Consider the following 461,373-nt stretch of genomic DNA (forward strand, 5'->3'; position numbering starts at 1 on the left):
TCAGATCAAGACGACGCTTGTCGACTACGTGAAATCCAATATGGCCCAGTTTATTACAGGCTCCAAAGATATTAACAAAGAATGGGATGCATATGTGAAAGGACTGGACGGCATGCAGCTGAACCAGTACCTGGAAATCTATCAAAAGGCATTGGATGCCGGAAAATAATGCTAAATCGGTTCCCTGCGCACGGGTCTCCCTTGCGCAGGGGATCATCATTTTCATAGAAAGCAGGTGTATGATTCAATGAATGAACTTGCAAAGCCATCTCCGCAGCAGCTGGCATGGCAGGATATGGAGCTGGGTATGTTCTGCCATTTCGGTATGAATACGTTTTGCGATCAGGAGTGGGGAGACGGAACGGATTCAGCGGAAATCTTTAATCCAGAGCAGTTGGATGCCCGGCAGTGGGCTAGGACCGCAAAACGCGCCGGCTTCAAGTATCTGGTATTGACCGCAAAGCATCATGACGGATTCTGTCTATGGCCGACGAATACGACCGATTACTCTGTGAAGTCCAGCCCATGGAGGGACGGTAAAGGAGACGTCGTTCGGGAAGTTGCCGATGCCTGCAGAGAGGAAGGGCTTCAGTTCGGGCTATATGTGTCCCCTTGGGATCGGCATGAACCTTGCTATCCCGATAAAGAGGCTTATGACGATTTTTACGCGGAGCAATTAACGGAGCTTCTGACCGGGTATGGACCGTTGGTCGAAGTGTGGTTCGACGGAGCCGGTTCCCAAGGCAGGGAATACGATTGGAACAGAATCATCGGTCTGATTGATAAATACCAGCCGGATGCCATGGTCTTTAATATGGGGCGCCCAACGATTCGCTGGGTAGGGAATGAAGACGGCGTTGCGCCTTATCCGTGCTGGAATACGGCTACCACGGCGAAGGAGAGCATGTTCACCAGCGATATGATGACCTGGATGGAAGGGACTCCGTCTTGGGTACCGGCCGAATGCGATGTTCCGATCCGCAAGCTTCACTGGTTCTGGCATCCTGACGATGAAGCAAGCTTAAGAAGCCTGGAGGAAGTATTGGATATTTATTACCGCTCGGTCGGTCATGGCGCTACGCTGCTCTTGAATATATCCCCGGACAACCGTGGGCTGCTGCCTGAAGTGGATGTGGAGCGTGTCATCGAATTCGGAGATGAAATCCGCCGCAGATTCGGGCAGCCGGTTGGCCAAACGAGTGGAGAAGGAACCGAGCTGCTTCTGAAGCTGGAGCATAGCCAGCCAGTAAATCACGTAATCGTCATGGAGGACATAGCCCATGGGGAGCGTGTGCGTGAATACGCGCTTGAAGCATACAGCCAAGGCGAATGGAAAGAGCTTGTACGTGGAAGTGCAATTGGGCATAAAAAAATCGACCGGTTCGATACCATCGAAACCGATCAATTGCGGGTTCGTATTCTTTCCAGCGTGGAGCAGCCCTTGATCCGCAATTTAGCTGCATATCACGTGGAATGAAATTAGTAAAACCAAGAACAGACTGCCACGGCAGTCTGTTTTTGGTATTTGGTACCTCGTATATTTCTTAAGTGGAGCTTAGAAAATACGGCCTGGGTATCTTGAGTTTACGCGCTAATCACGTTACCGCAATAGTCGCATTCCTTCTCATCGTTAACATACACGATGATCCTGGCTCCGCAGCTCGGACATTCCATGGATCTAGATCCGCACCCCCGATCCTCGCTTTCGTCTTCATATTCCACATCATCGTATTCGTCAACATATTCTTCATCGTAATCATCATCATATGCTTCATGATACCCTTCGGGCTCAAGTTCGAGGATGCCATTTTGGATTCGACCGATTCCATTCAATAGGTGGGACATGTTATGGGTTGTTTTTTGGCAGGGGTTTATTCATACTGAAAAAGATGTGCAGATTGATCCCGCACCCCTCAGGGTTTGAAAACATAGGAGGAACCATGTCCTGGAGCAAATTGAAACAACAGCTGGAGAGTTTTCTCAGTCCTGCATTAGCCGGAAGAGTTGAATATCGCGCAACCGGTTATCGTTATTTACCTGATAAGGCAGGGCTTTGTTATATTTCGGTAGATAAAAAGAACGTACTCCATATGAGTGATAAAACCAACTCCATAAGGTGGTATCAGACGGAGCTGGAAATTAAGAATGATCCCCATATCCAAATTCCGATCAGCGACGATGAATTGGAAGCCGTCAGAAAGGAAACCAAAGGGACCGTTCCCGAGGATCGTCTCAACGTCATTGCAAGAAATAGAAAAATATCGGTCCTCGCAAAGGAGCTTTTGTCAGCACAGGCTGCATTAAGTAAATCCAATTTTGTTGCTACAGCGAATAAGTTCTTATCTACTTCTATAGAAGAAAGCATGGAGAGCGATGATATCTTATTGAATATTCTAGCTTTGGTAGACAGACGGGTTGGCAAAAAGCGGATTGTAAACATGGCAGACAGGATGAAGCTAAAGCATCCGATTGTGCAATATTTTTATGAACTGCGGCGCCGTGCGTGATGAGCATAAATCATTTTCGTTACTCGCTTCCGATAATATCAAAAGGCGGTAGATTAAGATCAGCTTGGGTCCAAACGCAAATATGTAGGATGCTAAAAATAGTTGGGGACGAGAATGGGGTTGCGCGGCAATCGCGTCTTCGTTCCAATCGTTACGATGAATTGCTAAACGGCATGCAGGACAGGAAGTCAGTCATTGCACGCCGCTTTCATGTACATTAGAAGTTCATATAAATAAATTCCTGCGTTTCTCCGGAAAAGAACAAAATACCAAGTACGATGGCGATCAGGACGATGGCTCCGCCAAGTGCCACTCCCACCATGATCAGTGCCCTTCCGACATGATGAGTGAGGCTGCGGGCTTTCGTTTCGGCCGATGTGGTGCTATGGGGCTGTAATTTCATAATCTTTCATCCTCATATACAAGATTTCGCCAAACATGTGATTCCCTTTGTCGATTAGATGGGCCGAGTCGCGATAATATTCATGCGGGATTGTATTGTTCTCCTCTTGATTAAATTCGATATAGGGGTATCCTCTAGACTCTACCAGCTGCTGATAAGCGCCCATCGCTTCGGTATATTCGCTCCAACTGAAAAGCTTCTTGTTGGCAATATGCTCTTTATCCAGCGGAGCCGAATAGAACACGGCTTTCTTATGATGCTCCTGCAGCAGTTCAAGCGTTTTTTCAATCATGAACAACCCGAAGCTGTGATCTTGATCAAAAGGCTTACTCCACCGATAAAGCTCCGCATAGTGCTTGTCGATGCCTTCCTGTTGAGCGTCATTCATTTTGTCATAAGGGGTAAACATCGGCGTATAGCTTTCTTCTATCCCTTTTCTTTCATTTTCGTTCTTTTGGACTTCCTGGCGGATTTTCTCCATCGGCGTACGAGTCATGAACAGACGGTAGCTGATCGCATCGCGATCATGATAGAGAGTCCACTTATTCAGGAAATGGGACGTCACCCAATTGTGGGCGTTGCTTGGGAGCGATTCGCGGTTTTTGTCCGGGAAATCAACCAGCCAGCTGCGCGGGATGGGTTGACCCAGCTTCTCCACCAGCGACGGATAGACGACAACGTCCGGCTCATTATCCGAGACAACGACGATCCCATAATTGATCTCATAGACGACAAAATCAATCTCGTCAATCATCGAGGCGAGCAGGGCGTAAGTCTCCGTAAATCTTCCGCCGGAAATCCCCAGGTTGATCACGCGACTGTCTTTCAAATGAGCCTGAAGGACACCGGCCGAGGTGTTCTCCCCCTTTTTTACGGTCGTGCCGAAGACCGTGGAGGGCCCGAACATGCCGATCACCTTTGTGCCGTCATTCGGATGCTCCTTCAAGTATTCGACCCATAACGGCGTAAAGACAATGGCATCGTATGTCGGAACGCGAAGCTCTTTTTCCGCATGCGTCACGACTTCTTGTCTCATTTGATCGACCACTTGATCGGCTTCAATGCTCAAGCCAAGCAATCCGACCAAGGCAAAAGAGATCAGCATGACGGACACGGTTTTATTCAAAACTAATTTACGCAATATATCTTACACTTCCATTTCCATCCATATTCGAGAATCGGTAACTTATCGCATACCAAGCAGCCGGAGCATTAAATCCCATCCGTCTGCGATCGGCAATATGAAAAATACGCGGCTGATCGTTACACCGAAGAACGTGATCAACATCGCGACAGTGACCGTTACCGGCTTCAGCCATTTCGGAACAGGCTTTAATGCAGGCTTTAGCTGCTTCATATAATAGCGATGAATGCACAGCATCACGCCATGGAACATGCCCCAAATGACGAAATTCCAGGCGGCTCCGTGCCAGAGGCCGGAGACAGTCATCGTCGCCATCAGATTGAAATAGACCCGGGGAGCAGGAACACGACTTCCCCCGAGGGGAAAATACACATAGCGGGTCAGCCATGAACCGAGCGAAATGTGCCAACGGTTCCAGAACTCGGCTATGCTGCGTGCCAAATAAGGGAAGCGGAAGTTCTCCGGGATGACAATGCCGAACAAGCGAGCTGTCCCGATGGCAATGTCTGAATAGCCAGAAAAATCAAAATAGATGACGAACGTATAGGCGACAAGCGAAATCCAGAGTCTGGCGGTATCTGCCTCAGCTATGCCGGACGCCGAGTAGACGGGCTGCGCCAGCATATCAATGGATCCGGCGAGGACGAGCTTTTTGAAAAGGCCGCACCCGATTCGGGCGACTCCGATCAGCATGTGGTCCAAGTGAAATTTCGATGTTAGCTGCGGATGAAACATCTGAAATTGCTTAATTGGGCCCGCCACCATCGACGGGAAGAAGAAAATGAACGACAACAGACCTTCCGGCCGATGCTCCGGCAGCGTTCCGCGTTTGCGTTCAACCAAGTAATGAATCAGCTCGAACGTAAAGTAGGAAATGCCGAGCGGGAGCACAATCTGCTCTGCCTTAGGCAAGAAGGGCTGATGAACAAAAGCAAATAACTCATTTAACGTATCCAGCATCATGTTGGTGTACTTGAAATAACCAAGCACGAGAATGGCGGTAAGGATACCAGCGGGATAAATCCATCGCTTTCTCCATTTCGCCGCGGCTTTCGCGACAACAATGGCAATGACAACTTCCGCAAGCAACAGGAACAGGTAAGCACCTGCATAATTGTAGTAAAATGCGACGCCTGAGGCAAAGAGCACCCAGGGTCTGAGACGATGCGGCATGAGGTGATACGTGACGACAGCCACGAACACGAACAGCCAATAAAACCAATCCGTATACATCATAATTTTCCGTATCCACCATCCGAGTTGCCAAAAATACTTATCTCTGAAAGCACTTATCCATATTACAGTATCCATCAGTTGAAACGTATGGGAATTTTATGAATATATTTATTTTTAAGTGGTTATCGAATCCAAAAACCGATTCAAGTTCATGCCCCTTAGAGGAAGCACATAGAATAGACGATCATCATTCTACCAAAGTTGCAACTGGCTGTTCTAAAGCATCATGGAGGGGGAGCGGGCATGGCAATCGAACCCTAATAATCAGTGCGGGACGACTTTTTAGTTCGTTGCCAACGGAACCGGACTAAATTAAAGCCCTTTCTTCTAGCGATCGCCCTCCTTTTTTCGAATCTATGGGGAGTATGCTCCTCTCTGGATTATGATATATTCATTGAGGTGTCTACGATCTAACATAAACTGCCGTTTGATTAAGCTGATTAAACATGCTATAAGTGAAGAAAAAGTAAGAACATCAACAGGTTGTATTTACTATTTCGGGATAAAGATTTGTCCTGGTATGTATAGAGGAGTATTGGATATGACAGATAATTTTTGGCGTGATTTACCGCGGCCTTTCTTTATACTGGCGCCCATGGAAGATGTGACGGATGTTGTGTTTCGCCATGTCGTAAGTGAAGCAGCCAGACCGGATGTGTTTTTTACGGAGTTTGCGAATACAGAGAGCTATTGTCACCCGGATGGGAACCACAGTGTGCGCGGACGTTTGACTTTTACAGAGGATGAACAGCCGATGGTAGCCCATATCTGGGGAGATAAGCCGGAATTCTTTCGTCAGATGAGTATCGGCATGGCGAAAGAAGGATTTAAAGGCATCGATATTAATATGGGGTGCCCTGTAGCGAATGTAGCCGAGAATGGGAAGGGAAGCGGGCTGATCTGCCGTCCCGACATTGCAGCGGACATTATACAGGCCGCCAAAGCCGGGGGATTGCCCGTCAGTGTAAAAACAAGGCTCGGTTTCACTGCCGTAGACGAATGGCGCGACTGGTTGACCCATATTTTGAAGCAAGACATTGTGAATCTGTCCATTCATCTGCGGACAAGAGAGGAAATGAGCAAAGTCGATGCGCATTGGGAACTGATTCCGGAGATTAAGAAGCTTCGTGATGAGGTGGCGCCCGATACACTGCTAACCATTAACGGGGATATTCCTGACCGTCAGACCGGTCTGAAGCTCGCTGAACAATACGGTGTGGATGGCATTATGATTGGGCGCGGGATTTTTCATAATCCATTTGCTTTCGAGAAGGAGCCGAGGGATCATAGCAGTGAAGAATTGCTTGATCTGCTGCGGCTGCATCTGGATCTCCATGATCAATATTCGGCACAGATGCGGCGTTCCTTCAGCGCCCTTGTCCGCTTCTTCAAAATCTATGTCCGTGGATTCCGAGGGGCAAGTGAACTCCGAAATAACTTAATGAACGCAAAGTCAACAAGCGAAGTTCGTGCGCTGCTCGATGAATTTGGAAGCAAGAATCATGATGAGGCAGATGAACGTGGAACTAAATGACAGGCTGGAGAAACACCAGCGATTCAGGAGAACAATTAACATTTTTGGAAAACACGGCCGACTTGGCTGTGTTTTTTTCTTTTGGGAGATCTCACCGTCATTTTTGCTATAGCTTTTAGCTATAACTAGTTATGAGATTTTGGTATGCCTTATAACCCTGCTCGTCGTGATATGATATCGCTATACAACGAGGGGGTTATGTACATGACTGATAAGTTCCAGATCGTAGGAAGTTTGTTGCGGCCCGAAGAGCTGCTGAAATATAAAACGCAAATTGAACATCGTGATGATATCCAGTATCCGTTCTATGAAAACTTCGAAGGGTATGCCGAGTGCGAGACCGAGGCGATCAAACAGGTCGTGAAAAAGGAAATCGAGCATAACCTGTCGGTTGTTACGGACGGCGAATTCTCTAAATCGATGTGGCATCTGGATTTTGTATGGGGCTTTGACGGAGCCCAGCGTTATATCGCGGACCATGGCTACTTTTTCCGGGATGTGGACGGAACCTCGAAATATGAAACACGCAAAGATATCGGCCTGCGCATTGTTGGCAAACTGAGCGGAAAGAATCATCACTTCATTAAGTTGTTCAAACAGCTGCAAGAAACGGCTGGCGACCAGCAAACGAAACTTTGCGTACCATCGCCTTCCCATATCTTCGGTGAACTTTCCTGGTCGGATAACATTGGCGGCACGGATGCGGTTTATCAGAACAAACAGGAGCTCAAAGCGGGCCTGGTGAAGGCGTATAAGGAATTCGTGGAGGAATTCGCTGCGGCAGGCGGCAAAATCCTGCAGTTCGATGATTGCTTATGGGAGCTGTTTGCAGACGATAACCCGAACTCTCCGTTTACAGGGGAGCATATTAATCAAGCGGAAGTTCAGGGTCTCGCCACCGAATTTATTGAGATTAACAATACGGTGATTGACTTCGGCCATAGCCTCGGCCTGAAAATGTGGACACACAACTGCCGCGGGAACTATGATTCCCGTAACATGGGCGGTGGATCTTATGCGAAAATCGCCAACCTGTTCCTGAAGCAGTTGAAATATGATCGCTTCTTCCTGGAGTGGGATGATGATCGTGCGGGTTCGATTGAAGCACTGGAGGTTTTCAAGGACAGACCGGAAACGGAGATTGTTCTGGGCTTGCTGTCTTCCAAAACCAATACGCTGGATGATGAAGCACGCGTCATCCGTCTGCTTGACGAAGCATCCAAAATCATTGATAAGGATCGTCTGCTGCTCTCGCACCAATGCGGCTTTGCATCCTGCGATGGCGGGAACGAGCTAAGCGAAGCCGAGCAATGGGCAAAAATCGATCAGGGTCAACAGATTGCCAAGCAATACTGGGGTAGCTAGACAATAAAACGAGATTTAAATATGAACGGCGACCTTTTCCTGGAGTTCAATCAGGGGAGAGGTCGCCGTGTTTTTTTGGATGGTCCCTAGTTGTTCAATGTGATCAAACGATCAATTCTGGTCTTTGCATGAGTCATACCTCCAAGATCAACTTAGTGAGCAGAGTCCTTTATCAAATATTCCATGTTTAGCATACCGTTAATCCGCTGTCTGCACCGCCGAATGCCGTGATGCCATGCTGGATAATACAAACACGGCAATGATGGCGATGAGAACGCCGAATACCCCGAACCAGGTAATGGATGCCAAAGAAACACGGTTAACGATCAGCCCGCCGATTCCTGCGCCGACAGCCATGGCAAACTGCATCATGGAACTGTTCAAGCTCAGCATGACGCCCGAGGATTCAGGAACAAGCTTGACCAGGTTAAATTGCTGCGCCGGAGCGGATGACCAGGCGGCAAAAGACCAGAGGATCAAAATGGCGAATACGGCAATGACCGACTGTCCGACTAAGGATAGCAAAATCAACGAAATGACGTGAAGCACCATCCCTGAAACGAGTGTGTATTTGATGCCACGTTTATCCGCGCTGTAGCCGCCGACTTTCGAGCCAATCAAACTGGCAATACCGAACACGAACAGAGCTGCGCTAATCAATGATTCATTTAAATGAGTCACCTCTAGCAGAAAAGGGGAGATGTAAGTATAGGCAAGGGAATATCCGCCCAACCAGAAAAAAGTAATCGCTAAAGCAACCAAAACCTGAGGTTTTTTTAACAAAGCAAATTGTTTGATCAAAGGGACAGGCTTGTCGCCCTGCATACGTGGAAAAACCGCAGCAATGACAAGCATGGCGATGACCCCGACAATTGCGATGGCCAGAAATACCGCTTTCCAGCCAAAAGCCGAGGCTACCATTCTGCCGAGTGGGACGCCGATGATGAGCGATGCGGTAATGCCCATGGTGACGTTGGCGATGGCGCTGGCTTGCTTGCCTGGCGGAGCGATTTTGGCGGCGATACTGAGCGCGTTAACGGTGACTACCCCGGCGCCTAACGCCGTAATGATTCTAGCGGCAATGAAGAGACCGAAGCCGGACAATATAAATGTCAGCAGATTTGCGATAATAAAGAGGCCCAGCGAATAAAGTAGGAGCTTACGCCGGTCCATTTTGGCCGTCAGCGCCATTAAAATAGGCGTGCCGACCGCATAGGCCAGGGAATAAACCGTAATGAGCTGGCCTGCTGCCGCAACGCTTGTTCCCATCGTCTCTGCGATCCGGTCCAATATCCCGGAAATGATGTAATTGGATGTTCCAACTAAAAAGCTGACCAAGGCTAGGACGTAAACTTTCCATGTGCTCTTCATAATTCACTCTCCTGAGGTGTTTAAATAACGATGTTTTTAAAAATATCGAAATAAAAATATAAAATTAATGCGTATATCAGCATATACTCATATATAGGTTAATTGTGATCATCAAATCAAAGAAGCCCGCCAATTTATATCACTCCAAATCTCCGAGTACCGCAATGACAGCCGAAGCCTCGACCACTTGCTGTTGATTGAATGCGTTCGGAAGCAGCTTCTGCTTCAGCTCCGGCGAGTCGATAACGAGAAACCGCCACGGCTGCAGGTTAGCGGCTGAAGGGGCCAGCGTGGCTTGCCGCAATATTCCGGTCAATTTCTCCCGCGAAATCTTGATCTAGGGATCATAGCTACGAACCGACCGACGTTCTCGAATAACATCAAAAAAAAGTTGGTGCTCCATCGTTAGTGACGGTTGTGAAACCGACATGGTTCTCTCCTCCTTTTGGAAAAGCGGTATTCTGCATTTTGTTTCAATACAACATTAGTTGTTTGAACAACATCTGTTGTATTTATATGTTATGATAACAACAGAATGGTGCGCAATCATCAAAAACCATAAACCGTTGTATAGACAACACCATTTCTATAATGTCGTTTTATTGGGGAGATCAAAACCATGGCAATTAAAAAGAATGAAGCTGATCCTCGTGTGATACGTACACGGCGACTCCTTCAAGACGCTTTTGCTTCGTTAATCCAAGAAAAAGACTTTGAATCGATAACCGTTAGGGATATTGCAGAGCGGGCTACTGTTAACAGAGCGACTTTTTATGCGCACTTTGTAGATAAATTCGAAATTCTAGAGGCCAGACTAATGGATTCCTTTATGACAATCATAAATCGTAGAATAAGCGGTCACGAAGTATTAAATGAAGAAACCATTCAGAGTATTTTTCTGGGTGTATGCGATTTTCACAAGAGTCTAAGCACTATGTGCAAAAGAAGGTATACATCGCTGGGAGCTGTATTCGAAATTCAAATAAAGGAAAAAATTCAAACGATACTTCTTTCCTTTATAGACAAAGACAAGATGCTGTCGAGTCCAAACGCGCAATTCTTAATAAATACAGCTACTAACATGTTAAGTTGGGGGATGTATGGGGCGGCTTACGCTTGGAATAATGAGGGGCGTCTAATAAGTGCGGAATCATTCGTTAAACAGACTATGCCCTTAGTGATGAACGGAGCTAAAGAATTGCTGGGATAGGTCCTGTCGCTATTGCTCTATCCTGCGGAAGAAACAAGATGCAATGCGGACAATTTGCGAATCCTTATTCAGGAGCGAGGCTTGTACCGACCGTTTAAGAGCGTACCGGAATCATGAGTTTGAGGCGATTCGTCTGACGGCACTGGATATTTGGACCGTTCTTGAATAGAAAGGCTGTTTGGGTCGGATGGTTGCATCCATAGAATGGCCAGGTATGAATATCAAACTTGAATCATTTCATTTTCCGAGAGGGGAGCAAGGGCGATGCTATATTTAAGTAACTTCAAACTCTCTTCTACCATTTCCGGCAACCCGAATATATATCCCGATCATGTGTTCAGGCACATGGCAGGGGAAGTTCTGCTGTTTGATCGAATCACGGTATTATACGGCAGTAATGGCTCCGGCAAATCCACCCTGCTGAATCTGATCGCCAACAAATTGGGAATGGCGGGCGCTGAGCGAATGGCCACTTATGGACGCAGAATCTACGTTCAGCGATTTATCGAGGAAAGCAGCTATCAACTCGGGCATGATGATCAGGAGCGTCCCCTATATAAGCTTCCCGACGGGAGCCGGTACATCAAGTCAGAGGATCTGTTGTATGAAATCAAGAAAATACAGCAGGAAAGCGTGCTTCGCGAAGGGCTGCTGCATGAGCAGCTCGTTCAGGGAAAGAGCAAGGCCGAGGTAGAAGAGCTGGAGCAGTCGTATGAATTCAAGAAGAAGATGGACATTATTCAATTCGCTCAGGAGAAGTATTCGAACGGGGAAAGCTCGATGCAGTTTTTTGAGGAATATTTGCTTCCCGGGAAACTGTATTTATTGGATGAACCGGAAACGTCGCTTTCTCCGGCAAATCAAATTAAGCTGGCCGAGCAAATGAACGATTTGGCGCGTTATTTCGACAGTCAGTTTATTATTGCTACGCATTCCCCTTTTGTCCTGGGTACGCTTCATGCAAAGATCTACAATCTCGATGCCAAGATTTTGCAAACGGCAGAATGGTTTGAGCTGGACAATGTCCAATTCTTTTACCGATTTTTTCATAAACATCAAAGATTGTTTGAATGAATAGGTTCAAGTAGCCAGAAGAGGTATCCTTCGAGTAAGGATATCTCTTTTTTGGTATGAGGATTTTATCCACTTTAGTGCATTGTCCTGCTTGAATGTTGAACGTATAAGGATGCGAAGGCAAATGGCCAGACTGAGTATAACTGATTGATTTTTATGCAAAAAGTTGTATAATCTACTTAATTAACGTTAATTAAATGGCGAAAAGGGGATGAACATGACCAGATCGAAGCTGAAAGAGGCTGCGCTTAGGTTATTCGGACAGAAGGGCTACGACGGAACGGCATTATCGGAAATCGCGAAGGAGGTTGGCGTCAAAACACCGGCAATCTACGCCTTTTTCGAGAGCAAGGAAGATCTGTTCATGACGGTCTTCGAAGAATCGATGAGCGCCTATAACGAATATATCCAAGCGATGGCAGAAACCAGCAAAGGAATGAGCACGGAGAAAAAATTGCACGCGCTGCTGCTTCGCCAATACGATTTCCACCGGGACAAGCAGGAGCTTGCCGTATTTGCCTTCCGGTACTTGGTTTTCCCGCCGGATTTCCTAATGGATCGGATGCAGGAGGCGTTTGGGCGTTTCGATACGCTATTGAGCAGCATTATCGGCGAGATCATGCAGGAAGGCCTGGATCGCGGCGAATTAGCCATCGTCCCGATGGAGACGCTAGTGGATTCGTACCTCACCTTGATGGACGGGCTGGGCATGCAATATTACTACTATAAATCGCCGGAGCTGTTCGAACGGAAACTGAAACATGCCTTTGAGATGTTCTGGAGATCCGTCGAAGCTTAGGCAATCAACAAGATGGTACAGAAAGCAGAGGGTGGAACATGAGCAACGATACGAAAATAGAAGATTACGAACGGGAGCCCGTACCCCAGCATTTGCGGAAATCATGGCTCTCGATGGCATTCGTCTGGATTGCGATCGGCATTGACCTGTCCGCGATGTTTCTGGGTGCGCAGCTCGGCGCGGGCATGAGCATCGGCGACTCGCTGACGGCGGTCATCGTCGGTTCAGCCATATTGGGCATGATCGGGGCTGTCTGCGCATATGTGGGAGCTAAAACGGGCCTGTCGACGGCCATGATCAGCCGGTTTCTGTTTGGGAACCAAGGGGCGCTCATCGTCTCGGTCATTCTCGGCATTTCATCGCTGGGCTGGTTCGGCGTTCAGGTCGGCTTCTTCGCTTCCAACTTCCAGACCGCGTTAAGCGAGCTATGGGGCTGGCATTGGTCGCTCTGGGTACTGTCGATCATTGGCGGACTTCTCATGATGTCCACGGCGATCTGGGGCTACAGGGCGATTGAAAAATTAAGCGTCTGGTCGGTACCGCTGCTCGTCGTGTTTATCATTATCGCGCTGGTGATGGCGCTTAACGGGGAAGGCGGAAGCACCGTCTGGGCACCGTTCGAGGGCGAGGCTGTGCCGATGGGGACGGCGATTTCGCTGGTTATCGGTATCTTTATCCTTGGAACGGCGCTGTCCCCTGACATCGCGCGCTGGGCCAAAACGCCAAAGCATGCCGTTACCGCAGCGTTTATCGGTTTCTTTGTCGGCAACAGCTTCATGACCATCATTGCGATTTTCCTGTCGCGTACGATGGATTCCGACGATCTGACGGGCATTCTTCTGACGCTCGGACTTGGTATTCCGGCGATCATCGTGCTGACGCTAGCACAATGGACGACCAATACGAACAATTTATATTCCGCGGGGCTGGGTTTCTCCGTTGTTTTCAAACGGGTGCCTAAATCCGTGATCACGATTATTGCAGGATTAATTGCCACGGCACTTGCTTGCTTTGGCATTTATGACCGTTTCATGACGTTCCTGACGTACATTACGATGCTTGTCGCACCGCTGGGCGGCATTTATACGGCTGAGTATTTGTTGGTGAACAAAAATAGATTCTCGTTTGACGGACTGGACAGCAATCGGGGCTGGATTCCCCGCTCCATCGTCGTATGGGTCATAGCCACGTTCTTCGGGTTCATGACAACGATGGCCCCGGATGGGCTCGGATGGTTCCAGGTGACGCAGGTTCCGGCGCTGGACAGCTTCTTGGTGGCATTTATCGTACAAGCAATCATAGGCAAATGGGTAGTAAAGAAGGGATGAAAGCATGAACAAGGCAACCAGATTAACCACATTGGATGAACAGGCCATTGAATATATCGCGATAGGAGCTGCGGTGCTTGGCACGGGCGGCGGTGGAGATCCCCATGTCGGCAAATTGATGGCCATGGAAGCGATCCGCAAGTTTGGCCCGGTCCGAATCGCCCAGCTCGAAGAGCTGGACGATGAAGGACTTATCGTGCCGGTATCGATGATCGGAGCACCGACGGTGATGCTGGAGAAAATTCCTTCGGCTGAACAGCTGACCAAACCGCTTGATCTGATGGAAAGAGAACTTGGCCGCAAGGTGGATGCCGTTATGCCGATCGAGGTCGGCGGCGGCAACTCGCTCGTTCCGGTCATTGCGGCGGCGCAGCGCGGAATTCCGCTCGTCGATGCCGACGCGATGGGGCGTGCGTTTCCCGAATCGCAGATGGTGACGTTCCATCTGGAAGGCATCCCGTGCAGCCCCGTGGCGATGGCGGACGAGCGCGGCAACAGTGCGCTGATGCAGACGATTGACGGCGTGTGGGAAGAACGGATGGCGCGTGCGCTGACGGTGGAGATGGGGGGTTCTGCCTCCATCTGCGATTATCCGGTATCCGGCGCGCAGGCGAAGCAGAGCGCGATCGGCGGGACGCTGACGCTCGCCTATGAGATCGGGCGGACGCTGTTCGAAGCGAAGCAGCACAAGCTGAATCCTGTGCGCGAATTGCTCGCGAAGCTGAATGGCCATGCCTTGTTCCATGGCAAGGCCGTGGATATCCGTCGCCGCATGGACGGCGGCTTTACGCGCGGCGAAGCCGTATTCGAAGGTACCGGCGAGAACAAGGGAACAACGATGCGGCTGTTTTTCCAGAATGAGTTCCTGCTCGCCACCGTTGACGATCAACCGCTCGCCATTACGCCTGATCTGATTACGCTGTTGGATCAGGATACGGGCATGCCGGTGACGACGGAGAACTTGAAGTATGGTGCCCGGGTGACGGCAGCAGGTTTGCCGTGCGATGACAAATGGCGCACGCCAAAAGGCATCGAGACGGCCGGGCCAAGATATTTCGGTTATGACTTTGATTATGTGCCGATCGAGACGTTGGCTTCGAAAGGAGGTGCGGCGAAATGACCGAGGTTACAACGGCTAATGCAAACCAGATTTACCGCATCGGCATTGATGTGGGGGGGACGAATACGGACGCCGCCCTGCTGGATTCCGACTTGCGCTGCGTGCACAAGGTGAAAGTCCATACGACTGCCGACGTGAACGAAGGCATTGTGGAGGCCGTTCGCCGGCTGCTGCACGAAAGCGGCGTGAATGGAGCAGACATTCGCTATGCGATGCTTGGCACCACGCATTGCACCAATGCCATCGTGGAGCGCAAGCATCTCGGCCGGGTCGGCCTGATTCGTATCGGCGCACCGGCAACGACGGCGGTTCCGCCGCTGGCCGGCTGGGACGAATCGCTGCGTGCGGCAGTTGGGCCGCATAGCTATGTCGCCTCAGGCGGCTATGAGTATGACGGCCGCAAGATCGCCAACCTGGATGAAGAGGAGATCGCCGAACTGTGCCGCCGGATGAGCGGCGAAGTCGACGCTGTGGCGGTATGCGGCGTATTTGCTCCTGTGAATCGTGAGCAGGAGAAGCGCGTTGGAGAAATTGTGCGCGAAGTGTTGGGTTCGGACATGCCGGTTACCTACTCCAGCGAGATTGGCAGCATCGGATTGCTGGAGCGGGAGAATGCCTCCGTGCTGAACGCGGCGCTGCTGCAAGTCATTGCGGGCGTGGTGCGCGGCTTTGAGGAAGCGCTGAACGGCTTCGGCATCCAGGCCCAGCTGTACATTTGCCAGAATGACGGCACGTTGATGAAGAGTGAATATGCGCTCCGCTACCCGATTCTGACGATTGCGTGCGGACCGACGAATTCGATTCGGGGCGCGGCGCACTTGTCCGGGCTGAGCGACGCGCTGGTCGTCGACATCGGCGGCACGACGACGGATATCGGCGTGCTCGTGCAAGGCTTTCCGCGCCAGTCGTCGGCAGCGGTGGATATCGGCGGCATTCGCACGAATTTTCGGATGCCGGACATTTTGTCCATTGGCCTCGGCGGCGGGACGATCGTCCGGCTGGACGATGCAGGCGGCGTGACGGTTGGCCCGGACAGCGTGGGCTACAAGCTGACGACACGGGCCCGCATCTTTGGCGGAGATACGCTGACGACAACGGACGTAGCCGTGAAGATGGGCCGGGCCGCATGGCCGGGCACAAACGCGGATGCCGTGGACGAAGCTGTATGCGGCAAAGTGGATGCCGTCATGCAGCAGATTCTGGAGGATGCCATTGACCGGATGAAAACGAGTGCCGACCCGGTCGATGTCATTCTGGTCGGCGGCGGCAGTCTGTTGGTGCCGGATACGCTGGCAGGGGCGAGCCGTATCATCCGCCCGGACAATTATGATGCGGCTAATGCAATCGGCGCAGCGCTGGGAGAGGTTAGCGGCGAGTCGGAGCGGATCTATTCGCTGGACGACTGGAGCTATGACGACGTCATCCGCGATGCGAAGGAAAGCGCCATGAACGAGGCAACGGCAGCTGGCGCGAATCCGGAGACCATACAAATCGTGTCCGTCGAGGACATTCCGATTGCGTATTTGCCGGGCAATGCGCTGCTCGTGAAAGTGAAAGCTGCGGGTAAGCTATAACGCGCTCAAGGCATTAGCCTCGCTCGGCAGCTTTGCGGCCAATTGAGAAGTGTGTTCATAGCCAGTGAGCATTCGTATATCGGTGCTAGGCGGCAACGGCGTGCGAACAGCGTAACATGAAATGGTGATACGGAACGAACCCGTATCACCATTTTTTTATTCCGAGAGTATGACTTCCCTGATGAATCAACCGACTTCTTTTTGATATTTTCCATGATGATGTGGGTCCGAGATAAGGAAAATACACACGGTGAAGTCAGATGTTTTTTCAAGGAATATCCTCGACTCAGTTATTTAAATATGCCACAATAAAAGATCAGGGCCACAGGGAAATGGACCTAGGCACGACAATGCAAGCCAAGATCACTTACCAATTTACGTTCCAATAATTTATACTAATTAAGCCAGATTATATTGAAGGAGCTGCCGAATCGGATATGAACAAAAAAGAAGTCGCCAATATACGCAAGCAATTTAAGCTGGATCACGATTTAATGAATATTTACGATATTCTCAATGTCTATATTACGAAGGAAACGAATGAAATCTATCATTGGGAGCGCCTGCCGTTCGAGCTGGTGGATCGGGAGAAGCAAGAGTTATACATGGGGAATTTCAAAAAACTGCTGACCGGCGAGCTGGATCAAAAATTGTTCGAATTGAGGTTTCAGGAAGCAGCGGAGGAACCGGCGCAGGTCATGCTTCACCAAGCGCTCGTGTCGGGTGATCCGGAAGAATGGCAGGACTTGATGCTGATGCTGGTGGATCGAATGCTGAAGGATGCCCAATATGAGCGGGATATGGTGGTCACGTTCGTTCGGGGACAGTATTATTTGCCGACCAAGGCGAGAAACGATGAAGCGGAAGAGAGCGAGAAGAACGAGGTGTTCGCCCATCCGTTTATTTTATGCAGCATGAATTCTACGGAGAAACAACGGAAGACGCTCTTGTTCGATTATGTGGAGCGGGAGTTCAAGTACAATGTCATTGTAGATCCGATTATCAAGTTAAGTGCGCCAGAGCAAGGATTCCTGTACCCTAGCGTGACGGACAATTATTCCGATGTGAATCGTATTTTGTATTGTACGGGAAAATCGAATTTTCCGGATCCGCATTTTGTCGAGCAGGTCTTGAACGGAGAAAGATCCGTGACGGCACTTGAAGAGCGAGCGATCTTCGAGGATATCGTCAAGGAAGTGGCCGGCGAACAGCTCGATTCAGCCACCATTGCCCAGGTGTACGAGGAAATCAACCGGGTGATCGAAATTAACGAAGAGACGAAGGAGGAAGAACCTCCGAAGCTGGATTATAAAGATCTGGAGCGCGTACTGAACGCAAGCGGCGTAGAGGACGTGACAACCGAGAAGGTGGAGCGGGCATTCGAAACCATCGTAGACAACAAGAACTATGAGATGAAAGCAACCAGCGTCATGCCGAAGTATACTACCAAATCCATTAAGATCGAAACCAAGGTAGCTACGATCTCGGTGAGCCCGCAGGATTTAAGGTATGTTAAACAGGTGAATTTCCAAGGTAAACGCTGCATCATGATTGAAGTCGACGAAGATGTCGCGATTGAAGGGTTTACGCTGGCTTCAGAGACGCTTTTAAGTTAAATCAGTTCCATTTCAGACAAGATCAGGTATCGTACGCAGGAACAGACCGCTATCCACAGTTGGATGGCGGTCTTTTTGTTTTTCTTGCCCACTTTGGAAAATTGCGTCCGGAGTCAGTAATCGCATTCCCTTTGCCCGTCGCTAAAGCGAAATCCTTCCTGAGGCTGATGATGGAATACATCGCGTGTCGGGTGTCTCTTGTACCGTAAGGTGTAATGATGAGATTAAACGCATCAAGGCCAACTGAAAAATCCAATACGGGGAGATGTACGAAGTGACAACGTTAATCGAATTTAAAAACGTAACCAAGGCCTATCCAATCGGCGAAGTGACGATTCAAGCCCTTGCGGGCGTTGATTTCTCCATTTTAGAGGGGGAATTCGTCGTGATCCTAGGGGCCAGCGGGGCAGGGAAAAGCACGATTTTGAACATTCTCGGCGGGATGGATACGGCTACCTCGGGACAAGTGTTTGTTGGAGATCAAGAGATTACGGGATGGAGCGAGAAGAGATTAACCGAATACCGCGGCGAGCAGGTTGGCTTCGTATTTCAATTCTATAACCTGATTCCGAATTTGAATGCGCTGGAGAACGTGGAATTTGCGACAGAGGTATGTAAGCACCATTTGGATGCCCGTGATATTTTACATAAGGTTGGACTAACGGATCGTTTGAAGAACTTCCCTTCCCAGCTCTCTGGCGGCGAACAGCAAAGAGTTGCGATCGCAAGAGCGGTTGCCAAGAATCCCGCGCTTCTCCTCTGCGACGAACCCACCGGAGCTTTGGATTATGTGACAGGGAAATCGGTCTTAAAGCTGCTTCAAGATTTAAACCAGGAAACGAAGACATGCGTAGTGCTGGTCACCCATAACTCGGCCATCGCGCCGATGGCGGATAAAGTGATCCGCGTCAAGAGCGGGAAGATCGAGAGCATCACGATCAATGAGCACAAACAAAGCGTTGAAGGGATCGAGTGGTGATGAAGATTTTAGCGTTAAAATTGTTAAGGGACATGAAACAGTCGGTAGGACAATTCATAGGCATTGTTTTGGTAATCGCGGTGGGAGCTTTTTTCTACACGGGGCTGGTCACCTTGAGCGACAATCTTAGCGGCTATACGAAGGGGTATTTTCAAGAACATAATCTAAGCGACTTGAACGTCTATTACAGTCAAATTTCCGCAGGAGATGTCGAGGATTTAGGGAGCATTGATGGCATTCAACATATCGAAGGGCGTTATACCGTCCAGGCCGAACAAGCTTTTGAAGATGATAAAGCTACTTTAACGGTGCACTCGATCTCCGTACCTAATACAATCAACACATCCAGGATGATGGAGGGCAGGATGCCAGCCGACCCGAATGAGATCCTGTTGGACTCCCACTATGCCGAGGCGCATCAATACCGTATCGGTGATTCCATCATCCTCCGTGTGAATGACAAGGACATGACGTTCACGATCAGCGGCTTGAATGAGAATGTGGAGCATGCCAAGAAGAACGAAACCCAGGACCATCAAGCTTATGGAATCGCTTATATCCCCGAAGAGACCATACCTGAAATAGCAGGCGGCATGTTCTACAATGAGATCCTGGTTGATGCCAAGGACGGTTACGACATGGACCAGTTAGGCCAGGCCATTGAAGCACATTCCCAGTCACTCCCTTATATAAGCCAGGTTAGCAAAGAACGGACCTTCAACTATTCCCAGACCCAGCAAACGATTCATAATAATAAGCTGATGAGCAGGGTGATCCCGATCGTACTTTTTTTGATTGAAGCGGTGATCCTGTTTCTGATCATGTCAAGGATTATCGATTCCCAGCGAAATCAAGTGGGCATTATGAAGGCATTAGGGGTGAAAAAAAGAAGCATCATGCTGCATTACATGGGTTACCCCGTGCTGGCTGGCGTCATCGGCTCCATCCTGGGCTATGCCATCGCCGCCGCCCTGTTCATTCCACTCATAACAACGTCGATTGGAAGATCCTACTCTCTACCTGACCTAACGTTCTCCCTTTCGTTCTTTACGCTCCTACCTCCAATGATTTGCTCCAGTGCGTTTGGCATGCTGTCCTGCTATTTCAGCGGCAGAGCGATCTTGCAAGAACGTGCTGCGCAGGCGATGCGTCCGAAACCGCCCAAGAAGATGAAAAGACTGCTCATCGAGAACATTCCAGGGATGTGGAGTCGGCTGTCCTACAGCAACAAGATTATTCTAAGAAATATCTTCTTAAATAAACAAAAAGCATTCGCGAGCTCCGTTGGCGTTGTGGTCAGTACGGTTTTGTTGATCACGGCTTTCGGCACGCAGACGGCCCTGCTCAAGGTAGCCGGTCAGATCGAAGAGGTAAATACGTATGATTTACGAGTCGATTATGCGATCGGATCGTTCCCGGATAGGGCAGCACTGCCCTCCGGCATTGTAGACCATTATGGGTTGTCCAACTACCCTGTGGAACTCATCCAAGGGGAAAACAAAGAAAATGCTACGCTCGTGGTAACGGAGCAGGATAATGAGCTGATTCGCTTTTATGATGAACAAGGCAATCGGCTATCGTTAGAAGATCATGGCGTGCTGGTACCGAAATCGTACGCGGATCAGTATCATATTGCTGAAGGAGATACGATCCAGCTTCAAATCACCGCACCGGAGCTTAACCAAACCATCGTCGATATGAAGGTTCTGGATATCTCCACACAGTATTCGAATCCGTCGTTCTACAGCACACCGGGCTATATGAAGAGCTTGGGTATCGACTACGATCCATCCTCGCTGTTAGTGAGCGTCCATAGCGCTGCCGATCTGGCGGGCGTTCGGAGTTTCTTTGAACAAGACCCGCAGGTGGAGGCCATTGCAGACAAGGACGACCTCAAGAAATCAGCGCAGTATATGCTGAAGCAAAACAGTTTTATCTTCATCATGTTTATCATCTGCGCCGTGATTCTGTCCTTCGGTGCCATCTATACGATCTCTTCCATCAACATTTATGAAAGGAACCGTGAGCTTGCCACCCTGAAGGTATTAGGCTATCCCAAACGTAAAATCAACCGGCTGATCTTCTCTGAAAACATGCTGCTAACCGCTTTTGCGGTCATTGTTGCCCTGCCGATCAGCGGTTATGTTTATTCGATTATCATCCAGGCGCTCTCGAGTACGCATCAGCAAATTCCGGATCAATTAAACCTTGTAATTATGCTGGCATCGGTTGTGCTGGCGTTCTTACTGACCCTTCTCTCCAACCTCATGCTTCGAAAAAAAGTGACGCGGATTCATATGATTGAATCGTTGAAGGGTGTGGAGTGAATGGTATTTCCACAAGTAGTAGAGAGTAGCGATATGAAGGAGTAACTGCTCGCGATACAGATGCTGACGGTGCCGTACGTGGAGTATCATGCTGAGAACATGCGGCACATCATGAGATGATCGCTAACCCGCTGTTTGAAGTACCGCAAGGGCGGGGGGATCAACCCACGATGGATGACAAGTTCAAAGGCTGCCCATTCGGCAGCCTTTTTGCTGTCTTTTTCCGGTAATCCAAGTGTACGGGCTGCAGCACCTTGATCTATAATAGGGGACATGCATGCAATGGCAAAATTCAATCGAGAATGGAAATAGGAGAACAAATGATGAAACAAAAAAATGGCCGTCGTCGGCCTGAAAGTGGATTTAATCGACTATACAGTATGCTTGCTAAGATGCCGTTATTGGATTATCTTCAAGACGGCTTAGACATGTTACGTATACGACATGTCATTGAGAAGAGGGATGTAAAAACAGTAAAGTGAGTAAATTGGCGGTGTGGCTTGAAGCTACACTGTCTTTTTTATGTCTCATATACATATACCAGTGTATTGATTAAAATGTAGAATGTAGTATACGAACAATCGCTAAAGTTTGACAAACGTCTGCATCCAGCGTACGGGGGATGGTATAAAAAAATTCCACAGCATTTCCATCTTCACACCAAGATTTTTTATAAAGTTCTTATTATTAGCGCAATAAACACGAAAAAAAGTTGCAACCTTTAAGCGAATCATCGAAAAAATATGAGGTAATATAAGGAGATAAATATAAAAAGAGCAGTGTATAAACTGCCCTGTTGTCTATTAGTAATCTGACCATGATTCGAGTATTCCGTTATAGAAGTGGAGATAAGTATCACCATATATCCATTGATCCATTGTTAATGTATTACTTGAATAAGAAGATGTATCATTTGGTCTTCCCCATGATAACAATACCTGATCTTGATTCATACCAATAGCAATTTTTTGCTGTACTATTCTATTCCAAGTGGCATCGCTCCATTTAGGATAAATGCTTTTTGGGTTAACAGTATAAAACCCATTTCTAATCACTATACCAGGATCATCATAAAAGGGTAGCTTAAAAGTGACAGCTGCTCCACTTGATCTTTTCGCTTCAACGAGAAGGGTTTTTCCTTTCATCTTTACAGATTTGAAATAAACCTTCTCTATATTTAATAATGGATTAGACGAGGGTAGATAGTTTTTATCTGCCCAATAATATTTTCCTGAGTAGATGTAGTTGATTGTTTCATACAAGAAATAACTACAGAAGGAATCAGGCTCTGAGCCAATTACTATTTCTTCAATCACTTTTCCATTATTCAACAATATCTTAAACGCTACACTATTTCCACTGTACGGAAGAATCTCGATTACACGCCCAACTTGTTCCCCCTCATATATGTACACTTTTTTACCCATGAAAGTTTTTAGATTGTCATTCTTTACTTGTTTTATCTGAGAGATTAATTTATCTGATTTAGCTTTACCCTCATTATTGCTCCATAGGAAAATTGTATTAGGCTCATATTCATGTTTACCAGAGTACCCTGTTATCTTATAAAGGTAATCTAGTTTTATATAAGTGACCCCATCTAATAAAACTGAGTTACTATTATTTATTTTATATGTTCCTTTTTTTGATTTAACTGTTATTGGCTTGGCGTAGTTTATCGTTATGTCTTTAAACTTAGAAATTATCTTTACAGGAACATACGTTCCATGATTTTTAATTCCATCGATAGTATAGGATTTTTCGCGTGTTACAAGAATTTCACCATCTAAAAAAACTGCAATTTCATCAGATATATAAGCATTGTTTGGCACAACGTTTGAAGCGGCATTAGCTTCTGTTTTGGGAATTAAAATTGAAAAAAATGATGCTAATAGAATAATAGGGAAAATTAGTGCTTTCTTCATATTTACCTCCGGAATTAGTGGATTGTAGTTAAGTATAAAGTAACATATATGAACTTTGGTTACTAGCAAGATCTTCTTGTTTATGGCTAATAGAGAGGGGTGAGATACAAACATTTTTAGTGTTGTTGTGAACGGATAATTGAATTCTCTTTGAGTAGTAGTCTATGAATTCTATGAATTCCTTATGGTATAATTATCCCTAAACTTAAAACTAGATAGAGGGGGATCAAATGAATACAAAAATTAATGAGAGACCACCCGCTGTTTTTATATCATATATTGGACAACGCCCCAGCATGAGAAATGGGTATATAGTTTAGCGGAGAGGCTTAGAGCTGTAGATGGAATTGATGTTAAATTAGATAAATGGGATTTAAGGGAAGGATATAGCGAGTTTGTGGGTTTCGCTATCTTGAAGCAGGTTCATGACGAGGTTTCCGCAAACGGTGCATGTGGAAATTATGGCGAGTTGGTAAGAAAGTAATACAGGTTGAAATCACATCGCGTTGAGGTGATCCATGGTGTTCGTGCAACTTAGCAGTTTCATCACGCTCGGCCTGTAGAGGATGACATAACCCTCTTGGCTCCTTTGCAGGCTGGGCCTTATCCCAAGGGGCGTGATGGAATGAAAAGCAAAGGCAACAATCGTACTCGTTCGTATTACCGTCATCATCGACGGAGAGTGATCCAGCGTAAGAGCAGGCTTGCTAAACAGCTTGGTTGGCATGCCAAGTTTACAGGTGAGTTTGCTAAGGGGAAGATTCATTGCTCCTGCAAATATTGCAGGGTGAAATCGAGAGAAATCGGATGGCCTAAATCTGATCTTGTAAAACTTGCACGTATGAATGAGTTTAGTAGTTTGGAGTAGGGTTTTAGGTTTAGTGTAAGGAAAGGCTGTAGATGGTAATGTCTACGGCCTTTTGTTTTGCTCAACGATATTCAATAAAAAAACGGCAGGGTATACCCTGCCGCTTGCTCTATTCAAGATCCTCTAGAATGTATGTGAAAACATCGTCTACAAGCTTCACGATACTGCGTATTTCCTTATCGAACGTTGAGCTGGTAATTGTTCCTTTATTGTAAGAGTCGACATTAAGCTTGACTCCGGAAGTTTTGGCTAAAGAAATTTCTTTAACTTGTCCATTGAGTTCTTTTTTCGTTTCCGCTGTTTCCTTATTGCAGACTTTCTTTGCTTCACTAAGACTTTTCTTAGCCTTATCAAGTGTTGCCTTCATTTGACTCAGTTCCGTCTTACTGGCTTTGGACTTCTTGAGGTTGTTGTACTTGGTTGTCAGCTGCTTGGATTGATTCGTGAGAGTGATTACATCGGAGCACACAGGGGCTTTATATGTCCGTATAGCAGACTTAACCTCCTTTAACCTCTTGTTGTAATCCTCAAAGTAGATCTTATTAACCTCGGAGATCGACATTTTCATGGAGGGTGGGGCGGCATAAGCCTGTGACGGGAGAATTAAGATAGCGAACATCAACAAAAGGGCTAAAGTCTTCTTCATTTATGTATGAACACCTCTCTATAAGTAGTAACATTATCATACCTTAATTTGGGACTAATCAATAGATAGAGAAAAGGATATTCGCTGGCTCCCACAGAATAACATGTAGCTGCAAACATTTTTTGAGATTTGAAGGGGATTTGAAATGAAGACGAAATTAATCATGGTTGAGGGCCTGCCGGGGTTCGGCAAGTCGACGACGTCCCGTATGCTGCATGATATTCTTTCCGAGCACAACATTGAGGCCCGGCTGGTGATGGAGGGGGATACAGACCACCCGGCGGATTATGAGGGAACCGCGTGTCTGACGGAAGAGGAATTCGGGCAGTTGCTGGAAGTCGCAGGCCCTTTTAAAGAAATATGGATCGAACGGGCTGTCAAAAAAGGCAGCTGGAACCTCTTGCCCTACCAGAAGCTGAAGAACGAATAAGGCGCTTCTTTTCCGGATGACCTTTATCATTCGTTGGCTGAAAAGGATATTTACGAGCTCCCGCTGGACATCAACCGGTGGCTCATCACCGATCGGTGGGAGGCATTTGCCGAGCAGGCGCTGCATGAGCCTACCGTCACGATTTTTGAGTGCTGTTTCATTCAGAATCCGGTGACCGTCGGCATGGTGAAGCATGATGCGCCGGAAGATCAAGTGACGGACTACGTGCTGGGGCTGGAAAAAGCGGCCCTTCCGCTAAATCCCCTCCTGTTCTACATTGAGCAGAACGACCTGGAATACGCATTCCGCAAGGCCATCCGGGAACGCCCGGAGGCATGGTCTACAGGGTTTGCCCATTACTACACTGGACAGGGGTACGGCAAACATCACGGTCTGGAAGGCGTCGAAGGGACTCTGCAAGTATTGGAAGCCCGGCGCGAGTTGGAGCACAGGATCTTGGACAAGCTCGGACTGAACAAGGAATTAATCAATAACTCCCTTTATGACCAAGAGACGTACAGAACCATGCTAATGGACAAGCTGAAGCAGCATGGAATCATCCCATAATATTTTTCATAGATAAGGAAGGACGGTTTAATGAAGCGCTTATTCATGATCACGATGCTCTACATAACGGCTCTATTGGTAGGCTGCGAGAAGGAACCCGGTTGGGAGACGATGCAGCTTCTGGACGAACAGGTTGCCGAAATCCGGATTTCAGCGTTCGAGACATGGGACGAGATGAATGGGGATACACTGTTGTCCTTTAAGGAAGCAAAAGACGTAAGAGCGTTTGAGGAAGCGATCCGTACCGCTCGCAAGCAGCCGGATGATGCCAAACGAACGGATCCGGATTACGATGTAATGGTCGTCTATGCCCAGCAATCTCCGATTCATGCCATCAAGCTGTGGTTGGGGGAAGAGGGTCAGGAAAGTGTGTTCAGCTACGGGTTCAAGGAATGGGGAGAAGATGTATATGTGGTTTCCGCCAAACATACCGATCGGATGAGAGAGCTTATTTTGCCAGAGGGGCGTTAAAGCCGTTATCGAGCCCCTCTCTTTGACCGACACTGAATGCCTCATATCCCATAAAATAACGATTTGGATGTATAAAATCAGGGGATTGGGAGATGAATGATATCATCATTCAGGAGGCGATGAAGTGAAAAAGTTGACCAACAAGTTAAAATATATGGCTGGAGCGTTTCTTGCCGGAGCCCTGCTGATTATAGGGATTATGTTCGCTGCTGCGAATCCCGAAGGAACCTTAGATACGATTCAACACACGATGTCTAAAATAAGCCACTTCGTTAACGGCAAGGACAACGCCACCGCTGACGGTCCATCTTCGGAACAAGAGACGGCGACTTCGGATCCTAAGATTCCTACCGGCAGCAGCGATGTGTCAGCTCGCATGGTTTCAGATCCGGTTAACCAACCCGTGTACTGGGGCGAGGCTTCCAGGAAAGAATCCCTGGGGCAGCCTGTAGTCAAGCTGTACAATGCGGCGGGCGAGCCAGTTGGTTCCGCTACCTTGGAGCAGATCCATGACGGGGTGAAGGTGAAGATTACCGCATCCGGCCTCACTCCAGGCAAGCATGGGTTCCATGTGCATGAGAATGCGATTCAGGGAACGGATTTTAAATCTGCCGGAGGGCATTTTAATCCAACCCACAAGCATCATGGCCTGGAGAATCCGCAAGGAAGCCATGTCGGCGACATGCCGAACCTGGTCGTGGGCGCAGACGGCACCGTGGAAGTGGAGACGATCATTCAGCATGGCACGCTCGAAAAGAACCAGCCGAACTCGGTGCTGGGGCGCTCGCTGATCATACATGCCGGCGAGGATGACAATGTCACCGACCCGGCGGGCAATTCCGGCGACCGCGTGGCTGGCGGGAATATTCCGGAGTAATCTGGCAAGTTGCCGTTCACCGGTTTGCAGCATATGAAATCCAGTGAAAAACGCATCTCCACGGGGAGGTGCGTTTTTTTGTTAAGTTATGCTGGTTCAAGTGCACCTGGAGAATTAACGCCGCAAGGTACAATTGAATTACTCGCTTCGACGAGGTGGGGTTCTTGGTCGTATTCGTTTCTGACGACACATTCTGAAAATATTGAATGATTTTGAGCAATTGTCTCATGTAGTTCCCGGCGGCTCTCCTTCTATACTTAAGGTACGGAAAAGGAGAGTGAATTCATGGAACGAGCAACATCTTTAGCATCCGAAATACCTGTTCGCAAAAAGCCATTTCGCAAGCGCTGGGACTCTCCCCTTGCAGGTTATCTGTTTATTTCCCCTTGGCTGATCGGATTTCTGGCGTTGACAGCCTATCCGATGCTGTTGTCCCTGTACTATTCCTTCACAAATTACACCCTCATGAAGCCGATCGAGTGGGTCGGCTTAGACAATTACGAGCGCATCATTACGGCGGACGACAAATTTGCCCAATCGCTCAAGCTCACGTTTTATTATGTACTCGCCTCGGTGCCGCTGAAGCTAATTGCCGCGCTGATGGTTGCGCTCCTGCTGAAGAAGGCCGTGCGCGGGATATCCGTCTATCGAACGGCCATTTATTTCCCTTCCTTGATCGGGGCGAGCATCGCGGTTTCCCTGTTATGGAAAAATATTTTCGGCGTGGACGGCTTCTTCAACCAAGTGCTTGGATTCTTCGGAATTCCCGGAACGGGCTGGGTCACGAACCCGGATACCGCATTATGGTCTCTCATTGGCTTGTCGGTATGGCAATTCGGTTCATCGATGGTGATTTTCCTCGCAGGCCTGAAGCAGATACCGAATGATCTGTATGAAGCCTCCGCGGTGGATGGCGCGGGCAAGCTAAAGCAATTTTTCAAAATCACGCTTCCGATGCTGTCACCCACGTTATTTTTCAATCTCATCATGGGGGTCATTAACTCCTTCCAGATGTTTACGCCTGCTTACGTTATCACCGGCGGCGGGCCGATGAACTCTACCTATGTCTATGCGTTATACCTGTATGAACGGGCATTCAGCCGCTATCAGTTGGGCTATTCCTCTTCCTTGGCCTGGATCATGCTGATCTTGATTGTGGCTGCCGCCGTGATCATTAACCTGACTTCGAAATACTGGGTATTCTACGAATCCGAGAGCCAAGGAGGGAAAGGAAAATGACCAGACGCAAATGGAACCCCGTGATCCGCCATTCGGTCCTCATTATGTTCAGCTTGATTATGGTTTATCCGGTCATTTGGTGGATTGGCGCTTCGCTGAAAACGAACCAGGAGCTCAGTTCCCCGTCCATCTTCCCGTCCGTGCCGCAGTGGTCCAATTACATCAACGGATGGCATTCCGTTCCGGGGTTCACCTTTACCGACTTCTATTTGAATACGTTCTATTTAATTACTGCGGTGATCATGGTAACGGTGATTTCCTGTACGCTGGTTGCCTTCGGATTTGCAAGGCTGGACTTTCCGCTTCGAGGCTTCTTGTTTTCGCTGCTCATGCTCACGCTGATGCTGCCGGGCCAAGTGCTCATCATTCCGCAATATGCGATGTTCCACCAATTTGGTTGGGTCAACACCTACCTGCCGTTTATCGTGCCCCATGCATTAGCGGGAGGAGCGGGAGGAACCTTCTTCGTCTTCCTGCTCGTTCAATTCATACGCGGGATCCCGCGGGAGCTGGATGAATCGGCCAAGATCGACGGATGCAGCTGGTTCGGGATTTATTGGAGAATTGTGATGCCCTTGATGAAGCCTTCCATCGTGACAGTCATTATCTTCTGCTTCCTATGGAACTGGGATGATTTCCTTGGTCATCTCCTGTACATTAATTCCGTCGACAAATATACGGTTGGCTTGGCTTTACGGATGATTAACGATTCGCAAGGCGGCGCGGAATGGGGACAATTGCTGGCGATGTCTCTCGTATCCATTCTACCGGCTACATTGCTGTTTATATTTGCCCAGAAATACTTTGTGGAGGGTGTAGCTACCACAGGACTAAAAGGGTAGTAGCTAGCCCTACCGTTATATTATAAAATGAGGAAACATTGAGGCAGCGGTACGCCGCACAGCTTCAATGTTTTTTTCTGATAGGAATGTAAAGCATGGAGGATGAGAATTATGATCAATCCCTTCAAAAGATACCGGATCGATTCCCTGTTTATTATTTGCTTTGCAGGGCTGATCACGATTGTGCTGGCGATCACGGTATGGACCAGTTATGTCATGACTTCGCGGGAATTGGCTGAAAACACGTCGTATTATCAAAAAAGACTGCTTGAGGAGCTGAACAACGAAATTACGGGCCGTCTGACGTCGATCGAGCAGATATCGCTGACCACGTCCAGGGACAATGATTTACTTACGTTTCTGTCGGGAAAAGAAGATGAGTTCAACCACTACAGGAGGTCCAAGGGCATACAGGAAGCGCTGGCTCATCTAACCTATTCGATTCCGCAAATTCAGGCCATCGATTTATATATGGAACAGCCGGAGTGGGGGGATCGGCAGAGCTATATTCAGTTCCATGGATTAACGGAGGCTGCGACAAAGCCATGGTATCCTTTGCTGCAGAACAATGACTTTTCCTGGTCAGAGGAGCATGATTTAACGACCTATAATGGGAACGTGCCTGTGCTCAGCTTTTCCCGCAAGGTGTACAACAACTCCCGGTACTTGGGTATTCTTGTCGTGCATGTGAAAGCGGATTGGATCCGCGGGATTCTCGAAGGATACTCTAAAGATTCGAACCGGATGCTGCTGGATCTGAACGGCAGGGAGCTGCTGAGCGTCGGGAAATCAATGAGGGATGCCGGATTACAGGAGCAGGATTTGCGGTTCACGGACCAATCCGGTGTGTCACGGCTGCATACACAGCCGCATGGCGTCGAGTCTCTGGTCGTCTATTCCAAAGTCGCCGACTCCAACTGGATGCTGGTTGAGATTACCCCTTGGGAGAGAATTACGTCAGGCAGCGTCAAGCTGGCTGGAGCCATTATTACCATCGGCATCGGAGCCCTATTGCTGGCTTTCTTGTTAACGCTCTGGTTAAGCAGGCAATTGTTGAAGCCGATCGCCCAGTTAGTGAGAGCCATGAAGAATTACGATGTCGGTGGGAGGCAAGCTGAGCTGGCCGGTGATTACACGAATGAATTCGGCATTCTGTTTGCAGGGTTTCGCAGACTGAATGAGAGAATCCAGGCTTTGTACGCATCCCTTGCGCAGCGTTACGAGCAGCAGCGGAAGGCGGAAATCGAAGCGCTCCAAGCCAATATTAATCCGCATTTTCTATATAACACCTTGGACCAGCTGAACTGGATGGCGATTGCGGAGGGACAGGAGAAGATGAGCCGCATTCTGGAGCTGATGGGCCGCATGTTCCGCATCGGGTTATCGCATGGAGAAAGCTTTATTACGATTGAAGAAGAGCTGACTCACGTCGCATGCTATTTGGAAATCCAGCAGATCCGGTGGGAAGACGGTCTGGAATACGAGGTGCATGCCTCCCAGGAAATCCGCAATTTATTCATTCCCAAAATGACGCTCCAGCCTTTCGTCGAAAATTCAATCATTCATGGATTTAATTCAAGGCAAACTGGCCGAATTCAAATTAAGGCTGAGGAAGAGGGCGGCCGGATCCGAATGACGATTATCGACGACGGAAGTGGGCTTGCTCCTCAGAACAAAGGGAGCCATCGCCGCAAAGGAGGTTACGGGATCCGGAATGTGAGAGAGCGTTTCTCGGCGTTCTTCAACGATGATTATGAGATCATCGTTAAGGATGGCGAGAAAGGAGGGGTGGTTGTATCGATCACCTTCCCAAGGCTTGAGGAAGCACAGCGGTAAAGCATAATCAGACGATTTTATAATAAATTGTGCATCTCTCTTATACTCCAGTCATCTCGGAATTGATAGGATACATATTGACCACAATATATTGTTTTTAGGGGGAAGTCGGCATGAACAAATGGAAGCGATTGCAGATTGTCGCGTTATGGATGGTGTTCTCCTTGCTGGTAGCGGCATGCGGCGGTAACGGAAGCACCAACTCAAGCACGGGAAGCACAACCTCAACCAAGAACAATACACAGGCCGAAAGCGGTTCGGCGGCGGAAAATGTCAAGCTGCGGATTATGTGGTGGGGTTCACAGCCGCGTCACGAAGCTACACTGAAGGCATTGGAGGTATATACGGAGAAAAATCCGCATGTTACCTTCGAGCCCGAATATTCCGGGATGGACGGTTACCTGGATAAACTCTCCACGCAGGCAGCGGCGCATAACGAGCCGGATATTTTCCAAATGGACCCGGGCTGGGTTTCGGACTGGACATCCCGCAACCAGCTCGAAGAGCTCGACACCAAGGTTAGACTGGATGAATTGACGCCGAGCCTGCTGCCGATTGGGCAGAGAGACGGCAAGCAATATGGCGTGCCGCTGGGATCGGTTGCTTTTGGGATGATCTACGACAAGGCGGCTCTTGAGAAGCTGGGCGCGACGATGCCGAATGACGGCTGGACATGGGATGATTTCTTCGCATTGGCGGAAGAGGTAAAGCCTAAACTGGCGGAAGGCCAATATTTCACGCTGGATTATGCCGGCAACTACTTTATGTTCAGCGCTTATCACTATGCCAAGGGCAAAGGTACCTTGATTACGGAAGACGGCAAATTCAATATTGATGAAGCGACTTTCCTGGAATGGACCAAGAAGTTTGAACAGCTGCGCAAGGACGGACTTATACCTCCAGCCGATTTGAACGCATCCGACAAGGAAATGGATCCGACGGCAGACCTGCTGGTCAACGGCAAAATCTTATTCCGCTACTCCTTCTCCAATAACTACACCACATGGGACAGCATGAAGGAAGGGGCGTACGATCTGGTTACGATGCCGCGGGCCGAGGAAGCAGGGGGCTGGCTGAAGCCGTCCATGTACTTCAGTCTTTCGCCTAATTCCAAGCACAAGGAAGAAGCGGCAAAGTTCATCGACTGGTTCATCAATGATCCGGAGGCAGGGGCTATTCTTGGAACAGCTCGTGGTGTGCCTGCCAATGCCAGGATCGCCGAGTCGCTGATTCCGAATCTTCCGGAGGGCGAAAAGGTTGGGATGAAGCTGATCGACGCAACGACGCCGGACGGACAGATATTTACGACAGGGCCGGAAGGATGGGTGAACTTCATCGATAAAGACTTCCCGCTCGTCCGGGATGAGCTGAGCTTCGGCAGAACAACACCGGAAAAGGCCTATGAATCGTTGAAGAAGGCCGCCCAGGAATATGAATAGATCATATAAAATGAGATGAGAACACGATGCGAGCAAGGGAGTAAAATGATTCCGAAGAAACGGAAGTGGTCGCCTTTGTGACCGGATTTTTACCGCTGAATATAAAATCCAAAAATCCGGGAGCAACAGCGATCGTAGGAACATTTTACGTACTTGCCCCCGCATCCAAATCATTATTTCAGCTTTATTGTTCCGGTCTACTCCCGGTTTACGTCATGCCTGAGCGGTTTCATAGCCTATCGGGCATGACGTATTACGGTTAGGGTAAAGCATTGCCTTTTTGCAAATAAGAAGGAGGATCTTCAGATGTGGAAGATAGGAGTCGTTGATGACGACCGCGCCGTGCTGCAGGGAATCCGAAAAGCCATCCCTTGGGATGAACTGAATGCAGAGTGGGCGGGAGAAGCTTTGAACGGGGAAGAAGGGCTTGAAATGATTGAATCGGCCAGCCCCGACATCGTGATTACCGATTTATATATGCCTGTCATGAATGGTCTGGATATGATCGAGCAGCTGCGGAAGAACACCGGCTATTCAGGAAAAGTGATCATTCTGAGCGGTTACTCGGACTTCGAGTATGCCCGTCAAGCCTTGCGCCTGAACGTGAGCGATTACTTATCCAAGCCGATCAGCCTTCCGACGCTGAAGTCTGTTTTAAATGAAGCCATATCCGATTTGGAGGAGCAGGAAGAGCAGCGCATGAAGCAGGATGAGCTGCTCCAGAAGCTGCAGCTTTACGAGCCCTTCATCGAGAAGGAGTGGGTCAAATCGGCCGCAGCTGGCGCACTGCTGCACTCAGGTCTCCAAACGGAAATCCCGGAGCCTTATCGGTATTGGTCCGATTTCGATCATACGGTCGTTGGCATCGAGCTCATCTACGATCAACGGGCAGCTAATCTAAGCTTGCCGGACTGGAGCCTCCTTCGATTTGCAATCAGCAATATGGTGTGCGAAATTACGCAGGCGGCATTCCCCCGCTTCGACCATACGGATCTCCACACCAACCGCTCCGTGGTCATTATTCATCATGGTCGAACGGAGTCTGCCGAGCGAGTGCGGCAGCAGCTGGAGCAGCTGGGTGTCCGATTAATCGACTGTGTGCAGAACTACTTGAAGCTGAAGCTCCGAATCGGCATCGGTGATCGCAAGAGCAATATAAGGGAAATCGGTATCTCGACAGAAGAAGCCTTTCGTGCGATCGATGTGAATACGCAGCCGGCGGTTCCGGAGTATGAGCTGTATTTCTACTGTGCACAGGAGCCGGGCAATGCGGAGGCCAAGTCTCCCGTGCGTCCTGTTAAGCTTTACCTGGAGCTGGCCGGTTCGATTCGAACCTCGCAAGAACATCAGGCACAAACGATCATCAGGGATTATATGAAGCGATTGGAACAGCAAGGGGGCATCACCAAACCATATGTCAGCATGCTGGCAGGGGAGCTGTGGGGAATTATCGCCTTCGCTTTCTATGAGACGGGGATCGTCGTTGACGATTTCTTCCCGAATGACAGCATTACGCGCGAAATGGCGAAACTGCAGCGTCCATCCGAGCTTGCGGAATGGCTGATCACCAAAATCGGGCTCGTGTTCGGCAGTCGCGAATGGGGCGGGAACGGAAAGCATCGCCAGGCTGTCGACTTTATGATCGAGTACATTCACGAGCACTATGCCGAGGATCTCACGCTTGGGGGACTGGCGGATAAGGTATATATTTCGAGAAACTACTTGTCGATGATTTTTAAGAATTTGACGGGAGAAACGTTCAACAATTATTTGACCAGAGTACGGGTCGAGAAGGCCCGGGAGCTGCTGATGGAGAAAAATGCATTGGTGTACCAAGTGGCAGAACAGGTCGGATATAAAAACATTCCGTATTTCAGCACGGTATTTAAGAAATTCACGGGCATGAACCCGACGGAGCTCGTGAAATGATCATGAGGAGGCATTATGAATAGCAGTTATGATCCGGCATGGTTGCAGGTTGATGGGAGCTCGCTGAAGCATGCTGCGGCAATCAAGCCGCTGGAAAGCTATTTGGGCAAGATCGTGACCGCGCAGGCGGTTTCTTCGCAAGTATTTCGTACAGCGATTCAGGAGTTGACCACAGGCATTGCTCTGCTGACAGGTGAGCAGCCTTTGCTACGTGAAGAGATGGATGCCGGCCGCTGCTTGGTCGCAGGGACGCTGGGGAGTATCGAAAGGACTTTGCTTGACGGCTCGCCGGAAGCCGAGGAAGCCGGACGTGTGGGAGATGAAGGTTACATTATACGCCGCGTCGTAAGAGGAGACCAGGATTACATATTCATTGCGGGAGGATCGGACAGGGGGCTTCTGTACGGGGTCTTTCATTTTATGCGTCTCCTGCAGACGGGCCAAGCGAACGAAGCGCTTGATCTGATCGAACATCCGAAGTACCGGCTTCGCATGGTGAATCAATGGGACAATATGGACGGAACCATTGAGCGCGGATATGCGGGCCGATCGATATTTTATAAGGACAATGCAATTGTCTCCGATCTGACTCGTGTCCGGGCGTACGCCAGAATGCTGGCTTCTGTCGGGATTAACGGAATCACGATCAATAATGTGAATGTGCATCAGACCGAGACGAAGCTGATCACGCCTCAATTGCTACCGGATGTGGCACGCGTAGCGGATGTGTTCCGCGATTACGGCATCAGCCTCTATCTCAGCGTGAACTTTGCTGCACCGATCGAGCTTGGGGATACATCCACAGCGGATCCGTTAGAACCGGCCGTTCAGAATTGGTGGAAACAGAAAGCGGCCGATATTTACCGAACCATTCCTGACTTTGGCGGATTTCTGGTCAAGGCAGACTCGGAGAACCGTCCCGGCCCGTTTACCTATGGACGCCATCATGCGGATGGAGCCAATATGCTGGCAGAAGCGCTGGAGCCTTACGGCGGACTCGTCTTATGGAGATGCTTCGTGTACGATTGCCATCAGGATTGGCGGGATCGCCAGACGGACCGCGCCCGCGCTGCCTATGATCATTTCAAACCGCTGGACGGCAAATTCAAGGACAATGTGATCCTGCAGATCAAGAACGGTCCGATGGATTTTCAGGTCAGAGAGCCGGTATCGCCATTGTTTGGAGCGATGGAGCGAACGAATCAGCTGCTGGAATTCCAGATTACGCAGGAGTACACGGGTCAGCAAAGGCACATATGCTATTTGATTCCGCAATGGAAAGAGGTGCTCGAATTCGATACGCTCTGCCAAGGTGAGGGCAGCAAGGTGAAAGATATTGTAGCCGGGCAAGTGTATCCATATCAGCACAGCGGCATAACAGCCGTATCCAATATTGGGGATGACTTCAACTGGACCGGTCACTACCTTGCCCAGTCCAATCTTTACGGCTATGGCCGCTTGCTGTGGAATCCGGAGCTGACGGCGGAGGAAATCGGCGAGGAATGGACCCGGATGACCTTTGGACCCGATCCGGATGTGACGAGGACCGTAGTGGACATGCTAATGGAATCGTGGCCGGTCTACGAGAATTATACCTCCCCGCTTGGCGTGGGCTGGATGGTCGTGCCTCATGTTCACTATGGCCCTGACGTGGACGGCTACGAATACTCCACATGGGGAACGTATCATTTCGCGGACCGCGACGGGATCGGCGTTGACAGGACGCAGGCGACGGGAACGGGGTACGCCAGCCAATATATTGGCGCCAATGCGTCGATATATGAACGATTGGAGACTTGCCCGGATGAATTGCTGCTATTTTTCCACCATGTTCCGTATACCCATGTGTTAAAGTCCGGCAAGACGGTTATTCAGCATATTTATGACACTCATTTTGCAGGAGTCGAGCAGGTGGAGCAGTGGCTCGCACGCTGGGATGTCTTGAAGCCTAAGCTTGATCCGCAGCGCTTCCAGCATGTTAAACAGCGCATGCTGGAGCAGCTGGAAAGCGCGAAGGAATGGCGCGATGTCATCAATACGTATTTTAATAGAAAATCGGGTATCCAAGATGAGCATAATCGAGTGATCTATTCGTAGCGGTAAGGACCTTGAATTTCAACCTTGGTTGGAATTCGGGTTCTTTTTTGTTGTGGGTGTAGGAGAGGGTGGGGAGCAGATTTTACCAAGGGCACGAAATTGTTCTGCCAGAACTTTTGCGGCTTTGTAACGGAACTTGAGGACGGGGAGCCGGACCTTATTCTTATTATGTATTCTTCGATTGGGTGACAAGCAGACTACCGACCTCGATCTCATTGTCGACGATCTGTCTCCTTTGCTTCCAGACCGACTTCAGAATTAATATCCGCTCCAATGTCCAGAGGCCTACATTCGATCGGCTTTATTTATTTCTGCATACCAAACATTAGGAAATGTGATACCATAGAACTATCTACCAAATTATTGAATTAGGGCACAAGCTAATTACCATCTATAGTGGGGCGATTATTCTAGGAAGTGTTTTCTATTATGAAAAAAATTATAGTTTTTAATCTATTTTTTTATTTTCATTGACCTTTCTAGAAAGTTCTTTTAATTTTTTTTTTATTTGGGCTTTATCTTTCATACCCATTATTTCTTTCAAAATTTCGCTAGGTTTCATATAATATTACCCCTATTTTTAGTTTTGTTAAAACAGTATGTCTCCAGTGTTTTATTTAATACATATTTAGGAGGAAATTATGGAAAAAAATATTCTGCATTTGTCCGATTTGCACTATGACAAAAAATATGCTAGAGATATAAATATTGTATTTAATGCATTAATAGAGGATATCCAAAAACAAGATTTAAAATTTGACTATATTTTTTTCAATGGGGATTTAATTAACAGGGGAGATGATTTAGAAAGTTACAGATTAGCTGAAGAAGAATTTATTAAACCTTTATTAGAAACTACAGGTTTAACAATAAATGAATTTTATATAGTCCCTGGTAACCATGAAGTTGATAGGAGTGTAATAAATGAGTTTATTGATGGAAATTTAACTGATAAGTTTTCTAATAGGGATGTATTAAATTCGTTCATTGATAAGATAGAAAACCAAAAACAACTCTTAGTAAGGCTAGATAAATACCATAACTTTATTCATGATATCCATAAAGGAACTAATTACTTACATACACAAAACCCTTTATTTTCTACATATATATTAAATCAAAATGGTTTTAAGATTGGACTAGCTTGCTTGAATTCGGCATGGGGGGCTTTTGGTGGCGATGATGACATCGGGAAAATTCTTCTAGGCGAGAGACAGGTTGATAATGCTATAGATGATTTAAAAGGTTGTGATTATACAATTGCCATGGTGCATCATCCAGTAGAATGGCTTAAAGAGTTTGATAGAGAATCGGTTTACGATAGATTAATAATTGGATTTAATTTGGTTTTAACAGGCCACATCCACACACAAAATTATAAGGGGATTGCATTTGATAATCATAATACTGTTTTCTTAAAATGCGCTTCTTTGTTCCAAGGGAGGGCATATAATGGTTATTCAATTATTAAGTTGAATTTTTCCTCCAATGAACTTGAAATTATATTTAGAGAATATTTTGAAGGGGGCCGACGGGTTTTTGGTAAAGCAGAAAGAGTAGCTGAAGAGGGAAAGTTGGTGTTTCCGTTATTGAAAAATCGGGACAACTCACTTCTAAAAAAAAACATTCAAATTAAGAAGATTTTAAAAGATAAGGCTTTTCCTGATATAAATAATAAACTATTATCAGTAGCCTCTGATTCGATGGCACCTAAAGACATCAATGAAATATTTGTCCCCCCTATATTAACATCTAGGCCCGAAAATAGTCATAAGGCTAATGAACAAATTATGGATGATAAAGACATAGAATTAGATGGAGTTCTTAACGCAGAATATAATGTATTGTTTATAGGTAAAAAAGAAATGGGGAAGACAACACTATTAAATTATATTTGTAACTATTATTTAAAAAGACACGATAATTTAAAGATTCCAATCATTATTGATTTTAATGATGTACCAAAGGGAAAGAATGTATTTCAAAAGGCAATTTCGAATTTTCTTATCAATTATGATATCAATGATTTTGACGTAAATGAGAATCTTTTGAAAGGTAACTGTATTCTATTAGTTGACAATTTCAACTTGAAGAATGAAAAAAATCTTAGGAAGTTACAAGAGTTTGCTACTACGTATAAACTAAATCGTTTTATTCTTACAATGAAAGAAGATATACTTCAAACCATGAATGTTAAAGAATTACCTGAATTAGGGTTTGAATATGCGATTCATTATATTAATTCTTTTAGAAGAGGGCAAATTAGACAATTAGTGAAAAATTGGTTTTCATTCAAAAAAATTGATGATGATATAATACTAGAAAATGTAATGATAAGTATTAAAAAAATTGGTCTACCTCGCACCCCTATGTTTGTTTCATTGATGCTATGGATACTCGAAAAAGAAGCCAATTTTACCCCTGTTAACGAGGCTTCAGTTATCGATAATTTTATTGAAACCTTATTAGAGAAACTAAATCCTGACGAATCCAAATATGAGACAATTGGTTTTAAGATTAAGATTGACTTTCTAACATTTTTAGCAAAAGAAATGATAAAGGGAGATAAGTATTACATTGAGAAATCTGCGTTTGAAGAAATGTATGTTAGTTACTTTAACAAAATTGGACTAGAGATTGACCATGATTTAAGGCAAACATTTTTTAATAAAGGCATCCTGCTCACAGTAAATGAATTTGTTTATTTTAGATTTACCTGTTTTTTAGAATACTTTATTGCATTAGAAATGAATGAAGACAAAGAGCTATTTGATTTCATTACTCATGAAGATAATTATCTAAGCTTTTCAAATGAAATTGTTTACTATACTGGATTAAACCAAAAAACTAAAAGCTACGACATTTTGAAATTAGTTGAGAACCGCTTATTAGATTCATTTAAAGAAATAGATAACATTGTTGATATTGATAAATTATCAAATCTTCCCGTTAGGGAAATTTTGGCCAATTTCAAAGATGATGATGCTGTTTCTGAAAAGATTGAATCTATGAAACTATCAGAAGAAGAAAAAGATGTTATACTGGATAATGATATAATTGTTGACGATTCATCAGCATATAAAAAAACTAGGAAAAATTATATAAAGGAACATTTTATATACAACTTAATGCTTTATTCAAATGTTCTTAGAAATTGTGAGTTAGTAGAAATAGAATTAAAATTAGAAGCGCTTAAAATTTCAGTTGAAAAATATTGTGTTTTAATTGGGCTTCTATATAAGGTTTTATACGAATTTACATTAAAGGATATCGAAGAGGGTAAAGAAATAGACAGTGATGACGAACTACTCTATATGATTACAATAGGAATTCCTATTGTAATGCAAACAATAGTAGTAAAAGATTTAGGTTCCCCAAAATTAAAAGTGGTAATCTCAAAGTTAATCGATAAAGTTGAAACTGATTTTGAAAAACTAGTGCTCACTGGTTTATATGGTGATTTAAGATTAGAAGGTTATATTGGAAAATACCAAACCTTGTATAAGAGTACTAGATCAAATCTTATCAAAGAAATAATTATGACGAAGTTATTATATTACCAAACTTTTTACACAATGCCTAAGCTTGAACAAGAACAATTAGTGAACTTACTATCAGAATTAATAAGCGAAAAACGGAAATCCAGAAATCCCCATGCTAAAGGACGTATTAAGCAGGGATTACTAAGAAGCGATTTACTAAATAAACACAAAAAAATTGAATAATACTAAAATCTTTAGAAGCAATTTCTGAGTGGTGGGGTTACCCTGATCGTAAGATTGAGGATTTTAGAGACAAGATAGGGACACGAAGGACTTCGCGTCCCTATTTTTATCATTATTACTTTTCATGTCATGAATCGATGATCATGTTTCGGCTCGTAAGGATGTTTAGAATGATGAGACTGTTAATTATACATTACATAAATAGAGCAGACATGTTTCCTAGGTGCTCCTCTATAGATTAGAATCATGAGACAGAATAAACATTTGGGGTGATGAGTGTTATGTACCAGCGAAAGTTCCGGCTAGAATTCAGGTCAATCTTTGTAGCTCCTGTAGAGGAATTTCTGGCAAAACGAATCGCACATTTAATCAATAGTACTGAGTATTCGCTGTGGAAGAAATATCTTGATGGTTTTCCTGAAGCTAAGGATATTGATCTTATTCATCGTTATCTTGAAACCCACTTAAACTGCGAGGGAGTGAAAGAACTAGATCAAATATCTTTTCCCCCACAAGTTGTTGTGGAGTTATTGGATTGCATCCTTACCTTTAAAATTAATGAGCTGCTGATGGTTCCGACCCAGCATCATTTAGAGGAAAAGCCAGAACCTATTATACCCTCGGTTACATTCCAAGAGTACCTAGCTATGGAGAAGAGGGACGAAACTGATTTGTATGGTCTCGGAATTGGGTTCGAGACATTACTTGAGTTCTGTCCTGAAATTGAAAAAAAACCACTGTATTTTGTTTTGTATCGGTTACGAAGTAATCTGTTGCACAGCATTAATGATCGAATGTTCTCCATGGAATACATTGAGAAATCAATGGATAAATTCAAGGAAAAATTCCAGGGTCTTCTATTGGATCAGGTGCTTTACAGTACTAAAGGTCAGTCCACAGAGGAGTATATTCAACAGATCTTTAAAGAGTGTGAAAACGAACTCATTCATTATTTTTCTTCCGACCAAAGAATAGGGAGGACACTAGAAGACGGAAATAAGATAGTTGAAGAGGTTTCCGAAAAAATCAGAAACTCCGTTGAGCTCGGAGAAGTTGCGACACATTACCGCCAACGCTTAGAAAACCTCATCAAGGAAGGGTTAAGTGAAGATGTACTGAGAAGATGGGCAAACTCTTACTTGAAGGAGTTTTATGAATATGCATCACAAATAGTCAGTCCGAATCATGAATATGTACACTTTGAAAAACAATTCTTTAAAACTGTTCATCAGGCTATTGTGGGGGATATTCTGGAACATGGAGACCATGAGGAGATCTTAAGTACTGCATATAAAAAAATACACTCAGAGCACATCAAGGATCTCTTTGAGTGGATGTCTGTAGAATGGCTACGGTTTGTTAACTTTACAGTATGTCTACGTGTGAAAGATCTTAAAGCAGACAATAGCTTTTCTCAACTTATTATGCACGATATTGAATTTATGTCTGATGCACTTTTTGAAGGGTGGCAATACAATCTTCCGTTCCAAAAAAAGCGTGAAAGGACTACTCTTGTGAGGAGTTCTGAAGATGAACAGGATGATTATGTTTGGGCACTTATCCATAATGTTCGCGCTGCTACTAATGATATTTATAAATCATATCACCTTGCAACAGAAAAATTGACAAGTTGTCTAAGTCTAATATATTTTTTTTCAGCCCAGGATAATGATCACCACTTCGAAATCGGTGATCGATTCGTAGCCTATAATCATGACAAAGAAGTGATGCATACCGGATCTGCAGATAAGAAGAGGCAGCTAATTCCTAAATCAATCGACGACATAGATCCTCAATTAATTGATGTTTTGATTCGTTTTCATAATAGTAATCAGGAGTGGAAAAATAATTTATTGGAAGCTGTAAATAATTTCGAGAATTTTTTTAGATCCTTTGATGTAAATGAACAGATGAAGTATCTAAAGTCAGTGATCACTAGTCTTTTTGATAGCCAGGACCATAAACAGTTAGCTGCTGCATGTTCGGTTTTTATTGCGGGCGTAAATTATAGGGGGACAGCTGTTACATTTGGAAATATGAGGATTTGGCTTTATGAGGATTTCCTGGAGTTTTTTATGTTGAGTGATACCCCGGGTAAAACTGCATTAAAAGAACGTGTCGTAGAAAGGTTTAAAGTGTTTTGTAAAAATATATTTGTGACCACATTCTTAAATTTTGATCTTGGGAATAACAAACGGAAAGGAACAATACTGGACTTGGTGAGCTGGTTACTCTTCGTATACCCGAGCGATCGTCCGATTAGGGAGGGGGAAAAGGATCAGTGAACACTCAGACTCCAATGCCAGTGACGATTGAAATGTTAGAAGATTTGATTGGTTTGCGTTGCTATATATATAATTCTGACGGAACGAAACTTTTAGCGCATGGAAGCTTTACTGTACGTCGTGAAGCTGGTTTCTTAAATAATTTACAAAACGCGATGGCCGCTCAAGGGGGGTTAAAAAAGGATGCAAACGAGTGTCGCCTAGCTCTTAAACAAATTACAAATAAACTTGATGACGGAATCTATAAAGTTTCTGTATTAACGGAGGATGAGGATACATATGCAATCTTAGAATTACCTGACCTCAACTGGGAGAATAAAAAGGGATACTTAGAATCAGTCGTAACTATTCAAGATCTTGGTATAAGACCTATTTCTAAAGATGAGTTTGAGATGCTCTCTAATACGCCATATGAGTTTGACTGGTCAAAACTTATCGTCCCAGCGGGCTGTTCGGGGACAAAACCGTCAGATGCTTTTGAGGATCTCATAAATGAAATAATTCATCTTTCATTCAAAGGATTAGTTAATTATGAAAGATCGGGTCCTGGGGTAGATCGAGGAAGGGATGGCGAATTTGAGATAGACATGGCGGCTTGGCTCCCTAAGGCCAATGCAACCACGAAATGGATTCTTCAGTGTAAGTACTCCGTAAATATAAACACCTCCTTGAGAATAGATGAAATATATAGTGAAATGATTAAGGTTCTCATGCATAAACCCGACTACTATTTACTCGTAACGAATCGGAAGATTACACAAGATTTTAAAGACTGGTTTAACAGTGATCTAATGAAGAACACAACTTATTTTATCCCTTATAAAAAAATACTGATTCAAAGAGAAGAGTTAGAATCCCTGCTATCGCAACCGCAGTATTTACATTTAAAGGCCAAGTACTTTGGATAAGTCAATAAGAACTAATCGCCCCGCTTCTACTGGATGAATTAAGCCGTAAAAACTGCCACATCGCGATCGCCTGCACCGTTCATTCCTGGATCTCAAGAATGAGCTCGGTCGAATCCCTACATATTTGGTGCTTCACCTTCATGGGAGCTCGAATAGCTGGGAATATCGGAATGAATTCGGTTCTTATATCGGATTTCTCCACTGGGCCGAATGCTTAACAATTTTAAGGCTGGTCATGGCTTTTTGGTTTCTTAAGTGGTTTTAGAAGCTCAGTAGAAAAAGAAATCGCATCGCAGTTTTTTAATGTAAGGCTATGGGATCAGAAAGCAATTATTCATTAGTTACTAGAAAATTATGATGCTCTGGAAGCGGATATTAAGATTGAGATTCCTTTAAAGAGAGCATGGATTCTGGCAGGGACTGAGTAGTTTCGTTAAGGAAAGAACTAGCATTCCTATTATATAGTCCGAATTAACTGAATCTAAGATATAATAGAATTTAGTTTCATACAGGAAGAAGGAGCTAACTCATTCTAGCAAGAGAAACACGCAATAAAATCGATAAATTGCCCGATATGTAGGCAAGGGGAATCTCACCTAGCCAGTTTTACGGTTATCGCACTAAAAAATTTGGAGATCCTCTCCCCCGTTAAGTGTAAAAGAGCAAGTTGCTATAACATCGCATAGCAGTGTGAGTATGGCAAGTAACTAAAAATGTAAGGAAAACTTCAAACCTATTTAGAATTGCTTCTATAATCAATGTATAAGAAGGAAAATTGGAGGTATACAATGTCAAGTGCAGCACAACGCGCCGAATTACAATCTCAAATCTGGAAAATAGCCAATGATGTCCGTGGCTCAGTAGATGGATGGGATTTTAAACAATATGTTTTAGGAACGCTATTTTATCGTTTCATTAGCGAAAATTTTTCTAGCTATATTGAAGCGGGAGATGAAAGTATCAAGTATGCAGACCTTCCTGATGAAATTATAACGAGAGAAATCAAAGAGGATGCCATTAAAACAAAAGGTTATTTCATATATCCGAGTCAGTTGTTTGCTAATATTGCGAAAACGGCCAAAACTAATGATAGTTTGAACACTGATTTAGCTGGTATATTTTCTGCTATTGAAAATTCAGCAAATGGTTATCCTTCTGAATTGGATATTAAAGGATTATTCGCTGATTTTGACACGACAAGCAATCGATTAGGAAATACTGTAAAGGATAAAAACAGTCGTTTAGCTGCTGTGATTAAAGGGGTTGAGGGGCTTAACTTTAGAGGTTTTGAAGATAGCCAAATTGACCTTTTTGGTGATGCCTATGAGTTTTTAATCTCTAACTATGCTGCCAATGCTGGAAAATCTGGAGGAGAATTTTTTACACCGCAGTGTGTATCTAAACTTATTGCTCAATTAGCAATACACAAGCAAACAACCATTAATAAAATTTATGACCCTGCAGCCGGTTCAGGTTCATTGTTATTACAAGCAAAGAAACAGTTTGATGCCCATATTATCGAAGATGGTTTTTATGGACAGGAGATTAACCATACTACTTATAACCTTGCTCGTATGAATATGTTTTTACACAACATAAATTACGATAAATTTAATATCGCTTTAGGAAATACGCTATTAGACCCTCACTTTGGTGATGAAAAACCTTTTGATGCCATTGTCTCTAATCCACCTTATTCCGTAAATTGGATTGGCAGTGACGATCCAACGCTTATTAATGATGAAAGATTTGCTCCTGCAGGTGTATTAGCACCAAAATCTAAAGCCGATTTTGCCTTTGTACTTCATTCGCTTAGTTACCTTTCAAGTAAAGGTCGTGCTGCTATCGTTTGTTTCCCTGGTATTTTCTACCGTGGTGGTGCAGAGCAAAAAATTAGAAAGTATCTGATCGATAATAACTTTGTTGAAACGGTTATTTCATTAGCACCTAACCTTTTTTATGGGACTTCTATAGCTGTTAATATCTTGGTTCTTTCTAAGCATAAAACAGATAATAAAACTCAATTTATTGATGCAAGTGGAGTAGATTTCTATAAAAAAGCAACCAATAATAACATACTTACAGATGAACACATTGAGCAAATTGTGAAAATATTTGACAGTAAAGAAAATATTGACCATGTTTCAAAATCCGTTGATTACGATGAAATCGTTCAAAATAGTTACAATCTTTCTGTAAGTTCTTATATAGAAGCAAAAGATACAAGGGAAGTCATTGATATAAATGAGCTGAATGCAGAGATAAAAACGATTGTAGCAAAGATAGACCAACTTCGTGCTGAAATTGATGACTTTATTGAGGTGGTTGAATCATGATTAAGCCGAATTTTATGAAGAAACTCCTCGATGGAGTTCAAGTTGAGTGGAAATCATTGGGGCAAATAGGAGAGTTTATTCGAGGTAGTGGACTGCAAAAAAGTGATTTTACAGAAAATGGTGTAGGTTGTATCCACTATGGTCAAATTTATACTTACTACGGTAATTTTGCATATGAAACAAAATCTTTTGTTTCACCAACACTGGCAACCAAGTTGAGAAAAGCTCAGAAAGGCGATTTGATTATTGCAACTACAAGCGAAAATATTGAAGATGTTTGTAAGCCTCTAGTTTGGCTGGGTGAGGATGAGGTCTGTGTCAGCGGAGAGACTTACATTTTTAAGCATAATCAAAATCCAAAGTATTTAGCTTATTATCTACAAACCCCTATGTTTTTTGATTATAAAAAGCAAAATAGAACAGGAACAAAGGTTATTCGAGTACATGGAGATAAGTTGGAAAAATTCAAACTCCCCATTCCCCCCCTTAAAGTACAAGAAGAAATCGTCCGTTTATTGGACTCCTTCACAGAGCTTAAAACAGAGCTTACAGCAGCGCTTACAGCAGAGTTTTCAGCTCGTAAAAAGCAATATGAGTATTATCGTGATAAGCTGTTGACTTTAAAAGAGGGTAATGGTGGATGGAAACGGTTGGGGGACGTGGGTGAATTTATATATGGCTACGCTGCAAAAGCTCAGGATTCGGGGGATGCCAGATTTATCAGGATTACAGATATAAGTATGAATGGAAAACTTATACCGACAGGTGCAAAGTTCGTTGATATTTCAGAAGAAAACGAAAGATTTATTCTGAAAAAAAATGATTTGTTAATGGCTCGCACTGGAGCAACCTTTGGTAAAACAATGATTTTTGAAGAAGATTACCCTGCTATTTTCGCCGGCTTTTTGATCAGACTTAGTTTTGATAAGAAAATCATAAACCCTAAATATTATTGGCACTACTCTCAAAGCGAACTTTTTTGGCATCAAGCTAACAAATTGGTGTCAGGTGGTGGACAGCCCCAATTTAATGCCAATGCAATAAGAGAAGTCAAAATCCCAGTTCCGTATCCAGACAACCCAGACAAATCTCTTGTGGAACAAGCCCGCATCGTCTCTATCCTTGACAAATTCGACGCCTTAACATCCTCAATTACCGAGGGTTTAACTCGTGAAATAGAATTGCGTCAAAAGCAATACGAATATTACCGCAATATGCTTCTTAGCTTTCCTAAAGAGGAGGTAGAGGAGTAATATGGGGGTTTCATTAATTGATATTGCACAGCAGTTAAAAGACAATAATAAAAAAGTTCAGCTGATTTATGCTTTTAATGGAACTGGTAAAACTAGGCTTTCACGGGAATTCAAATCGTTAGTGGCACCGAAAGTAAATGGTGATACGGAGTTTGAGGAATTAGAAGTGGTTAGTAAAAAGATCCTTTATTACAATGCTTTTACAGAAGATTTATTTTATTGGGATAATGACTTGGAAAATGATACTGAACCAAAACTTAAAGTCCATCCTAATTCTTTTACAAGATGGATTTTTGAAGAGCAGGGACAAGATAGAAATATTATTACTAATTTTCAACATTATACCGATGAAAAATTAACTCCAAATTTTAATAAAGAATTTACGGAAGTAACCTTCTCATATGAGCGTGGCAATAATGAACACTCACATTATATCAAGACTTCAAAAGGAGAAGAGAGTAGCTTTGTATGGTGTGTTTTTTATTCTCTACTTGAACAAGTTATTGAAGTATTAAATGAAGCTGAACCAAGTGATAGAGAAACAGATCAATTTGATCAGCTTGAATATGTATTTATAGATGACCCTGTAAGTTCATTAGACGATAACCACTTGATTGAAATAGCAGTAAATTTAGCAGAATTAATAAAATCAGGTGCATTAACAGACCTTAAATTCATTATAACCACACATAATCCTCTTTTTTATAATGTGCTATGTAATGAATTTAATAATCCTAATAAAAGTACAGGTTACAACAATAAACACTTTAAAAAGCATAGATTAGAAAAGAAAGAAGAGGGCATTTATGAACTAATAGAACAGCCTAATGATTCTCCGTTTTCCTATCATCTTTTTCTTATAAATGAAATCGAAAAAGCTATTGAATCTGAGCGCATATATAAATATCATTTTAACTTTCTTCGAAATGTTTTGGAGAAAACCTCCACTTTCTTAGGTTATTCTCATTGGAAAGACTTGTTATTGCCTGTTAAAGGAAGTCGTGTGGCATATGAAAACAGGATTCTAAACTTATCCAGTCATTCAAAGCATTCAGCTGAAGAAATTGTTGAGCTAACAAACGATGACAAAAATGTTTTAAGACATCTTATTAGTGAGATTAATGAAATATACAGGTTTAAAAAGATTAATTAAGGGGGGGAAATTAATGAGCGACTACAAACCAATCGCAGAATCGAATAACTATATAGTTTTGGATAAATATACTAAGATTGCAGAACAAGGGGTTGGTTATCAAACGGAAGCTAATTTAGAACGAGAACTCATTCAAGATTTAGTTAATCTTGGCTATGAGCATTTGCCTAATTTAACCTCTCCTGAACAGATGCTTGCTAATGCGCGTGTGCAGCTGCAAAATCTTAATAATGTGCAACTTTCAGATGCTGAATGGATTAGATTCTGTGAGCAATTTTTAGATAAACCGAGTGACAACCACATTGATAAAACCCGTAAAATTCATAACGATTATATTTATGATTTTGTCTTTGATGATGGGCATATTCAGAACATCTACCTGGTAGATAAGAACAATATTGCTCACAATAAAGTGCAGGTCATTTCGCAATTTGAACAAAAAGGAACGCAAGCTAATCGATATGATGTTACCATTTTAGTCAATGGCTTACCTTTAGTACAAGTGGAGCTTAAAAAGCGTGGCACTGCGATTCGTGAAGCCTTTAATCAGGTTCATCGATACAGTAAAGAGAGCTTCAATTCAGAAAACTCTCTCTTTAAATATTTGCAAATTTTTGTAATATCTAATGGAACAGATAGCCGTTATTTTGCAAATACGACTAAACGTGATAAGAATAGTTTTGATTTCACTATGAATTGGGCAAAATCGGATAATATCCTAATTAAAGATCTAAAAGATTTCACAGCTACATTTTTTCAGAAAGATACTTTATTGAATGTACTACTGAAATATTCCGTTTTTGATGTTAGCTACAACCTGCTGGTTATGCGACCTTATCAAATTGCCGCGGTAGAAAGAATATTATGGAAAATTAAGAGTGCATACCAAGCAAAAAAATGGAGTACCATTGAAAGCGGCGGATATATTTGGCATACAACAGGTTCGGGAAAAACGCTTACGAGTTTTAAAGCAGCTCGCTTGGCTACTGAACTGGATTTTATCGATAAAGTTTTTTTTGTTGTAGATCGGAAAGACCTGGACTTTCAGACGATGAAAGAGTATCAGCGTTTTTCGCCTGATAGTGTTAATGGTTCTGAAAGTACCGCAGGATTAAAACGTAACATAGAAAAAGATGATAATAAAATTATTGTGACGACGATTCAAAAACTTAATAACCTAATGAAAAGCGAAACAGAGTTACCTATATATAATAAGCAGGTGATATTTATTTTTGATGAAGCGCACCGTTCACAATTTGGTGAAGCTCAAAAAAATATCAAAAAAAAGTTTAAAAAGTTCTATCAATTTGGATTTACAGGCACGCCTATTTTCCCGGAAAATGCGCTAGGTTCTGAAACGACTGCTTCTGTCTTTGGTCGAGAGGTACACTCTTATGTCATTACGGATGCCATTAGAGATGAAAAGGTTTTAAAGTTCAAAGTAGATTATAACGATGTACGTCCCAAGTTCAAAAGGATCGAAAAAGAACAGGACGAGAAAAAGCTATCGGCAGCAGAAAATAAAGAAGCACTACTGCATCCTGAACGCATCAAAGAAATTTCTCAATATATTCTTAATAATTTTAGAGTAAAAACCCATCGTCTAAACGCGAATGGAAAAGGATTTAATGCCATGTTTGCTGTGAGTAATGTTGACGCAGCCAAACTTTACTATGAATCATTAAATAAATTACAACTAGGAAGCAATAACCCCCTTAAGATTGCTACAATCTTCTCCTTTGCTGCTAATGAAGAGCAAACTGCGATAGGTGAAATTCTTGATGAAACTTTTGAACCTTCAGCAATGGATAGTAGTGCAAAAGAGTTTTTAAGTTCAGCCATCAAAGACTACAATGCGATGTTTAAAACCAATTATGGTGTAGAAAGTAAAGAGTTTCAAAATTATTATCGTGACCTTGCTAAACGAGTAAAAGACAAAGAGATTGATTTGTTAATTGTTGTTGGAATGTTTTTAACTGGTTTTGATGCACCTACTTTAAATACTTTATTTGTTGATAAAAATCTTAGGTATCATGGTTTAATACAAGCTTATTCGAGAACAAATCGTATTTATGATTCCACCAAAACATTTGGGAATATTGTTACTTTTAGAGATTTAGAACAAGCAACCATAGACGCGATTACTCGTTTTGGAGATAAAAACACTAAAAATGTTGTGCTGGAAAAAAGCTACAAAGAGTATATGGAAGGATTCACTGATGTGGCAACGGGTGAAACCCGTCGTGGTTATGTAGACGTAGTAAAAGAATTAAAGGAACATTATCCTAATGTTGATGAGATTGTTACTGAAAGGGATAAGAAAGAATTTGCTAAACTTTTTGGGGAATATTTGCGTATTGAAAATATCCTACAGAACTATGATGAATTTTCAGGTTTAAGAGCTTTACAAACAGTTGATCTGACTGACCCTAAAGCTTTAGATGATTTTAAGTCTACTCACTATGTAACGGATGAAGATATAGCTGTTATGCAAGAGATTCAAGTGTTAGAAGAAAGAGCTATTCAAGATTATCGTTCTACATATAATGATATTCGCGATTGGCTTCGTCGTGAAAAAACTGGAAAAGAAAAAGATAGTTCCTCAATTGATTGGGATGATGTTGTTTTTGAAGTAGATCTTTTAAAATCCCAAGAGATCAATTTAGATTACATTCTTGAACTTATCTTTGAGCATAACAAAAAAGTAAAAGATAAAGCATCCTTGGTTGAAGAAGTTCGTCGCTTAATTCGTTCTAGTGTAGGAAACCGCGCTAAAGAAAGCTTAGTAGTTGATTTTATCAATCAAGCTGATTTAGATAGTATTCAAGATAAAGCAAGTATTATTGATGCCTTCTTCTCATTTGCTCAATCTGAGCAAAAAAGTGAAGCAGAAGAGTTAATTAATACTGAACAACTTAATGAAGAGGCTGCGAAAAGATATATTTTAACTTCATTAAAAAGGGAATTTGCCAGCGAAAATGGAACGGAGCTTAATGAAGTTCTTCCTAAAATGAGTCCTCTTAATCCTCAGTATTTAACAAAAAAGCAGAGCGTTTTTCAGAAAATCTCAGCCTTCGTAGATAAGTTCAAGGGAGTAGGTGGAAAGATTTAATAAAGCTAAAATAGAAAGTACAATGTAGAGAAATGGCAGAATTCAAATATTAGTAACTCAAATACACGGCAGATTGTTGGAATTCTCTAAGGGTTGGACAAAGGAACTGAGAAATATAAACTGGAACGATAGAGAAGCTAAGTATGATGACTAATGTAGTTGTATTACAAAGATTCAAGGGTATTCTGTTGATCGTATGGGTGATAAGAGTGACCGAGGTTGATCTAATTCTTCAGGGAAAGAGAGCTATAAATAGCAGTACTATGTGGCGTTGGAAGCAAAGTGTCCGAGATAATACTGTTCTTAGGTTAAAAGCGGGAAAGCAAGTCCATGGATGTTATGATGCCTGGATTGGAACGACAAGTAATTTCACCTAGGACGCCAGAAGAGACTCTGAACGATTAAACATTCAATTAATAAACGGGATCGCACTCGAGAACAAGTTCAATGCCTGGAAAAAGAAGAAACGGACCGGCTGAGTAATATAAACCTATAGAACGGAGCCCTCTCATGCTAAAGAAATTAATGTCGATATTCAAATCAGATACTCCGGATAAGAAGCCTACCCAACCTAGTAAAACCAAGACATCTAGCAGCAAATCTAAGCCTAAAGTTCAGCCAACGCGAATCGGAGAGCTGGGAGAGCATAAGATTAACATTCAGCTAGAGCAGCTCCCCAAAAGGTGTAAATACGTCTCCCCGACTACCAAAAGATCCGGTATATATCTCTCGTTTCATTCACGAAGCGTTGCCGATTTAGCGTGGACCCAGAATTGAGAAAAATCCAATCGGATGAGCTCATCGTGTACGATGTTGAACTATCCGAATATATTCAGCGAAAAATGAACCGAATTCAAGCCGAGACGGAACCCGTTCTAACAGAGTCGGATATTCAGAAGATCTATCAAACTTTGAAAGAAGCCAACATCACTGATCCGAAGATTCGGGCTGAGCATGTGGATAAGGCGGGGAGTGTGGGGAAGGCGAAAAAATAGTTAATAAACTAATTGCCGCTGGACCACTTAAGAAAGTGGAAAGCGGCAATTTTAATGAGGGAGGTTAAACTTAAAAGTAGACAACGACCTTAGTAAACGGGCTGCATAAACACCTTATCCACATATTTATAAAAATTGAATAATCCTTGAGATCCATAAGGGGCAATGATTTCATCACCATCAAGCTCTATGTACCTCTGGCCAGTAATTGATAATTCCTGCTTGATTGGATTGATTTTCTGCAAGTCCCCGACGGTTGTAAAGGAATAAACCCAAATGCTTAAATCAATTATTGAGTCGCCAGCTGTGACGATTAATTCGTTTATGCCATCTTGATCAAAATCATGGAGAGCCGCTTGAATTTTATAACCCTCCTGTAATTCCCCGTATTCGTCGAATACTCCCATATCACCAGACAAGTCAAGTTGCCAACCCACAGAAGTAGAAGGGAAGATCATCACAGCCTTAGTCCCGTTAGGGTGATCTAGTCCTAAAACTAATTCAGCTTCCGTTGTACCAAATCTTATAGGCAAAGTCACATCGGGCGCACCAGGCTTCCACTCAACTTGAGATAAATTCTTTCCTTCAGGAGAACGAATTAAAGAGTCGGACGTCGGAATATCTAGGACTACATGATCTGGTTGTGTCTCAACATTATTCAATGTAGCTTCTTGCTGACTATTGTGTGAAGTCGTTGTTGTTTCTTCGTTGTTAGGTGGGATATTTAAATCATCATCTCCCTTGTTCTTGTGTACCTGAGGCTGTTCTTCCTTGCTCTGTACTACTTGGGACGTATTTAACTGGTCACTTGTTTTCCCACAGGCAGATGTCACTGCAAGGATAAAAATAAATGCGATTCGTATTGCTAGTTTTTTCATTTCTTGATTTAGTCCTTTCTGATAATATGTAGGTATTATTATCCAATAGGTATTGGCAATATTATCTATTATATTTAATCGATAATATTTGGGAAGTGTTTTATTTATCTTGTACCGCCAATGGTCTTTAGTGATGTAATCTTGTAATACGAAAAAGGAGCCAGCTCATATGCCCATCGAACTAGGAGTGTGGAAAATCAATGAAAAGGTGGAGAAAATCCATTTTTCAAGTATAGAAACGGAGCGTAAGCTCGAGGATGTCATCGCCGATGATATTAGCATTATTGACCCTTCCTTGATGCTTATCGGCAGGCAGATCAGTACGGCGTTCGGTAAATTTATTGACATCTTAGCAATGAATGCCGAAGGTAATTTGGTTGTAATTGAGCTTAAGCGTAACAAGACGCCTCGTGAAGTTGTTGCGCAAACGCTGGATTATGGCTCCTGGGTCCAACAGCTAGATTACACGGATATCATTCGTATTTATAGTGATAAAAATCCAGGAAAGCAGCTGGAGCAAGAGTTTGTAGATCATTTCAAGACTGATTTTCCTGATGCCTTAAATGAGCTGCATGAATTAATTATCGTATCAGCTGAGCTGGATCCGTCCACTGAACGGATTATTAATTACTTGACGACCTTCGGTGTACCTGTGAATGCCCTCTTCTTCCATTACTTCAAAGATGGAGATAACGAGTATTTAGCTAGGAACTGGCTCATTGATCCCAACCAAGTGGAAGCGAAAGCTTCCAGCGTGACGTCCAAAAAGACAGGAAAGGCTCCTTGGAACGGAAAAGACTATTACGTTTCGTTGGGAGACGGAATTCATCGAAACTGGGAGGATTGCAGACGATACGGCTTCATTTCAGCTGGGCAAGGAAGGTGGTACAGCAATACACTGAATCTCCTTAAGCCTGGTGCTCGGATCTTTGCGTGTATTCCTAAAGTAGGGTATGTCGGTGTGGGGGTTGTTGAAGATGAAGTGGTGCCAATCAAGGATTTTCAGGTGGTGGTTGATGGGAAGAATATACCGCTTCTCGAAGCGGGCTTACATGTCAACATGGATAAGGATGTCGATGATCCTGATCTCTGCGAGTACGTGGTGCGCGTGGATTGGATTAAGACGCTTCCGAAGCATGAAGCAATCTGGGAAAAAGGGATGTTCGCAAATCAGAACTCAGCATGTAAATTGAGAAACCAGTTTACTATTGAACGTCTCACTCACTATTTTCAAATAGATGAAGAATAGTAGGGGATATTCATCTAGAGATTGTGAGGTATTGATACCTCCATCTAAATCGACGACTTAACATAGGGAGCCAAGGCTAGACAAAAATCATTAGCCTCGGCTCTTCATCATCACTTATATTCAATCGGTCGATCATGGGAATTGATTGCTTAGGTCATCTTGTATGAGCTATTCCGTGCGAGTCGCTTTGCCGAAGGCGGTGAGTAAGCGAGCACTTTTAACTAATCACCAGCCACCCTCACCATGGCTGTTTGTGGTAGACATCGGGATGGTAGGAATAGGCTTTGATGGATCGGTTATATTTAGGCTACCCGGTAATACCAAAGTTCCAGTGAAGCTAAGGATGAGTGAAAACACCACTAACTTTTTTTTCATTTTGATAATAAACCTCCTTCATTATGGCGGCGTATTTTTGGAGATCTAAATGACTTAACTTATGTCGGATATGCTCAATCGTTGTGCAGCATCTCACGATGTTAGCTGTACTATTAATTTTATATGAGATTTCCAAACTCTCCAATATATATTTCGATCCTTTTTGAATGTTATCCTTCCATATGTAATACTTTCCGAGATCGGTAAGAAAATTGGCAAAACGGTCATCTATTATATATTCTGTATAACTTCCGACTCCTCCCCCGCGTTTGAGATGGTTTAAGATCAATTTTTCGAATTTATCGAGATATTGATCGATTTCAAAATGATACATATTAGCAGCCTGAATGATTTTAAACAAAGCTTTTAGTATTTCGTTTTCACGGGAGGAGAGATAATCGATATACGGTTCTAGCACATCTGTATTACCTTTCATTAGTTCATATAAATAACGGTTTCCTTTAGCCCATTCCCGAAATTGTTCTTTGGTTATTTCGGCAGCTTCATCTGATTCTTTAACCCAGCTTTGATCCTCGTAACAGGATACATAATAAAGTGCTTGATCATAGTCATCGTTTTCAGCTGCTATCGAACCTAACAGCAAATCAGAGTATAAAATATAGCCGAACAAAGGCTTGGCTGGTCGTTTAAGTCTATTGCTAGGTCTGGCTTGTTTATGTTTTTGAGAATATAGTACTCTGGAGATACGTCCCATCTCCTGAATATAGTATTTCGCCTTATTCCATTTACGTAAAGATAATAACGTGTTAGCTAAATCTTTTAGTGCATCTAATTGCACTGCATCAGGGAGCCGTTTGACATAGTTTTCAAACTGTATTGTGCAGTCCAGGTTATGTTCCTGATCCGAGTTTAAAGAGCAAGTAAATATTCTGTATTGACACATACCCAATCGCTCGGCATGTTGGTATTTTTCACTCTCGGCAACCTTTTTGTAAATGATCAGGGCCGCTTCTCGATTTCCCTTATGGTATAGGGCTTCTGCGGTATCAAAGAGCAAAGAAGAATACGTTAAATTATCCATCATCATTCCAACAAGCTGATCTAAGCATTTGAGTTTATCTAGTTCGGCACAGCGCATGATAAATGGGCCAAGTCGTCTCCAATTAGGGGATGACTGAATCATGCATTCATACGCATATAAGGAATAAAAATATCCCTCTTCCAAATTCATAGCTTCAGTAACTAAATCAAGGTTGGAGACGGAAAGGGGCTGTTGCCCTTTGATGAATCGGCTCAGTGTTCCTGAATTAATCCTTGATTTATTTGCAAACGCGGAAATGCTGAGGTTTTCCTTCTTCAGGTATCGTAATAGTTCCGTACTTATCGTTGTGTCTGTCGGTAACAAAGATATCCCCCTCCAGATTCATATTCCATATTCAGGAAAATGACGTATATAAGTAATTTAATGCATAAATACACCATTGGTCAATAACTTTATTGGGACTTGATGTAGAACTGCTTCTGTTAGTGTTGCTACACGTAACTTTGAAGGATAGGAAAGAAGGTTTAATGCAGCACTTTTTTACGATCTTGCTGCCCTATATGACTCTAATCTAATAACAGGCGGTGATAAGTAGCCTAATTGGGAAACGATGCAGTTTCTAGACGGACAGGTGGATGAAATCTGGATTTCAGCTTTCGAGACATGGGACGAGATGAATGGGGATACACTGGGCTTTTACTGTTTTTAATTTACTATTTGCTTGTTTATATTTGTTTAGTAAAACGTTAGGGAATGGATTTTACAGATGGATTGTCCATGATAGTTAAATATTGCTGGTGTGGATATTAATGAAAGTAACGCTAAAAACAAACATGACGATTTATTTTTTCCAACGCTATCTTGTGTGTGAAAACAGAAGGTGGGCTAGCTGGTAAAGTGAGAGGATCGTGGTTTCGTAATTGCGTGTCCTTATTTCTTAAACCTCTCATTGAGGGGATTATTCAACCTAAAGTTGTTGTAACATTGGGGGAAAAGGTTACCAAGTCATTATTACATGAGTATGGTTATAAGGGTGTAAACTTTAAGGAATTGGTTGAAAGGGATTCACCGATCATCGTCGGTAGGAATACAGTAGTATTTCCGGTGTTCCATTGATACCTAAGGACAAGTACAAATAATTCTTTTCTAAACAGATATTCAGTGCAAGCAAGCAGGGCGAGAACAATAAAGGATAAATTAATCCATCTATTCCCACCCTTTTTTTACAGTATGTCATGTTCCGTGACTCCCTTCATCCTAGAACTCCTATAATAATGGTCATGTTATTGGGAATTCCGCTCGTAATAAAGTCCTGTATCTACTGAGAAAAAGATCCTAGTTTTAAGTGACATAGCAAGGCCTTGAGAACCTTTTCCATATAATTCAAGTAGAGTAAAATATTTAAGTTAACTATGATCGGAGATCGGGTTCAATCCCGAAAGCAAGATGGAGAGGTTGTTATGAGTAGAATTTTGGTCACACCGGAGATGTTGCTGCGCGTTGCAGAGCAATGCTCCAGGGCGCATGAACAGCTGGAAGCGATGATACACATGCTGAATCAGAACATCCATATGCTGGAGTCTGGGTGGGAAGGTACGACGAGATCCCGTTTTTACGCGGATTTTCAGCAGGCGCATCGGGAGATGACGCAAACCACGGAGCATATCCAGCGTACAAGCTTGGAGCTGAAAGGGATTGCCCAACGATTTAAGTCAGCAGATGAGCGGAGACAACCGATCCAAGTTGCTGGGCATGTGCTGGGAGCATTCCCTATGATGAGGGGACCCGCAGGCCATAGTGCCGTAGAGGATGCCGGGAGAAAAGCGGAGGAAGCCTGGAATTCGGTGCAGCAGGAAGCCGGGAAGGCATGGGACACAGTGAAGCAAGAAGCAGGGGAACTATGGGAGGGCGTAAAGCTCGGAGCCGCCCAGTTCGGGAACTCGTTAAAGGATACGGCGATATCCTTGTACGAAGATCCGCTTGGAACCGGGCAAGAGATGCTCTATAATGCAACCATCGGGACGGTCGAGGATATTTGGGACACAGCTGTATGGGCTGGCCGAATGGTTTTTAGTAACGAATATCGTGAAAAAATCGTGGCAGACACCATGAAAGAAGTCGATTCAGCAGGCGGCTGGTCCAATTACTTGGGTCAACAGTCGGCTATGATCCTTGGAGGCGCTATTCTCAACCGTGCTGGAATTAGGGGTAGAGGCCCGCTGAATAATAAGCATGATGATCTTGGTGGCGGTGATAGTGGCGCTAGTGGTGACGGTAGGAAGTCGGGGGATGAGGGTGCCGGTAATGTTAAACCGGTAAAAGAAGTAGAAATTGTTGATAAGAATGGAAGACCAATCGGTGAGTTAGACGAAATCGATTTGAAGAACGGTGTTTTTTATGAAGATAAAACAGCTAAAGGATTAAATATAGTAAATCCTAAGACAGGGTTACCTGCCCAAACTCCTCAGCAGTTTGCTGATAAGCAAATACTAGATAAGACTAGAAAAAGGATAGTTAACCTGGAAGAAGCTATTGCAACTAGACCGACAAAAAATGGTACACCGGATGTACCTTCACTAGACCAAATCCAAAATATCCGTAAGTTCGTCTTTAGATTAGACGGAGATACACCTGAACTAAGGCAGGCAGTCGAGAACAGCCTAAATCAACTAAGAAAAGAATTTCCTGACCACACATTTGAAGCAATATTTGGAGGGAAAGATTAATGTCTATTGCAGCTATGATATTAAACTCAGAAAACGAGTTCGAGGAAAAATTTTATATTCCTGTAGCATCAGAAGCTTTTTTCGAAGAATGTTGGATACCTGCTATTGAAGAACTGAACTTAGAATGGATTAATGTTTTTTCCGTTGGATTAGATATGGAGAAGGAAGACTTGCCTTTTGTGATGAAGGAGCTATCCCAGATAAAGGAGTGGGCAAAAACAAATTTACCCAGCGAAAAACAAGATAAGATAATTGAAAGAATTGAATTACTTGAAGCTGAACTTCCTATCGCTTTTCGAAGAGAAGGGGCAGTAGTGTTTATTGGCTAGGTTTCAATAAGTACTGGTGGGGCTACCCAGTGCCGAATAAAACATTATACCTATGTTTGGCTAACCTACCAGGGGTTGATTAGTGGCTATTAAACAGCCGTGCCTATTTCGGAAATATTCTGCCCGCCGTGCACCACGCATCGCCCGTTAATCGGCCGGGAGATAACGAAGCCAAGCAAATTCATCTTTCATGCAAGAGAGGATCGTTCCGTTGAGCTTCTAAAAGAGCGAATGAGCAGTGAAGGATGGAGCTATGTCCAGCAAGAAGGCTCTAATTATTTTTTTGAAAAGGGAAATGAAGAAACGATTGTTACCGTGCAACAATGGAATCATAAATATATCATTTATCAGGTTAAAGATAACGTCATCAATATAGCGGACTAGTAAGCAATTAGGTTGTACATTTTAATGAACAGACCCCTATCATTGTTATTTGAAAATGGTGGGGGTTTGTTTAATTAATTCTTTATCAACTTTAAATAAGGCTTCATCATAACGTTTATAGAGGCGAATGAGTCACGGAAGTATAGAGACTCATAGAGGGATGATACACTATGGAAAAGATGGTGCTCATATAGTACCAGCTAAACCATCAGAATAAAAAATAAGAAAGAGGATGTCTATGGAAGCAGATTCTTTATTTAAAACATTAAGAGAGTATGAAGGTGTAGAAATCATATTAGAGTGGGACAGTGGATTAAGCATTGTAGGCAAAACAGACACATTTTTTGAGACAGATAATGGATTAGATGATGATGATCCCGAGTACGCAGAATATTATGCAACTGCATTTCAAGTAAATCAAATTTTATCCTATCCTTCTATTAACGAAGGTAGTGTATATAATTGGTTGAAAGAAGGAAAAAGTTCATTGGTTGAGATTTCTCTCTATGAAGATCCACCAAGTTCAGTAAATTTAATCGACGGAAAGAAAGTATGGGAAAGGGGAAATTTATAATTAGTATTCGGGAAGGCGAAAGGGGGCAAGCGGATTGAGAAAAAGAACTAAGAATATTCTGATTTCTTTCTCTGTAATAACATTGATTATCTTTTCTATACTTTTGATTAATCAAAACATCAAAAACGATAGAGATTTAAAAATGAAACTGGAATCTATAATAGGTAATTCCGTATTTGAAGTCTGGAATTTTTATCATAATCTTGGCAACTTTCAAGATTTGGATGGTAAAAGCATTCAGGAGATAAATAATCGGCTATATCGTGTAGAGGGCTATTCTAAAGTTATAGATTCGGGAGTATCGACAGAGTTATTAGTTCCTATTGCCAATAAAATGAATACAAAAATTAGCGCAATATCTTCTAACTATAATGAAACAGAGGAAATAACTGAAGCTGATCAGGAAGTATTCAATCAAATGGTCCAAGATTCAAGAAAGATCTCTGAGCTGATTACAGAAATTTATTATCAAAATAACATTCATCAAGAAGGGAAAATCAAACTTAAAATTACGAACTATGAAGAGTTAACGAAATTTAAATAATTTAAATGACAACTAAGATGGAACAACGTAGCGTGTAGATAGGGGGCGTTATCCGATTACGGGCGACCTACTTCTTTTGTGGTTCAATTCTAGGTCAATCGTTTAAGAAAAAAAAGGCACCAAGTCCCCAACTGACCTCGTGCCCTCGAAGGGTTGAATATTGGAATTTTTACCGAACAATGCCTGATGCTCATCGCTCCTCTAAGCTTCCTCAAGCAGCTTCACTTCAACGTCCTCACATCCACCGTATTGGATAGGACATCCACTTCATTCGGAATAATCCCTTTCTCAAACATATAATCGGCGACCGCTTGCCAACGTTGGCGGACGGTGTCATCAATCGGGTCAAACGGGTATAAAGAGCCTTCCAGCTGCTGACGCGCGACGGGTTCGGAGACGCCTTGGATGTCCTGAATTAATTGGACGGTGTGATCGACGTCGTCGGATAGAAGGGCGGACTCTTCATTCAAGCCTTCGAACACTTCATGGACGAGCTCAGGATGCTCCTTCAGGAATCCGTTTCGCACAATATACACCGTATCATTCTCGGATTCGATGTCGCCTGCGGAAATGACCAGCTCTGCACCGAAGTCGACAAGCGCCACGGCCGTGAACGAACCCCATGTCGCCCAAGCATCGACTTGCCCGCTTTCAAAAGCAGGTCCCGCTTCCGTTGGCGGAAGATAGACAATCTCGACTTCGCTTGCATCGAGTCCGCCTTTCTCCAGTGCTTTGTATAGTAAGTATTCGCCCGTGCCGCCGCGGTTGACGGCGATCTTCTTGCCTCGGAGATCGGATGGCCCCTTGATGTCGGCTTCCGGCTTGGCTACAATGCCTTGATTATCTTGATCGCCAGGCTGCTTCGTAAAAATCGTAAATTCCGAGGAGCCCCCGACAAGGGCGCTGATGGCTGCCGTAATCGAGCCGATCGTAATATCGATCGAACCGGCGTTTAACGCCTCGATCGCTGGCGACATGGCCGCGAAACCGCCGGTTTTTTCAATGCTCGCTCCGGCTGCTTCCAGTCTTTTATACAGGGGCCCGCCTTCCTCGGATAAACTTAATGGCTGGGCACTGCGCAGTATGCCAAGTCGAACGGCTACGGCCTCATCCTCAGCATTGGCTTGTTTTGCTTGGCCGGCTTTACCGCAAGCCGATAACGTAACTAACAGAATTACTAATAGTACATGTAAGCTTATTTTTCGCATAGGACACTTCCCTTTTTGCCGGATCATTTAGTGGATGTTATGAGCCCACGTGAAGACCTTCTCCTGTTCTTCTTGCTTCGGTGTGGTCACGTCCTGATGGTTAACGCGTAGATGGGGCAGGATGGATTCTCCTACACGGTAAGCTTCTTCAAGCAGCGGAACGCCGGAGAAAATAAACGTTGAAATGCCCGCATCCTGATACTCTCTTAAGCGCGCCAGCACGGTTGCCGGACTGCCAACGATCGTGGTGCCCGGACCTGGTCGTACCAGACTCATCCCGGCCCATAAATCCGGATAAATTTCGAGCTCCCTCGCGTCTTTAGGAATTTGGCCGTTGTGATTGCGTAGCATGCGTTGCTGCCCCACCGAATCGCTGTTTCGCAGAACGTTTTGCATATGCTCCACGGTGTGCGGATCCATCGTTTTGAGCAGCCGATCCGCTTCTTGCCATGCTTCTTCGTCCGTATCGCGCACGATTAGATACAGCCGGATGCCATACCGCATAGTACGCCCTTGTTCAGCAGCTAAAGCTTGAAGATCTTTGATCTTCTCGGCGACCTGCGGAGGCGTTTCGCCCCAGCTCAGGTACGTATCGATATGCTTGGCTGCCGCGAGGTGGGCCGCTTGCGACGATCCGCCGAACCACAGGGGCGGCGTTGGCTTCTGCGTGGAAGAGAGCTGTAAGGCTTTGCCTTCAGCGGTAATATACTTGCCATGGAAATCCAGGCTTTCTCCGGCCACCGCTTGTTTCCACACCTGAATCCATTCATCCGTGTAGGCATAACGTTCATCATGCCCAAGCGTTGAACCATAGGCGCGCATTTGTGCCGTGTTCCCGTTCACGATGTTTAATAATACGCGTCCACCGGAGAAATCATCGAAGGTTTGCGTCATTTTCGCGGCGAGCACGGGGGAAATCAGCGGCGGATGAACAGCGATTAGAAAACGCATGTTGTTCGTGCTGGAAATGAGGGAGGAGCCTAGCACCCACGTATCATGCGGGCCCGTGGCCAGCAATGCGCCGGTAAATCCCAATTGGTCGACAGCCGAGGCAATCTGCCCCAGGTAAGGCAAATCGATTTTGCGCGCACCCTCCGTTGACCAAGGACTGCGTCCATCCGGCGCGGTTAAATACCAGTACACTTCAACGTTCTCTTTATGTGCAGCCATTCTATTCTCCTCCAATTTCTACGGGTACGGGCAGAACGGCATCTGAAACGATAATGTCTTTCGGCAAAATATGCTGGCGTGCTAACAGATCGGCAACCCGCTGCTGTTCAGATATGAATTCCTCGGTAATCGGCTGCAGCCCCCAAGGTCTCCGCCGAAGCGCGGCTTCCCATGAATCCACGGAAGGCCAATCGGGTAAGTCCCGGGCAAACAGCTCCGCCGCTTCGCGCGTGTTGTCTTGAATCCATTGATCTGCTTGCTGCAGCGCCTCAACGACGGCCTGGAGCAGCTGCGGCTGATTCGTCGCGAAATCCCGGCTGGCAAACCATACGGAACGGTGAGAGATATGGGACTCAAGCGGCACCAGCGTGCGAACGAGACCTTTGTTATGCAGCTCCGTCAGCTGCGGATCGTTGCCGACCCAAGCCTCCACTTCGCCGGCCAGTAGTGCCTTTGCTCCCTCATTGCCTATATCCGCACGGGCGACATCATCATATAAAAGGCCTGCCTTATCGAGCGCGGTTGCCAGAAAACTCGTATGCCAGGACCCTTCGGACAGCGCAATGCGCAAGCCTTTCAAATCCGCAACGGATTGCACCGGCGATTCCTTGCGCACGACTAAGGCGCCGCTGGCTGTACGAGGATTCGATACCGCAACGTATACAATATCGATATCCGAAGCCTGCGCGGTTAACGGCGGGGTAGACCCTGTACCTCCGAAGTCGATTTCGCCGGAAGCGATCCGCAGAGGCGTCCTCGCTCCGTCGGTGTAATCAACCCAGGCAACGGATGCGTTGTGGTCATTAAGAATCCCTTCCAAAAAGCCTAAGCGGCGCAATACGAATAACGAATGATTATTGGGATGAACGCCGATGGTTACGTCTGCTTTCGTTTGAGTCATGTGAGAGACACTCCTTTGGCAATGTTTTGTTCAGCCGCGGCTAACGGTTCTGGAAGAATCCAGTCCCATACGTTTACGGGATGCGGGAGGAAACCATGCTCGAACAGGAACCTGCTCTGGGCATCAAGCGCTGTTAAATAGTCTTCCCGTAGTGCCGGTCGAAGCGAAATATTACGATAAGCGGAGGCTACATATTCGGATGAAGCGCCGGTTTCCTTCGTAACGACCCGAATGAAATCATCGGGATGATCTTTGGACCAATCGGCGGCACGAAGCAGAGAAGTGAGAATCTGTTCCACGATATGCTCCTGCTCCGTCAAGGCCGTATCGACGGTCACGGTTCTGGGGACGCCATTGTTGACTCGCACCAGCGGATCCGGATGGAACCCAAGCTCGATCACTTCCTTTAGGCCGACCGTACGGGCGGCCTCCAGCCCGGTAGCTCCTTTGACAAAAACAGCATCGATCTCGCGCCGCTGCAGCGCCTCGATTTCGGTATTCCACGAATCCCGTCTTCCTTCGCGAACGGCTTCAAGATCAATGATGTTGACGTCATTCAGCGCTAGATTCGCAAGCGAGAGGGCATTATGAAAACCGCGAAGCGCTTGGGCAGCCCGAAAATCAATCTCTAAATACCGATGACGAGGAATCCCGATTCGTCTTCCGCGCAGATCGCCAGGCTCCTGAATATCCGAGTCGGGTAGGGTAAGAATGGCTTGATATTCATCGACCCAACTTAGTCCGATCAGCCGCGTATCGCTCCCGTTTGAGCGTGCCCATAAAGCCGGAATGTTGCCTCCTTCCCGCACCAGGAAAGGCAAGGTGTGATTAAAATGCGCGTCAGGCAAAGCTTGACGGGTGTCTCTCGTTAGTTCCGCCGCCGTACATCCGGACTTTTCTAGCTCCTGATGAAGCAGCCCGAGATCGAGGGCCAAACTGGCTGCTGTCGGAACCGGGCAGCGTGTAATCCTAATTTCCTTCACGATTTCTTGCGGGTTATCGATGTTGGGCATGCTTTCTGGGCTCCTTTCTTTTTCTAGATATCAGAAAATATAAACTTCGGTGAATCTGCTGCCTGATATCGCAAGAAAAACTACCGCTAAACGCGGTCTGTCTTCTTTGAAAGTACGTCGATAGACGTTTTTCTTACGATTTCACGTCCGGTCAAACGCTCGCTTGTGATCCACCTCCTTCAAGAAATGGTGATCGAAATCCCCTCCCAAGCGGGATGGTGTCAGATACCTATGACCCTTTCTTTAAGGGATAGGGGAGGTCTTCTGTTTCATGTCGGCTTTCCACTTCGGTTATGCCCATGACTCGTTTCAGGATGTGATCGATGAATGCTGCCACTTCGGCATTTCCCCGTTGACGGGGGCGCGGGAAAGGGACGGCTCGATCCATCGCAATCCGCCCTTCCTCAATGAGCACCACGCGATCGGCCAAGACGACAGCCTCTTCGACATCGTGCGTAATTAAAACGGTCGTAAATGGCTGCTGCTGCCACAGTGATTCGATTAATTGCTGCATTTCAATGCGGGTCAATGCGTCCAATGCTCCTAAAGGTTCATCGAGCAGCAATAATTTGGGATGGCTGGCTAATGCTCTTGCTAAGGCGACTCGTTGTTTCTGACCGCCGGAGAGCACGGACGGCCATTCATTGGCCCGGGCACCGAGCCCAACCTGATCTAAAGCGGCTTCCGCTTTATGACGGTCTTCTTTTCGAAGTCCGATCGCTACGTTATCGATGACCTTATTCCAGGGCAGCAGCATGGCGTCTTGAAACATCATCCGGGTCTCGGTTTGCACATGGTGGACCGGATGGTCATTGATCCATATGCCTCCCGACGTGGCGGGCTCCAATCCGGCGATCACGCGCAATAGCGTGCTTTTCCCACAGCCGCTTCGCCCGATGATGGCTATGAACTCTCCCGGCTTCACGTCCAGCTCAATGCCTCGAAGTACAGGCTGTTCGCCAAAGCTTTTCTGTAATTGGGTTATACGAAGATGTACACCGTGGGTAGAGGATTTCAGGGTCGACACATCCTTTCAGGGCTTAGTTGTGATAATTCGGGTTCCATCGTAAGAACCGCCTCTCTAAGAGCTTCGCGATGGAATCGGCCAGCTTTCCAAATAAGGCATACAGCACAATGGTCAGCAGAATGATATCGGTTTGCATGTATTCTCTTGCATTCATGGCCAGAAAGCCGATGCCCGAATTCGTAGCAATCGTTTCGGATACGATCAGGGTCAACCACATGATGCCTAAAGCGTAGCGGAGTCCGACCAGAATGGAAGGCAGGGCGCCAGGCAGAACGATTTTCCAGAAGAGCGAAGCGGTGCGCAGTCCGTATACACTGCCCATTTCGATCAATCCGTTATCCACGGAGCGGATGCCGTGCAAGGTATTGATGTAGACCGGAAATAACACGCCAACCGCGACCAGGAATATTTTCGACTCTTCGCCAATACCAAACCATAGAACGACTAGGGGAATCATCGCCAGATGAGGAACATTGCGTACCATTTGAATCGTGGTATCCAACAATTTTTCGGCGATGGACGATAAGCCGTTGATAAAGCCCAGTACAAGACCGATCCCCCCGCCGATTAAGAAACCAATGAACGCTCTTTGGAAACTGATGGCGATGTGTTCGATTAACTTTCCAGATAACAGCAAATCCCTGAAAGAAAATAAAACGTCTTGAGGCAGGGGGAGGATTTTCCTCGAAATCACGTCAAGATTGGATAATATAGCCCACACAACGATTAGTAAGATGGGGAGAACCCAAGGCAAACATTTTCCGATGAACGGATTGGACATGAGCTTTCTCATCACTTCTACTCACCTGGCCTTCAAAAATAGGATCAAAAAATAAAAGGCCACAACGCCAGCACAATATCTGCTGAGGCTGTGACCTCCATTTGAATGGTCGGTATCATTTAATGTTTAATAATTCCTATAAGTTTAATATGGATTTGATTATACTTCCCGATTTTGGTTTCGTCAACCGGAAATATGCGAGTCCATGGAAGTGGTTATGTTAAAATATGGTGTAATGCAAATTCTCTCTTACGGAAAATACGTACTTGAGTTTAAGATGATATGTAGGAGTATTTTATATGAACATGTTGTATCTTCTTCTTGTTACGTTGCTCATAACTTCCTGTTCGCCAAGAAACCCGGATCGAATAGAAGAATCCGGCTCGTTGGAGATGGTAAATATCTATTTGTATCGTAACGATACCCATCGCGTTCAACCCGAACTGATCAATGTTCAAAGTGACCCTGATTTGCTTAGGAATGCCGCACAATGGGCACAGAGTGGGGAACCCGAACAACTGCCTAAAATTCAAGAAATTAAACAAATGTATGTCTTTCAGTTTCAATTTCGCAACGGAGATACGATCCAAGATGTCTATTATATGTACGTTACTGATACGAGTAATGAGCAGTACATGAAGGAATTTGAACGGAGTCTTAAAAAAGATACGGACAAATTTGATGCTTCAGAAAAAGAACGGATATTAAATTTAGTAGGACTTGAAGGCTGGAAAAAGGTTTCAGCATCAGACTTATTCAATTCATGATTGTTAGATTGAATAAATTAGATTGTATTTGTTGCGAAGCGTATCAATATTCTCTAGAAGAACTCGCAGAAGCTTGTTGAACGATATACATTGAGGAGGTTGACCCAACTAAATGAAAGCAACAATCGAAGGACTTCTCCGCGTATTAGGAGAGCATCACAAGGAGTACCACGGCATTTCTGAGGCGGACATTCAAGCAAAGGAACAGAGCCTGGGTTTTCCATTGCCGACGGTGCTGCGGGAATATTATAAGATTTTGGGACGTTCCCCATATATCACCCAAGGGTGCAATAATCAATATGAACCGCTCCCTCTGCAGGATGTATTTATTCCTGATGATACATTTTTTACGACAGATAAGGCATTTCTGATCTTCTATCAAGTAGAGGAGTCCGTAATATATTGCGGGATCCGACTTCAGGATTTGGAACAGGAAGATCCACCGGTCTATTTGTGCGCGTGGAACTCTCCCGACTGGCAGCTGGAAAATCGATCGCTTCAACGTTTTCTCGCTGGCAAGGGACTCGTTCAGTTGGGCGTTGAGGATCGGCTGCCGTATTGGGCTATTTTCGATGAAAGCATGTGGAGCTTGTCCGACTATCGCAGATATATGCGTCTGAAGGAACCGGAGCATGAGATGGAGGAAGGATCAGAACTGAATGCATGGAAAATCTATCTGAAGGACGATGTGCTGATCGTGTTTGAACTTGACGTATCCGAAGAGGAGACGGATGAACTGTTGGCTGTTTACCTGGCGTCCTTTAAGCGAGAGAGCATGGAGAATTTGCTGAACGAGATGGGGAAGGCAACTGACTTGCCTTCATTTCGAACGAATCTGTCAGCTCAGTGAGGGATCGAGGGGGCAGGTAAGAGGAAGCAAGTAAGAAGTAGCGGATAGAACGAACCTATTTGATGGATAATTTTATGGTACAATATGTATATAAGTGGTGTGAGGGTGCTGCTAACATCCTCACTTCTGACAACACCGCTTTGAAGGGCGGTAAGATGTACAAGGTTCAGAAATAGGTCGTCACCCTTGCCTAGGGCGGCCTATTTCTTTTTGTTTTGACAAGCTGGGAACCGTATTGGAGTAGAAGTGACGTCCCGGTTTGGTTTTTGAAACTAAAACGCGAGACCAAAACTTAAAAGTTTTGTCTCGCGTTTTTACGGCTCAGCGAGGCTACATGACACGTCATATACTCATGTATCTGATACCGTAGGCGCTTACAACAGTGCCATCGTAATCTGCTGTGGCATTCAGATCTCAAGAAAGGACCGTACCTGCTCAAGCGGTTCAATCGTGTCGTCGACGCCTTCCTGGGCTGTTGCCGTATACGATGATATTATTCTTGTTTTTTCTCGTAATAATATCCTCTTATTATCAACTGTTTTGTATCTTCGGTCACTTCCTCACCAAGATCTCCTCTAACAACTTCCTCTCGTGGAAATTGTTTTGGAAAAGGTGCATAATAAAATTCTCCATGTTCAGTTACTACACTTTCCACCGGTTCTGTTCGAGCTTTTCTATCGTATTCCATTTTCCAATCTGGTAATGCTTCTTTTGGAGGAGTGGTGTCATTAATAGTCGAGTCTACAACTTGCTTAGTATCTATAAGTTCTCTGATTATAAAAAATGCGCCCATTAATACAAGACAACATGATGTTATGATTATAGATATTCTTAAACGCTTCTTATTCATGATCATCACCCCTTCTAAGATCTTATTAATTGTTAAAAAACTTAGAAAATACCATCAATATATCCATTTCCAGAAATCGCAAAATCGTTCAAATTGGTCACCATTACTTGGTATGTAACAGGAGGTACGTGATGTGCATCTTTTTTATAGTCAAGACAAGGACTTTCAAAGGACCTATGGCCGTAATATAAAATGGTAATACAATTATTGAATTAATCGCACTTCGAGGTTGTATTCCACCATTATTCAAAGGATTATCATTACCTCCAAGCCTTCTTTTTTCCCTGATTATGGCTTCATACTCAGCAACTGAATCAAAAGTATATCCGAGTGTCTCAAGTTTGTCGAAATTATAAACAAACTCATTTCCTAAAATGTATTCCACTCCATTTAATTTACCAACAGCAAATGTTTGATACCTAGCTCCATTGTAGAAAAACTCATTTTCGTTTTGAACATTATAATCTAACCCGATATAAAAATATTTAATATCTTGATATAACTCCCTATCGATATCATTAAAATAGGGTTGAATTTCATTTATGTCCTTTTTGGATATTTCTTTAATTTCTGCTATTTCAATAGAATCGACCGAAAGAATTCCGGTACGGTTTTTTTGTTGTTCTTCACCTGGGAAATCTGTTAACCGGTTATCAGGAGAATATAAATTAACGTAACTATCCCAATCCTTATATTATTAATCGAGTTAACATATTTTTTTATCACTTCTGGTACGGGACTTTTTACAAATTGATCTGAATTTGAGGCATGAATTTCAGAATTGGTGCCTATGATGCCAACAAAAGTAAAAAGAAAAGTTGCTAAGGCCATCACATATAGTTTCTTGGATTGAATCAAGACCAATACTCCTTTTGAGTTGTATATTATTAGGTTTAATGAATATACCATGCTCTTTTCTTAATTTCTCCAATAATGCTTAATAACAACCAAAAGCGACTGGAAGTTACGTGTTTAGATAAAAAAAATTTTTAGGATGCTAGAGATCCTTTTGCAGATAGCACAAGTTTTTGTCCCGAGTTGAGGACAAGAACTTACATTGCTAGTTGAATTAGAAAAGGACGTGTATTCATATCAGGGTAAGATATATGTCTAGTGTTATTCGACCTCATTAAGCAACAGGCAGGATAGTTTAAGATTATGCGCGGTGAACCGTACCCCAAGTAACGGAGAATGGTTGGTTACGGTCCAATAGAGTGAATGGGGATAATATATTATAAATTCGTTTGCATCTCGAGAGAGGTGCTTTTTTCGTTTTAAGATTCCTTACGATCCCTTCACCAATTACAGCAAGATTTGAAAAGTAAGGGCTGGCTATATTTGTTAAGTTATATTCGACAAACATAATAAGGAAGGGGCCGTAGCGAAAAAATTCAAAATAACCTCAATGTTGGTTGGAGTCAAAACCTGTCATGTCGAGAAAAGACTTGGCGATCATGTTATTAATACCTAGAAGTGGAGGAATCATCGTGAATATAGAGCACAATAAAGAGGGAAGTAAATCAATAATAACACCACATGTTCTCAAACGGTGGTCAGGATTTATGGCAGTAATAGCAGGGATACTATATATCGTCATTCAGTTTATCCACCCGACAGATGATATCTCTTCTGTGCACACAAACTCTTGGGTAGTGGTTGCATGCCTGACTATGGCTATGTCGCTCTTTAACCTGATCGGAATTACGGGATTCTATATAAGCCAAGCGAAAGAAGCGGGGTGGCTTGGCTTGGTCGGTTTCCTTTTGTTCAATCTGTTCTGGTTAATCTCAATCATTTTTAGTTTCATCGAAGCATTCGTTTTGCCGTTGTTGACAAATGATGCTGGGAAGTTCGTGGAAGGAATGGCTGGGCTCTTTGGAGGAACGGTTAGCGAGGCTAATCTGGGGATCTTCCCAATATTAGCGCCGCTCGCGGGAGTATTGTATATGCTAGGAGGTCTGTTGCTAGGCATCGCCACATTACGTGCCAGAGTCTTCCCTCGCCTTGCAGCAATTCTGCTGGCATTCGCTTCAGTAGTGACCATTGCTGCTGCAATCATCCCCCATCCGTTTGATCGGGCATTGGCGATACCGATGGGAGTTGCTCTTATATGGATCGGATATATTATTTGGTCGGAACGTAAGTAAGCAGCGAGTTAGAGATGTCTTCGATCTTCCCTATTTGGATGAAAATATAGTTCCTCTGACGGTTTGGCTCCTCGGTGCAACATTAAATTTCCAGATCGTCAGGGAGTTTCTTGATTGGTGCATAGATATGGTAGGTTGAATCCAGATTGTGGACGTCATTAAAAACCTGGATAAGTTCAATATCCGATTGATCAGACTCTTGCTTGGAAATCTTTAAGAATCTTGCATAGTCTGTTTTGAGCACTTCTCCAATATCAAGCAGGTCGCCAAAATAGTTGAACCTCGCACAAAAAATAGTCGGTACATCAACCGTGAAATAAAAGCGTTCATGAATTTGAATGTCACTTGGGATTCCGAACAGAACTTTGAACCGGGTTGAATTGGGTTGACAGTTTGAATAAATGACAAAACAAGAACCATTTATGTTGTCATCAATATGATTCAACAGCATTTTGGAATGAGAGTGAATCTTCTTCTTGTAATCATCAGTGGCTAGGTCTACTTCAAAGGCAATCCCGCTTATTCGGGTCTCTTTGAACTCTGTCAGTGTGAAATCCGTGACGACATCACCATTCATATTTTTAAATGGTCTTTTAACCACAGTAGGTATTGGAGTCGGAGAGATTTTTTTGGACCCTGCTCTTAGCGAACTCGGAGCTACTCCGTAATGTTGTTTGAATGCCCGGGTGAATGAGGCTTGCGTACCAAAGGCTAACTGATAAGCAATATCGGTTAGCGACAAGTTGTTGTTATAAATGAGTGATAAAGCGGCATTCAATCTTCTAGATAGGATGTACTGATTTAACGAACAGCCCATCATGGCAGAGAAAAGCCTATGAAAATAATATTTAGACATATTGAAAGTAAGAGCAACGGATGACACGGATAAAGGCTGTTCTAAATTCTCCTCAATATGAATCAATGCTTGCTCTATTATCCTATGATGGTTCATACTAACTCCCTTCGTCACCCGCAGTAATTTTTTGTGCTAAGTATACCACACGCGTTATACCGCTTAGAAGGCAATTCGCAATTCGCGAATTGTTAAACAGAGGCTCCTCATTATTTGCATAGAATTAGGGGGGGAAATACGAAAAAACGGTCAGAATGACTGACCGATTCTGTCAGGGATAAGGGGTTATAATTGGTTATAAATAAGTCGATGTGTTATGAGCGGTGCTATACATATTGGATTAGGAGGAACGAAAATGGATTGGAATTACTATGATACGTTTATTACCGTTGCTGCAGATTGCCCTGTTGAGACCGGAACGCAGCCGCCGGACAAGAAAGACGGAAAAACCAAGCCGGGCATCGAGTTTGAGTTAATCACGAATCATCCGTACGGCTATACCCAAGAGGAGCTCTTGTACGAAGTGCATATCCGGCACAAGAACATTCCGGAGACGGAGTTAGCTGAGAGAGGGAACCAGATTCGAGACGAGTTTTATATGAAGCCGCAACCATGCTTGAGAGCATCGATGCTCCCGAAGAAATACGGGTGGGGTATTCATTTTAATGCGAAGGGGCAAATCGCGATCGTTCCGGTGGAATCCCCCGACTATTGGCGCTTTGTGGAAGGAGCCAACGGGAAGGTGAAGCTGCTCGCCGCCATGAGAAACAAGAAGAAGTGAGTGCAATCACAGGTTCAGTAAACACATGTTTGATTTGATCTGTGTCACCCATACAAAAAAACCACCCCTAAAGCCTACGACAAACGTAGTCTCTTTAGGGGCAGCACCATTTAACTTACATATAACTCCAATTGCCTCGCCCTACAACCTACTTCGCACTCGGCAGCAATTTATTCAACAAGATCGCTGCAAGCGAAGCAGCCAGAATCGGTGATCCGAGTAAATACTGCACGAACGTAGGCAGTGTGTACAAGAAATCTTTAGGAATAAGTACTAACGCTAACGTCAAAATCATCGGGATGGCGATAATGTACATTTCTTTTTCGCCGATTTTTACGTTCTTCATGACCTGGATCCCGTTAATCGAGATGATGCCGCAGACGATGGCGAATACGCCGCCGATGACCGCGGTTGGGATCGAAGAGATCAGCGCGGCCAATTTGCCGGAGCAGCCGAAGAGAACAAACCATCCGCCTACCGCCAGGAAGACCCGACGACTGGCCACACCCGTGATGGAGATAATGCCCGCATTGGTGGAATAGCCGGTAACCGGCGTGGAGCCGAGTCCCGAAGCAATCAGGCAGCTAATCCCTTCACCAACAACCCCACGGTTAATGTTCTTATCCGTTAACGGTTTATCAATGACATTGCTGATGGCAAACCATGTACCCGTCGTTTCTGCCAGCAGGACGAGATAAATAATGATCATGGTGATGATCGCCGAGAAGTCGAAGGAGAAGCCAAAATCCTTAAACGGAATCTGCGGCATGCTGAACCACTTGGCGTTTGCGACAGCGCTGAAATCCAGCACCCCCATAAAGTTGGCCGAGATACATCCGATAATTAACGCGACCATCACGGACGTAACGCGGAATATCGCGCCTCTCGTGCGGAACAAAGAACCCAGGATCACGAACAGGATGAGTGCAGCCGCTGAGATCAGGGCCAGCAGCACGTTCTGATTGATGGTTGCGTCCGTGGCGCCGTAGATATTGTCTCGAATGGCAACAGGCAATAAGGACAGACCCACGATGAAGATGATCGTGCCCCCGACAATAGGCGGGATGAAGGAAGTAACGATTTTATTGAAGATTCCTGTATACCCCAAAATAATCACGAGGATCGCGCCAATTAAGCTCGCGCCCAGCACCGAACTCCAACCCATCTCTCCGCCGCCGCTGGCGGCATATATCGCGACAATCGCGCCGAGCGGAACATAGGAAGGGCCTTGCGCCATCGGCAGCTTCATACAGAAATACGTTTGCACGATCGTGGCAAGCCCGGCCGCAATAAACGTGGATTGAATCAATGCGCTAGATTGATTGGGCGCTAAGCCGATAAGCATGGCAATCAGGAAAGGGACAACATAGACGTCCATCGCGACGACATGCTGTAAACCGAGAATGGCGGATTTTCCGAAAGATATTTTGCCGTCGGGCGGAACCGTTAAATGCTGTGATTTTGTTTGCGTGTCATTTAGCTCTTCTGCTTGTGTTTTCACTCCGCTGGACACCTCGAATGTTAGGATGAATTGCTTGTTGAACAACCTCTATTTTCTTAACGCGTATGAACCTTTTCCCCTTGCACCCACACCTCGCGGATATGCTCAGGCCGTGCCAGATACATGATCTTCTGAAAAATATCTTGTATGTCTTCAAACTCGTCAAAAATCGGCAGCTTCGCAGATGGAAGTCTCGTATCGATCACCTGCACATCCCACGCGTAGTTTTCTTGAATGCGACCGATTGGCAGGCTCAGACTTTCACCGCCCCCGGCCGTAGCCAGATAGAATGCCTCATGGACCGTAATCCGCGAGTCGGGTACCCCGCGAGCTTCCGCAGGAAGAGAGGTGTTCACGCCATCTTCCAGCATCCGCGAAGACATCACGGCTTGCCTTATATTATCGAAGAGGCTGGGCGAGAAGCCGCCGGATAGATCCGAGCCTAAACCAATCTCCACATTTTTAGCATGGAAGCGAGCGACCGGGATGACGCTGTTAGCGAAATACGCGTTGGATATCGGGCAGTGCGCGATCGCGGTGCCCGTGTCAGCGAACAATTCGGCATCCTGATCATCAAGGAAATTACAATGAGCCATGACCGATTTATCGCGCAGCAGGCCAAAATCATGCAAGGCAAACGCATCGTTTTTCTGGAATCGCTCTTTCACATACCCGTGCGCCCAATCGCTTTCGCTGCAGTGGGACTGCACATACGTATCGTATTTGGCTGCCAGCTCGCCTAGACCCTTCAGCCCCTCATCCGTACAGCTTGGAATGAAGCGTGGGGTGACGACGGGATACACGCCTTGTTTTGTGGTTTTGGCGAGTTCCTGTACAGCGATGATAAATTCCTCCGTATCCGCCAGTGCGGTGGATGTGTCCGCATCGCGGTAGTAATCCGGATTCTGCTCGGGGTCGTCCATGACGACCTTTCCGACAAGTCCGCGCTGGCCCTTGCTCGCACAGATTTGGGCTAACAACAAACTGGCTTCTTTATGCACCGTGGCAAAATAAAGGGCTGTCGTTGTTCCGTTGGCCAGCAGGGTGCTTACCACATCGTCGTAAACCTTTTGCGCAAACTCCAGATCGGAGAATTTGGATTCCAGCGGGAACGTATAGGTATTCAGCCAATCATAGAGTGGAATGTCCAATGCGGTTCCGGATTGAGCCCATTGCGGGGCGTGAACATGCAAATCGACAAAGCCAGGCAGGAAATACTGCCCTTCCTCTAGTCGGTGAAAGCTGTCCGTGCCTTGATACGTATCCAGCAAGGATTGATAGTCGGCATCTTCCGGTGCCACGACTCGCTCAATCATGCCGTCCGTGTTGACGCAGTAAAGATAGTCTCTCAATACTTGAATTTCTTTGGGGGATTTGCTTGAAAAAGAAGTCCCTTGAAATAATAACATATATTTACTCATGTTTACCGCCTTAATGTTCGTTTTTTGGAGCGCTTTTGTCATTATAGTTCGTTAAAAAAGAGATGTCCATAGTTTAAAGACGAATAGATGGAACGTGGAACAAATCAGGTGACTGCTAGGATTGAGGAGATGTCGTTGTGGAATCATGAGGGGCTAGGTTGAAAATAGAGTCTGATTATTTCATACGTGCTAAAATAGAACCATCATACGCTGTTATTGGAGGTATCTTCATTGAACATTCAACTGGGCCATTTTGAAGTGAATTCCGGACAATTGGTTGTGGCCGATCCTTGTTATGAATTGGATACGAACATTATTATCATGGGCGTGTTGGAAGCCGTATTGAATGGAACGTGGGTAGGGGAAGTGGAGAAGGTGGAGATCCCGGACTGGGGCGAAGCCAACGCCAAGCTGACGGCTTACCATCACTCGGTAGCAGAACAGGGGGCATTTCTGGAGTGGATCAAGTGTCCTTTTGTGGCTGGAGTGGACAGCGGGCAGGCGGGGATTTTTGATGTTCAGAAGTACCGAATTCCGGATGCGAATTCAGCATCGGATAGCTCGGACACGGATACGGACTGGTATTATGCCTGCTGCGACATCACCGAGAGCGGGGAAGAAGCAGGTGTCCTGGATGGGGGCGTCGTATCTCGTACCGGCATCGGTGATGGTGCATACGGCGTGTATAAGGCCGTGAATGAGCAGGATCAGGTGGTTGGCGTGAAAATTGTGTTTATTAAGAAGTAGTCGAGCGCTAACGGAAAAATGAATAAGAGCAAGTATAAACAGTCATGGAAGGTAACACTTTTATGGCTGTTTTATTAGGGATACACCATGATGCCAACCAAGCCTGTCACTATACTAGAGAGAATAGAGGCATATTGGGGCTTCTGTACCATATGGAAGGATGAAGGCTTTGCTTCATCCAACTGGCATACTCCAATACCTTCAATATGAAGGACTCTGGAACCTTTTCCATATCCTAGAAGATGGATACAATAAGGTCCAATGAAACGTTGGAGAGGATGCAAATGCCTAGAATACTTGTCCCGCCTGAGGTGTTGATTCGGGTATCGGAGGAAGCCGCCAGGGCAGCGGAAGAACTGGAGACGACCAAGAATCGGCTGGACCAGCAGATTACGTATATGATGTCTTCGTGGGAAGGAACGACCCGTTCGCGGTTTTTCGAAGATTTTCAGCGTGCCCATGGCGAAATGAATAAAACGATTGAACATTTACGGATCATTGGCCAGGAATTGAAGGCCATTGCTTACCGGTTCATCTCAGCTGATATGCGTGAAGATATCATGATGGCGGCATCGGCAGCGGGCGCTGCGAACGAGCCCAAAACGTTCTGGGACCATGCGGGGGACTTCTGGCAGGGGCTGCAGACCGGGGCGAAATCCGTAGCAAATTCGGTAAAGGATACGGCTACGTCCTTGGTGGAAGACCCGCTTGGCACTGCCAAGGACATGGCCTATAATGCAACTATCGGGACGGCGGAAGAGATCATCGACACGGCGGTCTGGGGAGGCAAAATGATTTTTGATGCCGATACCCAGGAGAAATTCGCCGCAGACGTTGAGGCGTCGGGCGGCGCGTCCAATTATATGGGACAGCAGGCTGCCATGATCATGGCCGGTTTAGCCACACGCCGGATCGGCGTGAAGACTCACCCGCACCTGAAGCATGATTCGGGTGGGGATGGGGGGAAGGTTGAGGGGTCGGGGAATGGCGGTATACCAAAAGGTTTTGAAAAACTTGCAAAATCAGCAAATGATATTAGCAAGAAAGCCAAAGAAGGAAAAATTAAATACGCAAGTAACTATCATGGCCGACTCGGAAAAGAAAAGGAGTTAGAAATACTATCTAATCCTGATGCGGTTTATGTAGCAGGTAATAATTCACAGAACTATATCTATAGGAAGGGAGGAAATGTGGTAATAGTAGAAAGCAAAGGGAGTTCCAAAGGAAATACAATTACCAGTTATGGACCGGATGGAGCAAGAGGAGAAAGTGGTGCTGCAATTTTTGGTGGTAAAGCCACAGAACCAGGAATGCCCGTTACAAATGAGGCAATTGTAAATGGAACCATCCCAACTCCTGGTGGAGGGGCTTTGCCCCCTGCTACTCAAATATTACCATGAAAAATATGAAAATTAATATTGATGTTAAACAGTCTTTAAGTAATACAGAGGTTAGATGGTACCTGACGAGTCAAATTGTATGGATTGGTAAGGAGAAGAATTACAATGAAATTGAAGAACTAAAAAATACAAGCTATGGAAGTTTTAATTGGTTGTGGTCTGAAGCGGATACTATATTATTTAATGAGGAGGACTTGGATTTTATAGGAGCAGTAATAAAGTTAAATGAGCCGATAGCAGTAAAAAAAGGTGGAATGGATATAAACTTGGTTGAAGAGAAGGTTGGGAACATCAAAATAAGTGAGAAGAGGAATTTTAATTGTAAGTTATCGGATTTTGCCGAGTACTATTTTGAAGATGATATATTACTGTCATATTCAGATAAATGGAACGGAACAAGCCAATCCATTGAAATAAAATTGACCTCAGACTTTTCGGTTGTTCTACAGAATAATGAGATGTTGGGGATTGTAATATATAATGCTAGTAAACATCTACTACCAGATGGCATGTACCAAGTAGTTGAAAATGAAGCTGTTAACGCAGACTTATGTATAAAACTTTGCAATTTTTTTGAATTGCTTGAGAAAATGGACGATGATTTGGCTGAGGAATCGGAATTGAAAAATGCTTTTATGGAAATTTACGAACAAGCATTGCCTTATGATGAACCGAATTATATTGCTCTAAGAGACACTATAATAAATGTAGTAGACTATATGTGAGCTTGAAAAAACGATTACCCCTTGGTAAAGTTTGGTTGGCTGTCCAGTACTGAATGAACCGCTTTACTTCACCACTATCAAAATTTACGCAATAGACTTACATAAAACAGGTTAATGATGTGACCTGTTTTTTTATTTTCGCTTTTCTTGCGCCGCAAAATGGTTAGGAATAAGTCTTTTTGCACGTGCAATCTATGGGAGTGTATTTTATCTTGTTTGATCCATGTGGGGGGAATTTTAAAAAATTATGACCGCTTCCTGCTCCATACCTGAGTAGAGTAGAAGTTAAGCAAGTTAACCCAAAATGGAAATGGACAATGGATTCTGAAGGGAACTTTCATAAAGAGAAGTCCTAAGAGAAAACAGTCCTCATTATGATGAGTCAATTGCTAATGATACGCATATTCCCTTTACTCCATAATATTGAATGAGGCGAAATAATTGAATATAGAAGAACTAAAGGCAACACTCTCTGGATCGACCACCGAGGAAAAAACAGAGATATTAAGCCACTTTTGTGATATTTTCGAATCCTATAACAATTCAATTGAAAATTTCAATGATATAGTTACAGTATTACTCCATTTCGGTATTAAAGAAGAGAGTTTAGATATGAAGGAAGAAGTATTTAGTACAGTACTATCCGCAGCAACTTATAAAAACATTGAGGGGACAAATTTCGATATTTTAGCTGACAATCTTGAACGTCTGCCTGAGGAGTGTCTCCATTCCGCATTGACGATACTAAGCTTTACTTTCAAAAAGGAGTATTTACCCTATCTAAGCAAGTATTTAGAACACAAAAACAGTAGCATCAGAGCAGGTGCAATAAATGCGATTAATGAAATCGAAGGTTACTGGTCTAAAAGGAAAAACTAAAGTAACTTATAGAGTTGCTTCTTAGCAAGCAACTCTATTGTGACCATTAACCCAACAGTAACAAATGTTTTTTGATGTTTAAAATGGAGTTTGGGGATAGAAAAATGGATACGCTTGATAAACTTCCAAAGGCTTACTCCAACTTAAAAATGTGCAAGGAACAATCTTTCTTACGTGTATTACATGAAACAATCTAACATATGGATTAGAGTACGCGATTAGGGGTGACCGCACATGTTTACTATTTCTTTTAAAGCATATGATAATTTTGATGATATTAAACAAATGTCAACTGAACAATTTGACCAGAAAAAACAAGATATTGAAGGGATCATTGAACTAAATTTTAACGGCAATAAATACGGGTTATTCTTTGATGATTGTCCTTTTGGCGAGGAAAGGCTTGTTCGATGGTTTGTTGACTTATTAACGATAGCCAAAAAAATAAAAGAGCATAATTACGTTGCGTATCGAATTCCGGATAGTGCAAACCTATGGCTTGAATTTATTTTGCATGAAAAAGAGCTGAGTGTGAGCCTGGTAGAGGATGTTGATCGAGAATCAATAATAGATCTTTTTATTGATAAACCATACAAGGAATTTAAATATTCACAGTGGAACGGAAGTATAATCAGAACAGTTTCTTTTGTGGAGGAAGTAATAATAAATGCAAACAAGTTGTTGAATTTTATATCGGTGTTGAATCCTCAACTATTAAATAGCGAGAATATTCAACTATTAAAAAATAAAGTGCGTGAGCTAAGTTTATAATTTTTGGTCCATGGGAGTATGAATTAGAATTAGATGATGAAGGATGGGTAAGCATTGAACAGATTCTAATTGCGCTGCGCCGTGACAAACAATGGGAATCTATAACCGAAAATGATTTAGTTGAAATGATTGATAAATCAGATAAAGCACGGCATGAAATTTTGAATGGAAAAATCCGAGCCTTGTATGGTCACTCTGCACCCAAAAAAATATTGAAAGTAATTGGAACTCCGCCAACATTACTTTATCATGGGACAGCTAGACACTTAGTCGAACAGATTTTGCACGAGGGACTTCGACCAATGGGTAGACAGTATGTTCATCTATCCGTTGATAGAGAAACAGCATATTTGGTCGGAAAGCGTAAAGATCCTAGTCCCGTGCTGCTAGTAGTTCGAGCTGAGCAGGCTTCAAATGAAGGATGTAACTTTTATCAAGGCAATGATGCTGTATGGTTAGCTGACAGTGTTCCTGCGAGGTTCATTTCAGAAGAATAGATAGAAACATCGCAGTCGAGCGAAAACTCAGGGCCGTTCCCTGTATTCGCTCGGTTTTTCGTTATGACAGCCCCTTCCTATGAACTTGAAACAAAATTGAGACAGTCTCTGTTCCATAGTTATATTACACTTAATTGGAGATGTCGAAATTTATCAGATCACGGAGTATATCTATAAATCATCGATTGTACTGATGCAAAGGAGAAACCTGTTTATGAAAAAAATGTCCATCATGTTGGCAGTAACGCTCATTTTTTCGATGGTGCTTGCTCCCTTGGCTTCCGCTCAGCCGGTGGTCCGGGCTGGTAACGACTCGGTTCCGGTTGAAGCGGACGGTTGGGTGTGGGTCGGGACCGCAGAAGAACTGGCTTATATCAATCGGAATCAAGCGTCTTACCTGGATCGGAATATCCGATTGACCGGCGACATCGATATGACCGGATACGATTGGGTGCCCATAGCCGATGAAGCGACCGTCTTCAGCGGTATTTTTGACGGAAGGGGACACTGGATCGAAGGTCTCACCATCGAGGGAGGGTCTCGGCAGTATGTCGGTTTTTTCGGCCGCGTATCGGGGACCATCCGTAACCTGGGCATTTCAGCTCAAGTCAACGGCGGCAGCTATGCCGGCGGATTGGTGGGCCATCTGTTGGGCGGTAGCATCATCAACTCGCATTCGCAGGGCTCTGTTGCGAGCGGCAATATTACTGGTTACGGAGGCGTGAGCGTAGCAGGCGGCTTGGCCGGGGCGGCCAATGGGAATTCGACCATTCTTCGCTCATCTTCAACCGCTGCCGTCAAAAGCGGCGATGCCTCCAACCAATATGCCGGAGGGCTTGTCGGTTCCCAAGGTGCAGGCTCCATTAGTGACTCTTATGCCACAGGAACGGTGACCAATTCGGGTGGCGATCACTTTTTCTTTGGGGGCGGATTGGCCGGACAAATGATATACGGAACGATCACCAATAGTTATTCTTCAACTGCAATCATGCAATCCGGAAGCGTCACATATTACACGGTGGGCGGTTTTATCGGAATCGTGACGTATTCATCCATCGACGCCTCATATTACAATAACACAGCATCGGGCCAAACCATTGGCGTGGGGGTTGGGGATATCATAGTCTCACCTCATCTCACGGGCCTTACGACCAACGAAATGAAGGAAGCATCCAATTACCAAGGCTGGGATTTCACCGATATCTGGGCCGTCGATGCCGGTATTAATGGCGGATATCCTTATTTTCGTCCGGACATTTTGACAACCGATTTACCGCGGGCGGACAAGGACACCCCTTATTCCTTGGTCCTTGAAGCTTTCGACGGCGCAAGGGGGGGGTTGACTTGGAACGCCTCCGGACTTCCTGACGGCCTAGCGTTGACGGATCACGGCATGCTCAAAGGCAGACCTACGGTGAGCGGTACGTTCCCGGTTACAGTTTCTGTGACCGATGCGGGCCAGAACACCGTTAGCGCAGTCTTAACTTTGTATGTGGATGAACCGGCACCGGACATTGACGGGCTTGCTATTCGTCCAGGCAGCGCGAACGGTTCGACGAGCGTGACGGCGGTTCCGGGTAATTCGGGGCATACGTTTGCTTATTTGCTCGGGCCAGATGCCGGTGAGCGTCCCCTATTGGGAGATGCTCTGCCTGGCGAAGCAGCCTTGTATTCGTTAGGTACGGACATTGTGGATCCAATCCCGGGTCAATATCTCCAGGTATTTGAACTGGATGCACAGCAGCGCATCCAAGCGTGGAGCGTTATCCAAGTGGAAGCGAGCCATATTCGTAACACAATCCCCGTTACGGGGGTGAGTTTGGATCAGACGACTCTGACCCTTACGGCAGGAGGTGCTTCACAGAAGCTGACATCCGTCCTTTTGCCGGCGAATGCGACGAATCAGGCGGTATCCTGGAGTTCCAGCGATCCGGCCGTCGCCCAAGTGGATCAGAGTGGCGAGGTGACGCCGATCGCTGAAGGTACGGCGGTCGTTACGGTGACGACCGTAGACGGCGGGTTCACGGCCACCGCAGCAGTGACGGTACAATCGGCTCCAACAGATACGGGGACGGTGACCGGCGCAGTCTACGGTACAGGGAATACACCTCTGGTCGGTGCGGCGGTATCGGTGGGCGGAACGAAGGATATGACCGACGCTGAGGGGAGATTTGCGCTGAATAACGTAGCGGCAGGCCGCCATGAACTCACGGTGACGGCAGCGACATATAACGATTATGCGACAAACGTAAATGTCTTAGCCGGGGAGACGGTTGACGTAGGACGCATTGATCTGAGAGCTGCCTATACCCCAGAACCGGAACCCCCATCCTATAGCTGGGTTCCGGTTCCTGCCCCTTCCCCTGCGCCGGACCCAAGAAAGATCGTAACGATCAACGGCAAACAAGTTCGGGTCACCGCCAAAAAAGAGCAGGATCATGACGGGCGCACCGTTCTGAGACTGATACCGGACTCCGATCTGGTTCGGTCATGGGCCGCTGGCGGGGAGGATATCGTCATCGACATCGATAATGAGGATCCGGTGGTGAAGGTCGATTTTCCGGCTGAAGCGCTGCAGGTTCTCCTTGCGGCCAAACCGAATGCAGCCATTCGGATTGGGGTGAACGGGGCAAGCTACAGCGTTCCGCTGCACGTGCTGAGCGACCTCCCGAACCGAACGACCGTAACGGTTGTCATTGCGAGAATGACGGATTCTGCAAGCCGTGAGCTGGAAGAGGAATTGACAAGTCAAGGCTATGACATGCTGGCTAGGCCGACGAGCTTTGAGCTATACAGCGACGGCAATGTAAAAATCGAAGCGGAAGGCACGTATTTGGAGCGCACATTCTCAATGAAAGGTGCGGCAGAATCCGACCATTCCACCGTCGTGCGGGTGGATGGCGCAGGGAAGCCGCGCTTCGTCCCTTCCGTTTTTGAAGGGGAGACAGCGACTTTTTATGACGCATATAATGGCGTGTTCACCGCGGTTCGCTCCAACCGAACCTTCGAGGATATCCAGGGACATTGGGCGCAAAGCGACATCGAGCGGATGGCGAACAAGCTGATCGTGAACGGATCGGCTGACGGCACGTTTGATCCTAACCGTACGGTGACCCGCGCCGAGTTCGTCGCGATGCTCGTGCGTACGCTCGGACTGGCCGAGAAACCGCAGCTAGCTTCCTATTCGGACGTGGGGCCGAACGAAGTTTGGTATGCCGGTGCGATAGGGGCCGCATCCGCGGCTGGTTTGATTGAAGGCTACGCCGACAGTTCGTTCCGACCGGACGCTGCGGTCACGAGAGAGCAGGTGGCGGTGATGCTGGCCAGAGCCGTTCAATATGCCGGCGAGCTTCCGCTACAGGACACATCTGCGTTGGAAAGCTTCTCGGACCATGACCAGGTATCCGAGTGGGCTAAGGGATCGGCTGCCGACCTACTGGCCGCGGGCATGATCGAAGGCGTTGGGAACGCGGCGTTCGCTCCGCAGGCGTATGCTACGCGCGCTCAAAGCACGGTTCTCTTAAACCGAATGCTGCTCTACTTGAATTTCATGAACTGACTGCAGCCGAATAGCTGGCGCGCACATTCCAACCGAGAATGTGCGCGTTTTTTTGCGTTTATTCCGTAAGGGAGCCTATTCGTAGACTCGAAACATAGTATAGTATAAAAAAATAGCAGGTTTACTAGTTGTAAGATTCAACGGGCGAAAAGTGGATGGAGTGAGATGTAACGAATGGAGAAGATTGCAAAACATCGCATCATCGGTTTGGATCGGGAAATGATGAGTTTCACGGATTGGCTGGCGGATCCCCGGGCGCAGACATCCATTTTTTCAATATCAGGAATTGGCGGCATTGGCAAAACAACGCTGCTGCTGCAAATGGCCCGGAAGGCAAGGCAGTCCACGGTGCGTTCCCTTTGGCTGGAAGGGCAAGGAGGCTTAACGACGTCGGGCGCTTTTTTGGCGAGTCTGGAGATGAGTCTTGCAACGGAATACGGCAGAACCAGGGCTCCGGAATCCGCGCTGCTGCCATACATCATTAACGAGCTTCAGCTGCAGCGTACCGTGTTGTTCATAGACAATGGCGAGGAGATCGAAAAGCTGGAAGGGTGGCTGTTCTCCAGCTTTCTTCCTGAGTTGAAGTCCGCCCGCGTGTTGATCGTATGTGCCTCGCGCAATGGACTGCCGCTCAAGTGGCAGACGAATCCCGAATGGAAGTCCCAAATCCAAAGGTTCCCTTTGCGGCTGTTTACGCGAGAAGAGGTCTACGATTATTTAGACGGCAGCGGCTTGTCTGCGGAATCACAAAGGGCTATTGCCGAGAAGACGGAAGGCCATCCGTTGTCGCTTGCCTTGACCGTGGATATGCTGCTATCCGAGTCTGTGGAACAGTGGGATGTATGGCGAGAGGTTCCGGCTGTATTGAGCGCCGAATTTTTACGGGAAGCGGCTTCTCCTGGCGTGTACCGCGCGCTGACGGTTTTGTCGCTTCTGCCTGCAGCCGACGAGAACATGCTGAACCGGTTGTTGGATACGCCCTTGGAAGGGGCGGACTATTACCATCTGAGGGCACTTTCGTTCGTACGGGATACGGCGGATGGGATAACGCTGCACCAGGTCGTTGCTCGAATGTTACGGAATGACTTCGCGCGCAGAAACTCCGCACAATTCGAAGCGGTTCGCCATCAGGCGTTCGTTCTGCTGGCGGAACGATTTCATTCGGTCGATCAACGGATGCAGATGCGCCTGAGCACCCACATCTTGGAGCTGTACCGCGAATTTTTGCCCTCGGCCCATGCATATGCCAATTTCTCGTCAAGCCTGAAACCAGGCGAACAGAAGCCGTTCCGGCAGGAGGATATGCCGTATTTGCAGCGTTTTTTGAAGGCGTCTATTCGGGGTTCGGACTGGCAGTCCGAGCTGGTCGACTCAGCCGATTACCCGGTTTTGCTGGAGGAGATTGTAGCTCATTTTCCAGAAGGAATCTTTATCGTGCGGGATGAAAAAGGGACGCCCCTGGCGTTTTGCGCAGGCGTATGGCTGCATGCCTTAAGTATGCCCTTGTTGGAACGATATGCGCCTGGGTGCAGGGGGATGCTGGGAGAAGAGGCTTCTTCGCTGCATCAGCTTCCTCCGGAGGCGGCCGATACGATATTTGTGCTGTTATCCGCGGTAAATGCCGAACAGTCCCTGTATCGTCCCGAAGAGCTGGGGGCTTTGCTGATGCAGCAATGGCTGGTCCGCATGACCGGTGGTCTGCGGGGGATTTTGGCGGCGGGGGATCCGCAGTTGAATTCCTTATTGTCGATCCTGGGATTCAAAGCATGCGGGAAAGCGACGGGATATGCGGGCATCGAATTGACGACATGGGAGCTGGATTTTAGGCAAACGAGCTTTGATCAGTGGATTCAGCCGATCATCCGGCAAACGGAGACAGCAGCAGGACAACCGGCATATCAGCGGGAGGATGAGTATCCCTGGGCCATTGATAGAAGCGTAATGAAGCAAATGCTGGAACGGCTGTTCGATCCGGACAAGCTGGAGGAACTCCCTGTCGTTCGGCGATTGGGTTGGGACGGGATGCAGGTGAGAGACATCATTCAAGGGATTCTGGCCGACGGACGTCCGATGGAACCTTTGACGCTGTTGGAGAAGGAGATTCTCATCGCAAGTTATCTGCGCAAGGACCGGAACAAAAGCCAGCTCGCAGCATCCTTCCATATGAGCAGAGCCACCTTTTACCGTCATATGCGTTTGGCCGAAAAACATCTGGCTTTTGTGCTAAGCGATTTGATGAGGTCCGGATTCTGAGCACGCATATACTGGGGCTTCTGTACCATATGAGAGCGTGAAGGCTTCGCTTCATCCAACTTGCATACTCCAATGCCTTTGATATGAAGGACTCTGGAACCTTTTCCATATCCTAGAAGATGGATACAATAAGGTCCAATGAAACGTTGGAGAGGATGCAAATGCCTAGAATACTTGTCCCGCCCGAGGTATTGATTCGGGTATCGGAGGAAGCAGCCAGAGCAGCGGAAGAACTGGAAACGACCAAGAATCGGCTGGACCAGCAGATTACGTATATGATGTCTTCGTGGGAAGGAACGACCCGTTCGCGGTTTTTCGAAGATTTTCAGCGTGCCCATGGCGAAATGAATAAAACGATTGAGCATTTACGGATCATCGGCCAGGAATTGAAGGCCATTGCTTTCCGGTTCATCTCAGCGGATATGCGTGAAGATATCATGATGGCGGCATCGGCAGCGGGCGCTGCGAACGAGCCCAAAACGTTCTGGGACCATGCGGGGGACTTCTGGCAGGGGCTGCAGACCGGGGCGAAATCCGTAGCAAATTCGGTAAAGGATACGGCTACATCCTTGGTGGAAGACCCGCTTGGCACTGCCAAGGACATGGCCTATAATGCAACTATCGGGACGGCTGAAGAGATCATCGACACGGCGGTTTGGGGAGGCAAAATGATTTTTGATGCCGATACCCGGGAGAAATTTGCCTCAGACATCGAGGATTCGGGCGGCGCGTCCAATTATATGGGGCAGCAGGCTGCCATGATCCTGGCTGGCTTGGCCACCCGCCGGATCGGCGTGAAGACCCACCCGCACCTGAAGCATGATTCGGGTGGGGATGGGGGGACAGGGACCGGGACCGGGCAGGAGGGAACGGAACAATCTCCAGTCCCAACAAAACCGGGTGGAGGAAGTAATCCCAATGATTTTGTTAACCCGCACTCTGAAAAGCACATGTTTGATCCAAGCAAGCCCTCAACCCCTAATCGTACACAATATGGTCAAAATGTTGATGTAGAGGGATTAAGGCAAGAAACCATGACTAATCCTGATAAAGCATATTCAAACTGGCCGAATCCTAATAACCCTAACACTCAAAGAATAACTAAGTACTATAAAGAGTTTGACGGTAACATTAGTACACCTGACACGGTAACAGGAAGCCATAGAGTATTTGAAAACTTGGATGACCCTACGAGAAGTTCCCATTTTCCTTACTTTCCAAGAAAATAAATTTGGGTGGTGTAAAAATAAAATATGAACGACTTGTTGTATCATGCTTACTTATCTGAAGGTCATGAACACCATGCTTCTGTTGAAGAGATTATGTCAGGCGGCATAAACTTTATGACAAAATCAAACAACCGATATAGCAACGGTGGTAGGGTGAAACTTGAGATTACAGAACGGTTCAGACCTTTCAATACACCAGATTGGGTTAACTTCAGAGAAGCAGTCGGAGTAGATCTGGTTAATCGTTTTACTAAATCTTTTTGTTTCCCGGTGTTTACGGATAGGATCCTAGTCTTTGATGGAGATATTTCTCTTTCTATATACGATCAAGCATTTTATGAGGATTTGAAGGATACCGATGAAGAAGCACTGAATTTTGATACAGGTGAAAGTATTGAACATTGGATAAATTTGTATTGGGGGAGTTTGATGACACTTGAAGAATACAATGCGACGAAGCCATATCCAAAGCCGGAAGTATTAGTCTTTGACTCCATTCCTAAAGAGATTATTCAAGTATGTGAATAATAAATTTTTGAGCCTTGGACTGGCTTGTGCTTTTTAATGTTTATTTTTGTAAAGGAATTTGTAGAGTGATGTAACTCGATAATTATTATTCGATTGCTCATTTACAGTTAGTGAAGAAACCCCAAAAAAAGGACGTGACATGGAAATGACCGCACAGCGATCCTTCCCATCACGTCTTTTTGGCGTGGATTATCCTTTATTCAGCAGCCGATAAAGCGTGAGCGCTAATTGAATCTGGAATAACTCGTCTGCGTTTTTTAAGCTGGAATTCAGCAGCTCTTTGATTTTGTCGATGCGATAGATAAAGGTGTTGCGGTGGATGATTTTGTAATGTGAAATAGACCCCTTTGCTAATTATAAAAAGAGGAAAAAACATCATATATTCGAATATACTCTAGAAACCATAAGAAGAGAGGGTACGCTGATGAATATGCAGACGCTAGCAGAGAAAACGAGTGCCGGCTTGTTTAACGATATCCTACAACGTGACTTTTCGCAGGACATGATTTCGGAATTGGAACAGATGAACGCAGTCCAATTGGAAAACAAATTGAAAGACATATTAGCAGTACCAATAGATATATCCAAGGAGAGAGTATTCGAATATCTTCAACTGTATTATTCAGCATCCTGGCAGAATCTCTTCACGGAGCTGAATGTGCCCCGTGCTTTAAGTCTCTTGGAAGTCGGTGCAGGCGATGTCATTTACATTCCCAAGGCATTAGACGCCTATTCTCATGAAGCGGGGTCATACGTGACGGCCAACCTCAATAGGGACCTGACACGAAATTTCCAGGAGAAAACGAAAGGAATGGACGTCAGCATACGGGTTGTCGAGGACGATGCCGCCAATATCGGTTTATATTATCCGGAGTCCTCTTTTGACGTTGTCGCTTATCACCACGCTATTAACGATATCATCCAGACCATTATTGCTGAACGTGAGGGCATTGATACAGTAAATCAAGATTGGTGGACGATCGAACCTCTCATGCTGCAAGCGGTGATGGATTATCACCGCAAAGGTACGCTAAAAGATGCAGCGTATCAGGCGTTTATCCAAATCATAGACACAAGCTGTAAGCAGTTAAAGAGCGGAGGATACATGATATTCGATAACATTACCTATGCCGGATATGATGAAATGGGTTATTCCTCCGAATTTCACAACGACTATATACAACTGGCTAGAAGTTGGATCAGCGAAGCGAATCTAGGTCTGGAAGAGATCGAAGTCGATTCGTATGATAAGCAATGGTGGATGATATGGAGAAAAGTATGAGCTCCTTATCGAAGTCATTGTCAGGAGGGATTTAGTAGTGAGTAAGCCGGTTATGCAGGTCGCTCTGGTCGTCGGACCGGATTGCGATATGGAGAGCCAAGCCGTAAGGGCGGCTCTGGAGTATTTCGGGGTGCGCGTCTTTACATACTGGATCGGGAGGCCGAATGATCTGATCTCCGTCTTGTCAGGCGATGATCTATATGAAGGCACCGATATGATGTTGTTGAACTTTCACGGGGATGAGGGCAGCATGATCATGCCGGAGCTTGGCGAAGAGGTATACGATGAGGATGAGCCGAGGGGCGGCTTCGGGCCAGGCGAAATTAAGCGTTATGCGAATTTGGACGGGAAGACGGTGATCGTGAACGGCTGCTCGCTGGGGGATCCAGCCCTGGCCGACGCTTTCCTGGATCGGGGCTGCAGGATGTATATCGGGCCGGCTGACTATCCGGACGGCAACGATGCGCTGATGTTCGTTCTCCGGCTGTTCTATGAGATCGTTCAACAGGGACGGGACGTGAAGGAAGCCTTTGCGCAAGCGGTGGCGATGAGTAGTGAGCTATCCATGTACCGGCTGTATGAACGACAGGAATCATAGATAAAGATTCTACACCCCTGCTCATGCCTAGCAGGGGTGTGTGCAAATATAAGTACGATAGAGTACCTCTAGTAACTATTCCCCGTTCTATCCATTCTTCTCCTCGAAATATTCCTGATACTGGCTCGGCGTGACGTGGGCGTACTTCTTGAAGATGCTGATAAAATACTTGTAATCACTGAATCCGATATCCTGCGCGATGGTATAGACCTTGTTGTCGCCTGACTTCAGTAACTCGATCGATTTCTGGATACGGTAACGGTTAAGAAATTCATTGAAGGTATAGCTTGTCTCTGCCTTGAATTTCTGGTTCAGGTAATAAGCGCTTAAGCCGAGCTCTTCCACGAGGTCATGAATGCTGATCTTCTTGGCATAGTTCTCCTGAACATAGGCGATCATTTTGGACACGTATTTCGAGGTTTTGGTTTCCTTCTCCAGAAATTTGCTGTTCAAAATCTCTTCTTTTTCCTGCGGATGATTCGAAATTACTTCATATTTGCGGATTAAATCCACTTTGGCTTTGGCTGATTCGAGTGCCGCTACCAGTTGGTCATCCTCTAAGGGCTTCACCAGGAATTCGGTGACGCCTAGCTGAAGTGCCTGCTGCGCCAGGTGGAATTCATTATAACCGGAGATAATGATGCTGCTGAAGGTATGCTGCCGCAGTCCTTCCCGAATCATCGAGATACCGTCCATAATCGGCATGGTGATGTCGGTTATGACGATATCCGGCTTCAGCTCGCAGATCTTCTCGTAGCCGTCCTGTCCGTTCAGTCCTTCTTCAATGACGATGCAATCGTATTGAACCCAATCGATGCTGAACCGGATGCCCCGGCGAATCATATCCTCATCTTCGACCAGCAGTACTTTAAACATGATATTCACTCCATTCGTAAGGAATCGTAAGGACGACACAGGTGCCTTTTCCTGGGTTGCTGTCAATATGGATGCCGGACGCTTCGCCATATAGAAGCACCAAACGGCGATGAACGTTGTACAGCCCGATATGCTGCGTCGTGTTTGTCTGGCTTTGCAGTATCTGGTTCACTTCCTGCAGTCTCTCTTTACTCATGCCTTGCCCGTTGTCGCGAACCTCGAGAATGAGCTTGCCGGCGGAGGTGTAGATGTTAATCTCGATCAGCACATCACTTTGATTCTCATACCCATATTTGATAGCGTTTTCGATAATCGGCTGCAGCAGAAGCTTGGGGACGTACACATCCAGCGTTTCCTCTGCTACGGTAATCCGATAGTCCAGCCGGTCATTGAACCGGATTTGCTGCAGCTTCAGGTAATCCCGGACATAATTCATGTCATTCTTCAGCTGGACGCTGCGGTCATGTCCGATGCTGTATCGAAGCAAACGGGATAGGATCAGCACGATCTCCTGGGCTTGATTCGCGTCAATCTTAATGGCATAGCGCAGCGTTTCGAGCACATTAAAAATAAAATGCGGATGGAACTGCGATTGCAGCTGCTTCACCTCGATAATCGTGCGGAGCTCCGACAGCTCTTTATTTTTCTCGATCAATTCCTTCAGCCGATCCAGCATCACGTTGTACTCATTGCCGAGTATTTGAAACTCGTCATTCGTCTGAATGTCGACATAACCGTTGAAGTTCCCTTCGCGCAGCTGGGCCAAAGCGTGTATGAGTTTATCGATCGATTCGGAATTGCGCGCCGACATTTTGTTCGCCAGGAACTGGATCAAGACCCATAGCAGCAGGCTGGCCGCAAGGACAAAGAAAGAAACCGTATAATAGGTGTATTGCTCCGATTTGTAGGAATTCAGCGTAATGACTTGAATCGGCGTGCCAGGAATTCGTTTGGAATATTTGTAGTACTTGCCCCCGTTCAGCAGAACATGTCCCTTGTTATCGACCTTGGGGTTGAATTTGTTGAGCACGCCTTTGGTCACATTGCTTGTCGTGGCAATAATGGTGTTGTGTTCATCGGTGATCAGGGCGATTTCATTATTTTGCTCGAAAATCACCTTCTGGATGTCCGATTCGTACAGCTGATAGATGATATAGCCTATCGTCTGCTGGTCCTTCACGATGGCTTTGCCGAACGTGTAGCTCGTATCGCGGTCATGCGAATAGCGGAAGCTATTCATTTCGGTTAGCGTGTCGCCGGGCCGCTGTTCAATCCGGTGAATGAGGTTGCCGAAGGCAAAATTGGAGTACAGCGCATCCGCCGGGGCGGAACTGGCCAGGAAGACGCCATCGGTATTGACGATATGAAAAATACTTTTGATCTTCTGCCGGTTGTTGAAATCATAGAACTCGGAATATACTTGTTCGCTGCCCAGATGGGAGCTTACATAGTTGATTACGGTTGGAGATTCGGCCATCCGCTGAATCTCCTCCTCATACTGCCGATATACGCCGGATATGGACTGGCTGATGGACTGGGCGGCTTCGGTCGTTTTTTGGGTTAAGTTCAAACGGCCGTTCATAATCGTGAACGCCAAGAACAATACGATTAAGATGGAGAAGGGGATCATCGCATAGACGCGAAACAAATGACGGGTGGATTCCTTGAAATTACGATAAGGTGTTGGTTTCATGCTGCCCTCCATCTGCGATAAGAACCTCGATCCTATTATACCGACTCGCGGTTAACCGCAGATAATCCAAATACATCCAAGCGGCCCTTCATGCTGCAGGCGCCGGCTTGGATGTAGGTCTACGATATGATGACATTACATTTACATGGAAACTTCCTTTTGTCCGGATAGCTTCAGGAAGACGAGCAGCGACACGACCGTAATGACGGTAAGAATCGTGGAGAGTGCTGCCGCCACGCCGTAGTTTCCGCGAATGACCTCGGTATAGATGGCGACCGTGACGGTCTTGGTTTTGCCTGTATACAGAATGATCGAAGTGCTTAATTCGGTAATGATGGTAATCCAGCTCAGGATCGCGCCGGAGACGACGCCTGCCAGCATCATCGGAAGCGTAATCCTGAAGAACGTCTTCATCTGGGAAGCGCCCAGGCTGATCGCCGCTTCTTCGATCCCGTCGTTAATCTGATGCAGGATGGCTGCGCTGGATCGTATCGTATAGGGCAGGCGCCGGATGACAAACGAAATGATCATAATGACGGCCGTCCCGCTTAACGCCAGCGGTTTATTGTTGAATGTGATCAATAGGGCGATCCCCAGTATGGAGCCGGGAACGATATACGGGAACATGGTGAAGATATCCAGCGTATTCGTCAAGGCATTCTTTCTTCGAACGGTTACGTAAGCAATCAGTATCGCTAACAGAATGATGACTACCAGCGACACGATAGCCAGGAAGAACGTGTTCAGAATGACGCCGCCAATATTACTGAAGGCATCACGGTAGCTTTGGAGCGAGAACCCTTCCACAAAAATTCTGCCGTTGGATTTCAGGAACGAAGTATAGATGACATAGAGCTGCGGCAGCAGCGCGATTAACGTATACAGATAGATAACCGCATGAGCCGCGATATTGCCGATGCCCTTCTTCTTCTTGGCTTCGATCGGATGCAGTGCGCTCATCGTAAAGGATTTGCGATTGGCTACGAATTTTTGCAGCAGGAATATCGTGGTGGCGAACAGAACGACAATGACGCTAATCGCCGCCGCAAAGCCGTCATCGCCGCCGACCTCACTGATGAACTCGTTAAAGATCAGCACGGGCACGGTCTTATATCCTTCGCCGATCAGCATCGGCGTACCAAAATCGGCAAGCGCGCGCATGAAGACGAGCAGTCCGCCTGCCAGCAAGGTAGGCGTAATGAGCGGAAGGAGCACTTTGCGCATTTTGGCTAAGCCTGTATAGCCCATGCTCTCGGCAGCTTCCATCAGCGATTGGTCCATATTCTTAAGTGCGCCTGATACATACATGAAAATCAGAGGGACCATCTGCAAGGTCAAGACGACTAAGATCCCCGTAAATCCATAGATATCCGGCATCGTGATGCCGAATGTGCTGCTGACGAATTTCGTAATGACGCCGCTTCTTCCGAGCAGCAGGATCCAGGAGTAAGCGCCAATGAACGGAGCCGACATCGACGAGATCAGAATCAGTACGCGAATGGCCGAGCTGCCCTTTATCTTCACCGTCGCCATGATGTAGGCTAGTGGCGTTGCAATAATGGCCGCAAGCAAGGTTACGCTGACGGTCACCTTAACGCTGTTGAACAGGGCATTCAAATAGTAGGGCTTACTGAAAAACTTCGTGAAATAGGCAAGGGAAAAATCGCCTGTCGTGCCATTGTACACACTCTTGAACAGCATCGTAAACAATGGCAGGGCCAGAAACAGAATATAGAACACAAAGATCAGTAACGAAATGTTGGTCCAGACATCAAATCGTTTGCGCGTCTCTCTCATAGCCGGGCGCCCCTTGTATAGTTCAGTTCGCCGGCCGCATCATAGACATTAATTTTATCTTTTTTCACCTTGAGATAGATGTCTTGACCCGGCTCGAGGATCTGTGACGTTTTCGATTCCTGCGTGATCTCCACGCGTTGACCGGATGCCAAATCCACAAAATAATGGGTGTTCTGCCCCAAAAATACGCTGTGTACGATCGTTGCTTTCATGCCGGTCTGGTCCTCGGTCAGTATGAACTCTTCCGGCCGAACCGAGATTTGAACGTTTAGCGTATCAGCCTTGGCATCTGACTTTGGCACCTCGATGTTCGTCATCTCTTCCGAATAGCCGGAGCCGAATGCCAGGGCATAGCTGCCTCCGGATTTCGTTATATTGCCATCAAGAATGTTGGTCCGACCGATAAAGGTTGCAACGAATACGTTTGCAGGACGCTGGTAAATCTCCTGCGGCGTTCCCAGATGCTGAATCACCCCGGATTTCATGACCGCGATGCGGTCGGAAACCGCCATGGCTTCCTCCTGATCATGCGTGACGTAGACGGTGGTAATTCCGACTTCCCGCTGAATGTCTTTAATCGCGTTACGCATGTCGACCCGAAGCTTGGCATCGAGATTGGACAGAGGCTCATCCATCAGTAAGACGTCCGGCCGGATGACGATGGCTCTGGCTAGCGCAACGCGCTGCTGCTGGCCGCCGGACAGGTTCTTCGGCATGCGGTCTTTATAGGGCTCGATCTGAACGACCTTAAGGATGTCATCGACCTTGGCGTTAATCTCTGCCTTCGATAATTTCCGATTCTCCAGCCCGAACGCGATGTTTCCTTTGACGGTTAGGTGAGGGAAGATCGCATAGCTCTGAAAAACCATCCCGATATTCCGCTTGCCCGGTTCCACCTGGTTAATGACGCGCTCGTTAAAATGTATGGTTCCGCCTTCAATGCTGTTGAAGCCGGCAATCATGCGCAGCAGTGTCGTCTTGCCGCACCCGGAGGGCCCGAGAAGGGTGAAGAATTCACCCTTCTCGATCTCCAGGGACAGCTCGGGAATGACGGTTGTGTCGCCGTATTTTTTGATTAAGTCTTGAATGGTTATGGTTACGCTCATGGTTGTCACCTGATTCTATAGTTTATTTAACGCTAGTGAACAAATCGACATAACGCTCAACGATCTCGGATTTATGCGCGCTGACATAGTCCGTGTCTTCATCGATCATGTGGATCTCTTCATAAGGCTTCATGTGGTCGCCAAGCTTGGTATCCTGGCGAAGCGGGCGGTTCGTTAATTGCGTGCCGAACGCATCCTGCGCTTCTTGGGACAGGATGAAGTCGATGAATTTCTTGGCGTTGTCCATATGCGGCGCATCTTTGATGATGGCGGATCCCGCATCCAGGAATACGGCGCCTTCTTTCGGATACACGATTTCTACCGGTGCGCCGTTCTTTACATAAGTGCTGGAAGGGTCTTCGTAAGTAAGGCCGACTACGTATTCTCCGTCCGCCACGCTTTTGTGAACGGCGCCGGAACCGCTGGCGATTTTGCCGTCCAGGTTCTCGATCAGTTGACCGACGTAATTCCAGCCCTGCTCACTCTCATAATCGCCGCCCATGGCTTTCAGCATGTTCGTTAACTGTGCGAAAGCGGAGCTGGAGCTTGCCGGGTCGGCGGAAGCAATTTTCCCTTTAAGCTGCGGGTTCAGCAAATCCGCATAACCTTCGATTTTGATATCGCCGATCAGGTTTTTGTTCACGAGCAGCACGCTGCCATCCGAGATATAAGGGGTAGCGAAGCCCGACGTATTGCGGTGTCCTTCCATTAAATTCTTGTCTTCAGGCGATACGTAAGGCTCGTATAAAGCTTCGTTTTCGCGGAAGCCGGCCATGGAACCGCCGAACATCACGTCAGCGTATGGGTTCTGCTTCTCGGACTGTAAGCGCTTAATAATTTCTCCGGTGCCAGCCGTTACAAGCTCAACCGTGATCCCGGTCTGCTTCTCGAACATCGGAATGATGGTTTTGATGATCTCCTCGCTGTTTGGACTGTAGATCACGAGCTTATTCGACGAACCCGAATCGGACTCGCTGCTTGCACAACCGCTCAGCGCTCCTATAATGAGCACGCAGGTTAACAGTAAAATCGACAGCTTTTTCATGAATAATCCCCCTTGAGCAAATGTTCGTTTCGTAATTGCATGTTCATTGTAGCAAGCTTGGTACCGTTTACATAATCCCATAATCCGCAAACATCGTCTAAAATTCGCAACCTATTTTCGATTAGAAAGGAATCCGAACCGGCATATTTTAAAGAATTCTTTTAGATCCGTTAGGGCAAGATATGGTTTGGAACAACGTTCGGCAAGATGGAGCTGTTCCTGTCACAAATTTCGAAGGAGTGAGATGGATGGCTAATAAAAACGATCGTAATCATAAGGCTGATGCTGACCGCGACACGACCAACATGGGCGTTGACGCTGGAGAAGCTATCGGAACCGCGGGCGGCGGCGTCGTAGGTGCTGCTGTAGGTTCCATACTGGGTCCGATCGGCACGATTGCCGGTGGTATCGCAGGCGCAGCATTGGGTAACAAAGCTGGCGAGGCTGCAGAAAATGACGACAACGATTCAAAATAAACGGCGTTAAACTACCATCTGCACGAGTAAAAATAAGGGGGCCTGGTGAATCCGGTGTGCCCTTAATTATTTGTAGCTGTATGGTTGGACAAAGAACCGCGCTCCTGCGCGGTTCTTTCATTTTACATATAAGTTCTATGCAGCTGTAAACTTCAATTCCCTTGGCTTGACATACCACTACGCGATGTAGTAGGTTATAATTACTACATCGTGTAGTAATTAGTTCGTTATGGACGCATAACGACGTAAAGAGGTGTTCACCGTGAACCAGGTTCAAAAATTATCGGATACTGAAATGGAGCTTATGGAGGTGATTTGGGAGTGTACGCCGCCTGTCACATCCACCGAATTGCTCGCACTGTTCGCCCAGAGAGGAAGAGAATGGAAGGCACAGACCATGTCCACCTTCCTGTCGCGTTTGGTGGACAAAGGGGCACTTACGGCTGCGAGGGATGGACGGACCAATAAATATACGCCGCGCATTTCGCCTGAAGATTATAAGCTGATGGAAGTGAAGCACGTCCTGGACGGATTATATCAAGGCTCGGTTAAAAACCTAATTTCGGCTTTGTATGACGGCGAAAAGCTTTCAGATGAAGATATTGCAGAGCTGAAGCAATGGTTCTCGCAAAAGTAGGGGGTGCTTATGAATACTATTCTTGAATTGCTGTTAACCCTTACCGTTGCTGGAAGTGCTGTTGTAGCCTGCATTCTTGTACTGCGGATCGTATTCGTCAATACCTTTCCCACAAAGTGGCGCTATGGAATTGGCAAAATGGCAGTAGTCTTTTATCTTTTACCTGTCGTCCTTGGTATTCAGTGGATCTCACCGCTTTTTACATTTAGTGCAACAGCAACCGTTCCCATTGTGAACGAGTTGCCTTCAACTGTGCAACATGCGATGCCCGGTCCATATTCAGGGACTGGTTTGGAGCCGCTTATTCCGGCAAAGACCATTTCAGTAAACGTAGCCCTGCCCCTTATTATCTTATGGGCAATCGGCGCTATAGCTTTTGCTGCATGGCAGATGTATTGTTATCGCAGATTTTTAAAGAAACTAGAACATTCGCGTGTCACCGTTCCGATAAGCAGCGAAGCAGCGAAACAGCTTTCCTTCATCAAGGAAGCTCTTGGTGTGAAAAGCAGCGTCGGGCTTGCCCACAGCTCCATCATTCGGAGCCCTGTACTTGTCGGCCTGTGGAAACCAACCATTTATCTCCCTATAGAGAATACCGTTAACATGGACATGGTAATCCGTCATGAGTTGATCCATCTGAAACGGAAAGATTTATGGGTCAAAGCGTTCACGCTCGGAGCAAGCGCCCTGCATTGGTTTAACCCTTTGGTGCATATTCTTCGCAAGGACCTTCATGTATGGAGCGAGTTGTCTTGCGATGAAGAAGTCGTAAAAGAGATGTCCTATGCCGAGCGGAAACGCTATGGGGAGACGATTTTAAGCGTCATGGCAGGGTCAAGGAATTTACCCGTGCAATTTATTGCCTCCTTATCCGGTGACGGCAAACAATTGAAAAGGAGATTAATGATGATGCTGAATGTAAAGAAACAAAAAAAGAAAACAATGTATCTCACGTTAACAGCGGTGTTTTTGGTTGCTGTAATTAGCACATCAGCAGCGGCATGGGCTTCTAGCAATACGCCTAAAGTCATTGAAAAAGAGGCTGGTCATGCAGAAGCTCAACCAACAGAAGCGGCCCCTAGAGCGGTACCTTCTGAATTCGTAGTTGAGAATAAAGGAAACCATGTTGTAGATTATCCCAAAGAAGCTCGTCCTGAAGCTGCCGCTGAGAATGAAGAAAACGAGGTTGTAGCTTATCCAGAAGAAGCTCGTCTTGTTGCTGTCGCTGAAGGAAGCAATGTCGTGGATTATCCAACAGAGGCTCGTCCTGCAGCTGTAGTTGAGAAAGAAGGAAGCGATGTTGTGGATTATCCAACAGAAGCTCGTCCTGTGGCTGAAGTTAAGAATGAAGGAAGCAATGTTATAGCTCCTCCAACGGAAGCTGCCCCTTCGGAGATGGTCGTTGAGAGTGAAGGAAACCCAGTTGTAGCTCCTTCAGCAGAAGCTCGTCCTGTCGATCAGGGTTATAAGTCTCATCCAAAGGAGACTCCCCGAGTACTTCCATTACGATAAGATCCATGACGCTTGAAGATATTCTGAGTGTGCTTGATGCTGATGAGTGACGCATTCTAACATAAACGATGAACGTTAATTAGAGCAAAAACGAAAGAAGAGGATTCTCCCTCTTCTTTCGCTTTATATGGAATGGCCTCAGATCGCATTTATAGCTGTAGCTGTAAAAGCCAGCCTATGGTACGATGTGAAGGATTGGCAAGCGAGCAAGCTGGCAAATCGTCATACGATCATAGACATGGGATTGGGGATAACATCTTGAAGCAGTTTAAGAAAGTTTACATAGAAATCACGAGCATTTGTAATTTGGCCTGCACGTTCTGTCCGCCGACGGAGCGCAAGGCCAACTTCATTAAAGTGGAGGACTTTGCGAGAAGATTGGATGAGATCAAGCCGCACACGAGTTACATTTATCTGCATGTGAAGGGAGAGCCGCTGCTTCATCCGAAGATCGACGAGCTGCTGGATATCAGCCATGAGAAGGGGTTCAAGGTCAACATCACGACCAACGGCACGTTGATCGCGAAGAACCGGCATAAGCTGCTGGGCAAGCCGGCATTGAGACAGATGAACTTCTCGCTCCACAGCTTTGACGGACATGTCGGCTCCACGGACCGTGAGGGATATTTGCGGGACATCCTCTCTTTTGTGCGGGATGCGGAGGAGCATAAAGTCATCTTCTCCTTCCGTTTGTGGAATTTGACGCAGGACAACCAAACGAACCTGGAGAAGAGCCGAAACCGCCAGACGCTTGAAATTTTGGAGCAGGAATTCAATTTGGACTACCGCATCGAAGAAAAGGTTGAACCCGGCGGTGGCGTAAGGGTAGCCGAACGCGTCTACCTGAACCAGGATTATGAGTTCCAGTGGCCGAGCTTGTCGGCCCCGGAGGATGACGGCAAGGGCTTCTGCCACGCGCTGCGCAGTCAGGCGGCCATTCTTGTAGACGGGACGGTCGTGCCTTGCTGTCTGGACGGGGAAGGGGTCATCAACTTGGGTAACCTGCATCAGAAGTCCTTTTCGGACATCGTGGATGGGGAGCGGGCGAACAACCTCGTGGACGGATTTTCGCGCCGGGAAGCGGTTGAGGAATTATGCAGAAAATGCGGGTATCGGCAGCGGTTTGGGGCATAAAGGGGAGGCGGAGGAAAATTCCGCTTCTTTTTTTATGCCGATCTGTGGTATCGTTATATGTTATGACGTAAATATAGATATTCACCATAAAGGAGATCCCATGACATTTGAAGATTTAAATATATCCCCTGTCATTCTCAAGGCTTTGGCCAAGGAGAATTACAAAGCGCCGACGCCTATTCAGGCTCAGGCGATCCCGGCTGTGCTGGCCGGCAGAGATTTGCTGGGCTGCGCCCAGACCGGAACGGGGAAGACCGCCGCTTTTTCGGTGCCGATGATCCAGCTGTTGAATCAGCAACCCCCTAAACCGGGCATGGGGCGCCGCATTCGCGCATTGGTGTTGTCGCCGACCCGGGAGCTTGCCCTGCAAATTTCGGATAACGTCAAAGCTTACAGCCAGTTCACCAAGCTGCGTTCGACGGCCATTGTTGGCGGCGTTTCGCAGAAGACGCAGGAGCGAGCGCTTCAGCAAGGAGCGGACATCCTGATTGCGACCCCAGGCAGGCTGCTGGACCTCATGAATCAGAAGCACGTCGATTTGCAGCATGTGGAGATTTTGGTGCTGGATGAGGCCGACCGGATGCTGGATATGGGCTTCATCCATGACGTGAAGCGAATCATCGCCAAAATGCCGAGCAAAAAACAAACGCTGTTCTTCTCGGCCACGATGCCTGCGGAAATCACCCAGCTTGTCCAAACCTTGCTGCACAATCCCGTAAAAGTCGAGATCACGCCGGTCTCCTCTACGGCCGAACGGATCGAGCAATCGGTGTACCTGCTGGAAACCGGGAATAAGCAGCAGCAATTGAATGAGCTGATGAAGGACCCTTCCATCGTGTCGGCATTGGTCTTTACCCGTACGAAGCGGGGAGCTGACCGGGTTGCGCGCGGACTGAACAAGGTGAATATTACGGCTCAGGCCATTCACGGCGACAAATCGCAAACCAGCCGCCAGACGGCGCTCAACAATTTCAAAAGCGGGGCGACCCGCGTCCTGGTGGCAACGGATATTGCCGCGCGGGGAATCGACATCGACGAGCTGTCGCATGTCATTAACTTCAACCTCCCGAACATTCCGGAAACGTATGTGCACCGGATTGGGCGCACGGGGCGCGCGGGACTGAGCGGGACGGCGATATCGTTTTGCGAAGTGGACGAGGTTCCTTTTCTTCGGGATATCGAGAAGCTAATCGGAAAGTCCATTCCGGAAGTGAAGGACCATGCCTTTCCGATGTCCGGGGCGTTAAGAGCCGCCAAGGTGGACCCGACGCCAAAATCCGGCTCGTCCAAGCCCGGCAAAGGCAGGTCAGCTGCATCGAGACCTGCTAAACCGAAGGCGGATACGGCCCGCAAACCAAAGGCCGACGCGGCACGTAACCCGAAGACGGGTGCACCCCGCCAATCAAGACAAGACGCGGGAATTAAGCCGAAGACGGACGCCGCCCGCCAATCCAAGACGAACTCGGCGCGTAAGCCCATGACGGAAGCCGTCACGAATCCATATTCAGAGATGGCACGCAAGCTGAGTTCGGAAGCAGCTTCGAAACCTAACAACGGCCAGGCCCGGAAACGCAAGTCCGGCGGATTCAACAAGGGAAGCAGAGCCGGCAGACCTTCATAAGTGGAAGCGGCGATTGGGGGATGACTTCTTATCATGGCCAACAGCCATTCATGCATGCCCTAAACCACGCACCATGCGCATGAATTATGCAGCCGTTTCCGACGAACCCATTAAACATAAAAAGCACCCTTTTCCACTTGTGAAGTGGAAGGGTGCTTTTTTTTCTTGATGCCGCTAGTGAGCTACTCGCTCTTTCTCCCCGCAAGAAACAGAAACAACGGAATTCTGCGCCTGCGCTCATAGGTTTCCTCGTTGACAAAATACGCTCGCACAGGATGGGACTCCCTCAAGTGCTCCACGATAAAGCCGGCTTCCTGCATTGCCCGGAAGTAATCCTCGACGGTTCTATGGTACTTATGAACGGTGCCGCCGAGCCATTGCTGCTCCCGGTAGCCTTGGATGAAGTAGTTGTCCACCACCCAATTCGTTCTGGTGCCGGATGGCTGCAGCGTGGAGGTAATGACGGGATGCTCGACGGAGAAGATGAACCTTCCACCTGGCTTCAAGGTCTGGTGAACGCTTCGAAAGATACTCCCGATATCCTGCAGATAATGAAGGGCGAGCCTGGAGAGCACCACCTCATAGGTGTCGCGCGGATACGCATAGTCCTCCATCCTCATGAGTTGAACGGTTGCGTCCTTGTAATCGGCCAGGCTGCTTGAAGCAGCTTCCACCATATTGCGGGAGCCCTCGATTCCGGTATAGGAGGCACACCCTTGTTGAAGCAGTTCCACGCCGAAGCCGGCATCCCCGCATCCCAGGTCCAATACATGAAGGCCCGCGATATCTCCCAGCAGCTGCCAGATGACGGGCTTCTCTAACGTATCGTTGGCATTCTCATGCCACTGCCGCCGTTCCATGTATTTCTCGAAATTCTTGTCGTTGTCGTAAAAATCGGATCCGTGATAGCTCATAAGTCCCTCCTTCGAATATCATGCTGCATCCATCTTGATGTACTGTACCACATCGCAGACGCCATATGAACGAATAAGCCGGAAAAAAATATTACTTCATCATGGTATTGATATTTGCCGAGTTCTTCTGCGTTCGTTGCGCGGATCGTTCCTCACGGAACAGGATCCATGTCACCACGAGGATATAACCAACAGTGCCAATATGAATCCACGCGCTGGCCGGAGCTGCCCCGTCACTACGCAGAACTAATATGGCATCTACAATAGGCATCTCTATGCTGAGGATGGACAGGACGATGAGCACTCTACGCATGCGCAATAACAATAGTGCCCCAATGATCAGGCCGATATATAAATCGCGATTGGCCTTGATGTAGATGATGGCTGTATCCGATGGGTGGAAAAGAGTCAAACCAAAGCCTTGAATGGCAGCCTCCGGTTGAATAAACGCATTAGTTCCTAGAAACAGCATAAACAGCGACAGTGAAGCGACCAGCCAGTAGGAATAAGAACGCGGACCCCAATTCTGCGATGTCCAAGAGTTGCTGGAACCATATGAATTCATAACATAGCCCTCCTATTATTTCCGATAGCGTCCAGGCTGCAGTATAACGTATCCTGTCATGCTCCGGTTTGCATTGACTTTAGACTAACACTCACCATAGAATCTTGATAAGAACGCACTTTCGAGTAAGGAGCTTACTTTAAAGTAAGCCATAGAGGAGGGCTGTATGAAAACATCTGCCAGGTCTGTCGTTAGCGAGTGTCCCATTGAAACGGTCATGCATGTAATAGGCGGGAAGTGGAAGCCTCTGATCCTATGGCATCTGATGGAATCCACCAAACGCTTCAGCGATTTGGAAAAGGACATACCCGAGGTAACGCAGAAGATGCTGGCCCAGCATCTGCGCGAATTGGAGAGTGACGGGCTCGTCGTTCGGACCATACACCCCTCGGTTCCGCCAAAAGTCGAATATGCTCTGAGCGAATATGGAATCACGCTGCTGCCTGTGCTGGAATCGATGTGCAACTGGGGGACGATTCATAATCGAATAGCCGCAGGAAGTTTCTGTGATGCAAAAATGAAATAAAAGATTTATTTCTGGCATCGGACAATAGGCTCGTATCAAGCAGAAAAATAGGCTGTTGTAGGAGGAAGCACATGTACATCGTCAATGTGGAAGGTGCCGTGCATAAGGACGGGCAGTGGCTGATGATAACACGCAGCTTGAAGGAAGAGAACGCCGGCGGAACGCTTTCGTTCGTGGGAGGCAAGGTCGACAAGGAAGGCAGCACGCTGGATATTCTGGAGCGCACGGTGAAGCGGGAGCTTTACGAAGAAGTCGGGGTTGAGGTGAAGGAAAACGTTACATATGTCTACAGCTCTTCGTTTGTAACGGGCGATGGCCGTCCCGTCATCAATATGGTGTTCTTGTGCGAGTATAATGGAGGAACGCCGTATTGCAAAAGCCCGGACGAGGTCGATTCGGTGCAGTGGATGACGCTGTCGGAAATTAGGGATCATCCCCAGACACCGCCGTGGACGATGGAGAGCGTGCGGCGGGCGGAGGAGGCGCGAAGGAGGTTCAAATAAGCATGGTTTTCGAAAAGCAAAATCCTAAGAAACGGGGTTAGGGTATGAGCAGCCTATTGCAGGTTCGAGTCACCGGAATTTTGATCGAAGACGAACGGATTCTGCTGGTCAAACAGAGCGTTTCATCGGAACGCGGCTGGTCGCTTCCGGGAGGAAGGGTAGAGCAAGGGGAAACACTGGAGGAAGCCATGATTCGGGAAATGGAAGAGGAGACCGGGCTTGTTACAAAAGTGACGAAGCTTCTGTATTTATGCGATAAGCCGGATTCATCGCCATCCCTCTTGCATATTACGTTTTTGCTGGAACGCTTGGAGGGGGAAATCCGCCTCCCGACGAATGAGTTCGATCTCAATCCTATCGGCGATGTGGTCATGGTCCCGATCGCAGATTTAGCAAACCACGGGTTTACCGAGAAGTTTATGACGATCGTTCAGCGCGGATTTCCGGAGTCAGGAAGCTATCAAGGGCTCAAACGCAATATTGGATTATAGGGAGGTGCCGATCCTATGAAAAAGATATACATCGTACGCCATTGCCAAGCGGAGGGACAAGCGGCGGATGCTCCGTTAACCGAGCAGGGGCTTCAGCAATCGCTTGAACTTGCTGAATTTCTGCACGACAAAGGGATTGACCGTATTGTTTCAAGTTCTTATCGCAGGGCTCACGACACCATTACACCCTTGGCTGATCGCATGGGCGTGGCCGTTATGCTGGATGAGAGGTTGACCGAGCGAATACTGTCGGGGGGAAATGCACCTGGATGGCGGGAGATGCTGCGCAGAACCTATGAGGATCTGGACTTGTGCTTTGAAGGCGGAGAATCAAGCCGTACAGCCATGCATCGTGCGGTAAGCGTAGTCCATGAGGTTCTGCAGAGTTCAAGCCGGGATGCCGTTATCGTATCCCATGGCAATCTGATTTCGCTTCTGCTGAAGCATTACGATGACCGGATCGGCTTCAACGAGTGGGAGGCTTTCTCCAATCCAGACGTATATGAGCTCAGCTTCCGTTCAGATGTACCGGAAATCCAGCGGATATGGAATTCATAGCCACGAAAGAAGGCGTATGTAAAAAAGACTTCATAAGCATTTATTCCCTATATTTGGCGGTGGCCCGTCCCCTATAATGGAGTTGCACGGATATCCGGCTTGTTCATCCCAAGGATTGAGATTCGCATAACAAAGAATAATCGCGGCGGAGGCAAGCGGCGTGCATGGGTTCGAAATACCATTGGAGATTATGAAATAAAGGGGATATGAACCATGGCCAAAACAAAACGGGGCCGCGCACTATGGAACATGCCATCGCGCGGCCGCGGCACATGCCCGGTATGCAGCACGTCGCGCATCAAACTTCTCTACGTCGCCAATAAATCGGACGGCACGGCACTGAAGGTATGCAAACGATGCCAGAATGCCGATCAGTCCAGAGTGGACGCAGCGGTAGTGTAAGAAGCGGCTTAGCTGATATCTAGGTCGACAGCAACAGAGCAACCGTGTTCCGTACGTGGAGCCGCAACATCTGAAAAACCCGTTCCTTCATGAAGAAGGGCGGGTTTTTTATGGTGCCAGGGCCTTCATTCTCCATGAGGAGGTTTACTTTGTAATTCGGATGGTTTAACATCTGATTTAACAAACTATAAATTAGATGAGTGTTAAATTTATATAAGGAGTTGAGTCGATAACCATGCAATTGGATAAGGTGGTCAGTTATCACAAGGCGCTCGCAGACCCGACCCGAATCAAAATGCTCATACTGCTTGCGGAAGGCGAAATGAACGGCCAGCTTCTGGCCGAGAAGATCGGCGTCACGCCGGCTACGATTACGCACCACGCGGCGAAGCTGCGGGAAGCGAGCCTCATCAACGAACGCAGGGACAAGAACACGATCTTTTTTTCGCTGAACGATTATTTTATTAAGAACAGTGCGACAGCGACGGAGAATCTGATTTACCAAAGAGTCCGGTCCGAGGGCGTAACGGAAAGCTTGCAGGAAGAAGAACGGCGGATGAGGGATTCCGTAATCAAGAACTTCTTCACCTCCGACGGGAAGCTGAAGAGCATCCCTGCCCAGCTAAAGAAGAAACTCATCGTGCTTACGCATATGGTATCCCGGTTGGAGAAGGGACAGAAGTACAGCGAGAAGGAAATGAACGAGTTTATCAAAGAGTATCATGAAGACTTTGCGACGATCCGGAGGGAGTTTATCATGCATCACTTCATGTTCCGGGACAATGGGGTGTATGAGCTCAATCCGGAGAAGATGTGGGCACGGTGGGAGGATCTGTCCTAATGAAAGAACATTCGCCGCTAACCCATCAACGGATCGAGGATGCCAAAGCGGGGGATTTTGATGCCTACCGGATGATCGTCAACGAGTATTCCAACGCCCTGTTATCCGTTGCGTACAGCGTGCTGGGAGATTTCCACGAGGCACAGGATGCGGTGCAGGAAGCATTTCTGAAGTGCTATCGCAACCTGCATACGCTGAACGATCCAGCGAAACTGGGCAGCTGGCTGTATGCGATAACGCGCCGGACCAGCCTCGATTTTGCCAAACGAAGCAAGCGGGCTCTCCCCCTGCACGAAACGACTCCAGCATCGGACAATATCACGCCATGGCTGGAACAATATGTGATCCATGATTCCGTCTGGGGAGCCTTGCAGGGATTGGAGGAGAAGAGTAAATCCGTTGTCGTGCTGCACTACTTAAGCGAGTGGTCCATGAAAGAGATCGGACAGTTCCTTAACATGTCGGTATCTGCGGTTGAAAGCCGAATACGACGTGCCAGAGAAGTTTTGAAACAGCATCTAGCCCGTGACTTCGAGCATTATTTCCTTACTCATCGTTTGGGGAGGGATTTCGAGCAGCAGGTCTCGGAACATGTCCTTAAGCGAGCCGGTCATTTCTATATTCCAGTCACGGATAAGGGGCAGGCCACCGCCTGGTTTATCCTGCATTTTCATCTAGGAACCAGCAGGCACGGCAATCCGGTGCTGGAATCCGGACAGGAATTGTATTTGCTCGAGTGTCAGCACCACGCCCCGGCGAGCATGCCTGTACTCACGTTCGAAGCAGCGAGCGTTGGGGAGTTAGAGCAGCGGCTGCATCAACATGGGATTGGAATCGAGCCGATCCGGGAAGATGCTTTATTCGGCAAATTGCTGGTATTCTATGATCCCGACGGCAATAAGTATCATGCAATTGAACCGAATTGATAAAAAAATGGCTCTCCGTGACGGAATCGGTCCGGTTCCATCGTCTATATATTGAAACCACATTGAACAAGAGGTGAATCGAATGACGATAGACAACCCATTAAACGAAGCGCCCAATCTCCAATCCTTGAACAAGCCGTTGCTTAAGAGGGTTCATTGCAATTATCTACCGGTAAGGAATCTTCCGCTGGCGGTAAAATGGTACTCGGAGCTATTTGGCCTTACTGTGAGAAAATGCGACGATACAGGCGCCATCTTGATCTTAGGGGACGGACAGTGGTTATTCCTGCTGGAAACACTGGATAACCGAACAGCCAACTTCATAACCAACCAATGGGAAGGGGAGAATTATGAGATGTTCTCGTTAACCTTCGAGGTAGAGAATATTACGGAACTGCATAAGCGGCTGCGGGAAAATGGAGCACAGGTCGAGCCGCTGGTAGATCACGGTTCCTGCGGATTGCAGTTCAAATTCAAGGATCCCGACGGCAACAAGTTTAATGTTTGGCAGGATGCACCCACGAGCTGACCCATCGAACCACAAGAATGGAAAGGCAAGCGCTGGCTTGAATGAGTCAGAGGGCTTGCCTTTTTGTATTTCCGCGATTCCGATTGGAAACGGCGGCATCTTATGACGTCTTATGAATGTTCACCCCAGGGCCATCTGTCGTTATAGGTGGTGGTCTAATTCTCTGTTTACGTTTACAATGGGAAATATTAGGGCTAAATCCCAAGTGAGGTGATTGGATGGAAGTTTACCGCTGCATGAACCATCCCGAAAGGCCGGCCGTCGCTCAGTGCACGCGCTGCGGAAAGCCGGTGTGCGACGAATGCCATAATCCGGAGACAGGCCGCTGCCGCTACCGATGCGGCGAAATGAACCCTGCTCCCGGCATGCCCGGACGGTCCAAGAACATTTGGGTGACCGTGATTGTCTCCATACTGGCCATCCTGGGCGGGCTTGCGCTGCTGCTGCTCGCGATTTGCGGAACGATCCTGTTTTCCTATTAAAGAACGCGTTTCGAACTCGAACATGGTCTTATTTTCAACTCAAGTTTTCATTCAAGGAGTGGGCGGATGGAATTTCCTGTTTATTTGTACCTGGGCTCCTGGCGGATTCATCCGCATGTGTTATTTGAATCGCTGGCCTACTTTATCGGCTTTCGGGTGTATTTATGGACCCGCCGGCCGAGCGGCATGACAAAGCTGATGAGCCTGCAGCTTCTGGCCGGCATCATCGCCGGGGCTGCCATTGGGGCCAAGCTGCTGTACTGGTTTGAGGATCCGGCGGCCACTTGGGAACAGCTGCGCCAATTCCATCTCCTCTGGGGTGGCAAGACGATTGTCGGCGGTCTTCTCGGCGGATTGATCGGCGTCGAGCTGACCAAACGCTGGGTGGGCTGGAAGCATTCCACGGGCGATGATTTTGTGTACCCTCTGATGCTGGGCCTGGCCCTTGGGCGAATCGGCTGTTTTCTGACCGGCCTCGACGACCATACCTATGGCACGCCGACAACCTGGTTCACGGGCGTGGATTTCGGCGACGGGATCTATCGCCACCCGACTCAGCTGTATGAGATCCTCTTCCTGATCGTGCTGGCCCTGCTGCTGATGCCGCTGTACCGTCAAAGCCGCGGCAGATCGACTCGCGAGGGCTATGTGTCCGGGCGGATGTTCCAGTGGTTCATGGCCGGGTATCTGCTGTTCCGCCTGGCGATCGAATGGATCAAGCCGACGCCGCATCCTTACCTGGGATTGAACAATATCCAGCTGGCCTGCATCGCGGGCCTCATCTATTACGCATGGCTGATCGGCGGCAGAAACCGGATTCGCCGCTTCACGCCGGATTCCCGTCTTCCAAGCTGACCAAAGGAGTATGATTATGCCAAAAAACCGGCCTTATCTGTATCATGAACTGACGAACAGCATATGCACGACCTGTTACCGCAAAGTGGAAGCCAAGATCATCGAGGAGAACGGCATGGTGTATATGCTCAAAAGATGCCTCGTGCACGGTCCGGAAAAAGTACTGATCGCAACCGAGGCCGAGTATTACCATCAGACGCGAAAGTTCATCAAGCCGTCCGAAATGCCGCTCGTCTGGAATACGCCGATCCGTTACGGCTGCCCTTACGACTGCGGACTGTGTCCGGACCATGAGCAGCACAGCTGCCTCACGCTGCTGGAGATTACGGATCACTGCAATCTGCAGTGCCCGATCTGCTTCGCCGAATCGTCGCCGCACCGCACCTCCTACCGGTCGCTGGCACAGATCGAATTCATGCTCGACCGGATCGTGGAGAACGAGGGGGAGCCCGACATCGTGCAGATCAGCGGCGGCGAGCCGACGACGCACCCGGATTTCTTCGACATCCTGGATATGTGCAAAAGCCGTCCCATCAAGCATATCATGGTGAACACGAACGGCATTCGCATCGCCCAGGACCGCGATTTTGCGCGGAGGCTGGCCGAATATATGCCCGGCTTCGAGATTTACCTGCAGTTCGACAGCTTTGAGGAACATGTGCTGAAGGAGCTGAGAGGGGCGGACCTGCGGCGCATCCGCCGGCAGGCCATCGAGCACCTGAATGAATTCAACATCTCCACGACACTGGTCGTCACGCTGAAGAAAGGGCTCAACGACGGCGAAATCGGCGACATCATTCAGTATGGGCTTCAGCAAAAGGCGGTGCGCGGCGTCACCATTCAGCCGATTCAGGCGGCGGGACGGCTGGAGGGGTATGATCCGGCAACCGATCGGCTGACCGTAAGCGAAGTCCGGCGGATGATCATCGACCAGTCCGAAGTGTTTACGGACGCGGACATTCTGCCGGTGCCCTGCCACCCGGACTGCCTCGCCATGGGTTATGCGTTGAAGCTGGGCGGGGAAGTGCTCCCGCTGACGCGGATGATCGACCCGGAAATCCTACTTGAAGGCGACAGCAACACGATTGTATTCGAACAGGACCCGGTCATCCGGGGCAAAATGTTTGAGCTGCTGTCGACGGGCCACTCGCCGCAATCCTCGGCGCTTTCCCTGAAGAGCCTGCTCTGCTGCCTGCCGCTGGCCGCCGTGCCGGAGCAGATTACGTACGACAACGTCTTCCGGGTCATTATCATGCAGTTCCTGGATGCCCATAACTTCGATGTCCGGTCCGTCAAGAAATCCTGCGTGCATATCGTGCATCCCGACGGGCGGATGATCCCGTTCGACACCTATAACATGTTTTACCGGGATGACAAGGAAGAGCTGCTGAAGGAACTGAAGGAAGAGGTTGCCACCGCATGGGACAGATAAGCCGTTCTAAGGCAATGTACTTCAATTCGAGCTTACATAGGGAGGCGATACATGGTGCAGAACAATAGCCCTGAACCTGAGAAGGCGTCTCCATTTCTATTGGATCAGAACATGAAGATCGATCACGCCGAAGCGGACGAATGGTTATGGTATTCCCCATTGGAAGAGCCATTCCGAGTATCCGGCTTTGCCTGGTTCGACACCGAACGTATCTATCGCAGGCTGCCCGCCGTACCTGAGGTTCCCGTCCGACCGGAGGTGGATACGCTTGCGAACTGCACATCGGGCGGTCAAATCAGCTTCCGAACGGATTCGCGGAACGTATCCGTCCGCGTGCGGTTGACGGCAGGATCCGGCATGTACCATATGCCCCCCACCGGGGAGTGCGGAGTGGATGCGTATATCGGCGGCCCGGGCGAGTGGAAATATGCAGGAACCGCCCGTTTCCAGCCAGGTCAGGCAGAGTATGAGAGCAGCCTTTTCACTGTCGAAGACCGCAAAGCACGCTCGTTCCTGCTCAACATGCCTTTATATCAGGGGGTTGAGGAGATATGGATCGGAATGGAGCCGGGAGCGGAGGTCCTTTCGCCGGAACCCTATGATTCCAGCGCGAGAGTGGTGATATACGGAACCTCCATCACGCAAGGCGGATGCGCGTCGCGGCCCGGCATGTCGTACACGAACATCTTAAGCCGCAGGCTCCATCTGGAGTTTATCAACCTGGGATTCTCGGGGAACGGCAAGGGAGAGCCGGAGCTTGCCGAACTGGCCGCCCAAATCTCGGAGCCGGCTTGTCTCGTGATTGATTATGAGGCGAATTGCGGAGGGACCGAAGCTTATCGTCAAACCTTGCCGCGGTATATCGAGACCTACCGGAAGTTCCATCCTGAGGTTCCCATCATCCTGGTATCCCGCATCCCTCATGGAGCCGAGTCGTTTATGCCGGAGTTTCGCGAAGGACGGCTTGAACGGAAAAAGTTTCAGCTGGAGCTCATTCGGGAGCTGACGGAGGCCGGAGACCATAACCTAACGTTTGTGGACGGATCGGATTGGTTAGGCGACGATCCCGGGGAAACGACCGTTGACGGGGTTCATCCGACGGACCTCGGCTTCAAGCTGATGGCGGACCGGCTTGAGCCTGTGCTAAGGCAAGTGATTGGCGATATAGCTGCAGCAGCAAGGCGATAGAACCGTTACAGGGTAGACACTTAGCGTGCGAACAGCGTAACGAAAGGCGTAACGAAACGTTCATAAGCTACAATCGTGAGAGAGCCCGTTCCAGGTTGGAACGGGCTTTTGTCTGCGCCGTCGCTGCATTCAAAAGTTTTAATTGTTTACCTAATAAATGAAATGTTATGATAACAATTAACTAATAACTTATCGATTACCTTAAAGGATGTGTACAGGTTATGGCAGGAAAAGTCACGATGCAGCAAATTGCCGATCATCTCGGCCTTTCGAAGTTCGCTGTTTCTAAAGCGCTTTCAGGTAAATCCGGCGTCAGTCTCGAGACCCGGGAGAAAATCGTGAACCTCGCGACCCAGCTCGGTTATTTTGCCAATAAGTCGCCGAAGGCCGGAAGCAAGAAGAACGAAGCCAATGCCGACGGCAGCCAAGCCGCTAAGGAGACCGTCATCGTGCTTGTGCCGAATGTCCGCTACCAAACGCGGGATTCCCTGTATTGGGGACGGATTATCGACGGCATCACGAATGAGCTTGAGGCAAGGGACACGGGGATGGTCATCGTGACCGATCAGTTCAAGGACAGCTTCGCGAATTTGATTAATCCGAGCGGGGTGAGAGGCATCATCGGCGTCGGATTCATCTCTTCGCAGCTGCTGCTCGAAATCCGCAGCCTGGATATTCCCTTTGTCTTGATCGATCATGAGGATCCGCTGATACCGTCGGATGCCCTGTTCATGAACAATGTGGAGTGCATGAGACGGGTGACCAATTACTTGATCGGCTGCGGGCATCGAACCCTTCAGTTCGTAGGGAACGTCCGGTTCTCGCGCAGCTTCGCCGATCGTTATCAAGGCTATCGCTCCGTCCTCGTCGAGCAGGGGATCCCGCTGGATCAGAACGAGGAGCTACTTAGCTTTGAAGGAGATAACCGCTCCGAGATGACGGAGGCGCTTGAGACGATACTAAGCCGGATGGAGGAGCTGCCTACCGCCTTTGTGTGCGCGAACGACTCCATTGCCATCTGTATCATGACGGTGCTCGTCAAGCTGGGCGCCAAGGTGCCGGCAGACTGCTCGGTTACCGGCTTTGACAATATTGAGGATGCCGCTTATGCGGCTCCGTCACTGAGCACCATCCACGTCAACAAGGAGGCGTTCGGACGCAGGGCGGTGGAGATGCTGGCGAGACGGGTGGAGCAGCCGGACAGCCCGCTGGAAAAAATACTGCTGGCCGGCGACTTCATCCTCCGCGAATCCACCGCTTATGCAAAGAAGGTCGACTGACGTGAACCTGCGCGGCTACATTACCCGTCTATGGAAGGAGCGGCCGGCCGGACGCTTGGACCGCAAGCTGTTTGTGGTCTTTCTGTTTCTGATTATCCTGCCGATCGGACTCATCACGTATTTTTCGGCAGAGCGTTATACGGCCACCATCGAGAACAATACGGTCGCCTACGTGTCTCAGCTGTCGAGTAAAATGATGGGCAAGCTGGATGATTACGTGACCGATATGATGAAAATATCGATCATTCCTTCGTACCTTAATGAAATTCAGTCCGGGCTCGAGATGTCCAACCGGCATTACCAGGCGGAAGGGAAGCCGAAGGAACCGGCAAGCTTGAACGAGAGCGAGCTGAAGCTCCAGATTACGCGCAAGGTCGAGCGGAGCATTTATTTCATGAACAACATCAAAGAAGGCACAAGCAACGTATACCTGTTCGACCTTTTCGGCAACCCGTATTACGTGGTCAAAAGCGGAGGCAACCGTTCGAATCTGCAGCAGTACTATGACAACTGGCGCAAGCTGGCCACGGCGGCCGGCGGCCGGCCCGTGCTGGTCAGCACGCAGGAGATCGCCGTGTCCGCCGGCAGCAAGCAGTATATGTTCACGGTCGTCCGCGACATCATCGATAAATCGTACCATTCCATCGGCACCATTGTGGTGGATGCCAACATCCGCGTGATCGAGAACATCGTCACCGACCTGGAGGAGACGACGCACGGCACCACCTTCATCCTGGATGACAACGGGACTGTGATCTATGACAGCGAGAAGAAATATTTGTCCCGCAGCATGACCGACAATGCGGCGCTTGCCCAGGCCACCGGCAACGAAGGAAGCTTTCGCCATAAGGTCGACGGGGAGGAGCAGCTTGTCGTTTACCGGAAATCCGAGCAGACCGGCTGGCTGATCCTGATTACGGTGCCGGAGCGGCAGCTGATGCAGGATGCGCTCAAGACCCGCAAGATAACGATCGCGGCGGCTGTCGGCGTTACCAGCTTTGCCCTCATCATTTCATTGATTCTGATCTATGCGCTGACAAGGCCGCTGCGGTCCATCGTCCATCTGATGAAGCAGGTGCAGACCGGCAAGCTGGATGTGGTGTTCCCGGTCCGAAGGCGGGACGAAGCCTCGTTGATCGGGGTCTCGTTCAACCGGATGATGGCACGCATCAAACAGCTCATCGACGATATTTACGCGATCGAGAAGCGGAAGAAGGAGGCGGAGCTGGAGCGTCTTCAGCACCAGATCAATCCGCATTTTATTTACAATACGCTGGAAACGATCCGGATGACGGCCGTCCTTCACAACGATCAGGAGGTGGGGGACATGGTTCAGCTGTTAGGGCAGCAGCTTCGTTACAGCATTCATGCCGGCAGCGAGGTCGTGGTCGTGAAGCGCGAGTGGGAACATGTCAAAGCCTACATCGAGCTGCTGAATTACCGGTACGGCGAGCGGTTCGTGCTGACGCTGCCGGATGATCCGGGGGCTGATTCCATTCGGGTGATGAAGCTGCTGTTTCAGCCGATCATCGAGAACGCCGTCAATCACGGCTTTGACGAGAACAAAACCGTGCTGCATCTGACCATTACCTATGCCATGGATGGCATGAACCATGTGTTTACCGTTACGGATGACGGGCTGGGCATGTCGGCAGAAGCGCTTGCGAGGCTGCGCAGCATGCTGGATCAGGCGCAGCCCCAAGGAACGGACGGCCGGGGAGTCGGGCTGCGAAACGTGCACGAGCGGCTGCAGCTCCGATACGGAAGACCCTACGGCCTTACCGTAGACAGCGAGGAAGGGCGAGGAACTGCCGTCCGGATTACCTTTCCCGCGGAACATGTAGAAGAACCGAGAACAGGAGGACTTGCAAATGGTTAACATCGCCGTGGTGGATGACGAGGAACGGATCAGGCTGGGGCTTGGCAAGCTGATACGGGACGCAGGCGAGCAATATCGGGTCGTGGGGACGTTTGCAAGCGGCCAGGAGCTGCTGGATCAATGGCATGAGCTCCAGCCCGACCTGGTCATTACCGATATCAAAATGCCGCAAATGAACGGGCTCCAGCTGATGGCGAATATCAAGCAGATGGCCAGCCGCACCAAATTCGCCGTGCTCAGCGGTTATAACGATTTCGAATATGCCCGCACCGCCATGCGGCAGGGAGCGCTGGAATATTTACTTAAGCCGGTCAACATGAAAGAGCTGCTCCGCATGCTGGAGAACGTCGACGAGCTGGTGAAGGGCGAGCAGAACGAGCGCAAGCTGGAGTCGGACGATCTGGTCAGCTTCCTGTTAGGCACGGATCAGCGAACCATGCCGGAGCATCTGTTCGAAGAAGTCTGCGACCGGCTGGATCAGCAGGCGCTGTTCCACGGACATTACGCGGTGCTCCTGCTTCGCACGTTCCCGGAGATCGCGGAAGAGAAGCTGCTGGCGTGGACGTCGGTTTGGGGGACGGAGCGGAGAATCATCGGCTGCGAAGGAGGAAGGCAGGCGATCTTGGCGTCCATCGCCGAGTCGGGCTATGCGGATATGGCGAGAGAATGGGCGGCCATGCTGCTGCAGCAGCTTCCCGCGGGCACTTCGGCGAAGCTGGGCATCAGCGGCGTATTCAGCGGGAGCCGCTGGCTCCCGCAAGCCTATAGGGAAGCCGCGAGCGTCCTGGAGCAGGCTTGGTACAGCGATGAACGGCGCAACTGCGGAGGCGAAGGCATAGCGGCGGTTCACCGGGAAGAGCGCTACCGGCTTGTCCGTTCCTTGGATAAACAGCTGCTTCCGGCACTGCGTGCGGGCGAGTATGCACGTTTGCCGGCGGCGATGGGCACCTGGCTGGAAGAGACGGCTTCCCTGCGGCCCGGCTGGGCCGAATTGAGGGAAGCTTCCCTGACCCTGGAGTCGCATGTGGCGGAAGAGATGAAGCAGCGCGGCATTGACGCAGGGGATGCAGATTGGAACCTGGAGCCGGGGGACAGCGAGAATTGGCGTTCGTTCGCGGGCCGGCTGAAGCGCGCTGTGGAGGCTGCCGCCGGGCTTCTGGATCAAGGGAAGAGCGAGCATCGGGCTGTCGAGACGATCAAGGCCTATATTCAGCAGCATTACACCGAGGAGCTGGAGCTTCAGCACCTCGCCGACCTGGTCTATCTGACTCCGAGCTACTTGAGCAAGCTGTTCAAGACCGAAACGGGCGAGACGATTACGGACTATTGCATCGCCGTGCGAATCGAGCATGCCAAGCGGCTGCTGAAGGAGGATCACGGGCTCAAGACGTATATGGTCGGCGAACGCGTGGGCTACCCGGACCCGGCTTATTTCAATAAAGTGTTCAAAAAAATGACCGGAAAAACGCCAAAGGAGTACCGCGATTTTGTTAGGTGACTGTTATCTAAACTGAGGACAATAAAAGCAAACAAAGTCTATTATTTTTCGGGGCGCTGTCTTTTATAATGATTGAAAACGGTACCATTTCATCCAGAAAGCGAGGAAGGGAACGTGTTCAATTTCAGTTATAAAACGCAGCGCTATCTTATTCTGTTCGGTTTCCTTGCCATTCCCGTGCTCCTGTCACTGACCTTCTCTTATTATCCGGCGCTCTCGCTGTTGTATTACAGCTTGACGGACTGGTCGGGTCTCGGCTGGGATATGAACTTTATCGGCTTTGACAATTACGTCGAGATTTTTACGAAGCCCGAAGTGTTCAGCTCACTCAAGAACAATCTGTATTATCTGATCGGGGGTCTCATCCAGGTCGTCTTTGCCCTCTATTTTGCCGTTATTCTGACGGGCAAGCTGAAGGGGAGAAACGGCTTCCGGGTCGCCTTGTTCCTGCCGTACGTGCTGCACAGCGTGGCTACGGTGATCATGTTCAAGAACGTGTACCACATGGAATACGGATCGCTGAATACGCTGCTCGGCGCGCTGGGACTCGAATCCTGGCAGCAGAGCTGGCTGGGCGATAAAGGGATCGTGAATTTTGCGCTGGCCTTCATCTCGATGTGGAAGTACATGGGGCTGAACATGGTCATCTTTATCGGGGCGCTGCAGTCGATACCGGGCGACCTGTACGAGGCAGCATCCATCGACGGGGCATCGGGCTGGCAGAAGTTCCGTTACATCACCTTGCCTAGCATCCGGGGCGTGCTGGAGCTGATGCTGATCCTCACCTTGACGGGCGCGCTCGAAGCGTTCGATATTCCGTTTGTGATGCTGCTCGGGGCGAACGATACGTCGACCTTCGTTATCAAGACGGTGGATACGGCATTCAAGTATCAGAACTTCGGACTGGCCTCGGCGATGGCGGTCGTGCTGCTGATCATCGTGCTGCTGTTCATTGTCATCCAGCGGAAGCTGCTGTTCAGGGAGGAGAAGCAATCATGAAAAGGGAAGGCTCGATCGGCTTTAGGATTTTCAATTATTTCACGTTGGTTGTCGCTTTGTTCGTGGTGTTCTTCCCGATTTACTCGATCTTCGTGGGGGCGTTCAAGACCCAGGTGGAGTATTATCAATCCGGCCTCAGCTTGCCTGACAATTTCTTTAACTTCGAGAACTTCAAGCGGGTGATCGACATTGGGGATTTGGGGCTCGGATTTCGCAATATCCTGATCGTATTGGTCATTTCGGTGGTCGGCAACATCCTGTTCGGTACCATGGTCGCTTATGCGGTCGGACGGTTCGAATTCAAGATGAAAAAAGCGATCATGGGCATGTACCTGGTCGCTCAGGTCATTCCGATGGTCACGACGCAGGTGGCTACCTTCAGTGTCATCCAGAGCCTGGGAGCCTACAACACGATGTTTGCGCCGATTCTGCTGTACTTGGGAGCCGACGTGCTCCAGATCGTCATCTATCTGCAATTCGTGAACAGCATCCCGCGGGATCTGGATGAGAGCGCCATGCTGGAAGGGGCGTCCCTGTTCAAAATCTACCGCTCCATCATCTTCCCGCTGCTTGCGCCGGCTACGGCGACCCTGGTCATTCTGAAAAGCATCTCGATTTACAACGATTTTTACACGCCGTACCTGTATATGCCGAGCCAAGACCTGAAGGTGGTATCCACCGCGATTTATTCCTTCATCGGTCCGAACGCGGCGCAGCTGAACGTGATCTCGGCAGGCATTCTCATTATATTCATTCCGACGGTCGTGTTGTTCTTGTTCATGCAGCGGTACATTTTTGCGGGGGTTACGAACGGAGCGGTCAAATAACGAACACTAGACGATGAAGAAGAGGAGACTCGATATATGAACTCGACAAACACGTGGACGGAAAAAGTATGCGGCATGACCTGGGGGTGGACCGGCGTACGGGGCTCCTGGACGGGACCCGAGGCGGAATTCTCCATGGAACGCATGGCGGACATGGACGTGAATTGGGTGGCCATCGCGCTGTCGGCCGTGCAGGCAACGCCGCAGTCGACGGACATCCCGTTCCGGGAGGAACCGACGGTGACGGACGATGAGGTGCGATGGGCTATCCGCAAGGCGAAGAGCCTGGGCCTCAAGGTGTGCTTGAAGCCGGTCGTGAACGTCGCGAACGGAACGTGGCGGGCCCATATTAACTTCTTCGACGAGGAGGTTCCGGGTGAACCGAGCTGGGCGGAATGGTTCCGCTCCTATGGGGAGTTCATTCGCCATTATGCCGAAATCGCGGAGGAAGAGCGATGCGAGATGCTGTGCGTGGGCTGCGAGATGGTGCAGGCCGACAAGCGGGACGCGGAGTGGCGGGCCCTGATTGCAGATGTACGAAACGTCTACGGCGGGCTGGTGACGTATAATTGCGATAAATATCAGGAGGAGCGCGTGGGCTGGTGGGATGCGGTAGATATCATCTCCTCCAGCGGCTATTATCCGATCGACCAGTGGGAGGAGCAGCTGGATCGGATCGAAGGCACGGTCCGCCGATGGAATAAGCCGTTCTTCTTCATGGAAGCCGGCTGTCCGAGCCGCGAAGGCTCCGCGGCCCGCCCGAACGATTGGTCGCTGCCCGGCGGACCGTCGGAGGAGGAGCAGCGGCAGTATTATGAAGCGATGTTCGCTGCTTGCGCCAAGCGGGAGTGGATGCAGGGGTACATGCTGTGGGATTGGCCGGCGCGGCTGTATGGCGTGGAGGAAGCGTCCCTGAATGATGATTATTGCATGTACGGCAAGTTGGCCGAGGAGACGGTGAAGACATTTTATGCGGCCGGCATCCGGGTTTAATGCAGGATCGGACAGGCGTACCGGCTCGGTGCGCAAGGTAGCTGAACATAAACATAGGGTTAACATCGCACCGCACGTTTCTTAGGACGTACGGTGCGATTTTTGCTGCCGGCTGCCGAGAAGCAGGTTATTTCGAGCCTAACAAGAAAATGATATGTTAGCATAATTTATGACAATAAAAACAAAAACAATTCATTTGTTTTGAACGTGTTAGCGATTATCATTTGAAATGTAAGCGATATCAGTAAGCGCTTCATGAAGATGCGAAGAAACGCAAGTACATTCAACGTACAGGGGGAAGACGAAATGAAAAAAAGATTTACGATGGCACTGCTTCTGCTCTTAACCGTATCATCCATTTTGGCCGCCTGCGGAGGAAATAAAACGAATAACGCAGGCACCGAGGCACCGCCGAGCGGCAGCGCCGGCAGCGAGCCGACCGAGGCATCCGGCGAAGCGGAGCTGGGCGGCAAGCTGAAGGTGTTGACGCATCGCACCGACCTGGTGAACGACGGCACGTTGGACAAATACGTGGAAGCCTTCAAAGCGAAATATCCGAAGGCGGAGATTGAATTCGAAGGATTGACCAACTATGCGACGGACATTCAGGTCCGGCTGACCACGGGCGAGGCCGGCGACGTGCTGATGATTCCGACTGGCCTTGCCACCTCGGAGTACGGCAAGTACTTTGAGCCATTGCCGGATACGATGTTCGAGGACGTTTATTTTGCGGACAATACCCTCTTCGAAGGGAAACGCTATGGAATCTCCACCGGCGTCAATACGCAAGGCATTGTATACAATAAGAAAGCGTTCCAGGCTGCAGGCGTCGACAAAGTGCCGACCACGCTGGATGAGCTGTACGCAGCCGCAGAGAAGCTGAAGGCGGCGGACATCATTCCGCTGTACATGAACTTCGGAGCCCAATGGACGATGGGCAACTGGGCGGATAACTCCGCATGGTACGTGAACGGGGATCCGCAGTTCGCTTCGAAGCAGGTCGCCGAGGAAGCGCCGTTCCAGGTGGATAATGCTTGGGGCATCCTTGCGAATATCGGACGCACCTTCGTGCAAAAGGAATGGGTAGAGAAAGACTTGTACACAAACAACTGGGAGATTTCGAAAGGCGAAATGGCTTCCGGCAAAGCCGCGATGTACTTCCTGGGCAATTGGGTGATTCCGCAGGTGATCGGCGCCGGCGCGGCTTCGGAGGACATCGGCTTCTTCCCGCTCCCGTACGATAATAGCGGCAAGTACAACGCGCCGCTCGGTTCGGATTACTTCATCGCCGTCAGCAAAGACAGCAAGAACAAAGAGCTTGCTACCGCGTGGGTCGATTTCTTCGTGAAGGAATCCGGCTACGTGGAGGATTCCGGCTTCATGCCGATCATCAAATCGGCGGAGTCCTCCATCTCGCAGCTCGCCGAATTCCAATCGTTTAATCCGAGGCTGATCGAGAGCGAAGCGACCGATCCGAAGTTTAACGAAATCGCGAACAAGGCACAAATCGGCATCGGAACCGGCGATTACGTACAGGAATATATTGTGGCCGACGATCTGCAGGCTGCGTTCGACAAGCTGAACGCGAAGTGGAAGGAAGCCAAAACCGCACTGGGCTATTAATTCGAGAATCAACGGGTTAATGTCGAGATGCAGCTCTAAGCGGCCTTACTCTGGATGATCCAGAGTAAGGCCGCTTTTTGCGTATGCTGATCGGTTGTACAACAGCTTCACCACAGTATGTATGCCAGCAGGTATTGTTTAGATCCTTTGAGAGGGTAATCCTATTAATTTCCGGGGAAACGCCGGACTTTGAGGATTAACCTGGAAAGATACTTAAGAGTATTTTATAGTAACAGTAAGACTTGGAGGTGACTCACATGGGAGAAGGGACTGTTATTCTAAGAACTAAATTGCAGCCGCCAGCATTACGGGATTCATGGATCAGCCGTTCTGTATGGGATGTGAGGGAGAATCAGGGCAGCGGGTATCGGATCATCACGATTGTAGCCCCTGCCGGCAGCGGAAAGACCACCGCATTGGTCCAGTATATGCACCATGAAGGGCAGCACAGACTGGCATCTTGGTTAACTTTGGATGAGCAGGATAACGATTTGCGGAGATTTTGGCGCTATATGATCCATTCACTCTTGCCCTACTTACCTTCCGGGATCGAAAATCGGCTGCTGCCCCTGCTGGTTCCTTATTCAGGTCAAGTGATTTATTCTTTCTTGGATCAATTTATTATGGAGATGCATGGCATCTCTCTGTCTATAAACGTGGTATTGGACGATTATCATTCGATTACCCATCAGGAAATTCATGAAAGTCTGAATTATTGGATCGAACATTTGCCGGATTCTGTCAGGGTGTTCATCGCTTCGCGCGCGGAGCTGCCCCTCGAGGGGATGGGGAGATGGCTGTTAAGCGGAAGATTGCAGCGGATAGGAGCGCAGGAGCTAGCATTCAACGAGGAGGATGCGGGCTCTCTGTGCCAACATACACTGGGGCGTTCCCTCGCCCCTGAGAAGCTGAATAGCTTGGTTCGACGTACAGAAGGATGGGCAGCCGGACTCCAATTAGCACTTATTGCACAGCGGCAGAACGAAGCTGCTGGCATACCGGGCTCTGATGCTTTTAGCCAAAGTAACAGGCAGTTGAGTGATTACTTGAGTCATGAAGTCATGCGCGGGCTGGACAAGCCTTTACGGCAGTTTTTGCTGGAAACCTCGGTTATGAGGCGATTTCACGCGGACATATGCGCTGCCGTCACCGAGCTGCCCCAATGTGATGGCATGCTGGAGGTGCTAAAAGCCAAAGGGCTATTTCTGATTCCCTTGGATCACCAAGAACGGTGGCATCGTTATCATCATGTGTTTGGCGATTTCTTGAGCAGCTTATTAAAGCAGCAGAACCCCGAGCGATGGATTGAGCTTAACCGGAGAGCAAGCCAGGTATATGCTCGCGAAGGATGGCATGAGGAAGCGATCGATTACGCCTTGTTGGCGGAGGATTACGAGATGGCAGCCGCTCTGGTGGATCAGCATATGATGGAGCTGATCAAGAAGGGAGAATTCGACCTTCTTCAGCTGTGGCTTAACAGGTTTCCCGAAGGAATACGTTTGCCGGACAGATTGCTGTTTGTGAAGATCTTTGTATATTCTCTTCTAGGGAAGCGTGACCAAGCACGGGATTTGCTTGAACGATTGGAAGCAGGTTTGTATGGACTGCCAATAATGGAGCGGCAGCTAGAATGGCTGAGCGGGCTTTTTTTTGTAAAAGCCAATCTTGCTTTTAATTCCAGACAATTTGATGAATGGTTCCAGTTTGCTCAGACGATTGAACATCGACTGCCGGAGGATCCCATATTCTTTAATTTCAATTATAATAACCGGGAACCTTTTGTGCGCAATACACCGTTCGGGCTTCAAGGCGTTCTTACGAATACCACGGCACAGGTAGGCACACAAATTGTCTCGATTCTGGAACGCCATGGCTGGGAGGATTCCTTGATGTGTCAATATGTCATGCAAGCCATGGCAGAAGGCTTTTATGAGAAGAATGAGCTGGATGCATGCGTATTCTGGCTGGATCGGCTTTTAGAAGGAAGACGATACAAAGACGTTCCAGGCTTGTTCATTCCGATCCGACTGACTATGGCTAGGCTTAAACGGAAGGAAGGAAACCACCATTCGGCAAGGGCGATCGTGCAGGATGCGTTGAATATCATGGAAGCAAGAGAAGATATATTATGGTGCAGTGCCTTGCGGGCTTTTTTGGTAGAGATCGATCTTAGAGACGGAGAGTTGTCCCAGGCAGAGGCTGGCTTTCAGGAGCTAAACCTTTCGTCGATGCAGCGGATAAGCCTTGAGTATTCATTGGAAATCATGACCTGGGCGCGACTGCTCATTCATCAGCAGAGAGCCGATCAAGCGCAGGCTATGCTTGCGGCCCTCCGGATTCAAGCCGAAGAAGCTGGAAGCATTAATATTACCGCATCTGTCATCGTCCTGCAGGCCTACGCGGAATACACTCGCGGAAACGTAAAGGTAGCTACCTTGTTTCTTCAAGAGGCGCTCTCGCTTGTCATGCCGTATCGATATAAACGCACATTTATGGATGAAGGGAATTGGGTGTATCAACTACTGCAGGAGCTGAATACTAACGGTGATGCTATGAAGACAGCTCCATTGAAGGATTATATGGCTGAACTGATGGAAGAGATGAGACAGGAGAAACTGGCAAGCCTGGATCTTCTGGATCATTTCGGTACATATGGGCTAACACCCCAAGAAACAACAGTGCTGGCCCTGCTTCACCGGGGAGATACCAACCAGTCCATCGCCGATGAACTAGGACTCACGGTGGGGACCGTGAAGGTGTACTTGAACCGGATATACAGTAAGTTAGGTGTCAGCTCAAGAGTACAGGCGGTACTGAAGACCTTCTCGGGATCTGAAATGGAACGTTCGAAATAGAGGAGCATTTATTTCATTGTACGTACTTCTCCTTGGGTACACGATGTGTGGGTCGGGGCATGGGTGGATGGCTGTCGATCATATGTATTACTTCATAATGTTTATGCACCATAGCCGTGGATCAGGGGATGAGCCGCGGTTTTTTCTCGTTTGTCCCCCTTTGTTAACTTTGGATAATAGGCAATGGTCCCGGGGTTTTGTATACTTTTGTCGCATTCATACGAAATCCATAGAAGGGAGTCGACGCATTGCAACGTAAAATATGGCACATATGTCTCATCGTACTCTTGCTGGCAAGCCAGATGGGTACCACAGGGCATGCGGATACGGGAAAGGCAGGCTTACCCGGAGAGACTAACATCGTTTCGATATCCTCAAAAGGGTACCATACGTTAGCCTTGCTGGATAATGGAACGGTTTTGTCCTGGGGATCGAATATGGTAGGACAGCTGGGGAATGGGAAACAAGGTTCGAATTTCAGCACCAGCTTTGCGCAGCCAGTTTATGAGAAGGTGAACGGTGAACTTAAAGTTCTTGCGAACATTGTAGCAGTCGAGGCATCACTACAATACTCGCTTGCTCTATCCGCTGACGGAACTGTATACGGCTGGGGTTTAAATGCAAGTAATGAATTGGGGCGGCCGTTCGAGGGAACCTATTATTATCCAACGGCAATTCCGATTGCAGGCCTGCCTCCGATTGAACAGATTTCTGCCGGAGTTACGCATGCTGCCGCTTTGGCGAAAGACGGAACCGTGTGGGCTTGGGGAGATAATCAGTCGGGTGCAGTGGGTAACGGGAACAATGGCCCGCTGGAGTATGTCGAAAGACCGGTTCAGGTGAAGAAGAACGCTTCCGAATTTCTAACAGGAATTAAGCAGATTCATGCAGGGAATTGGTTTACCATGGCCGTAACGGAGAATGGGGAGTTGCTGGGCTGGGGGTATAACGGAACTTATCAGCTGGGAGACCTCACGACAAATAGTCGTTCATATCCCGTCCATGCGCTGGATAAGAACAAGAATCCTCTGAATGGAATCAAGAAGGTATCTACCGGTAATGATTATACCTTGGCCTTAAAAGAGGACGGAACCTTATTAAGCTGGGGGGTCAACGGTTATGGGCAGCTAGGCTCTGACACACTCCAGGGGACTTATTCAAATTATCCCAAGCCTGTATTGGACAAAGCATCTGGAGATGCTTTCGGCCATGTTGTTGATATATCGGCAGGGATTGCACACGTCGCAGCGATTCGCGAAGACGGCAGTGTGTGGACCTGGGGCGGCAATACCATTTGGGGTTCAGGGGACATTACAGGACAGCTTGGCAGTGGAGATGATCGGTTGGAGGAGCGGCCAGGACGAGTCACCAGGCTGCCGGGTAATGCTAAAGTATTGCAAGCCGAGACCGGCGGTCATCATACGGTAATCATGCTGGATAACGGCACACTCTGGAGCATGGGGAGTAATAGAGAAAAACAGCTCGGAGGCGGCTATAAAATGGACAGCGCTATAGAGCCTAACCAACTGTCACTCAGTCATTATGACAAAGCTTACTGGCCTAAACAAGGCATCGGACCGGTTATGGGGCAGCCATACCGGTTGACACTTCAGCTGGCCGGCCATGAAGGACAGCCAGTCAGCTTCGGTACGGACGTCGTGGATATGCAAGCTGTAGGGGCGACGATAGTAGGGCCTGTAAGTTACGTAGGAGAAGGGCGTTATGCGGCTGATATGCTGGCAGACTCTCCAGGGCCTGTTCAGGTAACGGCCAGGATCAATGGCCTGGAGGTTCCAGCAGCGCAAATTGTTGTACTCTCCGGAGAGCCTCACCCTGCCCAGTCAGAGCTGACAGCAACGCCTTCCATGTCAGTCGTTGGCAGTGCCGATCCGGTCGTATTGAGATTGCAGATAAGGGATGCTGACGGAAATGAGCTGAACCGAAGCGGCGGTAAGGCGGCATTCACCAGCTCGCTTGGAACGGTCAGTGAACCGGTAGAAACCTCTTATGGCGTTTATGAAGCCGAGCTTCGATCCGATACAGCAGGTATAGCTAATATTGGTGTGACTTTGGATGGCAAGCCTTTTGACGTGTCAGCCAAAGTATCGTTTAGAGCCGGGACTCCCAACAGAGCTTATTCCACATTAACGGCGAACCCGAAAATCGTGGTGGCAGATGGCAAGCAATCCACAGAGATCAAGCTTCACATCAAAGATGTCCATGGCAACGATCTGGATGATTATCTTGGCCCTATTGAGTTAATTTCTTCTTTGGGGCAGATGACGACGGTGACAGAGTCGACCTATGGCGTCTATGAGAGCACCTTGGTATCTAATCAGCCGGGGATCGCCACAATCAGTGCATCGTCACTTGAAGGTCTGCTGCTCGCGGATCCCATTACGGTTGAGTTCGAGTTATTCATCCAAGGCATATCCTTCAACAAGCAGCAATACGAACTGGAGAGAGGCAGCTCGCTGCAAGCCAGTCTTATCGCAGCGGATGAACATGGCAATTCGAGAAACATTACATCGAATAGCAAGTTAACGATAGAGGACGAGACGATTGCGACAATCAGTCCTGAGGGGCTGATTACAGGAAAAGGGAAAGGACAGACCGTTCTAAACGCCGTTTATGGCACGCATTCCACTAGTGCCGTAATCAAGGTTACGGATAAGGATGTTGACCCGGGTCCTGCTCCGAATCCCGATCCTGGATCAGGGTCGAATCCGGGTACGGTCACTGAACCCGAGTCAAACTCGGGCTCTGGTTCCAATCCCATTCCGACTCCTGGAACCGACAAGAAACCGGACTCTGAGTCAGGGAAAGGGGACAAACCAGCGGTGCCTCCGGCAATCGAAGATCAGGATCCGGTGCCTGGGAGTGGGGATGACGGAGAAAGAATAGAGACTGTAAAGTTCTCTGACGTGAAAGGACATTGGGCTGAGGATGCTATCATGAAAGCAGTTAAAGCAGCTAAGATTAGCGGGTACCCAGATAAAACCTTCCGGCCCAATTCCTATATTACGCGTGCCGAGTTTGTCGTTCTGCTGAATCGTTGGTTTGGGCCGTTCGCTTCTGTCGAGGCCGACAGATCCGACACAAGTGAATATTGGCCTAATTGGTCTAAGGATGCCATTTCGGATGCTATGCAAGCAGGCATCTTGAAGGGCTATAAGGATGGCTCTATACGTCCGAATCAATCGGTTACCAGAGGAGAGCTTGCCGTGATGCTGCAGCGTGCCATGAAGCTTGCAGGAGTCCCGCTCCCTGTGGAAGGAAACAGCAGCCTGTCTGCTTACAATGACCATGCCCTGGTGCCAGCCTGGTCAAGGGAAGCCATGATGGAACTGTCTGCCCGTGGATTGATCCAAGGTGACAGCCAGTCTAATCTGAGGCCAGGGAATCCGGCAACTCGGGCCGAGACAGTGGTCCTGCTCACTCGCCTGGAAGCGATATTAGAGCAAGGAAATTAATCGGATTTCACCGAGTATGGGCAAGCAGCCGCCTCTCTATAACGTATAGGGAGGCGGTTATTTCATTATCGCCAACAGGGGGCATCTATCGGAAACAGGTTACTGTAGATCAGATTCTATTTATGGAATCTTTACCAAAAATGGCACAAGTCTATTATAGGTTCTAACAAATTTGTTACATCCTACTTGCGTTATGACGATATTATAGAATAATATGAAAGGGCGCGGCTTTCATAGAGGGAACCCGCGCTTTTTTGCTATCTGGCTTGCCTCGGCACCTTCTTATCGGAAGCCCCCCCTGTAAGAGAGTGTAACGACGCGAAAGGCCGTCAACCTTAAGGATCTGTAGGCTTGAGGTGCGCATTTTCATATTTTCCATGTATAATAGAAGAAATCATTCAAATAGGAGCTAGGAAATGAAAAAGCTAGGAAGAAACGATCTATGTCACTGCGGAAGCGGGAAAAAGTACAAAAGATGTTGTCTTGAAAGAGATGAACGCACGGTATACGGTAAAGTCATCCAGTTCCCTGGTGCGAAAGCAGCAGAGCCTAAGCTACAAGTCGATCAGTTGCGACAGATGATCAACGACAAGCTGGGGTGGATGGATTGGATCGCCGATGAGCATCGCGAGCTTGCAGAGTCTGTGTTTCCTCAGATCTGCCGGGATTACGAACTGCAGGATGAGCAGCAGCTGTTTCAAGTGTTCAGCCTCCTGATGGTCTGGAACAGCTTCTCCAGAGAAGCCAATCCGAAGTACCGCAAACAGGGTGGATATGCAAGTGCGATCGAATATATAGTAACTTCATCGCTTAACATTCCAACAACGAAGTCCGATATCGCGAAGAAACACGAGGTTTCGGTAGCCACGCTGACTCGCAACAGCGGCCAAATTCAAGATTTCATGGATGGCGTAGCGGCATCCGCAGACGACTCGTTCGCCGAGGATGAGGAACCCGCTGGCGAAGAGGATAAGGACTTGTCCTTGGGACGTTAATTGCCAAAGAGCCAAAAGTGAAAGATCCATAGCAATAGTACAAGCATTTGCGCATTCGGTTTCATAGCTTGACCGCTCCCACAAGGGGGGCGGTCATTTTGCGTTGAAGGACCCAATCAAATTCCAAAGTTGTTTATACAAGTTAAGCCTATATGGTTTATGAAGGCCTTGGTGATCCAAATCTAAATGTCGAACGAGTAGGCCGGCAGAGTACGTCATGGGGGTCACCACATCCCTGCCGAAGATATCATGCACCGGCATCATTCTTCTATGCAAAATCTTCTCTAATACATGAGCCTGGTTGATCATTTACTTGTGATAGATAATGGCGCACTGAGTGGAGAAATTGTGCTGGAGGCAGAATTCGGGGTAATTAAGCATAGGGAATTTAATTTGCCGAATTAGGTTTTACCTATCGTTAATCAGCTGAAGCCTTGGAAAATTAATTCTAAAAAATTGTACTAAATAAAACTTTACACTCAAGCCGCTCCACTCAAGTGGAGCGGATATTTGCATTAATCTATAAACTGGCGTTTTCGAAAGACTGCTTTCCGTACTAGGCAGAGGCTCCGCGTGACTTCGTCAGCAGCCAGCCCAAAGCAATGCCGTACAGCAGATGACCGGCCAGCCAGAATAGAAGGGCAGCAGGGTCTGATAATTCCGGGGTACGGTCAGACAAGACGGTGGTCGGATATAGGAGAAGTCCTACGGCCAAACAGGCCAATGAAACCCAGGACAAGATTCGCCCGCGGGACCAATTCTTCTGCTTCAAAAAGATGGCTAGAGCGATGCTCAGCAGGACAGAGATGACGAGATGCAGCGCAAACTCGACAAGTTCGGAGAGCTTGAGTTCCTTCAAGAGAGGCACGTAATCGACGTTCAGGAGCAGCGTGTAGACCTCCAGCGAGGTGACGTGCTCGATGATCTTGAGGAACAGCCCGAGAAGAATGCCCGCCGCGATGCCTGCCCAGACCGGCCCGTTCAGCTTCCATGTACTCCGCATGAGCGACGCCCCCTTTTTTCGTTTATTGTATAATACCTGTCGTTCCGATGCGAAACGAACATTCTCGCTGTACAACATTGGAACGAATGAAGCGAGTACGATGACAGGCGGATAAAAGTGAATCTTGATTGCCAGTTTTTTTCTAAGCCCTTGAAGGTGAGGAGAATCAGGCTCTTCTTCGGCGAAGTCAGCAAGTCGTTGACACTGCCGGGCCTCAGCTATGCAGGAGCTACCATGCTTAGGGTGTAACCAATCCTTGTTGAGAAATTGTATAGTTCGTTCTTATATCCTAGTTCTATAGACTTATACAGCAGGGGGATAGGATGACAGACGAGTACTTTGACGAAATGCGCAAGTTCGGTCACGAGGATGAGATGAGGTATCGTATGTTGATGCGAGGGGTAAAGAAACTGCTGGAACAACGGAAGCGTGAAAAGTCCAAGCTGTTCGGAGGACTTCCGCTTCGACAGAAGCATAAAACCCCGCGTGCAGGCAAATGGTCATAAGCGGTCGGTAACCGAATGGTTAGCGGAACAGCATGTGTACAAGTGGTGCAATGGAAGACGAAACCTATGTATTTAGCGTTTATTACAAATATAAAAGGCTGCCCCGACGTTTTTGGGGCGGCCTTCTTTGTGCCTCTACAGGCCTTGATATGTCTCTGTAGGCCTTGATATGTCTCTACATACCTTGATGAGTCTCTGCGGGCCTGATGTGTCTCTGTAGGTCTTGATGTGTCTCTGTAGGCCTTGATATGTCTCTTTTGTTTCTCGACATAGACCCAACAGATACAACAGATTCAAAGGTCCAAATAATTAAAAAAGCCGGCTTTCCCGCATAAAGCGAAAACGAAGCCGGCTGTTATGTTTGTATATGCTAGACCGTTGCCAGTTCAGGGGCGGGCGTCGGAGTTGTTGTTGGTTGATTCGGTTCTGCCGTATTCGGCTGGACAGCCGAAGGTCGGCGTTTGCCCTTCCCGCGCGGAACGCACATCGGAGTCCCGTACAGCGGGTCCTGAATAATTTCGCATGGGAGCTGGAACACGGTCTGCATCAAGTCGGAATTGATGATATCTCCCGGTTTGCCTTCAGCCTTGATGCTCCCGTCGCGGATGGCCACGATATGGTCGGCATAACGGCAGGCCAGATTGATATCATGCAGCACCATGACGATGGTCCGCTGTTCTTTGGCGTTTAAGTCGTACAGCAGATCCAGCACTTCGATCTGGTGCGTTAAATCCAGATAGGTGGTCGGTTCGTCCAGCAGAATGAGCGGCGTTTCCTGCGCCAGCGTCATCGCAATCCAGGCCCGCTGCCGCTGGCCGCCTGACAGCGAGTCAACTGTACGATCAGCCAGCTCGGTCAGTCCCGTGGATTCAAGAGCTGCTGTGACCGCTTCTTCATCTTCCCGCGACCATTGGCGCAGCCAGCTCTGGTAAGGATAGCGCCCTTGCTTCACCAGCTGCATGACCGTCAGCCCTTCCGGAGCCGTTGGTCCTTGAGGCAAAATGGCGAGCTTCCGCGCAACGTCCTTGGTGGACAGGCTTGCGATGTCGGCCCCGTTTAGTACTACCGAGCCGCGCTGCGGCTTCAGCAGCCTGGCCATGGAGCGCAGCAAAGTGGATTTGCCGCAGCCGTTGCTGCCGATAAACACGGTGATTTTACCTATAGGCACGGTTAAATCCAGATTTTCGAATATAAAGTCTCCCCCATAGGACAGACCCAATCCCTTTGCTTCCAGCGTATTCATGACGCTTTAGCTCCTTTCGGTTCTAGAATCGATTGCGGTTACGATACAGCAGGTAGAGGAAGAACGGCGCGCCGATCGCGGCGGTGAATACGCCTGCCGGCACGTCGCGCGGCAGAAAGGCCGTCCGTGCCACCAGGTCCGCGACGAGCAGCAGAATCGCACCGATCAGCGCGCTGACCGGAAGCACGCTTCCGAAGTTGGGCCCCACGAGCCTGCGGGCCATATGCGGCGCCATTAATCCGATAAAAGCAATGGCGCCGCCGATCGAAATGGCCGCTCCGGCCAGAGCAACGCTGAGTCCGATCAGAATCAGCCGCTGCTTCTGAACCTGCGCGCCCGTGCTGCTGGCCACGTCGTCTCCCAGTGCCTGGATATTCACATTTCTGGCTTGCAGCCAGGTTAGCGGAAGAAGAACGGCGATCCAAGGAAGCAAGGTCATTACGTCCTTATCCCAGGACATGCCGTAAATGCTGCCCGCCATGAAGGTAAGCGAACGGTCCGCCAGCTGCAGCGGTCCGGAGATGATCAGCATATAGGAGATCGATTTGATCGCGGCCGATACCCCGATTCCGATCAAGACGAGTCGCAATGGCGATACGCCATTTTTCCAGGCAAGCACATACAGCAGTCCGGTAATGAAAAAAGCGCCGAGAATGGCGAAGAGCGGCATCCAATGGATGGATACGGCGCCCGTAAATATGAAGATAAAGAGAACCGCCCCCAGCGATGCTCCCTCCGTAATGCCGATGACATCCGGAGAAGCAAGCGGGTTGCGAATGACGCCTTGCAGAATCGCCCCCGCCACCGCGAGAGCCGCGCCGATCAGCACAGCAATGATAATACGGGGCAACCTTAGCTGCATGACGATGACCTGCTCCATCGGGGGAGCGTCACCGAATAACGCTTTGACGACATGCAGCGGCGAAACAAACTGGCTGCCGGTTCCCGTGCTGATAATCATGGTTGCAATGCAAAGCACAGATAGGATCATACATACCCATAGGGTTCTTCGCTCCAGCATAAACGAGACTTTGGCGTTCCGGGAACGGAATATGCGGTGTTTACTCATTGTGCTCGCCTTCCTTTCCTGGCTATGTACACGAAGAACGGCACCCCGATGATTGCGGTCATCACGCCGACAGGGACTTCCTTCGGCATGGCAATGTATCTGGAGCCGAGATCGGCCGTCACCAGCAGGAGTGCGCCAAACACCGCACTGTAAGGTAGTATCCACCGATAATCATTTCCTATTAAATACCGAACGATATGAGGGATGATGATCCCTACGAATGCGATGGGTCCCGCCGCCGCTACGGAGCCGCCGGCCAGCAGGATGACGGCTGCAGCAGCTAACAGCTTGATGAGTGCGGTTTTTTGCCCGAGGCTCTGAGCGATGTCGTCTCCCATGGAGAGGGCGTTCAGATGCCGTCCCAGCAGCAGCGCAGCCAGCATGCCAACGGCCATGTACGGCCATACGGCGGTTAGCTGGTTCAAATCGCGTCCGGCTACCGAACCGACCAGCCATACCAGCACCTGATCAAACATTTTGCCGTCGGAGAGCATTAATCCTTGGGTCAGGGAGTGGAAGAAAGCGGCCATGGAAGCTCCTGCCAAGGTGATTTTGACCGGCGTCATGCCGTCCCTGCCGATGCTGCCGAGGAAGAATACGATACCGCCGCTGACGGCAGCTCCGATCAACGCGACCCAGGTAAGGGACTGGAGTCCGCCAATGCCCAGCCAGCCCGATGCCAGAATAATGAAGAAAGCCGCGCCGGAGTTCACGCCAAGCGTGCTCGGCGACGCAATCGGATTGCGCGTGATGACCTGCATGAGCGCACCCGCAACCGCAAGGCATGCCCCCACGGCGACGGCAATGAGCGCTCGAGGAAGCCTTGCCGTGAGAATAATCAGATGTTCGTTGCTTCCGTTAAAGTGAGTGAACGATTCCCATACCTGATGAAGAGGGATGTTCGTTACTCCGAATGCGATGCTGCCCATGACGGCAGCGGCCAGCGCCAATAGCGATATCAATAGTCCGAATACGCGCATATATGCTCACTTTCTTAAGTCCATGAATAATTAAGTTCATATGAATTTTAGGTGAAGGGACGGTATCTGTCAATGAGCTTGATAATCATTCTCACAAATATATTGATATTTTTCATGAAACCCTTTATAGTTTTGAATCAGTGATTGATAATGGTTTTCAAATAGAGCGATATGACACAAGGGGGATTTAGATAGGAATGGGAACAGGAATGGCAAAGAAACGGGCAAGAGGCCTCAAGTTTAGCTTGCTGGCTCTGGTTATGATCGTGATTCTTGCGGGGTGCGGAGCAAGCCCGGCGCAAGAAGGGACAAGCAACGCGGGCGGCGACACGACGAATACCGCAGAGGGCAACAGCGGGGCTGCTGCCGGCGGCGAATCGTATGAAGTTACGCATGCCATGGGGACGGAAACGATCAAAGGAACGCCTCAAAAGGTCGTCGTCCTCACGAACGAAGGAACCGAGGCGCTTCTCGCCTTGGGCGTGAAGCCGGTAGGTGCCGTTAGATCCTGGACGGGGGATCCATGGTATCCGCATATTAAAGACCAGATGGAAGGCGTTACCGTTGTCGGGGAAGAGAGCCAGCCGAACATCGAGCTGATCGCCGGTCTGCAGCCTGACCTGATCATCGGCAACAAGATGCGTCAGGAGAAAGTATACGAGCAATTGAAGGCGATCGCGCCGACTGTTTTTGCCGAGGATCTGCGCGGCGAGTGGCAGAACAATTTTGAGCTGTATGCCAAGGCGCTGAACAAAGTGTCGGAAGGCGAGGAACTTTTGGCTGCTTACGACAAGCGGATCCAGGAGTTCAAAGAGAAGGCCGGCAGCAAGCTCGACGAAACCGTCTCTGTTGTTCGTTTCATGGCAGGCAAGACGCGGGTGTACCACACCAATACGTTCTCGGGCGTTATTTTCGATAAAATCGGCATCGCCCGCAACGACATGACTAAGAACGCCAAAGACGATTTCGTGGACGAGATCACGAAGGAGCGTCTGCCTGAGGTGGAAGCCGACAGACTGTTCTACTTCACTTATGAGACAGGGGACGGCGGCGCCAACCAGACCGAGCAGGAATGGATCAACGATCCGCTGTGGAAGAACCTGAACGTTGTGAAGAACGGTCAAGCCCACAAAGTGGATGACGCGATCTGGAATACGGCGGGTGGCATCCTGGCGGCCAACCTGATGATCGACCAGCTGCAGGAGTTTTACGGCATTCAGTAAGGAATGAAGACGGATGCTGAAGGCTAGTATCATCATATAGCGGAAGATGCTAGGAACAAGTTAAAAAAGGAGGCATCCCTCAAGATCTGAGATCTTGCGAGGGTGCCTCCTTTTTTAGCATCGCGCGTCGGCAGCATCGCGCGTCGCCGGCATCGCAACGTCGCCAGAACCGCAACATCGAAGTACCGCCGGTATGCAGCTGCATGTCACATTGCTCGCCAGTACAGCTTAACCAACTCCGGGTATCATGCCGCTAACCATGACCTGTTAACGGACACCAGTTCCCTTATTTCCCTGATTAACCCTCGATTCTTAGATCTAACGGACACAGGATCCCCTATTACCTCAATAAGGAGCCTATTTGCGATCAGATTCTATGAATAACGTATCTGGTGTCCGTTAGCCATCAAAAATTACGCCTATTCAGCTAAATAACGTATCCTCAGTCCGCTTGTCCTTGAGCGGTCGCCCCAAGACCAGTAGTCGCACAAGACCAGTAGTAGCATCAATACCAGTAGTCACACTAAGACGAATAATAGCATCAATACCAGTAGTCACACTAAGACGAATAATAGCATCAAGATCAGAAGTAGCACCAAGATCAGAAGTAGCATCAATACCGTAGTCGCCCCAAGACCAGTAGTCGCACAAGACCAGTAATAGCACCAAGACCAGCCAGTCACCAAGGTACTCGTTAACGGACACCAGTTCCCTTAATTCCCTGATTAACCCTCGATTCTTAGATCTAACGGACACAGGATCCCTTATTACCGCAATAGACTGTCCTTTTGCCATCATATTCTATGAATAACGTATCTGGTGTCCGTTAGCCATCAAAAATTACGTCTTTTCAGCTAAATAACGTATCCTCAGTCCGCTTGTCCTCGAGCGGTCGCCCCAAGACCAGTAGTCGCACAAGACCAGTAATAGCACCAAGACCAGTAATAGCACCTACTATATACTACTTTGTGTCCCCCAGGTTTCTAGCTCTAACCCATAGCTGCTTTAAGTTATGCTGTTCTAAGTTGTTTTGGTCGGCAGCCATCCATGCATACCCTTGGGACACCGAATCCACCCATGTCCTCCCTGTAATAACGCTCGCTTCACGGTAACTTTTTACGACATCTTCACCACGATCTCCGCCCCTGCAACATAGGTCATCGCTTGGATGTATTCCGGGTCTTGGGCACGCTGTTCCATTTCCACCGGAGTGAGGTCCTCCATTCGTGTCTGTACCCACCATAAGTTGCCGAACGGGTCCCGTACCCGTCCCACCCGATCGCCGAAGAACAAGGTCGTTGGCTCCGTCACCGAGACCGCTCCTGCGGCCAGCGCTTGCCGATACACGTCATCGCAATCCTCAACATACAAACGGAGGTATGCCGGGCTATCCGGCCATTCCGGCTTTGCATCAAACATCATGACGACGGCATCTCCGATTCGGACCTCGGCATGGCCGATGACACCATCGCCAACATAGACGCGGGCAAGCTCTTCGGCTCGGAATGCTTGTTTGAGGAAATCGATCAGCGCTGCGGAGTTTCTTGAGATGATCCACGGCGTCACGGAGGTGTAGCCATCCGGAATGGGTTTAACCGCTTTCGGTTGGTTCGTCATAAATACGCTCGCTCCTTTAAATTTCATTTATTTGAATTGCGCTTATGCACTCATTATGCGGGGGCATATATGACAGCCGAGCGTCAGTGTTTCCGGTATGAGTTTGGGGTAGCCTGCGTTTTTATCTTGCGAAAAGACAGCCGCCACCGTACATCGTCACAATCACGCGGTCGGAGGAAGGTTCGAGCTTGAGGTTCCGTCCACAAACTGTTAACGTTTGACACCACCCCCAAACCTATGTACAGTATTAGACAAAAGAATAGGAAGTCCACTAGGGGAGCCGTTGGCGGCTGAGACAAGAGCGTATCTTGGACCCTTTGAACCTGATCTAGTTCGTACTAGCGTAGGAAAGTGGAGCCTTCGAACATGAGGTCTCGGTGCGCTTTTTGGCGTACCCGGGCTTGTTGACGAAGCCGCTCCAGTTTTCGGGGCGGCTTTTTAGCGTTGTCTGAAAAGTCGTGTCTTACGGACTTCCTGCTCTTCAATATGTTGGAGGTGGGGACAAACATGAGTTTCACGCAAGCGCTCCGTCAGCAGGCGGGAGGCATTTTTCAAGCAATCTTCGATCATCCCTTCGTAAAAGGCATTGCCGAGGGGAATCTGGCACGGGAACAGCTGATTCACTATGTAAAGCAGGATTTTGAGTATTTGAATGCCTACATGCGGATTTACGGAATTGCCATATCCAAATCGACCAGCCGGGAAGAGATCGCGGCCTTTAACGAACAGATTTCATTCATTCTGCACAGCGAGGTGCACCCGCATCAAAATTTTTGCGCAGCTGCCGGTGTGACCTATGAGGAGCTTCAAGGATATCCGCTGGCTCCGTCCGCGCATCATTACATCCGTCATATGCTGACGGTAGCGCATGAGGGTAGTTTGGGCGAGATTATGGCCGTGCTGCTGCCGTGCCCATGGACGTACCTGGAGATTGGCCGCAAGCTGTTGAATGAGGTGAAGCCGGATGCCTCCCATCCGTTTTACGACTGGATTTCTTTCTACGGAAACCGGGGGGAAGACGCAACAGCCAAGTTCTGCGACCGTGTCGATGCATGGGCGGAGGGTGCGACGGCAGCCGAGCTGGAACGGATGAGGGAGCATTTCATGCTGAGCTGCCAGCTGGAGTATCTGTTCTGGGACATGGCTTATAAGCAGGAGGAGTGGCCGGTGCAGCTGGAGGCTGCCGTGCTGTAAAGAGCGATGTTCACAAGCACATGGAATTCCATTATAGCGAAGAGAGGCTGATATAAAATGCGTTCATGGGAAAAAGAGGTTTCGGCGCTTTTAACGAAGGTACAGCAGACGAGCCCCCTCGTTCACAATATGACGAACGTGGTGGTTACGAATTTTACGGCTAACGGCTTGTACGCGCTGGGCGCGTCGCCGGTCATGGCTTACGCGCCGGAGGAAGTGGCGGATATGGCCGCCATCGCGGGCGCGCTCGTATTAAACATCGGCACGCTGAACCGCGAGCTGGTGGATGCGATGATGATCGCGGGACAATCGGCGAACGCCCATGGCGTGCCGGTGCTGCTGGACCCGGTCGGCGCGGGAGCGACCCGTTTTCGGACGGAGTCGGCGCTGCGGATCCTAAGCGAGGTGAAGGTTTCGCTCGTGCGCGGAAATGCGGCTGAAATCGCTCACCTTATCGGGGAGGTCCGCGAGATCAAGGGCGTAGACGCAGGCAATAGCGCAGGCAGCAATCATGCCGAGCTGGCCGTGCGGGCTGCGCGCGAGTTAGGCACGATCGTGGCCATTACCGGTGAAGAGGACGTGATTACCGATGGAACGGAAGTGCGCATCATTGCCGGAGGGGATGCGCTGCTTACGAAGGTGACCGGCGCAGGCTGCCTGCTGACCTCGGTGCTGGGTGCCTTTGCCGCGGTGGAAGCGAACCTGCTGCTTGCAGGTACGGCGGGTCTGGCCTTCTATGGGGCCGCGGCGGCGAAAGCTGCTGAGCGAACGGCAGATCTGGGACCGGGAAGCTTCCAGATCGCTTTCCTGGACGAGCTGGCGAAGCTTCATCCAGGATCGCTGGAAGGGTATGCCGCTGTACTGGAAGCGGGAGCGGCGGCTGCCGGAGGCACACGATGAGCGAGGCTCGCATACCCCGTGCCCTGACGATTGCCGGGTCTGACAGCGGCGGCGGCGCCGGCATTCAGGCCGATCTGAAAACCTTCCAGGAGCTCGGCGTGTACGGCATGTCGGCGATTACCGCGATCACGGTGCAGAATACCATGGGGGTTCACGGCGTATATCCGCTGCCGCCCGAAGCAACTGCGGAGCAGATTGAAGCGGTTGGCTCGGACCTCGGAGTAGATGCATTGAAGACGGGCATGCTGTTCAACGCCGAGATCATTCGGCTGGTTGCTGACCGGATTCGGGCATTCGGCTGGGGGAAGGTCGTTGTCGATCCCGTGATGATCGCCAAGGGCGGGGCGGAGCTGCTGCAAAGCGAAGCGGTGCAGGCTTTAAGAGAAGATTTGCTGCCGCTGGCGTTGATTGTCACCCCCAATATACCGGAGGCCGAAGCATTGGCGGGGATGCGAATCCGCACGATGAACGATCGCAAAGAAGCGGCGAGACGTATTCATGCTCTTGGGCCCAGGATCGTAGTGATCAAAGGCGGTCATGACGAGGGAATGCTAGGCAGCGGTGAAGATGCGGATCACAAAAGAGACAGGGGAACAGCCATAGCGGCGGGTATGCAGCAGGAAGAGATGCCTCAGTTCGAAAGGACGCACGGTCTAACGAGAATTGCCATGCCTGCTGGGGAGTATAGGGGGGGCCGCCCGTTCTTTTCCAACGATGACGGTAATCCGGAAAGTCCTCCGGTCATCGACATCGTTTATGATGGTACGGCCTTCACAGAATTATATGGCAAAAGAATTCATACCGTTCATACGCATGGTACCGGATGCACTTTCTCAGCTGCCATTACGGCAGGTCTGGCCCAAGGCTTGAGCGCATTCGATGCGATTCAGAGCGGGCGCTTATTCATTCAAGCGGCCATTGAGGACGGCTTAAACCTAGGGCAGGGGCAGGGGCCGACCAATCATTGGGCATACAATCGCCGCCGTCAGGCGGTGCTGCGATGACGGGCAGAGTGGCACCTGAGATCATGAGACGGCATCTGCGGATGTACCTCGTGCTCGGCAGCGTGAACTGCAGCGTCGAGCCAAGCTTGACCGTGCAGGAAGCACTGGCAGGAGGCGCAACCATGGTCCAGTTCCGTGAGAAGGGACAAGCAGCACTCGCCGGGGAGCCGATGATTCGGCTGGCTTGCCGGATTCAGGATCAGTGCCGCCAAGCGGGCGTGCCCTTCATCGTCAATGACGATGTGGAGCTGGCACTGAAGCTGAACGCCGACGGCGTGCACGTCGGCCAGGACGACGAATCCGCAGCTTCCGTCCGCGAGCGGATCGGCAACCGGATTCTCGGTGTTTCCGCCCACACGGTGGAGGAAGCGAGGCGCGCGATTCTCCACGGCGCCGATTATCTTGGCATCGGGCCGATCTATCCGACCCGCTCGAAGGATGATGCCAAAACTGCGCAAGGCCCGGCAATTCTCCATGAGCTTCGCGAAGCTGGAATCCACCTGCCGATCGTTGGGATTGGCGGGATTACCGTGGAGCGCGTGGAGGAAGTGATTGGAGCGGGTGCGGATGGCGTCGCGGTGATATCCGCCGTGACGGGAGCGGAGTCGGCGCGGGAAGTTGTAGAGGCTTTTATAGGTAAGATACGATGTACGACCGAAAGAATTTCTTAAGATGTAAGAGGGATTATAATCGGATCATGAAACAAGGGGGCCGACTTCTGCGGCACCCTTGTTTTGTTTACGTCAGATTTTAGAATACTGTATATGCTCAGCTTTTCCGTCAACATGCCATTCTTTTGATCCACTCGTGTAACCTCCCAGATCAGTTTGCCATAGAGACCCGGATATGATATACGTAGGACAATGTACCCGCTCTACGATGAGTGAGCACTCCCATTAAGTTGAATAGGGGATCGGAATGAATAATAGGCAAAAAGAGATTTTTCGCAATTTGTTAATGGAACCGAACCGGCTGTGGCTCGTTCAGGATCTGGCGGATCAGACCGAGTGCTCGGAGAAGACGATCCGAAACGATCTGAAGGTGATTGAAGAATATATAGCTAAGCACTCCAGCGGCCATCTGGTGAAAAGGCCGGGACTTGGCGTCTATCTGGAGATCGGGGAAGCGGATCAGGCTGATTTATTCCACCGCTTGTATTCCAACGAGAGTACCGCCGAGGATGAATCCGATGAGGAACGGGTGCTGCACCTGGCATATCGGCTCTTGATGAACGCGAAGCCCGTAACCCTGCAGAATCTGGCTTCACCGTTTTACGTGAACAAGGCGATTATCCGTCGGGATATGGAAAAGATTGAGGTCTGGCTGCGGAGCTTTGATCTGAGCTTAATGACGAAGCAGCGAGTAGGCTTCATGATTGAGGGCTCGGAGAAGAACAAACGGATGGCGCTGGCGCGGTTGAACCAATTGATCAACCGTCCGGAATTGACGGGACAGATGATGCGTAACCAGTATGAACCGCACGAGATCGCAACCGTATACCATGAGTTGAAGGCGTTGCAAAAGCGGCATCAGCTTCGCTTCACCGATGAAGCCTTTGAAAGCCTGATGCTGCATATACTGCTTATGGTCAAACGGACCAAGCTGGGACAGCCGATTTCGCTCTCTGCGCAGGACATAGCCTTTTTGGAGAACAAAGCGGAATTTGCATGGGCGATAGACTTTTTGAAGCAACTGCAAAAACTGTTCGCCGTCCCTTTTTCCAAGGAAGAAACCGCTTATCTAACCCTGCACCTGCTTGGCGGGAAGTTCCGATACACGCAGGAGGATGGAAGTGCCCGGCGGGGCGATCTGGCAGACAGCCACCCCCTGCTGCCACAGTTGGTTGAGCAACTGATTCGGCGGATGTCGGAGCTGAATATGATCCCTTTTTCCAAGGACCCGGTTTTATTGAACGGGTTGAAAGTGCATTTGTACACGACCATGAACCGTCTTCATTATGGTCTGGCTGTGTCCAATCCGATGCTGGCCGAGATCAAAAAGATGTATCCCTATATGTTCGATCGCGTCATCATGGCACTGGAAGAGGTAGGGGGAGCGCTCCAACTGTACTTTCCCGAAGAGGAGGCCGCGTATTTGACTTTGCATTTTCAGGCGTCTGTAGAACGGCTTCACCAGAACGAAAGCCACCCTCAGAAGGTCATAATCGTGTGTCATATGGGCGTCGGGATGTCCCAATTGCTTCTCGCGAAGGTGGAACGGAGATTCCCGTCCGTGCATGTAGAGACAACGATGTCCAAAGCGGAAGTTGAGGATTATCTGGCAGCTCATGAGGTGGACCTTGTCATTACGACCGTTGATCTGCCCGAGTTAAAAACACCACATATCCTCGTTTCCCCTCTGCTCGAGGCCAGTGACGAGCGGAAGCTGGAGCAAGCGATCCGGGGGCTCGATGAGCCGGACAGCAGGGCGGCTGAGGAATCGGTCTTTTTGAAATATACGACACCTTTTCTCATCTTTCCTCAGCAGGAGATCGAGCGTCCAGAACAGTTGATCTCCAAGTTTGCGCAGATGCTAGTGGACAAAGGATATGTCCAGGCAGGATATACGAAAAGTGTGCTGGATCGTGAGAATATGTCTGCTACGACGATTGGAGGAGGCATTGCCATCCCTCATGGCAGCTCGGAGTGGGTTAAACAGTCCTGCATCGTTGTTGTTACTTTGAAGCAGCCGATAACCTGGGGAACCGAGATGGTAGAGCTTGTGTTCTTACTTGCTATCAAGCATGATGAGCGGAAAGAGATGCGGCAGCTGTTCAGGGAATTGTCACGGATCAGTGAGCAGCCGGCATTGGTCAGTGCGTTGTCTAAGGAGACGGACGCGATGCGATTGCTGAATACGTTAAAAGGGTAAAATTAGTAGTAGAGGTTGTTCAAAAAGTCCGCTTTTGATCACGAAGCGAATCAGGAAGCAGCTCGGCATCGAATCTTGAATTCAGCCGGGCCTTCCGGTGCTCACGTACCCAAAACGTACGCTCCGCTCCTGACGTCCCTAGCTTCATCCAATCTTCTCGGTGCTGAAAATCGACCTTTTTGAACACGCACTATTTGAAACTGTGATGACGAAGCAGGACGGTATACGTCCTGCTTTTTACATTTTTTTGGGGTCCCCGCAAAGTATATATTTCGAACAAGCATGACAGGCTCCACTTTGTGGTGATATTTGTTTGTTTGCGAAATAAACCTGTTTTTCCGGAAGTTCCGGTAAAAAGTTCATCCGATAACAGCGTTTTCAGCATGTACACTATAAATGTAAGCGGGAACATGACAGCGAAGGAGAATGACGAACATGAAAATATTAGCGATTACTTCATGTCCTAACGGAATTGCACATACGTATATGGCCGCTGAGAATCTGCAGAAGGCAGGCGCAAAGCTTGGCGTTGAGATGAAAGTGGAGACCCAAGGCTCCATTGGCGTGGAGAATCAATTCACGGAGCAGGATATCCGCGAAGCCGATGGCATTATTATCGCAGCGGATAAGACGGTGGTGAAGGACCGGTTTGTAGGTAAAAAACTGCTTGTCGTTGGGGTGCAGGATGGTATCCGTCGTCCAGAAGAGCTGATCCAACGGATGATGAAAGGGGATGTGCCCGTCTATCAGGCACAGTCCAAGTCGGCTGAAGCTATGACAGGTGAGAACAAACCTAAACAAAATCCGATCTATCGTCACTTGATGAACGGTGTATCCTATATGGTGCCGTTTATCGTGATCGGTGGGCTGCTCATCGCAATCGCCCTGACGATGGGCGGCGTGAAAACGCCGGGTGGCCTGGTGATACCGGAAGATTCGATCTGGAAAACGATTGAAAGTATCGGCGCGGCTGCGTTTACCTTCATGGTTCCGATCCTTGCCGGATTTATCGCAATGAGTATTGCGGACAGGCCGGGTCTTGCACCAGGTATGGTCGGCGGGTTCATTGCTGCGAACGGCAGCTTTTATGGAAGTGAAGCAGGAGCTGGATTCATCGGGGGGATTATTGCCGGTTTCCTGGCGGGTTATGTCGCACTTGCTATTAAAAGGATCAAGGTTCCTCGGTCGCTGCAGCCGATTATGCCCATTATCGTTATCCCGGTACTGGCTTCGCTAGTTGTAGGGTTAATCTTCGTCTTTGTGATTGGCGCTCCGGTTGCGGATCTGTTTGAAGCGTTAACCGTCTGGCTTGCGGGAATGCAGGGTACTAGTTCGATTCTGCTCGCGCTTATTCTGGGCGCGATGATTTCTTTTGACATGGGTGGTCCCGTGAATAAGGTTGCGTTCCTGTTCGGCTCGGCCATGATCGGTGAAGGAAACTATGAAATTATGGGCCAAATTGCCGTTGCCATCTGTGTTCCTCCGATTGCCATGGGACTGGCGGCCATGATGAACAAAAGGAAGTTTACACCTGCGGAACGTGAAGCTGGAAAAGCAACATTTACGATGGGATTGTTCGGTATTACCGAAGGAGCGATTCCATTCGCGGCGCAAGATCCTCTACGCGTCATTCCGAGTATTATGGTCGGTTCCATGACAGGTTCGGTGATTGCCATGCTGGGCAGTGTCGGTGACAGCGTAGCCCATGGCGGTCCGATTGTAGCCGTGCTCGGTGCCGTGGATCATGTGTTGATGTTCTTCATAGCGGTCATGGTCGGTGCAGCCGTGTCGGTTATCATGGTGAGCCTGCTCAAGAAAGATGTTGCAGCTGTGACTCCGGCAGTTGTTGGAGAAGGAGCAGAAGCGATAGAGGATCCTGCCGGAGCAGGTGAATCGTCGACAGTAGAAGCGGCTGCCCCCATGGCTGCGGATTCAGCTGAAGTGGATTCAACCGTGATCAATAATGGTACAGCAACGGAAGTTTCTGCTATCCGCGTTGAGAAATTGACGGATATTGTGACACCGGATCTCATTAACCTGAATCTGGTCGGAACAACACAGGATGCGGTCATCGACGAAATGATCGGTGTATTGGAGCGGAATGAAGCGATCAGAACTGACGGAGATTTTAAACAGGCCATATTAGCCCGGGAACAAGAAAGCTCCACCGGTATCGGCATGAATATTGCGATTCCTCACGGTAAATCGGATGCTGTCCTGAAACCAAGCGTGGTTTTTGGTATCCAGCAGGATGGCGTCGACTGGAAGAGTCTGGACGGGAGCGAAGCCAAACTGATCTTTATGATTGCCGTGCCGCGTAATAGTAAACAGAATGCGCATTTGAAAGTGCTGCAAATGTTGTCCCGCAAGCTGATGGACGATGATTTCAGGGAAGCACTCTTGGCGGTGACAACCAAGGAAGAGGCCTATCGATTGCTCGATCAGGTGCATTAATTCAAGAGACTGAGCGAATTCACCTAGACCAGCCCCGCACAGAAATGAGCGGGGCTGGTTTTGTACGTTTCTCGGCTTGCTTCCGCAAAATCCACGGATTTCCTTGTCAGCTGGCGGCATGCCAATCGCTTTCACAGCAATAACTGCATGGCTGCGCGTTCTTTATCCGCAATCTCGAGCAAAAGGTTGGACGCCTGCTGTAGCTCCTGAGTGTTACCTGATCTTCCCGCACGGTCGATCGATGCGGAGACACTGGTCCACATTGGCGCGATCACCGTAAACAAAAGGTAGGCTTGTTGGATTCTCGAGTCTTCCAACCGATCGGCGCATTCCTTCAAGTAATCCCGATACAGATTCCGAAACAAAGCACCGCCGGTTCCCGCACGCTCCATCAGCAATGCGGTCAGGCATAAATCATGTTCGAACTGGTTGCTGCGGGAAGGCCACTTCAGAATCTCTTTGCTCATTTTTACAATGCCTTTATTCCCGATATTGCGAATGGGCGGGCTCAAATAGTCATGCGCATTCTTGGTCAAGGATTCGCGTAATGCGGGAACGAGCGGCGGTAAGGCGTCGATTGGCTCGAGCGTAAAAGAGCGATTTCGGGAACTCATGGCTCCCTTTGCGTTCCTGGCTGATGCCAAGCTTGTCAAACGCGTCTTCACCAGCCCGCCCTGTTGCCTGGTATCTGCCATGTAGGCATATTCGTCATCCACGCCGTATAGGACCGCATAGTGACCGGCAAAGTGCACTTTGCTCGTGAAATAGTCCAAGTAATAGGAATCCAATTTCAGCCCAACCGGAATTCCGCGTTCGATGCAGCTCCGTACGTTCCGCCACGCTTTATCGACGGACGACGTTTCTTGGACATTCACGGTCAAACCCAGCCTGTCGGCGAGGTTGGCCGTCAACTTATCCACTTTCACCCTTCCTCCGATGAACGGAAAATCCATTCCCTTCGAGTCCCAATAAATGAACCCGAGCCCTTGTCCGAGCCCGAACAGCATCGGCTCCGATAGTTGGACTCCTGTATATTGCATTAAATTGCCCATGGTGGTCGTTTCGCAATGGTCGCCTTGGTAAGGAACAAAACCTTCAATAATGGTGGTCATCTTCCCTGGTCTCCTTCGACAATTCGTTAATTAGACTGGCAACGAACGCCTGCTCACTCTCCATTAGGCTGATCGGATGCAAGAACAGCGCTCTTACGTTCAGCGGCAATCGAACACCGCCCTGGGATTCGAATTTTAGCTTTATGCCTTCTGAAGCCTCCCGAAGAAAATCCAACCGTTTCCGCAAGGCAGCTATGGCCATGTCGTTCCCGATAAGAGGCAAAGCGGCCAAACCGAGATCGAAGCGGTTGTCGCGCTCCCGTGCTGACGAAAGACTGTCAAGGACTTCATCTTTCAGCTTGACCATACCGGCTTCGGTGAGGACAAACCGGGTCGGCACGGGTCCCTTACCAGATTTTTCGTCGGATTCCTCGGATGCTATCCATCCTTTATCGCTCAGTTTCCTCAGTCCTACGTAGATCGAAGTCGTGCCGATGTTCGCCCATTCCCGATAGCCTCGTTGATCGACTAGCTTCTTGATATCGTACCCCGAAGCTTGACGACATTCTGCGATCATTTGCAGCAACATGAATTCGACGTTTGAAATAGGGTGCATGAAGGACCCCCTTGTCTTTAATATTTCACATATGGAATATAACACTAGTGAAATAAAAGATCAATCACGGGATTCATGACAGGCTCGTATGGCCAGCCAGGAGACGGTTGGTTTTTTATGTCGCATGTCGAGTTCAAGGTCAGTGCTCCCGAAGAACGCCTAAGCGGGTTGCTTTCTCATTCCTGACTCGATCTTGGAGGAGAAGTCATCGATTACACACCAATTAAACGTTATGAAACTTGCTGCGATTGCGTCCTCAAGGCTACACTAATATCATCATGAAACAGACAACGACGGATGAAAGGAGCGGATAGCCTTGAAGCATGGAAGCGGCAAGACCTCATTGGCGACATTTGCCGGCGGTTGTTTCTGGTGCATGGTGAAGCCGTTTGACGAGCTGCCCGGCATCCTTTCTCTGGTTTCCGGCTACACGGGCGGCCATACGGAGAATCCGACCTACGAAGAAGTAGGAACGGAAACGACGGGGCATTACGAAGCCGTGCAAATCCGGTTTAATCCGGATGTGTTTCCGTACTCACGGCTGCTGGACATCTATTGGCGCTTGATTGATCCAACGGATGCGGAAGGCCAGTTCATGGACCGCGGGGCGTCTTACCGGTCGGCGATTTTCGTGCATGACGAAGCGCAGCGCGAGCATGCGGAAGCCTCCAAGCGCAGCCTGCAGCTTAGTGGCCGGTTCAAGGGGAAGATCGTGACGCCGATCCTGCCGGCGGGTCCCTTTTATCCCGCGGAGGATGTCCATCAGAACTACTATAATACCCACCGGTATGACTATAATCGGTATTATGAGGGTTCCGGCCGGGATTCTTTTGCGAAGCGGCATTGGAGCCGCAAAGAGGATCAGGATAAGCTGCGCAGGCGTCTTACCGCGATCCAATACGCGGTGACGCAAGAAGGCTTGGACGAGCCTGCCTACGATAATCCGTATTGGAATCACGCAAGCCGGGGAATTTACGCGGACGTGGTGAACGGCGACCCTCTATTCAGTTCGACCGATCAATATGATGCGGGTACGGGATTGCCGGCTTTTAGGAAGCCGCTGCACGAAGGATTTATCAGCAAAAAGGGGGATCTCCGCGGCGGCAAGGTACGCACCGCGCTCTACAGCAGGCTGTCCGGCTCTTACCTGGGACATCTGTATCATGACGGGCCTCAGCCGGGCGGCCTGCATTATCAGGTAAACTCCGCGGCGCTGCGTTTTATACCGGAGGAAGTGCTGGTCCGGGAAGGCTACGGTGAATTCGCCGGGCTGTTTGAGTAGGGAACGGATGGAGGCCCATCTTATGATAATCAAACTGCTGTACCTTGTAGTGAATTTGTTTTTTCTGGCAGGGATACTGCTCTCCCCGTATAGCACAGCTTCCAAAGTGTTGTTGTATATCGTCATGAGCCTGATTCTGGCGTTCGCATTCAAAAGATTATCTAATGAAGAAGGCGGGGGAGAAGGATAGTGCCGTAAACTTCACCTATACCCGTTCTCTCCCACCCGCATGGCTGGCGCCTCCGTTAGAATAGGATTGGGCAAGACCAATTCTTGCGTCCATGTGCGGAAAGGGGTGACGTTGTTGAATACGATTCATATTCACAATGGGATACAGATGAGAGGGCTTGTTACTTAGGATAAGTCGAGGTTTAAGTCCTCTCACGCTGTAGCGGGAGGAAAAAGAGCAAATGATGAAGTTAACGACGATGGTTCGCGGACTTGCTGGTGACAAGGCGGCCCGCGAGCTGATCCGCAACTGGGAGTTTGACGAGGGAACGCTGAAGTTTTGGCGGGCCAGCTCCAACTTCGTGTATATGTTTAACCGCGATGGAGAGCGTTATTTCCTCCGGTTTAATTTTGAGGAAGAAAATACGGCCCAGCAGCTGGCGGCCGAGCTGGAATTCATGCAGTATTTGCTTAAGCACGAGTACCCTTGCGTCGTGCCGATTTCTTCCGTGAACGGGAAATGGATCGAGACGATTCAGGTACCGGAGGGGCAGTATCACGGCGTCGTGTTCAGCGCCGCCGGAGGGATTGCATTCCATGGCACTCCCTCCGCGTCCCAGTGCAGGGACTGGGGGAAATCGCTCGCAAGGCTGCATACGCTGTCCAGCCGATATGAACCTGGAGCCGTGAGGCGAAGAAGCGTGGAGGACATCCTGCGTTTGATCGATCAGGTGCTGCGGCGGCATCCCGGGGAGCAGGATGCTATGGATGAGCTTCATCGGATCAGTCTATGGCTGCAGTTCCTGCCCGCGTCGAGACAGACGTACGGCTTGATCCACTATGACTTCATGCTGGATAACATCTTTTATGAAGCGAAGGAACGTTCATTTCACGTGATCGATTTCGACGATGCCATGTACCATTGGTATGCGGCGGATATCGTCACGGCTCTTGCCGATGCCGAGTCGGAGCATGACAAGCAGGCATTTCTGAAAGGGTATCGCTCGATCCGAAGCCTGGATCACGAGCTGGAGGCAGAGTTTTCAAGATTTCAAAGATTCAGCCGTTTGTATCGTTTTGCCAGCGTGCTGCGTTCCCTGGAGGACAGCGAGTTGGCCGATGTCCCCTCTTGGTATGAGGGGCTTCGCACGAAGCTGCTGCGCGATTGCGAGCAGGATAGACAGGGGGTTCAGGGAACCGTGGTAACCGCACGAGCCATGACGCGCAGCTTGGATGCTGGCTGCTAGCAACCGGACGGCTTTAGTGGGCTAATCGAACCAGGAAAACCACATCGGGCACGGTGTGGTTTTTTGTCGTGGCTTCAAGGCGGCATCAGCCGAAATCATCCCCATGGATGGCATTGGGCAAGCAGCGAGCGGACGGAAGCGAAAAAAATACCTTCAATTTTATATAAATTGTCGAGAAATGGTAAATATTGCTTTGTTCGCCGTTCAGGCATTTGCTATGATTTTCGTACTAGGCACAAAGAATTAGAGGAATGGAGTTGAAACGATGAATCGAAAAATGATTTTATCCACGGCCGCGTCTCTTCTGGTCGGGGTAGTGGCAGGCACGGGCATCATGATGAACGACCAGGCTTACCAGTCGGTCAAGCAGGCCGTAGGAGGAAGCGCAACGAACAATGCCATTGGCGGGATCGGCAACGTCGCACAGATCGATCTGTCCAGCATGGATCTTGAGAGCGCATTGATGGTCGTGCAGCAGCAGCGGACACAGATGCTGGATGCGCAGCTTAACAACCAGATTCAGGACGTGCAGAAGCGGAACGAGGAAATCGCCAAGAAGAACGACGCCATGGCAGGCATTAACAGCGCCTTGACCGGAGAAGCGGTGGACGGCAAATATTCGATACCGGACGATCTTGCCGGCAAGCTGGCAGCGGAAGGCATCGCAGATGCATCCAAGAAGGAGTATACCGCCGAAGAGCTCAATCAAGCCACGGAGAAGCTGAAGGGATCGATCGACAGTCTATCGAACTCCCAGCAAATGGACATGCTTCGCCTGCAGTCGATGACCAACAAGCGCAATGAAGCCTTTGACGTCATGACGAATTTTATTAAGAAAATGGAAGAATCACGCAGCAGCATCATCGGAAATATGCGATAATAGAGTCGTACATAATGAATAGAGAGGAATCTGCCGTCGGGCGGATTCTTTTCGTCTATGGAGAGAATGCAGATGACGACGAAGGCGATGGAGTTTTTGCGTAATCATACGCTGTTTCGCGGGGTGCCGCTGCATGAATTGGAAGGTGCCGTCCAGTCCATGCATGAGGAGCTGTTTCATGACGGGGATCCGTTGATCGTAGAGGGAAGCTACGGCAATTCCTGTTATTTCATCATGAGCGGGCAGGTTCAGATCGTTTCGAGGAATCTGATCGGCCACACGGTGACGCTGGACGTTCTGGGCGAAGGCGCATTGATCGGGGAGGTCTCCCTGTTTCTTGAGGAAAAAAGGACTTCGGGTGCCCAGGCGATCGGCGAGGTAACGGCATTGCGGCTGGAGCAGAACGCGTTCAGCCGGCTTGCCGCGGCAAGCCCGATGTTTCACGAGAGCCTGTCGTTCTCGGCCCGAATCCGCACAATGCATGCGATGCTGAGCAAGGCGACGATCTGGGCCGCGATTCCGAACGCGGAGCTGCGCGGTCTTGCCGAGGTCACGGTCAGGCGGAAAGTATACAAAGGGGACGTCATTGTCGCGGAAGGCACCATGGCGGACCGTTTCTATATGATTGCCGAAGGACGGTTCGAAGTGCGCAGCGGACGCCGGAAGAAGGCGGTCTATAAGCCCGGGGATTATTTCGGCGAGATGGACCTGCTCAGCGGCGAAGCCCATACGGGCACGGTGACGGCGCTTGAGAACGGCGAGCTGATGGTGATGGGACGGGATGAGTTTCATTTTGTCCTGCAGCAGTACGAACCGGTCAGGCGGCAATTTCATGAGGTGCTGCGGATTCGAAGACCCGAGCTTCTCAATGAAGAGGTATCGGCGAAGCTGCAATTCACGGAGGCGGAGACGGAGCAGGCGCCGGAAGCTGAAGTCGAGGCTGCCGCGACCCTAGAAGCCGTCATTCCGGCCCCTCCCAAAAAAGATCGCTGGATGGATGTGCTGCTGGCGCTTGGCGGCATATTCGTTGCGTTCACGGGGCTAGCCATTTGGCTGAAACAGCCGGTTTGGATATATGCCGCATTGATATCCGGCGGATTCGTTGGACCGGTTTCGTTCGTTGCTTATATGCGCAGCTCCCAGCTGCTCGGATTCAAGCCCATTCGGCTGGCAGCCGTATTCGCGGCTTCCGGCATCATCGCCGTGCCGGTTGCGTGGGTGCTGGAACGCTTCTGGTCCGTCGGCAGCGGCCTGGAGACAACGACCATCGAGCATGTGCAAGCAGCGCTTCTGATCGGCGTTATCGAAGAAATGGCCAAGCTGCTCGTATGCTTCTTCTTCCTCCGCGGGCGCAAGCAGCGTTTCCTGATGGATGCCGTAGTATTCGGAGCTGCGGCAGGCATGGGCTTTGCCGCGGTTGAGAGCATTCTGTACGGCTTCATGTATCTGCAGCAGCATGCGACTTCGGGGATGCTGGCTGTGCTGTGGGTCCGGGCGCTGCTGTCCCCGTTCGGACACGGCACCTGGACGGCCATTGCCGCAGCCGGACTGTGGTATGGCCTGGGGAGATCCGCCAAACGGGGCTCGACCGCGCATCGGCTCCTGAGGATGGCTGCCCTGCTGCTGATCAGCATTCTGCTGCATGCGGCTTGGGACTATCCTTATGCGGCGGGCTTGTGGAAAATGGTCGGCATGGTCATGGTCGGGGGCATCGGTATTGCGCTGCTCTTTTCGCTCATTCGTCAAGGCACGAAGGAGGAAAGGGCGATGCATCGGGCCGTCAATCCCGCCCAGCAGCTAGAGGAACGGCTCCGACAAGCGGTCGGAGCCGATTCGAAGCGCAGCGGTTCCGAAGGACCGGGCACCGCCCCGCCGTCTTTAACCTGCGAGGGTTGCGGCACCGTGTCGCCTGCAGGGACGCGCTACTGCGGCCGCTGCGGTCAAGCATTGCAGTTATAATACGAAAAGGGTTAGGCAGAGGGCTTGAAAGCCCGAACTGCCTAACCCTTTTTTTCATAACCGTTAACCATATAAATACGACTTCACATCCCGGCCGATGTAGGCTCTCCATATAATCAGATTGTAAGGATCGTCCCAGTCGATGTTCTGCGGCTCCTCGAACATGCGGTGCAGGCGGTTGTTGTTGAAGATGATCGAGCCGCGCTGATCGAAAGCCACCCCGTCCACCCACAGCATTCGGTCATCGGACAGCAGCTTGTGAAATGAGCGCGTGCAGGGCGAATAATAACCGATGCCTTTGCCTTCCAGCATGGTGTAGAAGACATGGCCTTGATTGTCGGCATACATGCCGTCGGTCGTCGTTCCTTTGCTCCCCAGAGCTTGAACGGAATTTCGAATGAGCGGATCGGGGGTATCGAAATTACGCAGCAGCCCCGTATCGATCGCATACAGATTGCGTCCGGTTACCTGGCAGTAGAAGAGCGTTTCGCGATCCGCCGCCAGGGCGATGCCGTCCGCGCCGATCCGGACCGGCTTGTTGCGGTAGACCGGCTCCGAATCGATCTCGAACCGGAACCTTGGCACGTCCTGCGTGCTGTAATGGCTGTCCAGGACCCGGCGGAATCTCTTCGTTCTCATATTGTAGACGATGATGCCGCCGTATACCTCGTGATCGGGCCAGCCGGAGCCCGAATCGGTGATATAGGCGTAACCGTTCCGGTTATCCACCACGATATCGTTAAGGAACGATGTCCGAGGCGGTGCAATATCATCCGGGATGACGATGGAGTCGATCAGGCGGTTTGCGCTCAGGTCCCAGATGACCAGCTTTTGCGAACCTTCGGGTGAGGTATTATACGCGATTTTTCCTTGATCCAGAATCCACATCCGGTTATGTTCATCGATCTCGTAACCCAGGACGGATTGCAGCGCTCGCACATCTCCCGGCGTATTCCACTCCCAGCTTGGAAAAGCATTCAGCACCGGCTTGCCGTTCACCATCACGATGGTGTTGAGCGTGGCGGGAACGCCTTCCGCCCAGCGCGGAACCGAAACATAGAAACGCCCCTGTCGGTCCACTTTGACGCCTGCAGGCATGCAGTGCTTCCAGTATTGATGCAGCTCGAACCGCTGCTTCATCGCAACATTCGGAAAGTTCCAGTCCAAGCGGTTCCAGTGGAACAGCATTTGGTAAGGACTTGTTGGGTGATGAGCTTTCCTTGCATGGGGAAGGGCAGTCTGCTGCTGCATCCCCATAGGATGATAAGGTATATACATTCTGGCAAGACCTCCGGTAACGTGTTCGGTTCACCCGAAACGGGCAGCGCCTTCCTTACGAGCTTATTCCTCTGAGTTCGTTATATGCCCAGAAGGTCGGATTGGCGCTGCTTAAATCATCGGAGAGGTCTTGTTGTGTTTTTCGTTACACTTGGAGAACCTTAATCAGATTCGTGTTGCCGGATTGACCGATCGGCACGCCGGCAGACAATACGATAATGTCGCCTTTTTCGATGTAGCCTGTCTTGATGGCGTTGCGGGTCGCGGACTCGAACATTTCGTCCGTTGTGGTAACCTTGTCGCCTTTTACCGGGATGACGCCGGAGAGCAGGCAGATTTTGGCCAGCACTTCTTCATGCTGCGTGACGGCGATGATCGGTGCTTCCGGACGATATTTCGAAATCATCCGCGCCGTAAATCCGCTCTCCGTTGACGTAATGATGGCTTTGGCATTCAGCACGAGGGAAGAGCTGACCGCGCCTTGGCTGATGACCTCGGTAATATCGGCTACTTGTTGTCTGGATTTGAAAGCGAACTGGTCCTTATAATCGATCATGGTCTCGGCACGGCGGGCGACTGCCGCCATCGTACGAACGGATTCCACCGGATATTTGCCGGCGGCGGATTCTCCGGACAGCATGACCACGTCTGCGCCCTGGATCACGGCGTTAGCCACGTCGCTCACCTCGGAGCGGGTAGGGCGGGGATTGACCTGCATCGATTCCAGCATATGCGTTGCCACGATAACCGGCTTGCCTGCCAGATTGCATTTATCGATCATTTCTTTCTGCATCATCGGCACTTCTTCGATTGGCACTTCTACGCCAAGGTCGCCGCGGGCAACCATGATTCCGTCGGAGGCTTCAATGATGTCGTCCAGGTTCTCCATGCCCTCTCCGTTTTCGATCTTGGAGATGATCTGCACATGCTCCGCGCCGCGTTCCTTCAGGATGCTGCGGATTTCGCGGATGTTGTCGCCATGGCGCACGAAAGATGCGGCAATGATCTCGATGTTGTTCTCCAGTCCGAAGCCGATATGCATGACGTCACGCTCGGTGACGCCGGGCAGCGTCGTTTTGATGCCAGGCAGGTTGACGCCTTTGCGCGGTTTGAGCACGCCGCCGCTGACGATTTTGCAAAGAATGTCCGGTCCGTCGACGCGAATGACGTTCAGGTCGACAAGGCCGTCATCGATCAAGATGCGGTCTCCCGGTTTCACGACTAGATTCAGCTCGGCATAATTGACCGAGATGCGCTGGGCGTCTCCCAGAATTTCTTCGGTCGTCAGGATCAGTTCCTCACCGGGTTTCAGAAGGCAGGAAGCCTCTTTCAGCTTGCCGATCCGGACTTCGGGACCTTTAATGTCCATCATGATCGGGACATACGTGTTTAATTCGGATGCGGCCTGGCGAACATTCCGAATCCGGGCCACGTGATCCTCCGGCTCGCCATGTGCCATATTCAATCGGGCGACCGTCATCCCCTCCTGAATCATATTTTTCAACAGCTCGATGGAATCGCATGCCGGCCCCATCGTACAGATGATTTTTGTCTTAAGCATGGTTGGTTGTTCCTCCTTTGTATTTGCACCCTGCGGCATTTTGCAGCACTCGGGCTTCTAGAAATGTAAAGCTCATGAACTACCCTAATGATCACATTGTAGCCTGTCTTGTCGAATCATGATATGAACTATAGTACAATGAATGGATTATAGTAACGCAAATGAGGTGGGATTATGGTCACTCCGGTTGAAGTTCGGCAAATTAGCGGCGTCGATTGGTATGAGGAAGCAGACCATGGGAATAGCGCATGGCGGCTAACCGTGGCGACTTATGGAAAATGCGTATATTGGGTGAATGGAGATAAGCAGATTATGGAGAAGGGGGAACTGCTGCTTATTCCGGCCGGCGTTCCGTATTACGGCAAAAGCATCCCTACCGTGACGCACACGCAAATGGTCGTTCAATGGACGGGAGAGCCGCCCACGGCTTTATCGGCGCTTGAACGGGAAGAAGCGTTGAAGCATAAACCGGGCTGTTACGAATTGATCCACGAACGTTTGAAGGCGATCCACCAGCAGTGGCGGGAGCGCCCCTCTTATTATGCGATGATGATAGAAGCATTATTGACAGAAGTGTTGATTTATATCAGCCGAGAGCTGGATCGGGGCGTTATCACGCCTGAGAAGCACTTGCATGCGGAACGGATGAAATCTTACATTGAGCGGCATTACCGGGAGAGAATAACGAAAGAGGAGCTCGGCGATGCCATCGGCAAAACGCCCAATTACGCTGCGGCGCTCTTCAAGAGCGTCACGGGACAGACGATCAGCCAGTACGTGCACGCCCAGCGGATGAAACGGGCAGCCTATCTGTTGACGGAATCGCAGCTGACGGTACAGGAGATTGCGGTATTTCTCGGCTATCAGGACCTCTCCTACTTCTACAGAATCTATAAGCGGTTCACAGGCAGCGCTCCGTCGGAGCTGCTGCATGAGCGTCCGCGGACGGTCTAGCCGAAAAAAAAAGAGGGCATACGCCCTCTTTCGTTTGCTTGCTGGCTTTATTCAGCGGCATCGCTTTCGAACAATTCCTTTACGTACTGCCGCAATTTGTTTTTATCCACGCCGAGCACCTGGGCCCGTCCGACCTTCTCGTTAGTCAACAGCGAGAACGGCGGGATCTGCTGCTGATCGACTTTGTCCAGGTTCACGTCAAACCCGAGCGCCATCAGCTTCAGCATTTCCTTCGGGCTTAAGTCCGTCTCAATATAAGGCGCGATCGAATCCAGGATGCCGGGCAGCTTGATGAGCGAGTTCGTGGTCTGCATTTTCTTGGCGACTTCCGTCATGAGAATCCGTTGTCTTTCGGTACGGGCAAAGTCGGACCTCGCATCGTGCCGGAACCGGACATACTGCAGCGCCATTTTGCCGTCGAGATGCTGCAGCCCTTGTTTTAAATCGATGTCGTACATGTGCTTGTCGGCTTTGCTTGTGTAATACATGTCTTTCTCTACTTCAATGTCGACTCCGCCGATGGCGTCGACCAGGGCAATGAATCCGACAAAATCGGTGTAAACATATTTATGTATGGGCAGGTCCAACAAATCGCTGATGGTCTGTCTGGTCAGCTCGATGCCGCCGTAAGCAAAAGCCGAATTCAGCCTTCCTTTGCCATGACCGGGGATGTCCACGTAGGTGTCCCGCAAAATTGAGAACAAATGGGCGCTTTTCGTAACGGGATCGATGGAGGCCACCAGCATGGTATCGGATCTTCCGGCATCGTCTCCCCGGGAGTCTCCTCCGATCAGAAGAATATTGACGCGTTCTTTGCCCTCCCACTTCGGAATTTCAATGACCTCTTCCTGTGCGGCCCCCGTGCTGCCCGTTGGCTTCACCGGATTCGAAGCGGTCGAGATTTGGTTTGAGAATTGTATGATAGCGTAGGTATAGTACGAGATAATCCCCAAGATTCCAACGGATAATAAGAGCATGGCGTATTTGAACCATTTCCTTTTCATCGTTTCCTATAACATCCTTTCTGTTGAACTGAGTGCATAATGGACCATTCTAGCAAATTAATGAGCAAAAATCATATTTTCTTGAGAAAAGCGATTCCGGAGATTCGAAGGATCCGGGATCCATGATCATGTTGACTCTCCTCCAAGGGGAGGCCTTAGACTGTAGATCGAAGGAGGGAACAGCATGCTGTACACGGTAAAAGAGGTTTCGGAACTGTCCGGGGTAACCATCAAGACGCTGCGTCATTATCACAAAATCGGACTGCTGCAGCCTGCCGAGATCAGCGATGCAGGGTATCGCTTGTACGGCGCGGCGGAACTGGGGCTCTTGCAGCAAATCCGGTTCTACAGGGAGATGGATTTTCCGTTGGAGCAAATTAAAGAGCTGATGGAGGAAACGCCGGATCGGCTCTCCATTCTCACGGAGCAGGAGAAGCTGCTTCTTGCCCGGTGGAATCGGCTGGAGCGCGTTCTGCAGACGTTGAGGCAGTCCATAGAATACGTTGGGGAGGGAAGACGCATGGAGCCGGAAGAAATGTTCAAAGGTTTTGATAGCGAAGAAGAGTGGAAGGATGCCTTGGCTGAGCAGAATCAACATTTGAAGGAGCGGTACGAGGTGGATTTGCTTGACGGTGCACCGATGGATGTTCCCGATATGAACGAGCAAGCGAAGGAAGCGGCAGGCTTCATGGCTGGCATGGCCAATGCTTTGAAAACGGGAATCAGGCACGATGATGAGCGTATTCAAGATGCGATCCACGAGCATTTGCGATTTATGAACGAGCATGGCCACGCTTTTACCGCCGCCGATTTTGCCGGGCAAACGAAGTTTTTCCTGCACGATGAATTCCATCTTCGGATGCTGGAAGAGCAGCAGACGGGGCTGGCTTATTATCTGCATGCGGCTGCAGAGGCGTATGCGAATCTGACGTAAATCCTATGATGAAGCCGCGCGAGCCGCGGCTTTTGTCATTTCTGACGCATACATGGATTCCGCATGAACCAGCCGGTACGGTTTCAGCGGCGAGGAGAGCCGCGAATGGCGCTGGGCGAACGGCCCGCTGCCAGACGGTACCGGCAATTTCGAATACGTGGCGAATCCGGCGGCTTATGGCCGACGTTCCCGTATTAAATCCTCCCGCCAAACCAGCACTCTACGCTGGGAACAGGTCCCTATGTGGTGAGCGAAGGAATCGAAAAGTAATGTTTAATTTTTTTCCGAAGGGTTAAATAGATGACGTAGCAGCAACAAAAAACAACTTAGGAGTGATGAACAATAGCTAACAACAACGGCAACAAAATGAGCAGAGAAGAAGCCGGACGCAAAGGCGGCGAAGCAACGGCCAAGAATCACGACAAGGAGTTTTACCAAGAAATCGGCCGTAAGGGCGGAGAGGCCACATCGGATTCCCACGATAAGGAGTTCTACGAGGAAATCGGCCGCAAAGGCGGAGAATCCCGCGGCAATCAAAACAATAACGATTAAATGAAGTCGACAATCTAAAAATAGCAAGCTTTTAACAAAGCAGCGGCGGTTCCCGTTAAACGGAATCCGCCGCTGCTTTTTTTTGAGCTAACCGTCGGGTTCGGATCGTTTGCCGGACGCTGTCAGCTATCTTGAATTTAAGTCCACCGTGCTGCCCACAGCTTCATTTCCTTGCAGATGACATGCAGGTCCATGCCCTTCGGCGTTAGGGTGTATTCCACCGTAACCGGAACGGTAGGGAATACTTCGCGCTCCAGCACGCCCTGTTCTTCCAAGTGGCGAAGCGTCGTGGTCAGTGCCCGCGGGCTGACATTCGGGATTTGCCGCTGCAGCTCGCCAAATCGTTTCGTGCCTCCAAAGAGCTCCCGAATGACGAGAAAAGCCCACTTTCCCCCTAGGACCAGCAACGTTTTTTCGATATTGCATTCGATATGTTCGGGAGTTTTCGGTATGTAACTGCTCGCTTTATTTCCCATAACCATAGGCTCCTTCCGGTATTCTATTAACTATACTCCAGTATATCAGCTATCCTTCCTATAATATAGTGAAGAACATTTCACTTCTTCCGTGGGAATAGGAACTACTTTAGAATAGTTCATGTAGCATCCAAGTTAATCTATTGAAGGAGGATTTGCCATGAAATACAGAAGATTAGGACGCACAGGTCTCAAGGTCAGTGAGGTCAGCTTGGGAAGCTGGCTTACATACGGAGGTTACGTTGAACGCGAGAATGCGGTTAACGCGATTAAAACGGCTTATGATCTGGGCATTAACTTCTTTGATACGGCGAATGTTTACGAGAAGGGCGCAGCCGAAGTATTGGTAGGCGAAACCTTGAAAGCGTATCCGCGCGAATCGTACGTGCTGGCCACGAAGGCCTTCTGGCCGATGGGCGACGGCCCGAACGATCGGGGTTTGTCCCGCAAGCATATCATGGAGCAGGCGCATGCCAGCTTGAAGCGTCTTGGCCATGATTACGTGGATATTTTCTACTGCCACCGCCATGATCCGGAAACGCCGCTGGACGAGACGCTTCGCGCGATCGACGACCTTGTTCGCCAGGGCAAGGTGCTCTATGTCGGCGTCAGCGAGTGGCAGGCATCGCAAATTGCGGAGGCATTGACGGTAGCGGATCGTTTCCTCCTCGACCGCATCGTGGTCAATCAACCCATCTACAATATGTTTGAACGTTATATTGAAAAGGAAATCATTCCGCTCAGCGAGCGCTCCGGCATTGGGCAGGTCGTATTCTCCCCGTTGGCACAAGGCCTGCTGACAGGGAAATATACCTCTGCCTCCGATATTCCGGCTGACAGCCGAGCTGCGAAGCTGGAATGGATGCGCAAAGGCATTACCGAGGAGAAAATCGCGAAGGTTCGCGAGCTGGAGAAGATTGCGGCAGAGCTTGACGTGTCCGTGGGCAATCTGGCGCTTGCGTGGATTTTGCGTCAGCCGAACGTAGCCAGCGCACTGGTCGGCGCAAGTCGTCCGGAGCAGGTAACCGAGAATGCGAAGGCATCCGGTATCGAGCTTAACGAAGATGTTCAGACTCGCATCGAGGAGATTCTGAAATAGGAATCGAATGCACCCTATCTCAGTGATCCGGGAGACAAGAGAACCCGGGGACAACATAATAGATTGGTTTAATAAGGTGGCTTCTGACTTGGTTCAGGGCCATCTTTTTTTGCGTACTCCTGATCAGGAAGTTTTCTTCACTCAGCTTGGCGTATGTTTAGATGCTTGAAAAATACCGATTGTCCTTTATAATACTCTCTAGTAATACTATAATACTGATTAGTATTATAATAGGACAAATGCATTAGGGGGAGAAGTTGCAATATGCAAAAACGAAGGCCGATGGCATCCGCGAAATGGTTGAAGGTGATGTTGTCCATTCTAATAGGTTTGGAGGTTGTACTGGGTGTGTTCGCATCTCCGAAGACGGTTAAGGCTAATCTTCCAGACGCTCAATATCTGGGGGAAATCCGTCTATTTCCTTACCGGGATGGTCCCGAAGGGTGGATATACTGTGCAGGGCAGGTGTTAACGATAAATCAGGAAAATTCACCTTTGTTTACTCTATTGGGCAGCAACTTTGGCGGGGATGGCACCAGGACGTTTGCATTGCCTGATTTACGGGAGGAGGAACCGGTACCGGGCATGGGATACTATATCGCGGCTGAGGGATTATTTCCGAGAGGCAGTGGATTGACCTCCAATACGATGCTGGGGGAGATTCGACTCTTTCCCTACTATATGGAGATGAATGATAACTGGGTGACGACGGATGGCCGCGCTTTAAGCAATTCTGACCCTCTGTACGGCATCTACGGCACTGCATTCGGCCAAGACTGGCAGGGCAGCTTTAAATTGCCGGAGATTGACCCTGTGCAGCCCAAGATCCGGTATTTCGCCGCCAAGTCCGGGATCCAACCCAGTACGGCTGGTGCCGTATACATGGGCGAGACACGTCAGTTTCCTCTGGATATCCCTGCCCTCGCTTCCTTTAAGGCGGACGGTAAACTGCTGAATGTTGCCTCGAACATGGCGCTGTACGGCTTAATCGGCAATGCTTTCGGGGGATCGCCGGATCATACGTTTGCGATTCCCGATCTTGGAGTCGATCCGCTGACAACGTATTATGTATTCCAAACGGGAATCGTTCCTGTCTTGCAGCAGGTTCAGCCCGTTAGCGTGCCGGATCAATACACGACGGCGGAGTCCACCGTATTAAGCGTTCCTGCACCGGGTGTTCTGAAAAATGATTCAGATGTCATGATCGCCAACATCGTGGATCTGCCTGCTCATGGAAAGATAACATTTCATAAGAATGGCTCCTTTACCTATACGCCGGATGCCGATTTTGTTGGCACAGATTCTTTTACATATATCGCTAGCAATAATAACAAGAGCGGCAGCGTAACCAGCGTTACCATCCACGTGGCAGAGCCTGAACCCCGGATAAGCGGAGTAACCGATGGAGGAATTTATAATCACGAAGTGACGCCTGTTTATACCCATGGCACGGGAACGCTGGACGGGCAGCCCTTTGCCAGCGGTACGACCATCCGCAAGGATGGCCAGTATAGACTGGTCGTCGAGTCGCCTCGCGGAAAAACGGTCAAGGCCGATTTTGAGATCGACCAAAGCGCGCCTCTGGTTTCAGGCGTGGCAGATGGAGGCCAATACGATCGGGAGCTGCAAATCTTCTTCAATGAAGGGAGCGCAACGCTCAATCAGCAAGCGTTTCAAAGCGGAGACAGGGTTAACACGGAAGGGGAATTCGATCTCGTCGTAACCGACCGTGCAGGGAATAAGGCTGAGGTTCATTTCTCGATCTATTTCCCTAAAACCGTGACGTTCGACAGTAACGGGGGTTCTCCCGTGGCAGATGAGGTCGTCCCTTATCATACAACAGCAACGAAGCCCGTTGATCCGGTAAAACCCGGTTATGCCTTCGGGGGGTGGTATATGGATCGAATCTTTCAGCTTCCATTTGATTTTAAGACACCCATTCTGGCTAACCTGACGCTGTATGCCAAATGGAATGATGCGGATGCGCCTGTCGTGGTCGATCGGGCTCCTCTGCATCTGGCGGATGACGTGCCGATCGGGACGAAACTTGAATTCACGTTCGATGAACCCGTAACCGCAAGCAGCGGCAAATACATATCGATTATGAGAGCGGCGGACCATCAAAAGATCGAGTCGATCGACGTAACCGATAGCTCCCGCGTCAGCGTGATCGACGAGAAGGTTGCGGTAAGTCTGACGCGACAGCTGTCGTATCTTACGCGTTATTACATCGAAATAGAGGATGGCGCATTTCAGGATACAGCAGGCAACCTCTATGCAGGCATGAAGGGCCCCGGAGATTGGAGCTTTACAACGGAGGCTGGGCCTGTCGCAGCACCGTTAGCACCTGCAAATTTGACGGCTACTGCAGGAGATGGTGAGGTGACCTTACTGTGGTCCACCGTTACGGGTGCGACTTATTACGATATTTATTCCGGGACGGAGTCCGGCGTATACGGGAGCTCACCGATCGCAACGGTTACGGGTTCGACGTATTCGGCAGGGAATTTACTGAACGGAACGACTTATTATTTTGCGGTGAAAGCCGGTAACGTCGGGGGTTCCAGCGCATTTTCGGAAGAGGTGAGCGCAAGACCGGCCGGTGCCGAGATACCCGTTCCGGGCGATGCGGATTTAAGCGGATTAGCATTATCGCATGGAACGCTTGCTCCGGCATTCAACCCTGCTGTCACCAGCTACATTAGCCATGTTGGAAACCGTATAACGGAGATCCGCATAACGCCGAGCGTTTCCGATCCTCAGGCAACGGTGACGATAAACGGTAAGGCTGTCTCCGCCGGACAGGCATCAGATTCGATCAGCCTAGCGGTAGGAAGCAACAGCATTCATCTCGTGGTTACCGCTCAGAATGGAGCTGCGAAGACTTACACGGTGGATGTGACCAGAGAGGCAGCCGCTTCTCCTGAACCTGGACCTGAACCCGGAAATCCTTCCAATCCGGGGACGCCGGGGGGCGGATCAGGATCTTCGGAAGGTCAAGGACCTGGCGTAAGCGGGAGTTCTCAAGCAGGTCAAGGGGCAGGCTCAGGGAAGAGCCCGACAGGCAGCAGCCACGTCACGTCGTATTTCAATGATGTATTGCAGACCGGCTTGGTATTATCGGAAATAACGAAAGAGAATGGACAGACCGTGCTGACCGTCAAGATGAACGGAGACAGGCTCCAATCGCTGCTGGTACAGGAGAAGAACAGCCGACCGATCGTCCGGCTGCGCGCCACGGAGGGGCTTGATCAAGCCGTGGTGGTTCTGGATGGCAAGTCAGCCAAAGCGCTTGAAGCAAGCGGAGCGATGATTGCATTCGAGACCTTGGCAGGCAGCGTCCGTATTCCGGTTCAAGCCATTTCCGAACAGATCGGCAGTCTTGCCGGAACGAAGGAAGGCACGATTCAACTTGGGCTAGCCGATGGCAACGCCGCGATCAGCGCAAAGCTGAAGCAGGTCGGGAACGGGAAGTATTTTGGTGAACATTATGGCTCCATAGACGTTAGCGTCGCAGCCTATGATCAAGGAAAACGGCTGAGCGGAAATACCTATTCCTCTTACGTGGAGCTGGAAGTTCCCGTGGCAGAGGGGTCAGCTGCCATCGTGACAACGGCCGTCCTGCTGGATGATCAAGGGAAGGTTCATCACGCACCAACCCGGCTGGTTACGCGGGAAGGCCGTACTTACGCCATAATAAAAGGTTTATACAGCGGGACGTATGCTTTAATCAGCCACGACGAAGAATTATCGGATATGAAAGGCCATTGGGCCGAGGCGGCGGTGAACGAGATGGCGTCACGCCTTCTCGTTGGCGGCAGAGGCGCCGCCGGATTCCATCCGAATGAACCGGTAACCCGTGCGGAATTCGTCACCATGATGGTACGCTCGCTCGGTTTATCGGAGCAAAGCAATACAAGCACGTTTCAAGATGTAACTTCCCGGGACTGGTATGTGGGGGCCGTATCGGCGGCAAGCGGGAGCGGACTCATACACGGTTATGCCGACGGGACCTTTTTGCCGAATGGCTTGATTTCCAGACAGGAGGCGATGGTTATTTTCGCAAGAGCGTTAAAGTTCGCTGAGGGTTCCCCAATGGTAGAGGCCATGGATTCGGAGGCTGTGCTGGCTGCTTTCCAAGACCGTGCCGAATTGGCAAGCTGGGCGAAGGCGGCTGCAGCCGAAGTGGTTCACGGCGGACTCATGAGCGGTTACGATGCCAAGCTGAGACCGCGGAGTGATATGACCAGGGCGGAAACGGCAACGATTCTTCTACGGATGCTATCCGCATCGGGGATGATCGGAGATATGCCGTCTAAATAATGCCTATACGAGTATAGAAGAAAAAGAGCTGCACCGAAGGGCCGTTGGTCCCGGAGCAGCTCTTTGTATTAGCGGAACATCGCAGCTTACCCCAGCCGATACGTCGCAAACGGCTTGGCATGAACAAAGCCGTCGCTGATTTCATCCAGGCTCGTGCGCAGGGACTCGTCCAGCTTAATGTCCAGGCTTTTCAGATTATCGTCCAGCTGTTCGGTCTTCGTAGCCCCGACAATGACGGTCGAGACGGCAGGGCGGTCCATCAGCCAGGCAATGGACAGCGCGCTGGGAGAATGGCCGTGCTCTGCTGCGAGCTGGCTGACTTGTTGACCGAGCCTCAGATTGTGCTCTTCGAGGAAGCGATTGAAGTTCGGGTCCGTTTCTGCACGGGAGCCGGCAGGCTTGCTTGTGCCCTGACCGTATTTGCCGGTGAGAATGCCGCCGGCCAGCGGGAAATACGGAATGATGCCAACACCCTGATCGAGACAGAGGGGGACAAGCTCCAGCTCCGGCGTACGGTCTGCCAGGGAATAACTCGTTTGGGTCGATACATAACGGGCATATCCGCGCAATTCGCTGATTCCGAGCGCCTTCATGATTTCCCAGGCGGCATAGTTGGAGGCGCCGATATATCTGACCTTGCCCGATGTTACCATGTCGTTCAGCGTGCGCAGGGTCTCCTCAAGGGGAGTGTCCGGATCAAACGTATGGATCTGATATAGGTCTACATAGTCGGTCTTCAGCCGCTTCAAGCTGTTCTCCAGCTCTTGCTGCAGATGATAGCGGGAGGAGCCCCGTTCGTTCGGTCCTTGGCCGTTCACGAGTCCGGCTTTCGTGGCTAATACGACGTTATGACGTTTGCCCGCCAGCGCCTCACCGATGATGCGCTCGGATTCCGATCCGGCGTAAATATTGGCGGTATCGATGAAATTGATGCCACGGTCCAGCGCGTGATCCAGGATCCGGGTGGATGTTTCTTGATCGGCTCTTTTGCCAAAAGCGTTCGTGCCGAGCCCCAGCTCTGAAACCTTGAGGCCGCTGCTGCCAAGACGGCGATAATTCATGCTTGATCCCACTCCTTTATGTATAGATTTCCTATAGTATAAACATGATCCAAGAGGCGCTTCAAATGGATCGAACGCATAAAAGGTATGAAGATGTAAGATTCTACATCTTTTTTCGACAATATCTAAAAAAAGTGATTAACTTCCATACCATGAAATGGTAATATAGTCGTAGGAGAAAAGATTCGGATTAACCATGAGATTTACTGCTTAAGAACTACTTCGGATGTTGGAGTACGACTTCTTTTTTCACTAATCGTTGGAGTGTGAATCATGAAGATTTATCTGAAAAATGATGCTGGGGTAACGAAACAAGTGAAGGTAGGTTTTAGCTGGACGACGCTATTCTTTGCATTCTTCCCGGCATTGTTCCGAGGCGATCTGAAGTGGGCAGTCATCATGTTTATTATCTCTGCCGTAGTCGGTCCTTTTACATTTGGAATCGGGGCTTGGATCAGCGGAATCATATTCTCGTTCGTGTATAACAAGATATATATTAAGGAGCTGTTGGAGAAAGGCTATCGTCCTGCCACGGAGGAAGCTAGAGCCGTTCTTGAGAACAACCGCATCATCGCTAGAGCGGCATAATTCTATCTGCATGCATAAAGCCTGGAACTGAGTGAATCTTTCATTCACAGCTCCAGGCTTTACTATATTCTTAAGCTAATCGATGAAGCGATTCGTGTCTAAATTCGAAAGGTTACGCGAATTGTCTTAGGACTCCTTGCGATAGGCAAAATAGTACGATAGGATAGTTACGTACGAATTGGAAGGGGGATTATGCTATGAATGAAGCGATTTTCAACCAATTGGATTTTGCCAGAGGAGCAACCTTGAAATCAGTGGAACATGTAACGGAACAGGAAGCGGATATCATCCCGGAAGGATTTGCGAATAGCATTCGCTGGAATCTCGGGCATATCTACACCGTAACCGAGCAGTTCGCTTTTGCGACCGCGGGCGAGCAGCCGCGTCTTCCGGAAGGATTCGAGGCATGGTTTGCAACCGGAACCAAGCCGGCCGATTGGACGTCGAAGCCGCCTGCGCTGTCCGAGCTGGCGGAGCTTTTGCAGGAGCAAACCGCCCGGATCCGCGAAACCTTCTCGAATCGCCTGGACCAGGCTTCGGCCCACCCGCTGACGATCGGTCCCGTGACGTTCCAAACCGTTGGCGAGTTTCTTACGTTCAGCTTGTACCACGAAGGCATGCACACGCAGGTGATCAAGGCTTATAAAAAATTGATAAAGTAATGTTTGAACTCGAAGCGATAGAAGTATGCCCCTGCGTATACCTTCTATCGTTTTTTATTTGTCGCTGGGGCAGCGGGTCCTTATAATGGAATCAGCAGAATGGGAATGACGAATGGAGGACATCACACTCATGGCGATTGAAATCGAACGCAAATACCTTATGGAGGCTTACCCCGATGAGTTGATTCAGGAAGGAATCATCGTGGTCGTGAAGGAGCAGTTCATCGAGCAGACGTATTTGGCATTGGATGGGGACCAGGAGCTGCGGGTCCGCAAAATAACGGATCTGACATCGGGTCGGCTCGAATTCACCCATACGTTCAAAAAAGGGTGGGGAATTGCCCGGGAAGAAGTTGAATATGCGATTTCCGAAGGTCTCTACGGTCAGGTAGTCAAGGCGCATGGGGCAATTCCGTTGACCAAGAGACGGGTAACCGCCCGATGGGGCAGCACGATCATCGAAATCGACGATTATGCGCAGATAAGCTTGCTTGTGCTGGAAGTCGAATTTCCTTCCCTGGAAGCCGCTGACGGCTTTGTGCCGCCGGCATGGTTCGGACAAGATATCAGCACGGACAAACAATACAGCAACAAGAAGGTATGGCGGGATCTGCAGCTTCAAGCAGGCAGGGAGGCCTGAGCCGAATAAGGCTTGGATAGGACGACAGGCGCTTGGGACAAGCGCGATCAGTTCAGATACGAGGGACAACGCCCTTACCATACGGTTAGAACAAAGGCTCTTGCGGCAGGTTCGCAAGAGCCTTTTCCTATGGCATGGAGCAAACAGAGCGCGCAGCTATCGAGATACACCTTCGCCGGATGCCTGCTTATTCGAGCATTCGGACAGTCATCGACTTTTTTTGACAAGATTATTGTAAACGGTTTATTATTATAATATAATATTATCATGATAATTAATTATTATTCTTCAATGGACGATATCCATAAAAATGATGGCGTATCAGAGAAGGGAGAGGCTCTTTATGAATGAAAACCAGCAGCTGCTTGAAAGCTATTTTCCGATCGCTTCTTTTATCGCGGCGATCATCGGACCTCAATGCGAGGTGGTCGTGCACGATATCAGCGATCCGGAACGCTCTATCATCTTTATCGAGAACGGCCATATTAGCGGACGCCGGGTCGGCGATGCCTCCACCGACCTCGTGTTGAAGATTTTGAAGGCGGAGGCCTACCGCGAAGAGCAGTTCATCGCGAACTACAAAGCTTCCGGCGCTCGGGGGCAGACCTTCCGATCGTCTACGTACTTTATTAAGAACGGAAGCGGCGAGCTGGTCGGACTTATGTGCTTGAACATCGACATCACGCATATGGAGGTTGCGGCTGATTGGATCAACAGCATTTTGCGGGGAGGTTCGCTTACGCCGCCGGCCGCCCTGGATGCGCCCAAGGACGACAAGCCTTCTACCGAATACCTGCAGGGGAACGTGGACGATTTGCTTCAGCACATCATCCAGACCGTCCTAGGCAAAATCAGCATTCCGGCGGACCGTTTATCTTCGAACGAGAAGATCGAGATTGTGAAGGAATTGAACGAGCAGGGCGTATTCCTGCTGAAGGGCGGGGTTTCCAAGGTTGCCGCTGCTTTATCCATATCGGAGCCTACCGTGTATCGCTATTTGCAGAAGCTGAAATAAGCGGCCGTTTATCCTGTTAAACATGCATTGCATCCTGAGACAATGGAAGGTGACATCATGACATATAACTTTGACAAGGTCGTCAGCCGGTATGGAACGAACAGCGCCAAATGGGACGGCATGGCGCAGAGCATGGGGAACGACATGATCGCTCTCTCCGTGGCGGATATGGATCTGCCGGCACCGCCCATGGTGGTGGACAAGGTAGCGGAGGCGGCGCGTCACGGCATTTACGGATATACCGATCCGTTTCCGCCTTACTTCGAAGCGGTCCGTGCTTGGCTCGATAAGGCCTATGACTGGCAGGTCGAGCCCGAGTGGATCGTATTTTGTCCGCGCATTGTGCAGGCCGTTTCGGTCATTGTTCAGAAATTCGCGGAAGCCGGAGACAGGATCCTTGTCCACACGCCTGTTTATCAGCCTGTTGCGAAAGCGGTTACGCTAAACGGCCGGATATTGGTTGAAAGTCCGCTTGTGCTTGCGGACGGGCGATACGAGATCGATTTTGACGATATGGAACGACGGATGCAGGAAGGGGTCAAGATGGTCCTGCTCATATCCCCGCACAATCCGGTGGGCCGCGTATGGACGAGGAAGGAGCTTGAACGCATGGCGGAGCTTTGCATCCGGTATGACGCACTGATTGTGTCCGATGACATCCATGCCGATTTCATTCATGAAGGTCACGAGCATACCGTCATCGCCAAGCTGTCCGAAGAGGTTGCGAACCGTTCCATAATCTGCACGTCGCCGGGCAAAACCTTTAACCTGGCGAGTCTCGAAATCGCCAACATCATCATTCCCAATGCTGCGCTGCGGGAGCAGTTTCAACAAGGTTTGCAGCAGGCGGGGATTCATAATCCCACATTCTTCGCCGTGCCCGCGCTGGAAATTGCGTATACTTCGTGCGATCAATGGCTGACGGCGCTGCGCGCTTATATCAAAGACAATATTGCTTATGCTCGAACCTTCATTGCCGATCATATGCCTGAGCTGAACGTCATCGATCCTGAAGGGACGTACCTGCTATGGATCGACTGTAAGGCAGTGAGCTGTCATGAAAAGGATCTGGTGGAGTGGATCCAGGAAAAGGCGCGCGTCAGCGTCAGCTTCGGCTCATCCTTCGGGCCCGGCGGTGAAGGCTATATCAGGGTCAACGTGGCTGCGCCACGCCCTGTGTTGCAGGAAGGCCTGAAGCGGCTTGCTGCGGCTTATCCACTAAAGCGTTAACAACCATAGTCTAAGAGATCAGAAGGAATAAATTTCAAAGGCTTACCAACCTTATCACGCAGGAAAAACTTCCGCTATATGCGGTATGTCTTCTACAGAAGGTTACGTCGATAGACGTTTTCTTATTTACATCCAGGGGGAATTCATAATGGCTAAGCCAACAGAGGAACGAATGATTAAGCAGCCGACCATGTTTCTGGCGCTGCTTCCGATTTTCACCATGGTAATCTTGCTGTGCCTTGGTTACGTATTGTTCGAGCTGCCGCCCGAGCCGCTGATTATTGTATCCGCCATCGTCGCAGGTTTGATCGCGATTAAGCTGGGGTACAGCTACAACGATATATTGGAATCCATTTCGCAGAAAATAGCCAAAACCATGCCCGCCATCCTCATCCTGATTGTGGTCGGATTTATGATCGGCGCGTGGATGGTCGGCGGAACCATCCCGATGATGATTTACTACGGCCTGAAAATCATCGATCCGCAGTTTTTGCTGATCACCGCTTTTCTCGTTACGTCCGTGGTCTCCGTATGTACGGGCACTTCCTGGGGATCCGCGGGTACGATCGGGGTCGCCTTCATGGGCGTTGGCGCCGGAATGGACGCCAATCTCGCGGCTGTGGCCGGCGCGGTTGTAGCAGGGGCTTACTTCGGGGACAAGCTTTCGCCGCTTTCGGATACAACCAACATCGCGGCCTTGTCGACCGGCGTTAACCTGTATGAGCATATCGGCCATTTGCTGTACACGACGCTGCCGTCCTTCTTCGTGGCGGGGATCGTCTACGTGGTCACGGGCTTGAACACGCATGTGTCCAGTACAGGAGTTCCCGAGAAGATAACCGACATCATGAACACCTTGGCAACGATATACGACTGGAACCTGCTCCTGATCCTGCCTGTGCTGATTGTGCTGTACGGCTCGATCACCAAGAAACCTACGATTCCCGTCATGCTGCTGTCGTCGATCGTGGCGATGGCCAACGGCATGATCTTTCACGGCTTCACGCTGCATGACGTGGTAACCTCGGTTGTCAGCGGATTCGATATCGCGATGGTTCATGTCAGCGGATTTGATCCGAATACCGTCATTGCGGACATACCTCGCCTTATTAATCGGGGCGGCATGAGTTCCATGATGGGAACCTTGCTTATCTGTTTCAGCGCAATCACATTCGCCGGCACGATATCGCTGACCAAGTCGCTGGAGCTGATCGTGGACAGGCTCTTGAAGCATGTGCGTTCCACAGGCTCCTTGATCCTGGCGACGATTGCAACGGGGCTAACCATGATCGGCGTAACCAGCAACGGACAAGTCTCCATCCTGATGCCGGGCGAGATGCTCCGCGAGGCTTACATCCGCCGCGGTCTGCATCCGAAGAATCTGGGACGGACGGTGGAGGATTCCGCCGCCATTACCGAACCGATTCTGCCATGGACGGCAGCCGGTGCTTATATGGCCGGAACGCTTGGCGTAGCAACGCTATCCTATTTGCCTTGGGCGGTGCTGTGCTGGACAGGCATTATTTTTGCAACGATTTGGGGCTTTACCGGGTTCGGCATTGCCAAACTTACGCCTGAGCAGCAAAAGGAAATGCTGAAGGAATACGATGATCCGCATCACGGAAGCCGAAAAGACGCTGCAGAAGCTGCATCGGCCCATTAATACAGATGATGATGTTTTGGAAGATGGTAACCAACCATAATTATAAATGCGTAATACTATGCGCTACAGAGGAGAGAACACCATGACGCAACAAGAAAGAAAAACCATCGCAACCCAGCAGGCTCCAGGAGCAATCGGCCCTTATTCCCAAGCCGTGCAATACGGAAATCTGCTGTTTACCTCCGGCCAGCTCGGCATGGATGCGTCGGGGCATTTCGCGCCGACGGTAGAAGAGCAGGCGAAGCGTTCCCTGCTTAACGTGAAGGCGATTCTGGAGGCTGCCGGCTTCGGCATGGAGCACATCGTCAAGACGACCGTGTTCCTGAAGGACATGAACGATTTCCAAGCGGTCAACGAGGTGTACGCTTCTTTCTTTGCAGAACCGTATCCGGCACGGAGCGCCGTAGAGGTAGCCCGATTGCCGAAGGATGGCTTGGTTGAGATTGAAGTGGTAGCCAGCAAGCCGTAATAATAAGCGCTCTTCCAGGTATCTTGATAATAAGTTTTTAAAATGAGATTACAGCCAAAAACGGCCGGGCATGATGCCCGGCCGTTTGGTTTAAGCGGCTGAAGTATCCTCGTTTATTTCGTACGCCCATAATGCTTACCGTAAGACAGCACTCTATGGTAGAGGCTGCGGTCCTTTAGATTTTTGAGCGGATAAATTTGCGGTCTGGTGTTGACCTCGAGAATCCACGGTCTGCCTTTGGAATCGACAGCCACGTCCAGGCCAAGTTCCTTGAATCCTTTATAATGGCGGTCAAAGTTTTTGCCTACGGCAACGCCGAGTCCCTTGAGTTCAGACTCGAGCTGCTGGATGAAGGCCGAGTCGAAATTGGCGCCGCTCATCGTTTTCTTGAACGTGCCGATGGAGCCGCCTTGATTATAATTGGTGGCAACTTTGTTCGGGTTGCCGACCTTCGTGAACAGGGCGGTGCCGACCCAGGCGCCCTCTCGGGTTTTCTGGACCATCACCCGGATATCGAACGGCTTGCCATTGCTTTTGGCCAAGCGAATTCCTTTTTGCAGCAGATAAGGTCTGCTCCCTGCAAAGCGATTCAGGTCGCGGTACAGCTGAGATGAGCTCGAGTACGACGTTTTCGTCGTGTTCAGCTGGCTTTGGTAGCCTCCGCCGGTTTTGCGGATCCGGATAATGTTATTGCCGCCAGAGCCATCCGTAGGTTTGAAGAAAACCGTGGTGTAGTCCGCCAGCATAGCATTCAGGTTTTTTTTGCTGAACGGCAGCGTGTGGGGCACGTACTGCCTGAAGTAAGCATCTTCGTTCAACCATTTCGTTTTCTTCCACTTGCTTTTGATGGTACTGCTTTTATAGCTCATAGTTAAGAGGCTCACCTCTCTTTTTTTGTTCAGCATATGCCGATAAAGTAGAGCAAGCCTCCACGATGGCCTTGAGCCAAGCTATGTGCTCGAAAACAATTTTTTATCGAAAAACAATAAGGTGATAAATAAAACTGCTGCAACAAGCAAAATCGACGCGGGAATGATAAAGGCCAGCAGGGTTGCCGTATTCTGCATTTGGTAATACATCAGCATGCCCAGCGGCATGATCCCGCCCCCGAGCAAACTCGTCCAGAAGTGCATCGCGGCGGTTCTTTTCATGCTGAGCTTGTCCCGAAAGACGTAGTAGAACATGCCATAGGCAAACAAGGTCAGCCAGCCTACCACCAGGATATGGGCGTGGCCTGCAACCATGCTGTAGCTGCTTCTGCCTGCCATGTCCGCTCCGATCAATGCGCCGATGAGCATATAAATGGCCGCGATGCGCATCAGCCATTTGCTGTATTTCAACATGGATAAATTCCCCCTTGCATCTTGAATCAGTCCCAATATACAAGAGTTGTATGAACGGAGCATGAACAACATATCAAACGGAATTGAACAGGGAAACATCATCTACTATAATCAAATAGATCTGATCTTGAAGGAGAGAATTTCCAGGTGCGAAGCCCACTCATTGCTTATTGTCTTTCGAAGAAAGCCGCAGCCGAGGATTATCCGTTCGGACCGCTTCCGATCGTCATGAAGGTCGGCGGCAAAATGTTTGCCCTGATTACCACCACGGCAGGGGAGAAGGTCAGCCATATTTCCCTGAAATGCGATCCGGTCATCGCGGAGAATTTGCGCGAGCAGCATGACGCCGTGCAGCCCGGATACCATCTCAATAAGAAGCACTGGAACACGGTGACCGTCGATGGCTCCCTAACGGAAGCAGACCTGCACGATATGATCGACCATTCCTACGATTTGGTGCTGAAGAGTTTGCCGAAAGCGCAGCGTGTTGCCATCTCCCAGCGACTGGTATGAAGGCTGCTCCACAACATAATCGCCCTATGGCAGCGTGGTGGCTGCAAGCCATCCATCCGCCAAGGGCGATTTTGCATGATCCATCAAACGTGATGGATCCGAGCTTCAGGCGGGTTCCGCATCAGAACGGTTTCATCCCTAATGTATCGACCTTCTCTCCGGTAATATCGACGCCCATACGGCCCGTGATATCGCGGTAATGCCCGGCGCGCCGCTGCACGGGACTGCCCTCGGTTTCCCCGAGGTTCGCTTCCAGGCCGTTCAAGACCATCACCGTTGTGCCGAAGCCGGGACTGCCCAGTCCCCTGAACTTCTCGAGCGGGGAAGGCTTCCATCTGCCGACCATCACGTCATGGGCGGAAGGTTTCGGGTCCTGCGGCGTCATCCAGAAGAGGATGGCGGTCATGTAGCCGATCTTGCCGTCGGCGGCAACGATCTCGGGATGGTCCAGCAGCACGCTTTTATCCCCATAGATAATGGAGCTGAAGAGTCCGTAGTTGAAGTTCCAGCTGAGCATGATCGGTCCCCGCCCATAATAGCGCTTGTCCGGCGATCCGGGATACAGCTCTGCGCTTGCCGGATCAACGAAGGCATCCATGTTGACCCCTGTCCGGCCGGCGATGTTTTCGTTCCAGAACAATCCCCAGCGAAGCGGGCCGCCGGGAGCGGCAGCCCAGCCCCCGCCGGTTTCGTGGGAGAGATTGGCCAGGAAGGCGGCCAGTTCGCGCTTGCGGTCCTTCTTGAACCCTTCCTTGAGAAAGGTGCCGCCGTCAATGATAACGGTTTCAATCGCTTGGTTAAGGTTCTCGGCCGAATAGAAATCCGCCGAACGCACGACGAGTGTTTCGACCCGGGCATCTTTGTCCAATCGGTAAATCTCTTGGGCGGAAGGGGCTCCTTGCCGCGTGCGGATCTTGATCTTCAGATTGGACACCTCGGCCACCGCGTGAATCAGGTTGTCGTAAGAGAAATAGTCCGTCTGATCGGCTTTATAGTATTCTTTGCCCTTGGCGACGTTAAACCATGCGGCCGAACCTAGCCTGTAAGGAAATAAAGCCTCGAAGTCTTCCTCCGACAGCAGCGCTTTAACCGCTTCGATCGACTTTTCCGGCGTGTAATCCGGATCAAGGCCGTCCCAGTGCCGGTCGATCTCCTTGCGGCTGATCAAACGGTGCTCCCCAATCACCAGGGAATCGGCTGGATTCCCCGTGAATTGTGCGAAAGCCGTGGTGTCGGTCGGGATGCTGGACGGCGTTTTCATTGGCGATGCCTCGGCTTGGGGCGCCTCATCGGCAGCAAGGGCTTGAAGCGGGGTCATAAGGAGGACAGCGCTGAGGGCTGCAATCATGCTGCGCTGAACCATGTTGCGGGATAACGGATATTTCCACACGGTCATACACATTCTCCTCTATATCGTTGGGATGGAATTACATTGCCATCATATATACGGTATGTCGTTTTGTACATAGTCAGGAAATCCCACGGCATAACGCGAATTTAGCATTGTACATGACCTATTGGGCGATCAAGCGGGGAGAGATGAGACAAGGGGCAGGGGATTTGCTGCGGAATCCTCCAGGATGCCGTCGAAGTTCGATTACCGACTTTCGTAGTGTAGTGCAACCAGACGACTAGTTTTTAAACGTAAAAACATTATAATGTTATTATGTTTTTGATTCTATGAATCTACTACACGGCGGTAAGGATGTTTCACTTCATTTGGTTCTGTTCATTTGCATATTTTCGTATATATTAGAGATTCATCATCTTATAGTCGAAGAAGGTTAGCTGACATGAGTTTATTTGTTCGGGAAAAAGGATTCTACAAAAGTTTTTTCTGGCTGACGCTTGTGATCGGGATGCAGAACCTGATATCGGTCGGCGTGAATTTGTCGGACAACGTCATGCTGGGAGGATACAGCGAATCGGCGCTGTCAGGCGTCGCGCTGGCGAACCAGATCCAATTCCTGCTGCACATGCTGGTTCTGGGCGTATGTGAAGGCTTGGTCATCATGTCGTCCAGATTCTGGGGAGCCAAGGATTTAGGCTTGATCAAAAAAGCGGCAAGCATCGGCATGCGCATGGCCATCCTTCTCAGCATCGTGTTATGGGTCATCGTGTTCTTTTTCCCGCACGAGGTATTGTCCTTGTTTACCAAGGAAGAGAATGTCATAGCTGCCGGCGTGGAATATTTGCGCATCATCTGCTTTTCTTATATCTTCTTTGCCGTCACCAGCTCCTTGCTGGCTTCCTTAAGAAGCGTGGAAACGGTAAAAATCGGCTTCGTGGTATCGCTGTCCACCTTGGTTATCAACATCTGCTTGAACTACATCCTGATCTACGGGTATATGGGCTTTCCGGAGCTGGGCGTGTCCGGATCGGCTATCGCTACCCTGACGGCGAGGATTATTGAATGCGTGATCGTCATCGTGTATGTTAAGCGGTTCGATCGCAAGATCCTGTTAAAGTTGCAGGATTTCCTGAAGTTCGATATGGAGCTCTTCAAGCAGTACATTCGCGTAGGCTCCCCGATTCTGATGTCCAATACGATATGGGGGCTTGCCATGGCGGCACAAACCGCCATCCTGGGGCATATGGGGGAATCCGCGATCGCCGCCAACAGCATTGCTACAACGATTTTCCAGATGGTGACGGTCATCGTGTACGCTTCCGCCAGCGCAACGGCCGTGCTGATCGGGAAGACCATCGGCGAGGGCATGATGGATAAAATCATATCGTATGCCAAAACGCTGCAGATTCTGTATATCCTGCTCGGTTTATTGACGGGGGCCGTGCTGTTTGTGATCAAGGATTTCGTGCTGGGCTTCTATTCGATATCCGATGAGGCCAAAACGCTTGCCCTGCATTTCATGACGGTGCTGTCGATCACCGTGGTCGGAACGGCCTACCAGATGCCGGCTTTAACGGGCATCGTGCGGAGCGGCGGAGACACCCGCTTTGTGCTGTACAACGATTTGATATTTATGTGGCTGATCGTGCTGCCCTCATCCGCCTTATGCGCTTTTGTGTTCCATTTATCGCCGCTTGCCGTGTTCATCTGCCTGAAATCGGATCAAATCCTGAAGTGTTTTGTGGCGATCGTGAAGGTGAACCGGTTCAAATGGATCCGATCCTTCAGCTCATGATGGTGCGGACGGGTATGATAAGGTAAATCCATAGCGTAAAAAAAACCTCGGGAACGCGTGTCCCGGGGTTCTTTTGTAGGGTTATCCAATTAATCCTCCAGCAGGTTCAGCGACTGGGCTTTAACCAGAGCCTGCGTGCGTGTCGTCACGCCGAGCTTACCGTACAGTCTGGACAAATACACCCGGATCGTTCCTTCAGACAGGCCGAGTGCTGCGGCCATCTGTTTATTCGCGGCGCCCTGGCGAATCAGATGCAGCAAATTCATTTCGTTCCGATTCAGCCGTTCGGGAAGAGTTTGCTGGGGTGTCTCGGCGGAAGAAATATCCGCTTCGGAATAACCCGGGAAACGCTTCACGAGCGTGCGTGCATATTCAAGCGTCCGAAGCTCCTCCAGGCTTAAGCCGTCTTCCTGTCCGAGTCGGCTCGAATACAGCTGCAGCAGCTGGCACATGTCCTCCCCTTCGTCGAGGAAGGTACGGACATAACCGTTCTGTGCCCCGACACGCAAGGCTTCGCCAAGAAGATGAAGCGACTGCTGCCGCTGGCCGCGCTGATGTTCCAGCAGCGCCTGCAGGCTTGTGATTTCAATGATGCTGGATCGCTGCTGTTCGCGCTCCGCCTGAGGTTTCAACAGCTCCAGGAGGCGCAGCGCCTCGGTTTCCCTGCGCTGTCTGCCTAACATGCGGACCAACGCCAGGTATTCCGTTTCCCGGCTATAGGCGGGCTTGTCCTTGACGGAAACGGGGAGCTCGGCCACTTCCTTCCGTGCTTCGGCTATGCGCCCTTCCCGGATATAGATCAAGCTTCTGACGGCCTTTAACGGGGCGAGCCAAAGGCTCGATTTCCTGGCAAGCGCAGCGGAGCACGCTTCATCCAAAGCATAATGGGCTAGATGGAATTTGCCCTCGGCAGCGAACAGCCTGGCTTCGGTGATATGCAGCGGCACGAACAGCCCCATCGTTTCTTTGGCGGGCGGCGCATTACGGATCTGCACCAGCAGCTGCCGGCATTCCGCCAGCCGGTTCCACTCATAATATCCCTCGCACAAGGATTGTTTAACATATAAGTTCATGAGCGAATGCGCCCACCCGTGGGATTCCAGCACACCGGTAAACAGATGCGCGATTCTTTCCGTATCGGCGGAGAGAGTTCCCTTCATGCCGAGCGAGGTACGCCTGACATAAGGCTCCCGCCGATTGTAATCGAACTGGTAGTACATCGGATTGTCGGGCATCAGGTTGTCGAGGATGCCTTCGCTGAAGGCGAACCATTTGCCGAAGTCACCGTTCAGAAAAACAAGATTGGACCGCACGAACAGGATGGAACTCATAAGCTGCTCCCTTCGTTCCGATGATTCTAGCGCAGCGCAGGCTTCCTCAATAAGGATCAGCATGCGCTCGGAACGTTCGAGATCTCCTGTAAGTACCAAGACAAAAGCATGCGCCAGCGACATTTCGGGTGTCATCGGATAGCTGGGGTGGATGCGGTCAAACCATTTCAGCAAGGTGGCAATCTCTCCAAGTTCGAGCACGGATTGCATATGCTGCTCGAGCAAGTTCACGGCATGCCCGAAGTCCTGCGCTGCCAACATATGGTCAATCGCTTCATCCATGGAACCGACGGAGGCATAATACTGCCCGGCGAGCCGATGGCGCTTGGTATATTCCCCGTCAAACTCGCGCTGTAGCAGGTCGAGCAGAAACTGCGAGAATAAATGATGATAACGAAAGAAGGTTTGGTGTTCGTCCAGCGGAACCAGAAACAGATTCAGCTTCTGCAGCTCCTCCAGCATCGGACGGCTGTCGCTGAGATCCGTTACGGCATCGCAAACCTGCGGATGCAGCTCTGAAAGGACGGCGGTCTGGAGCAAAAAGGAGAACACGTCGGGTGACAGCTTGCTTACGACTTCCTGAAACAGATATTTGGATACGAGGAGCGGATTCCCCTTCATATCATCCACGAATCCTTCCAGTCCGCTGCCGGTTCGCATGGTAATCACGGCAAGCTGGAGCCCGGTAACCCAGCCTTCCGTTTGGTTCCGTAACGTATCGAGCTCCATCGAGGTCAGATTGGAATGGCCACCGTTTGACGCATGGCGGAACAAACGCTCCGTCTCCTCATAGGTAAATTCCAACTGCTTCATGCCGATAAGATGGACCTCATGGTTTACCACGCCCTTGATCGTGGGGAATGGAAGCTCGGTCCGGGACGAGATGAGAAGATGAATATGTTCGGGGAGGTAGTCGATCAAGTAGGAAATCCCTCCATGGATGGTTGAAGAGTGAATACTGTGCAGGTCCTCAAGAATGAGATTGAGGGGCTCGGAATCCTCGTATAATTCACTGATCAGCGTATCCAGAAAGGTTTCGATCGAGGCGCTTGGCAGCAGCTGCGTATGGTGCATGAGACGAGCTCCTTGCGCCTCGGGAAGAATCGAGGCCAGCGAGGCCGCCACGTATCTCCAAAAGCGGACGGGATCGTTATCCCGTTCGTCCAGCGAAACCCAGGCGCTTCGTTCGTCGGTCTCATGAGCCCATTGGGCGAGCAGCGTCGACTTGCCGTATCCGGCAGGCGCGATGATGGTTGTCAGCTGACCCTTATGGCCTGCTGCCATATCCTGCAGCAGCCGGTCCCGGCGAATCAGATGCTCCTTCAGACCGGGAAGGCTTATTTTCATTTTCAAAATGGGTGAGTCGGTCAGTAGTTTCATAGGATACCCTCGCAATATACGAAACGTTATTTTACGGAAATTGAGTCGCGATAACTAGATTATATGAAAAAAAAGATGAAAAGTTAACGTTTGTCAATCGTTTCCCTCCCATAAATTTGATAGCATCCTTGGTGCCGCGGTCCTAACCAGGCCGCAGCTATCATTACGCTGATGAAACGAAGGAGGAGATTATGCTAAGGCGTTCAGGAAAAATCCTGCTGTGTGCGGCTTTGCTGCTGCTGCAGCTGGATGGGTTATTGGGATATCGCCAAGCCTTTGCGGCTGCGGCCGTTGCACCAAAGATTGTAGCCGGGTACTATCATACCGCTTCGCTCGTAAGCAGCGGTGAAGTTTACTCATGGGGATACGGAGACAGGGGGCAACTGGGTGACGGCACCTGGAATACCCGGACGACTCCGGTCATGGCGAAGAATTTGAACCATGTCATTGACATTCACTCCGGCGTCCGCAGTTCGATGGCGCTAAGGCAGGATGGAACGGTATGGACCTGGGGGGCAAACGAGAACGGACAGTTAGGGATTGGAACGATAACGAATGTGAACGCGCCCGCGCAAGTTCCGGGTCTGAGCGGGATCAAGGCAATATCGGGCGGATTGGCCTATCACGGCATGGCGCTTTCAGAGAACGGCACCGTTTGGACTTGGGGGAAGAATGACAACGGCGAGCTGGGAAATGGAACGACGATACAACAAAACTCCCCGGTTCTGGTGGCCGGTCTAAGCGATGTGACGGCGATTGCGGCTGGAGGATACTACAGTCTTGCCTTAAAATCGGACGGCACCGTATGGGCCTGGGGCGTGAACGGAAGCGGGGAGCTTGGAGACGGGACAACGACGGACCGGCACGTTCCGGTACAGGTTGCCGGGCTGACGGACGTCATGGCGATCGCCGCCGGCGGTTCCCATAGTTTGGCCATTAAACAAGACGGCACCGTGTGGGCATGGGGAAACAATACGTACGGTACGCTTGGCGACGGTACGAGAACGCACCGGACGAGACCCGTGCAGGTTCGAAACCTGCAGCATATCGTTGCCGTTGCGGGTGGAGGTTATCACAGCCTTGCAGTGGACCGGGCAGGAAACGTATGGAGCTGGGGAGATAACAGTCAACAGCAGCTGGGCCTAAACTCGAATGCTTCCAGCCTCATTCCGGTCCCTGTGCCGGGGATCGAGCATGTACGCGAAATTTCCGCCGGCGGCTTTCATAGCGTGGCCATGAAAAAGGATGGGACCGTCTGGGGATGGGGCTATAACTCCGGAGGACAGATCGGAGACGGGACGTACAACAATACGAGGGGAATACCTACCCTGACCAAAGCCGTGCTGGATACGACGTCTCCGGATACGGGCAGCGGTAGCCTGAATCCGCACAGCATCACGTCAGACTCCGTTGCATTGGAATGGCCGAAAGCCTCGGACAATATGACGGAGCAGCACGAATTGCAGTATTTGTTATATTCGTCCGGCAGCCCGAATATCGGGGACGTCAGCCAAATGGAGAGGAACGGGAAGCCCCTCGAAAACTACGCGGCGGATCACACCGGGATGGTGGTGAACGGGCTTGCCGCAGGAACGGATCATTATTTTAACGTCATGGTCAAAGATGCCGTAGGCAGGAAAAGCGCATACCGCATGCTGAAGGTGACAACCCTATGGCCGCAAATCTACTCGTTAACCTATGACGGCAACGGACACACCGCAGGGAATGTTCCGGTAAGCAGCGGTTTGTTTGCCAGAGGCGACGAAGCGGTCGTGGCGGGCAATACGGGGCAGCTGGGCAAGGATGGACATGTCTTCGACGGCTGGAATACGGAGGCCGACGGAAGCGGAATCGATTATCCTGCCGGTGGCAAGCTTATATTCGGTACGCAGGACGTCACGCTGTATGCCCAATGGAAGGCGATCCAGGCACCGACCGAGCTTAAGGCCGTATCTTACACGCCATCCCACCAGTCTGTCGGCGTGGAAAAAGATGTAACCTTGCAGGTTGTCTTTAATGAAGAAGTGACGGCGATGTCCGGTAAATCGATTGCGATTAGGCTGGCCTCGGATCATCGCGTCGTCGAGACCGTCGATGCAGGGAGCGTCACGATTCTCGGGAACGCGGCGAGCATAGATCCGCTGAATGATTTTGATGCGGGAGCAGCCTATTACGTCGAGATCGAGCCGGGTGCTTTTATCGGTAACCATTCGGGTACCGGCTTTGCCGGCATTCAGGGGGCGGATGCTTGGAGCTTTACGGTCAGGGAACATGAGGCTCCGGCCTACGACACTGATTTGCAAGCATTGGCGCTGCGATCGTCGAGCGGAGAAGTAGCGCTGAGCCCTGTGTTCGCCAGAGATCACTATGATTACAAAGCGCAGATCGCCAGCGATACGGACCGCCTCACGATAACGGCACAGGTATATGATGCGAGGTCGTCGGTAACGGCCAGCGTGTACGGCGAGGCCGGAAATTTGGTATGGGGGCCGATGGCTCTCCTCTCCGGCCAGGAGAGCCCGTCCTTCCCCGTCGCCGTAGGCAGCCAGGCCATCGAGGTCGTGGTGACGGCGCCTGACGGCCAGCACATGAAATACAGAACGACGGTAATTAGAGCTTCATCCGGAGGCGGTGGCGGAACGCCTGAAGAACCGGAAGGTTCGTCGCCAGGAGGTTCCGGCCAAGGATCGGCTATACCGGGCCCATCAGGCAATGCCGCACCTTCGAATAGAGTAGACGTCAAAGTTACGATAAACGATGAATCTCAGGAAGGGATGGTTACAGGTTTGTTCCATGAGGCCAATGGACATACCGTCGTATCGATGAAATTGGATACGGCTAAGCTGGAAGCCCGTTTAGAGACAGTGGACTACAATCCGGTAATCGTCATCGCGTTGGCACGGCCCGCGGATCAGGTCTCCCTGGAAACCAGCGGAGCTGCTCTTGACCTGCTTAACGCCAAGCAGGGCGCCATTGAAATCCGATCGGCGCTTGGTCATTTCCACGTTCCAGCGGCCGTGATGGCATCATCGCGCTGGAGGGCGCCAGGAAGCATGGACTTGCCGGCCGCGGATCAAATTTCGGTAACCCTGACGATGGCTGCCAGCGACGCTGCCAAGGTAGAGGCCGTTAAGAAGGCCGCATTGCAATCCGGCATTACGCTTATCGGCTTGCCTATCGAGTTTGATATCACGGCTAAAGCTCAGGACACGGCACTGCAGTTAGATCCATTCCCGCAATATATGAAGCAGCGAATCATTTGGCCGCAGGGAATGCCGGGCCGCATGACAACGGCTGTCTTGCTGGATCGGAACGGCAGCTTCCACCCGATCCCGACGCGCTTCGAGCTGAAGGAGGACGGAAGCAGCGAGGCGATTCTGCATTCCTTATCAGCAGGTACGATTGCTTTTATATCTTATCAAGTGCGAGTTGCTGATGTATCGTTCCACTGGTCCAAGGATGCGGTGAACGATCTTGCTTCGCGGATGATTCTGAACGGAACCGGACTTGCCGAAGGTGGGACAGACACAAATGCGAATCAGCCCGGGGCGATTCATTACGCGCCGAATGTCCAAGTGAGCCGTGCCGAGTTTGCCGCCATGATCGTGAGGGCGCTCGGTTTGGATGAGGTGAAGGACGGAGTTCCTGCTTTCCGGGATGTCGACGCAGAGGACTGGCATAACGGCGTCATAACGCAAGCTGTGCAGTATGGGCTTCTTCAGGGGTATGAGGACGGCCAATTCAGGCCGGCCCAAGGCATTACGCGTCAAGAGGCCATAGCGGTTATGGCGAGAGTGATGGAGCTGGCGGGAATAACGAGCGCAGTGAATGAGATGGAAGCGGCAGCCATCCTCTCCCCTTACCAGGACCGTGAAGACCTGTCCGACTGGGCCACACCGGCTGCGGCCGCCCTTGTGAAGCAAGGAATTGTCCTGGGGTCGGGCGCAGGGCTTAAGCCGCTCCAGAAGTTATCCCGCGGCGAAGCGGCGGTCATGCTGCAGCGATTATTGAAAGGTTCAGAGCTGATCGATTGAATCGGCGGTGGAAGCAGGCTGGAGTCGAAGAATTCAACATTTCGTATGTTGCTTCATCTAAATAGAAATCATGCAGAGCGAGGATGCCGAACGGCATCCTTTTTTATATAGATAGAGAGAATCCAGGTTTGCGTGATGCCAGGAATTTGAAAATAATGCGTTTTCATCCCGGATCCATGCCGGAAGCGTTTGATCAAATGTTGGCAATTTCCGAACATTATCGACATTTTGACAAGGTAATGTTCTGTGATATACGCAGTTTTCCACCAAATTTTTGCTAAAAAACACATTAAACTACATAAAACGCTAAAATTTTTGTTTTGACATCTGCTTGTCTATACCATAGGATAATAGTATAAAAAGTGCTCACTTAGGAGGATAAGGTCAGGAAATGAAAAAGACATGGTCAATTCTATTAACACTCGTATTATCCGTTGGATTGCTTGCAGGTTGCGGCAACGATGATAAGTCTACTGACAGTGGTGCAGCTAATGGCGGTTCCGAAGGATCTCAAGATAAGAAACGCATTGCACTAGTTCTTCCTGAGAAGATCGGCGTGAATCCATTCTTTGCCTTGATGGACGAAGGATTGCAAAAGGCTGCTGCCGATTTCAACGTTGAAGTCAAAACGATTGAATCGACAGACCCTGCTTCGATCGAGCAGAACCTCCGCACGGCGGTTGCCGAGAAGTATGATCTGATCATCACATCCACCTTCCAGATGGAGGATGCATTGAAGAAGGTTGCACCGGAGAATCCGGACGTGCCGTTTGCGATCATTGACACGGTCGTGGATTTGCCGAACGTCCGCAGCGTCGGATTCCGCGAGCATGAGGCTGCTTATCTTCTGGGGGCGGCTGCAGGATTGGCAACGAAAACGAACAAGGTCGGCAACGTTGTGGCCAACGACATTCCGATTATGCATAAATATATGACCGGCTTTGAGGAAGGCGCGAAATCGGTCAATCCGAACATCGAAATTTTCGTTAACTTCGTAGGCGGATTCGACGATCCGGCAAAAGCGAAGGAGCTTGCGCTTCTGCAGAACTCCAAGGGCGCGGATTTCGTAGCCGGCATGTCCGCCGTTGGCGATCTGGGCGTGTTCGAAGCAGCGAAAGAGAAGGGCTTCTACACTTCCGGACAAGATACGGACAATACCGAGCCTGAGCATGTGGTGCTTGCGCAGTTGAAAGGTACCGACGCTGTCGTATACGAAACGGTGAAGGATTTTGCAGAGGGCAACTATACTTTCGATATTCGTGACTACGGCCTGAAAGAAGGCGCCGTAGGTCTCACTTACGTTACGCATGAGAGCAAAACGCCGCTTAACCCATTCATTGGACAAGACATCGTGGATCAGCTTAAGGTGATTTCCGACGATATCATCGCCGGAAAGATTAAAGTAACGAACGCATTGGAACAAAATTAGTTCTTACCTGGACCGGCTGCACATGGGCAGTCGGTCTTTCATTCAGAAACGAAAGGAAGGCATGACTCGATGCTACTCCAGATGGACAATATTACGAAGAAGTATGGCGAGTTCAGCGCAAACCGCGGCATTGATTTTTCGCTGCGCGCGGGTGAGGTTCATGCGATAGTCGGGGAAAACGGTGCAGGCAAAACGACGCTGATGCGGATATTGTACGGGATGGAGCAGCCAACCTCGGGTACGATTCGGCTGAATGGCAAGGAAGTTTCGTTTGCAAGCCCGCTTGACGCGATTCAAGGCGGAATCGGCATGGTGCATCAGCACTTCATGCTGTTTCCTACGTTTACGATCGCTGAGAATATCGTGATCGGCAATGAGCCGGGCTCAGGTGCCGGGTTTGACCGCAAGCAAGCCGTGAAGATCGTGGAAGGACTCTGCGAAAAATACGGCATGAAGGTGGACCCGCGCGCCACCGTAAGCAGCAGCGCCCCCGGCGTGCAGCAGCGGGTTGAAATATTGAAGGTGCTGTATCAGGGAGCCGAAATCATCATTCTGGATGAGCCGACGGGCGTGCTGACGCCGCTCGAGGTGCAGGAGCTCCTGGATGCCATTAAACAGCTCTCCAAACAGGGAAAAAGCTTTATCCTGATTAGTCATAAGCTGAACGAGGTCCTTGACGTGGCCGATCGCATTACGGTGCTCCGTGACGGTGCCGTCACGGGCGTGGTGGAGAAGGGGAACACCGATGCCCACCAGCTCTCCCGTCTCATGGTCGGCCGCGAGCTGATGGAACTGGACCGCAAGCCGATCACGCCGGGCGAGAAGGTGCTGGAAGTATCGGACGTCTCGATCCGCGGAACGAAAGGCAAGCCGGTTCTGGACGGCGTAAACCTGGAAGTACGGGCCGGCGAGGTTGTCGGGATTGCCGGTATTTCAGGCAACGGGCAATCCGAGCTGCTTCAAGTGATCTCGGGCCTGGCTCAGCCGGACAGCGGCCGGATTGCCGTGTCGGGCAAGGACGTAACCGGCATGTCGACACGAGAAATACGGGAGCACGGGTTAGCCCATATTCCGGAGGATCGCTATGTCTGGGGGGCTAATCGAACGGCAACCGTGATGGATACCGGGCTTATGGGGCACCAACGTCGCTTGCAGCAGGGCGGCTTCCTCAAACTCAAGGACATTCGTTCGCTTGTATCCGGATGGGTTCAGAAATTCTCCATCAAGACGGGCTCTCTGGAGACCAGCACGCAGTATTTGTCCGGCGGCAATCTGCAGAAGCTGATCGTGGCACGGGAACTGGAGCAGGGAACTCCGTTCCTGATCGCGGCGGAACCGACGCGAGGCGTCGATATCGGTGCCATGGAGACGATTCATGGCGAACTGCTCAAGCGGCGCGAAGAGGGCACGGGAATTTTGCTGGTATCGTCGGAATTAACGGAAATCTTGAAGCTGTCCGACCGTGTTCTGGTCATGTATGAAGGCCGGATCGCGGGCGAACTGTCGGCGAAGGAAGCGACAGAAGAGAAATTGGGACTGCTGATGGCGGGAGGAACTCTGTAATGAACAAATGGACTAAATTTACGCTTCCGCTGCTTCAGCCGATTGCCGCAATCATCGTGGGGCTGCTTGCCGGAGCCATCGCGATCATGATTGCCGGCGGCGATATCCTGCAGACCTACGCGGAGATGTGGAAGGGTGCCTTCGGCGGGATGTATTTCTTTACGAATACGCTGTCCCGCGCGACCCCGATCATTCTGATCGGTCTGGGCGCGGCGTTTGCCTTCCGTGCAGGCTTCTTTAACCTTGGCGCGGAAGGACAAATGGTGTTTGGCGCGCTTTCCGCCGCGTTGGTCGGATTGTATATGCCGGGTCCGGGCTGGCTGGTGTGCATCGTTGCGATTCTTGCCGGCGTTGTCGCAGGGGGATTATGGTCGGTAATGGCCGGATATTTTGATGCCCGGTTCCGGGTGAACCTGCTGATCTCCACGCTGCTTCTGAACTATGTGGCCGTATTGTTTGCGGGTTATCTGGTCGCCTATCCGCTGAAGGACCGCTCGGGTTCGGCCGCGATGGCGCAATCCGAAATGCTCGATAACAGCGTCTGGCTGCCGAAGCTGATCTCCGGCATGCCGCTGCATGTCGGCTTTGTGCTCGCGGTGCTGGCCGCGTTGATTATATTCGTCTTGTTGAAGCGCTCCGTGATCGGCTACGAAGTACGGATGCTAGGCGGCAATCCGCTGTTTGCCCTGTTCGGCGGGGTTAAGCGCGGACCGATGATGCTTGGCGCGATGTTCTTCAGCGGCGGCTTGGCCGGACTTGGCGGGGCCGTTGAAATCCTGGGCTCCCAGTATCGTTATATCGATGGTGCGTTATCTACGGCCGACTATGCCTGGACGGGCATCATGGCTGCCTTGTTGGCAGGGTCGCATCCGATCGGCACGCTGATTGCATCGATTTTCTTGGCCGCGCTTCAGACGGGCGGCATGGGCGTGGAACGGAATACGGAAGTGCCGCTTGAGGTAGGAGCGATCATCCAAGCCGTGCTGATTCTGTTTATCTCCGCCCGATTCACATACAGCTTCCTGAAGCGCAGAAAGGGGAACAAATCCGATGGAACAGCTGTTTGACCTTGCTTTAATCAACTCGGCCCTCCGCGTGCTCACTCCGATCCTGCTTGCGGCTCTCGGCGGTGCCCTGTGTTCGCGCGTCGGATTGTTCAACGTCGGTTTGGAAGGCTTTATGCTGCTGGGGGCTTTCTCAGCCGTGGTGGGGAACCACTTTTTCGGCAACGTGTTTTACGCGATTTTGTTCGCGATTGCGATCGTGTCGATCTTTTCCTTTATCTTTGCTTACCTCAGCATTAATCTGCAGGCCAACGTCATCGTGGTCGGTATCGCGATGAATGCGCTGGCGGCAGGATTGACCACATTCAGCTTGCGGGCTATTTTTGATGTGAAAGGTGCATTTTATGATAATACGATGGTCGGGCTGCCGAAATGGAACATTCCGATTATCGAGGATATTCCGGTGATCGGTCCCATTTTGGCGGGCCTGACGCCGCTTGTGTATCTGTCGTTTTTGATTGCGGGCCTCATGTGGTATTATTTCTATCGCACGAAGAACGGCTTCCGTTTTCTGGCTGCCGGCGAGAATCCGCTCGCTGCCAAAAGCGTGGGCATCCGTGTAAGACGGTATCAGTATGGAGCCGTGCTCGCGAGCGGCGTGTTATGTGCGCTTGCAGGCGCGCAGCTGTCGCTTGGACAAGTGACGATGTTTACGGAAGGCATGACGGCCGGCCGCGGCTTTATCGCGCTCGTCGCCACGATGCTGGGCCAATCGGGTCCGCTTGGGGTAACGGCGGCAAGCCTGCTGTTCGGCTTTATGGATGCACTCAGCATCCGGTTCCAGGGGCTGGCGCTGCCTACGCATTTTACGCAGATGCTGCCTTATGTCGTAACGATTCTGGCGATGTTCTTCTTTAAGGATAAAAGCTTCCAGCAGGACGCGCTGAAGCAGGGATCCAGCTCCAGATAAGCGCGTAGTCCGCTACGCGACAACCTGTGATTGAAGTCATCCCGTCGATAAGCGGATGCGAAAGCGATCAAGCGTAAAGGAGATGAACATGGTGCATAAAAAAGCAGAACGTTTGAAAAAAATGAAGCCGGTGGCGGTGGGCAACCTGACCGAAGAGCAGCGGGCCAAGCTGCCGCCGGGGCAGACGCTGACCGAGAAGTTCCCGATTTTGCATGAAGGGGAGGTTCCCCATTACGACATGTCGGAATGGACCCTCCGGGTTTTCGGCGAAGTGGAAGAGGAACGGACCTTTACGTATGAAGATATTCTGGCGCTGCCAACGGTAACCGTGAACACCGACATTCACTGCGTTACGCGCTGGTCCAAGTTCGATACGGTATGGGAGGGCATCCTGTTCCGGGATTTCATAGCAGGGCTTCGGATCAAGCCGGATGCCAAATACGTCATGTTTCATGCCGATCCCGATTATGACACGAATGTGCCGATCGAGGATTTGCTCCGTGACGATGTGCTGCTGGCCTATCGTTTCAACGGCGAGCCGCTGACGGACAAGCACGGCTGGCCGCTGCGCACGGTTGTGCCGCACCGCTATTTCTGGAAGAGCGCCAAGTGGCTGCGCGGCATCGAGTTTATGAAGGAAGACCGCCCGGGCTTCTGGGAACGCAACGGCTTTCACAACGAAGCGGACCCGTTCAAGGAAGAGCGGTTTAGCGGCGAGGCGCTGGATATACCCGAAGACGAATGGACACGTAAGGAGTTTGACTAATATGTTGATGCCTATTTTGCAAGTGAACTCAGAGGATATACCTGAATTTGTGATCGTCTGCGGCGATCCGAAACGCGCGGAGACGATATCCCGTAAGCTCGAAAATGCGCGCGAGCTGGCGTTCAGCCGCGAGTACCGCACTTTCGTGGGGACGTATGAAGGCGTTGAACTGGCGGTAACCAGCCATGGCGTCGGCTGCCCGGGAGCGGCCGTTTGCTTCGAGGAGCTGATCCGCGCGGGGGCGAAGACCTTGATTCGCGTGGGCACCGCCGGGTCTTATCGGGCGGACACCCCTGCGGGGAGCCTTGTGGTCAGCACCGCGGCGATCCGTACGGACGGTCTGACGAAGCAGCTGGTACCGGACGGTTTTCCGGCGGTTGCGGACAGCCAGGTGGCGGAGGCGTTGTACGAATCCGCGCTCGCGATCGGCGAAGGCGTTGTGCGCAAGGGCATAACCGTCACGCTGGACGTGTTCTTTAACGGAGTCGAGGAAGTGCCGCACCAGAAATATAAAGCGGCGGGCGCGCTCGGCGTCGAGATGGAAATTGCGGCGCTGTACGTCGTTGCGGCGATCCGCGGCGTTCGCGCCGGCGCGATTGTCGCCATGGACGGCTTTGCCGACGCCGACCTTGCGGCCGAGTACGACCCGAACACAAACGTGGTTGCCGACGCGGTGGAGCGCGAGATTAACACCGCTTTGCAGGCCGTGGTGAAGCTGGCGAAGCAAGGCTAACCAGGGATAGAAGAAAGCCGGATTTCCTGAGCGTAAGCTGCAGGAAATCCGGCTTTCTATTTTGAGTAAGAGGTAATTCCTTTTGATAACTTAAAACAGCAAATCCAGCCGTGTCTTGTTTTTACTGCTTAGCCGGCTGAAGCGTGAAGAAGGGAACCTTCTCGATTCCGACAGCCCGCACGTAAGTAAACAACTGCCCTTTATGGTGGATTTCATGGTCGACCATATTGCTTAACCACACTTTGCCGGGCGCTGTGAACCCATTGAAGTCGAGCGGCTGCTCAAGCTGGCTGTCGGACAATTCGGCAAAAAGGGTCGTAGTCGATTCGGTCGACGCTTGCACGATATTTCGAATGTCATCGATGGTCTCGAATTGGGTGGAAATCGAGGGTGGAGTAAACGAGCCATTTTGGATGGAACGCAGGAACATATCCGAGGCTGCCGCAATATGAACAGCTAATCCGCCCAAGGTATAGGCATGATCCCACGGTTTATAATCCAAATGCTCGCTCTGTACGTCCTGCAGCAGCTGAAGCAAGACCGTACGGTGTCTATGCCATCGTTCGAATTGCTGTTGACCTTCATGACTCATGGTTGATCCTCCTTGATCGATTACAGGATAAAGTCTTGGAATAGGCTCCCGTCTTATTTGCGGTTCATAAACACAATTCGATAAGAAATAGCGGATTCCTCCCCTATGCTCAAGCTATCCCAGGTGTTGAATTCGATAATTTTGGAAGAAAACAGTTGCAAAAGGAAAATGGACCGTATATACTGAGTTCAATTAGTGATTGGTCAATCAATAATAAATTAAAACGAGTGAGAGGAGGTTGGTTGAATGGCTAGAGCTTCAACTTCTGCGAATCGGCGAAATGAAATCGTGGCAGCAGCAATCGAAGTGTTTGCAGAGATCGGATACTATCGCGCGACCACGGCTCAGGTTGCCGAACGGGCAGCGATATCCCAGCCTTACGTCTATCGGTTCTTTACCAAGGAATCGCTGCTCGTGGAATCGCTGACGGTCTCCTGGAAGCGCATCGTGCAGGCATTTCAGGGGGTCATCGATTCCGCTGCTCCGGAGGAACTGGAGACGGGCCTGATCCGGGCGTACGAAGGGATCGTGCAATCCCATCGCAGCGAAATCTTGCTGCAGATGCAGGCGCAGACGATCCAGGAAGCGCCCATCCGCGAAGCGATGCAGCAGGGAATGAACGAGGTGAAGGACCTGGTCCAGAATGCTTTCGTGAAAGCGGGATTCGAGGATGCCGACAAGAAAACCTCCGATTTTCTGGCCCGGGGGATGCTGTGCAATGTAGCCATGGCGATGGATATGCCGAATATGATGCCCAAAAGATAAGGCGCGCGTCGATGTGCCGCACCGCGTACTGCATCAGGTTGTGCGCGGTGGAGAAAGGGCATTTCTTTTTCAATCAATTGTGATTGATCAATCAATTATTTTAATGTGAGGAGAGATTAACGATGAAAAAAGCGATTGTTTTGGGTGCAACAGGCGGCGTAGGGGCCCCATTGACGGCGGAACTGGTGAAGCGCGGAATTCAAACGGTAGCCTTCGGCCGTTCCGTTAAGAAGCTGAATGAGCTGGCTGAGCGGTTGGACTATTCTCCTCTGCTTACGCTGGAAACGGGAGATGCCTTTAAACCGGAGGATATCCGAAGAGCCGCGGAAGGGGCCGATGTTATTTTTCACAGTGCGAACATGCCTTACCACGAGATGGAATCCAGGCTGCTGCCGCTGGGTGAATCGGTCATGACGGCTGCGGAGAAGCTGGGGACCAGGGTTGTGGTGGTAGATGGAATTTATCCGTATGGCAGACGCTTAATGGAAAAGGCAACGGAGGATCACCCCAAAAAACCGCATACCCGTAAGGGCAAAATAAGATTGGCCTACGAGCAGCTGATTTTCTCGTCGCGCTGGCATAAAGCAAACCCTCTTATCGTAAGACTGCCCGACTACTATGGCCCTTCTGCGCAGGCATCCTATTTATCCGTCACGATGGAAGCCATTGCTGCCGGGAAGCCAACCGCCTTCATCGGCAACATGAGCGTTCCCCGAGAATACGTCTATTTGCCGGATGCCGCCCGCATGATCGTAGAGATTGCCGAGAGAGAGGAGTCCTACGGGCAGAACTGGCATATCCCCGGACCGGGCGTGATTTCAGGCCATGAGCTGGTACGGATTGCGCAGCAGGCTGCCGGAAAGCGCAAGGCGGTAATGCCGCTCGGACGAATCGGGCTCTCCCTGATCGGGTTATTCAATCCGGTGATGAAAGAGGTGGTTGAGATGCTGTATTTGACCGAGGAGCCTTTGGTGCTGAGCGGCGAGAAATACGAGCGCCTGATCGGTCCGATTCAATGGACGCCTCATGAGCAGGCGATTGCGGCGACCATGAGGAGTTTAATGAAAAAACGGGCATGAGCAGCGGAAGCCATAAAGAGTGGCGCAGCAGCGATATCATGATATGCGAAGGGATTATTTTTTAGATATTAGTAATTGATCAATCAATAATAAGTCGAGGGTTTCTCTCTCGAGTTGTTGTCTCTTCGAAGGAGGTGAATCCAATATGGCTAAACTTCAGCTCAAGTTTATGGACGGTTTCTTTGCAGCGGTTATGCTGGTGTGCATGCTTAGCTGGTGGGATTAAGGCATCAGGGAAGAGGAGTTGTTAGCGGCTGAATGAAAATAGAAGGAGGATGCAAGCATGAAGGAAGAGATGCGTTCGATATGGTTTTCCAGGCACTCGCTCTTGCTGGGTGTTGCAGCCGTACTGCTGGTGCTGTTCTCCATGTGGGATTAATGTTCGTTAACACGCTGACCGCGAAGACGGTCGGCGTGTTTTTGATTGGTTGAAAAATAATTTTGAGAATATCCATCAGTTTCTTTTTCCCAAACGTTATATTAACAGAAAAGACAAAACGAAAAGTGAGAGGTTGGCTAATGCAAGTATGTGATCTCTATGAAAACCTGAAGGACGATGTCCAGCGTTATGCCAGATCCATCGCCAAGCATGCTTACGAAGCGGATGATCTGGTCCAGGATGCCTTTATGAAAGCCATCAAGGAGCCGAACCTGGCAGCGCTGCCCCTTCACAAGCAAAAGGCCTGGTTCTTCAGAGTCGTCAAAAATCGCATGATCGATATTAGCCGCCGGGAGAAGCGGCTCGTATCGTGGGAGGATGATCTGGTCTTCGCCGAGCTCCCCGTTTCAAGCCGCAATATAGAAATGACGGAATGGCTCGCCCGTTTGCCGCAATCGCAGAGCGATATCGTGTTTAAGCGCTTTTGGCTCGGGATGTCCAGCCAGGAAATCGGTGAGCAGCTGGGTATGCCGGCAGCCACGGTTCGTTACAAATTGCAAACCGCCATCAAAAAATTGAGAAAACTATGGGAGGAAGATATGAAATGAGCAGAATCATCGAGAATGTAGGGATGTTGGATCTTACGCAGGCAACGGAGGAAACCGTAACAAGCATCGAACGGATCGGAAACGTAGGTCTCGTAATATACCGAGCAGAGACGGCACACCTCCTCACGCTGTTGAAAAACGCAGGCAATATCGGCAAGACGATTGAAATCCCCGAGGGACACCGTTATTACAGCGGCACGCTGCGGCTGAACGAGGAATATTTTCAGCTCTTGGAGCAGCCGGACCGCGTATTCGTTAACGGCACGGTCATCATCGATAAAGGAGTATCCCTTGAAGCATTCCAGAGCGGCACGCTGCACCTGGTGGTTAACGGCGAGGTCTATGCTCCACGGCATCTGGCCGCTGCCGTTACCTCTGCACTCCTCAAAGTGGGAGGCGCCAGCGCGGAGATTCACGCTTACGAATACGAACCCCGGTTCGAGTCCGGGAAAGTGCAGCTGAACAATGCATATCTGGCCTCCAGCAGCGAGCCTATGGAGTTGGTCCTGAACGGCATGGTTCATCTGGATAAGGAGCTGGATATGGAGCAGTTTTCGGCCCGGATTGAAAAGATCCAAGTCAACGGCAAGGCGATTATCCATGAACATCAATCCCCTTATTTCTACGATAAATTGAAAAAGATTAACGGCTTGGTCGAGGTGATCCCGGCAGGATTCGAGTATGTAACCAAACCGTTACGGCTAAACGCAAGAAGCGTGCGTCGATTTAAAGGCCATAAGCTCTACACGAATAAGCCGCTCATTCTCGAGGCGGACGTGACCCGGGACGCCTTCAGCCAGGCCGTGTCGGAGATACAGTCAACTTCGTTCATCATTTGCGGCGAAGAGATCGAAGATCTGGTCTGGGAGCGCTGCCCCAACCTGAATACGGAAATCGTAAGTTATGAGCGGCTGTTTGTGTTCATCAGCGGCGAGGAGACCTGGTCGAGGGATCAGCTTGCGGCTTTGGGCCAGCCGGCGAGCTTCATTGTTGACGGGACGCTGACCTTTGACGATGACGTCACCGAGGAAGATATTAAGGCTTCGATGTCCTCCCTGGATCTTTTCGGCGAAGTCGTTGTAGGGGAAAAAAGAATTAAAGGCATTTTGTACCCTTACCTTCGGGCAAACAATGGAAGTATTATAGTGAAGGGGACGGAAGAGGAGCTTGCAGGTATTGGTAATGTCGGAATGTTGTCGCTATAAAAAGAAAAGAGGAATGAAACATGAATATCAATAATGAAGATATTGCCAAACAGCATGTTCGCGATCTCCGTCAGGAACTGGAACGATGCCGGATGGCAACGAAATTGCGCTCGAAACGCAATGCAGCGGCCCACGCCGCAAAGACCGCACGCACGGTCGAAGGAAAGTGGAAGGCGCTGCTTGAAACCATCATCATGATGGGAAGAAGAATGCTTTAATCGGTTGAGCCGGTTAAGCGACAAATCCTAATTCTTATGAATCGTCGATGCGATAAGCATCGGCGATTTTTAGTTTTTTTACCTACCGGTAGTTAAAAAAATATTGACATCCTCCATCATCCATCTTAAAATTCTACCTATCGGTAGGTAAAAAAAGGGGCGGATGACAGCGTGAAAAAGAAGGATTTAACCTCGCAGCAAATCGTCGAGGCTGCCATCGGATTGTTTGCGACACATGGCATCGAGAAGACCAGCCTGGCGATGATTGCCGGCGAAGTGGGCATTACGAAACCGTCGATTTACTATCACTTTGCGTCCAAGGATGAACTGGTGGAGCGGGTCTTTGAATACATGTTCAGCGATTATCATTTCGATCATTATTTCTCCCTAACCGGGCTAAATGAGTTTAACTTCGCGGAGCAGCTGTACCAGGGCGGGCTGCGCATGTTTCCCGAGGAGGAAGAAGCTTTCGTGCCGGTGATGCGCCTTTTGAGCGAGTTCATGCTGACCGCAAACCGGAATGCCAATTACGGACAGCGGGTAGCTGCCATGCAGCAATCGTTCCTGGACGGCTTTCGGGAATTCATGAAGCTGGGGGTCGACTTCGGGGTCGTCGATCGTCAGCATGCGGATTCCAAGGCCTATGTTCTGGCTCTGGTCATCGATAATATCACGAGTTATATCATGATGGAGATTCCGCTGGACTATCAAGCGGTCTGGAAAGAAGCGGTGAACAGCGTTCTCAGGAAAGGAGCGGATGCCATTGAATAACGAGAGGGAATACAGTGATCTTGGATTATCATGGGCAGACCGTATGCTGGTATGGGCGGTGCCGCCTTTATTAGGCGCGGTGGTCGGCTGGTTTCTGCCTGTCATTGCGGATTGGGCAACGGGCCTGGCTTGGGTGCCATTTCAAGGACCCTTGGAGTTGATCGCATCCATCCAGGGCCCATGGGTTGTTATCGTAACCGCTGTTGTAGGGCTGCTTGCCGGGACGGTGCTCTCTCACTTAGCCATTAAAGAAAGCCTTGCGGTTCGCCTGTCGGACAAGGAGATTACACTCCGCATTCATGAGGCTGAACAAACCTTTAGGAGAGAAGAAGTTTCCGCTGCCTTTATAGACGGCAAGCAGCTGGTCCTGCTGGGCAACGAAGGGGAGGAGCTCTATCGCGAGAAACCCGAAGCCAAGCGGGAAACGGTGGCCGAAGCCTTCAAGCGGCACGGTTACTCCTGGAGAGACCGCAATCCGTTCGCCGATGATTACGTCAGATGGGTTGCCGATTCGCCGGAACTGACGCCTAGCATGAACGCGCTCTTCCTGGCACGGGAGAAGGCCATCAAGAACGAGGATCGAGAGGACGCGGCTGATCTGCGCCGGGAACTATCGAAGCTGGGCATCACCGTGCGCGATGACGGAAAAAGACAATATTGGCGTCAGCACGGACAGAAGCCATAACAGGCATAACAACCATAAGGGCTGGTCCGATAAACGGACGATCCCGGACGGAGATTGAATCCGTTCCCTCCGACCGGGATGACCGTCATCGGCTGCGGTCACTCCAGACATTCGCCCGCACATTTGTATCCCCTCATATCGAACAAAATGACACCTCCCTCGCTAAAGCAAGCGTGCCCCAAACAATATCCCTCTATCGGCAAGACATCCGTCAGTCCTCTCCTTCCTTGGGAAGCTTTACAATGAAAGCGATACCTCAGCGAAGGAGATGTCCTATGAATTTTGATCTGAATATCGTACCTTTCAGCCGAAGAGAGTCCTTCTTGGCGATATCCCTCCTGCCAGCGGCCAAGGATCGCAGACAAGGTCTTTACCTGCGAACCGTCCGCGGAGGGGATGACAAGTTTGGCGAGGCGTTTCTGATAGAACTGCTAAACCGGCAGAACGAGCCGGTTTCGTTTGAACCAATTGCATCACCCGACAACATCAGGCTAACGGCATCCGATTCGTTAGGCCATGCGGATATTTGCATATCGGACTCCCGGACCGTGCGATTCCGCTCGGAAGGCTGCGGCATCCGGCTTACCTTTTTCCCCGCCGCGTATGATTACGCCTATGAGACCCATCCGGACAGCTGGGAGGTGAACAGCTTCACGCATGGCTGCCGCTTCATGCTGACCCGGCTTGCGGGCCAGATGGGCATGGAGGTTGAATGGAACGAGATCAAGAGCTCGCGGGTGACCGCCGATTTCTTCTTGGATCCTGCATCCAATGTGGCCGAATTTGCGGTCGAAGAGTTCATGACCGTCTTGAAGCCGCGCGGCGAATGGGAGTCCTTCGACGATGCGGTTGTAAGCGCTCGCGAGGATTACGCCAGATGGCTGAACAGCACCCTTGCCGTTTCTGAGCAGTGGCAGGAAGCAAGGGAGCTCGCCGCCTATATTACCTGGTCCTGCGTGGTTCCCGCCGAAGGCTGCCTGACCCGCCCGGCCATGTATATGTCCAAGAATTGGATGACCAACATCTGGAGCTGGGACAACTGCTTTAACGCGATGGCTCTCGTGCGGCATCAGCCGGAGCTGGCTTGGGACCAGCTCATGATCTTTTTTGACCGGCAGGATGAGAGCGGCCTGATCCCGGACTTCGTGAACGATAAATACGAGCTTTGGAATTGCAACAAACCGCCGATTCACGGCTGGACGCTGGCCTGGATGATGCGTCGGACGGATTACATCAAGGAGGCCCAGCTGCGCGAGGTCTATGGCCCTCTAGCGAAATGGACGCAGTGGTGGTTCACGCACCGGGATCATGACGGCGACGGCATTCCCCAGTATAACCACGGCAACGACTCGGGCTGGGACAACAGCACGGCGTTCAATAACGGCATTCCCGTCGAGAGTCCAGACCTTGCGGCTTATCTGATTATCCAGATGGAGACGCTGGCCGAAATCGCGGGCTTGCTGGGCCTGTCGGAGGAGTCGGCCGGATGGAGACGGAGAGCGGACGATACGCTGGACCGCATGATTCGGCACTTCTGGAAGGACGGCCGGTTTACGGCCTGCCGTTCGGGAACGCATGAGCCGTCCGAAGGGGACAGCCTGCTGCTGTTCGTTCCTATCCTGCTGGGTAAACGCCTTCCCGAGTATATCCGCACGGCTCTGCTGGAAGGGCTTCGGGATGAAAGCCGATTTCTGACGAGCAACGGCTGGGCGACCGAAAGCGTAAGCAGCTCATACTATAAGCCGGACGGATATTGGCGCGGACCGATCTGGGCTCCTTCCACGATGCTGCTGGTCGAAGGGGTGGCGGCGGCCGGCGATAAGGAGCTGGCCATGGAGATTGCGCAGCGGTACTGCCGAATGGTCAGTCTCAGCGGCATGGCCGAGAATTTTGATGCCCTGACCGGAGCCGGGCTGCGCGATCGGGCGTTCACCTGGACCTCCAGCGTATTTTTGATTTTGGGACATGAATACACGTTATAACTGTCACGGAATGACACTTCTTCCCGGGCTTTTGACCTTGCGGAGGAGGTGCTTTTTCCGTTTCCTCTCATTTTCCAGTTGCCGCCTAATTACAAGCCCTTTGTTCAGGTTTATAATGAAAGCGGTATCACGGGATCTCGTAAGCAGTACAGCCGCATGGCGAACGATCGGATGGATGTTCACGATACGATTCGATACGACAATGGGGAGAGTAACCATGAATTTTCAGGGAATCAAAGACCGAGCCGGACGGATGTTCACCGGCACCTATCACAGTATAAGAACGAAGCTGCTTACCTGTTTTTTAGTCGTCACCTTGATTCCGCTGTTCTCGCTTGGCGGACTTTCCTATGTGCAATCCGCTAAAGTGATTAACTCCCAGTTCGGCAAATACGGCGATAATGCCGTGGCGCAGCTGGAGCAGCAGACCAGTTCGGCTTTGGGGCGGATGAAGCAGACGGCGGAGACGATTTATTCCTACCTGCTGGACCCGAGCCATTCGGGAATCGGGAACGGGACGCCGTCCACCTATGGCGACATCATGGAGAAGAACGATTTCGAATCGTTGTTGAAGTCCCTGCGGACGCAGCTGACAGCCGGGATCTACATCATAACGAGCTCCGATTATTACTATGGGGAGAACAACCTGGACGTGAACAAACTCGGCAATATCCCGGCGTGGAACGCCAGGCCGAAAGCCTATGCCGGCACCTATTGGCTGGGCTTCTATCCACAGGATCATTCCATTAATAACAGCGATAGCGACAATGTGCCTGTCCTAGGATTGGCGGTGCCGATCCATCACCCGGACAAGGCTCAGGACGGCAGCGTCATCCTGATCGAGGAGAACGCCGAGGAGCTGCTGCGAAGTTATGCCAAGTTCGAGGCCGACACGCATGCCCACCTGCTTATTACATCGCCGGACGGCACGGTCGTGTATGAGACGGACGCTCCGTATACGCCCCATGACAGCGATGTGGCCTGGACCCGGACGATTGACGCCAACCAATGGACCATGGAAGCCAGAATTCCCGCCAAGGCGTTCTATCAATCCTCGGACGTGATCCGGGCGAACACGATGGTTGTTGCCATCGTCTCCTGCCTGCTCGCATTTGGCATCGCCTATCTGTTCTCCTCCCGGTTCACTTCGCGGATCCGGACCTTGAAGGACTCGATGCAGAAGGTAAGCTTCGGCAAGCTGGATACCCGTACGCCGATCGAGGGGAGGGATGAGCTGGGCAGCCTCGACATGAGTTTTAACCGGATGGTAACGGGCGTGCAGACCCTGATTGGCGAGGTGGAGCAGAGCGAGCGGCTGAAAAAAGAGGCCGAGCTGCGCGCATTCCATTATCAGATCAACCCCCATCTGCTGTTCAACACCCTGAATTCCATCCAGTGGAAGGCCCGGCTGCAAGGCGCGGAGGACATTCGCCAGATGCTGTACCATTTGACGATGGTGCTGGAGGGAAATCTGGATATTTCCCAGGAGCTCGTTACCCTAAACAGGGAGCTGCGCATGATCGGCCACTTCCTGAAGATTCAGGAAATCCGGTACGGCGAAGTATTTCGTTATCGCCTGGATTGCGATGATTCGCTTCTGCCGTATTTGATTCCGCGGATGACGCTTCAGCCGCTGTTCGAGAATATATTTTTCCATGCCTTTACGGACGGACAGGGAGAGATCCATGTCAAGGTCGAGGAGGATCATGACGAGCTTGTGCTCACGCTCCGCGATAACGGAGCCGGCATCAGGGAAGACAAACTGGCGCGGTTGTTTTCGCCGGAGACGAAGCGGAAGGGCCGCGGCGGGCTTGGCGTGCGGAACGCCGACCAGAAATTCAAGCTGCATTTCGGTCCGCTCTACGGACTGAAGGTGCATTCGGTTAAGGGAGAAGGAACAACGATCATCATACGCTGGCCGAAAAGGGAGGAGTCTTTCGATGATGAATACAGGGAACATTAAAGTGATGATTGCCGACGACGAAAGCATTGTGCGCAAGGGACTCCGCTCCACGGTGCCCTGGGAACGGTTCGGGATGGAAGTTGTGGCGGACAGCCCCAACGGCCAGGCAGCTTGGGAGGCTTTTCTGGAGTTTCGGCCGCAGGTCGTCATTACGGATATCGTCATGCCGGAGATGGATGGGATCGAGTTCTCCCGGAAGGTGAAGGAGGCTGCGCCGGAAACCCGGATCATTCTGCTCAGCTGCCACCGGGATTTCGAATATGCCCAGGAAGGGATGCGGCTTGGCGCGTCCGGATATCTGCTGAAAACCGCCTTCGAGGACGAAGAGCTCGAAGCGATGCTGGGTAAATTTCAACGCGAGCTGTCTGATGCGCCGGCCAACGTGTACGGGCTGGAAGAACAGGTTTCCGCCCATTTGTTTGCTTGGCTTAACGGGCACAGCGACCGTTTCCCCGGCGAACTCCGGGAGCTTTGCAGCCGCGCCGGGCTGGGAGAGGGCAAGCGCATTTCGCTGTATCTGATCAAAACGGCGGGCTGCAGCGGCAGTTGGGAGCACCTGCTGAAGGAGCAGGGCTCCGAGGAGCCGGGATTGCGCAGCAGCAAGCGGGTTCCGTACGGCGCGGACAGCTGCTATTGGGCCGTGCCGGATGAACATAAGGAAGCGGCGGACGGGCTGCTGGTGGAGATCAAGAGCCGATGCGGGAAGCTTGCCTGGAATTGGAGGGGAGGCCTTCAGGACTCGGAGGATGTGCAGAAAGCCTTTCAATCCTTGCACAAGGAAGCCGAGCTGGAGCGGGTGTACGGTCTGAGCGGAGAGCAGTGGCCGGAGCCGATCCTGCAGGCGGTTCATCTGCTGCACGAACATCCCGCGGACGAGTGGTCGGCAGCGGAGCTGGCCCAGCAGGTGGGGCTGAGCCGCAGCCATTTTTCGATCCTGTTCAAGAAAACGGTCGGCGACAGCTTCATCGCGTTCCAATATAAGCGCAAGCTCCGCCTTGCTTACGGCCTGCTGCGCGAAACCTCCTTAACGATGCAGGAGATCGCCGAGAAGACGGGACTCGGAGACAGCAAATATTTCAGCAAATGGTTCAAGCGCTGCACGGGTCAGACGCCAAGCCAATACCGTGCCGAACAAAAAGGGGAATCATCGTAAACAAATGAACACCCGCGGGCTAAAGTTCGAACAAAAATACGATCATCTGCGAATCAGCGCACGTTTTGAACCGCTTTCATCCGAGTTATGATGAAAGCGGTTCAATTCATATCAACTCAATACTTTAGGGGAGCTGACAATATGAAAAAGAGAATGTCATGGATCGCAATGGTTTCGGTTATGACGTTAATGGCATCGCTGCTGGCCGCATGCGGCGGCAGCGGCGGGACCGGCAGCCCGAAGCAGCCGGACGGAAGCTCATCGGAGGCGGCAACGACGCTTCGTTTCGCGACATGGGATACGGGAGATGCGCTGAAGATCGAGCAGGAGATCGCCAAGAAGTTCGAAGAGTCGCATCCCGGCACGAAGGTGCAGGTCGAGGCCTATGCCGACGGATTCGATCAGAAGCTGGCCGCCGGATTCGGCGCAGCCAATCCGCCGGACGTGATGTACATGTGGGATTTTCCGACGTATCACCAGTCCTTGGAGCCGTTGGACGGTTACGCGTCCAAGGACGAGGATTTGAACATCGATGATTTTTACCAAGGATTGTTCAACTACGGCAAGATCGACGATCAGCTGTACGGAATCCCGGCGGGCTTTACGACCCGGGTGGTGTACTACAACAAGAAGATGTTCGACGATGCGGGCATTGCTTACCCGAGCGATGGATGGACATGGGCGGAATTCCAGGAAATCGCCCAGAAGCTGACGGATAAATCCAAGAAGCAGTACGGCTTCGGCGTACGGGCCGAGAACGATACGTATGACCTTCAAGGGTTCGTATGGAGCAACGGTGGATCCTTCATCTCGGAGGACGGCACAACGATCGAAGGCTACATGAACAGCAAGGAAACGGCGGAAGCCATTCAGATGCTGGGCGATATGCTCAAGAACGGCTCGGCGGTCCTGACCGGAGGCAAAGGGCAGCAGAGCGGGGAGGATATTTTCAAAGCGGGCAAGATTGCCATGTGGGAGAGCGGCATCTGGCCGCTGGAATCCTTCAGGGAAGCCGGAATCGATGTGGGCACGGTAGAGATGCCGGCCTTTGAGGGCAAGCCTGTGAAGGGCGTATTGGCCGAATCCGCGTTATCCATAGCGAAGGATTCCAAGAACAAGGATCTGGCGTGGGAGTTCATCAAGTTCTACGTATCGGATGAAGCGATCAAAATGCGCGTGGCCGACCTTCCGGTCCGGGTCAGCGTGGTCAACGAGCTGAAGAAGGACCAGGATCCGCTCTACAAGCCGTATTACACGATGCTGGAGCGCTCGGACAATACGCCGGCCTTTTTGCTGAATCCAAAGTGGAACGAAGTGAACCGCCAGCTGTCGGCAGCCGTGGAATCCGTCATGTTCGGCAGCGATGCGCAGGAGGTTCTGAACCAGGCGGTGAAGGATAGCGAACGCTATTTGAAATAATCGAAGAAAGAAGGTTCGCGAAAATGGCCCAAACGCAAGTGCCTTACCCACAACAGCAGACAGCGGCCCCGAAGCGACTTGGACCAAAACGTTGGGGTGGGGCCGTGCCCTACCTCTTCATTTTTCCATGGATATTCGGATTCCTGGTTTTCACGCTTGGCCCGCTGCTGTTTTCCCTCGTCATTTCGTTTTTTGATTGGCCGATCGTAGGCCAAGTGACCTTTGTCGGCATCGACAACTATGTGGAGATGTTCTCGAACGATCCGCTGTTCTGGAAATCGCTGCTGGTTACGCTGAAATTCGCGGCTTTGTTCGTGCCGTTGAACATCATCGTGGCTTTGGGGCTTGCCATGCTGCTGAATCAGAAGGTAAAAGGAAGCGCGTTCTTCCGCACCGCCTTCTACCTGCCGTCGGTCATTTCCGGCGTGGCCCTCGCCATGATCTGGTCCTGGGTATACAGCGGGGATTACGGGATCCTGAACTATTTCTTATCGCTGGTCGGCATCGAAGGGCCGGACTGGCTGAACGATACGAAGTGGTCCCTGGTCGCCATGGTCATTGCAAGCCTATGGGGACAGGGCTCGATGATGCTTATTTTTCTGGCGGGTCTCAAGGGAATTCCGAAGGACCTGTATGAGTCGGCCTCGATGGACGGGGCGGGCAAGATTCGGCAGTTCTTCAATGTGACCATTCCGATGATCACGCCGACGCTGCTGTTCAACCTGATTACGTCCATCATTGCCGCGTTCCAGCAGCTGACGCTGGCGCTTCTGCTCACGGGCGGGGGCCCGCTGAAGTCGACGTTTTTCTATGCGATGTACATGTACGAGAATGCGTTCAAATACTTCAAGATGGGGTACTCCGCAGCCAACGCCTGGTTCATGTTCCTGATCGTGCTGACGCTGACGTTCCTCGTGTTCAAGTCTTCGGAGGCCTGGGTGTTCTATGAGGGCGAGATGAAGACAAAGAAGGAGAAGGCGAAGCCGAAGCGTGCCAAGCAAGGGGTTCAAGCCAGCAGGGAGGGAGGTTCTGTATGAAAAAGGTGATCACGTACGCACTGCTCATTCTGTGCTCGCTGCTGTTCATTGCTCCGCTCTTCTGGGCCGTCACGACGGCGCTGAAGTCGCAGCAGGAGCTGTATCTGTTTCCTCCGAAATGGTTTCCATCCGTGTGGAGGTTCAGCAATTTCGCGGAGGCCTGGAGCATTCAGCCCTTTAACCTGTTTTTGAAAAATACGCTGATTGTGACGCTGCTGTCGACGCTCGGGCAGCTCGTCTCGTGCACGCTGGTAGCTTACGGGTTTGCCCGGTTTCAATTCAAGGGGCGGGACGCGCTGTTTCTGATCGTGCTTGCCACCATGATGATTCCTTGGGAAGTGACCATGATTCCGCAGTATATGGAGTTCAATTACCTGGGCTGGATCAATACGCTCAAACCGCTCATCGTTCCGTCCTGGTTTGGCTCCGCTTATTTCATTTTTCTGCTGCGCCAGTTCATCATGACCTTGCCGAAGGAGCTGGATGAAGCGGCAACGATTGACGGGGCGGGCAAAATGACGGTTCTGCTGCGGATCATCGTGCCGCTGATGGGTCCGTCGCTCATCCTGGTGGCCGTGTTCCATATGATGAGCTGCTGGAACGATTACCTGGGCCCGCTCATCTTCCTGAACGACCAGACGAAATATACGCTGACGCTGGGGTTATCCCAATTCAAGGGCATGCACGGCGTCGACATGCAATCCATTATGGCCATCACCTGTCTGATCTCGATTCCGCCGCTGGCCGTCTTTTTCTTCGCGCAGCGTTATATCGTTGGCGGCATCGCCACAACGGGGATCAAGGGGTAAACGGTGCTGGCGATAAGAGGCATCCACAATGGATATGGAGCTTGAAGCAGCATCAGAACATAGAAGTGCGTGTTCAAAAAGTCATGGAAAGATGGCTTTTTGAACGACCTCTAGAAGCTTAGACCGCTTGGGAAAGGATGGAGAGACATGATGAAAGACCATCGTATCGGCCGCGACTGGGATGACCTGAGCGTGCTGGAACGAAATCGGGCAAAAAGCCGGGCCTATTTCATTCCGTTCGCGGATGCGGACGGAGCGCTCAGTTATGACAGAGGCAGCTCGGCCTGGTACCAATCGCTGAATGGGGTGTGGAAATTCCACTATGCCGAGGAGCCTGAGAGCGCTCCGGAAGCATTTTATGGGGAGGATTATGATGTATCGGCCTGGGATGACCTCCCGGTTCCGGGACACTGGCAGCTGCAGGGCTACGGGCATCCGCATTACACGGACCTGTACTATCCGTTCCCCGTGGACCCGCCGCATGTGCCAAATGCGAATCCGACCGGCAGCTATGTCCGCGAGTTCGAGCTTCCGCAGCATTGGGACGGCAGAAAAATTTGCGTCAAATTCGACGGGGTGGACAGCGCGTTCCATGTGTGGCTGAACGGGTCGTTTATCGGCTACAGCCAGGGGAGCCGGCTGACTTCGGAATTCGATCTGACGCCTTATGTGAAGCCCGGCGTAAACAAGATGTCCGTCCGGGTATACCAATGGTCCGATGGAAGCTATCTGGAAGACCAGGACATGTGGTGGATGAGCGGCATTTTCCGGGACGTATACCTGATCGCGGAGCCATCGGCTCTTCGCGTCAACGACTTCCGCGTAACGACCGAGCTGGATGCCGAGTATCGGAACGCGAAGCTGCAGGTGCGATTGGAGCTGGAAGGTACGGAGCGCGGCTCCGTCCAGTTGCGGCTGTTGAATGGCGCTGGAGCGGAGATGGGGTCAACCGGCAAAGACGTCGGACACTCTTCCGTGGAAAATTTCGAGATCGAGGTGGCGGGCCCGGATTTATGGAGTGCCGAGTCACCGGCGCTGTACCATCTGGTGATCACCCTGCTGGATAATCAGGGGGAGACGCTGGAGACGGTGGCGCAGCGCGTCGGGTTCCGCTCCATCGAAGTAAAGGACGGACAGCTCCTCGTTAATGGCAGGGCGATCCTGCTGAAAGGCGTCAACCGCCATGACCATCATCCGGATACGGGCCGAACCGTCACCCTGTCCACGATGCTGGAGGACATCCGGTTGATGAAGCAGCACAACATCAATGCCGTGCGGACGGCGCATTATCCGAATGACCCCCGATTCTACGAGCTGTGCGACGTGTACGGGCTGTACGTCATGGAAGAAACGGATTTGGAGACCCACGGCTTCGAGCCGCTCGGCAACATTTCCCGTTTAAGCGACGATCCGGATTGGAAGGAAGCGTACGTGGACCGCGTCCGCCGGATGGTGGAGCGGGATAAGAACCATCCGTCCGTGCTGTTCTGGTCCCTCGGCAACGAATCCGGCTTCGGCTGCAATTTCCGCGCAATGGCGGAGTGGTGCCGGGAGCATGATCCCACGAGGCTGATCCATTACGAGGAGGACCGCGAAGCCGAGGTGTGCGACGTGGTGAGCACCATGTATTCCTCCGTCGAGAAGATGGAGGGCTTCGGCAAAATGGCCGATCATCCCAAGCCGCATATTCTGTGCGAATTCGCGCACGCGATGGGCAACGGGCCCGGCGGACTGCGCCCCTACTTCGATGCCTTTGAAGCGCATCCCCGGCTTGCGGGCGGCTTCGTCTGGGAATGGATCGATCACGGGCTGAGCAGAAGGACACCCGATGGCCGGATGGATTATGCGTACGGCGGCGATTATGGCGATGTGCCGAACAACAGCAATTTTGTCATCGATGGTTTGGTCCGTCCGGACCGGATGCCTTCACCCGGACTTCTGGAATACAAAAAGGTCATTGAGCCTGTCCGCATGTCGATGCGAAGACACGGTGTGCTTCATATCATGAACCGCTATGATTTCATTTCGCTGGATCATTTGCAGGCCCATTACCGGGTGCTGTCCGATGGACAGCTTGTCCGCAGCGGAGCGCTGGACCTTCCCCGCATCGAAGCAGGCACAAGCGCGGAGCTAAGCCTCCTGAAGGCCTTGGAGCAAGCGACAATAGGCGTGAATCCGTTTGCCGAGCTGTGGCTGGAGGTATCCCTCTCGCTGGCCGCGGACTGCCGCTGGGCGGAACGGGGACATGAAGTGGCATGGTCCCAGTTTCTGCTGCGGGAATCGTCGAAGCCCGAATTCGAGCCGACGGCTGCCTTACAGCGGGGAGCTTTGCAGATTAGCGAGGAGAAGCATGGCCTGCACGTCGGGAATGGAAGCTTTCAGCTGTCCCTCAGCGCCCTTCATGCCGGCTTCGAAACCTTGTCCATGCATGGCAAAAGAATTGCACTTGGCGGACCGGCGCTGAATTTCTGGCGTCCGCCGATCGATAACGACATGTACGTGCTTCCGGATTGGCGCAAGGCCCATCTGGACCGGCTCTCCGAGCGGGTCGATCATTTCGAATGGAAGCGATTGGACCGGGAATGCGTTGAGGTAAAGCGGGTTTCCCGCATCGCTCCGCCGGTATACGACTGGGGCTTCCGCTGCGAAACGATCTATACGATCACTTCCAGCGGCCTGATCATCATAGATGTGAAGGGTGAGCCGATCGGCACGCCGCCCGCCATGCTGCCAAAAATCGGATTGCAAATGCAAGTCGCGGGAGACATGGAACATGTCCGGTGGTACGGCAGAGGACCTGGGGAAAGCTACCCGGACAGCCTGGAAGCGGGACGGTTCGGGGAATACCGCAGCACCGTGGACGGATTGTTTACGCCCTATATCTATCCGCAGGAAAACGGGAACCGCTCGGATGTCCGCTGGGTCTCGCTGGCGGATGGTGCGGGGTTGGGGCTTCTTGCCGTAGGCGAGCCCTCCCTTAATTTCAGTGCGAGCCGCTACACCGATCAGGACGTGGAGTCTGCCGCGCATGCCAGCGATCTGGTTCCGCAGCGTTTCATTACGCTGAACCTGGATTACCGGCAGAACGGGCTTGGCAGCAACAGCTGCGGTCCGGCACAGGCTCCCGAGCACTCGATCAAGCCGGAGCCGTTCTCGTTCCGCATGCTGCTGAAGTCTTACGCTGCCGAGGATACGGATCCGGTACGGCTGAGCCGGCGGATGCGCGTGGAAGCGGGATTATACGAGTAACCCGGTGATTTTCATCTCATATCGTTACCGGATTTTCTGGAGAAGGGGAATAACATGTCCTTTTACATCAAAGACCTGCTGCAGCTGTCTACGGGGGTGCGCCGGTTCCTGATAAGCGAGGCCTTCTACGGCATCGGGATCGGCCTTTATACACTCGTCCTGAATCTGCATCTGCTCTTCCGGGGGCTGAGGGAAGACGAGATCGGCGCGTTGGTGTCGATGGGCATTCTGATAATGGGCGTGCTCGCCATTCCGGTATCCCTGCTCGCCAACCGGACAGGAAGAAAAAAACTGCTGGTTACCGGCGTATTCTTTATCGCCGCAGGCAATGTGCTGTTTGCCGTCAGCGATGATTTGCTGTGGTTCTATGCCGCTCAAGTCATGGTGTCTGCCGGGTTGACGCTGGTGGAGACAACGGAGATCCAGCTTCTCTTCCATTATTGCCGGTCCCGTAAAGAGGAAGCCCGTGCATTCTCCCTGATGTTTGCCGTCTTTACGGCTTTTACGGGACTCGGAACGCTGGCGGCCGGATATATCTCGAAGGGGCTCGAAGGAAGCAGGGGTTATGAAGTGTCGCTTCTGCTGACCGGGCTGGTGCTTGTGCTTCACGGCATCATCCGGGCATTTTGGCTGCCTGCCGAGCGTAGAGTCGTGGATGAGGAAGCGGCGACGGCTTCATCCTCTAAGGGTATATCCAGGTTAACGGGGCCACTATCGTCAGGGACCTTATGGCTGTTCGCCGTGTTTACGGCGCTGCTCGGCGGCTGCATCGCGATGACCGGCTCCTTCCTGAACGTCATCGTGAAGTTCCGCCTGGATTGGATGGACGACCAGGTATCCCTGATTCTGGCCATCGGCGCGATCCTGCTGTTTATATGCTCATTGATGACGCCGTACGTCATGGAGCGGTTCGGATATAACACGGCCATCATCTCGGTATTTATCGTTAATATTTTGCTGTTTTCCGCGCTGTACATGATACTCCCCGTTTGGCTGTTTGTCGGGCTGTTCCTGCTGCGGGGCGGCGGCGTGACCATGCTGTCCAATCTGCTGGACAGTCTGCTGATGTCGGCCTTTAATGAAAAGGAGCGAAATTTGTACGCCGGCATGCGGTCGGTATTCCGGAGTTTAGGCTCGTCCGGGGCAACCTTTGTCGCCGGACTGATCCTGGCCCGGCAGGATTATCGGCTCCCCTTCCTGGCCACGGCCGGAGTGCTGCTTCTATGCGGCTTGTATTACGTATGGTGGATTCGTCCGGTTTTATCCAAGAGAATAAATAGCAGCATCGAGCCATGAATGTGGAGGGCTGTCTAAAAAGGGGATTCCTTTTTAGACAGCCCTTTCGGCGCTTGCTGCCCGTTCTCCAGGGATTCATCCGAAATCTTCTGCATCGCCGATCAAAGGTTGCTGCCGCGTTTGAGTCATGAAAGTCTCCAAACATATTGACATCAAAAATTGGTACATGTTTAAATAGAAGAAGTGTTAGCACTCTGTTGTAAAGAGTGCTAAAAGAAACCTCGTTCAGATTGGAAAGGAGATTTTTTCATGGCGAAAAAACAGTTTAAAGCTGAATCCAAACGGCTGCTCGAGATGATGATCAACTCCATCTATACGCAGCGCGAGATATTCCTGCGCGAGCTGATTTCGAATGCCAGCGACGCAATCGACAAGATTTATTATAAAGCGCTGACCGACGACAGCCTGACCTTTAATAAAGAGGATTACTACGTTAAGATTACCGCGGATAAAGCCAACCGCACGCTGACCATTGCCGACACGGGGATCGGGATGACCAAGGAAGACCTTGAGAACAACCTCGGCGTCATCGCGAAGAGCGGTTCCCTTGCATTCAAGAGCGAGAATGAAGCGAAGGACGGACACAATATCATCGGTCAATTCGGCGTGGGTTTCTACTCCGCCTTCATGGTGGCCGACGTCGTTACCGTGACGAGCCGTGCCCTGGGCAGCGACGAGGCATATAAATGGGAATCCGAAGGCGCGGACGGGTATACCATTACGCCTGCCGAGAAGGATTCCGTCGGAACCGAGATCGTGTTGAAGATCAAGGAGAACACGGAAGACGATCAGTATGACGAGTATTTGGAAGAATACCGCCTAAGAGCGATCATTAAGAAGTACTCCGACTTTATCCGTTATCCGATCAAAATGGACGTGAAAACGCAGCGTCCGAAGGCAGATGCCGAGAACGAGTTCGAGGAAGTTCAGGAAGAGCAGACCATCAACAGCATGGTGCCGATCTGGCGCAAGAACAAAGGCGAGCTGACGGATGAGGATTACGTCAACTTCTATAACGAGAAGCGTTACGGCTTCGATAAACCGCTCAAACATATTCACGTCAAAGCGGATGGTGCCGTGGTATATAACGCGATTCTGTTCATTCCCGAGAATACGCCGTTCGATTATTACACCAAGGAATACGAAAAAGGGCTTGAGCTCTATTCCAACGGCGTTCTGATCATGGATAAATGCGGAGACCTCCTGCCGGACTATTTCAGCTTCGTGAAAGGGATGGTCGATTCGGAGGATCTGTCGCTGAACATTTCCCGCGAGATGCTGCAGCATGACCGCCAGCTGACGCTGATCGCGAAGAACATCAAGAACAAAGTGAAAAGCGCGCTGCAGGGCATGATGAAGGACGAGCGGGAGAATTACGAGAAATTCTTTGCATCCTTCGGCCGAGGCCTGAAATTCGGCGTTTACAACGATTACGGCATGAACAAGGAAGATCTTCAGGACCTGCTGTTGTTCACGTCCTCCAAGGAGAAGAAGCTGGTTTCGCTGGATGAGTACGTGTCCAGAATGCCGGAGGATCAGAAGTATATCTATTATGCTTCCGGCGACTCCATCGACCGGATCGAGAAGCTCCCGCAGACCGAAATGGTGCTGGACAAGGGCTATGAAATCCTGTACTTTACCGACGATGTCGACGAGTTTGCGATCAAGATGCTCATGAAATACAAGGAGAAGGAATTCAAATCGGTATCCAGCGGGGATCTCGGCATCGATTCCGAGGCCGACAAACAGGAGAATGAAGCCGAGGAGAGCGACAACAAGGAGCTCTTTGAAGCCATGGGCAGCCTCTTGGCCGGCAAGGTGAAGTCCGTCAAAGCCTCCAAACGACTGAAATCCCATCCGGTATGCCTGTCCACGGAGGGCGATGTCTCGATCGAAATGGAGAAAATCCTGAAGGCGATGCCGAACGGGCAGGATATCCAAGCCGACAAGGTGCTGGAGATCAACACGAACCATGAGGTGTTCCAGTCCCTGAAGGCGCTGCAAGCGGATCAGGATAAGCTGAAGCTCTACACGAATCTGCTGTACAATCAGGCGCTGCTGATCGAAGGCTTGCCGATTGCCGATCCGGTGGAATTCACGAACGATATTTGCAAAATCATGGTGTAAACCGTAGTAGCAAAACTCATGCGATGATAACTAACAAACCCGATGCTTTGGCGTAAGGCGCCAGGGAATCGGGTTTGTTTTTTTGCTGCATATCGCCTGAATGCGCTGCTGCTTCCTACGCCACGTCCGCGGCAAGATCCGATAACAATCCGTTCTCGGGCGCCAAGCCCAAGAGGTCGTATACCGATATGGGGAACATCGGAAAGCCGACATAGTATGGCGTGATGGCATACAGCGGATAGAAGATGACCAGCGACTTATCGGCCAGATAGAAGTCTTGATTCGGCGAAACGGTAACCGGAACGTTCTCCAGCACGGGAATGCCGCGTTCCTTGATCTGACGGTTCACTTCGGCGGCCAAGACGGCTTGATAGCCGGAGCCCGGGCGGAACAGATCGGATAAGGCATAGGATTGTCCGGTGGCCGTGGAGAAGGTCAGTTCTTTTGTCACCGTATACCCGTGCGCCATATGCTCGGAGTAGGTGTAGTTGGTCAGCACAAGGCTAAGAATGCCGCGCTCGTTCGTTTTAATCTCAAAGTTGCCCGTCGTTTGCGGGTTGGTGCCGGTCTGAACCTGCTGCTGTTCACGCTGCATATCCTGGATTTGAAGAATAATGGCCCGGTTGATGGCTTCTTCTGCTCCAGGATTCATGAGGCCGTATACCTGCGGATAATGAATCACGAGACCGGGTGCCGTATGCGTGAGAGTATGGATGCTCACCGGCGGTACATATTGCGCCATGCGTACCATCGCTCCAATCTAACATCAGATACGTTAGCCTATTCGGAAGCGGACTCGGAGGTTACGAAGCCGGAGGGGGCTGAAGTTCGGACTTCCGAGGCTGGCGGGTCTAGAGGGACGGCAGCCCGGTCAACCCGGCAGAACGGCTTCGGTCAGGCAGAGTGCTCCACTGCGACAGAACGCTCCAATACGACGCGGCGGTCCAAGTCCGCGGGCGTGTTTGCTTGAGAATGGGTAGCCTTCACTCCTTCTCTGCAGCGACAGACGTAAGCAGTCTTCTTACAAAGACCGCGAATATGACCAAGGATACGACAACAGACACTGCCGTAACCGTAAACAGATAGGCATAGCCGATACGCTCGGAGACCAGACCCAACAGGATGGCGCCAAGCCCGATGCCGAGATCGAATGCCGTCATGAACGAGGCGTTGGCTGCGCCTCTCCGATTCTCGGGAGCAATGCGCAGGGTGGCTGCTTGAAGGGCGGGCTGGGCCGAACCGAAACCGATGCCGTACAGAATGGCGGCGGTAATCAGTCCGGGCAATCCGCTCGATTGGCTTAAGACGATCAGGGCACCAGCCGTTATGACAAGGGACGGAATGATGACGGCCGCTTCGCCGAAACGGTCCGACAGCTTCCCGGCAAAGGGCCTGATCAAGGTAAGAGCGACGGCGTACACCAGGAAAAAAGTTCCCGGATTGACCCGGATGGACTCGGCAAACAGCGGAAGAAAGGTCGTAATTCCACCGTAGGCAACCGCCAGGAAAAAGATGGCGGCCGTGACAGGCAGAACGGATTTCTCGACCAGCTGAATTCGCCCTGCCGAAGGTTTGGCTTGGTAAGGGGCTCTGGTCATGTAGGCCAGTATGAAGGCAATCAGGGAGAGTCCGGTAGCGACCAGAAACAACGTCCGAAACGAATACCCGCTCACGATATAAGTACCCAGCATCGGGCCGATGGCCATTGCCACCGTCATCGCCATACCGTACCAGCCCATGCCTTCCCCGCGGCGGGAGATCGGGATTAAATCCGTGATGACCGTCCCGATGGAGGTTGTCGAGAAAGCCCAGCTCGCGCCGTGCAGGATCCGCAGCGCAAGCAGAAGCAGAATGCTGCCGACCCAATCGTAGAGGTACATCGAAAGAACAAAGAAGATAAGACCCCAAACGTAAAAAGCTCTTCTGCCGTACCGGTCCACCAATCCCCCGACCATCGGGCGAAAGACCACCGCCGTCAGCGTAAATGCGCCGGCCGCCAAGCCCACCTGGGTCTCGGAGCCGCCCAGATGCTTGATATACAGCGGAAGCGTGGGCAGCAGCAGATAGAAGCCCGTAAACAGAAACAGCATTCCGACCGTCATCTGAATAAACGGCTTCGTCCATAAACGTTCCATCCAGTAATCCCCTCCATGATATCAAATGCGACAACGCTTGAACGCTAGTCCTCTTCGGACTTAACAGCCGCTATTTCTTTCTTGATCCACTCGATATTCGTCATCCCCATCTGCTTTCGGTGATCCAGCACCCTCAGCAATTGTAATCGCTGTTTCTCCGGTTCGGGTTTATAGAACGCGATCTCAGCTTCAAAATCCGTCACATGCTTCAGGTTGGTCTCCAGATAAATCAAATACTGCTGCAGGCAGTCGAGTCGAACCCTTTTCGGAACATACCGGAAATAGACCATTTTGAAATGGAACATCTGCTCCGTATCCATGTTGTATTCCAGTGGTTTCTCCATGAGCTCGAAAAACTTCCGCCGGCCGGAATCGGTAATCCCGTAGATTTTTCGGGGGCGTTTGCCTCCGCCGGACCCGTCCAGACTGAGATGGATCCACTCGTGATCCACCATCCGGGAGAGCAGGGGATACAACGTTCCGGAACTGATCTGGCGGTAAGGCCCGCCTGCATTTTTTAGAATCTCTTGAAGCATGTAACCGTGTTTGTCCCCGGTCATTAATTCGCCCAGAACAAAAATTTCATACATACAGACCGCCTCCAATGATATGTCGATTCGATATAAATATATATCGTATCGACGCAAAAAAGCAATACGTGGAAGTGAATTTCCGTGATTCATTTTCAAGCTGCGGTCCACCCGCTTGCCCCTTATTCATTCAGACATGTGACAGGTGAAGATAAGCAGAGAGCGGTTTGAAATGTTTTTTCGATACACGAAAAAAGGTAAGGGAGTATTTGTGGGTTAAAAGGGAGTTTTATGATGAAACGCACTATACGAAATACCCGCCTGCAGAGGAGCAGCCGGTGAAGCCGATCCCAAGAGGAACGGCTTGAAGAATGCGAAGAGATCGATATTTCGAGCAATCCCCGGCCCCTTGTTCCGGCTTGCTATTTTCGTTACAGTCCGCCTGCATTTTTTCCTGGGCTCTCATCAGACTGTTCGTTGACCTTGTTGACATATTCCTGATGCTGAAATCCCCAGGTGCACATGTCGGTGAGTACGCTGTCCAAGCTCTTCCCGTGCTCCGAGACGGAATACTCCACCTTGGGCGGGATCTCCTGATATACCTTGCGTACGACCAGCCCATCCTGTTCCAGTTCACGGAGCTGATTTGTCAGCATGCCTTGGGTCACGCCCGGAAGCAGACGCCGAAGCTCCCCGAACCGTTTGGTTCCGTCCTGCAGCAGAATGAACAGAATCAGCGGTTTCCACTTGCCTCCGATTAATTGCAGCGTGGTCAGGATGCCGTCGGTGTTAGGCCGTTGATCGTTTGTTCTCATATTCTCATCTCCCGCTTGGAAGTGTGTGATCGATCTTGTTTCTTGGATGATAGTAATGTAGCACAGGATTCCGTTTAAACCCAGTACTATTCTTATTCGTACTTAGTACGTTTTATCGTACTATGCATGGGATGATTAGGTACGCCAGAGCGGACTAAGTACAGAAAAAGAGCGTACTTTTCAACGAAACCGATCCGAAACATAATGGGGGTGTCAAACAAATCAACTGAGACAGGAGAGACCTGAGTATGAAAACCATGGTGATTGTGGCTCATCCGAATTTAGACAACTCGCGAGCGAATCGGATGCTGATGGAGCACGACGGGCTGTATGCGAATGGAAATGTAGATGTCCGGGATCTTTACAAGGAGTACCCGGATTGGACTATCGATATCGAGCGCGAGCAGCAGCTCCTTCTTCAATACGATCGGGTGGTGTTCCAATTCCCGTTTTACTGGTACAGCTGCCCGCCTCTGCTGAAGAAATGGATGGATGACGTGCTGACCTTCGGTTGGGCGTTCGGGCCGGAAGGCAACAATCTGAAGGGCAAGGAATTCATGCTGGCCACGACGGTGGCAGGATTGGAGCAAGGGTATCAGGCAGGCGGGGACAATTGGTACACCGCGAGTGAGCTGCTGCGGCCGATTCAAGCCACGTTGAAGCGGTGCAAGGTCCATTATCTGCCTGCCTTCGTGACCTATAACGTAGAACGGGTAAGCGATGAAACACTTCGGGCGGAGGCCGGGAGGTATGCGCGGCAGGTTCTAGCACCTGCCGTCGTGGAAAGTCGATATTAAGGCATGCTTGACCATAAAGCATAGCACACTGGCTCTTGTCGATTAAAACCATATAGGGCATGATGGAGTCATACTGATTACGTGAGCGTGGCCTGAAGCTGTACCCTACGCCCTTTTACGGGCCCGCTACTTTTGGCTTGAGGAGCTTCACCAGCACGTACGTACCAATTCGAAGGAGGTTCCTTCATGACCATTGACGAAGCCATTCACTTGGAGCCCTATGACAAGCAGTGGGCGGATCGGTTTAACGACGAACATCGGCTCTTGATCGGGGAGATCGGTCCTTATACGGCTGCGATCGAACATTTCGGAAGCACGTCCGTACCGGGCATGACGGCCAAACCCATCGTCGATATACTGGTGGGCGTGGAGAACACCCGGCATACGGATGAAATCCTTCCCAAACTGGCTGCTATGGGTTACGAGAACTTGGGCGAATCCGGGATCACCGCCCGCATTTACCTCCGCAAAAGAGGAGAGCTCGCCTATAACGTTCATATCGTGTCGTACCGTGGCGACATCTGGAACCATAACATCATAATTCGGGATTACCTCCGGGCTCATGCCGTGGAAGCCGAGCGTTACAGCGAGATCAAGCGGCGGATCGTTTCGCAAGGAGCCCGGACCCTGCTTCGATACTCCGATGAGAAGAATGCGTTCGTTGAGCAGCTTCTTGCCAGAGCAAAGGAGTGGAAGAACGGGAGAACAAGCTAATCAACACCCGCCTGCTTTATCCTCCATTCATGGCCTTGCACTGCTTTCGGTACGCCGAAGGGGTGAGGCCATGAAATTTTTTGAACGTCTTGCTGAAATGGACATAGTCCGAAAAGCCGACGCGGTAGGCTGCTTCCTGAGCGGAAAGCTCAGATTCCGCAAGCAATTCCCTCGCTTTTTCCATGCGAACCTGCACCAGGTATTTCACGAAGTTCATATTGGTTTCGCTTTTGAAGGTACGGCTTAAATACGTCACCGACATCCCCACCGAATCGGCTACCTCCTGCAAGGACAAATCCTCCATCGCATAGTTTTCTTCAATGAATCGTTTGGCTTTTTGGATATTATGGCGGGATCCCAGATTTCTGGAGCCTTTAATCAAAGCCAGCATTTCCTTGACCTTATCCTCTGTTTGGCGGCGGCAGGCAAGGGGATCATCCTGCGCCCACTGCTCCTCACCGGTGTCCATGTTCAGCATCAACCCGCGTTCTTCAAGCGCAGACAGCAGTTCCGATATCAGCATATGGGCGTACCGTGACAGGCTGACCTCTTTCGGTCCCATCGTCTCAAAAAGGGCCATGATCTCATGGGTTTGTTCCAAGGCCTCCCGCTCCTCGGCAGACCACAGCAGCTCGGCGAGCCTGGCTTTATGGCGCTGCTGCGCAAGCGTCCATTTCGTCTGGCGGGAGAATCGCGCTTTCCGCTCATCCAGCTCCCTGCAGGCACGTTCCAGCGTTGCATGGAACTGCGCCGGGTCGATGGGCTTCAGCAGGAAATCCGATACGCCATAACGCATGGCCTGACGCGCGAATTCGAAGTTGTCGTGGCCCGACAGGATAATGAAATGCATCTGTGCATGGGATTCACGGACACGGCGAATAAATTCCAGCCCATCCATTTCAGGCATGCAAATATCGGTCACGATGATGTCCGGCCGGCTGTTCTCCAGCATTTCCAAGGCTTCAACCCCGTCCTCGGCTTCGCCGGCAACCTCAATCCGAAGACCCGACCTCTCGACAAGCTTTCGCAAACTCAAATGAATGGCGTATTCGTCATCAATCATCATGATCCGGTACATGATGTCCCTCCTCGCTAGTCTTATATGGCAGTCTGATTTCAAATATCGTGCCTTCCGAGGGCACGGATTCCACAAGGTACAGCCCATACTCGTCCCCGAAGGTAAGCTGGAGCCTTTGATGGACGTTTAAGAGGCCGATGCCGCTGGTGGTTTCGTCCCCTTCGTTTCGCAGGGTGCCACCTTCCGGCTTCTTGCCGGATTGCAGGATTCGCCTGATCTGCCGCAGCGTTTGCGCCGTCATGCCCACCCCTTTGTCCCGGATCACGATCGCATAATAACCCGCCTCCGCGCGTGAGCTTATTCCGAGGTAGGAAGGCTTTTTGCCCCGGTATCCGTGGATGAACACATTCTCCACGATCGGCTGCAGCGTCAGCCTGACGGCGTTAACGCGATCCAGATCCCGTTCGTTCACGTCCATATCGATTCGGAGCTTGCGGAACCGGGCGCTTTGAAGATCCAGATAATACTGGACATGCGTCATTTCCTCCCGGAGCGGCACAACGGATCCGGCATGGCCGATATTGTAGCGGAACATATGGGCCAGCGCCCGCGTCATGCGACTGATTTCCATATGATCGTCCGCGATGGCATATGAATTAATAATCTCCAGCGAATTGTACAAAAAATGCGGGTTGATATGGGACTGCATGGAGCGGAGCTCGGATTCCTTCTGCTTGATTATGAGCTCCCGCTCCTTCAGCTGGGAATCCTGGACCTCCCGGATCAACCGCTTCAGCTCTCCCGTCATGCTGTAGAAGCTTTGAAACACGGCCGTCATTTCATTGTTGCGGAACCGGTTCATATGGGTGGGAAGAACGAAATCGCCCCGCTCGACGCGGGCCATCAACTTCTGCAGCATGGAGAGCGGCCTTGTCAAGGACAAGGAAAAACCGCCAACAAGCGCTAATGCTATGATCAAGAGCATCGACGCGGCCGCAAGCGAGTAGTTCCGCTGGGTGATTAAATCGCCGATGAGATTGTTCAGCGGCAGATCGGCGACAACCGTCCAGCCGGTGATCTGCGATCGTTCATGGAGGACCATCTTCTCGGTGCCCGATACCGCGTCTTGATGCCGGAAGAAGGAGGAGTCCCGGTTCTGAATACGCGATAACAGCCCGGGCTCGACTTCGGCCCCGATCTGTTTCGGATTCGGATGGTAGATCATATGCCCGTCGCCGCCCATAATCCAGACGTCAAAGCCGCCCAGCGAATCGTTGGAGCAGATGGCGCCAATCTGCTTCAGATTGAGGTCGACGATCAATAAGCCTTTATAGAGAAAGGATGAATTGTCATAGAGCTTCCGGGCGACGGTGAGGGAAGGCGTGTTTCCTACCCGGCTGAGGCCGATGATCTGAAAATCGTTGTATTGGTCCAGCTGCGCTTGAAAGGAGCGGTTGCGTTTGCGGATTTCGCTCATATCGAGCAGTCCCGGCGCGCTTTCGTAATCGGTAATTTGCCGCTTGTTCTCGGCGACGAGCGAGATCCCGATGATATCCGATCTCCCGTAGATCATCTGGGCGAACAAGTCGTCCTCCACTTTTTTGGCAAGCTGAAAATAGGCATACGGAGTGAGCTCCGTGGTCGAGAGAAATTGCTGGATCTGCGGGTTATGGATAAAGGGATAGGTGGAATTCTCCAGATTGGATATGTAAGAATCCAGCGAGACGTTGGTTTGCTCGATGATACGTTTGTTGGCGCCTGCGGCAAACTGTTCAATCGCTTCGGTAGACGACTGGTACCAGAAGCTGCCGAGCAGAAAGAAGGGGAGGCCAATGAATAGGATGATCAGCACGAACAATCGTTGGTTAATGGTCAGATTACCGATGGAAACGCCTTGGATGTTCATCGCTCTTCCGCCTTCCTGGCTTTGAAGTAAGGAATGTAAGGAACATTGTAGCAAAAAAACACAAGTTGTAAATAAAAAACCATGATGCCGCGGCAAGAAATCACAAGTGGGATAAGAAAGTACATGGGCGCTGACGGTCGTTATCAACTACAATCTCATTAATCCATTTCAACATTAATAGGGGGCGACGATTAGTGAAAAAGAGAAAAGGGTTCTACAGCTGGGTAACGGCCTTATTGCTGATATCCATCATTGTAAGCGGATGCGGCAATGCCGGCGATGGTAAGACCGGCACCGCATCTCCCGGCACCGGAGGCGGCGGGGAAGATAAGAAGGTAGAAATCCTGCTCGGATATTATTCGAGCGACAGCTCCGATGCGAAGATGAAGGAGCTGATCGAGCAGTTCGAGGAAAAGCATCCGAACATTACGGTGAAGACGCAGAGCGCGCCTTACGGGCAGTTCTATCAGAAGCTGGATACGCAGATCGCGGCCGGCCAGGCGCCGGACGTATGGCTGTCCGACGGCGTCTACGTCATGAAATATGCCCAGCGCGGTGCAGCCAAGGATCTGACCGATTGGATTGCCAAGGATCTGAAAGCCGACGAGTACTACGGTCTCGATTTCAACAAGGACGCGGACGGACGTTATTGGGGCGTGCCGCAGGGCATTCAGGTCGGCGTGCTGTTTTACAACAAGGATTTGTTCGATAAAGCAGGCGTAGCGTATCCTACGGACGAATGGACCTGGGAAGACCTGAAAGCGTCGGCAGCCAAGCTGACGGTGGACGCCGGCGGAAAAACAGCCGAGGACAGCGGATTTGACGCAGCCAGCGTGAATCAGTTCGGGCTTACGTTCTTCAGCATTACCGAGGGCTGGTTCTCTGTGATGAAATCTTACGGCGGCGGTGCCCTTGACGAGAAGGCAGAGAACTCGATCATCAATTCCCCGGAGAACAAGCAGGCGTTCGAATGGATGGTCGACGGCATGCAGCGCGGCATTATTACCGATCCGGTCGACCTGAAGAGCTTCCAGAGCAATACCGCCGTGTTCCCAAGCGGATCGGCCGCCATGCGGATCGGCATTTATGCCCGGGTGCAGGCAGCGAATGAAGCCGGCCTGAATTACGACGTGACGCTGCTGCCGAAGGGACCTGACGGCAAGCGGGTGTCCCCGGTCATCGCCAACTCGTGGGTGATTAACCAGAAGTCGAGCGACGAGAAGGCGCAAGCTGCCTGGGAGTGGATTAAATACTGGGCTACGGAAGACGATGTGCAGAAGCAGTGGACGGAGCTTGGCGAAGCCGTGCCCGTGAAAAAATCCGTAGCGGAATCCGAAGTGTTCCTCAAGGCGGGAGAGCAGCCGGCTAACCGCCAGGCCTTCCTGGACAGTCTGGAGTTCGCCCAAACGCTCGACAACAACGCGGTATGGGAAGAATGGGTGGGCAAATTCAACGAACATGCGGAGCGAGCCTTCCTGGGCGATGCAACCGTCGATCAGGCGTTAAGCGAAGCGGACGCAGCCGTTCAGGCGGTCCTCGATGATTTTTATAAAAAATAAATCAAGGGTAGAAGAAAGGCGGGAGTGAAATGGACAATACGCTAAACGACAATGCAGCACTCAAAGCCGATCCGATGCCGCATGGAAAGCCCGCCCGAAAACGGAAATGGGATCATGAGGGGAGATGGGGGCTGCTTATGGCCTCCCCTTATCTTCTCCACTTTATCATTTTTGTGGCGGGTCCCCTCGCCGCATCCCTGTACTTCAGCTTTTCCGATTACGATATGCTGAATCCGCCCGAGTGGAGCGGATTGGATAATTTCCGGCGCATGGCCGAGGATTCGATGTTCTGGCGTTCCCTGTGGAATACCCTGTATTTTGCGGTTCTGTTCGTACCGCTCCAGACCTTTCTCGCGCTCGTGCTGGCCGTAGCGTTAAACCAGCGTTTGAAAGGGCTTAAATGGTTTCGGATGGCTCATTTCATCCCGGTGATCTCCTCCTGGACCGTCATCCTGTATGTCGCCGACGCCGTTTTCAACCCTCGCTTCGGCCTGGCCAATACGCTGCTTGCCAAGCTGGGGCTAGAAGGGCAAGGCTGGCTGCAGGATCCGAAGCTGGCCATCCCGCTGCTCGTCTTCATTGCGGTTTGGAAAGGGATCGGTTATATCATGGTCATTTATCTGGCGGGACTTCAGAGCGTTCCCGGGGATTTGTACGAAGCCGCGGAGATCGACGGCGCAGGAGCCCTGCGTAAATTCCGGTACATTACGGTTCCATTGATCTCGCCGACGACCTTCCTGGTTGTCATCATGAGCACGATCTCTACCTTCCAGGCATTCGAACAGATCTACGTGCTGACCGGCAGGGGCGACATCAGCTCGGCGGGAGGCCCGAATAACTCGAGCCTGGTCATGATGCTGTATTTATACCGCGAAGGGTTCACGTTTATGAGGATGGGCTATGCTTCCGCCATTGCCTGGGTGCTGTTCATGATCCTGTTCCTGCTGACGCTCATACAGCTTCGCGCTCAAAAGAAATGGGTGCATTATGACTGATCCGGCGTTCAAGATGGAACTACTGCAAATGCGGAACTGCACCTGAGGAAGGAGGAGCCTCAAATGAGAAGAAGACTGCTGGGAAAAAGTATCGGATACGTGCTGATCGGGATCAGCTCGCTCATCATGATCGTGCCGTTTCTGTCGGCGCTTATGAATTCATTGAAAACTTACAGGGAATATACAACGGTTCCGCCCCGCTGGATTCCCGAAGTATTCCAATGGTCCAATTACGCCCAGGTGTTCCAGCTTGGGAATATTGGCGGCTACACGCTAAACAGCATCTTCGTGGCCGCGTTGTCCGTCATCGGCGCACTAATCTCTTGCTCGATGGTCGGCTATGCGTTCGCGAGGCTGCGCTTTCCGCTGAAAGGCGCGCTGTTCGTGATGGTGCTGGGGACGATGATGATTCCGGCGGTGGTCATCATCATCCCGCATTTCATCATTTTTAACAAACTGAACATGCTGGATACGCTCACGCCGCTGTGGATCATTGAATGGCTGGCTCAACCGTTTGGCATTTTCCTCATGAGGCAAGCTTTTATGAATATACCTAAAGAGTATGAGGAAGCGGCCAAGATGGAGGGCTGCAATCCGTTCCAGATTTATCTGCGGATCTTCATTCCGATGGCCAGGCCCACGCTGGCGACGCTGGCGATCTTTACGTTCATGGGCAAGTGGAACGAGATTCTGACGCCTGTCATTTATTTGACCTCGAACGAGAAGTATACGCTGCCGATCGGCATACTCTCCTTGTCCGGACAGTGGACCGGCAATGAACAGCTCATGATTGCGGCGGCCTTGGTCAGTCTCGTTCCGATCCTGCTGGTATTCCTGTTCGCCGAGAAATATTTTGTGCAGAACCATAATATGGCCGGGATTAAATAACGGCGTATTCAGCGCTTGAGAAGGCGAAAATGCAGACGAAAGGATGAAAGACGAGATGAAAATAGCGGCATTCAGCGGATCACTCATCGATTACAGCATCCATGAAGCGATGTCGATCGCGGCCGAACTCGGTTTTGACGGCATCGAAATCGCCTGCCGCGAACCGCATTTGAGCCCGGAGACATCGCTTCCGCGGGTTCGCGAAATGAAGGCACTTGCGGATGGGCACGGTTTGGAGATTCCGGCATTGGCAGGTTACATGGGGTATTTCTCGACAAGCGGGGAGGCCGAATGTGCCGGGGCCTATGATCAGTTCATGGGCCTGCTTGAACGCGCGGTGATGTTGGAGGCGGGCATGATCCGGATCTTTCAGGGAGGGCCGAATGCCTTCCTGGCGGAGGATTATCATTATGCCAAGGCGGCTTTCTGGATTCGGAAATGCGCGGAGGAAGCCCGCGCTGCAGGAAAACGGATCGTCCTGGAGATCCACAACCAGAGCCTGGTGGAGACGACGGACAGCGCACTGCGGCTCTTGGAATTGATCGGCGATGATCAGGTTGGCCTGATTCATGATGCAGGAAATATGTACATCACGGACACGGAATTTGGGGAAGAGTCGGTCCGGCAGCTTGGAAGCCGTTTGTTCCATGTGCACATCAAGGATGAACGGCGGATCGGGCAAGGGGGCGCCCCGGGAACGTTCAAGAATTTGACCCGTCACGGGGAAGAGTTCTTCCTGCAATGCCGCCTTGGCGAAGGAGAAGTGGATCACGGCGGGCTGCTTAGGGGATTACGGGAACAGCGGTACGCGGGTTGGCTTACGCTGGAATGCGCAGCTCCCTATCCGCCGAAGGAACGGCTCGCTTATGATCTGCTCGTCATTAAGGAGTGGCTGCAGGCTGTGGAGGTGTCGACCGGATGACGGGAAACGCACGGAAATTTGGAATCATCGGCTGCCAGCATGCCCACATCGGCATGTTTATCGAGGAGATGCTGGCTCTGGGCTGCGAATGTGCAGGAGTGTACGAACCGGACAATCAGACGTTAGCCCGCACCCTCGCCGACCGGTACGGCCTGGAGCTGACGGGGGATCGGGAGTCGATGCTGGCAGACGAAGGCGTAGGAATCATTGGCTGCGCGGCCATCAACGATGAGAAAATGGATGTCATGGAGCTGTGCGAGCTGCACGGCAAGCCGGTCATGATCGATAAGCCTGCCGTAACGGATCGGGCCGGACTCATCCGGCTGCGCGGCTTGTTGGATCGAGGAAGAATCGAGGTAGGCATGATGCTGACCGAACGTTTCCGTCCTTCTATCCATACCGTCCACGGGATGATTCGAGCGGGTGAATTGGGGGACATCATCCATATCTCGATGCGTAAGCCGCATCGGCTGAATCCGGAAACCCGTCCGGCCTGGCATTTTGACAGAGGGCAGTCCGGCGGCATCATCAACGATCTCTTCGTGCATGACTTCGACCTGTTAAGGTGGCTGACGGGCCGGGAAGTGGAGACGTCATCCGGTTATCTGGCGAAGCATATTCTGCCTGAATACCCGACCTTTTACGATGCCGCCGGCGTGCAGGTATTCATGGCTGGCGGGATCACGGCACAGCTATACGCGGACTGGCACACGCCCGCCGGCAGCTGGACTTGGGGAGACGGCCGGATATTCATTACGGGGACGCGCGGCATTGCCGAAATTCGGCTGGAAGGAGATCCCTTGCTGTCCAGCGATGAGGTAGCGCTTGTGATCACCGATCAGGAGCTGCGTTCTTTGCCTTTAACGGCTCCGGCGTTCTCCCTCTCGCAGGATTTTCTGAATCGGGTGGCGGGAGAAGCGGGCCTGATCACGCATGACGATATTTACAAAGCCTCGGAGGCTACGGTGATGGCCGATGAGGGAGCACGGATCCTGATTAGGGAATAGGAGAAAGCACGGGCTTCGATGCAAACAGAACGGGTATGAGGGGGCGTAGGGAACATGACGAAGGAAAAGCTGCCGGTTCGATTCGGGATCATCGGCTGCGGAATTATTGCCGACATTCATGCACAGGGCATTTTGAACACGGAGGAAGCCGTGCTTGCCGCCGTGTACGATACGAAACGGGAATCGGCGGTCAAGCTGACTGAAACGTATGGAGGAGATGTCTGCGACACATTGGAGGAGCTGCTGGCGCGCGAGGATGTGGAAGTGGTCTGCATTTGCACGCCAAGCGGCATGCATGCAGAGCAAACGGCGATGGTTGCCCGGGCGGGCAAGCATGTGCTGGTGGAAAAGCCGATGGCGATCAAGCTTGACGATATCGAGCGCATGATCAAGGTATGTGCGGAGAACGGGGTGCTGCTCGCCACCGTCTTTCCGAGGCGCATGTCCCCGCAGGCCGGGTATGCCCGCCAGGTCATTCAAGAAGGACGCCTGGGGAAGCTCAGTTTATGTTCGGCGTATGTCATGCTCTACCGCGATCAAGCCTATTATGACAGTGCGGGCTGGCGCGGGACCTGGGCGATGGACGGCGGCGGGGCGATGATGAATCAGGGAATACACACGGTGGATATGCTCCAATGGCTCGTTGGGCCCGTAGCATCCTTGTCGGCGAAGGCCAAAGCCGTGCTGCGAAATATCGAAGTGGAAGATACCGTTATCGCCGCCCTTGAATTTGCGAACGGCGCGCTCGGGGTCATGGAGATCACGACGACGGCCTGCGACGGCAAAGGGCAGCGGCTGGTCATTCATGGAGAGAAGGGCGTGCTTGTCATGGAAGAAGATACGATCGTATCCCTTGAAATCGATGGTGAACAAGTACAGCTGCCTGAATTCGATGCGTTCAAAGTTATACCTGACGGACACCGCCTGCAAATTCAAGATATGGCGCTTGCCGTTCGCGAAGGCCGCGAGCCTATCGTCACCGGGGAGGACGGCCGGCATTCCCTGGAGATCATTCTCGGTACCTACGAGGCTTCCAGGCAGCGCAAGGAAATTCAATTGTTGACCGGAACGCCGGCGTTGTAAGGGATGGAGGTGACTTTATGAGGACTGAGGGAAACATCAAGCCTGCTCTTGAAAACGTTCAAGATCAACTGAAGGTCCGCGTTTATGACCAGCGCGAAGCGATGGGAAAAGCGGCGGCCGCCGATATCCTTGAGACCATGCAGCGCCTGCTGGCCGAGAAAGAGTGCATTCGCATCGTCTTTGCGGCCGCCCCGTCCCAGAATGAGTGCCTGGCCGCGCTGGTTCAAGCGGAAGGACTGGACTGGAGCCGGGTAATTGCATTTCATATGGATGAATACATCGGCCTCCCCCCGTCGGCCCCGCAACGGTTCGGGAACTTTTTATCCCGGCGGCTGTTTGATCGGGTATCTCCGGGAGAGGTGCATCTGATCGACGGTTTGAATGATCCTGAAGTTGAGTGCGATAGATACAGCCGATTGGTCGCCGCCGCGCCGATCGATATGGTGGTCCTGGGCATTGGCGAGAACGGGCATATCGCCTTCAACGATCCGCCTGTTGCCGATTTTGCCGACCCTTTATGGGTGAAGCGGGTCGAGCTGGACGAGGCTTGCCGCCTTCAGCAGGTGAATGACGGCTGTTTTGCGAGCTTGGAGGAGGTTCCGGCATACGCGCTTACGCTCACCGTTCCGGCGTTAATGTCGGGTGCCCATCTGTTCTGCGTCGTGCCGGGCGCAAGCAAGCGGGCAGCGGTGCAGCGGACGCTGCAAGGCGAGATAAGCGAGGCTTGTCCTGCCAGCATTCTTCGGCGGCATCCGGATTGCACGCTGTACGTCGACCTGGAGTCGTACGGGGAAATACGGAATGGATAGCCACGAACGGGTTCGGGCAGGCCGCCATTATGCAACAGGTGAGCCAATGGAGCTGGCATGGAATCCGGACGGCCGGATCGAGCGAGTCCTTCCACGCGGCGGGGACGAGGAGATATGGGTTGCTCCCGGATTGATCGATCTTCAGATTAACGGCGGTTACGGATATGACTTCAATTCGCTGCCGCTTACAACGGATACGGTCATCCAGGCAACCCGGCGGTTATGGGAGAAGGGTCTAACCCTGTTCTACCCCACCGTCATTACCAACGGAGACGAAGAAATCGAACAACTGCTGAGGGTTATCGACGCGGCTTGCCTGGAGGATGAAGCGGTCGGTTCAACCATAGGCGGGATTCATTTGGAAGGCCCCTTTCTTTCTCCGGAGGAGGGGCCCAGGGGAGCCCATGATTCCCGGCACATCAAGGCACCGGACTGGGCATTGTTTACGAGATGGCAGGCGGCATCGGGGAACCGGATTCGGATCGTCACCCTATCGCCGGAGTGGCCGGAAGCTGCGGGTTTTATCCGGGCGTGCGTCGAATCGGGAATCATCGTATCGATCGGGCACACCGCCGCTACACCCGAGCAAATCCGGGAAGCCGTGGAAGCAGGAGCGACGATGTCCACCCATCTGGGCAATGGCGCGCATCTGACGCTGCCGCGGCATCCGAATTATATATGGGAGCAGCTTGCGCAAGATCAACTGTGGGCAGGCATGATCGCGGACGGGTACCATCTGCCGGATTCGGTCATCAAGGTGATGCTCCGCGCCAAGCAATCCAAAGCGGTGCTGGTCAGCGATGCCGTCTACTTAAGCGGAATGCCGCCAGGCGAATACGAGACCCATATCGGCGGTCATGTCGTCTTGACTCCTGAAGGCCGACTGCATCTCGCCCGCAAGCCCGAGCTGCTGGCCGGCTCGGCCATGATGCTTGCCGATGCGGTTTGGCGGCTGGCTCGGTCGGGACTGTGCACGTTTTCCGAAGCATGGGACATGGCTTCAGTGCTGCCCGCCCAGGCCATGGGACAAGGGGAACGCTATGGGCTGAAGAGAGGAGCCCAGGCCGACTTCGTGCTTCTGGAGAAGCGCGAGGAGGGCCTTCTCATCGTGGAGACCGTCAAGGGAGGGCGTTCGGTTTACCTAGCGGATCGATAGATGTTGAAATCATAAACAGGATGTTATGAATTTGAACGATGATCACAAGTTTGAGGCCAAGACAACAAATATCCCTTCTTGAATTCAAGAAGGGATATTTGCATTCCTATTTATAGTGAGGCATCTGAAATTTAAACGCAGGGTTTTATTTCTTTTTGATAATAGTCATATAATCGTTGGACGGAAGAACTGGACAAGATATGTGCTGCTCGTTCAATTTGCTCGCGTTCCCAATCGTACCATCGCATTTCCATTAACTTTTCGATGTCTTCGTCCGCAAAGCGTTTCTTTATCTCTTTGGCAGGGTTACCGCCTACGATACTGTAGGGCGGGACATCTCTAGTAACAACCGAACCAGCCGCAACAATGGCGCCTTCGCCAATGGTCACGCCTGGCATAATCATGGCATTCATTCCAATCCAAGCATCGCTTTCGATGACGGTATCGCCTTTTGGCGCGTAAGAAGCTTCAATCTGATCGACAAACGGGTATACGGTTACCCATTCAGGATGATGGTTGTGATTTCCACCCATTAAAATAATGACGCCGCTTGCGATGCATACGTAATTTCCGATAATCAATTTATCGATATTCCAACCATAGTCTTCAATGGGGTTAAACAACCTTTTGGATTTTGCATCCCCCCATAGATACCTAACGCAGCCATCTTCAAAATCATGATGATCGTAATAACCGGAATAGTATGAGTATTCTCCTACGCTTATCATCGGGTTTGTGACGATATCCTTCAGATACTTAATTTCGGACCAGTGTTCAAATCGATGTTGTTTCATTCTATTTCCTCGCTTCTAAGTAGAATAGATCATTTTTACTTAGAAGCTGAATACAGTAGCTACATTCTTAAACCTGATCAAACGACGAACCATCGTCCTCATCCTTTTCCTAATTGTTGATGAAATTGTAGCAAGGCGTGTTCTTTTCGTCAAACGTACGAGGGTGCAAGATTCCGATAAAATAATCCATACTCTTAGCCCAAAGGAGTGTCAGCTGCCTCTAACCATACTTCGCCATCATCTCCGCGAGCATCCCCTTGATGCGAACCACCAACTCCTGCGGCGCCTTCACGGTGGCTTCATTCCCTAATCCGATAAAAAATTTAGCAAAATACAAAAGTTCGCTGGCAGGGACGTTCTGATCAAGCCGGCCGCTTCCATCCGGCCGCTTAGCAATATGGGGGACAGGACATAACTCAGATTCGCAGCGCTGAACGCCTTCCCGGCTCAAATCCACGACCATCCGGACATAGACCGATTTCTCCGTCCCGTATTCCCTCCAGTTCCCCAGATGGATGTGCCGGTGATCCCGCGGCTCGATGCCGGTTGCATCCTCAGCCACGGACTGCATGCGGTCGCAGCGGAACAGGCGGAAATCATCGCGCAGAAAACAATAAGCGGGACAATACCAGAAGCCGTTGCTTGCATAGATGCCCACGGGCTGGATGCTTCGCGCGGCATAGCCGTCCCTGCTCTCGTATAACACCGTAACGACCCGCTGGTCGACGGCGGCATCCAGCAGAGCCCCGAGAGATTCAGCCTTCTGCTGTCTGGTATGCGTCAGAAAATCCACGCGGTTCTTCATCTGGTCAATCCGGTCGCGCACATCCCCGGGCATGTAATAATAAAATTTCTGAAGTGCGGTAGAGGACTCGGCTTCAAAGGGAAGAAATAGATAGTGACGCAGGGCGTGGCTGGCAAAAAACATCGCGACGGCTTCTTCCTCGCTGAAGGCGATCGGCGGAAGAACCCGTTCTTTCAGCACCTGGTAGCCGCCGTGCGGTCCTACCTCGGAATAGAGGGGGACTCCCAGTTCGCTAAGCTCCTGCAGGTCCCGCAAAATCGTGCGAGACGATACGCCGAATTGATCGGCCAGTTCTCTTACGGTAAATTTTCGCATTCGGTTAACGGTCATCATCAGTTCGATGAGACGTTTGGATTTGGACATAGGATCAGCTCCGAATCGTGGAATGACTATGACAATAGTTGTCACTATTATACGCTATACTTGCCGTAGAACCCAGAGCCCCCACATAACTAATAAATGGAGTGATGAAACGTGAGTCAATTGCATGAAATGAAGCAGCTGTTGTTCGAGGAGCTCGAGCTTATCGTTCGTACCAGTTCGAATCTGATCGGCAAAATTTCAGAAGCGCATTGGGATTACAGGCCTGCCCACAATATGAGATCGCTTCAGGAACTCGTGCATCATCTGGTTTCGGTGCCTGCGACGGACCTGTTGATTCTGCAAGAGAAGAGCGAAGCGGAGATCCGGGAACTGGAGGCAAGCATCGCCGCTGACGGCACGGACAAGGACAAGCTGATCTCTTGGATGACAAAGGGACTTGCCGATGTAAAATCCTATATGAATGGGCTGACAGATGAAGAATTTATGCAGAAGACAACGAGACCCTTCTATTTGGAGCACGGTTCAACCCAAGCCAAGTGGCTGATTGAAATCGTCACGCATGCCCAGCATCACCGGGCGCAAATGTTCAATTACCTGAAAGCCCAAGGCTATGAAGTAAATATGTTCGATTTATATTAAACGTCAGGTATGCAGAGTGAGAACAGGGGTGAGAAGGATGCAGCGGCATGTACCGAGAAAATCGCCGAAGCTGCCGTTAACTGGCGAGGAGTTGGCGAAGCTGCGGTCAAACAAAATGAAGCTTATCGATATTGCGCAAATGGACATCGAGTTATTGTCCGGCGTGCTTGGTGTTTCGGATAGCCGTGCCCAATATATCCGGGGACTGGCACAGTTTCAGACGGTTCCTTCGATCGGACCGAAAGTGGCTGAACGCGTAGTCCAGTTGGGGTATTACGCATTGGAAGATATCAAGGATGAAGACGCTGCCTCTTTAACGGACCGGATGGAAGCGAGCAGCGGTTTCTGGGTGGATCCTTGCGTGGAGGATGCGTTTCGCTGCATCGTACATCACGCCAATCATCCGGGGAGCGGGAAGAGCTGGCATGACTTTACCGAAGTGCGTAAGCAATTCAGGGAGCAGCACGGATACCCTCCAACCCGTCCAACTTTATCGTGGTACGACAACGATGGACAACCGTAGGGGCCCTACCTTGAACTAGCAGGAGGCACTGCCACATGGCGGTGTCTTTTTTCCTGTTGTTTACCAAACTTGAAAAAACGCTTGAAAGCGACGCTGCGTCATCCTGTACAATGACTTCAAAGTTGAAAAGGGGTGGAGGTAAAGCAATGAAACGATATGCACCAGCTGCAATCCTATGGATCCTCGGCATGTTCTTGCTCAGCGCATGCGGCCCGAGGGGCGAAGAAGAGGAGCTCCAACGCGTAACGCTTGATGAGGTTGAAGTGCTGGAGATCGACCATGGCAGCACGACCTTGTTCGTGGAGACAGCGGATGTGGAAGCATTGGAGGTTTCGCTGCTCCGAAGCGGCAGTTCCGCAGGAGCCGTTGTCGATCAAACAGATAATCGGGTGAAGATTTCTTTAGATAACGATATCACTCGGATGTTGAATATCGGCCGGATGCCGCAGCTTCGCGTAATAATTCCTGCGGATTATGCAGGGAAGGTCGAAATTGACGGTTCTTCCGGCAAGGTAACGGGAACCGGCTTGCAGAATCACAGCCTTCAGGTGAAGGGTAAAAGCGGGAATATCTCCCTTGCGTTCGCCCGTTTGAACAACGATGTGGATGTATCGGCGACAAGCGGAAACGTGAACATACAGCTCGATGAAGAGGCGCCTGATGCGACATGGGTGCTGCAATCCGGGAGCGGACTGAGGTCCATTGCCGTTCCGCTCCAGGACAGGAACGAGAGCAACCGGAAGACGGAAGGGCGCACCGGTGACGGGGAGTTTGAGGTGAAGCTCAAAACCTCCTCGGGGAACATCTCGATAAAATAACCATGCGGAACTGAGCGTAAGAAAAAAGCATCCCCGATTGGTCCTTTCCAAGAGTTCATTGCTTCCGGACTCTTGGAGCAGACCATCAGAGGATGCTTGTCATCTTAACCTATGAAAGATTCTTATATGACAACAAGGAATGAAAGCACTTTATTCTTCAACAGGCACAGAAGCCTTGGATGAAGCGGAGGATCTCATATATTGGGGCGGGTTTACGTCATCGATCAGCAGAATACCGTCGTACTGGTCGCGGGCGATTAAGCTTTCCGGAATCATGCCCCAGCTATAGGCAAAACGCGGCTCGAACATCCACGAGTTGCCTGCCTCGCGTTTTTGGTAACGCAGGTCAACGAAGGTATACGGCGAGCCTGCGGCCGAGAGGATCGATTCCATGGAGCCCGGCTCTGCCGGCAGAACGTCATGCACATTCCCCATATTATCCGCGGTTTGGCCGCTGGCTGGATACAGGCCAAGCACGTAACTGTATTTTTTCATTTCATCCGAGAGTTTCTCTCCCATTAAAGTCACCGGATATGGCGTACCCATCACCTCGGTTTGAGCTTTGCGGATGTGGTCGTTATGTCCCCACACGATGAATTTTTCCGTCGGGTAGACTTCGGTTGCCAGCCACATGAGATTGTCATGCATCGCCTGGTCCCGCCATTCCATCGATTCCAGGAACGGGACATAATCCCCGCTTTCCATGCCAAGCGTTGATTGAATGGAGAGCTCCACGTATTCCCGGGCTACCCGAATCCGGTCGTTCAGGGTCCGCTCGAGCAGCATGGACAGTTTGGGGTTATCCGGGTACAGCCGTTTCAGATGAGCTTCGTTTGCCTCCGTCTTTAAGGATTCCAGAGCATCCTTGTACACTTGAATCAGCTGATGTTTCTCTTTGCGGTAAGCGTCTAGATCCGTACCAAGAGAGTAGTCGGACAGTTTCTTCTCAGCTTCCGATAGACGCTTAGCCATGGTCTGATCCTGCAGCCATTGTCCGTCCAACAGCGGATGCTGCAGCTGCATGTCGAAACCGGTCAGCACGAGCGGCTGCTTGCTCTTTTGTGCTGTTTTAATGTAGTCGAACAACGGCATAATTTCCATGGACCACCAGACGCCGAAGATGGAATCCTTCATCGTTTGTTCCGCGCTCCGCTGCCCGGCCCTGCCGTAAGCCAAGGAGCTGTTGCCAAGTCCGCTCTCAAAAGCCAGAACGTTGTACCCCATCTCCTGATGCAGGAACTGAATCAAGCGGGTCTTCGCCAGGTTGAACTCGCCAACCCCGTGGGAGCTCTCCCCTAGAAACACGAAACGTTTGTCATGCAGCAAGGGCTTCAGCATAGCCAGATCCTTATACTGGTTAGTGCCGTTGGCTGTGTTGGCCGGGTGAATCGTATCCAGTCGATATACATGGTCTTTGGCCCAATTCTCCCACTCGGCAATTTTTTCATCCGACGTCCGAGCAGTCTTAACCTCCGTAACCTGGCCTTGGATGGGATCGGCGGCAGAAGCATATGTTTTTCCTTCAGGGATGAAGGTGGTCCCCAATAGGGAAGCGGTGAGCAGAAACACGGTGAATCCTTTTCTGGCTTTATGTAATGGCATGATAGATTAGGTCACTCCTTATTATGATGATTGGTTATTAGTTCTTGCCTTGAAGCGTTGGCATCACCTCCTTAACCTGGTCGCAATTACTGTCTGGCGGCGTTAGTGAATTGAAATGCAGCCCTGCCCTAGTCTTCTTCCCAAAACAGATCGTTCAGCGTACGCGATAATGCCTTGCATATGGCAACGCACAGGCTGAGGGACGGATTATATTTCCCCAGCTCGATCAGGCCGATGGTCTGCCTGGAGACACCGACGATCTGGGCCAGTTCTTCCTGCGATAAATCCTTTTCGACGCGGGCCATCTTCAATTTGATGTTTTTCATGCGGCAGTCCCCCTAATATCCCTTTCTACGAGTCGAATGGATCGTTCTGCGACATCTTCTGGCTTACCTTGTTCGCGCCGTAGTGGATCAACCAATTCCCCCCGACAAAGAGCGGGATGTAGATGATCAGTGAGACGAGGAAAACGCTAAAGAAATATTTGAGCTCGGTTGCGCTGTTGTCATTGCCAAACAGAACCGCGCTGCGGATACCGAAAAAAAGAGCAAGTGCGACACCGATAACAAGCCCCCATATCGCCGTACGCATGCTGAACGAAATTTTGCTCCGCTGGTCATGGACCTCTACTTCATCCGAGTAAATCCCCAGCGCCACGCTGCGTATCCCGAAATATAAGCTTCCTCCCAGTATGATCAGCATTTCCAGCCAGACGGGTTCCGTTCGCGGCAGCACAAAAGATTTGATGATGACGGAAATGCTGCAAATGACCATGATCAAGGTATACACCTCTTTATATAACTTGTTCTTTAAATTGACGATACGCTCATCCTCAACCGAGTTTTTCTTAAACCAATTCAAGCTCATCATTCCTTCCTTTGGTTAGAGATACGTTCCTGAGATTTTCTGGATACATGCATTGTAATAGTATTTACGTCTTTTTGCAATATATATATGTCATTTTGAATTTAATATTTGTCTTTTAAGGTGAGGAGGTGGATAAAAGAGTCTCAAACACTCATCATAGTCAATAGGAGGAACTTATTCTTGATATATTTTGCTGAACCGGACGCTTGCCCCGGAGGTTTACATTCTGTGCTCGCGTGTTAGAATTGAATTAGGGCATCTCTCTTGCCCGAATTGATGTCGGGAGCGTGTTTTTTCTCATGATCCATTTCATTCGTTTACGCTAATGTGAGGTACAGATCCAAGTAGGCTCGGCCCTTTTTTTTGACAACTGCGGCTTGAGTTTATTTATCTGTGCCTTTTTCATTGCGTTCAATCGAATGAAAGGGTGATTTGCTGTGTCCAACAACGAAAAATGGTTAAAAAAAGCACAAAAACTTTCGATACACGAGAAGATGTTTCAATGCCCGATCTGCGGCGGTGCCATGAAGGTAGAACGCATGGCCAGCCTGGAATGCGAGAACAGGCATTGCTATGATATATCCAGACAGGGATACGTAAACCTGCTGAACCATTCATCCAAAACCAAATATGATAAGGCTTTGTTTGAGGCCCGAAACACGATCAGCGGCAGCGGCTTCTTCGGCCCCATGGTAGAAGCGGTAACGAATCGCCTGATCCAGGAGCTGAAGTCCCGGGAATCCGTGAAGCCTGTAAAGCTGCTTGATGCAGGCTGCGGGGAGGGCTCCCATCTATCCGCCATCGGACATAAGCTTCGGGAGCACCCTTTGGTGCCGGATGTTCTCGGCGTAGGCATGGATATTGCCAAAGAGGGTATCGTTATGGCCGCCAAGACATCCCCTGACTCTATATGGTGCGTGGCCGATTTGTCCCGGAGCCCGTTTGCCGACCAACAGTTCGATTACATCCTGAACATTCTGTCCCCGTCCAATTATTCGGAGTTCAGGCGGCTGCTTGCGAGTGGCGGATCATTGGTGAAGGTAATCCCGGACAGCCTGTATTTGCAGGAGCTTAGAACCTTGTTCTATACGGGCACAGGCAAGGAGAATTACTCCAATGACAGCACAATAGAGCTGTTCAGCCGTCACTTTGAGCAAATCGAAGCCGAGCGGGTGCAGTATCGAGTCGTCCTGGATAACGATCAGATGAAACAGTTGATTCGCATGACGCCGTTATCCTGGAGCGCTTCGCCCGAGGCCATCGGACAAATGCTGGATGAAGCGATGGAGGTCACGGCGGACTTCAAGATCCTGTATGGATGGAATGAGGAATAACCATAACGGTCCTTCAGCCGAAAATGCCTCATATTTTGCTAAAGTGATCCTGTTGGGAGATAATAGGAGTAGCGTTGTAAATATAAAAATAAGGTGGTTGACGATCATATGGCACTTCGAATGAATCCATATCTCGTGATGGACGGGAATGCTAAGGAAGCTATTCAATTCTATGAGAAGGCGTTGGATGCCCAGGTCGTCATGGTTCAGACCTTCGGCGAGATGCCGGCGAACCCTGATTTTCCGCTGCCGGATAGCGCGAGGGATCGCATTTCCCACGCTTTGCTGAAGGTAGGAGAGACGGATTTGATGTTCTCCGATACGTTTCCCGGTCAACCGGTTCAATCCAGCAATCAGGTTCAGATCTGTATCATGACCGATCAGGCCGAACAGGCTAAGCGGATATATGAAGCGCTGCGGGAGGGCGGTCAAGTGGTTATGCCCCTTCAGGAGACGTTCTGGAGCCCGGCGTACGGCATCGTGGCTGACAAATTCGGCGTGAACTGGAATATCTCTACGGAAGCGGAAGCGTAGAAGCTGATATATAAATGAACAAAAAGCCCTGACGATTTGCCGTCAGGGCTTTTTGTTCGGTTGCAGCGCAGTCGAGTTTCCTGAATTATGCCCGAGATCCGTCCCACCACTTATAGTAGATATGGACATGCCCGGCGGGGCTTGCCACGAGCGGATCGATAACGAGTGTTTTGCCGCTCACCTTCAACTCGATCACCTTCTTGTTCTTCTCCGCGGAGTCTATTTTCGCGAGGAAGGCGGAATCGACCTGGAAGCCATACAGCTGGAGGAGCTCGATCAGCATGCCGCGCTGGGTTTTATCGGCGGCATTGGAAAGCGCGATTCCGCTGAACTGCATAATCTGCGGCTCGAATTGAACGGACACGGCGTAATCCGTCTCACCGGTTTGCTTCGTGCTGGTCATCACGATTTTATTCGATCCGTCGTCATAAATGCGGTAGCCGCTGTACTTCGGAAATACCTTCTGGCGGATCACGAGGTACATCTCGTCCCGGTAAACGTCCCAAGGGGTTGGCAGCTTCGGCAGCATGGCCTCCGCGCTTGGCGCGGTAGGGCGGTCGTACAGGTTCGACATTCCGCGATCGGTCAGGTTTTTGATCAGCTGAAGCACTTCGGCCCGCGTGATGGTGCCGCTGCCTACATAGCCTTCAATCGTATTTTCACCTTTGATCCGGCCCTGCGCGTACTTTTTCCCCAGAACGTATTGAATGGCCTGATTCCCGCCGTAGTTCACGCCGTCGGCGCTGGATATCAGCTCGGCCACATGGGCCCGCGTTATGTATTGGCTGCGCTTGGTTTTGTCAGCGAATCCGTGTACAGGATAGTTCTTGAAGTGCAGAAAATGATAATATTTATCCGACCATAGTTCGGTCAAATAGTTCTCCTGCAGGTCCTTGCCCGTAATGCCGACAACCAGCATGCGGATGAATTCGGCCTCGGTCACATTCTGGTTAGGCATGAACATTCCGTTCGCATAGCCGTTGACAATCCCCTTGTCGACGCCCCATTCGATGGTCGTTTTTGCCCAGTGGTTATCAATATCCCGAAAAGTAACCCCGGCAAAAGCGCTGCCAGCTCCTACGAACAAAGAGACAGCCAGGAGTATAGGCGCACATAGTGTCCTGAACTTCAACATCTGCAATCCTCCATCTATAATTTGCTAAAATACTACAAAATACATTGTATAGGCCTATTTTTCGGGCGGTCAAGCATCAGAAAGCGGTTCCGAACAAAGATGGGCTGTTATAACTAGCTAACTAACTTTAGCGATACTAAGGGACTACAGGACCAAGGAAGTGCATAAATCTTCTGTTTTTGATGTGGGATATACGAAGGGAAGACATGTTTTTCATGAAGCATCCAGGGAGTGAGACACGCTGCCGTGCGAAAATATCCGGAGGTTCCAGAAATCGGTTCTAGTCTAAAAGTTATGGGTTCGGAGTTCCTATTGGAAGATGCCTTGCCATTAGGTAAAATATCCCTTGTTTACTATCTACAGAAGAGAGGCGAAAATCGATGAGATTGATGCGAAAATCGTTATTAACCTTATGCAGCCTTTTGCTTGCCGTCTCGGTTTTGGTGCCGCTAACAACGGTTCATGCAGCGGATCAGAAATGGATCAATCAAGTATGGAGCGAGTATAAATCCTATAACAAGAAGACGGTAAATGCGTATAACAATTACCAGAAACAAGTAGACAAGAAATATAAGGCGTTTTATAATGCCAGCCATGCCTCCCTGGACCAGCTCGAGAAAAAAGTGCTGGAGGATCAAAAGCAGTGGGACGAGAAGCTTCGAGCCGATTTGGAGCAGCTGAAGCTGAAGTATGAGGGAAACCGCGACGTAAAGGATAAGCTGGCACAATATGAACGGTTCATCAATCCAAGTTATTTAAACGGTCCGATGTGGAAGTATGCGAATGCCGCTAACCGCAATTATTTGAACAGTACCCTATGGAAACTAAGCAAAGAAATGAACGAGGATTATTTGAACAGCTGGATGTGGACATACAAGAAGACGATCACCCCGAGCTATTTGAACAGTTCCGCATGGAAATTCAGCAAAACGGTCAGTGAAAGCTATTTGAACAGCCCGATGTGGAAGCTCCGTAACGGATCCAGTACGTCGTACCTGAACAGTCCGATGTGGAAGTACAAACAAGGGAAAATCAGCAAAGCAACAGCTAAGAGCCAATACGGCAAGCTGTTTAAGGAACAGACTACCGCGATCTCCAAAGGCAATGCTGCAAGAAAATCCGAAATAACGAAAATGGCAAGCGGTACGCAGAAGAAGATAGACGAGCTATATAAGGAAACGGTGGTTATACTTGAGGCACGTCGCGAGGAGGCGTTGAAGAGCATCTCCGACCTGCGGATCGAAATTGCCGGAGAAGGCTTGAAATGGGAAGCGCTGCTCGTGGAGAAACCGTAATTATCTATATTTTTAAGCCTACAAGAAAAGAGCTGCCCCAGATGGTCCGAACATGACCATAGGGGCAGCTTTTGATTTTTGTAAAAATGAAAACAAGAAAATGCAGGATATTCTTTGACTTTAACGATTGTTTCACATAATATTATGTCAGTAACCTAACAAAAACTAACATAAATAACACGGAAGCTGAACGACAAATTCGCACTTAAGTAGGTTGATAACGATGAAAACGAAAGTGACGATTCAGGAAATCGCCGATTTCACGGGCGTGTCTAAATTTGCGGTATCCCGGGCCTTGTCGGGGAAATCCGGTGTCAGCCCGCAGACCAGGGACATGATTCTGAAGGCCGCCGGACAGCTTGGGTATTTCAAGGATCAGCCGGGCCAAGCAGCGGGAAGAAACCAGCAGCTCCAGGAGCCGGAGAACCGAAAATGGGCGGGGGCGGTACTGGTCCTGTTCCCGAATGTCCGATATCAGAATCGCGAATCGCTCTATTGGGGGCCGGTTTTTGACGGAATATCGACCCGTCTTAATCAGAAAGGGCTCGACATCCTGACGCTGACGGAGCCTTCGAATGACCACATGTTCTCCCTCCTGAATCCCCAGGGCATTCTCGGGATCGTAACGGTGGGAGCCGTATCCACGCAGAATTTAATGGATATCAAGAAGCTGAACATTCCCGTGGTCATGGTAGACCACATGGACCCCGCGTTCCAATCGGACACGGTATTCACCGACAATATGCACAGCATGAAACAAATCATGACCAAACTGATCAGCAAAGGATATAAAAAATATCAGTTCATCGGCAACATCGAAGATGCCCAGAGCTTTTACGAGCGCTGGATCGGTTTCTCGTCCGCGCTGGCCGATTACAAAATCGAGCATCGGCAGCTGCCTTCTCTGATCAGCCCGGAGATAGAGAACATACACGAAACGTTAGGCAAGGCTCTTGCCGGAAACGAGCTTCCGGAAGTGTTCGTTTGCGCTAATGATATCACCGCCATGTTTGCCATGGAGGCGCTCGGTAATCAGGGTATCGACGTTCCGGGTCACGTACAGGTGACCGGGTTCGATAATACGTACGACAGCCTGCCGATTATGGCAACGGTGAACATTGACAAGGAATTGCTGGGGATGCGTGCCGTCGATCAATTGCTCTGGCGGATCGTGAACCCGGATTCCAATTATGAGCGTCTCCTTATTCAAGCCGATGTCATTGTTAGGGAATTGAATAACGCTGCGCGGGATACGGACGAACCATAAGCTGTACATGTAATGTTAAGTTAGCCCCGATGTCTTAAAGACATCGGGGCCTTTTTGTATTCATAACAAACAAATAACAAATATACGGATTTGATGATAGTCAATTAAGATAGAAAAACAGTAATTTCAGTTGATATATAGGGATTTATAGCGAATAAGGCTGATTTTTGCTGAAGTTAAATGTAAACGCTGTCGCTAATTATTTAGGTTATTTATAAAATAATATTTAGGTTCATTGTTATTATTATCATAAAATATATTGACGTAATTACGATCCTGGTGTTATATTTTTTGGCAAACAGGGATAACAGATTGGGGGCGGGGAACAACAGGATTGCCGGGAATGAAGCATCCAACATCATCTTGGGGGTACTTGCATGACGTTAACAGGGCGTTAAACAAATAGGGGAGGTTTTTAGCGTGAGAAAAATGAAAGGGCTTTCTTTATTGCTTATCTGTTTGTTATTTTTGATAACCGCCTGCAGCGGCGGAGGGGCCAAGCAGGCGGAGGCGCCGCCGGCGACCCCGGCTCCCAGCACGGAGACCGCGGCAGAGACTCCTAAAGAAGAACCCGCCGAACCTGAAGCAGAACCTGTTGATCTGGGCGGCCGCGTGATTAAGGTAGCCGCTTGGTGGGACCTGAAGCCGGCAGGCACAACGGCCGGAGAGAAGGCACGCCTGGAGAAGATCGCCGAAATCGAGAAGAAATACAATTGCAAAATCGAATTCGTCAACGTTCCCTTTGAGGAGTATATGAATAAATTCACGACAAGCGTGCTGGCAGGCGAGCCGTTCGCCGATATCGTGCAGCTGGAGTACAAGTCGGCATTGCCGGCGATTATGAAGGGACAGATCCTGCCGATCAGCGAATTTACCACGGACAAAAACAACATCAATAACGATGCGGATCTGCAGACGAAATATCCATCCATTGGCGGAGGGGAATACGGCTTCGATAATCCGACCTCCATCGGGCTCGGACTTCATTACAACCGCGATCTGTTTAAGAAGAACGGGCTTCCGGATCTTCAGGAGCTGTATGCCAAGGGAGAATGGAACTGGGATAAATTCATGGAGCTTGCCAAACAGGCAACCAAAGATACGAATAACGACGGGAAAACGGACGTATGGGGCTTCTCCGGCTGGGCCATTGATGCGGTTAAGCATTTCACCGCCGCTAACGGGGGCAAAATCGTAGACGATTCCAACGGCAAAGAAGGCTTGTCCGATCCGAAGACATTGGAAGCAGCCGAGTTCGTGAACCGCCTCTACAACGTGGAGAAGGTTGTGAAAGTCAAGAGCGGCAACAAAACGAATTGGGAAGAAAGCAACACTTTTAAAGACGGCGACGTAGCCATGTTTACGGCGGCGGAATGGATGCTGGGCGACATTACGTTCGAGGTTGGCGTGGTACCGATTCCTGCCGGTCCGCAGGGCTCGGCAGACACAACGTATGCCAATACCGCCGCGTCCGCGAAGTTCATTGCCAAAGGCGTAAAAGATCCGGCTATCGTCTACCAAATTTACGAGGAGACGTTCGATATACCGCCGACCGAGGAATACCCGGGACAGGATTACCTGGAGAGCATCTATACCAATCAGGAAGACATCGACATGATTCGTGAGCATATTGCCGGAACCGGCGTCATCACGGTGGACGAAGCCTACACGGATTATCCTACGAACGCTTTCATAGAGGATATCATCGTGAACAATCAATCGGTAACCGCTACGGCCGAGAAATATAAACAACAGGCACAGGCTGCTGTCGATAAAATGGGCAAATAAGATGGACGGGGGCGTTAAGGCGCAAGGCCGCGCCCCCTTCTCCTGAACAGGGGGATGAACATTGACACTTCAAACGCAGCTAAAAAAATGGATGACCCGGTTATTGGTTCTTGCGGCAATCTTGGCCGCTTTGACGGTGTTCTTTAATAGAGGGGGAAATGAGTCCGGAGCCGGTGGGAGACCGGAAGGCGGAGGGACGGAGCTTACATTGGAACGTCCCCCATCGCTGGTCAAACTCGGCATGCAGCCGGGGAAAAGCATTTCCTATACCGAGTATTTGTCGGAACATGACGGAAAGGGTCGGCCGGATCGTGAAATCACGATTCCTGCGGCGGATTACAGCCGTGCCGAGGGCGGGGAATTCCGAAGACTGGAAGCCTATGAGGGCCAACCCGGAACCTCGCTGTTTACGGGGGAGAAGGGTGAGGTGGAATGGAAGGTTCATGTAGAGGAGGAGGGATTGTACAATCTGTCCCTGCTCTATTATCCGGTGGAAGGAAAGAGTTCCTCCATTGAGCGTTCCATTCGCATCGACGGGGAGGTCCCCTTTCAGGAGGCCGCCTATTTGCAATTCGACCGGATATGGGACAACACCAAGGACGGCATCGATCAGGATAACCAGGGCAATGACCTGAGGCCGAAACAAATCGAACGTCCCGCTTGGACTAGGTCAGTGCTGCAGGATGCGGATGGTTACATCACGGAGCCGCTTCTTTTTTACTTTGAGGAGGGGGAGCATACCCTATCCTTGACGGCAGCGCGGGAACCGATGGTTATCGGGGAACTCAAGCTGTTCCAGCAGGAGAGCCCGCCGACGTATGCCGAGCTGTACCGGCAGTATGAGACTGAAGGGATTCGAAGAAATGAAGGCACCTTGCTGGCGATTCAGGGAGAGGACGCAGTCGCCAAATCCTCGCCGACCCTGTATCCGCTAAGCGAGCGTTCGAGTCCGAGCGTCAGCCCTTACAGCGCGTCGAAGGTCCGAATCAACACCATCGGCGGCTTCAACTGGCGGCTGCCCGGACAGTGGATCGAATGGGAGCTGGACGTCCCGGAGAGCGGGCTCTATAAGATAGCATTCAAATCGCAGCAAAATTTTGTAAGGGGCATATACTCGACGAGAAAGCTGACGATCGACGGGAAGGTTCCGTTTGAAGAAATGAACCACGTCGCTTTCCGCTTTAAGAACGGATATCGCATGGACGTGCTTGGGGGCGATGAACCTTATCTGTTCCGGTTGGAGCAAGGTAAGCATGTGTTACGCCTCGAGGCGAGTCTGGGTGAATTCGCTCCCCTCATTCATGAGGTGGAGGACAGTCTGCTAAACCTGAATGCCATGTACCGCAAAATATTGATGATCACCGGCACGAATCCGGATGAATTCCGGGATTACCGTGTAGAGCAGCGGATACCGGAGCTGCTGGAAGTTTTCCGGTACGAAAGCGGCAGACTGAAGGCGGTCGCGGCCAGATTGGTTGAGCTGTCGGGTCAATCCGGCGACCAGGAGGCACTGCTGAAGACCATGGCGCTTCAGCTGGATGAGATGATCGAGAAGCCGGATACGATTCCGCGCAGGCTGGAGGCCTACAAGACGAATACCGGCGGACTCGGAACATGGCTGCAGCAGGCACGGGAGCAGCCGCTGGAGATCGATGCCCTCTATGTTGCATCAGCCGATGCCAAGCTGCCGATGAGCGGACTGGGGGCGGCCGATAAGGTGAAGCATGAGGCGTCGACGTTCTTCAGCTCCTTCTTCATTGATTACAACAATATCGGTAACGTCACGGATGAGAAGAATCAGCGTTCAATCACCGTATGGATCGGCAGCGGCCGTGATCAGGCCAATACCATCAAGGCGATGATCGACGAGACCTTTACGCCGGAGACCGGCATCAACGTGAATCTGAAGCTGGTGAACATGGGGACGCTGCTCCCCGCCACTTTGTCGGGACAGGGACCTGAGGTCGCGATGCAGATCGGCAATGCCCTCCCGGTGAACTTTGCCATGCGGAATGCCGCGGCGGACCTGACGCAATTCCCTGACTTCGAATCGGTGGCTGCCAGATTCCGGGACAGCGCCTTGGTGCCATACCGATACCGCAGCGGCGTATATGCGCTGCCGGAGACGCAAACCTTCAACATGATGTTCTACCGGAAGGACGTGCTGGAGGAGCTGGGTCTTGAAGTTCCGAAGACTTGGGACGATGTGGCCAGCCTGCTTGCCGTATTGAACAAAAATCATATGCAATTCGGTCTTCCCGTCGTGGCGCAGGCACCGGATCAGTGGACCACGCTGCCGCCGAATTCGATGTATGCGGCGCTCCTGATGCAATCCGGCGGGCATTTCTACCGAAACAACGACCGGGAGTCGGATCTGGACTCCAAGATCGGGCTGGAAGCATTTAAACAGTGGACGGAGTATTACACCGACTACAAGCTGGAGCGGGAATACGATTTTGCGAACCGGTTCCGTACCGGACAGATGCCGATCGGCATCTCCGATTACACCACCTATAACCAGCTGTCCGTGTTCGCGCCGGAAATCCGCGGCGTATGGGGTTTCGCCCCCGTGCCTGGAACCGTTCAGGCGGACGGCACGATTGACCGCACCGTACCGAGCGGCGGCAGCGCCGTGCTGATGCTGGACGATGCAAAGGACAAGGATGCGGCTTGGGAATTCTTGAAATGGTGGACCAGCGATGCGACACAGACGGATTTCGGCCGTGAAATGGAAGGGTTGATGGGCGCGGCCGCCCGCTATCCGACCGCCAACATCAAGGCGCTGGACAGTCTGCCATGGCCGGTAGCCGACTATGAGAATTTGAAATCCCAATTTGAATGGGTTCAGGGAATACCCGAGGTGCCGGGCGGCTATTCGACGGGCAGGCATTTGTTCAATGCCTTCTATCGTGCGGTCATCAGCGGCATCGAGCCGCGGGAGGCCTTGATGGATTCGGTGCAGTATATTCACGACGAAATCCGGACCAAGCAAGCAGAATTCGGCGAGCTGCAGGAATAGGGGGAGTCCAAATTGCATAATGCCAGCCTTCAGGATCCTGAGGTTACGATGTCTGCCGCTATCCGCCCCGTCAAGCCGCAATCCTGGTGGAAGCGGAAGCTGGCGGAGATGAAGGCCAGCAAGCATTCCTATATTTTGCTTGCGCCTTATATGATCCTGTTTACGCTGTTTACCGTTTTTCCGGTCGTCATTTCGATGATTCTCAGCTTTACGTATTTCAATATGCTGGAGTTTCCGCGGTTTGTCGGCTGGGATAATTATACGCGCCTGTTCCTGGAGGACGATATCTTTCTGGTCGCGCTGAAGAACACGCTGCTCTTTGCAGCCATTACAGGACCCATCAGTTATTTGGCCTGCTTCCTGTTTGCCTGGGTCATCAATGAGCTGGGTCCGCGGCTGCGGGCGTTCATGACCCTGATCTTCTATGCGCCTTCGATCTCGGGGAACATTTACTTCATCTGGCTGATGATCTTCTCGGGTGATCGCTACGGCATAGCGAACGGCATGCTGATTAAGCTGGGCCTCATCTTGGAGCCGATCCAATGGCTGAAAACCGAAGCGTTGATCATGCCGATTATCATTTTGGTCCAGCTGTGGCTCAGCCTCGGAACCGGCTTCCTGGCCTTCATCGCCGGACTACAAACCGTAGATAAAACGCTCTACGAAGCGGGTGCCGTGGACGGAGTCCGCAACCGCTGGCAGGAGCTGTGGTTCATAACGCTGCCTTCGATGCGGCCGCAGCTTATGTTCGGCGCGGTCATCCAGCTTACGACATCGTTTGCCGTGGCCGACGTATCGATTGCGCTGGCCGGTTTCCCGAGCGTGAACTACGCGGCGGAAACCATCGTCACGCATCTCATCGATTTCGGCACGACGCGCTTCGAGATGGGTTTTGCGTCGGCGATTGCGACCGTGCTGTTCATCCTGATGGTGGGAACCAACCTGATCGTCCAAAAATTGCTGCGCAAGGTAGGTGAGTAGACGCGTGAGGGTTACATACGAACTTCCGAAAAAACGGGACGGCCGCCTGCTGAACGTCAGGCTTAAAGCTCGCAGCAAACGGGTAAACCGCTCGTTCATGGGCACCTTCTCCCTGTTTGCGCTGCTGGCGGTGTTCGGCGCTTTCATGGCGCTGCCCCTGGTGTACGCCATCAACAACGCGTTCAAGCCGCTGGACGAGATTTTCCTGTTTCCGCCGACGCTGTTTGTCCGCAATCCGACATGGAATAACTTTTCCGATCTGATCAATCTGCTCGGCCAGTCCTGGGTGCCGTTCTCGCGGTATATCTTCAATACGGTCTTCATAACCGGGGTCGGCATTGTCGGGCATGTGATCTTTGCATCCGCCGCGGCTTACCCGCTGGCCAAACACAAGTTTCCGGGCAAGGTGTTCCTGTTCCAGGTCGTCGTGCTCTCGCTGATGTTCACGCCGGTCGTTACGGCGACGCCGAATTATATGATCCTGTCGTGGCTGGGGCTCATCGACACCTACTGGGCCGTCATTATACCGGCTTTCGGCTATTCGCTAGGGTTATATCTAATGAAGCAGTTCATGGAACAGATACCGGATGCCTTGCTGGAAGCGGCCAAAATCGACGGAGCCAGCGAATACCGGATCTTCTGGTCCATCGTGATGCCGAACGTGAAGCCGGCATGGCTCACGCTGATCATTTTGCTGTTCCAGATCCTGTGGGGAACCGACGGCAACGGCTTTATTTACAGCGAGCAGCTCAAGACCCTGCACTATGCATCCAATCAGATCATTCTGGGCGGTATTTCCCGGGCCGGCGCAGGCGCGGCCGTGGCAGTCATCTTGATGAGCGTGCCGATTGTGCTCTTTCTGTTCTCGCAGAGCCGGATCATCGAGACGATGGCGACCTCCGGGATGAAGGATTAGGGAGGGGATCAGATGTCAGCAAAAAAATGGTTGCTAACTCTCGCGGCGGCCTCCCTGCTGCTCACCGGCCTAATGCCGGGGAGCGTCTCCGCCAGTGCTCCGTACGAGAGCTATATCTACAACTATTGGGAGGAAACGGTTGCCGTGCCTGCCGCTTATTTGCCGGAACGCGCCGTTACGGGAAAGGAGCTGGGCATTGGAGATTTCTTGGATCCGAGCGATATGCATGTGTCGGAAGCCGGAAACATCTACGTGCTGGACAGCGGGAACAAACGGATCGTCGTCCTGGACGATGCGTGGAACGTGATCCGGGTCATTGATTCTTTCATGAACGAAGGGAAAGAGGACGGTTTTGCAAATCCTGCCGGCATCTTCATTGACGGGGATGAGCAGATCTATGTTGCGGATACGGATCATCAGCGGGTTGTCGTGTTGACGGCGGAAGGGGCGCTTGTCCGCATCATGGAGCAGCCGGAGTCGGATGTGCTGCCTCAAGGCTTTCAATTCATTCCCCTGAAAGTGGCGGTGGATGAGGCCAAACGGGTATTCGTCGTCGCCCGCGGCGTTTACGAAGGCATTATGCAGTTCGAGGAGGAGGGTACCTTTCTCGGCTACGTCGGAACGATTAAGGTAAAGCGCGATTATGGCGATTATTTCTGGAGATTGGTATCGACGAGCGCGCAGAAAGCCCAGATGAGACTGTTCATCCCGACCGAGTTCTCCAATCTGGATATGGACGGCAAGGGGTTCGTCTATGCCACGAATATTGACGTCGGATCCAAGGAACCGTTGAAACGCCTCAATCCCTCGGGAGAGGATGTGCTAAAGCGCTTCGGCTACTTTCCGGTTGCGGGCGATATTTATTATCGAAGAACGGTGGGGCCATCCAAATTCGTTGATATTAAGGTGCTCGGCGACGGGATGTACAGCGCGCTGGACTCTACCCAAGGACGCGTCTTCACCTATGATGAGACCGGAAACCTGTTGTATGTCTACGGCGGCATCGGGAATCAGCTGGGCCTATTGAAGACGCCGGCGGCGATTGAACGGCTTGGAGACCGCCAGCTTGTGCTGGACCGGGGAAAGGCAAGCATCGTCATGTTCGAGCCGACCGAGTTCGGGAAGCAGGTTAACCTTGCCGTCCGCCACCATTACCGGGGAGAAGACGCGGAGGCGGAAAGGTATTGGGAACGCGTGCTTCAGCTCAATGCGAATTATGACATCGCGTATATCGGCATCGGGAAAGCGAAGCTCATGAAGGGGGAGAACAAGGAAGCCCTTCAATATTTTGAGCTGGGCATGGACCGCAAGAACTATTCCGTGGCGTATAAACGATATCGCAGGGAGGTCATGAAGGAGCATTTCGGCACCTTTTTATCGGCAGGGACCGGGGGCCTGCTGCTCTACGCGGTCTATCGAACGGTAAGATACCGAAAGCAGAGGAGGGCAGGAAAGCATGAAGCAGGACTATCTTAAATTCCCCCTTCATTTGATCGTTCACCCCTTCGACGGATATTGGGACCTGAAGTATGAAAACCGGGGACGGCTCGGGGTCGCTTATCTCGTATTGGCGCTTGTGGTCATTGCCATGATTCTGCAGCGGCAGTATGCGGGGTTTCTGGTCAACTACAATGATCCGCGGACGATGAGCAGCATCGACGAACTGATATTTATCGTCTTCCCGTTCTTCCTGTGGTGCGTCTCCAACTGGTCGGTCACCACGCTCATGGGCGGGGAAGGGAAGTTTAAGGAGATCGTGATGGCCAGCGCATATGCCCTCATTCCGATGGTTCTGATCTATCCGCCCATGACGCTGGCGAGCCGGTTCATGGTCCAGGAAGAGACCGTGTTCTATTATTTGCTAACGACGGTAGCAGCGATCTGGTTTATCGGGCTGCTCTTTGTCGGCACGATGACGGTCCACCAATACTCGGCCGGCAAAACGGTCGTCACGATGTTACTGAGCCTGATCGTTATGGGCATTATCGTATTTCTGGGCACGCTCGTCCTGAGCATGCTGCAGCAGATTTACACGTTCGTTGTCAACGTTTACCGAGAGATCATATTCAGGCAATAAGGAGGCCGCACCCGTGAAAAAAAGAAAATGGCTGTACACGGTGCTTGCATGTACCGTTATAACGTGCATGGCTGCGGGCTTTCTGATCTACGCGAACCGGGGAGCGCCGGCGGTCGACGTCGCTGCGTACAGTAATGCGGCGGCCGAGACGGCGCAGGGCAGGGAGCTCTCCGCCCTGAACGATTTGACAGGCGGCGTGCCCGGCATGGATCTGGTAGCGGAAACGGAGACGCTTGCGCTGTATTATCATCCGGACACGACTGAGGTCGCGGTGCGGGATAAGCGGAGCGATACGGTATGGTACAGCAATCCGCCAGACCGGATGGAGGACGGAATGGCTTCGCCTTTTGAGAAGGAAGTGCTGTCATCGCAATTGACGCTGACGTTCCGGGACGGGATCGGCACGCTTGAGACGTATCCGAATTATACGTGGAGCGTGATGAACGGGAACTATACGGCGGAAGGCTTGGACAACGGCGTTCGCGTCACGTATACGCTGGGAGATGTCTCGCTCGGGATCGACGCCTTGCCGAAATACATCTCGCAGGACCGGCTGCAGGAGAAGGTGGTCAGCAAGCTGGATGTGTCATTGGCCAGATACGTGCAGGCCCGGTATTACCCCATGAAGGATAACCCTGCGATGCTGGAGCGCCTGGACGACCAGATCAAGAAGGAGCTGGTGCTGAAAAAAATGCTGGGCGCGTTCGAGCAGGCCGGCTACACCGCGGAGGATCTTGCCTATGATAACGAAGCGGGCGGGGGAGCCGCCGCAAGCGCCTCTTCGAAGCCGCAGTTCAAGATTCCGCTCGAATACCGGCTGGAAGAGGATTCGCTTGTCGTTACGACACCGCTTGACCAGGTAACGGAAAGCGAGAATCACCGCCTGCGTAGCGTGGAGCTGCTTCGCTATTTCGGAGCGGCGGGAACGAAGGCCGAGGGTTATATGCTGGTGCCGGACGGCAGCGGCAGCCTGATCCACCTGAATAACGGCAAAGTGAAGGAAGAACAGTACGTGCAGCGTCTATACGGCACCGATCCGAATAATAACAGCAGCAGCCGCGGACAGGTGGCCGAGCAGGCACGAATGCCCGTGTTCGGCATGAAGAACGGGGACGGCGGCTGGTTTGCCGTGATTGAAGAAGGCGACGCCATCGCGAGCGTGTCCGCCGATATCGGCGGGAAGCAGAATTCGTACAATCATGTATTCAGCAGCTTTGCCGTGCGCGGCGAGGATATGCTGGAGCTTTACACCGGAAGTACGGTGCAGGAAATCCAGCTGTTGAATGACAAGCTGTACAACGGGAAGCTGTCCGTCAAATACCGTTTCCTGTCCGGTGAAGAGGCAAGCTACTCCGGCATGGCCCGCTTGTATCAGGAAACGCTTGCGAAGGAAAACAAGCTGATTCCCCTGAAAGAAGCGGAGGGCATTCCATTCTATCTCGATATGCTGGGAAGCGTGGATAAACGGAGATCTTTTCTGGGCGTACCGTATGATGCCGTCGTCTCGATGACCACCTTCGAGCAGGCAGGCGAGATCGCCGCTCTTCTGAATGGCGAGGGCATCGCCAATCTCCGAATGCGTTACCTCGGCTGGTTTGGCAAAGGCGTCCATCACAAAACCCCGGTGAAGGTAAAGACGGACAGCGTTGTCGGAAACGCCGCCGGGCTGAAGGCGCTGTCCAAGCAATTGCAGGACGCCGGCGGCGGGCTGTATCCGGATGTTGCCTTACAGCGTGTCTACCATGACGATGGGGCGTTTACGCCGTCATCCGATGCCTCCCGTTTCGTGACCAGGGAAACGGCAGCGCTGCATCCGTATGACCGGAACACGAACCGGATGAACTCGTATTACGGCACGTACAACCTGATGTCGCCGGCGAAGCTTCCCTATTACGTGGACCGATTCACAAGGCAATATGAACGGTTTGGCATGGGGGCCGTGTCATTGCGGGACCTGGGCGATGTCCTGAGCTCCGATTACCGGGTGCAGCGGGTGGTTTTCCGAGAAACCGCGAAGTTTATCGTGACCGATCAGCTGAAGGCGCTGCACGAGGCATACCCGGATACGATGGTTTCCGGTGCTAATGCTTACAGCTGGCCATATGCGGGCCACGTGCTCGATGTACCGACGTCGAGCAGCGGATTCGGGCTGACGGATGAAGCCGTGCCGTTTTATCAAATGGTCATTCACGGCTACCTGGATTATGCGGGAGCAGCGGTCAATAACCTGAATGAACAACATTTGCGCAATGCGCTCCTGCAGTCGCTGGAATTGGGAACGGCTCCGCATTTCCTATGGTCTTATGAACAAAGCTCAAAGCTGAAGTATACGCGTTTCGATGACATGTACTCCACCCATTACAAGGATTGGTTCGAGGAAGCGGTGTCCTTGTACCAAGAGCTGAACGAGGTGCTGGCGCCGCTCCGGACGCAGCGAATGGTGGAGCATAAGCGGCATGAAGACGGCGTGGTGGAAGTAAGGTACGAGAACGGCGCCTCGATTCTGATCAATTATACCGATCAAGCGGTTGATGTTAACGGGGTCCTGGTGGAACCGCAAAATTACGCTGTAGGTGGTGACCGGGCATGAAAATGAGATTGTCCCTGACTCAGAAAAGATCCATGCTCGGCCTCCTCTTCATCGCGCCATGGCTGATCGGCTTTATCTTTTTGTTTGCCGGGCCTCTGTTTCAGTCCATTTTGTTCAGCTTCAGTAAATTGAACATCTCTCCCACGGGCTATGAGCTGGAGCCTGTAGGTTGGAGCAATTTCAACACCGCGCTGTTCGTGGACGCGAACTTCAACCGGATCCTGACGGAATCGATACTGGGCATGGTGGTGGACGTTCCGCTGATCTTGTTTTTCAGTCTGTTCTCGGCCGTTCTGCTGAATCAGAAATTCCGGGGGAGAGCCCTTGCGAGAGCGATCTTCTTCCTGCCGGTCATCCTGGCGTCAGGCGCGATTTCGGCAGCGGAAACCTCGGGTCTGATCAATCTGGTCGGAAATGCGACGGTGGCGGAGGAGCTTGGGCAAGCCTCCGGGCAGTTCAACGTGCTATCGATGGTGCGCATCTTATCCGAAGCCGGATTTCCCATTACCGTAACCGAGTACATTATCGGGGCGGTCATGAGGATCTACGATATTATCAGCAGCTCGGGCGTGCAGATTCTGATCTTCCTTGCCGCCCTGCAGGCCGTCCCGGGCTCGATGTACGAGGTCGCGAAGATTGAAGGGGCTACCGCTTATGAATCGTTCTGGAAAATCACCTTTCCGATGGTGAGCCCGCTCATCCTGACGAACATGATTTATACCATCATCGATTCGTTCGCGGACAGCACCGTGACCCGAACGATTTATGAGACGGCCTTCAAAACGCAGAATTTCGGGCTCAGTGCCGCGATGGCTTGGCTGTATACCATCGTTATCAGCTTGCTGCTGATTATTATGGGGATCATCGTCTCAAGGAAAACCTTTTATCAAAACTAATGGCTAAGAGATTCCTGACGGTACAGGAAAAAAGGAGGTCCGTATGGCATCGATTCGGGATCGCTCGGACGAAACGGCTCAGGAACGAATGAACCGGTTCAAGAACAAGGCGCTGCCTATTCTGTGGGCGGTGTTCCGCTACCTGCTGATCATCGGCATTACATTCATCATTATCTATCCGATCATCTCCAAGTTCTCTGTGGCGTTTAAAGACAAACAGGATATTTATAATCCAACGATTTATATGATTCCGGTGCATTTCACATTGGATAACTTCAAGCTCGTGCTCGACTTGCTGAATTATTGGCCGCTGCTGCTGAACACGATGATTTACGTATTCATCACGATGCTGCTGACCACGATGTCGACCGCGCTTGCCGGATATGGCTTTGCCCGCTTCACCTTTCCAGGAAGCAATCTGCTCTTCGGCCTGGTAGTGCTGACGATCTTGATTCCGATGAGCACGCTGATGGTGCCGATGTATTTGCATTTCCGCAGCTTTGATATTCTGGGGCTGGTTCACATGTTTACCGGAAAAGAAGGTGTTAACCTGCTGAACAGCTACTGGCCCTCGATCATTACTTCGGCTACGGCCACCGGGCTTAAGGCCGGACTATTCATTTATATCTTCCGTCAATTTTTCCGGGGGCTCCCGAAGGAGATTGAGGAAGCGGCGTTGATTGACGGTGCAGGCGGGATTAAGACGTTTTTTGCGATCATGCTGCCCAATGCGATTCCGCCGCTCATTACGGTGACCCTGTTCTCGTTCGTCTGGCAGTATAACGACACCTTCTATACCTCGCTCTTTATGAGCGAGCAGTCGCTGATGCCGCTGAAGATCGCTTCCCTGCCCGCGGACGCGAACCAGTTTCTCCCGGCTCTGATGGGGCTCGGCTCATCGGCCAAGGCCGATCCGAATTATGTGGCGCTCGTGGTGGATACGGGAATTTTGCTGGCCATTCTGCCGCTGATCGGACTGTATCTGTTCGTGCAGCGCCATTTTGTGGAGAGCGTGGAGCGTACGGGGGTTGTCGGGTAGAGGGTGCTGCAGGATAGGTGGTTATGTCGCAGGATAGATGTCGTGTTACAGGATGGATGTTATGTGGCAGGATGGATGCCATAATACAGGAGATGCCGTGTTGCAGGATGGATGCCATGATGCAGGAGAGATGCCGTGTCGCATGATGAGTGCGGTGCGTGAGACAGGTTTTGTGCTTGTCTGATAGGTATGCTGCAGGAATTGGGTTTGCCATTTGTGTGACGGATGAAGGAAATCTGTAGGATCTTTCATCCATACGGCAATTACAGGATAGGAGTGAATCGCATGACAAAAGCAAGCAGCATCCGCTATGAGGTCCAGCCGGACTTGATCAACCCGGCCGCTTCCGATGAAGCGAAACGGTTAATGGGTTATCTGTGCAGCATTTACGGCAAGCGGATGCTGACCGGTCAGCAGATTGGCGTTGTATCAACGCCGGAGTTCGAGTTGATCCACGAGGTCACGGGCAAATACCCAGCCGTCGGCGGGTTCGATTTCATGAATTACTCCCCCTCCCGGGTGGAGCGAGGGGCCGAGCGTCAAGATACGGATCTGGCGATGAAGTGGTGGAACCGCGGCGGGATCGTGACCTTCTGCTGGCATTGGAATGCCCCGAAGGATCTGATCGATTTGCCGCCGGACCGGACCTGGGGCCGAGGCTTTTACACCAATGCGACAACCTTTGATATCCGACGGGCGATGTCGGAGCCTTCGTCGGAAGAGTATGGCCTTATCATCCGGGATATCGATGCGATCGCTGCCGAGCTCAAACGTCTGCAGGATGCCGGTATTCCGGTGCTGTGGAGACCGCTTCACGAGGCATCCGGCGGATGGTTCTGGTGGGGGGGCAAAGGCCCCGAGCCTTGCATTGCGCTCTGGAAGTTGATGTACGAGCGCATGACGCATCACCACGAATTGAACAACCTGATCTGGGTATGGAACGGGCAGCACAAGGATTGGTATCCGGGCGATTCCTACGTCGATATCATCGGGGAGGACATTTATCCCCCTGCCCGGGATTACGGCTCGCAATCCGAACGATACCGCACGGCTTTATCGTATACGAATACGGCAAAAATCATTGCGCTGACCGAGAACGGTGTCATACCCGACCCCGATCTCATGCAGGAGGACGGATGCCCGTGGGCATGGAATTGCACGTGGTATGGAAACTTCGTGTTCACAGGGGAAGGAAATAACCGGAGGTATTCCGAAGAGTATACGGATGAGCAGCAGCTGATCCGCACCTATCATCATCCGTTTACGGTCACGCTGGATGAACTTCCGGATCTGAAAGGCTGACGGCTTGATCTGTAAGGCATGCCAGTTGTAGGCCGCTGCCGCTCGCCGGGAAGCTGATCGTAGATTAGAAAACGAGCTGATGCTCGGACAGTCACGTCTGAATGAAGTATGACCCGAACCGCATCAAAATCAATATATAGAGATGGAGAGAGACTATCATGAATTTTAACGTTATGACTTTAAATCAATGGAAATTCAAAGCGTGCGACGAATCCGAGTGGCTGCCGGCCCAGGTGCCGGGCTGCGTTCATACCGACCTGCTGAAGAATGGCATCATCCCCGATCCCTTCTACGGGACGAATGAGCATGACCTGCAGTGGATCGATAAGAAGGATTGGGAATATGAGACGTCGTTTGATGTGGATTCGAATCTGAACGCCCAATCCCGCATCGAACTCGTATTCGACGGATTGGATACCTACGCGGATGTGTACGTGAACGGGGCCAAGGTGCTTTCCGCCGATAATATGTTTCGTTCATGGCGAATCGATGTGAAATCGCAGCTCAAGGATTCGGGAAATGTGATTAAGATCCGCTTCCGTTCCCCTATTCAGGAGGATTTGCCGAAGCTTGAGAAGCTCGGATATCCGCTGCCTGCTTCGAATGACCAGTCCGAGGTTGGCGGGATGGGCGAGCAGAAAGTGAGTATTTTTGCCCGGAAAGCGCCCTATCATTACGGCTGGGATTGGGGACCGCGTTTCGTGACCAGCGGGATCTGGCGGGAAGCCAGGATCGAGGCTTGGTCTGAAGTCAGGCTGGATGATGTGTTTATTCGCCAGGATGAGGTTACGGCAGAATTGGCCAGGGTCACGGCCGTTGCCACCATTGCGGCGGAGCATGCTTGGCAAGGCGTGTTTCGGGTAAGTGCGGGCGGCCAGACATGGGAACAGGATGTTCGGCTGGAAGAAGGCCGTCATTCGGTTGAATTGAGCCTTGAACTTGCCGAGCCGAAGCTGTGGTGGTGCCGCGGCTTGGGCGAGGCTCATCTGTATTCGTTCCATGCCGAGCTGGCGGAAGCGGAGCGGACCGTATCGGAGAAAAAGGTTCGATCCGGCCTGCGCAGCGTCAAGCTGGTACGGGAACAGGATAGCCGCGGCACGTCCTTTTACATCGAGCTCAACGGCACGCCTGTGTTTGCTAAGGGAGCGAACCATATTCCGAACGACAGCTTCATAACGGAAGTGACGGCGGAACGCTACCGCCATGAAATTGCGTCCGCAGCGGAATCGAACATGAATATGCTGCGCGTATGGGGCGGCGGTATTTATGAAGAGGATGTCTTTTACGATCTGTGTGATGAATACGGGCTCATGGTATGGCAGGATTTCATGTTTGCTTGCAGCATGTATCCGGGCGACGAGGCATTTCTGGAGAACGTGCGGCTGGAAGCGGAGGAGAACCTGGTCCGTCTGCGGAATCATCCGAGCATCGTGCTCTGGTGCGGCAACAACGAGATTGATTCCGCTTGGGCGCACTATGAAGAGAAGGGCGGCTGGGGCTGGAAGCAGGACTATACTGAGGAGCTCCGCGAGAAGATCTGGAGCGACTACGAAAAGGTGTTCCATGAAATTCTTCCTGAGGCCGTAACCGATTATGCGCCGGGAGCGGAGTATTGGCCTTCCTCCCCGCTGGTATCGCTCAGCCATGACAAGGAGCAGCATGCCAATCCTTCCACAACGAGCGGGGATATTCATTACTGGGGCGTGTGGCATAACACGGAGCCGTTTGACAACTACAACGTTTACGTCGGCCGATTTATGAGCGAATACGGGTTCCAGTCCTTCCCGGAACCGAAAACGGTGCGGACATATGCGGAAGATCGCGATATGGAGCTGGAGTCGAAGGTCATGCTGGCTCATCAGAAGAACGGTGCCGGCAACCGCTTGATCAAGAGTTACATGGATCAATATTATAACGAGCCGAAGGATTTCGAGGCTTTCCTGTACATGAGCCAGATCCAGCAGGCCGAAGCGATGAAGACGGCGATCGAAGCTCACCGCCGCAATAAGCCGTATTGCATGGGCACGCTGTATTGGCAGATGAACGACTGCTGGCCGGTCGCTTCGTGGGCAGGCATGGATTACCTCGGCAGATGGAAGGCGCTGCAGTATGTGGCCAAGCGCTGCTTCCGGGATGTCAGTCTCTCGGTCGAATCCAAGGAACAAGAGATTCGGGTTCATCTCGTATCCGATATTTCAGAAGCGGTCCAGGGCACGTTGAAGGTCCAGTTAGTCGATTTTAACGGAAAAGAGCTCTATGGATCCGAGCAGCCGATCCGTGCGGAAGAGCAAGCGTCGCTCGTTGTATTCCGGGCTGCGGCCGATGAGCTGCTCCACGGACATGATCCATCCGAGGTTGTACTCCTGGCGCAATGGCTTCAGGATGGAGTCGTGGTTGACAGCAAAACATTCTATTTCGTGAACGACAAGCATCTTCGTCTGCACAGCCCGACCATCAGCGTAAAAGAAGTCGAGGGAAGCGACGGCGCGACGTTCGTGCTGGAGAGCAACGTGCTTGCCCGCCACGTATGGCTGTCCGCCGAAGCGGAAGGCTTCTACAGCGATAACTTCTTTGACCTGATTCCGGGCATCCCGGTGACCGTATCCTTCAGCCGCCGAGATAACGGAGAGCAGGCATTTGTAACAGATAAGCCGGGCCGGGCCGAGGTTCGGTCCATGGCCGATTGCATCGACCCGGCGATGGTGCAGACCGTGTAATTCATCCTGCAATCATTCGCTAAAAAGAGCCGCCCCTACAACCGATTCCGGTGCAGGGGCGGCTTTGTTTGTCTTTAATGGAGCCATGAATTTGATGCTGAAACGGCAAACCATTTCTTTGTTGGCGTCATCATAAGCGGGGGATCCCGGGGTTCGACACCTTGAACTCGACATACCTTTATATGGTAAAGGGTATGCCAAGGGTTTCTGATACAGGTCGGATGGGGTCAGATGTCAGCAAACGAAAAGAAGTCCGGCATGCTGCTATCGGTTATTCTAGGTTGGTACACATCCTGTTGGACATGCTCATACCCATTAACAAAGCTCGGGAAGGAGACGAATCATGAAAAAACAAGTTTTGTTCATCCATAGTGCCGGCCCGCAAGGCAACCGCCAAGGAAGCAGCGGCTTGATCGACCATTTACAAGAACAGCTCGGTGAAGCTTATCATGTCTTATCTCCCGGCATGCCGGATCCGGATTACGCTCTGTGGAAAGCGCAGATTGTCAATGAAATCAAGGCATTGGATGGGGAGGTGCTGCTGGTAGGTCATTCCCTCGGCGGTTCCATTCTGTTGAAACACCTCTCGGAAGAAGACGGGCAGCTAACCGTCTCTGGATTGTTTTTGATTGCCGCCCCTTATTGGGGCAAAGACGACGATTGGCAAAACGAAGAATATGCATTGTCCGATTCATTTGTTTCCAAGCTGCCGCAACTCCCGAACCTCTTCCTATACCACAGCCGGCACGACCCGGTGGTGCCTTTTGCACATGCTCAGCACTACGCGAAGCAGCTTCCCGAGGCCGTCACCCGGGTATACGAGGGTGACGATCACTACTTCCGCGAGGGCTTGCCCGAGCTTGTAGACGATATCAAGCGGATATAAAAAAGGGACGACATTTGCTGCGCGTGGCTAATCATCGGTCCTTTTGATCTTTAAAAAGCAACTTCGAATATGCTTCCAAAGTCAGCCCGTCCATGCCAGACTTCAGCGGAGAAGGCGGAATGATTCTGGAGAAGCGAAGCGGGCTCCTTTGCCACCGGATTTCTACATTTAGAAAATCCATTCATGGAAATCTGGGGGCAACAGAGATCGGAAGAATCATCCGCATGCGGAGCGATGCAAATAACCAGAGCGATGCAGAAGAATTTCTCACTCCCATTGCGATGCTATGGGAGCCACCCAGAAGTAAAGCGGCCGTCCATATAAATCTCGCATAAAAAAGACGACATCAGCTTTTCGCTAATGTCGTCCTCTTTTTTTACTTGCTCGCTTTATATGCGCTCAAGAATTCCTTCACCTTCGCCGGATCGGCTACCAGCTCGTTGCCCGTTTTGACGATCGGGCTGACGGTGGAGTAGGCTTTGATTTTGTTGTTGTTGTAGTAGGCCAGGATTTCATCCTGGTTGATCGAGTAAAGCACCGCTCTTCTCAGATCGTCGCTTGTGGCCACATCACGGTTCTTCGTATTGAACAGCAGGTAGGATACGGCGTTGCTTTCGATCGTTTGCAGCTTCAGCTTGCTGTCGCCTTTCACTACGTCGTATTTCGTTTCCGGAACGCCGTAGTACAGGTGGATTTCGCCGCTGCGCAGTGCGGAGAGCGTGCTGTCCGCATCTTTGATAAAGCGTACTTTCACTTGCTCGATTTTCGGTTCGTGCTCCGTGCCCTTCATGTAGCCAGGGTTTTTGAAGAAGGTGGCTTCATAGTCATTCTTGGAAGACAGGATATACGGACCGCTCGCATACAGCGTGTTGTTGTATTTATCGCCTTCAGTTACGGTGTTCTGGTCGCCGTAAGGGATGTCTTTGTTCACGTCGAATTTCTCAACGTCATACGTATTGATGGATTCAACTTGCTTCTTCGATACGATACCGGCCGATTGGTGAGCCAGGTAGTTCAATACTTGCGGGAACGGCTCGGTTGTCGTCAATTTGATGACTTGGTATTTGCCGTCTTTCGTGCTTGCTTGATTCTTGTCGCCCACGAGGGAAGCGATCTTGGTATCCAAGCCGGCTTCCAGTGCTTCCTTGACGCTTTCGCTGCCGCCGGAAACCTTGGTGTTTTCCAGTACGCTCAGGTCGGTTACGGCTTCAACGGTGTTGATGTGCTCGTGAAGCGTGTAGGTACGATGATCAGGCACCGAATTTTTGTCTTTCGCTCTGTTCATGGAGAAGATGACATCGTCCGCGCCTACGCGTTCGCCGGAATCTTCCGCTTTTTTGTTCGTGATTTTTGCAAAGTTAATGTCGTCTCTAAGAATGAAGTAGTACTCCGAGTTGCCTTCGCCGATGGCATGGTTATAAGACAGCGAGCCTTCGGACGTGATCTTGTCATCGTCGGTCAGGTTGATCAGACGTACGTTCATGTTGGTGTTGATGATGTTAATGGAACCGTCGTTGCCCTTGATCGGGTCAAGCGAAGTCAGTTCAGAGATCGATTGGGACAGAATCAGCGGCTGCGTCGCACGCTTGGATTGGTCTTTGAAATCGACGGCTTCCCAAGGCAGGGAACGGGATTTCGAAAGACGAACGGAATTCTCGTCCAGCACATCCTTGTTGAACGCTTGGCTCTTCAGGGAGATGTACAATGGAGCAATGTAAGCTTTGTCCGTTACCAGACGTTGTTCCAGCTGCTTGTAAGTCTCAACGGCGTCTTCCGGCGTTTGCGTGGCCGCTTGGTCGATCAGCTTGTCCACTTCCTCGTCGGACATGATGCTGTAGTCGCCGCCGGTTTTGAACAGGGAACGAACGGCATAGTCAGGGTTACCCGTTACGGTTGTCCAGCTAGACAGCGCGATGTCGTAATTGCCGGCATCCTGCTGTGCCTTGAAGCTGCCGTAGTCCGGCTGCAGATTCAGCTTCACGTTGAAGCCGTTCTTGGTGAGCTGGTCGCGAATGATGTTGACATCGGATTCGTTAGAGCTCATGCCAAGCAATTCAATATTAACAGCGGATGTGTCTGTAGCTGTATCCGCTGGTTCTTGCTGATTTTGCTGTGCATCATCTTTGGTTGTTACGTTGCATCCGGCCAGTACGATGACTAGCGAGAGGAACAATAACAGCAAGGAACTCTTTTTCATTGGTGATACCCTCCTGAGTTGTATATATAAAATATTTTTTGAAACCAACGTTAGTGTGCCCGGGGCACGAAAAGCTTTAATCGAGCTTCGGATCAAGCGCATCCCGCAATCCGTCGCCAAGAAAGTTGAAGGACAGGACAAGCGCGATGATGGCCAGACCCGGATAAATCGCCAGATACGAATGCGTCTCAAGGTACGTGCTTCCGATCTTCAGGATATTCCCCCATTCCGGGATATGCGGCTCGACGCCGAGACCCAGATAACTCAAGCTGCTCGTCGAGATGACGGCTGCACCAATGGTTAACGTCGATTTGACGATCATGGGCGCGAGCGAGTTGGGAACGATATGCTTGAAAATGATCGAAAAATTGCTCGAGCCGAAAGCTCTGGCCGCATCGACGTACTCAAAGGTGGAGACCAGGAGCACATTCGCCCTCATGGTTCTTGCATAAGTCGGTATAGCTCCTACGCTGAGCGCCAGAATGAGGTTGACGGTATTGGCTCCGAATGCGGCAATGATCGCAATGGCGAGCAGGATGCCCGGAATGGCGTACAGCACGTCCAGCAATCGCATGATGACGTTGTCGGTATGGCGGCCATAGTAGCCTGAGACGGCACCGAGAATGCCGCCGATGACAACCGGAATCGCCGTAGAAGCGAATCCGACGATCAGCGAGATGCGGGCCCCGAATACGATCCGGGAGAACAAATCCCGGCCGAAGTTATCCGTACCGAAGGGGTACGCCAGGCTTGGCGGCTGCAGGATGGCGCTGTAGTTGTTATCGATCGCAATGCTGTAATCGAAGGTAAACAGACTGGTCACCGACAGGCAGAACAGGAAGATCACGAAGAACAGTCCGGACATGGCCGTCGAATTGGCAGTAAGCTTTACCCATACGTCGCCCCAGCGGGTCATCGCGGGATTGCCGTTCTTGCGGATCTTCGCAAGCAGGTTGATGCCAAGCACCAGAGCAAAAATATTGCCCGTTGCCGCAGTCAGAATGATCGGAAAAGCAAGCCAGGTCAATGCCGGATGCGCATAATTCGATTTTACGTACCTGGCAACGAGGATAAGCGCGATCAGCTGAACGACGGCTATAACCAGAAGCACGGCCATGGCCGGCAGGAACGTATTCGAGACGTAAGGCTTGAACAGATTCAGCGCCGATATCGCGATGGCAAACAGCTGGGTTAGCAGCATGTAAACGGCAATCGTATATTCGGGAGGCTTCTGTTTTTTGATCAGATTGAAACCGAACGTGACGGTAAACAGATTCCCCGTAACGATGCTCAGCAGCTGAACGTAACCCAGGATCCTGGTCAAGCGCCGGATTTCTCCGTCCCTTTGAAGATCCCTTCGGATCAGCAGCGTAATGATGATCTGTATGATCGTAAACAGTGCATATGCCGCAAAGGCGGCGAACACCCACGGTTTGATGGTTCCCCCAGTGAAATCAAAGCTGTTCAGAAGCAGGATCACCGTTAAGGTCAGAGAGATAACCCATGTGAAGCTGGCTTGACTGTACTCGTGTGAGGATTTCAGCTGGTGTTTGGTTTCTGGTTTGGAAAGAAGCTTCTTAATCATGAGTACACCTGCTTTAGTATTGTTTCATCTTGGACCTGATCCGTGGATCGAAGAATGCGTACAAGATATCGATGATGACGTTCACCAGCGATATGGTGATGGCGGTGTAAACCACGCCGCCCATGATGGCCGGGATGTCAGGGATAAATTGTTTATCCACGATGTAGCTGCCGATACCGCTGATGTTGAATACCTTCTCCGTAACGGCGGAACCGCCGAGCATCCCGCCGAACTGAAGTCCGATGACGGTAATGATCGGAATGATGGCATTGCGGACAGCATGCTTCATCAGAATGGTGCGCTTGCCCAGCCCCTTTGCTCTGGCTGTGATCATATAATCTTCATTAATGACTTCCAGCGTGGAGGAGCGCGTCATTCGGGCCACCGAAGCGGTAAGTCCCGTCCCGAGTACGATCACCGGCATGATCATGGACAGCCAGTTCTCCGGATTGAAGGTGGCGGGCAGCCACTGCAGCTTGATCGAGAAATTTAGGATGAAGATCAGTCCCTGCCAGAAGTTCGGAATGGACAGCCCGATCAGCGCTATGAACATAAACGTATAGTCAAAGAACGAATTCGGTCTCGTGGCCGAGATAATCCCGATCGGCAATGCGATCGCAATCGCGATGATCAACGAAATGACCGTAAGCGTCAGCGTGATCGGAAACTTTCTGGCGATGCTGGAGGTAATCTCTTCGTTGCCCGAAAAGGATTTGCCGAGATCGAAGTAGGCGATTCCTTTAATGTTGTTCCACAGCTGCGTCAGATAGCCCTGATCGAGTCCTTGCATTTTGTTGAAAGCCGCGATCTGTTCCGGCGTTGCCGTCTCGCCCAATATGTTGGCCGCGGGGTTGAACGGCGACAAGTGAAGAATCGTAAAGACGAGCACCGCTACGCCAAAGATAACGAATACCGTCATCACGAGTCTCTCCAAAATATATTTCAGATAGGGATTGCTGTACAAAAAAATAAGGATGTACATCAGCAGGCCCGGAATAAGTGATATAATGAAGAACAACGGGTTCTCGATAAGAGAACCGAACGTATCGGCCAGAGTCAGCCGTTTGCGATTGTTCAGCTTCAGGTCCTTGGCGGTCCGATCCTTGAGGACTTCACGGAACCTTGCCTCTGCGATCTTGTCGACTTCCTGTCGGAGCTGAGTCTCGCTGATTTTTTGCTTGAAAAACTCATGCTTGCGTTTCTGCTGCTCCATCATCTCGGAGCGAAGGGCCTCCAGATATCCGGCGGCCAGCATCTCGCTGCGTATGCGGTTCTCAGCCGCCGCGTAGTCATCCTTCTTTCTCTGGACCAAATAAAATAGGAAGACCACGAGATTCACGGGCGCTCCCAATAATAATAGTAAGTATCTATAAGAAGGATTCAGAAGGATCTTACTGTATGTGCTGCTTATCGAACTTATGAGTCTGTTTGGTCTTGCTGCTTCTGTCCCCCCCATAAGGTGCCTTTCCTCCTTGTTTCAAATTGCATTATTCCGAGTGATATAGTATATTTTATTTTAGCCTATTTTAAAAGTCAATAGATTATAAGAGTTGTAGAGTATATTACTTTAATGACATAAGCATAATGGCAGGTGAGCAGAGTTGGAACCGATATTGCAGGTTAAAAATTTGAGCGTGGCCTTTCAATCCCGTGATTCAGAATTTCACGCGGTGCGTGGGGTCAGCTTTGAGGTGAAGAAAGGGGAGACTCTCGGTATCGTCGGAGAATCCGGGAGCGGCAAAAGCGTCACGGCACGCTCGATCATGCGGCTGCTGCCTTCCCCGCCTTCTTATATGAAGGATGGAGAGATCCTGTTCCTTGGCCAGAACCTGGCCGAGAAAACCGAGAAGGAGATGGAGAGCATCCGGGGACGCGATATCGGGATGATTTTTCAAGACCCGATGACCTCGCTGAATCCGACCATCCGCATCGGGGAACAAATATCGGAAAGTCTGGTCAAACACCAGAAGCTGTCCAAGCAGGAAGCGAAGCAGCAGGCGCTTGACATGCTCAAGCTGGTCGGCATCCCGAACAGCGAAGCGCGGTATAATCAATACCCGCACGAGTTCTCGGGCGGCATGCGGCAGCGGGTGATGATCGCCATCGCCCTGGCGTGCCGACCTGCGCTGCTGATTGCGGACGAGCCGACGACGGCGCTTGACGTAACGATTCAGGCCCAAATCCTCAATCTGATGAAAAATATGCAGGAGCACTTCGGTTCCTCCATTATATTGATCACGCACGATCTCGGCGTTGTGGCGGGCATGTGCGACCGCGTGGCCGTGATGAAAGACGGTGTGATCGTGGAGACGGGAACGACGGAGGAGATCTTCGAGAATCCTCAGCATCCCTATACCTTGAAGCTGTTAAACGCGCTACCGCGCCTCGACGAGAAGAAGAAAGCGAAGCCGGCGCCGATCATCGTGCCAAGCACGGATTACAAAGGACCGCTGTTAGAGGTGAAATCCCTGAAGCAGTATTTTGATATGGGCAAAGGGAATGTGCTTAAAGCGGTGAATGATATCAGCTTTCATATTCAGGCGGGGGAGACCCTCGGGGTCGTCGGCGAATCCGGCAGCGGAAAATCAACGACGGGACGGGCCATCCTTCGACTTCATCAGCCGACGGGCGGAGAAGTGCTGTATCAGGGGATGTCCGTGAATCGCCTCTCCCCTTCGGAAATGAAGGCCATGCGGCGCCATATGCAGATGATCTTCCAGGATCCGTATGCTTCGCTGAATCCCAGATTGAAGGTCGTGGACATTATCGGCGAAGCGCTGGATGTCCATAAGTTAACCGGCAGCAAGCAGGAGCGGAAGAAGCGGGTCGAGGAGCTGCTGGATATGGTCGGACTGGATCCGGCTTATGCGACGCGCTACCCGCACGAGTTCTCCGGCGGCCAGCGCCAGCGGATCGGGATTGCGCGGGCGCTGGCGGTCGAGCCGAAATTCATCGTGTGCGATGAGCCGCTCTCCGCGCTCGACGTGTCGATCCAATCGCAGATCGTGAAGCTGCTGGAGGAGTTGCAGCACCGTCTGGGCTTGACCTATCTGTTCATTGCGCACGACCTGTCGATGGTGAAGCATATCAGCGACCGCGTTGCCGTTATGTATATGGGCAAGATCGTCGAACTTGCGGAAAGCGAGGAGCTCTACTCCAATCCGCAGCATGATTATACGAAGTCCTTGCTTGCGGCGATTCCGGTGCCCGATCCGAAGATCGAATCCAAGAAGAAACGGGTCCTGCTGGAAGAACGCACCGGAGAGGATAAATATAATCTGGAGCATTCCGAGCTTGTGGAAGTATCGGAAGGCCACTGGGTGGCCATGCCGACCGGAGCCTAATCGAATAGAACAAACCTGTCCCGACCGGAGTCGGGGCAGGTTTTTTTTATCCAAAAAAATCGATGCGAATCGACGATTTGCAGGGTTCATAAAAAGGAATTGAGCCCTGCACGGCAAATATTTAAATGTTAGGAAGCGTTCTCACTACACATGAGCCTACGAATTTCCAAGTGTACGCACAATAGCAACATACCGATGAGGAGGAAGTGGAATGAATCGTTTGCAGCAAGGGGATGTCGTATTATTTCAAGGGGACAGCATTACGGATTGCGGTCGCGACCGCAACTTTTCCGGCAGCTTGGGGAACGGCTACCCGCTATTGATCGACTCGTTGTTCGGCATGAAATTTCCTGAGTTGAACGTTACCTTTTTGAATAGAGGGATCAGCGGAAACCGGGTCGTCGACTTGAATAACAGATGGCAGGAGGATTGCCTGGACCTGAAGCCGGACTGGGTATCCATCTATATCGGAATCAACGACACTTGGCGCCGATATGATAGCGGGGACCCGACAAGCACCGAGGATTATAAAGCCGGGTACCGCAAATTGATCGAACGGACGAAAGAAGCGCTGGACGCCAAGCTGATTCTGGTCGAACCGTTCGTGCTGCCTCATCCGGAGGATCGGAGAGCCTGGCGCGAGGATCTGGATCCGAAAATCACGGCGGTCCGCGAATTGGCGGTGGAATACGGAGCCCTCCTGGTGCCGCTGGACGGATTGTTCGCTGCGGCGTCGGTGCGTCGCGAAGCTGCCTTCTGGGCGCCGGACGGCGTGCATCCGTCACCGGCCGGACACGGCCTGATCGCGAAGGCCTGGCTCGAAACGATGGGCGTTTCTTTGGGCTAACGCTTAACGGTTGGTCTTAGAGCTGAAGCTGGAAGCAACAAACGCTGGATGCACGGAATCCGTGCTCCTAATGGAAAGAGATCGGGCGCGAATGTCGTGCCCGATCTCTTTTTTTAAATGAGAATAGCTATAGGTATGAAATATGGGTTCATAGCTGCCGATACAATTAGAAATGTTAGAAATCACTTTCATTTTTTTTGCGTATGTGGTGTAATGCATTAAAGCGAAAAAATAATGGTTGACGCCTCCTTTTAAATCCTATAGGATTACTTGTATTAATTAATATTCGTCTTTTTTACGGAAAACAGGGGGAGAGAGAACATGAAAGCCATGAAACATGTAAGGAAATTATCGGCGCTGGCGCTGGCGTTTGTGATCGTATTGACCGGATGCGCCGAATCGGGCAGCGGCGGCGGCAGCGCGTCGGGCAATCTGGCGGACAAGGTCGAGAACCTGCCGGCAGGCATTGCCGAGAAGGATCCGGTGAAATTGATGGTCGTTCGGAAAATCGGAGGCGATGACCACACGGCTCAATTTTTGGCAGGGGCGAAGCAGGAAGGCGAGGCTCTCGGGTTTAAGGTGGATACCTTCTCGGCGAATGGAGACTCCGCTAAATTCCATGACGCGATCGCGCAAGCCATTGACAGCGACTACGATGGATTTATCATATCGCATGGCGACGATCCTGCATCGGTTCAGGACGTGAAGAAGATTACCGAAAAGGGAATTCCGGTCGTCACCTTCGACTCCTTGCCGGAGATCGGTGACATTGCAGGGGTAACCCAGACATCGCAGGATGACGAGCAGCTCGCAAAGCTGGCGTTGGACAAGCTGATTGAAGAGCAAGGGCCGGAGGCCAACATCGTTTACCTCTGGGTAGACGGATTCCCGCCGATGGTGCGTCGTAATGCCGTATACCAGGAAACGCTGAAGAACAACCCGGGCATCAAGGAAGTGGAGCGTTTCGGCGTAGCGAGTGACCAGACTTCCTTGGAAACGCAAAACGCGGTATCCGCTATCCTGACGAAATATCCGAAGGGCGAAATCGATGCAATCTTCGCAACCTGGGATGCATTCGCCATCGGCGCGGCCAGAGCGCTGGAGGAAGCGGGACGCAGCGAGGTTAAGATTTACGGCATCGACGTATCCAACGCGGACCTGGAACTGATCCAGAAACCGGACAGCCCTTGGGTGGCTACCGCAGCTGTAGATCCGAAGATGATCGGCGCCATCAACGTTCGTTTGCTGGCTAAGAAGATTGCAGGCGAGGAAACGCCTGCTACGTATAATCTGGAGCCTGTATTGATCGAGCGCTCTGGCCTCGAGGGTGCTACCGAAGCGGTCAACATGGTTAATTTGGCCGATATTATCCCGAGCTGGGGAACAAGCACGGAATTCGAAGAGGACTGGATGAAGGCATTGAAAGAAGCAGGCGGCAAATAAACAGCAATATTCATACAGGCGCTCTTGTCGGTCATCGATAGGGGCGCCCTATCCTATTTGAAGGGAAGAATACACTTGCGAAGCGTGATGGAGCCAACAACTGCCAGCTCGACCGACATTTCGGGAGCGGCACCCTTACTTCAAATGAAGCACATATCGATCTCTTTTCCAGGCGTTAAGGCGTTGACCGATGTTGACTTTCAGACGACTGCGGGAACGGCTCATGCGTTGATCGGTGCGAATGGCGCGGGAAAGTCTACCTTAATGAAGATTCTATCGGGAGCGTATACCCATTACGAGGGCGAGATCTGGATCGACGGAAGCAGGGCGGACATCCGTTCACCGAAGGAAGCAAAGGACCTGGGCATTCAGATCGTCTATCAAGAGGTGGATACCGCGCTCATTCCGAACCTGACGGTCGGCGAGAACATCATGCTCGACCGGACGGTTCACGATATGGGCAAACGGCACTTGATCCGTTGGAAGGAGCTCCATCGGGAAGCCGAATCGATTCTTGCGCGGATGAATATCCGGGTCCCGGTCAAAAAGCTGATTTCGGAGCTGACGCTGGCGGAGAAGCAGATGGTGCTGATCGCCAGAGCCGTTTCCAAACAGTGCCGCATTCTGGTGCTGGACGAGCCGACCGCGCCGCTCAGCCATAGCGAGACGGAGCAGCTGTTCAAGCTGGTGCGCAAGCTGAAGCAGGACGGAGTCGGCATTATTTTCATATCTCACCGGCTGCCGGAGCTGTACGAAATCTGCGATGACATTACGATCATGCGGGACGGTTTGCTGGTGAAGAGCGACCGCATCGCGAATATCGATCAGCCGAAAGTGGTGGAATACATGCTGGGCTCCAAGATGGACCAGCAGTTTCCCCACATCGAGCGAGACATCGGTCCTGCGCGGTTAGAGGTAAAAGGCATGTACGACCCGGGCAAAATCAACGGCGTTAATCTGAGCCTCCGCCAAGGGGAGATCGTCGGTTTGGCAGGCCTTGTCGGGGCCGGGAAAACCGAGCTGTGCCGGGCGGTATTCGGGGCTTCCGGCACGTCAACCGGCGAGATGAGACTGGATGGAAAAAAGCTGCGCATCCGCTCGCCGCATGATGCCGTGCGGAACGGCATTGCGCTCGTACCCGAGGAGCGCCGCCGGGAAGGCGTGTTCGTGGAAGAGCCGGTGTCCGTCAATTTAACGGCCGCGGTGCTGTCCCAATTTTCCAAATGGGGTTCCTGGCTAAGCTTTGGCAGGGAGAAACAGGCGGCGAGAGAGATGATCGAGTCGCTCGGGATCAAAACTCCAAGCGAGAGAGCGCGGGTGAGAAACCTGTCCGGGGGCAACCAGCAGAAGGTGGCGATCGGCAAATGGCTGCTGGCCGATGCGGACGTGTATATTTTCGATGAGCCGACCAAGGGCGTTGACGTTGGCGCGAAGCGGGATATTTTCAAGCTGGTGGCCGAGCTGGCCAAGCGGGGGAAATGCGTGCTGTACGCTACAAGCGAGCTGTCGGAAATCGTGGGCATCACCGACCGGGTGTATGTAATGTATGACGGCCGCATCACGAAGGAGCTGACAACGCGGTCAACGAATGAAGAGGAATTATTGCTTTACTGCACAGGAGGCGGGTTGACATGAATACAGCAAGACCTGTTAAGGAGAAGCCGGCGGCTAGCTTCGCATTCGATTTTCTGTATAAATACGGCACGTTGATTACGGTATTCGTACTTATTCTCGTATTCGGGACCGTTGCCGACAACTTTTTGAATACAAGCAACATTATTAACATTCTCCGTTCGATCTCGATCGTGACGATCATTGCCGTAGGACTGACCGTATCGCTCGCCGTTGGCGGCTTTGACCTGTCCGTCGGCTCGACGGCCTCCCTGGCAAACGCGCTGGTCATATCCATGTTCGTCTGGCACGGGCAAAACATCGGCATCGGCATCGGCCTCACACTGCTGTTCTGCCTGGCCGTCGGGCTGATCAACGCGTTTCTGGTCATCAATTTCAAGATCGACGACATGCTGATGACCCTGGCGACGATGTTTATCTTCCAGGGCGTTGCCCTGACGTATACCCGGGGGGCTACCATCTCCCAGAATATGATCATGCCGAGCGGGGACTTTGCCACCGGTAAAATTCCGGCGCTGTTCGAGAAGATCGGGCAGGTGCCATGGATCATTATCATTATGGTTCTCGTGGTCCTCGTGGTCCATCTGTTCCTGACCTATACGAAACACGGACGGTACATGTACATGATCGGGGGCAACCGCGAAGCGGCGGCTTTATCCGGGATCCCGGTGAGTAAATACCGTCTGATCGCTTATCTGGTCTCCGCATTGTTTGCCGCCATCGGTGGCATTATCCTCGGGGCTCGCGTCATGACGGCCGAGGTCAACTCCGGCGGGCCCTATCTTATGGATGCCGTTGCCGCGACTTTCATCGGATACTCCGTATTTGGAGCCGGCAAGCCGAACGCGCTCGGGACCTTTGTCGGCGCTGTGTTGATCGGCATACTGCAAAACGGTCTGATCATGCTGTCCGTGCCGTATTATGCGATGGATATCGTCAAGGGCTCGGTGCTGGCGCTCGCGCTGGCCCTAACCTACTATAAGAAGAGACATTGATGGCGAATCGGCACGTGCTATGACCCAGCTAGTTCCATTCATACTATCGAGACCATCCCTCCCGTGATCCTGATCGGGGGCGGATGGTTTTTTTCATGGTTTGTTTCTATAGGTGGCAACCTATGGGAGGAAAATGAATTCAAGCCATATTCCAAGGGCGTCAGGAATAATATCCATCATTTGGTTATTTAGTTGACGGACGCAGCGGGTATTCATTATCCTTGTATAAGACTGGTTTAGCATTGTACATACATTTCCCTCTTATAAAGAGAAAGGGGACTCATCATGAAAAAAACAACCTTCATACAACCGGATCCCAAGTCCTGGCTGGACACGTTTCACTTTGAAATTCCGATAAAGATTAGGTACTGCGAAACGGATATGCTGGGTCATGTCAATAACGTCAGTTATTTCATGTATTTTGAGCAGGGACGCATTGAATATTTCGAGAATCTGGGATTGACCGACGAGCTGTTCGGCGATCAAAAGGTGTCGGTTGTTGCGGATCTGGAGTGCCAGTATTTGGCGCAAATGTATCTGAAGGACCCGCTTAGGCTTCATGTGCGGGTGGCTGAGATCGGACGCTCCTCCATGGACATTCAATATGCGATCGTAGTGGACGGCGCCTTGAAGGCAGCCGGCCGCGGAACCATCGTGCTCATCGAGACCGCTTCAGGCAAGAGCACGCCGATTCCGGATTCGGCACGCGAACGAATTTCGGCTTTTGAAGGATGGATGTAAGCCAACGACAAAGATCAATCAGGATAAACCATGAAGGGAAGGGATAAGGGATGAACATCCGTTTTGCCATTATCGGCACAAACTGGATCACCGAGAGGTTTCTCCAGTCGGCACTGGAGACGGAAGAATTTATTCTAGCTGCCGTATACTCCCGTACGGAAGAGAAAGGCAGGGCTTTTGCGGCTAAGTACGCGGATCCCAAGGTCTACACGGATCTTGAGGCAATGGTGCAGGATGACGAAATTGATGCGGTATACATTGCGAGTCCGAATTCCTATCACGTGGACCAGGCAATATTATGCATGAACCACGGGAAACACGTCCTCTGTGAGAAGCCGATGGCTTCCAACGCGGTCGAAGTGGCCGCCATGATCGAAGCCGCGAAGAACAATGACGTTCTGTTGATGGAGGCATTGAAGTCGACGCTGATGCCGAACTTCAAGACCGTCCGGGACAACTTGTACAAGCTGGGCCCGATACGGCGTTATTTTGCAAGTTATTGCCAATACTCCTCCCGTTATGACGCGTTCAAGCAGGGGACAGTACTGAATGCGTTCAACCCTGAATATTCCAACGGCTCTCTAATGGACCTGGGGATTTATTGCCTGTACCCGATGGTGACCCTGTTCGGAAAACCGGACACGGTGAAGGCTTCCGGCTACATGCTGTCTTCCGGGGTTGACGGCGAAGGCAGTCTGCTGTTGTCCTATCCCGAGATGGATGCCGTCATCATGCATTCCAAAATCAGCGATTCCCTTGCCCCTACCGAAATTCAGGGCGAGAACGGCACGATGATCATCGACAAAATCAATCAGCCGTACGATGTGAAGATCCGCTACAGAGACGGCACCATCGAGAACGTGACCCAGCTGCAAACGCATGAATCGATGTATTACGAAGCCCGGGAATTTATCGATTTGATCCGGTGCGGCGAACGGGAAAGTTCAATCAACACCCATGCCAACTCGCTCATTACGGCCGAAATTATGCAGGAAGCCAGAAGCCAGATCGGACTGCGGTTCCCGGCGGATTCCCGCACTGATATATGATATTTGTCATACTCCCGAAATGACGTTTATGACTACGACGCGCATGACATTCTAACTATACTTAAATTAGACAAGTGCGTGATAGCTTGATAACGTCCTTGCGCTTCATTTCGAGGAGGAAGACAACTATGGCTAAACCCGATAACAAATTGTCCAGCTTGAAAAAGAATGTTGCCCCTTATGAAGAAATTGACACAAAGGCGAGTATAGGTCAGCTTTTCAATACACTGGTTCCCTTGATACTGCTATGGTATGCAGCCTATTTAAGCTTATCCGTATCGTACTGGCTAACCATTCCCATAGCCGTGGTTGCTTCGGGTTTTGTTGTCCGGACGTTTATCATATTCCATGACTGCTGTCACGGATCTTTCTTCAAGAGCCGCAAGGCTAACAAAATTCTCGGCACGATTACGGGCGTGCTTACGCTGTGCCCTTACGAGCAATGGAAGAACACCCACGCGATCCATCACGCGACGAGCAGCAATCTCGATAAGCGGGGAATCGGCGATATGTGGGTATTAACCGTTGAAGAATATGGGGCAGCTTCCTTTTGGCAGCGTCTGTACTATCGGGTGTACCGTAACCCGATCGTGATGTTCGGTCTGGGTCCCATCGCCATATTTCTGATCTCCTACCGTTTCAACCGCAAAGGCGCGAGACGCAAGGAGAAGATCAGTAACTATACAACGAATATTCTGATTGTCGCTTTGTATGCATTGTTGTGCTGGGCGATCGGATGGCAGGCATTTCTGCTCGTTCAAGCTCCGATCTTCATGGTTTCCGGGATGCTTGGCATTTGGTTGTTCTACGTGCAGCATCAATTCGAGGAAACGTATTACGAGCATGATGAAGAGTGGAGTTATATCAATGCAGCCGTAGAAGGCAGCTCTTATTACAAACTTCCGAAGGTTCTGCAATGGATCACGGGCAACATCGGCTTCCATCATGTCCACCATTTGAGCCCGAAGGTGCCTAACTATAACTTGGAGAAGGCGCATGAAGCCGCTCCCCCGCTGCAGAAGGCAACCACGATTACGCTGAAGACCAGTTTGAAATCCATTCGTTTCCGTCTGTGGGATGAAGATAAAAAGGTGTTTATCACGTTTAAGGAAGCGCGTCAGTCGCTTCGCAAGCCGCAGGAATCCGCACTGACGAAGGCGGAGAAGAACCTGGCGAGCCCAAGACCCAGGGTCCAGCGCGAATAGATTCCTGAGTCATGATGCTATAATGGATCACGGATTCGCTAAGGCTAGTAAATGAATTAAGCTTGAACCGACAGAAGGTGGGACTCCATGCAGAAATGGTATCAGATCTTTCATAAAAGCACGGGACTGAGCCCTTACGTATGGGTTGTCTTCTACATCCTTCCGTTCTATTTCATCTTCCGGTCGACCTCGACCTATCAGATCGTGATCGGCGTTCTGATGATCGTGATGTTCTTCGCTTTCTATGTGCTGTCATTTCTGTCCAAAGGCTGGCTCGTCTATTTCTGGACGAGTCTGCAAATTTTAATATCGGTTACGATGTCCGTGGTATTCGGATATATCTATTTTTCGCTGTTCCTGGCATTCTTCATCGGGAACATCAAGAATAAGGCCGGGTTTATCACGCTGTACTCCATCCACTTGGTTACGACCATTATTACGGTGAATTATGGATTGTTAACGCGGAATCCGTTCTTCATCACGCAGCTGCCATTCGTGCTTGTGAGTGTGGTAGGGGTCATTCTGCTGCCCGTGACAAACTATAACCGGAATAAGAACGATCAGCTGCAGGGCCAGCTGGAGGATGCCAACAAACGGATTTCGGAGTTGGTGAAGCTGGAGGAACGCCAGCGCATTGCCCGGGATTTGCATGATACGCTGGGGCAAAAGCTGTCTCTTATCGGCCTCAAAAGCGATTTGGCCGGCAAGTTGATGAAGCAGGATATGGAAAGGGCCCAAGCCGAGATCAACGATGTCCGTCAGACGGCCCGAACCGCACTGAAGGAAGTGCGCGAGATGGTGACGCGGATGCGGGGGACCCGGCTTGCGGATGAAATCTTCCGTATTCGGCAAATCTTGAAGGCGGCGCAGATCGAGTTGACCTTTGAGGGTACGTTGGAGCCGGAGAATCTGTCGTTAATGAATGAAAATGTGATCAGCATGTGCCTGAAAGAGGCAGTGAATAACATCGTGAAGCATAGCAATGCCACGGCCTGCTCCATTGTGATCGAATCCACGGAAACGGATCTGATTGCCAGGGTGAAGGACAATGGAACCGGGTTCGTGACGGACGCGAAAAACCGCGGCAACGGGCTGCGGGGAATGAGAGAGCGGCTTGAATTCGTGAACGGAAGCATGGAGTTTGCTTCAGGCGAGGGGACTACGCTTGTCCTTCGAGTCCCTAATGTGCTCAGAATGCCGGATAAGGAGGCGGGAATATGATCCGAATCGTCATTGCCGAAGATCAGCGGCTGCTGCTTGGAGCCTTGGCCTCACTGCTGGATCTGGAAGAGGATATGCAGGTGGTCGGGACGGCGGGCAACGGCAAGGATGCCGTACAGCTTGTCAAACTTCATATGCCGGATATCTGCATCATGGATATTGAGATGCCGATCATGAACGGGCTTGAAGCCGCCGAGGAGATCAAGGGTTATGGCTGCAAGGTGATGATCCTGACGACCTTTGCCCGGCCCGGGTATTTCGAGCGTGCCGTGAAAGCGGGCGCCAACGCTTACCTGCTAAAGGACAGCCCGAGCGAGGAGCTGGCTGCGTCCATTCGCAGCATTATGGCAGGCAGGCGTATCTACGCCTCCGAGCTGGTGGATGAAGCGTATTCCGGTGAAGAGAATCCGCTGACGGAGCGGGAAAAGGAAGTGCTGGGCCTCATCGCGGACGGCAAGAATACGAAGGAAATTGCCAATCAGCTGTTTATAACCACGGGAACCGTGCGTAATTACATTTCCGTTATTCTTGATAAGCTTGGCGTCAGCAACCGGATCGAAGCGATCACGCGTTTCAAGGAAAAAGGCTGGTTTAAATAGTGCAAAGAAGAGCAAAACCCCGCGGTTGCAGCCGCGGGGCTTTTTTTCGTGCGCATAAGAAAAACGAAAACCAGGAAGAAGGTGAACATGCCGCTTAAAATAATGGATTTTTTTACCTGGTATTGTATGCAATAAAGTGTATATTTATTCATTTAATGGAGCTTGAATGCGATTGTGGATAGATTTTATATTTTTTGGAAACAATGAAATCGCTAATAAAAATAAGCCTGTTTTTAAATGACGCCATTTCCTGCATAAAAGGCAATCAAGCAAATATATTGCAGTTCCTTTGTAAATGTATGCATTTTTATGTATAATAGTAATGATTGCCAGAAGTCAAATTTGAGGAGGAGGAGGTCTTCTATGGACCATATGATGTTTGAGGTTGGAACTGCTCTGATTCTGGTTGCTATAGCCTCCGTAATTGCTGGAAAGCTCAAGTTCTCGATCATACCGTTCTTGATTGTGCTCGGGATGCTTGTCGGTCCGCATGCACCAACGATAGGGATTCTTGACTTTAAGTTTATTGAGAGCCAGGGGATCATCGATTTTCTGGGACAGATCGGTATTCTATTCCTGCTCTTTTACCTTGGTCTTGAATTTTCGGTTCAAAAATTGATCAAGTCCGGACGAAACATTGTGGTAGGCGGAACCGTATATGTAGTATTGAACTTCGTGCTGGGTGTGGCTTACGGTTTCGTGATCAATATGCCTCTGTACGAGACGCTGATCATTGCAGGAATGCTGTCGGTTTCCTCCAGCGCCATCGTCGCTAAGGTGCTTGTGGATCTGCGGCGCACGGGGAATGCGGAGACGGAACTCATACTCGGCATGATTTTGTTCGATGATATTTTCCTTGCCGTGTTCTTATCGATTATGTCGGGACTGCTGTTAGGCGGGGCTACATCGATAGGGGCAACGATCCTCTCGGTTTGCATTTCCATAGGTTACATGCTGTTGTTCTTTGTTATTGCGAGAAAAGGTCCACCCATACTTAACAAATTGCTGAATATTACGTCCAGCGAGATTTTCATTATCGTAGTGTTCTCGTCGATGTTCTTTATTGCCGGGTTTTCGGAGACGCTGCACGTAGCCGAAGCGATCGGCGCGCTGCTGTTCGGACTGGCTTTATCGGAGACGGATCATAGCGAACGGATCGAGCAACTGGTCATACCTTTCCGTGATTTCTTTGGAGCGATCTTCTTCTTCAGCTTCGGTCTCGGCATCGATCCGACCACGCTGGGGAATGCGCTATGGCTGGCTCTTGGCGCCGTGGTACTGACCATAATCGGCAACCTGGTCGCAGGCATGATAGCGGGGCGCAAGGCCGGACTATCGCATAAATCGTCGCTTAACATCGGATTGACTATTATGGCGCGCGGGGAGTTCACGATTATCGTTGCGAATCTGGGACTTGCAGGCGGACTGTCCGCGATGCTGAAACCATTCTCGGCACTCTATGTCCTGATTCTCGCGATTCTTGGGCCCTTATTGGCCAAGGAGTCGAAGCGCGTGTACCGTGGAATGAATAAAATATTCAAATGGAGCGATCCAGTGGAGAAAGTGAAAAAAAGGAATGCATAGGGAAGCCCGGGATGATTTACTTTCTTCCAACTAATCTATATAATCTAGAGATTGAATTAACCCCAGAACGGAGGATTTACACATGAGTATTATTCGCGAATCTGATCTGCCGGGTATCGGGAAGAAGTTCCTTATTCAGGCGAGATCAGGGGATAAGCTGGTTGTTGTTATTCATGACGATGGCCGTAGAGAGTTGTACCACTTTGAAGATGACGATCCTGAGGAGACCATCTCCCAGATTACATTAGAGGATGACGAGGCAAGACAAATCGCAGGCATTATCGGCGGCATGACGTATAAACCGAAAGCGCTGGAGACCATCGAAGTGACGCTCGAAGATTTGATCATCGAATGGGCGCGAATCGAGCCGCATTACAAATGCGTGGGACAATCCATTGCAGGGCTTCAGGTTCGTCAACGTACTGGCGCTAATGTATTAGCGATTGTGAACAAGAAAGAGCAGAAAATCAATCCGGGTCCGGACGACATCCTGACAGCAGGATCGACGCTGGTGCTTGCGGGCGAGCGCAAGCAGATCAAGCAGCTGAAAGAACTGCTGGTCAACGGCTAATAACGAATAGCTTCACAGGTCTTTAGTTGATCCTGTCGTAACACGTAAGCAGCAAGCTCCTCCATGGGTGAGGGGCTTGCTTTTTTTTGCATGGATCCTTTAAATTTGAAATTTTTCGCGAAATGATCTATCTTTGATAGTGAGGCTATCATTTTCGAGAAAGAGGGCGTATACAGCATGAAATTGAAAGACAAAGTAGCTATAATTACGGGCGGTGCCGGCGGAATCGGCAGCGGCATGGCTCTGGCCATGGCCAAGGAAGGCGCCAAGGTCGTCATCGTGGACGTGAATGAGGATAAGGGTCGCGAAACGGAGAAAGCGCTGAGGGCATATAGCGATTCGATGTTTATTAACGGCGATATTACGAATAAAGCCTCGATTAAAGGAATCGTGGATGACGTTGTGAACACCTACGGCAGACTGGATATTCTCGTTAACAACGCGCATGTGTCCAAGCAGGTACCCATTGTGGAAACAACCGATGAAGTGATGGCATTGTCGTTCAATACCGGATTCTATCCGACGTTTTATTTCATGCAGGAATGTTATCCTCATCTGAAAGCAGCCAAGGGCAAGGTGATCAATTTTGCATCCGGTGCGGGACTGTCCGGCATGGTGAACCAGGCCTCCTACGCCGCAGCGAAAGAAGCGATCCGGGGGCTGTCACGCGTGGCTGCCAACGAGTGGGGAGCGGACGGCATCAATGTCAATCTGATCAGTCCGATCGCGCTGACGCCGGGCGTAGAGCAGTGGAAGCAGGCATTTCCGGAAGCGTATCAAGAAATGGTCGATAAGATTCCGCTCAAAAAAATGGGCGATCCCGAGCAGGATATCGGACGCGTGGCCGTGTTCTTGGCTAGCTCCGATTCCGATTACATCACCGGCCAAACGCTGATGGTGGACGGCGGTTCCATCATGCTGAGATAATATACGATGCCGATTTCTAAAAAAAAGCGCCAAGGGCTGTGCCCCTTGTGCGCTTTTTCTGTTTAATAGCCGTAGACTGCGGGTTATAACCAGGGAGGACCGGCTATTTCCGTGCCACGATCATAAACCGTGCGGAATTCGTCCGGATTCCGCGATCTGTGCGATGCTCTTCGATGAATTGCTGCAGGATGCGGAAATCCGATTCCTCCTGTCCGAATCCGGGAATGATGGGCGTGTGCTTGAGCAGGAAGATAAGATCCTCCTCACGCTCATAGTACTCGACGGCATCATATTCAGCGCATTGGATATTGCGAAACCCTGCTAGCTGAAGTTCCCTCTTGTATTCCTCCATTAAAGCGCCGTCTTCGCGGGAGGATTGTCCTCTGCCGAAGGCTTGGGCCAGATTAGCTTTATCGCATTCGCGAACCTGCTGCGTTAGAAACACGCCATCATCGGTTAATACCCTGGCAACCTCCGAAGCACGGAAAGGGGAGTGCCGGCATGAAATCAAATCGAAAAACGCCTCCGGGAATTGAAGCACCCCTGCATCCATCTGGACAAAGCGTACGTTGGAAGCCGCAGCCTTCCGTTTGTTACTCCGGGCAGTCTCTATCATCGCATGGGAAAGATCGATTCCAACCAGCAATGCCGCCTTCGAGGCGATGGACAACAAGTTCTCTCCGCCTCCCGTGCCGATATCCAGCAGAGCGTCGGATGATGTGCACCGCTTGCTCACCTCATCGTAAAAATTCCACTCCACGCCTTCCGAGATCCATCTGACCTTGCTGAAATCCCAGCCGTTTAAGGCTCCTACGATATCATAAAATGACTTGTATTCCTGTGATTTCATATATATTGTTCACCTTTTCAATTGAGATAAAATGGGATGCTGAAAACAGATCGTCTCTTATTCGTTCGCAGCCAGTTCCTGTGATTCCGGCTAGGCCCGGTCCAGTATGATAGACCGGGCCTAACTACTTCGAACGGCAAGGATCCTAATCAGCATCCAATTCACCCCAATTAAAGATTATTTTTAAGAGATAAGAAAGTATCAGCTTCAGAGGTTTGCCATCCTTATCTCGCAAGAAAAACTTCCGCTATACGCGGTCTGTCTTCTGAGAAAGTACGTCGATAGATGTTTTTCTTATTGTAAGAGCAAGGATATTTTGGGATCAAGTAGAATTTTATTAGGAGCATCACCAGAATCTTAAGCAATCGTTAAGAATTTGGAAGCAAGGCGTTAAGAAATGTTTACTATACTTATTGAATTGTTTCGGTTTGGAACGAGAAAAATTAGGACTTTGAAATGAGAGGGTACTGCCATGAACAAAATGAATTCTCTGCCAAGGGAGCGTCTTCCCGAGCTGCAATTGGTCCGCGCATTCGCCATTATCGGCGTGCTGTCCGTTCACTCGACATCGTATGCCGTATCGGCCATGACGGACTCCAAATACTTTTTCATCTACAATTTTATGAACATCTTCATGAAATACGGAACGCCGACGTTTATATTTTTGAGCAGCCTGGTACTCTTCTACAATTATTATGACCGCCCTACGACCAAGAAGCTGATCGGCGGATTCTACAAGAAAAGATTGCTGTACATCATCATCCCGTATACACTCTTTTCCGTGTTTTACTTCGGGCTGCTGCACTATCTGCATTATCAAGGCAGGCCGTTTGGCGAGACGATGGAGAGTTTTATTCAAAAGCTGTTGACCGGCAAAGCGTATACGCATCTGTACTTCGTGTTTATCAGCATTCAGTTTTATGTGCTGTTTCCGCTGGTGCTGTGGTTGTTCAAGAAGATGCCGCAGCTTGCAAAATGGGCGATTCCGATTGGACTGGTGTTCCAGTGGACGTTTATACTGATGAATAAGTATTATTGGCAGGTGCCGAATAAGGGAAGCTGGGCCTTGTCCTATATAGCTTACTTCATGCTGGGCGCTTTTATCGGCATCTATTATCCGAAACTCAAGGCCTGGCTTGTGATCAGCCGTTCCAACGCACAGCCTTACCGCATCGCGGCTTGGACGATGCTGTGGATCGCATGGGCAGCTGCCGGTCTCGGCCATGTGTACATTTATTACAACAACCGTCTTCACGGAACCGGATATAATTCAACGCTGTACGAGCTGCTGTGGAATATGCATACTTACTTTGGGGCGCTTGTCCTGCTCCAGTTCGCCATTCTGTTCTACCGGGCCGGGGTACGCGGATGGACGCCCGCGCTGGAGAGACTGGGGGCCGTATCCTTCGGGATTTATCTCATTCATCCGTTCTTTCTGCTCGTCTACCGTCAATTCCCGTTAACCACGGGGAACTCGATCCTGACCCATCTGTGGTATGCAGGCGGTTTTGCGGCAGCCTTAGGCTGTTCATGGATCGTCGTGGAATTGACGGTTCGCTATATACCGGGCTCATGGGTGATTTTCGGTAATATTCCGAAGGCGAAGAGATCGGGTAAACCAACCGATACGCCGGCTGTGCCGCTTTCCGGTTCCTAGCCTGTTTCGCAAGAATAGGACGTATACCCGACGAGGCATGGCCATGGCGAAAGGAAACCAAAACAGCAGCATCGCCCGGCCTGACAACATCCATGGAGCAAGAGGACGTAAAAGGCGTTATGCTGACTGCCGCTTTATGATCAAGGAGGAGCCATGTCTGGAGTTACGATACTGATGGTTGACGATGAAACCGAAATTTTGAAATTGATGGAGATTTACGTCAGGAATGAGGGTTATACGCTGCTCACCGCATCTCATGGCCTGGAAGCGCTGGAGATTCTAAAAACGCAAAAAGTGGATTTGATCATTCTCGATGTCATGATGCCGCAGATGGATGGCATCCAGGCATGCATGAAGATTCGGGAGGAGAACAACACGCCCATTATCATGCTGTCCGCCAAGAGCCAGGAGATTGACAAGATCGCCGGACTCAGCATCGGCGCGGATGATTACGTGACCAAACCGTTCAGTCCGCTGGAACTGGTCGCAAGGATCAAATCGCAGCTCCGCCGGTACAAACAGCTGAACAATCAATCGGTGCGGGACGAGAACGAAATCCAGATCGATGAGCTGATCCTCAATGTCGCGTCCCACCGGGTAACGGTGGCCGGCAGGGAGATTAAGCTGACGCCGCGCGAATTCTCCCTGCTGCATACGCTGGCCATCAACCGCGGACTCGTGCTGAGCATGGACAAGATTTATACCGAGGTATGGAACGAGCCGTTCATGGAATCGAAGAACACGGTCATGGTCCATATTCGCAAGCTGCGCGAGAAAATCGAGAAGGATCCGCAGCAGCCGGAATACATTAAGACGGTATGGGGAATCGGTTACAAAATAGAGTAAACTTAACCAGAGGTGACTGACTTGAAAGGATTGAAGCTTCATAGCATCCGCCTGAAGATGCTGCTTATGCTGCTGGCCAGCATCGGCATCGCGGCCGCCCTGCTTATCATACTCTATGCGTTAAGCACGCTGGTGCTCTCCATTCCGGCCATCAACCCGCCGCTTGCCTGGATCGTCAATAACCTCGGTTCGAAGCCGGTTATGTTGTTCACGGGCATCATTCTTTTTTTGGCAAGCTATTATATGGGCACGAGGTGGTTTGCCCTGGATCTGCGGAAGGTAGAGACCGGTCTTCAGGACATCACGGCCGGACGATTCGATTCCAGAATCGAGCTCGACACCCGGGACGAAGTAGGCGCCGTCGCTGCCGGCATTAACCGCATGACCGAGCAGCTGAACGCGTACCTGGAGGAAATCACGCATGGCCTCCGCGAGATTGCCAAGGGGAATTTCGATACCGAGATTCCTGTTCGTTCAGGCAGCCAGCTGGGCGAGGTCGCCGAGAGCATCAACCAGATGAGCAGGCAGCTTCACCAATCCATTCTGGAGGAGCGCCATGCGGAGAAAACGAAGAATGATCTGATCACGGGGGTATCCCATGATCTCCGGACGCCGCTGACATCGATACTGGGGTTTCTGGAGGTTATCGAGGAAGACCGGTACCAGGATGAAGTAGAGCTGCGGTATTACGTGAATATCGCTTATGAGAAAGCGCAGAATCTGAAGAAGCTGATCGATGACCTGTTCGAATACACGAGGATCAATAACGGGCTTCCGCTGGATATTAGGGAGATCGATATGGCTCAGTTCATGAGACAGCTGATCGAGGAATTCGTGCCGTCCTTGGAGAAAGCCGGGATGGAATGCAAGCTTGCGGCGGAGGAAGGCCTCGTTATTCGGGCAGACGGCGCCCAGCTTGTCCGGGCTTACGAGAATCTGATATCCAATGCGATCCGGTACGGAGAGTCGGGACACAGGATCGACATCGCCGTCCGCAGCGTTGGCGGTCAGGTGAGCATCAGCTTCACCAACTACGGCGATCCGATTCCCGAGCGGGATTTGCCTTTCATCTTCGATCGCTTCTACCGCGTGGAGGCTTCCCGTTCGAAGCAGACCGGGGGCACCGGTCTGGGACTGGCGATCACGAAGAGCATCGTGGAGGTCCAGGGCGGCGAAATCCGGGTTCGGAGCGACCGGCAGCGGACGACCTTTGAAACCCGCTTTCCCAAAGTCGTATAGCAGCAGTTCGCTTGCCGCACGGTGGTCGTTCTGCATTGCGAAGCAATTGAGGCAGCCCAAGCGAACGCTCCCTTCGAGGGAGCGTTTTTATATGATCCTGAGAAGGGCTCCCCGATCGCTGCTGCAAGGACCCTATGGAATTGTTCAGTTTTATTTAAGCATTCGTTAAGAACTTGCCCCGCTGATTGATAAGATATGTTCCTTATACTTTCCTTCAGAACGTACATAAGGAGGAAGTCGGATGGAATCCTTGGATTATTCGAAACGGAACGCTAGGCTCGTGGTGGCGTGGCAGATTATGATTGTGATGGTTGGTGTCATTTTATTATCGGGATGCGCAGAGTTCAGTGCATTCCGTGCTAATATGCAGATGGAGGAGCGATCCATCGGCGGGGCGGCATCAGGAAGCAATCGAGACTCGTCTATTGCCCCCGCATCCTTTATCGGTCAAGTATGGGAGGAATTATCGGACGGCGTGTCTGATCGCGCCAGAATCATGACAGGCAGGCAAACGCAGAGCCGCAGCGTACCTGATTCAGCCTGGCGAATGAATGTCCGATGATGCTGAAGAGAGCGAGCCTGCGTCGGATCAGCCGCGGAAGCATCACAACAGGAATAGCCCGTTCATACACGCGTTAGAAAGAGCTCCTTTTCTGAAAGGGAGCTTTTTTTGTTTTGATTTTGGAACATATTGTCTTATAATAGCGTTTACAATATATATGCTTGTATGGGAGAGGATGGTTTCTTGTGAGTACACGCGTTTCGATCCGTAAGCGACTATTCATCGGAATAACGGCAGCCGCCTGCATTTCACTCGTCGGACTTCCGGCTCAGCAGACGCAGGAGGGCACTCGTCCCGTATTCGCCGATGCTGCCGGAACCGGGGGCTTTACATCCGGTCAACGCGTCACGCTTCAGCAGAGGGCTGCTTTTTTCCCTAATGCGCTTAGCAAGAACAGCCACCTGAGGAATCTCAAGGCCAGCTATTACGGGGCCGATGGAGAATCGCTCCGGCTTCACTCCGTGAAGGGGGAAATGGCATTAATCAAGTCCGATTCCCGTGGGGACCTGTGGCTCCCGACATGGTATGTTTCCAAGGAAGCTGCCAAAGTGAACGATATTTCCCCGCTCTCGCTTCAACTGCGCAGCAGCGGCAGCATATACCTGGCTCCCGGAAGCGCGGTGAAATGGCCGGTATCCCAGACGGGAACGTCCCTCATCGCCGTAGCCCAGTGGAAGGACTGGTACGGCGTTATGGTCGCTCCCTCCAAGTGGAAGGAAGATTACCGGATCTACCGCCCGGCGATGATGTGGGTACAAGGGAAGGACACGACAGCCAAGAAGGCGATGCCTGAAGCGCTTCTCGGTGGCAATTCGGAAGTAGCGACGGATGTGGTGCGAAACTTGACGGAGCTTCTTTTTAAGAAAGGGACCCCTTCTTCGTACGTGAAAAAGCTGCTCGGCGAACCGCAGGCGAGGGAGACATCGCGGAATCAGGAATCGAGCTCCAATAAACCGATGAAACTCGGGGAGACCTGGAGATATGAGCAGCGGGATGCCCATTATACCGTGACGTTCTCCCCATCCGGAAAGCTGACGTCCAGCGAGTGGGTGATCCCTTCGGCGGGATCCTTCGAGCGGAGTTACAATCCTGGCGATGATTACGAGTTTACCTATCGTTTGGACGTCCTGCCGCTGCGCAAGACCATAACAGCCGATCCCGATTGGCGAAATCAGGGTAATCTGAATTTCACCTTCCTGCTGGAGGCCAACGAGGATGTCCTGCTCCTCAAGGGAGATGACGGCGGGTTCAGCGGGATGCACGATAACTCTTCCTTGTACGCAATCGACCGGGGCACCGGCAAGAAGCTGTGGCAGGAGGATGCCGGGTTCGGCTGGTATACGGCCATTACAGATCGGGAGCGGCAGCATGTCACGATGTACTCGGCATATAATCCGGAGGTTAAGGATTATGTGGCCCGCGTGCGGCATATCCGGTTGTCGGATGGCAACGTGTTATGGGAGGTTAAGCCCAAGAACGAATTCGGTTTGACGATGACGGCTGCGGCTGATGCGATCGTACTGGTTGAAGCTTTGAACATGAACGAAACCAAAAGCGTGATGAGCGTCCTGGATCAGGATACCGGTAAGCTGCGTTGGAAAAAGACCTTGTCCGGCGAACACCGCTTGTTGAATGCAGGAACAGACGATCCGTACGTGCTCATCGAGCAGAACGGACAGCTTACCGCTTACGATCCGGTCACCGGCAAAGCGTCATGGAATGTGAAGGTCGGCAAGAGGGTGATGGACGATCCGTCCCGAGATCCGTATTTTACCGGAGGTTATCGTTACGATCCGACTGCGCCAACGGATATGACAACACGATGGATGCTGCTTGGCAAGGAATGGGTTCTGCTCAATACGGAAACCGGCGAGCGCGAAGACACGTATCCGGCACTTGAGATGGAAAGGTTCGAGGTGCTGAATGAGCGGTATCTGCTGGTGCAGCGTGCGCTTGGCGGGGAGTATTTCAGCGGGGCCGCCGCTTACGAAAGCGTACTATATGACCGCCTTGAAGATAAGGAACTATGGACAATAAAAGGGAAGGCCACCCGTGGCGTCATCGAGGGAGCGCGAGTCTATCTTGCCTTGAACGGCATTCCGGCTGCGGTAGATATAGAGAACGGCAGCATCCTATGGAAGATGGAGACCACGTCCAAAGCGGGTGACGATCTGTCCCATCTGGTTGGCAGCAGCTACGGAATCCTGGATTCGTACCTGCTGATAAGTTTGGGAAGCGATCTTGTGGTGTTGCATAAGGAAGACGGCAGAAGCTTGGGCAGATTGCATGACGTGATCACCGGCAACGTCGATTTGCGAGAGGCCTATGCCAAAAACGGCGCGCTGAACGTAACGGATCAGGAAGTGCTCGTCGGCACGGTCAACGGAGCTTTTATTCGTTATGATGCCCGAGCGTTAAAGGAACGCTTGGATGAGCTGTTATAGCTTTTATTGATAGATGACAGACCGTAGGGTAGGGAGACGTCCGTAAAGGAGGAAGACTTATGGGCAAGAGAATTAAGTTAGCAGGGCTTCCGGTCATCAGCCTATTGTTGATCCTATGTTTGGGCTGCGGCAGCAAACAGTCGGCCAGTTATGCGTCCCTGGTAAAATACGATGACCAAGAGTATATCGGAAAAGGCACTGAGGGTGCCGAGGCTTTTGCGGAGGCGGATTTGACCTTGGCGGGCACGATCCAGAAGCGGCTCGAACCGGATCAATATCCGGATACGCATTTATCGTCGAACGAGCTGCCCGAAGGCACGGAAATCTATGTAGTCGATGAACATACGTTGGTGGCATTGCAGGAAGGCCGAAGGTTCAAGGTGTTTGAGCGCATGGAATAAATGCAGGTGAATGACAAGCGTCCCTGGTGTCTGGAAACAGATGCTGGGGGCGTTTTTTTGGTCTTATGTTATCTTGCGAATTTTGATATTGTTTCGTTTCTATCGAGTGGTATAATATTCCTGGTTCAAATTAACTAGATTTGAAAGACTTACATTCTGATAAGAGATGAGGTTCATTCATGTTCAAGAAAATGTTGGTTCTGCTATTGGCGGTTTGCGTGATGGTTCCCAGCGTGGCCGGTGCAGCATATGGCGAGTCGGGCAAGGCAAGCGCCAAGATTGCAATGCTGCTGCCCGATGGCACGCCCTTGATGGAGGACGGCACGGTCTGGATTACGTACAGCCGTCTTCCCATCAACCGAATCCCGATTCCGATGGGCGGAGATCTGAAGTTCATCGCGGGCTCCAGCGGATACGGATTCGGCGTCAATAATACGGGCGGATTGGTCATGTGGGGGGAAGCGGGATATCAGGCTGTAGCGGGTGCGAATCATGTGAAACAGGTTGGACAAGGTTACTGGTTGACTTCAGACGGCATCGTCCATCGCATGGTTGATTCCAAGCCGCAGACTGTAAAGGGGTTTGAGGGAATTTCCGTTTTTGACGAGAACAACGGGAATATCGGCGGCGTTACCCAGTCGGGGACGGTCTTATACCATAATCGTGCCTATACGCCGGAACCTGTGGTTCTGGGTCAAGCAGCGGACGTGGGCGCGATCCGCAAAATCAAGGTCGCCGGAGACTATGCCGCTATTTTGTACAATGACGGAAGACTCGTGCTGTTCAGTACGCTTCGTATCAATGGCAGCACGACTTACCTGTCCCAAAACTTGATTAGCGACGGGGCTGATATTTCTTTCGGTAAAGAACAGAAACTGATTTTCGTCAAAAAGGACGGAACGGTGTGGAATGCCAGATTGGATGTATTCTCGCAAACATTTGAAATGAGCCCGTTGAAGGGAATCAGCGGAGTACAAGAGATTGTAGGAATTGAAGGCTCCAAGAGCTTTTTCGCCCGGTTATCGGATGGGACTTGGACCGAGTATGATCATGGACAATTATATGATGTGACGGTTCCGAGCATTACGGGCGTTACGCTAAAGGTAGCGAACAGCAAGCCGAAGGTGGGAAGCTCCATCACGCCAACGGTTGAGTTTCAGTACAGCAGCGGAGAGAAGCACAAGATTCCGGCGAATATGATCGCTTTGTCCGTAGACAAGCCCCATTTGGTCAAAGCAGCGGATAAAGGCACATACAAAATCATGGGCGTAGGCGAAGCCACGCTGACGGTGGAGGCCGCGGGCAAGAAGCAGTCCGTGAAAATCGTTTCAGGACTTGGCAAGCCGCTGGAGAACGCCAAGCAGGAAAAGGGGATTACTTACCTGCCGTTGAAGCCGGTATTCCAAGCCGTGGGAGGCTCGGTCCAATATCAGGCTGCTTCCAAGACCTTCGACATTACCGTAGGAGAAACCAAGCTTTCCGTTAAGGCAGGAAGCAAGCAGGCGAAGATCAACGGCAAAACCGTGAACATGAAAGGCGCTCCGATCCAGAATAAAGGGGAGACGCTCGTATCTGCGGATCTGCTGACCGCAGCACTGGGTGCAAAACTGAAATGGGATGCATCCAAACAGCAAATGACCGTGACGCTGGGCGCGGCACAATTCGTCGTAAAGGGCGAGCCGAAGAAAGCCACGACCAGCGGCAACACCGGAAACGCCGGGAAAAGCAAAATGTCATCGGTTCCTGCGACCGGAAGCATGGCTGGTTGGAGGCTGCTAAAAGGCCATGAATATGAAAAATCCTTGCGCATTTATTACCAATACAAGAATGGCATCCTGTCGACCAAAACGGAAGATATCCGCAAAGTGGATTTGAATAAAAAAGTGACTTGGACGGATGATTACGGCCGCAAGCATACCAATACCGTCCGTGAAATCTACTCCCTGTTCACCCTTTCGAATGAATACACCTCAGAATGGCTCCACAAAAAGTTCGGAAAGCTTTATGAGGACTGGCTGCTTAGCTCTTTGGTAGATGCCGCTCGGATTGTTGAGCAGTATTTGCAGGAGACCGGCCAGATGCCGAGTTATGCACCCCATGTCACCCTGACGCCGGATGCGGTATTCGAATACGAGTAAGCGAATGTGAGCAAGCAAAAAAGATATTCTCGTTTCGGAAAAGGGCCAGGAGATTCCTGGCCCTTTTTGCTATGGAAGCAATCCTTTCTCGTGGACGAATACCATCCCACTGCAAGCTCCATCCATCTCCCTTATGCGGCGAATATTATAACTTACATCAAAATATAGTAAACGTAAATGCAAGCCCTGTTACTTGCAATTTTAATTACAAAGGGGGGACATTCATGAAGCGAAGGATACCGCCTGACCGATTGTCTGAGCCGGGGGCGGCCGATACTCCGCCTCCCAGAAGGCACACCCTGTTTTGGAGAATGTTCGCGAACTATTTTCTCCTTATTCTCATCCCCGTCATTGTTGCTTCGGTTCTTGCTCAGGTGCTTGTCGTTCGCATTATCGAAAAGGATGCCGAGCGTTTTAACCAAGTGGTGATGAACCGGTTCTCCGAGCAGACGGATGCCGAGCTTCAATCGCTAAAGACAAGCATGATTAATATCCTGAGCACATCCAGATTACGGAGCGTGCTGCTTGCTCCCATGTCTTCGTCCCCGGAAAGCCAGCTCCTTCCGGAGCTGCTTCATTCCCTGCGGGAGCAGCTGCAACAGCTGGAATCGGATGAATTGGTCGAGAAAGCTTATTATTATTTTGTCCATCAGGATTTAATGATCGATGCCGAAACCTATACGAACAAAGCGTATTATTTCCGTTCCCGCTATCCCTTGGATCTGAACCGCCGCCACCAGCTGGAAGCCGAATTATCCGGCAAGAAAATGATGGATTTCATGGATTCTCCCGCTTCCGTGACGGCTTCCATGAGTTACCCGTTCAATACCGCCGCCCCTGAAGTTTACCTCCTGGTTGAAGTGAAACGAGACAAGCTTGAGGAGCGGATTCATATTCCGGAGAGCTGGGTCACGGGCACGGCCATTGTGGATGATACCGCCCAAGTGATCGCCATGACCGGTTTGACCGAGCAGGACCGGCTCGCCCTGCAGCAGCGAATACGCACGGATGGTTTCGCTTCGCAATTTACGATATCGGACAAGATGGGGCTGTCCTTCATGGCGTCCGGCTTCAACGAGTCCTGGCATTATATCAGCATGGTTGATCTGGGCACATTGATGAAGCCGGTCCATATTACCCGCTTAATCTGCTGGTTGTTCCTCCTGTTCTTCCTCGTTGTCGGCGCGCTCGCCTCGTATTATTTAAGCCGGCGCTTGTACCGGCCGATTCGGGAGATCAAGGATGGCTTGAAGCTGCACCATGCTCCGAATGAAGAGGGCCGTTACGAAGGCAACGAGTTTGATGTCATTAAACGCTACTCCCAGTTCATCATGACCGAGAATAAAGAGTTGTACCAGATGGTGAACGGGATGCTGCCGATCGTGCAGGAGCAGTTTTTCACGAAAATCCTGCTGGGGCAATACCGGGATGCCTTATCGATTGAGTACTACGCCAAGGAGATTGAGTTTGCTTACAGCCATAAGGCGGCAAGAACCGTCCTGTGTATCTCTTTTCACTATGACCGGTCGTTTTATGATTCGACTTCGGAATCCGCGAAGATCTTTTTGCTGACGGAGTTGAAGGACAAGATCCACCGGCTGGCGCCCGGCATGGTCTGGATCTGCCAGACAAGGCCGGATTTGATGGCTTGCGTCATCCAGCATGATCACATCACGGAGGGTTATCCGGAACGAACAGCGGAGCAGATCAGGCACGTGTTTCTGGAATACGGTGTCTATTATAAAGCGACGATCGGCATCGGCAGAACCGTTCATGCCATCGAAGAGCTGCATCAGTCCTATGAGCATGCGCTGGCCATGCTGAATTACCGGGGGCTTCATTCCACGGTGGAGATTTGCGGCAGTCCGCCTTCAAGGGAGCTGCAGCAATGGGACTCTTTCCTGTCCGTGCAGGAGGTCCAGCGGATCCACAACCAGTGTAAAACCCGGGAGTATGACAAGCTGCTCCAATCCGTGCTGGATCTGCTGGAGGAAGGGAGGCGCAAGGATGCAGCAGCCGTGCAGATGAAATATCTGCTCGCCGATGTGCTGAACACCTGGATTCGGGCGGTGGAGTCGGAGCGCAATGAATTGAACGTTCCCTATTATTCCGGTCTGTTCGAGCGAATGAATCGCTGCATGACATGGGACGAGCTGACGCAATGCTTCCAGGACATTCATGGCTTTCTGTTCCGAAAGCCGGCCACAAGCAGCCGCAGCCAACAATTTATGGAGATTCTGGAGTACATTCACGAGCACTACGATCAAGAGCTGTCGATCGAGCATTTTGCCGGCATGATGAATATGTCCATCGGGCATTTCAGTCGAACCTTCAAGGAGGAGGTCGGCGAGAAGTACGTGGAATATATCGCGAAGTACCGGCTGATGAAGGCGAAGCAATTTTTGCTTGAAACGGATTTGAAAATAGACGAAATTGCCGAAAAGGTGGGGTATTGGGGGAGGAATTCCTTGATTCGGGCTTTCCGCCGATATGAAGGCATTACGCCTGCCAAATACCGGAGTTCCCATCAATAGGAAAGAAGAGACTGCATTATTTTCTGAAGTCTCTTTTTTTGCATGGAACAGGTCGAAAGCCTTGCGGCGCAGGCATTGCAAAACATGCGTCTTACGGAAAAGATGTTTGCTTTACGCGAAGGAGGCACGGCTCGTATAGTGGGGACAACAACAAACGAATGTAAATGCTTTCAATCGGAGGTGGGGATTATTGGCGCAGCTATCACGGATCGGCTACGTTCTGAAAAAGCATAAAGCGTTGTACTTGCTGATGCTGCCCGGCATCTTGTACTACTTGATATTCAAGTACGCGCCGATGTACGGCATCATCATTGCCTTCCAGGACTATTCGATCGGCCGGGGCATTTTGGGAAGCAAATTTGCGGGACTAAAGCATTTCATTGAATTTTTCTATGTCACCCCCGATGCATGGAAGCTGATTCGCAACACGATCATGCTGAATGTGTACGATCTGCTGTTTCATTTTCCGGCGCCGATCATTCTGGCGATCCTGTTCCATGAGCTGAAGAGCAAATGGTTCAAACGGTTTGTGCAAAACATCAGCTACATGCCGCATTTCCTGTCGACCGTCGTGATCGCGGGCATTCTCGTCACCTTCCTGTCTCCGACCACGGGCGTGGTGAACCATCTGCTCGTCAAGCTGTTCGGCATCGAGCCGATCATGTTTCTCGGCATGCCGGAGTGGTTCCGGACGGTGTACGTGGGCTCCGAAATATGGCAGAAGGTCGGGTGGGGGACCATTCTCTACCTGGCTGCGATTGCCGGCATTGATCCGACGCTGTACGAGGCGGCCAAGATGGATGGGGCCAACCGGTGGCAGCAGGTCCGGCATATTACGTTCATCGGCATGGTGCCTGTCATGATTATTCTGTTCGTGCTGTCGCTCGGCAATTTCATGGAAGCCAGCTTCGAAAAAATCCTCTTGATTTACAACACGATGAATTACGAAACCGCGGATGTCATTAATACCTTTGTGTACCGGCGGGGCATCCTGGATGCCGATTTCAGCTTTGCGACCGCGGTAGGCCTGTTCCAGTCGGCGATTGGCTTCATTCTGGTCGTTGCGGCCAATCGGGTCGTACGCAAACATTCGGAGACCAGCCTGTGGTAAGGGAGGTGCGCGATGAAAAAGCAGGAAAGCTTCGCTTCGAAGCTGTTTGACGTATTCAATATATTGTTCATGATTGTGCTGATCATGGTAATGGCCTACCCGATGGTGTACGTATTCTCGGCTTCCATCAGCAACAATGCCATGGTCGCGAGCGGCGCGGTGCTGCTATGGCCGAAAAAGATTACGCTGATCGCTTACGAACAGCTCATCTATAACCCCGATCTCTGGGTGAGTTACTGGAATACGATCCGGTACACGTTCCTGCATACGTTGCTGACGTTGATTGCAACCTCGGCGATGGCGTATCCGCTGGCGAAGCGATGGCTGCCCGGCCGAAGAGTGATTCTGCTCATGGCAGCGTTCACGCTTCTCTTCAGCGGGGGCATGATTCCAACCTTCCTGATCGTTCAGAAGCTGGGGATGCTGGACACGATCTGGGCGATCGTCCTTCCGTCGCTGATCAGCACATGGTACTTGTTCATTATGCGGACATTTTTCGAGGCGCTGCCGGAGGAGCTTGAGGACGCGGCTGCCATCGACGGATGCGGATCCATGCAGATTCTGGTGCGGATCGTGCTGCCGCTGTCCGTGCCGGTGATGGTCACGATCGGCCTGTTCACGGCGGTGAATCAATGGAATTCCTTCTTCAGCGCTTTGATCTATTTGAATGACCGGGAGATGTACCCGCTGCAAATCATGATGCGCAACATCCTGATCGCCGGCACGAACGTGCAGGGCGAAGGCGACCTGACACATCTGGAAACGCTGAAATACGCCATGATCATGATTGGGACGCTGCCGATCCTGTGCGTCTATCCGTTTATCCAAAAATATTTTGTACAGGGCACGATGATTGGGGGCATTAAGGGGTAGTCATGGATTTAACGGGAATCCATTTCTATACGATGTGATGATAAAAAAAGGAGGTTATGGAATGCGGCGAAAGGGGTTCAGAACTGCGCTTGCCATGATTCTGCTCTGCGCGATGCTGGTTACGGGCTGCACCGGCGGAGGCAAGGACGATTCGGGGACGTTAAGCCCTGACAAACCGGTTACTTTTTCATGGCTCGTATACGACCGGGTGGAGGGCAAGGTTCGGGATGACTGGGAGATTTTCAAAGAGATCGAGGCCAAGACGGGCGTCAAAGTGAAGTTCCAGATCGTCAGCCAGGAAGGGCTTGAGGAGAAAAGGCAGATCATGATTGCCACGAATACCGCCACGGATTTTATTCAGGTGCCGACGCAGGACGGCCGGGAGCATGGGCCGGAGAAGGTGTTCCTGAATCTCAATGATTATTTGGACCGGGCACCGAATCTGAAAGCCTTCTACGAGAAATATCCTGAAGCCAAGGCGCTGGCAACGGGCACGGACGGAGGCTTGTATACCGTGCCTGTCCTGGAAGGGGATGCGGAAGGCAAGGGCTTCAACTTTATCTGGTATGCCCGCAAGGACATTATGGATCAGCACGGGATACAGGCGCCGACCACCGTGGATGAATTTTATCAATATCTGAAAACGTTGAAAGAAAAAGTGCCGGACTCCTACCCGCTCATATCGAACGCGATCGTAGGCGATACGGGGCTGTATACGACCTTCGGGCGTATCTTTACCGGCATCAGCGGTTTTTACAACCTGGATCCAACCACGGATCAATACGCATTCGCGCCGTATCATGAGAATTATCAGGATATGCTGGTGTACCTGAATAAACTGTATGCGGAAAAATTGCTGGATCCGGAATTCTCGCTGCTGACGCAAGCGCAGTGGGAGGAGCGCATCCTAACGGGTAAATCCTTGGTGACGTTTTTCTGGAAGGCCGATCTGGAATCCTTGGTTGCCAAGGCGAGGGGGGCTGGTACGGCAGAGTATGAGCTGGATGCGATTCCTTCCTTTGCCGCCGAGGGGATCAAGAACTATCAGTTCTCCCGTCCGGTCGTCGGCACCGTCGGCCGAGCGATATCGGCCAAAGTGAAGGATAAGGAGCGCGCCGTCCAATTCCTCGATTATTTGGTCAGCGAAGAGGGAACGAATTATCTGTCCTTAGGAATCGAAGGCAAAACGTATACGATGGAGGACGGCAAAGCGGTATATAACAAGGAGTTCGGCGAATCTCCGTTTAATGCGCTCCGCAAGGATTGGGGCGTATGGTATGACCTGATCACGCTGAATAACGCCAAGTCGCGGGAAGTGTGGGAGCGCGGGTTAAGCGAGAAGAGCAAGGATATCAATGCAAGGTATGAGCAGTATATCGTCCCTGCACCGAAGCAGATCGTCAAGACGGAAGAGGAGCTGGAGCTCGAGAAATCGAAGCTGAACAATCTGAATAAATTCCTTGAACAGAAGGTAACGGAGTTCGTAACCGGCAAAACGCCGATCAACGATTCCACGTATCAGCAATTCATCGATCAAGCGAAGAAACTCGGCTCCGACGAACTTCTTGCCATGTATAACACCGCATATACGCGCACATACGGCGGCAAGTAATTCTTAATGGAGATGGGGGGAATCAGGCAATGGACGATACCAAAATCATCGATGTCGACGTTCATAACGAGCAGGACGACAGGGCGCTGCTGCCATATCTGCAGGAGCCTTGGCGCTCCCGGGTAGCGGCATCCGGCATCGGGTATGCAGGCTCAGGGTATTACTCGCCGATCGGCGTGATGAAAAAAGACTCGATCCCTCCGGGGGGAGGCAAGGCCGGCTCCGATCCCGATTATATGATCAAGCAGCTGATCGAAGGCTACAATCTGGACTATGCCGTGTTGACGGGTGTCGTTTACAACATTTCCTCGACGCATGATCCGGATTATGCGGCGGCGATATGCTCGGCTTATAACGATTATCTGATCGCCGAGTGGCTCGGCAAGCATAAAGCTTTTAAGGGAGCCATGGCGGTAGCCACCCAGGACCCGCTGCTGGCGGCGCGCGAGATCGATAGGATCGGCGGCCATCCGGATATCGTGGAGGTGATGATCTCCAGTGCGGCGAGGTCGCCGCTGGGTCAGCGCCACTATCACCCGATCTACGAAGCGGCAGCGCGCAATGGCCTTCCGGTCGCGATCCATCCGGGAGCGGAAGGCGGTGGGAGCTCGACGGCTCCCACCGCGGCCGGCTACCCGACCCGGTACATCGAATGGCACACCTGTCTCTCCCAGATGTTCATGGCACATCTGGTGAGCATGGTATGCGAGGGCGTATTCGTGAAGTATCCGAACCTCAAGGTCGTTCTGGTTGAAGGCGGAGTGGCCTGGCTGCCGGGCCTGATGTGGCGGCTGGACAAAAATTACAAGGCGCTGCGAGCAACCGTGCCCTGGCTGACGAGAATGCCGAGCGAGTACATCCGGGATCACTGCTACTTATCGACGCAGCCGATCGAGGAGCCGGATAATCCGCAGCATCTCATCGATCTCTTCAATATGATCGATGCTGAGAACATGCTGCTCTATTCCAGCGATTATCCGCATTGGGACTTCGACTCGCCGGGCCATGTCCTGCGGGGCCTGAAACCGGAAGCGCGGCGGAAGATTTTTTATGAGAATGCGAAACAGCTGTACCGGCTGGATTGAGGGATTGGATGAGGTCTGGGGGGCGGATGGAAGTGGGTTTGGACTAATGGAAAGCATACTCATGGACGAATCAGGTTTGCATGGTCGAGGGTGGCTTGGAAGGTCGAAGCAGGCATGCATGTTCGAGGTTGGCTTGCATGGTCGAAGCAGGCTTGCATAACTGAAGCTGGTCAACGATGAATGTACAACTAAATGGATTAACTCTGTGTATGAGTAACTTCCATAGCTCGACGATTTGGCTACTATTTGAATGGAACAAAGCAAAGTTGAAGTGATTATTTGGACTAATAAATACTAGGTGTGGACTGGGCAGATGCCGTAACTCGATTTTACCGGAAGTCATGGGAATTTGACCGGGATCAACTAAGATCCTCTGGATGAATCGCACCAGTGGAAGATAAACTCATTCAATAAACTGGGCACGGGGGAAAATCATTAGATCCAACTAACAGGGGTTGAAGTTAAGGAGGTGCATGCATGGCGGTACATTACGTGCTGTCGGAGGAAGACGTTTCAGAGGGTGAGCACAAAATCGTCAACATCGAGGGACGCGAAATCGGCATCTATCGGGTCAACGGCGAGTACCATGCGATACTCAACTACTGCCCGCATCAAGGAGCGCCGATCTGTGCAGGCCTGGTCTCCGGTACGACGCTGCCCTCGGAGGTGTACGATTACGAATACGGCCGGGCAGGCGAGATCGTCCGATGTCCCTGGCATGGCTGGGAGTTCGACCTGCAGACCGGCAAGTCGCTGTTCAGCGATCGGATTCGGGTGAAGAAATACAAGGTGGAGATTCATGAGGGCAAGATTGGGGTGGTGATGGGGAGGTAGCAGGCGGGAGTTGAAGGGATTTAATTAATGGGGCTGCAGGTATTATTACTAGCCATGGGCACTCAGGTTACTTGTGTCAGCTTTTAACGGACCCTAGATCCGTTATTTAAGTTCAAAACTCGATTTTTTACAATGTACCGGACTCCAGATCCGCTATTGTGCGAATTACGGGTGCTAATACCAATAAAAACAGCAAATAAGGTCCTCTGTGTCCGCTAAAGCTACCAAAAGGGCTATTTTGTACAAAATAAGGTATTCTGAGTCCGTTAGAATGTCCTAACGACCATTGAGCAAGGGGACTTCGAGACATCTTGAATGATATGGCGATTGTATTTTTGGAAGTCCGGTTCACAGGTGATTTTCTGCTCATTGCTCTGTTGGTCTAAGCGGGGCTATAGGTATGGTGCGTAGTCCGGTGCATGTTTGAATGGCTCTCGATTGAAAAAAGAGCGAGTATGGATGGGAATGAGTCCCTCACACTCGCTCTTTTAGTCATGACGATTTTAGCGAACGGGTTATTGTTGTCCGAAACAAGGTTACGTTAGCATAATGGGTGCTCCTCTTAAGAATGAAATACACTAATGTTCAACCGGCTTCATTGATCTGGCGACTTCAATCATTTGCTCTCTTGTCAACACGACGCTGCTCATTTCAATAAAAGTATCACCTTGAATCCATTTCAGAAAACCGCCATTCTGTTCTTTATCCGCCCAAGGTTCAAATCGCGCTTCGATATCATCCCACGTGACCGGTTCGCCCCTTGAATCGAATGTAAATGTGCGCTCTTGTTGTCTGGTTGAACTGGTGTTGTTCTTCAGATCGATGCTTGTAATGGACTGGGTAGTCTTGTAACCGTGCGCCTTATGTTGTTCGACTCCCAATAAATAAATATCTCCAGACATGTCAAAGTAACTAAACCTGGTAAAGGTAATTTTTTTCTCGCCGGGTTTAAACGGATAAGGCACTGGGATGTCAAGTTTCCAATCGGTCTTCGGCAGTTGAGGGGCATAAATAACAAAATCAGTGTCTTTACTGAGCTGGTGCAAGGCTTGATCATCAGCAAACACCGACTGCGGTAATCCGAATAAAAGCATGGCACACATTAGGGCTAATACGAACTTCTTCATCTTTTTTATTCCCTCCTGGCTGGAATGTTTATCCTAGTTTTACCATGCGAAACCTATTTATCCTTATGAAATATGGTTTGCTGAAATAGGAAAAAGGACTACGGTCATTCGTAGCCTTCTTGATAATTTTTTATTGATAATGCAGCTTATTTACTGATAATTGAATACCCCCTCACACCACCTGCGACAGCACCAACCCCCCGTAAGCGAACGCGGCCAGGATCACCAAGGCCGGATGGATCTTGCGGATGTTCATGGCCCAGAAGGCGACGGCGGCGATGCCGAGGGATTGCAGGAGGCCGATGGAGATGACGGAGCTTTTGCCGATCTGCCAGGTCAGGGTCAGCATCATGATCGCGATGACCGGCTGGACCAGCAGGGTCATGCCTTTGACCACGGGCGATGTGCGGTATTTTTGCAGTAGATTCAGCAGCCAGATGAGCGCCACCGCGGAAGGGATGACCGTCGCCGCGAGGGCGAGCGTCATGCCCATCCAGCCGGATACGCCGTACCCGACAAAAGCGGCGATTTTGGTGGCGATCGGCCCGGGAAGCGCGTTGCCAAGCGCAAGCATGTTGGAGAATTCCGGGTCGGTCAGCCAGCCGTGATTCGTGACGATTTCCTTATACATGAGCGGGATCGAAGCAGGGCCGCCGCCATAACCGAGCACGTTGGAAACAAAAAAGCTGACCAGCAGCTGAAGCCATTCTTCCATCAGGCGGACCCCTCCTTATCCCGTCTTTGTTTTTTGAGTTTGGCTACGGTTCTAAAATGCACGGTGCCATAGGCAAGGAACAGCATAATGACGAGGGCCGGATGGATCTGGATGCTTTCCAGCAGGAGAAACGACACCACAAAAAATCCGATCCCGGCGTAAATGCCAAGTCCCTTCACGGCCTTCTCGCCGAATTCGTAAGCCATCGTGCCCAGCATCACCGCAATGACCGGCGTAACGCCGGCAATCATACCGGCCACTATCTTGGAGTTGCTGAGGAACGTCACCGCCGACAGCAGCGCGATCATCGCGATGCAGGTCGGGAGGATATGCGCAAAAACCGCGACCACCGCGCCTAGCACTCCTTTTTCACGGTAACCGAGATAGGCGGCCATCTTCGTGGCGATTGGACCCGGAAGTGCGTTGGCGAGCGCGAGCACCTCTCCGAATTCATCGTCGCTGAGCCAGCCGTAACGAACGACGGCCTCATGCCGGATCAGCGGAATGACGGAGGGACCGCCGCCATAACCGAGTATGCCGGTTCGGAACATGCCGAACGTTAATTCCATGTATGGATTGCTATTTTTATCATCCAAGTGTAGGAGTCCTTTCTGTCGAAAATCAGAGTCGAATGCCCATTCGGCTTTTATAGCGCTTGATTAGAATCTGCGTGTCCACGCTGGTTATGCCCGGAAGCGGGTAAAGCTTCTCGTTTAAAAACATTTCCATTTCCTTATGATCGGCAAACAAGCCGTGCATATGCAGTTTGCTGGGACCGGTCATATGATACAGGCTGGTGACATACGGCTCGTTCTCCAGTGTGTCCGCCACCTGCTGCAAATATTTGGGCTCAACCTCCACATTGAAAAAAGCGGACACCGAAATCCCCACTTTCTCCGGATTAATGACGGCCGCGAAGCGCTCAATGACGCCGTCATCGATCAGGGCATTGATCCTGGCCTGTACCGCTACGCGGGACAATCCAATCTCCTTGGCCAAATCCGTGTACGAGATTCGCCCGTTCTTGCCGAGGATCGCAATGATTTTGCGGTCCGTATCATCAATCATGGGAGATGAGTTCTCGCCCGCAGCGTGAATATTCATGGATTGCAGCTCCTTTAGTTTTACTTATATGTAAGACTAAGCTCGTGTAAATATTACAAAACGTAATTAAAATTAAAGTTACACTTACGATACGTTTAAATATATAAGTTCTTTACATTGTTTTCAATATGATTTGCAAAATTTGAAACTTTTTCTCCGCATTTCAAGTCTAAGACTATGGATAGAACAAGATAGATTTGAATGATTTGGATGTTGACATGCCTCAATGGAGAAGGCGGAATGATTCTGGAGAAGCGAAGCGGTCCCCTTTGACACTGGATTTTCACCACTTGTATCCGTTTAAAATAATCTGGGGGCAACAGGGAACGGAAGAATAATCCGCATGCGTAGTGCTGAAAGGGCTACTGGTTAGAATCCATTTTATAATTCTATTAAATGGTTCCTTTTATATAATTACCCTTTTATATCAATTTATGATAGGATAAACGAGGTGAATAACTAGCTTCTCAGGACTATCATTTGGAAAGGCGGCATGGATATGAAGAAATTATTTTGCCTCATTCTGGTTATCGTTATGCTGATCCCGGCGAGCATCGTCTCGGCGGCAGGCACAACCACTCAAGCCAAGTCGAAGGACAAACCGATAAATCTTGTTTTTGCAGGTGACATTCTGTTAGACGGATACGTGGGGAACCAGATCGATAGATTCGGTAACCTATATCCTTTTAAGAAGGTAGCCCCCATCTTGAAAAAGGCGGATATGGCGTTTGCCAACCTGGAGACGCCGGTCTCCATTCGGGGCAAGGCTGCGGATAAAACCTTTGCTTTCCGTTCGAAGCCGGAAACGCTCCAGGGTCTCGTTTATGCGGGAATCGACGGCGTCACCCTGGCGAACAACCACATTCTGGACTATGGCCAGCAGGCCATGCTGGACACGATCACGCATCTGAAACGGCAGAAGATCGGGTATACGGGTGCTGGGCGCAATATAGACGAGGCCTTCAAGCCTTACGTGCAAAACATTGACGGGAAGAAGGTTGCCGTGCTGGGCGTCAGCCGGGTGCTGTCAGGAAATTCCTGGATTGCGGGCAAGAATCATCCGGGCGCTGCTTCCGCCTACACGATGGAGCCGATGCTGACCCATATTAAGAAGTCGGCCAAAACCAACGATTATACGATCGTATACGTCCACTGGAACCAGGAATTCGCCGACTATCCGGAAGAATATGCGCGCACGATGGCCAAGAAGATGATTGACGCCGGGGCCGACATCATTATCGGATCGCACAGCCATACGTTGATGGGCATCGAATATTACAAGAACAAGCCGATTTATTATTCGCTTGGCAACTTCGTGTTCAACCGCTCCACCCGGGGCGGAGACAAAACCTTGCTGTCGATGATGGTGCATGTTGAGATCCAGGGCTCCAAGATCACGAGCCGAATTACGCCGGTGAAGATTCTTCAAGGTCAGCCGAATCTGATGGACAAGAAGTATAATAAAGAGATCATCGCGAAACTGAACAAACTCTCCTACAATGCAAAAATTGATGCCAACGGCAACGTCACCAAAAAATAATAGGGAATCTTGAAAACAACTGCGGCTATAAGCTGCGGTTGTTTTTTTATGCGCTTTTTGGAAGCTCGCCGTAAAAACAAGTCGGAAACTGGCGGCGAGGCGTTTGTTTTCATTCCCCGCATTCGACAAAAGCTGCGCTTACGCCGCCCATCCGGAAATTCCTGCCGAAAAAATAAAATAAAATTTTACAAAATGTATTGTAATTTAAAATAAAATTTCAATATGATGAAGGGAAGAAGACAGGTTAATTTCGTTCGTCGGAAGCGGTAAATACGAATCGGCAGCATACTTTTTTGCAGCCCTTCCAGCTAATGACTGAATGTAAAGCCGATATCGGCAGAGTTAACCCGGTCTTAACACAGATTGGAGGTGGAATTAACAAGCGAGCGCTATACTCCCGAGTAGGTCTTTCGTTCATGAGCGGACTTACAACCGAGAGGAACCAGAGTCCAAGCATAGAGAAGGAGGAATTCATGTACATGTTAAGGAGCAAAAAGAGAATATCATCGCTGCTCAGCGGTGTGATGTTTCTATCGCTGCTGTTTCCCGCAGGACAAGCTGCTGCTGCCGACCCAGCGGCCGCCGCTGCATCGGTCATTGATATGCGGCAGATGGAGATCGGGCCGGGGGCTACATACACGTGGGCGAATATGCAAAAAGGCAGCGGCGAGCAGAAGGTCCATATGGTGGAGTTTGATCCATCGCAAGGAAATCTGGAGCTTCAGCCGGGTCTCACCGATGGCAAGGTATACGGCATGCAGGGAGTCAGTAAAATGGCGTCGGATGCCGATAAGGCAGGCAATCGCGTCATCGCGGCGGTGAACGGAGATTTCTACGATATGTCCACCGGAATTCCGCTCGGATTGTTCATGGGGGACGGAGAACTGTTGACGGATCCGCCCAGCGGCCGGAACGCCTTTGGCATTAAACAGGACGGAACGAGCCTCTACGGCAGTCCGAAATTAACGAAAAATGTGACGATAGGCGGAACGGTCAGCAGCCTGTCCTCTATCAACCGTCTAAGAGGGACGGACGCACTTGTGCTTTATACCGAAAAATTCAATGCTACCACGATGACCAATAATCTGGGAGACGAAGTGGTTCTGGATATCGTGAGCGGCAGGGTCGCCAGCGGAGAGACCTTGACGATGAAGGTGGTCTCTGTTCTTAAGGATCAGGGGAATTCGCCGATCGGCCAAGGTCAAGTGGTTCTGTCCGCTTCGGGCTCGCAGCGGAGCAAGCTTGCCGGGCTGAAGGCAGGGGATGAAGTGACGGCGGGTTTTCAGCTGGATAACGAGTGGCAGGATGTCACGATGGCGATTGGCGGTACCGTGATGCTGGTCAAGGATGGGGTCGTGCAGCAGCATACCGATCCGGCTGTACACCCGAGAACGGTGGTGGGCACCAAAGCGGACGGCTCCGTCGTGCTGTTCGAGGTTGATGGCCGCCAGCCGGGGTTCAGTGAAGGGCTTAACTACATCGAGCTTGGCGAAATGCTGCAGGAGCTTGGCGTGGTTAACGCACTGAATCTGGACGGAGGCGGTTCGGCTACCTTCGTTGCCCGCCTGCCGGGAGAAACGGAGCGCAAGGTGCTCAACTCGCCTTCTGACGGCGGGGAACGCAAAACGGCCAACGGCATTTTGCTGGTGAACAAAGCGCCTGAGGGAGCGGCGGATAAACTTGTCGTTGCACCGACGCTGGAAAGAGTGCTGACCGGTTCATCCGCTACCTTCAAAACGGCGGCCGTGGATCAGAATCTGCATCCGGCGAAAATGACGGAGGCCGCGGTTTGGAGCGTTGATCCAGCCTATGGGACAATCGACGCCAGCGGGACGTTTACGGCAGGCAACCAACCTGGATTGACCGAGGTATCCGTACAATCCGGTAATCTGACGGGTAAAGCCGCATTGGAAGTCGTTGATGAGCTGACCGAGCTCAAGTTCTCGGACGCGGTGAAGACCTTCTCTTCCGGCTCGACCGAAACGCTCAAGGTCACGGCGCTTCGCAATGGTCAAGTGGTACAGGCCGACAATAGCCGTTTGGAGTGGCGTACCGAAGGCGATATCGGGACAATTGACGGCAACGGTACGTTTACCGCCACGGACAAGCAGGACGTCAGCGGCAAAATCTTCGTGAAGTACGATCAAATCGAGACTTCAATCGATGTGAATGTCGGTCTTCCGCCGGTGATGCTCGAAGATTTCGAGAACGGCCTTAGCCGTTATAAACCGAGCGCCGGTGCGCTGTTCAAATACAGCAGGGTATCCATTGAAACCGATGATACCTATATTCGTTCCGGGAATGGCGCCTTGAAGCTGGAGTACGATTTTACCGGAATTACCGGTACCTCCGGTGCTTATCTGCAGACGAACGGCACCGCGGACAATATCGAAATTCCGGGCTATCCGGAGAAAATCAGCATGTGGGTATACGGGGACGGCAAAGCGCACTGGCTCCGTGCCCAACTGCGTGACAGCAAAGGCACGATAGCGCTCAATTTTACCGAAGAAACGACCGGTGTCGATTTCAAGGGATGGAAGTATCTCGAAGCGTCCGTACCCAAAGGAAGAACCCTTCCGCTCGTGATGGACATGCCGGTTCGATATATGGAAACAAAAGACGCGAAAAAAGACGCCGGAGCCATCTACGTGGACGAAATTCGCGCACTGTACGGCCCGGCCAACGACGATATCGATCCGCCGGTTCTGAAGAAATTCTCGCCGGCCGACGGTGCGGAGATTAAGGAGAATACGCCGACCATTACCGTGTATGCCGAGGATGCAGGCTATGATCCTGTAGCGCATCCGGGAACGACGCTGATCGATCCGGACAAAATCCGATTCTATCTGGATGGCAGTCTGGTGCAGCATACCCTGTATCCGCCGGAAGGAAGAATCCATTACACGCCGAGCGTTCCGCTCGCCGATGGCGTTCATCAAGTAAAAGTCACCGTCCGTGATCTGTCGGGCAACCAAACGACCAAGCAATGGAACTTCACCGTAAATACCGGCTCAGCCAAGGTGGTGTACGATACGCCGGAAACGATCTATGTTGGCGGCAGTTACACGCTGGATATCGGCGGTGTGAAGACATCCCAAATCCGCAGCGGCCATGTCGATTTCCAATTCGATCCTACAAAAGTGGAGAATTTGGAGCTCATACCAGGGGACAAGCTGAGTGCATCCCAGGTTAGTACAAGCATCGACGGTACAACAGGAAAGGTAAGAGTGACCTGGAAGGACATCCATACAGCATCCCTGCAGGATACGGATTGGATCGGCCAAATCCGGTATGACGTGAAAAAGAACGCAACCGGCAGCAGCATCATAGCGCTCACGTCCGGAGCGGTATCCTTCACCGATACGGGCAATACCGAGTTCTCGTTCTACGGTCTTCCGATAGAATCGAAGATCACCACGCATTATGCGCTGAGCTGGAATGAGGATGGAATCGTTGAGGGCTATGAAACCGAATTTAAAGTGACCGATGCCCAAGGTCAGCCTGTGGAAGGCGTCCAGGTCATGGCAGACGCAGCAGCGGTGGGGACAACGGATGCGGCGGGTATCCTGAAGACCGGGGCGCTGACGTCCCAGGTCAAGACGTATACCGTGCAGGCCGTGAAGAACAATCAATTTAGTCCAGCTTTGGAGTTTAAGGTTTCGCCGCTGGCTGGAAGTCCTACTCCGTTCAACATCAGCGTGGGCATGGGAGAAGATCCGGCCACGTCGCGGATGCTGAACTGGCACACGGACCCGGCGACGGATGGGACCGTTGTAGAATTGGCCAAGCAGTCCGAATTTACGGATTTCGATGCGCCGAACGTCCAGAAGTTCGATGGTGCCAGCGAGTTGTACCATACCTTGGATCTCGGCACGGTCCGCGTTCATAAAGCGACGGCAGCCGGTCTTGAGCCTGGCACGGAGTATGTATACCGTGTCGGCGATGGACAAGGCCATTACAGTGCACAAGGCTCGTTTAAAACGACAGAGCTCGCGGGAGACACAACGAAATTCCTGTACTTTGCGGATTCCCAGGCCTCCACTGCGAAGGAGTTCGAGCTGTGGGGGAATACGATCGATAAGGCGGCTGCCGAGCATCCGGACGCCGAATTCATGATCCATGCCGGGGATATGGTGGACAAGGGCTTCCTGGAGGAGCAGTGGAACTATTGGTTCGATGAAGCCCAGAAGCATTTCCTGAATACAACGTTAGTGTCGGCCATCGGTAACCATGAAGTGATGGGGAATAAGGAGAACGGGGATTTCCTGGCTCACTTTAATCAGCCGGGCAATGGCTTGGACAGCCTGAAGGGAACCAACTTCTCTTTTGATTACAAGGATGTTCATTTCATTATGCTGAACAGCGAGTATCAGCTGGAGGATCAGAAGAAGTGGCTTCAGCAGGATCTGGCTAACAATACTAAGGAATGGACCATCGCGATGTTCCACCGCGGGCCTTACGGCAGCATCTACGATTCCGCCGAGGTACGGAGCCTGTGGGCGCCGGTGCTAGAGGAATTCGGCGTGGATCTCGTGTTAAACGGACATGATCATATTTATATTCGTTCCTACCCGATGATGAACAACCAGATTGCCGCGGACGGGAAGGGCACGACTTACGTCGTGGCAGGTTCGTCAGGTCCTAAATTCTACTCCCACACGGAGCGGGGCTGGCATGAGGTGGTCGACGAAGAGAAGACTCAAATGTATGCCTCCGTGGAAGTGAAGGGAGACGAGCTTCATTTTGTAACCAAAACGGTTGGCGGACGCGTCGTGGACGAGTTTACGCTGACGAAATCGGATACGAAGCCGGAGCCGCAGCGGATTGAAGTAACTCCAAACCAGCTGACGCTAGCTGTAGGCGAGAGTCAAAAGTTACTGGCTGATGTGAAGCCGAGCGGTGCGGAACGAACCGTTGTGTGGTCCGTATACCATTCCGAACCGTCGAATGACGTCGTCAGCGTATCCGCAGACGGCATCGTGACGGCTCAAGGGCTGGGCAATGCCGTCGTCAGAGCGACCAGCACGGCGGCACCGGACGTTTATACAGACGTGAGTATTACGGTAGACCGAATCCCGAACGGCAGCATCGAATCGATACTCTTAAGCGGCAAATCCGAGCTGAAGGTCGGGGATACCGATAAGACGGTAACCGAGGCGGTTTATACCGACGGCAGCCGTATCCGTTTAATCGAAGGCATAACCTATGCGAGCAGTAAGCCGGACGTAGCTTCCATTGATGAACAGGGCTCGGTGCGGGCTTTGGCAGAAGGGGCAACCGTTATTTCGGCAACCTATGAAGGGTTTAAGTCGGAATATGATTTGAAGGTGATCACCCGTGGTGGAGGGAATCCCGATCCGGGACCGGAGCTGCCGGTAGACCCGCCCGTGCAGCCGCCGGTAACACCACCGGTTACGCCGCCCGTGACACCGCCGTCATCAGGCAGCATCACCTTATCGGGAAGCGAGCTTGCAGCTAAACTGTCGAACGGGCAAGTGACCTTGTCGGTAGACGGAAACTTTACGGATATCACGCTGCCAGGGAATGCAGCAGACATCCTCAAGGATGGTTCGATCCACCTTGAAGCGAAGAATTTGTCCCTAACGATCCCGGCCGAAGTGCTTCGCCAGCTGGGCGCCCTTGCAGATGCCGGCCAGCTTGAGAAGGGCACGATAAAACTGAGTGCCGCCACATTAACGGAGGCCGAGATGAAGCAGCGGATCGCGCAAGCTGCCCGCGTCTCCGGCGCTAAGCTGACAGCAGCCGGAGCCATGCTGGAGTTCGAGCTTAAACTGACGACAGCGGATGGCAAAGTCTACAGCTTAACCGAATTCGATCATCCGATCATGCTGGAATTGCCGGTATCTTCAGATGCTCATGGCAAAAGAATTTCCATGTACTATGTATCCGGCAGCGGAGAGCTGGAGTATATAGGCGGTGTAAACAAAGACGGCCGCATGGCCGCGGGAATCCGCCATTTCAGCGCTTACGGTTTGCTGGATTACGAGAAAACCTTTGCGGATGTGCCATCCTCGTTCTGGGCAGCGGAGGTGATCGGAGATTTGGCCGCGAAGCAGCTCATCGAAGGCGTCAGCGCGGACCGCTTCGCACCGGCGCAGCAAGTGACCCGGGCCGAGTTTGCCGCGATGCTGGTTCGTCTGCTGGATCTTAAGGCAGAAGGACCTGCGCCGTTCGCCGATGTAGCTTCAGGCAAATGGTACGCCGAGGCCGTGTCGGCGGCCGCCCAGTCCGGCATCGTGAACGGAACGGCCAAAGACCGTTTTGCACCGGACGCCCCGATCAAACGCCAGGAAATGGCGGCGATGCTGGTGCGCGCTTATGCCCACGCCATGAAACAACAGCAGGAGAACATCAGCGCGGGAAGCGGATTTGCCGATCTCGCCGAGTCTCCGGACTGGGTTCGCGAAGCGGTAGAAACCGCGCATGCCCTCGGATTTGTTCAGGGCCATGCGCCGAGCCGTTTTGCACCGGAAGGTTTGACCACGCGTGCGGAAAGCGCGCAGGTCATCCATAATCTGTTGAATAAGCTGAAGTAAAGCTTAGGCGAATACCGCCTCTCTCCACTGTAGAACTTCACAGAGGAGAGAGGCTTTTTTTAGGTTAAAGTATGGCGGAAGTTCCGATATAATGATATACAAGGTCAATGAACGAACGTAAGCCGAAGTTACACCTATACAAGGTCAATGAACGAACGTAAGCCGAAGTTACACCTATTGAGTAACCGGAAAGGGGGAAGAGGATGACGGAATACGCGTATACGCCGAAGCCGCCTTATTATGCTTGCATTTTTGTGTCCAAACGAACGGAGGGCGACCGGGGTTACGGAGCGATGTCCGATAAAATGGCGGAGCTCGCTGCGCAGCAGCCCGGCTATCTGGGGGTGGAATCCGCTCGGGACGAGGGTCTCGGGATCACGGTTTCGTATTGGGACTCCCTGGAGTCCATACGTTTATGGAAGGAGAACGCGGCTCATCAGGTAGCCCAGGAACGGGGCAAGAACGAGTGGTATGAAAGCTTTGGCTTGCGAATTTGCAAGGTGGAGCGGGACAGCTTCTATAAGCTATAGGCAAGGCCAGATCATGGAGAGGAAGAGGAGGAGTTTTATGGTGCAGAATCCGGGCAAGGTCAAATGGGGAATTATGGGGACGGGATGGATTGCGGAGCAGTTTGCAGCCGATTTGGCATATGTGGACAACGCTCAGTTTCTGGCGGTCGGTTCCCGTACGGCCAGCAGTGCAGGCGAGTTTGCGTCGAAATACGATATACCACGGGCGTATGGCAGTTACGAGGAGCTCGTGTCGGATCCTGATGTCGACGTTGTGTACATAGCGACTCCGCATCCGATGCACAGGGACCATGCGCTGATGTGTCTCCAAGCAGGCAAATCCGTTCTGTGCGAAAAGCCCTTTACGATCAATGGGGATGAGCTGGAGGAGTTAGTCGCAGCAGCACGGGAGCATAAGCTGTTCCTGATGGAGGCCATGTGGACGCGTTTCCTTTCGCCGATCCGGCAGGTGCGCGAATGGCTAAAGGACGGTCTTATCGGCGACGTCCGGCTGGTGAAGGCCGATTTCGGTTTCCGGAGCGGCTGGAATCCGCAGGGCCGTTTGCTGAATTTGGAGCTCGGCGGGGGCGCGCTGCTGGATGCGGGCATTTATCCGGTGTCGTTTGCGGCCATGATCTTTGGAGCCGAGCCCGAGAAGATTTGGAGCACCACGCATATCGGCGAGACGGGCGTAGATGAGCAGTTCTCCGTTATTCTATCCTATGAATCAGGCAAGACGGCATCGTTAAACGGGGCGATCCGGCTGGGATTGACGAATGAAGCTTATATTTATGGCACCAACGGGCATATCCACATTCCGTCCTTCTTGAACGCGACATCCGCTGCGCTTCATGTCGATGGCGAGGAACCGGTGGTTGTGACGGATGACCGACAAGAGAAGGGGTATAGCTTCGAGGCTTACGAAGTGGGACGTTGCCTGCTGGAAGGGCGGCTCGAGAGCGATGTGATGCCGCTGGACGAATCGCTTGCGATTATGAGGCTGCTGGATCAGATCCGGGGGCAGTGGGGATTGAAGTATCCTTCAGAAGGTTAAGCCGTGACGCTTATGATCGGGCTTCTTGAGTATACGAAATAAAAGAATGGTTTGAAGTAGCCAATACGGGCTTTGCCTCGTATTGGCTTTTTTTGGTCATTGTACGTCATGCGGACTAAAATTCCTGCCGGAGATTTAAAATTATATTTTACAAAAACTATTGAAATTTGAAATAAAATTTCAATATGATAGTGATAGAGATGAATACAGGTACAGCAGCATGACGTCATCTACTTCAGTCGCATGATCGGAGGTGAGCGGCAGCCGATTTCGCTGGAAATCGGGCTTCGGTTCGGATAGCAAGCACTCATACTATAGGGAGTGAATTGATGAATGATAACCAAAAGGCGTGTCTATCGAAACAGTAAGTCCATTCTGTCCATGACGTTGGCATTCGCCGTGATGCTCAGCTCGGCCGTGTCTGTTTGGGGCAATTCCGTTGAAACGAACGCAAGCGCAGGACAGCCGGAAGCAGCGGTTCTGGAGGATTTCGAATCGGTAACGAATTTATTTGCGTCTTCCGCAAGAGGGAAGGCCGAGCTGGATTTGGCGGGGAGACCGGAGCCGATCTATTACGGACATCATGCTGCAGCCTTAAGCTATGATTTTGTGGGCAGCGAATCCGGCACCTCGGCGGCTTATCTCAATTTCAGAGACCCGGATGGATCAACAGGCAGGAGCGTTCCCGGATCACCGAAGGCTCTCGGCTTGTGGGTTTACGGCGACGGCGGTAACCACTGGCTCCGTGCACAGCTTCAGGATTCTTCCGGCGGCAAGCATACCGTTGATTTTACAGCCACCTCCGGTCTTAACTGGAAGGGCTGGAAATACGTCAAATTAAACATTCCTTCTACCATTCAGGCTCCTCTCAAAGTGAATCAAATCTACGTAGCCGAATTAAAAGACACGAATAAAAACAAGGGTACCATATACTTCGACAGGCTGTCCGCCTTCTATACGGCTTCTCCGGTTTATGGGCTCGACATCGGCGGACTGACGCCTATGGGCGTCGGTGAAACGGTCAAACCGCAAGTTTATGCAACCTATGAAGGACAGTCGGAACCAACGTTACTGACATCCGGCGTGAAACTGACCAGCAGCGACGAATCCGTTGCCACCGTGACAGGCGCTACATACGACACCATTGAAGCATTGGCACCGGGAACGGTGACCATCACGGCCGAGTACGGCGATGCGCCAAAAGCCCAGCTGGAGCTGCATGTGGCGGCAGATGCCCCGGCTCCCCATGAATTGCTGTTGTCCGGGCCGCTTCATATGGAGACTAGCGTTACCGACAACATGAGAACCAGCGTGGTTTACTCCGTCTACGGAAACCAGACGGATCCGGTGTGGATGACCGAAGGCATTAGCTATACAAGCGATCAGCCTGGCGTTGTATCGGTCGATCAAGCGGGTCGACTGACCGCGGTTTCCGAAGGGATGGCTGCCATTACGGCGTCGTACCGGGGAGCATCCGCCCATCATACCATTACCGTGACGGATCCGGTTCCTGTTTTGCAAAGCATTAAACTTCAGGGGCTTACGTCCGTGACGGTTGGAGATTCTTTTGAAACGGTGGTATCGGCTACGTACTCGTGGATGGAGGAGCCGGTAACGATCGAAGATGGCGTTACGTTTACAAGCAGTAATCCGGACGTCGCTTCTGTTAATGACAAAGGGGTTGTGAGCGGTTTGAAGGTTGGTTCCGCAAGAATAACAGCCACATTCCAAGGAAAGACCGGTTTACTCTACATCACGGTTAATGAAGCTTCCGGGCATCCGAAAACCGAGATGCGGGCGGCGTGGATCGCCACCGTCGATAATATAGACTGGCCGGCTAAAGGGGTTACCGATCCGGAGCAGCAGAAGCTGCAATTCATTCAGCTGCTCGATCAACTGGAGGATGCCGGAATGAACGCGGTTATTATGCAGATCAAACCGACGGCGGATGCTTTTTACCCGTCCCAATACGGGCCTTGGTCCGAGTGGCTGACAGGTGAACAAGGCAAGGATCCGGGTTACGATCCGCTGGCATTCCTGCTCGAGGAAGTGCATAAGCGAAACATGGAGTTCCACGCCTGGTTCAATCCGTATCGCATCAGCCTGCAGGGAGACATCAACAAGCTGGTAGCGGATCACCCGGCCAGACAGCATCCCGAATGGGTCGAGGAATACGGCGGCAAGCTGTATTTCAATCCAGGGGTGCCGGAGGCGCAGCAGTTCATCATTGACGGCATCATGGAGGTCGTTCGGAATTATGATATCGACGCCGTGCATTTTGACGATTATTTCTACCCGTATCCCGTAACGGGCGTGGATTTCCCGGATACGGATACGTTTAATCAGTACAAGGGCTCCTTTACGAACAAGAGCGATTGGAGAAGAAATAACGTCAATACCTTCATTCAAAACGTGAAGGAAGCCATCAAGGCGGAGAAGAGCTACGTGAAATTCGGCATCAGCCCGTTTGGTATTTGGAAAAACAAATCCAGCGATCCGTCCGGCTCCGAAACGACGGGACTCGAGAGTTATCATGCGATTTACGCGGATTCGAAGAAATGGGTCGAAGAAGAGTGGATCGACTATATCACGCCGCAGATTTATTGGAACATCGGGTACTCCGCAGCGGCTTACGATAAGCTGATCGATTGGTGGAGCGGGATCGTGTCCGGCAAGAACGTTCATCTGTACAGCGGACAGGCCGTATATAGAATCGGGTCGAATGCCGACTGGTCCAATCCCGACGAAATGCCGAACCAGATCCAATACAATCGAAACTTCGAGGAAGTTCGGGGCAGCATGTATTTCAGCTCCAAATGGTTTAAGGACAACGCGCTTGGATTTACGGACAGACTGAAAAACGATTTGTACCGATACCCGGCGCTCATCCCGGCCATGCCTTGGATTGAATCGGAGGCACCGGCTGCGACCAAGAAGCCAAAGGCCGACCAAGTACAGGAAGGCGTGAAGCTCAGTTGGTCTTCGTCTGACGACGAGACGTATTACGCGGTTTATCGCTTTAACGGTCGGGAAACCGGCAGCGTTCAGGAACCGGCGAATTTAATAGGGACTTTCAGGAAAAACGCCGGAATGACGCAGTTCTTTGTTGATCGTACCGTTGTAAAGGGACAAACCTACACGTATGTGGTGACGGCTGTCGATCGTTTGCATAACGAGAGCGCCCCGAGCAAACCGGTCACGGTGAAAGTGAAACATAGCGGCAAGCCTGGAAAGCCCCCGGTAAATCCACCAGGGAAACCGAGCAAGCCGTGAGCTTACATGCGCCCGCAGAGTGTAACCCATATCGGTTCACGGCGGGTTTGCCTCTCTAGCAAGATGTCGCTTTAGAGAACGGACTGGCCTGTATCAAAAAAAAGGGACATCCTTAGGCATAATGCCTTAGGACGTCCCTTTTGCTGCTTGTTCCAATCGACTTGCTCCATGGTACAATAGAGGCATTATGTCTTGGAGTGTGGTGCATGGTCAAAAAATTAGGAATGGCACTTGTCTACGTTGCCGTGGGTGGTCTTATTTACTATAAAGGCGAGTTCATATTGGCATGGATTCGATCGACAGACAGCATCATGCTGATCATGCTCGTCGCTGTCGCCATGGCTCTGTTCCCGGTGATCCCTTATCCCGTTGTCGGCGGCGTAATCGGGGCGGCCCTGGGTCCGGTTATCGGCGGGATGGTTACTTGGGTCGGCTCCACAGCTGCTTCCATCCTGATGTTCATGTTCATCCGCTACGGTTATCAGGAATGGGGCAACCGGGCGCTTCACCGTTACAACAGCCTGGGAAAAGTGACCACGATGTTTGAACGGAACGCCTTTTTGACCATCCTGTTTACCCGGTTGATCCCGTTTATTCCTTCCATTGTCATCAATGTGTACGCAGCGCTCAGCAAGGTAACGTTCGTATCGTACAGCTTGGCGTCCGCATTGGGCAAAATTCCCGCCATGCTGCTGTTCTCGATGGTAGGAGACAATTTGATGTCCAATCCTTCCCATATCCTAATAACCATAGGCGTATATGGCGTATTTCTTGCCGTAACTCTTCTGATTTACCGCTTGTCGGGCTTTGGCCGTTCGGGAAGAACGGAGGCCAAACGCTTATAGGCGTTCGATCGATGAGGTGGGACCGCTTCGCTCCGGAGGTGCTAAGGTCTCGCCTTTTTTCTGTTGGAACCATGCCCGTACGGCCTCGATCTCTTGCTGTTCCATTCCGCTTAAACTCTTGTTGATTTCGCTGAATATCATCTTCACTTGAAGGGAGAGAAGCCCCTTTCTACGCTGCCTGCGGGTACCGCTGACCTCCATGGCAATGATCTGCGGCCGGCGTATGTACCTGGTGGACATTGCTATGAAGCGGCTGCGGATCGTAAGCTGTTTACCCGTGACGTTCAGTCCGGAATCCCGGTGCGACAGAAGCCCCCAGGCGAACGAGAGCGGAAGCAGCAAGAGCGATAATAAACCGAGACTGTCAAAATACCAAATGCATGCGGCGCTGACCGCTGCAGCAAAAGCCAGCTTCCAGCGGACGTACATCCATCTGGCGCGGGGCGGCGGCGAAGCCGAAATGGCCTGAGCGCTGAATTGAGGCGTAACCCGCTTCAGCAGTGCCGGGATATCCCCGGTCTTCAGCAGAGGATGCAGCATGAAATGTTTCTCGGACTCTGACGTAAGCACATGAACCTTCACTTCGGCGTAACCGAACCATCGCCGGAATACGCCTTCCTTTACGGTTACGGCCAGTACGCGTTCCGGGGAAAAGAGCAGTCTTTTTCTCTCCAGCAGACCGCAGCTGACCGAGATTTGTTTCCCGAAACGCTCGACGGTAAATCCGGCATATTTGATCGTGTAGAGCACGGCCGAGAGCAGCCAGGACACGATGAGCGCCAATGCCGCGATGCTGATCCAGCTGCCGGGCAGCAGCTTTCCTGCCGATTGAAACAGCGATTGGTACATCCGATCCGGCAGCAGGTCATCGGCAAAAGACACGATACCGCCCACAAAGGCTAAAGCCAATGACAGATTGGGCGAGGATAGAGCGGCAATGAGCAGACGGCCCGAGGATAGCTGGAGCAGCGTGCTGCGATCTTCCTCGGCCGGGATGGGACGGCTTGCCTTCTCTCTGCCGGCGGCGGTGGATTCGGAATCCATCAACAGAACGCTCTCGAAGTCCCGGTTATGATACGACGGGTGGTGAACGGATTCATAAGCCTCCGGGGTCCCCGGAGAAGGAACGGACGGTCTCTCCGTCTCTGAGGAAAGGCTCTGACCGGATCGGCCGGAGTTTTCCGCAGCTGGGTGAACGTCGCGATCCGCCTGCCTGGTTTGGGTTTGCTCGCGCAGCCAGCGCTGCAGCCGTTCGCCTTCGCTATTGGTGACGGCAGGAAGAATGCCGCCGCCGCCTTCCTTTTTGCCCGGCGTTTCGATCCGGACCTGGGTAAGCCCCAATAAACGCTGCAGCAAGGGCTGCTCCATATTCATGGAATGGATGCGGCCCGTATAAATGGACAATTCCTCCCGGAACAGCACGCCGCGGCGGATGAGGATTTTGTCTTCTTCCAGCGTATAGACGAAGCGTTTCCACTTCAGATAACCGTACAGGAGCAGAAGGGAGACCAGGATGACGATGGCGGCGGACAGCCAATACCAAGGGATGTCGCGCAGCGATTTTCCGTTAAGGAATTTGATGGATACCAGGGCTGCGATCGGAATGAGCGATTTTACGCTGTCTGCGAGCGGAAACAGGATGAACAGCCGGTGCAGCCTTGTCGGTTCATTCATCGTGATCCACCACTTTGGCCAGCTCGCCGATCTGTTTCTTTAGTTCCTCCGCTTCTTCCAGCTTGAGCGCTTGAATGACATGGGTCGTTGCAGCCGTGACCACCTTGACCTTGGCTAACCCGTATTTGCGAAGGAGCGGCCCCCGTTCCAGCTCGACATGCTGGACCCGCGTCATGGGAACGAGGGTGTCGCTGAGCCAGATCCAGCCGGAGCGAAGCTCCAACTCTTCCTCGCTGACTTTAAAGCCGAATTGTTTGTAAGTGAAAGAGGGCACGGCCCAAGTAAACCATGCTCCGAGAACCAAGAGTCCGATGGTGATCCACCCGGGAATGAGGGTCCATCCGAGTATAGCCGCGATGATCAGATAAGCTGCTGCAGCGAGCATAATAATTCCGTCCGTGATGAAGCCCGTTATGCGGGAGATCGTGACGGAGTCCGGGTGGCACTTGCGCATGGCGTCAAGCCGATGGTCCATATGTAGGTTCCTCCTTGATGTTAAAGATTCGATCATTCCTTACCTATATGTATGTCTACGTTGCTTGGGAAAACTGCGTTTCATTCCGCCCCTATTTGCTTGCCGTGCTTATCATTGTAGCATAACAGATTAACGACCATCTGAACCCGACCTAACGGTTGCATGAACACATCCCGATTCTGTTAAGCTTGAGTTAAGAAAGCTGATGAAATGATCGAGAACGAAAGGATGGCTGATCATGAAAATAGACCGGCTGTTAGCCATAACCGTCCTGCTTCTTAACCGTGGGAGACTGAGCGCCAAAGAGCTGGCGGATCGGTTCGAGGTATCCAACAAGACAATATACCGAGATATGGATACGCTGTGCCAAGCCGGCATTCCGATTGTGGCCCACCAGGGGATCACCGGCGGATTTGAGATCATGGAGCATTATATGATCGATAAGTACTGGCTGTCCGCCGAGGAGATGAGCACCTTGGTTACAGCCGTTAAGGGGCTGAGCAGCGCACTGGAGGATCCGCAGATGGGCATGCTGCTGGAGAAGATCAAAGCGCTGCTGCGCAGGGTAGAGCAGGGACTTGGCGATGAATATCGGAAGGAGCCCGTAGTCATGGACTTTCAGCCTTGGGGACAGCGTCAGGGACTGAAACCCGCCGTGGGCTTGCTCAAACAAGCCATTCATGACAAGCGCAGGGTGCAGATGGAATATATCGATGCGGAAGGCAGCGCGGAGCGAAGAACCATTGAACCGGCATCCTTGTTTCTGAAGGGCAATGTTTGGTATGTGCAGGCCTTTTGCCTGGAGCGGGAAGATTTTCGCCTCTTCCGGTTGTCGCGCATGCAGGATATCAAGATGCTGAGCGAAGCGTATGAGCCAAGACCATGGCCCGGCAGGGAACGTTTGGAATGGGACTCCTCCTGGTCGAATGCTCGGGAGCAGGAGACCGTGCTGTTATTCGAGGCTGCCGCGCGTCAGCGGGTGGCGGATATGTTTCCGCCGGAACAAGTGACCGTCAACCCGGACGGATCTTTGCGCGTTCATGTGTTATACAAGCTGGACGATTGGTTTTACGGCATGATTCTGAGCTTCGGGGATCAAGTGCTGGTTGAGCTTCCGGGCGAAGCAGCCGAGGAAGTGAAGCGAAGGGCGAAACGGATGCTGCTGCGTTACGATAACCCGGACAGATAGATGTCCACGTTACCTCTTTAGAATAGAGATATATTCATCTCAAGGAGGAAACAACTATGAGTCATAGTCAACAGCAGAATCAAAGTGAACGATGGATCGAAACTAGACCCGCCATGTCCATTCAGGGCGTCGGCGTCCGAACGACAAACGAAGCGGAGGCAGGACCGCAAGGCAAAATACCGCAGTTATGGGATCGGTATTTCCAAAGCGGCTTGCAGGCACGATTATCTGATAAGGATCAAGCCATCTATGCGTTGTACACGGATTACGAAAGCGACGCATCCGGGTCGTACACCTTAATAATCGGCAACAGGATAAATGAAGACGTGGCTGCCGAAACCTCCAGTGAACTTCAGCAAGCCTCCGTCCCTGCATCCAGGTACTTGGTATTCCGGACAAGACGTGGCCCCTTAATGGAGATCTTGCCTGAGGTATGGCATGAAATTTGGAGCTACTTCGACCAAGCGGCGGAAAAAAGAACCTATACGGGCGATTACGAACGCTATGACATGCAGCAGTTTGATCCTGCGAATACTGTGGTGGACGTATATATCGCAATTGAATAGCCGCGAAGCATCGGAAGACCGGTTCGGGTGCCTGGAGCTGATAAGACGATCCAACGGGAATATGATCCGATCCGGGCCAACCGATGGTTATCAACATCAAATAGAGGGTGTCTCAAAAGATCCTGGATCTTGCGAGATGCCCTTCTTGCTGTTTGAAGATGCCCCGCGCTTTTTGACCATCGTCATGAAGGAGGTGCCGCCCTTATCGAACGATGCAGCCTCCGAGAAGCCAAGCTTGGCATACAGGCGAATGGCTCGTTCGTTGAATCGGGCCACGGTCAGCCGAAACGATTCGCGTTGGTGAAGTTCTCCCATGGATGCCAGCACGCAGGAGAGGAACTTGTGTCCCAAGCCTTTTCCCGTCAGCTCCGGTTTCATGCCGAGTCCGATATCGAGCAGATCCTCATCGTATGCCCCTAACGGGATCGCCATCGGTATTTGGGCAGATGGGCCGGTGCAGCAAAAACCGATCAATTGCTCCTCAGCGCCCAGAATGGCGTAATACGAGCATTCCAGAAGCTCTTTTCGAAACTCCTCATCCTGTCCGCTGTCGTAGAAGTCATAGGGAGGCTCATAGTTCCATGACATGATTTGATCGGCAAACGCCTCCGTCATGGCTGTGATGTGATAAGGCATTGTTCTCATCCTTTTTGTCTATTGAATGTTTCTTCATAGTTGTTTATTTCTGCCCGATCAGCACAAAAACCTCCTCTTTCTTATCACAGCAGGCCAGATTGGCCTAACCGTCATGGAAGAGAAGGTTTTTCATCCAACCCTTTATTTAAACCCGGTCAACGCCGATCCCGACTTCATGAAATACTTCTGTCCGAAGAAATAGATCAGGATCATGGGAATCGCCATGATGGTGGATGCCGCCATCAGTTTCTCCCACTGCGCCCCGTGGTCCTGCTGAAAGCTTTGCAGGCCGACGGTGATGGTCCATTTGGCCGAATCGTTCAGATAGATGAGCGGTCCCATGAAATCCACGTACGACCATACAAAAGAGAATAAAGCAACGGTCGCCAGTGCCGGCTTCAGAATCGGCATGATGATCTTGACATATATCCGGAGCTCCGAAGCCCCGTCGATCTTTGCTGCCTCGGACAATTCGGTCGGCACGCCAAGCAGAAACTGCCGAAGCAAAAAGATGAAGAACGGCGCCCCGAAGAATGCGCCGATGGTAAGCGGCATGATCGTATTGACCCAGCCGAGCTTGGTGAAGATGATGTACTGCGGAATCATCTGCACTTGAGCCGGCAGAATCATGGTTGCCACGACGATGGTAAAGATGATGTTCCTGCCCCTCCAGGGGATGCGGGAAATCGAGTAGGCTACCAGCGGTGCAGACAATAGCTGGCCGATGATATTCACCATACAAATCAGAAACGTGTTCATCATGTAGCGGGTAAACGGAATGGCAGAAAGCGCCTCTTTATAATTGGACCACTGGAACGTCTCGGGGAAAATGCTCGGCGGGAACTCGAGTATCTCCTCCGGCGTTTTCAGCGAGGTCATCACCAGCCATACAAATGGAAACAGGAAGATCACAGCGAATAGAAGAAGGACCGCATGCGGCAAGATAACCCGCAACCTGACAGCCATGTTACTCACCTCCGTAATAGACCCAGCGGCCCGACGTTTTTAACAGGATGAACGTAATCAGCAGCACGATGATGAACAGAATCCAGGCGAGCGCCGAGGCATAACCCATCTTCAGAAAGACAAAGGCTTCTTGGTACAAATTGACCGCATAGAACAGCAGCGATTGCTCCGGCCCGCCCAATGAGCCGCTTCCATCCACCTTGCCGCCAGCCAAAATATACGATTCCGTAAAGATTTGAAAGGCGCCGATCAACCCCATGATGAGCTGAAAAAGAATGATGGGGGACAGGGCAGGGACCGTGATCTTCCAGAAGCGGTACCACCAGTTCGCTCCGTCCACCTGAGCCGCTTCATAATATTGCCTTGGCACGCCCTGGAGGGCGGCCAGGAAGATTAAAGCGCCGGCACCCGAGCCCCACAGGCTCATCAGGATAAGGGACGGCTTCGTATAACGGGGATCCAGCAGCCACGCCGGGTCTGTTAAACCCAGGGTGCGAAGTGCCATGTTAACCAAACCGAAGTCGGGGTTCAGCATCCATGTCCACAATAGAGCGCTTGCAACGATCGGTATGACGGACGGAAGGTAGAAGATGGTGCGGTAATAATTGATCCCCTTCACTTTGAAGTTGAGCATCACGGCAATCAATAGTGAGACGGCCAGCGTGATCGGCACGGATATGAACGCCATGAAAAAAGTGTTACCGAGCGACTTATAGAAGCGGTCATCCGCGAGGATTTGCTCGTAATTCTGTAGCCCGACCCACTGGGGAGGGCTGAATAAATCGTATTCGGTCAGACTCAGATAGAGCGAACCGAAGAACGGATAGACGGTAAAAGCCAGAAACCCGATGATCCAAGGAGAGGCGAACGCCAGGCCAAGATACACATAATGACGCTCCTTCCTGGACCAGCCTGATACGGGCTTTCGTTGATTTGCTGTGGAGACTCTCATCTTCGCGATTCTCCTTCCGCTTTAAGTATTTAGTAACGCAGCCCTGCCCAAACCAACGCTGCATTGGACAGAGCCTGCTTGGTTCGTCATTTCACCAGCGGCTGAATCTTGGCCTTCACCTTCTCCAAGCCTTCCTCCATGCTGACGGTGCCTCGGAGAATAGCGTCATATTGCGCGCTGAACTCCGTCATGTACTCGTTCGCGTAGGAAGAAGCCGGGAAGGACTTCAGGTTTTCGCTCCCCGAATAGTCGAGGAATTCCTTAAACCCTGGCACATCCTCGTAGAGCGGGTTGGAGAAGGCCGAATTTCGCGTCGGGAGATTCCCGAGGGCAGCCGTAAACTCGGCCATTTGCTCCGGCTCGGTCATCCATTTGATGAATTTCCAGGAAGCGTCCGGGTTTTTGACGCCTTTCGGAATATAGAATACGCTGGTGGTTACATTTCCGGAGTTTTTAAGTTCCGGGTTGCTCTCATCATAAGGAATGGGAGCTATGCCGTAGTTCAGATCAGGCGAGTATTGCTTGATGAAGGTGGGCAGCCATTCTCCGTCAATCGTCATCGCATATTTGCCCGAGAAGAACGGATTCTGTGCCGACATGTATTGGCCGAGCCCGGAGGAGAATCGGTCCAGATTATCGGAACCGTATTGATCCCAGATCTCCTTCGAGAGCTTGATGGCCGATTGGATCCCTGGATGATCCGGCGTCACCTGCTGCGTTGCTTCATCATAAAACGATCCGTTAAAGGCATAACTGAACGTATACGCATCCATGCCCGGCCACAATCCAAGCCGCTGGAGGCGGCCGTCATCCTGAGCGACGCTCAGCTTCTTGATATACTCTTTCAAATCGCTTATCGTTTCCGGCGGACCGTCATAACCGGCTTCCTGCAAAATATCCTTGTTGTAGAACAGCATGGACACGTGCATGGCCGTCGGGATTGCATACGTCTTGCCTTCATGCTGGGAAGTGCTTAGGGCAGCCGGCACGAAGTCCTTAAGATCGACGCCGTCCTTCGCTATATAATCATCCAGCGGCATCATGGCGCCACGGAGTCCCCACGGCACGACATTTTGTCCGAATTGGGATGCGATGTCCGGAGGATTGCCCCCGGTGATCGCGGTAAGCTGTTTCTGGTAATCGCTTTGGGATAAGCCCTTCACTTGAATGTCGGGATTGGCGCTGTTCCACTTGGCAATCAACGCTTCCAACGCCTCCGCTTCGGGTCCGGTCCATCCGTACCAGAAGTCGAGCGTTACGGCATCCTGGGCAGGCGGATTATCGGATGGCTTGTCACCAGCATCACTGCCCGCTTGGGGCGCATTACCGCCCGAGCATCCTGTTACGATAGAGAACAATAGAATAAGGCTCCAGATCCAAGATTTCTTCTTCATTCCTCTTCCTCCCCTTGAGCAATCGTGTACAATCGTGCAACGTCATTCATCAAAGTTCTATCAATTCCCTCCCCAACACAGTTGACTAAACAACCGGCCCTGATCCAGTTATTTGTAAGAATTATGGATATCGTAGCATGTAAAAAAATCATTTCATTTCACTATCGTGTTCAAAAATAGGATTATCGTATGGCATTGAATATTCTATTTCATCGCTTGTTTACGAAAGTCGGTGGGAGAGATGCCCGTATACTTTTTGAAGATTCTGCAGAAATAGGAGAGTTCGTTAAATCCGGTGGAATAGCACACATCCGTTACGGATAATTCCGGCTGCTTCAGCATCATCATGGCCTGCAGAATCCGCAGGTCGGTGAGATAACGGTTGAATGTTTTGCCTGTCCATTCTTTGAAGAGGATGCAGAACGTGGACCTTGATAAATTCGATAGGCTGCATAGATCATTCAAATTCATATCTTCCTGGTAGTGGTTATGGATGTGATCAACGACCCTTGTCATGATTTCCCGGTATTTCTCCGATTTCTCGAATCCTTCACGCAGCAGCTCGCCGTTAACCTGCCGTGCCAGAATCGAGAGAAGCACAAGCAGCTTGGCTTTGAGCGAGATTTGAAAAAAAGGGGTGCGTCTCTCGTATTCGATCAGCATATCCTTCAGGACATTTCGGACCGTTACGTCGGTAACGCTGTCCAGCGTGATTTGGGATTGGGCATTCGTTTCCTTGCGCAGAAAGTATTCCAGAAAGGCCACATCGAAAAAGGCATGGTCTGTCGGCTGTTCCTGAAATCTCTCGTTCACGAAGGAGGGCATGAATTCGCATCCGTAAATTTCGATGTCCTCTTCGGGTGAAATGCTTACGCTGTGCAGGGTAAATGGAGGAATAACAAAAATATCGCCTTTGCGTATCTCGTATACCTGTTGTTGGACGGTGTGCAGGAAAGCGCCTTTTGCCACGTACCATATCTGAAAATAATCATGGCAATGCGTCCATAGGCTCTGCTGATAGGTCAATTTATACATTTTGCATGGAAGACCTTCCAACATCTCCATCTTTGAGTTAAAATAAACGACACCTGATCCCGTTAGTTCTTCAATATCGACCTGACTCCAATAAATACTCAAATTTTTCCCCTCCCCTATGATTTTCCTTAGTTTAAGAAAACGCTTTCATTTTAAGTGGCAGCCATTTTCTTAAACATGATTATCCCTAAAACATCCGGATCGTGTACAGAATTCCTCTTCCTCCCTAAGAAATATAGGTTACATTATCAGCCTATTTCATAGGGGAACGTGGGGTTGTTTATGAAAATCGTATATTTGGACGGCTTGAGAGGGTTTGCTGCCTTGATCGTGGTGGTATCTCATTTTTTTCAAGTGTTTGCACCGTCGGTTTTTGAGGGGAGGAAGGAGATCGAGCATTTCGCTTTCGAGGGGATCGCCGCGCGAACGCCGTTCAATCTGCTGTTTAACGGCAACTTCTCCGTCTGTCTGTTTTTTGTGCTCAGCGGATATGTGCTCAGCTATCGTTTTTTTGGAACCGGGGACAGGTTCATCGTTTATTCTTCCGCGATCCGCCGCTATTTCCGTCTGGCCGTGCCGGCCTTGGCATCCGTTTTCCTTGCTTATCTGATCCTCGTATTGGATCTCGGAGCTTACGACAATATACGCGGGATGACGTTATCTTCGATGCCCGATCCGTTTGCCGCGGACGCCAATCTGCTGGTTATGCTGAAGGAAAGCTTGTTCCATACCTTTTTCACCTATGGCTCACAGTACAATCCCGTGCTGTGGACGATGACGTACGAGCTGTTCGGTTCGTTCATGATCTTTGTTTTTCTGATTGTTTGCGGCCGCCATCGGATTCGTTATGCCGTGTATGCAATCCTCATCTGTTTATTCATCGATTCCTACTATTTGGGATTCGTCCTGGGCATGCTGTTAAGCGATGTAAAGAACAACGGGAGGGAGCGGCCGGCACTTATCCATCGGTCCTGGATCCAGCTTCTGCTGCTCTGCGCCGGTATTTACTTAGGCTCCTATCCTTACATTGCACCGCAAGGAACGGTATATTCGGTCCTCCAATGGGGGGCTCCCAATTTCGATTTTTTTGTGTTTTATCATGTAATCGGATCATTCCTGATCCTAACGGTGCTGCTGCATTCGAGCCGAATGCAGTCGATATTCAGCCATCGTTTTTTTGCTTATTTGGGTAAAATCTCGTTCTCGCTGTACCTCGTGCACTTTACGGTGATTTGCTCGTTCGGAAGCTATGTCTTTCTGCAACTCAGCCCGTTTCTGGGCTATGGTCTCCGCGTGCTGCTTACCACGATTCTCACGTTTGCGGTTATCGCCGCGGTGGCCCATTGGTTTTACCGGCTCGTGGATGCCCGGATTCTGCTCTGGTTATCCAGGTGGAACAAAGCGTTATTCGCGTCTGGGAAGCTGAGAGGACGCAAGGGCCAAATACAGAAAGAACAGACCATAAAGGCCGACTAGATACAGATTCGGTTACCTCCATCTTGTGAGCGAACAATGAAACGCAAAAAAACCTTCTCTTCCGGGTTACCGGCCGGGCTTACGCCCGGTCCATGCCGAGAAAGAGAAGGTTTTCTTTTTGTCAACGTATCCTTTAGGATCCGCTCGCATGGGTCTGCACCACATGCTGCCTGCGATAGGCGCCCGGCGTCATGCCGACGGCCTTCTTGAACGTCCGGTTGAAGGAGGTGATGTTGAGATAGCCGACGCGCTGGCTGATCTCATTGACGGTCAGGTCGGTGCACGCCAGCAGCTCCTTCGCTTTGTTCATGCGGATGCCGAGGAGGTGATCGCTGAAGTTGAGACCGGTCTTCTCCTTGATATAAACGGAGAGGTAGGCGCTCGACAGGTTCAGCTTGGCTGACAGATAGTCCAGGGACAGATCATCGGCATACTGGTTATGGACAATGTTCATGAACATGGCGATGAGCGGCTCTTCCCCGGCATCTTTTTTCTTGCGGATGAGGGCACAGGAGGCTTCGACGAGCTGACGGAATACCCCTTGGTAATCAGATAAACAATGGCATTCCGCCAATCTTGCGCTCCACTGCTTCAAGGATTGGACGGAGGTTTTGTCAATCTGGGCCATCTCCATATAACTTAGAATTTTGGAAGCCACGGAATCGGCGAAGAAACGGAATTGCGCGATGCCGGCCTCCTTGCGCTGCATGGCTTCAAGCGCTTGGTCGATGATCTGCAGGGAGCGGCCATGGCTGCCGGATTGCAGCGCGTCGAGCAGTCCTTTTTCCTGCGGCGGGCTCAGGTTGACGGTGGTAGGGAGTACCCGCTGCATGGTCACGATCTGCGATTCCTCGAGCAGCGGAGCCTGGGCAGTCAATCCTTTGACCTGATGGTAGGCTTGATTGAATTCGGACGAATCGCTTACCTGGGAGCTGACCGCAATCGTGACCAGGAACAATTCCTTCTCCTCGTTCAGCATTTCCTTGATCTCCAGCAGCAATTCCTCCAGGCGGGCCGCTTCCTCCCGTTTGAAGATGGAGACGATCTCGTTCTTCTCGATCTGGAACGTATGGGAGCCCGGATAGCGTTCGGCCGTGATCAGATGAATATGCTCCAGCATATGGCGGACGGCCTGATCGGTTTGGAGGGGAAGCTCATAGACCGGATTCATCCGGAACCGGATATGGTACAGAACCACGATGAAGCTTCCGTCATCCGACAGGAAATCCTCCCATTCGCTGATATCGGTATTGATGCTCTTCAGCTGACTGATATAGGAGTAACTGGTCAGCACGGACTTGTGTTTGTTCATGCGGTCCCGAATCTCCTCCTTCTCCCGGAACAGCTCCTGAATGCGGTTCTGGATCAGGTCGTATTCCGTGACGCTGCCGGGTTCCGGCATCGCCGAGCTGCTGGCTCTGTTCAGCACGGTCGTCAGGATCTGCTTCACCGGCTTATGCAGCCGCCGGCTGAAGAAATAGGATGCAGCAAGGGCTACCCCGAGCGATAGGCAGAAAATAAGCAGCAAACCGCCGGTTAACCGGCTCAGCTGGGAAGAGACATGGCTGTAAGGCACGGCCGAGACATAGGTCAATCCGTCGGATCCGGCTTCCGTAAAATAGTAGGTTCCATCCTTCAGCACGGCTTTTTGACCGGCTTCGAACGGCGGCAGCTGATCCTGGTCCATGGAGCCCAGCGTATACAGCACCTGGCCTTCGGCATTCAGAATGGCAAGCGCGCGATCGTTCGACTCGCCGAAGAAGGACTGGGCGGCCTTATCGATATCGATGAGGGCAATGACCTCATATGGACTGTCCGGCTGCTTGTAAACAAAAGGCATCAGCGTTTTCTCGGACAAATCGTTGTTGATTCGATAGGTTGACGCAGGGAGGAGCTTGAAGGATTCCGGATCGCCCGTATAATCGCTCCAGAACGAATAAGGGTACATCGGACTCGTATAGGAACGATTGAACATATAGGCAGCATCGCCGCTGCCGGATTTGCTGAGCACAAAATCAAACTCGCGAAGATAAATCAGGGTGTCCTCCAGATAGAACAGCGGGTTATAGATATCGCTCCGCATCTGCATCATCACATCCCGGGCCTTCAAGTAATTGACTTCGTTTCCGGTCTGGTGGCGAAGCTGATTATTGAAGCCGATTAATTCGGACTGGTTATATATATCGAACATTAATACCTGCAGCCTGCTGAATTGGTTGTTGAACCGTTCTGCCGTATCGTGAACCGACCGTTGGCTGTTATCGATGATTTCTTTTTGCAGGCTGGTCTTGAAGAGCTGGAAGATCACCGCATAGAACAATCCGAATAACACGATGATGGCCAGAAAGCTCAGAAAAATTTTAAAGAATACACTGTGGCTTTTATGCCGGATCCAATTCACAGTCTTCCCCCCTTTGTATTTTTCTGACGTTCCAGGTTTCATAACATTATATAGGACAAGTATTAAGGAATGTGCCCGAATCGTGTTAATCTTTCGTAAAAATGGGATAGTCAATATTTTAGATTTTAAGCATTGCTTTAGGAAAACGTCGCTTCCGCCCTTCCATCCAATGAAAGGCAAGACATCATTAAAATGGTCAATATCCCTCATGCGTTCGGGTCGTTTATGATGCAGACGTGGACCTTGGGACACAAAGGAGACGCATAGACGAAAGAGAGGGGATTGCCGATTTTGCAACGTCAGCTAAGCAACGTGGAAGCGCATTCAAAAATTCAAAGGAAAAGTGTCTGGCGAAGAACCATGATGCAGATGCGCAGAAACTGGCAGCTATACGCTTTATTTGCACCGGTTCTGTTGTACTTCATTGTATTTCATTATGTACCCATGTATGGCGTCCAGATTGCATTCAAGGATTTTATGGCCAACAAAGGGATCATGGATAGCCCATGGGTGGGCTTCAAGCATTTTGAACGCTTTTTTGACAGCTTTTATTTTTGGCGCATTATTAAAAATACGATGGGTATCGGGTTATATGAGCTGGCGGTCGGATTTCCGATTCCGATCATTCTGGCCCTAATGATTAATGAAGCCAGATCGGGCCGGTTCCGCCGATTCGTACAAACGGTAACTTATGCACCTCATTTCTTGTCCACGGTCGTTGTTGTCGGAATGATCATGATGTTCCTGTCGCCGGTAAGCGGCCTCGTCAATTTGATTATCACCTCCTTCGGCGGAGAGCCGATTGCATTCATGACGGAGCCCTCCTGGTTCAAGAGCATCTATGTGTGGTCCGGCGTGTGGCAAGGCATGGGCTGGAGCTCCATCATCTATTTGGCGGCACTCGCCGGGATCGACCCGCAGCTGCATGAGGCGGCCAAGGTGGATGGCGCGGGCTGGCTCCGGCGAATCTGGCATATCAATCTGCCGGGGATCGCGCCCACGATGACGATACTGCTCATTCTGAACATCGGCTCTGTTCTTGGCGTCGGCTTCGAGAAGATCTTCCTGATGCAAAATTCGCTTAATATGGAAGCGTCCGACGTCATCGCCACGAACGTATACCGGAGCGGTATACTGGGTGCCCAGTACAGCTTCTCGGCTGCGGTCGGCCTGTTTAACTCCATCGTCAATTTTATCATGCTGATTACCGTAAACCGGATTGCCCGAAAAGTCAGCGAGAACAGCCTATGGTAAGGAGGAATGATGGCATATGCCGCAAAGCCGCAGTGAACGAATAGCCGGAGTATTTATTTACATTATACTATCATTTATTACGCTCCTTGTGCTCTATCCTTTATTTTTTGTTCTGATTGCTTCCATTAGCGCCCCGGAAACGGTGATGCGGGGGGAAGTATGGTTATGGCCGAAGGAATTGTCGTTTGTCGGTTACGAGCGGTTATTCGCCAATTCGGATCTCATGCGGGGATTCATGAACACGCTGCTGTATACGACGACGGGAACAGCCTTGAATGTATTAATGACGATCGCAGCTGCTTATCCGTTATCCAGAGCCGATTTTAACGGACGCGGTATTTTTACGGCGATTATCGTATTCACCATGTTCTTCAGCGGGGGAATGATCCCGAATTACTTGCTGGTGAAGGAACTGGGGATGCTGGATACGATTTGGGCCATTATTATCCCTTCGGCGGTATCCGTATGGAACATCATTATTATGCGGACCTTCTTCCAGAGCTCCATTCCGAAGGAGATGCAGGAGGCGGCGTTTATTGATGGAGCTTCCAACATGCGGGTGCTATGGCGCATCGTCCTGCCGTTATCCGGTCCGATTCTGGCCGTGATGGTGCTGTTCTATGCCGTGGGCCACTGGAATTCGTATTTCAGCGCGCTGATCTACTTGTCAGACCGTGCGAATTATCCGATGCAGCTGTTCCTGCGCGAAATTCTGGTTCAGGGGCAAATGCAGGAGATGGTGGATATCAGCGACGATTCACTGGCACGCAGCCTGATGGATGCGGAAGCGATCAAATATGCGGCGGTCATCGTGACGAATCTGCCGATGCTGCTGCTGTATCCGTTCCTGCAAAAGTATTTTGTGAAGGGTGTTATGATTGGTGCAATTAAAGGTTGATTACGGACAATCGATGAGGGGGAAATGAAATTTATGGTGATGAAAAAATGGACTTCGCTTACTTTGGCTGCCATTCTGGCCGCCGGATTGCTGGCTGGTTGTGGAAGCAAGAGCGGGGAAGGCGCAGCCGATAAGGGCGAAACGCCGCAGGCTAATTTTAACGAGACCGGAATGCCGATTGTGAACGAGCCTCTCGACCTTACGTTTTTCACAGGGAAGTCGCCAACGAACGGAAGCAAATTCGAGGAAACCCTTGTATGGAAAACCTACCAAGAAATGTCGAATGTAAATGTGACCTGGAACCTCATTCCATTCGATACGCTGACCGAGAAGCGGAACCTGGCGCTTGCAGGCGGGGATTATCCGGACGTATTCTATTCCGCAAGGGTCAGCTCCGCCGAATTGACCCGCTATGGAGAGCAAGGAGTATTTATACCGCTGAACGATCTGATCGATCAATATGCTCCGAATTTCAAAAAGCTGATGGAGCAGTACCCGGATATTCGGAAAGGATTGACGATGCCGGACGGCAACATCTATTCCCTGCCTTCTTTCTATGATCCTGAACTGCTCTCCATGTTGATCGGCACCCCGATATGGATTAATCAGGAATGGCTCGATCAGCTCGGGATGAAAGAACCGCAGACGACCGAAGAATTCTATGCCTATTTGAAGGCGGTCAAGGAAACCGATCTGAACGGTAACGGACAGCATGACGAGATTCCATTCTCTTCCACAGGCATTACCGGGATCATCGATCATTTGAAAGGCTCTTGGGGACTTGGCACGAGCGGACTTGGCCATAAATTGGTGGATGTCGATCCGGACACTGGGAAATTGCGCTTTACCAAGGCCTTGCCGGAGTACAAGGAAATGCTTCAATTCGTCAACAAGCTGCACCAGGAAGGGCTGCTCGATAAAGAGATCTTCACGATTGAAGGCGGCGCTTTAAATGCGAAAGGGCAGGAGGGCCTGCTCGGTGCCACGATCGTGCCGAATCCGGAGATGGTCATGGGACGCAAAGAATACATCGGGCTCGGGGCGCTTAAGGGACCGCACGGTGACCAGCTCTATTCCCACGTCAAAGTGCCGATGGTTCACGTGGGTGCATTTGCGATTACCGATAAGAACCCGAATCCGGAAGCAACGATCCGCTGGATGGATTATTTCTATGGGGACGAGGGAGCGCAATTCTATTTCATGGGTAAAGAAGGCGAGACTTACACGAAGAATGCGGACGGTCAGCTGGAATATGTAAAAGAGATTACGGAGAATCCTAACGGATTAACGCAGGATCAGGCATTGGCCAAGAATTTCACTTGGCTCGGGGGCAGCTATCCGGGCTTTGTGCGGGAGAAATGGTTCAAAGCTTCGGAGACGCGTCCTAACGCAATGGCCGCTGCCGAAAAAGCAGAGCCGTATGCGGTGAAGGAGATCCTGTACAACTTTAACTTTACATTAGAGGAAACGGACGTCATGACCTCGATCGGTAAAGATATCGAGGATTACGTGAAGGAAATGGAAGCCAAATTCGTGAACGGCTCGGCCTCGTTCAGCCAATGGGAAGAGTATGTGAACACGCTGAACAAGATGGGATTGGACCGCTACATGGAAGTTTATCAGGCCGCATATGAGCGCTATCAAGCGGAGTAAACGAAAAATATGTAAATCCAGGGCGCGATTCGGGGAGTTTCCCGAATCGCGTTTAATTATTCAATTAGTGAAATATGCCAAAAGGGGTGATAAGGTATTAGCAAGCGTATAACAAACTGGGAAAGCGGCCCGCTCAAGGAAACATCCTTGGTAGCGGACCGCTTTTGTCATGGTTGAAGTCGATGAGAATCAGAGTTCTTCCACATGGATGGTACAGAACAGCAGGGCGGTCCTCCCGGGCCCCAGCACCTGCATGCCGGTGATTTCCGGATCCATCCCCAGGTTGAAGGCATTGGTAGCGCAAGTATAAGGCTCGGGACATAGATAACCGCTCGCCCCATCGCCATTGTGCAGCACCCAATGCTTGAAGGCGTCATCCGCGCGGTATGTAACCTGGAGGCCAGCCGCCGGATCGGTTAATACGGCTTCGTTACGGTCTTCCGGCATGGCAAGGAACAGATCATCGAGCGGAAACTGGCTGACGGAAATGCCGTCCCGCAAGCTTCTGCTGCGAAAGTCATGCGCGAGCTCCCCGGTCGGCAGCACCCGGTCGTTAAGAACCCATCGTTTCCCGACAGGCGCCCGCAGCGTGCAGCGCTCTTGACCTTCCGCATTTCCGAAAGGAAAGCGGAAGGTGGTATGATACCCCAGTCCCCATGGAAAAGAGTGTTTGCTTTTGTTGCGGATTTCCGCCGTCTGCCTGAACGAAGCGCCGTCAATGCTCATGCGCAGAAGGATCGTGAACTCATGCGGAAATTGCGACATGACCGTTGGACGGCCTCTTGAGGAGAACACGGTTTCGATCACGGCCCGATTCCCCTTGGTCCAGCAGCGTCCGACTTCCCATGCTTCGTCATGAACAAGTCCGTGCGCATGATTGTGATGCTGCGGCTCATTGATGCGGAATTGATAGGGGCGGCCTTCAAAGGTAAAGCTGCCGTTCTCGATCCGGTTGGGCGGAAATAAGACAGGCATGCCGTATAAGAAGGGTGTCCGCTCATATTCCGTCATGGAAGGCGGCGTGCGCAGCAATTCGGTGTCCGATGGTTTCCAGCGCAGCGAGATGACTCTGCTCCCCCATCCCGGAACCACCGTCATGGGTAAGCGATCATTTTCGGCCCTCACTGCAGGCATGTCAAGAAAAGTGCATGATTCAACCGCTGGGCATGCCTCCATGTCACACCTGCTCAACCTGTCCGCTTAAGACGGAGCGATGGATGGCATGTACCAGCTTGGTATTCAGCAGGCCGGCAGCTGCGCCCGATTCGGGCATCGTATCCAGGCGGATATGATCGACAAAGGAATGGAGCATATAATGGGGCGCCGCGGTATATTGGCCGTTGATGGGCGTGCCGAGCGTATGGACATGACTGTAGACGCTGCCGCCCTTACGGACCATTTGATCGGATAAGTCGACATACAATGCCCCGTCCTCGCCGATGATCTCGACTTTGAAGTCATAGATCAGCGGCATCGATTCGGGCAGCACCCAGCTGGTCGTGAATGTTGCATGCGTGCCATCGTCGAAGGATACGATCGTTTGCATGGAATCGTAGGTGTCGATCCCCATCCCGGCCAATTTCTTCTTCGTCCCTACCGCGTAGACGCTGACCGGCAGAACCCCGCTCTTCAGCCATAAGGCAATATCCGTCGCATGCGGGAATAGGAACCAGCCCGGCGTGGATTCCCCGGCCCATTTCAGCATTTTGGTAGGCACGTAGATGGTGTCATTCAAGCGGGTGTTGATGGTCAGAATATGGCCAATGTCCCCATTCCGGACGGCTTCCTTAACCGCAACGAAAGGAGAATTCCAGCGATTCTCGAATGCGACGAGGCATTTGATGCCCGCTTTCTCTACCGCGGCGTACATTTCCTCGGCCTCCTCTACGGAGGTGGAGAAGGGTTTTTCGACCATGATATGGATGCCTTGCTTAGCCGCGAGCATAACGGGCTTTTTATGCAGGAAATCCGGCGTGGCAATCACGATGGCATCCAAAGCCTCGCTTTCGAGCATATCCTCAACTTGCAAATAGCCGGGAACCCCGTATTTCTCTATGCTCGCGTTCAGGGTAGTTTCATAAGCGTCGCTGACCGCGGCCAGCGACGCATAAGGATTTTGGCTGAGGGTATCGGCGAACATGCTGCCGCGAATCCCCATGCCTACGATTCCGAATTTGATCATTGTAACCCCTCCTTGAATGGTTAGCTTTATTTAACGGCTCCGGCGGTCATTCCGCTGACCAGATGCTTTTGCAGCAGCCAGAACGCAATCACGATCGGAAGCGTGGTTATGACGGAGCCCGCCATGAGGTAATCCCAGTTGACGACATACTGTCCCTGAAAGCTGGCGATGCCGACCGACAGCGTCCATTTGTCGTAATCGCTGATGAACGTCTGGGCAAACATAAACTCGTTCCAGCTGGTTAAGAAAGAGAAGATGCCGGTTACCACGAGTCCGGGAAGCGTGAGCGGGAGCAAAATCCGGATAAAGGTTGTGAAGCGGTTGGCACCGTCAACGCTCGCAGCTTCATCGATGGACTGGGATACGCTGTCGAAGTAGCCCTTCAGCATCCAGGTACAGAACGGTACCGCAAAAGTGGTATAGGCAATGACGAGACCCAGATGGGAGTTCAGCAGATTGTAATCCTTCATGATCAGGTACAGCGGAATAATGAGCAGCGAGCCGGGGAGCATCTGCGTCAACAAGATGATATATCCGAGCGACATCCGTCCCCGGAAACCGAACCGGGACATCGCATAGCCGCCAAAGGCGGAGATGATAAGAGAGAATACCGTCGTTAGCAGCGAGACAAACGCCGTATTGCCGAACCATTTCATAAAGTTGGCGCTGTCGTCCGCATGGGGATTCAGCATGCCCTTGTACCCCTCCCAATGAAGCTCTTTAGGAAGATACGTCAGCGGCGTACTGTAGATTTCGGCCTGAGGCTTCAACGAAGTCAGGATCATCCATAGGAAAGGGGATACGGCAAACAACGAAATGAGAACGGCGCATGCATATACGATGATTTTGCTGATCCCTTTGCTCATGACATCTCACCTGCCTTCGTTGCTTTCATGTACATCACGGTGAATACGATGGAGATGGCCAGCAGGATCATCCCCGCAGCGGAAGCCAAACCGAAGTCAAACGATTTGAACCCTGCCCTGTAGATAAAAATGGTCAGTATTTCGGTTACCCGGCTCGGTCCGCCCCCGGTGAGGACGTAGACGATGCCGAAATCCTTGATGGTCCAGATGATCAGCAGCAGGAAGACGATGACGGATACGGGCTTTAACATCGGGAAGGTAATGCTGAGAAACTTGCGCCATTTAGAGGCACCGTCGATTTCCGCCGCTTCGTACAAGCTTTTGGATATGCTCTGCAGACCGGCGAGCAGCATGATGGCGGCGAACGGGAAGCCCTTCCATACATTGACGAACATGGCTGCCCAGAGCGCGGTGTCGGCTTCGCCGAGGAAAGCGACCGGATTGGAAAACAGGTTGAGCTTCAGCAGGAGATCGTTGATCACGCCGAATTGGTAATCATACATCAGAATAAATACGAGACAAGCAACGACTTCAGGGACGGCCCATGGGATGATCACCAGCGCTCTTACGAGTCCTCGGCCCTTAAAGGGAATGTTCAGCAGGACGGCCGTACCGATTCCCAGCAGGAAACGCAGAACCACCGTCACGATAATGTATAGAAAGGTAATGCCCAACGATTTCAGGAAATGCCCCGACTGGATGGCGGCTGCATAGTTGTCCAAGCCTACGAAGGGATTGCCTTCGGCAATCGGCTTCGCAACCTTCCAGTACTGCACGCTCATGAGCGCCGATTTCAAAATCGGATAGAGGAGTACAAGAGCAACGGTAATGGCCAGCGGCGCAATAAATAAATAGGCGGCTGTATTTTTTTTGAAATGCCGTTTTTCCTCCAGCCATAATCGCTTGGCCTTCGAAGCTCTCTTCAACGGCAAGGGAGTTTGCCTGCTTGTCACATCCGTTCGCGTTGGATTCATTCCCCCACCTCCTTATGATGTAAGTGCTACCCGGCAGTGGAGCCGGGCAGCTTCAATCGTTTGATGTATTCGAATGCCTCTTAATGCATCGTGTCTTTCATCTGCTCAGCCGCGCTATCCAGCGCCGTCTTGGCGTCTTTCATGCCGACGAACATCTCCTGCGCGGCATTGATCAGGATTTGGGACAGGGAGCCGAGTTCAGGGATGGGCGGGTCCATCACGGCCGGGGCGTATACATTCTCCTGGAAATCGAAGAATTGGGCAGCCAGCGGATTCTCCGTTTTGTATTCTTCGGATTCGGCGTATTCCTTGCTGCTCGGGATCATGCCGGAACCGGCAATAATTTGCTGCGCTTCCCGGGAGGTCATCCATTCAAGGAACTCCCAAGCTTCGTCAGGATGCTTGCTGTCTTTGGAAATCATCGACACGATCGGATAATTGTGCGGGTTCGGTTTATAGGTTTGGCCTTCGTATACGACGGAAGGCTGCGGCATGAGCCCCAGGTCGTTCATTAAAGCTTCATCGCGTTCTTTGGTCATGCCGATAAACCAGGGACCATCCATCATCATGCCGGCCTGGCCGTTCCAGAACATCTCGCGGCTGACCTTCTTGTCGCGGGTTCCCGGAGGCGTGGCCTGCGGGTTCTTGATCAAATCCTGCCACCACTCCGCTGCCCAAACGTTTGGTGCGGAATTGACGTTAATCCGGTCGGCCTCGTAAGGGCCAGCTTCGCCGTCCGGGAAGTAAATGCCTCCCGATACGGGACGAGCGAGCAGCCGGTACCATTCCGAGGCGATAAAGGGATGGGTGCCGATGACGCTGGAGAACCCGTATTGTCCGTCTTTAACACCGCCAAGCTGTATGGCGGCTTCTTTGAAATCATCCATCGTTTGAATGGAGGCCGGATCGATTCCGGCGGCTTCAAACATCGATTTGCTGTAGAAAATGCCGGTTGATCCCCATGCGTAATTGGATAAGGCATAATAAGAGCCGTCCACCTTGCTCAGTTCCTGTCCGACAAGCTTGTCCTCAAGTCCGCTCGCTTGAATCTTCTCGTCGAGATTCACGAAGGTGCCCCCGCTCTGCAGCGCATTATAAGTGGCGATATTCTCCGGGTATACCTGAACGATGTCGCCCTGCGTACCTGCCAGAATCTCGGTGGTCAGTTTATCCCAGTAATTCTCGTAGTCTGTTCCATGAACTTTGATGGTGACGTTTGGGTGGGTTTCATTGTATTTGGCAATGAGTGCATCGATTGCCTTCTTATGAGGTTCTTCGGCGTATACCGACGTCTCGAACGAGATCGTAATTGGATCGCCGTCGGACGGGGCGTTGCTTGCGGAGGCCGGTTCCTTGCCACCCGAGCAGGCGCTTAATACGGTTGATAACGTAACGGCTGCAGCGATCAGCGCCGTCCATCCCTTTTTCTTTCTGTTTCTGTCTACCATTGCTAGTTCATCCCCTTCTGGTTTTTTGGTTATGGTGGAAAGCGCGGTGAGGCGCCGTTCCTTGCCCTTAATAAAAACACCTGCTGCCAGGCCAGACAACAAACACTTTTCACTTAACAAACCGAAAGGCGAATCTAGTGTTAGTGTAAACGTTACCGCGATGGCAATTTAAATAACACTGGAAAATGTATGTAATATAAATCACAAAAAACTTTTCTCTACCCGGAACTATTTTCTACTTTGCGCCCGATGGGAATGGCTGCGCGGGCAGGAGCCACTACGGATAAACGGGAAAAGGCCGAGGGACCATATTATGTCCTTCTCGACCTTCGTTTGATGTTTAGGTTCTGCGCCGTTTTATTTGCCTTTGCGGTAATCCATCGGGGGGACGCCGGTAATTTTTTTGAAAGTCCTGGCAAATGAAATCGGGCTGCTGTAACCGACCCTCTCCGTAATTTCCTGTACAGACAATGCGCTTTCCGTGAGGAGCCGTTTCGCTTCCTGAATTCGTAAATCAATCAAAAAGTCCACGAATTTCAAGCCGTACTCTTCCTTGAACAATCTGCTCAAATATTTGCCGCTGATCCCGAACTTGTCCTGCAGGTAATCAAGGGATAGTTCCGCCTTCGTATAATGCTTTTCAATATAAGCCTTAACCTCTTGGACGAGGTTTCCCTGGCTTCGCAGATTCCGCTGCGTATCCAGCCGTTCGGCAAATTGCTCCAGAAGCTGAAGCACCATCTGCGTCCAATCCTCCGGCAGGTCGATTTCTTTTTGAACCCGGTCCAGTGCCGGCATCGTTTCTGTTTTCCAGAGCAGGTAGTATTCGTCGTTCATTCCGGAAGCCGTTTTGTTCAGATGATAGGTCAGGTAATGCAGCACGCTGCTTGCGCCCCGGCGCGATATGCCTTCTTCCAGCATGTTCTGAAAGAGCGCCTGCATATCCGTCTTCCACTTGGCTTCTTGGAGTCGGAAGGCGTCAACGATCCGGTCAACCTTTTGAAAATAATGAAAACTATGATCCTTCGATAAGGGATCGGACGAATAAGGAATGATCATGGCACTTCGATTGACGGGCTTCGTTTGCAGGGCATCCAATGCCTCATGGTATGAATCATGCAGATTGTCCGGATGCTCGACCGGCTCCCCGAGGCCGACGGATAAGGTGAACGATAAGGCATCGGCAAATCGGCGCTGGCATTCTTCCGCGAAGGAGAGTGCCTCGAATGCCAGCTTCTCCGCTTCTGGCGATATGACCAGAATGCAAGCAAGCTGGTGCAAGGATACCCAGAGCAGCTTCACCTCGCAGGCATGATCCGACGCCGCTTCCAGGATGATGGTTTCGATGGCTTTTTGCTGAGTGCCATGCTGCATCTGACCGTAATTTGCGCTCCACTCGGAACGGTGATCCACTTCCAGGACAAAAACCAGCTGCTTGCCAAACAGCACGGGCAGGCCATGCTTGGCCGATTCCTTCTCCCATTCCTTCAAATCGAAGGAACGCGTCCCTTCCAGCAACTCATACACGAAAAAATTTTGCTGGGCCTTCAAATCCTCCTCGAACTGAAGCTGGAATCTTGCGTTCTGATCAATCATGTTTTGCAATTTAGAATTGATGAACGTAAATTCGTTTTTATGGATTTCCTCCGGGGCGTCCTCCTTGGAGGATAGCTGCTGCAGCTGGTTGACCAGGCGCTGAATGGGCCTGTAATTTTGCAGCGTCACGTAGACGATCCAGGCGACCGAAACGGCACAGAGAAGCAAACCGGCAATAAACCAAATATTCGATAGGCTGATGATGAAATTGAAGGTATCCGCTCCTTGAACGCTGCTAACGATGCGCCAGCCCGTATAGTCGGAATTCGCTTCCGACTGAAGGGCGCCGTTGCTGGTTCCGCTCCTGCTGACGGAAGTCTCCGATTTTGCCATATCGAACACGCTGTTCCCTTGTGTATCATATAGGCTTAGTATGCGGGAAGACGGGTCGTGCATTTGAAGAAGCATTCCCTGCAGGGCGTCAGCGCTTACATTAACGACGATTAACCCATGATGCTTGGAGAAGATGGAAACGCTGCGCGTCAATGAGACGACGGGGACCCCTTTGTCGGACGGAAGCTCCTTATACAGCCTGGTATCCGACCAATGGCTGTTGGGTGCTTCCAGCTTGGAGCGGATGAAGGCGTTATCGGCATATTGATCCAAGGAATAGCTTGTGCTTTCATTGAGGACTTGATTATGATCCGCTTGAACCATGTAAATGGAATGAATCAGAGGATTGGTCATTTTTAAATCGCGCAATAGATTCATCACGTCCACCTGAAGGGGCAGATCCTTTTCCGTGCTTCTGGAGAAAAAGGAGATGACCTTTCGATTGCGCAGCATCTCAAGCGAAATTTTCTGATCCAGGGAAGACAACGACGTATCGATCATCAGCATCGCTTGCTGGGTTACGAAAGCATTGGAACGTTCGGCATCCTTTCGGTTGCTTTCGCTCAATGATTGGAAAAAGACGAAAAATAAAAAGGCGGGGACGATCAGAAAAGCAGGGATATACAGCATAAGCATCCGCGTAAACCAGTTACGATTCATGTTGGTTCCTCTTTCCTAGGCAAACATAAATGATATGCACACGTTATGGCCTTCGAATAGTCATGAATAGATCTTCGGCTGTTATTCTTGTGAAGTGTTTGTGTTACAAATAGCAATTCTTTATGTTAGTTTATCAGACATCATGTCGATTTGACTACAATATTGTCGGAAATGTGACAAAGAAACATGATGTATGGTGGATTTTTCCATTAAACATGATAAAATTCAAGAAACGGTTCAACCGAAGACTTGCGTTGTATATCCGACATGCTAATCGATAGAAAATGGAGGAGGACGCAGCCAATGGAGCCAAAGACAACTTTCAGCGATATTCCCAAAGGATTCGCGGCGTGGTTTTTTAAGCAGAGGCGCAGATATACGTCAAACAAGAAGATCGAATGGATGGTTGAGCGGCTGTTCCAAGGTCTTCTTATCGTTTGGGGGATCATTCTCATTCGGTGGTTCATCCTGATCACGATTGCAACATTGCGGCATTTCGGGGTTTTTGATTGAAGAGGTGAGATGATCCGAGGCTGGCGCATGTTATAAGCAGACCGAAATACATATGGAAGAAAAGAATAAGGAAGCCGCCAGCTCGAATGCAGCTGCTGCTCTGGGAAGCCCGACTTGGAGGTCGAGGCTTTTTTTGCTGCTCGGAGCCATTTTACATAAACCGCGACTGATGTTGAGCATCCGTTAACACTTCCTCCTTACACTTGAATGTAAATAAGGTAGAAGAGGGGATATGGAGTTGAAGCATAAAAGCATGAAAGTAGTCTCGCTGTTGATGGCAGCGGAAATCACGATGGCCTCTCTATTTTCGGGGGGCAGCGTGAATGCTGGCGAGGGGCAGGAATTGCTCCAGACCGCCAGCATGGAGACGACATCACAAGATGCAGCTATAGCTGCCGTGGATTTGGGCATTACCGATATGATCTTTCCGGATGCATATGCGGATGAGCCGTATGCGGTCACCGTAGAGGTATATGGTGGACAAGCGCCGTATGCGTTCTCCGCGACAGGTTTACCGGCAGGCTTGACCCTTGCGTCCGATACGGGAGCCATTTCAGGTACGCCTGCGGCTGGCCAAGAGGGCGAGCATACGGTTGAGGTAACGGTACAGGATAGTGCAGCCTTACCTGCTACGGCCCAGTCGGTTGTGAAATTGCAAATATTGGGCAAGCGTCCCGCACCTGTGGCCGACAAGCTGGCCATGAAGATGATCGGACATTATTCCGTAGGTACTTCCAACAAGGATGGCGGCGTAGCGGAGATTGTAAAATACAACAAAGATAACGGGAAGCTCTATTTGGTTAACGGATCGACCCAGCCGGCCAGTCTCGAAATCGTGTCTCTAGGCGCCGATGGCAGCTTGGTTAAGGACAAGCAGATCCATGTAGAAGATTTGGCGAACACGGGCGGTTTCCTGTATGGAGACTTGACCAGCGTGGATATCAACACCAAGACGAAGCAGGTCGTGGTTGCCGTTCAGGAGCAGGATCATACGAAAGCCGGCAAGGTCCTGGTGCTCGACTATGACGGCGGCTTGATCGGATCCTATGAAACCGGCGTTCAGCCGGATATGGTCAAGTACACGTCCGATGGCCGTTATATCCTGACGGCGGATGAAGGCGAGCCCCGCACGGAGACCGCACCGGATCCGGAAGGAAGCATCACGATTATCGATACTTTGGCTGGCGAAGTAAGCCATTTGAAGTTCGATGACCCGTCGATCATTGACGATCGGGTGCATATTCGCGGGAATGTAGAAGCGGACGGCCAAATTCGCAGCACCGGAACGAAAAACGATGCCGTCCATGATCTGGAGCCCGAATACATCGCATTGTCGGAGGACGAGCTGACAGCGTACGTGGCCCTGCAGGAAAACAATGCGATAGCCGTGGTCGATATCGCCTCGAAGCGGGTTCAATCGGTCCGGGGACTCGGATATAAGGATTTCAATCAACCGGAAAATCAGCTCGACCTCCTGAAGGATGGACAAATCAAGTTTGAGAATGTTCCTTTTTACGGCATGTATATGCCGGACGGAATTGCGACCTACAGCGTGAACGGGCAGCAGTATATTCTGTCCGCGAACGAAGGGGACGCTACCGGCTGGGATGACCGAAGCAATGAAAGCGACATCGGCAAAATGAAATCCAATCTGGATCCATCGTCGCCGGCAGCCCAATTCCTGGCTGGCAAAGGGACAACCTATGACAAGGTTGAAGTTGCGAGCGATATGGGCAATGAAGGGCTGTATCTGTACGGGGGGCGTTCCTTCTCCATCTGGAATGCGGCGGATTTGTCCCAGACATACGACAGCGGCAGTGATTTTGAGAAGATTACGGCGGAGCGCTTGCCGAATCATTTCAATGCAAGCAATGACAAAACCGATCTGGACAGCCGCAGCGCCAAGAAAGGCCCGGAGCCGGAATATGTTGCCGTGGGCAAGGTCGGACAGAAGACGCTGGCTTTTGTCGGACTGGAGCGCATTGGCGGCGTCATGACCTATGACGTAACGGATCCGGCCGCGCCGGCGTTCCTGAACTACTTCAACTCGCGGGATTTCAACGGAGGCATCCAATCGGATTCCGGACCGGAGGGACTGGACTTTATTCCGGCTTCGGACAGCAAAACAGGACGCCCGCTGCTGCTGGTTGCGAATGAAGTTAGCGGAACGGTGGTGCTGCTGGAGCTTCAGGTGACCAAAATTACGGTGGATAAGCCATCGCTCACGTTGAAAACGGGCGGGTCCCCGGAACCGTTGCAAGCAAGCGTTGAGCCCGTTCAGGGCGGATCGGCCGAGCTGGCTTGGCGTTCCTCCGACGAAACGGTAGCCGCCGTGGACCAAAACGGCCTGGTTACGCCGGTATCCGCAGGAGAAGCCGTGATCACCGTCCTGAGCAAGGATGGCTACGGTTCGGCGGAAGTATCGGTTAACGTAACGGACGGTTCGCCGGATGGAGAACCGTGGAAGTTAACGGTGATGCATACCAACGATACCCATGCGCATCTGGCGGAAGTGGCCAGACGGGCTACGCTGGTTCAGGAGATCCGCAGCGAAGGCGGAAACAGCCTGCTGCTGGATGCTGGGGACGTCTTTTCCGGCGATCTGTATTTCACCAAATGGTTTGGGCTGGCTGATCTGGCCTTCATGAACTATATGGGGTATGACGCGATGACGTTCGGTAACCATGAATTCGATCAAGGCACCAAGACGCTTGCGGATTTCGTGAGCAAGGCGCATTTCCCGCTCGTCAGCGCGAACGTGGATCTTAGCCGCGACGCTAACATTTCACATTTGATTAACAAGCCGGCGGTTATCGATACCGATCAGCCCAAGACGACGGCAAATAGCGGGGTATACCCATACGTGATACTGCTGGTTGACGGCCAGAAGGTCGGGGTGTTCGGCTTAACGACCGAAGATACCGCGGAAACCTCCAGCCCGGGTAAAGACGTGGTCTTCCGTGACGCGGTGAACTCGGCTCAGGCTACCGTTGAGGCGATGGAGAAGGAGGGGCTGGACAAGATCATCGCCCTGTCCCATCTAGGGTACGCCAAAGATCTGGCGCTGGCCGAAGCCGTCGAAGGCATCGACCTCATCGTCGGAGGTCATACCCATACGACGCTAAACGCGCCGGAAGTGGTGACGGACAGTCAGCATCATACCCCTACCGTCATCGTTCAAGCGAATGAATGGGGCAAGTTCCTCGGCCGGGTAGATCTGCAGTTTGATAAAAACGGCGTTGTTCTCGTGGGAGACGGCGAACTTGGCGGGAAGCTGATTCCGGTAGACAACACGGTCCAGGAAGACACGCAAGCGAAGGATATGCTGGCTCCTTACAAAGCGGAATTGGAAGAACTGATGAAGCAGGTTATCGGCATTGCCGGAGTCGAGCTTGACGGCAAACGCGAGAATGTCCGCTCCAAGGAGACGAACCTGGGCAATCTGATTGCCGACGGCATGCTGGCTAAAGCCAAAGAGCTGAAAAACGCCGATATTGCCCTCACGAATGGCGGAGGCATCCGCGCCGCGATTGATGAAGGCGATATTACGATGGGCGAGCTGCGTACGGTGATGCCTTTCGGAAATACGCTGTTTGTTATGGACGTCACCGGACAGCAGCTGAAAGACGGGCTGGAAAACGGAATAAGCGCTGCCAAACTGGCGGATCTGCCAGGGAAGTTCCCGCAAATCGCCGGGATGAAATTCAAGTGGGATCCTAGCGCACCGGCAGGAGATAAAGTGTTCGACGTACAGATCATGAAAGACGGAAGCTACAAACCTCTGGTATTGACCGAAACGTACCGGATGGCAACGAACAGTTTTGTAGCCAAGGGCGGAGATGGATACAAATCCTTTGCCGATGCGATTGCCGAAGGGAAATACAACGAGGATCTGGGTTACCCGGATTATGAAATTTTCATGGAATATGTGAACAAGCTGGGCGGTAAGGTGTCGCCGAAGGTCGAGGGCCGAATTACGGAGCAGAAGAAGCCGGCAAATCCTGGCGACGGCTCTTCTCCTGGATCGGGATCAGGCGGTTCGGGAGGCGGTTCGGTAACGCTGCCGACAACGCAGCCTAATCCTCCTTCCACGGGCGGTAATACCTCCGAGCCGAACGTGATGACAGGCAATAGTTTGAATATTAGCGCCGCTGCGGGCGGAACGATGGACCGCATTACGGTAAAGGAAGAGGCGTGGAAAAAGGCCTTGACCGAATTATCCGCGAACGGGCAGCAGGAACTGATTATTCGGGCTCCTGAACTGAACCGTGCCGCGGAGCTGTCCCTTCCGGCAGCAGGCCTGAAGCAGGCCATGGAACGGAATCCGAAGGCAACCCTGGTGCTGGAGACCGCACTTGGAGCCTTCCGTCTTCCGATAACGGCTCTGCCTCTGGATGAGGCTCTGGAGACGGCACAAGGGTCCGGCGGCATCGAGGTGAAGGTGTCGGTGGCTCCGGCAGCAGGCAAGGTAGCGGACGCTATGACAAGCAAGGCCTCTTCCATGGGCGCCTCGTTGGCAGCGAATGGAGGACTGCGGTTCGGCGCAGCGGTTGGAGCGCCTGGCGCAGAACAGGAACTGAAGGATTTCGGGAAGCGCGTCATCAGCCGTATCATGCCGCTGCCGGCAGGGATGAATCCGGATTCGCTTGCTGCCGTCATTTATGACGAAGCGGCGGGGACTTTCCGGTTTGTACCGGCCGTAAGGACGACATGGAACGGTAAAGCGGCGATCGAAGTCAAGCATGCCGGAAACGGCGTTTATGCGCTGCTGCAATACAAGAAGACGTTTGCGGATCTTGACGGCCACTGGGCGCAATCGGAAATCGAATCCATGGCTTCCAAGCTGCTCGTGAACGGAGTCAACGCGGACTCCTATGCACCGGGCAAGGCGATCACGCGAGCTGAATTTACGGCCATGCTCGTCCGTGCGATGGGGCTCAGCCCGGTCATCGAGAGCGGTGCATTCAAGGATGTTCAGGATCATTCCGCGTATGCCGGCGAGATTGGCGCAGCCTCGCGCTACGGCTTGATCGAGGGCGGCAACGGCGGTGCCTTCTCGCCGAATGCCAGCATGACCCGAGCGGAGATGGCTGTAATGATCACCCGGGCCATGGAGGCGGTGAATCCGGCAGATCTATCGAATCAGGGTGCGAATGCCGCTGCCGGATTCAAGGATCAGGCATCCATCCCGGCATGGGCGGCTGCCCATGTGGCCAGTCTTACTAAGCAAGGCATCGTACAGGGTGACAACCATGGCAATTTCGGAGCACTCGATTCGGTTACCCGCGCGCAAGCGGCGCTGATTCTGAACCGTGCTCTGGTCCAACTGAAATTCGTCGACTAGAATGAATTGAAGTCATCAACCGACAAGACCGTCCTTAAGGTTCTCCAGGAGCCTTGGGACGGTCTTTTTTATAGGTTTGACTATAAAAGCACGCTGCTATATGAAATTAAGCATAAGAGCTGCCGGAAGACAGCAAGGAGATTAAATAGTTGAGTGGCGCGGTAATATGTTTGTTTTTGGATAAGAGAATCTGCGAATAGAAGGGCTGTATGGGTCCTTGTTTGATCGAAAAGCCCGAAAGTGAATTGTGCTGCAACTGTTCGGCCGCTGCAATCCTCGGAATCATGGCAATTCCCATCCCATAGATTACACATTGCTTGATCCCCTCAATGCTTCCCATTTCCGATACCGTTTCATAAGTCACGCCATTGTCGTTCATGGACCTCTCCAACGCTTCCCTGTAAGTACACCCTTTTTCCGTGAAAATAAACGAGCTGTTGTGCAACTCATGAATCGATACATCGTTTCTTCCGCTTAATGGGTGATCCTTCGGGCATATGAATACGAAATCCTCGTGCCGGATCGGCAAGGAACGCAGATCAGGTGCCGTGATGGGCGTGTTCAGAACGATGGCTAGATCGATTTCCCCGTTCTTCAGCTTACTGATATTTTTATCGTCTGATGTCGGGAAGAAGGTTACGTTGAGCTTGGGATATTTTTTACGGAACATTTGGAAGTAGGGCGGCAGCAGGAAAGCGGCGAGAGTCTCCGTCGTCCCGATCGTTACGTCCACAACCGCATCAGGGATAAACAGATTCTCCGCTCCAAGGTAGCCATCTACGATTTTGTCCGCATAACCCAGTAGTCGAAGTCCTTGCTCCGTAAGCTTGAGCTTGTTGCTGTGTCGCTCAAACAGCTTGGTTCCAAAATGGTTCTCGAGCTTCTTGATTTGAACGCTGACGGTGGGCTGGGCATAGTTCAGCTGTTCAGCAGCCTTGGTCAGGCTTTGGCAGCGGGCGGCTTCCCGGAAGGTGATGAAATACTGGATGTCCATATTATTCCTCCGCACGTTGAGATATTAATAATCGTAATAGACTCTATTACGTTCCTTAGAGATGAGTCCCGGTTAGCTTATGATATATTATTATATAATTCCAAGCGGAATACTAGTGTTTATACAAAAAATTATCGTTCATCAAGGAGTGGAGTCGAGGTATGAGATCAATAAACAGATGGATCGGCAAGGGACTGCTGATCGGTTTCATTGCTGTACTTGCCGCTTGCGGCAGTAGTCCGGAATCGGGCAACGGGCCGGCGGCAGACCCTGGATCAGAACCGGCAAATCCGGTATCGGGCGGTACGCTGAATGTGGCGTATCCCGCAAATCCGGCAACGCTGGACCCCCATTTAACGACCAACCAGGCGACAAGGGACGTGTCGCGAAACATTTACGAGCAGCTGCTCACACTCAACAAAAACTATGAAGTCGTGCCTCAGTTAGCTGAATCGCTCGATATCAGCGATGATGGCAAAACCTACACGTTCCATCTGCGTCAAGGGGTTCCTTTTCACAATGGCAAGGAGATGAAGGCTGAGGATGTGGTGGCTTCCATGGACAAGTGGCTGTCGACGTCGACGCAGGGACAAGCCAATCTGCAAGGTGCGAAGTTCAAGGAGGTGGACCCCTATACCGTTGAACTGACGCTGGAGCGCCCCTCATTAGTAGGTTCGTACATTCTGGCTGACACGGCACCGTTCCCGGGAATTATGCCGAAGGAGGTCATTGAATCGGCTGCTGCGGAGGGCATCAAGGAGTATATTGGGACAGGTCCTTACAAGCTGGAGGAGTGGAAGACCGACCAATACGTGCATTTGACGAAGTTTGCGGATTATGCAGCGCAAGCGCAAGAATCCAGCGGACTTAGCGGGAAGAAAAATGCCTATTTGGACGAAATCTATTTTCGTTACGTGACCGATGAATCGACGCGCGTAGCTGGAATCATGACGGGTGAGTACGATGTCGCCTTCGGCATTCCTTTCGATAATGCCAACCAGATCGACGCAACTGACGGGGTTAGCAATTACTTCAGTGAGGGTGGAATCGTAACCTACGTATTTAATAAAAAAGCCGGTCCATTCGCGGATCAGAAGTTAAGGCAGGCGTTCAATACTGCGCTGAGCTATGACGAAGCTCTTACAGCCGCCTACAGTGACAATCGCTTCTTTGAACTCGATTCCTCCCTGGCCTTGACCTCCCAAACCGATTGGTACAGTCAGGCCGGCTTGGATCGATACAATGTGAACGACCTAGAAAAAGCCAAGCAGCTTGTGGCCGAGTCCGGTTATAACGGCGAAAAGGTCGTAATCCTGACGACGCGCGACTATCCGGAGCAGTACAATCTGGCTGTTGTTGCGCAGGATGTTCTGAAATCCATCGGTGTGAATGCGGAACTGGACGTATACGATTGGCCGACCGTGCAGGAACGTCGTACAGATGAGAACAATTTCGACCTGTTTGCTATGACGTTTGCAACGCGTGCGACTATTCACCAGTATCCATTCCTTGAATCCAGTGCCAATTATCCGGGATGGTCCAACAGCCCTGAGCTGGACGATTTACTGGCTCAAATTCAGGCAGCTCCTTCCATTGAAGAGGCTAAACCATTGGTGGATCAGCTGAATGAAGTCAATTGGGACTACCTGCCGATTATTAAGCTGGGGAATATACAGAATCTGATTGCAGTCCGCGATAACGTGAAAGGATTCGAGGATTTGATCGGTCCCATCCTGTGGAATGTAACGCTTGAAAAATAAATGTACGGCGGTCTGGGGCTGATGAAGCATCACGGAATCGCCATCATCGTTCATGCGGGTTTGGATGCGAGGGCGGTCTGCTCCTTCTGAGACAGGCCGCTTACATGTATGAGGGAAGTTCTCGACACTGAAGGAGTGCCATCATGACCAAGTATATTGTTCAGCGAATATTGTCACTGATCCCCATATTGTTAGTTGTGGCCGTTGTCGTATTTATGCTGATCCATCTGACGCCAGGTGATCCGGCAAGCGTGATCCTAGGGGATGAGGCCAGTGAAGAAGCCGTTGCTCAGCTGAGAGCCCAGCTTGGGCTGGATCTCCCGTTATATCAGCAGTTCATATCCTGGTTCGGGGGTGTGGTAACAGGAGATCTGGGTGAGTCCATTTTCATGGATATGAGCGTTGCTGAGGCGTTCTTTAGCAGAGTTCCTCCTACGCTGTCACTTGCCATTCTGGCTCAGATTTTCGCCGTGATCATTGCGCTGTTTCTGGGTATTATTGCCGCCCGCAAAAGAGGCACGCTGGCAGACCAAGCCGTCATGGGGTTCTCGCTGCTCGGCATTTCGGTACCCAGCTTTCTGCTCGGGTTATTCCTGATCCTGTTCTTTGCCGTAAAGCTGCAATGGCTGCCCGTAGCGGGATATCAACCGCTGAGCAGCGGGCTATGGAACCATCTTCGTTATTTGCTGCTCCCCGCGATTGCCCTGGGTGCGATGCAGGCTGCATTAATTGCGAGAATGACGCGCTCATCGATAATTGAGGTGCTCAGCGAGCAGTACATTAAAACCGCAAGGGCAAAGGGACTTAAAGAGAGAATCGTCGTCTATAAACATGCGCTTAAAAATGCGTTCATTCCGATTCTTACCGTAATTGGGGAGACGTTCGGCACCTTGATTACCGGGGCCTCGGTTATTGAAACGGTATTCAACGTTCCCGGCATCGGGCAGCTTATTATCCGTTCCATCGAACGCCGGGATTTCGCCGTCATTCAAGGCAGTATCCTGCTCATCACTGTAACGTACGTGCTGCTGAATTTGCTAATAGATTTGCTGTACGGTCTCCTTGATCCCCGAGTCAAGTTGAATCGTCGATAGGAAGGAGTGAAGATGATGTCTGAAGTGAAGCTTGCCGCTTCAGCGGCTACGCCGAAGCCGGGAGCGCTGAAGTGGCGGCGTTATATATCAAGCCCACTCCTGATGACGGGCACCATTTTGGTGGCCTTGGTGTCATTAGCCGCGCTTCTTGCACCGTGGATTGCTTCCCATGATCCCTATGCGCTGGAGGCGATGAATCGGCTAAAGGCCCCGAGTGCAGAGCATATTTTCGGAACGGACAATTTTGGCCGGGATGTGTTCTCCCGGGTACTGTATGGCATGCGTGTATCTTTGCTGGTAGGAGCCGCAGTCACGCTGTTCGCTGGATTGATTGGTCTCGTTGTGGGTTTGCTGTCTGCTTATTACGTCCTATGCGATCATATTCTGATGCGAATATGCGACGGACTCTATGCGTTCCCGTCCATTCTGCTGGCCATTTCGATTGTAGCGATCATGGGGCCGCGGACGAGTAATGTCATCATTGCGCTGTCCATCGTGTATATTCCATCCATTGCGCGCATCGTGAGGTCGGCTGCGCTGGTCATCAAGGAGAAGACGTATATTGAGGGACTGCGTGCACAAGGTGCAGGTCCTGTCCGGATTATTGCTCTGCATATTTTACCGAATGTGTTGTCCCCGTTAATCATACAGGCCTCCTTTATCTTCGCGGTATCCATCTTGACGGAAGCGTCCTTGAGTTTCCTAGGGGCAGGCATTCCTGCACCGGCTCCCAGTCTTGGAAACCTGCTGTTGGATGGGAAGAACGTGATCTTTAACGCCTGGTGGATGACGGTTTTTCCCGGAATTTGTATCATACTGATGATCCTGGGCTTGAATCTGATGGGAGACGGTCTGCGCGATCTTCTAGATCCGAAGATGAAGAAAAAACATGCATTTCGCAAAAAACAGACGCAAGGCATCGATAGGAGTGAACTTAAGTGAGCCAAACTCCTTTGTTGGAAGTGAAGAACTTGATCACTACCTTCGCGACAGATGACGGTACGGTCAATGCCGTGGATGGGGTGTCATTTCAGGTTTACCCGGAGGAAACGGTAGGCATTGTCGGGGAATCCGGATGCGGAAAGAGTGTGACGGCAGAATCGATTCTGCGTTTATTCGATGAGACGACAACCCGATATGACGGAGAGATTCGGTTCGCGGGCCAGGATCTGCTTCAACTGAGCGAAGAGAAGATGCGGACTGTGCGCGGTAATGATATCTCGATCATCTTTCAGGACCCGATGTCCTCTCTGAATCCGGTGTATACGATTGGCGACCAGATTATTGAAGCGATAACCCTGCATCAGAAGGTATCGTCCCGGCAGGCCCGCGATCGGGCAGTGGAATTGCTTCGGCTGACCGGAATTTCCGATCCGCAGAAGCGTCTCCGTGCTTATCCCCACGAACTGTCCGGAGGCATGCGCCAGCGGGTGATGATTGCGTTAGCCTTGTCCTGTGAGCCGAGGCTTCTTATTGCAGATGAGCCGACCACAGCGCTGGATGTCACGATTCAAGCTCAGATTCTGGAGCTGATGAACGAGTTGAAGGCCAGGCTTCGGATGGGTATTATGCTCATCACCCATGATCTGTCGGTCGTGGCACAGATGTGTTCGCGGGTGATCGTGATGTATTTGGGAGAGGTTATCGAAGAGACCGATGTGGTGACGCTGTTTGATCATCCGCTTCACCCCTACACCATGGGACTGCTGCAATCGGTGCCAAACATGGAAGGGCAGCGTAAAGAGAAGCTGTATGAGATTAAGGGCTCGGTTCCGGCGATGCAGGATGTGGCGCATTGCTGCCGGTTTGCCCCAAGATGTCCGTTTGCCACGGATGTATGCAGATCAGAGCCGCCCATACTGGAAGAAGCAGCAGATGGACATCGGGTCCGCTGCTGGCATTACAAGGAAATTGCAGAAAGCAGAGGTGAAGGAGATGTCTTCAGTTACATCGGTTACGAAGCATGAGCCTCTGCTGGAGGTTAAACATTTAACGAAATATTTTGCGTTGAAGTCCGGCTCCTCGTGGAGGAAGCAGCAGGTGAAAGCGGTGGAGGATGTATCCTTCGTCATCCATGAAGGAGAAACCTACGGTCTGGTCGGAGAGTCCGGCAGCGGGAAGAGCACAACCGGCAGAACGATTATGCGATTGACCGATCCCTCCGCCGGAGAGGCGTTTTTTGACAATCAGGACATTTTTTCTTTACGATCCAAGGCGCTACAGAATTTTCGCCGAGAAGTCCAGATGATCTTTCAGGATCCAAACTCTTCACTGGATCCGAAGAAAAGAATCGGTTACAGCGTAGCCGAGCCGATGATCATTCATGGACAAGGAACGAAGGCGGAGCGCCAGGAGCGTGTGCTGGAGCTCATGAGCCGAGTTGGATTTGCCTCGCATCATCTGGACAGGTTCCCGCATGAATTCTCCGGAGGCCAGCGGCAGCGAATCGGCATAGCCAAGGCACTCGCATTGAGTCCGAAGCTGGTGGTATGCGATGAACCGGTATCCGCGCTCGATGTGTCCATCCAATCGCAAATACTGAACCTGCTGGTGGAGCTTCAGTCGGAATTTCAACTGTCGTACCTCTTTATTGCGCACGATCTAAGCGTTGTGAGGCATATCGCGGACCGGATTGGCGTGATGTATTTGGGACATCTGGTGGAACAGGCACCTACAGACGAGCTGTTTGCGCATCCGCTGCATCCGTATACGCAGTTTCTCCTCTCCGCGATTCCGGCACCTCATCCGAAGACAAAGCGGGAGCGGATTATTCTCCAAGGGGATATTCCGTCCCCGTTGAATCCGCCTTCCGGCTGTGTATTTCATACCCGGTGTCCGTATGTGATGGATGTCTGCAGACAAGTCAAACCCGCCAATCGGGAAACATCGACAGGGCATACGGTTCAATGCCATTTGTTCGAGGAATCCGCAAGCGGGAGTTAACGATATCGAAAGGGAAAGGGGATTGATGGCGTGACTACAGCAGACTGGAAACAGAAAGAGGCGGAAATGTTAAAAGAAATTGAGGAGATCGTGAACATCGAGAGCGGCACGTTCTTGAAATCAGGCGTGGATCTCGTAGCGTCCAGAATGGGGCGTCTGTATGAGGAGGCCGGGTTCCAGGTCACTGTACAGGCTCAGACAGAGCGAGGGAATAATCTGCTCATCACCCATCCGGAGGCCGCTAATCCGGAAATATTGATTATTGCGCATATGGATACGGTGTTTCCGGAGGGGACGGTGGCGGAGCGTCCATTCTCCAGGGATGGGAAGCGTGCTTATGGGCCGGGTGTATTCGATATGAAGGCGAGCCAGGTTACGACGCTGTATGCGATCAAGCATCTTATTGAGTCGGGCAGCAACAGCTACAAGAACCTTCGCATTATCCTCAATTCGGATGAGGAGGTCGGCTCCGTTCATTCGCGGGCGCTGATCGAAGAACAGGCCAAACTCAGCAAATACGCCCTGATTGTCGAGCCGAGCGACGAGGACGGAACGCTGGTTACGGGACGAAGAGGCGGCGGCAAATATTATTTGACGGTAAAAGGGGTAGCTGCCCATTCCGGAGCTGAACCCGAGAAAGGACGGAGCGCCATTGGCGAGCTTGCTCATAAAATCATCAAGCTTCACGCTTTGAGTGATCCAGCGGTTGGGATCAACGTCAATGTTGGCGTAATCAGCGGGGGAACTTCAAGCAATACGATCGCTCCCCATGCGAATGCTTTCATTGATGTAAGAATGAGCACGAAGGAGCAGGCGGATGAGCTGGATCGAAAAATCCGCGAGATTTGCTCCACGGTCGATATCGAGGGGACATCGCTCGAACTTACGGGTGGCATAACCCGGCCGCCGATGATCAAGAATGAGGCTTCGGAATGGCTGCTCCGCATCGTGCAGGAGGAAGCGCGTGAGCTGGGCGAGGATATCGGCGATAAAAGCGTGGGTTCCGGTTCCGATGCCAATATCACTTCGGCGGTAGGCATTGCTACCATCGATGCACTCGGACCGCGCGGCGGGAATGCCCACAGCCAAGATGAATACTTGAATATCGATACATTGGTGCCGCGTACCCGGCTGCTCGCTAATGTCATTGAGCGATTGAGCCGTGGACAGCAAGGATAAGGGAGGATGATGGGAACATGACAAAAGCATACATTATACATGAGAACGAGAGCTGGATCGTGCCGCTCCGTCAAGCGTTGGAAGAGCAGGGGGTTCCGCATGAGTTCTGGCATCTGCACGAGGGAACGCTCGATTTGGGCCAGCTGCCACCGACAGGCGTCTTTTATAACCGGATGAGTGCCTCCTCCCATTCCCGGAACCATCGGTATGCGGCGGAATATACGTCTAACGTGCTGGCATGGCTGGAGCATAACGGGCGTACGGTACTGAATAACAGCCGGGCCCTGGAACTGGAGATCAACAAAATCAAGCAGTACCTGGAGCTGCAAAAATTCGGCATCGAGACCCCGGCTACGGTGGCCGCAGTAGGGAAGGAAGCAGTCATTCAAGCGGCGAGGGAATTTCCTTACCGCTCCTTTATTACGAAACATAACCGTGCCGGCAAAGGGCTTGGCGTCTACTTGTTTGATAGTTTAGAGAGCCTGGAGACCTATGTAAACGGACCGGGCTTCGAGGAATCGGTAGATGGCGTAACCTTAATCCAGCAATACATCAAGAACGAGGATCAGTATATTACCCGCTGCGAATTCATCGACGGCAAATTCTATTATGCGGTTCGGGTAGACACTTCCGAAGGATTCCAATTGTGTCCGGCCGATGCTTGCCAGATTAGCGACCAATTCTGTCCTGTCGGCGAGGAAGCGGTTATACGGCCGAAGTTCGAAGTCATTAACGGATTCGACAGCCCGCTCATTGCCAAGTACGAGGCGTTTCTGCAGCAGAATGGCATCAGCTTTGCGGGAATTGAATTTATTACCGATTCGGCTGGCAAGACCTATACGTATGACGTGAACACCAATACGAACTACAATCCCGATGCCGAAGCGCTTGCGGATGTATCAGGTATGAAAGAGATCGCCAGGACGCTGTCGGAGTATTTGAAGCGGGAGCTTGTGCTGCGGTGAACGGTTAACGCTAACCTGAGTTAAGGAGAAGTGCCCAGTTTCCGATAATATCAGTGAATGAATAAGCTGATAAGGATGTGGCCTTATGCGTATCGAATTCGACTATATGAACTGGAACACTGCTAAGTGGAAGAAAGTCGAACCTGCCCAAGGAAGGTTTGAAGAGATACTCCAGAAGAGCAAGAAGGAGGAGAGCCAAGGGAAGCTTGTGACGATAAGGGAAGGCAGATATTTGCGTCAGTATATCGTTCGGCCTGATGGCAGCAAAATATTGTTGAGTGAGTCGAAACAACCTGAGGAGACAGCTGTGGAAAGTGCTTCACAGCTGTTATCTAAGCCTCATTGGGGGGGAATGAGCCTCAATACCAAGGAAGCGCTAGATTTGCTGAATCTCCAGGCAGGAGCGGCTGTTGTCAAACCTAGAACGTATTCGGGATAAGAACAAGAGATGGTAAAATATCATACTGGTAACAAATTGATACTTGCTGTATAATTCTTAGTAAGTATTGGATGAACGTGAGATTTTTCATTGTATTCAAGTCTAATTTCGTTTATTTTGAAAATAGATGTATTTACATGAAAGGATTCATGTTATAATTTCAATATAACAACTAAGTTTATAGGAATTATCGGTTAATCAGTTTGATGGCACGACCAAAATAAAACATGAATATGGATCTTCGGGGTAAGGTGAAATTCCTGACCGGCGGTGATGGTTCGTTCCTTCGCGAACGAACCCAAGCCCGCGACTCGCTGCGTTCTGTATCCAACATGAATGCAGCGACTGACTTGGTGCAATTCCAAGGCCGACGGTAAAGTCCGGATGGGAGAAGATCAAAGATGAGTTTGCCGTGAATGTGAATATTCCATTCGACGCAGGCTTATTTGATCAGCCCCCGTATACGTCGGCCATGCCGATGACGGGGGCTTTCTGCTAGTAAGACCTCCGTATTCAAGACAGGAGAGGGCAAGATGAGTAATATGAATACCGGGATCAAGGTGAAACCTTATGGTTCCGACACACAGGCAAGTCGACGTTTTAAAGGAGGGTTCTGGCTCGTTGTTTTGGGGGCCGCCCTGTGGGGCGTTGACCCGTTATTTCGGGTCATCCTGCTCAAGAATCTGACTTCGGCTCAGATCGTTTTGCTTGAACATATCATTATTTCCTTGATTGCAATCCCTGTATTGTGGAAAAACCGGGAGGAACTAAAAGGCCTTGGCTGGAATCATGTCGGCGCGCTGCTGTTTATATCCTGGGGCGGATCGGCACTGGCAACCGTATTGTTCACGATGGGACTGTCGAGCGGCAATCTGAATGCCGTCCTGCTGCTGCAGAAGCTGCAGCCGCTGTTTGCCATCATTCTGGCCAGCCTGCTTCTGAAAGAGAAGCTCCCGCGCCATTTCGGGCTCCTGCTTATCATCGCCTTGGCAGGCACGTATTTGCTCACCTTCGGCTTAACCCTGCCGATCGGCCATTGGAACGAGTTTGTTCAAGTCGGCAGCCTCCTGTCCTTAGGCGCAGCAGCATTATGGGGCGGCTCAACGGTCATGGGACGCTTGATGGTAGGCAAATTGAAGTACGAGACGGTAACCTCGCTGCGGTTTGTGCTTGCGCTGCCGCTCCTGACCGTCTTGACGTGGAGCGAGGGGGCAGCTTGGAATATGCCGGCATGGAATACCGGGGATTTTGCCTTGGTGTCGCTCAACCTGATCGGGCAGGCACTGCTGCCGGGTCTCCTGAGCCTGCTGGTTTATTATAAAGGGTTAACCACGACCAAAGCCTCTGTGGCAACACTCGCGGAACTGAGTTTTCCCATGGTGGGCGTGCTGATCAACTGGATTGTATTCCAGCAAATCGTGACAGGGCCTCAGCTCCTTGGATTCCTGCTGATCTGGATCGTGCTGTTCATCATATCGAGACAGCAATCCGAGGCTTCTCCGCAATAACAATAAAATCATACGTTTGTAGAACAAGCCGATCCCGATGGGGTCGGCTTTTTTTGCCGTTACCCCAAGCAAAGCTACTCCAATCCGTTTGCTTGGCGAAAGGATTATTTTTTCAAAAGATGTGTAGGGTTTCCGGAATTAAAGGTGTCTTATATAGTAGCACGGGATTTGTGGCTTGGTTCTACCAACAGAGATGATTATATAAGAGGGGGAGGATCCCATGGAGGATCAGACATTGCTGGATGGGCTAGCGAGGAAAGATCCGCGATGTTTTGAAACATTGGTGGACCGCTATTCACGCTACATAGCCGCGGTGGTTGCTAAGGTGGCAGGAGGGCGGTTTAATTCCTTCGATGTGGAGGAGATCACCGGGGACGTGCTGGTCAAGCTGTGGACAGACGGGACAAAAATCATGCTGCGCGGAGATAGTCTCAAGCCTTATCTGGCGATAGCCGCGCGTAATCATACCTTGAATGCATTGCGAAAGAGGCAGCGGGTCATTGAATCCGAATTGGAAGATGACGCCGTTTCTTGTCCCTCTGCGGAGGCACTGGCTATTCTACGGCAGGAGAAGGAAACGATAAGCGGCATGGTACAGGGGATGGGCGAACCGGATCGCGAAATATTCATCCGCAGGTACTTTTATTTAGAGAAAGTCCGCGATATTGCAAGCCGGCTGAATATGCAGGAGAAAGCCGTCACCGCCCGGATCCGCCGGGCAAGGGACAAACTGCGCATACATTATGAAACCGAGAATCCGTAGGATTTCTATAAAGACCGTGTCTATAGGAGTGAAGCTTCAAATCGATTGCGAAAGGGGATGGATGCAAGTGAAGCGGCGAATTGTAGATATCATGGCCAATATCGACAATCAGGAGCTGGACAATCTCCTCCTTACGGAGGAAGAAGAACGCGAGTTAACGCAGCAGATCAGTATGGAACGGATCAAGAGCCGAGCGATGAACCGTATTCAAGAGGAGGAAACGATGGTGTTTAAAAACAGGAAAGTGAAAAAATACAAAGCCAGTATCGTTATCGCTGCCGCGATGATTATGATACTTAGCACGACCGCTTTTGCGAGCCAATACATGGATAGCTTGAAGCAGTTCTTCGGTCAATCCGCGTCCATTGCGGAAGACGAACGGTCACCTATACAAGGGACGGATACAGCGTCCGGGGTAACCATGAATGTTGAAGAAGGGGTTTATGTCGGCAACAGCGGTTATTTGGTGGTCAGTTTCATGAAAGAGGACGGCATGCCATTCCCCGAGGGTGCTTCGATACCCCTACTTGAACTGAAAACGGAGCAGAGTGTGAATTATATGGTGGGGCAGCAGCTTCTTGACGACAACAAAAAGCTTGTCGGCGTGTTTGAGATGGATGCGATGAATGACCTCGAGGGACTGAAGGCACGGATCACAGCCGATCGAATCATGTCAGCGGACAACGCCCAAGCCGTTGAAGGCCCTTGGAATGTGCAATTCACCATTTCTCCGGGCAAGCAAAGAGAACAGAGTTTGAATCTGGCAATTGATGAGGGTAAGGAAGCACTGTCTCTCCACACCATTAGTGTTTCATCCATCGGTGTAGCCATCGAAGGCAAGCGTACCGACGGTGAGCTGGATAAACTGCCGGACTATACGCCGGAGGTTAAGGTCATCGCCGCGGACGGATCGGAATTGAAGCTTCACGCCAGCTCGACAAGCACCACGAAGAGCGGATTTCAGTGGCTGTATAATCTGGACAGCAAGAATAACCTCGTATTTCTGGGGGATATGGACATCAAAAGCGTCAGCATTGACGGCAACGTGACGGAGCTGAAATAAATATAAAGCCGGCATGGGGAAACCATAAAGGGGCAGAAGCGAAGGCTTCTGCCCCTTATCCATGATGAATACCTCGGGCAGCAATGGAACCCGAAAACCGTGAAGCAGCAGGCCATAGCCTGAATGCTCACGGTTTTTTTGCAGCTTGGGATCTGAATTTTATACATGAGAAAAAAATGTATTGAAATTGAAGAAAACGTCCATTACAATGAAACCAACTACCATACTAGTTATACTAGTATACAAAATTACGACTCTCTACATAAGTGAAAGCAGCAGCGGTTTTTTTGAATCTAACGCTCAAGGTGAGGGAGTCTATTCTTTATGCCAAATATGTAAGCGCTTAATTGTGAAAGGGGGCTAAAAAAAAGGGTGGCGGACATCCTGCTAAACGCTGAATAGCAGCAAACGGTATACGATTTCTTACTGAAGGTTGAATGGAGATGGATGATGAAACATGGGCTTAGTCCATGAATGAAGAAGTATGAGGAACGGCCTTACGGATTGGAGTGAAGAACGTAATGGAGCCAAAAGTTGCAAATCATTCCTTGCCTGCCGCGAAAGCGGCTAAGAAGCCAGCCAAGCTTAAAACCATCGCTGCGTTGATCCGGAAGGATTGGCAGCTGTATTCTCTATTGGTTCTACCGATTATGTACCTGCTCATTTTTAAATACGGACCGATGATCGGCAACGTGATTGCCTTCAGGCGGTTTATGCCGGGGGGCAGCATCTACGGGGAAAAGTGGGTAGGACTGCACTATTTCAACATGTTTATCCATGACCCGGCTTTCTGGAACGTGTTCAAGAACACCCTGCTGCTCGGTGCGCTGTCCCTGCTCTTTACGTTCCCGGTACCCATCATCTTCGCGCTGCTGCTGAATGAGGTGAAGAGCAAGCGATTCAAGAAATTCGTCCAGACGGCTTCGTATCTCCCGCATTTTCTGTCCATCGTCATCGTTGCCGGGATGATTCTGCAATTGACGTCGGTCAACGGCTCCATTAACTCGCTCGTGGAGTTCTTTAACGGGGAACGAATCAATTTCATGCAGCGGGCCGAGTGGTTTCGGGCGATCTATATCTCGTCTGAAATCTGGCAGGGCATGGGCTGGGGCGCGATCCTGTATCTGGCCGCCTTAACGACGATTGACGAATCCCTGTACGAGGCGGCGAGGATCGACGGGGCCAACCGCTGGAAGCAAACGCTGTTTGTCACGATTCCGGGCATCCTGCCGACGATTGTGACGCTGCTGATCCTGAACATGGGGGCATTCCTGGCGGTAGGGTTCGAGAAAATATTGCTGCTCTACAATCCGGTCATTTATGAGACGGCGGACGTGATATCGACATACCTTTACCGGGTCGGTCTCGTATCGAACAACTTCAGTTACGCGACGGCCATCGGACTGTTCGAATCCGTGATCGGATTGATATTGGTCTTCTCCGTGAATGCGATCTCGCGAAGACTGACGGATCGAAGCTTATGGTAAGGAGGGAGCGCATATGAAGGAGTCAAGATCCTATAAGGTGTTCAAAGTGTGCAATGCCATCATTCTGCTGTTCGTTGTCTTCATCACGCTGTACCCCTTCCTGAACGTGGTCGCTCAATCCTTCAGCGGCGAGTCGTACATCAACTCAGGGAAGGTGAATCTGATTCCGAGGGGCTTCAATCTCGATACCTACAAAACCGTGACCAAAGACGCCATGTTCTGGACGAATTACAAAAACACGGTCGTTTACAGCGTGGTCGGCACCGCCATATCCATGTTGTTAACAACGATTTTTGCTTACGCCCTGTCCAAAAAAAGGCTGGTCGGCCGAAAGTTCCTGACGATGTTTGCCGTGTTCACGATGTTCTTCAACGGGGGGCTGATCCCGAACTATGTGCTCATTAACAGCCTGGGCTTCAGCAACTCCATCTGGGCCATCGTGATCCCGGGAGCCATCAGCATCTACAACATGCTCATCATGAAGTCATTTTTTGAAAATATGCCGGAGGAACTGGAGGAAGCCGCGGCCATTGACGGACTGAACACGTACGGCATGCTGTTCCGGATCGTGCTGCCTTTAAGCAAGGCGGTCATCGCGACCATGGTCCTCTTCTATGCCGTCGGGCACTGGAACTCCTGGTTTCCGGCCTTCCTGTATCTGGACCAGAAGGAGCTCTTCCCGGTCACCATCTATTTGCGGAACATGATTGCGGGCGCGACGGGCGTTACTTCCGCTGGCGCTACCTCGGCCGATAACCTGACTCAGATCTCCGCCAACATTAAATCGGTGACCATGGTACTGACCATTTTGCCGATATTGACGATTTACCCGTTTGTTCAGCGATATTTCGTGACCGGCATCATGCTGGGCTCCGTCAAGCAATAGGACCATCCGTAAGGACAATTTGTTGATATCATGGGGGGAATGGGAAAATGAAAAAGAGTCGTCGATCGTTTGCAGGCAAAGCTTTATTGCTCTCGTTAATCGTTGTGATACTGGCGGCGTGTACCGACAAGACAGGCGGCAAAGAGGCCGAAATTCAGGATAAAGGCGCCATGGAAACCTACGCCGTAGGCGATGCGTTCAAGGCGACGGAGCCGTTTGAGCTGTCCATCCTCTACAGCGACCAGCCGGCGTATCCTTATAAGCAGGACTGGATGCTTTTTGCTAAACTCAAAGAAATGACAAACGTGACCTTGAAGCCGACAATCGTGCCGATGAGCGATTACAGCCAAAAGCGCAGTCTGCTGATCAGCTCCGGCGACGCGCCGCTGGTCATTCCGAAGACTTACCCTGGGGAGGAATCCGCGTTCGTGGCTTCCGGCGCGATTCTGCCGATCAGCGATTATATTGACCTGATGCCGAACTTCAAGGACAAGATCGAGAAATGGGACATGGACAGCGAACTGGAAGGGCTTCGCCAGGAGGACAAAAAATATTATGTGCTCCCGGGCCTCCATGAAGCCGTGTGGCCGGACTACACCCTGATCGTGCGCACGGATATTTTCGAGAAGCATAACATCGCGATTCCCGCCACCTGGGATGAGCTGTATACGGCCATGAAGCAGCTGAAGGAGGAATATCCGGACGTTACGCCATTCTCCGACCGCTTTAAATTCAACAGTACGCTGAATATCGCCGCTACCGGCTTCGGCACCAAAGGCGGATGGGGCTACGGCAGCGGGCTGACGTATAGGGAAGAGCAGGATGAGTTTGTATACACGGCGGCTACGGACGAATACAAGGAAATGCTGACCTACTTCCACAAGCTGGTGGACGAAGGGCTGCTGGACAAAGAGAGCTTTACCCAGGATGACGATCAGGCCGTGCAAAAATTCGTGACCGGCAAATCCTTCATCATCAACGGCAACTCCCAGACCGTGGTCCAGCACCGCACCGATATGGACAAAACGCTGGGCGAAGGCAAGTATGCCATCAGCAAAATCACGGTTCCCGGGGGCCCTGCAGGCCAGCTGATGTCCGGCAGCCGACTCGAGAACGGGGTCATGATCTCATCCAAAGTGAAGGAGAGCGAGCATTTCAAAGCCATTCTGCAGTTTATCGACTGGCTCTATTACAGCGACGAAGGACAGGAATTCGCGAAGTGGGGCGTCGAAGGCGTAACGTATACGAAGGAAGGCGGCGTACGCAAGCTGATGGACGACATCAACTACAACGGACTGAATCCGAAGGGCACGAAGGATCTGCGGATCGAGCACGGCTTCTCGGGCGGCGTGTTTGCTTACGGCGGCACGACCGAGCTGCTGCAATCCATGTTCAGCGAGGAAGAGCAGCAGTTCCAGAAGAGCATGAGCGAAACAAAAACGGTTGTGAAGCCGGAGCCGCCGATTCCATACTCGGTAGAAGAGCGCGAGCGAGTGACGCTTTTGAGCACGCCGCTGAAGGACTACACGGATCAGAACACGCTGAAGTTCATTCTAGGCGACCGCGATCTCGCCGAGTACGACAAGTTCGTGCAAGAGCTGGATAGCCAGGGCGTGGGGCAATACCTGGAGATTGCGAATAAAACGTATAAAAAATATAAAGAGCAACAATAACCAACGGATCGACAGGCTGCCGTTTCTTGATGGAAGGGCAGCCTGTTTTTCGGTTCGGCCGATTGCGTTGGTTCCCAAGGAGGGCATTCCAGATTGCGAGTCACCGTTCAAGACATCATCAACCGCTTAACAGAGCCCGCAGGATTTCTTGAATCCAAGGTGGACAGGGTTACGGCAGGAAGCGCCGAAGCGGTGGTCCACGGCATTGCCGTCACGTTTGCGGCATCGTATTCGGTTCTGCAGAGAGCGGTCGAAGTTGGGGCCAACCTTGTCATTACCCATGAAGGGGCGTTTTACAGCCATCAGGAGGAGGGATATGAGGGGGTGGAGGCGAGTCCTGTCTTTCAGGATAAACTCCGCTTGATGGAGTCCGGGGATCTGACGATTTACCGGTTCCATGATGCGCCTCACCGATACGTTCCCGATATCATGACGCAAGGACTGGTTCAGGCGCTGGATTGGGAAGTTTATGTCGATAAGCATCTTAAGGCAGCGGCCATTGTCACGCTGCCGGAAGAGATGAGCCTGCCGGATATTGCGGAGCATGTAAAAAGAAAGCTGAATCTTCCTTACCTTCGTTATGTCGGTAATCGAAGCAGCATATGCTCCAGAATCGGCATAACCGTGGGCTATCGCGGCGGCGGCGCGCATGCCATTCCCCTCTGCCTGAAGGAGTCGCTGGATCTTCTCATCGCAGGGGAAGGTCCGGAATGGGAGACGCCTGAATACATGGGCGATGCGGCGGCGCAGGGCAGGGGCCCGTCCCTGCTTCTGCTTGGCCATGCTGCCAGCGAGGAGCCCGGCATGGCCTGCGTGGCCGATAGGCTGCGGGAGTTTTTTCCGGGGATTCCTATACATTATATACCGTCCGGGCCTTTGATTCGGGTAATATAGAGGGAAGGGTAACTTTAAGCAAAGAGAACATAGAGCATTAAAGAAAGAGGTAGCGATATATGTCAACAGAGCAAAAGATTAAAGGCTCTACCAGAGAGTATTCTTATCAGCTATTGAAGGATCGGATATTTCATCTGGAGCTGGAGCCGGGTACGAAAATCTCGGAAAAAGAAATTGCGGATGAATTGAACGTCAGCCGGACACCGGTCCGGGAAGCGTTCATGAAGCTTGCGGAGGAAGAGCTGCTGGACATCATTCCGCAAAGCGGGACGATCGTATCCCGTATTAATCTTCGGCATGTTGAGGAAGGCCGATTTATCAGGGAGAAGATCGAGAAGGAAATCGTGGCGCTCGCCTGCGGTTCTTTTCCCGAAGAGTTCCGTTTCCGCCTGGAAACCAATATTGCGCTGCAGGACGTGTGCGCGGGTAACCATAACTTCTATAAGCTGTTTGAGCTGGACGAGGAGTTCCACCAAATTCTGTTTGAGGGGACGGGCAAAGAACGGACCTGGAAGATGCTGCAGCAATTGAACATTCATTTCAACCGTCTGCGGCTGCTTCGCCTGTCCAAGGACTCCAACTGGGAGAATATCATCTCGCAGCATAAAGAAATGTATCAGCTGATTGTCAATCGGCAAGCGGAGCAAGCCATGAACGTGATGGAGCGTCATCTGCGCCTCGTCGTTGTGGAGCAGGATATTTTGCGAGAGAAGTATCCGCATTATTTCATCTAAGGGATCGATATACATTCATCATTCAAAAATAATGGCCCGCTGGGAGAGTCGCCTTGGAATCTACCGACCTGCCTTGCGGGCCATTTTTCATTAAATCGATCTGCGGATGACACCGTCCAGAATTTGGGCCACGTGGGATGGCCCTTGGGCCAGATCCTGCTTGTCGAGGGTTACCCAGGAGTGCTGTTCATCCATATCGAGCGAACGCTGGAGCCAGCCTGAAACGCCTCTGCCTCTCCGGTCGACTTCGACCAGGATGGAAATCCCCTCCTGCTCCGGATAGAGAATCAATTCAAGCTCTTTGATATGACCGGCATAGGAGGAGCCGGGATAAAATTCAATTTCCTGCACGAATGGAACACCCTGGCCGAGCCGCGGATGATATTCGCATGTTGCTATTTTGAAGCTGAAGCCAAGCGCTTCGACGGCATCGAACACAATGGATGCGTCCTCGTTCGGTTCGACGTCGATGAAATCGCGGTCCTTCGGATCGATGGCATTATCGATATCGAGTCCGGTGTGGATCCAGACCGGCTGGCGCGAAATGGTGAGCGGCGTTTCCAGCGGCAGAGGAAAGGCGAACGGAATTTCCTGCTGATCTCCAGGCTTCAACGTGAGGCGGCTTGAGACGTTGACTTTTGCAATGGTATAGGATTCTATGTATTTCTTGTCGTCGCTTTCCCTGGTATATTCCGTCATCAGTTTCAAATAGATGCGGTCGACCGTCTGCTCTACGTTGCCTCCCTTAATGTGAATGATTCCGCGTACTTCTTCACCCGGATAATAGGAGGATTTTTCGAGGTGCGTATCGATCTGGGCGGCTCCAATTCCTACACTGGCTAGCATTTTGTTAAAAAACGACATAAAAGATACCTCCATAAGAGAATGTATGATAATGGAATTATACGCTGGAGGATCGTCTCTGGTTTCCATATCGAAAAAATATTTTTTGGGTTTTTTTGCGGAGTCAAGATGTTGGCGCCAATGAAGCGAAAGAATCCCCGTATGACACCGGGAAAAAGTACATGGCTCGTTCGCATTCGCGGGTCCGGCATGGTATATTGGACACGATACCATTAAGGATGGAGCAATCAAGGCATGAGTGAACAACGGCGTTCCGGACAAGGAACCAACAACAGCAAATCAGCGGCATACGGGAAGAAGCCGGGTGAGCGGACTGCGGCGAACAAAGCAGGGGTAAAGCCGACTTTTCAACGTGACCGTATGAAGAACAGCAATTCGTCGTCGGCATCCCCGCATGCGAAGGGGAGACGAGCGGATCAATATAAGCAAGGGGTACGCGGACCGAAGCCGTCATCCGGACGCGAGCATGCGGATGAGCTGCAGGCCGGGGACGTGATTGTCGTTACGATCAAACGCCTCGGCATTAACGGCGAGGGAGTGGGTTACTACCGCCGCAAGGCGGTGTTTATCGATGGAGCGATCACGAATGAGGTGGTCAAAGCCGAGGTGAGGGAGGTTCAACCTAGATTTATCAAGGCGCAGCTGCTGGAAGTGGAGAAGCGTTCGCCTCACCGGATAGAGCCCCCTTGCCCGGTATTCGGCATCTGCGGCGGATGCCAAATTCAGCATATTTCCTATGAGGGACAGCTGCAGGCGAAGACGGATATCGTGCGCGAAGCGTTCAGCCGCTACGCGGGATTGGACGATGTCAAGTTTAAGCCGATTCTCGGGATGGAGCATCCATGGGACTACCGGAACAAAGCGCAGCTGCAGCTGAAACGGAAAGGCCATGAAGTGATCGCAGGGCTCTATGAAGCGGACAGCCATACGATTGTGGATATCAGCGGCTGCCCGATTCAGCATCCGAAGGTCAATGAAGCGGTGGAGAAGGTCAAATCCGTACTCGAGGAATTGCGGATACCGCTTTATAAGGAGAATGGTGCCAAGGATGGCGTACGGACGATCGTAGTCCGTCACGGCTTCCAATCGGGGGAATTGCAGGTGACGCTGATCACGGCTGGAAGCAAGCTGCCAAGGCAGGACGATCTCGTTCGTATGCTGCGCCTTACCATTCCGGAGGTAAGCGGAATTTCGCTCAATATCAATCCGAAGAAAACCTCGCTCATCTTCGGAGACCGGACAATCTCGCTATGGGGCGCCGAGAGCATGCAGGAATCGCTGAGCGACCTGCAATTCTCGCTGTCGCCGAGAGCGTTTTTCCAGCTGAATCCGCAGCAGACCGTCAAGCTGTACGAGTCGGTCCGGGCGGCAGCGGGGCTGACCGGGAAGGAAACCGTCATCGACGCCTACTGCGGCACCGGCACGATCGGCCTGTGGCTTGCGCCGTATGCCAAGGAGGTGCGCGGGATCGAGACGATCCCTGAAGCCGTCGAGGACGCCAAGGCGAATGCGCAGCGGAACGGAAGGGCTAACGCCAGCTTCCACGTCGGCCAAGCCGAAGAGCTGCTGCCGCGCTGGATCAAGGAAGGCATGAAGCCGGACGTCATCATTGCCGACCCGCCGCGCACCGGCCTGGACCCGCGCTTCCTGGAAACGGTGCTCCGCACCAAGCCGAAGCGGTTTGTATACGTATCCTGCAACCCTTCGACCTTGGCCAAAGATTGCAAGGTGCTTCTGGACGGCGGCTACGAGCTTGAATGGGCGCAGCCGGTCGATATGTTCCCGCAAACCAGCCATGTGGAGGCAGTCCTATTGATGAAGCTGAAATCATAGAAGCCATATGATGGCTTCATGTAAGCGAGTTTCCATTTTCGCTTTGGTCGACAACGCCCCCTTTCTATGATATGGTAGCAAGTAATTAGGCATTTCGTTCCCATGGAACGAGGTGCCTTCTCGCATATATAAAAGGTTTTTACATTAAATGTCTATCTGGAGGTGATGCAATGGTGCTCCTGATTTCCCCGCTACGGGGGGAGAAATCCGTAGTTCATAATGGACGATCGATGGAGAGTGCACCCAAATAACGATAATCTGAGGAGTGTTGTTGAGATGAGAGTAAATTTACGAGCAGAAGCGCGCGCTGCGATGAACAAAACCGGACTGAAGCAGCTTCGTCTTTCGGGACGAATTCCGGCGGTTGTATTTGGCACAGGGGAAAACAATATGATGATTCAACTGTCCGCCAAAGAGTTCGGCAAATGGGCACGGAACGGCAAAGGAGGGATCCTTGAGCTTCATTTTGAAGATCGGGAGCCGATTCCGGTTTTGCTGGAGTCCGTTCAGCGTGATCCGGTAACTCGTGAATACATTCATGTCGACTTTTTACGTATCAATATAAATGAAGTTGTGCGGACGAGAGTGAATCTCGATTACATCGGCACCGCAAAAGGAGCCAAATTGGGAGGAGTCGTCCAAATCCAAAGCACGTTCATCGAGATCGAGTCCTTCCCGGACCAAATTCCTGCCACGATTCCCGTTGATATCAGCAGACTAGAGATCGGGAATTCGCTGCATGTCGGGGATCTCAAGCTGCCCGACGGCGTCGTGCCGATTTCTTCGGCCAACGAGCTGCTTGTATCGGTGGTAACGCCGAAAGTCCAGTCGGAACAACCGGAGGCTATGTAGCTTCTGCTGCCGGCAATTGCTTCCCCGATATCGGGAAGCAATTGCCGTTTTTTTTCGTTAAAGCCCTTGATCGGAATCCGCGCTGGCAGAGGAAAGCTCTTTACCCGTCAATTTCTTCCATAATTCCCCTGGGAAGTAGGTAGAAAGACCCCTGACCTTTTTCAAGGCGGAACCCTATAATGGAATTGCGGGAAGTCGGACATCGGAATCCCGGTTAAGCGCGAATTGATCAGGAGCTTGACCTAAGGAGGACACGATGGATATAACCCAGGATTTCATAGATGAACGATTCAAAGCTTATGTGCTCGAAACCTATTGCGGGAACCGTGAACGGATTCAGGCGGGCGATGTAGAACATATTATATCACTGCAGCTTTCAAATCATGGATACTCAAGCCTAAAGGGGATCGAACATTTCACGTCGCTGGAAGAGCTGGATTGCTCGTCCAATAGCCTGACGGAGCTAGATCTCAGCAAGAATAATGGAAGGAGACGGAGCTCTCCGTCAGCACGGAGGCCTCTGCCAAAGCGGATATGAACCAGCTGTCCCCGGTCATCCGGAATGCCTGGGCGAATTTTGGGGAGCTGAATGATCGAGCGCTGGATCTGATTGCCGGGATGCATCCCGACGAAGACGTGAACGAGTTGGTTCTATCCGAGCTTGCCTTCGACAAGGACGGCACGTTTCGGCTAGGGTATGATGCAGGCGATACGCCTGCCGGACAACTATACATATACGTCCTGTTTAACGACAAGCTTGAAATGAACGGGGATCTCGGTTATGAAACGTATTAACCTGCGAAAGGGCTGTTATATCTGATGAATGACAAAATCGTATACGGGTCGATCGACGAATACATTTCGAGCTGTGCACCGGAGGTCCAGGAAATTCTGCAGAAATTAAGGCGTGTGATACAGGAAACAGCCCCGCATGCCAAGGAAAAAATCAGCTACCAGATGCCAACCTTCGACCTCCACGGGAACCTCGTGCATTTTGCGGCATTCAAGAAACATATCGGCTTTTACCCCGCGCCCAGCGGGATCGAGGCTTTCCAGGATGAGCTGAAGGAATATCATACGTCCAAGGGAACCTTGCAATTTCCGATCGATCAGCCGCTGCCTTATGAGCTGATACGCCGAATCGTCCAATATCGGGTTCAGCAAAACCTGGAGAAGGCAGAAAGCAAAGCGAAAAAGAAGAGGTAGGCAAAGTGCTCGGGAGGGGAAGGCAGCCTTGCTGCCTTCTTTTATCTTATAGATTTTTCTTCATATAGTAGTGGGTATGCCGCCCGGCGTTCTCGATTTTGCCATACACTTCGTAACCCTGCTTAAGGTAAAAATCCAAGGCTTGAAAGCTCAGCGTATCCAATTTAACGAACTCGCATTGCTTCTCCTTCGCGATGTTTTCGGCCTTGTTTAACAGTTTGGCGCCGTACCCCGATTGACGGAAGGGTTCATCCACGAACAAATAGTGGATCTCCAGCCAGTTCCAGCATATTTCCCCAACGACTCCGCCCAAAATCTGACCGTCCTCCTTCCTTAACAACAAGTTGATTTCCTGGTAACGGCCTTTTAAATCGTCAGGGAAATGCTTCAGATTATACGCAATCATTTGGTTTCTTACGTAATGTTTGTCCACGCTATTGGTTTCGTTTGATTCATTCGTGAAATAGATATTCATATCGTTTTACTCCTTCTGGTATGCCGGATGCGAGGTGTTTGCAGGATTCGAATACGGGTTATGCTAGCTCTCCTCCTCAACATACCATATGTGTTGCATGTACCGGCGGTAAAAAATCCTTTTAACAGAATGTACCCGTGAGCCCGCGGGGGAGCTATGTTATACTGTCAGTGTTATTTTATCCGTTTCATCTAAGGAGGATTGTCCTGACATGTGCTGCATCGCATTCATACGTATTCGTTAATGAGGGTACAGAACATCTACATCCATCCATTTTCATGTAAAAATGCGAAGGATTATTTGTGCTGTGCCTTTTTCATTACTATACGAATGAATGAGGTGCTTTTTTGTGTCCAAATATCATAAAAACCAACGTGAAAAGCTGAAGAAGCCGTCCAACTTTTCCGCGCAGCATCTATTAATCAGCAAAAGGCTGATTCATGATATGATCGACTTGGCCCGGATTCGCTCCACCGATACCGTTCTGGATATCGGCGCGGGTGCAGGGGCGTTAACGTTTCCGCTTGCAGAGAAAGCGGCACACGTGCTCGCGATTGAGACGGATCCGGCATTTGTGGATAAACTGCTGGGCAAGATGAAGGATAGCAGTAACATTCGCGTCAAGCAATCTGATTTTCTGGAAATCCCGCTGCCGAGAAATCCATTTGCCGTCGTGGCCAATATTCCGTATTCCATCACTACGCCGATCATGGGGAAGCTTTTGGAGTGCCCCGGCCTCCCTCTGCAGCGGGCCGTACTGCTTGTGGAGATGGGGGCAGCCAAACGTTTTACGGCCGTTCCTATTCAAGATCCGCGAATTCTCAGCTGGAGGATGCAGTACGACATTCGGCTCGTGCGGACCGTTTCGCCCCGTCATTTTGCGCCGCCTCCCCAAGTGGATTCAGCCATTCTGACCATTCATCGGAGGAAGAAGCCGCTCATTGCCGCATCGCATCAGCCCAAGTTTACGGCGCTGGCCGCCTATGGGCTGCGGGATGCCCGGCTGCCGTTATTTGCGGCTCTATCCGGCGTGTTTACGCCTCCCCAGATGGCGAAGCTCGTTAAAGTGCTTAGAGTGGACCGAGAGCTCCCCATCGGTCGGCTGAACGAAGAACAGTGGGGGACCGTTTTTCATACGATGCTCCAGCATGTGCCGGCGAATCGCTGGCCGAAGCTTCGCAAGGGCGCCGGTAGCAAGTCCAAGAAAAGAAAGCGACTTTGAAGCGTTAGCCAACACTTCGAATCTTCGCTTTTTGAAAAAAAATCGCGAAATCCTCTTGACCCTGACACTAGTGTCAGGGTTTACAATGAAATCGAATCGTTCGTCCAGGAGGTGTGAAAGCATGAAAATCGGAGAACTCGCGGCCCGTACCGGCGTCAGCATTCGTTCGCTACGGTACTACGAGCAGCAAGGATTGCTGACGCCGGTCCGAAACGAGAACGGTTATCGGGAATATTCGATGCTTGCGGAAGAGCAGGTGCGTACCATCCAGTTATATCTAAACCTTGGATTGACTACCGAGCAGATCGCCGGTTTCCTGCATTGCGTCCTGAAAAACAAAGAGGCGTTTTGTGCGGAGGTGTTCCCGATTTTTCGTCAAAAAATCGCAGAGATCGAAGCGCAGATTCACCAGCTGAATCATATCAAGATGAATCTGGAGGAACGCATGCAATCGATTCTGGATGAACGGGAATCGGAGGAAGCGGAGGAATGCAAATGAGTTTACCACGATTAGACGCAGGGAGCTTTCAAAGCTCAATCAACCAGAACGGGGTCACGCTTGTTGAATTCGGAGCCGCATGGTGTCCGCCCTGCAAAGTGCTGCTTCCCATTCTGGAAGAGCTGAGCCGGGAGGAGGCGGGTCGCCTGGACATCTATCAGGTGGATTGTGACGAATCCCCCGAGCTTGCCGCCCAATTCGGCATCATGTCCATGCCGACGGTGATTGTGTTTCATAACGGAGAACCGGCAGATAAACTGATAGGGCTCCGGCCGAAGAGTGTATACCAAGCGGCGCTAGGCCGTTATGTATCATAAAATGAATGAATAGCGAAAACGCCTCTGATGTCGTGATGTCAGGGGCGTTTTCTTTTGGAGTAGAGGGCATTACGCCCGGCGTATCGAACTCTAATATATGGAAGATGTATGGATGTAACCTGTTTAAAGGAGATACTTTCAATGAGATCAAGAAGGAAAATCGTTTCTCTTATGGCCATCATCGTATTTAGCTGTCTAGCCATGAGCTTGGTCGACGCGGTGATCCGTCCGGATTACGCCGTCAAATCCGCCATCAAAATCATCCTCTTTCTGACATTGCCGATTGGCTACGCCATCTTCGCTGGCGGGGTTCCGTTTCGCAGGCTGTTCGCATTCGAGAGAAGGGGTCTCCTGATGTCCTTGCTGCTGGGACTCGGCGTATTCGCCTTCATACTCGGCGCCTATTTTGGGCTGGGGCCATTATTCGACTTTACCCAGGTGACAGGGGCACTGGAGGATAATATGGGTGTCAATGCAGGCAATTTCGTATTGGTCGCCCTTTACATATCCATCGTGAATTCATTGCTGGAAGAGTTCTTTTTCCGCGGATTTGCTTTTTTCACGCTGAAGGAGCAGGTCGGGCGGAGGTTTGCATATGTATTCAGTGCCGGGGCTTTTGCCGTGTATCATGTTGCGATGATGTCCAGCTGGTTCTCGGCAGGACTGTTCCTCTTGTTAATCGCGGGGCTGGTTGTGGCGGGACTGCTGTTTAACTGGCTGAATGAGCGAAACGGCAATATTTACGCGTCCTGGATGGTGCATATGTTTGCCAATTTTGCGATCAATGCGATCGGTTTGATGCTGTTCGGGATGATTTGAGTGTAGGGCGTCGGGCTCCCGGGATAGCCTTGTAAAATGACGGATTGACCCTCACATGATGTGATGCTTTAAAATGCGGATAACCGATGAAAAAGGAGCTGCTTGGCGTGCATATTAGTGAATTGTCACGAAAAACGGGCGTAAGTCTGCGTTCCTTGCGTTATTACGAGGAGAAGGAGCTGCTGTGCCCGGAGCGTCTGAATAATGGCTATCGCGAATACAGGGAAACGGATATCGAGCGGGTCCGCTTGATCCAGATGCATTTTAGCCTGGGATTGACGGTGAAGGAAATTATGAGTTTTTTTCAATGCGCGTTCGATGAGCATATCAAAATCGAATGTCTTCCTAACGCCATTGAGGTGGGAAGGCGGAAGCTGGATGACATCCAGCTGCAGATGGAGATGCTGAAACAGGCGGAACTCCATTTGGAGAAGAGCATTGCGGCATGGGAGGCTATTTTGCATAAGGGGGACGGGCGTCGTGAACAAGGCTAGCGGGGAAGAGGTACAGCGAGTGGCCGTTGTGACGGGAGGCAACCGCGGGATTGGAAAAGAGATAGCAAGACAACTCGCTGCCAAAGGGCTTCAGGTGCTGATTACATCCCGTGACGAAGAGAAGGGGAGGCTGGCAGTCCAAGAACTGCTTAACGAGGGGCTCCGTGTGAAACTGCATGTAGCGGATGTCCATGAGGTCCGCGATGTGGCAGGAATGATGAATCGAATACAGTCTGACTATGGGCGCCTTGACGTGCTGGTGAACAATGCGGGGGTGATTTTGGATCGAGGGGTTTCTGTGCTCGATGTAGAGGAGACGGTCGTGCGCGCAACGCTGGAGACGAATTTTTTCGGTGCTCTGCGAATGACGCAGGCTGCAATACCCTTGATGAAGCAGCATCAATACGGGCGTATCGTAAACATCTCGTCGGGTCTCGGAGCCTTCGAAATCATGCAGGGCGGTTACGGTTTACAAGGGGCATCCGCGGCATACCGCATCTCCAAAACGATGCTGAACGCGTTAACCTGTCTCGTCTCGCAGGATGTAGCCAATACCGGAATAAAGGTGAATGCGGTGTGCCCGGGCCGGGTTCAGACCGATATGGGAGGAGCAGACGCTCCGTTAACCGTTGCCGAAGGGGCCGATACGGCGGTATGGCTGGCGACGATGGAGGATGATGGACCCAGCGGGAGTTTTTTTCGTGAACGGCAACGGATCGCTTGGTAATGCGGAACATAGTTCAGCTAACAAGGGATTAAATCTATCTTATGGTATACCGATGACTCTACTAATGATTAGCAATATAAAATTACTCTGAAAAAACTCCTATTTTGAAGACGCTGATGTATAATAAGCGGTATCAGGAGGTGCAGAGTATGAGTGATATCAACATTTTCGGCCATCAGGCTCTGTTTGAACATGTCTACAAAAGTGCTCCAATTGGCATTGCCCTGGTTACGATCGAAGGAAGCTGGATCAGCGTAAATCCTGCGGCGTGCAAAATGTTTGGCTACACGGACGAAGAATTGATGGCACAGCCGGCAACCGATTATATTTATTCTGAATGCATTAACAATAAAGACAAGCTTTTACGGTCCCTGGATGAGGCGTCCTCAACCATTGCGGTGGAGAAACAACTCGTACATAAGGACGGCAATGTCATCTGGGCGTCGATACATGTTTCTCTGGTTCGCGACGATCAGGATCAAACTCCCTTGTTCTTCATTTCGCAAATTGTTGATATTACCGACAGCAAGGTAGCCGAGCAGAAGCTCCAGGAGAGCATTGAGCGATACACCTCGCTGAAGAAGTATAACCATGATGCGATTATTTCTTTCAATCTGGAAGGCAGGATCATTAACGGGAACCAGATGGCGGAGCAGCTGACGGGTTTTAAGATTCCGGAGTTAATCGGAACTAAAATCTCGAATTTGATCGGCGAACGCAATCTCGCCCGAGTGCTCTCTTCTGCGGCCGATTATGTTGCCGCCGAGAAGGGGATCAACTGTATCCATCACAAGGACGGGCATCAGGTTGAAGTGCTCGCGACGCTTGCTCCCATTGTCATTCATGGCAAGAATGTGGGGTTCTACATTATAGCCAAGGATATGACGGAGCAGAAAAGGCTTATCATCGAGAAGGAAGCAGCCGAGAAGACGAATAAAGCCAAAAGCGAGTTTCTGGCGATGATGAGCCATGAGATCCGTACGCCGATGAACGGCGTAATCGGGATGACGGATTTGATACTGGAAACCGAGCTTGATGAGGAGCAGCGGGAGTACGTGCAGATCATCAAGAAGAGCGGGACAACCCTGCTGAACATCATAAATGATATTTTGGATTTCTCGAAGATCGAATCGGGCAGAACGGAGCTGGTGGAGGAAACATTCAGCCTAAGAACGGCCCTGTCCGAGACATTGAATATGATTCTTCCGAAGGCGCTGGACAAAAATATTGAGGTGACCACCTCTGTAGCGTCCGACGTGCCGAATCAAGTTTATGGGGACGTGACGAAGCTGCGGCAGGTATTAATGAACCTGCTCAGCAATGCCATTAAATTTACGCCGAACGGTGCCGTTACGATCTCGGTTCAGTGTGTCAGGAACCAAGCTAACTCGAAGCTCATACAATTCTCCGTTACGGATACGGGCATAGGGGTGCCAAGCGAGAAGATTGCGCAGCTGTTCGAACCCTTCTATCAGGTGGATCATTATATGACGCGGCAGGTGGAAGGAACGGGACTCGGGCTGGCCATATGCAAAAAACTCGTTCAGTTGATGGGCGGGGATATCTGGTATGAGCGAAATCCGAATCAGCAGGGGTCCGTCTTTACGTTTACGGTCGATTTTTCGTTTAATGCAAACGCGGGCAACATGCCGGAGGCCGGGACGGTTCACGAGAATCACTCCGACGGCAGCGATCTGAAAATTTTGATTGCTGAGGATAATGAGGTGAACCAATTAGTCCTCAAGAAGATGATTGAGAAGCTGGGGTACAATTCGACTACCGTTCTCAATGGGCTTGAGGCGGTAGAGGCCTTTAAGCGATATCCGTATGACATGGTGTTCATGGATATACAGATGCCCTTCATGGATGGCATGGAAGCGGTCCAGCTCATTAAGGAATCGGCCCCGCCCGATCATCAGCCTTATATCGTGGCCGTGACGGCCCATGCGATCAAGGGGGATCGCGAGAAATATTTAGGAATGGGCATGGATGAGTATGTCAGCAAGCCTGTCAGCTTGAATGTCATCTCGGCCATTATCGATAGGTTTCTGGCTGAACGAAATATTGCGCAAGCCTAAATAGACAAAAGCTCAAGTGATTTCACTTGAGCTTTTGTTATTCCCATGCAGCATAACCTATGAGGTGCTGCCGGTCACGCTGCTGCCGTTCTTCGTTAGGTTGTAGGTAATGACCTCGCCGCTCCAGAAATGAAACTTGAGGATGACTTCTCCGTCTCTGACCTCGTTAAAAAAGACAGGTTTAAGCTTGATTTCATGGCTTGCGTAGGATGGGGAAAACGTGTATTCAAATTCCTTGAAGGAGGTCCAGTCCTGCGGCCCTGCATTGCCTCCCGATGCGTAAACAGCCTCCATCGTGGCCAGCTGATCCCCGTTAAACGTCGCGGGAATGCTGAACGAATCAGTGGTTCCCTGCGTGCTGCGCAGCACAGGCGTATCATGATAAACAACCCTGAAGTTCCAGTCCGCGCCTCGGTTGAACTTGGCCGTCAGTACGGCATTCACTCCGAATTGTCCGGATAAAGTCAGCCTGGACAGCAGGCTGGATGTAAACGTAATCTCATTTCCGTTCAGGGTATAATCCTGCCCGGCGACTAACCGCTGTCCGTTTGAGCGGATTTCGGCCAATGCGTTGCCGTTCAAGTTCAATGGGATGCTTTGATCCTGGACCGCCGCTCCTTTTTTCACAAAAATCAGATCGGTATCAGCCGTGGAAGAACGCCCGCTCCAACCAGCCTTCATGATATTGTACAGCTCCGGATCGGACCAGGTGAAGGCGGTTCGCTTAAAGTGCTGGCCGTTGTCCCATAACATATGGGTAATGTTCTTCTGTTTGAGATAATGGGTCAGATATTCGAAGAACTTCAGTTTCTCGCCCTGCTCAATGACCCCTGTGCTTTGATCGAAGCCAAGCAGCCCGTATTCGCCAAGGATAACGGGAATCCCTCTAGCGATAAAGATGTCATATACATGGTTGAACGTCTGATCGATATCGTTTCGGGTATCCGTCTCAAAACGGGTATACCCCGCGATGTTCACGCTGAATGGCCAAAACCCATAATAATGGACGGTGGCGATGAGATTGGCATCATTCAGCTTGGTCATGGTGTTGTACAGCTCGTTCATTCTAGCTTGAGTCGGGGATGCCTCAAGGGTAGAGAGCACAAGCGGCCGGGTTGCATTGCGTGCTCCAGATCCGCGGACGATCCGATGGAACGACGTTTGAAGCTCATCCAGCATCTGAAAGGCTTTGGACTCGTCGGTGGTCCCGCCATCCGAGAAGCGGGGTTCGTTGACGCTTTCAAACATCAGCTTGCTCGAATGGTTACGGAAGCGCTGGGCAACTTGAGTCCATACGGCGTTGTACTTGGCAACGACTTCGTTGCGGTTGTTCTCCATATGGCTGATCCACAGCCACGAATCGTGATGGACATTGATCATGACGTACAGATCGGCGTCCAGCGCCCAATCGACAACCTCCTCGACCCGGTCCATGTAAGAGGCGTCGATGGCATAACTCGGTGCACTGCCGATGTGATGGTTCCAGGTTACCGGAATGCGGATGCTCTTATATCCCTGTGCCGCAATTTGGTCGATCAGCGCTTTGGTGATGCGCGGATTTCCCCATGCCGTCTCGTCAGCTCCCACGGCATCCAGCGAATTGCCCAGGTTCCAGCCGGGCTGCATATCATTGACGTAGGCTTGGAGATTTTTCTTTGGAGGCTTTGGATGTTCGTGTTTCGCTGCGGATGCGTATGAAGGGAACAATGAGATGACCAGAGAAACGACGAGAGCCAAGGAACAGATGGATTTCTTATTGAGGTTTATCATTAGCATCTCCTTTGTCATGAAGTTGTGAAGCGGTATTTTCACTAGATTCATTCAATAACCGTTATCCGTTGTTGAGGACCTAGCTGCAACATTGGCTATTAAGGTTAGAATTCACCTCCAAACGATATTTTTGAAAGCGCTTTCTAATAATAAATTATCATATTTTTCCATGGGGAAGTACCCGGATAATTCATCTTAAAATCATGTGGAATTTAGTTATGAGAGCAAAGAAGAGTTCTGATATGGGGGCTTGATGGAAGAAGCGGATAAAAAAGAGCCGTACCTCATCGTTTTAGTGATGAGGTATGGCTCTACATGTTAAAGCTTAATTTGATGCGCCTTGGATTAAGGCGTTTTCTTTAATACAACAAGCGTTTTGGACGCTTCGGATAAAGGCGTTGCGGATTGTGCGCTCGAAGCAAGTTTCTTATCCTGGGATTGCACGGACAGGACATAAACGGCGTACTTCGCATTGTCTTTAATGTCTTTACCCAGGGCATCCTTGGCAGGGATATCGATGAGGGTCGAGACATCTTTGCCATCCGGTTTTATTGTTGCATTCTTATCTTCTTTGGCAGCGGCGTCCGTTGCTGCTTTAAGATTGAAGGTCTTGATGTTGTCTTCCTCTACAAACAACAGGCGGTAAGCCGTAATGCCTCGCTCATCGATCGCCCTCTTGAAATCGACTTGAAGCTTCCCGTTGGCATCCAGTTTGGCTGTAACGGCCGTGGTTTGGAGCGGGTTCGGGATTTCGAATTCTTTGGACGATTTAGACATAGCATTTGTGGTTGAAACTGTACCATCGGCTACGACAAGAATAAATACTTTGTATTTATATCCGGATTTAATGTCCTCACCGTTGATATCTTTAACTTTATTTGACAGAGTTTTCTCTACCTTACTGTTTGTTGGTTCAACTTTAGTGTACCAATCCACATTGGTTATTCTATTGGCATCATCCAATCCAAATCCTTGATCAGATGGTACCACCATAATTCTGTATTCTGCGATGGTGCCTGCATTGGAAGCTGGAGTGAATCTAACAACAATATCACTGGCATTCCCGTTGGTGCTTACAATCCCGGCATACACATCCGAAGGAACCGTGACGGCCGTACCCGTAAGCTTGATAGGCGCCGATGGTGCCGACAGGGCATTGCTTATGGAGCCATTATTGCTTACGGACAGTACGAATACTTGATAATCCACCGAATTGCGAATCGGCTGACCTTCGACGTCTCTTGTTTCAGGTCTCAGAGCTTTACTGAAATCGGTACCGACCGTTACACTATCATAGTTGTCATTACCTACATTGTTAGCTTGAGCTACAGTAAAGCTGCCAGCATTGGCTTGCTTTACGACCATGATTCGGTATTCTTTGATGTTGGCTTCATTTGGGGCTTTGGTGAATGATACTTTCAAGTCGCTTGCGTTATTATTGTCTCCCACATCCGCTGCCGTAACGTTCGTTACTGCCGCTACCTGGGTCACGCCTTGAATCGTAACCGCACTAGAGACCGACGAAAGCGCGTTGCTGTAATTCGAATAGCTGTTGCCTACAGACAAGACATACACGCGGTAGCTTTGACCTCTTTGAATGAGGTCTCCATCGCTATCCTTGGTCGTGTTAGCCAAATCCCGAGTGATGGTACCGCCGGTTTTGTTAACCAACGTGTAATACCCGTTGCTGTAAGCTTGCGACACGTTCAGGCTTTTGTTTGACTTTACGACGATCACCCGGTAATGGTCGATGTAGCTTTCGCCATAAGCAGGACTGAAGGTGACTCTCAGGTCGCTTCCGTTTCCGTTATTGCCGTTTAGCGTCAGGGACGGCGTGGAAACAGGGTTAACGTTCTGATTGGCGTTCCCAAGCGTAATGGAAGCATAGTCAGATAATGCATTGTTACTGGTCGAATATCCTACGGACAGGACATAAACGCGATAGCTGACCCCGTTGCGAATCAGTTCTCCGTCAATATCGCGGCTGCCTGAATTCAGCACTTGCGACATGTAGTTGCTGCTGCTGTTGTTCTTGCTGATTTGCGTATAATAATAGCTGCTTAAATTGTTTGCCCTGTACAGATCAAAATAACTATTCGATGATTTGACAACGAAGACCTGGTAATGGCTAATATTCGATTGATCGGACGGGCGATAGAATGACACCTGCATGTCGCGACCGTCATTGTAGTTGTTCACGTCGGTGACGGACAGGCTGGTAACCGCGCCCACATTGTAGCTGGAACTCAAAATGATGGAGCTCGATGGAGCGGACAGTACGTTGTTATTGGCGTTATTGTTGTCCACCGCCATGACGAATACGCGATAGTACACGCCGTTGCGAATCGTTGCTCCATCCACGTCTCTGGCGCCCGATGACAGCGTCAGGTTCGTGATGTTATTGCCGGTTTTGTTGACATGGGTATAGTAGTTGTAGCTGGAAGCCGTGTTGGCTCTGCTTAGGTTGAAGCTGCTATAACTGCTGTCCTTTACGACAAACACGCGATAAGAATGAATGCTGGATTCGTTGGATACCTTGTTGAAGCTTACGCGCAGATCGCGGCCATCACCGGCATCGCCGATATCCGTTACCTGCGTGATGAAAGGAACCGTTGTATTCCCCGTGCTGAGGGTGATGCTGGCCGAACCGGAGGAGAGGTTGCTTGCAAGCACGCTCTCGTTGCTGCTGACAGACTGAACGAATACGGTGTAAGCGACTCCGCTGCGAATGAGCTCGCCTGAAGTATCGCGGGCGGAAGAGCTCAGCGTCGTGGTCAGCGTTGTGTTCGTCGTGCTAGTTTTGCTTACCGTTGAGTAATTTTGGCTGGATACAGACTTGGCTGCCGCCAGATTGAAGTTAGCTGCATCCTTCGTTTTTACGACATACACGCGGTAGTTGCTTACATTGCTCTCGTTTTGGGCACGCGTAAAGCTGACCTGAAGATCACGGCCATCGCCGTAGTCGCTCACATCGCTCGCTTTTACGTTGGTTGCTCCGTTCACCGAATTGGTGTTAGTCAGCGTCAACGACGGGGAAGCCGAGGAAAGGGCATACGTGCCGCCAGTTTTGCTGACTGCCAATACATAAGCTTTATAAGCTTGATTATCGCGGATAAGGTCACCGTCCACATCCTTTGAGCCGGATGTAAGGGTCAGCGTCGGATCCGAGCCGGACGGATATACCGTGGCGTAAGCAGCGGAGGATACTCGCTGTGCCTCGGTTTGGTTCAATGTCTTGGACTGCTTCACAATCATGACGCGGTAATGCGAGATTAAAGATTCAGTCGACGATTTGGAGAAGCTGACCTGCAGATCGCGGCCGTCTCCGGCATTGCCGATGTCCCGAAGAGTCACATAATTCACCGGCACGATGCCAGTAGTATTTCCACCGCCGCCGGAATTGTTCGTCGTGGTGACGGTAACGGTTTTCGTTTTGGAATTCCAGCCGATTTTTTGGCCAAGGGCTTCGCTTACGAAGCGGACCGGCACCATGGTGTTGCCTTTTAAGTTCTTCGCCGGTACATCCAGCGCTACCGTCTTGTTATTGATGGTGGCCGTCTTGGAGTTGATTTTTAGGATGACGGTTGTGCCATCCTTGACCGCCGTGACGGTTTTCGTCTTTTGATTCCATTTGACCGATGCGTCCAAGGCTTCGAAGATGGATCGCATCGGAAGCATGACGCGCCCCTGGATCATGACAGGTGCTTGAGGCGTATACAGCTTGACGCCATCAATCAAGACGCTGATGTTCACTGCCGCCTGGGCCTGCGATTGGAATGTCATGGGAATTAACAGTATAGCTGCTAGCAAGGCAGTCCATATTCTTTTCACACGCTCAACCTCCTGAATTCGCTTTGTTATTATTTTCCTCTACAATATGACGCATTCGTTCATAATAAAGTTTCAACTATTACATCGGCATTCCGAAAATATTTTTTAGTACCAGATCATAAATAAGGGAAGAAACAGCAAATATTTGCTGTTTCTTCCCTCGTTATTGTTGATCAATATTGGGTAATGGGTTCGGTGCCGCCTGCGATCGACCGGGTCACCGCGTCATAGATATTCGGCGGGTACTCGGCGATTCGGTGGCACAAGTACAGGAACCACTCCTCGCCGTATGTCAGGTAGATTCGGACGGGGAAGCCGTCGTCTTTCAGTTGCTTGGCAAAGTCCGTTCGTATGCCATACAGCATTTCAATTTCGACGGCTGCGCCGCGATACACTTCGTTGCGGGTCATATGCCGCAGGATACGTTCATCATGAGTGGCGACCGATACCGGCCTGCCTGCCTGAACGCATAAATCCACCAATTGAATATGCCTAGAGGTAAGCGTCTCGGAACGAGGAATATAGTGCCCCTCTTGTTCCTGATAGGCGCCTTTTACGATGCGGATCGTGCCGGAACCGTAGGTAAGAATTTGTTCGAGATCTTCCAGGCTTCGGGGTAGCTGGGCTTGCAGCGTGATGCCGACATTCGCGAACCGGGCCGATATTTTGCGATGCAGCGCAAGGATGGCATCCGTTTTGGCAGACTCCTCCATGCTGATGACCAGCTCCAAACCGGCTTCCTCCGCTTGGCAGGCAAGCCCTTCAAGATGCCGATAAGCCAAATCCCCGTCTACCGATAATCCGATATGGGACAGGTCGAGCGAAATACGGGTGCCCGGCCGGCCATTCGAGCAGGCTTCGATTAAACGGGAGAACTCCAGGAAAGCCTGTGTACATTCGGCTTCGGTCAGGGTGTTCTCCCCGATATATTCCAGCGAAGTCCGATAACCTCGGGCATCCAGTGCATCCCGGCAGAACAAACCTCGCTCCAGCACGTCTCCCGCGACAAAACGCTCGGCTGCACGCAGCAGGATCGGATACCATTCGGCCGATTGCCGGACGTATTGTTTGAGCTGCAGGTTACGGGCAACTGACTTCAGAGCGTCGGCAAAATCCCGTTCAGATAAAGAATCGTTCAAGTTAAACACCTCGCAACATTGGGATCTTCATAATTCTATCAGCGTCTGCGCGAGGCGGTATTGTATAAAATTGCGGTTAGTTTAAGATGACGCTGCTTTCGCATACCGAAGAGGCGTTGTCCCAACGCACCCGGCAAAAGCTCTCGTGAAATGGCTCTGATCGTAAAACCCAGACTCGGCAGCAACGTCGGCGATGGTCTTCCCCTGTAACAGCTGCTCTTTCGCATAATTGATGCGCAATAAATTTTGGTAGGCATGCGGAGCAAGATGATAGGTTTCCGTAAACATCCGAATGAGGTGGAATTTGCTGATCCCGGATATGTCCTGCAGGGTATCGAGTGTAATGCGATCTTTATAATGATGATCCAAATACTTCTTCGCTCGCAGCATAGCCGGGGATTCAGGCACATTGCCGCCAGGCACCGAGGCGCTTTCCTCCTGAAGCAGGCCCGTTTCCCGCATTAATGCCATCAGCATGGATTCAATCTCCAATGGAGTGGCTTTTTGCTGAAGCCCTGTTCTGCAGGAATGAACCAGATTTCGGCAGCGATCGTTTTGATATTTCGGCAGCAGGATGGGCATATCGGATTGGGAGGGATGATAGCGGGCAGGCGCAGGGTCGAGCCACCGGGGATGGATAAAAATCATCGTATATTTCCAGTCGGCGGGATTCTCGGGGTGGCAAGCATGAGGGAGCAGCGGCGGAAAATGCACAATATGTCCCTGAGCAGCCTCATACCGTTTCCCGGCAGACCATATGCGGGTAGCCCCTTGCTCAATGAGACCAATGGAGATTTCTTCGTGAAAATGCTTTTTGTAGGCCAGATGATCCCAAGCATCGCATTGTTTGATTTCCAAAAACGGCAGATCAGGGTCGCGCAAAAATATAATATCGGGCATTTTCGTCACTCCTCTTTTTGACTGGGGCATTCCCGTATTACCGTGTTAAAACCGGACATCAATAGCTACATTATAAAGAAGTCGTTATGTTTGTTCAAAGACGGCGTGAACCTATTATATAACTTTACGGAAATATAACTGTATAGTAATATAATAAACATGTTGAACGATAACCTTTTTGAAGTATTGGCAGAGCCGAACCGCAGGACGATATTGGACTACCTGCGCGTGAAAGAGTGTACGGTGGGGGAGATTGTAGATCTCATGCAGCTCAGCCAACCCGGCGTGTCCAAACATCTGCGCATTTTGCGGGATGCAGGCCTTGTCTCGCTGCGGAAAGAAGCACAGAGGCATGTGTACAGCCTGAATGCCAAGCCTCTGGAGGAGATCCACGACTGGCTGGAGCCCTATCGGCAGTTCTGGACGAACAAGCTGGATGATCTGGAGAGGCTGCTGGATGAGGATGAAGCTCCGTAATCATCCTAAGGCCGCCAGATTGGATGAACCATTTTTGAATCAAACATTCCATGAGGAGGATGAGTGATGCTGGCTGTTGTACGGCAAGACGAGTTCGGAACGACCGTCCGATTTGAACGCCGCCTGAAGCATTCGGTTGAGAAGGTGTGGTCCTATCTGACGGATAATGACAAGCTGAAGCAGTGGTTTTCGGAGCTGAAGGTGGAGGATTTGCGCCAAGGCGGAAGAATTACCTTTGACATGCAGGACGGAACGTTCGAAGAGTTTGAGATTACGGACTATCGGGAGTTATCGGTACTGGAGTATACGTGGGGAGAGGACCGGGTGCGTTTTGAGCTGCATCCCGAGGCCGAAGGCTGCCGTCTGGTGTTGATCGAGACGATAACGAACATCACGGATCATACGCCGAAGGATATTGCCGGTTGGGACGTATGCCTGGACGTCATTGAGGCACTGCTGGATGGCAGGACGCTTGAATCGCGCAAAGACGCCTGGTCCGAAAAATACGAGCAATACGTTCACGTATTTGAACAATTGCCCCGAGCATAAATTTTGCTCCTTCCCAGCATGCAAACATGCGGGGTTGGAGCTTTTTTTATTGGAAGGAGATTGAATTCCATCTATAATCGGATGAGGGATATATTCCCATATGGACTACCGTCTGGGTGGAGGGATCAAAATGCCGGATTACAAGGTAAACATCTTGCAGCTTAGAGAAGATAACTATTATAACGGGCTTAAGCTGGGCCGCAGCCTGCGAAATCAGCCCATATTGAAAGCTTTCGAAGCGGCCACCAAACCGGAGATCGACACGGAACAGCTGAAGAGCATCTATAATGAGTTTGCCCCGCAGCTGCTAACGGAGCTTGAAGGACTGTCGGAAGGTTTGGAAATGTCCTTTCCCAAAACCGCGGCGCTTCTGGGCGGATACGACGTCCCGAAAATCGCGGCCATGGGCTGCTCGGCGATGATCACGGCTTCGTATTACGTAAGAAATTACGATTTTACGCCTGCGTTTTACGATGGTTATTTTACTGTGGCTCAAGCCGATCAAGGCCTGGCAACCGCGGGCTATAATTTGCAGGCCATAGGCAGGCATGACGGGGTGAATGAGCAAGGGCTTGCCGCCGGGCTGCATTTTGTCAGCTTTGACGGATACCGGACGGGACTGTCGCCTTGGGTCGGCGTTCGGATGATACTGGAATCGTGCGGCACGGCAGAAGAAGCGTCTTATATGCTGCGCCATATTCCCCATGCGGCTTGTTATAACTTTTCAATAGGAGATGCACGGGGCAACATGGCCGTTGTCGAGGCAAGCCCGGACCAAGTGATTCCCCGTATGGGCGGGGAGGCGGCAATCGCCTGCGTTAACCATTATGAGGCGTTGACGGGCAAAAACAGGCCTGCCATCGAGCATTCCCTGCGGCGTAAACGTTACCTCGACAGCCTGGATGCGGAACGGTTAACCCAAACCGAGGCTTTCGGTTTGTTTAAGGATCCAAAGTCCCCGTTGTTTTTTACGGATTACGACGATTTGTTCGGAACGCTGCATACCTTTTCGTACGCCTTCGAAAATGGAAGGGTCATGACCTCGCTTGCTCAGGGCGGCGTGCTTGATTTTTCGTTCAGGGAGTGGATCCGGGGACAAGATATCCCCGAAGCGGCGTTGACGGGACATATCGATTGATATGAGGACGGACAGGGTGTTTAAAGCTCGGGCAGCAGGATTGCGCTTGGGTGCAATCGCGGCGATGTTAGTCCTCCTGTTGCTTTGTGCCGGAAAAGCCGATGAGGATATGACGCTTCAGAACGAGATCAACATTCCTTTTTTATATCGACTGCTAATGTCGTATGCCCCGGATTCATATACAGTAGAAAGCCAATACGGCAAACCGGATATCGTAAGAAAAGAACGGGACTATACGTATGAAATTCACGAAATGGCGGATGGCAGCAAGCTGGTTTCGTTCTTTTATCCCCGAGGCGGACATCTCACGGATCAATGGCGGCTTAGCCGACTCCCGGAGTGGAGCGAGTTTGAAGTTTTGGTTCCAGGGGAAGCCCTTGCTCAAGAAGTCAAACGGATCGATCCCTATTTTAAGCTCATGACCGACGCGACCCATGAGACGGGAACCAGCGAGCATCGTCTCCGGGATACCGGCTTGGCCACGATTCAATACAAGCACGCAGGGGGCAGATGGATCGTGGATTCGATCGAGTACACGGCACAGGACCCTTCCGGTTTCGTAACTAAGCTTCGTGCGGAGGACCGGGCGATCTTCTGGAAATCATAGGATGTTTATCATGGCTTTATTATGAGCGCTTCTTCCGGGTGAAGGAGCGTTTTTTGTGCCGTTCGTGCATGCCGAATCTGGAACATTCTGTGACTTAGCCGTCTGGGGCGGTTCAGCGTTTTCTTTGGCGGATTTGTTTATGCTACACTGATTTTAAGGATGGATTCACGGATCAGGACAAGCGAAACAAGTGAATCTAACAACGAAGAACGCACAAATACAATAGCCGGCTGCACAGGTTTAGGCAGACGCCGCAGTACGTATCCGTATAGACATTGACCATCCTGCAACTGAAGCGCCTATAGACCGCTTGGGTTACCTAAGATTCTACATAACGTTCCAGGCCGAAACGGCAACGATGAGTTGGGAGTGGAGTGACATGGCTTTTGTGAGCATTAAGGATGGATATAAGCGCTATCGGATGGGCGAGACCACCATTGTAGCCAACGACGGAATCAACCTGGAGATCGAAAAGGGCGAGTTCGCGATCATCGTCGGTCCCAGCGGCGCAGGAAAATCCACGGTGCTGAACATTTTGGGCGGCATGGACACCGCCGATGAGGGGCAAGTGCTGGTGGATGGAACGGACATTGCCAAGTTCAACAGCAAGGAGTTGACGGGATATCGGCGCAATGACGTCGGATTTGTGTTCCAATTTTACAACCTGGTTCCCAATCTGACGACAAAAGAAAACGTGGAATTGGCCTCGCAGATTTCGCCCCGGGCTCTGGATGCCGAGCAAGTGCTGCGGGATGTCGGCCTGGAGCAGCGCCTGAACAATTTTCCGGCACAGCTGTCCGGCGGCGAACAGCAGCGGGTGGCGATTGCCAGGGCGCTTGCCAAGCAGCCGAAGCTGCTTCTCTGCGACGAACCCACGGGTGCGCTTGATTACCATACCGGGAAGCAGGTGCTCAAGCTGCTCCAGGATACCTGCCGCCACACGGGAACGACCGTTATCGTCATTACGCATAATTCTGCCCTGGCACCGATGGCCGATCGCATCATCGAGATCAACAATGCCAAGGTTCGGAAGACGGTGGTAAATCCGAATCCCGTTTCCGTAGACAGCATTGAGTGGTAGGGAGACATAGATGATGAAGAAGAAAGCGTTATGGACTGATATTTTCCGGGAAATATCGCGTACAAAGGCACGGTTTCTGTCCATTTTTGCGATTATTATGCTCGGCGTCGGCTTTTTCGCGGGGATCAAGGCCACCGGGCCGGATATGCTGGATACGGCGGATCACTACTATAAGGATTTAAAACTGATGGACCTTAAGGTTCAATCGACCTTGGGTCTCGAACCAAGCGATATTGAAAAGCTGAAACGGGTAGTCGGCGTGGATGCGGTTCAACCGGGCTACGGCGCGGACGTATTTCTCGGCGACAGCGGGCGGATCGCGAAGGTGCTCTCCTATGACCCAGGAAATAATCTGAATCAATATGTGCTTACAGAGGGGCGAATGCCAGAGGCAGCAGGCGAAATCGTCATCGATGCAGGAGAGAGAGGAAACGAATTTAAACTGGGGGATCAGGTCACCTTTACCAATCCGGATCAGGAAGTGGATTTGGGGGAAACGTTTGATCACCTGACGTATACAGTCGTTGGAAGAGCGAAAAGCCCGCTGTTCATAAGCAGCATGAGCCGGGGAACGAGCGGTATCGGCAAAGGAACGGCGGATGTATTTGCCGTTATTCCGGAGAAGGATTTTAAACTGCCTGTTTATACGGAAGTCTACTTGACCTTTCATGACACGGCGGAACCTGCTCCTTATACAGCCGAGTATGACGAGAAAATCAGCCGGCACAAAGAAGCGGTTGAACTGGCGCTGGAGGCCATGCCACAGGAGCGGCTGGCGGAAATCCGTGCAGAAGGGCAGAAGAAGCTGGACGAGGCGACGCACAAAATCGAGGATGCCAAGAGGCAGCTTGCCGATGCGGAGCAGGAGTTAACGGATGCCAGGCTCAAGCTGAATGAAGGCGAGCAAGCGTACCGCGATGGGGTGAACAAGCTTCAGGCCGAGCTGGCCCAGGGGCAGGCTAAACTGGATGCGGCGGAACAAGAACTTTCGCAAGGCAGAGCGGAACTGAAACGCAATCGGCAGAAGCTGGAACAGGGCCGGAATCAGCTCAAGACGGGTCAGAGCCAATTGGAGCAACAAAAGACGGAGCTTGCGCCAAAGCTGGCACAAGGACAGCAATTGGCCAAGGCGCTGCAGCAAATCTCCGGCTTGGACCCGGAGGTCATCCCGGACGAGCAGAGGCAAGAGCTGCTCTCGGCAGCTCAGTCAGCCGATCCGAAACTAGGGGCGGTCGCCGCCGGCTTCATGGACGGCGCATTGGACGGCGCTGCTTTGCGACAGGCGGCTTCCGCGTTCCAGCGTGGCCTGGACGAGGCTTCGCTGCAGCTGGATCAGGCTAAGCAGAAGCTGGATGCAAGCGAAGCAGAGCTGAAGGACGGGCAGGCTAAGCTTCGGGAAGCCGAGCGTCAGCTCGCGCAGGGAGAGGCTTCGTGGAAGCAAGGAACGGAAGAGCTTGCAGCCGCCAGACGGGAGGGGGAAGCCAAGCTCGCGAATGCGAAAGCGGAACTTGCCCAAGGACAGGCGGACTACCGGGAAGGTCAGGAGAAATTCAAAGAGGAAAAAGCAAAGGCTATGCGGGAGATCGCCGACGGCGAGAAGGAAGTGGCCGAGGGCCGGAAGGAGCTGGATCAGCTTGAGCTTCCTAGGGTCTATGTCATGGACCGTAGCGTCAACCCGGGATATACGGAGTACAGCGATAACGCGGACCGCTTATCATCCATTGCCACCGCGTTCCCGGTATTCTTTTTCCTGATTGCGGCCCTCGTCAGCCTGACGACGATGACCCGGATGGTTGAGGAGCAGCGGCTGCAGATCGGAACCCTGAAAGCCCTCGGTTACAGCAACCGGGACGTGATGAAAAAGTTTCTGGTCTATTCGACGCTGGCGAGCGTTGCCGCATCGGCTGCCGGACTGGCCGTCGGCTTTACCCTGTTTCCCGCCATCATCTATGATGCTTACGGCGCTTTGTATAATCTGCCCGATGTAAGAACCAGCTTCTATCTCAGCTATAGCGTCGTCTCGGTTGTCGTGGCTGTACTCTGCACCACCATGACGGCTTATGTGGCCGTGCGGGTGGAGCTTCGAAGCAACGCCTCGGTCTTGATGCGTCCCAGGGCGCCCAAGAACGGATCCCGCATATGGCTGGAGCGAGTGCCTTGGGTGTGGAACCGGCTCGGCTTTATTGGAAAAGTAACCGCGCGAAATCTCTTCCGCTATAAGCAGCGGATGTTCATGACGGTCTGCGGCGTGGCCGGGTGCACGGCCCTCATTCTGACCGGTTTCGGTCTTAAGGACTCCATCGGGGATATCGCGCCGATGCAATACGGCAAAATCATGCAGCACCAGGCGACCGTGGTATTCCAAGAAGATAACGGCGAGAGCGGCGGGCTGGAGGATTATAACAAGCGCCTAGCGGGAGTTCCGGAGATTACGGGAATCCTGAACGTGACCCAGGAGGCGATGACCGCGGCAGCTCCCGGCGTGAACGGCCAGGATGTGAATTTGTTCGTGCCGCAATCGCCGGAGAAGATCGATTCGTTTATCGTGCTGAAGCCCCGCGAACAGGGGCAGACGCTGTCGTTGTCGGATGACGGGGCGATCATTACCGAGAAGCTGGCCAAGCTGTTCGGTCTCGGCATTGGCAGCACATTCGCCGTCCAGAACAGCGACAATGAACCCTTTGAAATACGCGTGGCGGGGATCACGGAGAACTATACCTTGCACTACGTGTACATGACGCCGAAGTACTACGAAGACATTTTTGACGCAGCGCCCGAAGTAAACAGCCAGCTGCTGACTTATGACCGTAACGATCCGGAGTGGGAGGATCGGCTCGGGGAATCGTTAACCGCAAGCGAACGGGTCGCCATGGTGAGTTTCACGAGCGGCGTGAGCGACGCCTTCAGCGATACGATGGACAGCATGAACGTCGTGGTGGTCGTCCTGATTGTGTCCGCTGCGGCCCTCGCATTTGTCGTGCTGTACAATCTGACGAATATCAACGTATCCGAACGGATACGCGAGCTGTCGACGATTAAGGTGCTTGGCTTCTACGACAAGGAAGTAACCATGTACATTTATCGGGAAAACATGATCCTGACCGTGCTCGGGATCATAGCGGGCAATCTGGCAGGCATATTCCTGCACCGCTTCGTGCTCCTGACCGCAGAAGTGGATGCGATGATGTTCAGTCCCACCATCCATGAAATCAGTTATGGCTACGCGGCGCTGCTGACGCTGCTGTTCTCGGCCATCGTCATGGCTTCCATGCATTACAAGCTGAAGCGGATCGACATGATCGAAGCGCTGAAGTCCGTGGAATAACATATAGTTCGGCAAGAGAGCCATTTTCGGGAGACGATCCTTGTGAACGGGCTCTCTTTTTCGCTGCCTGTTCATCCTGGTTTTTATGTTGCGCGCCATGCGTGAAGAGGTAATGGAATGCGATTTCCGGCGATAATTTTCATCCGCCGGCAAGATCTAGGAGAAAATATATTATAATAGACATATCCAGCCAATGTACGAACTAATATTGCTACTACATGAAGACCTGTGGGTAAATGATGTAAGAAATAGGATAAGGGTCTTCGACATTCGGAGGAATGCATATGGGAATTGTCTTCTCGATCTTGAAAAAGTACCGCGTTGCAGCGATTGCGGCACTTGCCATGATGCTGATCGAGCTCACCGTCGAGCTGATTCAGCCGCTGCTTATCTCCAAAATCATCGACGACGGCATACAGAAGCAGGACATGTCCGTCGTATGGATGTGGGGAGCCGTTTTGACTGGAAGCGCTATTATAGCCTTCATCGCCGGGATATCCAGCTCTTTTTTTGCTGCGCATACGAGTCAGGGGCTCGGTTATGATCTTCGCGATCAATTGTATGACAAGGTGCAGTCGTTCTCTTATTCGATATTTAACCGGTTCGCCACCTCATCGTTGATTACCAGGCTTACGGGTGACGTCACCCAGATTCAGGACACGGTGTTCATGGGCCTGCGGTTCATGACGCGCGTCCCGCTGGTGGTGCTCGGCAGCATTATCATGGCACTGGTCGTGAATGTGAAGCTGGGCTTGCTGCTTGTGCTGACCGTGCCCGTATTGTTCATTTTCATCGCTTGGATCATGAAGCGGGCTGCCGATGCGTTCCGCAGCGTCCAGCAGCGGCTGGATGCGGTGAACGGCGTCATCCAGGAGAATCTGACCGGGATTCGCTTGATCCGCGTATTCGTGCGCATGGGTCATGAGATTGAGCGCTTTGCCCGTACCTCCGGCAAGCTGATGAGCACCACCGTCTCGACCTTGCGATTAACGGAGACCACGATGCCGTTTATTCTCCTCGTTATGAACGCCGGGATCATGGCGGTCCTGTGGTTCGGTCGCAAAGATATTGCGTCCGGCAGTGCCAGCGTCGGCGAGGTGGTCGCCGTCGTCAACTATTCGCTGCGCTGCATCGGCGCCATGTCCGCCCTGTCTTGGGTCGTCGTTGCCTTTTCCCGCGGACGGGCTTCCGCCCAGCGTGCGCAGGAGGTGCTGGACACGGAGGATACGGCGGCAGGCGCAAACAAGGACCAAGCCGGAAAAGTGGATATTCAAGGTGGCGTCAAATTCGAGCAAGTGAGCTTCAGTTATCCGGGCAGCGACATCGACGTCCTGACGGATATTTCCTTTGAAGCGAAGCCCGGTGAGCGCATCGCCATCATGGGAGCCACGGGTTCCGGCAAATCCTCGCTGGTCCAGCTGATTCCGCGGCTTTACGAGGAAGAGAAGGGGACCGTGTTCGTGGACGGCGTGGACGCCGCGTCGATCGATGAGGTGAACCTGCGCAGCAGCATCGGCTATGTGCCGCAGGAAGTGCTGCTCTTCTCCGGGACGGTGCGGGAGAATATTGCTTGGGGACGCGAGGATGCAAGGATGGAAGAAATTCAGGAGGCGGCTCGCCGAGCTCAGATTCATGAGACCATTGCGCATCTGCCTAACGGGTATGACACGATGCTGGGCCAGCGCGGGGTCAATTTGTCCGGCGGACAGAAGCAGCGCCTGTCGATTGCGCGGGCGCTCGTGCGAAAGCCCGCCATCCTCATCCTGGACGACAGCACCAGCGCGCTTGACGTCCGAACGGAAGGCGCCCTGCTGGATGCCCTCAAGGATTTATCCTGCACGACGTTTTTGATTACGCAGAAGATCAGCTCGACCACTTCGGCGGACTTGATTCTGCTGCTGGATGACGGGCGTTTGATCGGAAAAGGGAATCATGACGCTTTGATGAAAAGCTCCGCTCTGTATCGACGCATCTATGAATCCCAGTATGGAGAGGAGGCGCAGCATCATGCTCAAGGCATTCACTGAACCTTTTCGTCACCCAAAACCGAAGCTCGATCTTGACAAGAACAAGGATGGCGGCAGCCGTGGCGGCAAGCCGAAAGCCAAGGCCAAAAACTGGTCGGGCACCCTCTCCAGGATATGGACCTATCTTGCCCGGCGCAAAGGGAAACTCGCGCTCGTGCTGCTGATGGTGATGTTCAGCTCGGGCCTGGCGCTGCTGGGTCCCTATCTGCTCGGCGTCGGGGTGGACAAATTTCTGGATGATGTAAGAAATCCCGAGAGCACCATCGACTGGCTGTACTTTCTGGTTGGCCTGGCCGTCGTATATGTCCTTCAGGCCTTAACCACCTGGCTGCACAACGTCTGGATGATCGGCATCGCCCAAGAAACCGTGTACCGGATGCGGATGGATCTGTTCACGCACCTGCACCGGCTGCCGATTCCGTTCTACGGGAAGCGTCAGCAGGGCGAAATCATGAGCCGTCTGACGAATGACATCGAGAACGTGAGCTCGACGCTTAACAGCTCGGCCATTCAAATCTTCTCGAGCGTGCTGACTTTAATCGGCACGTTAACCGTCATGTTATGGCTTAGCCCGCTGCTTACGCTTCTGACGTTCCTGGTCGTGCCCCTGATGATGATGGGGATGCGCTGGATTACCCGTCGGACCGGCCCGCTGTTTAAAGAGCGTCAGCGCAATCTGGGGGATCTGAACGGTTACATTGAAGAAACGCTGTCCGGGCAGCGAATCATCAAGGCTTTTTCCCAGGAGGAACGGGTGGTCCGCGAATTCGATGAGCGCAATCAACGGATTCGTCTATCGGGCTTCTGGGCGCAGAGCATATCGGGCTTCATTCCGAAGCTGATGAACGGGCTCAACAATTTGAGCTTTGCGATCGTAGCAGGCATTGGCGGCATTCTGGCGATTCAGGGCCATATTACGATCGGCGTCATCATTATATTCGAAAGTTACGCGCGGCAGTTTACGAGACCGCTGAACGATCTGGCGAACCAATGGAATACGCTGCTCTCCGCCATTGCAGGTGCGGAACGCGTATTCGAAGTGCTGGACGAAGAGGTGGAAGCGAAGGATGAAGGAGCGGCCGTCACGCTGAAGAGCGTGGAGGGGGCGGTCAAGTTCGACAACGTCTCGTTCTCTTACGATAAAGACGGGGACACCCTGGAAGGCATCAGCTTTGAAGCAAAGCCCGGCGAGATGATTGCGCTGGTCGGTCCGACCGGTGCGGGAAAAACCACCTTGATCCAGCTTCTCTCCAGGTTCTACGATCCGGACAGCGGAAGCATTACCCTGGACGGCCGGGATATTTCTTCGATCCGCAGGGAAAGCCTGCGTTCGCAGATGGCTTTCGTGCTTCAGGATTCGTTCCTGTTTCAGGGAACCATCCGTGAGAATATCCGTTTCGGCCGGCTGGATGCGACCGACGAAGAAGTGGAGGAAGCCGCAAAATTGGCTAACGCCCACTCGTTCATCGTGCGCATGAAGGACGGTTATGACAAAATGCTCAAGCCTGACGGCAGCGGCATCAGCCAAGGGCAGAAGCAGCTGCTTGCGATCGCGAGGGCGATTCTGGCCAACCCCTCCATGCTGGTGCTGGATGAAGCGACAAGCAGCATCGATACCGTAACGGAGATCAAGATCCAGGAAGGGCTGCAGCGATTGATGAAAGGCAGGACGAGCTTCGTGATAGCCCATCGTCTGAATACCATCCGCTCCGCCGACCGCATCTTGGTGCTGAAAGACGGACGCCTGCTGGAGCAGGGCTCCCATGAGGAGCTGCTGAAGCAGGGAGGGTTCTACAGCGACTTATATCATGGACAGCTGAAGCGCGCCGCCATGTAACCTTAGAGTGGCACCAAGAGGACGAAGCGCATGTCCTTCTCTGCCCGCAGCCGCGTTTGGACGTATAAGGGTTACCAGGTATAGGCAGGCACCATAGTATCCATAGCATCGTCATCGCATGTAACAAATTAGAGGCATCAGGACATCATCAAAACCACCGGAGCGGCTTACAGCCAAGCGTTGCTCCGGTGGTTTTTTTGTCGGCATGCGCGGATTCAGATCTGCGCAGCCTGTATGCGAATAGCCCCGATCATAGTCGGATGGGCAGGCATGTTTTCATCAAACGACCCCGCATTGGCTGCCGTTACTTATTTGGATCCGGTGGTTTGAACCTGCAGCTTATGCTGTGCCGTCCTGCCAAATTGCAGCATAAACAGCAGAAGGATTCCTGCTTGCAACGCCACCAAGACGATATAGATGTTGCTGTAGGTCGAAGCTCCCTGTACCATGCTCAGCGGGTTCCAGCGGGTGCCGGCGCCAAGGTCGACGGCTTTGCCGTAAACCCCGGTGGCAATCGCGCCGGACAGGAAGTTAAGCAGGGAGAACAGTCCCATGCCGACGCCGGTTTGCTCTTTGGGCAGCGATAAGGAAATCGTCTTGGAGAGCGAGATTTGCATAAACATGATACCGACATTGCCGAAGATCAGGAACAGTGCGATCAGGAGCGGCGATACGCCAGCGAAGGTGGACAACAGGGCAAAGCACAGCAGCAGCAGGGTGGAAGCCGCATAGAATAAATAGCGGGTTCCCTTGGTATCCGCGAGCTTGCCGCCTCTTCCGCCCAGCATGGCCGTGACCACGGCTCCGGGCACCATGACAAATCCGATCCATCCCGGAGCCAGACCGTTCAAATCCGACAGCAGCTGCGGAGTAAGAAAAGGCAGCGCATAACCGACGCTCATGATGAACATGCCGAGGACAAGTCCGACCGTGTAGCTTCGGTTGCGGAATAAACGGGGCTGGACGAAAGGCGCTTTAGCCGAACGAATGCGCAGAAGGAACGCAAGGAACAGGATCAGGCTGCCTAAACCGAATATCCAGCCGCCTTGGGTCACCGAGAGGAGCAGCAGCGCAACCGTTCCGGCCAGAAGTCCGCCGCCGAGCCAATCGATCCGTGCGCCCTGGCCCTGTTCATTGTCCAGATATTTGCGATAGAGAGGGAGGGTGACCAGGATGAGCAGCGGAATGAAAAAGAGCCATCTCCAATGGAACGTGCTAACGACCAATGCGGAAACCACCGGCCCGATCGCGTTGCCGATGGCGAGCCCGGTCGCCGTTATGCCGAGTGCGCGGCCCCGGTTTTCCGCAGGGAAGTAACGGACGGGAATGATCATGGCGATTGCCGGAATGACGGCTGCCCCCGCTGCCTGAAGGATTCGTCCCAGCAGCACCATCCAGTAGGCCTGTGCGGCCAAGCCCGTGATGGAACCGACAAAGAAGAGAAGCAATCCGAAGGTGACCAGATTTTTGAGTTTATAGGTGTCGGCCAATTTTCCGTACAGGACGGAGCCTATGGCATAGATGAGCATGTAAATCGACGATACCCAGCTGACCTGGGCGAAGGAAAGCCGGAATTCCTGGCTGATGTCCGGAAGCACGATATTAAACATGGTTGCGCTCATCGATGAGAGAATCATCGTAAACGCCAGAATGCGTATTAATTTTTCAGCCGGCGGCTGTTGCGGTTGTTGATGCTCGTTCATGTGATTTCCCCCTTTCCTTTGGTTACGATTTATTCTACAATCGATAGTTAATAAATAAAAATATATATTATGACATGCATTCATATACTCAAGGATATCAATAAAGGAGGAAGAATCTCATGGAACTGCTTCAGCTGCATTATTTTCAGACGGTGGCCCGAATGGAGCACATGACCAAGGCCGCGAAGGAACTTCGCATTGCCCAGCCTGCGCTCAGCAAGACGATTGCCCGCTTGGAGGAAGATTTGGGCGTGCCTCTGTTTGATCGGCAGAGCCGGCAAATCAAGCTCAATTCATTCGGGAAGGCTTTTCTGAAAAGCGTCGATACGGCGTTATCGGCCCTAGAGGAAGGCAGGAGGGAAGTGTCCGATTTGGCAGGCATGGAGCGGGGGAGCATCCGCATAGCAACGACGGCATTGCCCCGGCTGTCCAAAGCCCTGGGCGCTTTCCGCGTGCGATATCCTGACGTGAATTTTCGCATCATTCAGATTCCGCCCGACTCCACGATGGAGATGGTGCAGATGCTGGAAAACGGAGAAGTCGATCTGTGCTTTACCGCGGCGGCCTTGGACGAAGACCACATTCGGGAGATTCCGGTCCTCCATGCGGAGGTGTTCTTGGCGGTGCCTCACGGCCATCGATTGGCGGGACGGTCCCGCATTTCCCTTCAGGAGGTGGCGGGGGAGGCCTTCATCGAGTACAAGGCAGGCCATCCGTTTCGTAAAATGAACGAAGAGTTTTGCCGATTGGCCGGGATCAGCCGGGAAGTCGTATGTGAAGTCGATGAGCCGGCAGCATTGTCCAGCCTCGTATCGGCCGGGCTTGGAGCCGCATTTGTACCCGGATGCAAAGGGGACGACATGCCCCCGTACGCGATGGTGCGCATTGAGAAGCCTTCCTGCTACCGCACCTTTACCATAGCCTGGCTGGAGCGGCGCTACTTGTCCAAGGCCGCGACGGAGTTCCAGTCATTCCTGGTAGACTATTTCCGCGAGTTTCAGGAGCCGATGAAGCATAAAGACGTGATCTGACAAATCACGTCTTTTTTCTGTCCCGGCCGTCTCCCTTCTACATAAGCCGAGCATCCCTTCATACCGTTTTATAGACCAAAGAACAGGGAGAAGTAGATGGCCCCGCCGCCCGTTGGTTACTTTTCATGACGATGAAGTCTTCGCACGCCCATGACTGTTGTTCTCAACCGGCCTAGGGAAAAGAAGGCTTCTGGCGCATCCTGTCGATTGAATCCCTTTTTGCATAGACAAGACCCGATTTGAGTTCACATTAACAGTACAGGCAAAAGTAAAACAAACTGCAGGAGCTGATTCATTGTCATCTTTCCGGATCTAATCTAAAATAATTGGGTGTGAGAACAGAGGAATGGATGTCGGTTAAATTGTTAACCTGGCCCGGTTTGTGTTCCTTTTTAAAGAAAAAAATGCTCCCCATACAGTAACAGATTTTAATATTTCACCTGTTCACGTAAAGGAAGCATTTCTAAAGTCATCTACGATGACTTTTTGGAGATTAATTTAAATATAAATTACACTAAATTACTTGCTGATTGAAGTAACATATATTCTTTTCCATCAATTTCATATGATAGATCAGGAAGGTATTCCCTGGTTAACACATTAAGCGTTTTCTGATCTATCTCATTGTATTTAACCTCTGGAATAAAAATGACAAGGGCAAGAATAGATTCTAAAAAATCCAAAATAGGTTTTAAATACTTCTCACCATTGTTCGTTGTACTAACATTATCCATTATCAAATAAAATGATTCGTCCACTAATGAAATCGGTGGAGCATCCTCGATTCTTTTAAAATCCTTAATTTCTAGCAATAATTCATCATTTGAATTCGATTTTATAGTTAAATATAAAACTTCGTTGTTCAATTTAAAAATAGCTTCGGCACTATCATCAATAACTTTAAATTTTTGAATAAGGCCTTCTCTTGATTGATATATACGATTTATGAACATGTAGCACTCCCCACAATTCTCAAGCGTAAATTCTTATAAATCTGTTAATCTTTTAATTATAGAGTGGTAGGCATCACTTTGACCCTTATTTAGAGTGTTTCTATTTCTAAGATTCTTATATGCTTGATATGTTTGCTCCCACTTTAATTGATCACTCTCAGATCGATTATAGTCCTTTAAATACGAGTTGTTAATTATAACAGGGGTAGGATATATTCTGATATTAAAACCTCCTCTTCCTAAAGGAGTAAAAGAGCATATTCTATATAAAAAATATGCTTTCTTGATTAGTGAGAAAGAAGATATTGATGTGGAGCTCCTATTAAGTTTGGTAAGCGATTATCAAAACTATTACTTTTTAGCATTAGAAAGTTTGATTATGGAGAATTCAAAATTTTGGAGGATGCGATCGAAAATAAGTTAATTGATACCAAAAGTCTGATGAAATTTACTACTAAAGATGTTAAAGGAGAAAACAAAAAAAGAAAAACAAGTTTACGTGCTAAAGCCGAGAAAGCTTTAGAACACTTATAATTGGTATCTCATTTATAGAGGATCACCAGAAGTCACTGTGACTTGGTGTACCTCCTAAGAAGTAGAGAAGATAGAACCCATGTCCTACGCAATGAGAAAGCTAGACGCTATATCCAAAGTACAGGATTCACTAAAACTAGAAAAAGTAAGTAAAAGATCCCGAGGATTTCATCCTCGGGTTTCTGTTTTTATTCCCCATTCAGTAGGACCGCCTTAATTTTTTCTAAAACATAACTCCTTGATAAATTCTCTTGGAAATTCATTATATCAATTACTGAAAAGGAAAGATGCTTGCGAAAAAATCCTTGCCTGAAATGGAACGTTCTGGTATGCTATTGTCCTTCTCTCATTTTCGCCTTGTCTGAAGTGGATGGGTCCGCCATCTAAAATGCTTATCGGAGGTGCTTCATGCTTTATTTCACATTGGCTTCCAAAGCCTATGCCCGCAATTTGCAGTACCGCGGCGCCCACATGGTGCACAATGTCGCCAGTGCGATGTTCGGCTTCATGTATGCCTGTATCTGGCTCGGTCTCGGCGCCGATTACGCGCTCGGAGATTACGGAACGCAGGGAATGGTCGGTTACATCGCCTTTACGCAAGCCGCGCTCTGGGTTTCCAGTTTCGTCACGAATGGCCTCGGCATTCCCCAAGCCGTGCGAACCGGCCATATTTCCCTGGATTTGATGCGTCCCGTTCATTTGTTCAGTCATTTGATGGCCAAGGAATGGGGTCAAGTCGCCTACCAATTCGTTTACAAATCCATCCCGATTTACCTGGTGTATTATTTTGCCTTCTCACTGCAGCTGCCCGGAAAAGCAGTCACCTTCCTCTACGTTGCCATTGCGCTAGCAGGCGCCGCCTACTTATCGATTTGCATCAACTATCTCATCGGCGCATCGGCATTATGGACAACGGAATCGTCTTGGTTGTATTGGGGCAACCACGCGATGATCAATCTCCTAGCCGGTTTCTTCATTCCCATCGAATGGCTGCCGGGCTGGCTTCAGACGATTGCCTGGTGGTCGCCGTATCCGTATCTGCTCTATGTGCCGACCCGGATCTATCTGGGCTTCGATGACGTTTCCCATCTGTGGGGCACGTTGTCATGGTGCGTGCTGCTGACGGTGGCAAGCCTGCTGGCTACCGGATTCCTAAGGCGGAAAGTGGAGGTGCAGGGAGGATGACCGCGAGATCCTGGCTATCCCTGTATGCGCTGCTGATCCGTACGAGCATCAAAAGCCGCATGCAGTACAAATTCAATTTCATCCTGGCTTCGTTTCTTGCCGCATTGATCCAAATTTCCGAGTTTCTCATGGTCGCCATCGTCCTCTACAAGTTCGGAGCCATTCAGGGCTGGTCCATGCACGAAATCGGGTATTTGTTTGCCGTCATGACGCTGTCGAAGACGCTCTACCGGACGTTTGGGGATGAAGTGCATCATCTTGAGAGATACCTGGTCAACGGGGAGCTTGACCAGCTGCTGACCCGCCCCATGCCGGTGCTGCTGGCGCTCATGCCGCAGAAATTCCGAATCATGCTGGGCGAAGTGCTGCAGGGCGGCTTTCTGCTCTGGTGGTCGCTGTATGGCATGATGGCGGCAGGTCAGGTGGGATGGAGCGCGGTGCCGCAATCGCTGTACATTATCGTCACGGGTGCCGTCATCCTGTTCTCGATCGGCCTTGCGACCGCAACCTTCGGTTTTTGGACGACCCGGATCACCGAGCTTCAGAACCTGACGGAGGACGCAGCCCGGACGGCGGCCCAGTATCCGCTCACGCTGTATCCCAAATGGATGTCGTCGATCCTGCTGATCGTGGTCCCGGTCGGTTTGGTCAATTATGTCCCATCGCTATACATACTGCGGGGCGAGCTCGGAGCCTGGGTGCTGCCTGCGTTGGCTGGAGCGGCCCTGTTATGTCTCGGTTTAAGCCTGAGGTTCTGGCAGTTTGGTTTGACGAAATATCAAAGTACAGGGAGCTAAAGGAGGAATGCGTCCATGATTGAAGTGAGCAACATACGCAAGGAGTTCAAAACGCCGGTCGTGAAGGAGGGGCGCTTCTCCGGTCTGCGAACCCTGTTTACGAGAGAATACCGGACGAAGGAAGCCGTGAAGGGGATCAGCTTTCAAGTGGAGCCGGGGGAATTCGTCGGTTACATCGGTCCGAACGGCGCCGGCAAATCCACAACGATCAAAATGCTGACCGGCATTCTCCACCCGACCTCGGGCAGCGTATCGATCGGAGGCAGGAATCCGCACAAGGAACGGCGCAGCGTGGTGAACAATCTGGGCGTCGTATTCGGTCAGCGCAGCCAGCTGTGGTGGGACTTGCCGGTGAAGGATTCCTACGATATTTTGGCGAAAATGTACTGCGTGGATCAGGCGGACAAGGAGCGCAGACTCGGACAGTTTGCCGAACTTCTGGATTTACGGGCGTTCTGGGAAACGCCTGTGCGCAAGCTGTCGCTCGGGCAGCGCATGCGCGCCGACCTCGCGGCCGCGATGCTGCATGATCCGGACGTGCTGTTCCTGGATGAGCCGACGATCGGCCTGGACGTGAACGCCAAGCGGAACATCCGCCATTTTCTCAAGCTGGTCAACGAGCAATTCGGCAAGACCATCCTGCTCACGACGCATGACATGGATGATATCGAACAGCTCTGCAATCGCGTAATGGTCATTAACAACGGCGAGCTTTCCTATGATGGAACGGTGAAGTCCCTGCGCGAGACGATCGGGCTGCCTACGGTCATCACCGTGACCTTCCGCGGACCTTTTGTTATCCCTGAGCAGTTTCAGGGGGAAGGCAATCTTTCCGTCCCGATCCGCGTGACAGGTTCTCTGGATAACACCGTCACGATTGAGGTGAACCGCCGCGAGATGAACACGCTTGATATTTTTAAAGAGCTGGGCCGCTGGGGCGAGCTGGACGATATCGATATGGAAGATCCCGATTTTGAAGACGTGATTCATAAGGTATACTGACTAAATCAAGAGAGGGCTTCAAATAGGAGCCCTCGTTTCACTCCAATATGCTAAACTACCAGTATATCCCTCATAAGGAGTCAAACACAGACGATGAGTTTTACTATTTTATACATAGAAGACGATAAGGAGATCGGCGCTTGGTCCAAAGATTTTTTAATCGAACTTGGCTATAAAGTGATCTGGAGGACTTCAGGCCATGATGCTATGGAATCTTTTGAAACGTGCAGCCTGGTCATACTGGACATCATGATCCCAGGATTGGATGGCTATACGATCGGACAGCGGTTCAAGCAGCGCCGTCCGGATGTACCGATCTTAATGCTGACTGCCAGAACGTCAATGGAGGATAAACTGCAAGGGCTATCCTTTGCCGATGATTACATGACCAAGCCGTTTCATCCCGACGAGCTGGCTGCACGCATTCAGGTGCTGTTAAGACGTTCTGGTTCAATGGCTTCGGATAACCTCCAGGTGAAGCATTTAAATATTGACCGGAGAACGAACCGTATATTAAATACGGAAACGATGGATGAAATCGTTCTTACGGGCAAGCAATTTCACATTTTCATGTATTTGATCGATCATTTGAATCAAATATTGACCCAAAAGCAAATCTACGAGGCCGTATGGAGGGAACCGTATATTCATGGCGACAAGTCGCTTATGGTGCATATTCGCCATTTACGGGAGAAGATCGAGATCGATTCAAGCTCTCCTCAAATTATAGAAACGATCCGGGGGGTCGGATACCGGGTGTGCTCATGAATGTGGGTCGCTCGCTTATTCAGACAAAGGAAATGAACTTGCAATGGGAAGTGAAGTCCATTCTTAGCCGCACCTCAGCTATGGTTTGGGCGGAAATTTAAACGAAACTTAAACTTCGAGTCAACTTAATGCTCTCTTTAGATAGGTATGATGAGCTTGAGGTGATGAAATGAATGAATCAAGAATGAAAAAAGCGGGGGTTGTTGCCTGCATTGCTGCTGTGCTGTATGCCCTTCCCCATTATTGGTGGGGGCTTGGCTTCGGGTTTGCATTCCCCGGGGATTTCCAGGAGACGCCGGATGATTTTTGGTCGCATGCGATCGGCTACTGGGGAATGGGAACCATCGCTATGTTGGCTGCCGTCTTCGCGCTTGCTTTCGCCAGGCCTTGGGGGAGACGACTGCCGAAATGGATGTTAGTTGTTCCGGCAACAGCCGGTTCGGTGTTGTTGTCATTATGGGGATTTATCTATTTCGCCTTGCAGTATCTGTTAGCGGTTGGACGCGTTCAGTCGGCCCCGATGCACGCTGCTCAAGATGCAAGCCCCATGGCGGCGTGGGGATACTTCTGGTATGCGCTCTTTCTGGTCTGGGGAATTTCGCTAGGCATTGCTGCATACCATGCCGGAAAAACCCGATGGCGCAAAATGGAAGAGCATTTCACTAAATAATCGGAAGTAATATTTTGGATTGCACATTTTTGGTATCTTTATACAATATAATAGGATACACACCGAAAGAGGAGCCTGCAGGAGGTTCCTCTTTAATTTGGATGCAAATGGACATAGAGGAAGTATAATATAGAGATAAGGCGAAAGCTGCCCCGGCTCTAATCATAGGAGCCCAAGAAACCCAAGAATAACATCTACATACAAAGGATGAGCCACCATGAAGTTGATGAAGCGGATCTGGTTCCGTATCGGGAACCATTACAGGAAGAAGCGGGATTTTGAGCAAGCCCTTAAATATATGAGAAAAGGCGAAAGCGCCATTACAAGTTTTAATGACAAGCTGCACTATGCGGAACTGCTGCACAACAGCGGCTATTCGGATGAGGCCGTGGCTTATCTGGGACGCGTGATCGAAACGAGCGGCAGCCATCGCGCGTACGAGCGGCGCGCCCATATTTTGCGGGAGCTGAACCGGGAGCGCGAGGCCATCGAGGATTTGGATGAAGCGATTCGATTGAATGCGGACAATTATATGAATTGGTATACCCGGGGCATTGCGCACAAGGATTTGAACCAGTACGACGAGGCGATCCGGGATCTAAAGGAAAGCATCAAGCGAGAGGACGACAGCACGGTAATTTCGACCTACTATGAACTGGGCATGGCCTATTACGAGAGCCGGAACCCGGCGGAAGCGGCGCGCTATTTTCGTTTAAGCATCCAGAAGCCGGAGCGCGCCATTCCGATGTATTACTACATGCTGTCGGTGTCGCTGGATCTGATGGATCATGTGCAGGAAGCCGTGGGCGTCCTGCAGGAGGGAATCCAGCTGGCTGACCGGTATGAAGCGGAAGCGGATGGCGGATATGCGCTGTTCGCGGGAAGCACCAACTACAGCTATGGCGCATTCCAGACGTTTCAGCGGCAAGCGCGCGAGGCGTATTCCTTCCGGAAGCCCATGGCGGATCTGTACGTGCAGCTGGGGGATTTGGGGCAGGCCGAGCACTATCTGTCGGAGGCCATTGAACGGTATCCGGATTCGTACGAACTTTACTTAAAGAGGGCGGAGGTCTTGAACCGGTCCGGCAGCAAAGCTGCGGCCAAAGCCGATTTGGAGTGGGCGATCGAGGCGGAACCGGACGATTACCGCGCTTATTTCGATTTGGCCCGTATCTACCGCGAGGATGCCCGGGAAGAGGAAGCCTTCGAGCTGATTTCGAAGCTGTATGCGAGACAGCCGGATTCCCCGCTGGCTTGCTACTGGATGGCCGACTGCTACTACCGGCTGGGTCGCCAGGAGGAGGCGCTGGCGATCAATGACAAGCTGCTTAAGCTTGAGCATGATGACGCGCCCAATTATGTGCAGCGTGCCGATATTTATATGGAGATGAACGATCTGCCGTCTGCGGAGCAGGCTTTGAAGGAAGCGGCCGCGCTCCAGGACGGGACCGAAATCCGCAACAAGCTCAGCTACGTGCTCTATCTTCAAGGACGCAACGAGGAAGCGCTGCTGGAGCTGCAGGAAGCGGTTAAGCAGGAGGAAGCCTTCTCCGAGCACCCGACGTACCTGGCGGCCAGCGGTCATATTTACAAGGAGATGGGCATGTGGGACCTTGCCATCGACGCGTATTCCCAGGCGATTCAAGCGCATCCGTCCAATCCGCGATTCTATGAATTCCGCGCCGTTTGCTTCGTGGAGACCGGCCAGCTCGAGCGGGGATTGGCGGACTGCGCTCAGGGGCTCAGCTTGAACCCGGGGCAGGGAAGCCTGTATAGCCTGCGAAGCGGAATTTATTATTCGATGGGAGACTACGCGCGCGCGAAGGAGGATACGCTGCAAGTGCTGGAGCTTTCGCCGGGTCATCCCGGGGCATATTTCAGGCTGGGGCAGATTTATTACAAGGATCAGGACGAAGATGCGGCATTGGCTGCCTTTGACGAGGTGCTGAAGGTGGTGCCCGAGCATGCCGAGAGTTATCTGTACAAAGCGCATATCTATTACGGCCAGTTTGAGCATGAAGATGCGGTGCAGGCGATCGTGAACTGGAGTTTGCATCTTCAGAAGGAGATGCCGGCTGCGGAGAAAATCCAAGCCATCGAAGGCCTGGAGGGTTTTGAGGAAGGTTTGCTGGATAAGGCGGTTGAACGCTTAACGGGCATGTATGGACATCAGCTTTATTTATCTTGAGAGCATGCACTTTCTGGCAGTGGGCAAGGGGTGTCACATTTTGTCTAAAATTATGGTATGATTCAATTGTTGTTGCAGCATCATGTGCTCGCAGGCGGTATCGCCACGCGGGCTTTCTTCATGTGGCAAGGAGGGGGATGTTAGGATGATCTCGCTGCAAGAGGTCAGTAAAAGCTATGGCAACGGCGCGGACCGTTACCTGGCAATCGATGCCGTCTCTCTCGATATTGAAGAGGGCAGCATACACGGCATCATCGGCGCCAGCGGAGCCGGTAAATCGACGCTGCTGCGCATCATGAACGTACTGGAGAGACCGGACGCCGGCAAAGTCTCGGTGAATGGACGGGAGCTGACTGCCCTTGGCGGCAGGGAGCTTCGGGAGGCAAGAAGGTCCATCGGCATGATCTTTCAGCTGTTCCAACTGGTCAGCAACCGGACGGTATGGGGCAACGTGTCCCTGCCGCTTGAGCTGGCAAAGGTACCGAAGGCTGCCCGTGCGGAGCGCGTTCAGGAGGTCCTGCGCTTTGTCGGGCTGGAGGATAAAGCGAAGTCATATCCTGCTCAGCTTAGCGGCGGCCAGAAGCAGCGGGTAGCGATTGCCAGAGCCTTGGCCAATTCGCCGACCGTATTGCTGTGCGATGAGCCGACGTCTTCCCTGGATCCGCGGACGACGGCGGATATTCTGGATGTGTTAAGACATATTAACCGGACGCTGGGGGTTACGATCGTCATCGTCTCGCACGAAATGGACGTGGTGAACGGCATTTGCGACCATGTGTCCGTGATGGAGGACGGCCGCTTGACCCGAACGTACCGTAATCGCCAACAGGATGGAGAGGTGCCTCGAGGTACCGGAACTCCAACTAACGGTGCTGAAGAAACGGGGGGACTGGGCTTCTATGAATGACATCATTCAATACGTGAACGATTATTTGGCCTATGTCCTCCAGTATCAGCATGAAATATGGCGGGCGATCGGCGAGACGTTCATTATGGTGGGCATTTCGATTGCTGCCGCTATAATACTGGGTCTTCCGGTCGGAACACTGCTATTTCTGTGCCGAAAAGGACAGCAGTATGAGAACCGGCTATTGTTCTCCATTCTGAATGCGCTGGTCAACGTTATACGGTCATTTCCGTTTCTGCTGCTTGTCGTTGCCATGATTCCGGTCACAAGGTGGATTGTCGGTACATCGCTCGGCACGGTGGCCGCTGCCGTGCCGCTATCCGTCGTAGCAGTTGCCTACTACTCCAGATTGGTTGAGCAATCCCTGCTGGAGGTGCCGAAGGAAGTGATGGAGGCCGCCTCTTCCATGGGGGCCTCCACGATCCAGATGATATTCAAGTTCCTGTATGTGGAGGCCAGGTCGGGTCTTGCGCTCGGACTGACAACCTCCACGATCAGTTTTATTTCGTACTCCACGGTCATGGGGATCGTGGGCGGGGGCGGCGTCGGGGATTTCGCGATCCGCTACGGGTACCAGCGATTCGAGGAAGAGATCATGACGTTTACGATCATCATCATGATCATTCTGGTACAATCGATCCAGTTCGGCGGGAACCTGGCTTCCAGGCTGCTGGACAAAAGAAAAGTATAATTGCGGTTTTGAACATGCTTGCACAGATTCTATTTTTTACCTGGAGGTAACCTAAAATGAATAAGAAATTATCGCTGCTTCTGCTGACCCTCATGCTTGCGCTTGCGGGCTGCGGACAGCAGCCAGCCAAGGACGAAGCCCCGGAGAGCGCGGCGCCCGAAGGGAAAGAAGAAGTGACGCTGAAGGTCGCAACGCTCATTCCGCCGATGACGGAAGTGCTAGAGCTCGTGAAGCCGATGCTGAAGGAAGAAGGCATCAATCTGGACATCCGAATTCTGTCCGATAATGTGCAGCCGAACAATGCACTTGCCCATAATGAGGTGGATGCGAATTTCTTCCAGCATGTACCGTACATGGAAGAGTACAATGCGAACAACGGGTCGGAACTGGTTCCGGTCACGCCGATCTATAATGCCGTTTTCGGCGCGTACTCCAAAAAATACAAAACCATCGAAGAGCTTCCGGACGGCGCAACGATAGCGATTCCTAACGATCCTTCCAACATCGGCCGATCCCTGGTGATGTTTGAGAAGAACGGTCTGATCGAGCTGAAGGAAGGCGTCGGCATCCAAGCGACGCAGGCCGACATCGTCGAGAACCCGCATCAATACAAGTTCACCGAGGTGGATCTGCTGATGCTGGCCCGCACCCTCGACGACGTCGATATGGTGGCCATGACGCCGGCCTATGCCAAACCTCTGGGACTGACGCCTAAGAAGGATGCACTGGTAACCGAGGGCAACGACTCCGATTTCACTATTACGCTGGTGGCCCGCAAGGATAACGTGGATTCCGAGCCGATTCAAAAGCTCGCCCAGGCGATGACCAGCCCCGAAGTGAAGAAATTCTTCGAGGAGAACTATTCCGAGATCGCGCTCCCGGCTTTTGAATAAATCAACGTTTCATTTTGGCCATAGCCTGACCGCTCCCCTGGTTTTCGGGGAGCGGTTATTTTTTTGAGCGCAGGCAAATATGGTATACTCTTGATGGATTTGAGAGGTGCACCTTACATACCATACGTATTGGAGTTGAGAATTTATGAAAAAAGAAGTAATCGACAGACTCATTACCTATGCGCAGATGGATACGCAATCCGACGAGAACAGCCACACTTGCCCTTCTACCCCGGGGCAGCTGACGCTGGGCCGGCTGCTGGTGGACGAGCTGAAGGGCATCGGCATGCAGGAAGTCACCATGGATGAGAACGGTTATGTGATGGCCACGCTTCCGGCTAACACGGATAAACCCGTCCCGACCATCGGCTTTTTGGCACATATCGATACGGCGACCGATTTTAAGGGTGCCGGCGTCAAACCGCGGATCGTCGAACAATATGACGGACAAGACATCGTTTTGAATCAAGCGCAGAACGTGATCCTCTCCCCGCAAGATTTTCCGGAGCTGAGCGGTTACAAAGGACATACGCTCGTGACAACGGACGGCACAACGCTGCTGGGCGCCGACGATAAAGCGGGCATTGCAGAGATCATGACGGCGATGAATTACCTGATCCAGCATCCGGAGCTGAAGCACGGCAAAATCCGCGTGGCCTTCACGCCCGACGAAGAGATCGGTCGAGGACCGCATAAATTCGACGTGGAGGCCTTTGGCGCCAAATACGCGTATACGATGGATGGGGGGCCGCTGGGAGAACTGCAATACGAAAGCTTTAATGCGGCGGCCGCGCTCGTGACTTGCAAAGGCAAGAATGTCCACCCCGGAACGGCCAAGGGCAAAATGGTCAACGCGGCGAAAATCGCCATGGAGCTGAACGGCATGCTCCCTTCGGAAGAAGCGCCTGAACATACCGAGGGGTATGAAGGCTTCTTTCATCTCACTTCCATCGAAGGCGATGTGGAGGTGACCGAGCTTCGTTATATTATCCGCGACCATGACCGGGAGCTGTTCGAAGGCAGGAAGGCCAAGCTGGCTTCCATCGTCGAAGAGCTTCAGGACAAGTATGGAGCCGAGCGGATCGTGCTTCAGATGAAAGACCAATATTACAATATGCGGGAGAAAATCGAGCCGGTCAAAGAAGTGGTCGACATCGCGCAGACCGCGATGGAGAAGCTGGGAATCAAGCCGATCATCGAACCGATCCGCGGGGGGACCGACGGTTCCCAACTGTCGTACATGGGCCTGCCGACACCGAACATTTTTACGGGCGGGGAGAACTATCACGGACGATATGAATACGTGTCCGCCGACAATATGGTACTGGCCGTCCAGACGATTATCGAGATTGTCCAGCTGTATGAGGCGCAGGCATAAGTTAAAAGGCAGTTGGTGTTATTTATAGAAGAGCTCCCGGCATTCATGCCGGGAGCTCTTTTCATATCAGGATCATGTTTTATTCGAGCTTTTTTCCAGGCTGTACTTATATTCGCTGGGGGTCATGCCTGTCCATTTGCGGAACTGCTTGGAGAAATAGAGAGCGTCGTTGAAACCGACGGAGGAGGCAATTTCATGGATGGAGAAGGACGATCTCATGAGTGCTTTGGCCTTCTCGATGCGTACCTTCATGAGGTACTGCATGGGCGAAAGGCCCGTATGCTGTTTGAACATCTTGGACAGATGGGCCCGGTGATAGCCGAGTGCCTTCGCCATCTGATCTATGGACAGCTGCTGGTGATATTGGGTCGAAATCCAGCGCTCCGTCTGTCTCACGCCCCGCTCAATATCCGGCATGTCATTGGAGCTCGACGGTAGATGCTCGCGGTTTAACATGGCCAGCTTATGGAGCAGCAATCGGAGCCACCCGGATGCCTGAAGATCCTCCAGCCAAGGGTGATCCGATTGGTTAAACCCGAGACGCAGATGACGGTACATCTCGGCCAGGTCGTTCAGTTCGGTTTCTTCCGTGCAGCGGATAATCGGCCTGACGGGTGTAACGCCCATATCAGCCAGCAGCAGGTTGGTGCCTTTCTCCTGCAGAGCCACCCAGTTGTAGTGCCAGGGATTCCGGTCGTCCGCTTCATAGCTGAACAGAACGCCGGGAAGGATCACGAAGGTATCGCCTGCCCGGCAGTGATGCACCGTGCCAGCGCATTCGAACACGCCTTGGCCTGTCAGGACGGTGTGAATAAGGCAGTAATCATGGATGATGGGCCCGATTTTGTGGCGGGGTACGGGCATGCCTTCGCCGCTGAACAGAATGTTCAGGTCATGACCGCCGGGCGAAGGGTTCATGCCAATCGTATAAAGGGTGTGGTCCGGCAAAATGGACATCTTTTTGGCTCCTCCTTAAACGTGTGCGAAATCAATCATTGAGCGGATATGAGATAGAGTTAGATTACATAATCGCACGACAAATGTCCATATGGCACTTGTTTTGCTCCATATTCAAAAAAGGCCGATTATCTTATAGTTAGTCATGTGAAAGCGTATTAATTTATCGAGTTTAAGGAGGGCATTTATTGATGTCTAAGATTACATTCATCGGAGCAGGAAGTACCGTATTTGCCAAAAACGTCCTGGGTGATTGCATGCAGACGCCGGCTTTGCAGGGATTTGAACTTGCTTTGTTTGATATTGACCCCGTTCGTTTGAAAGACTCGGAAAACATGCTGAATAACATAAAGAAAACCAGCGGCAGCACCTGTGTCGTAAAATCATACGGCGACCGCAAGGAAGCGCTTCGCGGAGCAAAATACGTCATTAACGCGATTCAGGTTGGAGGCTATGACCCGTGCACGATCACGGACTTCGAGGTTCCGAAGAAATACGGGCTAAGACAGACGATAGCGGACACCGTGGGAATCGGCGGAATATTCCGCAACCTCCGCACCATCCCGGTCATGCTGGATTTCGCGGCTGATATGCGGGAGGTTTGTCCGAACGCCTTGTTCCTCAACTATACGAATCCAATGGCAGTGCTGACCAATGCCATGAACACGCTGGGCGGCGTGCAAACCGTAGGTCTGTGCCACAGCGTTCAGGCATGCATCCCGCATCTGTTCGATAATTTGGGAATAGACAAGGAAGGCGTGCAGGCCAAAATCGCCGGCATCAACCATATGGCATGGCTGCTTGAGGTAACGAAGGACGGCGTGGACCTGTATCCGGAAATCAAGAAGCGTGCGGCGGAGAAGCAGAAGGAGAAGCACCATGATATGGTCCGTCTCGAGATGATGCTGAACTTCGGTTACTACATTACCGAATCGTCCGAGCATAACGCCGAATACCATCCGTATTTCATCAAGCGCAACTATCCGGAGCTGATCGAGCGCTTTAACATCCCGCTGGATGAATATCCACGTCGCTGCGTGAACCAAATCGAGGGATGGAAGGCAATGCGCGAGGATCTGGTCAACAACCAGGATCTGACGCACAACCGCTCCCATGAATACGCATCCTACATTTTAGAAGCGATCGAGACCAATGTTCCGTTCAAAATCGGCGGCAATGTGATGAATACGGGACTGATCACGAACCTTCCGAAGGAAGCCTGCGTCGAGGTTCCGTGTCTGGTCGATGCCAGCGGCGTGACGCCGACCTATGTTGGCGATCTGCCTCCGCAGTGTGCCGCGCTGAACCGCACAAATATCAATACCCAGCTGCTAACGCTGGAAGCCGCGGCAACCGGCAAGAAGGAGCATATCTATCATGCGGCGATGCTGGATCCGCATACGGCTGCCGAATTGTCCATGGATGACATCAAGAGCCTGTGCGACGACTTGATCGAAGCGCACGGAGACTGGCTTCCTAAATACCAGTAAGGAAGAATGGGTGAACGAAAGTAACGCAAGGAGCAGGGGATCCTCCCCGCTCCTTGCTTTTTTTTGAAGCGCAATGGATGGGCCGATGTTACACTAAACCTAATGATGACTCGTTTTGCCTGTCACTCTATGTTAATGAAAACTGCTTAAGCAGGTATATGGAGGTTTGCGGTATGAAGCTGAGGCTGTTTATGTGCCTGCTGTTCCTGTTTACGGCAGGATGTACCCGTGATGTAACGGTGTTCGAGTCCGCGGTTTATTCGCTGGAAGACGACAGGATTGCCGTGGATTGCTCCGACGAAGTGAATCGTAACCGGAAGAATCACACGGATGAGGGGTACCACTGTGAGGTGCTGGTCACCGAATCGACTTCCCTGAAGGCAAGTGGAGGAGGAGCTATCACGCTGGATGAGCTAAAGGAAGGCGATCTTATCCGCATCACGTTAAAAAAGCCGTTGAACATAAGCAAGAACAACAGAAGTTTTGAGGCCAAAGAAATTATGCTGCAAGCCCAATAAAACAGAGACGCTCTTTCACTGCGAAAGACGTCTCTCTTTTTCGTAAAACGGACCTCGTGCGTCATCGCTTACGGGTTCAGTTTCGCGCGCGGGAGCGTGATGAGAAACACAGTTCCCGATCTTGGCGAGCTTCGTACCGAGACGCTTCCGTTCATGGCGCGGATGGCTTGATAGGAGAAGGTGAGCCCAAGCCCGGTGCCGCTCATTTTGGTGGAATAGTAGATCGAACCGAGACGGCTTAGCTGCTCGGGTGTCATGCCGATCCCGTTGTCCTTGATTTCCACGGCCACCTGGTCCGTTTCTTCATAGACGGTAATGTTGACCATGCCGTTGTCGACGTCTTTGCACGCCTCGATCGCATTCTTAATAAAGTTGACCAGCAGTTGCTTGAGCTCTGCAGGACTCCCCGAAATGTAGAGATTCGACTGGGGAGAGTCCGTGCTGAGGGTGACGTTGCTCATATTGGCATATGAAGTCATAAGCTCAACGACGGACTTGATTTGGGCGGTAAGCTCGATTCGCTGCTGGAACGGCAAGTGAGGCTTGCTGATCGAGAGGTATTCGGACAAGATCTGTTCGGTTCGGCGAATTTCCTCCATGCTGATTTCTAGGAATCGTTCGGTCTTTTCCGGAGGGAACGTGCCGCTTTTGATCAATTGCAGGAACCCTAGCACGGTGGTCAGCGGATTGCGGACCTCATGGGCAAGGGAGGCGGCGACATGATTCACGGCTTCGGCTTTTTCATTCTGGATATACCGCAGATAAAGCTCCTTGTCGGATACGGACTTGTTAAACAGGGTCACGAGAAGCCATATCCCGAGCGAGTTATGAACCGGCATGGCTAAAATATTAAAAACAAAGTAATTCATGATGTAGTCAGGCTTGGTTATATAGAGTACCAGGAGCGGAAGGACCGAGAAGCTGATGCCGGCTATAAAAATGATCCATAATTTGTGTTTGCTTCGGTGATACAGGAATGACAGCAGAACGGACAGCGGGAACGTAAAGATCAAGATTATAATGGCGTCGATCGTGCCGGATCCGCCAATGTACAATCTGTAGATTAGAAATTCCACGAGCAGAATTGCCCCTGTCAGGAACCCTCCGAACAGCATGCCGAAGAACATAATGACATACCGTACGTCAAAGATCAGACCGCTTTGGACAGACGAAGCAAAGGTCATGGACAGCAGCATGCACAGCGAACAAATGACAATGATGAAATTACGGGAATAGTTGACTGTCAGTTTTCTGTAATAGATGTTGTATGCAACAAAAGGCATCAATGCAAACAACAGCTGCAGCAAAACATCTTTGATCACAGGCAGTAGGCCCACCCCTTTGAAGAGTATCGGATCGTCCGCTAGATTACCATGTCCATTCAAGTTCGACGTCAAATGGAAAAATCCTTGAGGCTTGAATAAAAATGACAAAAAAAATAATTCGTACTCAGATCGAAACGAGGTACATATAAATCCATCAAGAAAGCGCTTGCAGACAACCGATGTTCGACTCGGATACTCAGCACTTAAGTGAGAACACATTTCCATGAATGGGAGGGTTCACAAGTGAAGCTGAAAACCGTTCTGAGACCCATGTTCATTCTATTGCTGGCCGCGTCTTTTTTTGTCGCAGGGTGCCAAAGCGTAACGCCGCCGCCGACAGCATCAGAAACACCGCCGCCTAATGAAGGAGTTAAGACGCCCGGAGGAAGCGAAGAACCGGCACCGCAGGGCGATGCGAAAGCAACGCCGAGAAACGAAACGCTTTACGTGAACGGCTTGCAATGGGGAGCGCCCACGAATTTCAACCTGCTTAGCGGAAACCCGGCGTTTCCGATCAACTACGGAAATTCGAGGGAACTGGTGTATGAAACGTTGTTTATGGTCAACCAGCTCACAGGCGAGTTAGAGCCGCTGCTTGGGACCAAGTACGAATGGACCGACGATCTCAACTTGCGGATCGAGCTGAACCAGGATGCCAAATGGAGCGACGGCAAGCCGTTCACCTCCGACGATGTCGTCTATACCTACCAACTTGGCAAAAAGTATGACATCAACTGGAGCAGCTTCTGGACGTACATCGAGGACGTAACGGCAGACGGACCGCAGACGGTGAACATCAAACTCAATAAAGACAATCCGAACAAGTTGACGGTGCTCGACAGCATTGAGATCATGCCGATGCTGCCTAAACATGTCTGGGAAGAGGTCGAGAAGAAAGCCAACAACGACCTTGCCGCCATTCGGAAGGAAGTCAACGAGGACCCGATTGGAACAGGGCCTTATAAAATGTATTTTTACAATGACCAGAAAATCACGATTATACGGGACGATAACTATTGGGGCCAGAAGCTCTTTGGCAAGCTGCCGGCTCCAAAGTACATCACGCATGTCATCTATAAAGATAATGCCGCGGGCGATCTGGCGTTCAAGAGCGGCCAAGTCGACGTATCGCAGCAGTTTATTCCGCAGGTATGGAAAATGTGGGAGGGCGGGGCTCCGGTCAAAACCTATATCAAAGAGGCGCCTTATTATGTGCCGGGCTCCATGCCGTCGATTTTCTTCAACATGACAAAGGAAGGGCTCGACAATGCGGATGTTCGCAGAGCGATTGCCATGGCAATAGACTACGGCAAAATCTCGGAGCTGGCCATCAGCGGCTACTCCGCTCCGATGGAGCCGTCATTGACGCTCAATACGGAGGCCGAAGCGAAATATGTGGACCAGGCGGCCATCAAACCGCTCCAGTGGACAACGGACGTGGAGGCGGCCAATGCGCTGCTTGATTCCATCGGCGCCGCGAAAGGGAAAGACGGCATCCGCGTTCTGAACGGTACCCGACTCGGTCCGTTTGAGATTGAATGTCCGTACGGCTGGTCGGATTGGAACGCGGCGCTTGAGATCGTCGCCCAGAACGCGAAAGCGATCGGCATCGAGATTCGGACCAAATTCCCGGAAGCGCCGGTATGGACCAATGATCTTCAGACCGGCAAGTTCGACATTATCATGAACACGCCTGCGGGCGGAGTCAGCCCGAGCCAGCCGTGGAACCGCGCCATGACCATCATGTACTCCAAAGGCGTTGCGCCAATGGGCGAAATGGCATTCTACAACTGGGGCCGATACAAGAACGATCAGGCGGATGCCATCATCGAGAAGATTCCTACCATTTCGGACGAAGCCGAATTGAAAGCGCTCTACACCGAATTGACCCAAATCTGGTTGAAGGATATTCCGTCGATTCCGCTCATGTATCGTCCATGGGTATTCGATACGGTTAATGAATCGGTCTGGAAGGGCTTCCCGACCGAAGGGGACGGCAGCAACATCCCTCCTCAAATTTCCATGGACGGGGCCGGCATCAAGTCGCTGTATCAGATTCATAACTGAGGATATAACTCAATGAACGAAGACCTGTATTGGTGGATTAGCACCCCTGATATAGGTCTCTTTTCCACCAAATTCGAAGGTGCGATTCATGGGGGTGAGCTGCTTGAGTGTTTACGGAAAATATATCGTCAAGAAGTTCTTCTGGTATTTTCTGACGCTGGTAATCGCCGTTACGCTGAACTTTCTGTTGCCCCGGATGATTGAGGGGAATCCGGTCAGCATGATCGTGTCCGAGATGACGCAGGGGATGACCGACAGCGATACGATCAAGCGGGTCTATGAGACCTTTCTCGTGGAGTTCGGCATCGACAAGCCTTTATGGGAACAATTCTTCATCTATCTGAAAAATTTGGCGACCGGCAACCTGGGCACTTCGTTCGGGCTGTATCCGAAACCGGTCACGGAGATTTTGGCCTCGGCAGTGCCGTGGACGATCGGTCTCCAGCTTCCGGCCATCCTGGTTGGCTGGATCATCGGCAACGTGCTGGGCGCCGTTGCGGCATACCGCAAGGGCGTGTTCGATAAAGTGATTTTTCCGGTGGCTTTATTCGTGAATTCCATTCCGTTCTTCACGCTGGCCATCATCATGCTGTACGTGTTCGCGCTGTCCCTGAACTGGTTTCCGCTGCATGGCGGCTACGACTATCAGATGGTGCCGACGCTCAGCTTTGAATTCTTCGCTTCGGTGCTTCGGCATCACACGCTTCCGTTCCTGTCGATCGTGCTGGTGACCATCGGCGGTCAAGCCATCGGCATGCGCGAGATGTCCATCTATGAGCTGAATTCGGATTATGTGCTGTACAGCAAGCTGCTCGGGATACGGGATTCCAAGATCGCGAAATATGTATTCCGGAATGCCATGCTGCCCCAGATAACGGGACTGGCGTTATCCATCGGCACGATGGTAGGCGGCTCTCTGATCTGCGAGATCGTATTCAGTTATCCGGGGATCGGAACCTGGATGTTCACGGCGATCCGTCAGCTCGATTATCCGTTAATTTCGGGCTGCACCCTCTTGATCGCCCTGGCTGTGCTGCTGGCCAACTTTACGATCGACTTAATCTACGGCTGGATCGATCCGAGAATCAAGGCCGCTCAGATGGAGGATCAATAATATGAACAGTTCCTTTCGCATATTGATCAAATCGCCAAAGTTTATGTTCGGAGCCTGCATGCTGCTGGCCATGATCGGCATGGTGCTGATCTACCCGCTCTTTAACCGCAATGACCCGCTGGAAATGATCGCGCTGGCATATCAACCGCCGGACTCGAAGCTGCTGCTGGGGTCGGATAACTTCGGCAGGGATTTATTTCTTGAATTGATCTACGGCATTCGGACCTCCCTGCAGGTGGGGCTGATTGCCGGCGTATTTGCTACCGTTATCGGCCTTGTGATCGGTTTAGCCTCAGGTTATATCGGAGGCATGATCGATAATCTGCTGACCGCGATCACCAACATTTTCATCGTGATTCCTTCCTTTGTCATCCTGATTTTGATCTCGGTCAGCATCGATTCGCGCAGCTCGTTTGTCACGGCGGTCATCATCGGCATCACCAGCTGGCCCTGGACGGCCAGGGCCGTAAGGGCGCAAACCTCCTCATTGCGAAACCGGGATCACGTGAACATCGCCAAAATATCCGGGTACAGCACGCCGCGCATCATTGTCTCGGAGATTTTGCCGTACATCGCCTCCTATGTCGTGATGGCTTTCGTGCTGCAGACGGCATCGGGCATTCTCTCCGAGGCTTCCATCTCGATGCTGGGACTCGGCCCTTACAACACGATTTCCCTCGGCATCATCATGAATTGGGCGCTCGTCTTCGAAGCGCCGGTTGCCGGGGCCTGGTGGGCCTTTATCCCGGCGGCGATTTCCATCGCCATCATCACCTTCTCCTTGTACATGATGAACACCGGCATGGATGAAATATTCAATCCGAAGATTAGGAGCTGATGGGGCCTTGAGCACAAATATACTGGAAGTTAACGAATTGAAAACCTTTTACCGTACCCGGCTGAAGGAGCATGTATATGCCGTAGACGGCGTGAGCTTCTCGCTCGAGAAGGGGAAGACGCTTGGCATTGCCGGCGAATCCGGCTGCGGCAAATCGACCCTTGCCCTCAGCCTGATGGGATTCTATTTTCCGCCGCTGCATTTCGGCAGCGGCTCGATTGTCATCAACGGCACGGACATTATGAAGCTCGGCAAGGAACAGCTTCGTTCCCGGGTGTCGGGAAGAGAGATATCGTATATTCCGCAAGCGGCCATGAATGCCCTGAATCCAACGCTCAAAATCATTCGATTCATCGAGGATATCATGAAGGAGCACCGCCCCGAGCTGAACAAGAAGCAGGTGTGGGATATGGCGGCGGAGCGGTTCGAGACCTTGAATTTGTCGACCAAGGTGCTGAACTCCTATCCGAACGAGCTGTCGGGGGGCATGAAGCAGAGAACGGTCATCGCGATTTCCACCATTCTGAATCCGAAAGTGCTGATTGCGGACGAACCGACCTCGGCTCTGGACGTAACCTCGCAGAAAGCGGTAATCAAGCTGCTGAAGAGCCTGCTGGACCGCGGCTTTATCCAATCCCTTGTCTTCATCACGCACGAGCTGCCGCTGCTCTATCATGTAACGGATGACATCATCGTCATGTACGCGGGGGAAATCGTGGAGCGGGGAACCGCGGAGCAAATGATATTTGACCCGATCCATCCTTATACGAAAAAGCTGATGGGCTCCATCATCGTGCCCGAGGAAGGCATGAAGGGCCATAAGCTTGCCGCCATTCCGGGGACCCCGCCCAATCTGAAGAACGTGCCGGAGGGCTGCCGGTTCGCCGACCGCTGCTCCTATGTGCAGGATGCCTGCCGGAAGGGCAAGATAACGAGCCGGACCGTGGGGGATCGAATCTATCGGTGCATCGTGGAGCCTGATGTGCTTAAGGAGTGGTATGCGAATGAAGGGGAATGACGTACTGATTCGGGGAGAGCACCTCACGAAGGTGTTCGGATACGGGAAGCAGAAGACAACCGCCGTGGAGGATGTCAGCTTTACCTTTCATGAAGGCGAAATCATATCGATTGTCGGCGAGAGCGGAAGCGGCAAGACAACGCTGGCAAAAATGATCATGGGCTTACTGAAAGAGAGCAGCGGGACGATTGAATATATGGGCAAGCCGAGACGGCTGAAGCGGCATGGGGACCGCAAGCGCTACTGGAAGAACATTCAGGCGATTTTCCAGGACCCGTTCTCTTCGTTCAACCTGTTCTACAAAGTGGAGAAGCTGCTGCTCGACTGCATTAAGCTGCAGGGAGATAAACTGACGAAGGAGGAGCAATTCCGCAAGATGAAGGAAGCGTGTTCCTTCGTCAATCTAAAATTCGAAGAGCTGCACAATAAATATCCGTTCGAATTGTCCGGCGGGCAGATGCAGCGCCTGATGATCGCCCGGATTTTCATGCTTCATCCGAAGCTGCTTATTGCGGATGAACCGACCTCCATGGTCGATGCGTGCTCGCGGTCCACGATCCTTGATATGCTCTTGAAGCTGCGGGATGAGAACAACATGACAATTATATTTATTACCCATGACGTAGGGCTTGCTTATTATGTAAGCGATACGCTGTATATTATGGAACAGGGGAAAGTCGTGGAGCGCGGACCGGCGGAAGAGGTTATCCTGAACCCGCAGCATCCGTATACGCAGCAGCTGATATCGGATGTGCCCAAGATCCATTCCGAGTGGGATTTGGCATAAGGTTAGCTATGGAAAGCTTATGGAAAGCTCGAAGCGAGAAACGGCTTCGAGCTTTTATTTCGGCAAGAGACAAGAAACGGGAGTATCTCCACAGGTTTACCCTCCTGGATACGCAATAAAACTCCCTTTGATACGTAGTCTGTCATCTTGGCATGTACGTCGATCGACCATTTTCACTTAGGGCATGCACATGCATAGGACCACTGGCGCTTCGTATATTTTCGCAGATATGACATTCAGAAACGTGACATAAAATTTCTTGGTCCCTGATCTTCGCATTTGTGAAGGATCTGCCGATAAATGATATGGCTGCCATTGGGTTCGTCCCGCAGCCTGCATTCGGCATAACGCAAAGCCCCTGTCGTGGCTTGCGTGTATGCTTCATAAGGAGACTATCAAACATCATGCACAGCTACTTCTTGGGGGCAACCGTTTTGGTGTTGGCCGCCATGACGATTCTTTTCTTGATTATCTTATACAGATGTGGTTATCAGCGGAAGTTAAGCCATCGGGCCTTGGACATGGCCGAGAGCAGGTTCCGCATGCTTGACGATATGCTGCTTACGCTGGATGTCGGGATTTGGTCATACGATGTCGGCACCAGGACCATACGAAATACATCCTTGGCTTTTCATAAAATCACGGGTTATTCGCATCGCGATTTCTCGGACGGGCTCTCCTGGGAAACGATGATTCATCCCGAGGATATGGCGCTGTTCCGAACCTTGGTTGACAAGCTTCGGCAAGGCGAGGCGGTCCATACCGAATACCGCATCCTCCACGCGGAGGGCGACGTACGCTGGGTTCAGGTGAAAATGATTCCGACGATGAATGAGTCCGGGCAAATCGTCCGTACCGATGGCATTGCCATTGACATCACCACCCGATTCCGCATGGAAGAGGCGCTGTATGATATGGCGGAATGCAAGAAGATGGAGCAGGCGCTCAAGGAAAGCATGAACCGGTATCGCCGCCTTGTGGAATTATCGCCTATTGCCATCGCGGTGTGCAAAGAACGCAAGCTGATGTACGTGAATCCCGCCGGACTTCGGATCCTTGGAGCCGCTGGACCCGACAAGATCCTGGGCACCGATCCTTGGGACTGGGTGTTAGATCCCTATGAGGAGTGGGCACGCAAACGGCTTACGCAGCTGATTCGCAGCAGGCGGGTCGTGCCCGAGGAGTTATCCATAAAGCGGGTGGACGGAGAGCGGGTCGATGTCGTGGCGACGGCCCTGTATGACGAGGAATCGGACGCCATTGAAATTTTCTTCGAGGATATTACCGCCCGTAAATCAGCGGAAAGGGCTCTGATGGAGAGCGACCGTATCAACCGCCACATTCTGGATATCGCACCGGTCGCGATGTTCCTGCACTCCGATTTTTCTTACATTTATGCCAATCCTGCTGGCTTATCCTTATTGGGAATTACGGACATCGCGCAATTGGACGGCACCTCCTTCCAGGACGTGATTCCTTCCGACCAGCTCGAGTTCGTGGCGTCTGAGGTTGAACATGTGTACAAAAGCGGGACTACCTCCGAGCTCGCGGGAAATAAGCTGGTCCGGCTGGATGGAATGATCATCGATATCGAGGCCATCACGACGCCGATCCCTTATATAGGCGATAATACGGCGCTTACCATTATTCGGGATGTAACGGAACAGAAGCAGGCCGAACGCGAGCGGATTGCGGCAGAGCGCCTTGTCCGGGAGAGCGAGGACCGGTATTTCAGGCTTCAGATGAGCCTGGACCAATTCTCCTCGGATCTGTTCGGGATGGTGAAGATCAGCGAATTGAACGCCCGGATCGTGCAGGAGATCAGGAAAGTGCTGGGAACGGACCGGGTGAGCCTGATCCGTATCAACCACCACAGCCTGCATATCAAGATTCAAGGCGGCAGCAAAGAGCTGCCGCAAAGGGTGCTTCACGCTATCCATAAATGCGGCCCCGAGCATATTCCGCTTTGCAAGCTGTTTGAGACGTGCGACGGATATTTCGTCAAGATCGGGGAGATGAACGGGGACAGCAGTATCGTCTGCATCGCAGGCGAGGCTCCGCTGCTCATGATTCAGGCCAAGAAAATATGGCTGGAGACGATTACCCGCTATGCAAGCGTCCTGTACGATAATTTTCGCGTGATTGAGGACTTGACGAGGGAGCTGGAGAAGCTGGGATCCTCACAGCAGATCATGCCCCTTTGGCTGCTGCGGCTGATGCTGCATCTCTCCGAGAATGAGCGGAAGCGACTGTCCCAGGATCTTCACGATGCCGCGCTCCAGGAACAGATTATCTGGTACAGGAAATTGAATCAGATTACATCGGATCTTGATCTGCCGGAACATCTGCGTCCACAGCTGGAGGAGATTGAGCAGGGGCTTCTGGATGTCATTTATCAGATCCGAATCACTTGCAATGAGCTTCGCCCACCGCTGCTGAAGGAAGAGGGGCTGGAACGTTCGCTTGAGGCATTGTTTGAATTCACCCAGCTCCGCACCAATTACTCCATACAGTTCGACTGCTCGAACTTCGTTGATGATATCAGTGACGACCATTTGATCGGGTTGTACAGGATCGTTCAGGAGCTGCTGGCGAATGCCACGAAGCATTCCAATGCGACGGAGGTAAAGCTTCGTTTGTCCACCCAGTCGGATGAGGTCAATCTGAGTTATGAAGATAACGGAGTCGGAATCGATCCCAGCCAGAAGCCGGATCAATTCAACAGTATGGGAATCGGCGGCATGAAGGAAAGGGTGAGAAGCATGAACGGCAAAATCCAGTTCGACTCATCGGAGAGCGGGGGGCTGGCTGTCTATATATCGATAACGGCAAAGTAAGCATGAATACCGGCAAAGCAGCAAACAAGATACCAGACTAAAGGAGTCATGAGGGTTATGAAGATCGATATTTTATTGGTGGATGACCATCCCTCGGTGATGGAGGGAACCAAGGTGCTGCTCGAACAGGAAAAGGATATGTTCGTAAAGCTTGCGAATACGCCGGAGCGCGCGCTGGAACTGGTCCATACGGAGCGCTTTGACGTGATGCTGATCGATATGCATATGCCGGGGATGAACGGAATCGATTTGGCCAAGCAGATCCTCCGGATCGCTCCGAACGCGGTGATGCTGATCTATACGGGCTTTGAAGTCAGCAATCATTTTAACTTGATCATGGAGGCGGGACTGGCTGGTTTTGTCTCGAAGACGTCAGGCAAAGAGCAGCTGGTGACGGCTGTTCGATGTGCGCTGCGAGGCGAAGTGGTTCTTCCGTTGACACTTGTGAAGCAGCTCCGCCGCGTGACCGCGAATGGCCCGGAACGGACGGCGGGTGCGCCGGCAGCCCAGTCTATAACCGATAAAGAATACAGCATTCTCAAGGAAATCGCTCGGGGAAAGAGCAACAAGGAAATTGCGGGCACCGTCATCATGAGCCAGCGTTCACTGGAGTACTGCTTAACCAACCTGTTTCAAAAGTTGAATGTGAAGTCACGCATAGAGGCTGCGCTGAAAGCGAAGCAAATGGGGATTCTGTCGGATTCCGATTTTGTTCAGATAAGCTGATAAACTCGGTCTTTTTTCTATAAGTTCAGACGATATCCAAAGCATGTTTCGACATGACTCCGATTCATTTCGTGAAGATTCGACAATAAACCGCAAGGCATCCCGCAAAATTCTTGCGTGAGCACGCAAGAGAATTTCGGTTACGAACGGTAAGCAAGTGTATATGCTTATGTTACTGGATGGATATAGTCTGTAAGTAGGAAGGGTGGTAACTTGCGGCATGACAAAGGACCTATTTGAATATGGCGTCGATGATCTCTTGTCACGGGAAGAGATTGAGGAAGTTTTGGCGCAGCTTGAAGAAGAGTGGAATGAATTTAACAGCCGGAAGAAGCGAGGGTGACTCATAATGAAACGATGGAAATCTCTGTTTGCGATGAAACTTCAAAGTCGCATGCTGCTTATTATTTTGGGAGCAATCACGATATTTTTAGGCAGCATGATGACCTATATCAGCATGACGACAACGGAAGAAGCTCTCGATTCGGCGAAGACGCTTGCAGTGACGACGAGTGAGAAGATCGGCGCGCTGGTCCAGGCCGAACTTGACGATGTCATGAACTCTGCACGTACTTTGGCCGTAAGCTTCGTTGGTATGAAAGAGACCGGCACAACGAATCGTCAAGCCATTAATGAAATATTGAGAAGAAACCTGGAGGATAATCCGTCCTGGAAAGGAATCTGGACGTTATGGGAGCCGGATGCTTTTGACGGCCGGGATAACGATTACCGAAACAAACTCGGCAGCGACCATTCGGGACGCATGATGTCCTACTGGGCAAGGACGGAAGCGGGTCTGGAGCGTTCGATTATAGAGGATTACGAGCAGGAAGGGGAAGGCGACTTCTATCTTCTGGCGAAGAACAGCGGCAAAGAGATCATTATGGATCCGTACGAGTTCAAAGTAGGCAACGAGGATGTCATGATGACGTCGCTCGTCGTGCCGATTATCGATAACGGCAAGACCGTCGGCGTGGTGGGCGTCGATGTATCCCTCGCACATCTGCAAAGCGTCATGGAGCAATTCCGGTTATTTGATACGGGGTATGCGCATATTTATTCGAATACCGGCGTGATCGTAACGTCGCCGGAGGACGGATTGATGGGACAGAAGCTGGAAGAAGCATATCCTGGCAAGACGGTTCCCCTCATACTGGATGCCATTCGGGAAGGGGCTGTCTATACCGAGGAAGACTCCGCGCTGTATAAGCTGTATACGCCGATTAAGACCGGATTGACCGAAACGCCATGGTCGGCCGCCATCATTATACCGATGGGGGAGATTACGGCAAATTCGGATGCTTTGATCATCTCCATCATAGCGGCAGGCGTGATTACCTTGGCTGCCTTGGCGGCCATCGTGATCCTGTTAACGAGATCCATCGTGAAACCGCTGGGCGTTTCCGTAGCGATCGGCGAATCCATGTCCAAGGGAGACTTCACGCAGGAGGTACCCGCGGATTATCTTCGCAGGGCGGATGAAATCGGAACGCTGTCCCGGGTATTCGCTCAGCTGCTGGAGAGCATGAGGGAAATGATCGGCAAAGTGAATATGAATGCATCCTCGGTTGCCGCCGCTTCGCAGCAGCTGTCGGCCGGTGCCGAGGAGCTTGCGGTGGGCAGCAGCAGTCAAGCTGAATCCGTGCAAACGGTCAGCGAATTGTTCCAGGAATGGTCCAATGCCATCAATTCCGTTGCAAGCGATGCATCGGCAGCGTCCGAGCTCGTGAACCAGACTTCCGGGATTGCAGCGGAAGGCAGCGGAATCGTCCAGCAGTCGGTGGAAGGCATGAATCGGATACGCGAGCATGTTGCCAAGCTAGAGACAGACTCCCAGCGTATCGGCGAAATCATCGAGGTAATCGACGATATCGCCAAGCAGACGAATCTGCTTGCGCTCAACGCCACGATCGAGGCTGCACGGGCAGGGGATCAAGGGAGAGGGTTCGCCGTGGTGGCGGATGAGGTGCGCAAACTAGCCGAACGAAGCGGCGGAGCCACGAAGCAGATTGCCGACATTATCAAAGGCATGCAGAAGAATACGGCCGATAGCGTGGAGGCGGTGCATCAGGGCGTCATCCATACGGAAAAAGCGGGCGAAGCCTTTGCTCATATTACAAGCATGGTGAATGAGTCGGCAGGCAAAGTCATGGATATTGCCGCCGCCAGCGAGGAGCAGGCGGCCCAGGCTGCAGAAGTGGCGACGGCTATCGAGACGATCTCTTCTTCCACGGAGGAAACGGCGGCTACAAGCGAGGAATCCGCTGCAACGGCACAATCGCTTGCCGAGCTTGCCGAAGAGTTGAACCATACCGTCTCCGCTTTCAAAATCTCGTAGCACCACTGCTATAATGATGATAAGCTTGGCCTAAGGGCCAGGCTTTTTTATATGCGCGTACCGTGGTCACCGAGTTCTGTAAGTTTGTGGTGTCGAGGGGCGTTTTTTATAAACCGAATGCTGTTCTGCTTATGACAAAGGGGAGGAGGAGTGGTTGTGAACGGCAGCTTGTTTCAGCAAATGCTGGAAGAGGGGGATTATGTCCCGCGCTTTTATGCCTATTATTATAAACAGTGGATGAATTATGAAATGCCCTACCATCAGCATGATTCAACCGAAATCATGTATATGATTTCCGGAGTATGCCGGATTGACGTGAAGGCAGGCGATACGGAGAAGAGCGTCATTTTGAAGAAAGGAGAGTTCATGGTGCTGGATGCCGGTGTTCCGCATCGGTTAATCGTGGATCAGGCCGCCTCATGCCGAATGCTGAACGTGGAATTCGGTTTTATGGAAAGTGAAGGGATGGCGCCATCTTTAAGGCATATCGTCGGAGAAGAAGAAGAGGTATCTTTTCTCTTAAAGCGGCCGTTCCGCTATTTGGTGCTGGCTGATCAGGAGGAGGTATATCCGGTGCTGAAAAGCCTTGTGCTTGAGCTTGATCAGAGAGGTACCGACGGCAGGATGATGACGCATGCGCTGTTTATACAGCTGCTGGTATGCATCGCCCGTTTGTATGAAGAAAGAGAACGCAGCGACATGCAGCAGAGCGATTTCTATATTAAACGAAGCGTCGATTATTTACATCAGAATTATGACCGCCAGATTCAGGTGAAGGACGTAGCCGCGGAAGTGAATCTGCATCCCGGTTATTTGCATCGGGTATTCCGCAGAGGGACAGGCAGGACGATAACCGAGTACCTGACAACGATCCGAATGGAAAAGGCCAAGATGCTGCTGGAGCAGACGGATATCCCCATCCATGAAATATCGGATTATGTGGGTGTGGGCAGCAGGCAGTATTTTCATATGTTATTCAAGAAGTATACGGGCAGCACGCCGGTGGAATATCGTCTTCGGAAAGACCGGAATGCCTGGAACTACGGTGAAGACGATGTCGACGATAAGAAGTGAGGATTTTTGACTCCGAAGGGTCCAAGAGGTCATGATTTTGATAACGCTTACCGCCCCTCCATTGCTACAATGGGTACAATCTAATTAGTAGCTTAGGAGAGGATAAAATGTCATTTAAGGTTGCTTTTATCGGAGCGGGAAGCATCGGCTTTACCCGGGGGATTCTGCGCGATTTGCTGACCGTACCGGAGTTCCGGGATATCGAGGTCGCTTTCACCGACATCAGCCGGCATAACTTGGAGATGGTCACGGAATTATGTCAGCGGGACATTAATGAGAACGGGCTGTCGATTGCGATCCAGTCCACCACGGATCGAAGGCAGGCACTGCAGGATGCCAAATACGTCATTTGCACCATCCGCGTGGGCGGTCTGGAGGCATTCCGCACGGATGTGGACATTCCGCTGAAATACGGCATCGATCAGTGCGTGGGCGACACGCTCTGCGCAGGAGGCATCATGTACGGCCAGCGGGGAATCCCCGAGATGCTGAACATCTGCCGGGATATTCGCGAGGTGTGCGCGCCCGATGTCCTGCTGCTGAATTACTCGAATCCGATGGCCATGCTGACATGGGCATGCAATCGGTATGGAGGCGTGCGGACGGTGGGTTTATGCCATGGCGTGCAGCATGGGCACCACCAGATTGCCGAGGTTTACGGTTTAAAGAAACAGGACGTCGATATTGTCTGTGCCGGAATCAATCATCAGACCTGGTATATTCAAGCTTCGCATCAAGGCAAGGACTTGACGGCCGGGCTGCTGGAGGCGTTCGAGCGCCATCCGGAATACAGCAGGACGGAGAAGGTCCGCATCGATATGCTCCGGCGTTTCGGATATTACAGCACCGAATCCAACGGCCATCTAAGCGAATACGTGCCTTGGTACCGCAAACGGCCGGAGGAAATTACGGAGTGGATTGATCTCAGCAGCTGGATCAACGGAGAGACGGGCGGGTATTTGCGAGTCTGCACCGAGGGGCGCAACTGGTTCGAGACCGATTTTCCGAACTGGATGAAGGATCCGGCAATGGAATTCAAGCCGGAGCACCGGGGAGAGGAGCACGGCTCCTACATCATTGAAGGCTTGGAGACCGGCAGGGTATACCGGGGACACTTTAATGTGGTGAATGAAGGCATTATCGCTAACCTGCCGGAGGATGCCGTCATCGAGGCACCGGGATACGTTGACCGCAATGGCATTTCCATGCCGCTTGTCGGGAATTTGCCTCTTGGCCCGGCTGCCGTATGCAGCGTAAGCATATCCGTTCAACGGCTGGCGGTTGAAGCGGCGGTTCATGGAGATGACAAGCTGCTTCGGCAGGCGTTTATGATGGATCCGCTGGTCGGTGCGGTATGCAATCCGAAGGAAATCTGGCAGCTGGTCGATGAAATGCTGGTAGCCGGTGAAGCATGGCTTCCCCAGTATTCGGCTTCGATCGCCGAGGCGAAGGAACGTCTGGCGGCCGGCAATCTGATCCCGACCCGCTCGTATGAAGGCGCAGCCAGACTCAAGGTGAAAACGGTGGAGGAGATGCAGCTCGATCGGGAGAAAGCGAATAAAAACGCAGGTGAATCCGATAAAGGGAAAGATCGCGAAAAAGTGTAAGCAGATTGCACATCAGCGAAGGCAATCAGAGATTACAAGGCAAGTCTTTCATGTATACGCAAGTATGGTATCACTTCTGGCAGAGGATGGTATAACGGACAAAAATCCGTTATAATCCGTCTGCCGGGAGTGATTTTTTGTATGCCGTTCCTCTTGTCCCGGCATATACTACGGATATATAGATGAAAATTCGGATGGACAATCCCTGACCTTAGACAGGTACACAGTTTGGGTAAAAATGGGTACAATGCAATTAGATAGGCAAAGCTGACCACGAAGGAGGCCATGGGAATGATTATTGGGGTTCCCAAAGAAATCAAAAATAACGAAAACCGCGTAGGCATGACGCCGGGTACCGTTATCAGTTTCAGGAATGCCGGGCATGAAGTGCTTGTCCAATCCGGAGCCGGTCTGGGGATCGGTTTTACCGATGAAGATTATGAGGCGGCCGGAGCCAAAGTGGTTGCAACGGCTGCGGAGGCTTGGAAAGCCGAGATGGTGGTGAAGGTAAAGGAACCCCTGCAGGAGGAATATGACTACTTCCAGGAGGAAATGATTCTATACACTTACCTGCACCTGGCCCCCGAACCGGAGCTGACCAAAGCGCTGGTGGACCGCAAAGTGAGCGCCGTTGCTTATGAAACGATACAGCTGGCGGATGGCAGCTTGCCGCTGCTGACCCCGATGAGCGAGGTGGCGGGAAGAATGTCCATTCAGATCGGGGCGCATTTCCTGGAGAAGGCGCATGGCGGCAAAGGCGTGCTGCTAAGCGGCGTCCCGGGGGTTGCTCCGGGCAAGGTCGCCGTCATCGGGGGCGGCATCGTCGGCACCAATGCGGCACGAATTGCGCTGGGACTCGGTGCGGACGTCAGCATTCTTGATATTAATCCCGTCCGGCTTCGTCAGCTGGATGATCTCTTTCAAGGGCGGGTCAAAACGATCATGTCCGATCCGTATCACATTGCGGAAACGGTTAAGGCCGCCGATCTCGTCGTGGGTGCGGTGTTGATTCCCGGCGCCCGGGCTCCTCGCCTCGTCACGGAAGAGATGGTGAAAGAGATGAGCCCGGGATCGGTCATCGTGGACGTGGCGATTGATCAAGGAGGCTCGATCGAGACGATCGACCGGATCACCACCCATGATCATCCGACCTATGAAAAACATGGCGTCATCCACTATGCCGTTGCCAATATGCCGGGCGCCGTAGCCCGTACCTCCACCATGGCATTGACCAATGTAACGGCACCCTACGGGTTGAAAATAGCAAGCAACGGAATCCGGTCTGCCGCCCGCCACGACAAGGCGCTGGCCAAGGGCATCAATGTCATCGGAGGCAAAGTGACCTATGAAGCCGTGGCGGCAGCTCATGGTTATGCGCATACCAGCATTGACGACTATCTGCTGGCATAGAAAAAACATAAAAAGAGCCATTTTTCAAAAATTTGACACGATACCGAGGTATATTGCGTAAACCTTGGGGATGAACGATTTAGCCAGCGTGAGCAAAGTTGAGAGATGGCTTTTTATGTTGGCCTGGATATCCGATATATATAGAAAGGTCTTTGGTTTGTAGCGAATGGGGGAGAGGGCTTGAAATGAAACGTATGCGATGGTTGATTGTCATGCTGGTTCTGATCATAGGGACCGGCACATCGGTATGGGCTGCGGGTATTCCGTCCAAACAAGGGCTGGTGCGAGATACGGCCGGCTTGTTTGATTCGTCGCAGCGGCAGTATTTGAGTAAAATCGCCAAAGGGGAGCAGATCCGTGTCTTTGTATTGACGGTTCCGGGTTTGGAAGGTCAAAGTCCGACGGATTATGCCAATGCAGCGTACGATGCCTGGAATTTGGGCACGGCGGATGTTTTGCTGCTGATCTCTTCGGGAGACCGGAGCGTGGAATTCAATTTTAACAATCCGCGGCTGCAGCAAGCCATCGACGAATGGAGCAGGAGTAAGGAGAAGGGTACCGGCAGTTCCGCCATAACCGCCATGCTGGACGCTTATTTCATACCGCATGCGAAGGAGGGAAGTTTCTCGAAGGCCAGCGCGAGCATGATCCACCAGGTCCATCGCCTGGCAGCTCTGCCCGCCGGTGAAGATCCCGTTCAGGGAGATGATCATAAGGCCGAGGCGGTATCACCGGCAACCGAGAACAAGGGGAGCGTCAAATCCACGGATGAAACAACCCGGTCAACGTCCACGGCAGATACCGCCGCCCCTCTGAAGATCGAGTTTCCGAAGCTCCCATGGATCGAAATGGTTGCTGGGGGATTGGGAATCACGCTGATCTTTATGTTGATCAGGGGTTACCTTAAAAAGCGCAAACTGTCCATGATTTCGGAGCAGTTCGCTGAATTGCTGGTCAAATGCAACGCAAGTCTCGAGAAGGTAGGCGCCTATCAGGGGATTGCTCAAGGCAAGACAGGCAGAGCGGTGCAGGAAATCGCAGATCGTTTGTCCGAGTTTATGGTGGCTGCCGCAGAGAGTAAAACCGAGCTGCAGGAGACCCGGATTTTCATCCTGCGTTATTCTTCCATGGATGAAGCCATCCAGCGGTTTTCGAAAATCGCCGATCGGCTGGAGCATGGGATCAAGGCCGAAGATAACCGGATTACCGTCATCGAGCATGCCGATAAAACGGCGAAAGGGAGAACCACGGAGCTGCACGCGGATTACACGGTGCTTAAGCAAACCCTTGACCGGACAGCAGCCGATACGGGATATCCCTTCCCGATCTTGTACCAAGAGCTTGAAGGGATGGAACAAGATATTCAGCGCGCCGTCGAGCTTCAGCTGTTTGACCCGCTGGAGGCGCAGGAGGTTCTAAAGGCAGCCGAGCAGAAGCACTCCATGAGCAAGAGCAACATCGAAGACGTGGCTGTTTATGTTAAGGAAGCTCATGAATTTTCGGATCAGTCGGCGGCTATTCGCGCCGAGATTGTTAAGATCATAGAAACCCACCAGTTGTATCGGATCAAGGTCCGGCCTTTTGAGCGGCTGGATGATGCCCGGGAGCAGATGAACCAACTGGAAAATTATCTCCGTCAAGGGAATATGGGGGAAGTTCGCAAGTCTTCGGAACGTGCGCACGCTATGCTGAAAGAGGCGCTGGGCATGACTAGACGGCAGGCGGAGCTGAGAAGACAGAATCGAAACGATCTGGATCGGTTGTATGGGCAAATACAACAATTTCATAACGAAAGCTCCGTGCTGCAATCGATGCTGAATCATTGCAGAAGCCAGTATGTACCGAGACATTGGCAAAGCTGGGAGCAGGCTTTGGCGAAGGAATCGCAGGAGGTCCGAATGGCGGACGGTAAACTTCCGGAGGCCGAACGCTTGACGCACGACGAGGTGCAGGAGTTCGAAGAGGCGAGCGAGATCATTGAGAACGAATCGATGACGATGGCCCGCGTGCTGCAATGGGTACGGGAAATGAAGGAAACGCTTGAAGGCCTGGATGATCGGCTGCAAGCTGTACGCCGTGAATTGGCAGCAGCTCAAGAAGTGTTTGTCAGTCAGCAGAAGACCCTGCAGATTCATAACGTAGTCACGAGCAACCACTCGCTTCTGTTAGGGCTGCCTGATTCATTTTGGAGAAATGTACAGACCGTGGGCGATGCGCTCTCATCCCCGTTGTATGATCTGGATTATCTGGAGAGCGCAGCGAGGAGCTGTACCCAAGATGCCGAGCATTTTGCCTACGGGGTCCAAGACATTGTACGTCAGAAGGAGGAAGCCGAACGACTATCCGTTCAGATCGAGCAGCGTTTCAAACAAGTTTCGCGGAGGGCCAGCAGGGGATTCAAGAAAAATTACAAGTCTTATCGGCTTCGAGTCGAGCAGTTATTTGAGCAGGGGATGTATGCGGAAGCCTCGCATGAACTGTTGAATATCGCGGAATATATCGATCGGGTAGAAAGGGAGATTCGCCATCAGGAAATGCTGGAGCAGCAGCGCAGGGCGGCCCAGCAGCTCCAAAGAGCGGCCGATCAAGCGAGAAGAGCCGCGGCGGACGCCCGCAAAGCGGCAGCGCAGAACAGCAGCCGGTCATCGGGCTCCAGCTGGGGAAGCTCCTCCGGTTCCTCGCATTCCTCGGGCGGTTCCGGCTGGGGGGATTCGTCATCCGGAAATTCGTCCGGCGGATCAAGCTGGGACAATAACAATTCCTCCGGTGGATCGAAGTGGTAACCGGAGGGCAGCCGACCTAGTAATCATCCTGCGACATGCTCTCTTCGTCGGCAACCGCTTGTATTTCCTCGGAACCGATGCTGATGAAGCGGTAGCCGTCCGCGGCCTGCTTCTTTAGCGCGCGTTCTTTGATGAACCTGGGACTGGCTTCCCCGCCGTCGTCATACACGAGCAGAATGCCATCGGTTTTGCGGAGGAGCAAATCGTCTCTGGCCGTGAACTGCCATGGCCCCTGGTAGGGACTCTTGCTGACCGGCGCGTAGAAGTCTACCCCCTTCATGACCTCCTGAAAATAAGCTTTCTTATCATCGTTCCATTGTTCTTCGGGATTCTGGTACGCCGTCAAAATGGAGCATTTCAGGTGAGGGTATTGGGACTTTAGTTCTATTGTCGCCTCAATGGCCCACAGGTCCACGCCGTATTGTCCGGGGGTGATTACCCACTGGAGGCCTTCTTCCAGAAGGGGAACCAGACGATTGGCGATCGCTTTGCGTATATAAGGAATGCCTTGATGTTTGTTATTGTAAATACCGAGCTCATGGGCTCGATATCCGGTAATCAGAATGTTTTCCAATCGAGCACGCCTCCTGAACAGAATTAGGTCTAGTGTACCTTTTTCGGAAATTTTGATCAACGGATGTTACAAATCGTATAGAATGGGTAAGTAATCCGGAATACATATTTTAGGAGGAAATTCGATTGAAGAAGTGGACAGCAGTATTACTAGGGGCAATTTTGGTAATGAGCATGACAGCATGCGGCAAAGACAACAAAGCAGCAGATGATGCCGCAGCAACACCGCCTGCAGCGGAACAAGGGACGACGACTCCGGCAGAGACGCCGCCGGCTAAAGAAGAGCCGAAGGAGGAGGCTTTGCCGACCGCTGACGAGCTTCTTCAAAAATCGGCCGAAGCTTCGAAAAACTTGAAGAGCTTTGCCATGAAAGCCGATGTCAAGCAGCACATCGTTGTTGAAGGCGCAGAGAAACAGGAGCAAAACGTTGATATGTCGCTCGATTCGGAGCTTACGCTCGAGCCGGTGGAGATGATGCAGAACGTCGTGATGGATTCGCCGGAAGGCAAGGTCGAGATGAAGCAGTATATAACGGAAGACGGCATTTACATGCTCATGGATGGTCAATGGATGCAGGTTCCGAAGGAATCGGAGCAGGAGATCCGCGACAGCCTGGATCCGAGCAGTGCGAGTCCTGAGCAGCAGGTAGAGCAATTCAAGACCCTCGCTAAGGACTTCAAAGTAACGGAGGACGGAGACGCATACGTCCTGACGGCGGATGTCTCCGGCGACAATCTGAAGGAGCTTGCCAAGTCTATGATGAGCCAAGCGGGCAACGATCCGCAGATGGAAGCCATGATGGACCAAATGGATATCAAGAGCATTCATATTACTTATGGCGTGCAGAAGGAATCTTACCTGCCTGTAACAACGGATTTGGACATGGTGATGGCAATGGAAGCCGAGGGTCAGAAGGTATCCTTGGATATGAAAATGAAGAGCGAATACTCCAAGCATAACGAAATCAGCAAAATCGAAGTGCCGAAGGAAGCATTGGAAGCGAAATAATGCATCTCGGCTGATGGAACAAGAGGAATATGAATCGTCATATTCCTCTTGAAAAAGGCTGCCCCGGTTCTCCGTAGATGTTCTACGGACCGGGGCAGCCTTATTTAATGGAATCCGTTTCATCTCAACGGCAGGGTCAAGGCAGCGGTTTCCTCCATGATTGCACGAGGAAGCTTGCCATTAGGCGTGCTTGTGTTAACGGTCCGCGGCTCATGTATCTTGCGGCATCGCCAAATTCAAGGTTTAGCAACTTCGACAATGACGCTGCCGAACAATTGACCGTCGATCGAGACCATAATGCGCCAAAGTCCCGGGGAAGGAAGTGACATGGAGGTGGGTATGGCTGCATCGGCACCGTTTAAGGGGGAAGGCCTTAAACCGGCAACCTTAAATACATCGATGATCTCGGACGAATTTTGTTTCACCGCGGTAATGACGAGATCCCCCGTTAATTCTTCGTCACGACCCCAGAAATGCCACATGTATTTGTTCGGCTTGCCAGCGATAAGGTCTGGATATATAAAGCCCAAGCGCCCTTCGACGCCGCTCATGGCATAACTGCCGGACACGAAGCTCGGGCTCGGCTCCCAACTGCTATCCGGCACATCAATAACGATATCGCCGTATTTCTCATGATCCACCATTACGTCGAAACGCCATAAACCGGAAAGCGGCAGTGCGAATCGGGAAGAAACTCGCGCAAAGTCACTGTAAGCCATATCGGAGGTAATCTTGGTCTCGGCAAGCTCCTCAATGATAGTTCCCGTATCCCGGTGAACGGCGGATATGCTGATCGTTTTCCCTTCAAGCTCTTGGATCGGGGTTAATAAATTCCACCAGGCTCCGGCCGGAGAGCCCGCGGCAGCTTCCCCGCCCGGAAAAACCTGAAGTTTATCCACGCCATCCACCGTGTATACGCTTCGGGGAGTCCACTTGGCTGCGTATCCCCAGCCCTGGATGGGGATCATCCGTTGAAGCGCAGGGGACTCGCGCCATCCCCATACCGCCGCTATGAGAAGCAGCGCCAATACGCCCGCGGTCATGCTGATAAGACGCGCTGGAGCTCTTCGTCGTTTACGGCTTATGGCGCCGTTTGCGGCGCTCTGCGATACATCGGATTTCATCTTCGCGGTGAACATCGGCTCGTTGAACGGAGGGGAAGCAAGCTCCTGCATCCAATCCGGCTGCGGCTCTTGTTCGGTTTTCATGGGATATCCGCTCCTTTCAACATCGTTTCCATCCGGGCGCGCGCCCGGTGCAGTCTGGACTTGATCGTTCCTTCGGATAGGCCGAGCAGCTGGGCCATTTCTTTTCGCGGCAGCTGATAGTGGAATTCCAGGATCAGCACTTCCCGGTATTTGGGCGGCAGCTCCATCACGCATTTCCAGATCTGCGAGACGGCCGCAGCATCCATGAACTCTTTTTCCGCGGAAGGCTCGGTCTGCTTGGAGGTGATCCAGCCGGTTAAAGACACCCTTGTCATGAAGGAGGATTTGAGATAGTTCAGGGAAAGATTGCGGGTGATGGTTAACAGCCACGTTCTGACCGAGCTTCGGCCCTCAAAATCATTCCAGTGCTTATAAGCCCTAAGGAACACGTCCTGACTGATATCGTCCGCCGCATCTTTGCGTTTCGTTAAGAAGAACGCATAGTTCCACACGTCCTGGCCGAAGGACTCCATCCAGCCGCTCAGCAGCGTGCTTGGATCATTCACGGCTACCATAGATTTAAGGGTCTCCAATAGCATCACCTCGAATATTAGACAATCGAAACATAAATCGGTTCCCGAATTTCCCGCAAAAATTTGAAACAATTTAACCTGCAAATCGTTGTATGAATAACAGGGATGCAGGAAATCGAGGAAGGGGAGCAGGGGCATGCATTTGTATTTTAAGGATAACTTTTTTAGCTCGGGGATAACAGATATTATGGATAGGGAAGGCCGCGTAATAGGAAGCTTGGACTTGAAGAGCGCTTTCGGCTCCTCGCTGGACGTGTATAACGCCGGGGGAGAGACCGTATGCAGCGGCTCGTTCCGATTCTTCTCGAACAAATGGAATATCACGGGCGGCAATGGGGAAGAACTGGGTCTGCTGCGCATGCGGATGAGTTTCTTTACGAAAAAATTCGAATACGATGCGGGGGCGCGTGGCGTGTATGAGATCACTTCGCCTGCCTTTTCCAATGAATATGAAATAACGGATGAGACCGGAAGGGTCATCGCCCAATTTTCCCGCATTAGCGGCTGGCTCCAAGCCGGAGCCTATCAGCTGCAGAATGAGAGCGATGTTCTCGATGACTGGGAGCTCGTTGCCGTCGTGATGGGCATTCACCAAATACGCAAACGCAACAACAGCGCCGCCGCTTCGAGCTCTCATTAAACTTAAGGGAACCCAGATTAGATGATGAGGAGGAATCAAGCATGGACGAAGTCAGCGATCATCTGGATTATGGATTAACCCTTGTATTTATCGGCTTTAACCCGAGTCTGCGATCGGGCGAAGTGGGGCACCATTACGCAAACCCGCGCAACAATTTTTGGAGGATCCTGCATAAGTCCGGTTTGACTCCACGCTTATATGAAGCCGCAGAGGACGGGGAATTGCTTAAACTGGGTTATGGATTCACCAATATTGTAGCCAGGCCCACCCGGGGCGCGGAAGACATTACCCGCGAAGAGTACAGGCTCGGAAGAGAGACGCTGCGGAAGAAGCTGGAGGAATACAGACCGGAGGTTGCCTGTTTTGTCGGCAAGGGCGTGTATACCGAATACAGCGGCAAGGCCAAGGCGGACTGGGGAATCCAGCCGGACTCCGTCGTAGACGGCGTCCGTGAGTTTGTAGCTCCATCGTCCAGCGGGCTGGTGAGGATGCCCATGGATGAAATAATCGGAATTTACAGGCAGCTGCATGATTGGATATCGAGGAACGAGTTCTGATTTGGAAAGTTCGGATGAAACGATTCACAGGCAGGAAAAAGAGGAACGCCAAAAGAGAAGCCGGACACGATTGGTCGGGCTCAGGGGCGTTCCTCTATTTTTAGAGAAATACAGTGTTGACTTCGGAGGGAACCCCCTCCTACTCTCCCAAGAAAAACTTCCGCTGCATGCAGTCGGTCTTTCGAGAGAATACGTCGTTAGATGGTTATCTTCCGGCTATTCCGGACGTTTCAGCAGCGCGGGATCGATCCGCGGCACGAGCCCTTCATCGGCTGCGCGGTTCAGCAGGGCGGAAATTGCTGCATAGCCGTCTTCGCCCAGCTCTGCGGTAAATGGATTGACATATAAGTCAATGTGGGCATCGGCGACGTCCGGGTCCATTTCCTGTGCGTGCCGGAGGACATAATCCCGGGATTCCCCGGGATGTTCCCAGGCGTATTCGACCGAGGAGCGGATCCAGCTCGAGATGCTGGCCAGATCCAGCGACCTGCGGGCCACGATCGCTCCCAGCGGGATCGGCAGATTCGTATCGGATTCCCACCAGCTGCCGAGATCGGTCATCAGCTTCAATCCGTAGGACGTGTACGTGAATCGCGCTTCGTGAATGACCAGCCCGGCATCGATGGCACCGTCGCGGACAGCCGGCATGATCTGGTCAAACGGCATCACCACGATTTCGCCGAGTCCCCCGGGTACGTTTTGGGCGGCCCACAGGCGAAACAACAGATAAGCCGTGGAGCGCTCGCTCGGAACGGCTACTCGCCGGCCGGACAGCGCTGCCGGACTGTCCGGGGTCTTTCCGCCCGTCAGCTTGTCCGCCGTCAGAACGAGAGGCCCGCAACCGCGGCCGAGCGCTCCCCCGCAGGGCAGCAGGGCGTATTCATCCAGCACCCAGGGCAGCGCGGCATAGGATATTTTCAAGATGTCATGTTCCCGATCCTCGGCCGCCCAATGATTGGTGATATCGATATCCGCATAGGATACATCAAGCTCGGGAGCACCGGGAATAAGACCGTGAACCCAGGCATGAAATACAAATGTGTCGTTGGGGCAAGGGGAAAAAGCGATTTTCATCGTAGCACCTCCGGTAGTAATGAACTTGCTGTCTCAAGCGCCTGCAGCGCCTCCTTGATCTTCCATGCGCCGCGGTCCCGCGGACCGACCTGATTGGATATAGTACGGATCTCAAGCATGGGTACCCCGGCTGCAGCGGCAGCGGTGGCTACGCCGAACCCTTCCATCGCTTCGGCGCAGGCGTTCGGCACCCGGCGGAGAAGGCTGGCGGCCGTCGCCGCCGTTCCCGTCGTGGTGGATACGGTCAGCACGGGACCAAGGGTCACGGCTGCGCCGGCATCCTCCAAGGCCTCGACAAGCTTGCCGGCAGCGGCAGCATCGACCGGAATCCGATCCGTTCCGAAGCCGAGCTCCTGAACGCTGCTGAAGCCGTCTTCGGTTTCGGATCCGAGATCCGCCGCAAGGATGAGGTCCGCAATGACGATGGAGCCAACCTCAGCTTGACCGGCAAAACCTCCGGCGATGCCTGCGCTGACAACGAAATCGTAGGAGGTTTGCATCAACTGTCGGGCAGTCGCGGCCGCCGTTGCCGCCGGACCGACTCCTCCCGCGATAACCTCGAATCCGGACGCATTCTTTAGGCCGCGCAACACGGCATCTTTTTCGGCATCAACCGCCGTGACGATAAGCACGCGCTTGGAGGAATGCGGGGCCGAGCTATATGACTCGATTGTATCTACCGAGTTGGATTGGGTATGTTCCTGCATGTGAGTTATCTCCTTTTTGGCTGAAACGTTAAGCATCTCATCCCTTTTACGTTATAACGTTCCGGTGGCGATGTAAAGTCTTCGGTTCAGGCGGGACACTTTATGTGTAGCAGCAACTTTCCGATATAGAGTATAATGAAGGGTAACTAGCATACATACATCATGGGTAGATTCGGAGGTTGGATAGCTTTGCGGAAGAAGGGTGCGAACGGACAAGAAAGCCGGGCAAGACTACTGATTGTTGCCGCCAATGAATTTGCGAAGTCAGGATACCATCAGACCAAGATCAGCACCATCGTTTCCCGGGCAGGATTGACGCAGCCGTCATTCTATTTGTATTTTGAGAGCAAAGAGGCGATTTTCAGGGAGCTGATGGAGAAATTTCGTTCGGAGCTTAAAGGCCTGATCGAGGGAAGCCGGTTGGAGAGCGGAATCGATGAGGCTCATGTGACCGGGCGTTTGCTTGGCGTGCTTACGGGGTTGTTCACGTTTCTTGGCAAGGACCCGGATTTGACGCAAATCGGTTTTTTTATCGGGGATGATTCCGCCATCGTAAAGGCTGAAATGGCAGCCATGATCGAGCAAAATCTGAAGGGAGAGCAGCAGGACGGGTACTTTGACCGTGATTCCGACATGCACATCGTTGCGGAGTGCCTGGTCGGCGTCATCGAAAGGCTGACCTCCCAGCAGCTGCTGACAGGCAAGCGGACTCCTGAGGATCTTGCGCGTCACGTGGTTAGTTTATTTATGCACGGCATTAGCATCTATCCGGCTAAGTGAGCAGTACGGGCAACCCAAGCCTCGTTCATGCAGGAACGAAATGCAGATGCTTGAAATCATAGAAACAGGCTGTGAACATGGTTAAGGGGAACCTGGAACAGCCTGTTTTTTGCTGCTGTACGCTGCCAAATTCTAGCAAGCGTTTGATCTTTTTCAGAGAATTGCAGTATATTCATTATACGATATGTAACCGGTTGCAACTGGTGGATGGCACACGAAGGATCAAGAATCGGGGGACTCATTCATGAAGAAGATGATGCTGGTGTACGGCGCTCTTATATTGGCTTTTCTCACCTATGTGTTCATGTACAGGCTGGAAGACAAGCGCTCCTCGGCCTGGGAGGAAGGCGGGCTGCACGGCAGCATGGGCGAGAATTACGTCATGGTCACATTTCAATCGGGGATGGAATATTGGAAAAATATATTGAAGGGCTTCGAGGATGGAGGGGACGCGCTCGGCGTAACCGTCGATTATCGCGGGTCCACGCAATATGACGTGGAGGAACAGATTACCGTCCTGGAGCAGGTCATCGCGAAGCGTCCGGCCGGCATCGCCTTATCGGCCATCGATTCGAAGGCGCTGACGTCCACGATCAATAAGGCCGTGGATGCCGGGATTCCGGTCGTCCTGTTCGATGCGGATGCACCTGACAGCAAAGCGTATTCTTTTCTTGCAACCAACAATTACAATGCAGGGGTTGCGGCCGCGGACAAGATGGCGCAGCTTCTCGGCAGGGAAGGGGAAATCGGAATTGTGACCCAGCCCGGGCAGCAGAACCATGACGACCGCTCGGAGGGCTTCCGGGACACGTTGGCGCAGAGATATCCTTCCATGTCCGTGGTGGAGATCAGGGAAGGAAAAGGGGATACCCTCGTTGCCAAAGAGGCTGCGGCGGACATGCTGGGCAAGCACCCGAATCTCAAAGGGATCTTCGTGACGGAGGCCAGCGGCGGAATGGGCGTGGCGGATGCCGTTATCGGCGCGGGTAAGGCGGGCCGGGTGACCATCATTGGATTCGATACGAACAAGGGGACGCTGGACCGGATTTCCGACGGAACCATCGCGGCTACGATCGCCCAGGGTACTTGGAATATGGGCTACTGGTCCTTGCAGTATTTATTTCACCTGCATCACGGACTTACCGTACCGGCCCCGACGCTCGGGAATGACGTGTCGCCGCTTCCCGTGAGGGTGGACACCGGAATCTCGATTGTGACCCGAGAGAATGTGAATGATTATTATGCGAAATAACAGAGTGGAATCCTGGCGCAAAGGCATTTCCCGTTGGCTGCGGTTCGGGGATTTGCCGCTGAGATACAAGCTGGTCATCCTGTTCCTCATGGTTGGGATCCTGCCCTCAATCGCTCTTGGCGTTCTTGTCAATTGGACGGTAAACCGCATTGTGGACCAGCAGGTAACCTCGAATACCATTCAACTGATCGGAAAGGTCAACCAGACCCTGGACAATGATATGGAGAATCTGCAGAACATTACGTATTTGATCGGCTTCGACCCTCGCACGGAACGGTTTCTGCAAGGGGACATTCAAGGGGATAAGCCGGCGGCAGGAGCCGATGTTCCTTCGGGAACCTATCGCCCGCAAACGTCCCCGGTCAAGCAGGATAATGAGGAAAATTACGAGATTAAGCGATACCTTCAAGGCTTCACGACGCTGTATCCGGAAATCGCCTCCATTCTTCTGGTCAATCGCGAAGGAGCCTATATCAGTAACGAAATGTACGCGCGCAGTCCGGCGAATTTGACGGAGGAAGAATGGTACCGCGAGGCCGTTTTAAACGAAGGGATTTTTACCGTGCTCGGCCATCCGGCAGACCGTAACGTCACCACCCACGTTCATTACGGCAACGAGGAGCTGGTGTCGGTCGTACGCTCGTTTGTGGATCCGGATACGAGGGAAGTGACCGGTGCGGTATTGATCGACTTGAAGCTGCGGGCGGTCGCCAGGGCGGTCCGGGATGTCACGCTCGGGAAAAGCGGATATTTGATGGTCGCAGAGGCCGGCGGCTCGAGCATTTATACCCCGGAGGATTCCATCATCCCGTCCATTCCGCCATCGTGGTTTCCCGAAGAGGAGAGCGGCGCTTTGATCCGCGAGGTGAACGGGGAACGGCTGCAACTGATATACGGCACGTCCTCCTTTACCGGCTGGCGGACGATCGGCGTATTTCCAACCAGCGAATCGGTGTATGAAGTGCGGGAGATTCGTTTTTATATGATCTGTTTCTTGTTTATAGTGTGCTTGTTTGGGGTTACGGCGTCCTACACGCTTTCGCAGTCCATATCCAGGCCGATCTGGCAGCTTATGTCCTTCATGCAAAAAGCCGAATCCGGGGATTTGACGATCCGCTACTGGGGAAACCGGCAGGATGAGGTGGGCATGCTCGGCCGCAGCTTTAACCGCATGCTCCTGCAGATCCGCAAGCTGATGAAGCTGAGCGAGCTGCGGGAGAGGCAGAAGCGCGAAGCGGAGCTGCGCAGCCTGCAGGCGCATATTAAGCCGCATTTTCTGTACAACACGCTGGATACGATCCATTGGATGGCCCGCAAGAAAGGGGCGGATGACGTATCGGATCTGGTAGAATCCTTGTCGCGGCTGTTTCGGATCGGGCTCAGCAAAGGCGATGATATCATTCCCATGTCCGACGAATGGACGCATATCAGCAGTTACTTGCAGATCCAGAAGACGCGTTACCGCGACAGGCTGCAGGTTGAGATGGAGCTATCCCCTGAAGCCGAGAGACTGCACGTCCTGAAACTTATCCTCCAGCCGATGGTGGAGAACGCGATATACCACGGCATTAAGGCCCGGAGAGGCCCGGGGCGAATCTGGATCCAAGCACAAGTTGAGGATAATGTGCTGGTGCTTGCCGTACGTGATGACGGGGCAGGTATGCCTGCGGAGCGGCTGGAGGCACTTCGCAAGCAGCTTGCCGATCCGGTAACGGCCATGGAGGCGCCTCCCGAAGAAGGGCCGGGTGCAAGCCGAAGCTACGGTATGCTGAATGTACAGGCACGTATCAAGTTAACGTTCGGGGAGACGTACGGAATTATGATTGACAGTATAGAGAACGAGGGAACCACGGTACGGATTACGCATCCGCTGCTGCATGCCGTTCCTTCGTCCTCCGATCATGATGGGAGAGACTCACGATGAAGAAAGCGTATCAAGTCTTGATTGCCGACGATGAGCCGATTATCCGCGAAGGGATTCGGGATGCGGTCGACTGGGGGGCACTCGGCATGGAAGTGGCTGCCGAAGCGGAGGATGGCGAGGAAGCGCTGGAGCTTGCGCTCAGCCAGCCGATTGACATTATGCTGGTCGATATGAATATGCCGTTCCTGGACGGCATCGGGCTCATGAAGCGAATGAAGGAAGAACGCCCCGCATGCCGGTTCGTCATTATTACCGGCCATGACGAATTTGCTTATGCGCAGGAAGCGATCCGGCTCGGGGTTAAGGATTATATATTGAAGCCGGTAAATGCGGAGCATCTGATTCAGGTGCTCAGCAGCGTTCGAGATGAGCTGAACGACCATCAAATCCAGGAAAGCTATCTGAAGAAGGCGTCCGAGCAAATCGAGAAGAACATTCCGCTGCTTCGGGAACGGTTCTGCCTCGAATGGATGCATGGCCTGCTGGATGAGGAGGAGGCGATCGAGCAGCTGGAGTTCCTGGGACTGCCGCCTTGCCGTCCCACCCGGATCGGCATCGCCAGATGGCCGGAGATGGCGGCTCCGCAGCCGTTGATGAAGGAAAGCGACCGCCAGCTGTATCTGTTCGCGATGGAAAATATAATCGCCGAGTTGTTTCATCCCGCACCCTGCGTTTTGTTTCGGGACCATACCGGCTGGATCGGCATTTGCTGCTGGGGAGAAGCGGATACGGAGATTGCGGCCGATGCCGAGCAGTTGATCCAGAAGTACTTGAAGCTGGCCGTGAATGTACATCTGGAGCCGGTTTCGGAAGGGGCGGACGGCGCGGTTGCGGCCGCCTACGAGGCTTGCCGGGAAGGCGTATTCAAGGAGGCGCAGCTGTCTCCGCTGGTACGGCGTGCCCGGCAGCTCATCCAGGAACAGTATGCCGTTCGGGAGCTGACGCTGGAATCTTTCGCCCAGGCCCTGCAGGTATCGCCGGTCTATCTGAGCCGGATGCTCAAGAAAGAGCTGGGCACGTCCTTTATCACGCTCATGACCCAGACGAGGATTCAGAAAGCGATCCAGCTGCTCAACGCCACCGAGCTGAGCATCCTGGACATCGCGGAGCGGGTGGGGTATGACAGCCAGCATTATTTCAGCACGGCCTTTAAGAAGGTGATGGGGGTGTCGCCGAACCGGTACCGCAAAGGGGCGGCGGTTCTGGAAGAATAGACGAGACGAAGAGCGGAGCCCACGGTAGGTAGCGATAAGAAGCGGAGAAGCGGTGATTGCGTTCCATGGCAATCCCGCTTTTTTTCTTGCAATCCGAGGGGACTCATCCGAGATAAATTTTTTGTCGAATCGTTAACGTTTGTTAATTATTATTGACATCCTTTTTTGCTAGAATGGCGGTCAGGACCATGGAATCATGGACAACATGCACCAGAGTCTCTATTCCTTGCTATTTACTCACTATTTATTTTAAGAAGGGGGGATTCCATTGCGCAGATTGAAAAAAATCGCGATGCTTCTGCTCGCATTCCTGATGATCATGCCGAATCTGCCGCAGCCGGCGCATGCCGCATCCGCGGCCCCCGCCGGCATCAAAGGAATCGGAGCGGGATACCTTCATTCCTTGCTGATTGCCGGAGACGGCACGGTTTGGACGATGGGGGACAACAGTGCGGGAGCACTGGGCAACGGTACAACGGATAATGCATTCCGACCCGTACCGGTGACCAAATTCGACGGTACGCCGCTGGGAAACGCGAAGTTCGTGACGGGCGGAGGCTATTTCTCGGTCGCGCTGCTGAATGACGGCACCGTATGGGCCTGGGGCAGGGGAGTCTATGGGACGCTCGGCAACGGTGCATCGGATAATCAGCATCGTGCCGTGCAGGTAACGGAGTCCGGCGGCGGGCCGCTAACGAATGTACGCAGCATCGCCGCGGCTTACAACCATGTTCTGGCCATCAAGGAAGACGGATCGGCTTGGGGGTGGGGATCCAATTCCAGCAGCACGCTTACCGATTATTATGACGTCATCAATCCCCGGGCCGTACGCATCAAGGCGTCAAGCGGATCTTATCTCAACGACGTGAAGGCCATAGGGGCGGGCGAATACCATTCCGTTGCGCTGCTGAACGACGGAACGGTATGGGCCTGGGGCTACGGAGGCTTCGGAGCGCTGGGCAACGGATCAACGGCCGACTCCGACTATCCGGTACAGGTGATCGATTCTGCCGGACAGCCTTTAACCGGCATTGCCGATATCCAAGGCAATCGATTGGGCGGCATGGCTCTGAAGGGAGACGGAACCGTCTGGGCTTGGGGATACAATGAGAATTTTAACCTGGGCAACCCGGGACTGACCTCTTCCAACACGGCGATTCAGGTTCAGCAGGCAGGTTCCTTGCCGCTTACGAATGTAGTCCGGATATCCGGCGGCGGCCGCTTGAGCATGGCTCTGAAAAGCGACGGAACCTTGTGGTGGTGGGGCATGCAGAATCGGAACCTCCAAGTGGCAACAAAGCTGCTCGGCGACGCAGATCTATTCGCTGCCGGCGACAACCATGCCCTTGCGATTAATGCGGACGGTACCGTATGGGGCGCAGGCTGGACCAGCAGGGGAGAACTGGGCATATCGGATGCCAGCCCTTTGGTATATTACACGTCTGCGCTGCAAGTATATCCGGCCCGGACGCAAATCAGCGCCAGTCCCGCTTCCATCGACGCGGACGGGACCAGCAAGACGACGGTCACCGTAACGCTCAAGGAAGGAAGCAACTATAACATCGGCAGGAGCGAAGGGACCGTTCAGCTTAGCACGACAGCGGGTACGCTCGGTCCGGTCACCGATCACGGGGACGGGACGTATACGGCTGAACTGACGTCGTCCAAGACGACCGGAACCGCAACGATTACGGGCATCATTAACGGTTATCCCATGAGCGCAAGCGGCACGGTGAAGTTCAATCCGCTTGGCGCTTCGGCCGTCACTTCAACGGTCACCGCGAGCCCGGCATCGATTCCGGCGGACGGCAGCAGTATCTCCACCGTGACGGTGCAGCTGAAGGATAGCAACGGAAATCCGTTGACGACGAGCGGCGGTACCGTGCAAATGAAGACGACCGCCGGTACGCTGTCCGGCGTGACGGACAGGAAGAACGGGACGTACACGGCACAGCTGAAAGCGCCCGTTTCCGTCGGTACGGCAACCGTAACGGCGGAGCTGGGCGGAACGCCGATCGCGCAGAAGGCAGCGGTCACGTTCGTCCCGGGAGCCGCATCGGCTTCGGCATCCACGATCAGCCTGGGGCAGAACACGCTCACGGCCGGAAGCGGAAGCACGGCGGTGACCGTCCGCTTAAAGGATGCGCACGGCAATCCGCTGGTGTCCGGAGGCGACACGGTAACGATCCAGTCCTCGCACGGCACGGCCGGGAGGGTAACCGACCATGGGGACGGGACCTATACGGCTGTGCTGACGGCAGGCACGGCCGCCGGCAGCGGGACCGTCAGTGCCGCGGTGAACGGGGCGGCGATGCAGCAGAAGGCCGCGATTCAGATTCTTCCCGCGGGAGCGTCCACGCAAACCTCGGAACTGTCAGCGGCTCCCGTCTCGATCGTTGCCGACGGCAGCAGTAAAACGATGCTGACGGTACGGCTCCGGGATGCCTACGGCAACGCGTTGACGGCTTCAGCAGGTACCGTGTCCATGAGCACAAGCGGCGGCACCATCGGGGCCGTGTCCGACAAAGGCAACGGAACCTATACCTCGACGCTGAGCTCGGCTTCCACGACCGGTACCGCTGAAGTATCGGCCAGATTGAACGGTTCTTTGATCAAACAAACGGCCGTTGTCTCGTTCGTCCCGGGGGCCGCCTCCGCGGACAAATCCAGCCTTGCCTCTGCTTCAGGCAGTCTCCAGGCCGGATCGGGGACCACGACGTTAACCGTAAAATTGAAGGATGCGCGAGGCAATGATCTCGTGACAGGCGGCGATGCCGTGACGATGCAGGCCAGCATCGGCTCCATCGGTTCCGTTGCGGATCAAGGCAACGGAACGTATACCGCGACGCTGACGGCGCCGACGGCAACGGGCATGTCGGTCGTATCGGCATCGGTTAATGGCGTGAGGCTCGCGCAAACGACGAACGTAAGCATCGTGCCCGGCCCCGTGTCTCTGTCGGCATCCACGATCAGCGCCGCGAACGCAAGCGTACCGGCTAACGGAACCGGCACGACCAGGGTTACCGTGGAGCTGAAGGATACGCATGGCAATCGTTTGGCTGCTTCGGGCGGTACCGTAACCTTGTCGGCTACTGCAGGCAGCCTGAGTGCGGTAACGGATCACGGCGACGGGACGTACAGCGCGACCTGGACGGCGCCCACGACCGCCGGAACCGCAACGGTGTCGGGTTTTGTCAACGGCTCGGCACTTGCCGGCAAGGCAAGCTTGAACTTCGTTGCCGGAGCGGCATCGCCGTCAGCGACGAGCCTGTCGATCAACCCGGCTTCGATTACGGCAGACGGAGTCAGTACGGCCGTCATTACGGTCCAAGCGAAGGATGCCTACGGCAACCCGGTGACGCAAGGAGGCGACGCGGTATCCGTCGAAACAAGCGGAGGCACGCTCTCCGCCGTCACGGACCGCGGTAACGGCACTTATACGGCTACCGTTAAGGCGCCGACGACTGCCGGCAAGGCCGTCGTCCGGGCCGAGATGAACGGCAAGACCGTCACGCAGACGGCGGACATCGCGTATGTTCCGGGCGCCGCTTCTCCGGCAACATCGCTCCTCACAGCGGGGGCGTCCGCGCTCCCGGCTGACGGGTCAAGCACAACAGCGCTGACCGTGCAGCTGAAGGACGTCTACGGCAACAACCTGACGTCCGGCGGCGACAGGGTGAGTCTGAGCGCGACCGCCGGCTCGATCGGAGCGGTAACGGATCATGGGGACGGCACATACTCGGCCGTGCTTACGGCACCGACGGTTGCCGGTCCGGCAACGATCACCGCGACGGTGAACGGTGCAAAGCTATTGCAGACCGCGTCCGCTGATTTTGAGCCCGGAGCGGCTTCGGCGCGCGAATCGCTGCTGACGGCAGCATCCCCGGCGATGCCGGCTGACGGCGCCAGCACAACAACCGTGACGCTGCAGTTGAAGGATGCCTTCGGCAACGAATTGAAGACGGGCGGTGATACGGTCGTGTTAACCACGACGGCCGGAACGTTGGGCAGCGTTCAAGACCATGGCGACGGCACGTATTCAGCCATGCTGACGGCCGGCACGGTTTCCGGTTCAGCCGTCGTATCGGGTGCCGTAAACGGCGTGCCGTTGGAGCACCCCGTATCGGTGGATCTTCTCGCCGGGGCGGCATCCGCGGCCGAATCGATCATCGAGACGGACAGCAAAGCAATCACCGTGGGCGGCAGCACGTCAACGGTTGTCACGATTCGGCTGAAGGATGCCTTCGGCAATGCGTTGACCGCAGGAGGCGACAAGGTCCTGGTGGAGACGACGGCCGGAACGCTGGGACGGATGACGGATCATCATGACGGTACGTACACGTCCATATTGACGGCCGGCACGGCGGCAGGCGAGGCCGTCATCACGGGAACGGTCAACGATGTGCCGCTGGCGCACACGGCGTCGGTGCAGTTCATGCCTGGCCCGGCTTCGGCGGACCAAACGATATTGTCAGCCGACCGGGCAGTCGTCACCGCTGACGGGCTAAGCCGTTCAATCGTGACGGTACTGCTGAAGGACGCTTACGGAAACGAGCTCCGCTCCGATGCCGGATCGCTCCAGCTTAAGCTGGCGTCGACGCTTGGCCTGCTGACGGAGCCGAAGTACGAAGCGGATGGCCGTTACACGGCCGGCGTTGCATCGAATAGGGCCGGAACAGCCGTCATTACCGGAACCTTGGACGGCATTCGGATCGCCTCGGCAGTGACGGTATCCTTCGAGCCGGGCGAGCCTTCGGCGCTTCGCTCGACGGTCGATGCGGACCGGACCGGGCTGACGGCCGACGGCAAGCAATCCGCGCGGATTACGGTGCAGCTGAAGGACGCCGCGGGCAATACGGTTCCGGATGACGGCGGGCCCGCGGACATTCGGATTCATTCCTCGATCGGCACCGTTTCCGCGGCTGTATATGAGGCCGAAGGGCTGTACACGGCATCGCTGATCTCAACCGAGGCCGGCATTGCCGTCATTACGGCATCCGTGGACGATAGCGAGCTTGCAGATACGGCGGAGGTCGAATTTCTGCCGGGTCCCGCTTCGGCCGCTGCATCGGAGCTTTACGCCGACAGCGGGGCAATCCCGGCTAACGGCTCTGCTGCCTCGACGATTACCATCTCGGTGAGGGATGCCTTTGGCAACAACACGGGGAGCGGGGCCGATATTCGGCTTGAAACAACGCTTGGCACCGTGACGGAAGCCACGTACCGCGAGAACGGCGTGTTTACGGCGGAAGTCCGTTCAACCGAGCCGGGAGTGGCCGACATTCGCGCCTGGATCGGCGGCGAGCCGATTCGGGATGGCGTGCAGGTGACCTTTGCCGACGGCATATGGTTTACGCCGCCCTCGTACCGACTTCAAATCGGCGAATCGGTGCGCACGGTCGTCGAGGTGACTTACGGGGATGCTACCTCGGACGTAACCGCAGATGCCCGCTTTCAATATGATGATGGGCTGATCCGGGTGGCGCGGGCCGAGGACGGTTCCTGGTATGTCACAGGTCTTCGTACCGGGCGTACCGTCATGCAGGCCGTCTATGAGGCTGATGCCGGCAGGCTGTCAGCCGCCGCCCCCGTCACGGTTTATGCCGTGCCGACCGGATTGACCCTGGATGCTTCCCGGTATGAAGTGAGGGAGGGCGAATATCGCCAGATCCGGGTAACTGCACATTACTCGGACGGCACGTCCTCCGATGTGACCGCGGAAGCTGCATACCGTCTTGCAGACAGAGGCTATGCATCCCTGAATGCAGCGGGCCGGCTGCACGGCATCCGGTCAGGGAAATCGTCCATGACCGTGACCTACGAAGGTTTAAGCACCACAGCCGAGGTTGCCGTTTTGCCGCCGGCTCACTCAGGCGGTGATCCTGGTTCCGGCGGAAGCCCGGGCAACGCCGTCGGCCTGCCGGGCGATGCCGGCGGGGTGAAACCGCCCGCAGGGGAAGATCGCGGTCTCACCGTCGATCTGGTGCTCGACGGTGAATCCGGCCAGACGATCACGCTCGAGCACGAACAGCTGAGTTCAGGCCGCATCGTGATTGAAACGAAGGGCGGAACGAAGGAATGGTCGCTGCTCATGAAGCCTGCCGTCGTGGAGCGGCTGCAGGAGCTTGTCAGCGGCACGGTGTTGGAGTGGCGCACGCCGCAGGGCGTATTAGTCTTCTCACTGGCTGAACTTGGCGAGCTGCCATCGGATTTATCTGCGGCTTTCATCGGGCTCACGATCAGAACGGCCGATGACGAGACGGAGACGAGACTCGTGGAGCTCTCGCGAAAAACGGGAGCGAGTATGCGGCTTAAGCCGTTCTCCGTGTCGCTGAACGCGTGGAAGCCGGACGGAACGGCGCAGCCGCTGGCAGATGGCCGATTATCCGCTACCTTCGCGCCTTCAGAGCGAATGCTGGCCGACGGCCGGTATTTGACGGCAGCTTACCTCGATGAAGCCGCCGTACAATGGAAACACGTTCCGGCCCGTTTCGCTTCGGCCGAGAATGCCCTTCTCACTTTGAAGGCATCGGGAACCTATACCGTTCTGGAGAGCCGGCGCGCATTCACCGACATGAGCGGGCATTGGGCTAAAGCCGACGCCGAACTGCTCGCGAACAAGCTCATCGTGCAGGGGACGGAGGGCGGCCGTTTTGAACCCGGCCGCTCCATCACGCGGGCGGAGCTTGCCGCCATGCTGGTCAGGATGCTGGGGATCCATCCGAGCGGAGCGGCCGCGGTTCCTGCTTCGTTCAACGACGTAGCGGGCCGATGGTTTGCAGCCGACGTTCAAGCCGCCTATAAGGCGGAATTGATCCAAGGGTATGCGGACGGCAGCTTCCGTCCGGATGCTGCCGTGACCCGTCAGGAAATGATCGTCATGATCGCAAGGGCGATGGAAGCGACGGGACTTGGCAAGGAGGCCGAGGGAGCGCCGCTGCAATATGCCGACGATGTCAAGCTTGCATCATGGGCTCGCGGGGCAGTCGATCAGCTTTCGCAGGCAGGACTGTTGACGGGCGACCAAGCGAACAGGCTGGCGCCGGAACGGGCGGCAACGCGCGCGGAAACGGCGGCCATCCTGGCAAGAATGCTGCAATCGGGCATGTGATCGCAGTATGGTCGGCGGGCGTTAGTGCCCGCCGGCCTTTTTAATTCCATGGATGCATGGAAAGAGAACATCTGGTTGCGGGCGGATATACGCTGCAGCATGGAGAGAGCCTCCGGTTCGTTGGCATACAACAAACCGGGGGCTCTTTTTGATGACGATAAAGTCATTCGGACCGGTTCCCATGGAGCATATTGTGCACATCTCGCAAGAATGCCGAACAACAAAAGTATGAAAATTATAAAAAAGGTTGTTTTCGTGGAAAGACCCCTCCACCCGAACGGAGGTATCCTTTTTAGTACAGAGAGGCTTTTCGAACCTTCGGTTGTAAGCGCTCTCGATTTCATTTTTCGGAAAGGGGAACTACCGATGAAGAGAGGATTGCCAGGATTGCTGATCGCGGTGCTGCTCTTGGCCCTGACGGCCTGCAACCTCGCCGAAAGCCAAACCGGCGATGCTGAGAAGGGTTACGTCGGCCTTGCGATGCCCACCAAATCATCCGAACGCTGGGTGGCTGACGGGAAGAACATGGAGCGGCTGTTTCAGGAAAAAGGGTATAAAACCGACCTTCAATTCGCCGAGGACGTGATTGAAAACCAGATTTCCCAAATCGAGAACATGATTACGAAAGGAGTCGACGTGATCGTCATCGCTTCGATCGACGGCAATACGCTGACCGACGTGATCAAGAAGGCCCATGATCAGGGAATCAAGGTCATCGCCTACGACCGGTTGATCCGCAACACCGAGCATTTGAGTTATTATGCCACCTTCGACAATTTCCAGGTCGGCGTTCAACAAGCCTCCTATATTGAAGAGAAGCTTGGCCTGAAGGAAGGGAAGGGGCCGTTCAATATCGAGCTGTTCGGCGGATCGCCGGACGATAACAATGCTTACTTCTTCTATGACGGCGCGATGTCCGTGCTCAAGCCTTACATGGATTCGGGCAAGCTTGTCGTTCGGAGCAAACAGACCACGATGGCCCAGATTGCGACCCTGCGCTGGGACGGCGCCCTGGCCCAGTCGCGGATGGATAACCTGATCAGCGCCAACTATTCCAGCGAGAATCTGGACGCGGTGCTGTCGCCCTACGACGGGATCAGCATCGGCATCATCTCCTCGCTTAAGGGCGTAGGCTACGGGACGGCCGGCAAGCCGCTGCCGATCATCACGGGTCAGGATGCGGAGCTTGCTTCCATTAAGTCGATCGTGGCCGGTGAGCAAACCCAGACGGTGTTCAAGGACACGCGCCAGCTCGCCGAGCAGGCGGTGAAGATGGCGGAGAGCGTGCTGAAGGGAGAAGAGGCCGAGGTGAACGATACGGAATCGTACGACAACGGCATCAAGGTCGTGCCTGCCTATTTGCTTCCCCCTGTATCCGTGGATGCTTCCAACGTGGAGAAAGAGGTTGTGGAGACGGGCTATTATTCCAAGGAAGAAATCGGATTGAAATAGTCTTAAGCAGCGAACACGAAACGATAGGAAGGTGAAGCAAGATGTCAGAGTACATTCTTGAAATGCGGAACATTACGAAAGCGTTTCCCGGGGTGAAGGCGCTGGACCAGGTGAATCTGAAGGTTCGCGAAGGCGAAATCCACTCCCTGTGCGGGGAGAACGGAGCGGGCAAATCCACGCTGATGAAAGTATTGAGCGGCGTGTATCCACACGGCTCGTATGAGGGAGATATTTTGTTTAAAGGCAGCGTCTGCGAATTTAAGAATATCAAGCAAAGCGAAGACCTGGGCATCGTTATCATCCATCAGGAGCTTGCGTTGATCCCTTATCTGTCGATTGCCGAGAACATTTATTTGGGGAACGAGCGCGCCGAGAAGGGAATCATGAACTGGAATGAGACCATGCTGGGAGCCAAAGAACTGCTGGATAAGGTGGGGCTCAGCGAGAACCCGAACACGCAGGTCGGCAGCATCGGCGTCGGCAAGCAGCAGTTGGTCGAAATTGCGAAGGCCTTATCCAAGAAGGTGAAGCTGCTTATTCTGGACGAGCCGACGGCGGCGCTCAATGAGGACGACAGCGAGAATTTGCTGGAGCTGATGCTGGAGTTCAAGAAGCAGGGAATCTCCTGCATCCTGATCTCCCATAAATTGAACGAGGTGTCGAAGGTATCGGATTCCATCACGATTCTGCGTGACGGCCAAACCATTGAAACGCTGGATATGAGAGGCGGCGAAGTGAACGAGGATCGGATCATCCGCGGCATGGTCGGCCGGGATTTGACGAACCGCTATCCGGAGCGGACCCCGAAGATCGGGGAGGTCATCCTGGAGGTTAAGGATTGGACGGTGTATCACGAGCTGCAAGCAGGCCGAAAAGTGATTGACAACGTGAGCATGAATATCCGCCGGGGGGAGGTCGTGGGCATTGCCGGGCTGATGGGATCCGGCCGGACCGAGCTTGCGATGAGTATTTTCGGCAGGGCTTACGGCCGGAACATCACGGGTACGCTTCGGAAAGACGGCAAGGAAATCCGGAATCAATCCATCAACGAGGCGATTGAAAACGGATTTGCTTACGTGACCGAGGACCGGAAGGAATACGGGCTGATCCTCATGGACGATATCAAACGCAACATCTCGCTGACCGGACTGTCCAAGCTGGCAAAGAACATGGTCATTGATGATCGGGAAGAAATTCTCGTGGCGGAAGACATGCGGAAGAAGCTCAAGATCAAAACGCCGAACATTCTCCAGAAGACGGGGAACCTCAGCGGGGGGAATCAACAGAAGGTTGTGCTGAGTAAATGGATCTATGCCGAGCCCGATATCCTGATTCTGGATGAGCCGACGCGGGGGATTGACGTCGGGGCCAAATACGAAATCTACGCGATCATCAACCAGCTGGCGGATGAGGGGAAGGCGGTGCTTGTCATTTCCTCGGAGCTGCCTGAAATTTTAGGGATCTGCGACCGGATTTATGTCATGAGCGCGGGACGGATGACCGGAGAAGTTGGCAGAGAGCAGGCTTCGCAGGAAACCTTGATGAGATACATGACCAAGAATGGAGGGGCTTAAGCATGGAGACGCTCAAAAAAATGTTTAAAAACAACATCCGCCAATACGGGATGATCATCGCCCTTGTTGTCATTATGATTTTTTTCCAAATCATTACGGGAGGGCTGCTGCTGGAGCCGATCAACATCACGAACCTGATTCTCCAGAACAGCTATATTCTCGTACTGGCCATCGGCATGGTGCTTGTCATCATTACGGGTCATATTGATTTGTCGGTCGGTTCGGTAGCCGCCTTCGTCGGCGCCGTTGCTGCGATCATGATGGTCGATATGCAGCTGCATCCAGTCATTGCCGTCATCGTATCCTTGATCGTCGGCGGTCTGATCGGAGCATGGCAGGGATTCTGGGTGGCTTACGTGAGGATACCGGCCTTTATCGTAACCCTGGCCGGCATGCTCCTGTTCCGCGGCCTGACGATGATTGTGCTGGAGGGCCAATCCATTGCGCCGTTTCCGGGCGGCTTCCAGAAGCTAAGCTCCGGCTTCATTCCGGACTTCGGGAACACCGGCACCAATCTGATCGCGATTCTGGCCGGCATCATCTTTACGGTTATTTTCCTGATCAATGAGCTGCGGGAACGAAAGGCCCACAAAAAATACAACTTCGACGTTCTGCCAAGCGGCTTGTTCCTTCTGAAGCTGGTGCTCATCGCGGCCGTGATCAATGCCTTTACGTTCATGCTGGCTAGTTACGCCGGCCTGCCGAACATCCTGATTCTGCTGCTGGTGCTCATTATCATCTATTCCTTCGTGATGAACAAAACCGTGATGGGCCGTCATATTTATGCGCTTGGCGGCAACGAAAAAGCGGCGGCGCTGTCCGGCGTGAAAACCAAGAAGGTCACGTTCTGGGTATTCGTCAATATGGGCGTCATGGCCGCCATCTCCGGTTTGATTTTTGCCGCCCGCTTGAACGCGGCGACGCCGAGAGCCGGTACGAACTTCGAGCTGGATGCCATCGCGGCGAGCTTCATCGGCGGCGCTTCGGCCACCGGCGGGATCGGGACGGTCTTCGGCGCGATCATTGGGGGGCTCGTCATGGGCGTCCTCAATAACGGGATGTCGCTCGTAGGTCTCGGCATCGACTGGCAGCAAGGCATTAAGGGCCTGGTTCTCCTCGCGGCGGTAGCCTTCGACATTTACAATAAGAAGAAGAGCAGTGCCGCTTAATCTATACGGTGGCGTTATATCATAAAATGGCTGATTCCGGGGTAGAAGGTGCTACCCTGGATCAGCCATTTATTTTGCGTATTGGTTACATTTTGATCGTAACTCTTCGGGTGATCAGCCGAATCAGAATCATTGCAATCAGGATGACGGCCAGGGAGCCTGCGAGCGAAACCGGCAGCGTGACGGAAAAGTCTGTCGTGACCGGCAACCACTGTTCCCATATGGAAGCCAGCTCGAACTGCCACAATGCATCCATAAAGCCGATCAACACGAGGGCAACGGCGATCCATCCCAAGCCGCGAATCCAGCCAAACCGGTAAAATCCGGATCCAATCATCCACCCCATCAGGTAATAGATGAAGATTTGGATACCGTAGGAAACGAGCGTCAGCAGCCAGCTGTTGTCGAACTCCTGCAGCAGTCGGGTGCTTCCCGCATCTTGTGATGCAAACAGCGAGACAATCCACTGGATCAGAGCCGCGGCAACCGGAAATGCCAGGGACAGATAGACGGCCGCTAAAGCGGAACCACCAAAGAAATCCCGGCGCGTAATGCCGTGTCTTACATAATAGCTCAGAAAACCGTAAGCTGAAATGATGCCGATGACAAGCATAAATCCTTTGGTGGAGCGGTAAGCGATGGAGAAGAAGTCCTCATCTGATATTCCTTCCCGAACATTGATGCCAATGCTGTTGCCGATGCCGGCTCCAATATAGATCAGCAGCACAATCGTTAGAAAACCCAAGGCCCAGCTGCCTTGTTGAATAAACATTTCCGTCGATACTTTGCTTACGGGCGATGACGTCTTTTTCATGCGGAATATTCCTCCCCCGTCAGATGGATAAACAAGTCCTGGAGCGAGATCGGCCCGATCTCAAGTCCTGCCTTCAATGCGGCTGATTGAGATGCCTCGCCCAGATCCCCGTAGACCATGACGGCCTTGGTGGAACCGAGCTGCTGCACGTTGAGCACCTTCATGCCCTGGATGAATTCGTCCACCTTGGCCGCGGGGCCCGTAATGGATACACCCCTGGACGTAAGGCTTTCATAATCGTCTTGAAGAATGAACCGGCCTTTGTGGATGATAATGACTTCCTCAAACAAATAATCCATCTCCGATACCAAGTGGGTGGAAAGAATGAACGTACGGGGATGGCGCTCCTGGTCCTTCAGCAGTTCCCGGTAAAAAATTTCGCGCGACGGCGCATCCATGCCGAGATAAGCTTCATCCAGAATGGTAACCGGCGACCGGCTGGCGAGGCCGATGCATACGTTAAAAGCGGACTGCATGCCTTTGGAGAGCTGCTTGAGCTGTTTATCCAGGGGCAAATTGAATTTGCGGGCAAGCTCCAGGGCATAAGCCGTATCAAAATGGGGCCGGTACCTGGCAACGGATTCAATCACGGCCTTGACCTTGTCCGTCTCCTCTTTATAGTCGACATCGTAGATGAAGGAAACTTCCCTCATGATTTTGGCATTTTCGAAGGGCTGCTCGCCGCCAATCGTAACCGATCCCGACGATGGTTCGCGAAATGAAGCCAGGATCGACAGGAGCGAGGTTTTGCCTGCGCCGTTGCGACCGAGGAGACCGTAAATTTTGCCGGCCGGGAGGCGGAGGGAAATATCGCGGACGGCTTCGACGCTGCCGTATGTCACCGATACCCGATCTAACTGTACATCAAGATTCATGGGGTTCACTTCCTTTTAACTGGGTTATGATTTGAACAAGCTCATCCGTGGACAAACCGAGTTTGTCCGCTTCCTGTACCATAGGCACCACATAATGTTCCGCAAATGCACTCTTTCGGGTCCGGAGCAGCATTTCCTTGGCCCCCTCAGCAACAAACATGCCGACACCTCGCTTTTTATAGATGAGTCCGGAATCAACCAGCAGGTTGATGCCCTTCAACACCGTAATGTGATTGATTTTGTAAAATTGGGACAGCTGCGTCGTGGAAGGAACCTGTTCACCTTCAAGCAATTGGTCATTGACGATCTGGTCCTCGATCTTTTCCTTGATCTGGATGAACAGGGGCCTATTATCTGGATGCACGGTACCGCTCAATAAGAATCACCACCTTGCCTTCATTATCCTGTTAAGGTTATATGCTTATATATATGACTATATAACCAAAACGTGAACGGCATGTCAAGCATTTGGTTGAATATCATACCTCCATCGAGACGCTTTAACAGCGAACAACGACAAAAAAGGCCGACCAGAAGGATCTGGTCGGCCTTGATTTATTCACTGATGCGTCAGTCATATTGGAGTATAACTAAAGTATGCTATGCGAACCTCGATGCTCAATAAAAACAAATAGCAATATCATCTCATTTGGCTTCCGAATACTCGGAAGCGTCCATGGGAGGGAGCTTTCCCCGTTTCAAATCACGGATCGATAATCCAAAATCGATTTGCAGATGCGGATAATCCGGAAAGTTGGCCCAATCTCCGCCCCACTGGAAGCCTAAATCTTTTGCAATCTCCACGACTTCCATCCAGTCGGCCTTGCCGTTTCCGTTCCCGTCGTATTCCATATCCCAGATGACGCTGCCATCCTTCAGCCTCAGCGCAAAATCAATGGCGAGCCCGTAGTTGTGAAGAGATTCCCCGGCCTTGGCGTTCGTCACGATGTTGCCCTCGGTGCTGCGGCCCTGATTGTAGATGCGGGTCTGCTCTTCGTGGCTCCGGTAACCGTCCGTTATGACAATCGTGATCCCTTTTTTCTTGGTGAGACGGACAAGCTCATTCTTTTGCTGCAGTACATAAGGGTGGAGCTGGGTGATTTCAGGGGATTCTTTGCGATTAAAATCAAAATCGAGATCGTTGATAAATCCCGGTATGGCGGTTTGCAGCTGCATGTAGAATATGGCGAGCAATAAGGCAACAACAAGGAAAAGCGTCGTTTTTTTGCGTTTGATCATGCGGACTCTTTAATCTACCTACTTTCATATGATGGCTTACTCTATTATATCGGCATCCCGCCCCGCATTCCAGCAGCCGTCAATCACGCCCAGATACCGGAATGAATAGCAATCCATGGTTTATCGCATCCTAGTTCATAAAAAGGACTTGGTCCGGAAATGGGGAATAACGAATGAGCAATATTCAAAACATGTCGATGAGACTCAATCAGCTATCCAGCCAATTGGCTGCTGCAGGGCAGAACGGCCGCATGGACGAAGCCCTGATGATCGTGAACGAGCTCGGCGGGATCCACGCCGAGCTTCAGAATGCGCAGGCTGCGGTCACGCCTGAAACTTCTTCCGCCGTGCGCCAGGAGCTGGTGAACTGCAGGATGGTGCTGCATGGGATGATGGGGGCGGCGCAGGATATCCGAACCGCTGCGGCGGAGCAGTACCGACAGGTGCTGGGCGAGAATAAAACGATGTTCGAGCAGCTGGACGAGGCCGCGCAGCAGAGCGAGTATGCGCAAGCCTATCAGTATCGCCAGCTGTTCAAACAGATGGATCAAGTCAGCCAGCAGCTGCATCGGCTGGATGGCTCGATGCTGGACGCAGGGTACCAAATGGAACGGGCGCAAACGGCCGGCGGCGGCCTGAACGGGGCAGTGGCTATCGAGGAACTGACTTCAAGCACGGACGACAGCGGAACGATGATGTAAGCATGTTTGAAGAGGATGCGTGGGACAGAATTTTTCTTAATGCAACGAAATCATGATGGAAGCTGCAGTATCCGATCCATAAGGATGCTGACAGCTTCTTTTTTGTTATTGAAAGAAAACTCTTTTTTATTATATAATTAAGGAGAAAATATTCTTTTTTGTCCAGATAGAGAGAAATGAGGGATGTGGAATGGCAAGAGTAGGCCCAAGACTGAATCAATCCAATACGCTGCTGATGATATCAAGCATTTATTCTTCCCTGACCAAGACGGAGAAAAAAGTGGCTGATTACGTAAAAGGTTTCCCCGAGGAAACGGTCCTTGCCACCGTTACGGATCTGTCCGAGAAAGCAGGGGTCGGAGAGACCTCCGTCATTCGATTCTGCCGCAAGCTGGGGTTCCGGGGATTTCATGAGTTCAAGCTATCCGTTGCACAGGACTTGGTGGATCGTCCCCCATCCGTAGTCGATACCTCTATCGATGAGCAGGACGACCTGATGACGGTGGCTCGCAAGCTGACGATGCAGCATGAAATTTTACTGAAGAATACGCTGGATCTGGTGAATGCCGACAATCTGAGGATGGCGGTTGATAAACTGCTGGCCGCAAACAAAGTGTATGTCTATGGCGTAGGCTCTTCAGGCATAACCGCCCTGGATTTGCATTATCAGCTGATGAGGCTGGGACTCAATGTGGAAGCGCACCGGGATTCGCATATTATTGCCATGTCCGCTTCATTGGTCAAGAAGGGCGATCTCGTATTCGCCATATCCACTTCCGGAAGCACGCGCGACCTGGTGGATGCGGTGAAGGAAGCGAAGAAGAATGGAGCGGACGTCATCTGCTTGACCGGGCACCTGCGCTCCCCGATTGCCACATACGCAGATACGGTGCTGCTCGTGTCTTCCCGGGAAATGCCGACCGAGGGCGGGGCACTGGCGACAAAATTCATGCAGACGTATATGCTGAACATTCTTACAACGCTCTTAACGATGAAAAAAGAGGATGCCTCGGAATCGTTGAAAAAAACCGCAAGTTCCGTTGCGGATAAGCTGTACTAGTGAATCGATTCCTTGAATCGATTCACATTATTCATTATCGGCGAAAGCGGGGTGATCTTTCGTTCGTTTTTTAAGGATCACAGAAGGGAGTGTTACCTTGTTATGGGTTACGCCATCGGCGTTGATATTGGGGGGACGAAAGTCCAATTTGCGGTCATCGATCGAGGGGGGGAGATCATAAACCGGCATCGGGTGCCAACCGAGGCCCATAAAGGTCCAGAGCAGCTTATGCACAAAGTGCTGCTTGGCATCGACATGATGATGAAATCGGCCGGCGCTGAGGGAGAGGTGCAAGGGATCGGCATCGGCAGCGCAGGCCAGATCGATTTTCGGGAAGGGACCGTTCTATACGCGGGAGATACGCTTCCCGACTGGACGGGGACGGCAATTAAACGGCTGGTAACACAGCGTTATAACACTCGTGTGTATGTGGACAATGATGTCAATGTCATTGCGATGGCGGAGAAGATGTACGGGGTTGGCAAACACTGCGATAATTTTGTGTGCTTGGCTCTTGGCACCGGCATCGGCGGTGCCGTCATGGAATCAGGACGCCTTCTGCGAGGCGTCTTTGGCGGGGCGGCGGAGCTCGGCCATGTTAGTGTTGACATTAACGGCCCTCGCTGCAGCTGCGGAAATAACGGATGCATCGAGCTGTATGCCTCCGGAAGCGGGATTGCCAGAATAGGTCTTGAAATGCAAAGGGATGAAAGCGCTTCATATGCATGGAGGCCTAATTCCCGGGATATTATTCGGGCTTGGCATCAGGATGATCCATCCGCCACGGCGGTCATGCGGGTGGTCATCCGGGCGCTGGGAGCTGCTGTTGCCGGGTATATTCATGCCTTTAATCCGGAGGTCGTTGTGATCGGAGGCGGAGTTGCGGAGTCCGGTCCCCGTTTTTTGCAGGAGCTCGATCAGGAAATCGATGCTCGAACGTCTTCGTATATGAGAAGCTGCTGCCGGATTATGGCTGCGAGTTTTGGCAATGACGCCGGCGTTATAGGAGCGGCGGCCCAAGTATGGTTTTACGGTGAGATGGAATGTATGCAATACGTCATATAGGTGGATCATTTCTCCAAAATAATTAAAATAACTAAAAAATATTTTTAATGTTGATCTAGGCGTGTTTATCATGAAATATCCTAGATGCAGCAAGGATTATGATTATAATCCTTGCTTTTTTTATGTCCGGACAAAAACAAAAATCAGAAAATTAAGGATTGACGAAAGAGTAATTATCCATTAATTTCTGTTTAGAAGGAATTTTTCTTCAGATATGAAATTATAAAACCATGAAATGTTGGAGGGTGAGTCATTTGAAGAAGCACTATAGAAAGAAGTCGTTTCACGTTTTGCTTATGCTGCTCTTAGCCTTCTCCACCGTATTAAGCGCATGCTCCGGAGCGGGCGGCACTGGCGGCAAGGCCGGCCAGGACGGCAAGGTTGAAATTCAATTATGGAGTTCTGCCACAGCAGAAAACGCGAAGCCGATTGAGGATGCTGTAGCGAAATTCAATGAAAGCCAGGACGACATCGTAGTCAAGACACTCAGCAACCAGGATCATCAGAAACAACTAACCGCGATTTCGGGGGGCAGCGCTCCGGATCTCATCGTAACGCAGTGGAATAACATCGGACCTTGGTCTGCTGCCGGTGCGGTGCAGTCGCTGGAGGAATTCATCAAACGGGACGGATTCGACACCAGCCAGATCATTCCTGCGGCGCTGGATCGCATGAAGGTCAACAATGATGTCTTCGGGTTCCCGATTTCCATGAGCATGGCCAATAAATTGTTTTACAACAAAAAGGCGTTCGAGGAAGCAGGACTCACGGCTCCGCCGGAGACGCTCGAAGATCTGTTCGAATATTCGAAGAAGCTGACCAAGAAGGACGATAAAGGAAATATAACGCAGATGGGCTTTATACCGGATTACCCTTGGATCGATAACGTGTTTTGGCCGATCATCTTCAACGGCTCATGGGACGACGGCAACGGGAAGCTGACCGCGAACCAGGAAGCGAATGTAAAGGCCATTGATTATCAAGTGAATTATTATAAGGAATTCGGGCAGGAGAGCATCGATAAATTCAAATCGGGCATGGGCGGTCTCGAAACTCCGCAGGATCCGATCCTGACCGGCAAGCTGGCCATGATTATCGGCTGGGAGAACTGGTATGTCGAGCATCGCGGCGAAGGCAAGGAAGTCGGCGTAGCGCCATTCCCTTACCCAGCAGCCAACCCTGATCTTAAAGGCTCCGGCATGGTTAGTCCAATCGCCATGTTCATTCCATCCAAGGCGAAGCATCAGGAAGAGGCGTGGAAGGTGATGCAGTACCTGCTCGGTGAGGACGTTCAGATTGAATACAGCATCCAGAGCGGCTCCATCCCCGTTCTAATGAAAGCGCTTGATAATCCGAAGCTGACGGAGAACCAAGAGGTGAAGGAACTTTGGGACTATTATGAAAGTGCGAAAAATCCTAATTTGAAGGGCTTCCCAAACAGCATTTACATTAACGAATACTTGCAGACCTTGAATGAAGAAACGGAGAAGGCGCTCAAAGGACAGATAAGCGCTCAGGAAGCGATGGATAATGTCGTGAGCAAAATGCAGCCGATCGCGGACAAAAAATAATCTTGATGATGCAGGAGCGGCGAGTACGATAGGCAGGCTGGCCGCTCCCTGCAGGTTGTTGTTTTTTACTTGGAGGTGAAAAGGTCACATGGAACGTTTGGAACCCCGGAGCGGAATGAAGAGCAGGGAAAGAAAACGGCTGATCATCGGACTTTTGTTTTTGAGTCCATGGATATTCGGCTTCCTGATCTTCCAGCTCTATCCGATTATCACGTCATTGTATTACAGCTTCACGGAGTATAACCTGTTTACCTCGCCCCAATGGGTCGGCCTGGACAATTATGTGGAGATGACCCAAGACGGCAAAATGTTCTCATCCCTGTACAACACCGCATTCATGGCTTTGTTCGGATTCTTCCCCCAACTTGCGTACGCGCTGGGCATTGCCCTGCTGCTAAACCAGAGCGTCAAGGGACTGTCCCTGTACCGGACGATTTATTTCCTGCCAACGCTGGTCCCGGCCGTAGCGGGATCCTTGCTGTGGATTTGGCTGTTGAACGCGCAATATGGTTTGGTGAACCAGATGCTGGGCGCGATCGGCCTGCCGGAACCGAATTGGCTGATGGACGAGAACTGGACCAAACCGTCGCTGATTATGATGGGTTTCTGGGGGACCGGGACGATCACCATCATGTATTTGGCGGCGCTGCAGGAAGTGCCCAAAATGTATTATGAGGCCGCTTCCATTGACGGTGCGAACAAGTGGCATAAGTTCTGGCATATCACGTTGCCGGCCATCTCGCCCATGACCTTCTTCCAGCTCATTATGGGGCTGATCGGCTCCTTTCAATATTTTTCCCAAGGCTACGTGTTTGCGGAATCAAGCAATCAGGCCATTGGCGGGCCGGGGAACTCGATTTTGTTCTATGCGATTTATTTGTTCCAGAACGCCTTCATGTTCCTGAAGATGGGATACGCCTCGGCGATGGCTTGGATTTTGTTTATCATCGTGCTGCTGCTGACCCTGTTAATCTTCAAAACATCCAGCAAGTGGGTCTTCTATGGAGGTGAAAAATAATGAACGAAGCATTTATCGGCCGAAAGATCATTCCTCATATGCTGTTAATCCTCGTGGGCCTGCTGTTTCTGGCGCCCTTCGCCTGGCTGCTGCTGACCACCTTTAAGACCGAGGAGGAAATCTTCGTCATTCCCATCCAATGGATTCCGACGGAATGGATATGGGATAACTACGTAAACGCGGTCAACATGATTCCGTTCATCAAATACACTTGGAACACCGTCGTGATTGCCTTGATGAGCGTTGCAGGCGTCGTGATTTTATCGCCGCTGGTCGCGTACGGCTTTTCGAGAATTCAATTTAAAGGCCGAAACATACTGTTTATCCTGATGCTCAGCACGCTGATGCTCCCCATGCAGGTAACGATGATTCCGCTGTATGTCGTATTCAACAAGGTCAACCTGCTGAATTCCAACTGGCCGCTGGTACTGTCGGCGTGGTTCGGGACGGGAATGGCGTACAATGTGTTCCTGATCCGGCAGTTTTTTAACGGAATTCCGATGGAGCTCACCGAATCAGCCAAAATCGACGGCGCGTCGGAGTTTCGCATCTACGCCCAAATCGTGCTGCCGCTTGCCAAACCGGCCCTTCTGACAATCGGCCTGTTTACGTTTCTGGGCGCATGGGGCGATTTCCAGGGAGCGTTGATTTACTTGAACGATCAGGAAACATGGACCCTGTCCATCGGCCTGAAGCAATTTATTCGGGAGAATGGGGTGGCGTGGGGGCCTTTAATGGCAGCCGCTACGCTGTTTACGATTCCCATCATCGTTCTATACTTCTTCGTCCAGAAGAAGTTTATCGAAGGCATCACGATTACGGGGTTGAAGTAAACAAAGGATGACGCAAATTTATACTAAACCAGATGTAGGAGCTAAATATGAGGCGGATGATTACAGATAGAGGATTAGTGGTGTCTTGTCAGGCGTATGAGGGAGAGCCGCTGTTTGGACCGCAGCATATGGTTGAAATGGCGAAAGCGGCCGTGCTGGGAGGAGCCATCGGGATCCGGGCCAATGGAACGGCTGATATAGCAGCGATTAAAGCGGCGGTGAGCGTGCCGGTCATCGGGCTGCTGAAACGGCAGATCGAAGGTTATCCCGTTTACATTACGCCAACCCTTGAGGATGCTTTAGCCGTCCATGAGGCCGGCGCCGATATTGTAGCAATGGACGGGACGCTGAGGCCGAGACCGGATGGGAACAAACTGAAAGAGATAGTC

Annotated in this window: 377 protein-coding genes, 5 pseudogenes and 2 riboswitches (2 of these 384 cut by a window edge); of the genes and pseudogenes, 283 read left to right on the forward strand and 99 right to left on the reverse strand. The window is 51.4% G+C overall.

All coding sequences use genetic code 11. From position 1 onward, the window contains the following. A protein-coding gene (locus MHH82_RS05130) for an ABC transporter substrate-binding protein (RefSeq protein WP_340963939.1) crosses the window boundary here: on the forward strand, positions 1-169 show its end. Its footprint begins 1,538 nt before the window's first position; only the last 169 of its 1,707 coding nucleotides appear in the window; its start codon lies beyond the left edge, outside the window; it ends in the stop codon at positions 167-169. A 78-nt stretch (positions 170-247) separates the two neighbouring features. Next, positions 248-1,477, forward strand: a complete 1,230-nt coding sequence (locus MHH82_RS05135; protein ID WP_340963942.1) for an alpha-L-fucosidase — start codon at positions 248-250, stop codon at positions 1,475-1,477. A gap of 107 nt (positions 1,478-1,584) precedes the next feature. Here MHH82_RS05135 and MHH82_RS05140 read toward each other — a convergent pair whose 3' ends face one another. Beyond that, complete coding sequence (locus MHH82_RS05140; RefSeq protein WP_144374200.1) at positions 1,585-1,833, reverse strand: hypothetical protein; 249 nt, start codon at positions 1,831-1,833, stop codon at positions 1,585-1,587. A gap of 107 nt (positions 1,834-1,940) precedes the next feature. Here MHH82_RS05140 and MHH82_RS05145 point away from each other — a divergent pair, with 107 nt between their 5' ends. Then, positions 1,941-2,507 (forward strand): SF0329 family protein, encoded by a 567-nt coding sequence (locus MHH82_RS05145; RefSeq protein ID WP_012819150.1) that lies wholly within the window; start codon positions 1,941-1,943, stop codon positions 2,505-2,507. A 217-nt stretch (positions 2,508-2,724) separates the two neighbouring features. Here MHH82_RS05145 and MHH82_RS05150 read toward each other — a convergent pair whose 3' ends face one another. The 3 genes from MHH82_RS05150 to MHH82_RS05160 are packed head-to-tail and all read right to left on the reverse strand — an operon-like array spanning position 2,725 to position 5,290. Next, positions 2,725-2,910 (reverse strand): hypothetical protein, encoded by a 186-nt coding sequence (locus tag MHH82_RS05150; protein ID WP_036661862.1) that lies wholly within the window; start codon positions 2,908-2,910, stop codon positions 2,725-2,727. Beyond that, positions 2,891-4,051: a hypothetical protein gene (locus MHH82_RS05155; RefSeq protein WP_340963950.1), complete on the reverse strand. Its 1,161-nt coding sequence runs from the start codon at positions 4,049-4,051 to the stop codon at positions 2,891-2,893. The genes MHH82_RS05150 and MHH82_RS05155 overlap by 20 nt, the downstream gene beginning before the upstream one ends. 45 nt (positions 4,052-4,096) lie before the next feature. Further along, on the reverse strand, positions 4,097-5,290 hold the full coding sequence (locus tag MHH82_RS05160; protein ID WP_036661858.1) for an MBOAT family O-acyltransferase: 1,194 nt from the start codon (positions 5,288-5,290) through the stop codon (positions 4,097-4,099). Positions 5,291-5,831: 541 nt separating this feature from the next. On the opposite strand from MHH82_RS05160, the gene MHH82_RS05165 reads away from it, so the two are divergent. After that, complete coding sequence (locus MHH82_RS05165) at positions 5,832-6,824, forward strand: tRNA dihydrouridine synthase (RefSeq protein ID WP_340963955.1); 993 nt, start codon at positions 5,832-5,834, stop codon at positions 6,822-6,824. Between the two features lie 204 nt (positions 6,825-7,028). Continuing rightward, positions 7,029-8,189 carry a cobalamin-independent methionine synthase II family protein gene (locus MHH82_RS05170; protein ID WP_012819156.1) on the forward strand — a complete coding sequence of 387 codons (1,161 nt, stop codon included), beginning with the start codon at positions 7,029-7,031 and terminating at the stop codon, positions 8,187-8,189. 198 nt (positions 8,190-8,387) lie between these two features. Here the strand turns inward: MHH82_RS05170 and MHH82_RS05175 are convergent, their stop codons facing one another. Beyond that, positions 8,388-9,560, reverse strand: a complete 1,173-nt coding sequence (locus MHH82_RS05175; RefSeq protein ID WP_012819157.1) for an MFS transporter — start codon at positions 9,558-9,560, stop codon at positions 8,388-8,390. Positions 9,561-9,702: 142 nt separating this feature from the next. Further along, positions 9,703-9,990, reverse strand: a pseudogene (locus MHH82_RS05180) (nitroreductase family protein); the annotation flags it as partial. A gap of 189 nt (positions 9,991-10,179) precedes the next feature. Here MHH82_RS05180 and MHH82_RS05185 point away from each other — a divergent pair. From MHH82_RS05185 to MHH82_RS05225, 9 genes are all read left to right on the forward strand, one after another. Continuing rightward, positions 10,180-10,770, forward strand: a complete 591-nt coding sequence (locus MHH82_RS05185; RefSeq protein ID WP_340963960.1) for a TetR/AcrR family transcriptional regulator — start codon at positions 10,180-10,182, stop codon at positions 10,768-10,770. Positions 10,771-11,034: 264 nt separating this feature from the next. Further along, complete coding sequence (locus MHH82_RS05190; protein ID WP_340963963.1) at positions 11,035-11,844, forward strand: AAA family ATPase; 810 nt, start codon at positions 11,035-11,037, stop codon at positions 11,842-11,844. Between the two features lie 217 nt (positions 11,845-12,061). Continuing rightward, entirely contained in the window at positions 12,062-12,643 is a 582-nt protein-coding gene (locus MHH82_RS05195) for a TetR/AcrR family transcriptional regulator (protein WP_036661847.1), read from the forward strand. Between the two features lie 38 nt (positions 12,644-12,681). Then, entirely contained in the window at positions 12,682-13,971 is a 1,290-nt protein-coding gene (locus MHH82_RS05200; RefSeq protein WP_340963966.1) for a cytosine permease, read from the forward strand. Between the two features lie 4 nt (positions 13,972-13,975). Beyond that, on the forward strand, positions 13,976-15,091 hold the full coding sequence (locus MHH82_RS05205; protein WP_340963969.1) for a DUF917 domain-containing protein: 1,116 nt from the start codon (positions 13,976-13,978) through the stop codon (positions 15,089-15,091). Next, positions 15,088-16,665 (forward strand): hydantoinase/oxoprolinase family protein, encoded by a 1,578-nt coding sequence (locus MHH82_RS05210; RefSeq protein ID WP_340963971.1) that lies wholly within the window; start codon positions 15,088-15,090, stop codon positions 16,663-16,665. The genes MHH82_RS05205 and MHH82_RS05210 overlap by 4 nt, the downstream gene beginning before the upstream one ends. Positions 16,666-17,102: 437 nt before the next feature. Beyond that, on the forward strand, positions 17,103-18,281 hold the full coding sequence (locus MHH82_RS05215; protein WP_036661840.1) for a DUF4317 domain-containing protein: 1,179 nt from the start codon (positions 17,103-17,105) through the stop codon (positions 18,279-18,281). A gap of 274 nt (positions 18,282-18,555) precedes the next feature. Then, on the forward strand, positions 18,556-19,260 hold the full coding sequence (locus MHH82_RS05220) for an ABC transporter ATP-binding protein (RefSeq protein WP_012819165.1): 705 nt from the start codon (positions 18,556-18,558) through the stop codon (positions 19,258-19,260). Beyond that, positions 19,260-21,587: an ABC transporter permease gene (locus tag MHH82_RS05225; protein WP_340969820.1), complete on the forward strand. Its 2,328-nt coding sequence runs from the start codon at positions 19,260-19,262 to the stop codon at positions 21,585-21,587. Before MHH82_RS05220 ends, MHH82_RS05225 begins: the two co-directional genes overlap by 1 nt. 803 nt (positions 21,588-22,390) lie before the next feature. Here MHH82_RS05225 and MHH82_RS05230 read toward each other — a convergent pair. Then, positions 22,391-23,512, reverse strand: a complete 1,122-nt coding sequence (locus tag MHH82_RS05230; RefSeq protein WP_009593410.1) for a hypothetical protein — start codon at positions 23,510-23,512, stop codon at positions 22,391-22,393. 274 nt (positions 23,513-23,786) lie between these two features. Between MHH82_RS05230 and MHH82_RS05235 the strand changes: the two genes are divergently transcribed. Further along, positions 23,787-23,996 carry an SEFIR domain-containing protein gene (locus tag MHH82_RS05235; protein ID WP_340969823.1) on the forward strand — a complete coding sequence of 70 codons (210 nt, stop codon included), beginning with the start codon at positions 23,787-23,789 and terminating at the stop codon, positions 23,994-23,996. 493 nt (positions 23,997-24,489) lie between these two features. Here MHH82_RS05235 and MHH82_RS05240 read toward each other — a convergent pair whose 3' ends face one another. Then, positions 24,490-25,026 (reverse strand): hypothetical protein, encoded by a 537-nt coding sequence (locus MHH82_RS05240; RefSeq protein ID WP_340963979.1) that lies wholly within the window; start codon positions 25,024-25,026, stop codon positions 24,490-24,492. Positions 25,027-25,171: 145 nt separating this feature from the next. Here MHH82_RS05240 and MHH82_RS05245 point away from each other — a divergent pair. From MHH82_RS05245 to MHH82_RS05325, 17 genes and pseudogenes are all read left to right on the forward strand, one after another. Beyond that, positions 25,172-26,023 (forward strand): annotated as a pseudogene (locus MHH82_RS05245) (hypothetical protein). Between the two features lie 30 nt (positions 26,024-26,053). Then, the gene (locus tag MHH82_RS05250) at positions 26,054-26,494 is read left to right on the forward strand and encodes a hypothetical protein (protein WP_340963981.1); all 441 of its coding nucleotides are present in this window, start codon (positions 26,054-26,056) and stop codon (positions 26,492-26,494) included. Between the two features lie 124 nt (positions 26,495-26,618). Further along, on the forward strand, positions 26,619-27,371 hold the full coding sequence (locus tag MHH82_RS05255) for a superoxide dismutase family protein (protein WP_340963983.1): 753 nt from the start codon (positions 26,619-26,621) through the stop codon (positions 27,369-27,371). A 285-nt stretch (positions 27,372-27,656) separates the two neighbouring features. Beyond that, the gene (locus MHH82_RS05260) at positions 27,657-28,610 is read left to right on the forward strand and encodes a carbohydrate ABC transporter permease (protein WP_012819174.1); all 954 of its coding nucleotides are present in this window, start codon (positions 27,657-27,659) and stop codon (positions 28,608-28,610) included. Beyond that, positions 28,607-29,452 (forward strand): carbohydrate ABC transporter permease, encoded by an 846-nt coding sequence (locus MHH82_RS05265; RefSeq protein ID WP_340963985.1) that lies wholly within the window; start codon positions 28,607-28,609, stop codon positions 29,450-29,452. Before MHH82_RS05260 ends, MHH82_RS05265 begins: the two co-directional genes overlap by 4 nt. Before the next feature lie 111 nt (positions 29,453-29,563). Continuing rightward, complete coding sequence (locus tag MHH82_RS05270; protein WP_340963988.1) at positions 29,564-31,288, forward strand: sensor histidine kinase; 1,725 nt, start codon at positions 29,564-29,566, stop codon at positions 31,286-31,288. Positions 31,289-31,401: 113 nt separating this feature from the next. After that, entirely contained in the window at positions 31,402-32,727 is a 1,326-nt protein-coding gene (locus MHH82_RS05275; RefSeq protein ID WP_340963991.1) for an ABC transporter substrate-binding protein, read from the forward strand. Positions 32,728-33,033: 306 nt separating this feature from the next. After that, the gene (locus MHH82_RS05280; protein WP_340963994.1) at positions 33,034-34,656 is read left to right on the forward strand and encodes a response regulator transcription factor; all 1,623 of its coding nucleotides are present in this window, start codon (positions 33,034-33,036) and stop codon (positions 34,654-34,656) included. Between the two features lie 15 nt (positions 34,657-34,671). Next, entirely contained in the window at positions 34,672-36,753 is a 2,082-nt protein-coding gene (locus MHH82_RS05285) for an alpha-glucuronidase family glycosyl hydrolase (RefSeq protein WP_340963998.1), read from the forward strand. A gap of 641 nt (positions 36,754-37,394) precedes the next feature. Beyond that, a complete protein-coding gene (locus MHH82_RS05290) occupies positions 37,395-40,478 on the forward strand; it encodes a metallophosphoesterase (RefSeq protein ID WP_340964000.1) in 3,084 nt (1,027 codons plus the stop codon). Positions 40,479-40,759: 281 nt separating this feature from the next. Then, a complete protein-coding gene (locus MHH82_RS05295; RefSeq protein WP_340964003.1) occupies positions 40,760-42,763 on the forward strand; it encodes a hypothetical protein in 2,004 nt (667 codons plus the stop codon). Beyond that, a complete protein-coding gene (locus tag MHH82_RS05300; protein ID WP_340964005.1) occupies positions 42,760-43,671 on the forward strand; it encodes a hypothetical protein in 912 nt (303 codons plus the stop codon). Before MHH82_RS05295 ends, MHH82_RS05300 begins: the two co-directional genes overlap by 4 nt. 788 nt (positions 43,672-44,459) lie before the next feature. Then, positions 44,460-46,007, forward strand: a complete 1,548-nt coding sequence (locus MHH82_RS05305) for a type I restriction-modification system subunit M (protein ID WP_340964008.1) — start codon at positions 44,460-44,462, stop codon at positions 46,005-46,007. Next, positions 46,004-47,260: a restriction endonuclease subunit S gene (locus tag MHH82_RS05310; protein ID WP_340964010.1), complete on the forward strand. Its 1,257-nt coding sequence runs from the start codon at positions 46,004-46,006 to the stop codon at positions 47,258-47,260. Before MHH82_RS05305 ends, MHH82_RS05310 begins: the two co-directional genes overlap by 4 nt. Position 47,261: 1 nt before the next feature. Further along, positions 47,262-48,413 carry an AAA family ATPase gene (locus tag MHH82_RS05315; protein WP_340964013.1) on the forward strand — a complete coding sequence of 384 codons (1,152 nt, stop codon included), beginning with the start codon at positions 47,262-47,264 and terminating at the stop codon, positions 48,411-48,413. Positions 48,414-48,426: 13 nt separating this feature from the next. After that, a complete protein-coding gene (locus MHH82_RS05320; protein WP_340964015.1) occupies positions 48,427-51,525 on the forward strand; it encodes a type I restriction endonuclease subunit R in 3,099 nt (1,032 codons plus the stop codon). Positions 51,526-52,298: 773 nt separating this feature from the next. Further along, positions 52,299-52,520 carry a hypothetical protein gene (locus MHH82_RS05325; protein ID WP_340964018.1) on the forward strand — a complete coding sequence of 74 codons (222 nt, stop codon included), beginning with the start codon at positions 52,299-52,301 and terminating at the stop codon, positions 52,518-52,520. 89 nt (positions 52,521-52,609) lie between these two features. Here MHH82_RS05325 and MHH82_RS05330 read toward each other — a convergent pair whose 3' ends face one another. Continuing rightward, positions 52,610-53,398 (reverse strand): hypothetical protein, encoded by a 789-nt coding sequence (locus MHH82_RS05330; RefSeq protein ID WP_340964021.1) that lies wholly within the window; start codon positions 53,396-53,398, stop codon positions 52,610-52,612. Positions 53,399-53,567: 169 nt separating this feature from the next. Between MHH82_RS05330 and MHH82_RS05335 the strand changes: the two genes are divergently transcribed. Next, positions 53,568-54,647, forward strand: a complete 1,080-nt coding sequence (locus MHH82_RS05335) for an endonuclease NucS domain-containing protein (protein WP_340964023.1) — start codon at positions 53,568-53,570, stop codon at positions 54,645-54,647. A 337-nt stretch (positions 54,648-54,984) separates the two neighbouring features. Here the strand turns inward: MHH82_RS05335 and MHH82_RS05340 are convergent, their stop codons facing one another. After that, positions 54,985-56,388 carry a helix-turn-helix domain-containing protein gene (locus tag MHH82_RS05340; RefSeq protein ID WP_340964026.1) on the reverse strand — a complete coding sequence of 468 codons (1,404 nt, stop codon included), beginning with the start codon at positions 56,386-56,388 and terminating at the stop codon, positions 54,985-54,987. 1,097 nt (positions 56,389-57,485) lie between these two features. On the opposite strand from MHH82_RS05340, the gene MHH82_RS05345 reads away from it, so the two are divergent. The 5 genes from MHH82_RS05345 to MHH82_RS05365 all read left to right on the forward strand — a co-directional run bounded on the left by MHH82_RS05345 (position 57,486) and on the right by MHH82_RS05365 (position 60,582). Then, positions 57,486-58,751: a WXG100 family type VII secretion target gene (locus MHH82_RS05345; protein WP_340964029.1), complete on the forward strand. Its 1,266-nt coding sequence runs from the start codon at positions 57,486-57,488 to the stop codon at positions 58,749-58,751. Further along, positions 58,751-59,080, forward strand: a complete 330-nt coding sequence (locus tag MHH82_RS05350) for a hypothetical protein (protein ID WP_012819198.1) — start codon at positions 58,751-58,753, stop codon at positions 59,078-59,080. The genes MHH82_RS05345 and MHH82_RS05350 overlap by 1 nt, the downstream gene beginning before the upstream one ends. 511 nt (positions 59,081-59,591) lie before the next feature. Further along, positions 59,592-59,681 (forward strand): polymorphic toxin type 50 domain-containing protein, encoded by a 90-nt coding sequence (locus tag MHH82_RS05355; RefSeq protein ID WP_261979580.1) that lies wholly within the window; start codon positions 59,592-59,594, stop codon positions 59,679-59,681. A 21-nt stretch (positions 59,682-59,702) separates the two neighbouring features. After that, the gene (locus MHH82_RS05360) at positions 59,703-60,038 is read left to right on the forward strand and encodes a hypothetical protein (RefSeq protein ID WP_340964038.1); all 336 of its coding nucleotides are present in this window, start codon (positions 59,703-59,705) and stop codon (positions 60,036-60,038) included. Between the two features lie 34 nt (positions 60,039-60,072). Then, complete coding sequence (locus MHH82_RS05365; RefSeq protein WP_192569623.1) at positions 60,073-60,582, forward strand: hypothetical protein; 510 nt, start codon at positions 60,073-60,075, stop codon at positions 60,580-60,582. 221 nt (positions 60,583-60,803) lie between these two features. On the opposite strand, the gene MHH82_RS05370 is transcribed toward MHH82_RS05365, so the two are convergent. The 6 genes from MHH82_RS05370 to ssuC form a co-directional block, all read right to left on the reverse strand. Then, positions 60,804-61,790 carry an ABC transporter substrate-binding protein gene (locus MHH82_RS05370; RefSeq protein WP_340964043.1) on the reverse strand — a complete coding sequence of 329 codons (987 nt, stop codon included), beginning with the start codon at positions 61,788-61,790 and terminating at the stop codon, positions 60,804-60,806. A gap of 27 nt (positions 61,791-61,817) precedes the next feature. Continuing rightward, entirely contained in the window at positions 61,818-62,960 is a 1,143-nt protein-coding gene (locus MHH82_RS05375; protein ID WP_340964045.1) for an LLM class flavin-dependent oxidoreductase, read from the reverse strand. 1 nt (position 62,961) lies between these two features. Beyond that, a complete protein-coding gene (locus MHH82_RS05380) occupies positions 62,962-63,861 on the reverse strand; it encodes an aliphatic sulfonate ABC transporter substrate-binding protein (protein WP_340964048.1) in 900 nt (299 codons plus the stop codon). Beyond that, complete coding sequence (locus MHH82_RS05385; protein ID WP_340964050.1) at positions 63,858-64,874, reverse strand: ABC transporter substrate-binding protein; 1,017 nt, start codon at positions 64,872-64,874, stop codon at positions 63,858-63,860. The genes MHH82_RS05380 and MHH82_RS05385 overlap by 4 nt, the downstream gene beginning before the upstream one ends. Before the next feature lie 229 nt (positions 64,875-65,103). Beyond that, the gene (locus tag MHH82_RS05390; protein WP_340964051.1) at positions 65,104-65,901 is read right to left on the reverse strand and encodes an ATP-binding cassette domain-containing protein; all 798 of its coding nucleotides are present in this window, start codon (positions 65,899-65,901) and stop codon (positions 65,104-65,106) included. A 13-nt stretch (positions 65,902-65,914) separates the two neighbouring features. Beyond that, the gene (gene ssuC / locus MHH82_RS05395; RefSeq protein WP_340964053.1) at positions 65,915-66,694 is read right to left on the reverse strand and encodes an aliphatic sulfonate ABC transporter permease SsuC; all 780 of its coding nucleotides are present in this window, start codon (positions 66,692-66,694) and stop codon (positions 65,915-65,917) included. Between the two features lie 287 nt (positions 66,695-66,981). On the opposite strand from ssuC, the gene MHH82_RS05400 reads away from it, so the two are divergent. Beyond that, positions 66,982-67,449 (forward strand): hypothetical protein, encoded by a 468-nt coding sequence (locus MHH82_RS05400; protein WP_340964056.1) that lies wholly within the window; start codon positions 66,982-66,984, stop codon positions 67,447-67,449. Between the two features lie 112 nt (positions 67,450-67,561). Then, the gene (locus MHH82_RS05405) at positions 67,562-68,299 is read left to right on the forward strand and encodes an SMI1/KNR4 family protein (protein ID WP_340964058.1); all 738 of its coding nucleotides are present in this window, start codon (positions 67,562-67,564) and stop codon (positions 68,297-68,299) included. 493 nt (positions 68,300-68,792) lie between these two features. Here MHH82_RS05405 and MHH82_RS05410 read toward each other — a convergent pair whose 3' ends face one another. Beyond that, entirely contained in the window at positions 68,793-69,149 is a 357-nt protein-coding gene (locus MHH82_RS05410) for a hypothetical protein (protein WP_332296525.1), read from the reverse strand. A gap of 1,430 nt (positions 69,150-70,579) precedes the next feature. On the opposite strand from MHH82_RS05410, the gene MHH82_RS05415 reads away from it, so the two are divergent. Further along, complete coding sequence (locus MHH82_RS05415; RefSeq protein WP_340964066.1) at positions 70,580-71,296, forward strand: hypothetical protein; 717 nt, start codon at positions 70,580-70,582, stop codon at positions 71,294-71,296. Between the two features lie 82 nt (positions 71,297-71,378). Here the strand turns inward: MHH82_RS05415 and MHH82_RS05420 are convergent, their stop codons facing one another. Next, positions 71,379-72,248 carry a helix-turn-helix transcriptional regulator gene (locus MHH82_RS05420; RefSeq protein ID WP_340964069.1) on the reverse strand — a complete coding sequence of 290 codons (870 nt, stop codon included), beginning with the start codon at positions 72,246-72,248 and terminating at the stop codon, positions 71,379-71,381. Between the two features lie 256 nt (positions 72,249-72,504). Between MHH82_RS05420 and MHH82_RS05425 the strand changes: the two genes are divergently transcribed. Continuing rightward, positions 72,505-72,930, forward strand: coding sequence for a DUF6157 family protein (locus tag MHH82_RS05425; RefSeq protein ID WP_340964072.1), 426 nt, complete (start codon positions 72,505-72,507; stop codon positions 72,928-72,930). A gap of 148 nt (positions 72,931-73,078) precedes the next feature. Here the strand turns inward: MHH82_RS05425 and MHH82_RS05430 are convergent, their stop codons facing one another. After that, a complete protein-coding gene (locus tag MHH82_RS05430; RefSeq protein WP_340964075.1) occupies positions 73,079-74,431 on the reverse strand; it encodes a uracil-xanthine permease family protein in 1,353 nt (450 codons plus the stop codon). Positions 74,432-74,487: 56 nt separating this feature from the next. Beyond that, a complete protein-coding gene (gene guaD, locus MHH82_RS05435) occupies positions 74,488-75,852 on the reverse strand; it encodes a guanine deaminase (protein ID WP_340964078.1) in 1,365 nt (454 codons plus the stop codon). A 231-nt stretch (positions 75,853-76,083) separates the two neighbouring features. On the opposite strand from guaD, the gene MHH82_RS05440 reads away from it, so the two are divergent. The 10 genes from MHH82_RS05440 to MHH82_RS05485 all read left to right on the forward strand — a co-directional run bounded on the left by MHH82_RS05440 (position 76,084) and on the right by MHH82_RS05485 (position 88,440). Further along, positions 76,084-76,599: a DUF4241 domain-containing protein gene (locus MHH82_RS05440; RefSeq protein ID WP_340964079.1), complete on the forward strand. Its 516-nt coding sequence runs from the start codon at positions 76,084-76,086 to the stop codon at positions 76,597-76,599. 284 nt (positions 76,600-76,883) lie between these two features. Then, positions 76,884-77,999: a WXG100 family type VII secretion target gene (locus MHH82_RS05445; RefSeq protein WP_340964081.1), complete on the forward strand. Its 1,116-nt coding sequence runs from the start codon at positions 76,884-76,886 to the stop codon at positions 77,997-77,999. 5 nt (positions 78,000-78,004) lie between these two features. Beyond that, positions 78,005-78,724, forward strand: a complete 720-nt coding sequence (locus tag MHH82_RS05450; RefSeq protein WP_340964083.1) for a hypothetical protein — start codon at positions 78,005-78,007, stop codon at positions 78,722-78,724. Positions 78,725-79,165: 441 nt separating this feature from the next. Next, positions 79,166-79,603, forward strand: a complete 438-nt coding sequence (locus MHH82_RS05455) for a hypothetical protein (RefSeq protein ID WP_340964086.1) — start codon at positions 79,166-79,168, stop codon at positions 79,601-79,603. A gap of 234 nt (positions 79,604-79,837) precedes the next feature. After that, positions 79,838-80,374 (forward strand): hypothetical protein, encoded by a 537-nt coding sequence (locus MHH82_RS05460; protein ID WP_340964088.1) that lies wholly within the window; start codon positions 79,838-79,840, stop codon positions 80,372-80,374. Further along, complete coding sequence (locus MHH82_RS05465; protein WP_340969826.1) at positions 80,374-80,871, forward strand: RNA 2'-phosphotransferase; 498 nt, start codon at positions 80,374-80,376, stop codon at positions 80,869-80,871. Before MHH82_RS05460 ends, MHH82_RS05465 begins: the two co-directional genes overlap by 1 nt. 214 nt (positions 80,872-81,085) lie before the next feature. Next, the gene (locus MHH82_RS05470; protein ID WP_340964091.1) at positions 81,086-84,430 is read left to right on the forward strand and encodes an S-layer homology domain-containing protein; all 3,345 of its coding nucleotides are present in this window, start codon (positions 81,086-81,088) and stop codon (positions 84,428-84,430) included. A gap of 174 nt (positions 84,431-84,604) precedes the next feature. After that, a complete protein-coding gene (locus tag MHH82_RS05475; RefSeq protein WP_340964093.1) occupies positions 84,605-86,683 on the forward strand; it encodes an ATP-binding protein in 2,079 nt (692 codons plus the stop codon). A gap of 161 nt (positions 86,684-86,844) precedes the next feature. Further along, a complete protein-coding gene (locus tag MHH82_RS05480; protein WP_340964095.1) occupies positions 86,845-87,912 on the forward strand; it encodes a WXG100 family type VII secretion target in 1,068 nt (355 codons plus the stop codon). 24 nt (positions 87,913-87,936) lie between these two features. Further along, positions 87,937-88,440, forward strand: a complete 504-nt coding sequence (locus MHH82_RS05485) for a DNA polymerase III (RefSeq protein WP_340964098.1) — start codon at positions 87,937-87,939, stop codon at positions 88,438-88,440. 189 nt (positions 88,441-88,629) lie between these two features. On the opposite strand, the gene MHH82_RS05490 is transcribed toward MHH82_RS05485, so the two are convergent. Further along, on the reverse strand, positions 88,630-88,779 hold the full coding sequence (locus MHH82_RS05490) for a helix-turn-helix domain-containing protein (protein ID WP_340969827.1): 150 nt from the start codon (positions 88,777-88,779) through the stop codon (positions 88,630-88,632). Positions 88,780-88,864: 85 nt separating this feature from the next. On the opposite strand from MHH82_RS05490, the gene MHH82_RS05495 reads away from it, so the two are divergent. After that, a complete protein-coding gene (locus tag MHH82_RS05495) occupies positions 88,865-89,722 on the forward strand; it encodes a hypothetical protein (protein ID WP_340964101.1) in 858 nt (285 codons plus the stop codon). 37 nt (positions 89,723-89,759) lie between these two features. Continuing rightward, a complete protein-coding gene (locus MHH82_RS05500; RefSeq protein ID WP_340964104.1) occupies positions 89,760-90,320 on the forward strand; it encodes a delta-aminolevulinic acid dehydratase in 561 nt (186 codons plus the stop codon). Positions 90,321-90,407: 87 nt separating this feature from the next. Here the strand turns inward: MHH82_RS05500 and MHH82_RS05505 are convergent, their stop codons facing one another. From MHH82_RS05505 to MHH82_RS05525, 5 genes are all read right to left on the reverse strand, one after another. Then, complete coding sequence (locus tag MHH82_RS05505) at positions 90,408-91,196, reverse strand: response regulator transcription factor (RefSeq protein ID WP_012819231.1); 789 nt, start codon at positions 91,194-91,196, stop codon at positions 90,408-90,410. After that, positions 91,189-92,889 (reverse strand): sensor histidine kinase, encoded by a 1,701-nt coding sequence (locus tag MHH82_RS05510; RefSeq protein ID WP_340964109.1) that lies wholly within the window; start codon positions 92,887-92,889, stop codon positions 91,189-91,191. Before MHH82_RS05510 ends, MHH82_RS05505 begins: the two co-directional genes overlap by 8 nt. Positions 92,890-93,030: 141 nt before the next feature. Then, positions 93,031-94,686 carry an ABC transporter permease gene (locus tag MHH82_RS05515; protein ID WP_009592251.1) on the reverse strand — a complete coding sequence of 552 codons (1,656 nt, stop codon included), beginning with the start codon at positions 94,684-94,686 and terminating at the stop codon, positions 93,031-93,033. Beyond that, positions 94,683-95,792, reverse strand: coding sequence for an ABC transporter ATP-binding protein (locus tag MHH82_RS05520; RefSeq protein WP_340964114.1), 1,110 nt, complete (start codon positions 95,790-95,792; stop codon positions 94,683-94,685). The genes MHH82_RS05515 and MHH82_RS05520 overlap by 4 nt, the downstream gene beginning before the upstream one ends. Before the next feature lie 22 nt (positions 95,793-95,814). Next, positions 95,815-96,837 carry an ABC transporter substrate-binding protein gene (locus tag MHH82_RS05525; RefSeq protein WP_012819234.1) on the reverse strand — a complete coding sequence of 341 codons (1,023 nt, stop codon included), beginning with the start codon at positions 96,835-96,837 and terminating at the stop codon, positions 95,815-95,817. A 248-nt stretch (positions 96,838-97,085) separates the two neighbouring features. On the opposite strand from MHH82_RS05525, the gene MHH82_RS05530 reads away from it, so the two are divergent. The 5 genes from MHH82_RS05530 (at position 97,086) to MHH82_RS05550 (ending at position 102,217) form a co-directional block, all read left to right on the forward strand. Further along, complete coding sequence (locus tag MHH82_RS05530) at positions 97,086-97,313, forward strand: glycine zipper domain-containing protein (RefSeq protein WP_012819235.1); 228 nt, start codon at positions 97,086-97,088, stop codon at positions 97,311-97,313. Between the two features lie 262 nt (positions 97,314-97,575). Continuing rightward, positions 97,576-97,950, forward strand: a complete 375-nt coding sequence (locus MHH82_RS05535) for a BlaI/MecI/CopY family transcriptional regulator (RefSeq protein WP_251499728.1) — start codon at positions 97,576-97,578, stop codon at positions 97,948-97,950. Positions 97,951-97,959: 9 nt separating this feature from the next. Continuing rightward, positions 97,960-99,462 (forward strand): M56 family metallopeptidase, encoded by a 1,503-nt coding sequence (locus MHH82_RS05540; RefSeq protein WP_340964120.1) that lies wholly within the window; start codon positions 97,960-97,962, stop codon positions 99,460-99,462. A gap of 258 nt (positions 99,463-99,720) precedes the next feature. Further along, the gene (locus tag MHH82_RS05545; protein ID WP_145038963.1) at positions 99,721-100,596 is read left to right on the forward strand and encodes a radical SAM/SPASM domain-containing protein; all 876 of its coding nucleotides are present in this window, start codon (positions 99,721-99,723) and stop codon (positions 100,594-100,596) included. Positions 100,597-100,696: 100 nt separating this feature from the next. Further along, on the forward strand, positions 100,697-102,217 hold the full coding sequence (locus MHH82_RS05550) for a DEAD/DEAH box helicase (RefSeq protein WP_145038956.1): 1,521 nt from the start codon (positions 100,697-100,699) through the stop codon (positions 102,215-102,217). 182 nt (positions 102,218-102,399) lie between these two features. Here MHH82_RS05550 and MHH82_RS05555 read toward each other — a convergent pair whose 3' ends face one another. Together MHH82_RS05555 and MHH82_RS05560 are read right to left on the reverse strand one after the other, a co-directional pair. Continuing rightward, on the reverse strand, positions 102,400-103,131 hold the full coding sequence (locus MHH82_RS05555) for a class I SAM-dependent methyltransferase (protein WP_012819240.1): 732 nt from the start codon (positions 103,129-103,131) through the stop codon (positions 102,400-102,402). A 91-nt stretch (positions 103,132-103,222) separates the two neighbouring features. After that, positions 103,223-103,696, reverse strand: coding sequence for a DUF4267 domain-containing protein (locus tag MHH82_RS05560; RefSeq protein ID WP_145038952.1), 474 nt, complete (start codon positions 103,694-103,696; stop codon positions 103,223-103,225). A gap of 166 nt (positions 103,697-103,862) precedes the next feature. Between MHH82_RS05560 and MHH82_RS05565 the strand changes: the two genes are divergently transcribed. The 22 genes from MHH82_RS05565 (at position 103,863) to MHH82_RS05670 (ending at position 128,851) form a co-directional block, all read left to right on the forward strand. Next, positions 103,863-104,222, forward strand: coding sequence for a winged helix-turn-helix transcriptional regulator (locus tag MHH82_RS05565; RefSeq protein ID WP_340964129.1), 360 nt, complete (start codon positions 103,863-103,865; stop codon positions 104,220-104,222). A 71-nt stretch (positions 104,223-104,293) separates the two neighbouring features. Continuing rightward, complete coding sequence (locus MHH82_RS05570; RefSeq protein ID WP_012819241.1) at positions 104,294-104,725, forward strand: NUDIX hydrolase; 432 nt, start codon at positions 104,294-104,296, stop codon at positions 104,723-104,725. A gap of 44 nt (positions 104,726-104,769) precedes the next feature. Beyond that, positions 104,770-105,216 carry an NUDIX hydrolase gene (locus tag MHH82_RS05575; RefSeq protein ID WP_036662132.1) on the forward strand — a complete coding sequence of 149 codons (447 nt, stop codon included), beginning with the start codon at positions 104,770-104,772 and terminating at the stop codon, positions 105,214-105,216. Positions 105,217-105,231: 15 nt separating this feature from the next. Beyond that, positions 105,232-105,774, forward strand: coding sequence for a histidine phosphatase family protein (locus tag MHH82_RS05580; protein ID WP_012819243.1), 543 nt, complete (start codon positions 105,232-105,234; stop codon positions 105,772-105,774). A 213-nt stretch (positions 105,775-105,987) separates the two neighbouring features. Then, positions 105,988-106,176, forward strand: coding sequence for a hypothetical protein (locus MHH82_RS05585; RefSeq protein ID WP_009593181.1), 189 nt, complete (start codon positions 105,988-105,990; stop codon positions 106,174-106,176). A 235-nt stretch (positions 106,177-106,411) separates the two neighbouring features. Then, the gene (locus tag MHH82_RS05590) at positions 106,412-107,017 is read left to right on the forward strand and encodes a DUF2087 domain-containing protein (RefSeq protein WP_036662136.1); all 606 of its coding nucleotides are present in this window, start codon (positions 106,412-106,414) and stop codon (positions 107,015-107,017) included. Next, positions 107,017-107,943, forward strand: coding sequence for a sigma-70 family RNA polymerase sigma factor (locus tag MHH82_RS05595; RefSeq protein ID WP_340964155.1), 927 nt, complete (start codon positions 107,017-107,019; stop codon positions 107,941-107,943). Before MHH82_RS05590 ends, MHH82_RS05595 begins: the two co-directional genes overlap by 1 nt. 82 nt (positions 107,944-108,025) lie before the next feature. After that, the gene (locus MHH82_RS05600) at positions 108,026-108,472 is read left to right on the forward strand and encodes a VOC family protein (RefSeq protein WP_340964158.1); all 447 of its coding nucleotides are present in this window, start codon (positions 108,026-108,028) and stop codon (positions 108,470-108,472) included. Between the two features lie 218 nt (positions 108,473-108,690). Then, positions 108,691-108,954, forward strand: a complete 264-nt coding sequence (locus MHH82_RS05605; RefSeq protein WP_012819247.1) for a B-box zinc finger protein — start codon at positions 108,691-108,693, stop codon at positions 108,952-108,954. 66 nt (positions 108,955-109,020) lie between these two features. Further along, positions 109,021-109,809 (forward strand): prolipoprotein diacylglyceryl transferase, encoded by a 789-nt coding sequence (locus tag MHH82_RS05610; protein ID WP_251499703.1) that lies wholly within the window; start codon positions 109,021-109,023, stop codon positions 109,807-109,809. A gap of 16 nt (positions 109,810-109,825) precedes the next feature. Continuing rightward, positions 109,826-111,241 (forward strand): radical SAM protein, encoded by a 1,416-nt coding sequence (locus MHH82_RS05615; protein WP_036662144.1) that lies wholly within the window; start codon positions 109,826-109,828, stop codon positions 111,239-111,241. 51 nt (positions 111,242-111,292) lie between these two features. Continuing rightward, positions 111,293-112,429 carry an SGNH/GDSL hydrolase family protein gene (locus MHH82_RS05620; protein WP_340964169.1) on the forward strand — a complete coding sequence of 379 codons (1,137 nt, stop codon included), beginning with the start codon at positions 111,293-111,295 and terminating at the stop codon, positions 112,427-112,429. Positions 112,430-112,650: 221 nt separating this feature from the next. Beyond that, positions 112,651-113,709, forward strand: coding sequence for a LacI family DNA-binding transcriptional regulator (locus MHH82_RS05625; RefSeq protein WP_340964171.1), 1,059 nt, complete (start codon positions 112,651-112,653; stop codon positions 113,707-113,709). A 1-nt stretch (position 113,710) separates the two neighbouring features. Further along, positions 113,711-115,588 carry a sensor histidine kinase gene (locus MHH82_RS05630; RefSeq protein WP_340964174.1) on the forward strand — a complete coding sequence of 626 codons (1,878 nt, stop codon included), beginning with the start codon at positions 113,711-113,713 and terminating at the stop codon, positions 115,586-115,588. After that, positions 115,581-117,086 carry a response regulator transcription factor gene (locus MHH82_RS05635; protein ID WP_340964176.1) on the forward strand — a complete coding sequence of 502 codons (1,506 nt, stop codon included), beginning with the start codon at positions 115,581-115,583 and terminating at the stop codon, positions 117,084-117,086. The genes MHH82_RS05630 and MHH82_RS05635 overlap by 8 nt, the downstream gene beginning before the upstream one ends. Before the next feature lie 114 nt (positions 117,087-117,200). Further along, positions 117,201-118,085 carry a carbohydrate ABC transporter permease gene (locus MHH82_RS05640; RefSeq protein ID WP_009593160.1) on the forward strand — a complete coding sequence of 295 codons (885 nt, stop codon included), beginning with the start codon at positions 117,201-117,203 and terminating at the stop codon, positions 118,083-118,085. Then, a complete protein-coding gene (locus MHH82_RS05645; RefSeq protein ID WP_012819254.1) occupies positions 118,082-118,912 on the forward strand; it encodes a carbohydrate ABC transporter permease in 831 nt (276 codons plus the stop codon). The genes MHH82_RS05640 and MHH82_RS05645 overlap by 4 nt, the downstream gene beginning before the upstream one ends. 36 nt (positions 118,913-118,948) lie before the next feature. Next, positions 118,949-119,905, forward strand: coding sequence for a glycoside hydrolase family 113 (locus tag MHH82_RS05650; RefSeq protein WP_340964180.1), 957 nt, complete (start codon positions 118,949-118,951; stop codon positions 119,903-119,905). A gap of 306 nt (positions 119,906-120,211) precedes the next feature. Next, positions 120,212-121,528 (forward strand): ABC transporter substrate-binding protein, encoded by a 1,317-nt coding sequence (locus MHH82_RS05655; protein WP_340964182.1) that lies wholly within the window; start codon positions 120,212-120,214, stop codon positions 121,526-121,528. A gap of 257 nt (positions 121,529-121,785) precedes the next feature. Further along, positions 121,786-124,383 carry a LuxR C-terminal-related transcriptional regulator gene (locus tag MHH82_RS05660; protein ID WP_145038929.1) on the forward strand — a complete coding sequence of 866 codons (2,598 nt, stop codon included), beginning with the start codon at positions 121,786-121,788 and terminating at the stop codon, positions 124,381-124,383. A gap of 248 nt (positions 124,384-124,631) precedes the next feature. Next, complete coding sequence (locus MHH82_RS05665) at positions 124,632-127,856, forward strand: RCC1 domain-containing protein (protein WP_340964187.1); 3,225 nt, start codon at positions 124,632-124,634, stop codon at positions 127,854-127,856. Positions 127,857-128,272: 416 nt separating this feature from the next. Next, positions 128,273-128,851 carry a YecA family protein gene (locus MHH82_RS05670; RefSeq protein ID WP_009593170.1) on the forward strand — a complete coding sequence of 193 codons (579 nt, stop codon included), beginning with the start codon at positions 128,273-128,275 and terminating at the stop codon, positions 128,849-128,851. 556 nt (positions 128,852-129,407) lie between these two features. Here the strand turns inward: MHH82_RS05670 and MHH82_RS05675 are convergent. Beyond that, on the reverse strand, positions 129,408-129,854 hold the full coding sequence (locus MHH82_RS05675) for a hypothetical protein (protein WP_145038927.1): 447 nt from the start codon (positions 129,852-129,854) through the stop codon (positions 129,408-129,410). A 323-nt stretch (positions 129,855-130,177) separates the two neighbouring features. Here MHH82_RS05675 and MHH82_RS05680 point away from each other — a divergent pair, with 323 nt between their 5' ends. Next, the gene (locus tag MHH82_RS05680) at positions 130,178-130,360 is read left to right on the forward strand and encodes a hypothetical protein (protein ID WP_009593172.1); all 183 of its coding nucleotides are present in this window, start codon (positions 130,178-130,180) and stop codon (positions 130,358-130,360) included. Between the two features lie 370 nt (positions 130,361-130,730). Here MHH82_RS05680 and MHH82_RS05685 read toward each other — a convergent pair whose 3' ends face one another. The 3 genes from MHH82_RS05685 to MHH82_RS05695 are packed head-to-tail and all read right to left on the reverse strand — an operon-like array spanning position 130,731 to position 133,652. Next, positions 130,731-131,603, reverse strand: coding sequence for an ABC transporter ATP-binding protein (locus tag MHH82_RS05685; RefSeq protein WP_340964194.1), 873 nt, complete (start codon positions 131,601-131,603; stop codon positions 130,731-130,733). Positions 131,604-131,625: 22 nt separating this feature from the next. Further along, positions 131,626-132,672, reverse strand: coding sequence for a FecCD family ABC transporter permease (locus tag MHH82_RS05690; RefSeq protein ID WP_340964196.1), 1,047 nt, complete (start codon positions 132,670-132,672; stop codon positions 131,626-131,628). Then, positions 132,669-133,652, reverse strand: a complete 984-nt coding sequence (locus MHH82_RS05695; protein WP_145038924.1) for a FecCD family ABC transporter permease — start codon at positions 133,650-133,652, stop codon at positions 132,669-132,671. The genes MHH82_RS05690 and MHH82_RS05695 overlap by 4 nt, the downstream gene beginning before the upstream one ends. A gap of 197 nt (positions 133,653-133,849) precedes the next feature. On the opposite strand from MHH82_RS05695, the gene MHH82_RS05700 reads away from it, so the two are divergent. Beyond that, the gene (locus MHH82_RS05700) at positions 133,850-134,875 is read left to right on the forward strand and encodes an ABC transporter substrate-binding protein (RefSeq protein ID WP_340964199.1); all 1,026 of its coding nucleotides are present in this window, start codon (positions 133,850-133,852) and stop codon (positions 134,873-134,875) included. A 1,116-nt stretch (positions 134,876-135,991) separates the two neighbouring features. Here the strand turns inward: MHH82_RS05700 and MHH82_RS05705 are convergent. Next, positions 135,992-136,492, reverse strand: a complete 501-nt coding sequence (locus tag MHH82_RS05705) for a VOC family protein (protein WP_012819265.1) — start codon at positions 136,490-136,492, stop codon at positions 135,992-135,994. A gap of 263 nt (positions 136,493-136,755) precedes the next feature. After that, positions 136,756-136,859: riboswitch (TPP riboswitch) on the forward strand. A 140-nt stretch (positions 136,860-136,999) separates the two neighbouring features. On the opposite strand from MHH82_RS05705, the gene tenA reads away from it, so the two are divergent. The 6 genes from tenA (at position 137,000) to MHH82_RS05735 (ending at position 144,915) form a co-directional block, all read left to right on the forward strand. Beyond that, entirely contained in the window at positions 137,000-137,686 is a 687-nt protein-coding gene (gene tenA / locus MHH82_RS05710) for a thiaminase II (RefSeq protein ID WP_340964201.1), read from the forward strand. 57 nt (positions 137,687-137,743) lie between these two features. Further along, positions 137,744-138,586 carry a hydroxyethylthiazole kinase gene (gene thiM, locus MHH82_RS05715; protein WP_251499667.1) on the forward strand — a complete coding sequence of 281 codons (843 nt, stop codon included), beginning with the start codon at positions 137,744-137,746 and terminating at the stop codon, positions 138,584-138,586. Next, positions 138,583-139,590 (forward strand): bifunctional hydroxymethylpyrimidine kinase/phosphomethylpyrimidine kinase, encoded by a 1,008-nt coding sequence (thiD, locus tag MHH82_RS05720; RefSeq protein WP_340964205.1) that lies wholly within the window; start codon positions 138,583-138,585, stop codon positions 139,588-139,590. The genes thiM and thiD overlap by 4 nt, the downstream gene beginning before the upstream one ends. Next, positions 139,587-140,261 (forward strand): thiamine phosphate synthase, encoded by a 675-nt coding sequence (thiE, locus tag MHH82_RS05725; protein ID WP_340969829.1) that lies wholly within the window; start codon positions 139,587-139,589, stop codon positions 140,259-140,261. Before thiD ends, thiE begins: the two co-directional genes overlap by 4 nt. 247 nt (positions 140,262-140,508) lie before the next feature. Beyond that, on the forward strand, positions 140,509-142,461 hold the full coding sequence (locus MHH82_RS05730) for a BglG family transcription antiterminator (protein WP_340964208.1): 1,953 nt from the start codon (positions 140,509-140,511) through the stop codon (positions 142,459-142,461). Positions 142,462-142,896: 435 nt separating this feature from the next. Further along, entirely contained in the window at positions 142,897-144,915 is a 2,019-nt protein-coding gene (locus tag MHH82_RS05735; RefSeq protein ID WP_340964211.1) for a PTS fructose transporter subunit IIABC, read from the forward strand. A 131-nt stretch (positions 144,916-145,046) separates the two neighbouring features. Here the strand turns inward: MHH82_RS05735 and MHH82_RS05740 are convergent, their stop codons facing one another. Both MHH82_RS05740 and MHH82_RS05745 read right to left on the reverse strand, forming a co-directional pair. Continuing rightward, positions 145,047-146,027, reverse strand: coding sequence for a BtrH N-terminal domain-containing protein (locus tag MHH82_RS05740; protein WP_340964214.1), 981 nt, complete (start codon positions 146,025-146,027; stop codon positions 145,047-145,049). Further along, a complete protein-coding gene (locus tag MHH82_RS05745; protein WP_340964217.1) occupies positions 146,011-146,583 on the reverse strand; it encodes a PadR family transcriptional regulator in 573 nt (190 codons plus the stop codon). The genes MHH82_RS05740 and MHH82_RS05745 overlap by 17 nt, the downstream gene beginning before the upstream one ends. 316 nt (positions 146,584-146,899) lie before the next feature. Between MHH82_RS05745 and msrA the strand changes: the two genes are divergently transcribed. From msrA to MHH82_RS05770, 5 genes are all read left to right on the forward strand, one after another. After that, positions 146,900-147,865, forward strand: a complete 966-nt coding sequence (gene msrA, locus MHH82_RS05750; protein WP_036662189.1) for a peptide-methionine (S)-S-oxide reductase MsrA — start codon at positions 146,900-146,902, stop codon at positions 147,863-147,865. A 22-nt stretch (positions 147,866-147,887) separates the two neighbouring features. After that, positions 147,888-148,055 (forward strand): hypothetical protein, encoded by a 168-nt coding sequence (locus tag MHH82_RS05755; protein ID WP_155989869.1) that lies wholly within the window; start codon positions 147,888-147,890, stop codon positions 148,053-148,055. Positions 148,056-148,275: 220 nt separating this feature from the next. Then, the gene (locus MHH82_RS05760; RefSeq protein ID WP_340964225.1) at positions 148,276-149,280 is read left to right on the forward strand and encodes a phosphotransferase enzyme family protein; all 1,005 of its coding nucleotides are present in this window, start codon (positions 148,276-148,278) and stop codon (positions 149,278-149,280) included. 265 nt (positions 149,281-149,545) lie between these two features. Then, a complete protein-coding gene (locus MHH82_RS05765; protein WP_036662193.1) occupies positions 149,546-150,160 on the forward strand; it encodes a hypothetical protein in 615 nt (204 codons plus the stop codon). A 72-nt stretch (positions 150,161-150,232) separates the two neighbouring features. Further along, positions 150,233-152,119 (forward strand): cyclic nucleotide-binding domain-containing protein, encoded by a 1,887-nt coding sequence (locus MHH82_RS05770; RefSeq protein WP_036662195.1) that lies wholly within the window; start codon positions 150,233-150,235, stop codon positions 152,117-152,119. 63 nt (positions 152,120-152,182) lie between these two features. On the opposite strand, the gene MHH82_RS05775 is transcribed toward MHH82_RS05770, so the two are convergent. Both MHH82_RS05775 and pyk read right to left on the reverse strand, forming a co-directional pair. Next, on the reverse strand, positions 152,183-153,397 hold the full coding sequence (locus MHH82_RS05775) for an L-dopachrome tautomerase-related protein (RefSeq protein ID WP_340964228.1): 1,215 nt from the start codon (positions 153,395-153,397) through the stop codon (positions 152,183-152,185). 145 nt (positions 153,398-153,542) lie between these two features. Then, entirely contained in the window at positions 153,543-154,958 is a 1,416-nt protein-coding gene (pyk, locus tag MHH82_RS05780; protein ID WP_012819280.1) for a pyruvate kinase, read from the reverse strand. Between the two features lie 174 nt (positions 154,959-155,132). Between pyk and MHH82_RS05785 the strand changes: the two genes are divergently transcribed. Beyond that, entirely contained in the window at positions 155,133-155,912 is a 780-nt protein-coding gene (locus MHH82_RS05785; RefSeq protein ID WP_036662200.1) for a helix-turn-helix transcriptional regulator, read from the forward strand. Positions 155,913-155,959: 47 nt separating this feature from the next. On the opposite strand, the gene MHH82_RS05790 is transcribed toward MHH82_RS05785, so the two are convergent. After that, positions 155,960-156,916, reverse strand: coding sequence for an LCP family protein (locus tag MHH82_RS05790; RefSeq protein ID WP_012819282.1), 957 nt, complete (start codon positions 156,914-156,916; stop codon positions 155,960-155,962). Between the two features lie 184 nt (positions 156,917-157,100). On the opposite strand from MHH82_RS05790, the gene MHH82_RS05795 reads away from it, so the two are divergent. Both MHH82_RS05795 and MHH82_RS05800 read left to right on the forward strand, forming a co-directional pair. Further along, entirely contained in the window at positions 157,101-157,850 is a 750-nt protein-coding gene (locus MHH82_RS05795) for a MerR family transcriptional regulator (RefSeq protein WP_340964236.1), read from the forward strand. A 342-nt stretch (positions 157,851-158,192) separates the two neighbouring features. Beyond that, a pseudogene (locus MHH82_RS05800) lies at positions 158,193-158,399 on the forward strand (KGG domain-containing protein); the annotation flags it as partial. 140 nt (positions 158,400-158,539) lie between these two features. On the opposite strand, the gene MHH82_RS05805 reads toward MHH82_RS05800, so the two are convergent. Beyond that, a complete protein-coding gene (locus MHH82_RS05805; protein WP_009594357.1) occupies positions 158,540-158,878 on the reverse strand; it encodes a winged helix-turn-helix transcriptional regulator in 339 nt (112 codons plus the stop codon). A 160-nt stretch (positions 158,879-159,038) separates the two neighbouring features. Between MHH82_RS05805 and MHH82_RS05810 the strand changes: the two genes are divergently transcribed. Together MHH82_RS05810 and MHH82_RS05815 are read left to right on the forward strand one after the other, a co-directional pair. After that, positions 159,039-159,977: an aldo/keto reductase family protein gene (locus MHH82_RS05810; protein WP_012819285.1), complete on the forward strand. Its 939-nt coding sequence runs from the start codon at positions 159,039-159,041 to the stop codon at positions 159,975-159,977. A 264-nt stretch (positions 159,978-160,241) separates the two neighbouring features. Continuing rightward, positions 160,242-164,300, forward strand: a complete 4,059-nt coding sequence (locus MHH82_RS05815) for a tail fiber protein (RefSeq protein ID WP_340964245.1) — start codon at positions 160,242-160,244, stop codon at positions 164,298-164,300. Positions 164,301-164,386: 86 nt separating this feature from the next. On the opposite strand, the gene MHH82_RS05820 is transcribed toward MHH82_RS05815, so the two are convergent. Next, positions 164,387-165,361, reverse strand: a complete 975-nt coding sequence (locus MHH82_RS05820; RefSeq protein WP_012819287.1) for an aldo/keto reductase — start codon at positions 165,359-165,361, stop codon at positions 164,387-164,389. Positions 165,362-165,634: 273 nt separating this feature from the next. Here MHH82_RS05820 and MHH82_RS05825 point away from each other — a divergent pair, with 273 nt between their 5' ends. From MHH82_RS05825 to MHH82_RS05855, 7 genes are all read left to right on the forward strand, one after another. After that, positions 165,635-165,949 carry a hypothetical protein gene (locus tag MHH82_RS05825; protein WP_012819288.1) on the forward strand — a complete coding sequence of 105 codons (315 nt, stop codon included), beginning with the start codon at positions 165,635-165,637 and terminating at the stop codon, positions 165,947-165,949. 197 nt (positions 165,950-166,146) lie between these two features. After that, entirely contained in the window at positions 166,147-166,611 is a 465-nt protein-coding gene (locus MHH82_RS05830; RefSeq protein ID WP_012819289.1) for a DinB family protein, read from the forward strand. A gap of 130 nt (positions 166,612-166,741) precedes the next feature. Next, the gene (locus MHH82_RS05835) at positions 166,742-167,251 is read left to right on the forward strand and encodes a CYTH domain-containing protein (RefSeq protein WP_012819290.1); all 510 of its coding nucleotides are present in this window, start codon (positions 166,742-166,744) and stop codon (positions 167,249-167,251) included. Between the two features lie 343 nt (positions 167,252-167,594). Further along, complete coding sequence (locus MHH82_RS05840) at positions 167,595-168,266, forward strand: helix-turn-helix transcriptional regulator (protein WP_012819291.1); 672 nt, start codon at positions 167,595-167,597, stop codon at positions 168,264-168,266. A gap of 57 nt (positions 168,267-168,323) precedes the next feature. Beyond that, positions 168,324-169,496, forward strand: coding sequence for a MalY/PatB family protein (locus MHH82_RS05845; RefSeq protein WP_012819292.1), 1,173 nt, complete (start codon positions 168,324-168,326; stop codon positions 169,494-169,496). Positions 169,497-169,644: 148 nt separating this feature from the next. Beyond that, on the forward strand, positions 169,645-171,159 hold the full coding sequence (nhaC, locus tag MHH82_RS05850; RefSeq protein ID WP_012819293.1) for a Na+/H+ antiporter NhaC: 1,515 nt from the start codon (positions 169,645-169,647) through the stop codon (positions 171,157-171,159). Positions 171,160-171,241: 82 nt separating this feature from the next. Continuing rightward, positions 171,242-171,628: a RidA family protein gene (locus MHH82_RS05855; protein WP_012819294.1), complete on the forward strand. Its 387-nt coding sequence runs from the start codon at positions 171,242-171,244 to the stop codon at positions 171,626-171,628. A 113-nt stretch (positions 171,629-171,741) separates the two neighbouring features. On the opposite strand, the gene MHH82_RS05860 is transcribed toward MHH82_RS05855, so the two are convergent. Beyond that, positions 171,742-172,497, reverse strand: a complete 756-nt coding sequence (locus tag MHH82_RS05860) for a YheC/YheD family protein (RefSeq protein ID WP_012819295.1) — start codon at positions 172,495-172,497, stop codon at positions 171,742-171,744. Between the two features lie 81 nt (positions 172,498-172,578). Next, positions 172,579-172,971, reverse strand: a complete 393-nt coding sequence (locus MHH82_RS05865; RefSeq protein WP_012819296.1) for a hypothetical protein — start codon at positions 172,969-172,971, stop codon at positions 172,579-172,581. A gap of 147 nt (positions 172,972-173,118) precedes the next feature. On the opposite strand from MHH82_RS05865, the gene MHH82_RS05870 reads away from it, so the two are divergent. Continuing rightward, a complete protein-coding gene (locus MHH82_RS05870) occupies positions 173,119-173,484 on the forward strand; it encodes an MmcQ/YjbR family DNA-binding protein (RefSeq protein ID WP_012819297.1) in 366 nt (121 codons plus the stop codon). A 121-nt stretch (positions 173,485-173,605) separates the two neighbouring features. On the opposite strand, the gene MHH82_RS05875 is transcribed toward MHH82_RS05870, so the two are convergent. After that, positions 173,606-174,880: a chitinase gene (locus tag MHH82_RS05875; protein WP_012819298.1), complete on the reverse strand. Its 1,275-nt coding sequence runs from the start codon at positions 174,878-174,880 to the stop codon at positions 173,606-173,608. Between the two features lie 397 nt (positions 174,881-175,277). Between MHH82_RS05875 and MHH82_RS05880 the strand changes: the two genes are divergently transcribed. Further along, complete coding sequence (locus tag MHH82_RS05880; RefSeq protein WP_012819299.1) at positions 175,278-176,630, forward strand: MATE family efflux transporter; 1,353 nt, start codon at positions 175,278-175,280, stop codon at positions 176,628-176,630. Between the two features lie 89 nt (positions 176,631-176,719). Here the strand turns inward: MHH82_RS05880 and MHH82_RS05885 are convergent, their stop codons facing one another. Continuing rightward, positions 176,720-179,341 carry a LuxR C-terminal-related transcriptional regulator gene (locus MHH82_RS05885; RefSeq protein ID WP_145038892.1) on the reverse strand — a complete coding sequence of 874 codons (2,622 nt, stop codon included), beginning with the start codon at positions 179,339-179,341 and terminating at the stop codon, positions 176,720-176,722. A 191-nt stretch (positions 179,342-179,532) separates the two neighbouring features. Here MHH82_RS05885 and MHH82_RS05890 point away from each other — a divergent pair, with 191 nt between their 5' ends. From MHH82_RS05890 to MHH82_RS05920, 7 genes are all read left to right on the forward strand, one after another. Beyond that, positions 179,533-183,375, forward strand: coding sequence for an RCC1 domain-containing protein (locus MHH82_RS05890; protein ID WP_012819301.1), 3,843 nt, complete (start codon positions 179,533-179,535; stop codon positions 183,373-183,375). Between the two features lie 391 nt (positions 183,376-183,766). Continuing rightward, positions 183,767-184,804, forward strand: a complete 1,038-nt coding sequence (locus tag MHH82_RS05895; RefSeq protein WP_009594391.1) for a BMP family protein — start codon at positions 183,767-183,769, stop codon at positions 184,802-184,804. 69 nt (positions 184,805-184,873) lie between these two features. Beyond that, positions 184,874-186,367 carry an ABC transporter ATP-binding protein gene (locus MHH82_RS05900; protein WP_012819302.1) on the forward strand — a complete coding sequence of 498 codons (1,494 nt, stop codon included), beginning with the start codon at positions 184,874-184,876 and terminating at the stop codon, positions 186,365-186,367. Continuing rightward, a complete protein-coding gene (locus MHH82_RS05905; protein WP_012819303.1) occupies positions 186,367-187,434 on the forward strand; it encodes an ABC transporter permease in 1,068 nt (355 codons plus the stop codon). Before MHH82_RS05900 ends, MHH82_RS05905 begins: the two co-directional genes overlap by 1 nt. Continuing rightward, on the forward strand, positions 187,418-188,341 hold the full coding sequence (locus tag MHH82_RS05910; RefSeq protein WP_012819304.1) for an ABC transporter permease: 924 nt from the start codon (positions 187,418-187,420) through the stop codon (positions 188,339-188,341). Before MHH82_RS05905 ends, MHH82_RS05910 begins: the two co-directional genes overlap by 17 nt. Positions 188,342-188,432: 91 nt before the next feature. Further along, complete coding sequence (locus MHH82_RS05915; RefSeq protein ID WP_145039152.1) at positions 188,433-189,107, forward strand: sulfite oxidase-like oxidoreductase; 675 nt, start codon at positions 188,433-188,435, stop codon at positions 189,105-189,107. Between the two features lies 1 nt (position 189,108). After that, on the forward strand, positions 189,109-189,840 hold the full coding sequence (locus MHH82_RS05920) for a nucleoside phosphorylase (RefSeq protein WP_009594362.1): 732 nt from the start codon (positions 189,109-189,111) through the stop codon (positions 189,838-189,840). A gap of 121 nt (positions 189,841-189,961) precedes the next feature. Here MHH82_RS05920 and MHH82_RS05925 read toward each other — a convergent pair whose 3' ends face one another. Continuing rightward, on the reverse strand, positions 189,962-190,432 hold the full coding sequence (locus MHH82_RS05925) for a DinB family protein (RefSeq protein WP_340964270.1): 471 nt from the start codon (positions 190,430-190,432) through the stop codon (positions 189,962-189,964). A gap of 246 nt (positions 190,433-190,678) precedes the next feature. Between MHH82_RS05925 and MHH82_RS05930 the strand changes: the two genes are divergently transcribed. The 16 genes from MHH82_RS05930 (at position 190,679) to htpG (ending at position 211,177) form a co-directional block, all read left to right on the forward strand. Next, complete coding sequence (locus tag MHH82_RS05930; RefSeq protein WP_036662218.1) at positions 190,679-191,197, forward strand: TetR/AcrR family transcriptional regulator; 519 nt, start codon at positions 190,679-190,681, stop codon at positions 191,195-191,197. A gap of 122 nt (positions 191,198-191,319) precedes the next feature. Next, on the forward strand, positions 191,320-192,276 hold the full coding sequence (locus MHH82_RS05935; RefSeq protein WP_036662219.1) for an NAD-dependent epimerase/dehydratase family protein: 957 nt from the start codon (positions 191,320-191,322) through the stop codon (positions 192,274-192,276). A gap of 519 nt (positions 192,277-192,795) precedes the next feature. Continuing rightward, positions 192,796-193,263, forward strand: a complete 468-nt coding sequence (locus MHH82_RS05940) for an RNA polymerase sigma factor (protein ID WP_096775145.1) — start codon at positions 192,796-192,798, stop codon at positions 193,261-193,263. Continuing rightward, positions 193,260-194,468, forward strand: coding sequence for a hypothetical protein (locus tag MHH82_RS05945; protein WP_340964278.1), 1,209 nt, complete (start codon positions 193,260-193,262; stop codon positions 194,466-194,468). Before MHH82_RS05940 ends, MHH82_RS05945 begins: the two co-directional genes overlap by 4 nt. 20 nt (positions 194,469-194,488) lie before the next feature. Beyond that, a complete protein-coding gene (locus MHH82_RS05950; RefSeq protein WP_009594397.1) occupies positions 194,489-194,686 on the forward strand; it encodes a hypothetical protein in 198 nt (65 codons plus the stop codon). 171 nt (positions 194,687-194,857) lie between these two features. Continuing rightward, positions 194,858-195,457 (forward strand): TetR/AcrR family transcriptional regulator, encoded by a 600-nt coding sequence (locus MHH82_RS05955; RefSeq protein WP_251499624.1) that lies wholly within the window; start codon positions 194,858-194,860, stop codon positions 195,455-195,457. After that, a complete protein-coding gene (locus tag MHH82_RS05960; protein WP_260871438.1) occupies positions 195,444-196,142 on the forward strand; it encodes a YqeB family protein in 699 nt (232 codons plus the stop codon). The genes MHH82_RS05955 and MHH82_RS05960 overlap by 14 nt, the downstream gene beginning before the upstream one ends. Positions 196,143-196,417: 275 nt before the next feature. After that, positions 196,418-198,124: an amylo-alpha-1,6-glucosidase gene (locus MHH82_RS05965; RefSeq protein WP_340964285.1), complete on the forward strand. Its 1,707-nt coding sequence runs from the start codon at positions 196,418-196,420 to the stop codon at positions 198,122-198,124. 217 nt (positions 198,125-198,341) lie between these two features. Then, positions 198,342-200,087 carry a cache domain-containing sensor histidine kinase gene (locus MHH82_RS05970; protein ID WP_340964288.1) on the forward strand — a complete coding sequence of 582 codons (1,746 nt, stop codon included), beginning with the start codon at positions 198,342-198,344 and terminating at the stop codon, positions 200,085-200,087. Then, entirely contained in the window at positions 200,065-201,240 is a 1,176-nt protein-coding gene (locus MHH82_RS05975) for a response regulator transcription factor (RefSeq protein WP_251499609.1), read from the forward strand. Before MHH82_RS05970 ends, MHH82_RS05975 begins: the two co-directional genes overlap by 23 nt. Positions 201,241-201,381: 141 nt before the next feature. Then, a complete protein-coding gene (locus MHH82_RS05980) occupies positions 201,382-202,659 on the forward strand; it encodes an ABC transporter substrate-binding protein (RefSeq protein ID WP_012819317.1) in 1,278 nt (425 codons plus the stop codon). 23 nt (positions 202,660-202,682) lie between these two features. Continuing rightward, positions 202,683-203,696, forward strand: a complete 1,014-nt coding sequence (locus MHH82_RS05985) for a carbohydrate ABC transporter permease (RefSeq protein ID WP_012819318.1) — start codon at positions 202,683-202,685, stop codon at positions 203,694-203,696. Next, positions 203,693-204,505 carry a carbohydrate ABC transporter permease gene (locus MHH82_RS05990; RefSeq protein WP_012819319.1) on the forward strand — a complete coding sequence of 271 codons (813 nt, stop codon included), beginning with the start codon at positions 203,693-203,695 and terminating at the stop codon, positions 204,503-204,505. Before MHH82_RS05985 ends, MHH82_RS05990 begins: the two co-directional genes overlap by 4 nt. A gap of 150 nt (positions 204,506-204,655) precedes the next feature. Then, a complete protein-coding gene (locus tag MHH82_RS05995; protein ID WP_445661991.1) occupies positions 204,656-207,754 on the forward strand; it encodes a glycoside hydrolase family 2 TIM barrel-domain containing protein in 3,099 nt (1,032 codons plus the stop codon). 54 nt (positions 207,755-207,808) lie between these two features. Continuing rightward, a complete protein-coding gene (locus MHH82_RS06000) occupies positions 207,809-209,050 on the forward strand; it encodes an MFS transporter (protein ID WP_340964299.1) in 1,242 nt (413 codons plus the stop codon). Positions 209,051-209,299: 249 nt separating this feature from the next. Next, positions 209,300-211,177 (forward strand): molecular chaperone HtpG, encoded by a 1,878-nt coding sequence (htpG, locus tag MHH82_RS06005; RefSeq protein WP_036662229.1) that lies wholly within the window; start codon positions 209,300-209,302, stop codon positions 211,175-211,177. Between the two features lie 115 nt (positions 211,178-211,292). Here htpG and MHH82_RS06010 read toward each other — a convergent pair whose 3' ends face one another. Next, positions 211,293-211,919, reverse strand: a complete 627-nt coding sequence (locus MHH82_RS06010) for a DUF3298 and DUF4163 domain-containing protein (protein WP_340964304.1) — start codon at positions 211,917-211,919, stop codon at positions 211,293-211,295. Here MHH82_RS06010 and MHH82_RS06015 point away from each other — a divergent pair. Beyond that, positions 211,911-212,147 carry a hypothetical protein gene (locus MHH82_RS06015; protein WP_144374205.1) on the forward strand — a complete coding sequence of 79 codons (237 nt, stop codon included), beginning with the start codon at positions 211,911-211,913 and terminating at the stop codon, positions 212,145-212,147. The two genes, MHH82_RS06010 and MHH82_RS06015, sit on opposite strands and share 9 nt — an antisense overlap. Before the next feature lie 13 nt (positions 212,148-212,160). Here MHH82_RS06015 and MHH82_RS06020 read toward each other — a convergent pair whose 3' ends face one another. The 3 genes from MHH82_RS06020 to MHH82_RS06030 form a co-directional block, all read right to left on the reverse strand. Then, the gene (locus MHH82_RS06020) at positions 212,161-213,312 is read right to left on the reverse strand and encodes an MFS transporter (protein ID WP_145038865.1); all 1,152 of its coding nucleotides are present in this window, start codon (positions 213,310-213,312) and stop codon (positions 212,161-212,163) included. Positions 213,313-213,356: 44 nt separating this feature from the next. Further along, positions 213,357-213,902 (reverse strand): PadR family transcriptional regulator, encoded by a 546-nt coding sequence (locus tag MHH82_RS06025; protein ID WP_012819325.1) that lies wholly within the window; start codon positions 213,900-213,902, stop codon positions 213,357-213,359. Positions 213,903-214,273: 371 nt separating this feature from the next. Beyond that, positions 214,274-214,657, reverse strand: a complete 384-nt coding sequence (locus MHH82_RS06030) for a winged helix-turn-helix transcriptional regulator (RefSeq protein ID WP_012819326.1) — start codon at positions 214,655-214,657, stop codon at positions 214,274-214,276. A 248-nt stretch (positions 214,658-214,905) separates the two neighbouring features. Here MHH82_RS06030 and MHH82_RS06035 point away from each other — a divergent pair, with 248 nt between their 5' ends. Both MHH82_RS06035 and MHH82_RS06040 read left to right on the forward strand, forming a co-directional pair. Next, complete coding sequence (locus tag MHH82_RS06035; protein WP_012819327.1) at positions 214,906-215,454, forward strand: NAD(P)H-dependent oxidoreductase; 549 nt, start codon at positions 214,906-214,908, stop codon at positions 215,452-215,454. 186 nt (positions 215,455-215,640) lie between these two features. Further along, positions 215,641-216,168 carry a GrpB family protein gene (locus tag MHH82_RS06040; RefSeq protein WP_036662233.1) on the forward strand — a complete coding sequence of 176 codons (528 nt, stop codon included), beginning with the start codon at positions 215,641-215,643 and terminating at the stop codon, positions 216,166-216,168. 16 nt (positions 216,169-216,184) lie between these two features. Here the strand turns inward: MHH82_RS06040 and MHH82_RS06045 are convergent, their stop codons facing one another. Beyond that, positions 216,185-217,246 (reverse strand): response regulator transcription factor, encoded by a 1,062-nt coding sequence (locus MHH82_RS06045; RefSeq protein WP_012819329.1) that lies wholly within the window; start codon positions 217,244-217,246, stop codon positions 216,185-216,187. Beyond that, the gene (locus MHH82_RS06050; RefSeq protein WP_012819330.1) at positions 217,224-219,092 is read right to left on the reverse strand and encodes a sensor histidine kinase; all 1,869 of its coding nucleotides are present in this window, start codon (positions 219,090-219,092) and stop codon (positions 217,224-217,226) included. The genes MHH82_RS06045 and MHH82_RS06050 overlap by 23 nt, the downstream gene beginning before the upstream one ends. A gap of 194 nt (positions 219,093-219,286) precedes the next feature. Between MHH82_RS06050 and MHH82_RS06055 the strand changes: the two genes are divergently transcribed. From MHH82_RS06055 to MHH82_RS06090, 8 genes are all read left to right on the forward strand, one after another. Next, the gene (locus MHH82_RS06055) at positions 219,287-220,651 is read left to right on the forward strand and encodes an ABC transporter substrate-binding protein (RefSeq protein ID WP_340964316.1); all 1,365 of its coding nucleotides are present in this window, start codon (positions 219,287-219,289) and stop codon (positions 220,649-220,651) included. Positions 220,652-220,680: 29 nt separating this feature from the next. Beyond that, positions 220,681-221,646, forward strand: a complete 966-nt coding sequence (locus MHH82_RS06060) for a carbohydrate ABC transporter permease (RefSeq protein WP_012819332.1) — start codon at positions 220,681-220,683, stop codon at positions 221,644-221,646. Positions 221,647-221,709: 63 nt separating this feature from the next. Beyond that, positions 221,710-222,534 (forward strand): carbohydrate ABC transporter permease, encoded by an 825-nt coding sequence (locus MHH82_RS06065; protein ID WP_009594969.1) that lies wholly within the window; start codon positions 221,710-221,712, stop codon positions 222,532-222,534. A gap of 55 nt (positions 222,535-222,589) precedes the next feature. Continuing rightward, positions 222,590-223,456, forward strand: coding sequence for a sugar phosphate isomerase/epimerase family protein (locus tag MHH82_RS06070; protein ID WP_340964320.1), 867 nt, complete (start codon positions 222,590-222,592; stop codon positions 223,454-223,456). Further along, on the forward strand, positions 223,453-224,463 hold the full coding sequence (locus tag MHH82_RS06075; protein WP_340964323.1) for a Gfo/Idh/MocA family protein: 1,011 nt from the start codon (positions 223,453-223,455) through the stop codon (positions 224,461-224,463). The genes MHH82_RS06070 and MHH82_RS06075 overlap by 4 nt, the downstream gene beginning before the upstream one ends. 54 nt (positions 224,464-224,517) lie before the next feature. Then, the gene (locus MHH82_RS06080; RefSeq protein ID WP_340964326.1) at positions 224,518-225,546 is read left to right on the forward strand and encodes a Gfo/Idh/MocA family protein; all 1,029 of its coding nucleotides are present in this window, start codon (positions 224,518-224,520) and stop codon (positions 225,544-225,546) included. Positions 225,547-225,563: 17 nt separating this feature from the next. Next, positions 225,564-226,355: a glucosamine-6-phosphate deaminase gene (locus tag MHH82_RS06085; protein ID WP_340964329.1), complete on the forward strand. Its 792-nt coding sequence runs from the start codon at positions 225,564-225,566 to the stop codon at positions 226,353-226,355. Next, positions 226,348-227,511 (forward strand): N-acetylglucosamine-6-phosphate deacetylase, encoded by a 1,164-nt coding sequence (locus MHH82_RS06090; RefSeq protein ID WP_340964332.1) that lies wholly within the window; start codon positions 226,348-226,350, stop codon positions 227,509-227,511. Before MHH82_RS06085 ends, MHH82_RS06090 begins: the two co-directional genes overlap by 8 nt. 131 nt (positions 227,512-227,642) lie before the next feature. On the opposite strand, the gene MHH82_RS06095 is transcribed toward MHH82_RS06090, so the two are convergent. Both MHH82_RS06095 and MHH82_RS06100 read right to left on the reverse strand, forming a co-directional pair. Continuing rightward, positions 227,643-228,305, reverse strand: coding sequence for a CatB-related O-acetyltransferase (locus MHH82_RS06095; protein ID WP_036662244.1), 663 nt, complete (start codon positions 228,303-228,305; stop codon positions 227,643-227,645). 220 nt (positions 228,306-228,525) lie between these two features. Further along, a complete protein-coding gene (locus tag MHH82_RS06100; RefSeq protein ID WP_036662245.1) occupies positions 228,526-229,473 on the reverse strand; it encodes a helix-turn-helix transcriptional regulator in 948 nt (315 codons plus the stop codon). Positions 229,474-229,584: 111 nt separating this feature from the next. Between MHH82_RS06100 and MHH82_RS06105 the strand changes: the two genes are divergently transcribed. The 3 genes from MHH82_RS06105 to MHH82_RS06115 all read left to right on the forward strand — a co-directional run bounded on the left by MHH82_RS06105 (position 229,585) and on the right by MHH82_RS06115 (position 231,414). After that, the gene (locus MHH82_RS06105; RefSeq protein WP_145038862.1) at positions 229,585-230,073 is read left to right on the forward strand and encodes a DinB family protein; all 489 of its coding nucleotides are present in this window, start codon (positions 229,585-229,587) and stop codon (positions 230,071-230,073) included. Positions 230,074-230,110: 37 nt separating this feature from the next. Next, positions 230,111-230,596, forward strand: a complete 486-nt coding sequence (locus MHH82_RS06110) for a helix-hairpin-helix domain-containing protein (protein WP_012819341.1) — start codon at positions 230,111-230,113, stop codon at positions 230,594-230,596. Between the two features lie 146 nt (positions 230,597-230,742). Then, complete coding sequence (locus MHH82_RS06115) at positions 230,743-231,414, forward strand: DUF4097 family beta strand repeat-containing protein (protein WP_251499596.1); 672 nt, start codon at positions 230,743-230,745, stop codon at positions 231,412-231,414. A gap of 150 nt (positions 231,415-231,564) precedes the next feature. Here MHH82_RS06115 and MHH82_RS06120 read toward each other — a convergent pair whose 3' ends face one another. The 3 genes from MHH82_RS06120 to MHH82_RS06130 form a co-directional block, all read right to left on the reverse strand. Continuing rightward, the gene (locus MHH82_RS06120; RefSeq protein WP_340964340.1) at positions 231,565-233,016 is read right to left on the reverse strand and encodes an erythromycin esterase family protein; all 1,452 of its coding nucleotides are present in this window, start codon (positions 233,014-233,016) and stop codon (positions 231,565-231,567) included. 128 nt (positions 233,017-233,144) lie between these two features. Continuing rightward, positions 233,145-233,342 (reverse strand): helix-turn-helix transcriptional regulator, encoded by a 198-nt coding sequence (locus MHH82_RS06125; RefSeq protein WP_009594955.1) that lies wholly within the window; start codon positions 233,340-233,342, stop codon positions 233,145-233,147. 25 nt (positions 233,343-233,367) lie between these two features. Beyond that, positions 233,368-233,883, reverse strand: a complete 516-nt coding sequence (locus MHH82_RS06130; protein ID WP_096775176.1) for a DUF6773 family protein — start codon at positions 233,881-233,883, stop codon at positions 233,368-233,370. 437 nt (positions 233,884-234,320) lie between these two features. Here MHH82_RS06130 and MHH82_RS06135 point away from each other — a divergent pair, with 437 nt between their 5' ends. Continuing rightward, entirely contained in the window at positions 234,321-235,217 is an 897-nt protein-coding gene (locus MHH82_RS06135; RefSeq protein ID WP_036662260.1) for a putative RNA methyltransferase, read from the forward strand. 108 nt (positions 235,218-235,325) lie between these two features. After that, positions 235,326-235,751, forward strand: coding sequence for a VOC family protein (locus tag MHH82_RS06140; protein WP_036662261.1), 426 nt, complete (start codon positions 235,326-235,328; stop codon positions 235,749-235,751). An 85-nt stretch (positions 235,752-235,836) separates the two neighbouring features. Here the strand turns inward: MHH82_RS06140 and MHH82_RS06145 are convergent, their stop codons facing one another. Next, positions 235,837-236,886 (reverse strand): S-layer homology domain-containing protein, encoded by a 1,050-nt coding sequence (locus MHH82_RS06145; protein ID WP_009594975.1) that lies wholly within the window; start codon positions 236,884-236,886, stop codon positions 235,837-235,839. 380 nt (positions 236,887-237,266) lie between these two features. On the opposite strand from MHH82_RS06145, the gene MHH82_RS06150 reads away from it, so the two are divergent. From MHH82_RS06150 to MHH82_RS06215, 14 genes are all read left to right on the forward strand, one after another. Continuing rightward, complete coding sequence (locus MHH82_RS06150) at positions 237,267-238,181, forward strand: hypothetical protein (protein WP_012819347.1); 915 nt, start codon at positions 237,267-237,269, stop codon at positions 238,179-238,181. A gap of 223 nt (positions 238,182-238,404) precedes the next feature. Next, positions 238,405-239,448, forward strand: coding sequence for a LacI family DNA-binding transcriptional regulator (locus MHH82_RS06155; RefSeq protein WP_036662263.1), 1,044 nt, complete (start codon positions 238,405-238,407; stop codon positions 239,446-239,448). Positions 239,449-239,868: 420 nt separating this feature from the next. Then, a complete protein-coding gene (locus MHH82_RS06160; protein WP_340964358.1) occupies positions 239,869-241,236 on the forward strand; it encodes an ABC transporter substrate-binding protein in 1,368 nt (455 codons plus the stop codon). A gap of 61 nt (positions 241,237-241,297) precedes the next feature. Beyond that, positions 241,298-244,255 carry an extracellular solute-binding protein gene (locus MHH82_RS06165; RefSeq protein WP_340964361.1) on the forward strand — a complete coding sequence of 986 codons (2,958 nt, stop codon included), beginning with the start codon at positions 241,298-241,300 and terminating at the stop codon, positions 244,253-244,255. 12 nt (positions 244,256-244,267) lie between these two features. Beyond that, positions 244,268-245,236: a carbohydrate ABC transporter permease gene (locus tag MHH82_RS06170; protein WP_012819350.1), complete on the forward strand. Its 969-nt coding sequence runs from the start codon at positions 244,268-244,270 to the stop codon at positions 245,234-245,236. Positions 245,237-245,240: 4 nt separating this feature from the next. Continuing rightward, positions 245,241-246,152, forward strand: a complete 912-nt coding sequence (locus MHH82_RS06175) for a carbohydrate ABC transporter permease (RefSeq protein ID WP_009589726.1) — start codon at positions 245,241-245,243, stop codon at positions 246,150-246,152. Between the two features lie 12 nt (positions 246,153-246,164). Next, positions 246,165-247,628 carry a gluconolactonase gene (locus MHH82_RS06180; protein WP_251499571.1) on the forward strand — a complete coding sequence of 488 codons (1,464 nt, stop codon included), beginning with the start codon at positions 246,165-246,167 and terminating at the stop codon, positions 247,626-247,628. Continuing rightward, positions 247,609-248,229 (forward strand): Yip1 family protein, encoded by a 621-nt coding sequence (locus tag MHH82_RS06185; RefSeq protein WP_251499567.1) that lies wholly within the window; start codon positions 247,609-247,611, stop codon positions 248,227-248,229. The genes MHH82_RS06180 and MHH82_RS06185 overlap by 20 nt, the downstream gene beginning before the upstream one ends. 13 nt (positions 248,230-248,242) lie before the next feature. Next, the gene (locus MHH82_RS06190; RefSeq protein ID WP_340964373.1) at positions 248,243-250,819 is read left to right on the forward strand and encodes a DUF5696 domain-containing protein; all 2,577 of its coding nucleotides are present in this window, start codon (positions 248,243-248,245) and stop codon (positions 250,817-250,819) included. Further along, positions 250,816-251,715, forward strand: a complete 900-nt coding sequence (locus tag MHH82_RS06195) for a carbohydrate ABC transporter permease (protein WP_251499560.1) — start codon at positions 250,816-250,818, stop codon at positions 251,713-251,715. Before MHH82_RS06190 ends, MHH82_RS06195 begins: the two co-directional genes overlap by 4 nt. A 43-nt stretch (positions 251,716-251,758) precedes the next feature. Next, positions 251,759-252,754, forward strand: coding sequence for a carbohydrate ABC transporter permease (locus MHH82_RS06200; RefSeq protein WP_145038837.1), 996 nt, complete (start codon positions 251,759-251,761; stop codon positions 252,752-252,754). A 285-nt stretch (positions 252,755-253,039) separates the two neighbouring features. After that, positions 253,040-254,056, forward strand: coding sequence for a glycosyl hydrolase (locus MHH82_RS06205; protein WP_251499557.1), 1,017 nt, complete (start codon positions 253,040-253,042; stop codon positions 254,054-254,056). Between the two features lie 158 nt (positions 254,057-254,214). Next, entirely contained in the window at positions 254,215-256,773 is a 2,559-nt protein-coding gene (locus tag MHH82_RS06210) for a glycoside hydrolase family 2 protein (protein WP_340964381.1), read from the forward strand. 343 nt (positions 256,774-257,116) lie between these two features. Next, positions 257,117-257,659 (forward strand): RBBP9/YdeN family alpha/beta hydrolase, encoded by a 543-nt coding sequence (locus MHH82_RS06215; RefSeq protein ID WP_036662283.1) that lies wholly within the window; start codon positions 257,117-257,119, stop codon positions 257,657-257,659. A gap of 376 nt (positions 257,660-258,035) precedes the next feature. Here MHH82_RS06215 and MHH82_RS06220 read toward each other — a convergent pair whose 3' ends face one another. The 3 genes from MHH82_RS06220 to MHH82_RS06230 form a co-directional block, all read right to left on the reverse strand. Beyond that, positions 258,036-259,856: an ABC transporter substrate-binding protein gene (locus MHH82_RS06220; RefSeq protein WP_012819358.1), complete on the reverse strand. Its 1,821-nt coding sequence runs from the start codon at positions 259,854-259,856 to the stop codon at positions 258,036-258,038. Positions 259,857-259,932: 76 nt separating this feature from the next. Next, the gene (locus MHH82_RS06225) at positions 259,933-261,441 is read right to left on the reverse strand and encodes an ABC transporter permease (RefSeq protein WP_012819359.1); all 1,509 of its coding nucleotides are present in this window, start codon (positions 261,439-261,441) and stop codon (positions 259,933-259,935) included. Positions 261,442-261,454: 13 nt separating this feature from the next. Next, a complete protein-coding gene (locus MHH82_RS06230) occupies positions 261,455-262,897 on the reverse strand; it encodes an ABC transporter permease (protein ID WP_340964390.1) in 1,443 nt (480 codons plus the stop codon). A gap of 145 nt (positions 262,898-263,042) precedes the next feature. Here MHH82_RS06230 and MHH82_RS06235 point away from each other — a divergent pair, with 145 nt between their 5' ends. The 13 genes from MHH82_RS06235 to MHH82_RS06295 all read left to right on the forward strand — a co-directional run bounded on the left by MHH82_RS06235 (position 263,043) and on the right by MHH82_RS06295 (position 277,599). Further along, on the forward strand, positions 263,043-264,785 hold the full coding sequence (locus tag MHH82_RS06235) for an ABC transporter ATP-binding protein (RefSeq protein WP_036662294.1): 1,743 nt from the start codon (positions 263,043-263,045) through the stop codon (positions 264,783-264,785). Between the two features lie 211 nt (positions 264,786-264,996). Continuing rightward, positions 264,997-265,632: an SGNH/GDSL hydrolase family protein gene (locus MHH82_RS06240; RefSeq protein WP_009589707.1), complete on the forward strand. Its 636-nt coding sequence runs from the start codon at positions 264,997-264,999 to the stop codon at positions 265,630-265,632. 321 nt (positions 265,633-265,953) lie between these two features. After that, a complete protein-coding gene (locus tag MHH82_RS06245) occupies positions 265,954-267,075 on the forward strand; it encodes a sugar ABC transporter substrate-binding protein (protein WP_012819362.1) in 1,122 nt (373 codons plus the stop codon). Between the two features lie 144 nt (positions 267,076-267,219). Beyond that, positions 267,220-268,710: a sugar ABC transporter ATP-binding protein gene (locus MHH82_RS06250; protein WP_036662609.1), complete on the forward strand. Its 1,491-nt coding sequence runs from the start codon at positions 267,220-267,222 to the stop codon at positions 268,708-268,710. Next, positions 268,707-269,702, forward strand: coding sequence for an ABC transporter permease (locus tag MHH82_RS06255; protein ID WP_012819364.1), 996 nt, complete (start codon positions 268,707-268,709; stop codon positions 269,700-269,702). Before MHH82_RS06250 ends, MHH82_RS06255 begins: the two co-directional genes overlap by 4 nt. Positions 269,703-269,987: 285 nt before the next feature. After that, entirely contained in the window at positions 269,988-270,443 is a 456-nt protein-coding gene (locus MHH82_RS06260) for an acyl-CoA thioesterase (protein WP_036662299.1), read from the forward strand. Between the two features lie 50 nt (positions 270,444-270,493). Further along, entirely contained in the window at positions 270,494-271,492 is a 999-nt protein-coding gene (locus MHH82_RS06265; RefSeq protein ID WP_012819366.1) for a Gfo/Idh/MocA family protein, read from the forward strand. 128 nt (positions 271,493-271,620) lie between these two features. Then, the gene (locus MHH82_RS06270) at positions 271,621-272,697 is read left to right on the forward strand and encodes a fatty acid desaturase (protein WP_145038825.1); all 1,077 of its coding nucleotides are present in this window, start codon (positions 271,621-271,623) and stop codon (positions 272,695-272,697) included. An 87-nt stretch (positions 272,698-272,784) separates the two neighbouring features. Next, entirely contained in the window at positions 272,785-273,918 is a 1,134-nt protein-coding gene (locus tag MHH82_RS06275; RefSeq protein WP_012819368.1) for a sensor histidine kinase, read from the forward strand. After that, entirely contained in the window at positions 273,915-274,517 is a 603-nt protein-coding gene (locus tag MHH82_RS06280; RefSeq protein ID WP_012819369.1) for a response regulator transcription factor, read from the forward strand. The genes MHH82_RS06275 and MHH82_RS06280 overlap by 4 nt, the downstream gene beginning before the upstream one ends. 363 nt (positions 274,518-274,880) lie before the next feature. Then, positions 274,881-276,101 (forward strand): cation:proton antiporter, encoded by a 1,221-nt coding sequence (locus MHH82_RS06285; protein ID WP_009589754.1) that lies wholly within the window; start codon positions 274,881-274,883, stop codon positions 276,099-276,101. Between the two features lie 82 nt (positions 276,102-276,183). Further along, complete coding sequence (locus MHH82_RS06290; protein ID WP_009589718.1) at positions 276,184-276,672, forward strand: cation:proton antiporter regulatory subunit; 489 nt, start codon at positions 276,184-276,186, stop codon at positions 276,670-276,672. Between the two features lie 177 nt (positions 276,673-276,849). Next, on the forward strand, positions 276,850-277,599 hold the full coding sequence (locus tag MHH82_RS06295) for an SDR family NAD(P)-dependent oxidoreductase (RefSeq protein ID WP_340964405.1): 750 nt from the start codon (positions 276,850-276,852) through the stop codon (positions 277,597-277,599). A 103-nt stretch (positions 277,600-277,702) separates the two neighbouring features. Here the strand turns inward: MHH82_RS06295 and MHH82_RS06300 are convergent, their stop codons facing one another. Then, positions 277,703-278,449 (reverse strand): class I SAM-dependent methyltransferase, encoded by a 747-nt coding sequence (locus tag MHH82_RS06300; protein ID WP_340964408.1) that lies wholly within the window; start codon positions 278,447-278,449, stop codon positions 277,703-277,705. A gap of 472 nt (positions 278,450-278,921) precedes the next feature. On the opposite strand from MHH82_RS06300, the gene MHH82_RS06305 reads away from it, so the two are divergent. From MHH82_RS06305 to MHH82_RS06365, 13 genes are all read left to right on the forward strand, one after another. Then, on the forward strand, positions 278,922-280,106 hold the full coding sequence (locus MHH82_RS06305; RefSeq protein WP_036662310.1) for an acyltransferase: 1,185 nt from the start codon (positions 278,922-278,924) through the stop codon (positions 280,104-280,106). 153 nt (positions 280,107-280,259) lie between these two features. Further along, positions 280,260-280,952 carry a response regulator transcription factor gene (locus tag MHH82_RS06310; RefSeq protein ID WP_340964413.1) on the forward strand — a complete coding sequence of 231 codons (693 nt, stop codon included), beginning with the start codon at positions 280,260-280,262 and terminating at the stop codon, positions 280,950-280,952. Positions 280,953-280,973: 21 nt separating this feature from the next. Then, positions 280,974-282,191 (forward strand): sensor histidine kinase, encoded by a 1,218-nt coding sequence (locus MHH82_RS06315; protein ID WP_340964416.1) that lies wholly within the window; start codon positions 280,974-280,976, stop codon positions 282,189-282,191. Between the two features lie 241 nt (positions 282,192-282,432). Next, complete coding sequence (locus MHH82_RS06320; RefSeq protein WP_036662317.1) at positions 282,433-282,753, forward strand: hypothetical protein; 321 nt, start codon at positions 282,433-282,435, stop codon at positions 282,751-282,753. A gap of 185 nt (positions 282,754-282,938) precedes the next feature. Beyond that, positions 282,939-285,197, forward strand: coding sequence for an outer membrane protein assembly factor BamB family protein (locus MHH82_RS06325; RefSeq protein WP_340964422.1), 2,259 nt, complete (start codon positions 282,939-282,941; stop codon positions 285,195-285,197). Between the two features lie 59 nt (positions 285,198-285,256). After that, positions 285,257-285,598 (forward strand): hypothetical protein, encoded by a 342-nt coding sequence (locus MHH82_RS06330; RefSeq protein WP_145038820.1) that lies wholly within the window; start codon positions 285,257-285,259, stop codon positions 285,596-285,598. A 179-nt stretch (positions 285,599-285,777) separates the two neighbouring features. Then, positions 285,778-287,736, forward strand: coding sequence for a copper amine oxidase N-terminal domain-containing protein (locus MHH82_RS06335; RefSeq protein ID WP_340964426.1), 1,959 nt, complete (start codon positions 285,778-285,780; stop codon positions 287,734-287,736). 224 nt (positions 287,737-287,960) lie between these two features. Continuing rightward, positions 287,961-290,270, forward strand: coding sequence for a helix-turn-helix domain-containing protein (locus tag MHH82_RS06340; protein WP_340964428.1), 2,310 nt, complete (start codon positions 287,961-287,963; stop codon positions 290,268-290,270). 190 nt (positions 290,271-290,460) lie between these two features. After that, complete coding sequence (locus MHH82_RS06345; RefSeq protein WP_036662329.1) at positions 290,461-291,381, forward strand: ABC transporter permease; 921 nt, start codon at positions 290,461-290,463, stop codon at positions 291,379-291,381. A 12-nt stretch (positions 291,382-291,393) separates the two neighbouring features. Then, positions 291,394-292,254 carry a carbohydrate ABC transporter permease gene (locus MHH82_RS06350; RefSeq protein ID WP_036662331.1) on the forward strand — a complete coding sequence of 287 codons (861 nt, stop codon included), beginning with the start codon at positions 291,394-291,396 and terminating at the stop codon, positions 292,252-292,254. 61 nt (positions 292,255-292,315) lie between these two features. Further along, positions 292,316-293,866, forward strand: coding sequence for an ABC transporter substrate-binding protein (locus MHH82_RS06355; RefSeq protein WP_012819382.1), 1,551 nt, complete (start codon positions 292,316-292,318; stop codon positions 293,864-293,866). A gap of 29 nt (positions 293,867-293,895) precedes the next feature. Next, positions 293,896-294,951 carry an amidohydrolase family protein gene (locus tag MHH82_RS06360; RefSeq protein WP_036662337.1) on the forward strand — a complete coding sequence of 352 codons (1,056 nt, stop codon included), beginning with the start codon at positions 293,896-293,898 and terminating at the stop codon, positions 294,949-294,951. Positions 294,952-295,428: 477 nt separating this feature from the next. Next, the gene (locus tag MHH82_RS06365; RefSeq protein WP_036662339.1) at positions 295,429-295,785 is read left to right on the forward strand and encodes a Rieske (2Fe-2S) protein; all 357 of its coding nucleotides are present in this window, start codon (positions 295,429-295,431) and stop codon (positions 295,783-295,785) included. Positions 295,786-296,363: 578 nt separating this feature from the next. Here MHH82_RS06365 and MHH82_RS06370 read toward each other — a convergent pair. From MHH82_RS06370 to MHH82_RS06385, 4 genes are all read right to left on the reverse strand, one after another. After that, positions 296,364-296,912: a hypothetical protein gene (locus MHH82_RS06370; RefSeq protein ID WP_012819385.1), complete on the reverse strand. Its 549-nt coding sequence runs from the start codon at positions 296,910-296,912 to the stop codon at positions 296,364-296,366. A gap of 172 nt (positions 296,913-297,084) precedes the next feature. After that, positions 297,085-297,627, reverse strand: coding sequence for a chromate transporter (locus tag MHH82_RS06375; RefSeq protein WP_012819386.1), 543 nt, complete (start codon positions 297,625-297,627; stop codon positions 297,085-297,087). Further along, positions 297,627-298,196, reverse strand: a complete 570-nt coding sequence (locus tag MHH82_RS06380; protein WP_036662610.1) for a chromate transporter — start codon at positions 298,194-298,196, stop codon at positions 297,627-297,629. Before MHH82_RS06380 ends, MHH82_RS06375 begins: the two co-directional genes overlap by 1 nt. A 52-nt stretch (positions 298,197-298,248) precedes the next feature. Next, positions 298,249-298,731 carry an Lrp/AsnC family transcriptional regulator gene (locus MHH82_RS06385; protein ID WP_251499519.1) on the reverse strand — a complete coding sequence of 161 codons (483 nt, stop codon included), beginning with the start codon at positions 298,729-298,731 and terminating at the stop codon, positions 298,249-298,251. A 499-nt stretch (positions 298,732-299,230) separates the two neighbouring features. Here MHH82_RS06385 and MHH82_RS06390 point away from each other — a divergent pair, with 499 nt between their 5' ends. From MHH82_RS06390 to MHH82_RS06415, 6 genes are all read left to right on the forward strand, one after another. Continuing rightward, a complete protein-coding gene (locus tag MHH82_RS06390) occupies positions 299,231-300,271 on the forward strand; it encodes a CapA family protein (protein WP_012819389.1) in 1,041 nt (346 codons plus the stop codon). 479 nt (positions 300,272-300,750) lie between these two features. Next, a complete protein-coding gene (locus MHH82_RS06395; protein ID WP_445661957.1) occupies positions 300,751-306,828 on the forward strand; it encodes a phosphodiester glycosidase family protein in 6,078 nt (2,025 codons plus the stop codon). A 203-nt stretch (positions 306,829-307,031) separates the two neighbouring features. After that, positions 307,032-307,358 carry an antibiotic biosynthesis monooxygenase family protein gene (locus MHH82_RS06400; RefSeq protein WP_340964443.1) on the forward strand — a complete coding sequence of 109 codons (327 nt, stop codon included), beginning with the start codon at positions 307,032-307,034 and terminating at the stop codon, positions 307,356-307,358. A 37-nt stretch (positions 307,359-307,395) separates the two neighbouring features. After that, entirely contained in the window at positions 307,396-308,391 is a 996-nt protein-coding gene (locus MHH82_RS06405; RefSeq protein ID WP_340964445.1) for a Gfo/Idh/MocA family protein, read from the forward strand. Positions 308,392-308,724: 333 nt separating this feature from the next. Then, a complete protein-coding gene (locus tag MHH82_RS06410; protein ID WP_340964448.1) occupies positions 308,725-311,664 on the forward strand; it encodes a family 10 glycosylhydrolase in 2,940 nt (979 codons plus the stop codon). 206 nt (positions 311,665-311,870) lie between these two features. Continuing rightward, positions 311,871-312,509: a TVP38/TMEM64 family protein gene (locus MHH82_RS06415; RefSeq protein ID WP_251499504.1), complete on the forward strand. Its 639-nt coding sequence runs from the start codon at positions 311,871-311,873 to the stop codon at positions 312,507-312,509. Here MHH82_RS06415 and MHH82_RS06420 read toward each other — a convergent pair. Then, positions 312,504-314,183 (reverse strand): PH domain-containing protein, encoded by a 1,680-nt coding sequence (locus MHH82_RS06420; protein WP_251499500.1) that lies wholly within the window; start codon positions 314,181-314,183, stop codon positions 312,504-312,506. The two genes, MHH82_RS06415 and MHH82_RS06420, sit on opposite strands and share 6 nt — an antisense overlap. Continuing rightward, positions 314,176-314,658: a PH domain-containing protein gene (locus MHH82_RS06425; RefSeq protein WP_012819396.1), complete on the reverse strand. Its 483-nt coding sequence runs from the start codon at positions 314,656-314,658 to the stop codon at positions 314,176-314,178. Before MHH82_RS06425 ends, MHH82_RS06420 begins: the two co-directional genes overlap by 8 nt. Before the next feature lie 238 nt (positions 314,659-314,896). Between MHH82_RS06425 and MHH82_RS06430 the strand changes: the two genes are divergently transcribed. After that, on the forward strand, positions 314,897-315,847 hold the full coding sequence (locus tag MHH82_RS06430; RefSeq protein WP_251499496.1) for a helix-turn-helix transcriptional regulator: 951 nt from the start codon (positions 314,897-314,899) through the stop codon (positions 315,845-315,847). Positions 315,848-315,903: 56 nt separating this feature from the next. Further along, positions 315,904-316,413, forward strand: a complete 510-nt coding sequence (locus MHH82_RS06435) for a GyrI-like domain-containing protein (RefSeq protein ID WP_340964456.1) — start codon at positions 315,904-315,906, stop codon at positions 316,411-316,413. A gap of 96 nt (positions 316,414-316,509) precedes the next feature. Here MHH82_RS06435 and MHH82_RS06440 read toward each other — a convergent pair whose 3' ends face one another. From MHH82_RS06440 to MHH82_RS06460, 5 genes are all read right to left on the reverse strand, one after another. Further along, a complete protein-coding gene (locus MHH82_RS06440; protein ID WP_036662357.1) occupies positions 316,510-317,049 on the reverse strand; it encodes a GNAT family N-acetyltransferase in 540 nt (179 codons plus the stop codon). 141 nt (positions 317,050-317,190) lie between these two features. Then, positions 317,191-318,015: a carbohydrate ABC transporter permease gene (locus MHH82_RS06445; protein ID WP_251499483.1), complete on the reverse strand. Its 825-nt coding sequence runs from the start codon at positions 318,013-318,015 to the stop codon at positions 317,191-317,193. Between the two features lies 1 nt (position 318,016). Next, on the reverse strand, positions 318,017-318,967 hold the full coding sequence (locus tag MHH82_RS06450) for a carbohydrate ABC transporter permease (protein ID WP_012819401.1): 951 nt from the start codon (positions 318,965-318,967) through the stop codon (positions 318,017-318,019). Positions 318,968-319,053: 86 nt separating this feature from the next. Next, positions 319,054-320,361: an ABC transporter substrate-binding protein gene (locus MHH82_RS06455; RefSeq protein WP_340964460.1), complete on the reverse strand. Its 1,308-nt coding sequence runs from the start codon at positions 320,359-320,361 to the stop codon at positions 319,054-319,056. 204 nt (positions 320,362-320,565) lie between these two features. Further along, positions 320,566-321,498 (reverse strand): AraC family transcriptional regulator, encoded by a 933-nt coding sequence (locus tag MHH82_RS06460; protein WP_340964462.1) that lies wholly within the window; start codon positions 321,496-321,498, stop codon positions 320,566-320,568. A gap of 180 nt (positions 321,499-321,678) precedes the next feature. On the opposite strand from MHH82_RS06460, the gene MHH82_RS06465 reads away from it, so the two are divergent. Next, on the forward strand, positions 321,679-322,872 hold the full coding sequence (locus tag MHH82_RS06465; RefSeq protein WP_340969836.1) for an acyltransferase family protein: 1,194 nt from the start codon (positions 321,679-321,681) through the stop codon (positions 322,870-322,872). A 133-nt stretch (positions 322,873-323,005) separates the two neighbouring features. On the opposite strand, the gene MHH82_RS06470 is transcribed toward MHH82_RS06465, so the two are convergent. Continuing rightward, complete coding sequence (locus MHH82_RS06470) at positions 323,006-325,273, reverse strand: helix-turn-helix domain-containing protein (RefSeq protein WP_340964465.1); 2,268 nt, start codon at positions 325,271-325,273, stop codon at positions 323,006-323,008. Between the two features lie 363 nt (positions 325,274-325,636). On the opposite strand from MHH82_RS06470, the gene MHH82_RS06475 reads away from it, so the two are divergent. Genes MHH82_RS06475 through MHH82_RS06485 form a run of 3 tightly spaced genes read left to right on the forward strand, consistent with a single transcriptional unit; the run spans position 325,637 to position 329,078 of the window. Continuing rightward, on the forward strand, positions 325,637-326,527 hold the full coding sequence (locus MHH82_RS06475) for an ABC transporter permease (RefSeq protein WP_254778116.1): 891 nt from the start codon (positions 325,637-325,639) through the stop codon (positions 326,525-326,527). Positions 326,528-326,543: 16 nt separating this feature from the next. Then, on the forward strand, positions 326,544-327,425 hold the full coding sequence (locus tag MHH82_RS06480; protein WP_009595368.1) for a carbohydrate ABC transporter permease: 882 nt from the start codon (positions 326,544-326,546) through the stop codon (positions 327,423-327,425). Positions 327,426-327,458: 33 nt separating this feature from the next. Next, the gene (locus MHH82_RS06485) at positions 327,459-329,078 is read left to right on the forward strand and encodes an extracellular solute-binding protein (RefSeq protein ID WP_036662366.1); all 1,620 of its coding nucleotides are present in this window, start codon (positions 327,459-327,461) and stop codon (positions 329,076-329,078) included. Positions 329,079-329,267: 189 nt separating this feature from the next. Here MHH82_RS06485 and MHH82_RS06490 read toward each other — a convergent pair whose 3' ends face one another. The 6 genes from MHH82_RS06490 to MHH82_RS06515 form a co-directional block, all read right to left on the reverse strand. Next, positions 329,268-330,254 (reverse strand): aldose 1-epimerase, encoded by a 987-nt coding sequence (locus MHH82_RS06490; protein ID WP_340964471.1) that lies wholly within the window; start codon positions 330,252-330,254, stop codon positions 329,268-329,270. Between the two features lies 1 nt (position 330,255). Then, the gene (locus tag MHH82_RS06495) at positions 330,256-331,260 is read right to left on the reverse strand and encodes a Gfo/Idh/MocA family protein (RefSeq protein ID WP_036662374.1); all 1,005 of its coding nucleotides are present in this window, start codon (positions 331,258-331,260) and stop codon (positions 330,256-330,258) included. A 26-nt stretch (positions 331,261-331,286) separates the two neighbouring features. Beyond that, complete coding sequence (locus tag MHH82_RS06500; protein WP_012819409.1) at positions 331,287-332,126, reverse strand: carbohydrate ABC transporter permease; 840 nt, start codon at positions 332,124-332,126, stop codon at positions 331,287-331,289. Next, positions 332,123-333,100 (reverse strand): carbohydrate ABC transporter permease, encoded by a 978-nt coding sequence (locus MHH82_RS06505; RefSeq protein ID WP_251499466.1) that lies wholly within the window; start codon positions 333,098-333,100, stop codon positions 332,123-332,125. Before MHH82_RS06505 ends, MHH82_RS06500 begins: the two co-directional genes overlap by 4 nt. A gap of 80 nt (positions 333,101-333,180) precedes the next feature. Beyond that, positions 333,181-334,548, reverse strand: coding sequence for an ABC transporter substrate-binding protein (locus MHH82_RS06510; RefSeq protein WP_081746291.1), 1,368 nt, complete (start codon positions 334,546-334,548; stop codon positions 333,181-333,183). Positions 334,549-334,905: 357 nt separating this feature from the next. Further along, positions 334,906-337,137: a helix-turn-helix domain-containing protein gene (locus MHH82_RS06515; protein WP_012819412.1), complete on the reverse strand. Its 2,232-nt coding sequence runs from the start codon at positions 337,135-337,137 to the stop codon at positions 334,906-334,908. A 303-nt stretch (positions 337,138-337,440) separates the two neighbouring features. Between MHH82_RS06515 and MHH82_RS06520 the strand changes: the two genes are divergently transcribed. Beyond that, the gene (locus MHH82_RS06520; protein ID WP_036662393.1) at positions 337,441-337,650 is read left to right on the forward strand and encodes a hypothetical protein; all 210 of its coding nucleotides are present in this window, start codon (positions 337,441-337,443) and stop codon (positions 337,648-337,650) included. 232 nt (positions 337,651-337,882) lie between these two features. Next, positions 337,883-342,994, forward strand: coding sequence for a choice-of-anchor I family protein (locus MHH82_RS06525; RefSeq protein WP_340964480.1), 5,112 nt, complete (start codon positions 337,883-337,885; stop codon positions 342,992-342,994). A gap of 106 nt (positions 342,995-343,100) precedes the next feature. Here MHH82_RS06525 and MHH82_RS06530 read toward each other — a convergent pair whose 3' ends face one another. Beyond that, the gene (locus MHH82_RS06530; RefSeq protein WP_036662397.1) at positions 343,101-343,988 is read right to left on the reverse strand and encodes a LysR family transcriptional regulator; all 888 of its coding nucleotides are present in this window, start codon (positions 343,986-343,988) and stop codon (positions 343,101-343,103) included. A 161-nt stretch (positions 343,989-344,149) separates the two neighbouring features. Here MHH82_RS06530 and MHH82_RS06535 point away from each other — a divergent pair, with 161 nt between their 5' ends. From MHH82_RS06535 to MHH82_RS06610, 16 genes are all read left to right on the forward strand, one after another. Beyond that, positions 344,150-345,748 (forward strand): ABC transporter substrate-binding protein, encoded by a 1,599-nt coding sequence (locus MHH82_RS06535; RefSeq protein ID WP_036662399.1) that lies wholly within the window; start codon positions 344,150-344,152, stop codon positions 345,746-345,748. A gap of 143 nt (positions 345,749-345,891) precedes the next feature. Next, positions 345,892-346,842 carry an ABC transporter permease gene (locus MHH82_RS06540; RefSeq protein ID WP_012819417.1) on the forward strand — a complete coding sequence of 317 codons (951 nt, stop codon included), beginning with the start codon at positions 345,892-345,894 and terminating at the stop codon, positions 346,840-346,842. Positions 346,843-346,854: 12 nt separating this feature from the next. Beyond that, entirely contained in the window at positions 346,855-347,784 is a 930-nt protein-coding gene (locus tag MHH82_RS06545; protein WP_340964490.1) for an ABC transporter permease, read from the forward strand. Next, entirely contained in the window at positions 347,781-348,809 is a 1,029-nt protein-coding gene (locus MHH82_RS06550) for an ABC transporter ATP-binding protein (protein ID WP_251499453.1), read from the forward strand. Before MHH82_RS06545 ends, MHH82_RS06550 begins: the two co-directional genes overlap by 4 nt. After that, on the forward strand, positions 348,778-349,785 hold the full coding sequence (locus tag MHH82_RS06555) for an ABC transporter ATP-binding protein (RefSeq protein WP_340964493.1): 1,008 nt from the start codon (positions 348,778-348,780) through the stop codon (positions 349,783-349,785). Before MHH82_RS06550 ends, MHH82_RS06555 begins: the two co-directional genes overlap by 32 nt. 30 nt (positions 349,786-349,815) lie before the next feature. Beyond that, positions 349,816-350,964: a M20 family metallopeptidase gene (locus tag MHH82_RS06560; protein ID WP_015733818.1), complete on the forward strand. Its 1,149-nt coding sequence runs from the start codon at positions 349,816-349,818 to the stop codon at positions 350,962-350,964. A gap of 17 nt (positions 350,965-350,981) precedes the next feature. After that, a complete protein-coding gene (locus tag MHH82_RS06565) occupies positions 350,982-351,929 on the forward strand; it encodes an ATP-grasp domain-containing protein (RefSeq protein ID WP_015733819.1) in 948 nt (315 codons plus the stop codon). Between the two features lie 85 nt (positions 351,930-352,014). Then, entirely contained in the window at positions 352,015-352,368 is a 354-nt protein-coding gene (locus MHH82_RS06570; RefSeq protein WP_251499446.1) for a hypothetical protein, read from the forward strand. 233 nt (positions 352,369-352,601) lie between these two features. Next, a riboswitch (FMN riboswitch) is annotated at positions 352,602-352,768 on the forward strand. 133 nt (positions 352,769-352,901) lie between these two features. Further along, positions 352,902-353,876, forward strand: a complete 975-nt coding sequence (locus MHH82_RS06575; RefSeq protein ID WP_445661958.1) for a DMT family transporter — start codon at positions 352,902-352,904, stop codon at positions 353,874-353,876. Positions 353,877-354,096: 220 nt separating this feature from the next. Then, positions 354,097-354,639, forward strand: a complete 543-nt coding sequence (locus tag MHH82_RS06580; RefSeq protein WP_036662412.1) for an RNA polymerase sigma factor — start codon at positions 354,097-354,099, stop codon at positions 354,637-354,639. A 61-nt stretch (positions 354,640-354,700) separates the two neighbouring features. Beyond that, positions 354,701-355,702 (forward strand): DUF4179 domain-containing protein, encoded by a 1,002-nt coding sequence (locus MHH82_RS06585; RefSeq protein ID WP_036662414.1) that lies wholly within the window; start codon positions 354,701-354,703, stop codon positions 355,700-355,702. A 521-nt stretch (positions 355,703-356,223) separates the two neighbouring features. Next, positions 356,224-357,189, forward strand: a complete 966-nt coding sequence (locus MHH82_RS06590) for an ABC transporter permease (protein ID WP_015733824.1) — start codon at positions 356,224-356,226, stop codon at positions 357,187-357,189. Positions 357,190-357,202: 13 nt separating this feature from the next. Further along, complete coding sequence (locus MHH82_RS06595) at positions 357,203-358,075, forward strand: carbohydrate ABC transporter permease (protein ID WP_145038759.1); 873 nt, start codon at positions 357,203-357,205, stop codon at positions 358,073-358,075. A 47-nt stretch (positions 358,076-358,122) separates the two neighbouring features. Then, positions 358,123-359,748, forward strand: coding sequence for an ABC transporter substrate-binding protein (locus MHH82_RS06600; RefSeq protein WP_145038757.1), 1,626 nt, complete (start codon positions 358,123-358,125; stop codon positions 359,746-359,748). A 93-nt stretch (positions 359,749-359,841) separates the two neighbouring features. Then, on the forward strand, positions 359,842-360,642 hold the full coding sequence (locus MHH82_RS06605) for a Nif3-like dinuclear metal center hexameric protein (protein WP_015733827.1): 801 nt from the start codon (positions 359,842-359,844) through the stop codon (positions 360,640-360,642). A 59-nt stretch (positions 360,643-360,701) separates the two neighbouring features. Further along, the gene (locus MHH82_RS06610; protein ID WP_015733828.1) at positions 360,702-361,376 is read left to right on the forward strand and encodes a GntR family transcriptional regulator; all 675 of its coding nucleotides are present in this window, start codon (positions 360,702-360,704) and stop codon (positions 361,374-361,376) included. A 90-nt stretch (positions 361,377-361,466) separates the two neighbouring features. Here MHH82_RS06610 and MHH82_RS06615 read toward each other — a convergent pair whose 3' ends face one another. Next, positions 361,467-362,240, reverse strand: a complete 774-nt coding sequence (locus MHH82_RS06615) for a sporulation protein (protein WP_340964507.1) — start codon at positions 362,238-362,240, stop codon at positions 361,467-361,469. Positions 362,241-362,474: 234 nt separating this feature from the next. On the opposite strand from MHH82_RS06615, the gene rlmD reads away from it, so the two are divergent. From rlmD to MHH82_RS06640, 5 genes are all read left to right on the forward strand, one after another. Beyond that, a complete protein-coding gene (rlmD, locus tag MHH82_RS06620) occupies positions 362,475-364,073 on the forward strand; it encodes a 23S rRNA (uracil(1939)-C(5))-methyltransferase RlmD (protein ID WP_340964509.1) in 1,599 nt (532 codons plus the stop codon). A 276-nt stretch (positions 364,074-364,349) separates the two neighbouring features. Further along, positions 364,350-364,925 carry a 50S ribosomal protein L25 gene (locus MHH82_RS06625; RefSeq protein WP_340964512.1) on the forward strand — a complete coding sequence of 192 codons (576 nt, stop codon included), beginning with the start codon at positions 364,350-364,352 and terminating at the stop codon, positions 364,923-364,925. Positions 364,926-365,181: 256 nt separating this feature from the next. Further along, positions 365,182-365,463, forward strand: coding sequence for a hypothetical protein (locus MHH82_RS06630; protein WP_015733832.1), 282 nt, complete (start codon positions 365,182-365,184; stop codon positions 365,461-365,463). After that, positions 365,460-365,720, forward strand: a complete 261-nt coding sequence (locus tag MHH82_RS06635) for a hypothetical protein (RefSeq protein ID WP_051425334.1) — start codon at positions 365,460-365,462, stop codon at positions 365,718-365,720. The genes MHH82_RS06630 and MHH82_RS06635 overlap by 4 nt, the downstream gene beginning before the upstream one ends. Positions 365,721-365,744: 24 nt before the next feature. Then, positions 365,745-366,131 carry an iron chaperone gene (locus tag MHH82_RS06640; RefSeq protein ID WP_340964517.1) on the forward strand — a complete coding sequence of 129 codons (387 nt, stop codon included), beginning with the start codon at positions 365,745-365,747 and terminating at the stop codon, positions 366,129-366,131. 46 nt (positions 366,132-366,177) lie between these two features. Here the strand turns inward: MHH82_RS06640 and MHH82_RS06645 are convergent, their stop codons facing one another. After that, positions 366,178-366,606, reverse strand: coding sequence for a GNAT family N-acetyltransferase (locus MHH82_RS06645; RefSeq protein ID WP_015733835.1), 429 nt, complete (start codon positions 366,604-366,606; stop codon positions 366,178-366,180). A gap of 349 nt (positions 366,607-366,955) precedes the next feature. Here MHH82_RS06645 and erm point away from each other — a divergent pair, with 349 nt between their 5' ends. From erm to MHH82_RS06680, 7 genes are all read left to right on the forward strand, one after another. Further along, complete coding sequence (gene erm, locus MHH82_RS06650; RefSeq protein ID WP_340964521.1) at positions 366,956-367,828, forward strand: 23S ribosomal RNA methyltransferase Erm; 873 nt, start codon at positions 366,956-366,958, stop codon at positions 367,826-367,828. A 121-nt stretch (positions 367,829-367,949) separates the two neighbouring features. Then, on the forward strand, positions 367,950-368,327 hold the full coding sequence (locus tag MHH82_RS06655) for a MerR family transcriptional regulator (RefSeq protein WP_015733837.1): 378 nt from the start codon (positions 367,950-367,952) through the stop codon (positions 368,325-368,327). Further along, positions 368,324-368,644: a thioredoxin family protein gene (locus tag MHH82_RS06660; RefSeq protein WP_009595391.1), complete on the forward strand. Its 321-nt coding sequence runs from the start codon at positions 368,324-368,326 to the stop codon at positions 368,642-368,644. Before MHH82_RS06655 ends, MHH82_RS06660 begins: the two co-directional genes overlap by 4 nt. 141 nt (positions 368,645-368,785) lie before the next feature. Beyond that, positions 368,786-369,463 carry a CPBP family intramembrane glutamic endopeptidase gene (locus tag MHH82_RS06665; RefSeq protein WP_340964526.1) on the forward strand — a complete coding sequence of 226 codons (678 nt, stop codon included), beginning with the start codon at positions 368,786-368,788 and terminating at the stop codon, positions 369,461-369,463. A gap of 86 nt (positions 369,464-369,549) precedes the next feature. Further along, positions 369,550-369,957 (forward strand): MerR family transcriptional regulator, encoded by a 408-nt coding sequence (locus MHH82_RS06670; RefSeq protein WP_340964529.1) that lies wholly within the window; start codon positions 369,550-369,552, stop codon positions 369,955-369,957. After that, complete coding sequence (locus MHH82_RS06675) at positions 369,944-370,684, forward strand: SDR family oxidoreductase (protein ID WP_340964531.1); 741 nt, start codon at positions 369,944-369,946, stop codon at positions 370,682-370,684. Before MHH82_RS06670 ends, MHH82_RS06675 begins: the two co-directional genes overlap by 14 nt. Positions 370,685-370,833: 149 nt before the next feature. Continuing rightward, positions 370,834-372,762: a PAS domain S-box protein gene (locus tag MHH82_RS06680; RefSeq protein ID WP_340964534.1), complete on the forward strand. Its 1,929-nt coding sequence runs from the start codon at positions 370,834-370,836 to the stop codon at positions 372,760-372,762. Positions 372,763-372,819: 57 nt separating this feature from the next. Here the strand turns inward: MHH82_RS06680 and MHH82_RS06685 are convergent, their stop codons facing one another. The 4 genes from MHH82_RS06685 to MHH82_RS06700 form a co-directional block, all read right to left on the reverse strand. Further along, a complete protein-coding gene (locus MHH82_RS06685; protein ID WP_340964537.1) occupies positions 372,820-374,532 on the reverse strand; it encodes a cellulase family glycosylhydrolase in 1,713 nt (570 codons plus the stop codon). 345 nt (positions 374,533-374,877) lie between these two features. Further along, the gene (locus tag MHH82_RS06690; protein ID WP_340964540.1) at positions 374,878-378,363 is read right to left on the reverse strand and encodes a copper amine oxidase N-terminal domain-containing protein; all 3,486 of its coding nucleotides are present in this window, start codon (positions 378,361-378,363) and stop codon (positions 374,878-374,880) included. A 173-nt stretch (positions 378,364-378,536) separates the two neighbouring features. Beyond that, positions 378,537-379,502, reverse strand: a complete 966-nt coding sequence (locus MHH82_RS06695; protein WP_015733842.1) for a proline dehydrogenase family protein — start codon at positions 379,500-379,502, stop codon at positions 378,537-378,539. A gap of 81 nt (positions 379,503-379,583) precedes the next feature. Further along, a complete protein-coding gene (locus MHH82_RS06700) occupies positions 379,584-380,402 on the reverse strand; it encodes an AraC family transcriptional regulator (protein WP_015733843.1) in 819 nt (272 codons plus the stop codon). A gap of 159 nt (positions 380,403-380,561) precedes the next feature. Here MHH82_RS06700 and MHH82_RS06705 point away from each other — a divergent pair, with 159 nt between their 5' ends. From MHH82_RS06705 to MHH82_RS06740, 8 genes are all read left to right on the forward strand, one after another. Further along, positions 380,562-380,879 carry an ArsR/SmtB family transcription factor gene (locus MHH82_RS06705; protein WP_015733844.1) on the forward strand — a complete coding sequence of 106 codons (318 nt, stop codon included), beginning with the start codon at positions 380,562-380,564 and terminating at the stop codon, positions 380,877-380,879. Positions 380,880-380,945: 66 nt separating this feature from the next. Continuing rightward, positions 380,946-381,428 (forward strand): SRPBCC family protein, encoded by a 483-nt coding sequence (locus MHH82_RS06710; protein ID WP_015733845.1) that lies wholly within the window; start codon positions 380,946-380,948, stop codon positions 381,426-381,428. A gap of 130 nt (positions 381,429-381,558) precedes the next feature. Further along, on the forward strand, positions 381,559-382,566 hold the full coding sequence (locus MHH82_RS06715) for a C45 family autoproteolytic acyltransferase/hydolase (RefSeq protein ID WP_015733846.1): 1,008 nt from the start codon (positions 381,559-381,561) through the stop codon (positions 382,564-382,566). A gap of 16 nt (positions 382,567-382,582) precedes the next feature. Beyond that, a complete protein-coding gene (locus tag MHH82_RS06720) occupies positions 382,583-383,173 on the forward strand; it encodes a hypothetical protein (RefSeq protein ID WP_340964547.1) in 591 nt (196 codons plus the stop codon). 379 nt (positions 383,174-383,552) lie between these two features. Then, complete coding sequence (locus tag MHH82_RS06725) at positions 383,553-384,254, forward strand: ABC transporter ATP-binding protein (protein ID WP_009591627.1); 702 nt, start codon at positions 383,553-383,555, stop codon at positions 384,252-384,254. 10 nt (positions 384,255-384,264) lie between these two features. After that, positions 384,265-387,579 (forward strand): FtsX-like permease family protein, encoded by a 3,315-nt coding sequence (locus tag MHH82_RS06730; RefSeq protein ID WP_340964552.1) that lies wholly within the window; start codon positions 384,265-384,267, stop codon positions 387,577-387,579. 284 nt (positions 387,580-387,863) lie between these two features. Further along, on the forward strand, positions 387,864-389,606 hold the full coding sequence (locus MHH82_RS06735; protein WP_340964555.1) for an ABC transporter ATP-binding protein: 1,743 nt from the start codon (positions 387,864-387,866) through the stop codon (positions 389,604-389,606). After that, complete coding sequence (locus MHH82_RS06740; RefSeq protein WP_340964558.1) at positions 389,587-391,443, forward strand: ABC transporter ATP-binding protein; 1,857 nt, start codon at positions 389,587-389,589, stop codon at positions 391,441-391,443. The genes MHH82_RS06735 and MHH82_RS06740 overlap by 20 nt, the downstream gene beginning before the upstream one ends. A 308-nt stretch (positions 391,444-391,751) precedes the next feature. On the opposite strand, the gene MHH82_RS06745 is transcribed toward MHH82_RS06740, so the two are convergent. Then, the gene (locus MHH82_RS06745) at positions 391,752-393,146 is read right to left on the reverse strand and encodes an MFS transporter (RefSeq protein ID WP_340964560.1); all 1,395 of its coding nucleotides are present in this window, start codon (positions 393,144-393,146) and stop codon (positions 391,752-391,754) included. Positions 393,147-393,265: 119 nt separating this feature from the next. On the opposite strand from MHH82_RS06745, the gene MHH82_RS06750 reads away from it, so the two are divergent. Beyond that, on the forward strand, positions 393,266-394,177 hold the full coding sequence (locus MHH82_RS06750; protein WP_340964563.1) for a LysR family transcriptional regulator: 912 nt from the start codon (positions 393,266-393,268) through the stop codon (positions 394,175-394,177). A gap of 509 nt (positions 394,178-394,686) precedes the next feature. Here MHH82_RS06750 and MHH82_RS06755 read toward each other — a convergent pair. Next, entirely contained in the window at positions 394,687-395,130 is a 444-nt protein-coding gene (locus MHH82_RS06755; protein WP_251499384.1) for a hypothetical protein, read from the reverse strand. Positions 395,131-395,526: 396 nt separating this feature from the next. On the opposite strand from MHH82_RS06755, the gene MHH82_RS06760 reads away from it, so the two are divergent. The 11 genes from MHH82_RS06760 (at position 395,527) to pepT (ending at position 406,143) form a co-directional block, all read left to right on the forward strand. Continuing rightward, positions 395,527-395,664 carry a hypothetical protein gene (locus MHH82_RS06760; RefSeq protein WP_187293012.1) on the forward strand — a complete coding sequence of 46 codons (138 nt, stop codon included), beginning with the start codon at positions 395,527-395,529 and terminating at the stop codon, positions 395,662-395,664. A 408-nt stretch (positions 395,665-396,072) separates the two neighbouring features. After that, positions 396,073-396,849 (forward strand): ABC transporter permease, encoded by a 777-nt coding sequence (locus MHH82_RS06765; RefSeq protein WP_340964573.1) that lies wholly within the window; start codon positions 396,073-396,075, stop codon positions 396,847-396,849. Then, a complete protein-coding gene (locus MHH82_RS06770) occupies positions 396,846-397,646 on the forward strand; it encodes an ABC transporter permease (RefSeq protein ID WP_340964575.1) in 801 nt (266 codons plus the stop codon). The genes MHH82_RS06765 and MHH82_RS06770 overlap by 4 nt, the downstream gene beginning before the upstream one ends. 15 nt (positions 397,647-397,661) lie before the next feature. Then, on the forward strand, positions 397,662-398,648 hold the full coding sequence (locus tag MHH82_RS06775; RefSeq protein ID WP_340964578.1) for an ABC transporter ATP-binding protein: 987 nt from the start codon (positions 397,662-397,664) through the stop codon (positions 398,646-398,648). Positions 398,649-398,741: 93 nt separating this feature from the next. Continuing rightward, positions 398,742-399,416 carry a response regulator transcription factor gene (locus tag MHH82_RS06780; protein WP_192569430.1) on the forward strand — a complete coding sequence of 225 codons (675 nt, stop codon included), beginning with the start codon at positions 398,742-398,744 and terminating at the stop codon, positions 399,414-399,416. A 169-nt stretch (positions 399,417-399,585) separates the two neighbouring features. Continuing rightward, complete coding sequence (locus MHH82_RS06785; protein WP_340964583.1) at positions 399,586-400,086, forward strand: DUF3995 domain-containing protein; 501 nt, start codon at positions 399,586-399,588, stop codon at positions 400,084-400,086. 217 nt (positions 400,087-400,303) lie between these two features. Then, positions 400,304-402,274, forward strand: a complete 1,971-nt coding sequence (locus tag MHH82_RS06790) for a tetratricopeptide repeat protein (RefSeq protein WP_015733858.1) — start codon at positions 400,304-400,306, stop codon at positions 402,272-402,274. Positions 402,275-402,419: 145 nt separating this feature from the next. Continuing rightward, positions 402,420-403,181, forward strand: coding sequence for a methionine ABC transporter ATP-binding protein (locus tag MHH82_RS06795; RefSeq protein WP_051425335.1), 762 nt, complete (start codon positions 402,420-402,422; stop codon positions 403,179-403,181). Beyond that, on the forward strand, positions 403,174-403,872 hold the full coding sequence (locus tag MHH82_RS06800) for a methionine ABC transporter permease (RefSeq protein WP_015733860.1): 699 nt from the start codon (positions 403,174-403,176) through the stop codon (positions 403,870-403,872). Before MHH82_RS06795 ends, MHH82_RS06800 begins: the two co-directional genes overlap by 8 nt. Before the next feature lie 56 nt (positions 403,873-403,928). Then, a complete protein-coding gene (locus MHH82_RS06805) occupies positions 403,929-404,765 on the forward strand; it encodes a MetQ/NlpA family ABC transporter substrate-binding protein (RefSeq protein ID WP_015733861.1) in 837 nt (278 codons plus the stop codon). A gap of 145 nt (positions 404,766-404,910) precedes the next feature. Then, a complete protein-coding gene (gene pepT, locus MHH82_RS06810) occupies positions 404,911-406,143 on the forward strand; it encodes a peptidase T (RefSeq protein ID WP_015733862.1) in 1,233 nt (410 codons plus the stop codon). A 72-nt stretch (positions 406,144-406,215) separates the two neighbouring features. Here the strand turns inward: pepT and MHH82_RS06815 are convergent, their stop codons facing one another. Continuing rightward, positions 406,216-407,100: a helix-turn-helix transcriptional regulator gene (locus MHH82_RS06815; RefSeq protein WP_340964591.1), complete on the reverse strand. Its 885-nt coding sequence runs from the start codon at positions 407,098-407,100 to the stop codon at positions 406,216-406,218. A gap of 191 nt (positions 407,101-407,291) precedes the next feature. On the opposite strand from MHH82_RS06815, the gene MHH82_RS06820 reads away from it, so the two are divergent. Next, on the forward strand, positions 407,292-408,590 hold the full coding sequence (locus MHH82_RS06820; RefSeq protein WP_015733864.1) for an alpha-glucosidase/alpha-galactosidase: 1,299 nt from the start codon (positions 407,292-407,294) through the stop codon (positions 408,588-408,590). Positions 408,591-408,763: 173 nt separating this feature from the next. Next, on the forward strand, positions 408,764-409,108 hold the full coding sequence (locus MHH82_RS06825) for a hypothetical protein (protein WP_015733865.1): 345 nt from the start codon (positions 408,764-408,766) through the stop codon (positions 409,106-409,108). 68 nt (positions 409,109-409,176) lie between these two features. Here MHH82_RS06825 and MHH82_RS06830 read toward each other — a convergent pair whose 3' ends face one another. After that, complete coding sequence (locus tag MHH82_RS06830; RefSeq protein ID WP_228468782.1) at positions 409,177-410,430, reverse strand: sensor histidine kinase; 1,254 nt, start codon at positions 410,428-410,430, stop codon at positions 409,177-409,179. Between the two features lie 246 nt (positions 410,431-410,676). Here MHH82_RS06830 and MHH82_RS06835 point away from each other — a divergent pair, with 246 nt between their 5' ends. From MHH82_RS06835 to MHH82_RS06895, 14 genes and pseudogenes are all read left to right on the forward strand, one after another. Beyond that, positions 410,677-412,500, forward strand: coding sequence for an ABC transporter substrate-binding protein (locus MHH82_RS06835; protein ID WP_340964598.1), 1,824 nt, complete (start codon positions 410,677-410,679; stop codon positions 412,498-412,500). A gap of 103 nt (positions 412,501-412,603) precedes the next feature. After that, positions 412,604-413,614 (forward strand): ABC transporter permease, encoded by a 1,011-nt coding sequence (locus MHH82_RS06840; protein WP_085981266.1) that lies wholly within the window; start codon positions 412,604-412,606, stop codon positions 413,612-413,614. A 1-nt stretch (position 413,615) separates the two neighbouring features. Beyond that, entirely contained in the window at positions 413,616-414,452 is an 837-nt protein-coding gene (locus MHH82_RS06845; protein WP_009591588.1) for an ABC transporter permease, read from the forward strand. A 7-nt stretch (positions 414,453-414,459) separates the two neighbouring features. Next, a complete protein-coding gene (locus MHH82_RS06850; RefSeq protein WP_015733868.1) occupies positions 414,460-415,470 on the forward strand; it encodes an ABC transporter ATP-binding protein in 1,011 nt (336 codons plus the stop codon). Further along, positions 415,457-416,257, forward strand: a complete 801-nt coding sequence (locus MHH82_RS06855; protein ID WP_009591620.1) for an ABC transporter ATP-binding protein — start codon at positions 415,457-415,459, stop codon at positions 416,255-416,257. The genes MHH82_RS06850 and MHH82_RS06855 overlap by 14 nt, the downstream gene beginning before the upstream one ends. Before the next feature lie 404 nt (positions 416,258-416,661). After that, complete coding sequence (locus MHH82_RS06860) at positions 416,662-419,094, forward strand: sensor histidine kinase (protein ID WP_340964606.1); 2,433 nt, start codon at positions 416,662-416,664, stop codon at positions 419,092-419,094. 57 nt (positions 419,095-419,151) lie between these two features. After that, positions 419,152-419,820, forward strand: coding sequence for a response regulator transcription factor (locus MHH82_RS06865; protein ID WP_015733871.1), 669 nt, complete (start codon positions 419,152-419,154; stop codon positions 419,818-419,820). A 220-nt stretch (positions 419,821-420,040) separates the two neighbouring features. Then, positions 420,041-420,163, forward strand: a complete 123-nt coding sequence (locus tag MHH82_RS06870) for a hypothetical protein (RefSeq protein WP_255250579.1) — start codon at positions 420,041-420,043, stop codon at positions 420,161-420,163. A 252-nt stretch (positions 420,164-420,415) separates the two neighbouring features. Continuing rightward, positions 420,416-420,817: pseudogene (locus MHH82_RS41625) on the forward strand (cache domain-containing protein); the annotation flags it as partial. A 591-nt stretch (positions 420,818-421,408) separates the two neighbouring features. Further along, positions 421,409-422,158, forward strand: a pseudogene (locus MHH82_RS41630) (methyl-accepting chemotaxis protein); the annotation flags it as partial. Positions 422,159-422,314: 156 nt separating this feature from the next. After that, complete coding sequence (locus MHH82_RS06880; RefSeq protein WP_015733873.1) at positions 422,315-423,232, forward strand: AraC family transcriptional regulator; 918 nt, start codon at positions 422,315-422,317, stop codon at positions 423,230-423,232. Positions 423,233-423,339: 107 nt separating this feature from the next. Then, entirely contained in the window at positions 423,340-424,839 is a 1,500-nt protein-coding gene (locus MHH82_RS06885) for an alpha-glucosidase/alpha-galactosidase (protein WP_015733874.1), read from the forward strand. Between the two features lie 291 nt (positions 424,840-425,130). Next, positions 425,131-426,249 (forward strand): alanine dehydrogenase, encoded by a 1,119-nt coding sequence (ald, locus tag MHH82_RS06890; protein WP_015733875.1) that lies wholly within the window; start codon positions 425,131-425,133, stop codon positions 426,247-426,249. Between the two features lie 185 nt (positions 426,250-426,434). Continuing rightward, entirely contained in the window at positions 426,435-429,032 is a 2,598-nt protein-coding gene (locus MHH82_RS06895) for a TPM domain-containing protein (protein WP_251499349.1), read from the forward strand. A gap of 16 nt (positions 429,033-429,048) precedes the next feature. Here MHH82_RS06895 and MHH82_RS06900 read toward each other — a convergent pair whose 3' ends face one another. Continuing rightward, complete coding sequence (locus MHH82_RS06900; protein ID WP_340964619.1) at positions 429,049-429,606, reverse strand: DUF1273 domain-containing protein; 558 nt, start codon at positions 429,604-429,606, stop codon at positions 429,049-429,051. A gap of 125 nt (positions 429,607-429,731) precedes the next feature. Between MHH82_RS06900 and MHH82_RS06905 the strand changes: the two genes are divergently transcribed. Further along, complete coding sequence (locus tag MHH82_RS06905; RefSeq protein ID WP_015733878.1) at positions 429,732-430,613, forward strand: DUF6612 family protein; 882 nt, start codon at positions 429,732-429,734, stop codon at positions 430,611-430,613. Between the two features lie 236 nt (positions 430,614-430,849). On the opposite strand, the gene MHH82_RS06910 is transcribed toward MHH82_RS06905, so the two are convergent. Both MHH82_RS06910 and MHH82_RS06915 read right to left on the reverse strand, forming a co-directional pair. Continuing rightward, positions 430,850-431,821 carry a DUF4871 domain-containing protein gene (locus MHH82_RS06910; RefSeq protein ID WP_145038712.1) on the reverse strand — a complete coding sequence of 324 codons (972 nt, stop codon included), beginning with the start codon at positions 431,819-431,821 and terminating at the stop codon, positions 430,850-430,852. Then, on the reverse strand, positions 431,818-432,336 hold the full coding sequence (locus MHH82_RS06915) for an RNA polymerase sigma factor (RefSeq protein ID WP_009591721.1): 519 nt from the start codon (positions 432,334-432,336) through the stop codon (positions 431,818-431,820). The genes MHH82_RS06910 and MHH82_RS06915 overlap by 4 nt, the downstream gene beginning before the upstream one ends. A 154-nt stretch (positions 432,337-432,490) precedes the next feature. Between MHH82_RS06915 and MHH82_RS06920 the strand changes: the two genes are divergently transcribed. Both MHH82_RS06920 and MHH82_RS06925 read left to right on the forward strand, forming a co-directional pair. Next, positions 432,491-432,994 (forward strand): hypothetical protein, encoded by a 504-nt coding sequence (locus MHH82_RS06920; RefSeq protein WP_145038711.1) that lies wholly within the window; start codon positions 432,491-432,493, stop codon positions 432,992-432,994. Positions 432,995-433,035: 41 nt separating this feature from the next. Further along, entirely contained in the window at positions 433,036-433,551 is a 516-nt protein-coding gene (locus MHH82_RS06925) for a mismatch-specific DNA-glycosylase (RefSeq protein WP_015733882.1), read from the forward strand. 216 nt (positions 433,552-433,767) lie between these two features. On the opposite strand, the gene MHH82_RS06930 is transcribed toward MHH82_RS06925, so the two are convergent. Further along, complete coding sequence (locus tag MHH82_RS06930) at positions 433,768-434,625, reverse strand: 1,4-dihydroxy-6-naphthoate synthase (protein WP_251499337.1); 858 nt, start codon at positions 434,623-434,625, stop codon at positions 433,768-433,770. Further along, positions 434,622-435,332 carry a futalosine hydrolase gene (locus tag MHH82_RS06935; protein WP_251499334.1) on the reverse strand — a complete coding sequence of 237 codons (711 nt, stop codon included), beginning with the start codon at positions 435,330-435,332 and terminating at the stop codon, positions 434,622-434,624. The genes MHH82_RS06930 and MHH82_RS06935 overlap by 4 nt, the downstream gene beginning before the upstream one ends. A 189-nt stretch (positions 435,333-435,521) precedes the next feature. Here MHH82_RS06935 and MHH82_RS06940 point away from each other — a divergent pair, with 189 nt between their 5' ends. The 8 genes from MHH82_RS06940 (at position 435,522) to mmsB (ending at position 451,808) form a co-directional block, all read left to right on the forward strand. Then, positions 435,522-436,112, forward strand: a complete 591-nt coding sequence (locus tag MHH82_RS06940) for a TetR/AcrR family transcriptional regulator (protein ID WP_340964633.1) — start codon at positions 435,522-435,524, stop codon at positions 436,110-436,112. Positions 436,113-436,356: 244 nt separating this feature from the next. Continuing rightward, positions 436,357-437,364: a substrate-binding domain-containing protein gene (locus tag MHH82_RS06945; RefSeq protein WP_015733886.1), complete on the forward strand. Its 1,008-nt coding sequence runs from the start codon at positions 436,357-436,359 to the stop codon at positions 437,362-437,364. Then, entirely contained in the window at positions 437,345-439,288 is a 1,944-nt protein-coding gene (locus tag MHH82_RS06950) for a cache domain-containing sensor histidine kinase (protein WP_445661959.1), read from the forward strand. The genes MHH82_RS06945 and MHH82_RS06950 overlap by 20 nt, the downstream gene beginning before the upstream one ends. Beyond that, positions 439,285-440,502 carry a response regulator transcription factor gene (locus MHH82_RS06955; protein ID WP_340964641.1) on the forward strand — a complete coding sequence of 406 codons (1,218 nt, stop codon included), beginning with the start codon at positions 439,285-439,287 and terminating at the stop codon, positions 440,500-440,502. Before MHH82_RS06950 ends, MHH82_RS06955 begins: the two co-directional genes overlap by 4 nt. A 268-nt stretch (positions 440,503-440,770) precedes the next feature. After that, a complete protein-coding gene (locus MHH82_RS06960; RefSeq protein WP_340964644.1) occupies positions 440,771-447,613 on the forward strand; it encodes an invasin domain 3-containing protein in 6,843 nt (2,280 codons plus the stop codon). A gap of 366 nt (positions 447,614-447,979) precedes the next feature. Next, a complete protein-coding gene (gene chvE / locus MHH82_RS06965; protein ID WP_036662480.1) occupies positions 447,980-449,065 on the forward strand; it encodes a multiple monosaccharide ABC transporter substrate-binding protein in 1,086 nt (361 codons plus the stop codon). A gap of 41 nt (positions 449,066-449,106) precedes the next feature. Then, a complete protein-coding gene (gene mmsA / locus MHH82_RS06970; RefSeq protein WP_340964648.1) occupies positions 449,107-450,639 on the forward strand; it encodes a multiple monosaccharide ABC transporter ATP-binding protein in 1,533 nt (510 codons plus the stop codon). A 2-nt stretch (positions 450,640-450,641) separates the two neighbouring features. Continuing rightward, positions 450,642-451,808, forward strand: coding sequence for a multiple monosaccharide ABC transporter permease (gene mmsB / locus MHH82_RS06975; protein WP_009591707.1), 1,167 nt, complete (start codon positions 450,642-450,644; stop codon positions 451,806-451,808). A gap of 85 nt (positions 451,809-451,893) precedes the next feature. Here the strand turns inward: mmsB and MHH82_RS06980 are convergent, their stop codons facing one another. The 4 genes from MHH82_RS06980 to MHH82_RS06995 all read right to left on the reverse strand — a co-directional run bounded on the left by MHH82_RS06980 (position 451,894) and on the right by MHH82_RS06995 (position 454,736). After that, positions 451,894-452,622: a hypothetical protein gene (locus MHH82_RS06980; RefSeq protein ID WP_015733893.1), complete on the reverse strand. Its 729-nt coding sequence runs from the start codon at positions 452,620-452,622 to the stop codon at positions 451,894-451,896. Continuing rightward, entirely contained in the window at positions 452,619-453,497 is an 879-nt protein-coding gene (locus MHH82_RS06985; protein ID WP_015733894.1) for an ATP-binding cassette domain-containing protein, read from the reverse strand. Before MHH82_RS06985 ends, MHH82_RS06980 begins: the two co-directional genes overlap by 4 nt. Next, on the reverse strand, positions 453,487-453,873 hold the full coding sequence (locus tag MHH82_RS06990) for a GntR family transcriptional regulator (RefSeq protein ID WP_015733895.1): 387 nt from the start codon (positions 453,871-453,873) through the stop codon (positions 453,487-453,489). The genes MHH82_RS06985 and MHH82_RS06990 overlap by 11 nt, the downstream gene beginning before the upstream one ends. Positions 453,874-454,142: 269 nt before the next feature. Continuing rightward, positions 454,143-454,736, reverse strand: a complete 594-nt coding sequence (locus tag MHH82_RS06995; protein ID WP_015733896.1) for a M15 family metallopeptidase — start codon at positions 454,734-454,736, stop codon at positions 454,143-454,145. Positions 454,737-454,909: 173 nt separating this feature from the next. Here MHH82_RS06995 and MHH82_RS07000 point away from each other — a divergent pair, with 173 nt between their 5' ends. The 7 genes from MHH82_RS07000 to MHH82_RS07030 form a co-directional block, all read left to right on the forward strand. Next, complete coding sequence (locus MHH82_RS07000; protein WP_015733897.1) at positions 454,910-455,437, forward strand: hypothetical protein; 528 nt, start codon at positions 454,910-454,912, stop codon at positions 455,435-455,437. A 190-nt stretch (positions 455,438-455,627) separates the two neighbouring features. After that, a complete protein-coding gene (locus MHH82_RS07005) occupies positions 455,628-456,497 on the forward strand; it encodes a MurR/RpiR family transcriptional regulator (RefSeq protein ID WP_015733898.1) in 870 nt (289 codons plus the stop codon). Positions 456,498-456,599: 102 nt separating this feature from the next. Continuing rightward, on the forward strand, positions 456,600-457,562 hold the full coding sequence (locus MHH82_RS07010) for an ROK family protein (protein WP_015733899.1): 963 nt from the start codon (positions 456,600-456,602) through the stop codon (positions 457,560-457,562). A gap of 254 nt (positions 457,563-457,816) precedes the next feature. Further along, positions 457,817-459,133, forward strand: coding sequence for an ABC transporter substrate-binding protein (locus tag MHH82_RS07015; RefSeq protein ID WP_036662489.1), 1,317 nt, complete (start codon positions 457,817-457,819; stop codon positions 459,131-459,133). An 88-nt stretch (positions 459,134-459,221) separates the two neighbouring features. Beyond that, complete coding sequence (locus MHH82_RS07020) at positions 459,222-460,151, forward strand: carbohydrate ABC transporter permease (protein WP_015733901.1); 930 nt, start codon at positions 459,222-459,224, stop codon at positions 460,149-460,151. Beyond that, entirely contained in the window at positions 460,151-460,984 is an 834-nt protein-coding gene (locus MHH82_RS07025; protein WP_340964660.1) for a carbohydrate ABC transporter permease, read from the forward strand. The genes MHH82_RS07020 and MHH82_RS07025 overlap by 1 nt, the downstream gene beginning before the upstream one ends. Before the next feature lie 47 nt (positions 460,985-461,031). After that, positions 461,032-461,373, forward strand: the 5' portion of a protein-coding gene (locus MHH82_RS07030) for an N-acetylmannosamine-6-phosphate 2-epimerase (RefSeq protein ID WP_251499305.1). The gene runs 366 nt beyond the window's last position; 342 of the gene's 708 nt are visible here — the first part of the coding sequence; the start codon lies at positions 461,032-461,034; its stop codon lies off the right edge, out of view.

It is taken from the genome of Bacillus sp. FSL K6-6540 (genome assembly GCF_038007545.1).

Coding starts and splice junctions, on each gene's coding strand:
- MHH82_RS05135 (WP_340963942.1), top strand. CDS start 248: ATGAATGAACTTGCAAAGCCATCTCCGCAGCAGCTGGCATGGCAGGAT.
- MHH82_RS05145 (WP_012819150.1), top strand. CDS start 1,941: ATGTCCTGGAGCAAATTGAAACAACAGCTGGAGAGTTTTCTCAGTCCT.
- MHH82_RS05150 (WP_036661862.1), bottom strand. CDS start 2,910: ATGAAATTACAGCCCCATAGCACCACATCGGCCGAAACGAAAGCCCGC.
- MHH82_RS05160 (WP_036661858.1), bottom strand. CDS start 5,290: ATGATGTATACGGATTGGTTTTATTGGCTGTTCGTGTTCGTGGCTGTC.
- MHH82_RS05165 (WP_340963955.1), top strand. CDS start 5,832: ATGACAGATAATTTTTGGCGTGATTTACCGCGGCCTTTCTTTATACTG.
- MHH82_RS05170 (WP_012819156.1), top strand. CDS start 7,029: ATGACTGATAAGTTCCAGATCGTAGGAAGTTTGTTGCGGCCCGAAGAG.
- MHH82_RS05175 (WP_012819157.1), bottom strand. CDS start 9,560: ATGAAGAGCACATGGAAAGTTTACGTCCTAGCCTTGGTCAGCTTTTTA.
- MHH82_RS05185 (WP_340963960.1), top strand. CDS start 10,180: ATGGCAATTAAAAAGAATGAAGCTGATCCTCGTGTGATACGTACACGG.
- MHH82_RS05190 (WP_340963963.1), top strand. CDS start 11,035: ATGCTATATTTAAGTAACTTCAAACTCTCTTCTACCATTTCCGGCAAC.
- MHH82_RS05195 (WP_036661847.1), top strand. CDS start 12,062: ATGACCAGATCGAAGCTGAAAGAGGCTGCGCTTAGGTTATTCGGACAG.
- MHH82_RS05200 (WP_340963966.1), top strand. CDS start 12,682: ATGAGCAACGATACGAAAATAGAAGATTACGAACGGGAGCCCGTACCC.
- MHH82_RS05205 (WP_340963969.1), top strand. CDS start 13,976: ATGAACAAGGCAACCAGATTAACCACATTGGATGAACAGGCCATTGAA.
- MHH82_RS05210 (WP_340963971.1), top strand. CDS start 15,088: ATGACCGAGGTTACAACGGCTAATGCAAACCAGATTTACCGCATCGGC.
- MHH82_RS05215 (WP_036661840.1), top strand. CDS start 17,103: ATGAACAAAAAAGAAGTCGCCAATATACGCAAGCAATTTAAGCTGGAT.
- MHH82_RS05225 (WP_340969820.1), top strand. CDS start 19,260: ATGAAGATTTTAGCGTTAAAATTGTTAAGGGACATGAAACAGTCGGTA.
- MHH82_RS05230 (WP_009593410.1), bottom strand. CDS start 23,512: ATGAAGAAAGCACTAATTTTCCCTATTATTCTATTAGCATCATTTTTT.
- MHH82_RS05240 (WP_340963979.1), bottom strand. CDS start 25,026: ATGAAGAAGACTTTAGCCCTTTTGTTGATGTTCGCTATCTTAATTCTC.
- MHH82_RS05250 (WP_340963981.1), top strand. CDS start 26,054: ATGAAGCGCTTATTCATGATCACGATGCTCTACATAACGGCTCTATTG.
- MHH82_RS05260 (WP_012819174.1), top strand. CDS start 27,657: ATGGAACGAGCAACATCTTTAGCATCCGAAATACCTGTTCGCAAAAAG.
- MHH82_RS05265 (WP_340963985.1), top strand. CDS start 28,607: ATGACCAGACGCAAATGGAACCCCGTGATCCGCCATTCGGTCCTCATT.
- MHH82_RS05270 (WP_340963988.1), top strand. CDS start 29,564: ATGATCAATCCCTTCAAAAGATACCGGATCGATTCCCTGTTTATTATT.
- MHH82_RS05275 (WP_340963991.1), top strand. CDS start 31,402: ATGAACAAATGGAAGCGATTGCAGATTGTCGCGTTATGGATGGTGTTC.
- MHH82_RS05280 (WP_340963994.1), top strand. CDS start 33,034: ATGTGGAAGATAGGAGTCGTTGATGACGACCGCGCCGTGCTGCAGGGA.
- MHH82_RS05285 (WP_340963998.1), top strand. CDS start 34,672: ATGAATAGCAGTTATGATCCGGCATGGTTGCAGGTTGATGGGAGCTCG.
- MHH82_RS05290 (WP_340964000.1), top strand. CDS start 37,395: ATGGAAAAAAATATTCTGCATTTGTCCGATTTGCACTATGACAAAAAA.
- MHH82_RS05295 (WP_340964003.1), top strand. CDS start 40,760: ATGTACCAGCGAAAGTTCCGGCTAGAATTCAGGTCAATCTTTGTAGCT.
- MHH82_RS05305 (WP_340964008.1), top strand. CDS start 44,460: ATGTCAAGTGCAGCACAACGCGCCGAATTACAATCTCAAATCTGGAAA.
- MHH82_RS05310 (WP_340964010.1), top strand. CDS start 46,004: ATGATTAAGCCGAATTTTATGAAGAAACTCCTCGATGGAGTTCAAGTT.
- MHH82_RS05315 (WP_340964013.1), top strand. CDS start 47,262: ATGGGGGTTTCATTAATTGATATTGCACAGCAGTTAAAAGACAATAAT.
- MHH82_RS05320 (WP_340964015.1), top strand. CDS start 48,427: ATGAGCGACTACAAACCAATCGCAGAATCGAATAACTATATAGTTTTG.
- MHH82_RS05330 (WP_340964021.1), bottom strand. CDS start 53,398: ATGAAAAAACTAGCAATACGAATCGCATTTATTTTTATCCTTGCAGTG.
- MHH82_RS05335 (WP_340964023.1), top strand. CDS start 53,568: ATGCCCATCGAACTAGGAGTGTGGAAAATCAATGAAAAGGTGGAGAAA.
- MHH82_RS05345 (WP_340964029.1), top strand. CDS start 57,486: ATGAGTAGAATTTTGGTCACACCGGAGATGTTGCTGCGCGTTGCAGAG.
- MHH82_RS05350 (WP_012819198.1), top strand. CDS start 58,751: ATGTCTATTGCAGCTATGATATTAAACTCAGAAAACGAGTTCGAGGAA.
- MHH82_RS05355 (WP_261979580.1), top strand. CDS start 59,592: ATGAGTCACGGAAGTATAGAGACTCATAGAGGGATGATACACTATGGA.
- MHH82_RS05360 (WP_340964038.1), top strand. CDS start 59,703: ATGGAAGCAGATTCTTTATTTAAAACATTAAGAGAGTATGAAGGTGTA.
- MHH82_RS05370 (WP_340964043.1), bottom strand. CDS start 61,790: ATGCGAAAAATAAGCTTACATGTACTATTAGTAATTCTGTTAGTTACG.
- MHH82_RS05375 (WP_340964045.1), bottom strand. CDS start 62,960: ATGGCTGCACATAAAGAGAACGTTGAAGTGTACTGGTATTTAACCGCG.
- MHH82_RS05380 (WP_340964048.1), bottom strand. CDS start 63,861: ATGACTCAAACGAAAGCAGACGTAACCATCGGCGTTCATCCCAATAAT.
- MHH82_RS05385 (WP_340964050.1), bottom strand. CDS start 64,874: ATGCCCAACATCGATAACCCGCAAGAAATCGTGAAGGAAATTAGGATT.
- ssuC (WP_340964053.1), bottom strand. CDS start 66,694: ATGAGAAAGCTCATGTCCAATCCGTTCATCGGAAAATGTTTGCCTTGG.
- MHH82_RS05400 (WP_340964056.1), top strand. CDS start 66,982: ATGAACATGTTGTATCTTCTTCTTGTTACGTTGCTCATAACTTCCTGT.
- MHH82_RS05405 (WP_340964058.1), top strand. CDS start 67,562: ATGAAAGCAACAATCGAAGGACTTCTCCGCGTATTAGGAGAGCATCAC.
- MHH82_RS05410 (WP_332296525.1), bottom strand. CDS start 69,149: ATGAATAAGAAGCGTTTAAGAATATCTATAATCATAACATCATGTTGT.
- MHH82_RS05415 (WP_340964066.1), top strand. CDS start 70,580: ATGTCGAGAAAAGACTTGGCGATCATGTTATTAATACCTAGAAGTGGA.
- MHH82_RS05420 (WP_340964069.1), bottom strand. CDS start 72,248: ATGAACCATCATAGGATAATAGAGCAAGCATTGATTCATATTGAGGAG.
- MHH82_RS05425 (WP_340964072.1), top strand. CDS start 72,505: ATGGATTGGAATTACTATGATACGTTTATTACCGTTGCTGCAGATTGC.
- guaD (WP_340964078.1), bottom strand. CDS start 75,852: ATGAGTAAATATATGTTATTATTTCAAGGGACTTCTTTTTCAAGCAAA.
- MHH82_RS05445 (WP_340964081.1), top strand. CDS start 76,884: ATGCCTAGAATACTTGTCCCGCCTGAGGTGTTGATTCGGGTATCGGAG.
- MHH82_RS05450 (WP_340964083.1), top strand. CDS start 78,005: ATGAAAATTAATATTGATGTTAAACAGTCTTTAAGTAATACAGAGGTT.
- MHH82_RS05460 (WP_340964088.1), top strand. CDS start 79,838: ATGTTTACTATTTCTTTTAAAGCATATGATAATTTTGATGATATTAAA.
- MHH82_RS05470 (WP_340964091.1), top strand. CDS start 81,086: ATGAAAAAAATGTCCATCATGTTGGCAGTAACGCTCATTTTTTCGATG.
- MHH82_RS05475 (WP_340964093.1), top strand. CDS start 84,605: ATGGAGAAGATTGCAAAACATCGCATCATCGGTTTGGATCGGGAAATG.
- MHH82_RS05480 (WP_340964095.1), top strand. CDS start 86,845: ATGCCTAGAATACTTGTCCCGCCCGAGGTATTGATTCGGGTATCGGAG.
- MHH82_RS05485 (WP_340964098.1), top strand. CDS start 87,937: ATGAACGACTTGTTGTATCATGCTTACTTATCTGAAGGTCATGAACAC.
- MHH82_RS05495 (WP_340964101.1), top strand. CDS start 88,865: ATGAATATGCAGACGCTAGCAGAGAAAACGAGTGCCGGCTTGTTTAAC.
- MHH82_RS05505 (WP_012819231.1), bottom strand. CDS start 91,196: ATGTTTAAAGTACTGCTGGTCGAAGATGAGGATATGATTCGCCGGGGC.
- MHH82_RS05510 (WP_340964109.1), bottom strand. CDS start 92,889: ATGAAACCAACACCTTATCGTAATTTCAAGGAATCCACCCGTCATTTG.
- MHH82_RS05515 (WP_009592251.1), bottom strand. CDS start 94,686: ATGAGAGAGACGCGCAAACGATTTGATGTCTGGACCAACATTTCGTTA.
- MHH82_RS05520 (WP_340964114.1), bottom strand. CDS start 95,792: ATGAGCGTAACCATAACCATTCAAGACTTAATCAAAAAATACGGCGAC.
- MHH82_RS05525 (WP_012819234.1), bottom strand. CDS start 96,837: ATGAAAAAGCTGTCGATTTTACTGTTAACCTGCGTGCTCATTATAGGA.
- MHH82_RS05530 (WP_012819235.1), top strand. CDS start 97,086: ATGGCTAATAAAAACGATCGTAATCATAAGGCTGATGCTGACCGCGAC.
- MHH82_RS05540 (WP_340964120.1), top strand. CDS start 97,960: ATGAATACTATTCTTGAATTGCTGTTAACCCTTACCGTTGCTGGAAGT.
- MHH82_RS05550 (WP_145038956.1), top strand. CDS start 100,697: ATGACATTTGAAGATTTAAATATATCCCCTGTCATTCTCAAGGCTTTG.
- MHH82_RS05555 (WP_012819240.1), bottom strand. CDS start 103,131: ATGAGCTATCACGGATCCGATTTTTACGACAACGACAAGAATTTCGAG.
- MHH82_RS05560 (WP_145038952.1), bottom strand. CDS start 103,696: ATGAATTCATATGGTTCCAGCAACTCTTGGACATCGCAGAATTGGGGT.
- MHH82_RS05565 (WP_340964129.1), top strand. CDS start 103,863: ATGAAAACATCTGCCAGGTCTGTCGTTAGCGAGTGTCCCATTGAAACG.
- MHH82_RS05570 (WP_012819241.1), top strand. CDS start 104,294: ATGTACATCGTCAATGTGGAAGGTGCCGTGCATAAGGACGGGCAGTGG.
- MHH82_RS05575 (WP_036662132.1), top strand. CDS start 104,770: ATGAGCAGCCTATTGCAGGTTCGAGTCACCGGAATTTTGATCGAAGAC.
- MHH82_RS05580 (WP_012819243.1), top strand. CDS start 105,232: ATGAAAAAGATATACATCGTACGCCATTGCCAAGCGGAGGGACAAGCG.
- MHH82_RS05585 (WP_009593181.1), top strand. CDS start 105,988: ATGGCCAAAACAAAACGGGGCCGCGCACTATGGAACATGCCATCGCGC.
- MHH82_RS05590 (WP_036662136.1), top strand. CDS start 106,412: ATGCAATTGGATAAGGTGGTCAGTTATCACAAGGCGCTCGCAGACCCG.
- MHH82_RS05595 (WP_340964155.1), top strand. CDS start 107,017: ATGAAAGAACATTCGCCGCTAACCCATCAACGGATCGAGGATGCCAAA.
- MHH82_RS05600 (WP_340964158.1), top strand. CDS start 108,026: ATGACGATAGACAACCCATTAAACGAAGCGCCCAATCTCCAATCCTTG.
- MHH82_RS05605 (WP_012819247.1), top strand. CDS start 108,691: ATGGAAGTTTACCGCTGCATGAACCATCCCGAAAGGCCGGCCGTCGCT.
- MHH82_RS05610 (WP_251499703.1), top strand. CDS start 109,021: ATGGAATTTCCTGTTTATTTGTACCTGGGCTCCTGGCGGATTCATCCG.
- MHH82_RS05615 (WP_036662144.1), top strand. CDS start 109,826: ATGCCAAAAAACCGGCCTTATCTGTATCATGAACTGACGAACAGCATA.
- MHH82_RS05620 (WP_340964169.1), top strand. CDS start 111,293: ATGGTGCAGAACAATAGCCCTGAACCTGAGAAGGCGTCTCCATTTCTA.
- MHH82_RS05625 (WP_340964171.1), top strand. CDS start 112,651: ATGGCAGGAAAAGTCACGATGCAGCAAATTGCCGATCATCTCGGCCTT.
- MHH82_RS05635 (WP_340964176.1), top strand. CDS start 115,581: ATGGTTAACATCGCCGTGGTGGATGACGAGGAACGGATCAGGCTGGGG.
- MHH82_RS05645 (WP_012819254.1), top strand. CDS start 118,082: ATGAAAAGGGAAGGCTCGATCGGCTTTAGGATTTTCAATTATTTCACG.
- MHH82_RS05650 (WP_340964180.1), top strand. CDS start 118,949: ATGAACTCGACAAACACGTGGACGGAAAAAGTATGCGGCATGACCTGG.
- MHH82_RS05655 (WP_340964182.1), top strand. CDS start 120,212: ATGAAAAAAAGATTTACGATGGCACTGCTTCTGCTCTTAACCGTATCA.
- MHH82_RS05660 (WP_145038929.1), top strand. CDS start 121,786: ATGGGAGAAGGGACTGTTATTCTAAGAACTAAATTGCAGCCGCCAGCA.
- MHH82_RS05670 (WP_009593170.1), top strand. CDS start 128,273: ATGAAAAAGCTAGGAAGAAACGATCTATGTCACTGCGGAAGCGGGAAA.
- MHH82_RS05675 (WP_145038927.1), bottom strand. CDS start 129,854: ATGCGGAGTACATGGAAGCTGAACGGGCCGGTCTGGGCAGGCATCGCG.
- MHH82_RS05680 (WP_009593172.1), top strand. CDS start 130,178: ATGACAGACGAGTACTTTGACGAAATGCGCAAGTTCGGTCACGAGGAT.
- MHH82_RS05685 (WP_340964194.1), bottom strand. CDS start 131,603: ATGAATACGCTGGAAGCAAAGGGATTGGGTCTGTCCTATGGGGGAGAC.
- MHH82_RS05690 (WP_340964196.1), bottom strand. CDS start 132,672: ATGAGTAAACACCGCATATTCCGTTCCCGGAACGCCAAAGTCTCGTTT.
- MHH82_RS05695 (WP_145038924.1), bottom strand. CDS start 133,652: ATGCGCGTATTCGGACTATTGATATCGCTATTGGCGCTGGCCGCTGCC.
- MHH82_RS05700 (WP_340964199.1), top strand. CDS start 133,850: ATGGGAACAGGAATGGCAAAGAAACGGGCAAGAGGCCTCAAGTTTAGC.
- MHH82_RS05705 (WP_012819265.1), bottom strand. CDS start 136,492: ATGACGAACCAACCGAAAGCGGTTAAACCCATTCCGGATGGCTACACC.
- tenA (WP_340964201.1), top strand. CDS start 137,000: ATGAGTTTCACGCAAGCGCTCCGTCAGCAGGCGGGAGGCATTTTTCAA.
- thiM (WP_251499667.1), top strand. CDS start 137,744: ATGCGTTCATGGGAAAAAGAGGTTTCGGCGCTTTTAACGAAGGTACAG.
- thiD (WP_340964205.1), top strand. CDS start 138,583: ATGAGCGAGGCTCGCATACCCCGTGCCCTGACGATTGCCGGGTCTGAC.
- thiE (WP_340969829.1), top strand. CDS start 139,587: ATGACGGGCAGAGTGGCACCTGAGATCATGAGACGGCATCTGCGGATG.
- MHH82_RS05730 (WP_340964208.1), top strand. CDS start 140,509: ATGAATAATAGGCAAAAAGAGATTTTTCGCAATTTGTTAATGGAACCG.
- MHH82_RS05735 (WP_340964211.1), top strand. CDS start 142,897: ATGAAAATATTAGCGATTACTTCATGTCCTAACGGAATTGCACATACG.
- MHH82_RS05740 (WP_340964214.1), bottom strand. CDS start 146,027: ATGACCACCATTATTGAAGGTTTTGTTCCTTACCAAGGCGACCATTGC.
- MHH82_RS05745 (WP_340964217.1), bottom strand. CDS start 146,583: ATGCACCCTATTTCAAACGTCGAATTCATGTTGCTGCAAATGATCGCA.
- MHH82_RS05755 (WP_155989869.1), top strand. CDS start 147,888: ATGATAATCAAACTGCTGTACCTTGTAGTGAATTTGTTTTTTCTGGCA.
- MHH82_RS05760 (WP_340964225.1), top strand. CDS start 148,276: ATGATGAAGTTAACGACGATGGTTCGCGGACTTGCTGGTGACAAGGCG.
- MHH82_RS05765 (WP_036662193.1), top strand. CDS start 149,546: ATGAATCGAAAAATGATTTTATCCACGGCCGCGTCTCTTCTGGTCGGG.
- MHH82_RS05770 (WP_036662195.1), top strand. CDS start 150,233: ATGACGACGAAGGCGATGGAGTTTTTGCGTAATCATACGCTGTTTCGC.
- MHH82_RS05775 (WP_340964228.1), bottom strand. CDS start 153,397: ATGTATATACCTTATCATCCTATGGGGATGCAGCAGCAGACTGCCCTT.
- pyk (WP_012819280.1), bottom strand. CDS start 154,958: ATGCTTAAGACAAAAATCATCTGTACGATGGGGCCGGCATGCGATTCC.
- MHH82_RS05785 (WP_036662200.1), top strand. CDS start 155,133: ATGGTCACTCCGGTTGAAGTTCGGCAAATTAGCGGCGTCGATTGGTAT.
- MHH82_RS05790 (WP_012819282.1), bottom strand. CDS start 156,916: ATGAAAAGGAAATGGTTCAAATACGCCATGCTCTTATTATCCGTTGGA.
- MHH82_RS05795 (WP_340964236.1), top strand. CDS start 157,101: ATGCTGTACACGGTAAAAGAGGTTTCGGAACTGTCCGGGGTAACCATC.
- MHH82_RS05805 (WP_009594357.1), bottom strand. CDS start 158,878: ATGGGAAATAAAGCGAGCAGTTACATACCGAAAACTCCCGAACATATC.
- MHH82_RS05810 (WP_012819285.1), top strand. CDS start 159,039: ATGAAATACAGAAGATTAGGACGCACAGGTCTCAAGGTCAGTGAGGTC.
- MHH82_RS05815 (WP_340964245.1), top strand. CDS start 160,242: ATGCAAAAACGAAGGCCGATGGCATCCGCGAAATGGTTGAAGGTGATG.
- MHH82_RS05820 (WP_012819287.1), bottom strand. CDS start 165,361: ATGAATTATCGCCGTCTTGGCAGCAGCGGCCTCAAGGTTTCAGAGCTG.
- MHH82_RS05825 (WP_012819288.1), top strand. CDS start 165,635: ATGAAGATTTATCTGAAAAATGATGCTGGGGTAACGAAACAAGTGAAG.
- MHH82_RS05830 (WP_012819289.1), top strand. CDS start 166,147: ATGAATGAAGCGATTTTCAACCAATTGGATTTTGCCAGAGGAGCAACC.
- MHH82_RS05835 (WP_012819290.1), top strand. CDS start 166,742: ATGGCGATTGAAATCGAACGCAAATACCTTATGGAGGCTTACCCCGAT.
- MHH82_RS05840 (WP_012819291.1), top strand. CDS start 167,595: ATGAATGAAAACCAGCAGCTGCTTGAAAGCTATTTTCCGATCGCTTCT.
- MHH82_RS05845 (WP_012819292.1), top strand. CDS start 168,324: ATGACATATAACTTTGACAAGGTCGTCAGCCGGTATGGAACGAACAGC.
- nhaC (WP_012819293.1), top strand. CDS start 169,645: ATGGCTAAGCCAACAGAGGAACGAATGATTAAGCAGCCGACCATGTTT.
- MHH82_RS05855 (WP_012819294.1), top strand. CDS start 171,242: ATGACGCAACAAGAAAGAAAAACCATCGCAACCCAGCAGGCTCCAGGA.
- MHH82_RS05860 (WP_012819295.1), bottom strand. CDS start 172,497: ATGAGCTATAAAAGCAGTACCATCAAAAGCAAGTGGAAGAAAACGAAA.
- MHH82_RS05865 (WP_012819296.1), bottom strand. CDS start 172,971: ATGTTGAAATACAGCAAATGGCTGATGCGCATCGCGGCCATTTATATG.
- MHH82_RS05875 (WP_012819298.1), bottom strand. CDS start 174,880: ATGACCGTGTGGAAATATCCGTTATCCCGCAACATGGTTCAGCGCAGC.
- MHH82_RS05880 (WP_012819299.1), top strand. CDS start 175,278: ATGAGTTTATTTGTTCGGGAAAAAGGATTCTACAAAAGTTTTTTCTGG.
- MHH82_RS05885 (WP_145038892.1), bottom strand. CDS start 179,341: ATGAAACTACTGACCGACTCACCCATTTTGAAAATGAAAATAAGCCTT.
- MHH82_RS05890 (WP_012819301.1), top strand. CDS start 179,533: ATGCTAAGGCGTTCAGGAAAAATCCTGCTGTGTGCGGCTTTGCTGCTG.
- MHH82_RS05895 (WP_009594391.1), top strand. CDS start 183,767: ATGAAAAAGACATGGTCAATTCTATTAACACTCGTATTATCCGTTGGA.
- MHH82_RS05900 (WP_012819302.1), top strand. CDS start 184,874: ATGCTACTCCAGATGGACAATATTACGAAGAAGTATGGCGAGTTCAGC.
- MHH82_RS05905 (WP_012819303.1), top strand. CDS start 186,367: ATGAACAAATGGACTAAATTTACGCTTCCGCTGCTTCAGCCGATTGCC.
- MHH82_RS05910 (WP_012819304.1), top strand. CDS start 187,418: ATGGAACAGCTGTTTGACCTTGCTTTAATCAACTCGGCCCTCCGCGTG.
- MHH82_RS05920 (WP_009594362.1), top strand. CDS start 189,109: ATGTTGATGCCTATTTTGCAAGTGAACTCAGAGGATATACCTGAATTT.
- MHH82_RS05925 (WP_340964270.1), bottom strand. CDS start 190,432: ATGAGTCATGAAGGTCAACAGCAATTCGAACGATGGCATAGACACCGT.
- MHH82_RS05930 (WP_036662218.1), top strand. CDS start 190,679: ATGGCTAGAGCTTCAACTTCTGCGAATCGGCGAAATGAAATCGTGGCA.
- MHH82_RS05935 (WP_036662219.1), top strand. CDS start 191,320: ATGAAAAAAGCGATTGTTTTGGGTGCAACAGGCGGCGTAGGGGCCCCA.
- MHH82_RS05940 (WP_096775145.1), top strand. CDS start 192,796: ATGCAAGTATGTGATCTCTATGAAAACCTGAAGGACGATGTCCAGCGT.
- MHH82_RS05945 (WP_340964278.1), top strand. CDS start 193,260: ATGAGCAGAATCATCGAGAATGTAGGGATGTTGGATCTTACGCAGGCA.
- MHH82_RS05950 (WP_009594397.1), top strand. CDS start 194,489: ATGAATATCAATAATGAAGATATTGCCAAACAGCATGTTCGCGATCTC.
- MHH82_RS05960 (WP_260871438.1), top strand. CDS start 195,444: ATGCCATTGAATAACGAGAGGGAATACAGTGATCTTGGATTATCATGG.
- MHH82_RS05965 (WP_340964285.1), top strand. CDS start 196,418: ATGAATTTTGATCTGAATATCGTACCTTTCAGCCGAAGAGAGTCCTTC.
- MHH82_RS05970 (WP_340964288.1), top strand. CDS start 198,342: ATGAATTTTCAGGGAATCAAAGACCGAGCCGGACGGATGTTCACCGGC.
- MHH82_RS05975 (WP_251499609.1), top strand. CDS start 200,065: ATGATGAATACAGGGAACATTAAAGTGATGATTGCCGACGACGAAAGC.
- MHH82_RS05980 (WP_012819317.1), top strand. CDS start 201,382: ATGAAAAAGAGAATGTCATGGATCGCAATGGTTTCGGTTATGACGTTA.
- MHH82_RS05985 (WP_012819318.1), top strand. CDS start 202,683: ATGGCCCAAACGCAAGTGCCTTACCCACAACAGCAGACAGCGGCCCCG.
- MHH82_RS05990 (WP_012819319.1), top strand. CDS start 203,693: ATGAAAAAGGTGATCACGTACGCACTGCTCATTCTGTGCTCGCTGCTG.
- MHH82_RS05995 (WP_445661991.1), top strand. CDS start 204,656: ATGAAAGACCATCGTATCGGCCGCGACTGGGATGACCTGAGCGTGCTG.
- MHH82_RS06000 (WP_340964299.1), top strand. CDS start 207,809: ATGTCCTTTTACATCAAAGACCTGCTGCAGCTGTCTACGGGGGTGCGC.
- htpG (WP_036662229.1), top strand. CDS start 209,300: ATGGCGAAAAAACAGTTTAAAGCTGAATCCAAACGGCTGCTCGAGATG.
- MHH82_RS06010 (WP_340964304.1), bottom strand. CDS start 211,919: ATGGCGCAATATGTACCGCCGGTGAGCATCCATACTCTCACGCATACG.
- MHH82_RS06020 (WP_145038865.1), bottom strand. CDS start 213,312: ATGGAACGTTTATGGACGAAGCCGTTTATTCAGATGACGGTCGGAATG.
- MHH82_RS06025 (WP_012819325.1), bottom strand. CDS start 213,902: ATGTATGAAATTTTTGTTCTGGGCGAATTAATGACCGGGGACAAACAC.
- MHH82_RS06030 (WP_012819326.1), bottom strand. CDS start 214,657: ATGAGAACAAACGATCAACGGCCTAACACCGACGGCATCCTGACCACG.
- MHH82_RS06035 (WP_012819327.1), top strand. CDS start 214,906: ATGAAAACCATGGTGATTGTGGCTCATCCGAATTTAGACAACTCGCGA.
- MHH82_RS06040 (WP_036662233.1), top strand. CDS start 215,641: ATGACCATTGACGAAGCCATTCACTTGGAGCCCTATGACAAGCAGTGG.
- MHH82_RS06045 (WP_012819329.1), bottom strand. CDS start 217,246: ATGTACCGGATCATGATGATTGATGACGAATACGCCATTCATTTGAGT.
- MHH82_RS06050 (WP_012819330.1), bottom strand. CDS start 219,092: ATGAACATCCAAGGCGTTTCCATCGGTAATCTGACCATTAACCAACGA.
- MHH82_RS06060 (WP_012819332.1), top strand. CDS start 220,681: ATGGACAATACGCTAAACGACAATGCAGCACTCAAAGCCGATCCGATG.
- MHH82_RS06065 (WP_009594969.1), top strand. CDS start 221,710: ATGAGAAGAAGACTGCTGGGAAAAAGTATCGGATACGTGCTGATCGGG.
- MHH82_RS06070 (WP_340964320.1), top strand. CDS start 222,590: ATGAAAATAGCGGCATTCAGCGGATCACTCATCGATTACAGCATCCAT.
- MHH82_RS06075 (WP_340964323.1), top strand. CDS start 223,453: ATGACGGGAAACGCACGGAAATTTGGAATCATCGGCTGCCAGCATGCC.
- MHH82_RS06080 (WP_340964326.1), top strand. CDS start 224,518: ATGACGAAGGAAAAGCTGCCGGTTCGATTCGGGATCATCGGCTGCGGA.
- MHH82_RS06085 (WP_340964329.1), top strand. CDS start 225,564: ATGAGGACTGAGGGAAACATCAAGCCTGCTCTTGAAAACGTTCAAGAT.
- MHH82_RS06090 (WP_340964332.1), top strand. CDS start 226,348: ATGGATAGCCACGAACGGGTTCGGGCAGGCCGCCATTATGCAACAGGT.
- MHH82_RS06095 (WP_036662244.1), bottom strand. CDS start 228,305: ATGAAACAACATCGATTTGAACACTGGTCCGAAATTAAGTATCTGAAG.
- MHH82_RS06100 (WP_036662245.1), bottom strand. CDS start 229,473: ATGTCCAAATCCAAACGTCTCATCGAACTGATGATGACCGTTAACCGA.
- MHH82_RS06110 (WP_012819341.1), top strand. CDS start 230,111: ATGCAGCGGCATGTACCGAGAAAATCGCCGAAGCTGCCGTTAACTGGC.
- MHH82_RS06115 (WP_251499596.1), top strand. CDS start 230,743: ATGAAACGATATGCACCAGCTGCAATCCTATGGATCCTCGGCATGTTC.
- MHH82_RS06120 (WP_340964340.1), bottom strand. CDS start 233,016: ATGCCATTACATAAAGCCAGAAAAGGATTCACCGTGTTTCTGCTCACC.
- MHH82_RS06125 (WP_009594955.1), bottom strand. CDS start 233,342: ATGAAAAACATCAAATTGAAGATGGCCCGCGTCGAAAAGGATTTATCG.
- MHH82_RS06130 (WP_096775176.1), bottom strand. CDS start 233,883: ATGAGCTTGAATTGGTTTAAGAAAAACTCGGTTGAGGATGAGCGTATC.
- MHH82_RS06140 (WP_036662261.1), top strand. CDS start 235,326: ATGGCACTTCGAATGAATCCATATCTCGTGATGGACGGGAATGCTAAG.
- MHH82_RS06145 (WP_009594975.1), bottom strand. CDS start 236,886: ATGTTGAAGTTCAGGACACTATGTGCGCCTATACTCCTGGCTGTCTCT.
- MHH82_RS06150 (WP_012819347.1), top strand. CDS start 237,267: ATGAGATTGATGCGAAAATCGTTATTAACCTTATGCAGCCTTTTGCTT.
- MHH82_RS06155 (WP_036662263.1), top strand. CDS start 238,405: ATGAAAACGAAAGTGACGATTCAGGAAATCGCCGATTTCACGGGCGTG.
- MHH82_RS06180 (WP_251499571.1), top strand. CDS start 246,165: ATGTCAGCAAAAAAATGGTTGCTAACTCTCGCGGCGGCCTCCCTGCTG.
- MHH82_RS06185 (WP_251499567.1), top strand. CDS start 247,609: ATGAAGCAGGACTATCTTAAATTCCCCCTTCATTTGATCGTTCACCCC.
- MHH82_RS06195 (WP_251499560.1), top strand. CDS start 250,816: ATGAAAATGAGATTGTCCCTGACTCAGAAAAGATCCATGCTCGGCCTC.
- MHH82_RS06200 (WP_145038837.1), top strand. CDS start 251,759: ATGGCATCGATTCGGGATCGCTCGGACGAAACGGCTCAGGAACGAATG.
- MHH82_RS06205 (WP_251499557.1), top strand. CDS start 253,040: ATGACAAAAGCAAGCAGCATCCGCTATGAGGTCCAGCCGGACTTGATC.
- MHH82_RS06210 (WP_340964381.1), top strand. CDS start 254,215: ATGAATTTTAACGTTATGACTTTAAATCAATGGAAATTCAAAGCGTGC.
- MHH82_RS06215 (WP_036662283.1), top strand. CDS start 257,117: ATGAAAAAACAAGTTTTGTTCATCCATAGTGCCGGCCCGCAAGGCAAC.
- MHH82_RS06220 (WP_012819358.1), bottom strand. CDS start 259,856: ATGAAAAAGAGTTCCTTGCTGTTATTGTTCCTCTCGCTAGTCATCGTA.
- MHH82_RS06225 (WP_012819359.1), bottom strand. CDS start 261,441: ATGATTAAGAAGCTTCTTTCCAAACCAGAAACCAAACACCAGCTGAAA.
- MHH82_RS06230 (WP_340964390.1), bottom strand. CDS start 262,897: ATGGGGGGGACAGAAGCAGCAAGACCAAACAGACTCATAAGTTCGATA.
- MHH82_RS06240 (WP_009589707.1), top strand. CDS start 264,997: ATGAATCGTTTGCAGCAAGGGGATGTCGTATTATTTCAAGGGGACAGC.
- MHH82_RS06245 (WP_012819362.1), top strand. CDS start 265,954: ATGAAAGCCATGAAACATGTAAGGAAATTATCGGCGCTGGCGCTGGCG.
- MHH82_RS06250 (WP_036662609.1), top strand. CDS start 267,220: ATGAAGCACATATCGATCTCTTTTCCAGGCGTTAAGGCGTTGACCGAT.
- MHH82_RS06255 (WP_012819364.1), top strand. CDS start 268,707: ATGAATACAGCAAGACCTGTTAAGGAGAAGCCGGCGGCTAGCTTCGCA.
- MHH82_RS06260 (WP_036662299.1), top strand. CDS start 269,988: ATGAAAAAAACAACCTTCATACAACCGGATCCCAAGTCCTGGCTGGAC.
- MHH82_RS06265 (WP_012819366.1), top strand. CDS start 270,494: ATGAACATCCGTTTTGCCATTATCGGCACAAACTGGATCACCGAGAGG.
- MHH82_RS06270 (WP_145038825.1), top strand. CDS start 271,621: ATGGCTAAACCCGATAACAAATTGTCCAGCTTGAAAAAGAATGTTGCC.
- MHH82_RS06275 (WP_012819368.1), top strand. CDS start 272,785: ATGCAGAAATGGTATCAGATCTTTCATAAAAGCACGGGACTGAGCCCT.
- MHH82_RS06280 (WP_012819369.1), top strand. CDS start 273,915: ATGATCCGAATCGTCATTGCCGAAGATCAGCGGCTGCTGCTTGGAGCC.
- MHH82_RS06285 (WP_009589754.1), top strand. CDS start 274,881: ATGGACCATATGATGTTTGAGGTTGGAACTGCTCTGATTCTGGTTGCT.
- MHH82_RS06290 (WP_009589718.1), top strand. CDS start 276,184: ATGAGTATTATTCGCGAATCTGATCTGCCGGGTATCGGGAAGAAGTTC.
- MHH82_RS06295 (WP_340964405.1), top strand. CDS start 276,850: ATGAAATTGAAAGACAAAGTAGCTATAATTACGGGCGGTGCCGGCGGA.
- MHH82_RS06300 (WP_340964408.1), bottom strand. CDS start 278,449: ATGAAATCACAGGAATACAAGTCATTTTATGATATCGTAGGAGCCTTA.
- MHH82_RS06305 (WP_036662310.1), top strand. CDS start 278,922: ATGAACAAAATGAATTCTCTGCCAAGGGAGCGTCTTCCCGAGCTGCAA.
- MHH82_RS06310 (WP_340964413.1), top strand. CDS start 280,260: ATGTCTGGAGTTACGATACTGATGGTTGACGATGAAACCGAAATTTTG.
- MHH82_RS06320 (WP_036662317.1), top strand. CDS start 282,433: ATGGAATCCTTGGATTATTCGAAACGGAACGCTAGGCTCGTGGTGGCG.
- MHH82_RS06330 (WP_145038820.1), top strand. CDS start 285,257: ATGGGCAAGAGAATTAAGTTAGCAGGGCTTCCGGTCATCAGCCTATTG.
- MHH82_RS06335 (WP_340964426.1), top strand. CDS start 285,778: ATGTTCAAGAAAATGTTGGTTCTGCTATTGGCGGTTTGCGTGATGGTT.
- MHH82_RS06340 (WP_340964428.1), top strand. CDS start 287,961: ATGAAGCGAAGGATACCGCCTGACCGATTGTCTGAGCCGGGGGCGGCC.
- MHH82_RS06350 (WP_036662331.1), top strand. CDS start 291,394: ATGAAAAAGCAGGAAAGCTTCGCTTCGAAGCTGTTTGACGTATTCAAT.
- MHH82_RS06355 (WP_012819382.1), top strand. CDS start 292,316: ATGCGGCGAAAGGGGTTCAGAACTGCGCTTGCCATGATTCTGCTCTGC.
- MHH82_RS06360 (WP_036662337.1), top strand. CDS start 293,896: ATGGACGATACCAAAATCATCGATGTCGACGTTCATAACGAGCAGGAC.
- MHH82_RS06365 (WP_036662339.1), top strand. CDS start 295,429: ATGGCGGTACATTACGTGCTGTCGGAGGAAGACGTTTCAGAGGGTGAG.
- MHH82_RS06370 (WP_012819385.1), bottom strand. CDS start 296,912: ATGAAGAAGTTCGTATTAGCCCTAATGTGTGCCATGCTTTTATTCGGA.
- MHH82_RS06375 (WP_012819386.1), bottom strand. CDS start 297,627: ATGGAAGAATGGCTTCAGCTGCTGGTCAGCTTTTTTGTTTCCAACGTG.
- MHH82_RS06380 (WP_036662610.1), bottom strand. CDS start 298,196: ATGGAATTAACGTTCGGCATGTTCCGAACCGGCATACTCGGTTATGGC.
- MHH82_RS06385 (WP_251499519.1), bottom strand. CDS start 298,731: ATGAATATTCACGCTGCGGGCGAGAACTCATCTCCCATGATTGATGAT.
- MHH82_RS06390 (WP_012819389.1), top strand. CDS start 299,231: ATGAAGAAATTATTTTGCCTCATTCTGGTTATCGTTATGCTGATCCCG.
- MHH82_RS06395 (WP_445661957.1), top strand. CDS start 300,751: ATGTTAAGGAGCAAAAAGAGAATATCATCGCTGCTCAGCGGTGTGATG.
- MHH82_RS06400 (WP_340964443.1), top strand. CDS start 307,032: ATGACGGAATACGCGTATACGCCGAAGCCGCCTTATTATGCTTGCATT.
- MHH82_RS06405 (WP_340964445.1), top strand. CDS start 307,396: ATGGTGCAGAATCCGGGCAAGGTCAAATGGGGAATTATGGGGACGGGA.
- MHH82_RS06410 (WP_340964448.1), top strand. CDS start 308,725: ATGATAACCAAAAGGCGTGTCTATCGAAACAGTAAGTCCATTCTGTCC.
- MHH82_RS06415 (WP_251499504.1), top strand. CDS start 311,871: ATGGTCAAAAAATTAGGAATGGCACTTGTCTACGTTGCCGTGGGTGGT.
- MHH82_RS06420 (WP_251499500.1), bottom strand. CDS start 314,183: ATGAATGAACCGACAAGGCTGCACCGGCTGTTCATCCTGTTTCCGCTC.
- MHH82_RS06425 (WP_012819396.1), bottom strand. CDS start 314,658: ATGGACCATCGGCTTGACGCCATGCGCAAGTGCCACCCGGACTCCGTC.
- MHH82_RS06430 (WP_251499496.1), top strand. CDS start 314,897: ATGAAAATAGACCGGCTGTTAGCCATAACCGTCCTGCTTCTTAACCGT.
- MHH82_RS06435 (WP_340964456.1), top strand. CDS start 315,904: ATGAGTCATAGTCAACAGCAGAATCAAAGTGAACGATGGATCGAAACT.
- MHH82_RS06440 (WP_036662357.1), bottom strand. CDS start 317,049: ATGCCTTATCACATCACAGCCATGACGGAGGCGTTTGCCGATCAAATC.
- MHH82_RS06445 (WP_251499483.1), bottom strand. CDS start 318,015: ATGGCTGTCAGGTTGCGGGTTATCTTGCCGCATGCGGTCCTTCTTCTA.
- MHH82_RS06450 (WP_012819401.1), bottom strand. CDS start 318,967: ATGAGAGTCTCCACAGCAAATCAACGAAAGCCCGTATCAGGCTGGTCC.
- MHH82_RS06455 (WP_340964460.1), bottom strand. CDS start 320,361: ATGAAGAAGAAATCTTGGATCTGGAGCCTTATTCTATTGTTCTCTATC.
- MHH82_RS06465 (WP_340969836.1), top strand. CDS start 321,679: ATGAAAATCGTATATTTGGACGGCTTGAGAGGGTTTGCTGCCTTGATC.
- MHH82_RS06475 (WP_254778116.1), top strand. CDS start 325,637: ATGCAGATGCGCAGAAACTGGCAGCTATACGCTTTATTTGCACCGGTT.
- MHH82_RS06480 (WP_009595368.1), top strand. CDS start 326,544: ATGCCGCAAAGCCGCAGTGAACGAATAGCCGGAGTATTTATTTACATT.
- MHH82_RS06485 (WP_036662366.1), top strand. CDS start 327,459: ATGGTGATGAAAAAATGGACTTCGCTTACTTTGGCTGCCATTCTGGCC.
- MHH82_RS06490 (WP_340964471.1), bottom strand. CDS start 330,254: ATGGAGGCATGCCCAGCGGTTGAATCATGCACTTTTCTTGACATGCCT.
- MHH82_RS06495 (WP_036662374.1), bottom strand. CDS start 331,260: ATGATCAAATTCGGAATCGTAGGCATGGGGATTCGCGGCAGCATGTTC.
- MHH82_RS06500 (WP_012819409.1), bottom strand. CDS start 332,126: ATGAGCAAAGGGATCAGCAAAATCATCGTATATGCATGCGCCGTTCTC.
- MHH82_RS06505 (WP_251499466.1), bottom strand. CDS start 333,100: ATGAATCCAACGCGAACGGATGTGACAAGCAGGCAAACTCCCTTGCCG.
- MHH82_RS06510 (WP_081746291.1), bottom strand. CDS start 334,548: ATGGTAGACAGAAACAGAAAGAAAAAGGGATGGACGGCGCTGATCGCT.
- MHH82_RS06515 (WP_012819412.1), bottom strand. CDS start 337,137: ATGAATCGTAACTGGTTTACGCGGATGCTTATGCTGTATATCCCTGCT.
- MHH82_RS06520 (WP_036662393.1), top strand. CDS start 337,441: ATGGAGCCAAAGACAACTTTCAGCGATATTCCCAAAGGATTCGCGGCG.
- MHH82_RS06525 (WP_340964480.1), top strand. CDS start 337,883: ATGGAGTTGAAGCATAAAAGCATGAAAGTAGTCTCGCTGTTGATGGCA.
- MHH82_RS06530 (WP_036662397.1), bottom strand. CDS start 343,988: ATGGACATCCAGTATTTCATCACCTTCCGGGAAGCCGCCCGCTGCCAA.
- MHH82_RS06535 (WP_036662399.1), top strand. CDS start 344,150: ATGAGATCAATAAACAGATGGATCGGCAAGGGACTGCTGATCGGTTTC.
- MHH82_RS06540 (WP_012819417.1), top strand. CDS start 345,892: ATGACCAAGTATATTGTTCAGCGAATATTGTCACTGATCCCCATATTG.
- MHH82_RS06545 (WP_340964490.1), top strand. CDS start 346,855: ATGATGTCTGAAGTGAAGCTTGCCGCTTCAGCGGCTACGCCGAAGCCG.
- MHH82_RS06555 (WP_340964493.1), top strand. CDS start 348,778: ATGTCTTCAGTTACATCGGTTACGAAGCATGAGCCTCTGCTGGAGGTT.
- MHH82_RS06565 (WP_015733819.1), top strand. CDS start 350,982: ATGACAAAAGCATACATTATACATGAGAACGAGAGCTGGATCGTGCCG.
- MHH82_RS06570 (WP_251499446.1), top strand. CDS start 352,015: ATGCGTATCGAATTCGACTATATGAACTGGAACACTGCTAAGTGGAAG.
- MHH82_RS06575 (WP_445661958.1), top strand. CDS start 352,902: ATGAGTAATATGAATACCGGGATCAAGGTGAAACCTTATGGTTCCGAC.
- MHH82_RS06580 (WP_036662412.1), top strand. CDS start 354,097: ATGGAGGATCAGACATTGCTGGATGGGCTAGCGAGGAAAGATCCGCGA.
- MHH82_RS06585 (WP_036662414.1), top strand. CDS start 354,701: ATGCAAGTGAAGCGGCGAATTGTAGATATCATGGCCAATATCGACAAT.
- MHH82_RS06590 (WP_015733824.1), top strand. CDS start 356,224: ATGGAGCCAAAAGTTGCAAATCATTCCTTGCCTGCCGCGAAAGCGGCT.
- MHH82_RS06595 (WP_145038759.1), top strand. CDS start 357,203: ATGAAGGAGTCAAGATCCTATAAGGTGTTCAAAGTGTGCAATGCCATC.
- MHH82_RS06600 (WP_145038757.1), top strand. CDS start 358,123: ATGAAAAAGAGTCGTCGATCGTTTGCAGGCAAAGCTTTATTGCTCTCG.
- MHH82_RS06610 (WP_015733828.1), top strand. CDS start 360,702: ATGTCAACAGAGCAAAAGATTAAAGGCTCTACCAGAGAGTATTCTTAT.
- MHH82_RS06615 (WP_340964507.1), bottom strand. CDS start 362,240: ATGTCGTTTTTTAACAAAATGCTAGCCAGTGTAGGAATTGGAGCCGCC.
- rlmD (WP_340964509.1), top strand. CDS start 362,475: ATGAGTGAACAACGGCGTTCCGGACAAGGAACCAACAACAGCAAATCA.
- MHH82_RS06625 (WP_340964512.1), top strand. CDS start 364,350: ATGAGAGTAAATTTACGAGCAGAAGCGCGCGCTGCGATGAACAAAACC.
- MHH82_RS06630 (WP_015733832.1), top strand. CDS start 365,182: ATGGATATAACCCAGGATTTCATAGATGAACGATTCAAAGCTTATGTG.
- MHH82_RS06635 (WP_051425334.1), top strand. CDS start 365,460: ATGAACCAGCTGTCCCCGGTCATCCGGAATGCCTGGGCGAATTTTGGG.
- MHH82_RS06640 (WP_340964517.1), top strand. CDS start 365,745: ATGAATGACAAAATCGTATACGGGTCGATCGACGAATACATTTCGAGC.
- MHH82_RS06645 (WP_015733835.1), bottom strand. CDS start 366,606: ATGAATATCTATTTCACGAATGAATCAAACGAAACCAATAGCGTGGAC.
- MHH82_RS06655 (WP_015733837.1), top strand. CDS start 367,950: ATGAAAATCGGAGAACTCGCGGCCCGTACCGGCGTCAGCATTCGTTCG.
- MHH82_RS06660 (WP_009595391.1), top strand. CDS start 368,324: ATGAGTTTACCACGATTAGACGCAGGGAGCTTTCAAAGCTCAATCAAC.
- MHH82_RS06665 (WP_340964526.1), top strand. CDS start 368,786: ATGAGATCAAGAAGGAAAATCGTTTCTCTTATGGCCATCATCGTATTT.
- MHH82_RS06670 (WP_340964529.1), top strand. CDS start 369,550: ATGAAAAAGGAGCTGCTTGGCGTGCATATTAGTGAATTGTCACGAAAA.
- MHH82_RS06680 (WP_340964534.1), top strand. CDS start 370,834: ATGAGTGATATCAACATTTTCGGCCATCAGGCTCTGTTTGAACATGTC.
- MHH82_RS06685 (WP_340964537.1), bottom strand. CDS start 374,532: ATGATAAACCTCAATAAGAAATCCATCTGTTCCTTGGCTCTCGTCGTT.
- MHH82_RS06700 (WP_015733843.1), bottom strand. CDS start 380,402: ATGCCCGATATTATATTTTTGCGCGACCCTGATCTGCCGTTTTTGGAA.
- MHH82_RS06705 (WP_015733844.1), top strand. CDS start 380,562: ATGTTGAACGATAACCTTTTTGAAGTATTGGCAGAGCCGAACCGCAGG.
- MHH82_RS06710 (WP_015733845.1), top strand. CDS start 380,946: ATGCTGGCTGTTGTACGGCAAGACGAGTTCGGAACGACCGTCCGATTT.
- MHH82_RS06715 (WP_015733846.1), top strand. CDS start 381,559: ATGCCGGATTACAAGGTAAACATCTTGCAGCTTAGAGAAGATAACTAT.
- MHH82_RS06725 (WP_009591627.1), top strand. CDS start 383,553: ATGGCTTTTGTGAGCATTAAGGATGGATATAAGCGCTATCGGATGGGC.
- MHH82_RS06730 (WP_340964552.1), top strand. CDS start 384,265: ATGATGAAGAAGAAAGCGTTATGGACTGATATTTTCCGGGAAATATCG.
- MHH82_RS06735 (WP_340964555.1), top strand. CDS start 387,864: ATGGGAATTGTCTTCTCGATCTTGAAAAAGTACCGCGTTGCAGCGATT.
- MHH82_RS06740 (WP_340964558.1), top strand. CDS start 389,587: ATGCTCAAGGCATTCACTGAACCTTTTCGTCACCCAAAACCGAAGCTC.
- MHH82_RS06745 (WP_340964560.1), bottom strand. CDS start 393,146: ATGAACGAGCATCAACAACCGCAACAGCCGCCGGCTGAAAAATTAATA.
- MHH82_RS06750 (WP_340964563.1), top strand. CDS start 393,266: ATGGAACTGCTTCAGCTGCATTATTTTCAGACGGTGGCCCGAATGGAG.
- MHH82_RS06755 (WP_251499384.1), bottom strand. CDS start 395,130: ATGTTCATAAATCGTATATATCAATCAAGAGAAGGCCTTATTCAAAAA.
- MHH82_RS06765 (WP_340964573.1), top strand. CDS start 396,073: ATGCTTTATTTCACATTGGCTTCCAAAGCCTATGCCCGCAATTTGCAG.
- MHH82_RS06770 (WP_340964575.1), top strand. CDS start 396,846: ATGACCGCGAGATCCTGGCTATCCCTGTATGCGCTGCTGATCCGTACG.
- MHH82_RS06775 (WP_340964578.1), top strand. CDS start 397,662: ATGATTGAAGTGAGCAACATACGCAAGGAGTTCAAAACGCCGGTCGTG.
- MHH82_RS06780 (WP_192569430.1), top strand. CDS start 398,742: ATGAGTTTTACTATTTTATACATAGAAGACGATAAGGAGATCGGCGCT.
- MHH82_RS06785 (WP_340964583.1), top strand. CDS start 399,586: ATGAATGAATCAAGAATGAAAAAAGCGGGGGTTGTTGCCTGCATTGCT.
- MHH82_RS06790 (WP_015733858.1), top strand. CDS start 400,304: ATGAAGTTGATGAAGCGGATCTGGTTCCGTATCGGGAACCATTACAGG.
- MHH82_RS06795 (WP_051425335.1), top strand. CDS start 402,420: ATGATCTCGCTGCAAGAGGTCAGTAAAAGCTATGGCAACGGCGCGGAC.
- MHH82_RS06800 (WP_015733860.1), top strand. CDS start 403,174: ATGAATGACATCATTCAATACGTGAACGATTATTTGGCCTATGTCCTC.
- MHH82_RS06805 (WP_015733861.1), top strand. CDS start 403,929: ATGAATAAGAAATTATCGCTGCTTCTGCTGACCCTCATGCTTGCGCTT.
- pepT (WP_015733862.1), top strand. CDS start 404,911: ATGAAAAAAGAAGTAATCGACAGACTCATTACCTATGCGCAGATGGAT.
- MHH82_RS06815 (WP_340964591.1), bottom strand. CDS start 407,100: ATGTCCATTTTGCCGGACCACACCCTTTATACGATTGGCATGAACCCT.
- MHH82_RS06820 (WP_015733864.1), top strand. CDS start 407,292: ATGTCTAAGATTACATTCATCGGAGCAGGAAGTACCGTATTTGCCAAA.
- MHH82_RS06825 (WP_015733865.1), top strand. CDS start 408,764: ATGAAGCTGAGGCTGTTTATGTGCCTGCTGTTCCTGTTTACGGCAGGA.
- MHH82_RS06845 (WP_009591588.1), top strand. CDS start 413,616: ATGAACAGTTCCTTTCGCATATTGATCAAATCGCCAAAGTTTATGTTC.
- MHH82_RS06855 (WP_009591620.1), top strand. CDS start 415,457: ATGAAGGGGAATGACGTACTGATTCGGGGAGAGCACCTCACGAAGGTG.
- MHH82_RS06860 (WP_340964606.1), top strand. CDS start 416,662: ATGCACAGCTACTTCTTGGGGGCAACCGTTTTGGTGTTGGCCGCCATG.
- MHH82_RS06865 (WP_015733871.1), top strand. CDS start 419,152: ATGAAGATCGATATTTTATTGGTGGATGACCATCCCTCGGTGATGGAG.
- MHH82_RS06870 (WP_255250579.1), top strand. CDS start 420,041: ATGACAAAGGACCTATTTGAATATGGCGTCGATGATCTCTTGTCACGG.
- MHH82_RS06885 (WP_015733874.1), top strand. CDS start 423,340: ATGTCATTTAAGGTTGCTTTTATCGGAGCGGGAAGCATCGGCTTTACC.
- ald (WP_015733875.1), top strand. CDS start 425,131: ATGATTATTGGGGTTCCCAAAGAAATCAAAAATAACGAAAACCGCGTA.
- MHH82_RS06895 (WP_251499349.1), top strand. CDS start 426,435: ATGAAACGTATGCGATGGTTGATTGTCATGCTGGTTCTGATCATAGGG.
- MHH82_RS06910 (WP_145038712.1), bottom strand. CDS start 431,821: ATGAAAACCGAACAAGAGCCGCAGCCGGATTGGATGCAGGAGCTTGCT.
- MHH82_RS06915 (WP_009591721.1), bottom strand. CDS start 432,336: ATGGTAGCCGTGAATGATCCAAGCACGCTGCTGAGCGGCTGGATGGAG.
- MHH82_RS06920 (WP_145038711.1), top strand. CDS start 432,491: ATGCATTTGTATTTTAAGGATAACTTTTTTAGCTCGGGGATAACAGAT.
- MHH82_RS06925 (WP_015733882.1), top strand. CDS start 433,036: ATGGACGAAGTCAGCGATCATCTGGATTATGGATTAACCCTTGTATTT.
- MHH82_RS06930 (WP_251499337.1), bottom strand. CDS start 434,625: ATGAAAATCGCTTTTTCCCCTTGCCCCAACGACACATTTGTATTTCAT.
- MHH82_RS06935 (WP_251499334.1), bottom strand. CDS start 435,332: ATGCAGGAACATACCCAATCCAACTCGGTAGATACAATCGAGTCATAT.
- MHH82_RS06945 (WP_015733886.1), top strand. CDS start 436,357: ATGAAGAAGATGATGCTGGTGTACGGCGCTCTTATATTGGCTTTTCTC.
- MHH82_RS06950 (WP_445661959.1), top strand. CDS start 437,345: ATGATTATTATGCGAAATAACAGAGTGGAATCCTGGCGCAAAGGCATT.
- MHH82_RS06955 (WP_340964641.1), top strand. CDS start 439,285: ATGAAGAAAGCGTATCAAGTCTTGATTGCCGACGATGAGCCGATTATC.
- chvE (WP_036662480.1), top strand. CDS start 447,980: ATGAAGAGAGGATTGCCAGGATTGCTGATCGCGGTGCTGCTCTTGGCC.
- mmsA (WP_340964648.1), top strand. CDS start 449,107: ATGTCAGAGTACATTCTTGAAATGCGGAACATTACGAAAGCGTTTCCC.
- mmsB (WP_009591707.1), top strand. CDS start 450,642: ATGGAGACGCTCAAAAAAATGTTTAAAAACAACATCCGCCAATACGGG.
- MHH82_RS06980 (WP_015733893.1), bottom strand. CDS start 452,622: ATGAAAAAGACGTCATCGCCCGTAAGCAAAGTATCGACGGAAATGTTT.
- MHH82_RS06985 (WP_015733894.1), bottom strand. CDS start 453,497: ATGAATCTTGATGTACAGTTAGATCGGGTATCGGTGACATACGGCAGC.
- MHH82_RS06995 (WP_015733896.1), bottom strand. CDS start 454,736: ATGATCAAACGCAAAAAAACGACGCTTTTCCTTGTTGTTGCCTTATTG.
- MHH82_RS07000 (WP_015733897.1), top strand. CDS start 454,910: ATGAGCAATATTCAAAACATGTCGATGAGACTCAATCAGCTATCCAGC.
- MHH82_RS07005 (WP_015733898.1), top strand. CDS start 455,628: ATGGCAAGAGTAGGCCCAAGACTGAATCAATCCAATACGCTGCTGATG.
- MHH82_RS07010 (WP_015733899.1), top strand. CDS start 456,600: ATGGGTTACGCCATCGGCGTTGATATTGGGGGGACGAAAGTCCAATTT.
- MHH82_RS07020 (WP_015733901.1), top strand. CDS start 459,222: ATGGAACGTTTGGAACCCCGGAGCGGAATGAAGAGCAGGGAAAGAAAA.
- MHH82_RS07025 (WP_340964660.1), top strand. CDS start 460,151: ATGAACGAAGCATTTATCGGCCGAAAGATCATTCCTCATATGCTGTTA.